411 protein-coding genes and 5 pseudogenes (2 of these 416 only partly in view) are annotated in these 461373 nt (G+C 64.2%); 207 read left to right on the top strand and 209 right to left on the bottom strand.

What is annotated here, in order from left to right; all coding sequences use genetic code 11:
- Positions 1 to 813, bottom strand: the 5' portion of a protein-coding gene (locus tag P9239_RS20685) for an aldose epimerase family protein (protein ID WP_309754376.1). It extends 330 nt beyond the left edge of the window; only the first 813 of its 1143 coding nucleotides appear in the window; it begins with the start codon at positions 811 to 813; the stop codon falls past the left edge of the window.
- A 137-nt stretch (positions 814 to 950) separates the two neighbouring features.
- Here P9239_RS20685 and P9239_RS20690 point away from each other — a divergent pair, with 137 nt between their 5' ends.
- The 5 genes from P9239_RS20690 (at position 951) to P9239_RS20710 (ending at position 5003) form a co-directional block, all read left to right on the top strand.
- Positions 951 to 1124 carry a hypothetical protein gene (locus tag P9239_RS20690; RefSeq protein ID WP_309754378.1) on the top strand — a complete coding sequence of 58 codons (174 nt, stop codon included), beginning with the start codon at positions 951 to 953 and terminating at the stop codon, positions 1122 to 1124.
- A gap of 148 nt (positions 1125 to 1272) precedes the next feature.
- Complete coding sequence (locus tag P9239_RS20695; RefSeq protein WP_309754380.1) at positions 1273 to 3909, top strand: PAS domain-containing protein; 2637 nt, start codon at positions 1273 to 1275, stop codon at positions 3907 to 3909.
- 40 nt (positions 3910 to 3949) lie between these two features.
- Entirely contained in the window at positions 3950 to 4159 is a 210-nt protein-coding gene (locus P9239_RS20700; RefSeq protein WP_309754383.1) for a YjzC family protein, read from the top strand.
- A 54-nt stretch (positions 4160 to 4213) separates the two neighbouring features.
- Positions 4214 to 4471 (top strand): hypothetical protein, encoded by a 258-nt coding sequence (locus P9239_RS20705; protein ID WP_309754385.1) that lies wholly within the window; start codon positions 4214 to 4216, stop codon positions 4469 to 4471.
- Between the two features lie 76 nt (positions 4472 to 4547).
- Positions 4548 to 5003, top strand: a complete 456-nt coding sequence (locus tag P9239_RS20710; protein WP_309754387.1) for a YaiI/YqxD family protein — start codon at positions 4548 to 4550, stop codon at positions 5001 to 5003.
- Between the two features lie 10 nt (positions 5004 to 5013).
- Here P9239_RS20710 and P9239_RS20715 read toward each other — a convergent pair whose 3' ends face one another.
- Positions 5014 to 5325, bottom strand: coding sequence for a hypothetical protein (locus P9239_RS20715; protein ID WP_309754388.1), 312 nt, complete (start codon positions 5323 to 5325; stop codon positions 5014 to 5016).
- 110 nt (positions 5326 to 5435) lie between these two features.
- Between P9239_RS20715 and P9239_RS20720 the strand changes: the two genes are divergently transcribed.
- The 6 genes from P9239_RS20720 to P9239_RS20745 all read left to right on the top strand — a co-directional run bounded on the left by P9239_RS20720 (position 5436) and on the right by P9239_RS20745 (position 11201).
- Positions 5436 to 5702 (top strand): DUF6566 family protein, encoded by a 267-nt coding sequence (locus P9239_RS20720; protein ID WP_309754390.1) that lies wholly within the window; start codon positions 5436 to 5438, stop codon positions 5700 to 5702.
- 687 nt (positions 5703 to 6389) lie between these two features.
- Complete coding sequence (locus tag P9239_RS20725) at positions 6390 to 6977, top strand: peroxidase-related enzyme (protein ID WP_309754392.1); 588 nt, start codon at positions 6390 to 6392, stop codon at positions 6975 to 6977.
- Between the two features lie 164 nt (positions 6978 to 7141).
- Positions 7142 to 7891, top strand: coding sequence for an SDR family NAD(P)-dependent oxidoreductase (locus P9239_RS20730; RefSeq protein WP_309754394.1), 750 nt, complete (start codon positions 7142 to 7144; stop codon positions 7889 to 7891).
- Positions 7892 to 7977: 86 nt separating this feature from the next.
- Entirely contained in the window at positions 7978 to 9306 is a 1329-nt protein-coding gene (locus P9239_RS20735; RefSeq protein WP_309754395.1) for an MFS transporter, read from the top strand.
- A 32-nt stretch (positions 9307 to 9338) separates the two neighbouring features.
- Positions 9339 to 10175 carry a transketolase gene (locus tag P9239_RS20740; protein WP_309754396.1) on the top strand — a complete coding sequence of 279 codons (837 nt, stop codon included), beginning with the start codon at positions 9339 to 9341 and terminating at the stop codon, positions 10173 to 10175.
- Positions 10176 to 10202: 27 nt separating this feature from the next.
- Positions 10203 to 11201 carry a transketolase family protein gene (locus tag P9239_RS20745; RefSeq protein WP_309754398.1) on the top strand — a complete coding sequence of 333 codons (999 nt, stop codon included), beginning with the start codon at positions 10203 to 10205 and terminating at the stop codon, positions 11199 to 11201.
- On the opposite strand, the gene P9239_RS20750 is transcribed toward P9239_RS20745, so the two are convergent.
- The 9 genes from P9239_RS20750 to P9239_RS20790 all read right to left on the bottom strand — a co-directional run bounded on the left by P9239_RS20750 (position 11198) and on the right by P9239_RS20790 (position 22029).
- Complete coding sequence (locus P9239_RS20750) at positions 11198 to 11752, bottom strand: DUF2894 domain-containing protein (protein ID WP_309755516.1); 555 nt, start codon at positions 11750 to 11752, stop codon at positions 11198 to 11200. The two genes, P9239_RS20745 and P9239_RS20750, sit on opposite strands and share 4 nt — an antisense overlap.
- A gap of 19 nt (positions 11753 to 11771) precedes the next feature.
- Positions 11772 to 12419, bottom strand: coding sequence for an OmpA family protein (locus tag P9239_RS20755; protein ID WP_175946010.1), 648 nt, complete (start codon positions 12417 to 12419; stop codon positions 11772 to 11774).
- A complete protein-coding gene (locus tag P9239_RS20760; protein WP_309754400.1) occupies positions 12416 to 14881 on the bottom strand; it encodes a DUF802 domain-containing protein in 2466 nt (821 codons plus the stop codon). The genes P9239_RS20755 and P9239_RS20760 overlap by 4 nt, the downstream gene beginning before the upstream one ends.
- Positions 14882 to 14886: 5 nt before the next feature.
- On the bottom strand, positions 14887 to 15591 hold the full coding sequence (locus P9239_RS20765; RefSeq protein WP_309755519.1) for a DUF3348 domain-containing protein: 705 nt from the start codon (positions 15589 to 15591) through the stop codon (positions 14887 to 14889).
- A gap of 100 nt (positions 15592 to 15691) precedes the next feature.
- The gene (gene araH / locus P9239_RS20770; RefSeq protein ID WP_309754402.1) at positions 15692 to 16702 is read right to left on the bottom strand and encodes an L-arabinose ABC transporter permease AraH; all 1011 of its coding nucleotides are present in this window, start codon (positions 16700 to 16702) and stop codon (positions 15692 to 15694) included.
- Positions 16703 to 16742: 40 nt separating this feature from the next.
- Positions 16743 to 18278 (bottom strand): L-arabinose ABC transporter ATP-binding protein AraG, encoded by a 1536-nt coding sequence (gene araG, locus P9239_RS20775; protein ID WP_404980119.1) that lies wholly within the window; start codon positions 18276 to 18278, stop codon positions 16743 to 16745.
- A 6-nt stretch (positions 18279 to 18284) separates the two neighbouring features.
- Positions 18285 to 19289, bottom strand: a complete 1005-nt coding sequence (locus P9239_RS20780) for an arabinose ABC transporter substrate-binding protein (protein WP_309754404.1) — start codon at positions 19287 to 19289, stop codon at positions 18285 to 18287.
- A 44-nt stretch (positions 19290 to 19333) separates the two neighbouring features.
- The gene (locus tag P9239_RS20785) at positions 19334 to 20272 is read right to left on the bottom strand and encodes a Gfo/Idh/MocA family oxidoreductase (protein WP_309754406.1); all 939 of its coding nucleotides are present in this window, start codon (positions 20270 to 20272) and stop codon (positions 19334 to 19336) included.
- 23 nt (positions 20273 to 20295) lie between these two features.
- Positions 20296 to 22029: an IlvD/Edd family dehydratase gene (locus P9239_RS20790; RefSeq protein ID WP_309754408.1), complete on the bottom strand. Its 1734-nt coding sequence runs from the start codon at positions 22027 to 22029 to the stop codon at positions 20296 to 20298.
- Positions 22030 to 22148: 119 nt separating this feature from the next.
- Between P9239_RS20790 and P9239_RS20795 the strand changes: the two genes are divergently transcribed.
- On the top strand, positions 22149 to 23105 hold the full coding sequence (locus P9239_RS20795) for a LysR substrate-binding domain-containing protein (RefSeq protein ID WP_309754410.1): 957 nt from the start codon (positions 22149 to 22151) through the stop codon (positions 23103 to 23105).
- On the opposite strand, the gene ampC is transcribed toward P9239_RS20795, so the two are convergent.
- Positions 23102 to 24295, bottom strand: a complete 1194-nt coding sequence (gene ampC / locus P9239_RS20800; protein WP_309754412.1) for a class C beta-lactamase — start codon at positions 24293 to 24295, stop codon at positions 23102 to 23104. The two genes, P9239_RS20795 and ampC, sit on opposite strands and share 4 nt — an antisense overlap.
- Before the next feature lie 156 nt (positions 24296 to 24451).
- On the opposite strand from ampC, the pseudogene P9239_RS20805 reads away from it, so the two are divergent.
- The 6 genes and pseudogenes from P9239_RS20805 to P9239_RS20830 all read left to right on the top strand — a co-directional run.
- Positions 24452 to 24589 (top strand): annotated as a pseudogene (locus P9239_RS20805) (LysR family transcriptional regulator); the annotation flags it as partial.
- Between the two features lie 233 nt (positions 24590 to 24822).
- Positions 24823 to 25320, top strand: coding sequence for a MarR family transcriptional regulator (locus tag P9239_RS20810; RefSeq protein ID WP_309754413.1), 498 nt, complete (start codon positions 24823 to 24825; stop codon positions 25318 to 25320).
- Positions 25317 to 27428: an FUSC family protein gene (locus P9239_RS20815; RefSeq protein WP_309754415.1), complete on the top strand. Its 2112-nt coding sequence runs from the start codon at positions 25317 to 25319 to the stop codon at positions 27426 to 27428. Before P9239_RS20810 ends, P9239_RS20815 begins: the two co-directional genes overlap by 4 nt.
- A 34-nt stretch (positions 27429 to 27462) precedes the next feature.
- The gene (locus P9239_RS20820) at positions 27463 to 27672 is read left to right on the top strand and encodes a DUF1656 domain-containing protein (RefSeq protein ID WP_175945991.1); all 210 of its coding nucleotides are present in this window, start codon (positions 27463 to 27465) and stop codon (positions 27670 to 27672) included.
- The gene (locus P9239_RS20825) at positions 27669 to 28640 is read left to right on the top strand and encodes an HlyD family secretion protein (protein WP_309754417.1); all 972 of its coding nucleotides are present in this window, start codon (positions 27669 to 27671) and stop codon (positions 28638 to 28640) included. Before P9239_RS20820 ends, P9239_RS20825 begins: the two co-directional genes overlap by 4 nt.
- The gene (locus P9239_RS20830; protein WP_404980120.1) at positions 28637 to 30106 is read left to right on the top strand and encodes an efflux transporter outer membrane subunit; all 1470 of its coding nucleotides are present in this window, start codon (positions 28637 to 28639) and stop codon (positions 30104 to 30106) included. Before P9239_RS20825 ends, P9239_RS20830 begins: the two co-directional genes overlap by 4 nt.
- A 10-nt stretch (positions 30107 to 30116) precedes the next feature.
- Here the strand turns inward: P9239_RS20830 and P9239_RS20835 are convergent, their stop codons facing one another.
- From P9239_RS20835 to P9239_RS20850, 4 genes are all read right to left on the bottom strand, one after another.
- Entirely contained in the window at positions 30117 to 31220 is a 1104-nt protein-coding gene (locus P9239_RS20835; RefSeq protein WP_309754421.1) for an L-dopachrome tautomerase-related protein, read from the bottom strand.
- Positions 31221 to 31428: 208 nt separating this feature from the next.
- Entirely contained in the window at positions 31429 to 31659 is a 231-nt protein-coding gene (locus P9239_RS20840; RefSeq protein ID WP_309754422.1) for a pentapeptide MXKDX repeat protein, read from the bottom strand.
- Positions 31660 to 31727: 68 nt separating this feature from the next.
- Positions 31728 to 32504: a molybdopterin-dependent oxidoreductase gene (locus P9239_RS20845; protein ID WP_309754423.1), complete on the bottom strand. Its 777-nt coding sequence runs from the start codon at positions 32502 to 32504 to the stop codon at positions 31728 to 31730.
- A 17-nt stretch (positions 32505 to 32521) separates the two neighbouring features.
- Positions 32522 to 33151: a cytochrome b/b6 domain-containing protein gene (locus P9239_RS20850; RefSeq protein ID WP_309754424.1), complete on the bottom strand. Its 630-nt coding sequence runs from the start codon at positions 33149 to 33151 to the stop codon at positions 32522 to 32524.
- A 330-nt stretch (positions 33152 to 33481) separates the two neighbouring features.
- Between P9239_RS20850 and P9239_RS20855 the strand changes: the two genes are divergently transcribed.
- Positions 33482 to 34048 carry a sigma-70 family RNA polymerase sigma factor gene (locus P9239_RS20855; RefSeq protein ID WP_309755525.1) on the top strand — a complete coding sequence of 189 codons (567 nt, stop codon included), beginning with the start codon at positions 33482 to 33484 and terminating at the stop codon, positions 34046 to 34048.
- Complete coding sequence (locus P9239_RS20860; protein ID WP_309754426.1) at positions 34038 to 34679, top strand: DUF1109 domain-containing protein; 642 nt, start codon at positions 34038 to 34040, stop codon at positions 34677 to 34679. The genes P9239_RS20855 and P9239_RS20860 overlap by 11 nt, the downstream gene beginning before the upstream one ends.
- 2 nt (positions 34680 to 34681) lie before the next feature.
- Here the strand turns inward: P9239_RS20860 and P9239_RS20865 are convergent, their stop codons facing one another.
- The 4 genes from P9239_RS20865 to garD all read right to left on the bottom strand — a co-directional run bounded on the left by P9239_RS20865 (position 34682) and on the right by garD (position 38724).
- Entirely contained in the window at positions 34682 to 35299 is a 618-nt protein-coding gene (locus P9239_RS20865; protein WP_309754427.1) for a TetR/AcrR family transcriptional regulator, read from the bottom strand.
- 15 nt (positions 35300 to 35314) lie between these two features.
- Complete coding sequence (locus P9239_RS20870) at positions 35315 to 36019, bottom strand: glutathione S-transferase N-terminal domain-containing protein (protein WP_309754429.1); 705 nt, start codon at positions 36017 to 36019, stop codon at positions 35315 to 35317.
- A 72-nt stretch (positions 36020 to 36091) separates the two neighbouring features.
- Positions 36092 to 36949: an NmrA family NAD(P)-binding protein gene (locus P9239_RS20875; protein ID WP_309754430.1), complete on the bottom strand. Its 858-nt coding sequence runs from the start codon at positions 36947 to 36949 to the stop codon at positions 36092 to 36094.
- A 185-nt stretch (positions 36950 to 37134) separates the two neighbouring features.
- Positions 37135 to 38724 (bottom strand): galactarate dehydratase, encoded by a 1590-nt coding sequence (garD, locus tag P9239_RS20880; protein WP_309754431.1) that lies wholly within the window; start codon positions 38722 to 38724, stop codon positions 37135 to 37137.
- Positions 38725 to 38918: 194 nt separating this feature from the next.
- On the opposite strand from garD, the gene kdgD reads away from it, so the two are divergent.
- Positions 38919 to 39836 (top strand): 5-dehydro-4-deoxyglucarate dehydratase, encoded by a 918-nt coding sequence (gene kdgD / locus P9239_RS20885; RefSeq protein WP_309754432.1) that lies wholly within the window; start codon positions 38919 to 38921, stop codon positions 39834 to 39836.
- 69 nt (positions 39837 to 39905) lie between these two features.
- Here the strand turns inward: kdgD and P9239_RS20890 are convergent, their stop codons facing one another.
- The 7 genes from P9239_RS20890 to P9239_RS20920 all read right to left on the bottom strand — a co-directional run bounded on the left by P9239_RS20890 (position 39906) and on the right by P9239_RS20920 (position 45463).
- Complete coding sequence (locus P9239_RS20890) at positions 39906 to 40238, bottom strand: DUF2322 family protein (RefSeq protein ID WP_309754435.1); 333 nt, start codon at positions 40236 to 40238, stop codon at positions 39906 to 39908.
- A gap of 58 nt (positions 40239 to 40296) precedes the next feature.
- Positions 40297 to 41412 carry a porin gene (locus P9239_RS20895; RefSeq protein ID WP_309755527.1) on the bottom strand — a complete coding sequence of 372 codons (1116 nt, stop codon included), beginning with the start codon at positions 41410 to 41412 and terminating at the stop codon, positions 40297 to 40299.
- A 241-nt stretch (positions 41413 to 41653) separates the two neighbouring features.
- Positions 41654 to 42643, bottom strand: a complete 990-nt coding sequence (locus tag P9239_RS20900) for a hypothetical protein (protein WP_309754437.1) — start codon at positions 42641 to 42643, stop codon at positions 41654 to 41656.
- A 165-nt stretch (positions 42644 to 42808) separates the two neighbouring features.
- Complete coding sequence (locus P9239_RS20905) at positions 42809 to 43366, bottom strand: hypothetical protein (RefSeq protein ID WP_309754439.1); 558 nt, start codon at positions 43364 to 43366, stop codon at positions 42809 to 42811.
- 4 nt (positions 43367 to 43370) lie between these two features.
- Positions 43371 to 44291 carry a CsgG/HfaB family protein gene (locus P9239_RS20910; protein WP_309754441.1) on the bottom strand — a complete coding sequence of 307 codons (921 nt, stop codon included), beginning with the start codon at positions 44289 to 44291 and terminating at the stop codon, positions 43371 to 43373.
- 18 nt (positions 44292 to 44309) lie between these two features.
- Positions 44310 to 44768, bottom strand: a complete 459-nt coding sequence (locus P9239_RS20915) for a curli assembly protein CsgF (RefSeq protein WP_309754443.1) — start codon at positions 44766 to 44768, stop codon at positions 44310 to 44312.
- A gap of 32 nt (positions 44769 to 44800) precedes the next feature.
- Positions 44801 to 45463: a CsgE family curli-type amyloid fiber assembly protein gene (locus P9239_RS20920; protein ID WP_309754445.1), complete on the bottom strand. Its 663-nt coding sequence runs from the start codon at positions 45461 to 45463 to the stop codon at positions 44801 to 44803.
- A gap of 270 nt (positions 45464 to 45733) precedes the next feature.
- Here P9239_RS20920 and P9239_RS20925 point away from each other — a divergent pair, with 270 nt between their 5' ends.
- Entirely contained in the window at positions 45734 to 45940 is a 207-nt protein-coding gene (locus P9239_RS20925; RefSeq protein WP_309754447.1) for a hypothetical protein, read from the top strand.
- Between the two features lie 64 nt (positions 45941 to 46004).
- Here P9239_RS20925 and P9239_RS20930 read toward each other — a convergent pair whose 3' ends face one another.
- A complete protein-coding gene (locus P9239_RS20930) occupies positions 46005 to 47027 on the bottom strand; it encodes an alpha/beta hydrolase (RefSeq protein ID WP_309754449.1) in 1023 nt (340 codons plus the stop codon).
- Positions 47028 to 47159: 132 nt separating this feature from the next.
- Here P9239_RS20930 and P9239_RS20935 point away from each other — a divergent pair, with 132 nt between their 5' ends.
- Positions 47160 to 48101: a LysR family transcriptional regulator gene (locus P9239_RS20935; RefSeq protein WP_309754451.1), complete on the top strand. Its 942-nt coding sequence runs from the start codon at positions 47160 to 47162 to the stop codon at positions 48099 to 48101.
- Here the strand turns inward: P9239_RS20935 and P9239_RS20940 are convergent, their stop codons facing one another.
- The 4 genes from P9239_RS20940 to P9239_RS20955 all read right to left on the bottom strand — a co-directional run bounded on the left by P9239_RS20940 (position 48102) and on the right by P9239_RS20955 (position 54679).
- The gene (locus tag P9239_RS20940; RefSeq protein WP_309754452.1) at positions 48102 to 50381 is read right to left on the bottom strand and encodes an EAL domain-containing protein; all 2280 of its coding nucleotides are present in this window, start codon (positions 50379 to 50381) and stop codon (positions 48102 to 48104) included.
- Between the two features lie 119 nt (positions 50382 to 50500).
- Entirely contained in the window at positions 50501 to 52630 is a 2130-nt protein-coding gene (locus tag P9239_RS20945; protein WP_309754454.1) for an ATP-binding protein, read from the bottom strand.
- Positions 52631 to 52765: 135 nt separating this feature from the next.
- Positions 52766 to 53404, bottom strand: coding sequence for a DUF5074 domain-containing protein (locus P9239_RS20950; protein ID WP_309754455.1), 639 nt, complete (start codon positions 53402 to 53404; stop codon positions 52766 to 52768).
- Between the two features lie 54 nt (positions 53405 to 53458).
- Entirely contained in the window at positions 53459 to 54679 is a 1221-nt protein-coding gene (locus P9239_RS20955) for a helix-turn-helix domain-containing protein (RefSeq protein ID WP_309754457.1), read from the bottom strand.
- A gap of 129 nt (positions 54680 to 54808) precedes the next feature.
- Here P9239_RS20955 and P9239_RS20960 point away from each other — a divergent pair, with 129 nt between their 5' ends.
- The 3 genes from P9239_RS20960 (at position 54809) to P9239_RS20970 (ending at position 58009) form a co-directional block, all read left to right on the top strand.
- A complete protein-coding gene (locus P9239_RS20960; protein ID WP_309754458.1) occupies positions 54809 to 55570 on the top strand; it encodes a DUF899 domain-containing protein in 762 nt (253 codons plus the stop codon).
- Complete coding sequence (locus tag P9239_RS20965; protein WP_309754459.1) at positions 55551 to 56279, top strand: DUF2182 domain-containing protein; 729 nt, start codon at positions 55551 to 55553, stop codon at positions 56277 to 56279. The genes P9239_RS20960 and P9239_RS20965 overlap by 20 nt, the downstream gene beginning before the upstream one ends.
- Positions 56280 to 56452: 173 nt before the next feature.
- On the top strand, positions 56453 to 58009 hold the full coding sequence (locus P9239_RS20970) for a methyl-accepting chemotaxis protein (protein ID WP_309754460.1): 1557 nt from the start codon (positions 56453 to 56455) through the stop codon (positions 58007 to 58009).
- A gap of 97 nt (positions 58010 to 58106) precedes the next feature.
- Here the strand turns inward: P9239_RS20970 and P9239_RS20975 are convergent, their stop codons facing one another.
- The 5 genes from P9239_RS20975 to P9239_RS20995 are packed head-to-tail and all read right to left on the bottom strand — an operon-like array spanning position 58107 to position 63237.
- Positions 58107 to 58820 carry a substrate-binding domain-containing protein gene (locus tag P9239_RS20975; RefSeq protein WP_309754461.1) on the bottom strand — a complete coding sequence of 238 codons (714 nt, stop codon included), beginning with the start codon at positions 58818 to 58820 and terminating at the stop codon, positions 58107 to 58109.
- 14 nt (positions 58821 to 58834) lie between these two features.
- Positions 58835 to 59518: a 4-carboxy-4-hydroxy-2-oxoadipate aldolase/oxaloacetate decarboxylase gene (ligK, locus tag P9239_RS20980; RefSeq protein WP_309754463.1), complete on the bottom strand. Its 684-nt coding sequence runs from the start codon at positions 59516 to 59518 to the stop codon at positions 58835 to 58837.
- Between the two features lie 2 nt (positions 59519 to 59520).
- Positions 59521 to 60546: an amidohydrolase family protein gene (locus P9239_RS20985; RefSeq protein WP_309754465.1), complete on the bottom strand. Its 1026-nt coding sequence runs from the start codon at positions 60544 to 60546 to the stop codon at positions 59521 to 59523.
- A gap of 12 nt (positions 60547 to 60558) precedes the next feature.
- Positions 60559 to 61908 carry an aromatic acid/H+ symport family MFS transporter gene (locus P9239_RS20990; protein ID WP_309754466.1) on the bottom strand — a complete coding sequence of 450 codons (1350 nt, stop codon included), beginning with the start codon at positions 61906 to 61908 and terminating at the stop codon, positions 60559 to 60561.
- A gap of 27 nt (positions 61909 to 61935) precedes the next feature.
- Positions 61936 to 63237 (bottom strand): gallate dioxygenase, encoded by a 1302-nt coding sequence (locus P9239_RS20995; protein ID WP_309754467.1) that lies wholly within the window; start codon positions 63235 to 63237, stop codon positions 61936 to 61938.
- Positions 63238 to 64018: 781 nt separating this feature from the next.
- On the opposite strand from P9239_RS20995, the gene P9239_RS21000 reads away from it, so the two are divergent.
- The 8 genes from P9239_RS21000 to P9239_RS21035 all read left to right on the top strand — a co-directional run bounded on the left by P9239_RS21000 (position 64019) and on the right by P9239_RS21035 (position 72487).
- Positions 64019 to 64768, top strand: a complete 750-nt coding sequence (locus tag P9239_RS21000) for an IclR family transcriptional regulator (RefSeq protein ID WP_309754468.1) — start codon at positions 64019 to 64021, stop codon at positions 64766 to 64768.
- Between the two features lie 41 nt (positions 64769 to 64809).
- The gene (locus tag P9239_RS21005) at positions 64810 to 65583 is read left to right on the top strand and encodes a transporter substrate-binding domain-containing protein (RefSeq protein WP_309754470.1); all 774 of its coding nucleotides are present in this window, start codon (positions 64810 to 64812) and stop codon (positions 65581 to 65583) included.
- Positions 65584 to 65600: 17 nt separating this feature from the next.
- Positions 65601 to 66269, top strand: coding sequence for an amino acid ABC transporter permease (locus P9239_RS21010; RefSeq protein ID WP_309754472.1), 669 nt, complete (start codon positions 65601 to 65603; stop codon positions 66267 to 66269).
- Positions 66266 to 67036 carry an amino acid ABC transporter ATP-binding protein gene (locus P9239_RS21015; protein ID WP_309754473.1) on the top strand — a complete coding sequence of 257 codons (771 nt, stop codon included), beginning with the start codon at positions 66266 to 66268 and terminating at the stop codon, positions 67034 to 67036. The genes P9239_RS21010 and P9239_RS21015 overlap by 4 nt, the downstream gene beginning before the upstream one ends.
- Positions 67033 to 67581: a HutD family protein gene (locus P9239_RS21020; RefSeq protein ID WP_309754474.1), complete on the top strand. Its 549-nt coding sequence runs from the start codon at positions 67033 to 67035 to the stop codon at positions 67579 to 67581. The genes P9239_RS21015 and P9239_RS21020 overlap by 4 nt, the downstream gene beginning before the upstream one ends.
- A complete protein-coding gene (locus P9239_RS21025; protein ID WP_309754476.1) occupies positions 67578 to 68978 on the top strand; it encodes a formimidoylglutamate deiminase in 1401 nt (466 codons plus the stop codon). Before P9239_RS21020 ends, P9239_RS21025 begins: the two co-directional genes overlap by 4 nt.
- 28 nt (positions 68979 to 69006) lie before the next feature.
- On the top strand, positions 69007 to 69825 hold the full coding sequence (gene hutG / locus P9239_RS21030; protein ID WP_309754478.1) for an N-formylglutamate deformylase: 819 nt from the start codon (positions 69007 to 69009) through the stop codon (positions 69823 to 69825).
- Positions 69826 to 70786: 961 nt separating this feature from the next.
- On the top strand, positions 70787 to 72487 hold the full coding sequence (locus P9239_RS21035) for a tannase/feruloyl esterase family alpha/beta hydrolase (RefSeq protein WP_309754480.1): 1701 nt from the start codon (positions 70787 to 70789) through the stop codon (positions 72485 to 72487).
- A gap of 1007 nt (positions 72488 to 73494) precedes the next feature.
- Here P9239_RS21035 and P9239_RS21040 read toward each other — a convergent pair.
- The 14 genes from P9239_RS21040 to P9239_RS21105 all read right to left on the bottom strand — a co-directional run bounded on the left by P9239_RS21040 (position 73495) and on the right by P9239_RS21105 (position 88221).
- The gene (locus P9239_RS21040) at positions 73495 to 74205 is read right to left on the bottom strand and encodes a GntR family transcriptional regulator (protein WP_309754482.1); all 711 of its coding nucleotides are present in this window, start codon (positions 74203 to 74205) and stop codon (positions 73495 to 73497) included.
- A gap of 53 nt (positions 74206 to 74258) precedes the next feature.
- Positions 74259 to 74681, bottom strand: coding sequence for an oxalurate catabolism protein HpxZ (gene hpxZ, locus P9239_RS21045; protein WP_309755530.1), 423 nt, complete (start codon positions 74679 to 74681; stop codon positions 74259 to 74261).
- 9 nt (positions 74682 to 74690) lie between these two features.
- On the bottom strand, positions 74691 to 75350 hold the full coding sequence (locus P9239_RS21050) for a cysteine hydrolase (protein WP_309754484.1): 660 nt from the start codon (positions 75348 to 75350) through the stop codon (positions 74691 to 74693).
- A 4-nt stretch (positions 75351 to 75354) separates the two neighbouring features.
- Entirely contained in the window at positions 75355 to 76353 is a 999-nt protein-coding gene (locus P9239_RS21055) for a formamidase (RefSeq protein ID WP_309754486.1), read from the bottom strand.
- An 18-nt stretch (positions 76354 to 76371) separates the two neighbouring features.
- Complete coding sequence (locus P9239_RS21060) at positions 76372 to 77952, bottom strand: ABC transporter ATP-binding protein (RefSeq protein ID WP_404980125.1); 1581 nt, start codon at positions 77950 to 77952, stop codon at positions 76372 to 76374.
- Positions 77953 to 77960: 8 nt separating this feature from the next.
- Positions 77961 to 78659, bottom strand: a complete 699-nt coding sequence (locus P9239_RS21065; RefSeq protein WP_309754490.1) for an isochorismatase family cysteine hydrolase — start codon at positions 78657 to 78659, stop codon at positions 77961 to 77963.
- A 44-nt stretch (positions 78660 to 78703) separates the two neighbouring features.
- Positions 78704 to 79630, bottom strand: coding sequence for an ABC transporter permease (locus P9239_RS21070; protein WP_309754492.1), 927 nt, complete (start codon positions 79628 to 79630; stop codon positions 78704 to 78706).
- On the bottom strand, positions 79623 to 80738 hold the full coding sequence (locus P9239_RS21075; RefSeq protein ID WP_309754494.1) for an ABC transporter permease subunit: 1116 nt from the start codon (positions 80736 to 80738) through the stop codon (positions 79623 to 79625). The genes P9239_RS21070 and P9239_RS21075 overlap by 8 nt, the downstream gene beginning before the upstream one ends.
- Before the next feature lie 24 nt (positions 80739 to 80762).
- Positions 80763 to 81860, bottom strand: coding sequence for a BMP family ABC transporter substrate-binding protein (locus P9239_RS21080; protein ID WP_309754495.1), 1098 nt, complete (start codon positions 81858 to 81860; stop codon positions 80763 to 80765).
- Between the two features lie 27 nt (positions 81861 to 81887).
- The gene (gene atzF / locus P9239_RS21085; protein ID WP_309756658.1) at positions 81888 to 83696 is read right to left on the bottom strand and encodes an allophanate hydrolase; all 1809 of its coding nucleotides are present in this window, start codon (positions 83694 to 83696) and stop codon (positions 81888 to 81890) included.
- A 678-nt stretch (positions 83697 to 84374) separates the two neighbouring features.
- The gene (gene catA / locus P9239_RS21090; RefSeq protein WP_309754497.1) at positions 84375 to 85310 is read right to left on the bottom strand and encodes a catechol 1,2-dioxygenase; all 936 of its coding nucleotides are present in this window, start codon (positions 85308 to 85310) and stop codon (positions 84375 to 84377) included.
- Positions 85311 to 85377: 67 nt separating this feature from the next.
- Positions 85378 to 85668 (bottom strand): muconolactone Delta-isomerase, encoded by a 291-nt coding sequence (gene catC / locus P9239_RS21095; protein ID WP_309754498.1) that lies wholly within the window; start codon positions 85666 to 85668, stop codon positions 85378 to 85380.
- A 24-nt stretch (positions 85669 to 85692) separates the two neighbouring features.
- Positions 85693 to 86829, bottom strand: a complete 1137-nt coding sequence (locus P9239_RS21100; protein WP_309754499.1) for a muconate/chloromuconate family cycloisomerase — start codon at positions 86827 to 86829, stop codon at positions 85693 to 85695.
- Positions 86830 to 87018: 189 nt separating this feature from the next.
- A complete protein-coding gene (locus P9239_RS21105; RefSeq protein WP_309754501.1) occupies positions 87019 to 88221 on the bottom strand; it encodes a porin in 1203 nt (400 codons plus the stop codon).
- Between the two features lie 337 nt (positions 88222 to 88558).
- On the opposite strand from P9239_RS21105, the gene P9239_RS21110 reads away from it, so the two are divergent.
- From P9239_RS21110 to P9239_RS21140, 7 genes are all read left to right on the top strand, one after another.
- Positions 88559 to 89911 carry an MFS transporter gene (locus P9239_RS21110; protein WP_309754503.1) on the top strand — a complete coding sequence of 451 codons (1353 nt, stop codon included), beginning with the start codon at positions 88559 to 88561 and terminating at the stop codon, positions 89909 to 89911.
- 36 nt (positions 89912 to 89947) lie between these two features.
- Positions 89948 to 91138 carry an acyl-CoA dehydrogenase family protein gene (locus tag P9239_RS21115; RefSeq protein WP_309754505.1) on the top strand — a complete coding sequence of 397 codons (1191 nt, stop codon included), beginning with the start codon at positions 89948 to 89950 and terminating at the stop codon, positions 91136 to 91138.
- A gap of 28 nt (positions 91139 to 91166) precedes the next feature.
- A complete protein-coding gene (locus P9239_RS21120) occupies positions 91167 to 91682 on the top strand; it encodes a flavin reductase (RefSeq protein ID WP_309754507.1) in 516 nt (171 codons plus the stop codon).
- Positions 91683 to 91684: 2 nt separating this feature from the next.
- Entirely contained in the window at positions 91685 to 92359 is a 675-nt protein-coding gene (locus tag P9239_RS21125) for an ethyl tert-butyl ether degradation protein EthD (protein ID WP_309754509.1), read from the top strand.
- Positions 92360 to 92401: 42 nt separating this feature from the next.
- Positions 92402 to 93322 (top strand): LysR family transcriptional regulator, encoded by a 921-nt coding sequence (locus tag P9239_RS21130; RefSeq protein WP_309754511.1) that lies wholly within the window; start codon positions 92402 to 92404, stop codon positions 93320 to 93322.
- A gap of 127 nt (positions 93323 to 93449) precedes the next feature.
- Entirely contained in the window at positions 93450 to 94760 is a 1311-nt protein-coding gene (locus P9239_RS21135) for an MFS transporter (protein ID WP_309754513.1), read from the top strand.
- Positions 94761 to 94854: 94 nt separating this feature from the next.
- Positions 94855 to 95823: a PDR/VanB family oxidoreductase gene (locus P9239_RS21140; RefSeq protein ID WP_309754515.1), complete on the top strand. Its 969-nt coding sequence runs from the start codon at positions 94855 to 94857 to the stop codon at positions 95821 to 95823.
- A 5-nt stretch (positions 95824 to 95828) separates the two neighbouring features.
- Here the strand turns inward: P9239_RS21140 and P9239_RS21145 are convergent, their stop codons facing one another.
- Positions 95829 to 96749, bottom strand: coding sequence for a LysR family transcriptional regulator (locus P9239_RS21145; protein ID WP_309754517.1), 921 nt, complete (start codon positions 96747 to 96749; stop codon positions 95829 to 95831).
- 169 nt (positions 96750 to 96918) lie between these two features.
- On the opposite strand from P9239_RS21145, the gene P9239_RS21150 reads away from it, so the two are divergent.
- The 7 genes from P9239_RS21150 to P9239_RS21180 all read left to right on the top strand — a co-directional run bounded on the left by P9239_RS21150 (position 96919) and on the right by P9239_RS21180 (position 102005).
- Positions 96919 to 98202: an aromatic ring-hydroxylating dioxygenase subunit alpha gene (locus P9239_RS21150; protein ID WP_309754519.1), complete on the top strand. Its 1284-nt coding sequence runs from the start codon at positions 96919 to 96921 to the stop codon at positions 98200 to 98202.
- Positions 98199 to 98699, top strand: coding sequence for an aromatic-ring-hydroxylating dioxygenase subunit beta (locus tag P9239_RS21155; protein ID WP_309754521.1), 501 nt, complete (start codon positions 98199 to 98201; stop codon positions 98697 to 98699). The genes P9239_RS21150 and P9239_RS21155 overlap by 4 nt, the downstream gene beginning before the upstream one ends.
- Positions 98700 to 98763: 64 nt before the next feature.
- Entirely contained in the window at positions 98764 to 99138 is a 375-nt protein-coding gene (locus tag P9239_RS21160) for a tautomerase family protein (RefSeq protein WP_309755536.1), read from the top strand.
- 68 nt (positions 99139 to 99206) lie between these two features.
- Positions 99207 to 99587 (top strand): hypothetical protein, encoded by a 381-nt coding sequence (locus P9239_RS21165; RefSeq protein ID WP_309754522.1) that lies wholly within the window; start codon positions 99207 to 99209, stop codon positions 99585 to 99587.
- Between the two features lie 3 nt (positions 99588 to 99590).
- Positions 99591 to 100106: a nuclear transport factor 2 family protein gene (locus tag P9239_RS21170; protein WP_309754523.1), complete on the top strand. Its 516-nt coding sequence runs from the start codon at positions 99591 to 99593 to the stop codon at positions 100104 to 100106.
- On the top strand, positions 100103 to 101248 hold the full coding sequence (locus P9239_RS21175) for an amidase (RefSeq protein ID WP_309754524.1): 1146 nt from the start codon (positions 100103 to 100105) through the stop codon (positions 101246 to 101248). The genes P9239_RS21170 and P9239_RS21175 overlap by 4 nt, the downstream gene beginning before the upstream one ends.
- Before the next feature lie 13 nt (positions 101249 to 101261).
- Positions 101262 to 102005, top strand: a complete 744-nt coding sequence (locus tag P9239_RS21180) for an SDR family oxidoreductase (RefSeq protein ID WP_309755538.1) — start codon at positions 101262 to 101264, stop codon at positions 102003 to 102005.
- A 65-nt stretch (positions 102006 to 102070) separates the two neighbouring features.
- On the opposite strand, the gene P9239_RS21185 is transcribed toward P9239_RS21180, so the two are convergent.
- The 5 genes from P9239_RS21185 to P9239_RS21205 form a co-directional block, all read right to left on the bottom strand.
- Positions 102071 to 102838 carry an MBL fold metallo-hydrolase gene (locus P9239_RS21185; protein ID WP_309754526.1) on the bottom strand — a complete coding sequence of 256 codons (768 nt, stop codon included), beginning with the start codon at positions 102836 to 102838 and terminating at the stop codon, positions 102071 to 102073.
- A 388-nt stretch (positions 102839 to 103226) separates the two neighbouring features.
- Entirely contained in the window at positions 103227 to 103454 is a 228-nt protein-coding gene (locus tag P9239_RS21190) for a glutathione S-transferase C-terminal domain-containing protein (RefSeq protein WP_309754528.1), read from the bottom strand.
- Positions 103385 to 104014 carry a phosphatase PAP2 family protein gene (locus P9239_RS21195; protein ID WP_309754530.1) on the bottom strand — a complete coding sequence of 210 codons (630 nt, stop codon included), beginning with the start codon at positions 104012 to 104014 and terminating at the stop codon, positions 103385 to 103387. Before P9239_RS21195 ends, P9239_RS21190 begins: the two co-directional genes overlap by 70 nt.
- A gap of 1198 nt (positions 104015 to 105212) precedes the next feature.
- On the bottom strand, positions 105213 to 107510 hold the full coding sequence (locus P9239_RS21200; RefSeq protein ID WP_309754532.1) for a filamentous hemagglutinin N-terminal domain-containing protein: 2298 nt from the start codon (positions 107508 to 107510) through the stop codon (positions 105213 to 105215).
- Between the two features lie 204 nt (positions 107511 to 107714).
- Entirely contained in the window at positions 107715 to 108362 is a 648-nt protein-coding gene (locus P9239_RS21205; RefSeq protein ID WP_309754534.1) for a CHAP domain-containing protein, read from the bottom strand.
- 552 nt (positions 108363 to 108914) lie between these two features.
- Here P9239_RS21205 and P9239_RS23455 point away from each other — a divergent pair.
- Positions 108915 to 109928: pseudogene (locus P9239_RS23455) on the top strand (tetratricopeptide repeat protein); the annotation flags it as partial.
- Positions 109929 to 110006: 78 nt separating this feature from the next.
- Positions 110007 to 112619 carry a tetratricopeptide repeat protein gene (locus tag P9239_RS21215; protein WP_309754537.1) on the top strand — a complete coding sequence of 871 codons (2613 nt, stop codon included), beginning with the start codon at positions 110007 to 110009 and terminating at the stop codon, positions 112617 to 112619.
- Between the two features lie 75 nt (positions 112620 to 112694).
- Here P9239_RS21215 and P9239_RS21220 read toward each other — a convergent pair whose 3' ends face one another.
- Genes P9239_RS21220 through bcsB form a run of 10 tightly spaced genes read right to left on the bottom strand, consistent with a single transcriptional unit; the run spans position 112695 to position 129051 of the window.
- A complete protein-coding gene (locus tag P9239_RS21220; protein ID WP_309754539.1) occupies positions 112695 to 114815 on the bottom strand; it encodes a phosphocholine-specific phospholipase C in 2121 nt (706 codons plus the stop codon).
- Positions 114816 to 114826: 11 nt separating this feature from the next.
- Positions 114827 to 115030 (bottom strand): hypothetical protein, encoded by a 204-nt coding sequence (locus P9239_RS21225; RefSeq protein ID WP_309754541.1) that lies wholly within the window; start codon positions 115028 to 115030, stop codon positions 114827 to 114829.
- Positions 115027 to 116610 (bottom strand): cellulose biosynthesis protein BcsG, encoded by a 1584-nt coding sequence (bcsG, locus tag P9239_RS21230; protein ID WP_309754542.1) that lies wholly within the window; start codon positions 116608 to 116610, stop codon positions 115027 to 115029. Before bcsG ends, P9239_RS21225 begins: the two co-directional genes overlap by 4 nt.
- A gap of 28 nt (positions 116611 to 116638) precedes the next feature.
- Positions 116639 to 119182 (bottom strand): UDP-forming cellulose synthase catalytic subunit, encoded by a 2544-nt coding sequence (gene bcsA / locus P9239_RS21235; RefSeq protein ID WP_309754544.1) that lies wholly within the window; start codon positions 119180 to 119182, stop codon positions 116639 to 116641.
- A 6-nt stretch (positions 119183 to 119188) separates the two neighbouring features.
- A complete protein-coding gene (gene bcsQ, locus P9239_RS21240; RefSeq protein ID WP_309754546.1) occupies positions 119189 to 119950 on the bottom strand; it encodes a cellulose biosynthesis protein BcsQ in 762 nt (253 codons plus the stop codon).
- Entirely contained in the window at positions 119950 to 120138 is a 189-nt protein-coding gene (locus P9239_RS21245) for a hypothetical protein (RefSeq protein WP_309754547.1), read from the bottom strand. The genes bcsQ and P9239_RS21245 overlap by 1 nt, the downstream gene beginning before the upstream one ends.
- Positions 120135 to 121934: a BcsE family c-di-GMP-binding protein gene (locus tag P9239_RS21250; protein WP_309754549.1), complete on the bottom strand. Its 1800-nt coding sequence runs from the start codon at positions 121932 to 121934 to the stop codon at positions 120135 to 120137. Before P9239_RS21250 ends, P9239_RS21245 begins: the two co-directional genes overlap by 4 nt.
- Positions 121935 to 121964: 30 nt before the next feature.
- Entirely contained in the window at positions 121965 to 125780 is a 3816-nt protein-coding gene (locus P9239_RS21255) for a cellulose synthase subunit BcsC-related outer membrane protein (protein ID WP_309754551.1), read from the bottom strand.
- Positions 125765 to 126949, bottom strand: coding sequence for a cellulose synthase complex periplasmic endoglucanase BcsZ (bcsZ, locus tag P9239_RS21260; protein WP_309754553.1), 1185 nt, complete (start codon positions 126947 to 126949; stop codon positions 125765 to 125767). The genes P9239_RS21255 and bcsZ overlap by 16 nt, the downstream gene beginning before the upstream one ends.
- Before the next feature lie 2 nt (positions 126950 to 126951).
- Complete coding sequence (bcsB, locus tag P9239_RS21265) at positions 126952 to 129051, bottom strand: cellulose biosynthesis cyclic di-GMP-binding regulatory protein BcsB (RefSeq protein ID WP_309754555.1); 2100 nt, start codon at positions 129049 to 129051, stop codon at positions 126952 to 126954.
- A 494-nt stretch (positions 129052 to 129545) separates the two neighbouring features.
- Here bcsB and P9239_RS21270 point away from each other — a divergent pair, with 494 nt between their 5' ends.
- Positions 129546 to 130001: a diacylglycerol kinase gene (locus tag P9239_RS21270; protein ID WP_309754557.1), complete on the top strand. Its 456-nt coding sequence runs from the start codon at positions 129546 to 129548 to the stop codon at positions 129999 to 130001.
- Between the two features lie 616 nt (positions 130002 to 130617).
- Positions 130618 to 130839 carry a hypothetical protein gene (locus P9239_RS21275; protein WP_309754559.1) on the top strand — a complete coding sequence of 74 codons (222 nt, stop codon included), beginning with the start codon at positions 130618 to 130620 and terminating at the stop codon, positions 130837 to 130839.
- A 615-nt stretch (positions 130840 to 131454) separates the two neighbouring features.
- On the opposite strand, the gene P9239_RS21280 is transcribed toward P9239_RS21275, so the two are convergent.
- The 7 genes from P9239_RS21280 to P9239_RS21310 all read right to left on the bottom strand — a co-directional run bounded on the left by P9239_RS21280 (position 131455) and on the right by P9239_RS21310 (position 139183).
- Positions 131455 to 132762, bottom strand: a complete 1308-nt coding sequence (locus P9239_RS21280; RefSeq protein ID WP_309754560.1) for an MFS transporter — start codon at positions 132760 to 132762, stop codon at positions 131455 to 131457.
- Between the two features lie 116 nt (positions 132763 to 132878).
- Positions 132879 to 133733 carry a class II aldolase/adducin family protein gene (locus P9239_RS21285; protein WP_309754562.1) on the bottom strand — a complete coding sequence of 285 codons (855 nt, stop codon included), beginning with the start codon at positions 133731 to 133733 and terminating at the stop codon, positions 132879 to 132881.
- A gap of 131 nt (positions 133734 to 133864) precedes the next feature.
- A complete protein-coding gene (locus tag P9239_RS21290; RefSeq protein ID WP_309754564.1) occupies positions 133865 to 134578 on the bottom strand; it encodes a GntR family transcriptional regulator in 714 nt (237 codons plus the stop codon).
- 272 nt (positions 134579 to 134850) lie between these two features.
- Complete coding sequence (locus tag P9239_RS21295) at positions 134851 to 135861, bottom strand: PDR/VanB family oxidoreductase (RefSeq protein ID WP_309754565.1); 1011 nt, start codon at positions 135859 to 135861, stop codon at positions 134851 to 134853.
- 91 nt (positions 135862 to 135952) lie between these two features.
- Positions 135953 to 137497: a Rieske 2Fe-2S domain-containing protein gene (locus P9239_RS21300; protein WP_309754567.1), complete on the bottom strand. Its 1545-nt coding sequence runs from the start codon at positions 137495 to 137497 to the stop codon at positions 135953 to 135955.
- Between the two features lie 385 nt (positions 137498 to 137882).
- Positions 137883 to 138557 (bottom strand): GntR family transcriptional regulator, encoded by a 675-nt coding sequence (locus tag P9239_RS21305; protein WP_309754569.1) that lies wholly within the window; start codon positions 138555 to 138557, stop codon positions 137883 to 137885.
- Between the two features lie 83 nt (positions 138558 to 138640).
- A complete protein-coding gene (locus P9239_RS21310) occupies positions 138641 to 139183 on the bottom strand; it encodes a hypothetical protein (RefSeq protein WP_309754571.1) in 543 nt (180 codons plus the stop codon).
- A 458-nt stretch (positions 139184 to 139641) separates the two neighbouring features.
- On the opposite strand from P9239_RS21310, the gene P9239_RS21315 reads away from it, so the two are divergent.
- On the top strand, positions 139642 to 140301 hold the full coding sequence (locus P9239_RS21315; RefSeq protein ID WP_309754573.1) for a flavin reductase family protein: 660 nt from the start codon (positions 139642 to 139644) through the stop codon (positions 140299 to 140301).
- Positions 140302 to 140490: 189 nt separating this feature from the next.
- Here P9239_RS21315 and P9239_RS21320 read toward each other — a convergent pair whose 3' ends face one another.
- Genes P9239_RS21320 through P9239_RS21330 form a run of 3 tightly spaced genes read right to left on the bottom strand, consistent with a single transcriptional unit; the run spans position 140491 to position 145219 of the window.
- Positions 140491 to 143751 carry an EAL domain-containing protein gene (locus tag P9239_RS21320; RefSeq protein WP_309754575.1) on the bottom strand — a complete coding sequence of 1087 codons (3261 nt, stop codon included), beginning with the start codon at positions 143749 to 143751 and terminating at the stop codon, positions 140491 to 140493.
- A gap of 10 nt (positions 143752 to 143761) precedes the next feature.
- Positions 143762 to 144199, bottom strand: a complete 438-nt coding sequence (locus P9239_RS21325; RefSeq protein ID WP_309754577.1) for a phosphate ABC transporter substrate-binding protein — start codon at positions 144197 to 144199, stop codon at positions 143762 to 143764.
- 9 nt (positions 144200 to 144208) lie between these two features.
- Positions 144209 to 145219, bottom strand: a complete 1011-nt coding sequence (locus tag P9239_RS21330; RefSeq protein ID WP_309754579.1) for a hypothetical protein — start codon at positions 145217 to 145219, stop codon at positions 144209 to 144211.
- 618 nt (positions 145220 to 145837) lie between these two features.
- Between P9239_RS21330 and P9239_RS21335 the strand changes: the two genes are divergently transcribed.
- Positions 145838 to 147496 (top strand): PAS domain-containing sensor histidine kinase, encoded by a 1659-nt coding sequence (locus tag P9239_RS21335; RefSeq protein ID WP_309754581.1) that lies wholly within the window; start codon positions 145838 to 145840, stop codon positions 147494 to 147496.
- A gap of 3 nt (positions 147497 to 147499) precedes the next feature.
- On the opposite strand, the gene P9239_RS21340 is transcribed toward P9239_RS21335, so the two are convergent.
- Entirely contained in the window at positions 147500 to 147955 is a 456-nt protein-coding gene (locus P9239_RS21340) for a response regulator (RefSeq protein ID WP_309754582.1), read from the bottom strand.
- 4 nt (positions 147956 to 147959) lie between these two features.
- The gene (locus P9239_RS21345; protein ID WP_309754585.1) at positions 147960 to 150326 is read right to left on the bottom strand and encodes an ATP-binding protein; all 2367 of its coding nucleotides are present in this window, start codon (positions 150324 to 150326) and stop codon (positions 147960 to 147962) included.
- Between the two features lie 360 nt (positions 150327 to 150686).
- On the opposite strand from P9239_RS21345, the gene P9239_RS21350 reads away from it, so the two are divergent.
- Entirely contained in the window at positions 150687 to 152918 is a 2232-nt protein-coding gene (locus P9239_RS21350; RefSeq protein WP_309754587.1) for a GAF domain-containing protein, read from the top strand.
- Between the two features lie 83 nt (positions 152919 to 153001).
- Here the strand turns inward: P9239_RS21350 and P9239_RS21355 are convergent, their stop codons facing one another.
- Positions 153002 to 153946, bottom strand: coding sequence for a LysR family transcriptional regulator (locus P9239_RS21355; RefSeq protein ID WP_309754589.1), 945 nt, complete (start codon positions 153944 to 153946; stop codon positions 153002 to 153004).
- 105 nt (positions 153947 to 154051) lie between these two features.
- On the opposite strand from P9239_RS21355, the gene P9239_RS21360 reads away from it, so the two are divergent.
- Positions 154052 to 154819, top strand: coding sequence for an SDR family oxidoreductase (locus P9239_RS21360; protein WP_309754591.1), 768 nt, complete (start codon positions 154052 to 154054; stop codon positions 154817 to 154819).
- A gap of 191 nt (positions 154820 to 155010) precedes the next feature.
- Here P9239_RS21360 and P9239_RS21365 read toward each other — a convergent pair whose 3' ends face one another.
- The 10 genes from P9239_RS21365 to P9239_RS21410 form a co-directional block, all read right to left on the bottom strand.
- On the bottom strand, positions 155011 to 156015 hold the full coding sequence (locus tag P9239_RS21365) for a GntR family transcriptional regulator (RefSeq protein ID WP_309754593.1): 1005 nt from the start codon (positions 156013 to 156015) through the stop codon (positions 155011 to 155013).
- 100 nt (positions 156016 to 156115) lie between these two features.
- Positions 156116 to 157297 carry a PotD/PotF family extracellular solute-binding protein gene (locus tag P9239_RS21370; protein ID WP_404980126.1) on the bottom strand — a complete coding sequence of 394 codons (1182 nt, stop codon included), beginning with the start codon at positions 157295 to 157297 and terminating at the stop codon, positions 156116 to 156118.
- 38 nt (positions 157298 to 157335) lie between these two features.
- On the bottom strand, positions 157336 to 158397 hold the full coding sequence (locus tag P9239_RS21375; protein ID WP_309754595.1) for a GTP-binding protein: 1062 nt from the start codon (positions 158395 to 158397) through the stop codon (positions 157336 to 157338).
- The gene (locus P9239_RS21380) at positions 158394 to 158693 is read right to left on the bottom strand and encodes a hypothetical protein (protein WP_309754597.1); all 300 of its coding nucleotides are present in this window, start codon (positions 158691 to 158693) and stop codon (positions 158394 to 158396) included. Before P9239_RS21380 ends, P9239_RS21375 begins: the two co-directional genes overlap by 4 nt.
- Before the next feature lie 14 nt (positions 158694 to 158707).
- Positions 158708 to 159466 (bottom strand): SDR family NAD(P)-dependent oxidoreductase, encoded by a 759-nt coding sequence (locus tag P9239_RS21385; RefSeq protein ID WP_309754598.1) that lies wholly within the window; start codon positions 159464 to 159466, stop codon positions 158708 to 158710.
- Positions 159467 to 159491: 25 nt separating this feature from the next.
- Positions 159492 to 160247 carry an SDR family NAD(P)-dependent oxidoreductase gene (locus tag P9239_RS21390; protein WP_309754600.1) on the bottom strand — a complete coding sequence of 252 codons (756 nt, stop codon included), beginning with the start codon at positions 160245 to 160247 and terminating at the stop codon, positions 159492 to 159494.
- Between the two features lie 18 nt (positions 160248 to 160265).
- Positions 160266 to 161603: an MFS transporter gene (locus P9239_RS21395; RefSeq protein WP_309754602.1), complete on the bottom strand. Its 1338-nt coding sequence runs from the start codon at positions 161601 to 161603 to the stop codon at positions 160266 to 160268.
- A gap of 61 nt (positions 161604 to 161664) precedes the next feature.
- Positions 161665 to 162546 (bottom strand): polysaccharide deacetylase, encoded by an 882-nt coding sequence (locus tag P9239_RS21400; protein WP_309754603.1) that lies wholly within the window; start codon positions 162544 to 162546, stop codon positions 161665 to 161667.
- Positions 162547 to 162573: 27 nt separating this feature from the next.
- On the bottom strand, positions 162574 to 163950 hold the full coding sequence (locus P9239_RS21405) for an amidase family protein (protein ID WP_309754604.1): 1377 nt from the start codon (positions 163948 to 163950) through the stop codon (positions 162574 to 162576).
- A 1025-nt stretch (positions 163951 to 164975) separates the two neighbouring features.
- Complete coding sequence (locus P9239_RS21410) at positions 164976 to 165881, bottom strand: LysR family transcriptional regulator (protein WP_309754605.1); 906 nt, start codon at positions 165879 to 165881, stop codon at positions 164976 to 164978.
- 107 nt (positions 165882 to 165988) lie between these two features.
- Here P9239_RS21410 and P9239_RS21415 point away from each other — a divergent pair, with 107 nt between their 5' ends.
- Genes P9239_RS21415 through aroQ (P9239_RS21440) form a run of 6 tightly spaced genes read left to right on the top strand, consistent with a single transcriptional unit; the run spans position 165989 to position 170304 of the window.
- The gene (locus tag P9239_RS21415) at positions 165989 to 166939 is read left to right on the top strand and encodes a 2-dehydropantoate 2-reductase (RefSeq protein WP_309754606.1); all 951 of its coding nucleotides are present in this window, start codon (positions 165989 to 165991) and stop codon (positions 166937 to 166939) included.
- Positions 166936 to 167328: a VOC family protein gene (locus tag P9239_RS21420; RefSeq protein WP_309754608.1), complete on the top strand. Its 393-nt coding sequence runs from the start codon at positions 166936 to 166938 to the stop codon at positions 167326 to 167328. The genes P9239_RS21415 and P9239_RS21420 overlap by 4 nt, the downstream gene beginning before the upstream one ends.
- Positions 167329 to 167331: 3 nt before the next feature.
- Complete coding sequence (locus P9239_RS21425) at positions 167332 to 167790, top strand: MaoC family dehydratase (protein WP_309754611.1); 459 nt, start codon at positions 167332 to 167334, stop codon at positions 167788 to 167790.
- Positions 167790 to 169001, top strand: coding sequence for a CoA transferase (locus tag P9239_RS21430; RefSeq protein ID WP_309754613.1), 1212 nt, complete (start codon positions 167790 to 167792; stop codon positions 168999 to 169001). The genes P9239_RS21425 and P9239_RS21430 overlap by 1 nt, the downstream gene beginning before the upstream one ends.
- Before the next feature lie 7 nt (positions 169002 to 169008).
- Positions 169009 to 169842 (top strand): shikimate dehydrogenase, encoded by an 834-nt coding sequence (gene aroE, locus P9239_RS21435; protein ID WP_309755543.1) that lies wholly within the window; start codon positions 169009 to 169011, stop codon positions 169840 to 169842.
- Positions 169843 to 169866: 24 nt separating this feature from the next.
- The gene (gene aroQ, locus P9239_RS21440) at positions 169867 to 170304 is read left to right on the top strand and encodes a type II 3-dehydroquinate dehydratase (RefSeq protein WP_309754615.1); all 438 of its coding nucleotides are present in this window, start codon (positions 169867 to 169869) and stop codon (positions 170302 to 170304) included.
- A gap of 98 nt (positions 170305 to 170402) precedes the next feature.
- On the opposite strand, the gene P9239_RS21445 is transcribed toward aroQ (P9239_RS21440), so the two are convergent.
- Positions 170403 to 171329 (bottom strand): LysR substrate-binding domain-containing protein, encoded by a 927-nt coding sequence (locus P9239_RS21445; RefSeq protein WP_309754617.1) that lies wholly within the window; start codon positions 171327 to 171329, stop codon positions 170403 to 170405.
- Between the two features lie 150 nt (positions 171330 to 171479).
- Here P9239_RS21445 and P9239_RS21450 point away from each other — a divergent pair, with 150 nt between their 5' ends.
- The 6 genes from P9239_RS21450 to P9239_RS21475 are packed head-to-tail and all read left to right on the top strand — an operon-like array spanning position 171480 to position 177359.
- A complete protein-coding gene (locus P9239_RS21450; protein WP_309755546.1) occupies positions 171480 to 172805 on the top strand; it encodes an FAD-binding oxidoreductase in 1326 nt (441 codons plus the stop codon).
- Positions 172806 to 172856: 51 nt separating this feature from the next.
- Positions 172857 to 173582: an amino acid ABC transporter ATP-binding protein gene (locus P9239_RS21455; RefSeq protein WP_309754619.1), complete on the top strand. Its 726-nt coding sequence runs from the start codon at positions 172857 to 172859 to the stop codon at positions 173580 to 173582.
- A gap of 32 nt (positions 173583 to 173614) precedes the next feature.
- Entirely contained in the window at positions 173615 to 174427 is an 813-nt protein-coding gene (locus P9239_RS21460) for a transporter substrate-binding domain-containing protein (RefSeq protein WP_309754620.1), read from the top strand.
- A 53-nt stretch (positions 174428 to 174480) separates the two neighbouring features.
- The gene (locus P9239_RS21465; protein WP_309754622.1) at positions 174481 to 175278 is read left to right on the top strand and encodes an amino acid ABC transporter permease; all 798 of its coding nucleotides are present in this window, start codon (positions 174481 to 174483) and stop codon (positions 175276 to 175278) included.
- 23 nt (positions 175279 to 175301) lie between these two features.
- Positions 175302 to 176642, top strand: coding sequence for an FAD-binding oxidoreductase (locus tag P9239_RS21470; RefSeq protein WP_309754624.1), 1341 nt, complete (start codon positions 175302 to 175304; stop codon positions 176640 to 176642).
- Positions 176643 to 176675: 33 nt separating this feature from the next.
- The gene (locus P9239_RS21475; RefSeq protein ID WP_309754625.1) at positions 176676 to 177359 is read left to right on the top strand and encodes an SDR family NAD(P)-dependent oxidoreductase; all 684 of its coding nucleotides are present in this window, start codon (positions 176676 to 176678) and stop codon (positions 177357 to 177359) included.
- A 234-nt stretch (positions 177360 to 177593) separates the two neighbouring features.
- Here P9239_RS21475 and P9239_RS21480 read toward each other — a convergent pair whose 3' ends face one another.
- Positions 177594 to 179156, bottom strand: a complete 1563-nt coding sequence (locus tag P9239_RS21480) for an acid phosphatase (protein WP_309754627.1) — start codon at positions 179154 to 179156, stop codon at positions 177594 to 177596.
- Positions 179157 to 179408: 252 nt separating this feature from the next.
- Here P9239_RS21480 and P9239_RS21485 point away from each other — a divergent pair, with 252 nt between their 5' ends.
- A complete protein-coding gene (locus tag P9239_RS21485) occupies positions 179409 to 180734 on the top strand; it encodes a cytochrome c peroxidase (protein ID WP_309754629.1) in 1326 nt (441 codons plus the stop codon).
- 60 nt (positions 180735 to 180794) lie between these two features.
- Here P9239_RS21485 and P9239_RS21490 read toward each other — a convergent pair whose 3' ends face one another.
- The 4 genes from P9239_RS21490 to P9239_RS21505 form a co-directional block, all read right to left on the bottom strand.
- The gene (locus tag P9239_RS21490; RefSeq protein ID WP_309754631.1) at positions 180795 to 182027 is read right to left on the bottom strand and encodes a multidrug effflux MFS transporter; all 1233 of its coding nucleotides are present in this window, start codon (positions 182025 to 182027) and stop codon (positions 180795 to 180797) included.
- A 92-nt stretch (positions 182028 to 182119) separates the two neighbouring features.
- Complete coding sequence (locus P9239_RS21495; RefSeq protein WP_309754633.1) at positions 182120 to 183085, bottom strand: bile acid:sodium symporter family protein; 966 nt, start codon at positions 183083 to 183085, stop codon at positions 182120 to 182122.
- Between the two features lie 298 nt (positions 183086 to 183383).
- Complete coding sequence (locus P9239_RS21500) at positions 183384 to 184112, bottom strand: heme-binding protein (RefSeq protein ID WP_309754635.1); 729 nt, start codon at positions 184110 to 184112, stop codon at positions 183384 to 183386.
- Between the two features lie 184 nt (positions 184113 to 184296).
- Positions 184297 to 184950, bottom strand: coding sequence for a TetR/AcrR family transcriptional regulator (locus P9239_RS21505; RefSeq protein ID WP_309754637.1), 654 nt, complete (start codon positions 184948 to 184950; stop codon positions 184297 to 184299).
- Between the two features lie 176 nt (positions 184951 to 185126).
- Between P9239_RS21505 and P9239_RS21510 the strand changes: the two genes are divergently transcribed.
- The 6 genes from P9239_RS21510 (at position 185127) to P9239_RS21535 (ending at position 194068) form a co-directional block, all read left to right on the top strand.
- Positions 185127 to 186272, top strand: a complete 1146-nt coding sequence (locus tag P9239_RS21510) for an HlyD family secretion protein (RefSeq protein ID WP_309754639.1) — start codon at positions 185127 to 185129, stop codon at positions 186270 to 186272.
- Positions 186265 to 187842 carry an MDR family MFS transporter gene (locus P9239_RS21515; protein ID WP_309754641.1) on the top strand — a complete coding sequence of 526 codons (1578 nt, stop codon included), beginning with the start codon at positions 186265 to 186267 and terminating at the stop codon, positions 187840 to 187842. Before P9239_RS21510 ends, P9239_RS21515 begins: the two co-directional genes overlap by 8 nt.
- A gap of 19 nt (positions 187843 to 187861) precedes the next feature.
- Positions 187862 to 189319, top strand: coding sequence for an efflux transporter outer membrane subunit (locus tag P9239_RS21520; RefSeq protein ID WP_309754642.1), 1458 nt, complete (start codon positions 187862 to 187864; stop codon positions 189317 to 189319).
- 87 nt (positions 189320 to 189406) lie between these two features.
- Positions 189407 to 191203, top strand: coding sequence for an alpha,alpha-trehalase TreF (gene treF, locus P9239_RS21525; RefSeq protein ID WP_309754644.1), 1797 nt, complete (start codon positions 189407 to 189409; stop codon positions 191201 to 191203).
- Between the two features lie 85 nt (positions 191204 to 191288).
- Positions 191289 to 191630: a zinc ribbon domain-containing protein YjdM gene (locus P9239_RS21530; protein ID WP_309754645.1), complete on the top strand. Its 342-nt coding sequence runs from the start codon at positions 191289 to 191291 to the stop codon at positions 191628 to 191630.
- Positions 191631 to 191743: 113 nt separating this feature from the next.
- Positions 191744 to 194068, top strand: coding sequence for a transglycosylase domain-containing protein (locus P9239_RS21535; protein ID WP_309755549.1), 2325 nt, complete (start codon positions 191744 to 191746; stop codon positions 194066 to 194068).
- Positions 194069 to 194070: 2 nt separating this feature from the next.
- On the opposite strand, the gene P9239_RS21540 is transcribed toward P9239_RS21535, so the two are convergent.
- The 7 genes from P9239_RS21540 to P9239_RS21570 form a co-directional block, all read right to left on the bottom strand.
- Positions 194071 to 194838 (bottom strand): ABC transporter ATP-binding protein, encoded by a 768-nt coding sequence (locus P9239_RS21540; protein WP_309754647.1) that lies wholly within the window; start codon positions 194836 to 194838, stop codon positions 194071 to 194073.
- Between the two features lie 13 nt (positions 194839 to 194851).
- The gene (locus P9239_RS21545; RefSeq protein WP_309754649.1) at positions 194852 to 195655 is read right to left on the bottom strand and encodes an ABC transporter permease subunit; all 804 of its coding nucleotides are present in this window, start codon (positions 195653 to 195655) and stop codon (positions 194852 to 194854) included.
- Positions 195656 to 195664: 9 nt separating this feature from the next.
- Positions 195665 to 196429 (bottom strand): ABC transporter permease, encoded by a 765-nt coding sequence (locus P9239_RS21550; protein WP_404980127.1) that lies wholly within the window; start codon positions 196427 to 196429, stop codon positions 195665 to 195667.
- Between the two features lie 93 nt (positions 196430 to 196522).
- Positions 196523 to 197599 (bottom strand): ABC transporter substrate-binding protein, encoded by a 1077-nt coding sequence (locus P9239_RS21555; protein WP_309754652.1) that lies wholly within the window; start codon positions 197597 to 197599, stop codon positions 196523 to 196525.
- A gap of 36 nt (positions 197600 to 197635) precedes the next feature.
- The gene (locus P9239_RS21560; protein WP_309754654.1) at positions 197636 to 198586 is read right to left on the bottom strand and encodes a TauD/TfdA family dioxygenase; all 951 of its coding nucleotides are present in this window, start codon (positions 198584 to 198586) and stop codon (positions 197636 to 197638) included.
- 88 nt (positions 198587 to 198674) lie between these two features.
- Positions 198675 to 199799, bottom strand: coding sequence for a nitronate monooxygenase (locus P9239_RS21565; protein WP_309754656.1), 1125 nt, complete (start codon positions 199797 to 199799; stop codon positions 198675 to 198677).
- Positions 199800 to 199894: 95 nt separating this feature from the next.
- A complete protein-coding gene (locus P9239_RS21570) occupies positions 199895 to 201406 on the bottom strand; it encodes a CoA-acylating methylmalonate-semialdehyde dehydrogenase (RefSeq protein WP_309754658.1) in 1512 nt (503 codons plus the stop codon).
- A gap of 112 nt (positions 201407 to 201518) precedes the next feature.
- Between P9239_RS21570 and P9239_RS21575 the strand changes: the two genes are divergently transcribed.
- The gene (locus P9239_RS21575; RefSeq protein WP_309754660.1) at positions 201519 to 202460 is read left to right on the top strand and encodes a LysR family transcriptional regulator; all 942 of its coding nucleotides are present in this window, start codon (positions 201519 to 201521) and stop codon (positions 202458 to 202460) included.
- A gap of 28 nt (positions 202461 to 202488) precedes the next feature.
- Here the strand turns inward: P9239_RS21575 and P9239_RS21580 are convergent, their stop codons facing one another.
- From P9239_RS21580 to P9239_RS21595, 4 genes are all read right to left on the bottom strand, one after another.
- The gene (locus P9239_RS21580) at positions 202489 to 202713 is read right to left on the bottom strand and encodes a hypothetical protein (protein WP_309754662.1); all 225 of its coding nucleotides are present in this window, start codon (positions 202711 to 202713) and stop codon (positions 202489 to 202491) included.
- Positions 202714 to 202946: 233 nt separating this feature from the next.
- Complete coding sequence (locus tag P9239_RS21585) at positions 202947 to 203843, bottom strand: fructose bisphosphate aldolase (RefSeq protein WP_309754664.1); 897 nt, start codon at positions 203841 to 203843, stop codon at positions 202947 to 202949.
- 164 nt (positions 203844 to 204007) lie between these two features.
- Positions 204008 to 204391, bottom strand: coding sequence for a hypothetical protein (locus tag P9239_RS21590; RefSeq protein ID WP_309754665.1), 384 nt, complete (start codon positions 204389 to 204391; stop codon positions 204008 to 204010).
- Positions 204392 to 204535: 144 nt separating this feature from the next.
- Positions 204536 to 205414, bottom strand: coding sequence for an alpha/beta hydrolase (locus P9239_RS21595; protein WP_309754667.1), 879 nt, complete (start codon positions 205412 to 205414; stop codon positions 204536 to 204538).
- Between the two features lie 90 nt (positions 205415 to 205504).
- Here P9239_RS21595 and P9239_RS21600 point away from each other — a divergent pair, with 90 nt between their 5' ends.
- Positions 205505 to 206368, top strand: coding sequence for a LysR substrate-binding domain-containing protein (locus tag P9239_RS21600; RefSeq protein WP_309754669.1), 864 nt, complete (start codon positions 205505 to 205507; stop codon positions 206366 to 206368).
- Here the strand turns inward: P9239_RS21600 and P9239_RS21605 are convergent.
- Positions 206346 to 207407, bottom strand: coding sequence for a phytoene/squalene synthase family protein (locus tag P9239_RS21605; protein ID WP_309754671.1), 1062 nt, complete (start codon positions 207405 to 207407; stop codon positions 206346 to 206348). The genes P9239_RS21600 and P9239_RS21605 overlap by 23 nt on opposite strands.
- 136 nt (positions 207408 to 207543) lie before the next feature.
- Here P9239_RS21605 and P9239_RS23460 point away from each other — a divergent pair.
- Positions 207544 to 207675, top strand: a pseudogene (locus P9239_RS23460) (hypothetical protein); the annotation flags it as partial.
- Between the two features lie 29 nt (positions 207676 to 207704).
- On the opposite strand, the pseudogene P9239_RS21610 reads toward P9239_RS23460, so the two are convergent.
- The 3 genes and pseudogenes from P9239_RS21610 to P9239_RS21620 form a co-directional block, all read right to left on the bottom strand.
- Positions 207705 to 208295 (bottom strand): annotated as a pseudogene (locus P9239_RS21610) (septal ring lytic transglycosylase RlpA family protein); the annotation flags it as partial.
- 124 nt (positions 208296 to 208419) lie between these two features.
- Positions 208420 to 209130, bottom strand: coding sequence for a DUF899 family protein (locus P9239_RS21615; RefSeq protein WP_309754674.1), 711 nt, complete (start codon positions 209128 to 209130; stop codon positions 208420 to 208422).
- 27 nt (positions 209131 to 209157) lie between these two features.
- Positions 209158 to 209817 carry a glutathione S-transferase family protein gene (locus P9239_RS21620; protein ID WP_309754675.1) on the bottom strand — a complete coding sequence of 220 codons (660 nt, stop codon included), beginning with the start codon at positions 209815 to 209817 and terminating at the stop codon, positions 209158 to 209160.
- 251 nt (positions 209818 to 210068) lie between these two features.
- Between P9239_RS21620 and P9239_RS21625 the strand changes: the two genes are divergently transcribed.
- Complete coding sequence (locus P9239_RS21625; RefSeq protein WP_309754678.1) at positions 210069 to 210596, top strand: response regulator; 528 nt, start codon at positions 210069 to 210071, stop codon at positions 210594 to 210596.
- A gap of 56 nt (positions 210597 to 210652) precedes the next feature.
- On the opposite strand, the gene P9239_RS21630 is transcribed toward P9239_RS21625, so the two are convergent.
- Complete coding sequence (locus P9239_RS21630; RefSeq protein ID WP_309754680.1) at positions 210653 to 210994, bottom strand: hypothetical protein; 342 nt, start codon at positions 210992 to 210994, stop codon at positions 210653 to 210655.
- A 658-nt stretch (positions 210995 to 211652) separates the two neighbouring features.
- Between P9239_RS21630 and nudC the strand changes: the two genes are divergently transcribed.
- Complete coding sequence (gene nudC, locus P9239_RS21635; protein ID WP_309754682.1) at positions 211653 to 212582, top strand: NAD(+) diphosphatase; 930 nt, start codon at positions 211653 to 211655, stop codon at positions 212580 to 212582.
- A 4-nt stretch (positions 212583 to 212586) separates the two neighbouring features.
- Here nudC and P9239_RS21640 read toward each other — a convergent pair whose 3' ends face one another.
- From P9239_RS21640 to P9239_RS21670, 7 genes are all read right to left on the bottom strand, one after another.
- Complete coding sequence (locus tag P9239_RS21640; RefSeq protein ID WP_309754683.1) at positions 212587 to 213645, bottom strand: LacI family DNA-binding transcriptional regulator; 1059 nt, start codon at positions 213643 to 213645, stop codon at positions 212587 to 212589.
- Between the two features lie 45 nt (positions 213646 to 213690).
- Complete coding sequence (locus P9239_RS21645; RefSeq protein WP_309755552.1) at positions 213691 to 214962, bottom strand: MFS transporter; 1272 nt, start codon at positions 214960 to 214962, stop codon at positions 213691 to 213693.
- Between the two features lie 165 nt (positions 214963 to 215127).
- Positions 215128 to 215862, bottom strand: a complete 735-nt coding sequence (locus P9239_RS21650) for a ribonuclease activity regulator RraA (protein WP_309754684.1) — start codon at positions 215860 to 215862, stop codon at positions 215128 to 215130.
- A gap of 16 nt (positions 215863 to 215878) precedes the next feature.
- Positions 215879 to 217624 carry an L-arabinonate dehydratase gene (gene araD, locus P9239_RS21655; protein ID WP_309754685.1) on the bottom strand — a complete coding sequence of 582 codons (1746 nt, stop codon included), beginning with the start codon at positions 217622 to 217624 and terminating at the stop codon, positions 215879 to 215881.
- 97 nt (positions 217625 to 217721) lie between these two features.
- Positions 217722 to 218387: a MarC family protein gene (locus tag P9239_RS21660; protein WP_309754686.1), complete on the bottom strand. Its 666-nt coding sequence runs from the start codon at positions 218385 to 218387 to the stop codon at positions 217722 to 217724.
- 40 nt (positions 218388 to 218427) lie between these two features.
- Complete coding sequence (locus tag P9239_RS21665; protein ID WP_309754688.1) at positions 218428 to 218775, bottom strand: hypothetical protein; 348 nt, start codon at positions 218773 to 218775, stop codon at positions 218428 to 218430.
- Positions 218776 to 218919: 144 nt separating this feature from the next.
- Positions 218920 to 220260, bottom strand: a complete 1341-nt coding sequence (locus P9239_RS21670; protein ID WP_309754690.1) for a hypothetical protein — start codon at positions 220258 to 220260, stop codon at positions 218920 to 218922.
- A 205-nt stretch (positions 220261 to 220465) separates the two neighbouring features.
- On the opposite strand from P9239_RS21670, the gene P9239_RS21675 reads away from it, so the two are divergent.
- Positions 220466 to 220900 (top strand): DUF2000 domain-containing protein, encoded by a 435-nt coding sequence (locus P9239_RS21675; protein WP_309754692.1) that lies wholly within the window; start codon positions 220466 to 220468, stop codon positions 220898 to 220900.
- Between the two features lie 7 nt (positions 220901 to 220907).
- On the opposite strand, the gene P9239_RS21680 is transcribed toward P9239_RS21675, so the two are convergent.
- Both P9239_RS21680 and P9239_RS21685 read right to left on the bottom strand, forming a co-directional pair.
- Positions 220908 to 221726, bottom strand: coding sequence for an AraC family transcriptional regulator (locus tag P9239_RS21680; RefSeq protein ID WP_309754693.1), 819 nt, complete (start codon positions 221724 to 221726; stop codon positions 220908 to 220910).
- 16 nt (positions 221727 to 221742) lie between these two features.
- Positions 221743 to 222798: an NAD(P)-dependent alcohol dehydrogenase gene (locus tag P9239_RS21685; protein WP_309754695.1), complete on the bottom strand. Its 1056-nt coding sequence runs from the start codon at positions 222796 to 222798 to the stop codon at positions 221743 to 221745.
- Positions 222799 to 223359: 561 nt separating this feature from the next.
- Between P9239_RS21685 and P9239_RS21690 the strand changes: the two genes are divergently transcribed.
- From P9239_RS21690 to P9239_RS21715, 6 genes are all read left to right on the top strand, one after another.
- Positions 223360 to 223638 carry a hypothetical protein gene (locus P9239_RS21690; protein ID WP_309754697.1) on the top strand — a complete coding sequence of 93 codons (279 nt, stop codon included), beginning with the start codon at positions 223360 to 223362 and terminating at the stop codon, positions 223636 to 223638.
- A 526-nt stretch (positions 223639 to 224164) separates the two neighbouring features.
- Positions 224165 to 224671, top strand: a complete 507-nt coding sequence (locus P9239_RS21695; RefSeq protein ID WP_309755555.1) for a spore coat U domain-containing protein — start codon at positions 224165 to 224167, stop codon at positions 224669 to 224671.
- A 112-nt stretch (positions 224672 to 224783) separates the two neighbouring features.
- On the top strand, positions 224784 to 225509 hold the full coding sequence (locus P9239_RS21700) for a molecular chaperone (protein WP_309754699.1): 726 nt from the start codon (positions 224784 to 224786) through the stop codon (positions 225507 to 225509).
- 87 nt (positions 225510 to 225596) lie between these two features.
- On the top strand, positions 225597 to 227954 hold the full coding sequence (locus P9239_RS21705) for a fimbria/pilus outer membrane usher protein (RefSeq protein WP_309754700.1): 2358 nt from the start codon (positions 225597 to 225599) through the stop codon (positions 227952 to 227954).
- 43 nt (positions 227955 to 227997) lie between these two features.
- Positions 227998 to 228981 carry a spore coat U domain-containing protein gene (locus P9239_RS21710; RefSeq protein WP_309754702.1) on the top strand — a complete coding sequence of 328 codons (984 nt, stop codon included), beginning with the start codon at positions 227998 to 228000 and terminating at the stop codon, positions 228979 to 228981.
- Between the two features lie 97 nt (positions 228982 to 229078).
- Positions 229079 to 229381 (top strand): hypothetical protein, encoded by a 303-nt coding sequence (locus P9239_RS21715; RefSeq protein WP_309754703.1) that lies wholly within the window; start codon positions 229079 to 229081, stop codon positions 229379 to 229381.
- A gap of 21 nt (positions 229382 to 229402) precedes the next feature.
- On the opposite strand, the gene P9239_RS21720 is transcribed toward P9239_RS21715, so the two are convergent.
- The 4 genes from P9239_RS21720 to P9239_RS21735 all read right to left on the bottom strand — a co-directional run bounded on the left by P9239_RS21720 (position 229403) and on the right by P9239_RS21735 (position 232616).
- The gene (locus P9239_RS21720; RefSeq protein WP_309754704.1) at positions 229403 to 229834 is read right to left on the bottom strand and encodes a hypothetical protein; all 432 of its coding nucleotides are present in this window, start codon (positions 229832 to 229834) and stop codon (positions 229403 to 229405) included.
- A gap of 117 nt (positions 229835 to 229951) precedes the next feature.
- Positions 229952 to 230173 (bottom strand): DUF3079 domain-containing protein, encoded by a 222-nt coding sequence (locus tag P9239_RS21725; protein WP_309754705.1) that lies wholly within the window; start codon positions 230171 to 230173, stop codon positions 229952 to 229954.
- A gap of 96 nt (positions 230174 to 230269) precedes the next feature.
- Positions 230270 to 231478, bottom strand: a complete 1209-nt coding sequence (locus P9239_RS21730) for a nitronate monooxygenase family protein (RefSeq protein WP_309754706.1) — start codon at positions 231476 to 231478, stop codon at positions 230270 to 230272.
- A 394-nt stretch (positions 231479 to 231872) separates the two neighbouring features.
- Positions 231873 to 232616 carry a hypothetical protein gene (locus P9239_RS21735; RefSeq protein WP_309754707.1) on the bottom strand — a complete coding sequence of 248 codons (744 nt, stop codon included), beginning with the start codon at positions 232614 to 232616 and terminating at the stop codon, positions 231873 to 231875.
- A 417-nt stretch (positions 232617 to 233033) separates the two neighbouring features.
- On the opposite strand from P9239_RS21735, the gene cyoA reads away from it, so the two are divergent.
- The 8 genes from cyoA (at position 233034) to P9239_RS21775 (ending at position 240520) form a co-directional block, all read left to right on the top strand.
- Positions 233034 to 233918 (top strand): ubiquinol oxidase subunit II, encoded by an 885-nt coding sequence (cyoA, locus tag P9239_RS21740; protein WP_309754708.1) that lies wholly within the window; start codon positions 233034 to 233036, stop codon positions 233916 to 233918.
- A 3-nt stretch (positions 233919 to 233921) separates the two neighbouring features.
- Entirely contained in the window at positions 233922 to 235931 is a 2010-nt protein-coding gene (cyoB, locus tag P9239_RS21745; protein ID WP_309754709.1) for a cytochrome o ubiquinol oxidase subunit I, read from the top strand.
- The gene (gene cyoC / locus P9239_RS21750; RefSeq protein WP_309754710.1) at positions 235932 to 236537 is read left to right on the top strand and encodes a cytochrome o ubiquinol oxidase subunit III; all 606 of its coding nucleotides are present in this window, start codon (positions 235932 to 235934) and stop codon (positions 236535 to 236537) included.
- On the top strand, positions 236537 to 236869 hold the full coding sequence (gene cyoD / locus P9239_RS21755) for a cytochrome o ubiquinol oxidase subunit IV (protein ID WP_309754711.1): 333 nt from the start codon (positions 236537 to 236539) through the stop codon (positions 236867 to 236869). The genes cyoC and cyoD overlap by 1 nt, the downstream gene beginning before the upstream one ends.
- Before the next feature lie 162 nt (positions 236870 to 237031).
- Positions 237032 to 237559 carry a 2,4'-dihydroxyacetophenone dioxygenase family protein gene (locus P9239_RS21760; RefSeq protein ID WP_309754712.1) on the top strand — a complete coding sequence of 176 codons (528 nt, stop codon included), beginning with the start codon at positions 237032 to 237034 and terminating at the stop codon, positions 237557 to 237559.
- A 64-nt stretch (positions 237560 to 237623) separates the two neighbouring features.
- Entirely contained in the window at positions 237624 to 238925 is a 1302-nt protein-coding gene (locus P9239_RS21765) for an MFS transporter (protein ID WP_309754714.1), read from the top strand.
- 23 nt (positions 238926 to 238948) lie between these two features.
- Entirely contained in the window at positions 238949 to 239677 is a 729-nt protein-coding gene (locus P9239_RS21770) for an SDR family oxidoreductase (RefSeq protein WP_309754716.1), read from the top strand.
- Positions 239678 to 239722: 45 nt separating this feature from the next.
- Entirely contained in the window at positions 239723 to 240520 is a 798-nt protein-coding gene (locus P9239_RS21775) for an IclR family transcriptional regulator (protein ID WP_309754718.1), read from the top strand.
- 4 nt (positions 240521 to 240524) lie between these two features.
- Here P9239_RS21775 and P9239_RS21780 read toward each other — a convergent pair whose 3' ends face one another.
- On the bottom strand, positions 240525 to 241958 hold the full coding sequence (locus P9239_RS21780; protein ID WP_309754719.1) for an AarF/UbiB family protein: 1434 nt from the start codon (positions 241956 to 241958) through the stop codon (positions 240525 to 240527).
- Positions 241959 to 242068: 110 nt separating this feature from the next.
- On the opposite strand from P9239_RS21780, the gene P9239_RS21785 reads away from it, so the two are divergent.
- The 4 genes from P9239_RS21785 (at position 242069) to P9239_RS21800 (ending at position 244722) form a co-directional block, all read left to right on the top strand.
- The gene (locus P9239_RS21785) at positions 242069 to 243049 is read left to right on the top strand and encodes a serine hydrolase (RefSeq protein WP_309754721.1); all 981 of its coding nucleotides are present in this window, start codon (positions 242069 to 242071) and stop codon (positions 243047 to 243049) included.
- 131 nt (positions 243050 to 243180) lie between these two features.
- Entirely contained in the window at positions 243181 to 243531 is a 351-nt protein-coding gene (locus tag P9239_RS21790) for a hypothetical protein (protein ID WP_309754723.1), read from the top strand.
- Between the two features lie 177 nt (positions 243532 to 243708).
- On the top strand, positions 243709 to 244149 hold the full coding sequence (locus P9239_RS21795; protein ID WP_309754725.1) for a hypothetical protein: 441 nt from the start codon (positions 243709 to 243711) through the stop codon (positions 244147 to 244149).
- A gap of 159 nt (positions 244150 to 244308) precedes the next feature.
- Complete coding sequence (locus tag P9239_RS21800) at positions 244309 to 244722, top strand: hypothetical protein (RefSeq protein WP_309754726.1); 414 nt, start codon at positions 244309 to 244311, stop codon at positions 244720 to 244722.
- Positions 244723 to 244741: 19 nt separating this feature from the next.
- Here P9239_RS21800 and P9239_RS21805 read toward each other — a convergent pair whose 3' ends face one another.
- Positions 244742 to 245206: a response regulator gene (locus P9239_RS21805; protein WP_309754727.1), complete on the bottom strand. Its 465-nt coding sequence runs from the start codon at positions 245204 to 245206 to the stop codon at positions 244742 to 244744.
- Positions 245207 to 245405: 199 nt separating this feature from the next.
- Between P9239_RS21805 and P9239_RS21810 the strand changes: the two genes are divergently transcribed.
- A complete protein-coding gene (locus tag P9239_RS21810; protein ID WP_309754728.1) occupies positions 245406 to 245645 on the top strand; it encodes a hypothetical protein in 240 nt (79 codons plus the stop codon).
- On the opposite strand, the gene P9239_RS21815 is transcribed toward P9239_RS21810, so the two are convergent.
- From P9239_RS21815 to P9239_RS21830, 4 genes are all read right to left on the bottom strand, one after another.
- Complete coding sequence (locus P9239_RS21815) at positions 245642 to 247213, bottom strand: efflux transporter outer membrane subunit (RefSeq protein WP_309754729.1); 1572 nt, start codon at positions 247211 to 247213, stop codon at positions 245642 to 245644. The two genes, P9239_RS21810 and P9239_RS21815, sit on opposite strands and share 4 nt — an antisense overlap.
- A gap of 1 nt (position 247214) precedes the next feature.
- Complete coding sequence (locus P9239_RS21820) at positions 247215 to 248798, bottom strand: DHA2 family efflux MFS transporter permease subunit (protein ID WP_309754731.1); 1584 nt, start codon at positions 248796 to 248798, stop codon at positions 247215 to 247217.
- Positions 248799 to 248801: 3 nt separating this feature from the next.
- Complete coding sequence (locus P9239_RS21825; RefSeq protein WP_309754733.1) at positions 248802 to 250004, bottom strand: HlyD family efflux transporter periplasmic adaptor subunit; 1203 nt, start codon at positions 250002 to 250004, stop codon at positions 248802 to 248804.
- 753 nt (positions 250005 to 250757) lie between these two features.
- The gene (locus tag P9239_RS21830; protein ID WP_309754734.1) at positions 250758 to 251504 is read right to left on the bottom strand and encodes an IclR family transcriptional regulator; all 747 of its coding nucleotides are present in this window, start codon (positions 251502 to 251504) and stop codon (positions 250758 to 250760) included.
- Positions 251505 to 251629: 125 nt separating this feature from the next.
- Between P9239_RS21830 and P9239_RS21835 the strand changes: the two genes are divergently transcribed.
- Positions 251630 to 252814: a fumarylacetoacetate hydrolase family protein gene (locus P9239_RS21835; protein ID WP_309754736.1), complete on the top strand. Its 1185-nt coding sequence runs from the start codon at positions 251630 to 251632 to the stop codon at positions 252812 to 252814.
- On the opposite strand, the gene P9239_RS21840 is transcribed toward P9239_RS21835, so the two are convergent.
- Complete coding sequence (locus tag P9239_RS21840) at positions 252811 to 253794, bottom strand: substrate-binding domain-containing protein (protein WP_309754738.1); 984 nt, start codon at positions 253792 to 253794, stop codon at positions 252811 to 252813. The genes P9239_RS21835 and P9239_RS21840 overlap by 4 nt on opposite strands.
- Before the next feature lie 58 nt (positions 253795 to 253852).
- Positions 253853 to 254359, bottom strand: coding sequence for a GAF domain-containing protein (locus P9239_RS21845; RefSeq protein ID WP_309754740.1), 507 nt, complete (start codon positions 254357 to 254359; stop codon positions 253853 to 253855).
- A 633-nt stretch (positions 254360 to 254992) separates the two neighbouring features.
- Between P9239_RS21845 and P9239_RS21850 the strand changes: the two genes are divergently transcribed.
- The 8 genes from P9239_RS21850 (at position 254993) to P9239_RS21885 (ending at position 264552) form a co-directional block, all read left to right on the top strand.
- Positions 254993 to 256252: an ROK family transcriptional regulator gene (locus tag P9239_RS21850; RefSeq protein WP_309754742.1), complete on the top strand. Its 1260-nt coding sequence runs from the start codon at positions 254993 to 254995 to the stop codon at positions 256250 to 256252.
- Positions 256242 to 257810 (top strand): sugar ABC transporter ATP-binding protein, encoded by a 1569-nt coding sequence (locus P9239_RS21855; RefSeq protein WP_309754744.1) that lies wholly within the window; start codon positions 256242 to 256244, stop codon positions 257808 to 257810. Before P9239_RS21850 ends, P9239_RS21855 begins: the two co-directional genes overlap by 11 nt.
- Before the next feature lie 17 nt (positions 257811 to 257827).
- Positions 257828 to 258874 carry an ABC transporter permease subunit gene (locus tag P9239_RS21860; RefSeq protein WP_309754746.1) on the top strand — a complete coding sequence of 349 codons (1047 nt, stop codon included), beginning with the start codon at positions 257828 to 257830 and terminating at the stop codon, positions 258872 to 258874.
- 129 nt (positions 258875 to 259003) lie between these two features.
- Entirely contained in the window at positions 259004 to 259921 is a 918-nt protein-coding gene (locus P9239_RS21865; RefSeq protein ID WP_309755557.1) for an ABC transporter substrate-binding protein, read from the top strand.
- Positions 259922 to 260265: 344 nt separating this feature from the next.
- Positions 260266 to 262041: a dihydrolipoyl dehydrogenase gene (gene lpdA, locus P9239_RS21870; protein WP_309754748.1), complete on the top strand. Its 1776-nt coding sequence runs from the start codon at positions 260266 to 260268 to the stop codon at positions 262039 to 262041.
- 224 nt (positions 262042 to 262265) lie between these two features.
- Positions 262266 to 262547, top strand: a complete 282-nt coding sequence (locus P9239_RS21875) for a DUF4148 domain-containing protein (protein WP_309754749.1) — start codon at positions 262266 to 262268, stop codon at positions 262545 to 262547.
- Positions 262548 to 262841: 294 nt separating this feature from the next.
- Positions 262842 to 264251, top strand: a complete 1410-nt coding sequence (locus P9239_RS21880) for an MFS transporter (protein ID WP_309754750.1) — start codon at positions 262842 to 262844, stop codon at positions 264249 to 264251.
- A gap of 73 nt (positions 264252 to 264324) precedes the next feature.
- Positions 264325 to 264552: a hypothetical protein gene (locus P9239_RS21885; RefSeq protein ID WP_309754752.1), complete on the top strand. Its 228-nt coding sequence runs from the start codon at positions 264325 to 264327 to the stop codon at positions 264550 to 264552.
- 9 nt (positions 264553 to 264561) lie between these two features.
- Here P9239_RS21885 and P9239_RS21890 read toward each other — a convergent pair whose 3' ends face one another.
- Complete coding sequence (locus tag P9239_RS21890) at positions 264562 to 265401, bottom strand: TetR family transcriptional regulator (protein WP_309754755.1); 840 nt, start codon at positions 265399 to 265401, stop codon at positions 264562 to 264564.
- Positions 265402 to 265600: 199 nt separating this feature from the next.
- On the opposite strand from P9239_RS21890, the gene P9239_RS21895 reads away from it, so the two are divergent.
- Genes P9239_RS21895 through P9239_RS21915 form a run of 5 tightly spaced genes read left to right on the top strand, consistent with a single transcriptional unit; the run spans position 265601 to position 270170 of the window.
- A complete protein-coding gene (locus P9239_RS21895) occupies positions 265601 to 266824 on the top strand; it encodes an FAD-dependent monooxygenase (protein ID WP_309754757.1) in 1224 nt (407 codons plus the stop codon).
- Between the two features lie 46 nt (positions 266825 to 266870).
- On the top strand, positions 266871 to 267626 hold the full coding sequence (locus P9239_RS21900) for an Asp/Glu racemase (RefSeq protein ID WP_309754759.1): 756 nt from the start codon (positions 266871 to 266873) through the stop codon (positions 267624 to 267626).
- Positions 267627 to 267640: 14 nt separating this feature from the next.
- Positions 267641 to 268498 (top strand): alpha/beta hydrolase, encoded by an 858-nt coding sequence (locus P9239_RS21905; protein WP_309754760.1) that lies wholly within the window; start codon positions 267641 to 267643, stop codon positions 268496 to 268498.
- A gap of 11 nt (positions 268499 to 268509) precedes the next feature.
- Entirely contained in the window at positions 268510 to 269550 is a 1041-nt protein-coding gene (locus P9239_RS21910) for a 2,5-dihydroxypyridine 5,6-dioxygenase (RefSeq protein WP_309754761.1), read from the top strand.
- Complete coding sequence (locus tag P9239_RS21915) at positions 269547 to 270170, top strand: N-carbamoylsarcosine amidohydrolase (protein WP_309754763.1); 624 nt, start codon at positions 269547 to 269549, stop codon at positions 270168 to 270170. Before P9239_RS21910 ends, P9239_RS21915 begins: the two co-directional genes overlap by 4 nt.
- Before the next feature lie 11 nt (positions 270171 to 270181).
- Here P9239_RS21915 and P9239_RS21920 read toward each other — a convergent pair whose 3' ends face one another.
- The 7 genes from P9239_RS21920 to P9239_RS21950 form a co-directional block, all read right to left on the bottom strand.
- Positions 270182 to 270484 (bottom strand): hypothetical protein, encoded by a 303-nt coding sequence (locus P9239_RS21920; RefSeq protein WP_309754765.1) that lies wholly within the window; start codon positions 270482 to 270484, stop codon positions 270182 to 270184.
- Positions 270485 to 270626: 142 nt separating this feature from the next.
- Positions 270627 to 270845 (bottom strand): hypothetical protein, encoded by a 219-nt coding sequence (locus tag P9239_RS21925; RefSeq protein WP_309754766.1) that lies wholly within the window; start codon positions 270843 to 270845, stop codon positions 270627 to 270629.
- 123 nt (positions 270846 to 270968) lie between these two features.
- A complete protein-coding gene (gene phbB, locus P9239_RS21930) occupies positions 270969 to 271712 on the bottom strand; it encodes an acetoacetyl-CoA reductase (RefSeq protein ID WP_309754768.1) in 744 nt (247 codons plus the stop codon).
- 120 nt (positions 271713 to 271832) lie between these two features.
- Positions 271833 to 273014 carry an acetyl-CoA C-acetyltransferase gene (locus P9239_RS21935; protein WP_309754769.1) on the bottom strand — a complete coding sequence of 394 codons (1182 nt, stop codon included), beginning with the start codon at positions 273012 to 273014 and terminating at the stop codon, positions 271833 to 271835.
- Between the two features lie 627 nt (positions 273015 to 273641).
- On the bottom strand, positions 273642 to 275975 hold the full coding sequence (locus P9239_RS21940; RefSeq protein WP_309754771.1) for a cytochrome P450/oxidoreductase: 2334 nt from the start codon (positions 275973 to 275975) through the stop codon (positions 273642 to 273644).
- Positions 275976 to 276003: 28 nt separating this feature from the next.
- Positions 276004 to 277158 (bottom strand): dienelactone hydrolase family protein, encoded by a 1155-nt coding sequence (locus tag P9239_RS21945; RefSeq protein ID WP_309754773.1) that lies wholly within the window; start codon positions 277156 to 277158, stop codon positions 276004 to 276006.
- A gap of 25 nt (positions 277159 to 277183) precedes the next feature.
- Entirely contained in the window at positions 277184 to 278524 is a 1341-nt protein-coding gene (locus P9239_RS21950; protein WP_309754774.1) for an Nramp family divalent metal transporter, read from the bottom strand.
- A gap of 177 nt (positions 278525 to 278701) precedes the next feature.
- On the opposite strand from P9239_RS21950, the gene P9239_RS21955 reads away from it, so the two are divergent.
- From P9239_RS21955 to rpoD, 5 genes are all read left to right on the top strand, one after another.
- Complete coding sequence (locus P9239_RS21955) at positions 278702 to 280660, top strand: phage integrase family protein (RefSeq protein WP_309754776.1); 1959 nt, start codon at positions 278702 to 278704, stop codon at positions 280658 to 280660.
- 172 nt (positions 280661 to 280832) lie between these two features.
- Positions 280833 to 282011, top strand: coding sequence for an AAA family ATPase (locus P9239_RS21960; RefSeq protein ID WP_309754778.1), 1179 nt, complete (start codon positions 280833 to 280835; stop codon positions 282009 to 282011).
- Positions 282012 to 282983 (top strand): ParB/RepB/Spo0J family partition protein, encoded by a 972-nt coding sequence (locus tag P9239_RS21965; RefSeq protein ID WP_309754780.1) that lies wholly within the window; start codon positions 282012 to 282014, stop codon positions 282981 to 282983.
- Positions 282984 to 283295: 312 nt separating this feature from the next.
- Positions 283296 to 284573: a replication protein O gene (locus P9239_RS21970; protein ID WP_309754782.1), complete on the top strand. Its 1278-nt coding sequence runs from the start codon at positions 283296 to 283298 to the stop codon at positions 284571 to 284573.
- Positions 284574 to 284797: 224 nt separating this feature from the next.
- Complete coding sequence (gene rpoD, locus P9239_RS21975) at positions 284798 to 286801, top strand: RNA polymerase sigma factor RpoD (RefSeq protein WP_309754784.1); 2004 nt, start codon at positions 284798 to 284800, stop codon at positions 286799 to 286801.
- Positions 286802 to 286880: 79 nt separating this feature from the next.
- Here the strand turns inward: rpoD and P9239_RS21980 are convergent, their stop codons facing one another.
- Both P9239_RS21980 and P9239_RS21985 read right to left on the bottom strand, forming a co-directional pair.
- Positions 286881 to 287198 (bottom strand): hypothetical protein, encoded by a 318-nt coding sequence (locus P9239_RS21980; protein WP_309754786.1) that lies wholly within the window; start codon positions 287196 to 287198, stop codon positions 286881 to 286883.
- Between the two features lie 443 nt (positions 287199 to 287641).
- Complete coding sequence (locus P9239_RS21985; RefSeq protein ID WP_309754788.1) at positions 287642 to 288346, bottom strand: glutathione S-transferase N-terminal domain-containing protein; 705 nt, start codon at positions 288344 to 288346, stop codon at positions 287642 to 287644.
- A gap of 169 nt (positions 288347 to 288515) precedes the next feature.
- On the opposite strand from P9239_RS21985, the gene P9239_RS21990 reads away from it, so the two are divergent.
- Together P9239_RS21990 and P9239_RS21995 are read left to right on the top strand one after the other, a co-directional pair.
- Positions 288516 to 289013, top strand: coding sequence for a hypothetical protein (locus P9239_RS21990; RefSeq protein ID WP_309754789.1), 498 nt, complete (start codon positions 288516 to 288518; stop codon positions 289011 to 289013).
- Between the two features lie 140 nt (positions 289014 to 289153).
- Positions 289154 to 289933: an SDR family oxidoreductase gene (locus P9239_RS21995; protein ID WP_309754791.1), complete on the top strand. Its 780-nt coding sequence runs from the start codon at positions 289154 to 289156 to the stop codon at positions 289931 to 289933.
- 12 nt (positions 289934 to 289945) lie between these two features.
- Here the strand turns inward: P9239_RS21995 and P9239_RS22000 are convergent, their stop codons facing one another.
- On the bottom strand, positions 289946 to 290176 hold the full coding sequence (locus P9239_RS22000) for a hypothetical protein (RefSeq protein WP_175945753.1): 231 nt from the start codon (positions 290174 to 290176) through the stop codon (positions 289946 to 289948).
- Positions 290177 to 290555: 379 nt separating this feature from the next.
- Here P9239_RS22000 and P9239_RS22005 point away from each other — a divergent pair, with 379 nt between their 5' ends.
- Both P9239_RS22005 and P9239_RS22010 read left to right on the top strand, forming a co-directional pair.
- A complete protein-coding gene (locus P9239_RS22005; RefSeq protein WP_309755560.1) occupies positions 290556 to 291344 on the top strand; it encodes a lipoyl protein ligase domain-containing protein in 789 nt (262 codons plus the stop codon).
- A gap of 40 nt (positions 291345 to 291384) precedes the next feature.
- Entirely contained in the window at positions 291385 to 292227 is an 843-nt protein-coding gene (locus P9239_RS22010) for a hypothetical protein (RefSeq protein WP_309754794.1), read from the top strand.
- Between the two features lie 6 nt (positions 292228 to 292233).
- On the opposite strand, the gene P9239_RS22015 is transcribed toward P9239_RS22010, so the two are convergent.
- Together P9239_RS22015 and P9239_RS22020 are read right to left on the bottom strand one after the other, a co-directional pair.
- Entirely contained in the window at positions 292234 to 292746 is a 513-nt protein-coding gene (locus tag P9239_RS22015) for a glycine zipper family protein (RefSeq protein ID WP_309754797.1), read from the bottom strand.
- 24 nt (positions 292747 to 292770) lie between these two features.
- Positions 292771 to 293124 carry a hypothetical protein gene (locus P9239_RS22020; protein WP_404989719.1) on the bottom strand — a complete coding sequence of 118 codons (354 nt, stop codon included), beginning with the start codon at positions 293122 to 293124 and terminating at the stop codon, positions 292771 to 292773.
- A 154-nt stretch (positions 293125 to 293278) separates the two neighbouring features.
- On the opposite strand from P9239_RS22020, the gene P9239_RS22025 reads away from it, so the two are divergent.
- Positions 293279 to 293905, top strand: coding sequence for an NUDIX domain-containing protein (locus P9239_RS22025; RefSeq protein ID WP_309754801.1), 627 nt, complete (start codon positions 293279 to 293281; stop codon positions 293903 to 293905).
- Here P9239_RS22025 and modC read toward each other — a convergent pair.
- Genes modC through modA form a run of 3 tightly spaced genes read right to left on the bottom strand, consistent with a single transcriptional unit; the run spans position 293880 to position 296473 of the window.
- The gene (gene modC, locus P9239_RS22030; protein WP_309754804.1) at positions 293880 to 295025 is read right to left on the bottom strand and encodes a molybdenum ABC transporter ATP-binding protein; all 1146 of its coding nucleotides are present in this window, start codon (positions 295023 to 295025) and stop codon (positions 293880 to 293882) included. The genes P9239_RS22025 and modC overlap by 26 nt on opposite strands.
- A complete protein-coding gene (gene modB, locus P9239_RS22035) occupies positions 295018 to 295698 on the bottom strand; it encodes a molybdate ABC transporter permease subunit (protein WP_309754806.1) in 681 nt (226 codons plus the stop codon). The genes modC and modB overlap by 8 nt, the downstream gene beginning before the upstream one ends.
- A 7-nt stretch (positions 295699 to 295705) precedes the next feature.
- Positions 295706 to 296473, bottom strand: a complete 768-nt coding sequence (gene modA / locus P9239_RS22040; RefSeq protein WP_404980128.1) for a molybdate ABC transporter substrate-binding protein — start codon at positions 296471 to 296473, stop codon at positions 295706 to 295708.
- Between the two features lie 259 nt (positions 296474 to 296732).
- On the opposite strand from modA, the gene P9239_RS22045 reads away from it, so the two are divergent.
- The 3 genes from P9239_RS22045 (at position 296733) to P9239_RS22055 (ending at position 298542) form a co-directional block, all read left to right on the top strand.
- Positions 296733 to 297530, top strand: a complete 798-nt coding sequence (locus P9239_RS22045; RefSeq protein ID WP_309754809.1) for an enoyl-CoA hydratase/isomerase family protein — start codon at positions 296733 to 296735, stop codon at positions 297528 to 297530.
- 15 nt (positions 297531 to 297545) lie between these two features.
- On the top strand, positions 297546 to 298211 hold the full coding sequence (locus P9239_RS22050; protein ID WP_309754812.1) for a glutathione S-transferase family protein: 666 nt from the start codon (positions 297546 to 297548) through the stop codon (positions 298209 to 298211).
- A 136-nt stretch (positions 298212 to 298347) separates the two neighbouring features.
- On the top strand, positions 298348 to 298542 hold the full coding sequence (locus P9239_RS22055; RefSeq protein WP_309754815.1) for a hypothetical protein: 195 nt from the start codon (positions 298348 to 298350) through the stop codon (positions 298540 to 298542).
- A 257-nt stretch (positions 298543 to 298799) separates the two neighbouring features.
- Here P9239_RS22055 and P9239_RS22060 read toward each other — a convergent pair whose 3' ends face one another.
- The 3 genes from P9239_RS22060 to P9239_RS22070 all read right to left on the bottom strand — a co-directional run bounded on the left by P9239_RS22060 (position 298800) and on the right by P9239_RS22070 (position 301345).
- Positions 298800 to 299126, bottom strand: a complete 327-nt coding sequence (locus tag P9239_RS22060; protein ID WP_309754817.1) for a cytochrome c — start codon at positions 299124 to 299126, stop codon at positions 298800 to 298802.
- The gene (locus P9239_RS22065; RefSeq protein WP_309754819.1) at positions 299123 to 300391 is read right to left on the bottom strand and encodes a PQQ-dependent sugar dehydrogenase; all 1269 of its coding nucleotides are present in this window, start codon (positions 300389 to 300391) and stop codon (positions 299123 to 299125) included. The genes P9239_RS22060 and P9239_RS22065 overlap by 4 nt, the downstream gene beginning before the upstream one ends.
- 183 nt (positions 300392 to 300574) lie before the next feature.
- Positions 300575 to 301345: a hypothetical protein gene (locus tag P9239_RS22070; RefSeq protein ID WP_309754820.1), complete on the bottom strand. Its 771-nt coding sequence runs from the start codon at positions 301343 to 301345 to the stop codon at positions 300575 to 300577.
- A 137-nt stretch (positions 301346 to 301482) separates the two neighbouring features.
- On the opposite strand from P9239_RS22070, the gene P9239_RS22075 reads away from it, so the two are divergent.
- The gene (locus P9239_RS22075) at positions 301483 to 302682 is read left to right on the top strand and encodes a polysaccharide pyruvyl transferase family protein (RefSeq protein ID WP_309754823.1); all 1200 of its coding nucleotides are present in this window, start codon (positions 301483 to 301485) and stop codon (positions 302680 to 302682) included.
- A 35-nt stretch (positions 302683 to 302717) separates the two neighbouring features.
- On the opposite strand, the gene P9239_RS22080 is transcribed toward P9239_RS22075, so the two are convergent.
- On the bottom strand, positions 302718 to 303161 hold the full coding sequence (locus P9239_RS22080) for an SET domain-containing protein-lysine N-methyltransferase (protein ID WP_309754826.1): 444 nt from the start codon (positions 303159 to 303161) through the stop codon (positions 302718 to 302720).
- A gap of 426 nt (positions 303162 to 303587) precedes the next feature.
- On the opposite strand from P9239_RS22080, the gene P9239_RS22085 reads away from it, so the two are divergent.
- The 3 genes from P9239_RS22085 to P9239_RS22095 all read left to right on the top strand — a co-directional run bounded on the left by P9239_RS22085 (position 303588) and on the right by P9239_RS22095 (position 304945).
- The gene (locus P9239_RS22085; protein WP_309754829.1) at positions 303588 to 303935 is read left to right on the top strand and encodes a cupin domain-containing protein; all 348 of its coding nucleotides are present in this window, start codon (positions 303588 to 303590) and stop codon (positions 303933 to 303935) included.
- Positions 303936 to 304054: 119 nt separating this feature from the next.
- Entirely contained in the window at positions 304055 to 304426 is a 372-nt protein-coding gene (locus P9239_RS22090) for a DUF6723 family protein (RefSeq protein WP_404980122.1), read from the top strand.
- 129 nt (positions 304427 to 304555) lie between these two features.
- Positions 304556 to 304945, top strand: a complete 390-nt coding sequence (locus P9239_RS22095) for a hypothetical protein (protein WP_309754832.1) — start codon at positions 304556 to 304558, stop codon at positions 304943 to 304945.
- 87 nt (positions 304946 to 305032) lie between these two features.
- Here P9239_RS22095 and P9239_RS22100 read toward each other — a convergent pair whose 3' ends face one another.
- Positions 305033 to 305620, bottom strand: coding sequence for a hypothetical protein (locus P9239_RS22100; RefSeq protein WP_309754835.1), 588 nt, complete (start codon positions 305618 to 305620; stop codon positions 305033 to 305035).
- Between the two features lie 74 nt (positions 305621 to 305694).
- Between P9239_RS22100 and P9239_RS22105 the strand changes: the two genes are divergently transcribed.
- Entirely contained in the window at positions 305695 to 307503 is a 1809-nt protein-coding gene (locus tag P9239_RS22105) for an ATP-dependent DNA helicase RecQ (protein WP_309754838.1), read from the top strand.
- Between the two features lie 24 nt (positions 307504 to 307527).
- On the opposite strand, the gene P9239_RS22110 is transcribed toward P9239_RS22105, so the two are convergent.
- Complete coding sequence (locus P9239_RS22110) at positions 307528 to 307731, bottom strand: CsbD family protein (protein WP_309754844.1); 204 nt, start codon at positions 307729 to 307731, stop codon at positions 307528 to 307530.
- Positions 307732 to 307853: 122 nt separating this feature from the next.
- Between P9239_RS22110 and P9239_RS22115 the strand changes: the two genes are divergently transcribed.
- Together P9239_RS22115 and P9239_RS22120 are read left to right on the top strand one after the other, a co-directional pair.
- Positions 307854 to 309062 (top strand): zinc-dependent alcohol dehydrogenase, encoded by a 1209-nt coding sequence (locus P9239_RS22115; protein ID WP_309754846.1) that lies wholly within the window; start codon positions 307854 to 307856, stop codon positions 309060 to 309062.
- 407 nt (positions 309063 to 309469) lie between these two features.
- Positions 309470 to 310621 (top strand): porin, encoded by a 1152-nt coding sequence (locus P9239_RS22120; protein ID WP_309754850.1) that lies wholly within the window; start codon positions 309470 to 309472, stop codon positions 310619 to 310621.
- Positions 310622 to 310724: 103 nt separating this feature from the next.
- Here the strand turns inward: P9239_RS22120 and P9239_RS22125 are convergent, their stop codons facing one another.
- Complete coding sequence (locus P9239_RS22125; RefSeq protein WP_309754852.1) at positions 310725 to 311594, bottom strand: manganese catalase family protein; 870 nt, start codon at positions 311592 to 311594, stop codon at positions 310725 to 310727.
- 392 nt (positions 311595 to 311986) lie between these two features.
- Between P9239_RS22125 and P9239_RS22130 the strand changes: the two genes are divergently transcribed.
- Entirely contained in the window at positions 311987 to 313156 is a 1170-nt protein-coding gene (locus P9239_RS22130; protein ID WP_309754855.1) for a zinc-dependent alcohol dehydrogenase, read from the top strand.
- Between the two features lie 222 nt (positions 313157 to 313378).
- A complete protein-coding gene (locus P9239_RS22135) occupies positions 313379 to 315142 on the top strand; it encodes a ShlB/FhaC/HecB family hemolysin secretion/activation protein (protein ID WP_309754858.1) in 1764 nt (587 codons plus the stop codon).
- Positions 315143 to 315185: 43 nt separating this feature from the next.
- On the opposite strand, the gene P9239_RS22140 is transcribed toward P9239_RS22135, so the two are convergent.
- The 3 genes from P9239_RS22140 to P9239_RS22150 form a co-directional block, all read right to left on the bottom strand.
- A complete protein-coding gene (locus P9239_RS22140; RefSeq protein WP_309754861.1) occupies positions 315186 to 317525 on the bottom strand; it encodes a filamentous hemagglutinin N-terminal domain-containing protein in 2340 nt (779 codons plus the stop codon).
- Positions 317526 to 317818: 293 nt separating this feature from the next.
- Positions 317819 to 318187 (bottom strand): hypothetical protein, encoded by a 369-nt coding sequence (locus tag P9239_RS22145; RefSeq protein WP_309754864.1) that lies wholly within the window; start codon positions 318185 to 318187, stop codon positions 317819 to 317821.
- Between the two features lie 69 nt (positions 318188 to 318256).
- On the bottom strand, positions 318257 to 319363 hold the full coding sequence (locus P9239_RS22150) for an NADH:flavin oxidoreductase/NADH oxidase (RefSeq protein ID WP_309754866.1): 1107 nt from the start codon (positions 319361 to 319363) through the stop codon (positions 318257 to 318259).
- Positions 319364 to 319593: 230 nt separating this feature from the next.
- Here P9239_RS22150 and P9239_RS22155 point away from each other — a divergent pair, with 230 nt between their 5' ends.
- The 5 genes from P9239_RS22155 (at position 319594) to P9239_RS22175 (ending at position 326544) form a co-directional block, all read left to right on the top strand.
- The gene (locus P9239_RS22155; protein ID WP_309754869.1) at positions 319594 to 320241 is read left to right on the top strand and encodes a hypothetical protein; all 648 of its coding nucleotides are present in this window, start codon (positions 319594 to 319596) and stop codon (positions 320239 to 320241) included.
- 645 nt (positions 320242 to 320886) lie between these two features.
- Positions 320887 to 321582, top strand: a complete 696-nt coding sequence (locus tag P9239_RS22160) for an ABC transporter ATP-binding protein (protein WP_309754872.1) — start codon at positions 320887 to 320889, stop codon at positions 321580 to 321582.
- A complete protein-coding gene (locus P9239_RS22165; RefSeq protein WP_309754874.1) occupies positions 321579 to 324140 on the top strand; it encodes an FtsX-like permease family protein in 2562 nt (853 codons plus the stop codon). Before P9239_RS22160 ends, P9239_RS22165 begins: the two co-directional genes overlap by 4 nt.
- Positions 324140 to 325252, top strand: coding sequence for a carotenoid 1,2-hydratase (locus tag P9239_RS22170; RefSeq protein ID WP_309754876.1), 1113 nt, complete (start codon positions 324140 to 324142; stop codon positions 325250 to 325252). The genes P9239_RS22165 and P9239_RS22170 overlap by 1 nt, the downstream gene beginning before the upstream one ends.
- Before the next feature lie 77 nt (positions 325253 to 325329).
- On the top strand, positions 325330 to 326544 hold the full coding sequence (locus tag P9239_RS22175) for a YeeE/YedE family protein (RefSeq protein ID WP_309754879.1): 1215 nt from the start codon (positions 325330 to 325332) through the stop codon (positions 326542 to 326544).
- Between the two features lie 3 nt (positions 326545 to 326547).
- On the opposite strand, the gene bluB is transcribed toward P9239_RS22175, so the two are convergent.
- Positions 326548 to 327195, bottom strand: a complete 648-nt coding sequence (bluB, locus tag P9239_RS22180) for a 5,6-dimethylbenzimidazole synthase (protein ID WP_309754882.1) — start codon at positions 327193 to 327195, stop codon at positions 326548 to 326550.
- Between the two features lie 252 nt (positions 327196 to 327447).
- On the opposite strand from bluB, the gene P9239_RS22185 reads away from it, so the two are divergent.
- Positions 327448 to 328629 (top strand): hypothetical protein, encoded by a 1182-nt coding sequence (locus tag P9239_RS22185; RefSeq protein ID WP_309754885.1) that lies wholly within the window; start codon positions 327448 to 327450, stop codon positions 328627 to 328629.
- A 30-nt stretch (positions 328630 to 328659) separates the two neighbouring features.
- Positions 328660 to 329679, top strand: a complete 1020-nt coding sequence (locus tag P9239_RS22190; RefSeq protein ID WP_309754889.1) for a polysaccharide deacetylase family protein — start codon at positions 328660 to 328662, stop codon at positions 329677 to 329679.
- 9 nt (positions 329680 to 329688) lie between these two features.
- On the opposite strand, the gene P9239_RS22195 is transcribed toward P9239_RS22190, so the two are convergent.
- Complete coding sequence (locus tag P9239_RS22195; RefSeq protein WP_309754892.1) at positions 329689 to 330816, bottom strand: glycosyltransferase; 1128 nt, start codon at positions 330814 to 330816, stop codon at positions 329689 to 329691.
- Between the two features lie 890 nt (positions 330817 to 331706).
- Between P9239_RS22195 and P9239_RS22200 the strand changes: the two genes are divergently transcribed.
- Positions 331707 to 332711: a right-handed parallel beta-helix repeat-containing protein gene (locus P9239_RS22200; protein WP_309754894.1), complete on the top strand. Its 1005-nt coding sequence runs from the start codon at positions 331707 to 331709 to the stop codon at positions 332709 to 332711.
- A gap of 89 nt (positions 332712 to 332800) precedes the next feature.
- The gene (locus P9239_RS22205; protein WP_309754897.1) at positions 332801 to 333883 is read left to right on the top strand and encodes an EpsG family protein; all 1083 of its coding nucleotides are present in this window, start codon (positions 332801 to 332803) and stop codon (positions 333881 to 333883) included.
- Between the two features lie 65 nt (positions 333884 to 333948).
- Here P9239_RS22205 and P9239_RS22210 read toward each other — a convergent pair whose 3' ends face one another.
- Positions 333949 to 335055, bottom strand: coding sequence for a GNAT family N-acetyltransferase (locus P9239_RS22210; protein WP_309754900.1), 1107 nt, complete (start codon positions 335053 to 335055; stop codon positions 333949 to 333951).
- A gap of 396 nt (positions 335056 to 335451) precedes the next feature.
- Here P9239_RS22210 and P9239_RS22215 point away from each other — a divergent pair, with 396 nt between their 5' ends.
- The 3 genes from P9239_RS22215 to P9239_RS22225 all read left to right on the top strand — a co-directional run bounded on the left by P9239_RS22215 (position 335452) and on the right by P9239_RS22225 (position 338789).
- Complete coding sequence (locus P9239_RS22215; protein ID WP_309754902.1) at positions 335452 to 336636, top strand: GNAT family N-acetyltransferase; 1185 nt, start codon at positions 335452 to 335454, stop codon at positions 336634 to 336636.
- 614 nt (positions 336637 to 337250) lie between these two features.
- Positions 337251 to 338357: a hypothetical protein gene (locus P9239_RS22220; protein WP_309754903.1), complete on the top strand. Its 1107-nt coding sequence runs from the start codon at positions 337251 to 337253 to the stop codon at positions 338355 to 338357.
- Between the two features lie 201 nt (positions 338358 to 338558).
- Positions 338559 to 338789 carry a hypothetical protein gene (locus tag P9239_RS22225; RefSeq protein ID WP_309754906.1) on the top strand — a complete coding sequence of 77 codons (231 nt, stop codon included), beginning with the start codon at positions 338559 to 338561 and terminating at the stop codon, positions 338787 to 338789.
- Positions 338790 to 338900: 111 nt separating this feature from the next.
- Here the strand turns inward: P9239_RS22225 and P9239_RS22230 are convergent, their stop codons facing one another.
- From P9239_RS22230 to P9239_RS22260, 7 genes are all read right to left on the bottom strand, one after another.
- Entirely contained in the window at positions 338901 to 340097 is a 1197-nt protein-coding gene (locus tag P9239_RS22230; RefSeq protein WP_309754908.1) for a glycosyltransferase, read from the bottom strand.
- Positions 340094 to 341269: a glycosyltransferase family 4 protein gene (locus P9239_RS22235; RefSeq protein WP_309754911.1), complete on the bottom strand. Its 1176-nt coding sequence runs from the start codon at positions 341267 to 341269 to the stop codon at positions 340094 to 340096. The genes P9239_RS22230 and P9239_RS22235 overlap by 4 nt, the downstream gene beginning before the upstream one ends.
- Positions 341266 to 342456 carry a glycosyltransferase family 4 protein gene (locus tag P9239_RS22240; RefSeq protein ID WP_309754913.1) on the bottom strand — a complete coding sequence of 397 codons (1191 nt, stop codon included), beginning with the start codon at positions 342454 to 342456 and terminating at the stop codon, positions 341266 to 341268. Before P9239_RS22240 ends, P9239_RS22235 begins: the two co-directional genes overlap by 4 nt.
- A complete protein-coding gene (gene murJ / locus P9239_RS22245; RefSeq protein ID WP_309754915.1) occupies positions 342453 to 343823 on the bottom strand; it encodes a lipid II flippase MurJ in 1371 nt (456 codons plus the stop codon). Before murJ ends, P9239_RS22240 begins: the two co-directional genes overlap by 4 nt.
- Before the next feature lie 10 nt (positions 343824 to 343833).
- Positions 343834 to 344925 (bottom strand): SDR family oxidoreductase, encoded by a 1092-nt coding sequence (locus tag P9239_RS22250; RefSeq protein ID WP_309754919.1) that lies wholly within the window; start codon positions 344923 to 344925, stop codon positions 343834 to 343836.
- Between the two features lie 20 nt (positions 344926 to 344945).
- The gene (tviB, locus tag P9239_RS22255; protein ID WP_309754922.1) at positions 344946 to 346223 is read right to left on the bottom strand and encodes a Vi polysaccharide biosynthesis UDP-N-acetylglucosamine C-6 dehydrogenase TviB; all 1278 of its coding nucleotides are present in this window, start codon (positions 346221 to 346223) and stop codon (positions 344946 to 344948) included.
- A gap of 101 nt (positions 346224 to 346324) precedes the next feature.
- Positions 346325 to 348571 (bottom strand): polysaccharide biosynthesis tyrosine autokinase, encoded by a 2247-nt coding sequence (locus P9239_RS22260; RefSeq protein WP_309754925.1) that lies wholly within the window; start codon positions 348569 to 348571, stop codon positions 346325 to 346327.
- A 546-nt stretch (positions 348572 to 349117) separates the two neighbouring features.
- Here P9239_RS22260 and P9239_RS22265 point away from each other — a divergent pair.
- From P9239_RS22265 to P9239_RS22290, 6 genes are all read left to right on the top strand, one after another.
- Positions 349118 to 349732, top strand: a complete 615-nt coding sequence (locus P9239_RS22265) for a DJ-1/PfpI family protein (RefSeq protein ID WP_309754928.1) — start codon at positions 349118 to 349120, stop codon at positions 349730 to 349732.
- A 191-nt stretch (positions 349733 to 349923) separates the two neighbouring features.
- The gene (locus P9239_RS22270) at positions 349924 to 350349 is read left to right on the top strand and encodes an NUDIX domain-containing protein (protein WP_309754932.1); all 426 of its coding nucleotides are present in this window, start codon (positions 349924 to 349926) and stop codon (positions 350347 to 350349) included.
- Between the two features lie 130 nt (positions 350350 to 350479).
- Positions 350480 to 351514: a PDDEXK nuclease domain-containing protein gene (locus tag P9239_RS22275; protein ID WP_309754935.1), complete on the top strand. Its 1035-nt coding sequence runs from the start codon at positions 350480 to 350482 to the stop codon at positions 351512 to 351514.
- A gap of 105 nt (positions 351515 to 351619) precedes the next feature.
- Complete coding sequence (locus P9239_RS22280; RefSeq protein ID WP_309754937.1) at positions 351620 to 353527, top strand: DNA-binding protein; 1908 nt, start codon at positions 351620 to 351622, stop codon at positions 353525 to 353527.
- Between the two features lie 76 nt (positions 353528 to 353603).
- The gene (locus P9239_RS22285) at positions 353604 to 353990 is read left to right on the top strand and encodes an ester cyclase (RefSeq protein WP_309754939.1); all 387 of its coding nucleotides are present in this window, start codon (positions 353604 to 353606) and stop codon (positions 353988 to 353990) included.
- 12 nt (positions 353991 to 354002) lie between these two features.
- Entirely contained in the window at positions 354003 to 354353 is a 351-nt protein-coding gene (locus P9239_RS22290; RefSeq protein WP_309754942.1) for a hypothetical protein, read from the top strand.
- 17 nt (positions 354354 to 354370) lie between these two features.
- On the opposite strand, the gene P9239_RS22295 is transcribed toward P9239_RS22290, so the two are convergent.
- Together P9239_RS22295 and P9239_RS22300 are read right to left on the bottom strand one after the other, a co-directional pair.
- Complete coding sequence (locus tag P9239_RS22295) at positions 354371 to 355924, bottom strand: MFS transporter (RefSeq protein ID WP_309754945.1); 1554 nt, start codon at positions 355922 to 355924, stop codon at positions 354371 to 354373.
- Positions 355921 to 356427 (bottom strand): MerR family transcriptional regulator, encoded by a 507-nt coding sequence (locus tag P9239_RS22300; RefSeq protein ID WP_309754948.1) that lies wholly within the window; start codon positions 356425 to 356427, stop codon positions 355921 to 355923. Before P9239_RS22300 ends, P9239_RS22295 begins: the two co-directional genes overlap by 4 nt.
- 185 nt (positions 356428 to 356612) lie before the next feature.
- Between P9239_RS22300 and pssA the strand changes: the two genes are divergently transcribed.
- The 16 genes from pssA to P9239_RS22380 all read left to right on the top strand — a co-directional run bounded on the left by pssA (position 356613) and on the right by P9239_RS22380 (position 377409).
- Positions 356613 to 357221, top strand: coding sequence for a CDP-diacylglycerol--serine O-phosphatidyltransferase (gene pssA / locus P9239_RS22305; RefSeq protein ID WP_309754951.1), 609 nt, complete (start codon positions 356613 to 356615; stop codon positions 357219 to 357221).
- Positions 357222 to 357395: 174 nt separating this feature from the next.
- Positions 357396 to 358316 (top strand): DUF3034 family protein, encoded by a 921-nt coding sequence (locus tag P9239_RS22310; RefSeq protein WP_309754953.1) that lies wholly within the window; start codon positions 357396 to 357398, stop codon positions 358314 to 358316.
- 2 nt (positions 358317 to 358318) lie between these two features.
- Complete coding sequence (locus P9239_RS22315; protein ID WP_309754955.1) at positions 358319 to 358750, top strand: group 1 truncated hemoglobin; 432 nt, start codon at positions 358319 to 358321, stop codon at positions 358748 to 358750.
- Positions 358747 to 359358 carry a methylamine utilization protein gene (locus P9239_RS22320; RefSeq protein WP_309754958.1) on the top strand — a complete coding sequence of 204 codons (612 nt, stop codon included), beginning with the start codon at positions 358747 to 358749 and terminating at the stop codon, positions 359356 to 359358. Before P9239_RS22315 ends, P9239_RS22320 begins: the two co-directional genes overlap by 4 nt.
- Before the next feature lies 1 nt (position 359359).
- The gene (locus tag P9239_RS22325) at positions 359360 to 361699 is read left to right on the top strand and encodes an EAL domain-containing protein (RefSeq protein ID WP_309754961.1); all 2340 of its coding nucleotides are present in this window, start codon (positions 359360 to 359362) and stop codon (positions 361697 to 361699) included.
- 434 nt (positions 361700 to 362133) lie between these two features.
- On the top strand, positions 362134 to 362811 hold the full coding sequence (locus tag P9239_RS22330) for a response regulator transcription factor (RefSeq protein ID WP_309754966.1): 678 nt from the start codon (positions 362134 to 362136) through the stop codon (positions 362809 to 362811).
- Between the two features lie 107 nt (positions 362812 to 362918).
- Positions 362919 to 363602 (top strand): response regulator transcription factor, encoded by a 684-nt coding sequence (locus P9239_RS22335; protein ID WP_309754969.1) that lies wholly within the window; start codon positions 362919 to 362921, stop codon positions 363600 to 363602.
- Positions 363603 to 363889: 287 nt separating this feature from the next.
- On the top strand, positions 363890 to 364357 hold the full coding sequence (locus P9239_RS22340) for an ESPR-type extended signal peptide-containing protein (RefSeq protein WP_309754973.1): 468 nt from the start codon (positions 363890 to 363892) through the stop codon (positions 364355 to 364357).
- The gene (locus P9239_RS22345) at positions 364305 to 364514 is read left to right on the top strand and encodes a hypothetical protein (RefSeq protein ID WP_309754976.1); all 210 of its coding nucleotides are present in this window, start codon (positions 364305 to 364307) and stop codon (positions 364512 to 364514) included. The genes P9239_RS22340 and P9239_RS22345 overlap by 53 nt, the downstream gene beginning before the upstream one ends.
- A 224-nt stretch (positions 364515 to 364738) precedes the next feature.
- Complete coding sequence (locus P9239_RS22350) at positions 364739 to 366628, top strand: peptide transporter (protein WP_309754979.1); 1890 nt, start codon at positions 364739 to 364741, stop codon at positions 366626 to 366628.
- Positions 366629 to 366887: 259 nt separating this feature from the next.
- Complete coding sequence (locus P9239_RS22355) at positions 366888 to 368609, top strand: ShlB/FhaC/HecB family hemolysin secretion/activation protein (RefSeq protein WP_309754982.1); 1722 nt, start codon at positions 366888 to 366890, stop codon at positions 368607 to 368609.
- Between the two features lie 65 nt (positions 368610 to 368674).
- Complete coding sequence (locus P9239_RS22360) at positions 368675 to 370552, top strand: peptide transporter (protein WP_309754985.1); 1878 nt, start codon at positions 368675 to 368677, stop codon at positions 370550 to 370552.
- 7 nt (positions 370553 to 370559) lie between these two features.
- Positions 370560 to 372353 carry a methyltransferase domain-containing protein gene (locus P9239_RS22365; protein WP_309754988.1) on the top strand — a complete coding sequence of 598 codons (1794 nt, stop codon included), beginning with the start codon at positions 370560 to 370562 and terminating at the stop codon, positions 372351 to 372353.
- Between the two features lie 454 nt (positions 372354 to 372807).
- Positions 372808 to 373236, top strand: a complete 429-nt coding sequence (locus P9239_RS22370; protein ID WP_309754992.1) for a hypothetical protein — start codon at positions 372808 to 372810, stop codon at positions 373234 to 373236.
- Positions 373237 to 373453: 217 nt separating this feature from the next.
- The gene (locus P9239_RS22375) at positions 373454 to 374119 is read left to right on the top strand and encodes a response regulator transcription factor (protein ID WP_309754995.1); all 666 of its coding nucleotides are present in this window, start codon (positions 373454 to 373456) and stop codon (positions 374117 to 374119) included.
- A complete protein-coding gene (locus P9239_RS22380; RefSeq protein WP_309754999.1) occupies positions 374119 to 377409 on the top strand; it encodes an ATP-binding protein in 3291 nt (1096 codons plus the stop codon). The genes P9239_RS22375 and P9239_RS22380 overlap by 1 nt, the downstream gene beginning before the upstream one ends.
- Before the next feature lie 9 nt (positions 377410 to 377418).
- Here P9239_RS22380 and P9239_RS22385 read toward each other — a convergent pair whose 3' ends face one another.
- Positions 377419 to 378984 carry a diguanylate cyclase domain-containing protein gene (locus tag P9239_RS22385; RefSeq protein WP_309755002.1) on the bottom strand — a complete coding sequence of 522 codons (1566 nt, stop codon included), beginning with the start codon at positions 378982 to 378984 and terminating at the stop codon, positions 377419 to 377421.
- Positions 378985 to 379197: 213 nt separating this feature from the next.
- Between P9239_RS22385 and aroQ (P9239_RS22390) the strand changes: the two genes are divergently transcribed.
- Positions 379198 to 379635: a type II 3-dehydroquinate dehydratase gene (gene aroQ / locus P9239_RS22390; protein ID WP_309755005.1), complete on the top strand. Its 438-nt coding sequence runs from the start codon at positions 379198 to 379200 to the stop codon at positions 379633 to 379635.
- Between the two features lie 28 nt (positions 379636 to 379663).
- Here the strand turns inward: aroQ (P9239_RS22390) and P9239_RS22395 are convergent, their stop codons facing one another.
- Both P9239_RS22395 and P9239_RS22400 read right to left on the bottom strand, forming a co-directional pair.
- Positions 379664 to 379828 (bottom strand): hypothetical protein, encoded by a 165-nt coding sequence (locus P9239_RS22395; RefSeq protein WP_309755008.1) that lies wholly within the window; start codon positions 379826 to 379828, stop codon positions 379664 to 379666.
- Positions 379829 to 379883: 55 nt separating this feature from the next.
- Positions 379884 to 380141: a hypothetical protein gene (locus P9239_RS22400; RefSeq protein ID WP_309755010.1), complete on the bottom strand. Its 258-nt coding sequence runs from the start codon at positions 380139 to 380141 to the stop codon at positions 379884 to 379886.
- 326 nt (positions 380142 to 380467) lie between these two features.
- Between P9239_RS22400 and P9239_RS22405 the strand changes: the two genes are divergently transcribed.
- Together P9239_RS22405 and P9239_RS22410 are read left to right on the top strand one after the other, a co-directional pair.
- Complete coding sequence (locus P9239_RS22405) at positions 380468 to 381874, top strand: amino acid permease (protein WP_309755013.1); 1407 nt, start codon at positions 380468 to 380470, stop codon at positions 381872 to 381874.
- A 22-nt stretch (positions 381875 to 381896) separates the two neighbouring features.
- Positions 381897 to 383093 (top strand): amino acid aminotransferase, encoded by a 1197-nt coding sequence (locus tag P9239_RS22410; protein ID WP_309755016.1) that lies wholly within the window; start codon positions 381897 to 381899, stop codon positions 383091 to 383093.
- Positions 383094 to 383201: 108 nt separating this feature from the next.
- Here the strand turns inward: P9239_RS22410 and P9239_RS22415 are convergent, their stop codons facing one another.
- Positions 383202 to 383495 (bottom strand): hypothetical protein, encoded by a 294-nt coding sequence (locus P9239_RS22415; RefSeq protein ID WP_309755019.1) that lies wholly within the window; start codon positions 383493 to 383495, stop codon positions 383202 to 383204.
- A 400-nt stretch (positions 383496 to 383895) separates the two neighbouring features.
- On the opposite strand from P9239_RS22415, the gene P9239_RS22420 reads away from it, so the two are divergent.
- From P9239_RS22420 to P9239_RS22430, 3 genes are all read left to right on the top strand, one after another.
- Complete coding sequence (locus tag P9239_RS22420; protein WP_309755022.1) at positions 383896 to 384219, top strand: hypothetical protein; 324 nt, start codon at positions 383896 to 383898, stop codon at positions 384217 to 384219.
- A gap of 191 nt (positions 384220 to 384410) precedes the next feature.
- Entirely contained in the window at positions 384411 to 386990 is a 2580-nt protein-coding gene (locus tag P9239_RS22425; protein ID WP_309755025.1) for a glucose/quinate/shikimate family membrane-bound PQQ-dependent dehydrogenase, read from the top strand.
- 351 nt (positions 386991 to 387341) lie between these two features.
- A complete protein-coding gene (locus P9239_RS22430; RefSeq protein WP_309755029.1) occupies positions 387342 to 389045 on the top strand; it encodes a PQQ-binding-like beta-propeller repeat protein in 1704 nt (567 codons plus the stop codon).
- Positions 389046 to 389112: 67 nt separating this feature from the next.
- Here P9239_RS22430 and P9239_RS22435 read toward each other — a convergent pair whose 3' ends face one another.
- From P9239_RS22435 to P9239_RS22450, 4 genes and pseudogenes are all read right to left on the bottom strand, one after another.
- Positions 389113 to 390492, bottom strand: a complete 1380-nt coding sequence (locus tag P9239_RS22435) for a CoA transferase (protein ID WP_309755032.1) — start codon at positions 390490 to 390492, stop codon at positions 389113 to 389115.
- 757 nt (positions 390493 to 391249) lie between these two features.
- A complete protein-coding gene (gene pdxA / locus P9239_RS22440; RefSeq protein ID WP_309755035.1) occupies positions 391250 to 392251 on the bottom strand; it encodes a 4-hydroxythreonine-4-phosphate dehydrogenase PdxA in 1002 nt (333 codons plus the stop codon).
- 33 nt (positions 392252 to 392284) lie between these two features.
- Positions 392285 to 393600: pseudogene (locus P9239_RS22445) on the bottom strand (four-carbon acid sugar kinase family protein).
- Positions 393597 to 394604, bottom strand: coding sequence for a 2-keto-3-deoxygluconate permease (locus P9239_RS22450; RefSeq protein WP_309755040.1), 1008 nt, complete (start codon positions 394602 to 394604; stop codon positions 393597 to 393599). The pseudogene P9239_RS22445 and the gene P9239_RS22450 overlap by 4 nt, the downstream one beginning before the upstream one ends.
- Positions 394605 to 394892: 288 nt before the next feature.
- Between P9239_RS22450 and P9239_RS22455 the strand changes: the two genes are divergently transcribed.
- Positions 394893 to 395666 (top strand): DeoR/GlpR family DNA-binding transcription regulator, encoded by a 774-nt coding sequence (locus P9239_RS22455; RefSeq protein ID WP_309755043.1) that lies wholly within the window; start codon positions 394893 to 394895, stop codon positions 395664 to 395666.
- 13 nt (positions 395667 to 395679) lie between these two features.
- Here P9239_RS22455 and P9239_RS22460 read toward each other — a convergent pair whose 3' ends face one another.
- Together P9239_RS22460 and P9239_RS22465 are read right to left on the bottom strand one after the other, a co-directional pair.
- Entirely contained in the window at positions 395680 to 398187 is a 2508-nt protein-coding gene (locus P9239_RS22460; RefSeq protein WP_309755046.1) for a PAS domain S-box protein, read from the bottom strand.
- Between the two features lie 199 nt (positions 398188 to 398386).
- Complete coding sequence (locus P9239_RS22465; protein WP_309755049.1) at positions 398387 to 399337, bottom strand: LysR family transcriptional regulator; 951 nt, start codon at positions 399335 to 399337, stop codon at positions 398387 to 398389.
- Positions 399338 to 399448: 111 nt separating this feature from the next.
- Between P9239_RS22465 and P9239_RS22470 the strand changes: the two genes are divergently transcribed.
- The 5 genes from P9239_RS22470 (at position 399449) to P9239_RS22490 (ending at position 403492) form a co-directional block, all read left to right on the top strand.
- Positions 399449 to 400588, top strand: a complete 1140-nt coding sequence (locus tag P9239_RS22470) for an iron-containing alcohol dehydrogenase (protein ID WP_309755052.1) — start codon at positions 399449 to 399451, stop codon at positions 400586 to 400588.
- A 105-nt stretch (positions 400589 to 400693) separates the two neighbouring features.
- Positions 400694 to 400897: a hypothetical protein gene (locus P9239_RS22475; protein WP_309755055.1), complete on the top strand. Its 204-nt coding sequence runs from the start codon at positions 400694 to 400696 to the stop codon at positions 400895 to 400897.
- 135 nt (positions 400898 to 401032) lie between these two features.
- A complete protein-coding gene (locus P9239_RS22480) occupies positions 401033 to 401938 on the top strand; it encodes an urea transporter (RefSeq protein ID WP_309755059.1) in 906 nt (301 codons plus the stop codon).
- A gap of 568 nt (positions 401939 to 402506) precedes the next feature.
- On the top strand, positions 402507 to 403283 hold the full coding sequence (locus P9239_RS22485) for a class II aldolase/adducin family protein (RefSeq protein WP_309755062.1): 777 nt from the start codon (positions 402507 to 402509) through the stop codon (positions 403281 to 403283).
- Between the two features lie 23 nt (positions 403284 to 403306).
- A complete protein-coding gene (locus P9239_RS22490) occupies positions 403307 to 403492 on the top strand; it encodes a 4-oxalocrotonate tautomerase (protein ID WP_309755065.1) in 186 nt (61 codons plus the stop codon).
- A gap of 51 nt (positions 403493 to 403543) precedes the next feature.
- Here the strand turns inward: P9239_RS22490 and P9239_RS22495 are convergent, their stop codons facing one another.
- The 4 genes from P9239_RS22495 to P9239_RS22510 all read right to left on the bottom strand — a co-directional run bounded on the left by P9239_RS22495 (position 403544) and on the right by P9239_RS22510 (position 409806).
- Entirely contained in the window at positions 403544 to 405718 is a 2175-nt protein-coding gene (locus P9239_RS22495; protein ID WP_309755068.1) for a malate synthase G, read from the bottom strand.
- Positions 405719 to 405919: 201 nt separating this feature from the next.
- Positions 405920 to 408157, bottom strand: a complete 2238-nt coding sequence (locus P9239_RS22500; RefSeq protein ID WP_309755071.1) for a xanthine dehydrogenase family protein molybdopterin-binding subunit — start codon at positions 408155 to 408157, stop codon at positions 405920 to 405922.
- Positions 408158 to 408188: 31 nt separating this feature from the next.
- On the bottom strand, positions 408189 to 409193 hold the full coding sequence (locus P9239_RS22505) for a xanthine dehydrogenase family protein subunit M (protein WP_309755074.1): 1005 nt from the start codon (positions 409191 to 409193) through the stop codon (positions 408189 to 408191).
- Positions 409194 to 409203: 10 nt separating this feature from the next.
- The gene (locus P9239_RS22510; RefSeq protein ID WP_309755077.1) at positions 409204 to 409806 is read right to left on the bottom strand and encodes a 2Fe-2S iron-sulfur cluster-binding protein; all 603 of its coding nucleotides are present in this window, start codon (positions 409804 to 409806) and stop codon (positions 409204 to 409206) included.
- 371 nt (positions 409807 to 410177) lie between these two features.
- On the opposite strand from P9239_RS22510, the gene P9239_RS22515 reads away from it, so the two are divergent.
- Positions 410178 to 410906, top strand: coding sequence for a nitroreductase (locus tag P9239_RS22515; protein WP_309755079.1), 729 nt, complete (start codon positions 410178 to 410180; stop codon positions 410904 to 410906).
- Positions 410907 to 411074: 168 nt separating this feature from the next.
- Here P9239_RS22515 and P9239_RS22520 read toward each other — a convergent pair whose 3' ends face one another.
- The gene (locus P9239_RS22520; RefSeq protein WP_309755082.1) at positions 411075 to 412391 is read right to left on the bottom strand and encodes an MFS transporter; all 1317 of its coding nucleotides are present in this window, start codon (positions 412389 to 412391) and stop codon (positions 411075 to 411077) included.
- Between the two features lie 195 nt (positions 412392 to 412586).
- Between P9239_RS22520 and P9239_RS22525 the strand changes: the two genes are divergently transcribed.
- Both P9239_RS22525 and P9239_RS22530 read left to right on the top strand, forming a co-directional pair.
- Complete coding sequence (locus P9239_RS22525) at positions 412587 to 413483, top strand: LysR substrate-binding domain-containing protein (protein ID WP_309755084.1); 897 nt, start codon at positions 412587 to 412589, stop codon at positions 413481 to 413483.
- Positions 413484 to 413577: 94 nt separating this feature from the next.
- Complete coding sequence (locus tag P9239_RS22530) at positions 413578 to 414771, top strand: M20 aminoacylase family protein (protein ID WP_309755087.1); 1194 nt, start codon at positions 413578 to 413580, stop codon at positions 414769 to 414771.
- A gap of 7 nt (positions 414772 to 414778) precedes the next feature.
- Here P9239_RS22530 and P9239_RS22535 read toward each other — a convergent pair whose 3' ends face one another.
- Positions 414779 to 415651, bottom strand: a complete 873-nt coding sequence (locus P9239_RS22535; protein WP_309755090.1) for an endonuclease/exonuclease/phosphatase family protein — start codon at positions 415649 to 415651, stop codon at positions 414779 to 414781.
- 136 nt (positions 415652 to 415787) lie between these two features.
- Here P9239_RS22535 and P9239_RS22540 point away from each other — a divergent pair, with 136 nt between their 5' ends.
- Complete coding sequence (locus P9239_RS22540; protein WP_309755092.1) at positions 415788 to 416258, top strand: DUF4019 domain-containing protein; 471 nt, start codon at positions 415788 to 415790, stop codon at positions 416256 to 416258.
- A gap of 22 nt (positions 416259 to 416280) precedes the next feature.
- Here the strand turns inward: P9239_RS22540 and P9239_RS22545 are convergent, their stop codons facing one another.
- A complete protein-coding gene (locus P9239_RS22545; protein ID WP_309755095.1) occupies positions 416281 to 416586 on the bottom strand; it encodes a high-potential iron-sulfur protein in 306 nt (101 codons plus the stop codon).
- Positions 416587 to 416788: 202 nt separating this feature from the next.
- On the opposite strand from P9239_RS22545, the gene P9239_RS22550 reads away from it, so the two are divergent.
- Positions 416789 to 416953 carry a hypothetical protein gene (locus P9239_RS22550; RefSeq protein ID WP_309755098.1) on the top strand — a complete coding sequence of 55 codons (165 nt, stop codon included), beginning with the start codon at positions 416789 to 416791 and terminating at the stop codon, positions 416951 to 416953.
- A gap of 7 nt (positions 416954 to 416960) precedes the next feature.
- On the opposite strand, the gene P9239_RS22555 is transcribed toward P9239_RS22550, so the two are convergent.
- The 6 genes from P9239_RS22555 to P9239_RS22580 all read right to left on the bottom strand — a co-directional run bounded on the left by P9239_RS22555 (position 416961) and on the right by P9239_RS22580 (position 422518).
- Positions 416961 to 417089 carry an oxalate:formate antiporter gene (locus P9239_RS22555; RefSeq protein WP_309755101.1) on the bottom strand — a complete coding sequence of 43 codons (129 nt, stop codon included), beginning with the start codon at positions 417087 to 417089 and terminating at the stop codon, positions 416961 to 416963.
- 27 nt (positions 417090 to 417116) lie between these two features.
- On the bottom strand, positions 417117 to 418511 hold the full coding sequence (locus tag P9239_RS22560; protein WP_309755104.1) for an OFA family MFS transporter: 1395 nt from the start codon (positions 418509 to 418511) through the stop codon (positions 417117 to 417119).
- Positions 418512 to 418757: 246 nt separating this feature from the next.
- The gene (locus P9239_RS22565) at positions 418758 to 419543 is read right to left on the bottom strand and encodes an enoyl-CoA hydratase (RefSeq protein ID WP_309755107.1); all 786 of its coding nucleotides are present in this window, start codon (positions 419541 to 419543) and stop codon (positions 418758 to 418760) included.
- Positions 419544 to 419553: 10 nt separating this feature from the next.
- A complete protein-coding gene (locus P9239_RS22570; RefSeq protein WP_309755110.1) occupies positions 419554 to 421197 on the bottom strand; it encodes an acyl-CoA synthetase in 1644 nt (547 codons plus the stop codon).
- 31 nt (positions 421198 to 421228) lie between these two features.
- Positions 421229 to 421864, bottom strand: a complete 636-nt coding sequence (locus tag P9239_RS22575; protein ID WP_309755113.1) for a glutathione S-transferase N-terminal domain-containing protein — start codon at positions 421862 to 421864, stop codon at positions 421229 to 421231.
- Between the two features lie 27 nt (positions 421865 to 421891).
- On the bottom strand, positions 421892 to 422518 hold the full coding sequence (locus P9239_RS22580; protein ID WP_309755116.1) for a glutathione S-transferase N-terminal domain-containing protein: 627 nt from the start codon (positions 422516 to 422518) through the stop codon (positions 421892 to 421894).
- A 274-nt stretch (positions 422519 to 422792) separates the two neighbouring features.
- Between P9239_RS22580 and P9239_RS22585 the strand changes: the two genes are divergently transcribed.
- From P9239_RS22585 to P9239_RS22610, 6 genes are all read left to right on the top strand, one after another.
- Complete coding sequence (locus tag P9239_RS22585) at positions 422793 to 424052, top strand: ABC transporter substrate-binding protein (protein ID WP_309755119.1); 1260 nt, start codon at positions 422793 to 422795, stop codon at positions 424050 to 424052.
- Between the two features lie 85 nt (positions 424053 to 424137).
- Positions 424138 to 425013, top strand: coding sequence for a branched-chain amino acid ABC transporter permease (locus P9239_RS22590; protein ID WP_309755122.1), 876 nt, complete (start codon positions 424138 to 424140; stop codon positions 425011 to 425013).
- A 22-nt stretch (positions 425014 to 425035) separates the two neighbouring features.
- Complete coding sequence (locus tag P9239_RS22595) at positions 425036 to 425962, top strand: branched-chain amino acid ABC transporter permease (protein WP_309755571.1); 927 nt, start codon at positions 425036 to 425038, stop codon at positions 425960 to 425962.
- The gene (locus tag P9239_RS22600) at positions 425959 to 427467 is read left to right on the top strand and encodes an ATP-binding cassette domain-containing protein (RefSeq protein ID WP_309755125.1); all 1509 of its coding nucleotides are present in this window, start codon (positions 425959 to 425961) and stop codon (positions 427465 to 427467) included. The genes P9239_RS22595 and P9239_RS22600 overlap by 4 nt, the downstream gene beginning before the upstream one ends.
- Positions 427468 to 427637: 170 nt before the next feature.
- A complete protein-coding gene (locus P9239_RS22605) occupies positions 427638 to 428774 on the top strand; it encodes a porin (protein WP_309755128.1) in 1137 nt (378 codons plus the stop codon).
- Positions 428775 to 428832: 58 nt separating this feature from the next.
- Positions 428833 to 429450 (top strand): hypothetical protein, encoded by a 618-nt coding sequence (locus tag P9239_RS22610; RefSeq protein ID WP_309755131.1) that lies wholly within the window; start codon positions 428833 to 428835, stop codon positions 429448 to 429450.
- Positions 429451 to 429505: 55 nt separating this feature from the next.
- Here the strand turns inward: P9239_RS22610 and P9239_RS22615 are convergent, their stop codons facing one another.
- From P9239_RS22615 to P9239_RS22630, 4 genes are all read right to left on the bottom strand, one after another.
- On the bottom strand, positions 429506 to 429667 hold the full coding sequence (locus tag P9239_RS22615) for a hypothetical protein (protein ID WP_309755133.1): 162 nt from the start codon (positions 429665 to 429667) through the stop codon (positions 429506 to 429508).
- A gap of 197 nt (positions 429668 to 429864) precedes the next feature.
- Positions 429865 to 430767 (bottom strand): DMT family transporter, encoded by a 903-nt coding sequence (locus tag P9239_RS22620; RefSeq protein WP_309755135.1) that lies wholly within the window; start codon positions 430765 to 430767, stop codon positions 429865 to 429867.
- A 1-nt stretch (position 430768) separates the two neighbouring features.
- Positions 430769 to 431161, bottom strand: coding sequence for a hypothetical protein (locus P9239_RS22625; RefSeq protein WP_309755138.1), 393 nt, complete (start codon positions 431159 to 431161; stop codon positions 430769 to 430771).
- Positions 431162 to 431227: 66 nt separating this feature from the next.
- The gene (locus P9239_RS22630; RefSeq protein WP_309755141.1) at positions 431228 to 431902 is read right to left on the bottom strand and encodes an HAD family hydrolase; all 675 of its coding nucleotides are present in this window, start codon (positions 431900 to 431902) and stop codon (positions 431228 to 431230) included.
- A 167-nt stretch (positions 431903 to 432069) separates the two neighbouring features.
- Between P9239_RS22630 and P9239_RS22635 the strand changes: the two genes are divergently transcribed.
- Positions 432070 to 433188, top strand: a complete 1119-nt coding sequence (locus tag P9239_RS22635) for a 3-deoxy-7-phosphoheptulonate synthase (protein ID WP_309755144.1) — start codon at positions 432070 to 432072, stop codon at positions 433186 to 433188.
- A gap of 126 nt (positions 433189 to 433314) precedes the next feature.
- Complete coding sequence (locus P9239_RS22640) at positions 433315 to 435114, top strand: GGDEF domain-containing protein (protein ID WP_309755147.1); 1800 nt, start codon at positions 433315 to 433317, stop codon at positions 435112 to 435114.
- An 8-nt stretch (positions 435115 to 435122) separates the two neighbouring features.
- Here P9239_RS22640 and P9239_RS22645 read toward each other — a convergent pair whose 3' ends face one another.
- Positions 435123 to 440000, bottom strand: a complete 4878-nt coding sequence (locus tag P9239_RS22645; RefSeq protein WP_309755149.1) for a response regulator — start codon at positions 439998 to 440000, stop codon at positions 435123 to 435125.
- A 582-nt stretch (positions 440001 to 440582) separates the two neighbouring features.
- Here P9239_RS22645 and P9239_RS22650 point away from each other — a divergent pair.
- Both P9239_RS22650 and P9239_RS22655 read left to right on the top strand, forming a co-directional pair.
- Positions 440583 to 441479, top strand: coding sequence for a tetratricopeptide repeat protein (locus tag P9239_RS22650; RefSeq protein WP_309755151.1), 897 nt, complete (start codon positions 440583 to 440585; stop codon positions 441477 to 441479).
- An 83-nt stretch (positions 441480 to 441562) separates the two neighbouring features.
- Positions 441563 to 442051 carry a low affinity iron permease family protein gene (locus P9239_RS22655; protein WP_309755154.1) on the top strand — a complete coding sequence of 163 codons (489 nt, stop codon included), beginning with the start codon at positions 441563 to 441565 and terminating at the stop codon, positions 442049 to 442051.
- A gap of 103 nt (positions 442052 to 442154) precedes the next feature.
- Here P9239_RS22655 and P9239_RS22660 read toward each other — a convergent pair whose 3' ends face one another.
- From P9239_RS22660 to P9239_RS22680, 5 genes are all read right to left on the bottom strand, one after another.
- Entirely contained in the window at positions 442155 to 443111 is a 957-nt protein-coding gene (locus P9239_RS22660; protein ID WP_309755156.1) for an ABC transporter permease, read from the bottom strand.
- Between the two features lies 1 nt (position 443112).
- Positions 443113 to 444132, bottom strand: a complete 1020-nt coding sequence (locus P9239_RS22665) for an ABC transporter permease (protein ID WP_309755158.1) — start codon at positions 444130 to 444132, stop codon at positions 443113 to 443115.
- Positions 444129 to 445691 carry a sugar ABC transporter ATP-binding protein gene (locus P9239_RS22670; protein WP_309755160.1) on the bottom strand — a complete coding sequence of 521 codons (1563 nt, stop codon included), beginning with the start codon at positions 445689 to 445691 and terminating at the stop codon, positions 444129 to 444131. The genes P9239_RS22665 and P9239_RS22670 overlap by 4 nt, the downstream gene beginning before the upstream one ends.
- A gap of 68 nt (positions 445692 to 445759) precedes the next feature.
- Positions 445760 to 446767: an ABC transporter substrate-binding protein gene (locus P9239_RS22675; protein ID WP_309755162.1), complete on the bottom strand. Its 1008-nt coding sequence runs from the start codon at positions 446765 to 446767 to the stop codon at positions 445760 to 445762.
- Positions 446768 to 446877: 110 nt separating this feature from the next.
- Positions 446878 to 447981: a LacI family DNA-binding transcriptional regulator gene (locus tag P9239_RS22680; RefSeq protein ID WP_309755164.1), complete on the bottom strand. Its 1104-nt coding sequence runs from the start codon at positions 447979 to 447981 to the stop codon at positions 446878 to 446880.
- Positions 447982 to 448171: 190 nt separating this feature from the next.
- Here P9239_RS22680 and P9239_RS22685 point away from each other — a divergent pair, with 190 nt between their 5' ends.
- Together P9239_RS22685 and P9239_RS22690 are read left to right on the top strand one after the other, a co-directional pair.
- Entirely contained in the window at positions 448172 to 448972 is an 801-nt protein-coding gene (locus P9239_RS22685) for a phytanoyl-CoA dioxygenase family protein (RefSeq protein ID WP_309755166.1), read from the top strand.
- Positions 448969 to 449946, top strand: a complete 978-nt coding sequence (locus P9239_RS22690) for an aldose 1-epimerase (protein ID WP_309755168.1) — start codon at positions 448969 to 448971, stop codon at positions 449944 to 449946. Before P9239_RS22685 ends, P9239_RS22690 begins: the two co-directional genes overlap by 4 nt.
- 316 nt (positions 449947 to 450262) lie before the next feature.
- Here P9239_RS22690 and P9239_RS22695 read toward each other — a convergent pair whose 3' ends face one another.
- The 3 genes from P9239_RS22695 to P9239_RS22705 form a co-directional block, all read right to left on the bottom strand.
- Positions 450263 to 450559 carry a hypothetical protein gene (locus P9239_RS22695; RefSeq protein ID WP_309755171.1) on the bottom strand — a complete coding sequence of 99 codons (297 nt, stop codon included), beginning with the start codon at positions 450557 to 450559 and terminating at the stop codon, positions 450263 to 450265.
- 386 nt (positions 450560 to 450945) lie between these two features.
- The gene (locus P9239_RS22700) at positions 450946 to 451263 is read right to left on the bottom strand and encodes a hypothetical protein (RefSeq protein WP_309755174.1); all 318 of its coding nucleotides are present in this window, start codon (positions 451261 to 451263) and stop codon (positions 450946 to 450948) included.
- 144 nt (positions 451264 to 451407) lie between these two features.
- On the bottom strand, positions 451408 to 451629 hold the full coding sequence (locus P9239_RS22705) for a hypothetical protein (RefSeq protein WP_309755179.1): 222 nt from the start codon (positions 451627 to 451629) through the stop codon (positions 451408 to 451410).
- A gap of 139 nt (positions 451630 to 451768) precedes the next feature.
- Between P9239_RS22705 and P9239_RS22710 the strand changes: the two genes are divergently transcribed.
- From P9239_RS22710 to P9239_RS22720, 3 genes are all read left to right on the top strand, one after another.
- Positions 451769 to 452128 carry a DUF3140 domain-containing protein gene (locus tag P9239_RS22710; protein WP_309755181.1) on the top strand — a complete coding sequence of 120 codons (360 nt, stop codon included), beginning with the start codon at positions 451769 to 451771 and terminating at the stop codon, positions 452126 to 452128.
- Between the two features lie 97 nt (positions 452129 to 452225).
- Positions 452226 to 453437 (top strand): putative DNA modification/repair radical SAM protein, encoded by a 1212-nt coding sequence (locus P9239_RS22715; RefSeq protein ID WP_309755183.1) that lies wholly within the window; start codon positions 452226 to 452228, stop codon positions 453435 to 453437.
- Between the two features lie 2 nt (positions 453438 to 453439).
- Complete coding sequence (locus P9239_RS22720; protein ID WP_309755186.1) at positions 453440 to 454879, top strand: UdgX family uracil-DNA binding protein; 1440 nt, start codon at positions 453440 to 453442, stop codon at positions 454877 to 454879.
- Here P9239_RS22720 and P9239_RS22725 read toward each other — a convergent pair.
- Positions 454876 to 455664, bottom strand: coding sequence for an SDR family oxidoreductase (locus P9239_RS22725; RefSeq protein WP_309755189.1), 789 nt, complete (start codon positions 455662 to 455664; stop codon positions 454876 to 454878). The genes P9239_RS22720 and P9239_RS22725 overlap by 4 nt on opposite strands.
- A gap of 227 nt (positions 455665 to 455891) precedes the next feature.
- On the opposite strand from P9239_RS22725, the gene P9239_RS22730 reads away from it, so the two are divergent.
- From P9239_RS22730 to P9239_RS22750, 5 genes are all read left to right on the top strand, one after another.
- On the top strand, positions 455892 to 456644 hold the full coding sequence (locus P9239_RS22730) for a DUF4410 domain-containing protein (RefSeq protein WP_309755192.1): 753 nt from the start codon (positions 455892 to 455894) through the stop codon (positions 456642 to 456644).
- A gap of 68 nt (positions 456645 to 456712) precedes the next feature.
- Positions 456713 to 457984 carry a cardiolipin synthase gene (cls, locus tag P9239_RS22735; protein WP_309755195.1) on the top strand — a complete coding sequence of 424 codons (1272 nt, stop codon included), beginning with the start codon at positions 456713 to 456715 and terminating at the stop codon, positions 457982 to 457984.
- Positions 457985 to 458101: 117 nt separating this feature from the next.
- A complete protein-coding gene (locus P9239_RS22740; RefSeq protein WP_309755200.1) occupies positions 458102 to 460168 on the top strand; it encodes an EAL domain-containing protein in 2067 nt (688 codons plus the stop codon).
- Positions 460169 to 460272: 104 nt separating this feature from the next.
- Positions 460273 to 460716, top strand: a complete 444-nt coding sequence (locus P9239_RS22745) for a MarR family transcriptional regulator (RefSeq protein WP_309755202.1) — start codon at positions 460273 to 460275, stop codon at positions 460714 to 460716.
- Positions 460717 to 460805: 89 nt separating this feature from the next.
- A complete protein-coding gene (locus P9239_RS22750) occupies positions 460806 to 461102 on the top strand; it encodes a DUF4148 domain-containing protein (protein WP_309755204.1) in 297 nt (98 codons plus the stop codon).
- A gap of 52 nt (positions 461103 to 461154) precedes the next feature.
- Here the strand turns inward: P9239_RS22750 and P9239_RS22755 are convergent, their stop codons facing one another.
- Positions 461155 to 461373, bottom strand: partial view of an EAL domain-containing protein gene (locus P9239_RS22755; RefSeq protein ID WP_309755207.1) — the 3' portion only. It continues 648 nt past the right edge of the window; 219 of the gene's 867 nt are visible here — the last part of the coding sequence; its start codon lies off the right edge, out of view; its stop codon occupies positions 461155 to 461157.

Consider the following 461373-nt stretch of genomic DNA (forward strand, 5'->3'; position numbering starts at 1 on the left):
GTGCAATTGTGCGAACCCCGAACGCAAGCGAGCGCCGATCGGCGTCAACGCGCGCAGATCGAGCGGCGTGCCTTCCACGGATGCCACCTCGCCCGTCGGTATCGAATCGGAGCGCGTCGGCGTATAGCTCGACGCGGCAATCATGATGAGTTGATTCTCGACGCTGCCGCTGCCCTCGCCCGCCAGATTGAAATAGCTATGGTTCGTGAGATTCACGACCGTGGGCTTATCCGTTTTCGCGCGATAGTCGATGCGCACCTCGTTGTCGTCAGTAAGCGTGTACGTAACATCGACCGTGAGCGTGCCCGGAAAGCCGTTCTCGTTGTCCGGGCTCACGTATCGCAACTGCACGCCCGCACCGCTCGCGTTTTGAAACGTGCGCACGACCGTCCACACCTTTTCGTCGAAGCTGTGCGGCCCACTGTGCAAGGTATTAGGCGGATCGTTGATGGGCAACTGATACGTGTGTCCGTCGAGCGTGAAGCGGCCCTGCGCGATACGGTTCGCATAGCGGCCGATCAGACTGCCGAAGTGAATGGCGCCGTTGTAGCGCTCATAGTCGCCGAGCGATGCGAAGCCCAGCACGATATCGGCGCGACGCCCGTGCCGGTCGGGTACATCGATCCGCGTGACGATGCCGCCGTAAGTCATGCAACTCATCGATACGCCGCGAGCATTCGCAAGCGTGTACTGCACGACGGGCTGGCCTTGCTGCGTCGCTCCGTAAGGCGAAGACGTAATGGTCGCCGCGCTCGCCGCAAACGGCAGCATGGCGGCGCACAGCGCGACCAGCGTTCGGGGGAACAGTGTCATGGCTGGAAGTCCAGATTCGGGGACGAAGGTTCGTCTGAGCATCGGCTATGCCAGCGCGCGCACACGCGCATTGAGCGGGCACGTTCGATGCAACGTGTACAGGATGTCCCGCATAGTGATGACGAAGGAGCGCCCCGATGACACAAGAAACCGAACGTTCGACTCCGCCCAAGCAGACGCCCAACGACGCAACGGCGGCGGACCGCCGGCTTAGCGACGAGCAAAAGCAGAACCTGACGAACGAACCCGCACCCCCGACCGGCAGCGGCAAGCCCTTGCCCGAACCGAACGACGTCGGCGAGGATGGCTAAGTGATCGCGGCAGCGCGCAGGCGGTGGGCAGCTTTTCGCCCCTGCGCGTTGTGCCGTGACATTCGTACAATGCTGGAAGCAACATCACACACGACACTGCGCTGCGCACGGCGATAAACATCGCTGTTCAACCGAAGCAAGGACGCTCATGCACGATCCTGCTCACTTCCTACCGTCATTCGTGTGGCGCGCGGCGCGCGACGGGATCATTCAGTACGCCAATCCCTGGGCATCCCGTTATCTCGGCATTTCCTCCGACGATCTGATCGGCCGACACTGGCAAGCGTTCGTTCATCCGGAAGACGAACGCATGGTGCTGGACGCGCTCAGGCAAATGCGCGACGGCGTGCTGCTGCGCAATGTCGACGTACGTCTTCTGCGTTCGGACGGCGCGTTTCGCTGGCATACGCTGCATTTGCAGGCGCGCCGCGACGAGCACGGACGGATCGGAGACACCGTAGGCGTCGCAATAGACATACACGAGTGCCGGCACGCGTGGGCGCTCTACGAAGCAAGCGAACGCCGTTTGCAGGCCGCTTTCGCGGGCGCACGCATGGGCGCATGGGAATGGGACATGAAAGAGCGCGTCGTGCGCATGACGGCGCAGCTTGCGGACCTCTACTCGTTTCCGCCCGGTACGGATTCGGCGATGCTCTCGGAGATATGGGATCGCGTGGCGCCTGATTATCGCGAGCTTTTTCAACGCAAGCTCGCGGATGCACTGCGTTATGGCGGCCCGTTCGAATTCGACTTCATGCTCGACTGCAAACGCAACGGCGACCCCGGCTCACGGCGCTGGCTCCGTATGCGCGGCAATCCGGAGTTCGACGCGCAAGGCATCCTCACCCGCGTGCACGGCGTGAGTTTCGACATCAGCGAGCAACGTGCGGACATGGAACGGTTGAGCTTCAGCGAACGGCGTTACCGCGCGCTCGTGGAATCGACCGGCGCGCTCGTTTGGTCTGCGGACGCGAACGGTGAAGTGCGGCCTTCGGGCGGCGAGTGGGAGCGGTTCACCGGCGAGCCGCGTGAACGGCTGTCCGGTTGGGGCTGGCTCAACTTCATTCACCCGGACGATCGCGAGCGCACGCATCGCGCATGGCTCGAAGCGTTGCACCATGGCGGCCCGCGCACGCTCAACTTCCGCATGTATCGTCGCGACGGCGCGTATCGCATGGTTCAGGCGCACGCCGCGCCGCTCTACGACGAGCACGGCCGACTACAGGAATGGTTCGGCACGACAACCGACGTCACGGCGCAATACGAGGCGCAAGCCGCCATCGAAGCACGGAGCCTGCGTCTGACCGTTGCCATGCAGGCCGCGAAGATTCATATCGTCTCGCTGGAATTGGCGAACTGGACGCTGCTCTTCGAAACGAGCGCCGAGGATCGGACCGATTACGCCGAGACACTCACTTACGAAGCGGCGCTCGCCCGCATTCATCCCGACGATGCCCCTGCGCTCGACCGTTACGTGCGACGCCTCGCATCCGGTGACGATCCGCACGAACAATTCGAATTCCGCGTGCAGAAGGTGCACGGCGAACAATGGATGCAGGGCAGCGCCCTGCTTCAGCGCGGCAACGACGGCGAACCGCTGCGAATCATCGGCAGCATGATCGACATTACCGAGCGCAAGCACATGGAACTCATGCTGCGCGAATCGGGCCGCCGCAAGGACGAATTCCTCGCCATGCTCGCGCATGAATTGCGCAATCCGCTTGCGCCGTTGCGCACCGCGATTGCGCTGCTGCAAAAAGACGACGAGATGTCCTCGCATACCAACGACCTGATCGAACTGATGCGCAGACAGGTCGAGCACATGACGCGCATCGTCGACGATCTGCTGGAAGTGTCGCGTATCACGCAGGGACGCATTGCGTTGCAGCGCGAGCCGGTGCTGGTGGGCACCGCCGTTTATCACGCGGTAGAAGCCATCGCGAACATGGTCGAATCGCGCGGCCAACACATTCAAGTGGATGTTCCCGATGCAACCACGTGGGTATGCGGCGACGTTACGCGTCTCTCGCAGATTCTCGTCAATGTGCTGAACAACGCTAGCAAGTACACGCCCGAAGGCGGCGATATTTCGGTCAGCGTGAAGGCGGATCAAGATTGGGTGTCCATCGTGATCGCGGACACCGGCACGGGCATCTCGTCGGACCTGCTTCCGAAAGTGTTCGAACTCTTCTCGCAAGGCGAACGCACCCTCGACCGCTCGAATGGCGGGCTGGGCATCGGGCTGTCGCTCGTCAAGAAGCTGGTCGAAATGCATAGCGGGACCATTACCGTGCAAAGCCCGGGACCGGGACTCGGCACCACCGTGAACGTGCGCTTGCCGCGTTTGCATCACCACGAGCGCCACTCGGCGCTCGCATTGTCCGAGAGCAATGCGCTCGAAACGCATGCCGCGTTGCGCTTGCTCGTCGTAGACGATAACCGCGACGCCGCCGATTCGCTCGCGATGCTGTGCGAATCCGAGGGACACGTCGCGCGCGTGGCGTATTCGTCCGAAGAGGCGCTATCCGCAGCGGCATTTCAGGCCGACGTGGCATTGCTCGATATCGGATTGCCGGATATCGACGGATACGAGCTTGCGCGACGTCTGCGGCGCAAGGGCGACAGCGCGCCGCTTCTCATCGCCGTCACGGGCTATGGCCAGACGGACGACCGGTTGCGCGCGCAATCGGCGGGCTTCGACTATCACTTCGTGAAGCCGGTCAACGTGGAAAGTCTTCTCAAGCTCTTGTCGTCGCTGACCGTCACCCGAAGCGCGGAACGGTGATTGCTTCGTGCTCTGCAACGCAACCAAGATGGAGGCATGCATGGCCGAGCAACACAAACCCGGCGAGAAAGTACAGACATCGGGAATCTATCGCGTCGTGAAAGAAGGCGACAGCAATTCCGCTTTCGAAGTGACGTGCGTGGAAGGCGAACACTTCCCGCCGACGAGAAGCGGCAAGGGTGCGCACTATGAACTCGTGCATGCCGCGACGCATTCGCACAAGCACGGCGAGCTCGGCAGCGGAGACTAAGGATGTCACAGAGTGGCGCGTGAGCGTCGCTCGTCACTATGCGAGGACAATGCCATGAACCCCGAACCCTCGGACCCGGTCGAGCGTGCCGACAAGCGACGCGAGGCCATCGGCGAAGGTGAAGTGAAGGAAAAGCCTGACGGCACGATCGAGCAACGCGGCCACGGCAGCATGGACCCGACGCTCGTACCGAAGGGCAAGGATCATCCCGAACAAGGGCCTTATACGCCGGAAAACGACCATATCGACCCGGATGTCGATCCCACTGCGAGCAGCGATCATCCACGCAGCAAGCCCGACTCGAAAGCGTGAGTCGGACATGACTGGGACATGAGTTGGACGCGAGCGCATACAGCATAATGTGCGCTCGCTCATTCCGGCCTACGTCATGCAGATTCTCGTCGATGCCGACGCATGCCCCGCAGTCGTGAAAGACATGCTGTTTCGCGCGGGGCCGCGCGCCAAAATATGCGTGACGCTGGTCGCTAACCAGTTTCTGCGCACGCCGCCCTCGCCTTACATCAAGTCCGTACAAGTGCCTTCCGGTTTCGATGTCGCGGATGCGCGCATCGTCGAAATGGCCGCAGCGGACGATCTCGTCATCACCGCCGACATACCGCTTGCGGCAGCGGTACTGGCCAAGGGCGCACACGCACTCGACCCGCGCGGCGAGTGGTTCAGCCACGACACTATTGAAGAGCGCCTGACCATTCGCTCGATGATGGACCAACTGCGCAGCACCGGCGTCGCGACGGGCGGGCCTCCGCCTTATAGCCCGCGCGACGGCAAGAGCTTCGCCGCCCAACTCGACAAGTTTCTCGCGCGTCAGCGCGCCGCCGGATAGGCGCGGCTGCTCAAGGCGGCGGTCCTTCGCTATTGCGGCCCGGCATACGGCGATCGTCGCTCGGGCTCGTGCTGAAATGATCCGGGAACACGTTGCCGACAAGCGCATCGTACTGCCCCGGCTGCGCGTTCACGATGGCCTGCAGCATCTTGATGAACGCATTGCCGTCGGGAAGGTTATCGACGATCACGCGCGCCGTCCTGAGCGAAATGGATTCTGTCAGCGGCGGCGCGTTGCCGTCTTCGAGCTTGAAGCTAAACCGGTGAATCTCTGCAGCCGAAGTTTCCGGCGGCTCTTCATGCGAGACGATCGTAGCTTTCATGTCTTCTTTCTGATTCTCGTTCCGAACAATGCGCAGCAACGAACGAACCAGGGCGCTGAGGCACGCGGTCTGCTGCGTGCTTGTGCCACGCCACTACGCACGGAGGACGCATGACCAGCGAAAGTTTTTCCTTCAAGGGCTACGACGTCAAGGTAACTATCGAGCAGAACGAAACTGGCGACTGGGTACCGCAGATCTCGGCGCTTCACAACGGCGCGCCGGCGCAATTGCCGGACGTCGAACCGACGGGCCCGAGTTGGGCAACGCGCGCGGAAGCACTGCGGGCAGGCGTCGAACGGGCGCACCGCCTGATCGAACGTTATGGATTGGGCCACGACGATCAGCATACCGATGGCGGCACGAAGCGCGAATTCTGATGCGCTGGAACGCGGTATGCGTAATTGTCAGTCGCAAACCACGTTGCAAAGGAGAGAACAATGCCATCCTCGAAGCAAGGAAATTCGAACCCGACCAACCCGCGTAATGACCAAGGGAAGGCGCAAGGCCAACAGCAGCAGAACCAGCAGAAGCAGCCGATGCATCAAGGCGGCCAACGGCAGCCGTGATCGCGCTTATTGGCGATATGAAGCCGCCCCCGCTGGCGACTTGCACGCAGCGCGGGGCGGTTCGAATGAGTGCCGTTACCAGGAGATAGGTTCCATGAAAGCGCGGGCAGCAATTGGCCTAGTGGCTTTATGTCTGTCGGGCGCCGTGCTGGCCGCTGGAAGCGGCAGCGGAAGCCCGGGCGCCGGCCCTTCGGTGGATACGTCGGCGGCGGGACGCAGCGGTGCGAATCAGGGGCCTGCGGCCAGCATGCAGCCGCCCACACCGGGCGGTGGAACAGGCGGTGCCGGCGACGGCATGCGTTCCCCCGGACAAGGCTCTGCGGGCGGAATGCAGCCGATGCTCAGAAACGGCAGCAGCAGCACGACCAATCACCCCGGCGCGCCTTCCACGACGAACGGCGGCGCTCAAGGTCAATAGCCGGAAGAGGGTTGGTCAAGCGGCGCGACTCTCCGGCATACTGCGTAAGCGAGCCCGATGCAGGCTCTTACGGAGACGCCATGAAAACCACGCCGATCAGCCGCTATCCCGTCCCCAACCCGCACGAATGGCCCGACGATATACGAGCCCGCATACTCGAAGTACAGGAGAAAGCCGGGTTCGTTCCGAATGTATTTCTTGCGCTTGCGCATCGGCCTGACGAGTTCCGCGCATTCTTCGCCTACCACGATGCGTTGATGCTCAAGGAAGGCGGCCTCACGAAGGGTGAGCGCGAGATGATCGTGGTGGCCACGAGCGCCGTCAATCAATGCCTCTATTGCGTCGTCGCGCACGGCGCAATCTTGCGCATCTATGAAAAAAACGCGCTGGTGGCAGATCAGGTCGCGGTCAATCATCGCAAGGCCGACATCACGCCGCGTCAGAAAGCGATGCTCGACTTCGCGTTAAAGGTATGCAGTGCATCGAACACGGTGGACGATGCGGACTTCGCAGCGCTTCATGCGCACGGCTTCAGCGACGAAGACGCCTGGGACATTGCGGCAATCACTGCATTTTTCGGCCTGTCGAACCGCATGGCGAATGTCATCTCGATGCGGCCCAACGACGAGTTCTACCTGATGGGCCGCGTTCCCAGGGACCCCGCGTAGGGCTCGCGTCTCACACAAAAGCCGGGCGCCGCAATAGCGAATCAAGGTTAACCCTTCCCGCCGACACCTGAAATTTTCTCAGCATGAGTTGAACCGAACTGCGTTGATCGCTGTGTCGAACACGACGAAACTGCCTCCACACCGAACAAATCATGGAGACAGCAATGTTGCTCGACAATCGGGTAGTGATCGTCACGGGCGCGGCTTCGGCACGCGGTATCGGCAAGGCCACCGCCAAGGCGCTCGCGGCGCAAGGCGCACGCATCGTGATTCTCGATCTGCGCGAAGCGGATGCGCAAAGCGCCGCACGTGATATCGGCGAAGGCCACCTCGGCCTCGCCTGCGACGTCACCGTTAAAGAAGCATGCGTCGCCGCCGCGAATGCGACGATAGAACAATACGGCCGCATCGACGCGCTCATCAATAACGCCGGCATCACGCAGCCCATCAAGACGCTGGAAATCAGCGCGGCCAATTTCGACGCCGTGATCGATGTCAATCTGCGCGGCACGCTCTACATGTCGCAAGCCGTCATCGGGCAGATGAGAAAGCAGCAGAGCGGAAGCATCGTGTGCATGTCGTCGGTATCGGCGCAGCGCGGCGGCGGCATCTTCGGCGGCCCGCATTACAGCGCGGCGAAGGCAGGCGTACTCGGCCTCGCCCGGGCGATGGCGCGCGAGTTCGGCGCCGATCATATCCGCGTGAACTCCATCACGCCGGGCCTCATTCAGACGGACATCACGGGCGACAAGCTCACGCTCGAGATGCGCGCGGACATCATCAAGGGCATTCCGCTCGGAAGGCTGGGCGATGCCGCCGACATCGCGAATGCATGCCTTTTCCTTGCAAGCGATCTGTCGAGCTATCTCACCGGCGTCACGCTGGATGTGAACGGAGGAATGCTGATTCATTGATGTCGCGTGTGGCCGCGTTATTCGCAGACTTATGAAGCGCACCTGGAACAACCGGGGCGTAACGCCAGTCATGGCAGGAGACAAGCATGAAATCTCGCTTCACTACATCGCCGCTCGCGGCGGATATCCCGTCGTCGGCAAACACCGGCACCTTTGAGGCAAAGACCTATGCCAAGGTTGGACGCCGCCTCATTCCATTCCTGATGCTGTGTTATCTCGGCGCTTATCTGGATCGCGTCAACGTGGGCTTTGCCAAGCTGCAAATGCTCAATGACCTGCGCTTCTCCGAAACCGTCTATGGCATTGGCGCAGGGATCTTCTTTCTCGGCTATTTCCTGTTCGAAGTCCCAAGCAACGTCATCCTTCACAAGGTAGGCGCGCGCAACTGGCTCGCCCGCATCATGCTGACTTGGGCGGTGATTTCCGCGAGCTTCGTATTCGTGAAGTCGCCTACGATGTTCTATATCCTGCGCTTCTTCTTGGGCGTAGCCGAGGCGGGCTTCGCGCCCGGCGTCATTCTTTATCTGACGTACTGGTTTCCCGCCGCGCGGCGTGCGAAGGCCCTGTCGCTGTTTTTCATGGCGATCCCGCTCGCGGGCATCATCGGCGGCCCGCTTTCCGGTTACATCATGCATGCGCTTCAAGGCGTGCATGGACTCGCGGGATGGAAGTGGCTCTTCCTGCTCGAAGCATTGCCGTCGCTCGTGCTGGGCGTCGTGATTCTCTTCTATCTCGACAACGGCATTGCCAGTGCCAAGTGGCTCACCGATGCCGAAAAGACGCTCCTCGCTCGCAACGTGGAGAAGGACAACGCGCAAAAGCTCGAACACGTGTCGATCCGTGCATTCATCGGCGACCGGCGCCTGTGGCTCATGGCCGCGATCTACTTCTGCGTCGTGCTCGGTCAATACGGCCTCACGTTCTGGCTGCCGACCATCGTGCGTCGTGCCGGCGTGGCGGACCCGCTGTGGGTCGGCATCTTCACCGCGATTCCTTATCTGTGCGCCATCATCGCGCTTCCGCTGATCGGGGCGAGCGCCGACAAGCGCCGCGAACGTCGCCTGCATCTGGCCATTCCGATGCTGATCGCCGCCGCCGGCTTCGCCACCTTGCCGATGCTCGGCAGCGTGGGCGCATCCATCGTGTGTGTGAGCGTGGCCGCTGCGGGCATTTTGGCTTCGTCGTCGCAATTTTGGTCGCTGCCTACGGCCGTGCTCGGCGGAATGTCGGCGGCGGCAGGAATCGCCGCGGTCAACTGCTTCGCCAACCTCGCGGGCTTCTTTTCGCCCGCCATCGTCGGCTGGCTCAACGATTTCACGGGCAAGTCCACAGCGGGGCTGATCTTCATCGCTGCTGCTGTCGTGGTCGGCGCGGCGCTGGTTTTCTTTGTGCCCGCCAGGACCGTCAATCGATAAGTATGCCTATACATTATCTCAAGGAGACGAACATGAGCAGTCCCGTTATCGAGGAGGTGACGCTCGCCGAGCGCGCCTATCGCATTCGCCGCAACGCCCTTTTGATGGGCGAAGTGCAGGGTCAAGGCTATATCGGGCAGGCACTCGATATCGCCGATGTACTGGCAGTGAGTTACTTCGGCGCGATGAACTACCGCCCCGAAGATCCGGAATGGGAAGCGCGCGACCGCTTCCTGCTCTCGAACGGTCACTATGCGATTGCGCTGTACGCGGCGCTTTTCGAAGCCGGCATTCTGCCGCAAGAGGAACTCGAAACTTATGGCAGCGACGACAGCCGCCTGCCGATGTCCGGCATGGCGAGCTACACGCCCGGCATGGAAATGTCGGGCGGCTCGCTGGGACAAGGTCTCACCATTGCAGTGGGCCGGTGCCTCGGGCTTAAGCGCAAGAAGTCGAAATCCTTCGTCTATACGCTTTTCTCCGATGGCGAACTCGACGAGGGCGCGATCTGGGAAGGCTTGATGTCCGCCGCGCACTGGAAGCTCGACAACCTGATCGCAATGATCGACGTCAACAATCAGCAAGCCGATGGTCCGTCCACGCAGATCATGGCCTTCGAGCCGCTCCTGCCGAAGCTCGAGGCGTTCGGTTGGTATGTGCAGCGCGTGAACGGCAATGATATCGACGCCGTAAAGCAAGCCTTCGACAACGCGCGAAATCTGAAAGAAGCGAAGCCGCGCATCATCGTATGCGATACGAAAATGGGCTGCGGCGTGCCGTTTCTCGAACAGCGCGAGAAGAATCACTTCATCCGGGTCGATGCGCACGAGTGGAAGCTCGCGCTCGAAGCACTCGAATCCAGCCGGTAAGCCGAAGAACTCAAGCAGGAGAACAGCATGAGCACCATCGAAAAGAAACCGCGTTTGAAGACCTCCGCGATGATCGCGTCTATCGCGGGCGAAGGACAAGTCACGCGCTCGGCGCCGTTCGGCCACGCGCTCGCGGAACTGGCGCGCACGAAGACGAACGTGATCGGCATGACGGCCGATCTCGGCAAATACACGGACCTGCATATCTTCGGCAAGGCATTCCCTGACCGCTATTACCAGATGGGCATGGCCGAGCAGTTGTTGATGGGCGCCGCCGCCGGCTTCGCACATGAAGGCGCGCAGCCGTTCGTCACGACATACGCCGTTTTCGCCACGCGCCGCGCGTATGACTTCATTCATCAGACCATCGCGGAAGACAATCTCGACGTGAAAATCGTCGCCGCGCTGCCGGGACTGACGACGGGCTACGGCCCGAGCCATCAGGCAGCCGAAGACCTCGCGCTTATGCGTGCGATGCCAAACATGACCGTCATCGATCCCTGCGATGCGCTCGACATCGAACAGATGGTGCCGGCCATCGCCGCGCACAAAGGGCCGGTTTACGCGCGGCTCTTGCGCGGCAACGTGCCTGCCGTGCTGGACGAATACGGCTATCAGTTCGAGCTCGGCAAGGCGAAGATGCTGCGCGACGGCTCGGATGTGCTGATCATTTCCTCCGGATTACTAACGATGCGTGCACTTGAAACGGCGAAGGCGCTCGAAGCCGATAACATCGATGTGGCCGTGCTGCACGTGCCGACTATCAAGCCGCTCGACACGGAAACGATCATTCGGGAAGCGCGGCGCACAGGCCGACTCGTGGTGGTGGCGGAGAATCATACGGTGATCGGTGGTCTCGGAGAAGCGGTCGCCTGCACGCTCCTGAACGCCGGCGTGACGCCCGCGTTCCGACAGATCGCGCTGCCCGACGCGTTCCTCGATGCAGGCGCGCTGCCTACCCTGCACGACCGCTACGGCATTTCGACGAACGTGATGTCGGACACCATCAAGGGCTGGCTCGACTAAGACGCACTACGCCCGCGCGCAGGCTTTCTCGCGCGCGGCGCATCCTTTGCGGCAGGCGCGTTCGCGCCTGTCATCTCTTCCATCCATGAAAGCGTTTCGACGTACGCGAGAAAGTGCTGCAAATACTCCGGCGACGCTTCACGCATCAAAGCAAGCGAACGATGCACTAGGCTGTTCGAATTGAGCGGACCCGCGTTCTTCGGCACCTTCTGCTGCGATTCGCGCAACTGCCGCTCGGCGCTGACCTTCGACCAGACGCCACGCATGTACTCCAGCAGTTCTTCATGCGACGGATGCGTGGCCGCATGAAGCGCCATGTCGTCGAGCAAGGTGGCGAGCGGCCCTTTCTGCGCATGTGCATCATCGGCACGTTCGGCCATTGCCTGAGCGACCGTATCCGCATAGTCAGTCAGCAGCGTTGACAGGCGCGCGTCGATGATGCGTCTCGCCTCGCCTTCATGCAACGCCGCGCGCCGCGTGAGCGCCTCGATGAACCGATAGCGCACCGGATTCACGCGGTCTTCGCCGCGCGCACGCCATGCGTCGAGCATCGCGCGGGCATCCAGGCGGTCACCCACGAGGTTTCACCAGCGAATTCGTTGGACGGGGCACCGCAGAGATTTCGACCCGTCGGTTTTTCGCGCGGCCCTCGTCGTCGGCATTCGAACTGACGGGTTGCTCGGAACCGAACGCCGCCGCGAATACCGATGACGGCGCCACGCCCGCATCGATCAGTGCGCGCGTCACGGTCAACGCGCGCTTGGCTGACAGTTCCCAGTTGTCCGCAAAGCGACGATTGCCTTCGCGCACTTGCTGGTCGTCGGCGAACCCGCTCACCATCAGCACTTGATCGTGCGTGCCGAGATAGGCGGACAGCGGCCCGGCGAGGCTCTTAAGCACATCGCGTCCCTGCGGTTGCAACTGATCCGAATTGAGCGCGAAGAGCACGTTGCCGCTGATCCCGATGCGGCCGTTCACGAGCGTGACGCGCCCCGACGCGAGCGGTCCCGCGAGCGCCTGTTCGAGCGTCTTGCGCCGCTGCGCTTCTTGCTGCCGCTCCTTCACGGCCTGTTCGAGCTTCGTCGAGAGTTGCAATTGCACGCCGATCACGGCGACCAGTATCAGCACGAATGCGCCGAGAAGCACCGACATCAGATCGGCGAACGCGGCCCAGATCGGGGCGGCGCTCTCGATGCCGCCATCGAGTTCTTCGTTCATGCGCGCGCTCCGGCCAACTCACGCTGTCCGGCGATACGCTGCAAGTCCTCGACGATCTGTTTCTGCGACATCACGCTCAGGTCGATGACTTCGCGCGCCTGCGCGACGTAGTAGGCCAGTTGCTCGTCGCTGCGCGAGAGCGTCTTGTCGAGCGCGGTTTCGATGCGCTGCAAATGCGTGACGAGCGTTTCGTTGGCCGCGCCGAACGACTCGACCGCCGCGCTCAACGCTTCGCCCAGGCTCGCGACTTCGACCGCGCTGCCGGTGACTTGCGCGGCCACCGCGCCGATCTTCGCGCCTTCGGTTTCAACCTTCTCGCTGAACTGCGCGCCGGCGCGCGAAAGCAGATCGGTCGACGTGGAGATGAGCGCATCAACCGCCGTGCGTTGTTCGGTGGACGCGAGATTCACCGCATCGAGCAGCGTCTCGAGTGTCGCGAGCAAGCGGCTGCGGTCCTCCAGCATCGCGGTATCGCGAACCATGGATTCGGACAGCATCTGCCGCAATTCCGCGACCACTTCTGCCGCAGCCTTGGGCGCTTGCGATGCCGCCTGGATGAGTCTTTCGATTTCGGCGATGAGACCGCTCGCATGCGACTGCGATGCCTCCGACATCTCGCGTGCCGTGCGTGCGAGCGTCTCGCAGGTTTCCTGCTGGCGGCGCTCGACAAATGTACTCATCTGCTGCCATTCATCGCGCAGGTTCGCCGATACGGCGCCGAGCGCATCGGTCCATGCGCTCAGGCGCGCGTCGTTATTCGATGCAAGCTGCGCGGCGAGCTTCTCATGTGCTTCATCGACCGAACGCACGAGCGCTTCCGAATGCGCTTCGAATCGCGCGGCGGCCGCATCCAGTGCGCCTCGTTGTTGCGTGGCAAGCTGCTCGCCCGCCTGCTGTTGCGCGATGAGCGCGCTCTTCCAGGCTTCCGACATACCGTCGGACGTGCTTTCGAGCCGCGACGAGAAGCCTTCGAGCAAATCGCTCGCGCGGGCTTCGAAACGGCTCGCGAATCCATCGAGCGAGGCGCCTGTCTGCGCGACTAGCGCAGTGCTCGCCTGTTCGTGCTTCGCTATCGAATCATTCAACGTGGCCGCGATCTTCTCGACGCATTCATGCAGTTCGGTCGATACGCCATCGAAGTGCGTCGCCATGCCGGCGGCCAGATTGCGCGACCGCTCGTCCACGGCCTGCGCGAAGCGGTCCAATGACGCACCCGTCTGCACGACGAGCGCCGCGCTTGCCTCTTCATGCTTCAGAAGCGACGCGTTCAATTTGTCCGCTGTCAGTTCGACCGAGCTTTGCAGCGCACTCGACACACCGCTCATGCGCGAGTACACGTCCTCGATCAGCGTAGAAGAGCGCTCTTCGAAAACTCGTGTGAAGCGGTTCAGCGAAGCATCCATCTTCTCGACAAGCGCCTCGTTCGCTGCCTGATGCCCTTGCAGCGAGCGGTCCCAGATAGCTGCGATGTTCTGCGCCGATGCCTCGAAGCCGTTCGACAAGCCATCGAGTTGACGCATGACGGCCTGTTCGATGCTGCCGTGCAGCGTCTTCGCTTCGCGCGCGATGCCGTCCATCGTGGCCTGCATCACGGGCTGCAAGGCGGCGCTCGCTGCACGCGCGCTGTCGGCTACGCTTTGCTTCAAAGACAGTTCCACCGAAGTCGCAAGGCGACGATACGCCGTCTCCGTGTTTGCGTGAAACGCGGTCTGGTTCGCGAGTTGCCGTTCATTCGCCGCGGCGCTCTGCTGTTCCATTGCGCTCATCATCGCTTGCAGCCGATCGACGAGCTTCGGCATGACCTCGGTCTGACGCTGCAACAGCCGCAACGTCTCTTCACGTTGATACGTCTGTGTGAAAGGCCGCAGCGTCGTCGCAGTCTTCATGTCGAGCAACTGCGTGACATGCAGGCGTTCCCGACGGCAAAGCGTGGAAAGCAGCCCGAGCATCGCCGATGTCGCGACGCCCGCTATCGACGTGCCGAACGCGAAGCCCAGGCCCGTGACCGGCGCGGCGAGCGATGCGCGTATGGCCGCGAGATCGGTCGAGCTTTCGAGCGCCGCGCCCGTGCCGCGCAATGTGGCCACCATGCCGAGCAGCGTGCCGAGCATCCCCAGCAGCACCAGCAGGCCCGCGAGATACGGCGCGAGCGCGGGACCGGGCAGCGCGGCGCGTTCGCCTTCCACGCGCGAGCGCACGGCATGACGCAGACCCGCCGGCACCTGATCGAGCCAGGACGCGAGGCTCGCGGGCGTCGCGTTCAATGCGCCGACGGCCTGCGCGAGCTCACGCGTCTTCTGCTGATAGCGCTGCAGTTCGGAAGCGCCTACGAGATAGCACGCGCCGATCACGAGCGTGACAGCAAGCGCGAGCGCATTCGAGCCCATATAACCAATGGCTATACCGCAGACGGCCAGCAGGCCCACCAGAAAGACGGCTACATTCAGAAGATATCGGGGCATAGCATTCAGTGAGCGGTTTGGCATGCCGCAAGCAAACCATCGACCGGTTGGAAACGTACGTGCAATTCGGCGAGCAGGACGCTTTGCATGTCCTGTTCGAAGACGCCGAGCCATGCGGCTGCATCATCAGGAGACGCCTGATGGGCGCTGCGCATGCGTTGAAAGTGCTTGCCGAGCAGCGCGGGCGCCTGAGCCAGCAGCGTGCGTTCGCGTGCGGCGAGCGCCTGCTCCATCACGGCATCGACCACGGCAAGACGCGCCATGCGCGTCGACTTCGCCGCGAGCACCGCGCGCACGCGCGCACGCAACGCGCCTATCTCCGATTCCATCGCCTGTTGCAGCGACAGATACCGCTGGCGATAAACGGCGTACTCCACGGTCGGATCCGGGCGAGGCGCCTGCACCGGCGCGCGATGCCGGTGAGCGCCCGAGGCGTTCGCCTTGCCGCCGACGATGGCGTTCGTGAGCGAAGCGCGCACGCGCGTGCAGGCGTGTTCTTCGCCGTCGGATGCGGATCGCGCGCCGGGAATGGCGGGCGGATCGCCGCTGAGCGCGGTGGAGAGCGCAATGGCATCGGTCCAGCCGAGCCACTGGCTCAGGCGGTCCGACAGGGACGAACCGGGTGCGTGGACGTCGAGATCGGCGAAACGCGCGAGCAGGCGCACGAGCGCCGGCCCGCTGATCGCCGTGCGCGTGGGGGCTTGCACGATAAGACCGCAGGCAAAAACCCGTTAGTTTACACGGTGCCGGGTGTCTGCCTAGTTTCGAGGCGTTTTTGTCATAGTTTGCGGCCGGTGAAAGCGCGTCTGCTCACACCGCCCGCTTGCTGCGCCTGAACTGGTCGAACAGCACCGCGAGCAACAGAATGCCGCCGCGAATGAGGTATTGATAGAACGTCGGCACGTTGAGCAGACTCATGGCGTCCTGCACCGCGCCCATGATCAGCACGCCGACCAGCACGCCCGAGATGGTCGCGACGCCGCCCGTAAGCGACACGCCGCCCAGCACGCACGCGGAAATCACGCCAAGCTCGAGTCCGACCGACGTTTTCGGATCGCCAAGACTCATGCGCGACGCGAGCATCACGCCCGCGAAACCGGTCACGAGCCCTTGCAGCACGAACACGGTGATCTTGATGCGCGTGACCGGCAGGCCCGCCAGCACGGCCGCTTCGCTGTTGCCGCCCACTGCCAGCACGTTCTTGCCGAACACAGTCTTCTTCAGCAGAAAGCCGAAGACGACGAAGCCGATGATGTTGCTCCAGATCGGATACGAGATGCCGAGGAACGAGCCGCCGCCGAGATCGAAGAACCGTTCCTCGGAAATCATCACCGCGTCGCCGTTGGACGTAAGGAACGCGAGTCCGCGCACCGCTTCCATCATCGCGAGCGTGGCAATCAGCGAGTTGATCTTGAAACGCGCGATCAGCACGCCGTTCACGAGCCCGACCGCGCCGCCCGCGAGCACGCCCGCCGTGATCCCGAGCACGACGCTATGCGTCGCGGTAATCACGGTCGATGCCATCACGCCCGCGAACGCGACGATGGACGCCACCGACAGATCGACTTCGCCGAGCGCGAGCACGAACATCATCGTGACCGCGATCGAGCCGATCAGCGTCACCGAAAGCAACAGCCCCTGGATATTCCGGGGTGTCAGAAAGCCCGGCACCGTGACGGAGAGCACGGCGAACAGCACCAGGAACACCACCACGATGCCCGACTTGTTGATGAGGTCCCACATGCGCGCCTGCGAGGGCGCAATGGGCGCGTGAGCATCGCTCGTGGAGGAAGTGCCTGGAGTTTGCATGGCTTGGCTCAAATGTATTTCGTCTTTCCGGGTCCGCCGCTGGAGTCAGCAGTCAGCGGGGCAATGCGAGCTTGATCAGTTCGTCCGGCGTGGCTTGCGCCTTCGGCAGCGCGCCGGCAATGCGTCCTTCCTTCATCACGATGATGCGATCCGACACGCCGATCACCTCGGCCAGATCGCTCGACACGAGAATCACCGTGCGTCCGGCTTCGGCAAGCTCATACAGAAGGTTGTAGATCTCGGCACGCGCGCCTACATCGATGCCGCGCGTCGGCTCGTCCATCAGGAACACATCGATGCGTTCGGCAAGCCAGCGCGAGAGAATCACCTTCTGCTGATTGCCGCCCGATAGCGTGCCGATAGCGGTCTCACCGCTACGTGTCTTGATGGCGAGCTTCGCGATGTACTCCTGCGCGAGCGCACGTTCGCGGCGCGCGTCGAGCAGGAAACGCGCGGGGCTGAAATGGCGGCGCGCGCTGATATTCAAGTTATCGGCAACCGACGCGATCGCGACGATGCCTTCCTGCTTGCGATCTTCGGGGCATAGCGCGATGCCCGCACGCACTGCATCGCGCGGACTCGAAAACGACACGCGCTTGCCTTTCAGTTCCACATGCCCTTCGCTCGCTTTCGTCGCGCCGTAAAGCAGCTTCATCAATTCCGAGCGCCCCGCGCCGACGAGACCGAAGAAGCCGAGGATCTCGCCGCGCCGCGCGCTGAAAGACACCGGCTCGGAAAGGCCCGGTCCGAGCAGACCCTTTGCTTCGATCATCACGTCGCCGGCTTCGCGCGAACGGTAGCCATAGACGTCGGCAATCGACCGTCCGACCATGCATGCGATCAACCGGTCGCGAGAGAGGCCCGCGACGGAATCGAACGTCTCGATGCGGCGGCCATCGCGGAACACGGTCACGCGGTCGCACAGTTCGTAGACTTCGTCCATGCGATGCGTGACATAGATGATCGCACGGCCATCGGCGCGCAGCGCGTCGATGATGCGAAACAGTTGCTTGGTCTCGCGCGCGGACAGCGAACTCGTCGGTTCGTCGAACGCGATCACGCGCGCGTCGCGCATCAACGCTTTACCGATCTCGATCATCTGCCGCTGGCCGATCGACAGATTCTTCACCGGCGTGCGCGGATCGATGCGTTCACCGAGGCGTTCGAGTTCGGCCATCGCGCGTTTGACGAGCGCGCGTTCGTCGAGCACGCCCGCGCGATTCGGCAATTGCCCGAGCATCAGGTTCTCGGCCACCGTCAGTTCCGGCACGAGGTGCAGTTCCTGATAGATGATCGCGATGCCTGCTGCAATCGCCTCGCGCGTGGTAGCAAAGCGATGCTCGGCGCCGTCGAGCTTCAGCGTTCCCGCCTGCGGCTTGTTGACGCCCGAGAGCACCTTGAGCAACGTCGATTTACCTGCACCGTTCTCGCCCATCAAGCCGTGCACTTCGCCCGCGCGCACTGACAGCGACACGCCGTCGAGCGCGCGCACGCCGGGGAAGCTGACGGTGATGCCGTCGAGTTCCATGTAAGCGCCGCGCTCCTCATGCACCGGCGCGAGGGTCGCGTCGTCCGTCGTGGTATTCATGCGGGCTCAGATACCGAGATCGGTGCGCACGGACTTCCAGTTCTCGCGCGTCATCAGCTTGCCGGTGGTTTGCGTATCGGCGGGCGGCTGCTTGCCGTTACGAATCCAGTCGACGAGGTTCTGCGCGCTCTGTTTCCCGTGATTCGTGGAGCTGACCGCAATGGTGCCGAAGAAGCCCGTCTGCTCCTTCTTCTGGAACTCGGCGAACGCTTCGCCTGCGCCATTGATGCCAACGCCAATTACATCCGCTGAAGGAATGTGCAGTTGTTCCGTCGCGCGCACGCCGCCCAGCACACTTTCTTCGTTGAGCGCGAAGATCACCCATTTCTTGATGGTCGGATGCTGCGCGAGCACGGGCGAAGCCGCATTGAAGCCGCCTTCGTCGTCCGTGGTCTTTTGCGGCGCATCGAAAATGTTTTCTTTCTTGAAGCCGTTGGCGAGAAGCGACTGCGTCGCGCCGTCCGTGCGCAGCTTTGCGGTCGGCAGTTCGTAGTCCGTAATACGCAATGCTCCCACTTCCTCCGGCTTCCAGCCGCGGCGCTTCATTTCGCCCGCGATAGCGTCACCGACCTGATTGCCGATCTTGAGCGCCGACATGCCGAGGTGCGGCACGTTCGACAGCGGCTTGCCGGATGAATCGACGAGCTGGTCATCCACCGAGACGAACTTCATGTTGTAGCGTTTCGCCCGCGCGGCGATGGCCGGCCCGAGCCGCACGTCGGGCGCGCAGATCACGAAGCCCTGTGCGCCTTGCGCGCCGAGATTGTCGATGGCGGCCAGCACCTTCTCGCCATCGGGCGTGCCGATGTTGACCGACGTGAAGTTCTCTTTCTGACCGAGCGCGGTCGATGCCTTTTGTTCGTTGATGAACCAAGCCTGCTCAGGCATCTTCACGAGGAAGCCGATCTTGAGCGGCTCGTCGGCCTGCGCCGCGCCGTGGAGCGCGAAAGGCGCGACGCACATCGCGGCCATGATGGCGCGCAGAGTCAGGCGGCGGAATTGTTGGTTCATCTCGTGTCTCCTTTGTATGGCTCTTGTGTTGAATGTCGTTGATTTCAGCGGCCGAATGGCTCGGTCTCTACATGCTTGCCTAACAGAAATGCGTCCGCGACGAGTCTGAGTGGCCGCACGTCCACATCGCTCTCGCCCCGCTCGATCAGTTCGTGGAATCGCTGATACAGCGCCGGATATTCGCGCTCGGGACCGAGCGCCACTTCTTTGCCCGCGATAGATAGGCGCTTGCCGCCCTCGCGAATCGACAGGCGGCCGCCGTCCGTATCGACATCGATATCCCACTCTTCGACCGGGCCGTGACGCCAGTCGAACATCGCGCGCACCGGCGCGCCATTCGTATCGATGCAATCGAGTTCGGCGGCGATGGGCGTTGCGGTATCGCGCGGAATGGTGAGCGTCGCCGCACGCAATGCGATCTCGCGCGGCAAAATGCGCGTGACGACGGACAGCGCGTTGATGCCCGGATCGAACACGCCGAGGCCGCCCGGCTCCCAGATCCATTGCTGGCCCGGATGCCAGCGCCGCACGTCTTCTTTCCAGCGTATTTCGACAGCGCGCACCGCGCCTGCTTCTTTCGATGCAAGCCACGCACGCGCCGGTTCGACGGCGCTCGCGGCGCGCGAATGCCAGCTTGCGAAGAGCGTGCGGCCATGCGTTTGCGCGATGTCTCGCAGCGCCTCGACTTCGCTGACGCTCGCGCCCGGAGGCTTTTCGAGCATCACGTGCTTGCCTGCTTCGAGCGCGGCGCGCGCCTGCGCGAAGCGCACTTGCGGCGGCGCACAAAGCGATACTGCATCGAGCGACGGCTCGGCGGCGATCAACGCATCGAGGTCCGCGTAGTTGCGCACGCCATCGACGCTCGCGTTGCGGCTCGCGCAGGCGACGAGTTCGAAGCCGGGCTGCGCGGCAATGGCAGGAAGATGCTGGTCGCGCGCAATCTTGCCAATACCCGCGACGGCGAGCTTATAAGCCGATGTCATGCGTGTTCCTTTGTCGTCGGTGCTCAATGCGAGTGGCGGGGCACTGCCGCGCCGCGCTTGCCGACGAGGAAGTCGAGGTCGCACCCTTCGTCCGCTTGAAGCACGTGGTCGACATAAAGACGCTGATAACCGCCATCGCCATGCACGCGCGGCGGCACGTGACCGATCATGCGGCTAGCCAGCTCTTCGTCGCTAATGTCGAGATGCAGCGTGCCGGCATCACAATCCAGTTCGATGAAGTCGCCGTCACGCACAGCGGCAAGCGGACCACCCGCCGCCGCTTCGGGCGCCACGTGCAGCACGACGGTGCCGTATGCGGTGCCGCTCATGCGTGCATCGGAAATGCGGACCATGTCCTTCACGCCCTGACGCAAGAGCTTAGGCGGCAGACCCATGTTGCCCACTTCGGCCATGCCCGGATAACCCTTCGGCCCGCAGTTCTTCATCACGAGCACGCAGTCCTTGTCCACATCGAGCGATTCATCGACGATGCGTTCCTTATAGTGTTCGAGGTTTTCGAACACGACTGCACGGCCCCGGTGCTTGAGCAACTCGGGCGTCGCTGCCGAGGGCTTCAGCACCGCACCGCGCGGCGCGAGATTGCCGCGCAACACGCGAATGCCGCCGTCCGCGATCAGCGGGTTGCTCAGTTCGCGGATCACTTCATCATTCGTGCTGGGCGCGTTCTTCACGTTCTCCCAGAGCGATTTGCCGTTCACCGTCAGGGCATCCGGATGCGGCAACAGATTTGCTTCGCCCAGGCGCCTCAGCACAGCCGGCAGCCCGCCCGCGTAATAGAACTCCTCCATCAGGAAGCGGCCCGAGGGCATCAGGTCCACGATGGTGGGCGTATCGCGACCGATGCGCGTCCAGTCCTCCAGTTCCAGCGGCACGCCGATACGGCCTGCAATCGCCTTCAGGTGAATCACCGCGTTCGTCGATCCGCCGATAGCCGCGTTGGTGCGAATGGCGTTCTCGAATGCTTCGCGGGTCAGGATCTTCGACAGCGTGAGACCTTCGAGCGCCATCTCCACGATGCGGATGCCCGACATATGCGCGAGCACGTAGCGGCGCGCATCGACGGCCGGAATCGCCGCGTTGTGCGGCAGCGATGTGCCGAGCGCCTCGGCCATGCACGCCATCGTGGACGCGGTGCCCATCGTGTTGCACGTGCCAGCGGAACGCGACATGCCCCCTTCCGCCGAAAGGAATTGATGCAGGTCGATCTCGCCAGCCTTCAGCGATTCGTGCAGTTGCCACACGGCCGTTCCTGAGCCGATGTCCTTACCGTTGAGCTTGCCGTTCAACATCGGGCCGCCCGTGACGACGATAGCCGGCACATCGCAACTCGCAGCGCCCATCAGGAGCGCAGGCGTGGTCTTGTCGCAGCCGGTCAGCAGCACGACCGCATCGATGGGGTTGCCGCGAATCGCTTCTTCTACGTCCATCGCGGCGAGGTTGCGCGTGAGCATCGCGGTCGGGCGCAAATTCGATTCGCCATTGGAAAACACGGGGAATTCCACGGGAAAGCCGCCCGCTTCATACACGCCGCGCTTCACATGTTCCGCGATCTTCCGGAAGTGCGCATTGCAGGGCGTGAGTTCCGACCATGTATTGCAGATGCCGATGACCGGCCTGCCGTCGAACTCGTGATCGGGAATGCCCTGGTTCTTCATCCAGCTTCTGTACATGAAGCCGTTCTTGTCGGCGGTGCCGAACCATTGTTGAGAGCGCAGCTTGGGCTTCGATGCCGACATGTGTTTCGTCCTGGTTCATAACGCGATTGCCGCGAAGTCTATGAGGGCGCGTGATAATCTACTAATGAATTGTTCGACGCCACCGATACCCGAAACGGCATTCGTAGAAACCCCTAAAAATGTTGCTGAATTCGACCCCCTGGTATATCCGCAGCCGGCTGAAGACGAGGCAGTTGATGCTCGTCGTCGCGCTCGTGGAGGAAGGCAACATTCATCGCGCGGCGGCCGTGCTGCATATGACGCAACCCGCCGCTTCGAAGCTCTTGCGCGAACTGGAAGAGACGCTCGGCGTCACGCTTTTCGATCGCGAACCGCGCGGCATGCGCGCCACGCTATTCGGGGAAGCCATCGTGCGTCATGCGCGCGCGGTGCTGGGCAGTCTCGATCAGGCGCAGGAAGAACTCGTTGCGTTGAAGTCGGGACGGCTCGGTCATGTGGCGATCGGCGCGATCACGTCGCCGGGCGTGCGCCTGCTGCCCGCTGCTGTCGCTTCGGTCAAGCGGCAGCACGCGGATATCCGCATCTCCGTCGAGATCGATACCAGCAACGTGCTGCTCGAACGGCTCGCGCAGGAAAAGCTGGATATCGTCATCGGAAGGCTTTCTGTCGAACACGACAAGTTGCGGCTTCGTTACGAACCGCTCACGGGCGAGCCCGTGCGCGCGCTCGTGCGTCCGGGGCATCCCTTGCTGAATGCGCCCGCGTTAACGCTCGCCGACGTGCAGCCGTGCGAATGGCTCGTGCCGCCTGCGGGAAGCGTATTGCGGCATCGCTTCGAGCTCATGTTTCAGCGCGCGAGTCTCGCGCCGCCGTCGAACGTCGTGGAGACGGCGGCGATTCTTTTCATCACACGCTTGCTGGAACAGAGCGACATGATCGCGGTGCTCGCGGAAGACGTGGCGCTCTACTACGCGCAGCACGGCATGGCGGCCATGCTTCCGTTGCCGATGGAATGTCAGATGGACGACTTCGGCATCGTCACGCGCGCCGACCGCTTGTTCACGCCCGCCACGAGCGTGATGGTGGATGCGTTGCGTGCCACCGCCGCCGACGTGTACGAGAGCGCATCGCGCTAGGGTTGCGTCTTTCCGTTTATCAGCGACGTCATGATTGCGTACGCCGCCCGCACGCGATCCGCGTTGGGTATGTTCTTGTTGCCCAGCATCACGATGCCGACATGCTTCGACGGCACGAACGCTATGTAGGCGCCGAAGCCGTTGGTCGAGCCGGTCTTGTTGAGCCACACGTCGTCGCGCGGCCCTTGCGGCGGATCGATCCGCTCGACGGGGTGTCCATCGACGATCATCGCGGGGCCGTTACCATCGAGTAATGCGCTTAGCGGCGCGGGATACGGGTACTGTTCCCAGATGAGGTCCTGAGTCATCGGACCCGCCTGGAAATACGCCGTATGCGTGGCCATGATCGCGCGTTGAAGCGTGGCATCGACAGGCATAGCGTCGGCAGGCGCGGCGTCGTTCATGTTGGCTAGCAGGAAGCGCGTCATATCCCCGGCCGTCGATCTCACGCCGTAGGCTTCGGATGCAAGCACGCCCGGCTTCATGCGGATCGGCGTGCCGTCCTTGGTATAGCCTTCGGCATAGTCACCCATGCGGTCGGCCGGCACCTGCATATAACTCCTGCTCATGCCTAGCTTCGCAAAGATACGTTGCTGGATGAGCGTGTCGAAATCCTGTCCCATGCTCTTCGCGGTGATGAGGCCCAACGTGCCGATGCCCGGATTCGCATACGTCCTGTATGTACCCGGCGCATGGCGCGGCTGCCAGCCCTTGAAGTACTGCATGAGTTGCGCGTTGTCGTGAACCTCGTCCGGCACTTGCAAGGGCAGACCGCCGGGCGTGTGCGTGCCGAGATTCAGCAGCGTGACCTCGTCGCCGAATGCGCTGCCGCGCAGCTCGGGCAAGTACTTGCCGACGGGATCGCTCAGTGAGAGATGCCCGGTTTTCTCCGCATACGAAGCGAGGGTCGCCGTGAACGTCTTGCTGATGGAGCCGAGTTCGAACAAGGTGTTGCGCGTGACGGGCGTGCCGCTCTCCTTCGACGCCACGCCGTAGTCGAACACATAGGGCTTGCCTTCGACGACGACACCTACCGCCATGCCCGCGATGCCGTCGTGCGCCATCAACGGCGGGATGGTTTCATCGACGATATGTGCGATCTCATCGCGGCTCAGCGTTGCCGGCTGACTGAAGACCGACATCGAGCATGTGGAAAGAAAGGCCGCTGCGAGCAGCGTTGTCAGCTTCATTGTTTGAATCCTTCGCTATACGGGAACATTACCGAATCTATTGGCCGGAAGCGTCGCGGGTCTCCCGAGGAGACGGCGCAAAGCACCGGCATGGCGAGACTATCCGCCCTTTGTGCGCCCGGCACAATCGAGGATGATTTGCCGCCCGTCAAGAAAATCTATCGGCAGACGCAATGCGTCCTCCCTTCCCTCAACGCGCTGCGCGCATTCGAAGCGTCCGCGCGGCATCTGAGTTTCACGCGCGCAGCGCAAGAATTGAACGTCACGCAGGCGGCGGTCAGTGAGCAAGTGCGCGGGCCTCCTCGTGCAGCCATTCGATATCGAGGTGAAGACGGGCAGCTACTGGCTGACCTGGCTCAGGTCCAGACGCCTCTCGCCACGCATGCACCTGTTTCATGACTGGATACGTGCCGAAACAGCGGCAGCACGCTAGCGGTGCGCTCATGCGCATAGCTGGCGTCACCAACGCGCCCGCGCGTATTTTGATAGCACGCTAACGAATGAAACTGTCGCTATAATCCCGGCCCATGACTTCCATTGATCTCCTGCGCCGGTCGGTCAGCAGCACGCTCGTGCTCGCAGCGCGCCGCTGGCGTCGTACCAGCCACGGCGTGCTCGCATCGTATGGCGTGTCGGAAGCGTGCGCGGTCCCGCTGCTCACGGCCAACCGGCTCGGCGAGGCCGTGCGGCAGGTGACGCTCGCGGAGCATGTCGGCATCGAAGGGCCGTCGCTCGTCAGGCTGCTGGATCAACTGTGCGCGGCGGGCCTCGTGCGGCGCGACGAAGATCCGGAGGACAAACGCGCCAAGACCATCACGTTGACGGACGAAGGCCGCGCCGTCACCGCGCGCATGGAAGAGCGGCTCGTGTCGCTGCGCGCCCTTCTGCTCGCGGACGTGAGCCGCGAAGATCTCGAAACGACGCTGCGCGTGCTCAATGCTTTCAGTGCTTCACATGCGTCGCTCGAAGCACCCGCAGTCGCGGCGGCGCGCGCCAGTGACAAGAGCCAGGCCGACGCGTCATGAAATTCGCGTCCGCACGTGAATGGCTCTTCTCGGCCAAAACCTTCGCTGCCGCGATGATCGCGCTGTATATCGCCCTCGCGCTGGAATTGCCGCGTCCGTATTGGGCGATGGCCACGGTCTATATCGTATCCAACCCGTTCGTCGGCGCAACGCGTTCCAAGGCGCTGTATCGCGCGCTCGGCACTGCAATCGGCGCGGCGGGCGCGGTCGTGATCGTGCCGCCGTTCGTGGAATCGCCGTTCTTGTTCAGTGTGATCGTCGCGTTGTGGACAGGCACTCTGCTCTTCCTCTCGATGTTCGACCGCACCGCACGCAGCTACGTCTTCCTGCTCGCGGGCTATACGCTGCCGATGATCGCCCTGCCCGCCGTGACGAACCCCGCGGTCGTCTTCGACCTCGCGATCTCCCGAACCGAAGAGATTCTGCTCGGCATCGTGGTGGCGAGCATCGTGGGCAGCGTCGTCTTTCCGAGCCGTCTTGCGCCCACGCTTGTCGAACGCACCGATGCCTGGTTCCGCGACGCCGCGTTCTACGCGAGCGAAACGCTCTCCGGCCGGCTCGCGGGTGCGGCACTATCCGCTTCGCGCCAGCGTCTCGCGGCCACCGTCAACGGCCTTGAAGTGCTGCTGAGCCAGCTAACTTACGACCACGCGCGCCCCGATATCGTCCGGCGCGCGCGCGCGCTGCAGGGGCGCATGCAAATATTTTTGCCGCTGATCTCGTCGCTGGCCGATCCGCTGGTCGAGCTGGTCGACAAACGCGGCACGCATCCGCAAGGGCTCGAAGCGTTGCTTGCCGATGTCGCCAAATGGATGTCGCTGCCCGCGCCGCAGATTCACGACGCCGCCGAGTCCGAGCGCGAGCCGAACGCGCTGCGTGAACGTATCGCGGCGATGCGGCCATCGGCGCAGGCGCTCGCGAGCGAGGACGGCGCGTTGCTGTCGAGCGCGTTATGGCGTCTCTCGCAGGTCATCGACGTATGGCAGGACATTCGCACGCTGCGCGCTGCAATGCTGCACGGCGAACACGAGTGGCGGCCGCGCTTTCGACACTGGCGGCTCGGCGGCACCGAGCGATTCTTCGATCGCGGCATGATGCTTTTCTCGACGGGCGTGGCGGTCAGCGCGATCATCGTCGCCTGCGCGCTGTGGATCGAATCCGGCTGGGCCGACGGCGCGGGCGCGGTCACGCTCGCGGCTGTCGCATGCTGCTTCTTCGCGGCGCTCGACGAACCGGCGCCGCAAGTGTTCGCGTTCTTTATCGCGACCTGCATGAGCGTGGTGTTCGCGGGGCTTTACGTGTTCGCGGTGCTGCCGCACGTGCATGACTTCCCGATGCTCGTCATTATCTTCGCGGGGCCATTCCTCGTGGTCGGCACGTTGATTCCGCAGCCGCGCTTCACGCTCGTCACCATGCTGGTCGCCGTGAACACGGCTACGTTCATCAGCATCCAGGGCGCCTATGAAGCCGACTTCTTCGCCTTTCTCAACAGCAATCTCGCGGGCTTGGCCGGGCTTCTCTTCGCTTTCGTCTGGACGCGCGTGACACGCCCTTTCGGCGCGGAGCTGGCGGTGGCGCGGCTCACGCGCTCGGCGTGGCGCGATATCGTCGCGTGTTCGTCCACGGCGACGCTCGACGATCAGCGCAATCTCTACTCACGCATGCTCGACCGCCTGATGCAGGTGCTGCCGCGTCAGGCCGCAACGGATTCGCACCGGCATCCGTCCATCGAAAGCTTCCGCGATTTTCGCGTGGCGCTGAATTCGCTCGATTTGCGGCGTGCGCATCGCAAGCTCGCTTCCGACATTCAAGCGTCGATCGACGAGGTGCTCGCAGCCGTGCGCGATTACTTCGGGCATTGCATCGAGCGGCGCGAGCGTCAGCCGGTGCCATCCACGCTCGTGCGCTCGATCGACCGTGCCGTTGCGCAAGTCGCGGCGCACACCATCGCCGAAGCGGAACGGCACGGGCAGGCGGCGTTGCCCGGGGAACGATTGTTGCGCGACACGCTGCATGCGCTGATCGGCGTGCGGCTCTCGCTGCATCCACCTGCCACCGACGCGCAGCCGGCCGCGCGCGGCGACGCGCCACGCCAAGAACCCGCCTGATGCTCAATCAATTCACATCACCGGACCCGCTCGTATGATCGGCGAAATCGACATTCTCGGCGTCTTCGTGCCGGCCGTTCTCGTGCTGATGTTCATCGCGTATCTGCTGAACCTCGTCATCCGCACCGTGCTCACGCGCGTGGGCTTTTATCGCTTCGTGTGGCATCGCTCCGTTTTCGATCTCGGCATCTATGTACTGGTGCTGGGGCTTGTCGTTATCGTTTCGCATCGGCTCATCACGTGAAAAAAACCTGGTTCTCCGTCGGGCAGATTCTGCTCACGCTCATCGTCGTCGCCATTGCAGCCGTCGTGCTGTGGAAGCTGGTCGATTACTACATGTTCGCGCCGTGGACGCGCGATGGTCACGTGCGCGCCGACGTCATCCAGGTCGCGCCTGACGTGTCCGGCCTCATCACGGACGTGAAGGTGGTGGATAACCAGCAGGTCAAGCGTGGCGACGTGCTGTTCGTGATCGATCGGGCGCGCTATACGCTCGCGCTGCGCAATGCCGAAGCAGCCGCGCAGCAACGCCGCGCCACGCTCGATCAGGCGCGCCGCGAAGATGCGCGCAATCGCTCGCTCGGCAATCTCGTGGCGCGTGAAGTAGTCGAAGAGACGCATTCGCGCGTCGAGCAGGCCACGGCCGCGCTCGCCGATGCGGAAGTCGCCATCGACACGGCCCGCCTCAACTTGCAGCGCACGCAGATCGTGAGCCCGGTCGACGGCTATCTCAACGATCGCGCGCCGCGTATCGGCGAGTTCGTCTCGGCGGGCCGCGCGGTGCTGTCCGTCGTCGACATGCATTCTTTCCGCGTCGATGGTTATTTCGAAGAAACGAAGCTGCACGGCATCGATATCGGCCAGCCGGTCGATATCAAGGTGATGGGCGAGCCGAACCTCCTGCGCGGACATGTGCAGAGCATCGTCGCGGCCATCGAGGACCGAGACCGTCAACAAAGCGCGAGCCTGCTGCCGAACGTGAACCCCGCGTTCAGCTGGGTGCGCCTCGCGCAGCGCATTCCCGTACGCGTCACGCTCGACGAGATTCCCGCCGACTTCCGCATGATCGCCGGGCGCACGGCCACCGTGTCCGTGCGCGGCGTCGGTCCCACCATCGGATCGCGCGCGGCGTCGGGCAACATGCCTGCATCCGCGACGGCGCCTGCATCGCCGGTCGCAGCACATGTGCCGGCATCGGGTGCATCGCAATGACGCGCATGGCACACGCGAGAAGCCCTCGCCTCGGTCTGACGCTGATCGCGTCGATGCTCGTGCTCGGCGGCTGCATGACTGTCGGGCCGAACTACAAGCTGCCCGAAGGCGCGGCAGTCAACGCGCCGTATGCGAACGCGCCCATAGACGGCGCCGATCAGGCGCCCGTCACGCAAGGCACCGCGCCTTCCAAATGGTGGCGTCTCTACGACGATCCCGCGCTCGATGAACTGGTGAGCGAAGCGTTGATCTCCAACGCGGATATTCGTGTGGCGGCCGCGAACCTCGCCCGATCGCGAGCGGAAGTCCAATTCGCGAATCAGCAAGGCGGTTTCTCGAGCCGCAGTTCTGTCGCGTTCCAGCGGGCGCAGGAATCGGCAGAACAGTACTTGTTGACGGAGAAGCTGCCGGTCGTGAACGAAGGTGCGCTTGAGTTGAGCGTGTCGTATGAATTCGATCTCTTCGGCAAGCTGAAGCGCGGCGTGGAAGCAGCACGCGCCGACGACGAAGCCGTCGAAGCCGCCGCCGATCTCGCGCGCATCACGGTGGTGGCGGATGTCGTGCGCGCCTATGTCGAATCGTGTTCCGCCGGTGAGGAACTGGGAATTGCGCAAAAGTCGTTAGCACTCCAGAGAGAACGCGTGCGCCTTACGCAGCGCCTGCGCGAGGCGGGCCGCAGCAATCAGTCGGAAGTCACGCGCGGTCAGACGCAATCCGAGACGCTCGCGGCTGATATCCCGCGCTTCGTCGCGCGCCGCCGCGTGGCGCAGTATCGGCTGGCGATGCTGCTTGCGCGTGCGCCGTCCGCGTTGCCGCCCGCCGCGCTCGCGTGCAACAAGCTGCCGAAGCTACGCGAGCCGATACCGGTGGGCGATGGCGCGTCGCTTCTGAAACGGCGTCCCGATGTGCGTCAGGCCGAGCGGCAACTGGCGGCATCGACGGCGCGCATCGGCGTGGCGACGGCGGCGCTGTATCCGTCGGTGAGTTTCGGCGCGTCGGTCGGTTCGGTGGGCGTCGCCGAAGACTTGCTCGGCGCGACGACGAATCGCTGGGCGTTCGGGCCGCTCATCAACTGGAGCTTTCCGATCAATGGGCAACGCGCCCGCGTGGTGCAGGCAGAAGCGGCATCGGGCGGCGCGCTCGCGCACTTCGACGGCGTCGTGCTCAACGCGCTGCGGGAGACGCAAAGCAGTCTCGCGACGTATGCGTCCGATGCCACGCGCGCGGACAACTTGCGCACCGCTTACCGCTCGGCGGTGCAATCGGCAGATGAAACGCATCGGCTGTATGCGGCCGGACGCGAATCGTTCGTCGCGGATCTCGATGCCACGCGCACGCTAACGAGCGTCGCTGCGCAAGTGGCGGCGGCTGAGAGTCAGGTCGCGCAGGATCAGGTGAATCTGTTCCTTGCGTTGGGCGGCGGCTGGGAACGCGACGAAGACGTGGCAAACGCGCAAGGCAAGTGATTCCGTGGCGTTACCCCGCCAGTCCGTGCGCCGGTTGCTTGGGCAAACGCACACGGAAGATCGCGAGCTTGCCTTCGCGCGGGTAGCCATTCGAGAAGTTCAACTCGTGCAAATGCGAGTCGGCGATATACAAGTAGCCGTTCTGAATGGCAAAGCCGTCCGCCCATGAAAGCTGCGGATGCTTGCCGACGAATGTCTTCTGTACGAGCGCGGGCTTGCCATCACGCTCGACGATATAGAACGCAACCACGGTGCGGTTCTCCAGATCGCCACCGTACAGCACGCCCGCGCCGCTCATGATGAGGCCGCCCGTCTCCGCGCCGTCGCCGAGGAATTGAACGCGCTGCGAAAGCGCCTGCGCCGAGAGCGATGTGTCGATGAGCGCCGCCGTCGGCACGCGCCAGTAGTGGTGATCCGTCAAAGGCCGGCAATAGAGCCACTCGCGATCCGGCGACAGCGCAATGCCGTCCGTTTGCAGCACGAGCACGCTGCCATCCAGCTTGCGCGCGATGCGATCGCCGAACATCAGATGCTGATTTGGATCGGCGACGCTGGAGCGATCGCCCGCAAGCACGAGCCGCGATTCGCCGCTCTGCAAATTCGTCACGACGACGCCGCCCTGATCTCCCGCATTGCTGATAAATGCGTAGCCGTGCTTATGATCGATGCGGATATCGTTGATCGAATCCTTCGGCGTGACGATGGCGCCGTAGTCGAACCGACGCACGATCTTGCGCGTGGCGAGGTCGAACTCGATTAGCTTCGGCGGTTGACGCGTCTGATCGACGGACGTGAGCGACGAATCGAGCGCCCATAGATGATCGTGCTCGTCGACCCACAGCGCCTGCACCGAGATCCATTGATGCGAGCCGTCGTCATCGGGCTTGTAGACGTTCCAGTCTTCGTCCGGAAACGGCGTAAGCGCGCCGGTCTTCGGATCGACTTCTACCAGGCTGTAGCGCGAGCGTTTCACGGATGCAGGCGCCGTCGCGAACACGCGACCCTTGCGCGACACGCCGATGCCGACGAGCCTGAAGTCGTCATCGAACGTCGCCACGGTTTCGAGGCGCGGCTCATGCTCCGTCGCAGCGATTGCCGGAAAGATAGAGCCCATGGCGCCGAGCACGCCTGCACCCAGGGATGCAAGAACGTGGCGCCGCATGCTCTGCGGGGAATGCTCTTCAGTCATTGCGCGTCCCTCATGTCTCCACGCGTCGCTTGTCGTTTTGTAAGCGGTTAATCAACGGTGGTTCACTGATGCTAGGTACGCGGCAAACGCCTGTCAAGCGGGCGTGCTCTGACACGCCCGCTCGAAGCGGGGCTTACTGCGACATTGCACCGGATGCGGGATGATCTTTGCTCATTGCATCGTGCTTCTTCATCTTGTCCTTGCTCATCGAGTCTTTCTTCATGCTGTCGTGCGACATGGCGTCCTTGCCCATCGAATCGTGCGTCATCGTATCGTTGGACATCGCACCGCTTGCCTGCGCGTGCGCCGCCGATGCACCGATTGCCATCGCCGTTGCGAAGATTGCCGTCATCACTCGTTTCATTGCCTTTCTCCTTGGTGGACTTGCACGGATGAATCTGCTTAGGCAGAGCCATATGCAGAGCACGGCGGTCATGAACCGCCGAACCAGTTGTAGCCCTGATCGACCCAATAGCCGCCGGGGTACGTGTTCGTGACGAATATCTCGACGATATGCTTCGGGTTCTTGTAGCCGAGCTTCGTCGGCATGCGCACCTTCATCGGATAGCCATACTTCGCCGGCAAGCGCTCGCCGTCATACTCGAACGTGAGCAGCGTCTGCGGATGCAGTGCCGTGGGCATGTCGATGCTTTCGTAGTAATCGTCGGCACAGCGGAAGCCGACGTACTTCGCGGTTGTATCCGCGCCGACGCGACGCAGGAATTCGCGGAAAGGCGTGCCGCCCCAGCGCCCGATCGCGCTCCAGCCTTCGACGCAGATATGCCGGGTGATCTGCTCCGCGTGAGGCAACGCGTAGAGTTCAGGCAGCGTCCAGACGCGCTGACCGGTTACGAGGCCGCTCACCTTCAGCCGATAATCCGCGCCGTTCACATGCGGCACGTCGTCGATGCCGTAGTACGCGTTGAACGGGAAAGGCCGCGTGATTTGCGCTTCGCTATACGTCGGCGCGAGACGCGTGGGGTCGAACAGCAGCGCCTGCACGCGATCGTTCAGACGCGACACTGCGCTCAGGAACGTGTTAACCGAGTCGTCATCAGTGATCGAGCATCCGGTCAGCAACGAAAGCCCGCCGAGCGTGAGCATGCGTTTGCCGAACAGGCGTCGCGATGGCATGGCGAGTTCGCGCGTGGCATCGGCTAGCACGCATGCGCGGTCCACCGTGACCATCTTCTTTGCGTTGTTTTTCATGGCGTGTGCTCCTTCGTTCAACGGCCGCGCAGCATGGTCAGAAGCGAGCGCGGCACGAGTGCGACCATTGCGACGTGCACCACGACGAACGCCGCCATGACCGCCATCGCGCAGAAGTGAACGACGCGTGCGTTGTCGTAGCCGCCCATCAATTCGCGCAACGAGGGGAATTGCACGGACTTCCAGATCGCGAGACCCGACAGCACGAGCAAGACGAGATCGAGCACGACCACCTGATACGCGAGCTTTTGCACCGCGTTGTACTCACGCAGATTCGTGTGCGAGAGCTTGCCGCGCATCGCCGCGATCAGGTCGCGCGAAACCGCGCGCGGCGATAGCGGAAAGAACTTCGAGAAGAAGCGTCCGGTTGCAATGTTCAGCCCGATATAGACGAGGCCGTTGAACACGAGCAGCCACATGGCGGCGAAGTGCCATTGCAGCGCCCCGCCGAGCCAGCCGCCGAGCGTAATGGAAGGCGGAATAACGATGCGCGAAAACACCGGCGATGCGTCGTAGATGCGCCAGCCCGAGAGCATCATGATGATGGCGGCCACGGCGTTGAGCCAATGCGTGATGCGCAGCCACAGCGGATGGATCGGATGCTTGCCTTCCAGCCTGTCGCGCGGCGCGTCGAGTGTCGTGTCCATGATCGTTGCCCATGGTGGTGATGTACTCGTGAATTCGCTTGCCACGCGGCTCCGGTTACACGGCGCGTCAAAGAATTTCTGTTCGACGATGCGCTGTAACCGCGCAGCCGTTGCAAGCGAACTAACGTACGCAAGCAACGACCCGCCCCGACAACGGACACGATGAGCAAGATTGGCGCTACCGCCGGCAGCATTGCCGCGCAGCACGGCATCGGCTATTCTGAAACGCTCGATCTAAAACACGATCGGGCTTACGCCGCGCTTGCCGTTTCCGCCGCGCCACGCGTACCCGTATCGCCCTTCCGTCGCCTCGCTCTCACGGGACTCGCCTTGCATGACGCGGAACATCGCCTGAAGACGCTGTTGACGTCCGGCCTCGAAGGAAATCAAAACGCCTATCGCGGTTTTCTGCGGGCGCTGACGCGGCATCTGCGCGGCTACTTGCGCAAGCGCATTCCGCATTATCGGGACGATGTAGAAGACCTCGTCCAGGAGATATTGCTCGCGGTGCACAATGCGCGCCACACGTATCGCGTGGAAGAGCCGCTGACGGCTTGGGTTCATGCCATCGCGCGCTATAAACTCATGGACTTCTTTCGTGCACGTTCGCGTCATGAATCGCTGAACGATTCCCTCGACGATCACGACGATCTTTTTGCCATCACCGACGACGAGCCCGCCCATGCACGTCATGACATCGGCAAACTGCTGGAGCATCTGCCGGACAAGCAGCGGCTGCCAATCGTTCACGTCAAGCTGGAAGGCTTGTCCGTCGCGCAAACGGCGCACATCACGGGTCTTTCCGAATCGGCCGTGAAAGTGGGCGTGCATCGCGGGCTCAAGGCGCTCGCCGCGCGCATTCGTGGCGTGAGAAGCGAGGACCGTGATGAAGACTGACGAACTGATCGACCTGCTCGCAACCGGGGACGTGCGCGTCGATCGCGCTGCCGTCACGCGACGCTTCGCGCAGGCGCTGCCGCTCGGCTTCATCGGCTCGCTTATCCTGATGCTCGTCGTGTATGGACTGCGGCGAGATCTCGCGAGCGTCGCGCATACGGCCATCTTTTGGGCGAAGCTCGGGTTTCCACTGTGCGTGGCGGCAGGCGCGCTGATCGCCGTGATGCGGCTCGGGCGCCCCGGCGTGCGCGGCGGCTATGCGTGGCCCATCATCGTGCTGCCCTTCGTCGCGGTGTGGATCGCGGGCTCGCTCGTGCTCGGTCACGCGCTGCCCGCTGAACGTTTGCCGCTGGTGCTCGGGCAATCGTGGCGCACGTGTCCGTTCAACATCGTGCTGCTATCGGTGCCTACATTCCCCGCTGCGTTCTGGGCTTTGAGAAGTCTCGCGCCGACCGATATGCGCATGGCGGGCGCGGTGGCCGGTCTGCTGTCCAGTGGGCTCGCGACCATGGCCTATTGCCTGCACTGTCCGGAGATGAGTCCGGCGTTTTGGAGCGTGTGGTATGCCATCGGCATGCTGTTGCCCGCGTGCATCGGCGCTTGGCTCGGGCCGCGCTTGCTGCGCTGGTAAGCTCAGTTCTTCGGGCGCGCTTTCGAACCGCGCTTGTCGGCACCCAGCATCGCGAGCACGGGCCGCGCAGCGCCTTCGAGCAACTCACGCCGCGGATTAACGCGCGCCAGCACGCGCAGACCCATCAATGAAGCGAGCAATGCCTTCGCCGTGTCTTCGGCTGGTACGGTGGCAGCGATCGTCCCATCGTGCTGTCCCGCAAGCACGCAGCGCAAGAAGAAGCCTTCCATTTCCTTGAGCACACCGCTCAACGCGCGATGAATCTGACGGTCGTGCGGCGCAAGCTCCAGCGCCGTATTGACGATAAGACAGCCCTTGCGATGCGGATCCCGCACCGACAGTTCGATGATTTCCTCGAAGAACGCGACAATCGCGTCGCGCGGCGGCAAATGATGCTCGAAGCGCCGCACGCGGTCGCGAAAGCCGTACTCCACATAGCGGTTCAACGCGCGTTCAAAGAGCGCCCGCTTGTCGCCGAACGCGTTATAGAGGCTCGCGGCTGTGAGGCCCATCGTCGCGGCGAGATCGCGTACGGAAGTCGCTTCGTATCCGCGCGACCAGAACTGCGCGGTGGCCGCATCGAGCGCGGCCTCTTCGTCGAATTCGCGCGGACGCGGCATCGTTGCAGTCTTCCTTCAAGCCGTCTTCGGATAGTTCGACGGGAACAACGACCGGCGCGTCTCCTCGTCGTTGACCGTCTTGAACGCGTGCTGCTTGTTCAACGCACGGGCGCGCGCGACAGCGGGCCGCGCGTCGATGGCCGCGAACCAGCGCTGCAACTCCGGATAAGCGGCAAGCGGCGCTTCGCTCGTCTTGAAGACGCGTGATGCGCGATCGATCCAGCCCCACGCGGACATGTCGGCAATCGTGAAGCTCTCGCCGACGATGTATTCGCGCCCGACAAGCCGATCGTTCAGCACCTGATAGTGCCTATCCGCTTCCCGACGATAGCGGTTCACCGCATAGTCGAGACCTTCGGGCGCTGCGTATTGAAAGTGCACGGCTTGCCCCGAAAACGGTCCGAGACCGGTGGCGATGAACATGAGCCACGACAGAAGCTGCGGCCGGTCCTCGGGCGCGCCCAGGAACTGTCCGGTCTTCTCCGCGAGATAGAGAAGGATGGCTGTCGAATCGAACACGACGGCTTCCTTGCCACCCGGTCCTTCCGTATCGACGATCGCGGGCACCTTGCCGTTCGGACTGATCGCGCGAAACGCGGGCGAATGCTGCTCGCCCCTGCTGGTATCCACGGGCTTCAGCTCGTAAGGCACACCCGCTTCTTCAAGAAATAGCGCGACTTTCGCGGGGTTCGGCGTAGGGTGAAAGTAGAAATGAATCATGCGGGCGCGCTCCGGTTTGGGCAGACGATCATTTTAGATCGCCCGCTCCAAAACGCGCAACGAGACCTTCTGTCAAGCACAGAGCCTGCGTATGACCGACTCGATGGGAACTTCGCCCTTCAAGATTTCCCCGCTACGCCCTTCGAAATCTATCCATCCTTCATTGAAGCCATCCAGCATACGGATGCGCGGCATCGGGTTCTTCATGCCCTGCTGCACGAACAGGTCGCGCCAGGTCTCGCGCGGCACGGCACGCACGCTAACCGGTTTGCCGAGCACGGTCGAAAACGCCGCTGCGATATCGCGCGGGCTGACGCGCTGCGGCCCTTCAAGCTCAACTACGCGCTTGCCGTCCCAGTCTTCCCGGAGCAACCGCGCGGCGGCTTTGCCTACATCGTCGGTGGCGACCATTGGAATCACGCGATCCATCGGTTGCAGGAACGAGCGAATGACGCCTTCTTCGCGAGCCGATTGCACGTCCCATGCGCTGTTCTCCATGAACCAGCCAGGGCGCAGAAACGTTACCGGTATCGGCTGCGCGGTCAACGCCTCTTGCAGCATCGTGTGCTGCGTCAAGAGATTGGTTTCCGTCGCCTGTGCGCCGATGGTCGAAAGACACACGATCTTGCGCGGCCTGCCGCGCTTCACGGCCGAGAGAATCGCGTCGATGACTTCTCGCGCTTCAGGGAAACCGGGCATCGGATCGAATTGCGGCGGCAGAAGAATGAACACGCCGTCGGCGCCTTCGAAGGCTTGCGTCAGCGCGTCGGCATCGTTCATGCGAGCGTTTGCGACTTGGCAGCCACGCGCGGCCCAGGGCTTGCCTTTCGTTGCATCGCGCACGACCGCGCGCACTGTCTGCCCTGCGTCGAGCAGCGCTTGGGCGAGCGCGCCGCCCACTTGTCCGCTGATTCCCGTGATGGCGTACATGTTTGCTTCCTCCTTGCGAATCGGTTGTTGTCTTGCTTCGACGACTCGCATGGTAGGTCGCTGACTGCGCCGTTGAAATGCCGCCCGCGTCATTACATTCATGACGCGGAATCACGAATGAAAAAGCCCCGTGTGCGACATTGCCGCGAACGGGGCTTGCATACGTCATGACGACATCGCGTGTTTCAGGTCACCGGCGCCGGATTGAACAGCACGAGCGCGTTATGCAGCTTGAGTTTCTCGGCGCGCGTTTGCTTGCGCCCACTCGCGACATCGAGCATCAGACGGAACAGTTCCCAGCCCACGTCCGCGATGCTCGCTTCACCCGTGGCGATGGTGCCCGCGTTCACATCCATCAGATCGTGCCAGCGGCGCGCGAGGTCCGAGCGCGTCGCGACCTTGATGACCGGCACTTCGGCGAGACTGTACGGCGTCCCGCGCCCGGTCGTGAACACATGCAGATTGATGCCCGCCGCCAGTTGCAGCGTGCCGCAGATGAAATCGCTCGCGGGCGTCGCCGCGTAAATCAATCCCTTCTGCTTGACCTTCTCGCCCGGCGAAAGCACGCCTGAGATGGTCGAACTGCCCGACTTGACGATGGAGCCCATCGCCTTCTCGACGATGTTCGACAAGCCGCCCTTCTTGTTGCCGGGGGTCGTGTTCGCGCTGCGGTCCGCGCCGCCGCGCTTCAGGTAATCGTCGTACCACTTCATCTCGCGAATGATCGCCGCGGCCACTTCGCCGTTCGCGGCGCGCGCCGTGAGTTGCGCGACGCCGTCGCGCACTTCGGTCACTTCCGAGAACATCACCGTCGCGCCGGCGCGCACGAGCAGGTCCGTCGCGAAGCCCACGGCCGGATTCGCCGTGAGACCGGAGAACGCGTCGCTGCCGCCGCACTGCACGCCGACCACGAGATCCGACGCCGGACACGTCTCGCGGCGGCGGTTGTTGAGCCGCTTCAGATGCGTCTCCGCCATGAGCATGATGGAGTCGATCATCGACTGGAAGCCCACGTGCCCTTCGTCCTGCAACACGACCGCACCGCCGTTCGCTTCGCTTTCCATGTCGCCGATATCGGCGATGGCGTCGTCGAGCGCGGCGGCGGCGATCGGTATCGTTCCCGGCGGCATCAGACGTTCGGGCTGCAGCTTTTCGCAGCCGAGGCTTACCATCATCACTTCGCCGCCGAAGTTCGGATTAAGCGCGATGTTGCGCACGGTGCGGATCGGCACCATCGCGTCGGGCGCTTCGATGGCGACGCCGCAGCCGTAGCTGTGGCCGAGACTCACCACATCGTCGACATTCGGATAGCGCGGCAGAAGTTCAGACTTGATGCGGTCGACCGCGTGCTGCACGACATCCGCGACGCACTGCACGGTCGTGGTGATCGCAAGGATATTGCGCGTGCCCACCGTGCCGTCCGCGTTGCGATAGCCTTCGAACGTGAAGCCTTCGAGCGGCGACGTGTCGGGTGCCTTGATGGTCGCGACGGGCAGATCGTCGAGTTCGGGCGGCGTCGGCATCCGCAACACGTGCTCGTTGATCCAGCTTCCTTTGGGCAGATCCTTCAGCGCATAACCGATGACCACGTTGTAGCGGATCACGGCATCGCCTTCCGCGAGATCGGTGAGCGCCACCTTATGGCCTTGCGGTACGCGCTCGCGCAGCACGAGACCATCGGCGAACGTCGCGCCTTCCCCGAGGCCGCCGTCGTTCACGACGATCGCGACGTTGTCTTCAGGGTGAACGCGTATATAAAGCGGGGGCTGATTCATTCTGGCAATCCTTGATACAGCGCGGCACGCGCCGCTAGAGTTCTGTCATCCTACAACACCAGAGCGAGCTTCGACTCAGTGTTTACCCGCGAAACAGCAGGCGCCGCATCGACATGGTTGCCCGAGGCACAGGCATGTTGTACGATGACCTATAAGCGCTGCATTCGCCGGACGCTGCCAACGAGACATAAATCATGACGACACCGCAAGAACTCAAGCAGATCGTATCCGAGGGCCTGCTCTCTTTTCCCGTGACGGATTTCGACGCACAGGGCAACTTCCGCGCCGACACCTATGCCGAACGTCTCGAATGGCTCGCGCCGTATGGCGCGTCGGCGCTTTTCGTCGCGGGCGGCACGGGGGAATTCTTCTCGCTTACGCAACCCGAATATTCGCAGATCGTGCGCACGGCCACCGAAGTCTGCAAGGGCAAGGTGCCGATCCTCGCGGGTGCGGGCGGCCCGACGCGCACGGCCATCGCGTTCGCGCAGGAAGCGGAAAAGAACGGGGCGCAAGGCATTCTGCTGATGCCGCACTACCTGACCGAAGCGTCGCAGGAAGGCATCGCCGCGCACGCGGAACAGGTCTGCAAGGCCGTGCCGAACATGGGCATCATCATCTATAACCGCGCGAACTCGAAGCTGAACGCGGACATGCTCGAGCGTCTCGCGGACCGTTGCCCGAACCTCATCGGCTTCAAGGACGGCGTGGGCGAAATCGAGGCAATGGTCACGATCCGCCGCCGTCTCGGCGACCGCTTCTCGTATCTCGGCGGCCTGCCGACGGCCGAAGTCTACGCGGCGGCGTACAAGGCGCTGGGCGTGCCGGTGTATTCGTCGGCCGTGTTTAACTTCATCCCCAAGACGGCGATGCAGTTCTACCGCGCCATTGCCGCCAACGACCATGAGACGACGGGCAAGCTCATCGACGAGTTCTTCCTGCCGTATCTGGCCATTCGCAATCGTCGTCCGGGCTATGCCGTGAGTATCGTGAAGGCCGGCGCGAAGCTCGTCGGACACGATGCCGGTCCGGTGCGCGCGCCGCTGACCGATCTGACCGATGAAGAAGTGGCCCAGCTCGATGCGTTGATCAAGAAGCTCGGCGCACAGTAACGCGCCATCGCTTCGGGACGCCCCGAGCGTCGGACATGGCTCCGGCGCCCGGGGCGTTTCAATTGCGGCTCACGAAGCGGCAATCACCCGCAGTTCGAGTGCATCGCCGTCCGCAGCGATCTCAAGCAGACGATCCACGTTGGGATGCGCCCCCGGACGATTGCGCGCGTCCGCCGTATGTTCGGCGAATACCGCAAGTCCATGCTCGGCGGCCTGCGCGTTGAGCGCGCCGAAGGTCTGCTTCAGATAGTGATACACCGCGAGCGAGCCCTGCTTGCCCGGCTTATTTTCGATGCTCGCGATCACATCGCCCTTCGCATCGATCAGATCGATGCGCTCGATGCCTTCGATGGAAGGCAGTTGCGCCAGGTTGTCCTTGAATACGTTGCTCGGCTGAATCACGAAAGACGCTCCGTCATGGTCGGTGAATTGAGGCGAAGTATCTTAATCGATTCACGCATCAGAAGACGTGCATGAGGCCGACATACGCGCCGGTCTGCGATTCGCCGGCAAGCGGGCTCGTGCTCGTGCTCGCGTCGGAATTGCGCGGCGTGGCGAAGACGGAGAACGTGCCGTTCGCGCTGTTACGCACGTAAGCCACAGTGCCGTAGACGAAGGTGCGCTTCGTGAAGTTGTAGGTCGTGCCGAGTGCATAGAGCATGGCGTGACTCGCGGGATCGTGCGATGCATCGCCCGTTCCCTCGCCTACGTGCACATAGAAACCGGACGCCGTGACGGCCCATTGCGGCGTCGCCTGATAGGTCGCGCCGAGCCAGTAGTGATCGGCGCTGTCGGAAATGCCCGCGGGTGTATCCGGCGCTGCGTAGTGCGTGTAGGCGGCCTGCACCTTGAACTTGTCGATCTTCAGATTCGCGCCGACGAAGTATTCCCGCGACGAGACGAAGATATTGGTCATGCGCCCGTTCTGGTCACGCAGTTCGTCGTAGATGCCGCGCACGTCGAGAAGCGGTGAGTGATAGGTCAGCATGATGCCTTCCGAGCGGCCGAATTCGCCCGGCGCGCCGCTGTTGAATGCGCCCGGCTGATTGCCGAATGCATACTGGCCCTGAACGTCGAAGCCGTGAAACACGGGACTGTGATATTCGACGTTGTTGTTCGTCTGCTGCCAATTGCGGCCGCGCACGAGCGATGCAGACGACACTGCCTCCTGCACCATCGGATCGAACTCCCACACGCCGTCGCTATCGATGAACAGATTGCGGCCCGCCTGAATCTGGCCCCACGTCTTCGAATTGAGGCCCACATAAGCGCGGCGCGAGAACATGCGGTCGCCGCCCGTTCTGCCGTTCATGATCTGCATTGCGGTCTCCAGATCGAAGACGGCGGTCATGCCGCCACCCAGGTCTTCGACGCCTTTGAGCCCGAACATGCTCGTACCCCAATCGCCGCCTTCCGCGCTCCATCGCGTCGCGTTGCCGCCCGCGCCGTTTGCCACGTGATTGAGATATTCGATGCCGCCGTCGAGCCGGCCGTACATGGTGACGGTGGACTGCGCCCAGGCGCTCGCGGATGCGAACAGCGCGCAACCGGCCGCGGTGCAGAAACGGATGTGCATGGCTTTCATTATCGTGATGCTCCTCATGTCGGGCGTGCCGCAGTGATGCTGGCGGACGTAGCGGGGAACGTAGCACTATCCGCAAAAGCTTGCACGGATGACATGGCGGCAACGCGCGCATCGGCGGTGTATTGCAGCCGTCTTGCGTGTCCGCCGTTTTCAAGTCCCCAAGCGAAAACGGGCGGCAACGGCCCGACGCCGTTACCGCCCCAAAGTACCACCGACGAAGCGCGAAGCGTGCTTAGTGCTGCGCGATGGTCGTCTTGTTGCCCGAGCCGAATTGCGACACGATCGCGACGTTACCCGTGCCGGCTTGCGTGACCGTCGCCGAGTTGCCGACGCCGGCCTGACCGATCAGGCCGTAGTTGTCATAGCCCGATTGCGACGCCGAGATGATGTTGGCATCGCCGAACTGCGCAGCCAGCAGGGTCGATTCGAACGAGGCTTCCTGATCCAGATGCGCCTGGTTCGTCTTGCCAACTTGCAGTACGCCAGCCTTGTTGCCCGAACCGGAGTTCTGGTCGATCGAAGCAGTCTGGTCGTAGCCGTTCTGCACGATGCCAGCCTGGTCGTTCGACGAGAAGTGCTGGTTGACCGTTGCATGACCGTAGCCGTCGCCGCTTTGCGAGATGTACGTCGTTTCGCCGCTCGCGCCGATCTGAAGCACGGTGGCGAGGTTCACGCTCGCCGATGCGTTCTGGCTGATCGTCGTCGTGTTGTAACCGCCGTTGCTCGAATCGGTGTTGGCGATGGCCGCGCCCGTTTGCTTGATCGACACGTTGTCATGCACTTCGTTCGTCTGCTTGACGTGCGCGTCCGTGCCCGAACCCGTGCCTGCCTGATTGATCGCGATGGTGTTGTATCCGCCGCCGGTCGTTTCGACGAGCGCCTTGTCCGCGCCGACGGTCTGCGTGATCGACGTATTATTGCCGACGGTCGTGTCCTGCTTCACGGTCGCCGTTTCATACGACGCGGCTTTCGAGCTGCTTTGCTGGATCGTCGTCGTGTTGTAGCCGCCGTTCTTCGACTCGACATCCGCGTTTGCGCCGTTCGCGCTTTGCAGAACCGTCACGTTGTCGTAGCTCGACTTCTGTTGATCGACATTAGCCGTGTTGCTCACGCCGACTTGCGAAACGAACGCCTTCTCGCCGGTGGAACCGTCCACTGCGAAAGCCGACGTGGAAGCCAGCGTTGCCAGACCCATAGCGATGATGATTGCCTTGACTTTCATTTTTATTTGCCTCGTTGATAGATGTTTTAGGTACGACGATTCACTGACGTTTAGTCACCCTTAACGTATCCGGCCCTCTCCGTCGGATACGATCCCACTCCCCTTACCTCAACCACACACACTGGTCTCCTCGCACCCCGGTGACAACCGGACGAGAAACACTGCCTACTTCATGAGGACCGCAGCCCGCGCTCCGTTGCCGGTCTGCGTGACCGACAAGCCGGAGCCGTTGCGGCTCTGCAAGATCGAAACTTCGTTGTTGTTGCCGAGCTGCGTCACCTGCGACGACATTGAGGTTCCAGTCTGCGTCACCGTCGCCTCGTTGCCGCTACCGCTTTGCACTGCAATTGACCGGTTGTACTGCCCGGCCTGATAACCGTTGTACTGATTGGCGTTGCCGCTTTGCTGCAGCACCGACCAGTTATCGCTGCCGGCCTGAGCCGTCACTGCCACGTTCGCGATGCCCGTCTGGTTCGCGACGAGGCCGTTCTGCCCCGCCTGAACGCCGATGACGCGATTGTTTGCGCCATGCTGCGTGACGCGTGCAACCTGTGTCGCGCCGCCGAAACCCGGCTCGGGCGGTCCGAAGTCCGATACCGGAGACAAGTCCGCCGCGAAGACCGCGAGCGACAGGCTCACGATCGCGAACATGCCGGCGCATAACGCGACCTTCGATGCACGCCACGGCGCGCGCGGCGGCGATAGTTGGTTATCGTTGATCATCGAATCAGCTCCCCATGGCCTTAGGCGGATCGATCTTCACCGCGCTATACGGCGGGTTCACGTCTTCCATGGTTTGCACATAGCCCTGGTTTTCCTGCAGATACCGCTGCATGGTCGGGTCGTACCAGTCCTTCATGTCTTTGAGCGCCCATGTCTGGTTCGCGACGCCCTGCACGATCAGGTGCACGAGCGCCGATTCGATCGCTTCGTTCACGCACAGTTGTTGCGGCTCGTTGCGCGTCATGCCGATCTCGGCCTGCAGCAAGTCCTTGAAGCCGATGAAGCGATACACGCCCGTATCGACCTGAATGGAATAGATGGTCTTGGTGGTCGATACGCTATTGAGAATCGCGCCGTTGCGAATATCGACTGCGCGCAGGTTCACCGTCACCTGGTCGACCCGGTACTGCTGCGACGCGGAGATGCCGAGATACGCGACGCCCGCGCCGCCCGTGCGAATGTTCGAGTCGTAGCCGACGATGCCGCCTTCCAGCACGATGTTCGCAGGCGCGAGCGCGCCGATCTGCGGGATCGCATTCTTCTTGTCGTCGGGCGTCTCGAGCGCACGCATGATCTTGCGCTCGGTCAACAGGTCTTGCAGGTTCTCGCGCTCGACGGGCTGAAACCAGCCGGAATCGCGCATGGCCTTGACGAGAAACGACGCGCCGCCTTGCGTGACTTGCGACGAGAACGAACTGTCCGGCGACGGCTTGTATTGACCGGTCAGATCGCGAAAACCGTACACAGCCGCGAAGATCTTGCCCTTGGGCGGCGGCAAGTGCGTGAGATCGCGCGTGACCCGCGTGGGCGGCGTGAGCGTCGCGTTGCCCGCGGAAGGCATCGGTTGCGTGACGCAGCCGGTCATCAGCATGGCGGCGGCGAGCGTGGCGCCGAGCGCGGCGGTCCTGAGTGTGTTCTTGTTCATGGCTGATGTGCGCTCGTCTTACTGGCCGTTACCGACGATGAAAGTAGTGGATGCGCCGGTCGTCTTGTCGGTCGTCGTCACTTGCAGATTGCCGCCGGTGACTTGCGTGATCGCAATCGAGAAGTTGCCCGTGTTGATCGTGCCCGGATGCAGCGTACCGTCGGTGCCGACGACCGAACTCGAAATCGACGACGCCACGCGCGACAGAATCGCCTGTTGCAGTTGCGTATTGAACTGGTCGAGCGTGGACTGACCGCCCATCAGGCTGTCCGTGGATGGATCCTTGTACTTGTTCTGCGCGTTCGCTTCGTTCAGCAGATTCGGTCCGTTCAGCGGATTGCCGCCGAAGTTGGGATTCACCGGCTCATACACGAGCGTCGTGGCGTGGGCGGCGAGCGGCATCAATAGCGGCACCGAGAGCGGCACCGAGAGCGCGCAGGCGAGCATCGCGCTGCGGACAAGCGCATTGGTTTTCATCGTGTTCCCCGTAGTTGGCCGTGTTGCTTTTATTAGAGTTCGTCGTTCGCCATGTCGGCGTCGCGAAAGAGCAGGCGCGTGAGGTCGGCCTGCATGACGTTCTGGAACGCCACGTGTGCCGCGCCTTCCGCAACGGGCCGCACATTGGCCCGCGCAATCGGCAAGAACGCCTGAAAGACGCGGCGCTGACCGAACTCGACCCAGACGAGGCTGCCGTAGCGCGCCGATGGACGCTCGTGCACCGAGACGATGTAACGCTCGGACAGGGGGATGGCGCCCCATGCTTGAGCGAACCAGTTATAGAAGTCCTGCCCCGCGAGCGTCACGGTGTCAGTGGTCACAGCACCGCCGAGCGCATCGTCGAGCGGCTTTTCGCTCGTCACGTCGACGGTGCGCGCGCGCGGCGTTCCGGCGAGCGTCGCGCTCTTTTCGAGCGCTTCGGATGCGTTCACCGTGCCGCGCGGCGAAAGCGGCGCACCGTTCGCGGCAGGCAGTGGCGTGGTCCGGCCGACAGGACTGGGCGTCGGCGTCGTGGGCAGCGAAATCAGCGGTTGCGCGGCATCCGACGACTGCACATGCGCGGCCGAAACCGTTTCGTCGTCCTGAGCATATGCATGGCCTGCACATGCCGATGAAGCGATGATCCACACTGCGATTGCGCGCCCTTTGATGGGCGCATTCTTCTCTCGCTGCATGACTTCCCCGTATGCCCTTGGCACTATGGTGCAGCCTTCAGGCGTTGCTTGTTGTTATTCGTTAGACGGAACGAATTTTGCGCAAAACCGGGGACGCAATATGTGGCGCGCGCCACATTAATCTGACGAAAGTTTCAGGCTTTGAAACGTGCTTGAAAACCGCTGCGTAAGGCGTTTTGGCGGCTGCTGAGATGGAAACGTTTGCGCGCGCCGCGGTATCGTTTCCGAGCGTGCAACCGCGTCTCGGCTGTTGGTCTCACAGAGACGCGTGTGCGCGTCAGCGTGGTCGCGGTTTCGCCTCCGGCGGCCCTCACTGCCTTGCTGCGACTGGCTTTGCAGCGAGAGCAGCCGGATTGGCATAGCGAGTGCATTAGGAAACTCGACCGCGACACCATGAACAACCTGCGCTGCGGCGCGAAGACCGTCAACGAGGCCATCGGCGATACGGTGAAAATGCTGCATCAAATCGGCTTGTGACAATGCGACTTCGTTTCGAACTCCTACGTTTGCTTTTAGGGCCACGCACCGGCGTGGCACTGCGTCACATACGATCCACCGCGATGACCGCATCGGCGAATGCCTTCGGTGCTTCCTGCGGCAGATTGTGGCCCACGCCGCCGCCCACGTCGATATGCCGATACTTGCCCGTGAACTTCTTCGCATACGCGGACGGGTTCGGATGCGGGGCCGCGTTGGCGTCGCCTTCCATCGTGATGGTCGGAACCGTGATCGACGGTGCGGCGGCGAGACGCTTTTCCAGCGCGTCGTACTGCGGCTCGCCTTCGACAAGACCCAGACGCCAGCGATAGTTGTGAATCACGACCGCGACGTGATCCGGGTTGTCGAAGGCTTGCGCTGAACGCTCGAACGTCCCATCGTCGAAATGCCATTGCGGCGATGCCGTTTGCCAGATGAGCTTTGAGAACTCGCGGCGGTTTGCTTCATAACCTGCGCGGCCGCGCTCGGTCGCGAAGTAAAACTGGTACCACCACGCGTACTCGGCTTTGGGCGGCAACGGCGCGCGGTTCGCTTCCTGACTGCCGATTAGATAACCGCTCACCGACACGAGCGCCTTGCAACGCTCCGGCCACAGCGCAGCGACGATGTCGGCAGTGCGCGCGCCCCAGTCGAAGCCCGCGACCAGCGCCTTCTGAATGCGCAACGCGTCCATCAACGCGATGATGTCCACGGCGACGACCGCCTGCTGCCCATTGCGCGGCGTATCCGCCGAGAGAAAGCGCGTGGACCCGTAGCCGCGCAGATAAGGCACGATCACGCGATAACCGGCAGCCGCGAGCATCGGCGCGACTTCGACGAAGCTATGAATGTCGTAAGGCCAGCCGTGCAAGAGAATGACGGGCGGGCCGTTTTCGGGGCCGACCTGCGCATAGCCGATATTGAGCGTGCCCGCGTTGATCTGGCGGATATCGCCGAAGGACGTCGCGTTCGTTGTCGTTACCGACTGCGCCCGAACCAGCCCACTGAAACCCAGCTGCATCGCGCCAATACCGGCGATGGTCGCACCAAGCAAGCGGCGGCGCGTGCCGTTAATGTTCTCCGTCATCATCCCTCTCCACTACGTGTCGTCGATGGAAGGCATGATGTGCGCGTTGCGCCGTCAGAGCAAGAGCAACAAAGTTCACGTATCGTTGCTCTGCGGACAACGCTCATGAAGCTTTGAAACGGAGAAACGGCCATGCGTGAGATCAATCAGCAGCGTCTGCGGTACTTCAACGAAGTGCTCGCGCACGGCACCATTCGCGGCGCGGCGGATCATCTGAACACGTCGCCATCGGTGATCGCGCGGCAGATCAAACTGCTGGAAGACGAACTCGACACGACGCTCTTCGAACGGCAGGCGCGCGGCGTTCGGCCAACCGAAGCAGCGTTTCATCTGCTCGAGTTCTGGCGCGGTTATCGCTCGCAACAGGAGAAGCTCGAAGATCAGCTACATGCGCTGAAAGGGCTGCAACAAGGCGAGATCACGCTCGCCGTGAGCGAGGGCTACGTCGACACACTCGTCGACGACGTGCTCGCGCCCTTCTGTGCCCGGTATCCCGGCCTCGACGTCGCGGTGAAGATGCTCGCGGTCGATGAAATCATCGAAGAGGTCGTGCAAAGCCGCGCGCATATCGGACTCGCTTACAATCCGCCGCCGCATCCGCGCATCGAAGTTCGCGCGAGTGCGGCGCAGCCGGTCGTCTCGCTCGCGCGGCACGATCATCCCCTCGTTGCGCGCGGCGGTGCGGCGCGTATCGACGATCTGTTCGACCATCCCCTTGCGCTGATGCCGTCTACGTTCGGCATCGGCCATGTCGTGAAGATGCTCGAAATGGCCGAAGGCACCGCCATTCGCGCGACGCTCACGACGAACTCGCTGACCGCATTGAAGCGCATGGTGAGCGCGGGAAACTTCGTCACGTTGATCGGCGAATTCGCGGCGTATCGCGAGATTGCGAGCGGCGAAATGAAGACGGTGCGGATCGCGCATCCGGTGTTCGAGAACATACAGGCGCGCGTGCTGTTGAAAGCTGGCAGGCCGCTTGCCGCAGGGCCGCAGGCATTGCTCACCTGGATGCTCGACAAGATGCCGATGTTCGCGCAACGCGACAAACGCCGAAAGCGCGGCGCGAAGTGATCAGCGCGCGGCCTCCGTTTCCGCGCAGGCCGCATGCTCCATTAACGCATCGAGCGCGACCGGCCGCGAACGCAGGAAGCCCTGCATCTTGTCGCATCCCGCCTGTTTCAGGCGTTCTAGCTGTTCTTGCGTCTCGACGCCTTCGGCCACCACGATCACGCCGAGCTTGTGCGCGAGATCGATCACGCCTTCGACCACTGTGCGCATCATCGCGTCGGTGGCGATGTTATCGACGAAGGACTTGTCGAGCTTCAGCACGTCGGGTCGGAAGCGCGCCAGATAGCTGAGGCTCGAATAGCCCGTGCCGAAGTCATCGATGGCAATACGCACGCCCAGCGCGCGCAGGTTCGACAGCACCTCTTGCGCATCGTCGACGTTCTCGATCAGCGCCGACTCCGTGATTTCCAGCGTGATGCAATGCGAGTCGATGCCGGATCGCTCGATGACACGCTGAAGCACGCAAACGAGCCGAGGATCACGCAATTGCTTCGGCGAGACGTTCACCGCCACCGAACGCACGTCGGGCACTGAAGCCGCCAGGCGCGCCGCTGCCTGCACGGCTTCGCGGATGATCCAGTGCCCCGCTTCCACGATCAGCCCGCTGTCTTCCAGCACCGGCACGAATGCAGCCGGCGAGATGAGGCCGAGTTGCGGATGCTGCCAGCGCAACAGCGCCTCGACACCGACGAGCCCGTCCGTATGCATACAGTATTGCGGTTGATAGTGCAGCACGAACTGGTTTTCGCGAATGGCGTCGTGCAATTCGGCTTCGAGATGCGCACGCGCAAGGTCGTCCTTCTCGCGCTCGCCGAACACGCGGAATGCGTTGCGGCCCGCGCGTTTCGCGGCGTACATCGCCATGTCGGCGCTGATGAAAAGCGCCTCTGGCGTGCGGCCATGTTCGGGATACAGCGCGACGCCAATGGAACAGGTCATGTTGACGGTCTTGCACCCGGCCTTGATCGGGCGGCTACAGGCGAGCGCCAGCCGCCTGCACGCGCCTTCGATGCGTTCCTGATCGAACGCGCCGGGAAGCGCGATGGTGAACTCGTCGCCGCCCGCACGCGCCGCCACGGCACCCTCTGGCATGAGTTGACCGATACGGCCAGCAATCGCCTTGAGCACCGCATCGCCCGCGCTATGGCCCGCCGTATCGTTGATGGACTTGAAGCGGTCGATATCGATGAACAGATACGCGAACGGCTCGCGCGACGCGCATCGCTCGACGAGCGCCTGCATCATCGCGTTGCGGTTATGCAGTTCCGTGAGGCTGTCGGTGTTCGCAAGGCGATGCAGCGCCTGCAAGTGCATGCGCTCCTCCGTCGCATCGACGCATACGCTCACGACGCGCGAGACCGCGCCGTCTTCTCTCACCGGATAGATGTCCGCGCGCACCCAGCGCGTGCGATCGCCCTGAAGACAGAGGCGGAAATAGCTCTGCGACGGCGCGCCGGTATTCACCGCGTCGCGCATCTTGCCGCGCAGGCCGGGCATGTCGTCCCCGTGCACGCGCTGCATCCACGCAGTCTTGTCGTCCTCGAGCGCGGCGACGGGCATTTCCCACATGCGCTCGAAAGCGGAGCTGACATGCAGCAGCTCCTGAAAGTCGTGACTCGCGGTCCAGAAGACCGCGTCGACGTGGTCTTCCATGTCCTTCTGCACGCGCGCGTTGCCGCGCAATTCCTCGATGAGATCGACTTCCGCCGTGATATCGCGCGATTTGCACAGCACCGCGACGACGCGGCCTTCTTCACCGTAGACCGGCGCGAACGTGGACGTCCACCACTTCGGCGAGCCGGTCATTGTGGCGCACTCGCCCGAGAAGGACACCGATTCGCCCGCTTTCGCACGTTCGAACGCGGCCCGCGCATCGGGTGCGGCCCACAGCGCGAGCCAGTCGATGCCGACCACCTCTTGCGTATTCGCGGCATCGATCAGCCGCCTGCCGACTTCGGAGATGCACGTGACGCGCCCTTCGAGATCGAGCAGCTTGATGCAGTCTTCGGCAATCGAAAGCAGCCCATTGGCGAACTGTTGCGCGACGAAGAGCTGGCGCTGCGCTTGCAGCATCCGATGAACGACCGCCACGGCGCCGGCGCACGCCGCGCCCAGCAGCACGTTCCAGGGAAGCGCCATGAAAGGCGTCGAACACGCACCGAACACCGCTCCCAGCACCGTCAGCTCGAATGCGTCGAAGCGGCGCGCGCATTGCAGAAAGGCGAATCGCCGCGCGACGGTATCGCCGATCGTTCCGAGAAAATCGCTCGCTCTCTCCTGCACTGCCGTAGTCCCTTTCCGCCGTGGAGGCGCCGTTGCCTCGGTGCTTAACGGCGCAATGCGGGAAGTCTTGAGTCAGGCAATGTCCTCGGGAAAGCGGTGAACATTCTCGCGCGTGCGACTCAACGAGCCTGCGGCGTGCCTTTCAACGCGGCCGCGATTTCCCTGGCCAGCGCCTCCGCGCGATACGGCTTGCTCAGCAGCGTCACGTTGGGACGCAGCACGCCATCACGCAAAATGACGTCGCGCGTGTAGCCCGACACGTAGATGACCGGCACCGGCCGTGCCTGCGCGAACGCCCATTCCGCGAGATCGGCGCATTTCGTTTTGCCCGGCATCACGACGTCGGTCAGGATCAGGTCCACGCCAACGCCGCTTTGCAGCACGCTCATTGCGGCATCACCGTTCGCGGCCTTGAGCACCGTGTAGTGCATCGCTTCGAGTATGCCCACCGTCGATGTCAGCACCGCGGCATCGTCATCTACCACGAGGACGGTCGCGCCGCCCGTCTGCATCGCGAGCGGGCCGCCAGGCGCGGCCACGGTTTCCTGGTCGAAGCTGCGCGGGAAATAGAGTTCTACGGTCGTGCCCGCGCCCACGGTGCTCGATATGTCGATATGTCCGCCCGATTGCTTGACGAAGCCGAACACCATACTGAGGCCAAGGCCCGTCCCGTGACCTTCCGGCTTGGTCGTGAAGAAGGGTTCGAACGCGTGTTCCAGCACGTGCTCGGGCATGCCCGCGCCGGTGTCGGATGCGCAGAGCCGCACGTATTCGCCCGGGCGCACGTCCTTGCCTTCACACGCGGCTTCGTCGAGCACTTCGTTCGAGCACGTGAGCGTGAACTTGCCGTCGCCGCGAATGGCGTCACGCGCGTTGATCGCGAGGTTGAGAAGCGCGTTTTCCAGCTGATTGCGGTCCACGCAGAAATTCCACGCATCGTCCGGCAAATGCGTGCCGAAGGACACCGACGCGCCGACCGCATGCTGCAGCAGTTCGCGAATTTCATTGAGCAGGCGGCGCGGATTGATGACCACGGGCGATTGCGGCTGCCGTCGCGCGAACGACAGCAATTGCGACGCGAGCTTCGCGCCGCGCTGCACGGCCTCCATGGCGGCGTGCAGGCGTTCGGGCACGCGCGGGTCCGCCGGCGGCAGATATTGCAGCAGTTGCAGATTGCCGCTGATCGCCTGCAACGTATTGTTGAAGTCGTGCGCGACGCCGCCTGTCATCGCGCCGAGCGCCTCCATTTTCAGGCTCTGCCGCAGTTGCGCTTCGACAGCGATGCGCGCGGCGACCGCCTCCGAGATCTTGCTTTCGAGGTCGCGCGTGAGGTCCTTCAGGCTCTCTTCTGCGATCTTGCGGTCATGAATATCGACAATGACGCCGGGAAAGCGTAATGGCCGGCCGCGGTCGTCATAGTCGCAGCGGCCGCTTGCAAGAATCCACATCCATCCGTCGCCCGGCGTGCGGATGCGGTATTCAGTGCGATACGGCACGCCATCGCGCACCGTGCGCTCGATCGATTGCTGCACATGCTCGCGATCGTCCGGATGAATGATGTCGAACCCGGCTTCCAGCGGCCAGCCCTCGGCCAGGTCCTCGAACGGGACCGAGAACGTGAGGGCGAAGGGTTCATCGCCTACGACACGATTCTGCGGAATATCCCACACGAATACGCCGAGCACCGCACCGGAGTTCAGCGCCAGATTCAGGCGGTCGTTGGCCTCGCGCAACGCGGCTTCTGCGACCGTGCGATTGTGTTCGAGCCGCACACGCTCCGTCGTATCCACGACGATGGCGAGCACGCCGGCCGGTGTGCCGTCGTCGGAGGCAACGGGGCTGTAATGCAGGTCGAGCCACACTTGCGCAGGATGCCCGTTGATTGCGAGCACGAAGTCGATATCCCGATACGACAGCGATTCCCCGCGCAAACCGCAGTCCACCACGTTGCGATTGAAGTCCGACGCTTCCGGCCACGCCTTCTCGATCGGCAGGCCGAGAATGCCCGGGTGCCGCGCGCCGGAGAACTTCGCGTATGCGTCGTTATAGAGCAGGGTTCCTTCTTCGCCCCACAGCACGGCCATCGGCAAGGCGTTGCGCAGCATCACCTGCACGACGGAGCGCAGCGCCTGCGGCCATAAGCCGATGGGCCCGAGCGGCGTCTTCGACCAGTCGAAATCGCGAATGGCCCGGGCTGTCTCGCCGATCCATGAATCGAGTTGAATTGAATCGGCGAGGATAGAAGTCAAAGGCGGCCCTATGTATGAAGGAATCGTGCAGGCGCGGCCTGTCTGTCGCCGCGCGTCCGACAGCATAAAGGCTATCGCACTCGCACGCGAACAAATGACGCGTGACGCGCCGCCCGCCGGGCGCGACTTGGCGACCTATCGCGCCTTTGGCCGGCGCACGGCACGCACGGTGGCCGAGCGCCCGCCGCCGCAAAAGAAGCCGTCCCTGCCGTCCGATTCCAGCCCCGAAACGTTTGCGCCTTCAGGCATGTCCAGCTGTTCGATGACCTGGCCCGTGGCCGGATCGACGTGCCGAAGCTCGCTTTCGTCGCCTTCCCAAGTGGCGTGCCAAAGCTCGCCGTCGACCCATGTCACGCCGGTCACGAACCGGTTCGATTGAATGGTACGCAGGATGTTGCCGTTTGCCGGATCGATCTGATGAATCTTGCGCTCCCGGTATTGGCCGACCCACAGCGTGCCTTCGCCCCACGCGAGACCCGAATCCGCGCCGCCGCCGGGCGCCGGAATGGTCGAGAGCACGCGGCCGGTTCGCGGGTCGATCTTCTGGATGCGGTCCTCCGCGATCTGATACAGATGCTCGCCGTCGAAGGCCGTGCCGGCATGTGCCGGGACGTGCAGCGTAGCTTCCGGCTCGCCGGTTGCGGGATCGAATGCGTTGAGCGTATCGCCTGCCGCGAACCAGACGGCATGACCGTCGAAGGTGACGCCGTGCACGCCTTCCACATCCGGAAAAGGCCCGTATTCACGGATGATTTCTGCTTTCGCGCGTTTCATGGTCCGGTCCTCTCCTCGCGCATCCTTCGATGCCTTCGATTCAATACCGCGATGCTAGCCGCTCGCGAGATCGGCAGGGAGTAACAACGCCGACGCGAATCCCGGCGCGGGCGGCGCGAGCCAGCGGCGCGCGCGTCCACGCCCGAGCGACTGCACCTTGCCCGACGCCGCCAGCGTTTCCAGCGCGCGCTGCACCGTGCGCTGGCTCGCGTTCAGCGCAAGCGCCAGCGCGGAACTGGACCACGCTTCGCCATCGGCGAGACAGGCGAGCAGCGGCGCATGTTCGTCGTCCACGGGCTGCGCGAGCACGGCCACATCCGGCGCGACATGCGGCGCGAGCGCGTAGCCGTTGCGCGTGGCGCGAATATCGGCGAGCGGGCGCAGCAGCGTGCGCAAGCGCCCCATCTCGACGCGCAGCCGCGCACGGTGCGTCTCGTCAACGTGGCGCATGCGGAAAGCGCGCGCAATCAATTCATCGCGCGACACGTCGCCGGGCGATGCTTCGCCGAGCATACGTGCAAGCGCGAACAACACCGGGCGCGTCGCGAGCGAGATCGTAGTTCGTGTATCGCATACGCGGTGGCGGCAGGCGTCGATGACAAGCGCGTTCGATGCGAACAGCGTCTCGACATCGTCCAGCGAGAGCACGCGTGTGCCGTCTTTCGCGATGAGCCGCGCAGCAGGCGTATCGAGCATGGCCCACGCGTGCTCGACCTCCGCTGACAGCGCGGCAATGCCCGCGGCTTGCGCGGCCCGCCTCGCGCGTTCCAGCGCTGCGCGCGCCGCATTCGCGTGCAAGCGGCGCATGGCGATGCCCGCCGCGATCAATTCGTGCGCCGCGCGCAGCGCGGGCGGCAGCGCGGACGCATCCAGCGCGCCGAGTCGCTGTTCCGCCTCGCCGATGCGCCCGAGCAATAGCGCGCGCCGCACGTCGAGATAGCGCGCGTGCGCCGCGTTGATGCGGTCGCCATGCGCTTCGAGCGTCGCGCGCGCGCGATCGAGCGCCTTGGCGGGCCACGCAAGCTCGCGCGATGCGAGCGCGATCTCTGCCTCGGCGACGACGCATCTCGCGCGTGCGACGGCTTCCTTCGCCCCGAACGCGCGGGCGGCGCGCTTGAGAAGCGCCTTCGCACGCGCGAAGTCACCGAGCTGCGCCATGGCGATACCGCGCAGCGCGAGCGCGGGCGCATCGTCGCGCAGCGCCACGCGGTTCAATGCGCCGAGCGGATCGCCCGCTGCGAGCGCCCGCGCCGCCGCCGTCATCAACGAATCCATGCGAATCCCGACACGCTTGTCACTCCCACGCCCGGATGCCCGGCACTAATCTAACACCATGCTTTGCGACGGTCGCGAAGCATTCGGGAACCGCTGCGCACGCCGCGCCGCATAACGGAGGCAACGGGAATGACGACTCACATCACCGCAACACGCGACGACTGGCTCGCCGCGCGGCTCGATCTGCTGAAAGCCGAGAAGGACCTCACGCGCAGAAGCGACGAACTTGCGCGGCAGCGTCGGGCCTTACCGTGGGTGCGCATCGACAAGACGTATCGCTTCGATACCGAAGCGGGCGATGCCACACTCGCGGACCTCTTCGGCGGGCGCTCGCAACTGCTTGTCTATCACTTCATGTTCGGGCCGGACTGGAGCGCGGGATGCCCGTCGTGCTCGTCCATTGCGGATGGCTTCGACGGCTTCGCCGTGCATCTCGCGCATCATGATGTCGCGTTGTGGGCGGTCTCCCGTGCCTCCATCGACAAGCTGACGGCCTATAAAAACCGCATGGGATGGCGCTTTCCGTGGGCGTCCGCGAGAAATGGCGAGTTCAATTACGACTTCAACGTGTCGTTCACGGAAGAGCAACAGCGCGCAGGCGATATCGAATACAACTTCGCGCGCGGCGGCCACGCGATGGACATGAAAGACGCGCCGGAACCCGTGAAGGCGTTCGCCGCCCAGTGCGGCACCGACGCGCCGACCTTTACCCGCGACCGCCCCGGCATGAGTGCATTCGCGATGGAGGACGGCGCGGTGTACTACACGTATTCGGCCTATGCGCGCGGCCTCGATGCACTGTGGGGCATGTATCAGTGGCTCGACCGCGCGCCGAAAGGGCGCAATGAAAACGGCAACTGGTGGAAGCGCCATGACGAATACGCTGATTGAGCGGGCCATGCGCGCGTTCATCGTCGCGCACGGAAACGAACGACGCGCACTCGCCGCGATGCACGTCTTCGCATTCATGTTGAGCGCCGCGGTTCTCGTTGCGTGCCATGCGGCAATGCCGTCGATGAACTGGACGCGTCCTTGCGGCGCGACGGCGCTCGGCGCGGCGGCGGCGTTCGTCGGCATGTGGACCATCATGATGACCGCCATGATGCTGCCGTCTTTTGCGCACACGCTATGGCTTTACCGCGCGTCGCGCGTGGCACCGCTTGCGCTGATGACGGCGGGCTACGTCACGGCATGGTCGATCGCGGGCATGGCGATGTATTGGCTCGGTGCTTCGTCGAGCACGCTCTTTCTCGCGAAACCAGTGACAGCCGGCGCGGTGCTCTTTCTCGCGGGCATGGTGCAATCGAGCCAATGGAAGGCGCGTTGGCTCGCGCGTTGCCGCTCACCGGTGCCGCGTAGCCTGACGGTGCGTGATGCTTACGGTCATGGCACCCGGCACGGCTTGCAGTGTCTTGCATCTTGCGCGGGCCTTACAGTAGCTTTATGCGTCGCGGGCATGACGAACGCCAGCCCCATCGCTGCGGTGACGCTCGCCATCGCCGCCGAGCGCATGCTGCCTCATGGCGAGCGGCTGGCCCGGTACATCGGCGTGATTGTCATCGTATTGGGCATGGCCCGGATGCTCGATGCAAGCACCTAATGCAACTGCGATCAAGCGATCGTTCGTTCGTTTTGCTTATCCATGTTTTCCCGAACTAAAGCGCGGCGCGCTCTTGTCGATATACAAGGGTCGACGGATTCCCTCGGCCGCGCAGCAGGCGCTGCATCGCAGCCTCCGCGCGAATGACGCGATGCAGCCTTTTCGAGGAAGACATGTTTTCGACTATCAAAGGGCGGCTGGCGTTGGCCATGACGCTGCTGAGCGCGCTTCTGATCGGCATCGGTGTGCTCGGCCTCATCGGCATGACGCGCGCGAATTCGGTGACGCACGACCTGTTCACGAACGAGATGCCCAGCGCGGTGTCGATCGGCAATGCTGAGATGTTCATGGCGCGCGAGCGCCTGAGCTTCGACCGTGCTGCGCTGAACGTCGGCACGAGCGCAGCGGAAGACGCGATCGGGCGCGGCGCGCTCATGCGCAAGACATCCGACGATGCGTGGACGAAATACGCGTCCTTGCCGCAGGATTCGGAAGAAAAGCCGCTGGCCGAGAAGTTCAATCAGCAGCGTCTCGCCATGCAGAAGCTCATCGATGAAGGTTATGCCGATGTGCGCGCGAAAGACCAGGAAAAGATCACCGCCGATGCAAGCGCGATGCAGGCGGCCTTCAACGAATTCGCGAAGACAGGCGTCGCGCTGCGCAAGCTGCAGTTCGAAACGGCGCAACGCGCCTACGACGCAGGACAAGCGCAGTTCGAAAGCTTCCGCATGTGCAGCATCGCGGCGATTCTCGCTGGCGTGGCTGCCGCCATCTATTCGTGGGCCTCGCTGCGCCGCCGCATCGCGCGCCCGCTGGATGCGGCGCTCACGCAATTCAGCGCGATTGCATCGGGCGATCTGCGCGGTACCGTAACAGTCAACTCGAACGACGAAATGGGCCAACTGCTGCGCGGCCTTTCGACGATGCAGGCGAGCCTCATCGAAACGGTGCGCTCGGTGCGCTCGGGCAGCGAGTCGATTGCGTCCGCGACCAAACAGATCGCGGCGGGCAATATCGACTTGTCGTCGCGCACGGAAGAGCAGGCTTCGGCTTTGCAGCAAACGGCGTCGAGCATGGACGAGCTTACCGGCACCGTCAAGCAGAACGCCGACAATGCGCGTCAGGCCAGCACGCTAGCCGCGAACGCGTCGGAAATTGCGAGCAAGGGCAGCCATGTGGTGTCGCAGGTCGTCTCGACGATGGGCGAGATCAACCAAAGCTCGGCCAAGATCGCGGACATCATCACGATTATCGAAGGCATCGCGTTCCAGACCAACATTCTCGCGTTGAACGCTGCCGTTGAAGCGGCGCGTGCGGGCGAAGAAGGACGCGGCTTTGCGGTGGTCGCGGGCGAAGTGCGCTCGCTCGCGCAACGTTCGTCGGCGGCGGCGAAGGAGATCAAGGAACTGATCGACACGTCGGTCGAGCGCGTGCAATCGGGCAGCGCGCTCGTCGACGAAGCCGGCCGCACGATGAGCGAAATCAGCGGTGCGGTGCAGCGCGTGACCGACATCATGGGCGAGATCGCGGCGGCATCCGAAGAGCAAAGCAGCGGCATCGATCAGGTGGCGCGCGCCGTGACGCAGATGGACGAAGTCACGCAGCAGAACGCGGCGTTGGTCGAAGAAGCGGCGGCCGCGGCGCAATCGCTGGAGGATCAGGCAGCGGCGTTGCGCACGGCGGTGGAGACGTTCCGGTTGGAAGAGGAAGGGATGCGGGCGCTTGCGTGATAGGGCGATGCAAGTGCGGGCGTTAACGACGGTTTCGGCTGGTGCAATTCACTGATCGGGCCGTCGAGGAATAGTAACGCCGCGCGGAAAGCGCTTATCAAGAATTTCCACAAGCCACAGGCTCCATCCCATACCGCCGCTTCACTCCATCGCCCTGGGGCGAGCCGAGAAACGCCAGCAACGCCTTCGCATCGCCCGGCGAGCGCGCCGTCATGCACACGGCTCCTTCGAACACCGTAAGCGCCTGAATCTCGTCCGGCAATGGACCGACGATGTCCACGCCATCCAGCCCGATCAGCTCGCTCATCTGCTGAAAGCCCAATTCGACCTCGCCGCGCGCGATCAGCGCACCGACGGGCACACCCGGCTGCGCCTGCACGATGCGCGGCCCCACCCGCTCTGCGATCCCCCAGCGTTCGAACATGCGCATCAGGTGCGTGCCACTCGGCCCCGTCGAATAGCCGATGCTGCGCGCGCCGAGCACCGCTTCGCGCACGGCTGCGCCGCTGTCTATCAAAGGACGCGCCGCGCCCGCCGCAACCGCCATCGCAATCCCCGAACGGGCTATGCGCACGCGGCTCCATGCATCGACGAGGCGTGCTTCGGCAAGCCGGGCAATCGCATCCGATGCCAACACCACGACATCGAATGCTTCGTTTTCCTTAACACGTCGTGCAGCCGCCACGCCCCCGACCGATTCCACCGTCACGCGCGGGCCGGCATGCTGCATGTAGGCATCGGCGAGATCGCTCAGGACCTGGCGTGTCGCCATCGAGGAAATGACCGTGATAGGCGCGGCATTGTCGTTCATCGCACGCGCCTGCATCAGTCGATATAGCGCAAGCCCGCGCGCTGCAGCGGCTCACGCATGTTGTACATGTCGAGACCGAGCACGCCGTCCGCCAGCTTCGCGCGCTTCTCGCCTTCGAGCGCCTCGCGCGCCGTGGCCTTTTCCAGCACCTTTTGCGCCGATGCAGAAGGCACGACCACGACGCCGTCGTCATCCGCGACGATCACATCGCCCGGGGTGACCAACGCGCCCGCGCACACCACCGGAATGTTGACGGAGCCGAGCGTTGCCTTGACCGTGCCCTTCGCCGAAATCGCCTTACTCCATACGGGGAAGCCCATCTCCGTCAGCACGCGGACGTCGCGCACGCCACCGTCGATGATGAGCGCCCGCGCACCGCGCGCCTTGAAGCTCGTGGCGAGGAGGTCGCCGAAAAAGCCATCGGTGTTATCGGCGGTGCAAGCAGCCACGACGATATCGCCCGGCTGAATCTGTTCAGCCGCGACGTGCAGCATCCAGTTGTCGCCCGGCTGCAGAAGCACGGTCACTGCCGTGCCGCTCGCTTGCGCGCCCGTGTAGATGGGCCGCATATACGGCTTCATGAGCCCGACACGGCCCATGGCTTCATGAACGGTGGCCGAGCCGAGCGCGCCCAACTTCGTTGCGGCGTCGCCATCGGCGCGATTGATGTTGCGATACACCACTCCCAGTTCGTACATGTTCATTGTCCTTTTGCTTTGAGCGCGGCATCGAGGCGCGGATACACGCGGCGCGCGTTGCCTTCGTAAATCTTGTAGCGTGCTTCGGGCTGCATGGATGCCGCTTCGATATAGCGCTTCGTATCGTCGAAATAGTGCCCCGTTTCCGGATCGATGCCGCGCACTGCGCCGATCATCTCGCTCGCGAACAGAATGTTGTCGACCGGTATGACTCGCGTGAGCAGGTCGATGCCCGGCTGGTGATAGACGCACGTGTCGAAGAACACGTTGTTCAGCAAATGGTCCTTCAGCAAAGGCTTTTTCAGTTCCTGCGCGAGACCGCGAAAGCGTCCCCAGTGATACGGCACCGCGCCGCCGCCATGCGGAATCACGAAGCGCAGCGTCGGGAAATCCCGGAACAGATCGGACGTGAGGCACTGCATGAACGCGGTCGTGTCGGCGTTCAGATAATGCGCGCCGGTCGTATGAAAGCACGCGTTGCAACTAGTGCTCACATGGATCATCGCGGGGATGTCGTACTCGACCATCTTCTCGTAGATGGGATACCAGTAGCGGTCCGAAAGCGGCGGACTCGTCCAGTGTCCGCCAGACGGGTCCGGGTTCAGGTTGATCGCCACGTTGCCAAACTGCTCCACGCACTTCACGAGTTCGGGAATGCACGTCGCGATATCCACGCCGGGGCTTTGCGGCAGCATCGCCGCAGGAATGAAGCTGTCCGGAAAAAGCTGGCTCACGCGATAGCAGAGTTCATTGCAGATGGCGGCCCACGTGTTCGACACTTCGAAGTCGCCGATGTGATGCGCCATGAAGCTGGCACGCGGGCTGAAGATGGTCAGATCGAGCCCGCGCTCGCGCATCAGCCGCAGCTGGTTGCTTTCGATGGACTCGCGCAATTCGTCGTCGCTGATGTGCAGTTCGGACGGACGCGGCATCTCCGACGGATTCTTGATGCCCGCGATCTGCCGGTTGCGCCATGCCTCCAGCGCCTTTGGCGCGGTCGTGTAATGGCCGTGGATATCGATAATCATCTGTACTCCGGATCAATGTGCGGCGGTGGTCTGCGGGGCGGCATCGGCCGTGCGGCCCCGCTGTGCGACGAGAATGGCAATGGCGGCGAGCGTCGCGGGAACGGCGAGCATCGCGAGGATCGCGCCGAACTGCCAGCCAAGGCCGAGCAGCGCGCCGCCGAACGCGGAACCGAAGATGCTGCCGAAGCGGCCCATGCCGAGCATCCAACTCACGCCGGTGGCACGCGCGACCGTCGGATAGCGGCTCGGTGCGAAAGCGTTGAGACCCGTTTGCGCGCCGCTCATGCAAAAGCCCGCAGCGAATACGAGGATCGCGAGCGACGATGAGAGCGCGCCGATCCACGCCAGCCCGAGCACGCACAGCGCGCCGCCCAGATAAGCCGCGCTGATGACGGGCGCAGGGCGCACGCGGTCCATGATCCAGCCGACGATGATCGCGCCGATGGTGCCGCCGATCTGGAACATGGCCGTGATGTTCGCAGCCGCCGATACGGTCAGGCCCGCGTCTTTCATCAGCGTCGGCAGCCAGCCGGTGAGCAGGTAGATCACGAGCAAGCCCATGAAATACGTGACCCACAGCGCCGCGGTCAGGAGCCCGTAGCCGTGCGAGAACAGCACGCCGATAGGCCGCTTGGTCGGCAGCGGCGGTTCCGTCGAAACGAAGGTTTCATCGCCCTTGAAACGCACGCCGCAGACACGGCCCAGCACCTTGCCGACCTTTTGCGAAGTCGCGCCGCGCACCGCGAGCAGACGCGCCGATTCGGGCAGGAGCCAGATTTGCAGCGGAATCAGTACGAGCGGAAGCCCGCCACCGAAGACAAGCACCGAACGCCAGCCATGCGTCGGGATAAGCCAGCCCGCGACGAAGCCGATCAACGCGGAACCGAGATTGAAGCCCGTGAACATGATCGTGATGAGCAGCGCGCGCTTGCGTTGCGGTGCGTATTCGGAAAGAAGCGTCGTGGTGTTAGGCATCGCGGCGCCGAGACCGATGCCCGTGAGCACGCGCAACAACGCCATGGTCATCGGCGAATTCGTGAAGGCGGTGGCGATGGTGAACACGCCGAACAGGAACACCGATGTAATCAGGACTCCTTTTCTACCGATACGGTCCGACGCGGGTCCCGCAGCCAGCGCCCCGATCACGAGTCCGATGGGCGCGGCACTCATCACGAGTCCGAACGCGGGCCGCGAGATGTGCCAGTCCGCGATGATCGAGGGCGCGACGAAGCCCATGATGGCGACATCCATGCCGTCGGCGGTGACGACGAGAAAGCACAGCGCTACCAGCAGCCACTGGTAGGCGGAAATGGGCCGCTCGTCGATGAAGCCCTTGATGTCGATGGTCTTACCGCTAGTCATGTCGTGTCTCCGTGCGTCTATGTCGTTTTATTGTTTGCCCTGCTCTGCCTTGTCCCAGTCGAGCTTGCCGCCGCTCTTGCCCGCCACCGAATACAGTGCACCGGGCGCATTGCGCGTTTTCTGGAACTCTTCGAGCGTCTGGCCGCGCATCGCCGCATAGATATGCAGGTTCGACACGCCCGTCACCGCGCCGAGCTTCTCCAGCATGAAAAAGATCACGCCGTAATGCAGCAAGGCGCGCCAGTCGCGGCGGCGGATCATGTCGCGTTCTTCTTCACTCAGACCGGCGGCTTCGAAGCTCGCTTCGGGATCGCGCTGAAAGGCCTCGCGATGCGCGGGCTCGACCATGCGATGCAGATAATCGTTGATGCGATACGCACGCACGGCCGTTTCGATACTGAACGGATACGTGCCTTGCAGCTTTTCCACATCGGTGAGTTCGACCGCCATGCGCCGACGATGCCGCTCGATGATCGCGGGCTTCGTCTCGCTGTCCTCGCCTTCGTAGATGGCGGTGGCGATGCCGGCCATCGAAGGCAGGTAGTAGCTGCGATGCTTGCACACTACGTTGGACGACAGCGCGCCGCGCATGGTGAGCCACATGACGACTTCGGCGCCTTCATAGCCGCCCAGCTCCGCATACTCGGCGATGGTCATTTCGGCAAGCTGCTCGGGATCGCGTTCGAAAAGATCGAGGAAACGCTGGTCCCACTCCGTGTTGTTGAAGCCGGCGCGTTCGCCATGCACCTGATGGGATAGGCCGCCCGTCGCGAGAATCGCGACCTTGATGTCCTCCGGATAGCTTTCGATCGCGCGGCGCAGCGCCTGGCCGAGCTTGTAGAAGCGTCGCGCGCTCGGTATCGGCAGTTGCAGCACGCCCATTTGCAGCGGCACGATCTTCACGGGCCACTCGGGCTTGTGCGGGCACAGCATCGACAGCGGCGAAAAGCAGCCGTGGTCGAGCGCCTTGTTCTGGAAGAACGACATGTCGAACTCGTCGGTCATCAGCGAGCTGCCGATGTGCGCGGCGAGCGCGGGATGTCCCTTGATCGGCGGCAGATCGCGCGCGCCGCCGCCCTCGTCCGCGACGTGCCATTCGGGGCCTACGCCCAGCGCGAACGCCGAGTAGTGATCGAAGAAGAACGACGTGACGTGATCGTTGTAGATGGTCAGGATCACATCGGGGCGCTTCTCTTCGAGCCAGTTCGCAAGCGGCGCGAAGTTTTCGAAGATCGGCGCCCAGACAGGATCGTCGCGCTTGTTCTTGTCGAACGCGAAACCGATGGTGGGCGTGTGGGAGGCGGCGATGCCACCGATGATGCGGGCCATGTCGAGGGTGCTCCGTGAGGTGCCGGGCAGTCAGGCGCTCGTCGAATGCACGTGGCCCGGTGTGTTGCGAGAACTGAAGCCGACGATACGGCTCGCGAGGCGCGCGCGGAACTGCGCGTAAACCATGACTCACGACGGAGCTGAACGCAGAAAAAAAGATGGAGCGCCGCCCGGCGCGGGCGTGCGGGCGGGGTTTCTTCGCTTTGGAATCGGCATTCCGATAAGCAAAATCGATGGCCCGACAAAAAGGACGCAAACCGGCTGTATGGGCGGGTTGTTTGCAGCCGGAAACTCACCGGTGCAAGGAAACCGGATCTGTGGAAACGATGCAAGCGTATTGGTACTCGATCCGGCGCTCCGCTTCTACGGAGCGATTGCAGATGAACTTGTCGCAAGCGCACTGACCATTGCATTCGCAGAACTTCCCCTCTCGCTCGCACGTGCCCACGCTCACGCCGCTCGCCGCCTCCGATAGCCCTCGCTCCATTCAGACAAAACGGCGGGGCATCGCCGCCTCGGTTGCTGGCGAGATCGTCCAGTTGTCCATGAAGCGCAGGTGTCGCTCACGCCTCGCGTAATGCGCAGCGTGTCCGTCATGTCCGTGCAGACGCCCTCAGAGCAGTCAGCGTTCAAGAGATGGCTCGCGGCTTGGACGTACCAACCGTCGTAAGCACAAATCCGAGTGCGCAATTCTCATGCACTGGGAATCGTATTTTTGTCGCCCGGGAATACCGTGGCATCCTCCGCTATCGAAATCACTCTTCGTGGGCAATAACGCAAGGTGAAAGAGGAATCCACAGTCATCGGCGCCGAGCGTCTGCTTCTCGTGCTCACCGCGCTCGCGAACCACGGCAAGGCCATGTCCGTGAAGGACATGCTCGGCGCGACCGGCCTCGCGCAAAGCACGCTTTATCGTCAGGTCGCGCTGCTCAAACGCTGGGGCTTCGTGTCGGAGGACGCGGGCTACTATGCGCCCGGCCCCGTGAGCCTGCAGCTCGCACTCGGCTTCGACGTCAATTCGATGCTCGTCGAAGCAAGCCGCGAGGCCATGGTGCAGCTCTCGCGCGCAACCCAAGAAAGCGTGGGGCTCATCGTCGCCGTCAACGATCAGGTGATCTGCCTCGAAATGATCGAGAGCACGCACTCGCTGCGCTGCTCGTTCGAGAAAGGCCGTGCAGTGCCGTTGCGCGCGGGCGCATCCGCCAAATCGCTGCTTGCCTTCATGGCCGAGAAAACGCGCAACGAAACGCTGGAGCGCCAGTTCGCCGGCGACGACGCGGCGCGCGCCGCCCTCGAAGCGGAACTGGAGCGCATCCGTCTACGCGGTTACGCCGTGAGCGACAGCGAAGTCGATCCCGGCGTGTGGGGCGTAAGCGCGCCCGTGTTTCGACGCGTGTCGCGCGGCGCAGGCGCGAGCGCATCCATCACGCTGATGGCCCCGTCCTCGCGCGCCGAGGGCCGCGCCCAGCAACTCGCCGACTGGACCGTGCGCACGGCCAACGCCATTTCCGCCCGACTGCAATCCGCGTGAACCTCACTTCAACGACCGACCACACACTCTGGAGCCCACACATGAAACTGAAGAACCTCCTCTCCGCTGCGAGCCTCGGCATGGCGCTGTTGACGGCGGTCGCGCCCGGCACGGCATCCGCGCAGGATTCGAATGTACTCAACGTCGCGACCGACGCGACGTTCCCGCCGATGGAATTCGTCGACAAAGGCCAGCGCACGGGCTTCGACATCGACATCATGAACGCGCTCGCCAAGGCAATGGGCAAGCAGGTTCAGTGGACCGACATCGACTTCAAGGGGCTGATTCCAGGTCTCGTGGCGCACCGCTTCGACGCGGCGATCTCGGGCATCTACATCACGCCGGAGCGCGCGCAGGTCGTCGATTTCACGCAGTCGTATTTCGCGGGCGGTCTCTCCGCGCTCGTCAAGGCAGACTCATCGATCAAGAGCCTCGCCGATCTCAACGGCAAGAAAGTGACCGTGCACGTCGGCACGAAGTCGGTCAATTTCCTGCGTGACAACTATCCGCAGGTGCAGCGCGTGGAAGTGGAAAAGAACCAGGAGATGTTCGATCTCGTGGGTATCGGCCGCGCCGACGCCGCCGTCACGGGCAAGCCCGCCGCGTACCAGTTCGTGCGCACGCGCCCCGGTTTCCGCGTCCTCGACAAGGAGCTGACGACGGAAGCCTACGGCATCGCGGTGCGCAAGGATGAGCCGCAACTGCGCGACCAGATGAACGCCGCGCTCGCGAAGATCAAGGCGGACGGCACCTACGACGCCATCGTGAAGAAGTGGTTCGGCGCGAGCGCCAGCACGACCGCGAGCGCGAAGTAATCGGGCGGAACCGACTGATGCAACTCGACTTCACGCCGGCCTTCGCCGGTTGGGCCGATATCGCTCACGGCGCGCTGATCACGGTGGAAGTGACGGCCGCCGCGCTCGTGCTGTCGTGCCTACTCGGCCTCTTGATCGGCATTGGCCGGCTGTATCCGCAGCGGCGGCTCGTCTACGGCTTCTGCACCGGCTATCTGATCTTCTTTCGCGGCACGCCGCTGCTCGTGCAGTTGTTCCTGCTGTTCTTCGGCTTGCCGCAATTCAACATCCTTCTGCCCGCGTTCGTGTGCGGGATGCTCGGGCTCGGGCTGTATTCGGCCGCGTATGTGTCGGAGATCGTGCGCGGCGCGATTCAGTCCGTGGATCGCGGACAGATGGAGGCGGCGCGCTCCATCGGCATGTCGTCGGGGCAGGCCATGCGCGCCATCATCCTGCCGCAGGCGATCGTGCGCATGATTCCGCCGCTCGGCAACGAGTTCATCGCGCTGATCAAGAACTCGGCGCTGGTGTCGCTGCTGACCATCGACGACCTCATGCACGAAGGCCAGAAGATCATCAGCGTGTCGTACCGGTCGCTGGAGGTCTATATCGTGATCGCGCTCGTGTACCTCGTGCTCACACAGACGACCAACTTCATTCTTCATCGCGTCGAGCGCCGGCTTCGCGCAGGAGGCATGGTGCAATGACAACGGGCAGCGTCCAACCTATCGTCAGCATTCGCGAACTCACGAAGTCGTTCGGCGCGCATCGCGTACTGAACGGCATCGACTTCGACATTCAGCCGAGCCAGGTCGTGGTGGTGATCGGTCCGAGCGGTTCCGGCAAGAGCACGTTTTTGCGCTGCTGCAACGGGCTGGAGCAGCCCGAGCGCGGCACGATCGATATCTGCGGGCACCGGCTCGTCAGTCACGGCACGATGCTCAAGGACCGCGCGCTCAACGCGCTGCGCACCGAAGTGGGCATGGTGTTCCAGTCGTTCAACCTGTTCCCGCATCTTTCGGTGCTGCACAACATCACGGTGGGTCCGCGGATGCTGCGGGGAGCCTCGAAAGCCGACGCGGAAGCCGCCGCGCTTGCCCTGCTCAAGAAGGTGGGCCTCGAGCACAAGGCGCATGCGATGCCCGCGAGCCTTTCGGGCGGCCAGAAGCAGCGCGTCGCCATCGCGCGCGCATTGGCGATGCAGCCGCGCGTCATGCTCTTCGACGAACCGACTTCGGCGCTCGACCCCGAACTCGTGGGCGAAGTGCTGCAGGTCATGAAGCTGCTCGCATCGGAAGGCATGACGATGCTCGTCGTCACGCACGAAATGGGCTTCGCGAAGGAAGTGGCGGATGTCGTGGTCGTGATGGACGGCGGCGAGATCGTCGAAGCGGGACCGCCCGCTCAGATTTTCTCGACGCCGTCGCAGCCTCGCACGCGCTCGTTCCTGCAGGCCGTGCTGTCGCGCGCATGAACCTGACCTTGATACGCGGCGATGCGCTCGTGGCGTCGCCGTGGAAGAACGGCGGCGGCATCACGCGCGAGATCGCGTCCCGTGAACACGCCTGGCGCGTGAGCATGGCCGATATCGATCGTGACGGGCCGTTCTCCCGTTTCGACGGCATCGACCGGCTGTTGATGGTGCTCGACGGCGTGGGCGTGACGCTCGGCGGCCCTCGCCTCCTGCAGGCATTCGACGTCGAGCGCTTTCCCGGCGAAACGCCCGTTGCGGCGCATCTCGCGAGCGGGCCGGTGCGCGTGCTGAATGTGATGACGCACCGCGGCGTCGCGCGGGCCTCGGTCGATATCCTGCGCACGCCGGGCCGCCAGCGGCTCGCCGCCGATACGGCGCTGCTGCTTTGCGCGCAGGGTTCGCTGGAAGTGCGGGCCGGCGCGACGCGCATCGCGCTGACCCGATTCGACACGCTTCGCATCGACCGCGCGGATGCCGTCGAAATCGATATACAAGGAGACGGCGTGGCGGTGTGCACGTCCCTGGATACGGAAGTTGACTCATGAATTCATCCACGAAATCGCTTTTCGCGGCGCATGCGCTGCTGCCGGATGGCTGGCGCACCAACGTGCTGCTCGAATGGAGCGACGTCGGCACGCTCGTCGCCGTCACGCCCGATACCACTGTCGTTCCGGCCGACGCCGCGCGGGCGGCGGGGCCGGTGCTCCCCGGCATGCCGAATCTGCATTCGCACGCGTTTCAGCGCGCCATGGCGGGCCTCACCGAATATCGCGCCAATCCCACGGACAGTTTCTGGAGCTGGCGCGACCTGATGTACCGCTTCGCCGCGCGCATCACGCCGGAAACGCTCGGTGCAATCGCGCGCTGGCTGTATGTCGAGATGCTCAAGGCGGGATACACGTCGGTCTGCGAGTTCCACTACGTGCACCACGCGCAGGACGGCAGCCGCCACGCGCACCCGGCCGAAATGGCGCAGCGCGTGGTGGATTCCGCGAGCGAAACCGGCATCGGCATGACCATGCTGCCGGTGCTCTACCAGTACAGCGGCTTCGGCGCGCAGCCGCCGCGCGCCGACCAGCGCCGCTTCATCAACGAGACCGACGCCTTTCTCGAACTTCTCGGCTCGTTGCGCGCGGCGCGTCCGGAGAACGGCGCGCTGCGCTACGGGATCGCGCCGCATTCGCTGCGCGCCGTCTCCGAGGATGCATTGCGGGCGGCGCTCGACGGGCTCGATGCCGTGTCGCCGGGCGCGCCCGTGCACATTCACATCGCGGAGCAAACCGCGGAAGTCGATGCCTGTCTCGCGGCGCTCGGCGCGCGGCCCGTTCAATGGCTGCTCGACCGTTTCGATGTCGACGCGCGCTGGTGCCTGGTGCATGCGACGCACGTCGACGAAGCCGAAACGCTCGCGCTCGCGAAGAGCGGCGCGATCGCCGGCCTGTGCCCCACGACCGAAGCCAATCTCGGCGACGGACTGTTCCCTGCCATCGACTACCTCGATGCAGGCGGCGCGTTCGGCATCGGCTCGGACAGCCATATCGGCGTCGACTGGCGTTCCGAATTGCGTCTGCTCGAATATGGCCAGCGGCTCACGCGGCGTCAACGCAATGTGCTGGCTTCGCCGCGGACTTCGCATGTGGCGGACCGCCTGTATCAGAGCGCGCTCGCGGGCGGCGCGCGGGCGACCGGCCGCGCGTGCGGCGCTCTCGAGGCGGGCGCGCGAGCGGACTGGATCGTGCTCGATCCCGATCATCCCGATCTCGCCGAGAAGACCAGCGCGACGTGGCTCTCGTCCGCCGTCTTCTGCGAGCACGGCGAAACACCGGTGCGCGATCTCTTCGTGGGCGGCGAACAGGTGATCCGCGAGCGGCGTCATCGCGACGAAGCCGCACATTACGCGAACTATCGCCGGGCGCTGGCGCAGCTTCTCGCCGACGCCTGACGCAACCGTCATCCGATCTCAAGACGACATGAACGATCTCTTCTCACTCGAACGCGGCGATGCGCCGCTCCTGATCTCGATTCCTCATCTGGGCACGCACATTCCCGATGCCCTGCGCGACCGGTACACGGACATTGCGCTGACGGTCGCGGATACCGACTGGCATCTCGACCGCCTTTATGGATTCGCCCGCGCGATGGGCGCGACGATTCTCGGCGCGCGCGTGTCGCGCTACGTGATCGACCTGAACCGCCCTTCGAACGACGAGAGCCTGTATCCCGGGCAGACCACGACATCGCTGTGCCCGACCGAGACCTTTCGCGGCGCGCCGCTGTATCGCGAGGGCTGCGCGCCGGACGTGGCCGAGCGTGATCGTCGCGTGGCCGCATATTGGCAGCCGTATCATCACGCGCTGAAGGAGGAACTTGCGCGTCTGCGACGTCAGCACCCGAACGTGCTGCTGTGGGAAGCGCACTCGATCGCGAGCGTGCTGCCGCGTCTTTTCGAAGGCAAGCTGCCGGATCTGAACATCGGGACGCAGGATGGCCGGACCGCCGCGCGATCCGTGCAGGAAGCTGTGGAGCGCGCCGCCGCGGCGAGTCCGTTCACCTGGGTCGTCAACGGCCGTTTTAAGGGCGGCTTCATCACGCGGCATGGCGGGGCGCCGCACGACGGCGTGCATGCGGTGCAGTTGGAAATGTGCCAGTCCACCTACATGAGCGAGGACCCGCCGTTCGAATACCTGCCCGAGGTGGCGCGTAAGGTGGAGCCGGTTGTGCGCGGCATGATGAGCGGTGCGCTGGACGCCATTGTGGCGCTCAATAGGGGCGGCGCGGGGGCGGACTGAGCGCGGTGCGTTTTCTGCCGGCGGGCATCCGGCGTCGGCACCGGCCGTTGAAGCCAGTGCAGTCTATTGGCGGCATCGTGATGCCGCACGAAGGTGTTGCTCGCGTGGGAGCGGGACGACGGCGAGCGAGTCAGAGGGCGAGCCACCATCAATACTGCTCACCGCACGCGCGATTTTGCAGCAACACATTCGGCTTCGATTCTTCTCAATGCCGCGCAGCATGTACGTGACCAGATCCCAGCCGCCATCGACTGACAAGCCGATGTGGCACACGCGCACGTACCGGTCATGAAACAGTAGCCGCGTCAGCGTTTCCCGTACGGAAGTCCGCACGGTGCATCCCATCGTGCGCGCGCCTGCGGAACATGACGATCGACCGAGGCCAACTGGTCATCATCGCAAGTCAAGCGGTGCCCGACTGCAAGTTTATGCAAGAGGCCGGTGTCATCCTGAACGCAAGGCAATGTCGACACATTAGGCAATGGTAATCAGACGAACTACACGGTCTAGAGGTTCAGCGTGACCGTATTCGCCCCGGGGCACTGGTCAACGCCGTCGCGCCAGAATTAATCGACACACCGGTTCTCGCGACGGAACCGACGAAACGCGTCAAAGGATCAGAAGCCATCTCCCATCACGGCGCGTTTCTCTCGAGCGATGAAGTTCGCTCTATCGACGCGCCCGATCAAGCTTTCAAGCGGCATACGCACTCGCCTCGCCAATCACCGACTGTCCGGCCGTGAGCCGCGCCCGTTCGCGACCTGCATGAAGAAATTGTCCTCGCAGCACCTTTTCGAGTCCGAATGTGACCTCGCGCGGCCCGGATACCGCCACTACCATCAAATGGCTTCGACCCGTGACATGCGTCGGTCGCGTTCCACGAGTCAAGCCAGTCAGCGGCCTGATGCCGTTAATAGAAAAAAACGCGCCCACGTGCGACGTTCATTATTACGGAGACACCATGGCAACACGTCAGTGCTGCATTTCGAGGGCCTCGCGCGTCATCGCGGCCATCGTCACTTCCGCGGCTTCGGCATACAGCATCGGTGCGACTCTGCCAGCGGGACAGGAAGCCGCCTGCCAGCGTCTTCAGGGCTTCGTGGTCCCCGCTTCGGAAATTGGCGAGCCCACTTCCGGAGCGAGCGTGACCGCGGTCAAATCGGTCGCCGCGAGCGGAAGCGGAGCAAGCGCGTTACCCGACTACTGTGAGGTGACAGGAAAGATATCCCCGGTGGACAGGTCCGCGCCCGACATCCAGTTCAAAGTGGCGCTTCCCGCCGGGTGGAACGGCAAGGTCGTGATGTTCGGCGGCGGCGGATTCGACGGCACCATCCCCAATGTCGCGGGCAACGTACCCAATGGTCCTGTCGATGCGCCGGTTCCTCTCGGCCGCGGTTATGCGACCTTCGCCAGCGACTCGGGGCATCAGGCTAACGCTTTGGGCTCGCAGGACGGACGCTTCGGTTTGAACGACGAGGCGGTGCGGAACTTCGGCGGCGATGCGCTCAAGAAAACCCACGACGCGGCACTCGCGATCATCGAAGCCCGCTATGCGCGTTTGCCCCGCAAGGCCTATTTCGCCGGCGGATCGACTGGCGGGCGCGAGGCAGTGACGGCCATTCAGCGTTGGCCGCAGGATTGGGACGGTGCAATTGCATGTTACCCCGCATGGGACGACGCAGCCGCGCTGCTCGGAGGCCAGCGCATGAGCCGCGCGCTGGCGAAACCGGGCGCGTATCTGTCGGTGGGTAAGCGCCAGGCCGTGTACGACGCGGCGATGCAGGCTTGCGATGCGCTCGACGGCGTGGCCGACGGCCTCATCAGCGACCAGCGGCAATGCAATGAGCGATTCGATCCGTCTGTCGCTACGCTGAACGGTGCGCCGCTGCGCTGCCCGAGGGGCGCAGACACCGGAGATCATTGCTTGTCAGACGCGCAAATCGAGGCGTTGAAGACAATCAATTCACCCACGTTGCTGCGGTTTCGGCTGGCGAGCGGCGAGACTTACTATCCCGGGTATAACGTGTGGGGCGCCGATCTTGGCATCACGACCCGCACTTCACCGGTCGAACCGGTGGTCACGTTCCTCGCATTCGGAACTTCGCAGCCGGCCGAGCCGATGCCGCTCACAGCGCCCTACATCAGCGTTCTCACCGATCAATGGATCGAATATGCGGTCACGCGCGATCCGAACTTCAATTCGCTGTCGCTCGACCCGGAGCAACCGGGCGTGTGGGCCAACCGTATCAGCGATCTGAGCCAGCAACTCGACGCAAGCACCGATATCGCAGCTTTCAGGCGGCGTGGCGGCAAGCTCCTGCTCGTTCACGGACAATCCGATGTACTCGTCAGCACCCGTGCTACGGAGTTGTACTATCGACGGCTGCAAGAGCAGTTCGGTGTCCACCGCGTCGATTCGTTCGTCCGCTTCTATGAGATCCCCGGCATGGGCCACGCTGCCAGCAGCACCTTCAATGCCACCTGGGACTCTCTGTCGGCGCTCGCGCAGTGGGTCGAGAGAGACAGGGAGCCAGTCGCGCAGGTGACGACCGACACGGCCGGCGTGCCGGGCCGCACGCGACCGCTCTGCGACTATCCAAAGTGGCCCCGGTATGAAGGCGGTGACGTCAACGACGCTGCTTCCTTCCGGTGTGTGCATTAAGCGAGAAAGAGCCGTCGAGCACGGGCAACGACGGCCATTTTGCTCGGTCGATCCGTGCCGTTTGCGACGCTTCATTGGTTCGGCAAAGGCTTAATGCGCGGCACTCGCGGTACCGTTTCAACGAGCCTCGAAGAGCACGCCGTCGCCCGGCGTGCATCCTCTTGACGAGAGAACCGACCGGCAGCGCTTGCCTTGTCCTGCTCAAAGCGTGCCGCGCCCGCTGAATGCGAAGCGGGCGTCACCACATTTCGCGTTGAGCGGCCGCTAGCCGGATCGAACGTGGCGTCCGGGCATTGTGAATGGACATGTTTTGCAACGTCCGGCAAGCGACGTCAGGACGGTCCTGACGTTCGCATAAGAGGGACGCGAAGCTCGGGAAATCGGTAAGCGGGACGGTGTTTCGCTTTCGAACCGACGAATAGCGCAACATCGCCCGTCCGAATTCGGCGACCGCGTTCTGGCCTGCCATGCGTCAGAGGGCAAACCACATTGCGAGGCGCAAGTGCTTACCGAGCCGCACCCAGTCAGCGACTGATTAAGGATTTGGCTCAACGCGAACGTGACCCCGCGGCTGACTCGCCAGCAGCATCTTCCGAACTGAGTTCCAAAGAGCTGTACTTCAAATCCGCGTGACCTATTCGGCCGCCGCCTCCACCTCCACATGTTCGGGTTCAAACCCCTGTTCGCTAACTGCGAGCCTGACAATCTCTGGGCTCGCGCAACCACTAATCCCACCGATCACGTCTCCATTGACGATCAGATGCCCGGACCATTGCCCGCTCGGCGCACGAAATATCTTGAGTATGAGCGACTTCATTGAATTAGAACCTATGACGTGAAAGACGAGGCAGCGTGATGAGCTCGCCGAGAAGTCGCCTGCCAATGCTCCGATACGCAATGCAGATAACCACCATGCCACGGCGGACATTGCGCGGCCACACCTGATAGAACGGCAAATGCACGTCCACGAAAGCAGAAAGCAGAAAGCGCCCTAACTTTGCAGGCGCTCAGCCTACGAACGGCAGCTTGCGCTCACGCGCCTGCGCCAGCATCGATACGGTGATCTTCCGCACCTCCAGCTTGCTCTGCGTGATGTGCGAGCGCAGCAGCATGGCCGCTTCACCGCACTTGCCACGGTCGATGAAGCGAAGCATCTTCGCGTGTTCCTCGTAAGTTGCGCTGGTGCGGTGCGGCTTCAGAAAATCCAGACGGCGCACGATGCGGATGCGCTCCGTCACTTCGTCGTGCACGCGCAGCATCTCGCCGTTGCCGCTTGCGCGAACGAGTCCGCGATGGAAGTCCTCGTCCATGCTGAACATCGCGACGGGATCGGTTTCGCGCGCCTCGGGCGGCACGCACCACACGGCCTTCAGCGCACCGATGTGCGGATGTGGCGGCGCAGTCGACGCGAGCTTGTCGAGCGAAGCGGTCTCGAGCACGATCCGCAAATCATAGAGTTGGTCGAGCTGCGCGAAGTCGATCTCGGACACCTTCCAACCGCGCCTGAAACCCACTTCCAGATAGCCTTCGCGCAACAGGCGAAACAGCGCATCGCGCATCGGCGTGCGGGACACGCCGTAGTATTGCGCAATGTCCGTCTCGGAGAACCGGTCGCCCGGAAACAGGCGAAAGTTGAAGATGTCCTGCTTCAGCCGCTGGTACACCTGTTCGGCGAGCGGATTCGCGGCCTGAATGACGCGCACGGTGGCGCGTTCCATGAGTTTGGACGATTCGATTCCGGGTCTCCTGCAAGGGCTGCTCGAAGGGTTGCTCAAAGGCTAATCGAAGGGCTTCCTCTGGGCGTTTCGATCAAGCTCACGTGCGCGGCGACGATCATCCATCCCGCGAATGCGTTCGTCCTGTCCGAAAGCCGCGCCCATGTCTGCATCTGGCGGCCAAGCAAGGGCGTCGCGTCGCTCGTGAACTCGGTGCTCACCGTGGCATGATCTGCGCCGAATGTCGTCACCACCGTGCGATGCAGCCGCCGGGAACGAGGCACCGGCGCACAGGTCTCGCGCCACTGGCGAATGGCATCGCCGCCATGCTGCACTTCCGCGATGCCGTAGCGCACCGTTTGCGGCGCGTGCCAGAAGAGCGCGTTCATCGTGGCGATATCGTTATCGACGAGCGCCCGTTCATATGCAACGAACGCCCGCTCCACTTCAGCTACGATATCCGGGCGGTTCACTTCCATCGTCATGGGTCAGGCTTCCTTTAGATCGGCAAGTGTCGCCGTCCATCCGACGATACCGCCTTGCGAGCGAATCATCTCGATCGTCGCGGTCTTGAACGCGGGAATGTAGCTCGCCGTCGCATCCTCGATCAGCACGCATTCGTAGCCGCGGTCGTTCGCTTCCCGCATACTCGTCTGCACGCACACTTCGGTCGTCACGCCCGCGAAGACCAGATGCGTGATGCCGCGTTGCGCCAGTTCTTCGCCGAGACGCGTCGCATAGAACGCGCCTTTGCCCGGCTTGTCGATCACCAGCTCGTTCGCGACGGGCGCAAGCTCATCGACGATGGCGTTGCCCGGCTCGCCGCGCACGAGGATGCGGCCCATCGGTCCCATATCGCCGATGCGCGCCTGCGGTGCGCCGCGCAGCCGCTTCGCAGCGGGACAATCAGAAAGATCCGGCGCATGCGACTCGCGCGTATGCACAACGAGCCAGCGCTCGTTGCGCGCGTGGTCGATGAGCCGCGCCACCGTCGGCACAATCGACGCGAGCAGCGACACATCGTTGCCGAGCGCTTCGCCGAAGCCGCCGGGCTCGATGAAATCGCGCTGCATGTCGATGACGATCAACGCGGTATGCGACGCCTCGAAGATGAACGGCGCCGGCCGGGCGCGCGTGATGGTCGGCACGGCGTCACCGCTCGTAGCGTCGTTCGGGCGCCGGAAACCCGCACGGCGTGCCGTCCGTGACGACGACATCCGCTTCCCACGGCAAGCGATATTCCCCGCGCACCATGTCCTGCATGAACGTGTACGGGCAATCCTGCGCGCCGCCCTTCACGGCCACATAGCCGCGATGCCCCAACTGATAGATGTTGTTCTCGACGCCCCAGTGAATGCGCGCTTCGCGCACGAGATCGGGCCGCATTTCGCACGTGATGATTTCGTCGGGACGATGGCTGCCTTCCACCATCACCGCGCCGTCGAAATCGCAGAACATGCCCTCGCCCATCGAGTCGAAGGTGCCGTCGCTGCCGCACAGACACACGCTCGCGGTCTGCGCGAGATTCTGGAACGCGTTCGACTGATTGGTGATCTTCCATGCATGCCGGATCGGCGCGGTATAACCGGCCGTGCGCAGAATGATCTCCGCGCCCTTGTACGCGGCTTCGCGCGCCATCTCCGGAAACATGCCGTCGTGACAGATGATGAGCGAGAGCTTCGCGCCCTTCGGCCCGATGCACACCGGCACGCCGACATTGCCCGGCTCCCACGGCTCGACCGGCACCCACGGATGCATCTTGCGGTAGTACAGCGCGATCTCGCCCTGATCGTCGATGATGATGCCGCTGTTATACGGATTGCCGCCCGGATTGCGCTCCATGATGGAGAAGCATCCCCAGATGCGATGCTCGACGCAGGCCGCCTTGAATGCCGCCACTTCGGGGCCGTCGAGCGAGCACATGATGGCGTCGTCGGTGCTCATCGACAGACCGTGCAGCATGTATTCGGGGAACACGACGAGATCCATCGCCGGATTGTTGCGCCGCGCCTTGCCCACCATCTCGACGATGCGCCGCGTCTGCGCGGCGAGCTGCGCAGGCGTCGCCACATCCGGATTCTGCAACTGCACGAGTCCCACGACGATGCCTTGCGGCGACTTGTTCAACCCACCGAGACCGCTCGAACTCATTCTTCCTTGCTCCTTTCTTTATGCGTGGACGGTGACGGGCACGGACGTATCGCGCGTGGCGCTTTCGACGTGGCCTGCCATGTGTCTTCCCAACGCGACGCGATCCGCGCCGCTTGCAGCCGTTTCATGAACGAGCCGGCCTTCCGCGATCACCGCGATGCGGTCCGCCAGTTCCAGCAGTTCATCGAGGTCTTCGCTGACGAGCAGCACGGCCGCGCCGCTATCGCGTGCGGCGAGGATGCGCGCGTGAATGTCCGCCACCGATGCGAAGTCGAGCCCGAACACCGGATTCGCGACGATCAGCACATCGACCGCCTGTCCGAGTTCGCGCGCGAGCACCGCGCGCTGCACGTTGCCGCCCGACAGCGTGCCGATGGCGCGGGCAGGCACCGGCGGCCTGACGTTGAATTCGGCGATGAGCCGTTCGGCCCGCTCGCGCATCGCGCGGCGATCGAGCCGCCAGCCGTGGCGCTTCATCGGCGCGCGATCGAAGTCCCGCAGCGCGAGGTTATCCGCAACGCTCATGTTCGCGACGCAGGCGTTTCGCAACGGTTCCTCGGGCAGCGCGAACACGCGCAGCCGCGTCATTTCCGCCCGCGTCGCGCGATACGGCTTGCCGTGCATGCGCATCTCGCCCGCCACGACGCGCCGCTGGCCGACGAGCGCCTCGATCAATTCCTTTTGTCCGTTGCCCGATACGCCCGCGATGCCGAGGATCTCGCCCGACTTCACCGCGAGCGAGACTTCGCGCACCGCAGCATGTCCGCGATCGTCGATGACGCTCAGGTTTCGCAACGCGAGGCGCACGGGCGCATCCGACGGACAAGGCTTTCGTGCAGGCCGCGTCTGGACCAGTTCTGGATCGTCCGATGCGGCTTCGCCGCCCATCATCCATGCCGCGAGCCGGTCGCGGCTCGTGTCCGCCACCGCGCTCGTGCCGACGAGCCGGCCTTTGCGCAGCACGGTGACGTCATCGGCGTAGGCCATCACTTCCCGGAACTTGTGCGTGATCATCAGCACCGTCAGTTCGCCGCGCGCGGCGAGATCGCGCATCAGGCCGAGCACTTCGTCGGCTTCCTGCGGCGTCAGCACGGAAGTCGGTTCGTCGAGAATCAGAAAACGCTGCTGGAGATACAGCTGCTTCAGGATTTCGAGCTTCTGCTTTTCGCCTGCGGCAAGACCGGCGACCGGCGCGTCGAGCGGCAGACGGAAGGGCATCGACCGCATGAAGGCTTGGAGCGCCGCGCGTTCCTTCGCCCAGTCGATCTTCCACGGCAGACGTCCGCGCGCGAGCAGCAAATTTTCTTCCACCGACAAGCCCGCCGCCAGCGTGAAATGCTGATAGACCATGCCAATGCCGAGCGCCTGCGCATCGCGCGGCGACGCGATCTTCACCTGCCGCGCATCCGCGATAATCTCGCCGTCGTCGAGCACGCCATAGCCGACGAGCCCTTTCACGAGCGTGCTCTTGCCCGCGCCGTTCTCGCCGAGCAGCGCATGGACGGTGCCCGCGCGCACCCTGAGCGTCACGCCGTCGAGCGCGGTGAAGGCGCCGAAGCGTTTCGTCGCGCCTAGCACTTCGACGCCCATCGCCCTCATCGAAGCATTCATGGCCGGCTTCCCAGCGCGGCAAGCAGCGCCTTTGAATCGGACACCGTGCCGAACACGCCGCCCTGCATCAGCACCATGTTGAGCGCCGCGTCGTGGTTGCCCCGGTCGGTCGCGCCGCAGCAGTCCGCCAGAATCGTGCACTCGAAGCCGCGGTCGTTCGCTTCGCGCATCGTCGTGTGGACGCAGACGTCCGTCGTGATGCCGGTCAGCACCAGATTGACGATGCCGCGCGTGCGCAGCACCATTTCGAGGTCGGTGGCGCAGAACGAGCCTTTGCCCGGCTTGTCGATGACGATCTCGCCATCTACCGGCTTCAGTTCGTCGATGATTTCCCAGCCCGGTTCGCCGCGCACGAGGATTCTTCCGCACGGTCCTTCATCGCCGATGCCCACGCCTTGCGTTCCCGCGCGGCGGCTTCTCCATCGCTTGTTGGCGGGCAGGTCCGAGAGATCCGGCCGATGCCCCTCGCGCGTGTGGATGATCGTGAAGCCCTGCTCGCGCATCAGCGTGAGGACGTTTTTGATCGGCTCGATGGGGGCGCGCGTCATCGAGAGGTCGTAGCCCATCTTGTCCACATAACCGCCGACGCCGCAGAAATCCGTCTGCATGTCGATGATGACGAGCGCGGTGTTCGTGGGGAGCAGGTTGCCGTCGTAAGGCCACGGATAGGGCCGTGCTTCGATGAAGCGGGTCATGGGTTCGCTCCGCGATTTGATCAACGAGTGGATCAACGAGTGAATCAACGAGTGAGGCTGAGTTCGCCGGGCGCGCCGGCGAGCGTGCGGTCCGGCCGGCAGTTGACGAGCATGATGGCGAGCGTCAGCACATAGGGCGCGGCGTTGAAAAGGTAGTAGCCGCTTGTGACGCCGATCGCCTGAAGCGCCGGCCCCAGCGCGCCCGCGGCTCCGAAGATCAACGCGGCCCACAGGCACCGCAACGGCTGCCAGCGCGCGAAGATGACGAGCGCGACGGCCATCAGCCCTTGTCCGCTCGACAGGCCTTCGTTCCAGCTGCCCGGATACACGAGCGACAGATACGCGCCGCCGACACCCGCGAAAAAGCCGCCGGCGGTTGTCGCGAGAATGCGCACGCGCGTGATCGGGTAACCCATCGCGCGGGCGCTTTCGGCATTCTCGCCGACGAGACGCAGCGCCAAACCCCAGCGCGTATGACGCAAACCCCATTGCAAGGCGAAAGCCAGCAGCACACCAGCGATGAACAGCGGATTCACATGCAGCGCGTTGTGCAACTGCGGCGACGACGTCCATGCGCCGAGGTCGATCGACGGCAGCATCGGCGCCTGCGGCTCGATGAACGGCTTGCCGAGATAGAACGCGAGGCCGGTGCCGGCGAGCATCAGCGCAATGCCGAATGCAATATCCGACACGCGCGGCAGCGAGCACACGAGACCGTGGAGGCAGCCGAGCAGCAGCCCGGCGCAGCCGGCGGCGAGCACGCCGAGCCACGGCGAACCGGAGAGGTACGCGGCGGCATAACCGGTCATCGCGCCGGAAACGAGAATGCCTTCAAGCCCGAGATTGACGCGGCCACCCTTCTCCGTCAGGCATTCACCGATGCTCACGAACAGATAGGGCGTGCTGACGCGGATAGCGCCCGCAAAGAGCGACAGCAAGAGCACGGCAACGGGTGAATGTGCATCAAACATGGGTGCCCTCCAGTCCCGAAGCAGAACGCGCGGTCGATATCGCCTGCAAGCGGATGCGCCATGCCGCGAGACGGCCGCCCATCGCTTCCCACGCGAGCAGATTCGCGAACAGGAGACCCTGCAAGACGAGCGTGGTGGCGTCGGGCAAGCCCAGACGGCGCTGCAAGAGCGACCCACTCGCTTCGATGCCGCCGACGAGGACCGCGCACAACGCGATGGCAAGCGGATTCTGGCGCGCCGCGAACGCGACGAGAATGCCTGCATAGCCATAGCCCGCGAGCAGCGAGGCGTTCGCACTGCCCTGCACTGCCGCGACTTCGAACATGCCGGCGAGACCCGCTGCCGCGCCGCCCATCGCGCATGCAGCGATGGCGAGTCTGTTCACCGGTAAGCCGACGAGCTTCGCCGCATGATTGTTGCCGCCCGCGACGCGCATCGCGAAGCCCTTGGTGCTGTGACGCACGAAGACCCATGCCGCGATGCACGCGAGCGCGCCCCAGAACAGGCCCCAGTGCACGTCGAGTCCGGGCAGCGAACCGATGGCAAGCGCATCGGGGACCGGTGGCGTCGACGGCTTGTTGAGGCTCGCGGGATCGCGCAACGGCCCTTCGACGAGATGCTTGAACAGGGCAATCGCAATATACGACATCAACAGGCTGCTGATGGTCTCGTTGACGCCGCGAAGTTGCCGCATCGCCCCGACCGCGCCGATCCACACGCCGCCCGCGAGCATGGCGGCAAGCGCCATCAGCGGTGCGGCGGCGAACCACGGCATCGCGGCGGGCACACGCGCCGCCACGACGGCCGACGCCAGTCCGCCGAGCGCGAGCGCGCCTTCACCCCCGATCACGATCAGTCCGACTTGCGCGGGCAGCGCGACGCACAACGCCGTGAGCATCAACGGAGCGGCGCGCAACAACGTGCTCTGCCATGCGAACGACGAGCCGAACGCGCCCTGCGCGATCAGCACCAGCGCATCGTAGGCGGGTTGGCCCTGCACGAGCAGAAACAACGAGAACAGCACCAGCGTGCCGGCGAGCGCGCACAGCGTCGGTAACGCGGGCAATGCGCCGACGGCTGCGCGCGATAACAAGGAAGAAGATGGCATCTCAGCTCCGCTTCGCGAACCCAGTCAGATCTGCCCGACCACGCCCGAGACGAGATAGTTCATGCTCTCCAGCTTGATATCCGTCTGTGCGTAAGCGGTGCCGGACGCGATGGCGCTGCCGCCCTTGTTGTCCTTCAACGGGCCTTTGAAGATGACATATTCGCCCGCCGCCATCTTCGACTTGATCGCATCGGCGTTGGTGCGGGCGTCCGGCGTGACCTTCGCGCCATAGGGCGACATCTTCACGAAGCCTTGCTTGAGGCCGCCGCGCAGGATGTTCGCTTGCGGCTTGCCGGTCTGCGCATCGGTGACGATTTCCTTGAACGGCGTCTGCCAGTCCCACTCCGCTCCGGTCAGATAACCCTTCGGCGCAAGCGCGGCCTGGCTCGCGTGATAACCGCAGCTCATCGCGCCGCGTTTCTCCGCTGTTTCGATGACGACCTTCGGGCCATCGACGTGGCAGGTGAGCACGTCGCATCCCTGATCGACGAGACTGTTCGCCGCTTCCGCCTCCTTGACCGGCATCGACCAGTCGCCGGTGAAGATGACATGCGTCGTGATCGACGGATCGACCGATTGCGCGCCGAGCGTGAACGCGTTGATGTTTCGTAGTACTTGCGGGATCGGCTTGGCGGCGACGAAGCCGAGCTTCTTGCTCTTGCTCGCGTGACCAGCGACGACGCCGTTGAGGTACTGGCACTCATCGATATAGCCGAAGTAACTCGCGATATTCGACGGGTCGCCCTGCTTCCACAGACCGCCGCAATGTGCGAACCGGACCTTCGGATACTTCGCGGCCATCTTGAGCACGTGCGGATCGAAATAGCCGAACGAGGTCGCGAATATCAGCGTCGCGCCGTCCTGCTCGATCATCGCTTCCATGGTCTTTTGCACGGCAACGGTCTCGGGCACGTTCTCTTCCTCGACCACTTTCACGCCCGGCATCTTGCGGATGACCGCCGCGGCCTGCGCCTGCGCCTGGTTGTAGCCGTAATCGCCCTTGGCGCCGACATAGATCACGCCGACGGTGAGGTTGCTCGCGCCGAACGCGAGATCGAACGGCAAGGCGCTGCCGAGCGCGAGCGCGCCCGCGCCCTTGATGAACTGGCGGCGATTGGTCATGGTGTGGCTTCCTGTGTGAATGGATGGTCAGAGTGGGGATGCGACGCTGTGCCGGTACGCGCGCCAGCCGCCGAACGAAGTGATGTCGCGTGCGCCGCTTTCCGGCGCGACGGCGGCGGGTTCGCAGATGAAGCCTTTGACCTCGCGGCCATCGCCGGTCGTGATCGTGCCGATGCCGAGCGGCGCGGGAATCGCCGCGACGAATGCGCCGAAGCTGCGCACGGGCATCTCCCATAGTTCGATGGCGATCGCGCCGCCTTCCCCGCGCGTGCGCACGAGGCCCGGCTTGGGCGGCACCGTCTCGGCAAGCGCGAAGAGCTTGTAATCCGGCGACGTCACGCTTTCTTCGACGAAGCGGGCACCCGCCTGCCTCATCTGCCATTCGAGCGGCATGCCGCGCAGATGCGCCCCGACGACGGCGAGCGTGACGACAGGCTCCTGAATCGGCAAGGGATCGATGACCGCGTCGCGCGCAGCGTTGTTCAGAAGCGCCTCGATGCGCGCGGCCAGAACCGCGAGCCGCTGATCGGCTCCCGCCGGTCCGATCAGTGTGATGCCGGCGGGCAAGCCATCGGCGCGCGCGACGCCGGGCACGGCGAGCGCGCACAGATCGAGCAGATTGACGAAGTTCGTGTAGACGCCGAGACGGCTGTTCATCTCCACTGGATCGGCCCGCACACTCGCGATGGTCGGATGCGTCGGCGTCGTCGGAACGATGAGCACGTCGGTGCCTTCGAACAGTGCTTCGGTTTCGCGCCTGAGCAGCATGAGTGCGTACTGGCCGTCGAAGGCATCGGCGGCGGAGAATGCATCGGCCTTGCCGATCACTTTTGCGACGGTCGGATCGATATCGCCGTGATTCGACGTAAAGAAATCGCCCAACGCCGCGCGGCGTTCCGCGACCCACGGACCGTCGTAGAGCAGCGCGGCGGCGCGCTGCATCGGCGCGAAGGAGAACGTCGCGGGTGTCATTTCCAATCTGTCGAGCGTGGCGGCGAAGGCATCGGCCGCTTGCGTGTCGCCGAAGAATTCGAGCGTATCGGGTATCGCCACGCGTGGCGCATCCCGCAGCAAGCCGAGCGATGCGACACGGCGCGAGTAACCGTCGAGCGCGTCGAAAGCGGCCATCTGTTGCAGAACCAGCCACGCATCGCCGACGTCGTGCGCGAAGATCGAGAGTGTGTCGAGGCTCCTGCACGCCGGTACGACGCCGCGCTTGCTGACGAGCCCGAGCGTCGGCTTCAGTCCGACGATGCCATTGAAGCCCGCCGGCACGCGGCCCGATCCGGCGGTGTCAGTGCCAAGCGAGAACGCGACGATGCCTTGCGCCACCGTCACAGCCGAACCCGAACTCGATCCGCCCGAGACATAGTCCGGGTGATCGACTTGTCGCACGGCGCCGAAGGGCGAGCGCGTGCCGACGAGGCCGGTCGCGAACTGGTCGAGGTTCGTCTTGCCGATCAGGATCGCGCCCGCATCGATTAAACGCTGCACGGCGAACGCGGTCTCGTCCGGCGTATAAGCGAACGCGGGACACGCGGCGGTCGTCGGCAGTCCCGCGATGTCGATATTGTCCTTGACCGCGAACGGCACGCCGAACAACGGCTTGCGCGCCAATAGCGCAGCGCCGATGTCTGCGAGTTCGCGTGCGAGCGCCGCCGCCGTGGCTTCGAGTGCGGATGCGGAAACGACGAACGTCCAGGCCTCGGGGCGGTCGCTGGCTTCGATACGCGCGAGCGTCGAAGCGACGACCTGCAACGGATCGATATCGCCGCGTGCGTACGCTTCGATGAGTGAGCGGACAGTGATCGGGATATCAGCCACGGACGCTTCCATGAGTTCAATCTTGAATACAAGTTCGAACTCACAATGCACTGTCCGTGCCAAGCGAGCTTATCGGTTGCGAATCAACGACTTGGTGCGATGCGGCCGATAGATGTCGATGCGGGCTGACCCATTCGAGGTCACGAAGCGGCCAGCGACGGTGCGTCTAATCCCTTTAGGAGTGCACTGACGGAACGTACATGTCGCGATGCAATTAGCCGCGGCTGTCGTGGCGAGTCTCTAAGTTGCACCTGCCGATCGAACAACTCGTAGGTGAATTGCGCTTTGTCGGACAGCACGCAACGTGGCGCGTCGCGAGAAAGCCCGGCGGAATGCCGGGAACAGCGATTGGCACGTTAATGGGTTGAAGTCGTCAACATTCGCCTCCAGTGGCTGCGCGAAAGAAGCGCCGCGGTCGATCGCTCGCCGCATGCGTTCGCGCGATTGTGCTGGCGGGCTTGCCGGATTACGCCGCCTGTCAGCAGCGCACGAGCGATACATGGCGTGACGTGCGGCAGTGGACGCGCATGTCATCTTCGATACTGCGCGTTCGGGAGATAGAAGATGCGCGTGCAGTGAAGACCGACCTCGATCGGTCATGATGTGCCGGGATGAAGTCTGGTCGGCGCTGGCGAAATACACATCATCGCGAGATCACACGCGACGGCAGCTAGCCGTCGCTTCGCGGACTCATGCCGTCGCGGACGTGCGCTGACGACTGACAAGTTGATTGTCCTTGCCTTCGACGAGGCGTGTCAGCGCGATATCGAACTCGATCTCCTTGTAGACGTCGTCCTTAAGACCGAGCGCAGCGCCACCCGTCTTCTCGACGACGTGAGGGATCAGTTCCTCGCGCGTGGCGTACGCGAAGTCATCCCAGATTAGCGGGTCGCCCTCGATGTTGATCTGCGTCGTCAGCTTGCGGAAGTTGTCGCTCGTCACGAAGAAATGGACGTGTGCCGGACGATTGCCATGCCGCGCGAGCACGTTCAGCAACTGTTGCGTCGAACCGTGAGGCGGGCATCCGTAGCCTACGGGCATGAGCGTGCGGAACTCGTACTTGCCGTCCGGTCCCGTCCGCACCGCGCCGCGCAGGTTGAAGTCACTCTGGGCGCCGGTTGTGTCGAAATGCGAGTAGAAGCCTTTCGAGTTCGCATGCCAGCACTCCACGACGGCATTCGCGACGGGCTTGCCATCGGGACCCGTCACGGTGCCGCGAACAATGAGCGGCCCGGCGGCTTCGTCGGGATCGACGTCGATCTTTGCAACCGCATCATGCAACGGCGCACCCGCCACATACAACGGACCTTCGATGGTGCGCGGTGTGCCGCCGTGAATGTCTGCGTGACGATCCTGCGCATCCATGCGAATGTCGAGAAACTTCTCGAGACCGAGGCCTGCTGCGAGCAAGGCCGCTTCTCCGTCGCGACCGAGCCGGTTGAAGTAGTTCACGCCCGCCCAGATTTCATCGGGCGTCATATCGAGATCGTCGATGGCCTTGAACAGATCGCTCAGCAGCCGATGAGTGATCTGCTTCGCACGGCCATTGCCCTGCTCGCTGCCGAGATTGGCCGCTGCCGAAAGCAGGTCCTGAACTTCCTTGGTATCGAAAACTTTGACGCTCACGATGTTGTCTCCTTAGGGTATTGGGGCTACGACGCTGCCTGGCTGTTGTGCGACGCGACGCTCGGACTCACGCGTCGTCTTCGCGAACGGACGACGGATGACGGCACAACGGCGTCACCGAGATGCGCATGTACGGAAACAACGGCAGCGCAGTGAGAATGTCGTGCAGTTCGGCATTGCTCTGGACGTCGAAGATGCTGAAGTTCGCGTACTCGCCCGCGAGGCGCCATATGTGCCGCCACTTGCCGCTGCGCTGCAAGTCCTGCGAATAGGCTTTCTCGCGCGCCTTGACCGCGTTTGCCATCTCGGCGGGCATATCCAGCGGAAGTTTCACATCCATGCGTACGTGGAAAAGCATTGCGTCCTCTCGTCGGATGTTGGCTTACTTGATGACCGCGACATGTCCGTCGCGTGTGAAGCGTTTGATGCGGGCTTCGTCCACCTCGATGCCGAGGCCCGCGCCGCTCGGCACGGTCAGTTCGAAGTCGCTGTAATCCAGCGGCTCGACGAGAATCTCTTCGGTGATGAGCAGCGGGCCGAAGAGCTCGGTGCCCCAATGCTGATTGGGCAAGGTCGCGAAGAGCTGTGCCGATGCAATGGTGCTGACCGCGCCTTCCAGCATGGTGCCGCCGTAAAGCTCGATTCCCGCCGCATCGGCGATGGCGGCCACACGTTGTGCCGCGAAGAGACCGCCGCTTTGCTCGATCTTGACTGCGAAGACGTCGGCACCTGCCTGCTTCGCAATCTGGAAAGCGCTTTCGGAACCTTGCAGGACTTCGTCGGCCATCAATGCGACGGGGAAACGGCGCATCAGGCGCGCGAGCGCCGCCGTGGATGGAACCGGCTGCTCGACCAACTCGCAGCCGGCATCGACGAGCGCGGGTATCGCTCGCGCAGCCTGCGTTTCACTCCACGCCATGTTGACGTCGACCCGCACGGACCCGCGTTCTCCGAGCGCACGCTTGATGCCGGCGACATGCTCGATGTCTGCCTCGATTTCCCTTGCGCCGATCTTCAGCTTGAAGATTTTGTGGCGACGGCGCTCGAGCATCATCTCTGCTTCCGCGATGTCCTTGTTCGTATCGCCCGATGCGAGCGTCCAGGCGACCGGCAGACGGTCGCGATGCCGGCCGCCCAGCAGTTCGCTAACGGGGACGCCGAGGCGCTTTCCCTGCGCGTCGAGCAGCGCGGTTTCCAGCGCACTCTTCGAGAAGTGATTGACCCGCACGAGCTTGCCGAGATAGGCCATGAGCGCCTGCACACGCGTCGCATCGCGGCCGATGCATGCGGGCGCGAGATACGCATCGGTGGCGAGCTTCATCGACTCGGGGCTCTCCGGACCATAGGCCATGCCGGCGATGGTCGTGCCTTCGCCAATGCCGACGACGCCGTCGCTGCAGAACACCTTCACCAGCATCAGCGTCTGCCCGTGCATGGTGGCGACGGAAAGCTTGTGGGGGCGAATCGTCGGCAAGTCGACGAGACAGGTTTCGATGCGTTCGATCGTCGCTGAAGTCATGGCGATAGGCTCCATAAGTGCAAGGGTGACGCCGGCGCTGTCCAGGCTCGCCGCGCGCATATTGCTCGTTGCGGCCCGCGTGGGTTGAGGAGACAAATTAATTCGCCGGCACGCATCGGTCAAATAGATCAAATGTCGCGTACGTCATCAATGAAATGAATGACGCATAGGTGCCATCGCCGGTGCCCTTCAGAACTTGTGGCGAATGCCCACGCGGACTGTGGTTTGACGATCACTTGTCGATGGCGTGAGGTTGTTGATTGCGGCAACGGCCGCCGCGCCGGTTGAGTCGGTGCCCGATGCCTTCTGATAGACGCCGATCACATATACGTCAGTGCGCTTCGACAGAAAGTAGTCGGCGCCAAGGGCGCCCTGGTAATACTTCGCGCCCGGATTGTTGCCGGTGGCCGAATCCACGTCGCCGCCATTCGTGTAGTCGAACGCCGCGCCGAGCACGAGCGCGGGGGTGATTTGATACTTCAAGTTCACTTCCACGTTGTTGAAGATTGCATTGCCGGCGTAGCCGCGTGGATTAGGTCCGGAGTTCACCGTGTCGCCGAGGTTCTTGAACTGCACGTTCGAATACGTGGCGCCCAGCGTGGCGGGGCCGAATGCGTAAGCGGCGCCAGCCGCGACGACTTGATAAGTTCGCGCCGATGCATAGCCGCTATACACCGGCGACGAGATGAAGTTCGCGCTCGCAGTGGCCGGCGTGCTTGCGCCGTTGTCGCCGAAGAAGCCGACGTTCGGGTTGCGCGCGTTCAGGTATGCGACGCCCAGCGTAAGCGGCCCGTTCGCATAGCCCACCCCGAGGGACCACAGCTGATTGCGGGAAACCGCGCCTGCCACGCCACCCAGACTGTAGACGCCGCCGAACGACACGCCGTAGTACGCCTTACTAATGAACTTGATCGCGTTGTTCACGCGATATGCGTTATTGAGATTGTCCAGATCGCCTGGATGCGCGCCGATATATCCCGCCCACTGGGTCCCGGACTCGAACGGGCCCACATAGTCCACGACCGAATCGTATTGACGACCAAGCAACAGGGTGCCAAAAGCGCTGGACAAGCCCACGTACGCCTGGCGACCGAACATCAGGCCCTGGGTGCTGCCGCGATTCTTCTGTGCAAGCGAGCCGTTGTTGGGATCGAAGCCGTTCTCGAGTACGAACAGCGCAGCGAGCCCGCCGCCAAGCTCTTCCCTACCCCTCAGCCCCCAGCGGCTTGCCTGCATGACGCCGCTCGACAGGTTGTAGAGATTGTGACCGCCGGAGTTCGAGGTCCAGTTAAAGCCATCGTCGACGATGCCGTACAGCGTCACCGCGGTTTGTGCCTGCGCCGTGCCTGCAACTGCAAGCAGCGCGAGAGAAGTTGCCAAGGCGAGTCTCATACGTGCGGGTTCCATGCGAGTCGTTCTATTGAATGACGCAATAAAGGCTCATTGCGGAGTTGAAGGAGAAGCGCCACGCAGTCTGCGGTCGCCTGTTTCACACGGCAAATAAGCCAAAAGCATGACCGTCGATAAGCGCGATCGATATGTCATTCAAAGCAAGGGTTATCACGTACGGCACGCAAAGGCACATGCACCAGATTCATGTCGTGCATTTTTGTCTCGAATTTGACCGCGGTTATCGACGCTCATATCGTGGGCACATCGCATCGATACGACTCGCGCCGCTTCTAGAGCATCAGGGAAGCGGGAACCATCACCTCATGTCTTCCCCACCATGAACCCTGAAGCTCTGAACCCCGATTTGGGCACGCTCACTCAAAGCCGAGCCGCCCGTCCCACAAGCACCGTGCGCCGTGCGGTCACTACTGCAGTACTCGGGCAGATCCTCGAGTGGTACGACTTCTTTCTGTATGGAACGGCTGCCGCGCTCGTCCTCGGCAAGCTGTTCTTTCCGGTCGGCACTGATCCGCTCACGGGCACCATCGCCGCATTCGGCGGCTTCACGGTCGGCTTCATCGCGCGACCCATCGGCGGCGTGCTATGCGGACATATCGGCGACCGTTACGGCCGCAAGGCCGTGATGATGCTCACGCTGCTTACGATGGGTACCGCCACGGTTTTGATGGGCGTTTTGCCGACGTATCAGCAGGTCGGCATTGCGGCGCCCGTGATGCTGGTTCTGCTGCGCATTCTTCAGGGACTGGCTGCCGGCGGCGAATGGAGCGGCAGTATCTTGCTGATTCATGAGAACGCGCCGCAATCGAAGCGCGGAGCACTTGCGGCATGGAGCCCCTGTGGCGCAGCACTCGGCTTCGTCCTTTCCACCGGCGCGTTCCTTCTGGTGCAGAACCTGCCGGCGGGCGATTTTCAGAGCTGGGGATGGCGCCTTCCGTTTCTCGCGAGCGCCGCACTCGTTCTTCTCGGCTTGTGGATGCGCCGCTCGGTCGGAGAAAGCGCCGCATTCGCCGAATTGAAGGCGACACGCCACGAAAGCCGCATGCCTGTCATTGAAGTACTGCGCCAATGTCCGCGCGAAGTGCTCACCGTGTTCGGCCTGCGCTTCGGCGAGGGCGCGGCGTCCTACCTCTTCTTCGCGTTCTCGATCGCATATGGGCAGTTCCTCGGCATCAAGTCGAGCTGGATTCTGAGCGGTCTGTGCATCTCGATGCTGCTCATGATCCCCGTGTCGCTCTTCTTCGGCTGGATGACCGACAAGGTCGGACGCAAACCGGTGTATCTCGCCGGCGCTATCGCCATCGTGGTCGTCGCGTGGCCCTACTTCGCGCTGCTCGGCTCGGGCGAATACTGGAAGGTGGTTGCGGCGCTCGTTCTCGCGAACAGCATCACGCTCGGCATCCTCGAAGGCGCGCAGCCCGCGTTCATCAGCGAGATGTTGCCAGTGCATCTGCGCTTCTCGGGACTTGGCATCGGACGCGAAGTCTCTTCCGTACTCGGCGGCGGCCTCTCACCGATGATCGCCACCGCGCTGCTCGCCCACTATCACAGCGCCGTGCCCGTCGCCATCTACCTGGGCGTACTGGGCCTCATCGCTGTCGCTGCCACGTTGATCGCACGCGAGACGTATCCCAAAGCAATGCGCGCCGCGCTTCGTGGCCAGCCCGAATGAATGACACCGACACACATTGACCGAGAGGTATCAGCTATGCAAGCCCTTCAAAGCGAAGCCATCATCGATTCGCAGAGCGACTATCCCGAGTACGCCGGATCGCTGTCGCTCGATGCGCTGATCGAAGAAGTCGAGCGCCGCCGCGACGAGTTCGACGCCCTGTCTCACGTGCCGCGCGACATGGTCGGCAAGATGAAGCGCGCGGGCATCTTCCGCGCGAGCACGCCCAAACGTTTCGGCGGCGACGCACTGCCGCCTGCGCGCTTCCTCGAGATGCTCGAACGCATTGCGATCGCGGACGGTTCGACCGCATGGGTGGCGGCGTTCGGCTCCGCCAACACGTACCTCGCCTCCCTGCCAGTCGAGACACAGGCGCAGATCTATGCGACCGGTCCCGATCAGGTTTTCGCGGGCGGCTTGTATCCGCTGCAGAAGGCCGAACGTGCGCCCGGCGGCTTCCGGGTGTCGGGACAGTGGCGCTTCGCGAGTGGCTGCAAGGGGGCGGACTGGATCGGCGTTGGAATCGGCGGCGTACCCGCCGGCGCGGACGACAAGAACGCCGGCAAGCCCTTTACTGCCGTCTTCCCCGCGAGCGAAGTCGAGATCGTCGACAACTGGAACGTGGTCGGCATGCAGGGCACGGGCAGCCATGATCTGCGCCTGAAAGACAAATACGTCGAGGAGCAATGGACCTTCGTGCGCGGCGGCACGGCACTGATCGATGAACCCTTGTACCGGTATCCCGCCGTCGCCTATCAGGCGCAGGTGCATGCTGCCGTAAACATCGGCCTGGCGCGCGCTGCGCTCGACTTGCTGGCGGAAATGTCCGGAGTAACGAAGACCACGACCGGCGCGCCGCGTCTTGCCGATCGCGCCTACTATCGTTCCGGGCTTGCGCAGGCGGAAGCGCAACTGCGCAGCGCGCGGGCATTCTTCTTCGAGTCCGCGGAAGCATCGTGGCGCACGGTGCTCGCTGGCGATCCGGTATTACCCGCCGAAGCCAACCTGTTGCGTCTGTCCGCGACGCACGCGGCTCACACCTGCGCCGATATCGTGATGCAAGCGTACAAGATGGCGGGCATCGGCGCGATCTATCGCGAGAACCGGATGCAACGTCTGGTACGCGATTCGATCGTCGTCACCCAGCACGCGTTCCTCGGCGAAGGCAACTACGACGCAGCGGGCGCGATCTTCGTCGGCATTCCGCCCGTCACGCCGTATCCCTGAACCCGCGAACCCCGAAAGGACATCAGCCATGACTCACGATCAAGCGCGCGCGCAGTTTCGCAACGCAATGGCCTCGCTCGGCGCGGCCGTCAACGTCATCACCACCGACGGCCCGCACGGACGATGCGGTATCACCGCAAGCGCCGTATGTTCGGTGACCGATACGCCACCGACGATGCTCGTCTGCATCAATCAATCGAGCTATGTTCACGACGTGCTGCTCAATAACGGCCGAGCGTGCATCAACGTGCTGGGCGCGCACGCGCAGCAACTAGCGCGCGTGTTCGCGGGCATGGACGGATGCTCGATGGACGAACGTTTCGCGCGCTGCGGCTCGCGGCCGGGCGCACTGGACCTTCCCGTGCTCGACGACGCGATCGCGAGTCTCGAAGGCCGTATCGTCGACAGCAAGAAGGTCGGTTCGCATTCGGTGCTTTTCGTACAGGTCGAGCACATCGGCTCATGCGAAGACGGCGATGGCCTCGTGTACTTCTGCCGGCAGTTTCATCGGCTCGCGCGGGCAGCATCCTGCGAGGCGGCGTGACGATGCAAATCTGCCTGTTCCTCATAGGTCCAAGCGGACGAGAATCGCTAGCCGATAGTGCGCAGTTTCAGGACATCGAAGGCTTGCGCAAACTGATCGTGCACGAGCCGATCATCCAACCGGTCGATCCGCGCATTGCGCCGGCGGCCGATGCGCCTTCGTGCGTCCTGCAGCTCTATTTCGATGAACTCGCCACCCTCGAAGCGGCCGCGAGCCGCGATGGGCCTGTGCACCGCGCACTGCGAGCACAGCCGTTAGCGAAGCGCTTCACGCAGCAAGTCATGGCGGTGCGAGCCCTCGTGTTACCCACGCCGGGACGCGAAACGCGCGCACAGCGGTGTACGTATCTCGTCGCGTACGAAGGCCCGGCCGAAGACTTCGACACATGGCTCGCGCACTACCTCCAGCATCACGCGCCGCTGATGTCGACGTTGCCCGCACTGCGCGAGCTGGAGATTTATACGCGCATCGAAAGCACCATCGGTTTGCCTTGCGCGCGCGCGGATGCGATGCAGCGCAACAAGGTCGTCTTCGACGACGCGTCCGCCCTCGCCGACGCGCTGGCTTCGCCAGTGCGCGACCTGATGCGCCGCGACTTCCATGCTTTGCCGCCCTACGAAGGAGGCACGCCGCATTTTGCAATGCGCAGCACATACGGTAACCTCGCCACACATTGATCGCTGCATGGCGGACCATGCGCTCGTTCGTGAGTCAACCGTATGACGAAGCTGAACCTCGGTCTCGCCGATCTGAACTTGCTGCGCGTATTCCTTGCCATCTGGGATCTGCGCAGCCTCACCGCCGCCGGCGACCGTCTCGAGTTGACGCAGCCTGCGGTCAGCCACGCGCTGCGGCGCCTACGCACGATCTTCAATGATCCGCTCTTCGTGCGCACGCCCACCGGCATGGTGCCGACCGATGCGGCGCATCGGTTGTACCCACCGCTCGCGAAGGCCTTATCGATCATCAACGAGGCGGTCCAGCAGCTTGCCAGGTTCGATCCTGCGACGGCGCGGCGCGTCTTTCGCATCTCGATGTCGGACATGTCGGAGTTCTTTTTTCTGCCACCGCTCCTCGCATTGCTCGATCGCGAGGCGCGCGGCATTCGAATCGAAGTCGTCAATGTTCCGGTGGAATCCGTGAGCGCAGCCATGCGCGCGGGAGAGATCGATCTTGCTCTGGGTTACGTGCCGGGTCTCGACGAGGGGTGCATGAGCCAGACCTTATTCGTCGACGAGCATGTCTGCGTGGTGCGCGCCAACCACCCCTTGGGCAAGTCGCGGCCCACGCGCGAGGACCTGGCCGCCTTGCGCTACGTCTACGCGAGCACCAGCGCGACGGGCCATCGCATGGTCGAGCAATGGCTCGACGAGCTCAATTTCAAGCGCGATGTCGTGGTCCGGCTGCCGCATTTCGTCGTGGCACCCGAAATCGTGATGAACACGGACCTCGCCGTAATCTTCCCGAAGAGCATTGCGCGGCGCTTCAACCGTGGCAAGGCATTTCGCATTCTGCCCTTGCCGTTCGCTCTGCCGCCCATCGAAATACAGATTCACTCGCACACTCAGTTTGCCAACGATCCTGGCGTCGCGTGGTTGCGGGAGACCATCTCCGAGATGTTCCGTCAGCCCGAGGAGTGACGTTCATTTGCTGCGCTGATATCACGACGTCTTTTCGGCGAATTTGACGACGGTCGGACTCGCCTCGACACTGTTTGCCATGCGAAGCCTTCGAGGCCGCAGTCCTACTCTTTCGATGCGAGCAGACATGGCAACAGTTCCTACCCCGACCGCCGCAACCAGCGCAGCAATGCCGGACCGCGCCCTCAAACGTATCGTGATTGCGTCGGTCGCGGGCAATGCGATGGAGTGGTACGACTTCTTCGTCTATGGCACAGCGGCCGCGCTCGTATTCGGCAAGCTGTTCTTCCCGGCGAGCGCCGATCCGCTGATCGGTACGCTCGGCGCGTTCGCTGCGTTCGCAATGGGCTTCGTCGCGCGGCCGCTCGGCGGTATCGCGTTCGGCCATATAGGCGACCGTTACGGACGGCGCGCGTCGCTCGTCTGGACGCTGCTTATCATGGGCTTTGCGACCTTCGGCATCGGCCTGTTGCCGACTTACGATCACGTGGGTCTTTGGGCTCCAGTTGCGCTCGTCGCACTTCGCCTCTTGCAAGGTGTTGCGTCCGGCGGCGAATGGGGTGGAGGCGTACTGATGATCAGCGAGAACGCGCCTCCCGAGAAACGCGGCTATTACGCCGCGTGGAGTCAGCTCGGCGTGGGTGGCGGTTTCGTGCTGTCCTCTGCCGCGTTCCTCGCGGTGCAGGCGTTGCCGCACGAGCAGTTCATCTCCTGGGGATGGCGTCTGCCCTTCCTCGCGAGCATCGTGATCTTTGCACTCGGCGTCTACATTCGCCACAGCCTGCCGGAGAGCCGCGACTTCGAGAACGCGGAAGAAGCGGGCAAGACATCGCACATGCCGGTGCTCGAAGCCATCAAGCGTCATCCGAAGGAAATCCTGGTAGCGATGGGCCTGCGTGTCGCGGAAAACGGCGGCGCCTATATCTTCCTCGCGTTCTCGCTCGTGTACGGCAAGTTCATCGGCATTCCCAATTCGACGATGCTTACCGGCGTCATGCTTGCCATGATCGTCGAAATGATAGCGATGGTGCTGTGGGGCAAGCTCTCCGATCACATCGGACGCAAGCCTGTGTACATGATCGGCGCGGCTTCGCTTGCGGTGATGGCCTTCCCGTTTTTCTGGCTGCTCGACACGCATGCGACCCCGCTCATCTGGCTCGCACTGGTGCTCGGCACTGCCGTCTGTCACGGCGCGATGATCGGCACCTTGCCTGCGCTCGTCGGCGAGTTGTTCAGTACGGAAGTGCGCTACTCCGGCGTCGCTCTCGGGCATGAGGTGGCCTCGATTTTCGCAGGCGGTCTGTCGCCGCTGCTCGCCACCGCGTTGCTGTCGCACTATCACGCGTCCTGGCCTGTCGCCGTGTTCCTCATCGTGCTTAGTCTCATTACGGTCGTCACGCTGCGCTTCACGCGCGAAACGCGCCATCAGTCACATTGATTCGATACCGCATTTTTAATCGATTTTGCTTATTCGACGGCTGGTACTACTATCGACGCACGGTTTCAGGAAACACCTCGAAAGGAAGGCGATCATGCAAGCTCACACCGTGAAAGTCCGAGTCGACGCGTTGCGCGAGGAAGCGCATGGCGTGCGGTCGTTCAGCGTCTCAAGAATCGACGGCGCGCCGTTCGAACCCTACGAGCCGGGTGCGCATATCGACGTCACCAGTCCCTCGGGCGTGACACGGCAGTATTCGCTTTGCGGCGATCCCGCCTGTCTCGAGACGCAGGTCTTCGCGGTGAAGAAGGAAGAACAGTCGCGCGGCGGTTCTCGTTCGCTTCACGAGGAAGTGACCGTGGGCACTGAACTGGCCGTCGGCGCGCCGCGCAATCTCTTCCAACTCGACCCGGCGGCAAGCGAGCACATTCTCATTGCGGCGGGCATCGGCATCACGCCATTGCTGTCGATGGCGTATCGGCTGGTTGCGAGCAACGCGCGCTTCACGCTGCACTACTTCGCGCGCAGCGAGGCGCACGCGGCTTTCATGACGCTGCTGACGCGCGCCCCGTTCAGTGCCCACGTGAAACTGCATTACGGCGTTGAGCGCAACCAACAGCGCAGCAAGCTCGCCGAATGTATCAGCGATGCCGGTCCTGACGCGCATGTCTACACGTGCGGCCCGAGTGCATTCATGGATGCTGTGGTGGAGACGGCACAAGCTCGCCTGCCTGCGAATGCGATTCATCTCGAGCGCTTCAAGGCCGAGCCCACCGTAGAGGCCGAAGCATCGCTGGACAGCTTCGAGGTAGAACTAGCCAGCACCGGACAAACGGTTCGCGTGGACAAGAGTACGTCGATCGTCGACGCACTCGCCGCGATCGGCGTCGAAGTGGATACGTCGTGCGGCGAAGGGGTGTGCGGTACGTGCATGGTCGACGTCGTGAGCGGCGAACCCGAACATCGCGATCACTGTCTGAGCAAAGCGGAACGCGCGAGCAACACGGTGATCTGCTGCTGCGTGTCGCGTTCTCGTTCGCCTGTGCTGGTGCTCGATCTCTGACGAGATCACATTTTCTTGAAGCTCGCGAGGGTGTCGGTCATCAGGCTGCGCATCCACGCAAGGCCTTCGTCTTCGTGGAAGTGCTCGTGCCAGTGCATCGTCACGGCCACTCTCGGCAGCGGCACCGGCATCGCGTAGATGCGGAACGCGTCGCCTCGATTGAGAATATGTGCGAGCTTTTCCGGCAGCGTGGCGAACAGGTCCGTTGCGGCCAGCACGCCGGGCACCGCGACGAAATGCGGCAACGCCAGTGCGATATTGCGCCCGACGCCTTGTCCGCGCAGCGCGTCGTCCAGCGCGTCATGGCTGTGCTCAAGCGAGCGAACCTGGACGTGTGAAGCCGCAAGAAAGTGCTCGAGCTTGAGCTTGTTGCCCGCGGGCAGATCGTCGCGTTCGCGCGTCATGCACACATACGATTCCTCGAAGAGCACGCAATGGCGCGTGCGCGGCAACAGCGACGGCAAGTTCCCGATCGCAAAATCCAGCCGACTCGAGCGCAACGCCTCTTCTATCTGTTCAATGGGCAATGGCTCGACGACCAGCTTTGCGCGCGGCGCGGCGTCGTGTAACGCGGCGCAGATCGCGGGGAGATACGCCATCTCTCCCGCATCGGACAGCGACAGGCGAAATGTCCGCGTGCTCGTGGCCGGATCGAAGCGCTCGGCGTAACGCAACGCCTGCCGCACCGTGTCGAGCGCGCGTCCCACGATCTCGGCCAACTCCAGCGCGACGGGCGTGGGCTGCATGCCCGCCCGCGTGCGGATGAACAGTGTGTCGTCGAACAAGGTTCGCAATCGTCCGAGCGAATAGCTGACCGCCGGTTGAGAGAGCGCGAGCCGCTCGCCTGCGCGCGTCAGGCTGCGCTCTTCCACGATAGCCTGGAAAACGCGCAGAAGATTGAGATCGATGTGGTCGATAGAGGTCATGGCGGACAGTTCCAGATATCGGCCGCACTTATCGAGCGACCCGTTTTTAATCGATTTGACGCATGATCTTCGAAAAGCGAGACTGATGTCAACGAGAGGATGCGCCGAGTGCACGGCCAGGCTCGTATTAGTCGCTCAATCAGCCACTCAACTTCTCCCCAGGAATACGATGAGTACGCCGACATACCAGACCATCGACACGAGCGCGCTCGCAAAGCGCGCGCAGTCCGATCGCATTGCGCCTTCGCTCTACTACGATCCGCAACTCTTCGAGGAAGAACTCGAACGCATCTTCTACAAGACGTGGGTGTGGGTTGCTCACGACAGCGAGTTGCCGAAGCCCGGCGACTTCGTAACGACGACCATCGGCCGCCAGCCGGTCATCGTCGTGCGGGATAAAACGGGAGCCGTGAACGTACTGCAGAATCGCTGCCGTCATCGCGGCGCGACCGTGTGCGAAGAGCACAAGGGCAATGCGAAAGGCTTCACGTGCCCCTATCACAGCTGGTCATACGCGCTCGACGGCACGCTGCGCGCGCTGCCCTACGGCGACGGCTATGAAGGCGTATGCGAGAAAAAGGATCTGCCGCTCAAGAAGCTGCGCGTGGGCGTCTATCAAGGGCTTATTTTCGCGAGCTTTAATGAAGATATCGAATCGCTCGAAGACTTTCTCGGCGGTGCGAAGCCTTGGGTGGACCTGTTCATGAAGCAGGGCGCGGGCTATCCCATCAAGGCCAACGGCGAGCACAAGTTCAGGTTCAAGGGCAACTGGAAGATCCAGCTGGAAAATACGACGGACCTTTATCACTTTCCCGTTGTGCATAAGTCCTGGATGAAGTCTATCGACGACGAAACGGCCGCCGTCATCACGAGCTTCATGACGAGCGAGGAAGCGTTCTGCCGCTCACTCGGCAACGGCCATAGCCTCGCGGTACTGGTGCCGGAAATCGTCGATCTCGACAAGGACGACGGCGCCCCGCTGCCCGACCGCTTCTACGAACTCGCCGCGCAACTCGCGCAGAAGCACACGCCGGAGGAAGTGCGGCGCATCGTGCGTTCGCTGATGGGCGTCGGCTTCAATCTCAATCTGTTCCCGAACCTCGCGTTGTCGATGGCGTTCTTTCGCGTGCTGCGCCCGATCTCGGCCGAAGAGACGGAAATTCGCCATGTCGCGCTCGCCATGGACGGTGGCCCCGAAGAGGCGAACCGCGTGCGGTTGCGCATTCATGAACACTTTCAGGGCCCGTTCGGTTTCGGCAGCCCCGACGATGCCGAAGCATGGGAACGCGTTCAGCGCGGCTCATACGCCGGCCCCGACGTGCCTATCCTGGTGAACCGCGGCCTGAATCGTGAAACGACCGCTCCGAACGGAGAGAAGACCGCGCACGCAACCGATGAAACCGGCATGCGCGAAGCCTATAAACAATGGCGCGCGATGATGGAGCAAGCATGATGGACGACCGTAACGCACTTCTCTCCGACCAGACCTTTGCTCGCGCTATCGAATTCATCTGGCGTGAAGCCGAACTTCTGGACCGGCGCGACTACCGGGCGTGGCTCGAACTGTGGGACCCCGATGGCATCTACGTGGTGCCCATCGACCCCGACACGACCGACTACGAAGCGACACTGAACTACGCATTCGACGACCAGCACATGCGCGAACTGCGCGTGCAGCGCATGACGTCCGGCTATTCGGCTTCCGCCAGCGACGCTGCACGTACGGTGCGCACCGTGTCGCGCTTCACGCGGTCTTCGGATAGCGCGGACCTCATGGAAGTGAAGTCCTCGCAGATCATCATTGCGTACAAGCGCGGCGTGTCGACTATTTTTGCCGCCGATCTGACGCATAAGATAAGGATGGCTAACGGACAACCGACGCTCGTCGAGAAAGTTATCCGCCTGATCAATTCGACCGAAGCACTGAACGCCATCGGCTTCCTGCTTTGATTGCAATCCCGCACCGGCGCCTGCATCGTTCATGCATTGTGCCGGTGCGCTCTCCTATTCGACCATGCCGACACTCGAAGTCTATCTGCCTCAGGGTCACTCCGACGAGCGCAAGACATCGCTCATCCAGGGTCTGACCCAAGCGACCGTCGACGCGATTGGCGCGTCCGCCGAGTCCGTGCGCATTCTGCTGTCGGAGCTGCCGGCCTCGAACATCGGACTGGGCGGGAAACTGACACCCGCTGCGTTGCCGGTCATCATCGCGATCTTGATTGCGGGCCGCACAGAGGCGCAGAAAGAGGCGCTCATCAAGGATCTTTCGGAGACCAGCGCCTCCGTCCTCGATGTGCCTTTGCAGTCCACGCGCGTCATGATCAAAGACATTCCCAATACCGATTTCGGCTTGGGCGGCAAGACCGCTCGCGCGTTGGGCCGATAAGTCGAAGTCGGACCCATTTCTCCGCGATCCGTACGCCGGACCTGCTGTTCGGCTCGAAGGCAAACAAGATGACGAACGATACTCGAAGCCTGCCGCTGCGCGTGCTGTTCTGCTGCGGCGTGACGCAGAATTTCTTCGACTTGCCGCGTGAGCAGATCGGCGAGGTGTGGCAGGCGTACGGCCACATGCTCAGCATCATCGAAGCAATGGAAAACGTACGAGTGCTGGGCGTCATGGATGATGACCGGCTTGTTGTCGGCAACGCCGACGGGGCACCGTGGACCTTCTACATCATGGCCGACGTCGCCGACTTCGACGCCGCCGTTGCAGTGTGCAATCTGTATCGCACGACGCCTGTGGGCGCATACAACCTTTGGCGCTACGGGAAGATCGAAGCGCGCGTCGGGCGCGCGCTGACGGTTCCGCCCGCCGTTCCCAACAAGGGGTGAATCATGACGGACACGACCATTGAGAGTCTGCAACTGCGCTTGCGCCTGCTGGAAGCGCGCGACGCGGTTCGCAAGACCATTGCCCGATACATGGCGCTCTGCGATGTGCCGGCACGCGCGCTGGACGGCGAGTCGCTGGCGGCGCTCTTTAGCGATGATGCCGTGTGGGAAGGCATCGGTCCGCAGTATGCGGACAAGTTCGGCCGCTTGCAGGGGCCGGGCGCCATCGTCACGATGCTGCAACGCTACTTGCCGCCCACGCCGCACTTTGCCACGAACGTTCACTTCCTCACGAGCGAGCATATCGAGGTACACGGCGACACGGCGAAAGGCCGCTGGATCATGTTGCAGGCATCCGGCTATGTCGATGCAAAAGCCGAACTCATCGCAGCGCGGCTCGAAGTGGATTTCAATCCCTCGCCGCACCGTGAAGACGTGTGGCTGATTCGTCACTTCCGCACAGAGCGCATGTTCGACGCGCCCTGGCGCATGAACTCGGCGCAAGGAGCCCGTGCATGAGCGCCTTTCTGCGGATGTTCGATCTCGCTTCGCACGCCGCTGCGGATGCGCCGACAATCGCAATCAAAGACAGCATCGATGTAGCCGGCTATCCGACGACCGCGGCCAGCCGCGCGCTCGCAGATGCGCCGCCTGCGCCGCGGCATGCAGAAGTCGTTCAGCGTCTCCTCGATGCAGGCTGGCGCATTACCGGCAAGACGAACATGCACGAGCTCGCGTTCGGCATGACAGGAATCAACGACTTCAGTGGGACGCCCGTCAACCCGCAAAATCCGGCTCGTATTCCCGGGGGTTCGTCGAGCGGCTCGGCATCGGCCGTAGGCTTGCATCTCGTCGATGCGGCGCTCGGCACGGATACGGGCGGCTCGGTGCGCTGCCCTGCCGCATGCTGCGGCGTCATCGGACTGAAGCCGACGTTCGGACGCGTATCGCGCGAAGGCGTCGCGCCGCGCCAGACATCGCTCGACTGTGTCGGTCCTTTTGCACGGGAGATGAATAGCATCATCGACGTGATGCTCGCGATCGATGCGTCGTTCCAGGTCGGCCGTGCGCGCCGCGACGTGACCGGACTGCGCGTCGCGCTGCCCGAAGTGGAAGCCGACGGCGAAATCCGCGATGCGGTAGCGGCGGCCGTCGCGCGGAGCGGACTGGCGTCGCGTGCCGTACAGCTGAAATCCCTGCGCGACGCCTTCACGGCGGGGCTCGCCGTCATCAACGCGGAGACGTGGCATGCGTTCGGTCATCTGGTCGGCAGCGGAAAGCTCGGTCCGGACATCATGGCGCGCCTCACCGCCGCCGCGAACACGCAGGACTCGGAACTCGTTGCAGCCGAGCGCATCCGTCGCGTCTTCATAGGCCAGGTCGACCGCGTGCTGGAAGACTCGGACGTCCTCATCCTTCCGACGCTGCCGTCGCCGCCTATCACCATCGAGGCCGCGAGGGCGGGCGCTTCGGTCATTGCAATGTCGTCGCTTATCCGGCCGTTCAACCTGAGCGGCCATCCTGCGCTGACGTTACCGGTTCCGATCGATGGGACATCGATCAAGGCGGGGTTGCAGATTGTCGGCCGACGCGGCGACGACGAGACAGTTTGCGCCGTCGCCGCGTACTTCGAAGCGATGCGCGCTCCCAATGCAAAATAAAGGAGCTGACACCATGACGAAGAGAGTCGTGCTTGTAACCGGCGCTGCCCGCGGCCTCGGTGAAGCGGTGACGCGCCGCTTCCACGGTGCCGGCTACAACGTCGCGCTGGGCGATATCGCTGTCGATGCTGCCGAAAGACTCGCGCGCGAGCTAAGCAGCGACGAAGCGAGCGCGTTCGCCGTGAAGCTCGACGTAACGAAGAAGGCACATTTCGAAGCGGCACGCGATGCGCTGCTCGACCGGTGGGGTGCGATTGACGTGCTCGTGAACAATGCAGGCGTATCGAAGATCGTGCCGGCAATGGATATCACCGCCGAGCAATTCGACGAGGTGATGGACGTCAATCTTCGCAGCGTGTTGTTTGGCTGTCAGGTGTTCGGGCAGCACTTTGCCATGCAGGGCGCCGGACGCATCGTCAACATCGCCTCCCTCGCGGGACAGAACGGCGGCTCGGCTACCGGTGCCCACTACGCCGCGGCCAAAGGCGGCGCCATTACGCTTACCAAAACTTTTGCGCGCGATCTCTCCGCGCACGGTGTGACCGTCAACGCAATATCGCCGGGTCCACTGGATCTGGCTGTCGTGCATGACAGCGTACCGCCAGACATACTGCAAAAGGTGATTGCGGGCATTCCGGTAGGCCGCCTGGGCTCCGCGAGCTATGTCGCAGACGTCGCCGTGTTGCTCGCATCCGCCGATGCCTACTTTGCCAACGGCGCGTGCTGGGACATCAATGGGGGACTCTTCATGCGCTGAGCGCCCGATACGCTGCGCACCCTCAGGCAGGATTCGTTGCGGTTCCACCCCACGTCCGGCAGCGATCACTCGCGCTTGGCCAGATAGGCGTCGATCAGGGCGACCAGCCGGTCCCGTCCGAAGCTCGCGTCGTGTCCCGCGTGGACGACCTGCACGGGCAACTCGCGCAGACGCTTCATCGTGCGCACATAGGTCGAGATGTCAGCACCGCCGATCTCGTCAAGCAGCGGGCCATCGTAGATCGCATCGCCGGAAAACAACGTGCCGGTGCCCGGCTCCCAAAGACCGATGCTCCCCGGTGAATGGCCTGGCAGATGGAGGACTTCGAAATGCCGGTTGCCGAGATCGACGATATCCCCTTCTTTCACCGCTTCAGTGACGGACGCAGGTCGCACGCGGTAGTCAGACATCTGGTAATCGGCGCTTGGTAGAGCGGTTATCAGATCGCCATCGAACGGATAGCCCCACTCGTGGTATCGACGAATCGCCGCATCGCCCAATACTGACGCGAGAAGCGTTCCGTGCTGGCGTGGCGAGCGCAGGTTATCGGCCTCGAGTTCGTGGACAAGCGTGTGCTCGAACTCGTGATGCCCGCCAACATGGTCCGAGTGCGTATGTGTCGCCACTGCGATCACGTTCTTTTGCAGCAGATGCCGGGCGGCGTCGCGCAGACTGGCGATGCCCATTCCGGTGTCGATCATCAGGTCCCGGTCGCGGCCCCGAACATGCCAGATATTGCATCGCATCAGTGGCACGACGTGAGGTTCCCACAGCAGGGTGATTTCGTCACTGATGCGCTTCAGTTCAAACCAACGGTCGGCAATCGGTAGCATAGTCGTAGAAGGTCACTCAAATACCAACGGAAGCGAGGCCAGGGCCAACGAAATCTTGCTGCATGTTCAGGATCTCGTCGAGTTGGAGTATAGCGACCTGACGTGAGCGAAGGTTGACTTCCGGAGCCGCCGTCACGGTGACCGGCAAACGGAACGCAGCCAGCCGCTGGGATACCGCCTTGCCCGCGGCTCAGGTCGCCCGGGCTGCGACGAACGGCGCTGGTTGGGTGATTTGAATGTTTGCTGCGAAAGAGGCCCGTGCCGCTAGAGGACACCTTCGACCCGACGGCCTAAGCTTGTCTACGCTCGGGCTGCCTCAAGCTAACGAGCCGCTCGTGTATCGCCTCGCACTGCCGGACGAGGTTCCGCCTCGACATCACGTAGCGCTTCAACGGCGTCTCAATGTCGTCGTAATAGGTGTTGGGGACGCAGCGTAAATCGCGGCATCGATGGTGGCCGGCTCAGTCCCGAAGAAAAAGCACCTGTCGCCGAGCAGATTGGCCACCACGCGCAGATCGGCGATGGAAGATACTTGCGGGTTGCTAGTTAGAATCGCTTCGATAACCCAACGGCGAAGCCGTGAGGCAGAATCATTACCGATATCGGCGTTTCCCATGTCGTCGTCAGGTACCCAACGGCTGTTCCAAGCGCCCACCCGCCGAGAACGTCGGTCTGCCAATGCGCGTGCGATTTCATGCGTGCGACGCCGTCATAAAGAGGCAGCAGTTCGAGCGCCCATACAGCAGGATAGCGCCGTCCATAATGAACGATGAAAGGCGTCACGAAGCTGGCCTGCAGCGTGACTTCCCCGCTCGGAAAACTTTGCCCACCTTGGAACCAGGCGTTGGGGCCTTTTCCGGCGGACGGCCGCTGCCGGCCGAATGCATATTTCATCCCCTGAGCCGCAGCCGCAGAAATGGCTTCAGAGTCCAGCGTCTGCCAGAAAGTGTGTCCGAGTTCACTGTCGTTGCCGAGCCAAAGCGCCCCGCCGACGCCGACTGCAATAGCCGAATATTCGATTGCGAGCTGAACGTTGCGATTCCAGATGCCGCTGTTGTCATAGGCGATCTCGTGATCCAGTCCTGCCGAAGCGGCCTGGCTCGTTATCACCAATACGACACAAACAAGCAGGTGCCTGACTGCAGATGTAGCGGACCGAATCGAATTCTCAGACATTCACCGCACTCCCAATCGTTCGAACATCGTAGGTGCCTGCTTCAAGGCTAATAACGGCGCCTTATGAAACGCTTAAGGCGCGCTCGACAGGCCTGCGATTGGGTTTTTGTTACGGAAAAGCAACGGTGAACAGCGGTTCACGCGCAAGGACTTCCCGCGCGGCGCCATTGTATGTTTGCAGCCGTTGGCTATGTACGATTTGCAGCGTATCCGTAGCGCACTGCAGCCGGTACCTGCGTCGCAGATCGGCCAGTCTGGAGCCGCGACCCGGTCGCCTCAGAAAAGTTGCGTCCGCGCTCGCGCATGCCCCACCGATAAACCGATACGGTAGACGTTGCCTACGAAACGATGTTCGCGGGAGACGACCTAAGCCTTCCCACTAAATCCCGACAACGGTGCGGTAAGCAGGGCTTCCGCTTAGGAACGGGCCTAACATGCCGCGCTTGTTTTGAGCAAGCGACTCCGGATTCCATTGATCGCCGGCGTTCTATACCTGATCGGCGTCTCCCCTTTCGATGCTTACCGGACGCCGCAATGAGAACGCCTACCAGCCAGCGCACTTTATTCGTTATGCCAGTGAATGCGCTGGCGGCAAAGACACCGCTGGCCGAGTCCGTATCATCTCGGTGGAACAGCGTTAGCAGTAGACCGTTGTTCTATGTGCGATCGTCAAATAGTCGCTGCGCGGGCGGCTAGGCTCATCCACCTACGCCATAAGTTTGACTTGAAGCGACGACACCGCGCGGCCAGCCCCGGGGGTCATATGATGGCGAACCGGGCGATCGGCGTTCGACGCTCATCGACCATAGAACGGCCGTCGCAAGTGAGAGCCGCACGACCGCTGTTGGCGGCGTGAGAAGCGATGCAGTCGGCCCTAGCCGAGTGATTCGCGGTCTGCCGGTACCATTCCTGCGTCCGTCATCGATGCGATGCCGCAGGCTCCCCGTCGATGCGGCAACAGCTAAACGCAGTGACATGGTGCTCCAATGCTAAAGGCGCCACTCGCCGGGGCTTCCCCAGTCGGAACGCCCGAGCGCAGCGCCCGCAGTGGGTCAATGGACATTGCGCATCATCCGCCCAATGCGGCCGCTTTCGCCAGTAGTGAAGCCGGGCTCGCTCGAACCGTGCGCAGGCGTGCAAGTCCTCGAAGCTGACGCCCGTCGCAGTGGCGGAACTTCATATCCTCGGCGTGCTTCGGCTACTTGCCCACTTGCCACTGCAGAACAGGATGCGAGACACCTGCAACAAAGGTCCACGTTCCTCCTGGCGCGAAATTCCACGTGGGCCCGAAACTCGATGCCATGCCCATTTGGGCAGTCGTCAGGCCATTCGATGCCGGAATCGGCGTCCCGCTCGCGGCACCCACGGTCTGACCTGTCACTTGACGGTCCCAATAGACGTCCTTGCCAACGGTGCCCGCGTTCGTCGATGCAATACCGCCGACATAGCCCGGAGGCAGGCCGGTGGGCAAACTTATCGCGGCGAAGGATTCCTCAATCCGGCCCCCGTTGTACTCTGTCAGTCCGCCGTCTGTGACACCGCCGCCGCTGCCGGTCGCATACGATTGCCTGATGACGCCCCCGTTGCCCGCCGCAATGCCGCCGACATGAGCATGCGTGCCGCCGCCATAGTCACCGCTTGCCGACGACTGAACAATGAGGCCCGAGTTCGATAGCGCGATACCGCCCATCGAGCCTTGCGCGTACATCGACACGTTGCTCGTTGCTCGAGAGATGGTGCCCGAGTTGTCGCCGACCACCCCACCGATGGCTCCCGCGCCGATTTCTTCGGTGGACATCTCACCTTTGACGCTCACGTTGGCAACCAAGCCGGCGGAAGAGCCCGCCAGCAGCCCGGCGACCGTTCCCCACGGCGAAGAGTACGCGTTAGTCAAGTTCACGTTGCGAACCACCCCTGAAGCACCAATCGTTGAGAAGGTACCCAAGGGAGGCGAGTTCGAGTCCGGAGTGGTGCTGACATCGATGCCGTCTATCGTGTGGCCGAAACCATCGAACTGGCCGGTAAATCCGGTCGTGCTGCCAATACCGATTGGCGTGAACGGACTGTTTGCGGACAAGTCCTTGCCGAGCGCGTAATTGCCGCCGAGGTTTTGCGATATCTTCTCGAGCTCATCGATCGAATTGACAAGCTGATACGCCGTCACTTGCGTCTTCAGTCCGCTGAACGGCGCGGCGGCCCAACTCACGTTCGTGCGTATGGTGCCCGGCGCGAAGCGGCCGTTCGAGTCGTAGAGCACGGCGACGATCCCCGTGCTTTTCGACCAGTCGATCGTGCCCGTGTTCGTCACGCTGCCGTTGTTGTCAATATTCTTCGAATCAGCGCGAAGCAGCAGGTTGCCTGCCCCTGTATTCGATAGCGTGGTCATGGGTCCGAGCAGAATCGAGTGCCCCGCGCTAAGCGAAAGCGATGCGTCGCCGGTCCACCGCAGCGTCGAGAGCATGTTGATGTCGCTGCCGGCGTTAATCGTCACCGACGTGCCGTTAGAAAGGCTTCGGGACAGCGCCGCGGAGTTGTGCGGCCCCGCATTCAGCTTGTCCACGCCGATGTTCCACTCCGATGCCGTCACCGTGCTGTGTTCGAACTCCATTGTCTTACCGGTCGTATCGACCGTGCCGCCGGTGCCGTCGCTGTTGGTGGCGGTGATCCTCTCGTGCTGTTGCACATCGCCTTGCCGAGCGACGAGCCATACGTGGCCATCGCGCGTGGCGGTGCCTGTCGCGCGCATGGCCGCGTGGCGGCCGGCAAGGGCGTAGACGTTGCCATCAGCTGCTTCGAGATGGATCTGTGCAGCCCGGATGATGCCTCCGTTCACAACATCGCCAAGACCGCCCGGCTGTACAAACACTTGCGTGCCGGTCGTCGAGTCCTTCAGCAAGATCTCCTTGCCGGTGACGAGTTCCGCGGTTCCGTGCGGTGCAGCGATGCGGCCTTCGTTTTCTGTATGGAGAAGGGAGATGAGAAAGACATCCCCACCGCTTGAACTAATGCGGCCGAGATTTACCACGGAAGCCTTACTCGCGCCGGACAGAGTGATGGGACCGCCAGCCATGAAGCCGTCGTTACTCGTATCCAGCGCAGAAGCGACGAAGCGACCGCCGGTAGTGACGACGCCTTGCCGTCCAATCACCACGCCCTGCGGATTGATCAGATAGAAGCTCCCGGTGGCGCTCAGATTCCCGTCGATGGTCGAGGCACTCGATCCGGTCACGCGCGATAACGTTGCACCTGAGCCGTTGTTGACCTTCACGTTGTTGCCCGCGCCGATGGAAAAGCTGTTCCAATCGATCACGCCCCGCGGGGTGCTCTGTGTGATCGTGATTTGGTCCGGACACGAGGCAATGCCGCCAGCACCCGCGACGAAGTGGCCGTTTTGCGGAAGGGGGCCTGCCGCGAACGCCACCGATAGTGATGCGCATGTGGAAAGGACTAAGGCAGGCTTACAAAGCCGACCAGGAACACCGAGAAATCCGCACATGCGCCCTCCGCTATTACGTAGTACACCGAATCTATAAGTGCATTGCTCAAGGATAGAACGCGATAGTAAGAATGCAATATGCGCGCAAGCTGGTTCTCGGAACGGGTGTGCGGTTATATGAACGGCGAGCCGTTGTCGCGCAACCTGAAAACTCAACAAGAAGGCGGCGCCGTCGGGTAGCCGGGCGTTGCTTCCTATGGACAACTAGGTCCGGTAATAACGCCGGTAAGTCTTCAGCTTCATTGCGGGACCGTCGATCAGGTAGATGGAGTCTTTAATCTTGTTATTCGGACGGTCTCCGGTAATGCATTCCGTCGCACCGGTAACGTCTTGCTCCTGGTTGCCTCCGCGGACCAGCACTCTCGTCGCTGTGCGATCAAGATAGAAGGCGATGTGCCCGCCGCTGCCAGTTGTATGCTCGAAGACGGCGAGGTCACCCTGACGAGGGTTATCCGTACCCACCGCGTAGTCCTCGTAGCTCCGAGCCCATGCCGGCATCGAAGTGATGCTGTATCCGCAATGTTGCAGGCACCAGGAGACGGTGGCTGCACACCATGACCAGCAGTCGCCCTGGTTCTGGACGTCGAACCCGATCTTGTTGAACATGTCGATGATCAGAGGGTTGGCTGAATGCGTCCAGCGGGTGTTGAATGGCGGGGTGTCCTTGTCCGTAACACTTCGCTGTTCGCCTTCCATCATCAGGTACGTGACGGTTTCCAGCGGATCGTTCGTTGGCGCGTTAGCAAGTAATGAACTCGCAGTGTCCTGATCTGCACGAACGGCTATGCCATTAGCGGCACAACCCGTGAGTCCGAGGGCGGCCAAGCCGAGAAGAAGTTGTCGACGTTCCATGATTCTTGACTCCGCGCGTGCCGCCTTCCTACATCAGTAGGACAAACTAAGCGTGCCATGCAACGGGAAAGGCACCGTGTGTGTGCTGGCACACCAAAGCGTGCGTGTAGCGCTGATGCAAGCCGCGTTAGCATCGATTACTCGTTTTTCACGCGGACGCTTGGTGCCTTCTTTGTCAGGTTCGAGCGCTAAGCTAACGCTTCTTGAGCTTCACGTTCGCGGCTGTCAGAAGCGTTCGCAGCGATATCTCGTCCAACGGAAAGAGCTTGGACTTTGACTACTGCGTACACGGGGCGCAACGATCTTCAAGAGCAGGCGGAATTCCTATGCGGGCGTTAAGACATTTTGTTTAGCCGGCCAGCGAGCGATCCGGACAGTACCGGGTTGTATGGGCGTCAACTTGCTGTTAAAAAACTTCCAGCGCAAGCAGCGAAGCGATCAACGTTTCTCTTCGAACAAAAGCAGCACCCGCGCGAGCGATATTTACCGGAGCCCACCATGCGGTCCTTGTATATCTGCCATCACCGCGGAAACCGGCCCTGGGCGCTCGCGATGTTCCACCATCTGGAGCGGCTCGGCTATGACGTCGTCTTCGACTTTCTCGATGTCGCCGCCGACCGGTACGAAAGCATCGCGCGCACGCACATTCAGGACTGCACGCACTTCGTTGTCCTGCTGACGCCATCGGCGCTCGCCGACCGCACGAAGCCCGGCGACAGGCTGCGCCGCGAGATCGAAACCGCAATCGATGCCCGATGCCACTTCCTGCCGCTCGTGATGGGCGGCTGCCCACTCGACGCGCACACGGGCAAGCTCGGGAAAGTCGCGCAATACGAGCCTCTCGTGATCGACGCGGCCCGCTTCGACGATGCGATGACGGAACTGCACCGCCGATGCCAGCACTACCAGCCTCGCGACGCCTGGCGGAAACCGCCGCCCGCCGACGCCATCGACGCGGCGCGCGAGGCCGCGCTGAACGAACAAGCCGCTGCGCGTTCGGCGCGCCCCGTCGCCGCCGATGCGCTCGCTGCGCAGCAGTGCTTCGAGCGAGGCATGTCGGCGGCGGCCATCGACGAGAAACTGAGCTGCTACGGCGAAGCGGTCCGTCTCGATCCGTTTTATGCGCTCGCCTTTCGGGAACGCGCGCATGTACGCCTGGCGCAAGGCGACATCGATGCGGCGCTGCACGACTATGACGCCGCGTTGCGCAATCATCCCGACGATCTGGCGAGTTGTCTCGGCCGTGGCCGCGCACGTGAAGCGAAAGGCGACCTGGACGGCGCGCTGCTCGACTTTCGCCGCGCGGCGGAGATCGGGCGCGGCTGCGTCGAGGCGCACGTCGCGCTGGGTATCGTGCGCGGGGCGAACGGCGACCTGGATGGCGCCATCGTCGATCTGAGCCGCGCGTTGCGGCTCGCACCGGAAGAAGCCGGCACGTATCGAGAGCGGGGACGCGTGCGCGCGAGGAAGGGCGATGTCGACGGCGCGCTGCGCGATCTCGACCGCGCGATCCGCCTGCAACCCGCCTGCGCGGACGCTCATCGGCTCAGAGGCGAAGTTCGCGCCCGCTGCGGTGAAACACGCGGCGCGCTGCTCGACTACGACCACGCGCTGCGCCTGCAACCGGCCTTCGCCGAAGCGCGGATGGAGCGCGGCTGTCTGCGTCGCCAGTCAGGCGATATCGCGGGCGCGCTCAGGGACTTCGGCGACATCATCCGGTCGACGCCGGGCAGCGCGGACGCGTACGTCGAATCGGGCGTCACCCGTGCGGGCGCAGGCGAACTGGACGGCGCGTTGCGGGACTTCGATCGCGCCGTCGGCATCGACGGTCGTCACGCACGCGCATTGTGCGAACGCGGCATGGTCCGCGCACGTAAAGGCGACGCCGATGGCGCGCTGCACGACTTCTGCTCCGTGCTCGAGTTGCAGCCCGACCACGCGCGGGCCTATTGCGGCCGCGCCAAGGTGCGGTGCGCCAATGGGGACAGCGACGGCGCCCTGAACGATTACGACGCGTGCCTGCGCATCGAGCCGGGCAACATCGATGCGCGTCTGGCGGGCGGCCGCCTGCGGCTGGAACGCGGCGACTCCGATGCCGCCATCGCGGACTTCGATGCGGCGATCGTCGCGCAGCCGGAAAATGCCGACGCGTACATCGGACGAGGCGACGCGCTTAAAGCGAAGGGCGACTGGCAAGCCGCCGTGGGAGACTTGAGCGTTGCGATCCGGCTGCGCCCAGCCGACGCCCGCGCCTTCGGGCGCCGGGGCAACCTGCGGGCGAAACTCGGAGAGATCGAAAGCGCGCTCGACGATCTGGAAAGTGCGATCCGCCTCGCTCCCGACGACGCCGCCGCGCATCACGACCGGGGCGTCGTGCGCGTGCAGAACGGCGATTTCGACGGCGCCCTGTGCGATTTCGACACCGCGATACGCTTGCGGCCGGACGACGCCGTCGCGCACAACAACCGGGCCAACGTGCTTTGCGACAAGGGCGACATCGACGCGGCGTTGCGCGATTACGGCGTTGCCGTGCGGCTCGATCCGGGCTACGCCGTCGCCTGGCTGAACCGTGGCAACGCGCGCCGCGAAAAAGGTGATGTGGGCGGCGCGGTGAGCGACCTCGACGAAGCGATCCGCATCGATCCCGTCTGGGCCGAAGCCTACGGCTTGCGCGCACAGTTGCGGCTTGCGATGAACGACGCGGGTGCCGCGCTGCGCGATCTCGACGAGGCGATCCGCCTGGAACCGGGGCGCGCATCGGCTTATGTGCTGCGGTCCGCCTTGCGCGCCGACAGTGAGGACATGTCGGGCGCGCTCGCGGACCTCGACGAAGCCATCCGCGTCCGGCCGCACTTCGCCAACGCTTACGCCGCGCGGGGCCTGCTGCTCGCGCGAAACGGAGACAGGCGAGGCGCGCTGCGCGACTTCGACGAAGCCGTCCGCCAGGACCCCGACGATGCGGACGCCTTCCACCAGCGGGCGAACTTGCGCAGCGACGACGGCGACATCGACGGCGCTTTCAACGACTACAACCGCGCCATTCAACTGGCGCCGGATACGGTCGGCATTCGTGTGGACCGCGGCGCGGCGCGCGGACGCGCCGGCGACTTTGCCGGCGCCATGGAGGACCTCGACCGGGCAATCGGTCTCGCGCCCGACTGCGTCGAGGCGCACGTCAACCGCGGGATCGTCCGGATGGCGATGAACCGGGTCGACGCTGCGCTCCAAGACTTCGACGCAGCGCTTCGCCTGCAGCCCGGCCTCGCCACCGCGTGCTACAACCGCAGCGTCGCGCGCACGAGAAAAGGCGACGCCGACGGCGCGCTTGCCGACCTTAACGAGGCCATCGCGCTCGCGCCCGCGTTTGCCGCCGCGCGCAACGACCGGGGCGTGATCCGGGCGGCCAGGGGCGACGTGTCCGGCGCGCTACGCGACTTCGACGAGGCGATCCGCTTCGACCCCGCGCAAGTGAACGCGCACGTCAATCGCGGCAATCTCCGCCGCACGAACGGTGACCTCGATGGCGCGCTCGGCGACTTCGACCGGGCGATCGAACTCGCGCCCGATCACGCCGCCGCGTATGCGAGCCGCGGCGTGTCGCGAATCGGAGCCGGCGACCTCGCCGGCGCGCTCTCGGACTACGACGAAGCGATACGCCTCGATCCCGACTACGCCGACGCTTACGCCCGCCGCGCGAAGGCACGCTACCGCAACGGCGACGCTGCCGGCGCGCTGCGCGATCTCGACGAAGCCATTCGCCTTGCACCGGAACACGCCGATGCGCTGAACGATCGCGGCGCCGTGCGCCTCGAACACCGCGATGCGGACGGTGCGCTGCGCGATCTGCATGAGGCAATCCGCCTGCAGCCCGCTCATGCGGATGCCTTCAACAACCGTGGCGTCGTCCGTCGCGCACTGGGCGACGCGGATGGCGCGCTGCGCGATTTCGACGAGGCGATCCGCCTCGCTCCCGGCGATGCGCTCGCGCATGACAATCGGGCGCTGGCCCGTCGCGACCGGGGCGAAATCGGAGGCGCCTTGCGCGATCTCGGCGAAGCGGCCCGTCTGCGCTCGCATCGTGCCGCATCGAAGGCCGGTGCCAGTGGCGCGGGCATCGCGTCGTGGCCCGGACTTCTTGCGCCCGACGCGCGGCCGGAGCGCGCGGGGCTTGATGCGAGAGCCGGTGAACAGCGCATCGCGGTGGAAGACTGCCGCCGCTATCTGCGGCTTCTCGCCTCGATGCATGGCGGACGATGACCTGCCTTGCACGCGAAGTCATCGATGAGAGGCGGGCCGCCATGAGCCGGCCGACTCCGGCATGAACGCCGCGGTTCAGACCGGCCCCGGGTCGCTCGTCGATGGCGCTCCCGTTTCGAGATGCCCCGCGTATCGCCTGACGAAGCCCTCAAAGTCGATCGACGCGACGCTCAGGTCATACCATCCCGCGCGCTTCGATATGTCCCATCTGTCGTCGAACGTCTCGCCCGGAGCCAGGCTTATCTCGCGGGCGGGCGCGGTGTCGTAAGCATTGGCGACGCTCAGCCGGCACGGCGCGCGCCCTGCATTCGAGAGACGCAGCGTGCCGACCGACGCCCTCGGATCGAGCGTCAGGCTGGCTTCGGGAAGCGCATCGCGAGCGGCCGAGCCATGGAATTCGAACAGGCTGCCGTTCGGACCGTAAACGGACAGACCGTAGCGGCCCTCGGTATCGTGCAGCGTCCAGAAGTCGGCGAAATTGTCGCCGGCGGACATGGTGTACCGGCGCGGCGCGGAATCCACGCGCACACGGTCGTAGACGTAGAACGCGACGCCGACCCGGCTCTCGTTGCGGAAGTCGAGCACGAAGCGGCCATCGGAGAGGCGGCCCTTCATCATCAGCGCGTACGGCAGTGGCCGAAGAGGCCGTGTGCCTCGCTCGCAACCCGGCATCGCCTGCTGATGCGGCACCGCGATGGTCGCGCCTTCCGAGCCCATGCGCGCGACGGGTCCGAGTGCGCCTATCGCCGTATCCGGCTCCGCAGTGAAGTCGAAGGCCGATGTCAGGTCACCGCACACCGCCCTGCGCCACGCGCTGATGTTCGGCTCCCGCACGCCGAAGCGCGCCTCCATGAACTGCAGTACCGACGTGTGATCGAACACCTGCGAACACACCCAGCCGCCCTTCGTCCACGGCGATACCACGATCATCGGCACGCGCGGCCCGAGGCCGATGGGCTGCCGCCCGCCGGGATCGGCGTTCGGCACGAGCGGCGTCTTGTGCCACGGATACTCGTCGAGATCGATGATCTCGTCGCCGAGGCTATCGACGAGCTGGCGCGACACCAGCCCGCCGCCGCCCTGCCTGCTCGCGAGCGGGGGCATCGGCGGAACGACGTGATCGAACAGGCCGTCGTTCTCGTCGTAGTTGATGAAGAGCACGGTGCTGCCCCACACCTTCGGGTTGGACGTCAGCGCCTCCAGGACGCGATCGATGTAGTAGGCGCCATCGGCCGGGCAGCCGTTCGGATGCTCGCAATACATCTTCGGCGCGACCACCCAGGAGACCGCAGGCAGGCGGTTGTCGTCGACATCGCGCTGAAACTCGAGGAGCGTGTGCCGCGACGCGCCCTTCAGCACGAGCGACGCCGGCGCGTCATGCGCAACCTGGAAACGCTGAAAGAACTCGAGCGAGTTGTTCGTGTAGTTGTCGGTCGGATCGCCGGGAAGGCCCGTGCCTCCCTGATACACCTTCCATTCGATGCCGGCCGCCTCCAGCCGCTCCGCGTAGGTCGTCCAGCCATAAGGGTCGCTGGCGTCGCGTTCGCTGAAGCCTGGGCCGCTGCGCAGCGGCCCGAGCCGGTTGCGCGCGTCGATCGTGCCCGTGAAGAGCATCAGGCGGTTGGGCGCGGTATCGGCGTGGACCGAGCAGAAGTAGGCATCGCAGAGCGTGAAAGCGTCGGCGAGCGCGTAGTGATAGCGCAGGTCCGCGCGCCGCAGGTAGGCCATCGTCAGCGGGTCCTGCTTCTGGTGGACCCACGCATCGTAACGTCCCTCGTTCCACGCGAGATGACCCGTGCTCCAGCTATGGTCGGTGCCAGGCGTGAACTCGGTCGTCGCCTTCGAATCGAGATGGAATGGCAGCACATACGCGGCATCGACCGGCAAGCCCCGGTGACGGTATTCCTTCGTGAACACCGATGCGCCCGGCTGATACCACACCGGCCGTCCGTTGGCGAGCATGAGCGGCCGCGGATCGCCGAAGCCGCGCACGCCGTGCAGCGTACCGAAGTAGTGATCGAAGGACCGGTTCTCCTGCATGAGGACCACGACATGGCTCACGTCCCTGATCGTGCCGGTGCGGCCGGTCGCGGGCAGCGTGAGCGCTGCGTGGATGGACGGGGCGAGCGGCGCGAGCAGCGCACCCGCGCACGCCGACATCGCGCGTAGAAACTGTCTCCGGGTCGTGGCGGTCATCGCGTTCACCGTCAGGGTATCGGGCGATGCTCCGCCGCCGGGGCCGCGAGGCCCAGCAACCGTGCAAGCGCCGGGCAGCGCCGCCAAGCCGTTTCGTAGGCGCGCGCGGCTTCGTCCTCGTAATAAGTCCGCGGGTCGAGGCCCGGCAGACGTTGCGCGAGGCCGCTCACGTCGTTCACCGGCCAGTCTTCGCCTTGATTCGCGGAATCGGTCATTGTTGGTCCACCCATACGCCATCCGGCGTGCGGACGGAGTATCCGGCCGCCGTGCCGATCGTCACGGTTTGCTCGTTTTCGCCGACCATGCGCGTGCGCGGCAGGTTCGCGGCATAGTCGGGTAGGGTCGCGCCCGGCTGGAACGGGCTGCGCGCGACGAGATTCGAGAGCAGTTGCGCGAGCGCGAGAAAGCTCGAAGGCTGCGTGATGACCGTCGCGGGCGGATGCGCCCCGCCGAACCCGACGAGGCGGATGCCCACCGGACCATGCACGATATGCGGCGTGGGCACTTCGCGCAGCCCCGCGATCTGGTCCTTGTCGCCCGCCAGCGCCGCGCCGTGCTCCGGCACGAAGACGATCGCCGCACGCCGTCCCGAACTCGCGACGAGATCGGCAAAGCGGTCGAAATCGGTCATGAGCTTCTGCACGCGCCGGGGATAAGTCTCCAGGCTCGAACCGGGGATGCCCGGCAGGCGGTTGCCGTCGTGCAGGCTGATCGTGTTGTAGTAGAGCGCGACCGGTCCCTGCACCCGCCCGCGCTGCGCTAACCAGCCGGCGAGCGTGCCGTAGTCCTCGCGAATCGGAGAATCGTCGAACGAGCGCATCTGGACCGGCGCGGCGCCGTTCGGCTGGAAAGGCACGTTAGCCGCGCCGACATTGCGCGCCACGGTCGACGCGAAGTCGCCGAAGTGGCCGTCGTGATTCAGCAGCACTTGCGGCGTGTAGCCGGCGCGGGCGAGCGCGCTCAGCAGATAGCAGTCGGCGTCGGCCGCTTCGTAGAGCTTCTGGTGAGGCTCCTGTCCGCACGCCGCGCGCAGCACGCGCACGGCCGCCGGGCCGCTGTAGCTCGCCGCGGTGCTGAAGTTCGTGAAGACGTAATCGAAGTGGCTCAACATCGGATGATCGCGCGACTTGGCGACATCCAGATCGTTCCACGACAGCGAGCAAATATGCAGCAGGATGATGTCGAACTGCGCGTTGGCATCGCTCGTGAGATGCGCGAAGCTCACGCGGCGTTTCGCCTCGTCCGTGCGGAACGCGGCGAGCTCTGCATCGTGGCCGGACGCGCCCGTCTGACCCGGCGCGTTGCCCGCGCGCACCGCCAGCGACAGCGCCGCAGGCGAGGTGCCCGCAGGCGAAACCGCATTGCCCGGCAACTGGATCGCACGGCCGAGTTCATAGACCGGCGCTGTGATGAGCGCGGCGATCACGAGCGTCGACACGCGCAGCCAGCGATTCACCACGAGATATCCGACGACCGCGCAGATACCCGTCAGCAGGAGCGCCGGCGGCAAGACGCGCTGCGCGAGCTCGTACCAATAGCCGGCACTGAAATGCAGCATCGCGCTGAACTCGCTGACGAGCCGCGAGAAAGGCGGCACTTTCGCTTCGGTGTACATGAGCGGCAGCGCAATCGCGAGCGCCACGAGCAAGCGCGCAAGACGCGCAAGGTACGCGCGCCAGAAGGACGTCGCGCCGAGCGCGAGCGCGAACGCGAGATTGGCAAGCCATAGCGGGCTGAGATGGCCGGTCGCCCACAGGTACAGCTTGAGGATGAAGTAGAGGTTCCAGAAAGTCATCGCTTCTTCCTCCGCACATCGGTCCGGCTCACGACCGGGCCCTGGCTGCTTCGACCCAGGCCCGCGCCGCGCGTGCCGCGTCGCGTCCGAGCCGGCCATAGCCGCGCACGCCGACCTGCACGACATCGCGCAGTCCGCGCAACGGCTTGTCGGCGAGTTCGGCGTCATGCCATTTGATCCACGCATCCGCGCGGCCGAGCGTCAACTGCACGAGCCGCCGCTCCGCTTCGAGATCGAGACCTTCGAGCTTCACGCCGAGCTCCCGGCCTGTCTGCCAGACGGAGCGCACCCGGAAGCTGAACTCCTGATCGAGACGCCGCACGCAGACCGACATCGGCTCGCCGGGCGCGAAGCGCTGTCCATCGGGCAGCGTGAGGCCGAAGCCGCCCAGCGAGCAGTCGCGGGTCGTGCAGGCGATCGAATGGCCGTCGGCGAGCATCAGCATGGCGGGCAGGCGCATCGGGATGCGCTGGGTGGCGCGCGTTTGCCTCGCCTCGCGCGCCACGCATAGCGCGCCGCCAAGCAGCACGAGGTTATACGTCGTCCACAGCATGTTCATCAGGACGGTCGGCGCTTCGTAGGCATCGCCCGCAACGAGCGAATAGCAGCCGACCGCGAGGCCCAGCGCGTTCAGCGTGACGAGCAGAATGTAGGGTCGTGAGACGGCCCAGTCGAAATAGCCCTGATCGATGCGTCCACCCTTGTCGGTGACGTTGAACTTGCCGTGTTTCGGGCTGAGCACGGCGATGGTCGTCGGCAGCGCGACATACCATGCGAGCACCGATTCGTAGACCTCGGCCCAGAACGAATGCCGGAAGCTGCCCTGCAGCCGCGAGTTCGCGACGTTCGCCAGCGCGATATAAGGCATCACATACGCGACGATCGCGAGCGCGGGTGCGTGGATGAAATGCATGTGGAAGAAGAGATAGGCCATCGGCATCGTCAGGAAGATCAGACGTGGGATGCCGTAGAAAAAATGCAGCATCGCATTGCCGTAGCAGAGCCGTTGGAACGCGGTGAGGCCGCGCCCGAGAAACGGATTGTCGATGCGGAAAATCTGCGCCATGCCGCGCGCCCATCGCACCCGCTGGCGGATGTGGCTCGCGAGGCTCTCGGTGGCGAGACCCGCTGCCTGCACCGTCGGCAGATACGCGGTCGTGTAGCCGCGCCGATGCAGCTTGAGCGCCGTATGTGCGTCCTCCGTCACGGTCTCGACCGCCACGCCACCCACTTCCACGAGCGCGCTGCGCCGGATGACCGCGCACGATCCGCAGAAGAACGACGCGTTCCACAGATCGTTGCCCGCCTGCACGAGTCCATAGAACAGATAGCCTTCATTCGGGACGCGGTGGAACGTCGAGAGGTTGCGCTCGAACGGGTCCGGCGAGAAAAAATGATGCGGCGTCTGCACCATCGCGCATTTCGGTTCGCGCAGGAAAGTGCCCATCGTCGTCTGCAGGAACGAGCGCGCAGGGACATGGTCGCAATCGAAGATGGCGATGTATTCCCCGTGCGTGCGCTCGAGCGCGCGGTTGATGTTGCCCGCCTTCGCGTGGCGATTGTCTTCGCGCACGAGATATTCGATGCCCGCCTGCTCGGCGAACGCGCGAAATTCGGGACGCCGGCCGTCGTCGAGCAGATAGACGCGCAGCTTGTCCGCCGGCCAGTCGATGCCCTGCGCGGCGAGCACGGTCGGGCGCACGACCGAAAGCGGTTCGTTGTACGTCGGAATGTAGACATCGACGGTCGGCCATGCCGCCGGATTCACGGGCATCGGCACGATCGCGCGCTCGAGCGGCCAGGCCGTCTGCACGAAGCCGAATAGCTGAATCAGCCAGGTGTACGCTTCCGCGCCGAAAAGCGCATAGCCGACGAGGGTGTCGCCCGGCGAACGGAAGTCGAGCGTCGTGGTTGCGCGCCAGTAGGCGTAGCGCGCGGTCATCAGCAGCGCCATGGACGACAGCAGCAACAGCGGCACGCGGCCAGGCATGCGCCGGATGACGAGCGATGCGGCGAGCGACGTGGCGCCGAACTGCAACTGCGCAGTCGTCGACAGCGACGCGGTGCTCGCGAGCACGAAGAGCGCGCCGCCCAGCAGCATGACGACCGGCAGCATCGGCCACCAGCGCCCCACGACGCCGCTCGCGCTCTCGAGCCCGGCGGCGAGCGGCACCCACGGCAGCCGGGCGATGGCGGCATCGAGCCGGCGCTGCTGGCGGCGCGCGAACGCGGTGGTGCGGCGCAGAGCGACCGCGGTTCCGACGACGATCGCGCGCAGCGAGGCGGCCGCCCCGCCCGGGGGAGCCGGCCTGACGAACGCGCGCCACAGCCACAGACGCAGCGGCGCGCGCGCGGCAAGCTGCCAGTCACCCGCGAGCAGCGCAACAAAGCGGGCGATCAGCAGCTGCGGCACGTCTTTACGGCCAGCGCGCGGCGCATGGAACAGCAGCCGCACGAACCAGTCGATGCGCGTGCGCGTATCGGCGACGCCCAGACGCGGCGCGAGCCAGTCGGCGAGGCGCGAGCGTGCCGGCGTGCGTGCGGGTTTGCCGAAGTCGCGGTTCGAGGCCATGTCGTCTCAGTCCGTCCGGCCGCGCCCGGACAGCCAGCCATCGAGCCAGCGGGCGAGACCATGCAAATCGTGGGAAATCTGAGCGTCGGGCGCGGTGTCGAACACCCATCCGCCGCGGGCGAACGCGTCCGGCAGCGCCGCATCGCGATGCAGCCGCTGAGGCAGGATCGCGCCGTCGCCGACGCGCGCCCGCAGCAAGGCCAGCACATCGCGATGCGTCTCATGCGTTGGATGTAACTGATTGACGACGATCTGAAACGCCCTGCCCGGCCGCCGCAGCTGATCGACGGCCGCGCCCAGCGACACGCATCCCGCCGGCTCGGGCGTCGTCACGCAGAGCACCAGGTCGGCGGCACGCAATGCCTGTTCGGCCTGCTGCGACGGGTAGCGCGCCGTATCGATCAGGACGGCGGCGCCGGGCCGCCGCTCGATATCGGCGAGCGCGCCCGCGAGCCAGTCCGGCAGCGCGGCGAACGCGGATTCGCTCGCGCCGATCTGGTCCGCGTCGAGCGCGCCGTATGGCACGAACATCACGCCGTCCTCGTTGCGGAACGACTCGGCGTGCCAGTCGCTCGAATCGAGCAGCGCGTGGACGAGCCCGCGCGGCGCGAGTGTCTCCAGCCCGAGATACGCGCCGAGAATGTTCTGCGCATCCAGTTCGATTGCGAAGACCTGACGGGACCGGCGCGCGAGCAGCACCGCGAGCGCGCTGCAGACCGTCGTCCGCCCCGCGCCGCCCGATGTCGAGACGACTGCGATCACGGTCATCACGCGGTCCCGTCCGGCGGCCCGCTTTCGCCGCCGTCCGCGCCTACGAGCCGCGTGTCCCTGACGACGCGTTCGAGCCGCAGTCGCGGCTGCGGCGCGTTCTGCATTCGCTTGCGATGCCCGATCAGACAAAGCGGTATCGCCATGGCGACACCCGCGCCGACGCATGCGGCGAGCATTCCGATCATGCGCCCACCTCGCGCCGGATCGGCAGTGCGCATCGCTGCGCGTGAGGGCGCGTTGCCGGGCCGTCTTCCGTTCGCCCCTTCACCGCGACGGGCGCCCGGTGCAGCGCGCGGGCCGGCGCGTTCTCGACCGGCGTCAGGCGCGGGAGGGACGCGGGCGCTACCGGCAGCACATCGCTGTAGTCGGGCGCCTGCGTGTGCCGGGCGTGCTCGCGCATCACGTCGAGCCGATGCACGATCCCGCTTCCCACATACAGCTTGCGGTCGGAGAAGAGTTCCGCGCCGGGCGCATCGAGCAACGGGCCGAGTCGATCGTGCGCCTCGGGCGGCTCGCACGCGAAGAGAAACACATAGACGTGCGTGGCATCGACGGTCGCAATCCGCCCCGGCTGCCGCGAGAGCGTGGCGCACAGGGCGTCGAGATGCGAGACGTCGTCACGCACGGTCAACTCCACCAGCACATGCGGCAGCGCCAGCATGTGCCCGCGTTGCAGTACCGCGGCGACACGATCGCAGAAGCCCGCGAGCGGCGCATAGCCAGATAGCGCGTCAGGCTGCGCGGCGGCGAGCGCGGCGGCGGGATCATCGACGATCGGGCCTGTGTGCAGATGCCCCTGCAGCGAGCGCAGCGCCAGCGACAACCGGGAGAACGGCAGATCGCGGGGAAGCACCGCGTCCGCACCGACCCGAAGCAGCAGCAACTCGTGATGAAGGCCGATGCCGTGCCCCCGCAGTGCGACCGCGATTTTCAGCGCGCCGCCGCGCCGCTTGCGCAGCGAGTGGATCATCGCGCACAGGTCCGCAAGCGGCGTGTCCGGGTCCAGCGCGAAGACGATGGACGCGGCGTGAGCGTCACGGCATGCCGCGAACACCGCTGCATTGTCCGCGTAGGGTTCCCAGTCGGCGGGCAGCCAGGCTTCTGCGCCGACGAGCGAACGCGTGACGACCACGCGCTCTGCGTCGGCTGCGGAAAGTCTCGCCGGGATGCGGCCGTGGGACGGCGGCTCCAGTTCCGCGACGAGCGCGCCCGACGCGTTTAGCCGCAAGGCGCACGTCTCGTTGGCGGCGAGCGTCTGCCCGGTCCGCCAGAAGTCGACGTGCCAGCGCAATTCGCCCGCAAGCTCGCCCATGCGCGCGACGCCGGCAAAGCGCATGTGCAGCGTGCCGGATGTCTCGAACGGATTGGCCGGCGACATCGGCGGCCGGGCGAGATCCGTCTCTACCGGCTCGGCGCGGAAGATGAGCAGCAGCGAGACGCGGCGCTTCGCGCACCAGCGCGCGAGGAAATCGCCTTCCCGGCTCAGAGCGGCCGGGTCGTCCCATGTGAACCAGCGCTCCGCGCCCTCGATGATCGACAGGGAACGCGAGCGCAAGCCGCGCCGCACGAGCGCGCGCAGCGCGACGCGCAGCGGCACACCGCTCTCCTCGTCAGGCAGCGCCAGCACGTTGAGGTAACGCGGCCAGCCGGGCGCGCGTTCGTCGGCGGACAATCCGCGCGCGCGCAACTGCGCCGCGACTTCATCGCGCGGCAGCGCGCGCACAACCGTGACGTGCTCGCTACCGCCCTCGCGCGCCGTGTCCCAGATCAGCGCATCGCAGGCGCGCGTGCCGGGCGTCGTATAGAGGCCGTGTACCGCCCCGGGGGCGAACGCCGCCCATTTCTCCGGCAGCCCGTCGATGGCGAGACGTGGCGCATGGCGCCCGCGCGGCGCACGTCGCACCGAGGCGCGCAAACCGGCCAGCCATCGCGCCGGGCCCCTGGTCGTTCCGCCGAAACTGGCGAAGGTCGCGTCGTTCATGCTCCTCTCCCTGGTTCTTTGAAGTTTTCTTCAGTAGCTCGAATAGAGGCGAACCGGGCGCGTCTGCAGACTCGTATCGCCTTTGCGGCCGTCGAAGTCGTAGCGCACGTAGATCATGGCCGCGCTCGGCATGTAGTCGTGCGAATGTTCGATCGACAGCCGCACGCCCGCGACGAGCTTCGGATTGAACCGGTATTCCAGCACGCCGCGAAACGCATACGAGAAGCCGCCGCCCGACCCGCCCTTGAACACGTTGTTGGCGCCCTCCTGCACGTTCGCCGACGCAGGCAGCCCGATCGGGAAGTACGCAGAGTCGCGTTCGTAGGTCCACGACATGCCCGCGACTGCCTCGACGTCCCACGTAAAAGCGTCGCGGCGTCCGGTCCATTCGACCGGCACGCCGAGCGCCAGATAACGCTGCGGGCTGTAGTAGCCGCCCTGTCCGTAGGTGTAAAAGCGCAGGTTGTTCGTGTAATGCCAGATGTTGCCGACAAGACCGGTCGACACGCGCATGTCCGGGCGCTCGTAGACCGGCACGTCGAAGCCCACGCGGGCCGTCACTTCCTGATTGGTCTTGACGTTGTGCCCCGTCAGCACGGCCCCGCCGATGCTCGCGAACAGATTGATCTTTCCGATGTCGACTGAGCCGCGCACATCGAGACCGTCGCGGCGCACGCCGCCCCACACGGCCCCTGTGACCGGATCGCGCGTGCCCGCGTAGGAAAGCTCGCTGCCCGTTTCGGGACGGCGCGACGCGCTGACGGTGAGGCTCGCCCTGTCGGTCTCGAAGCGGTACCGAAGGCCGGCGACAACATACTGGACAGGAAACCCGAGCGGCGTCGTGCCGAGGTCGAAGCGCCAGGCATCGGACTGATAACCCGCACCGATTGCGACGCCGAACGCGCGCTGATGCACCGACGCGGCGAGCGGCGTGCCGTCCGTACGCGCCGCGAAAGTGCCGAAGGTGTTGCGGGTATAACTGTCGACGTCCGGGTTTTGCAGCGTGCCGGCATCCAGCTGCACCGTATCGACATGCGCGAAGAGATGCCCCGCATAACCGAGCGGCATCTGGCCGTACACGGGAACCTGCTGCGCGCGATACCGGGAAATGCCGTCATCGCCCGACTTGTAGGCGAACAGGAAACCCGCTTCCACGTCCGGTTCGCGGCGCGCTTCGAGCTGGTCCAGCGCGCGCTGCGCGGGCGACGTGCCGCGGTTGGCCGCGAGGCCCGACGCCGTTTCCTGCGCGATCGCCGTCTTGTAGAGCGAAGCCGCTTCTTCGAACTCATAGGAGCGCTGCGCGAGACGGCCCGCCTGCACCGTCACGTCAGGCCGTTCGGGATACTCCTCGCGCAAGCCCGCCGCGACTGCGCGCGCTTCGTCGGTCTCTTGCAGCGACGCGAGCCGCCGCACGGCGCCGAGCCGCGTGTCGACATCGTCCGGCTGCGCTTGCGAGAGCACGCGGCGCGTCATCGTCAGCGCCTCGGTGCGTTCGCCGCTGTCTTCCAGCACGCGAGCGAGCGCGAGCTGCGCGTCCGCATCGTCCGGAGCCTTTGCGAGCACGGGCTCGAGCTGCGCGCGCGCCGCCGCCAGGTTGCCCTGCCTGCGCTCGACTTCAGCGAGTTCCAGCGTGTAACGGCGGTCTGTCCGTCCTGCCGGACTCACGGACGCGAGAACCTTGCGGGCGCGCTCGTAATCCGCGTTGTCGAGCGCTTCGTCGGTTTGCCGCAGTGCGAGCCGCAGCGCCTGATCCTCCAGGCGCGCGAGCTGGCGCTTGTTCAGCCCGCCGCGCTCCCGCAGCGCATACAGCCACGCCTGCAGTTCGCGGTCGCGGTGAGCACTGCCGAGCAAATCGCCGTAGCGCAAACGGATATCCGCGCCGGCTGCATCGGCATGGGCGTCGATCCAGTCGCGCAGCAACACGACGCCCGTATCGGGCTCTCCCTGCTCGATGTACGCCGCGCCGACCGATGCGAGCAGATACGGGTCGGCTCCGGCCTTGTCGCGGGCCTCCGCGAGCGCGGCGGCGGCGCGCTCGCGCTCGCCGTGCGACGCCGCCTCACGCGACGTTTCGAGCGCCTCGTGGACATCGAGCTTGCGCACCAGTTCGCGCATACCGTCGGTGCGCTCGCTCTCCGGCAATGGCTCGATGAGCGCCCTTGCGGTGCGGACGTCGTCGAGCGAGTTGTCGTAAAGCGCGGCGGCGTAGCGCATGGAAGGCGCCTGGCTCGCCGCGAGCCCATCTTCCATCACGCGGCGGCCGAGGTCGGGCGAGCCGAGATCGCGATAGAGCCGCGCGAGCGCGAAGCGCGTCCAGGCCGCGTCGGGGTCGAGCCTGATCGCGGCTTCGTATTGATCGGCGGCCGGACCTTCCCGGCCATCGGCGTGAAAGCGCTCGGCCTGCTTCACGAGCATTTCGGCGCGCATCTGCGCGAGCGCGTGCTTGTCTTTCGCGGACGGGACGCGGCGTTGCAGCGAGTCGAAGAGCGCGTCCAGTTCGGCGGCGCGGCCGGTGCGCTCGTACACCGTGCGCAGCGGCGCGACCGCATCGAGGTTCGGCTTGCGAGCGGCCAGCAGACCGCGCAAGAGAGGCTCCGCGTCGCTCCATCGCTGTTGCGCAACGAGCGCGTTGGCCAGCAACAGGCGCGCATCTTCGTTCTTCGGCTGGATGCGCAGGGCGGCGCGGGCTGCGCGCTCCGCGTCGGCGGCCCGGCCGTTGGCCAGCGCCTCGCGGCTTTTGGCAAGCGCGCCCCACAGTTCGGTCGTGCGGGCGAGCCCGATCCACTTGCTGCGATTGTCCGGCGCGTGTTCCGCCGCGCGGATGAACAGCGCGTGGGCCGCGTCCTGATCGCCGGTGCGCAAGCGCAGCAGTCCGAGGCCGCCGACCGCGTCCGGATCGTCCGGACGCGCCGCCGCCGCGCGCGCCAGCAGCGGCTCCGCGCGGGCGAGATCGCCCTGGGCGAGTGCGGCGAGTCCATGCTGGCGCGCGATGTAGGCGGGATCGTGCTCGAGGCGCTGCTGGGCATCGACGGCCGTTTCGAGTCCGGCAAGGCGCTCTCGCATCTGATCGTCGTCGGGGACCATTTCGACATACGCGCGCAGCGAAGGAAGGAACGCGGGGTCGTCCGATCCCGCCTTCAGCACGCGTCGCCACACGTCGAGCGATACGTCGCGGTTCACGTCGTCGCGTCCGACGAGACCATGCGCGATCCGCTCGGCCTCCGGCCGCGTCGCCCGCTCGTTCAGAAGCACCGAAAGCACGAGCGCCGCGTCGACGTCGTTCGGATCGGCCGCCAATGCGCGGCGCAGCGCGGCGATCGCCTGCGGCCTGCCGGCGTCCGTCGCGCCGAGGATCTTGTTGTACTCCGCGCCGAGCGGGCCATCCGGCGCGCCGTTAGGAAAGAACGCCTTCAGGCGGCGCACGGCTTCGTCCGCGCGGCCACTGCGTGCAAGCAGGCGGATGCCGGCCATTTCCTGCCGGCCCGTGGTCGCAACGCGATATTCCTCCTGAATGCAGCGCGTCTCACGGGCATCCGGCGAGCGCTTCTGCAGGCCATCGAGAATGGCCTTGGCAGACTCCGGCTGGCCGAGCCGCAACAAGATGCGGATCTCTTCGGCGAGCAGCATCGGATCTTCCGGCGCGATCAGCAGCGCCTTTTGCAGCTGCGACAGCGCCAGATCATCGCGATGCTTCGCCGCCCACATCCGCGACATGTCGTAGAAGCGCCCGGCATCCTCGGGCAACGCGGCAGGCGGCGATGCGCCCGCCGCCCGGCCCGCGCCCGGCGCGAGCAGCAAGGCAGCGACCGCACCGCCGAAGGCGCCCTGTTTCACCGCGGCGTGCATGTCGCGCTCCATGCGGGACGCAAGGCGCCATCGGCGGCAAAGCGATAGCGGCCTTCATACCACCCGATGCCGAATAGCGACAGGACGCTCGTGTAGTAACCGGGCGGGCGTTGCGCGTTGAGGCGCTCGACGCGTGCGGCCTGTCCCGACGCGAGCGCGCCCTGCCCGAGCGAAACGAGAAAAGGCACCGCCGCCGCCGAGAATCCCGCGTTGCCGTCGTTGGACGCCGCCGTGCCCGAGGCGGCGTCGACGGTTTCAGGCGGCGCGCCGCGTGCCGCGATGAGATCGGCGAACGGCACGAAATGGCGGCGCAGTTCGTCGCCATGCGGGTCGTCCGGATCGAGCATACCCGCCCACAGATAGACGCGAATCGCGTTATATGAGCCGGTGGTGTTATCGGTCGAGCCAGGGTCGCGGTCGAACGCGCGGCCCGCCGTGTACGTCGCCCAGTCGGGGGCGAGCCCGCGTGGCGCCGAGTCCCGGAGCATGACGGCACTGCCGTCGACGAGCTGCTGCCAGCGCCGCTCCGTCGCAAAGCGCGTGGCGAGCGATCTCAACACCTGCAGCGGCGCGTAGCTCGGATTGACGATCCATGCGTCTTCGGCAGGATGGAAGCCCGTCGTTCCCGGCATCAGAAACCGGCCGACGCCCGCGACAGGAAATGTCTCGTCCTGGAGCACGCGCGCGGCGAGGCGCGCACCGCGCAGCGTGTACGTGCGCTCGCCCCAGAGCGCGCCCGCCTCCAGCAGCGCATAGGCGATCCACAGATCCGCGTCCGACGCGGAGTTGGAATCCAGCACCTTCCAGGAACCGTCGCTCGCGTGTCCCCATAGCCACGCGGGTAGACGCGCGGTCAGATCGCCGTCCGCGAGATTGTTTTCGGTCCAGTGCATGATCGCGTCGAATGCGTAGCGGTCGTTGGCGACAAGCGCGAAAAACAGCGCATACGACTGCCCTTCGGAGACGGTGCGGCGATCCTCTTCGCTCGTGTCGATCACGCGGCCGTCATCGGACAGAAAGTCGCGCCTGAACTGCTCCCACGCAGGCCACGAACCGCAGCCTTCTGCCGCCCGCACGTGCGGTGCGGAGAGAAGCGCAGCAAGCCCGAGCCACAGCGCGGCGGCGCCCCAGACGAGCCGAAGACGCAGGGCGGATGCGAAGCCATTCATCGCTAGAAGCCCTGTCGACGCTGCGCGAGGCGCTGGAGGAAGTTGAAGGCACCGACGGCGAGCAGCAGCCCGGCAAACACGCCGAGCACGCCGAGGAGCACCGGATGCCGCGACGCCAGGCCCAGCACGCGGTCACGCCACGGTATCTGCCCGACCGCATAGCGTTCGCCGATGCGCGCGCTCTCTACGACGTCGCCCTGAACCAAGGCGACGTCGTCGCGGATCAGCCCGACGCGCTCGGGATCGTCGAATGCGTCGAGCAGTTGGCGGGCACGGGTCGCGTCGCTCGCCACCAGCGCGACGACGGAGCGTCCGCTGGCCACCGGCGACTGGAACCCGTACACCGCCGCAAGCGCGGCATCCGAGTTGAGCCGCAGCGCGCCGCTGCCCGCCTGCGGCGCGTCGGCCTTCGCAAAGCCGACGCGTTTGACGTCTGCTGACCGGGCATCGACGGCGAGCGGGATGGAACCGCTCCAGGTCCTGACGAGCGGCGCCGCGGGCGAGCCGCCGATCAACAGTACGTCCTTGTCCGCAAGACGCGCGCTCTCCGATGGCCGCGCGACCTCGACGCGCAACGCCGGATAGCCGGTCCATCTGCCGATGCGGCCGAGCATCGTAAGCATGGTTTCGAGTTCGTAGGGCGCGGGACGTGCGGGCACGACCACCACTGTCTGCGACAGGTCGGCCATGCGCGTGAACGGAAAGCCGCTGTTAGCGAAGTATGCGAGGTTGGGCATGGAGGCGTAGTGGACAAAGCGGCTGAAGTCGATCGTCGAATCCGGCTCGATCGACGCGCGGGCGGGATTGCCCGCGGCCCCCGCACACACGGTGCTCCTTTCGGAGTCGAGGTTGAAGCGGAAGTCGAGCTGGTTCGAGCCGACCAGTTGATACGCGGGGACTTCGAGCTCGGCCGTCGAGCTGCGCGCGCCCGGTGAATTCGCGCCGCCGGCTTCGCCATTCGGCGTGAGGCGATACGACTTGATCAGTTGCCTGTTCATCTCGATGGACAGCGCCGAGTTGTTCTTCACGCTCGGCGAGGTATAGCGGTAGTGCACGTCGAGCGGCGCGCCGACATCGTTCCACGACGTGAGGTCAACGGGGACGTGCAATTCCAGGCTGATCGTCTCGGGCGTACCGCCGAGCGATTGCAATTGCTCGGGACGCTTGACGACCTCCGCGAAGCGCACGGGCCGGTCGACCGGCGTCAAACGTGGTGCATCGTAGGGCTTGCGCTCCGGCTCGGGATCTCGCCGGCCGACGTTCGCCATCGGCCCCGATAAGCCGGGCTGACGCAACACGAGCGCATAGGCGGCGCTGTCGACATCCTGCGCATTCGCACCAGTGACGATCAGCAGCTTGCGGCCAGGAGCAACGGGGTTGTCGCTGATCACGAGCGCGGGGCCGCTCACGCCGACCGGACGGACAGCCGGCGGCAACTCGTCCAAGGGGGCGACGAGCACGGCATTCTGATCTTTCGGCAGATCCGGCGCGACGGAGAAGCGCGCCTGGCGGTAATCCGCGAGTGATCCGAACGACGATGCAATTACCGCGGCCGTGCGCAGCGTGGCATCGCTCGCATTCAGCGGCAAAACGAAAGTGAGACGCAGCGGGTTGACGTCGTGCTCATCGAAGAATGGCGCCGGCAACAGGGCGAGTTCGTTCGGCAGCGCAATGGGCGCTTCATCGAGGACGATCTCGCTGCTCGAACTCACGTCGGCCCAAAGGCCCGTGTTGCCGGGATCCTCGCAATGATCCATCGAGTAATGCGCAATCAGCTTGAGTTGCAGCGCGCTGTAGTCCGTCATCAGGCGCGGATCGATGTCGATGTCCTGTGTGACCGTGCGGCCCGCCGCTTCGGCAGTAAAGCGCAATGTCGCCACGACCTGATCGTTGACGGACACTTTGAGATGCGACATGGAAAACAGCAGTGCGGGAGAATACGAATATACGAGATGCAGTCGCGCCGCCTTGACGAGGCGATCTCGTCGTACGCCGACATTGACTGTGCGAATGTCTTCGAGTCCGCGCAGGCTGAGCGTTCGATACGCCCCGAGCGCCGAGAACGGAATGTGAACCTTGCCATCGCCCGGGGAGTCTGCCATTCCGGGCGACGCCTGCGCAGGAACTGCCGCCGCGAGCGCGCCCTGTGGCAGAAGCGCCGCCGACAATGCGCAGAGCATCAAGCCAGCGATTGCGCGTTGCAGCGCCTTTTCGACGAGCGACCAGCCCGCGCAGCAGCAAAATGCGTCGCGACCGCGCGCGCCCGCCTTGCAGGCGCCCCACCGCATCATTCCTACGATCGTTAGCATCGCTAACCCCAGCGCACCTCGTTGGCCATTCCTCATGAAAGCCACCGTTTCTTCCTACGTTAGCGGCTGTTCATTCGTTCTTCGAACCATGTATTGCTGGAGGGACTTTATTAATCCGCGAAAGACGGCTATGTGCGTCTCCGCACACAGCTTCGCGAAATGCCATTTAGTTTCACACGCCTGTCAAAAAGAAGTGGAAACGCTGTACTCTTAGTCCGCTTGCGAGGCATGATGCATTGGTAATCCTAAGCGGTGAGCGCCCCACTTCATAAGCTTGACGAACGATCATGCAAACCGAACCGACCGATTCGAAGCCGACGCGCAAGCCGCGACGGGCGCCCAATGACGGCGACTACGTGAGTGCAAAAATGACCGGTCCGCTGCGAGGCTTGTTTGCGTTGCGCAACTCGATCGCCGGGTTCAAGTCTGCCTGGCGAGAAGAGGTCTCGTTTCGCCAGGAGGTCAGCTTATTCGCAGTCTTCACGCCGCTCATCGTCGCCCTGGACATTACGGCCATTCAGCGGCTTCTTCTTGCGATTACGGTTTTGCTGGTATTGATCGTAGAACTGATCAATTCAAGTATCGAGGCCGCGATCGATCGCATCTCTCTCGAACGGCACGAACTGTCCGCCCGAGCGAAAGACTGCGCGAGCGCTGCGGTCACGCTTTCGCTGCTCGTCTGCGTATCGACGTGGGCAACGATTTGCATCCCTGTCCTCGTCCGATGGCTGCTTGCGGGATGATCAAGCTCGCTGTGACGTCACTCGAACCTGGGCCGGCAACGGTTAGCAAAACGCACCGCGCACCGCAGCATAAAAGATAGAAGTCGACGCCTCCGCCACAGACACCGCAGCTCTCTGTCGCCGCCGGCTTTGACATTCTGTATTCCTATCCTAATCTGGCGTAAACAATGATGGCCCACGTCATAAGCAGGGCTCGCGCACCGCGTGTCACTGCGATCTCACAGCCGAACTTCATCGGTCGCATCAGTCGGCACGAGTCGCTCTTTCCACGCGAGGCGAACGGATTCGTTTTTAGTCGGACATAAGGAGTCTAGCGAAGTGAAAACCGTCTCCGACCACGAAGCCCGTTGCATCCAGCAGACGTTAGTTTGCGAACGAGCCATCACATCGGTGCAGCCCTTACGGGTCAGCCGGCGCCGTCAACGATTTCGCGCTGAAGCCGGGAGGGACCGCCTCCATCGCATCGTCCTGATCCTTTCACATCATCCAAGCCGACGCGCGACGTTTATGTCGCTTCGGGCAAGATACCGTTAGGATCACCAATCGTTCTGAGAAACAGAATGCGGCAGAGCCGTGCCGTGCTCTCCGGGAATGGGGTCGATCTGCGCGAGGCGGTATGGAGATCTTGCTGATTATGGCCACCGTTCTGTTCGTGATCGTGGTCGCGATGTCCATGCTGGCCGTTGCATGCATCCTGCTGCCCGGCCGCCGGCGCAGAATGACGGGCTTGCCCGCAGGCAGGGAACACTATGTCTCAGGGATACGTCGGCTCTTGCGTTCGCCCGGCACGAAGGCGCCGCGTGAACAGCGGGCGACGGTAGACGACAAGAAACGATGATGATCTAGCTGATGCACCGGGCCGTCGCCCTACTCTGCGCGCTGACCGAACTGCTTATCGCGCAGCTGGCTCGGTGCGTTGGTGGAGATCGCGGCCGAACGATGCCTGATGCTTATGTAAGCTCAGACCTGTTGTGTCGTTGGCGGTGCCTGAGCAGAGCTTCTTCAGTCCGCCATCGACACTACGCGTGGCGACGTTCGAGCAGGGTGCCCGTACCGCCTGGCATACGCATCGGCTCGGGCAGACGCCACGAAAAGCAGGAGTTCGCTGTCGATTCCGCCGGGCGAAGCACTGGCATGACGCATGTCGCTTTACATGAAGCGCTCGAGGGCAAGTCGAGCTACTCGACGTGAAGCCGAAGCGGCCATTGAACCGACGCTTGGGGCCGCCCAGCGAGTGACCCGAGTTAGCCGATCCACTGAACTCAAGCTCGCCGATGATGGCCTGCGCCGAGCGGTTACTGCCTTTCAAGCCGACGCTCAGGCAACTAGCATAATGGTGCTCTGCGCGTGCGTCCGGCGCGTCGCAAGCGACGAACGCACGCATTACCCCTTGCCATACCGCAACTGCCGGCGAAGCAACTGCAGTCCCCGACGAGCCTTTCAGCAAGCTAGGCTATTTCCGCCGGACGTTCACCAGTGTTGCAGGAACCAGCAAGACCAGGACGCCGCCGACTACCAGACTCACGGAGAGCCCAAGCACACCAGCTCCTGCGGACCCAGTGGCCGTTTTGATCACACCGATCAACGATGGGCTGACTACCCCCGAGATGCTTCCTACCGAGTTCGCGAGGGCGAGTCCTGCCGCAGCGGCTGCACCGCCGAGGAAAGCGGGAGGCAAAACCCAGAACTGCGAGATGGTCGTCATGACGCCCATCGTGCCCAGCGTGAGCGCGACCATAGCCAGCAACGTCGAATTCGCGAACCAAACGCTCAATGCGAGGCCGAACGCGCCGACGAGTCCCGGGACGATGAGGTGCCAACGACGTTCACCTGTCCTGTCAGAGCTGCTACTGACGAAGACCATCGCCACTGCGCCCGCTGCATAGGGAACAGACGTCAGAAGCCCCACATTGAACGGGTCCGAGACGCCGCTGGACTTGATTAACGTCGGAAGCCAGAAGCTGACACCGTACAAACCCATCGTGTAGAAGAAGTAAATGGTGCTGACCAGCAGTACCTTCGGATTGAGCAGTCCATCGCGCACGGAGTGAAGCGCGTTCGACGACGCTTCATCGGTGAGTGACTGCTCCAGGAAATCCTTCTGTCCTTCGCTCAGCCACTTCGCGTCGCGTACCTTGTCGTCCAGATAGAAAAACGCCGCGACACCGAGAAGCGCGGTAGGGATGCCTTCCATCAGAAACAACCATTGCCAGCCAGCGAACCCGTGCGACCCGTTGAACGCGGTCATGATCCAGCCGGAGAGCGGACCGCCGATGACGCCCGACATCGGAATGCCTGTCAGAAACAGAGCAGTGACTTTAGACCGGCGTGACGGCGGAAACCAATAGGTAAGGTAGAGCACAATGGCCGGGAAGAAGCCTGCCTCGGCGACACCCAGCAGGAAACGCATGATGTAGAACGTCGTGGGGGTCCTGACAAACATCATGCCGGCAGAGATCAACCCCCAGGTCACCATGATGCGCGCTATCCAACGCCGAGGACCGACGCGAAGCAATAAGAGGTTGCTTGGAACTTCGAAAAGAAGATACCCGACGAAGAACACGCTCGCGCCAAACCCATAGACCGCCTCGCTGAAGCCGAGATCGCTCAGCATCTGCAGCTTGGCAAATGCGACGTTGATACGGTCGAGATACGCGAACAGGTAGCAGACGAAAAGAAAAGGAAGGAGGCGCCACGTTGCTTTTGCAAAGACGGACGTGTCGGCACCTTCTACATAGACGGCGGGGCTGTGGGAACTCAATTGGTGTCTCCTGGGTAGCCTTCAGTATCGGCGGGCGCGTTAGGTGCTCTTCTCCGCCGGGTCGCATCCCGCGCGCGCGCAGTCATACGGCGCGCAGGTTGCCGTCACAGCGGTGTTCAGTCGAACATGTCAGGTTGGGTCGCGACGAGGTCCGTCCAGATGGTCTGGAAGTGCAACCATCCGATGTAGTCGCTGCCGACGTGCTCGCGGCTATACCGGGCGCGTTCCGGCGTGACTTCGCGGGGCGTGATACCAGTGGCCTCGATCATCAACTGCTGTTGACAGCAGCGTTCCAGCGCGATGAACCAGAAAGCGGCGGAATCGATGCTATGACGGCTCGCGGTCAAGAGGCCATGATTCTGATGAATCGCGGCCTTGACGCCAGCGAAAGCATTCGCGACCTTATTGCCACCCTTGACCTCGACCGCCACCTTGCCGGCCTCGTCGCCAATCACGACGTGATCTTCGAAGAACGCGGCCGCGTCCTGGGAGATCGGCGCCAGAGGCTTGCCGAGCGATGCGAAGGCGGTCCCATACACGGTATGAGCGTGGCACATTGCAACGATGTCCGGATGCTGCTCGTGAACCGCGGCGTGAAGGACGAAGCCCGCGCGGTTGATTGCGTACTCTCCTTCAACGACAGTGCCGTTGTGATCGGCACATATGAGGTTCGACAGCTTCACCTGGGAAAAGTGAACCGCCATCGGGTTGGTCCAGTACAGGCCGGGATTTTCCGGATCCCGGACCGTCAGGTGACCAGCAAAGCCGTAGTCGAATCCCTGAAGCGCGAAAGCACGGCAAGCCGCGACCAATCGCTCCTTCAAATACTGGCGATGTGCCGCAACGTCCTTGAACTGAGGGATCGTCGGAAATACGAGCCCTTCCTGCTCGGGTTCGTAGATCGAAATCTTTCCCGGCTTGAGAATCGAATCTTGCTTGGACTCTGCCTGTGGCTCGGCAACTGTGGACATGTAGGCTCCTGAATTGCAATGGTTGAATGAAACGTCGCGCCAACTTAGCGCTCGCTAACTATTGGGAAGCTCTTAGTCGTAAGCTAGTCATGTAGTAGTTCTAAATGCATTACGTTCGTCGCAGCGTAGCCTTAGCCGGCGAAAGCCTCGTCGACAACACGCACGTCTTCGTGGCTATTGTTCGCCCCCAGCAAGAGGTCAATATCGTCAATGAAATGCGCCTGAGCCCTTTTGGCGTGCGCATCGGACAAGCTCATCGCAAGGCTGGCGTCTCCTCGCTCGATAGCCTTTGCGATTGCCGCGTGCTCGTCCCATATCGACTCGCGCTGCCCGGACACCTGCAAGCTCGCACCCATCACGCGTCGAAGGTGAACCCAATGCACACGGGCGGTGTCACTGATTAGCTGGTTGCCCGACGCCGCGTACACTGCGAAGTGAAACTCCATATCGGCATCTATCATGGCTCGCACGTTGCCAGACGCCCAGGCCGTCCTGCCGCGGCTAAACAACTGCGGGTCCAACCTGGCCTTCTTGGTGGCGGCAAGTCGCGCGGCCAAGGCATCGAGGGTAGCGCGGACTTCATAGAGGTCACTCAGCCAATCTGAGTTCAAGGGTGCGACGAGCACGCCTCTACCCGGGGCGTCTTGAACCAGGCCGTCTTTCTTCAAGAGGCGAAGCGCCTGAAGAACCGGCGAGCGTGATACCGCGAGTTGCTCGGCAATATCCTCTTGCGTGAGGCGTGTGCCGGGAGCGAGCGAGCCGTCGCAGATCGCATCCGCCAGCGCTTGATAGACTTCCTCCACATAATCCGGTCGCGAGCGAATCTTGAGCAGGCTGGATGTCATGCCTTATCCCCATTCATTGAATCGACATAACGGTGCGCCATTTGTGGTCCTTCAACCGGTCTGCCAGTGAGTCGCTTGCGTCATGCCAACGGCCTCTCGCAGGTGCGATGCTGTGGCCCCGCCGCGGCTTGGTGTGCGCCGCTGCGCGGCTCTCGCGATCGAAGTCTCTCGCATACTCGCTGGGTGCAAACGTCGCATAGCACGCCATGTCGTGTTCCTGAAGATGTTGAGAAAGCCCGCTGCGGCAGTGACTGGCTTGGTGACGCGTCGCTCTATAGGTCCAGGACCAACGTTTTGCTCACTGGCCGCGAGACACAGACGGTCAGGAACTCCTGGCGTTCCTCGTCGCTCAGGATGAAGTCGTTGTGCTCGACCTCGCCCTCCAGGTAGCGGACCTTGCATGTCGCGCACAGGCCAGCGCAACACGACGTCGGAACGTCAACGCCACTCTCGCTCAGCACATCGCACAGGCTCTGGTCAGGCGCTACGTGAAGCACTTGACCCGTGCTCGCAATGGTTACTTCGCAACCTTCAGTACTTTCCGTTTCGGCCGGCGCGCGCTTGGGCTGCTCGGGCGCCTTGAAGTGCTCGAAGTGAACGGTGCCCTTCGGCCAATGACTCGCTGCCTCGGCGCATGCGGACATGAAACCCGCCGGGCCGCAGTAGTACACGTGCGTGCCCGGTGCTGGCTGGCTAAGTAGTGCACGCAAATCCAGTTGGTTGTGAGCCAGGCCGTCGTCGAAGTGGTAGCTGAGTCTTCCGGCGGCGTGCATCGCCCTGAGTTCGTCGCTGAACGCCGCAGCCGACGGGCTACGGGCGCAGTAGTGCATTTCGAAGTCGACGCCTCTCGCCTCCAGCTCGTGAGCCATCGCCTTCAACGGCGTCACACCGATCCCGCCGGCAATCAGAATGACCTTCGTGGCGTCAGTAGCCAGAGCGAAGTGGTTACGCGGACGACTTATCTTGACGATGTCGCCTGCGCGTATCCCTTCATGCACCGCTCGCGATCCGCCGCGACCGTTCTCGTCCTTGAGTACGGCAATGACGTATCGCATACGGTCCGCCGGGGAATTGCACAGCGAATACTGGCGAATTGCGCCGCTGCTCAGGTGAATGTCGATGTGAGCACCCGCCTCGAACGGCGGCAGTTCCTGGTCCACCAAGCTCGTCAACTCATACGAGTTGATGCCACGACCCTCGTATCGAATCTGGCGTACCCGGACGTCGAGCGTTCCCGCTTCGACGTCCTGCACGGCCTCTTCTCGTTCCAATAGTGTTTCCATCGTCATTTCCTTGCTCGCAAGTGTTAAGCGATGAGGCCGGACGGCTCACGACGCGCGTGTTAGCCGCTGCGATAAGACAGCCGGCACTCAATCAGCCTTTCAGCGACTGTTCAAGCTCCGCAAACTTGCTGCGAACGAATTGACCGCGCTCCTCGCCTTTCATGCTTTCGCTTTGATTCAGGATTTCAACGACGGACTTCAGCACCTTGCGTCGCCGGGCGACCTCTTCTTCGACAGTCGCGCCTTCTGCGATTTCGAAGACATTGCCGGAGCAGAAGCTGTTGGGTGCGCCGCCCAACTGTCTGAACCATTCGGCGAAACCGCGAGCTGACGCAGCCGGGTTGCTGCCGCGAACCGCATCGCGCAACATCTTGCGGAACTGATACAGCCCCGCGTCGAAGCGCGTGGGGTTCTCGAGCGCATGAACCGCGATAGGACGTTGACTGATAATGGCCTCGTAGTCGCCCGGCGCGTACTGGCATTCCTTGTAGTTGTGTCGCTCACGGTGGTTCGACGGAATCGGGGGCATGTCCTCGAGCTTGTACTTGCCGAACCGCTCGGGGCGGCGCATCGCGACCTGACCTTCGAGAAAGTCGATGGTTTCATACCCGACCATCTCCTTGTTTCCGATTCCGCGCGTATCAATGCCCGGACCCATCACCCGCCATCCGATCATCTTGCTGTTCTCATCGTCGACCGGCACGGTCCAACGAATGATGTGAAAGCGGCTGAAGTACTTCTTCTTCGAGCCGTCTTCCGACGTGTACGCATGCAGACTAAGGTTCGGCAGAACCTGGTGCTGGACACGAATAAACAGCTTGTCTTTATCGACCCGACGCGCACCCGCGCACGCAAGGCTGCGGCCGTTCTGCACCGGAACGAAGTTCATATCGGGGGCGACTTCCATGGAAGCAGCGCCGACCTCATCGAACGTGGTGCCTTGATAGTTACCGCCGACGACGTTCTTGCCGGCGTGCAGCGCGGTGGGATGATAGTTGTCTGCTGCGTTGTCCTGCACTTGCAGCCAGTTGCAATGCTGGAAGTTGCTATACGGGACGAGTTCATCGCCCGGCATAACCGTGTAATCGCCCTCCCACTCGGGGAACGGCGGCTCCTCGTCGGGCGGCCCCATATAGGCGAAGACCAGGCCATTGCGCTCAACCGCCTTGTAGGCGCCCTGACGGATGGAGCAAGCGTAACGCTCGGCTTCCTTTTCTTCTCCTTTCGGGAAGGGAACGTGCAGGCATGTGCCGTCCACGTCGAACACCATGCCGTGATAGCAGCACATGATGCCCTTTTCCTGAATAGCGCCGTATTCCAGCGAGGCACCGCGGTGAACGCAGTGAGCATGCAAGACGCCTACACGGCCACTCTTGTCACGGAACGCGACGAGTTCCTCATTGAGGATCTTGAGAAAACGCGGCGTATCGGTCAGTTCCATGGACATGCACACCGGGTGCCAGAAACGGCGCATGAATTCGCCCATCGGCGTCCCCGGGCCAGTCTCGGTCAATTCCGGATCATGGTCCGGGACCTTGTTCGTGTAATAGCCGCCGAACGGAATCAGCTTCTTGGCCACCGGCACCGAGCCGCCCGTGCGTTTCTGGTCATCCATCTTGTCCGACTTGACGCTCATGTCTCTTGCCTCCGTGATTGATTTCGATCGCCGGCAACCGTACCTGCGCGCCGGCTCGTGCCTTGTCTTCTGTGTTCTGAACTCTGTATCCAAAGAGTAGGCTTACTTTGTTTCGATGTCTCTATGGGTAAACACGGGGGCAGCCGGCGTCTGGCGGGACGGACTATGGGAGTTCAGCGCGAAGTCGACTTTCGAGCATTGCTCTCGGTCGAGCAAGCGTTCGCAAAGGGACGAGATGGAAGACGATACATGCGCTCGGGCGAGCAAAGCGATGGCGGCGAGGTCATTGCCACGACAGGCGTGACGCAGAGGGACCGCGCAGACGGGCCGCAGCATTGCCGCTGCGGCCAAGACTAGCGTTCTGGTGCAGTAACGGTTCAGCAGGTCACGATGTGATGCGCATCTCTGCCTGGGTCATCGCTCGCAACAGGTTTTCACGAGCCACTTCGGTATGCCGGACGCTGAGCTTGGCGGCGAGTTCCTCATCGCCATCGGCGATTGCGGCAGCGATGGCTGCGTGCTCCTCCCACACTGTCTTACGCTGTCCCACGACCTGCAATACCGCACCCATCACTCGCCGAAGATGCATCCAGTGCAGCCGCGCGTTTTCGACAATCAATGGATTGCCCGAAGCGGCATAGATCGCGCTGTGGAATGCCATATCGGCCTCGATCATCGCCTTGACGTCATCTCCCCTCGACACCTTGCGGCCATGGCTGATGAGGGACTTGTCCAGAACAGTCTTTTTCTTCGCAGCCAGCCGTGCAGCCAGACCGTCGAGGGCACCACGGAACTCGTACAAATGGCTCACGCGTGCGCTGTCCAGCGGCGTGACCTGCAGCCCGCGTCCCGGTGCGTCTTCAACGAGACCGTCCTTCTTCAAGAGCCGGAATGCCTGCAGAACGGGCGAGCGCGAAACCGCGAGCTGTTCGGCGATTTCTTCCTGGACTATGCGAGTACCCGGCGCAATCGACCCCTCGCTGATTGCGTCCAACAACACCCGATAAACCTCGTCGACGTAATCCGTTCGGGCCTGTATCTTGAGAAGTTTGGCTGGCATAGTGGCTCGGTATGGATACAGAATACCGATAGGATATCAGCGATTGTGGCGAGACACGCAGCAGGTACCTTCCAGGCAGGCCGCTACTGCTCCGTCGTCAACGAAGCACGCCATAAGCGAATGCTGGCGTCTTCGGTGCAGGCATACGGGGCGCATTCTGGCGCTGTCAATTGGAGTCGCGCCGTCGTTACCGCATCACTACTCTGACTGGTCTGGTGTGCGGCAGGCGCCTGCACGAAGACAAAGGCGAACTCTGCGCAATAACGCTTTGCCTGTTCTACCGCGAGGCGCTGATCAGCGCATAGACGCGAGTCGCTGAGTGTGCGGGCGTCGCGAACGACGATGGAGACGAGCTTTGCTCCTGAGCGGGCAAGCAACCATACGGCTTCGTAGTCGTCCGTGGCCTGTGACTTGATCAGAACGCGCAGCAGCCCTTCGGTATCGAGATCGAGGCCACATCTCTCCATTACCGCGCGGGCGTTCGAAGGAATGTGAGAACTCGACACCCACCGACCGAGGGATGGTGGCGGTCGTCGCAAATGAATAAAGCTGAAGGTCGAATTCGATATTTCGGGCGTCAAGACATCGCCGGTGTATGACACGCTTAGGAAGCTAGGAAGATTCATGAGTGTCTGTCGGCGTTGCCACGCGGCTCTGGCTCCGGTGGAGAGGATTCTGTATCCAGAGCGTACGCGCGCACGCCCTTCGCGCACATGCGGGGTAACGCTAGGTTCCCACGGTGACTGCGGCGCTCTAACGACGGAAGATGAATCGCAGAGCATTCGCCGCACGAAACTCCAGTTGAAGTGGATCTTCGACGCAACGCCGCATCCCCGCTGCCTCCTCCACGCAGGAGGCGCGGCCTGATCTACAAGAGTGGATGTCGGCAGAGACATTAACGGCCGGCTCCGGCCTCGGAAACAGATTCATGCAGGGCACGCCCGCATAAACGAGCCAAATCAGTTTAACGGCTGCTCTCTAGCTTCCCGAGACTCATCGATAACAATAACAAAGCAAGTATTGGGGCGTATCGCGCGCAAGCAGTCGGCATCATGGCCACATTCACTCACGGAGCAATGAAGCCATGAATAGCCCTCACGTTGTTGTCGAACCCGCCATTCTTTACCTCGGAACGCCCGTTGTTCTGGTCAGCACGAACAACGAAGACGGCGGGCATAACCTTGCGCCTATATCGTCCGCTTTCTGGCTCGGCTGGCGGGGCGTCCTGGGTATTGCGTCGGCATCGCAGACCACGCGTAATCTTCTTCGCACCGGCGAATGTGTACTGAATCTTCCTTCCGTCAACGAGGTAAGCGCTGTGGACCGCATCGCGCGGACCACGGGCGCGTATCCCGTCTCCGAATTCAGGCGCGCGCTGGGATACGTGTATGAACCCGACAAGTTCGGCCGCGCGGGAATGACGAGACTGGCCTCGGACACTGTCAAGGCGGCGCGCGCGCTCGAGTGTCCGATCCAGCTGGAAGCCGTCGTTGCGGCAGTTCACGGCATCGGCGAAGACAGTGAACAACTGCGCGGCTTCATCAGTTTGATCGAAGTGCGGATTCAGCGCGTTCACGTTCATCCTGATCTGCTGATGGAAGGTCACGCTAATCGGATCGATCCAGATAAGTGGTCGCCCCTGATTATGAACTTTCAGAAGTTCTACGGTCTGAGCGGCCAGGTACATCCGTCAAGACTCGCGGACATACCGGAAAAGGCCTATGAAGCGCTATCGCAGGTTTGACGCCGAGAGACTTCTCAACATGGAACCGGAAGCTCGCCGAAGCCGGCGCGAGTCGCACCACGCCACGTGGCAAGACGATTTCGCGAATTGTGTCGCCGCTGCTTCGCCCACCGCCTGCAGGCCGGACGACGACAGGCGCTCGTCGGTCGAAAGCGTGGCGAAGAACACCGCTATCGACGACGAACGGTTTCAAGCCTCGCTTGTTTCCGGCTGTTCTTCCGGCCACGAAAAAGGCCGCTGCAATAACGCTTTCATGGCATCCGGCGTCAGCGGGCGGCTGTATCGGTAGCCCTGAATCTCCGTGCAGGCACTCTCGCGAAGGAATGCAAGCTGCTGATCGCTTTCGACGCCCTCGGCAATGACCTTGAGATCGAGCTGACGCCCGAGCGAAATCACCGCCATGACGATCGCCCGGTCGTCGGCCCTGCCCGGCAGCTCGCGCACGAATGACTGGTCTATCTTCAGGCGTGCGATCGGAAAATGCTTGAGCGCCGAGAGGCTCGAATAGCCCGTGCCGAAGTCGTCGATGGAGAGCTTCACGCCCATCGCCTGCAGATCGCACATCGTCCCGACAGCGCCGTCGAGGTCCTGCATGATGACGCTCTCGGTGATCTCCAGTTCCAGATATTCAGGCGCAAGGCCGCTTTCGTCGAGCGCATGTTGAACCTGCTGCGCGAGCCCCTTTTGCAGGAACTGTCGCGCCGACACGTTGACGGCCACGGTCACGCGCGGCAGTCCTTCGTCCTGCCACGCCTTGTTCTGCCGGCAGGCCTCGTGCAGCACCCAGTCGCCGATGGGCAGGATCAGCCCCGTTTCTTCCGCAATCGGAATGAACGTCGAGGGCGCAATGACGCCATCGGTCGGATGATCCCAGCGCAGCAAAGTCTCGACCCCGTTGATTGCGCGCATGTCCAGATCGACTTGCGGCTGATAGACGAGACGGAATTCGCCATTGCTGAGCGCGTGACGCAACTGTTCCTGATACCGCAGGCGCTCGTGAACCTTCTGGTTCATGTCGGCGGTGTAGGCCTGGCAGTTGTTGCGCCCCTGTTCCTTCGCGTGATACATGGCGGCGTCCGCGTTCATCAGCAGCGTGTCGGCGTCCCGACCGTCGTTCGGGTAGCTCGCATAGCCGAGGCTGCAGCTCACCTGATAGCTCTGCCCTTGCAGCTTCGCGGGCTGAAGAATTGCCTCGCGCAGCCGCTCGACTGTCTCGACGACGCCCGTGCCGCTCTGATCGTCCTCCAGGAGGACGATCACGAACTCGTCGCCTCCCAGCCGCACGACGGTGTCCGTGCTGCGCACCGTCTTCGACATGCGCTCGGCGACCGTCTGCAGCAGTTCGTCGCCAGCGCGATGTCCGAGGCTGTCGTTGATGAGCTTGAAGTTGTCGAGGTCGATGAAGATGGTCGTCACGCCGCGCCCGTAGCGCTGCGCCTGCAATAGCGCCTGCTTCAGCCGATCCGACAGCAGCGTGCGGTTCGGCAGTCCGGTCAGCGAGTCGTGGTTCGCCATGTGGCGGATGCGCTCCTCAGCCAGGCTTCGCTGGATGGCGATGCCCGCGATGCGCGTGGCGAGCGCAATGGCCTGCGATTCCAGTTCGCTCGGGCGATGCACGCCCTGCGTGTAGATCGTCACCTCGCCGACGGCCGCGCCGTCCGCCGACAGCACCGGGAACGCCCAGCTCGAGCGCACGTCCGCGAGACCGGCCCTCGCCAGTTCGCTTGCCACGGCAGCGTCGCGCGCGACGTCCAGCACGCACACCGGCTGACGCGTGTAGATGGCCTTGCCGCTCAGAGTCGCCTCCGCGTTGATGCGCGTTTGCGCCACGGCGTCGTGAAACGTCTCGGGCAGACTCGGCGCCGCCCCGACGCGCAGCAGATGGCCGCCGCCCTCGCGCAGCAACACCGCGCAGCGCGCACCGGAAATCTGCGCTTCCAGCCCGCGCACGATGCGGTCCAGCACTTCCTCGAGCGGCACGCTCTTCGCGATCATCTCCAGAATACGGCTCTGTTCGACGCGACGCGCCTCGGACGACTTGCGAGCACTGACATCGCGCACGATGGCCACCACGCCGCCGTCCACCGGCACGACCTGCCGATGCAGCCATACGGTCTGCCCGTCGGCGCGGCGTTGCTGCCACTCGTGCTCGCGCACTTCGAGCGTGCTCGCGACCGCAACGAACTCGTCCAGCACGCCATCGGCGCGCGCGCCGGCGAAGGCTTCGTCGAGCGCACTGCCGATCAGCTTCTCGCGCGGCACGCCCAGAATTTCGACGCCGCGCCGGTTGGTCGCCTGCAAGACGAAGTCGTCGATGACGCCGCCGTGACCGCGCACCGCTTTGAACACCAGGAACGCGTCGATGCTGGCCTCGGAGGCGGCGAAGTAAGTCTGCTGGGCTTGCCGTTCGCGCCGCCGGCTCAACGCCAGTTGCCAGCTCGACCGGCTGAGTGCGGCAGCGATCGCGATAACCGCGAGACTCAGTGCGCCCGTCCATAAAAAGTCTGTGCGTCGGCGTCGACCGAATTCGGCGAGTTGTTCATCCTGATCGAGCCCGACCACAGCGGTGAGCGCGTAGCCGGGCAACTCCCGCACGCTCGTGTAGCGGCGTGTGCCGCGGTCCCACGGACGCGCGATGGCACGTTGCGATGCGTCGCGCACCGTGGCAAGCGCGTCGCCGGCATAGGACCTGCCCCACGACAACGCCTCGCCGATCTGCTCCGCGCGCGCGACATCGTCCGGGCCGAGCACGGCGAGCAGCCCGCGCTTGCCCATGCGCGCCGCATCGTAGTTGCTCGTGAGATAGCCCGGATCGAACGACAGCATGACCGCGCCGGCGAAGCGGCCGCTCGCGTCACGCAGCCGGCGGCTGAACGTCACTTCGGGCGCACCGTCCTTGCCCGATTGCGCCACGCGGCTCATGAACGGCGCACGCGCGTCATAGGGGCGATCGCGCTGGGCGACGAACCACGCTTCGTCCGATGCATCGCTCGTCATACCCGGGCGATTCGTCGCGACGACCCGTCCGTCTGCATCGGCGATGGCGATGCGGAACACGATCGACGACGGCAGCAGCCCCTGTTCTTCCAGCCGCGCGAGACTGTTCGCGCCGTTCGCGCCGTATGCGAACTGCACGATGCGCAGCGTCTGGTCGATGGTCGCGAGGTTGCGCACGAGCTGCGCCTCGTACGTATCGGCGAGTTCGCGGCTCAGTTCGGCTGCCGCCACTTCGGCGGCCTGATGCTGCGTGTGGACGAATTGCAGCACCAGTGTCCAGATGATCGCGAGCAGAAAGCCTGCGAAGACCGGGATCAGCACGTGCGCTTCGAGCGCGCGGCGCGACTTGCGTTCGCCGCCACCCGTGGGACCGGGCGACGGAGCAAACGACGCGCGTCCGCCGACGCCTTCCACGAGCGATGCAACCGCGCGAATCTTGTCGAGATCGATCATGAGCGGCGGCTCAGGGACGCGGAGCCAGCACCACTTTCACGCTCGCATCGACATCTTTCTTGTCGATGTAAGCAATGGCTTGCGGTCGGGATTGAAGGTAGCGCTTGATCGCGGCGGCATCGGCGAGTTCATGCGGTGGTTGCGCGCGGCCGGTGAAGATCAGCTTCGACCAGTAAGCGCGCAACTGCGATGCCGACTTGCCGGTGCAGTCGCGATAGAAATCCGCGCGCAACACCGAATCTTCGGGCTGGTCGAGCGGGACGGCTTCCTCGCCCGATGGGAAGTAGCCGGTGCGCCCGAGGAAGATATCGGCGACCTGGTTCTCGGTGAGCGACGCCACGGCATTCTTTGCCGATACGACGACGACCACATCGGCCATGGCCGCCGACGCGGACAAACCAAGCAAGAGGGCCATCGCGGTGCACTTGACGTGTGTGAGCAGCGGCATGTCGGCTCCTCAGAACACGAAGTCGAGCGCGGCCGAGAAGACGTTACTTCCGCTTCCCAGGGTATAGCCCGGCTGCTGGTTGATGTAGGTGCCCGTCGAGTTGGACGGCAGCCAGACGTGGTCGAATTGCACCTTCAGGTCCACGTTCTTGACCACATCCCATCGCACGCCGACGGAGACGTCGCGCTGACCGGTGTTGTAATTGGGAATGGCGACCGGATGATCGAGACTGTGCTCCTGCGCGTAGGTCGCATAGAAGGTCGCTTTCGCGTAGCGCACGCCGCCCGTCACATACCCGCTGAGATAGCCGGGAGTGACCTGCCCGGTCGTCACGCGCGCAAGTTCCGCTTGCAGGAACCATCGGCCGGGGTCGTAGCTTGCGGCGACTGTGTAGACGTTGACCGGCTCGTCCGGCAGCATCGGCAACTTGACGGTCGCGTGCTGGTAGCCCGCGTGTCCGGTGAAATTGCCGACCTCCACGGTGTCGTCGAGGCTCAGAATGCCTTTTCCTTCGGTCCGGAAAGCGCCGGGATTCACATGCGACACGGTGTGGCCGTACGCCACGCGCACGGTATTCGACACGCCGCGCGCGCCGAAGCGGTATGAAACGTCCGCGCCGTCGCTGTTGGTGAGCGGCTGTGTGTTGTACATCTCGACCGGCGGGCGCACCCAGGGAAAGGCATAGCCGACGTTGCGATATTCCGAGTTCAGGAAGGTCGGCAACTCGATGCGCCCCACGCGCACGCTGAAGTCCGGCGTGAATGCATATTTGACATTGGCCCATTCCAGGCGCGGCTTGAACGAGTTGTCGTACTCGTGCTGTGCGAGCACCTGGATGACGGCGGACAGTTTGTCGGTCAAGTGCGCGGAAAGCTGAACGCCCAGTTTCGAATCGCTTTCAAAATCGTACTTGCGCGTGGCGCCGGCGCCGTTCGGCTGAAGCGAGCTGCCGATGTAATCGGCGGTGCCGAGCGTCGAATGCGCCATGCCGAGCGTGCCGAAGCCGCTCAAGGTGAACATGCTGGGCGAGTCGTCGGCCCAAGCGGGCAGCGAGGCCAGCATGCTGCAGCCGAGGACCGCTATGCGTGCAGTGCAAGCCAGCCGGTGGTCGCTAAAAATCATTGGCAAAGGACTCAATTCATGAGTAGGAAATTTCTAACCTCTCATAACGGCACGACCGTACTCGCTCTGTAGCCGGTCCAATACGCGGCTCTTCAAAAGGTGAATAACACTTCGATTCCGAGCAACCTGGAGGTGTCTACAGCGTGCAAACGCTTGCGAAAAGAACTTTCTCCGGTCGCAGACTTACACTGCCATATCGACAAAAATAGGACGGCGCAAACGTAGAAACGTCAGTGCGCGGATCAACACGCGTGCAAAGGGGTAATCGCGCCGATATTCAGTGAGTCTCTCCGTCGGGTTCGGATGGATGTCGATACAGAGAGTTTTGGCGAAGCGGGCCAGAGCGTCTTTCCGCCTGTGCATGTTCGTAGACTCGACACCTTGTCTCTTAGCACGCGAAATTCAGGAAGATATGCATCTACACCCGCCGCTTGCAATTTCTGCGAAAGCGCCGGCGATGAGATAATCTCAGTCGAAAGGCGGTTTAGGATCCGCTTGCCTCGCAAATCGCATTCGATGAACGAAAACAACACTAGCATTTCTGCCGGCAGCGTTGATCCTGGCTATCTGTTTGCTCAATTGACCGACGCCTATCTTGTCTTCGACGCTGACGCTGTCGCTGTCTTCGCCAATCGGACATACCTTCGTCTGTTCGATCGCTCTGCGGAAGACACAATCGGTCAGGCAATCCACGCATTGCCTGAATTCGCGGCGCTTGCGAACGAGCCTCACGGAAGCGCCTGGCTAAGCGAGATCTTGGAAAATCTGGGCATTGATCGAACTTGCTCGACTGAGTCTTTTCGCTTCGATCTTCCGCCCGTCGAGAAAGACAAGCCGCGACGGCGCTTCTGGAAATTCAAAGCCAGTCGCATTCCTGAGCAGCCGGCCGATAGCGGATCGAATCGCACTTTCCTCATCATCCGCGTCAGCGATATGACCGCACGTGCCGAACGCGAGATAGCAACGCAACGGGAAAAGGCGAGGCTTCGCTCGCAAGCGCAGTTGCGTCAAATCGTGGCGGACGAAACGGCGGCCCGGTTGCGCGCCCAACAGGAACAGTTCGCGGTGGCGCTTGCATTCGCGAAAGTGGGCGCTTGGGAACTCGACCCGATATCCGGTGAGATTACATGCACCGACCAATGCAAGATCAACCTCGGCCTGACTACTGACGATACGCTTTCAGAAGAGCGGCTATTCACGGAGCTGATCGCGCCCGAGTTCAGAACGGAAGCACGGTCGCGCATGGAGAGCGCGCTTGCCGAGCGGCGACATTTCGAAACCGAATATCGCGTCACTTCCGTTCATCCTGTAGAGCGGTGGTTGCTTGTGCGTGGACAGGGACAGTTCGAGGCGGACGGCACGCTGAAGGCGATCCTTGGCTTCACGATCGACATTACCGCGCGCAAGCGAGCTGAACTCGAGCAGCAGCGCCAAACCGTCGTTGAACGCGAGGCGCGTGAAGAGAGCGACCGGTACGCACTGGCGATGGATCACTTCGTGAGCGCCGTGACGCACGAACTCCGGTCACCGCTTAGCGCGATCACATCGTGGGCGGCCCTTTTGGCCCGGACTCGCGATGTGGCGTTTCTGGACCAAGCCGCGGGCGCGCTTCAACGCAACGCCCGGCAACTTAGCTTGATGGTCGACGACCTGCTCGACACCGGCGCCATAGTATCCGGCAAGCTATCGGTCAATCGTGTTCCCGTCGCCTTCGACGTTTTGGTCGACGAGGTCGTAGGAGATATGAGGTGGGAGGCAGAGCGCAAGGGCATCAGTATTGTTAGCGCACTCGAACCATGCCTGTTGACAGGAGACGAGGCTCGCCTCAAGCAGGTCGTATGGAACCTGCTGTCAAACGCAATCAAATTCACGCAAGAAGGAACCATCACGGTCGCGCTCCGGAAGCACGGCGACCATGCCGTTTTCACGGTTCAGGACACGGGATGTGGCATCGAGGCGAGCGCGCTCCCCCGGGTCTTCGATCGTTTCCAGCAGGTTCGCAGCGACGTGGCGGGTCGCATCGGCGGACTGGGCCTCGGGCTTTGGCTCGTTAGAAACCTCGTGAACATGCATGAGGGAACGGTCGCCGTGGAAAGCGAAGGCCCGGGGCGCGGAAGCGTCTTCCAGGTGACGCTTCCGCTGCGCTTGCCCGACGAACTGGCGAACGTTGCGTAGAAATCATTTAACCGTCGACGCTCCTCGCGGCCGTCCTTCGTTGAGCACAGCCCAAAAGCCGCCGACATCGCGGATTGCATCCATGAAGTCGTTGAACTTCACCGGTTTCACCACATACGCGTTGACGCCCAGATCGTAGCTTCTTGTGAGATCCGTTTCCTCGCGCGATGAAGTCAACATGACGACCGGAATGTGGCGAAGTTCATCGTCGCTCTTGATGCGCTTCAAGACATCGTGGCCATCAAGTCGCGGGAGCTTCTTGTCCAGCAAAATGACGACGGGATGCTCGTCTTTGCGCGAGTTCCACTGACCTTCGCGACGAAGGTATTCCAGCGCCTCGACACCATCTCTCACCACATCGACCGGATTGGCCACTTTGGCTTTTTCCAGCGCCACGAGGGTGAGTTCGATATCGTTGTCGTTATCTTCAACGAGGAGAATCGGTCGCAGTTGCGCCATTGTCTTAGCCCTTCACGCTGCGATTGTCTTTCGGTATGCCCTGAACCCAAGCGCGGCCGTCGGTTGATGCGAGACGCGCGAATGCTGCTGCGGCTGTCTCCGATTTTGCGCCCGCCTCGGGCTTGAATTCGACTGGAATCATGATCGAGATCTCAGCGCCCTTGCCTACTGCACCTTCAGCGCGGACGTCTCCGCCATGGCGCTCTGCGATACGCTGCACAGTCGCCAAACCAATGCCCGTCCCGGGAAACTGTTTGTCGTTGTGCAGCCGCTGGAAGATGCCAAAGAGCTTGTCGACGTAGCGCATGTCGAAGCCCACACCATTGTCCCGCACAAAGTACCGGACGAATGACCGGCCTCTCTCGTGAAGCTCTTCCCCACCGATCTCGATGGTCGGAGCCGGCTGCTTCGCGCTGAATTTCACTGCATTCTCAATCAGGCTGCGAAGCGCCAATTGGAAAAATACCGGGTCGGCTTGCACCGAGGGCAGAGTGCCGATTTTCCAGTCGATCTGAGCGTTGCCTGAATTGGCTTGTTGCTCGCCCACCAGCGCGATGACCAAAGAATGAACGTCGACTTCCTGAGGTCTCAGCGACGCGCGTCCCAACTGGGAAAAAGCCAGAAGATCATCCACCAGTTCGCCGCCGAAGCTCGCGGCCGTCTTTATTCGCCCCACGTACTCCTTGATTCGCGGCGGAAGCTGCTCCCCGCCGATGTCCGCAATCAACTCGGCAAAGCCCGAAATATGGCGCAAGGGGGCGCGCAGGTCGTGCGACACCGTATAGGAGAAGCCCTCCAATTCCTTGTTGGCGCGCCCCAGTTCGAGCGCCAGTTGAGCGAGTTCTTCGGCTCGCCGCAAGACGATCCCCAATATCGCGGTGCGAAATTCAGTGGCGATCTCAATCTCCGCTCGCCGCCACGGCAACGTGCGATCCCGGACCGTCTCCGTCCAGCTTTCGAAACTCTTGCGCGGCGAATGAGCGCTAGGAAGCACGACCAGTTTGGCGCGAGGATCCCCAGCCCAGTCGATCGTGCGGACGACCTCCTTGCGGAACCAGATCACATAGTTGCGAAACACCTTGGAGATCGATACCGCCAGGAAGCCCGCATAGTCAGGGGTCGGCTCTAACACATCGCAATCAGCCACCAGATGATCTGTTGCAAAGACTTCAGCCGGGCGAGCGTCGAGCCAACTCACTAGGCGATCGACTTCATCTTCGGATGGCGTGATGCCGATCAATCGCGTCTGACCTTCGAATACGATCGCGGCGCCCGAAGACGCAGTGAAATCAAGCAAAGAGGCATCTTCAGCGAGTGCGTCCACGAAGCTGTCGCGATCAGCCATCGAAGCCAGAAGACGGCTCAACGTGTGACGCAACTGAAGTCGATAGGTCGACTCCGCTTGCGCTTCGCGCGCGACCACTTGCAGCGAGAGAATCTGCGCAATGTGCTCGCAAGCCGTTCGAACCTCGAAGGGCGGAAGCCTCGGCGTCGCGTGATGACATGAAATCAAGCCCCAAAGCGCTCCGTTCACCACAATGGACATCGACATGGACGCCAAAGTGCCCATGTTCTTCATGTATTGAACGTGCACGGGCGAGACGCTTCGCAGCGACGCGTACGTCAAGTCTGTCGGCTGCCCACTTTGCGGATTGCGTTCCGGGACGAGGCGAGCCGCTACGTAATTCGCGTCGGCAATCAGGCGTATTCGATTCAGTCGATACAGGTCGCGTGCTTGCGACGGAATATCGGACGCCGGAAAGCGCTGTCCGAGATACGACTGATACCCCGATTCGAGTGCTTCGGCGAGAACGTGACCGTGACCTTGCTCGTCGAACCGATACACCAGTGTCCGGCCGAAACCGGTAATGCGCTGAATCTCGTCGCACGCCAACTGGCATAACTCGGCAATCGACTCCTGCGCTTGAAGGTCGTTGACGAAGCCTCGCACGAGCGGGTACATCGAGGCGAAAACATCGACGGTACCGCCCGCAGGTTCAAGCTCAACGATGGTCACGCCCTTGTGCTCATGGACAACGACCGCAAGCGGACCTTCGGTCAAGGAGACGTTGCCGATGCGATCGATCGCGCCTGCGTAGGATGGCGCACCTTCGACCGACCGTTGCCGCCGGGCCGCGCGGATCATCGCCGCAGCGTCCTCGCCGATGACCTCAGCGAGACTACTCCCGAGCACCGTCTGCACGGGCGCGCCCAGCCAGCGTTCGGCGTTATCGCTGACTTGCACGACCTGATCGGCCGCGTCGAGACACAGCAACACCCCATGAGGCTGGATACCGCCCGGAATGTGAATAGGCTCAGAAGCGCACGCCTCGTTTGGTAACGCAGTAAAGTTTGAGACAACGTCTGACATGGCAGTTTCCACTTGCGGTAGCGAAATTCTGCCACACTACGTGGACAAAAAATTTCGACGAGTCGAGCATTCTTCTTCGCAAGCTGTTTATCCTCGTGACCTTACCGATACATGCCGATAAGCCGGTCTGCCGCCGACCTCAAAAAAAACGACGCTTCCGCGGCTAACACCGACGTTCGAAAAACCTTTCAAGACTGAGGCGTTGACGCTCTAATCCCTCACCGTCAACTGTCACGACGTAGACGCTCTTATAAAGATCGGCGGATGCGGAACAGAAGTTGCGGGGCCGGTTTCTTTGGACACGCGCTCAGCTGAGTGGGGACGAACGAATGGCCATTCGCTCGCCTCTTTCAATCTCTAATGACTACACAAATCCCGTCGGACAACGCGACGCTTCCAGAGAACGTTGCGAACTGCGATCAAGAACCTATACACGCCCTAGGACACATTCAGCCGCACGGCGCCCTTCTATGTTTCGCCAACGACGGGAAGCTTGTCGCCCTGAGTGAGAACGCACCGTCACTTCTCGGTCCGCTTCCAGCTGTCGGACGCTCTCTGAACGCATCTCATCTGGACGAATGCGCGAGGAAAGCCATTCGAAATGCACTCGAGCACCCGCCTCCTGCGGCAGAGAGTTCAGAATGGCTTTCTCCGGGCGGCGATTGCTTCGACCTTGTCATTCACTGCTCCGGCGGCGTTCTGGTAGTCGAGTTCGAGCGGGTGCCGCCGAATACCCCGCACGCCTCGCAGTTCGCGCTCTATTGTCAAAGAGCGATCCAGCGCCTGCAGGCAAAGCAGCACGACGATGTCGCCGACCTGCTGCAAGAGACTGCGCAGGCAATCCGAGCCATGACCGGCTTCGACCGCGTCATGGGCTACCGCTTCATGGATGACGGAAGCGGCGAAGTGATTGCGGAGGCCAAGCGCGACGACCTGACGCCTTACTTGCATCAACGCTATCCGGCGAGCGACATTCCGGCACAAGCTCGTCGTCTCTACACGCTCAATCCGATCCGCCAGATCGCTTCCGTCACGGCAAAGCCCGTCCCTATCGTTCCCGCTGTCAATCCCGACACCAACGCACCGTTCGACTTGAGCCATTCCGTGCTCAGAAGCGTGTCGACGATTCATATCGAGTACCTGCGCAACATGGGCGTATGCGCGTCCATGAGCGTCTCCATCATTGTCGACGGCAAGCTTTGGGGACTGTTTGCTTGTCACCATATGCAACCGTATCGAGCATCGCACGCAGTGCGGCTCTCGTGCACGGTCCTGACGCAGGTCGTGTCGATCCTTGTCTCGCAGACGCAAGCGCGCTTGCGCCTTTCGCAAGATCATCAGACGCAGGAGTTCGGGCAGCGTGTCGCCTTCGATCTCACGCGAGCCGACGATCTCATCGCGGGTCTGAGCGCGGCTGCGCCGGCGATTGTCGCGCTCGTGGATTGTGACGACGCCTTTGCCGTAGTCGATCAAGAGGTGGTGCCTCTCAAAGGGACGGAAGTAGCGCATCGCGAGTCGATCGTCTCGCTCGTGACGCGCGTCGTCGACGCTCGACAGGACATGCTCGCAACAGCGTCGTGGACGCGCGATCTGAGCGACCTGGAACCCATTCGCACCGAGGGCGGGGCAGCCGCCGGATGCCTCGTCATTCACGTCGGAGGCGACGTGCCCGTTGCGATCGTTTGGGTTCGCAACGAACTCGTCGAGACCATCAACTGGGCCGGCCCCACCGAGAAGGTCGTAGCGCAGGGCCCTAACGGGCCGAGGCTGACGCCTCGCGGTTCCTTCGAAGTGTGGAAGCAGGTCGTCACAGGCTCCTGCCGTCCCTGGAATGAATCGAATCTTCGTGCTGCGCGTGAATTGCGGGCGATCCTTCAGGACGTCGCACTGCAGCGTATGCGGGAAGCCGAACGTGCCAAGACCACGTTGCTCGCCACGCTCGGCCACGATTTGCGCAATCCCCTGCAAGCAATCAACATGGCCATGTTGCTGATGGGCCGTGGCCTGGCGTCATCAGTCGATACGGCTCGGCGTGTCGAAGGCTCGACACAACGGATGCAATCGCTCATCAACTACATCTTGGATGTGAGCCGCATCCGCTCGGGCCTCGGACTGGGCCTTAAACGAGAGTTCGTCTCCTTGCGACAAGTGATCGAGAGCACCGTAGAGCAGAATCAACTGGCTCATCCGGGCGTGACGATATCGACTCGCCTGACCGACGATATCGGCGATGCATTTATCGATCCGGACAGGTTCAGCCAGGCCCTGACCAACTTGATCAGCAATGCGCGCCAGCACGGGGACATCTCACAGCCGATCGAAGTGACCACGTCGGTGGACGGGACCACTCACGTCGTTGAGGTGAGCAATTGTCTCCGCGAGCGCCCAGGCGTCTCATTCGAAAGGCTGCTCGATCCTTTCAAGAGCGGGTCCATCGATAAATCCAACAATCGGGGCGGGCTGGGCCTTGGTCTTTATATCGCCAATGCAATCGTCAAAGGGCATGACGCTGCATTAGACGGGCGATTCGACGAGACCCGCGCGCGAGTGTTCATTCGGCTCGACCCGGATTCGAGAGCCAGAACGCATTGACTTCGTGATGGCGCCTTCGCGACAGCCCGGCCATGCGCAACGGTTCGATCCGACGAGGGACGAGCGCCGGTAATGCGCACGCGTTAGGAAGCATGATCCCGGACCAGAACGTCCCAAGGCGCGGGAGACGGACAGATGTCCTGCAAGAAGCCGACGAACGCTTTTACCGCCGGATTGCTGCGGCGGCTCTCGGGCCACACGGCATGTAGATGAAATCGGTCGTAGGCGAACTCATGCAGCACCGGTACGAGCTCCCGCCGTCGAACGTAAGGCGCCGCGATATACGTCGTGGAAATTCCGATGCCGGCGCCGGCAGCCAACGTCGCGGCAATCGCATCGCTGACGTCGATGATCAAAGCCGACGCAGGCGTGAACTCGACGAGCTTGCCTCCCACGCTGAATGGCCACGCGGCCTCCTGCCCCGTCGACTGATATCTGAAGTTCACGCACTCGTGCTGCAAGAGATCGTTCGGGTGCTGCGGCACGCCTCGCTCTTGCACATAGCCGGGCGACGCGAACGCGCAGATCCGATGCGGTGCAAGACGACGCGCGATCAACCGCGTGTCGCCGGGATCGCCGACTCGAATGGCAACATCCACGCCCTCCTCGACCAGATCGACGTAGCGGTCGCTCAGGCGCACATCGACGGTCACTCTCGGATGCTGTCGGCGAAACGCGGGCAACGCCGGCGCGAGAATATTCACGCCGACGGGCAACGGCGCCGTCACCTTGAGCGTTCCCGCTGGCTCCGCGCGCGCAGCCGCGACGCCTTGTTCGATGCCTTCCGCCTCGCGCAACAAGCGTTGCGTGCGCTCCAGAAGATCTCGCCCCTCCGGCGTCAGCGTGAGCGAACGCGTGGTCCGGCTGAACAGCCTGAGGCCGAAATGCTGCTCCAGACGCTGGATGCTCTTGCTGATCGCCGATGGCGAAACGGACAGCGAACGCGCGGCGGCCGTGTAACTGCCCAGCGACGCGGCCCGCGCGAAAGCAATCAGCCCTGTCAGTCTTTCGATGGCGATTTGTTCCATGATGGCATCATTAAAGCGAAGGACGGCGGGATTATCAAGCCAGGTTTCGCGAATTAACCTTCTTCCATCGACGCCGAAACCGGCGAAGTCAAACAGGAGAAGGGAATGAACGCGAATACGAAAGCGCAAGACGCACAGGCCGAAGCAGTCGCTCACCGCGCGCTGGCAGGCAAGACGGCACTGATCTTTGGCGGAACATCGGGCATCGGGCTCGACGCGGCGATCCAGGCCAAGCGGGCGGGCGCGGACGTCATCGTCGTCGGGCGATCTGCCGACACGGCGCAACGCGTCGCCGCAGAACATGGCTTCGCCGGATGGCGCGCGGCGGACGTGACCGACGCGAACGCTCTGCAGGAGGCCGTTCGCGACATTCCCAAGGTCGATCATCTGGTGCTGCTGGCGGGCACCTTTGTGGCAGGGACGGTGCGCGAGGCCGACGTAGCGCATCTGCGAAACGCATTCGAGGAACGCATCTGGGCGGCCGTGCACGTCATTCGCGCCCTCGGAGACCGGTTGAGCGCAGATGGCTCGATCACGTTCATCTCGGGCAGTCTCGCCGACCGGCCGAACGCCTGCGGCACCGCAGTGCTCGCCGCCGCATCCGCCGCGATGGAAGCGCTCGCGCGCGGCCTCGCACTCGAACTGGCGCCGGTGCGAGTCAACACGCTGTCGCCCGGTCCGATCGACACGCCGATTCTGCGTAAAGCGCTCGGTGACGCGCGCGATGCGGTCGTGGCGAACATAGAGAAGACGTTGCCGCTGCATCGTCTCGGCACCGCGAGCGAAGCCGGAGCGGGCGTGGTGTTCCTGATGACCAATGGCTTCATGAACGCAGCGACGCTGAACGTCGATGGCGGCGCGCGCCTCGTCTAGCCCCAAAGGCAGTCGAGGAAGACACTGCACCCGGCTTAAGCGACATCGATCATGGCGCCGTACTACGCGAAACGCGCGAGCGCCGGACTCACCGCGAGTGAAGCGAGCCGCATCTCGCAGGCAAGCGAAGATGCTTCCTGTCAACATGAGGCCCACGCGCGGGCAGCTATGTCCGGCGGGCTGACCGGCTCTTACGCCATGCGCTGCAAATAGCCGGGAAGGTTAGGTTCCGGCAGTACGGCCAGCACCTTCAACCGCTGACGCGTGCGTTTCTCGCCCCGGCGCAGATGGTCTTCCAGCGCCCGCGAAGCCGCGCGCACGTCCCCGGCCACGAGATGTTCCAGGACGGCGCGATGTTCCATCAACGTGCCCATCTCGGGGTGCAGCCGGAAGGCATCGTAGAAGGCGTGATTCACGATGAGCGGCATGTGCGCGTGGCTCACGGCCGCCAGCAGCTTCCGGTTCGGCGCGTGAGACAGGAACTTGTCGTGCAGCGTCTTTTCGAGTTCGTAGAGGACCGCTGCATCGATCGAATCGGGATCTCCGATGGCGCGTTCGATATCGGCAAGCGCCGCTTGTATTTCCTCCGTCGGCAGCAGCGGCGCGCTCATGCGCAGCGCGGCCGGCTCGAGCAAGACGCGCAACTCGTAGTCCTCGCGCACCGCCCGCGCGGTCAGCGGCCCGCAGAGCCAGTGGGAGTACGCCGACTTCTCAACCAGCCCCCGGTCGCGCAGCCGGTTCAACGCTTCGCGCACCGTCCCGCGGCTGACGCCGAAGGTCGCGGCGGCATCGCTTTCATCGATGCGAAAGTGCCCGAAGACGATGCCGAGCGAAATCGCCGCTTCCATCGAATCGTAGATGCGCTCGCTGTTCGATGGAATGTCGAGCGGCTCGGGCAAGTTGTCGAATCCGAGAGCGTCTCCCGAAAGCGGCTCGCGCATCGGCTCGGGCACGCTGCCGTCCGCGCCTGCGACCAGATACCCGCGCCCCTCGAACGTATGCAGCAGGCCGCCTGCGTGAAGCATCTCGAAGGCCTTGCGCACCGGCACGCGGCTCGTGCCGAAGATGCGGGCGACGGGCCCTTCCAGCAGCACGAGGCCCGGTTTCACGCGGCCGAGTGCGATGGCGGCTCTCAGACGATCGTAGATCACGCGATACCGGAGCCGGCTATCGGTTTCGACGAGGTTGTCGCCCACCGTCGTATTCGTCGATACATCCGGCGTGATCGATTCTGCCCTGGCGCGTGGAGTTCGTGCAGCGGTTGTCCGTCTTGTCATCGTGGAACGAACGGCGCCATCAGGACCGCATGAACTCGGTCCAGCGGCGCACGAGGTAGTTATGCTCATCCATGACCGAATCCCAGACCGCGATCCGGCTCATGCGTGCGACGTAATCGCCGCCGTCGCGCACCTGGCCCGCCTGGACCAGATGCTGGCTGGTCGGGCCCGGCAAGTCCGTCGACGCCGGCGCACCATCGTACCAGTACGCCCATTCCGCGTCGTTCATGTGCCCGCGCGAGCGCTCGGGATTGGAGATGTAGAAGCCCTGCCGCGCCATCGTCGCCCCGGCCCAGCCTTCGAGCCACCAGTTCAGGTACTCGTAGGCGGCATCGAGCACCCGGCCATGCGCGAGCCTCGAGATGCCGAGCCCGCCGAACCACGCGCGATACCCTTCTCGCGGCCGCGCGAGGCGAAAGCGCAAGCCGGCACGCTCCAGTTCGATGGTCGCCGGAGACCATATGCTCTGAATTACCACCTTGTTCGCGATCATGAGTTGCGCCGCTTCGGCGAAGCTCGACCAGAAACCCGCGAAATGGCCGCGGCGCTTGAAGTCGATAAGCGTCGCGATCAGTTGGTCGATCTCCTCGATCTCCAGATTGCCGATGTCCTTGAAGCGCATGAGTCCGCTCGCTTCGACTGCGAGCGCCGCGTCTATGGCACCGATCGCGGCATCCGCCTGCAATGCGACGCGGCCCGCGAGTTCCGGCGCAAGCAGCCAGGCCCAGCTTTCCTCGCCCGCGGTGAGCGTGGCCGGCAGCGCGTCGTCGAGATAGACGAAGCTGTCCGCGTTGTGAGTGAGCGGCAGCATGCTGATGCGCCCGCTCGGCGTGCGCCCGAGCGACCCGTCGCTCTGCACGAAAAGGCGATCCGCCGGCACGCTGCCCGCCGCCCGGCGTACAGCAGAGCGGCCGATGCGCCCGGTGCGTGGCAACGCATTGATCTCTTCCCAGCGCCGGACGCGCGAGCAGTCGATTGGCTGCAGTGCGTGCGTCGGCCATAGACAGTCGAGGCTGTGGAACCACTGATCGTAAAGCTCGTAGCGTTCCGGATGCATTGCACCTTCGCGCTGCACGCTGGAGCCGTCGTCGACAATGAAACGCAGGCGAATTCCGAGGTCCTGTTCGGCGCGCTCGCGAATGTGCTCCTGAAGCGTGACGGACGTACCGAGCACGCGCAGTTCGACCTTCGACGGGTGAATGGCTGGCGCGGACGCGGGCGACTTCGGGCGGACGGATTTCAATCTACGGTTTCGACTGTCTGGAGATGCCGGCAGAAGCGGCGATACGACTGCTCGACGGCATCGCGCGCAAGCCCTTCTGCGATGAAGACGAGCCGCGAGCGCGGCGTGGCGTCCGGCCACGCATCGAGATGCAGGACCGGATGCACGAGATGGTGCACGGCGTGCAGGACGACCGGCTGCGCGACGCCGGCAAGCGCGAGCAGTCCCTTGACCCGCAGGATGGTATCACCGTGCCGGTTCAGCAGCATCGTGAGCCAGAGCGTGAAAACAGGCCAGTCGATGGGTTCGTCGAATTCGATTGCGAACGCGGAAAGCGAGCCCAGAGCCTCGCGATGCGCAGGCAGCGCGTTGAGCCGCGCGAGCGGATTCTCATCATTGCGCTCGGCAGATGACGGCGGGCGCGCGCGCTGCACGAACGCCGTGAAGTCGTGCGCATTCGCTGCGGCATCGAGCACGATCGATGCATCGTCCTCGCGCGTGCGCCGCGCCACGCGCGCTGCGGGATTCAGAGCCGCCAACATGAGTTCGAGCGCATCGAGCGCTTCTGCGTCGGCGAGATCGGCCTTGCTGATGACGATGCGGTCGGCAGCGGCCACCTGACCCATCCACTCGGGATGATGTTCGCGCTGATGCGTGGCGTTGAGCGCATCGACGACGGTGACGATCGCCGAGATCGAGTAATGACTGGACACGATACGGTCGCCGAGCAAGGTCGCGACGATGGGCGCGGGCGTGGCGAGTCCGGTTGTCTCCAGCACCACGCGCGTGAACGGCGGCACTTCGCCGCGCGCCCTCTGCGAGAAGAGATGCGCGAGCGCGTCCTTCAGTTCGCCGCGAATCGCGCAGCAGACGCAGCCGTTATCGAGCAGGACCGTCTGCGCCTGCTCGACTTCGCCCATCAGCAAATGGTCCAGTCCGACTTCGCCGAACTCGTTGACGAGCACGGCCGTGTCACGGGCCGCGTCGCCCTTGAGGACATCCGCGAGCAGCGTCGACTTGCCGCTGCCGAGAAAGCCGGTGACGATCGTCACCGGAATAACGTCGTAGGCGAGGCTCATGGCAAGACTTCATCCTCCGAGAACAGCGTCAGCGGATCGAGCGGGCGGCCGAGCATGGTTTCGGCGGCTTTCCAGACCTGCATGAAGTCGTCGACGATGACCTGCGCCCCGGTCGGCGACGCGAGCACGAATGACTGCCCGTGGAAATCGGCGAGCCTGAGACGGTAACTTTGCAGCAGGCGGTTCGCGTGTGCGATCTGCACGTAGCGCTGCCGCCGCGCATTCACGCCCTCACCCGCCGCGACGGTGTTCGACCAGTGACGCCCGCCACCCAATAATCCGCACATGCCGCACATTGCGTCGTCCTCCTTTAGGGCATCACGTCGCCCGAGTTCGGCCCGAGCGTCTGGCCGACGAACAGGTTGCCGCCGGGATCGGATGCGAGCAGTACGGCCGCCGGCGCGACTTCTTCCGGGCGTCCGAAGCGCCTGAGCGGCAGTTCCTTCGACTTCGACTCCTTCCAGGCCGCGCTGATGCCATCGACGAGCGGCGTTTCGATAGGCCCGGGCGCGATGGCGTTGACGAGCACGTTGTCCGGCGCGGCCTCGATGGCAAGCGACTTTGTGAATCCGATCACGCCGGCCTTGGCCGCCGAATAGTGCGTCAATTCAGCGCCGCCCTTGATCCCGAGTTGCGACGCCACATTGATGATGCGCCCCCAGCGCTGCGCCGTCATGGACGGTAGCGCGCGCCGGGAGCACAGAAAGACGCTGCGCAGATCGACGCGCATCATCTCGTCCCACATCTGCGTGGTGAGGTCGGTGCAGCGCGCCTGCGTGAGCATCCCCGCATTGTTCACCAGAATGTCGATGCCGCCGTACACGTCGATACATCGATCGACGATGCCGTGCGCGCCCGCCTCGTCGCCGACGTCGGCGGTGACCGTCTCGACTTGCACGCCGAGCGCCCGGCACGCGTCGGCTTGCGCTCTGAGACGCGATTCGTTGAGATCGGCGAGCACGAGTCGCGCGCCCGCTTCGGCAAAGGCGAGCGCGATGGCCGCGCCGATGCCGCTTGCCGAACCGGTGACGACGGCGCGGCGGCCGTCGAGTGAGAAAGTCGAAGCCATGTGAGAGCGTCCTGTATGCAGTGAATCAGCCCGGCCAGCGCACGGTCAGCCCGCCGTCCGCGATGATCGACTGACCGGTGATGTACGAAGCGTCGTCGCTCGTCAGATAGCGGATCAGCGCAGCGATTTCGTGCGGTCTGCCGACGCGTCCGAGCGGAATGCCCTTCGCCGCTTCGCGCAAGCCTTCGGGCCCGAGCGAGTTGACGGCATCGAGCGACTGCGGTGTCTCGATCAGGCCGGGAATGACCGCGTTGCAGCGGATGCCGCGCGGCGCGAGTTCCATCGCGACGGCGCGGCACAGGCCGGGCACGCCCGACTTTGCCGCCGAATAATGCGTGTGGTTTTCCCAACCGTAGACGCCGCCCGCAATCGACGACACGGCGACCATCGCGCCGCCGTCGCTCATGTGGCGCGCCGCCGCGCGGAACGTGCGCATCACGCCGGACAAATCGACATCGAGCATCTGGTGCCACTGCTCGTCGGTCATCTCCGTCAGCGGCGACGCGCGCAAGAGGCCGGCGTTGGCGACCGCGTAGTCGATGCGACCGAAGCGTTCCATCGCAACCGTCGCGAAGGCTTCGACCTGTTCGGCGGATGTCACGTCCACGGCATGCATCACGCATTGCCCGCCCGCCTCTTCGACGGCGCGCGCGGTGGATTGCGGATCATGCGGATCGCCGGGGAAATAGCCGCCGACCACCGCGACGCCGATCTGCGCGTAAGCCACGGCAAGCGCCTGCCCGATGCCGCTCGCCGCGCCCGTTACCAAAGCTGCTTTCACGAGAACTCTCCTGTCGGATTACTTGGTGTCGGCGGGATTCACATGCCGCGCGAAGAAAATCAGCACGCCCGACAGGAAGCACGGCACCGCGCCGAACCAGAGCGCTGCGTGCAGCCAGTCGCCGCCGTGATTGAGCATCGACGTCACGCCGACGCCGGCGAGAATCGCGCCGATCGGGCCCATTGCGTGAACGATCGAGCTACCCGTGCCGCGGATCGCCGTCGGATAGCTTTCGCCGATGAAAAACAGCGCCGCCGAATACGGTCCGATCAGGAAGAACAGTCCGAGGCTATACAGCGCGACGACCACGCCCGCGCTGCTCGGGCCGAACAGCATGCCCGCGAACGACAGCCCGCCGAGCATCCAGCCGATGGCAAGCGTGTTGCGCCGGCCGATCTTGTCGCCGATAAAGCCGTGGCTCAGATAGCCGCAATAGCCGATCACGTTGGACAGCACCAGAATCAGCAGCGAGTTCTCAAAGGACACGTTGTGCACGCGCGTGAGCACCGTCGTGCCGAGCACGCTGAAGACCTGAATCGCCGACCAGTTCAGCAGAATGCCGCCGCCGAGCACGAGCGTCGCGCGCAACGCGCTGCCGCGAAACGCCTCGGCGAGACCCGCGCGGCTGTGCTCTTCGTAGTCCACGGAATGGGCGCTCGCCAGCGTGCGCGCTTCGCTGTCCTGCCCTGCTTCGCGCAGATGCTTGATGCGCTTGTGCAGGACGAACTGGGGGCTTTCCTTCAGGCGCCGCGTCATGAAGAAGATGACGATGGCGGGAAACGTCGCGAAGATGAAGCAGCCCTGCCAACCGATGCGCGGCAGCAACAGCGCGGTCAGGCCCGACGCGATGAGCGCGCCGATCGGCCAGCCGCCCTGCACGAGGCTATAGATGAAGCCTTTGTTGCGATTGAGCTTCGGATCGTTGGCGGCCGAATACAGTTCGTTGAGATAGGTCGCGTTGACGGTTTCCTCGGCGTAGCCGAGCCCGGACAGCGAGCGGATCAACACGAGCGGCACTTGTCCCATTGCGCCGCCGACGACCGTGAGCCCCGAACACAAGGCGGCGCCCGCGACCGTCCACAACAGGCCGGCTTTTCGTCCGAGCCTGTCGAGTAACGGCCCGATGGCGAAAGCGATCACCGCCGTGCCGATCGCGACGAGCGTGGCGATCTCCGCCTGCGCCGCCGCATCCCAGTTGTAGTGTTTGCCGATCTCCGGCAGCAGCGTGCCGAACAGAATGAAGTCGTACACGGCGAACACCCACGCGAAGAACGCGACGATGGTCGCCCGCTTCACGTCGGACGGCAAAATCTGCTCCAGCCGGAAGCCGGAGGCGGACAACGGGTTTTCTTTCATCGTGGCGCTCCTTTGGAGCTCGGGTGTTGACATGATCGGGGCTCTTGTCGCTGAGGTCGTGTCAGGATTTGCGCGGCTGGCGGCGCAGGAAGTCGTCGGCGATTTCGCCACAGGTGCAAAAGCGCACGCCTTCGTGCTTGCGGAAATGCGCGATCAGGCGCTCGAGCATCATGAGCACCTGCGCGCGGCCGGAAACGTCCGGATGGATCGTGATGGGGAAGACCGCATAGTCGTGTTCGCGGTACACCCAGTCGAACTGGTCACGCCACATTTCTTCGATATCGCGCGGATTGACGAAGCCGTGACTGTTCGGCGCCTTCTTGATGAACATCATCGGCGGGAGATCGTCGAGGTACCAGTTCGCCGGGATCTCGACGAGATCGGTCTCCTGTCCGCGCACGAGCGGCTTCATCCACGTGTCGGGATGTTTGCTGTAGTCGATCTTCGTCCACGAGTCGCCGACGCGCACGTAGTACGGGTGGTAGTCGTTGTGCATCAGGCTGTGGTCATACTTGATGCCCTTCTTCACCAGCAGTTCGTTGGTCACGTTGCTGAATTCCCACCACGGCGCCACATAGCCGGTCGGCCGGCGGCCCGACAGTTTCGTCACGAGTTCGATGCTGCGGTCGAGCACGGCTTCTTCCTGCTCGGGCGTCATCGCGATCGGGTTTTCGTGGCTGTAGCCGTGGATGCCGATTTCATGTCCCGCATCGGCGACGGCTTTCATCTGCTCGGGAAAGGTCTCGATGGAATGACCGGGGATGAACCACGTCGTCCTGATCTTCTCGCGCTCGAAGAGCCTCAGCAGGCGCATCGAGCCGACTTCGCCCGCGAACAGGCCGCGCGAGATGTCGTCGGGCGAGTCCTCGCCGCCGTAAGAGCCGAGCCAGCCGGCGACCGCATCCACGTCGATGCCGAATGCGACCAGAATTTCCTTAGCCATGCGATGTTCTCCTTGAAGCGGTTGAAGTCAGTTCACAGCGACCGTCTGCTCGACGGTCTGCGCAACGGCGATGAGCGCGTCGTCGTCGTTCTGGACGCGCATCAGTTGCACGCTGGTGGGAAGGCCCGCCGCGTCTGCCCCCGTGGGCATCGCGATGGCGGGTGTATCGAGAAAGCTGCCGGGCATCGTCATCGAGAGCGTCGCGAGGTTCACGCGGGCGAACAGTTCGGGGTCGGCTTCGAGTGGCGCGCATTCGGGCGCGACGTGCGGCACGGTCGGCAGAACCAGCGTGTCGCCGCGGAGTTCGTCGTCGAATTGCGCGATGAGCCGCGCGCGCTCCGCGAGCAATTCGGCAAGACGCGGCGCCGGCACGTTCCGGCTCAGTTCGAGCCGCGTGCGCACGCGCTGGTCGATGCGCTCGGCATCGTCGGAATCAAGCACGCTGCGGTAGGCCTCGAACGCCTCCAGCGAGCCGAACCAGCCGCGTTCGCGAATGAGGTCGCAGGCGGCGTCGAACGCGGCCACAGGCACTTCGTCGACGCGCGCGCCCGCTTTCGCCAGCCGCGCCAGGAAGCGCATGAAGTTGTCGGCGACGGCGTCGGTCACGGCAAAGCGCGCGTGCCAGCCGGATGGCACGACGAAGCGGGCGCCGCGCAGATCGGGCAGCGCCGCCATTGCTTCGCGGCCGCGCACCACGGCGTCGAAAGCGGCGCAGTCGGCCACGGTCCGGGCGAGCGGCCCGACGGTGTCGGCGGATCTCGAGAGGCCCGCCATGCCTTCCTGCGGATAACGCGCCCGGCTCGCGCGATAGCCGACGACCCCGTTCAGCGCGGCGGGCACGCGAATGGAGCCGGCGGTATCGGTGCCGACGGCAATCGGCACGACGCCCGTCGCGACCGCGATCGCCGCCCCGGACGACGATCCGCCCGGCGCGCGATGCCCGCCGGCCTCGACGGTTGCATCGAACGCCGCGTTGAAGGGCGTGCCGAAGTGCGGATTCAGCCCGAGACCCGAGTAGGCGAACTCGCTGAGGTTCGTCTTGCCGATGCCGACAAGTCCTGCGTGAACGGCCGTCGCGACGAGCGGCGCGTCGGCGCTTGCCGGGGCGCGGTTGCGAAACAGCGCCGAACCGGCCGTCGTGACGCTGCCGGCGATGTCGAACAGGTCTTTCCAGGCCACCGGCACGCCGTCGAGCGCGCTCGACGGGCGTCCGTCGCGCCGGCGCGCCGCTGCGGCGCGGGCCTCGTCGAGGGCTCGCGATTCATCGATTGAAATGAACGCGGTATTCGCCTGACGCGCCGCCGCCAGGGAGGCTCGCACGACCTCTTCGACATCGGCGCTGCCGTCCGCATAGGCCGCGGCGAGCGCGACGGCGGATGCGGCGTGAGCAGGATGAGCTGGCACTCGAAACTCCCTATTAATGTACTTCGTCAACAACATACGTTTACGATGCAAACGCCAAAAAAAAACGGCAACCACGGGATAACCCTAGGTCGCCGTCGCTGCGCCGCCAGCGGACGGATTGCCGGGGCGTGCTTGTATGGGGCGCTTCGGTCTAGTCGTCGGCTGCACGCGCTGGGCGATGCCCGCGGGCGCGACGCATCCGGTGCTGCAATGGCAAGTCGTCAAGCAGTGATGCGCGGGGCGCACGACGACGGACGAGCCTGGCGTCGAAGATGATTTCGCGTGAGATGCGACGCGCGTTCTTCGCACGGTTGGGCAGAAACCCGGTGCGCGACGGCAAGCGGAAGTTCATCGGCCAGGTGGCTGCTCGTCACGCCGACTGCCCAACGGTGTGACTCTTTCGTTCGCCAATAACGATGTCCTTGCGGATGCGGGGGCCGCCGGCCGATTCCATTTCGCTCCGAATACACAGATGCGGAAGGCGGCCGCCGCTGGCGGCTGGGCTAACGGCCGAAATCGTTCAATACGGCAAACTTCGGGAACGTCCGCAAGATTCTGTGCAGCGACTCGTACCCTACGACCTGGCGGGATTCGGGCGCGGCTCGTTTCTCGTCGGCATCGGGCCAGCCGGCGTCGGGCGGATTGTCATCGAGGGAAGTGGCCCTTACGCCACGGCAGTTGCCTGAACATCCATTAACGGCTGTGCAATCCAGCTAGACGGTTGAGGTCAGCAAACAGCCGGACAGCGGCGGACCGAAGTAGAGAGGACCCACGGCCTTGGCGCGATTGCGATCCGCGAACCGGTAGCGCAAGTTCAGAATCACGGCGCGAAACAAGCCCGCTACGCACACGCCCACAGCGAAACGCAACGCGTAGAGAAACAAAACGGGCGATGCCGGTCTCGCGCCCCGCGCAGTCCGGAAAGGTCCGCGTGTGCATTGACTTCCTGAAGCAGGAACTCGCGCACGGCGAATCTGCGTCAAGAAAGGAGCGATGATGCCCGACGCCTAATCGCTTGATGTCTCTCAGCGCAAGCTGCTGAAAAGCGTCGCCATTACATCGCGCAACCAGCGATTACCCGCTTCATGGTGGTATCGCGCGTGCCAGTGCTGCCGCACCGCGAATCCTTCCACCGGGATCGGGCACGGATGCAACGACAGCCCATTGACCTTTGCAAGCGTCTGCCCGATATGCCGCGGCAGCGTCGCGATGAGATCCGTCGTCTGAATAATGGCCCCGAGTCCCAGAAAGCCGGGCAATTCCAGCACGACATCCCGCTCGATCTGCTCGCGCACGAGCGCCTGTTCCAGCAATTGCGCGCCAGTTCCGGCCGCGATTGCGACGTGCCCTTCCGCACGGTATTGCTTCGCGCTCAGCTTCGCGCGCACACGCGGATGATGCGGATTCAACAGACACACCCAGTCCTGCATATAGAGCTGTTGCTGGTAGATGCCGCCGCCCAGCCAGGGCACGTGGCCGACAGCCAGATCGGCCTCGCCCGATTCCAAAGCACGCTCTGTGTTGCCGTCGATTCGAGCCGCTTCCAGACGGATGCCCGGCGCCTGCGCACGGACATGCGCGAGCAAGCGGGGCAACAGCGTGATGTGACTCGCATCCGTCATGCAAATGCGAAACCTTCGCTTCGCCGTGGCAGGATCAAAGGCGATTCCCCACGCTGTGAAGCGCCGCAACGATTCGAGGATTTCGCGGCACGGCCCGATGAGCGCGTCGGCCTGCGGTGTCGGCGCCATGCCGCCGGGCGTGCGAATGAATAACGGGTCTTGCAGATACTCTCGCAACCGTCCGAGCCAGATGCTGATGGTCGGCTGACTCTGGCCGAGCTTCTCGGCCACGCGCGTGACGTTGCGCGCGTCGTACAGCAGGTCGAAAAGCTGAAGCAGCTTCAGGTCGGGCAGTTCGGTCGGAGTCATCGCACTAATACCGCGTTATTACGGGAAGCAATGACGTCATTGTAGCCATTGCATTGCCATGATGAGCAGCACCTCCTATCGTTGCATCCAGACATCAGGAGACGCCATTGAAGATCGCAATTCTCGGAGCCGGTGCGCTGGGCTGCGCCATCGGTTCGACACTGACTGAGGGTGGCCACGACGTCTGGCTGATCGACCGCTCGCCGGCACACGTCGATGCAATGCGCCGCGACGGCCTGCAGGTCGACGATGCCGAAGGTTCCCGACGCGTCAAAGTGCGCGCGGCCACGAAAGCCGCCGAAGTCGGTGCAGTGGATTTGGTCGTCGTGCTGGTCAAGTCGTTCCATACCGATTCGGCCATGCGCGGCGCGCTCGATCTCATCGGGCCCGAAACGGTCGTGCTTTCGTTGCAGAATGGACTCGGCCATGAAGACGTGCTCGCCGACGTCGTGGGCCGCGAGCGCGTGCTGGCAGGCAAGACGTATGTCGGCGGCGTACTGCGCGGTCCGGGACATATCCAGTCCGGCGTCAGGGGCAAGCTCACCTACATCGGCGAACTCGATGGCCAGCTCACCGCACGGGTGCAGGCTATTGCCGAAGCCTTCAACGCATCGGGCCTCACGACGACGGTGAGCGACAACATCCTCGGCACGATGTGGGACAAGCTGCTGATCAACGTCGCAACGGGCGCGATAACCGGCATCACCCGCCTCACGTACGGACAGCTCTACGACGAACCGGTGTTGAAGGCAACCGCGCTCGCAGCGGTCTCCGAGGCGATGGCCGCAGCGCAGGCGGCCGGCGTGACGCTGTCCATCACAGACGCAGAGAAAGCGTGGACGCTCGCCGCCGAAGGGCTGCCCTTCGCCTTCAAGACCTCGATGCTGCAAAGCCTGGAGAAAGGCTCGATCACCGAAATCGACTTCATCAACGGCGCGGTCGTGCGCTGGGGCGAACGCCTCGGGGTACCGACGCCTGTGAATTCGACGCTGGTCGCATGCATCAAGGGCATCGAGCGCGCCATGACGGACCATCAGCGCGAAGGAGCAGCGGCATGAACGGATCTAAAGCCTATCTGGAGCACGTCGCCATTTTGGTGAAGGACATTCACTGGCATATTCGCTTCTTCGAAGATGTGCTCGGCATGACGATGCGCGAAGTCGACGGCACCGTCGATGCACCCCGCCAGTACTGGACGCTCGGCGGCCTGCAATTCATCCACGACCCGAAGCACGACGCGCCGGAAGGCCGGCTCGCGCATCTCGGCGTGATGTGCGAAGACCTCGAAGCCGCGCTGGCTGCCGCGCAGTCCTACGACGTCAAGGCAATGCCGCAAGGCCGCAACTGGCTACGCCTGCCCGACGGCCTCGCCGTCGAGCTGATCCAGGCGAAACCGGCCTCGTGCGTCGCACGGGCGCTCGAAATCGATCCGCGTACCGAGGCATGAAACATGACCATCACCGATAAATACTGGGACGACGCCCGCGAAGGCGACGAGTGCGTGAGTCCGACTTACACCGTCACGAAGGAACGCATTCTCGCGTATGCGGATCTAACCGGCGACCATACGCCCGTGCATGTCGACGAGGACTACGCGAACGCGAGCCACTTCGGTTCTATCGTCGCGCATGGCCTGTTCGGACTGTCGATCGCCGATGGTCTCAAGACGCAAAGCGAATACCGCTTCCTGCCGGGCATGTCGCTAGGCTGGACGTGGGACTTCAACGCGCCGATCAAGGTCAACGACGTGCTGCACGTCAAGTTCCGCGTGGGCGCGATGCGCGCAAGCAAGAGCCGGCCGGACTGGGGCATCGTCGTGCTGCCGTCCGAACTGATCAATCAGCGCGGCGAGGTCGTGCAGCATGGCGAGCATCGTCTGATGGTGCCGCGCCGTCCGGGAGCGTTCTGATGCAGGCCCGTCCTCTCGAAGGTATTCGCGTCGTCGATTACAGTCATTTTCTCGCCGGTCCCTATGTCGGACGCTGCCTTGCGGCACTCGGCGCCGAAGTCATCAAGGTGGAACGTCCCGGCAGCGGCGACGCCGGGCGACAGCACGCCACCGTGCTCGACGATCAGCAAAGCGCCTACTTCCTGCAGCTCAACATGGGCAAGCGAGGCGTGAGCGTCAACATGAAGGACCCGCGCGGCAAGGCATTCATGCAGCGTCTGTGCGATTCCGCGGACGTGTTCATCGAGAACTACCGGCCCAGTGCGCTCGACAAGCTCGGGCTCGGCTATGAAGCATTGTCGGAACGCAACCCGAAGCTCGTGTACTGCTCGATCTCGGCCTACGGTCATACGGGACCGGACGCGCATCGCGCCGGCTTCGGTCTGATCGCGGAAGCGAAGAGCGGCATCATGCAGATGATCGGCAATCCCGGCGAGCCGCCGCCCTTGATGCGCATTTCGCTGGGCGACATGTACACCGGTATTCACGCGGTGGCCGCGATCAACGCCGCGCTGCTCGGCCGCGTGAAGAGCGGCCGTGGGCAGCATATCGACATGGCGCTGTACGACACGCTCGTGTCGATGCACGAATACGCCGTGCAGTGCTACACGACGCAAGGCGTGCTGCCGGAACAGACCGGCCACGACATGCCGACCTCGACGCTCTACGGTGTGTTCCGCGCCGCCGATGGCGACCTGGTAATCGCCGCTCAGGTCGACGATTCGTGGAAGCGCTTCGCGGCGCTGGTCGAGGCGCACGGCGGTCCGGCCGGCTTCGGCACCGACACGCGGTTCCATACGCTCAGTGGGCGCAATGCGCATCGCGTGGAAATTCTCGACGTGGTGAAGCCCTGGGTGGCCGCGCGGCCGGTTGCGCAAGTACTGGCGTTGCTCGACAGCGTCGATGTTCCTTGCGCGAAGGTGCAGCGCATAGACGAAGTACTGGCCGATCCGCAGATCGTCGCGCGCGGCATGGTCGTCGAGCAGCAGCACCCGCGCTTTGGCACGCTGCGTCTGCCGAACCTGCCCTTCCGTTTCTCCGATTGCGACACGACGATTCGGGAAGTCGGGCCGGACCTTGGTCAGCACAATGCGGAAGTCGCGGCGTCCCTCGGGTTCAGCGCAGCCGAAATCGACGCCATGCAGACCGAAGGCGTTCTCTTCTCGAAGTGAGGCGATGATGACGGATCGATACGCGGTGATCGGTAATCCGATCGCGCACACCAAATCCCCCCTGATTCACGGCCTCTTCGGCGAGGAAACGCAACAGGACATGGCCTACACGGCCATTGAAGGACCGCTCGAACCGGAGCGCGCTTTCGCCGACACCGTTCGTGCGTTCGCGGCGGCGGGCGGCAAGGGCATGAACGTCACTGCGCCCTTCAAGCTGAAGGCCTTCGCAATGGCCGACGAACGCAGCGAGCGCGCAGAACTCGCGGGCGCGGTCAACGCGATGAAGTTCGAGAACGGGCGGATCATCGCCGAGAATTTCGATGGCATCGGGCTCGTGCGGGACATCGAAGCCAATCTCGGACTCTCGATGGCGGGCAAGCGCGTGCTGCTGCTTGGCGCGGGCGGCGCCGCGCGCGGCGCCTTGCTGCCTTTTCTGGCAGCGGAACCGGCTGAACTCGTGATCGCCAATCGTCACGTGGATAAGGCGCAGGCGCTTGCGGCGCAAGTAGCCGCACGCGGTCCAATCATTGCACGCGGTTACGGCGAACTCGAAGCAATGGGACGCTTCGATCTCGTGGTCAACGCGACATCGGCGAGTCTCACGGGCGACTTGCCGCCCGTTCCGCCGGGCGTGTTCAGCCACCAAGGCGCGGCTTATGAACTGGCGTATGGAAAGCGGCTGACGCCCTTTTTGCGGCTCGCGCGAAACGCGGGCGTGCACACGGTCGCCGATGGCGTCGGCATGCTGGTCGAACAGGCTGCGGAAGCCTTCGACTGGTGGCGCGGCGTGCGCCCGCATACCCGCAACGTCATCGACCGGCTCACGGTCCCGCTCGACTGACGCCCACAAAATATGGAGCAGCGAATGAAGAACGTCCTGATGCTTCACGGCATCAACCACAACATGTTCGGCAAGCGCGACCCGGTGCAATACGGCACCATCACGCTCGCCGAAATCGATGCGAGGCTGCAAGCGCTCGGGACCGAACTGGGCGCGCAGGTCGAATCGTTCCAGACGAATAGCGAAGGGGCCATGTGCGAACGCATTCATCAAGCGTTCGAAGAGCGCTGCGACGCCGTGCTAATCAACGCCGGCGCGTGGACGCATTACAGCTACGGCATTCGCGATGCGCTCGCCATTCTCACGTGCCCGGTCGTGGAACTGCATATGTCCAACATCCACGCGCGCGAGCCCTTTCGGCATCACTCCGTGTTCGCTGAGGTAGTCGATGGGCAGATTTGCGGCTTCGGGGTCGAGAGTTATCTGCTGGCCTTGCGGGCAGCGCTCGCTCGAACGAAGTAACGGAGGCGCCGGCGCCGGTAGTCGCCGCACGACCCGGCGGCAGGCGACGACGAATGCCGTTTCGCATCGATTGAGCCGGTGCAGCGACCGCCGTAGAACTAATCATCGGTTGATGCGTCGACTGAGACATGCGTGCCCCGCATCAACGCCGCCATCTGCTCATCTACGAGTTCGAGGAACGCTCCGACCACCGGATTACCTCGCGGCGTCTGCGGATGAAGCGTAAAACCGCGGAACCAGATCTCCGGCGTGAACGGCCGGAACACGATGCGCGTCGGATCGGCATCCACGGTCGCGAGCGGATTGACGATGCCCACGCCCGCGCCGCGCGTCACGAGTGCGCAGATGGTCGCGCCATACGGCGTCTCGATTGCGGGCACTTGATCCACGCCTGCCGGACGCAGCGCGCGATCGAGCGCCGCACGCGTGTCGTCCGCATAGGAAGGCAGAATAAGCCGTTCGCCATGCAAGTCGGCCGCGCGAATCCGCGCACGCGCAGCAAGCGCATGACGCGCCGGCAACGCGCATAACCCCGCCAGTTCATAGAGTTCCACGCTCATCACGCCGAACGCGTCCGGCGTGGTGGTCGCGAAGCCCACGTCGCAGTGTCCCGACGACACCCAGCGCTGAATCGTGCTCTCGCTGCGCATTTCGAGCGACACCGCGACGCGCGGATGCGCGTCCGCGAAACGCGCGATCACGGCAGGCAGAAACGACAGCGCCAGCACCGGCGCCGCCACGATACGCAGCCGCCCGCTGCCGAGTTCCAGAATCTCTCGCGCCGAATGCTGCAGTTTCTCCAGGCCGACGAAGCTGCGATCCACCTCGCGATAGAACGCACTGCCCGCGTCGGTGGCATGAATGCGTCCGCCATTTCGCATGAAGAGCGTCAGTCCCGTCGCGGCTTCCAGTTCCGCGATCAACCGGCTGATGCTCGGTTGCGATGTGCCGAGCTCTTCGGCGGCGGCCGTCATCGAACCGCGCAGCATGACCAGCCGAAACGCCTCGACCTGCCTGAGATTCATCGTTTTCTCCGGGCGTGGGCCGCAAACGCATCGGCCGGATGTCGTCAGCTTGCCATATCAAAAATGAATGGAAGCCGTTTTTGGCGCTATTTGACCGGATGATTTGCGAGGGCGACACTAGACTCGAGTCAAGCGAACAGGGTGGACTTCATGCGTCCCGATGCGTTGCTGTTTCACGAAACTTTTCGCTGCACCCCGTATTGGTGGGATGCCGCACCGCCCGAAGTATCGCCGGAACCTCTGCCGGCGAACGTAGACGTGGCGATTGTCGGCAGTGGATATTGCGGCCTGTCGGCGGCGGCGGAAGCCGCGAAGCATGGCGCGCGCGTCGCGGTATTGGATGCCGCCGAGATCGGCGCGGGCGGCAGCACGCGCAGCGGCGGCATGGTGTCGAGCGGCCAGAAGCTCGCGCTCACCAACGCCATTCGCGGCGTGTCCGCCGAACGTCTCACGCGTCTGATGCGGGAGTCGATGGCGAGCTTCGACTATCTCAAGAGCATCATCGCCGAAGAATCGCTCGATGCAGACTTGCGCATCACAGGCCGCTTCTTTGGCGCTTATACGCCCGCGCATTTCAATGTGCTGCGCCGCCAGGGCGAGTTGTTGCGCGATAAGACGGGCGTCACCGTGCACGTGATCGAGCGCGATGCACAGCGCGGCATCATCGGCTCCGACTATTACTACGGCGGCATGCTCGTCGACGAATACGGCGGACTGCATACCGCCAAATATCATCGGGCGCTGCGCGATCTCGCGCGACGGCGCGGCGCGACGCTGCATTCGCACGCAGCGGTGCAGCGCATCGAACGAACAGGAAACGCGCGCTTTCGCGTGCATACCGCGCGCGGCGCGTTCGATGCGCGGCAGGTGCTGGTCGCCACCAACGGCTATACCGGGCCGCTGCTGCCGTTCTTCTCGCGCCGCGTGCTGCCGGTCGCGAGTTATCAGATCGCCACGGAGCCGCTGCCCGAAGGCCTCATGAACGTGCTCAATCCGGGCCGCCGCATGATCAGCGATTCGAAGCGCAATCTCTTCTACACGCGGCCGTCGCCGGATGGAACGCGCATGATCTTCGGATCGCGCCCCGCCATCCGCGAAATCGACGAACGTGAGGCCGCGCGCCGGCTGTACGCGAAGCTCGTGCAGTTGTGGCCCGCGTTGAGAGACGTGCGCGTCACCCATGCGTGGAAAGGCTTCGTCGCGATGACGGGGGACAGGCTCGCGCACATCGGCCAGCACGACGGCGTGCATTACGTGCTCGGCTGCAACGGCAACGGCGTCGCGCTGATGAGCTATCTCGGACATCGCATCGGCAAACACATGGTCGGCGTCGAGCAGGATGTCGGCGCGTTCGGCGAAGGCGCCTTTCCCCTCTCAGGCGCAGGAATGGCCAGCACGCTTTCCGTGCCCGTCGGCAGTGCGCTGTACCGCATCAGCGATATGTGGCATGGCCGCGTGCGCGCAGCGCTCTCTTGAAGCGAAGACAAGCGTATGCAATCAGGACGCGAATCATCGAAGGGAACCGCAATGATCGATCTGAACCAGGTTTCGAAGTGGTATGGCGGCAATCGCGTATTGAACGACTGCACGGCGAGCATCGCGCGCGGCGAAGTCGTCGTGATCTGCGGGCCGTCCGGCTCCGGCAAGTCCACGCTCATCAAATCCGTCAACGGGCTCGAAGCGGTGCAGAGCGGGCATATCGTCGTGGACGGCATCGACGTCACGGCCAAGCGCGCGAATCTTGCGCGGCTGCGGGCGCGCGTCGGCATGGTATTTCAGCATTTCGAACTCTTCCCGCATCTCTCGGTGCAGCGCAATCTGATGCTCGCGCAGATGAACGTGCTCGGCCGCGCGCGGGACGAAGCCGCCGAACGCGCGCGCTCGCTGTTGCGCCGCGTGGGCTTGAGCGGTCATGAGGACAAGTATCCGGGGCAATTGTCGGGCGGGCAGCAGCAGCGCGTGGCGATTGCGCGAGCGCTTTCGATGGACCCCGTCGCCATGCTGTTCGACGAACCGACTTCCGCGCTCGATCCCGAGATGGTCAACGAAGTGCTCGACGTGATGACCACGCTCGCGCAGGACGGCATGACCATGCTGTGCGTCACGCACGAGATGGGCTTCGCGAAGCGCGTGGCCGACCGCGTGTTGTTCATGGACCGCGGCGTCATCGTGGAAGACGAGACGCGTGAAGCCTTCTTCGAGCGTCCGCGCTCGGAACGCGCAAGAGACTTTCTCTCGCGCATCCTGCATTGATCAACCGCTGTGCAATCCAAGGGAGCCTAACCATGCGATTACTTCGTCTCGCACGCCATCTCGCCGTGGCCGCATCGTTCCTGATCGGCGCGACGACCGCCGCCCGCGCCGCCGACGATGTCGGCACATTGACGCCGGGCAAGATCGTCGCCGGTGTCGATGCGAACAACAAGCCGTACTCGTACATCGACAACGGCAAGATGACGGGCTTCGACGTGGAACTGGTGCGCGCCATCGCCGCGAAGCTCGGGCTCACGGCCGACTTTCGCGCGCAGGACTTCGCGGGTCTCTTGCCGAGCGTGGCGAATCAGCAGGTCGATCTTGCCGCGGGCTCGATTTCGATCACCAAGGAACGCTTGAAGATGGTCGATTTCTCGGAAGGCTATCTGACGGGTCTGTTGAGCGTCGGCACGCTGCCGGACAGCACGATCGGCGCGGACGTGGCCTCGGTGAAGGACAAGCGCATCGGCGTGGTGCAAGGGACCATCGAGGACACGTATTCGCAGAGCTATCTGCCGGGGGCGCAGATCGTCCGCTTTCCGAACATCAACGCGGGCTTTCTCGCGCTGCGCAACAAGTACGTCGACGGATACTTCATCGACAAGACGCTGCTCGAAGGGCTGCAAGGGAAGTATCCGGACCTGAAGCTCGCCGACAAGCTCGATATCTCCGCTTCGAATCTTCCCGCCGGGTTCCCTATCCGCAAGGGCAACGCGAAGCTCGAAGCGGCCGTGAACAAGGCCATCGGCGAACTGGTGGCGGACGGCACGTGGCTCAGGCTCTATCAGCAGTTCAATCCCGGCTATCCGAAGCCTGATCCGATGCCGCCGTATGCGATGAAGTAATCGCCCGGCAACGTTGCTTCGTCACGCCTCGTCAAGCGCAAGGAGAGAGCCTCATGAATGCGTTCCTGCAGAACTTCCTGGATTGGCCGCTGCTCGTCGAATCCCTGCCGTCGTTGATCGGCACGGGTCTCGTCAACACGCTGATCCTGTCGGTGATCTCGACTGCGCTCGGCATCGCGGCGGGCATGGCGCTCGCGCTCTGCGCCGTATCGCACACGCGCTGGCTGACCTGGCCCGTGCGTGTCTTCGTCGATATCTTCCGCGGTCTGCCCGCCGCGCTCGTCATTCTCGTGGTCGGCCAGGGACTCGCGCCGGTCGGGCTCTCGCTGTTCGGGCCGAATCCGTATCCGCTTGCCATCGTCGCGCTGGCGCTGGTGTCGTCGGCGTATATCGCGGAGATTTTCCGCTCGGGTATCCAGAGCGTCGGACGCGGACAGATGTCGGCGTGTCAGGCGCTCGGCATGACCTACTGGAGCGGCATGCGTCATGTGATCGTGCCGCAGGGCGTGCGGCGCATTCTGCCCGCGCTCGCCAATCAGTTCATCTCCATCGTCAAGGATTCGAGCCTCGTGTACTTCCTCGGGCTGCTTACTTCGCAGCGCGATCTCTTCACCATCGGTCAGAACGCGGCGGTGAACACGGCCAACCTGTCGCCGCTCGTTGCGGCAGGCGCCGTGTATCTGCTCATCACGGTGCCGCTCACGCACGCCATCAATCATCTGGACCGCTGGACCAACCGCTTCATCAATCCCGCTGCGCGCCGGCAGAAGGCGTCACGCGCTACGCGCAACGTGCGCGCCGAAGAAGCGCTGCAATCGCAGACGGCGGCCGTGGCCGAGCGTCGTCCGTAACTCTCACTCCGACAAAAGAAACCATGGGTCCTAAAGTCGACACCGTCGCCGACGATATCAAGCTGCCTGAGCGCGCCGATGTGGTCGTGATCGGCGGCGGCATCATCGGCGTATCGACGGCGCTTGCGCTGCACGAAAAAGGGCTGTCCGTCGCGCTGTGCGAGAAGGGGCACATCGCGGGCGAGCAGTCCAGCCGCAACTGGGGCTGGGTGCGCGTGACAAGGCGCGATCCGCGCGAATTCCTGCTCAGCATCGAAAGCCTCAAGATCTGGCGCACGCTCGACAAGAAGCTCGGCATCGACACGGGCTTCAACCAGTGCGGCATCCTTTACGTATCGAACGATGACGCCGTACTCGAACGTCACCGTGACTGGCTCAGGCGCGCGCGCGAGATAGCCGGCGTCGATGCCTTCGACACGCGCGAAGTGGACACGCATGACATCTCACGCCTGCTGCCCGGCGCGACGCAGACCTTCAAGGGCGGCATCTTCACACCGGGCGATGCGCGCGCCGAACCGCAAAAGGCGGCGCCCGCCATCGCCAACGCGCTGCGACGCAAGGGCGTCAGCATTCTCACGCCATGCGCGGTGCGCGGCATCGAAACGAGCGGCGGCCGCGCAAGTGCGGTCGTCACCGAACATGGGACGATCCGTTGCGATGCGGTCGTCGTGGCGGGCGGCGCGTGGACGCGCTATTTCTGCGGCAATCTCGGCGTGGAACTGCCGCAGTTGCTCACGCGTGCGTCGGTGTTGCGCACCGAACCGCTCGAAGGCGGTCCGACGTGCAGCGCCAATAACGAGGAGTTCGCGTTTCGCAAACGTGCGGACGGCGGCTACACGGTCGCATACGGCTTGCGCACGCACGCCGATCTCACGCCCGATTCGTTTCGCCTCTTCTTCAAATACATCGAAGCATTGAAGAGTCAGATGGGCGCGCTGCAACTCCACATCGGCAAGCGTTTCTTCGACGAACTCAAGCGGCCACGCCGCTGGGCGCTGAACGAATCGACGGTTTTCGAGCATGTTCGAACGCTCGATCCGGACCCCGTGGTGCCTTACGTCGACAAGGGTCTCAAGGCCTTCACGGAGGCGTTTCCGCAGTTGTCGGGAGCGCGCATTGCGCAGCGTTGGGCCGGCTATATCGACGTGACGCCGGACGCGATTCCCGTCATATCGGAAGTGGCGCGCGTGCCGGGAATGTTCATCGGCACCGGGTTCTCAGGACACGGCTTCGGCATTGGCCCGGGCGCGGGCAGGCTGATGGCGGACCTCGTCAACGGCGACGCACCGCTCGTCGATCCCCACGCGTTCCGTCTGGAGCGCTTCAGCGACGGTTCGAAGATCACGATTGACGCAGGATTCTGAACGCGGGCACAGACACAGCACATGAGATCGAACATGGACAAAGTGGCGATGGTGTCGGGCGCGAGCCGCGGCATCGGACGAGAAATCGCGCTCGAACTGGCGCGGCGCGGTTATAGACTGTCGCTCGGCCTGCGCGATACGCAAGCCTACGACGGCGTGCCGGATGCGTTCCTGCATCCCTACGAGGCGCGCGATCCTGAAGCCGCGCGCGCCTGGGTGGATGCGACGATCGCGCGGTTCGGCCGCATCGACGTGCTGGTGAGCAATGCGGGCATCTGCCGCATGATCGACTTCGATACCGGCACCGACGCGCTTTTGACCGAGACCTTTCAGATCAACGTGAACGCGCCTTTCCGGCTCGTGCAGGCGGCACTGCCGCACTTGCGCCGCGCGGGAGCCGGACGCTTCGTGCAGCTGGCGTCGCTTTCGGGAAAGCGCGTGAAGAACCTGAACGTGGGCTACCAGATGTCGAAGCACGCGATGGTGGCGCTCACTCATGCGGTGCGCCGGGCGGGTTGGGACGACGGCGTGCGGGCGACCGCCGTATGTCCCGGCTTCGTCAATACGGACATGGCCGCCGGCATCGCGGATATCGAACCGATGGCGATGACGCAGCCGCAAGACCTGGCGCTTCTGGTGGTCAATACGATCGAGTTGCCGAATACGACGAGTGTGGCGGAACTGCTCGTCAATTGCCGCTATGAAGAGACGCTTTAGCGGCCGTCTGTGCATTCTCGAGCGAAAGCAAGATCAGTCGTTCGGTGTCGAAGGCGGCATCGGCTGCGCCTCGACGCGGAGCGAGTTATACATAACGATCGAGTTCGAATGCTAGGGCCAGTGCTTTTCCACGCGACCGAGTCGTCTCGTTAAGCCGCAGCGTAACGGAGATAAGAAGACAGGGGCCGCGTCGAACAAACCGCGGCCCCTGCCTTCACGCGCACTCGCTGGCGCTTACTGATTGAAGTCCAGCGCGTTGGTGAGATCGCCCATCTTCTGAGCGCCGTTGGCGACCAGCGCGGCGTCACGCGAGGTCAGGCCCGGCAGCGACGGCAGCGAGAAACGCTTCGTGATGAAGCGCAGGATCGACGTCGTATCGTATTGCGTGTGATCGACGAAGCCCTTCTTCGCGTACGGGGAGATGATGAGCGCCGGAACGCGCGAGCCCGGACCGAAGCGGTCGCCCTTCGGCGGCGCGACGTGGTCCCAGAAGCCGCCGTTTTCGTCGTAGGTGACGATCACGACCATGTTCTTCCACTGCGGGCTCTTCTGCAGATGGGCAATGACATCGGCGATGTGCTGGTCGCCCGATGCGACGTCCGTATAACCGGCGTGCTCGTTCAAGTTCCCCTGCGGCTTATAGAACGCGACTTGCGGCAGCGTGCCCGCGTCGATCGCCTTGATGAACTCCGAGCCGTCCGTCCCGCCGTCGAGCAGATGCTGCGCGCGTGCAGGCGTACCCGGTGCGAGATCCGCGAAGTAGTTGAACGGCTGATGGTGCGTCTGGAAGTTCGGCACGTAATTCACGCCGTACTTGATCGCGTTCGCCCGGTCGTTGAGCGCCGCGCCCCACGCACCGCCGTACCATGCCCAGCTCACGTTGGCCGCGTTCAGCAGATCGCCGATGTGCTGCTGCGTCTGCGGCGGCAGCGTCGTTGCGACGGACGGATCGGCGAGGTTCGTATCGCCACCCGATGCCGGCGCGTTGCCCGACGGCTGATACGGCGGCTGCATCGTATTGACGGCGTAGAAGTCAGGCGTCAGATTGCCCGAATTCACGTACTTGGGTGCGCCGCTCAGCGCCGAAGCGGGCGAATTCGATGCGCGCGTGAGCGTCACGCCATCCGCATCGACGACGGAGATGGAACCCTTCGCGACGCTCTTGTCCGCGTTCGGATACACCGGCGTACACGCGCAAACCAGCCATTGGTGGTTCAGGAACGACCCGCCGAACGCGCCCATGAAGAAGTTGTCCGCCAGCGTGTATTGCTGCGCGATCTTATAGAGCGGCAGCTTGTCGGGTGTGGTGTTGTAGTGCCCCATGACAAGGCCGCCGGAATCGGCCCATGCGGCGAACTTGTCGTTCTTGCCGCCGTCGATCTGCATCTGGTTCTCGTAGAAGCGATGGTACAGGTCGCGCGTCGTGACGTTCATCGCCGTGTTGAAACCGTTCGGATCGTCGATTGCGAACGGCGCGTTCGGCAGATTCGCCGTCATCGCTTCGGTCACGGCCGGCGTCACGCCCGTGGCGGTCAGACCGCCCCAGATGCTCGGCAGCGTCGCGAGCACGGAGCCGTCGCGATCGAGCTGCCGCGCGCTCGCGGCCGTCACGTTCTGAAGGCCGTTGGCGCCGGGGAAATTCCCGTACAGGTTGTCGAAGCTGCGGTTCTCGGCGTACACGACGACGACATTCTTCACTTCGTTGATGTCGTGATGGTCGTCGCTGCTGCCGCAGGCGTACAGGCCGAATGCGGCAGTCGCCGCGAGCGGCACCGCGCAAACGAATTTCTTGTTCATGAGATCTCTCTTGTGTTGGGGGCCGGCTCGTGAGTCGAGGCTTGTACGGGAAAGGAAAGCCCCGGACCGCCGACGTGCGCAGTGTCGCAACGAACGTTTACGGGCGCGTGTAATTCCGCTTTCTATTTCGAAAGGTTCATCGAAATTAAGTGGCTGCTGTGGTCGGACAGTCGCGCCGGCAAAGGCTGTCACGTGGAAGTCACATGCCTGACATACCCTTCGGCATCTTTACAAACAGCGATTACCGCCTTGATGTCTTCGATGCGTTTGCCTTTCGTTTTCTGTTCGATCGCGCTCGCCGCGTTGTCCGTGACCGCTACGTTGAGCGGCTGCGATTCCCGTGCGGCCGATGCGCACGCGGCGACCACGCAGACAGCAGCCGGCGCGGGGCAGTCCCGCGCGGAAGTCTTCGCGCATGTGAGAAACATGCAGGCGGTAGGCGAAAAGCTGTTTCTCGATCCGTCGCTGTCGGGTTCCGGCAAGCTCGCGTGCGCCTCGTGCCATAGCCCGCAGCACGCGTTCGGTCCGCCGAACGGCCTGTCGGTGCAACTGGGCGGCAGCGACCTGCATCGCCCGGGCTTTCGCGCGGTACCATCGCTCCGGTATTTGCAGTCCGTGCCGCAGTTCGCCGAGCATTTCCACGATTCCGACGACGAAGGCGACGAAAGCGTCGATGCCGGTCCAACGGGCGGCCTGACATGGGACGGCCGCGTCGATCACGGCAGAGATCAGGCACGCATTCCGTTGCTGTCGTCGTTCGAAATGGGCAGCACGCCGGCCAAGGTTGCGGCAGCGGTGCGAAAGGCGCCGTATGCCGGCGACTTCCGGAAGACGTTCGGCGCGAACGTGTTCGACAGCGACGACAAGCTGTTCGCCGCGGTCCTCGAATCGCTCGAGGCGTTCGAGCAGACACCGCAGAACTTCTTCCCCTACACGAGCAAGTTCGACGCGGTTCTTGCCGGACGCGCGACGTTCACCGAAGCCGAACTGCGCGGCCTGCAACTCTTCAACGACGAGAAGAAAGGCAACTGCGCAGCGTGCCACATCAGTCAGCGCGCGAAGGACGGCTCGCCGCCGCAGTTCAGCGACTTCGGTCTGATCGCTCTCGGTGTGCCGCGTAACAACGCATTGCCCGTCAACCGCGATCAGAAGTTCCACGATCTGGGCGCGTGCGGGCCAGAGCGCACGGACCTGAAGGGCCGCGCCGAGTTCTGCGGCATCTTCCGTACGCCGTCGCTGCGCAACGTGGCGACGCGCAAGACGTTCTTCCACAACGGCATTTATCACACGCTGGAAGACGTGGTCCGCTTTTACGCGCAGCGCGACACCAATCCCGAGAAGTTCTATCCGGTCGCGAAGAACGGCGTCGTACGAAAGTTCGACGACCTGCCGAAGCAGTACTGGGAGAACGTCAACACCGAAGCGCCGTTCGACCGCAAGAAAGGCGAGCAGCCCGCGCTCGATGAAGCCGAGATCAAGGATGTCGTCGCGTTCCTCAACACACTGACCGACGGCTACGACCCCGCGAAAGACGCGAGTCATACGGCTCGTGCGCCGATGAAGTCCGCTGCCGATTGACTTCAGCGTCGCCGGGTGCGTTGCGCCGCCGCGCACGAATCCGACTATCGCAATCGATCACTAGACGCTCGCCTGCCCTTCCAGGTATCGCAAGAGCTTGCCCACCATCCACACGACGGTGACGCCCACGAGCACGAAGAACGCGGCAAGCGGGGCCAGCACGTGCACCGAGACGAAACCCGCGAGTCCCATCATCGCCGAAGACACGAGCAACAGCGCGCAGCCGAGGATCGCGCTCGTCAGACCCGCGATGTGCGGAAACAGCGAATTGCCCTTCGCCATCAGCGTCGGATACATCGCGCCCGCGCAGAAGCCCATCACGAGTACGGGCAATGCGAGTGTCCAGATTCGAAGGCCGACGCTCAACGCGAGTACCAGCATGACGACCGACGATGCCGCCATCGTCCATGAGCCGATACGCAGCCGCGCTTCCGCGCTCGGCAGACGCGCGCCATGCACGCGGTTCGACAGCCCGCCGAGAAAGTACATCATGCCGATGCCGAGCGCGAGATAGCCGAAATACGTGGGCGGCTTGTGCAGCGTGTTCTGCACCATGAACGGCCCGACGATGTTGAACACGAGCAGGATGCTGTAGCACAGACCCTGCGCGAGAAAGCAACTCTGGAACACCGGACTTGCCAGCACCTTGCCGGCGTTGGCCATCAGCGTGCGCGGCTCGAGCCGCACGGGCCGCCGCAAGGTCTCGCGATACCGCCAGACGAGCACCCACATCACGATGGAATAGACGAGCAGGAAAACGAGGCACGCCTTCCAGCCGAACAGGGTCTGCAAATGCGCACCGATCACGGGCGCGACAATCGGCGCGAGTCCCCACGCAATCGACATATACGTGAACGCGTGCATCAACGCATGGCCCGAGAACGAATCGGTGATGATGGCCTTCGCCAGCAGATTCGTCGCCGCGATGCCGAAGCCTTGCAGACAGCGCGCGATGAGGAACGTTTCAAGGTTCGTCGCCGCGAGCGACAGCAGACAGCCGAGCGTGAAGACGACTAGCCCGAAAGCCAGCACGCGCTTGCGCCCATACGCATCGGCCACGGGTCCGAGCGTCAGTTGCCCGAGCGCGTAGGCCGCCATGTAGCCGGAAACGCTCGACTGAATTGCTTGAGGCGACGTCGCGAAATAGCGCGCCATCGCGGGCAGCGCAGGCACGTAGATGTCGATAGCAAGCTGCCCGGCCGATGCGAAAAGGCACACGAGAAACAGCAGGAAGCGCGGCGAGTTCGCCGGGCGGGCGGCAACGAAGGTGCCGTCGGGGTGAGCAGGCATCATGAAGGCAACGAAGGGGCGGGTGCCACGACGAGGCACCCGCCGGTTGAAGTGGAGTGAGGCGGGAAGTGAAGAAGCCGAGGCGGTCAGCGCCGTCACGCACCGCTGCGGTTCGCGGCGGCGCGTCCTGCGTCCGCATCGCGGGTCGATCCTTTCGCCGGGCGCCCCGCCCAGTGGCCCGCGAGCATCGAGCCCGAGAGGTTGTGCCACACGGAAAACAGCGCGCCGGGCAGCGCGGCGATCGGCGTGAAATAGAGCTTGCCGAGCGTCGCGGCGAGGCCCGAGTTCTGCATGCCGACTTCGATGGCAAGCGTCCGGCAAACGGCTTCGTCGAAGCCGAGCAGACGCCCGCCCCAGTAGCCGCCCAGCAAGCCGATGCCGTTATGCAGCACCACGCCGAGCGCGACGACCACGCCGACCGACGCAATGCTTTTCTGCGTGCCGCCGACGACAGCCGCGATGATCAGCAGGATCGACACCATCGAGACGAGCGGAAGCAGCCATTCGATCTTTCGCACGAACTTGCCGAACAGATGATTCACGATCAACCCGACGACAATCGGCAGCGCGACGATCTGCAAGATGCTCATCAGCATGCCGTGAACATCGACCGCGATGGACGCATCGACATAAAGACGCGTGAGCAGCGGCGTCGCGAATACGCCGACGAGCGTCGAAAGCGCGCTGATCGTGACCGAGAGCGCGACGTCGCCGCGCGCCAGATAGATCATCACGTTCGACGCCGTGCCGCTTGCCACGCTGCCGACGAGCACCATGCCCGCGGTGAGATCTGGCGGCATGCGCAACGCCTTGGCGATCACCCATGCGGCGAGCGGCATCACGAGATAATGCAGGACAATGCCGGCGACGACCGGCGCGGGACGCGTGAAGACGCGCCGGAAATCGTCGATGGAGAGCGTCACGCCCATCGACAGCATGATGATGGTGAGCAGCGTCGTCACGTGCGGCGCAATGCCGGTGACCGATGCTGGCGAGCAGTAAGCGGCGATGGAAGCGAGCACAGCCCAAAGCGGAAAGAGACGGGTAATGCGGGCAAGCATGTGATGCGGTCCTCGAATGTCGTGGCGTGGGTGTTCGGAGCGAACGTCGAGCGCGGCAAGCGGTGCGTGACATGCAAAAGCACGCAGAAGCGTCACGGCTTGCGGGCCTCGAACGGGGACTGCGCGCGGCATGGGTCGCGGGCCGCGTGTGGGACGAAATGCTGGCCTTCGTGGGGCGAATGCCCGATGGCGATGCCGCGCCGCGCGGGTCACGCGCGACACGGCCAGATGGCGGGCAAGGCTCGTATTTTACCGGCGCGTGGCCAGTTGTTCCGAACCACCCGTTAGGTGATGCGCTTCAGGGCGCGGACTCGATGGCGGCGGGGCTCAGATCGGTCGGGAAGCAATGGGGATGCTCGAATCCCATCGGCGAGGCGCCCGTCGAGTAAATGATGTTGTCGGTGTTGTTCGGGCCTTGTCCTCGCGGCACGCTGCCGAGCCCGGCGAGCTTGCGCATACGGTACGCGATGGCGTGATCCGCGCAGGCGCTGTCGCCGCTCACGCCTAGACCGCCGATCACCTTTCCGCCCGCGTAGAGCGCCACGCCGCCGCCGAACGTGATCACGCCGCCGAGCGTCCGGCCGATGCCGCTGCCTTGTTCCAGGAAGCGCGCATCGAACGGATTCGAGTTGTTGAGGCCGTACAGCGAGCCGCCCGGCTGCGTGGCCGCATAGAGATTCGCGGTGGAAAGCGCGAGGGCATCGTTGGAAAAGCCGTTCGCCGTGTATGCCTTGGCGATTGCGATAGCGCGGCTGCCGGGCCAGGCATCGCCCGTCTTGATGACAGAACACAGATGCCCTTCCCGATCCACGACGGCGGCCCACATCCGGTTCGGGCTGAAGATGCCGCCGTTGCCGTCGCGCAGGTTCACGACTCTGGCGAGCTGATTCTCGACCAGGGAGACGGTTCCTTGCGGAAGCAGGCAGCGTCCGGAAGGATAGTCGTCGTTGCCGTATGCGTGAGCGAGCGGCGACACGAGTGCAATGGAAATTCCGGCGGCCAACGAGTAAGACGCGATCATGCGCATGGCGATTCTCCCGACCTATTCACGATTTAACGACACGAGTGAAGCACTGGAACCGATCGCTGCCTACAAGATAGGATGCCTTAGTGAATAGGACGAGCGTTGTTTGTTCGTCGTAAACCCTGAACGAATGCCGACAGCGTGCTCGCGAAAAGCGCACTGAAAGCGCGCTGAAATACGAAGATTGTCAGCCCGACACGGACGCCTCGACCACTGCAAGATAGGCCGCTAGCGCCCGCTTGACCTCGCGCAGATAGCGTTTCGCGAGTTGCACGTCGCCCATGGCGGGCCGCAGCTTGATGGCGAGCGCGCCGCTTGCCAGTGCGCGCAACATGTCGACGTAAAGCGCGCGTTCCGCGGGCTTCACGTTTGCCATGCGCACGTCGAGTACTTTCCTGAGCGTGCCCGGCTCGCGCTTCGTCTTGTCGTCATGCGGCATGACGGACATCAGGATGAGGCAGTCCGGGTTCTGCTCCAGATACGTGATGTAAGGCGTCATGATCCGGTCGATGACCGCCTCCGACGACAGCGTGCGCCATGTTTCGTTATCGATCTGATCGAGCGCGTCGTCGATCTCGCCCATGGCCGCTTTATGACGGTCCCACAGCGCGCTCAAGAGGCTTTCACGGTCCGGAAAGAAGTGATACATCGAGCCGATCGGCGTCTGCGCACTGCGTGCCACGCCGTGCATGGTCACGCCGGCAAGACCTTTTTCCACGATCAGCGCGGCCGTCGCGTCGAGCACCGTTTCGATGCGCGCGCGACCGCGCGCCTGCAACGGCGAACGGGCGCTGCTGGCGCGTTCGTGCGCGTCCGGTTCGTGTTCGTGGGGCTTCGTCATCGTGTCTCCTATCGTCGAATGAAACTAGACGCCTTCGTCTATATTCGTGCATACTAGACGATGCCGTCTAGTTTGGCGAGCGCGCCGCGCCCGATTGCATCGAGTCGCTGCGCGCCCTTCTGCTTCGCAATCATTACGGCCGCCTCGCGCGCGGCCACACCGAGGTTGGAGAAATCATGGCAGTTACAGCGCCTGCGCCTAGTCAAGGCGGCGAGTCGAACGGGGCTACTGAAGAAGCGGCCAAGCGCAAACCGTCGCGTCGACGCCTGCTGATCATCGTCGGCATCGTGGCGGTCATCGCGGGTCTGGTTTGGGGACTGCGCTGGTGGACCGTCGGCCGCTTCATCGAAAGCACGGACGACGCCTATCTTCAGGCGGACAGCGTGACCATCGCGCCGAAGGTGGCGGGTTACGTGACCGATGTGCTCGTCGCGGACAATCAGGCGGTCGCCGCCGGCGCACCGCTCGCGCGGCTCGATACGCGGCAATATCAGGCATCGCTCGATCAAGCCAAGGCCACGCTCGATGCCCGCGCCGCCGACATCCAGCGCGCCGAAGCGGAACTGAAGCAGCAGCAGGCCAACGCGGATCAGGCGAAGGCGCAAGCCGAGGTATCGCGCGTGAGCTTGGCGCATGCGGAAGACGACGTGCGCCGCTACCAGCCGCTCGTCGCCACCGGCGCGGAAACGGCGGAGCGGCTCGCGAGCCTCGTGAGCACGCGCGATCAGGCGCGCGCCACGCTTGCCGCGAATCTCGCCGCGGCGCGCTCGGCGGCCACGCAGATCGGCGCGACGCAAGCGCAGATCGTGCAGGCGCGCGCGCAGATGGAAGCCGCACAGGCACAGTTGAATCAGTCGAAGCTGGATCTCAACGACACCACGCTTTACAGCCCGCTCGCCGGGCGCGTCGGCGACCGCACCGTGCGTGTAGGCCAGTACGTGCAGCCGGGTACGCGGCTGATGACGGTCGTGCCGGTCCAGAGCGTGTATCTCGAAGCCAACTTCAAGGAAACGCAGGTTGGGCGCATGCGCATCGGGCAGCCGGCGACGCTGCATGTCGATGCGCTCAAAGGCACTGATCTGCACGGCGTCGTCGAGAGCTTCTCGCCCGGCACCGGCGCGCAGTTCGCGCTCCTGCCGCCGGAGAACGCCACCGGCAACTTCACGAAGATCGTGCAGCGCGTGCCGGTGCGCATTCGCATCGACACGGGGCCGCAGACGCGTCAGGTGCTGCTGCCGGGGCTGTCCGTGACCGTCGACGTCGATACGAAATCGGCCACCGATGACAGCAAGCGCATCGCAGCCGAGAATCGACATGACTGACGCAAGCGCGAACACGCCGGCACGCGCGAGCGCGACCGACTGGATCGCCGTGACCGCCGGCGCGCTCGGCGCGCTGATGGCCACGCTCGACATCTCCATCACGAACTCCGCGCTGCCGCAGATCCAGGGCGAAATCGGCGCGACCGGCACCGAAGGCACGTGGATTTCCACCGGCTACCTGATGTCGGAAATCGTGATGATTCCGCTCGCCGCGTGGCTCACGCGCGTCTTCGGCTTGCGCAACTTCCTCCTCGGTAACGCGGTGCTGTTCACGCTGTTCTCCGCCATGTGCGGCCTCTCGCATTCGCTGCCGATGATGGTCGCCGGCCGCATCGGCCAAGGCTTCACCGGCGGCGCGATGATTCCCACGGCGCAGACCATCATCCGCACGCGGCTGCCGCGCGAGCAGATGCCGGTGGGCATGACCATCTTCGGTCTTATCGTGCTGCTCGGGCCACTCATGGGTCCGGTGGTCGGCGGCTGGCTCGCGGAGAACATCTCGTGGTCGTGGTGTTTCTTTCTCAACTTGCCGGTGGGCGTTGCGCTGGTCGCGCTCTTGCTTTCCGGCTTGCCCTCCGAGCAGCCTCAGTGGGACGCGTTCTTCAAGGCCGACTGGATCGGCATTGCGGGACTCGCCATCGGTCTCAGTTCGCTTACCGTGGTGCTCGAAGAAGGCCAGCGCAACCAGTGGTTCGAATCGAGCGAGATCGTGATGCTCTCGTGCGTCGCCGCATTCGGCATGGTGCTCATCGCCGTGTCGCAAGTGGTCGCGAAGCGCCCGATTGTGCGGCTCTCGCTGCTGCGCAATGTGCGCTACGCGAGCGTCATTCTGATCGTCTTCGCCGTCGGCGCGGGCCTCTATTGCGTGTCGTTTCTGCTGCCGCAGTTCCTGAGCATCGTCGCGGGTTACAACGCGCTGCAATCCGGTTCCATCATGCTCATTTCGGGCGTGCCCGCTTTTCTCATCATGCCCGTGCTGCCGCGTCTGCTCGGCAAGGTGGACTCGCGCGTGCTCGTGATTTCGGGGCTGCTCTGCTTCGCCGGCAGTTGCCTGCTTGACATTTCGCTGACCGCGCAAAGCGTCGGACATGACTTCTTCTGGTCGCAGATTCTGCGCGGCTTCGGCCAGATGCTCGCGATGATGCCGCTCAATCAGGCGTCGATGGCCGCCGTGTCGCGCGAAGAATCGGGCGATGCCGCCGGGCTCTACAACATGGCGCGCAATCTCGGCGGCTCGGTCGGGCTCGCCATTCTCGGCACGGTGATCGACCGGCGTAACGATTTCCACTCGGCCGCCATCCGCGAATCCGTGACGGCGAATTCGGTTATCGGCCAGGAGCGCATGGCCGGCAGCGCGGCGAGCTTCTTCGCGCAGACCGGCGATATGGCACATGCGAAGTTGCAGGCGCTCGGGCAACTGTCGATGCAGATCGGCCAGCAAGCGGTCGTCATGACGTACTCCGAAACGTTCTATGTGCTCGCTATTGCGCTGCTCGCGTGCCTGCCGCTCGCCATGCTGCTGAAGACGCCGTCGCTCAAACCCGGCGAAGCGCCGTCTGCCGGACACTGAAGCAATGAACTCTCACACGATGTCCCGTTCTCACATTCGTTTCACTCGCCTGCTGCCGCTCGCGGCGCTCGCGCTCGCGGCCTGCACCGTCGGACCCGACTATCACGGCGCGCCGGATGTCGCCACGCAATCGGTGCAAAGCGGCACGTTCGTGCGCGCGCCCTCGCAAGGCGTGCTCGCCACCCATGCGCCTGCGTCATGGTGGCGCTCGCTGAACGACCCGCAGCTCGACGCGTTGATCGACGCCGCGCTCGCCGGCAATCTCGACCTGAAAATGGCGCAGGCGCGTTTGCGCCAGGCGCGCTCGCAATTGCGCGGGGAACGCGCCAACGCATTGCCGAAGGCTTCGGCGTCGGCAGCGGCGTTGCGCATGCGCTCGCCTGACACGGCCATCCTCGGCGGATCGGAAAGCTCGGGCGGCCGTGGCCCGCTCGACTTCTACACCGTCGGCTTCGATGCATCGTGGGAAATCGACCTCTTCGGCGGCACGCGCCGGGCAATCGAGGCGGCATCGGGCGAAGCGGAAGCCGTGCAGGCCGATCTCGCCGATACGCAGGTCTCGCTGGCCGCCGAAGTCGCCTCCGCCTATATCGACTTGCGCGACGAGCAGGAGCGCCTCGCGCTCGCGCAGCGCACCGCCGACTATCAGCAGCAGATGCTCACATTGACCGAGCAGCGCCGCGCACGCGGCACGGCGGCCGAAGTCGATGTCGAGCGCCTCAACACGCAGGTCAATACGACGCGCGCGACGCTCGTGCCGCTGCAAGTGCAGATCACCGATTCGCTCGATCAACTCGCGGTACTGACGGGCCGCGCGCCCGGCGCACTCGATGCCGAACTCGCGCAGCCCGCGCCGCTGCCCGCGCTGCCCGCATCGGTGTCTATCGGCGACCCGGCGACGATGCTGCAGCAGCGTCCGGACATTCGCGCGGCGGAGCGGCGGCTCGCATCGAGCAACGCGCAGATCGGCGAGCATATCGCGGACTATTTTCCGAAGGTCTCGCTGCTGGGCGACATCGGCTTCTCGGCGTCAGAACCGAGCCATCTGATCCGCAAAGAGAATTTCTCGTGGGTCGGCGTACCGTATCTGCAATGGAACGTGCTCGATTTCGGCCGCACGGCCGCGAGCGTCGATGCAGCGAAGGCATCGCGTGACGAAGCCGAAGCGCGCTACGGCAAGACCGTGCTCGCCGCGCTGAAGGACGCGAATTCGGCGCTTTCGCGCTACGGCAATCAGCGCGAGCATGTCGTGCGGTTGCAGGAGGTGCAGGCGTCGTCCGAGCGGTCGGCTACGCTCGTGCGTCAGCGCTACACGGCGGGTGTTTCGACGTTGATCGACCTGCTCGACGCGCAGCGCACGCAATTCGCCGCGCAGCAGGACGTGGTCGCGGCCCGCGCCGAGTTGCTGAAGGATTTCGTCTCGCTGCAGAAGAGTCTCGGCCTCGGCTGGCAACAGGCGTCGAGCACGACTTCCTGACAACGCATTCGATTGCTCTGCGGAATGCATCTTGCGACAGCGGTTCGGTCTTGAACCCTGTGCTTTCGGCATTACGCGGAGAATCGAATGTATCGAGCGCATCATCCTTCAACACGCTTTAACGCGCTTACACGCGCATTGCTGATCGCGGCCAGCGCCGCCGCCTTTGCGACGGCGACGCAAGCTCAAACGCAGGTTCAATCCGACCCGCAAGCTGCTTCTGCGCCGGTTGCGGCAAGCGCGCAGGCCTCATCGCCGCTGCCGCCGTCCGAGCTTTACGGCGAGCTGTATCGCGAGGTGCAGCTCGCGCATCTCTACCCCGACAGCAAGACGTTCGCCGATATGACGCCGAACGTTTCGCCGCAGCAGGTCATGATCGACTATGCGAACCGCACACAGCCGCTCGATCTGGCGCGCTTCGTCGGTTCGCACTTCACGCTGCCGCAGCGCGAAACCAAGGGCTACACGTCCGACCCCAACGAAAGCGTGACGCAGCATATCGACACGCTGTGGACCGTTCTGCGCCGCAATCCGGATGCGAACGCGAGCCCGTGGTCATCTCTGTTGCCGCTGCCGTATGCGTATGTCGTGCCGGGAGATCGCTTCGACGAAATCTACTACTGGGATTCGTACTTCATCATGCTCGGACTGCGGCAAAGCGGCCAGCGCGAGTTGATGAAGAACGAACTCGACAACTTCGCGACGCTCATCGACCGGTACGGCCACATTCCGAACGGCAACCGTAGCTATTACCTGAGCCGCTCGCAGCCGCCGTTTTTCGCGCAGATGGTGCAGCTCGCCGCCGAAACCGATGGTGACAGCGCGTACCTGCGCTATCTGCCCGAACTCGCGCGCGAATACGCGTACTGGATGGACGGCGAGGACAAGGTCGCGCCGGGCGAAGCGTACCGGCATGTCGTGCGTCTTTCGGACGGCACGTTGCTGAATCGCTATTGGGACGACCGTGCCACGCCGCGCGACGAGTCATATCGCGAAGACGTGGAAACGGCGAAGCAAATGCCGCAACGCAATTCGGAAGACCTGTGGCGCAATCTGCGTGCGGGCGGTGAAACCGGCTGGGACTTCAGTTCCCGCTGGTTCTCGGACGGCAAGTCGCTCGCGACGATCGAAGTCACGTCGCTCGCGCCGGTCGATCTCAACGCCCTGCTCTACGATCTCGAACGGACGCTCGCGCGCGCGTATCGCGTGAAGGGCGACGCCACGCACGCCGAGGACTTCGAGCGACGCGCGCGCGTGCGGGCGCAGGCGATCCGCGGCCATCTCTGGGACCCGCAACTGCACGCGTTCGGCGACTACGATTTCGTCGCGCATACGCTCACGCATCGCTTGAGCGCGGCGACGGTGTATCCGCTTTACGCGGGCATCGCGACGAAAGCACAGGCGAGCGCGGTGGCATCGACGATTCGCGGAAAGCTCTTACGCGCAGGCGGCCTCGCGACCACGACCGTGCGCTCCGGCCAGCAATGGGACGAACCGAACGGCTGGGCGCCGCTGCAATATCTCGCGATCATGGGCCTGCGTCGCTATGGCGAATCGACGCTCGCGCGGCAGATCGCCGAACGCTGGATTCAGACCAACGTCGCGTACTATCAGCACACCGGCAAGCTCGTCGAGAAATACGATGTCGACGCAAAAGCGGGATCGAGCGCGGCGGGCGGCGGCGAATATCCGCTGCAGGACGGCTTCGGCTGGACCAACGGCGTGCTGCGCACGCTGATGGTCATGTATCCGTCGGCGGCGGGCGTCACGACGCGTCCGGTGGATGTCCCTTCGGGCGCGGCCGGCGTGGCGGACGCGGCGGCATCGGCGGCGAAGGCGTCGAAGAATACGCATCGGCTGACACCCACTCCGAGCAGCCAGTAAGCGCACGTGGGATCTTAGGAATCCGGGACCGTGCGCGGCGCTATACTCGCGCGCTTTTGCGCCATGCACGGCTGAAGGACACCCGATGAACGCATTTCCCCCTTGCCCGCAATGCCATTCCGAATTGACCTACGCGGATTGCGACGCCTACGTCTGCCCGGAGTGCGCGCACGAATGGACCGCAAACGCAGACGCGACCGCCGAAGCATCCGCGAAGGTCTATCGCGATGCAGCGGGCAACGTGCTGAACGACGGCGATACCGTCACGGTCATCAAGGACCTGAAGCTGAAAGGGTCCGGCGGCGTCATCAAGATGGGCACGAAGGTCAAGAACATTCGCCTCGTGGACAGCGACCACGATATCGACTGCAAGATCGACGGCTTCGGCGCGATGAGCCTGAAATCGGAATTCGTGCGCAAAGCCTGAGCGTTCGAACGGCGGCAAGCGCATTGTAAAGATGCGTTACGATTCGTCTTTTCCACGCCGCGCCCCGCCGTTCCGTCTTGATTGCGTCCGAATTCAACGTCATCGCCCGCGCGATGCTCACCCGTCTCGCGGCCCGGCTGCGTCCGCATGTCCGGCCGCGCACGCTTCTGCTGCTGCCGGCGCTTTTCATCCTGTATGTGCTCGTGCTGATTCCGTTCACGCCCGGCATCAGCGATATTCGCAAGGCGAAGGTGGATCAGCCCGCGCAGATTCTTTCCGCCGATGGCAAACTGCTCGCCGAATTCAAGCCGACGCATCGCGAATGGGTGAGCGTGAAGCAGGTTTCGCCGTACGTCATCGACGCGCTCATCTCGACAGAAGACCGGCGCTTTTACGCCCATCACGGCATCGACTGGCGGCGCACGGCATCGGCGGCGCTGCACACGTTCTCCGGCAATCGGCAAGGCGGATCGACGCTCACGCAGCAACTCGCGCGGAATCTGTACCCCGATGATATCGGCCGGTCGCAGACGCTCACGCGCAAGCTCAAGGAAGCGATCACCGCGTTCAAGATCGAAGCCGTCTATTCGAAGGACGAGATTCTCGAAACGTATCTGAACACCGTGCCGTTTCTCTACAACGCTTACGGCATCGAAATGGCCGCGCGCACGTACTTCGGCAAGTCGGCGGGTCAGCTCGACGTGCTCGAAAGCGCGACACTCATCGGCATGCTGAAGGGCAACAGCTATTACAACCCGGTGATCAATCCCGAGCGCGCGCTGGACCGCCGCAATATCGTGCTCGGGCAAATGGTGCGCTTCGGGCATCTTCCGCCCGCGAAGCTCGACGCGCTCACGAAGCGGCCGCTGCGCATCGACTTCGAGCGGCAGACGGAAGAGCCGGGACGCGCGCCGCATTTCGCGCAGCAATTGCGCAAGTGGCTGATCGCATGGGCGGACGACCACGACTTCAATATCTATTCCGATGGGCTCGTCGTGCGCACGACCATCGATTCGCGTCTTCAGTCGATGGCCACGCAGGCGCTCACGTGGCAGGGCAATCAGTTGCAGTCGATTGCCAACACCGCATGGGGCGCACACGGCGGCTGCGCGAATACGGACGCGGACTTGGCGCGCGCGTTCGTGCGCGAGACGAGCGAATACCGCGCTGCCCGCGATACCGGCGCGACCGACGCGGACGCCCTCAAGCGTCTGATGGCGGATCGCGCGTTCATGCGCAATGTCTGCGAGAACAAGACGCGCGTGCAGGCCGCGTTCCTCGCGCTCGATCCGCGCAACGGCCAGATCAAGGCGTGGGTCGGCAGCCGCGACTTCGCGCAGGACCCGTTCGATCACGTGCAACAGGCGCGCCGTCAGCCGGGCTCCACGTTCAAGCCCTTCGTCTATGGCGCGGCGTTCGAGCGCGGCGCGATGCCGACAGACACGTTCATCGACCAGGACGTGACTATACCGGTGAAGGGCAACGAGACGTGGCATCCCACCGACGAAGCCCCGCCGAGCGGCCGTCCGGTTAGCCTGCGCGACGGCATCGCGTTCTCAAAGAACCGCATCACCGCGCAACTGATGCAGTCGGTCGGCCCCGCGCGCGTCGCCCGGCTCGCCCGGGACATGGGCGTGCGTGAGAGTCATCTGGACGTGGTGCCGTCGCTCGCGCTCGGCACGAGTCCGGTGACGCTGAAGGAGATGGTCTCGGCGTACGGCACCATCGCCGATAACGGGAATTACATCGAGCCGCTGCTTGTCACACGCATCGAGAACCGCAAAGGCGATGTGCTCGCGCAGTTCGAAAGCAAACCTGAGCGCGCGGTGTCGGTCGATGCGACGCACAAGCTCGTCGACGTCATGCGTGATGTGGTGAATCGCGGCACGGGCACGGCTATTCGCACGCGCTTCGGCATTCGCGGCGATGTCGCCGGAAAGACGGGCACGACGCAGGACAATGCGGACGGCTGGTTCATTCTGATGCATCCGCAACTCGTGGCGGGCGCGTGGGTCGGCTTCAACGACAGCCGCGTGACGCTGCGCAGCGACTACTGGGGCCAGGGCGCGCATAGCGCCTTGCCGATGGTCGGCGACTTCGTGCAGCGCGCGCTGCGCTCGCATTTGATCGACTCGCGCGCGCGCTTCGACACGCAGGCGCCGCCGAGCGCGTGGCAGACCTTCGTCACGCGGCTGCGCGTGTGGATCGACGAAACGTTCACGAAGAAGCCTGCGCCGGGTGCCGCGAGGCCCGCGCAGACGGCTGCGCAAAAGCCCGCTCGCGTGAAGCGCGCGCCTCCCGAACCGGTGGCCGAGGTGACGGAAGAGCCGCCGCAGCCGCCGATCTTCCCTGCCGTACCGCCGCTGCTTCCCGCGTCGCCTGTCGTGGCCGCGAGCGAAGCGCCTGCTCCGGCTTCGGCTTCGGCCACGGAGCCGTAAGCTCAGGCTTCGGAAAAGAACCCGGCAACGATATCGTCCTTCAGCCGCGCGAGCCGCGCATCGGTGCGCGGGCGCGGACGCGGCACATTCACGTCGATGACGTCGGCCATACGCCCCGGACGCGCCTGCATCACGACGACGCGATCCGCGAGCAGCACCGCTTCCTCGACATCGTGCGTGACGAGGACCATGGTGATGCGCTCGGCGGCCCAGATGCGCTGAAGCTCGTCCTGCATGCGCGCACGCGTGAGCGCATCGAGCGCGCCGAAGGGTTCGTCGAGCAGCAAGAGGCGCGGCCGGTTGACGAGGCCGCGCGCAATGGCCACGCGCTGCGCCATGCCGCCCGACAATTGATGCGGATAGTGCCGCTCATACCCGGAAAGTCCGACGAGCGCAATGTGCTCGGCCACCGCCCGCGCCTTCTCGCCCTTCGACAAGCGCGCATTGCGCAGCGCCACCGCCACGTTCTGTTCGACATCGAGCCACGGGAACAGCCGATGGTCCTGAAACACGATGCCGCGCGAAAGGTCCGTCGATACGACGCGTGCGCCGTCGAAGTCGATCTCGCCTTCGAATGCACTGTCGAGGCCCGCGACGAGCCGCAAGAGCGTCGATTTTCCGCATCCGCTGGCGCCTACGATGCTCACGAACTCGCCGCTTCGCACGCTCAGGTCGACGCGGTCGAGCACGGGCGCGGTATCGTCGCCTGCGAAACGCTTGCTCACGTGCCGCAAGGCGAGGCTGCCGTCGTGCGTAGTTATCGTTGACATGGGGTTGTTCTCCTCAGACGTAGCGCGATGCATCGAACCATCGGCGCTGAATCGCGCGTGCGAGCGCATTGAGCGCCCACCCCGTTATCCCGACCACGATCACGCCGAACACGACGAGATCCATGCGGAACTGCTCGCTGCCGTCCACGAGCGTATTGCCGATGCCGCTGCCCGCCACCAGCAAATACTCCGCGCCGAGCGTGGCGAGCCACGAATAGATGAGCGCGAGATAAACGCCCGTGAAAATGGACGGCAACGCGGCGGGCAACACCACATGCACGAGCATTTGCAGCCGGCTGTAGCCGAACGTGCGCGCGACTTCTGCCCATTGCGACGGCACTGCGCGAATGCCGTCGCTCGTATGCACGACGACCGGCACCAGCGCGGCGAGCGAGAGAAACACGACTTTCGCGACGTCGCCTAAGCCGAACCACACGGAAATCAGCGGAATCCACGCGAACAACGACACTTGCTTGAACGTGTCGAAGCTCGGCGCAATCGCGCGATTCGCAAGCCGTGAGATGCCGAGCAGCGCGCCCAAAGCGAGGCCGAGCGTGGTGCCGATGGCAAAGCCCGTCAATTCGCGTGCAAGCGATGCCGACAAGGCCCGCGCTAGCGCGCCGCTGCGCGCCTGCTCAAGCGCGGTATGAAGCACCTGCGCAGGCGAGACCATCACGCCGTGGCCCGGCACTGCATGACGCGACGCGAGCCACCAGAGCGCGAGCGCCGCGAGAGGCAGCACGAAGCCGCGCCAGCGTTGCGGCCCCGTTGCGCGCCGCTTGTTTAGACGTCCGGCTTCGAGTTCCAGTGTCGACATGTCGGCTCCTCAAGCTGCCTTCGCGCGATCGAGCTTGCGCTCCAGCGCGCCGAGCGAACGGTCCGCGATGAAACCGATCGCGCCCACGATCAGCACCGAAGCCAGCACGAGATCGAGCTGGAAGAGCTGGCGGCCGTACACGATCAGATAACCAAGCCCTTCCGACGACGCCACGAGTTCCACCACGACGAGCGTGAGCCAGGCCTTGGTGAACGCGAGGCGCAGGCCGGTGCAGATCATCGGAATGGCGGCGGGCAGCGTGACGTGAAGAATGGTCTGCCAGCGCGAGTAGCGATACACGGACGCCACTTCGCGCAACGCGGGCGGCGTATTGCGAAAGCCCTGCAACGTGCTGAGCGTGACCGGCACGAGCGCCGCATGGCCGATCAGCAGATACTTCAACGGCTCGCCGATGCCGACCACGATCATCAGAAACGGCAGCCATCCGAGCACGGGCACCTGCACGATCGCATTGAAGCTCGGCAGCACATACGCTTCGAGCGAACGCGACAGCCCGAGCGCCGCGCCCAGCAACACGCCCAGCGCCACGCCGCCGAAGAACCCGACGGCCACGCGCGAGAGGCTCGCGGCCAGATGCGTCCACAATTCGCCGCTTGTCGCCAGCGCGCCGAGCGTTTCGAAGACCAGCGCGGGCGGCGGCAAGACTTGCGCGGAAATCCATCCGTAGCGCGAACCGACCACCCATAGCAACGCGCAGAGAACGGGCAAAAGCCAGGGAAGCGCGGTCCAACCGACCGCGTGCAACGCCTGCATGCCGGACGCACGCGTGCGGGCGCGGTCAGTCGTTGGCAGCGCGCGAGACAGTGTGTTCGCCATTCGCCGATTCTCCGTGATGAGTTGAGCGCGTCACGCCTGCGGCTTGCCGGACGCGTCGAAGCGCGGCCAGTAGCCATCGAGTTTCAGCGACTTGATGGCCTGATCCAGATATTTCGGCTCGAACCATCCGTTGACGCTGACGGGCTGACGAATCAGATTCAGGCGAAGCGCATCGTCGGCAACAGCCTGATAGCGCGCGACGAGAAACGGATCGATGAGCGGCGACATGCGGTCCTTCAACGGCTGGCTCGCATACTCCGCTTGCCACGATTCGGCCGGCACGCCGCTTTTCGCCCACAGCGCGAACAGCGCGCTTCGGTTCGCTTCATCCGACGACCATTGCGCCGCCTGCACCACCGACGTCACCACTTTCTGCACCGTATCGGGATGCGCGCGCTCGAAGTCGTCGAGCACCAGCAAATGCGCCTGCCGCGTGAGCTGCAAACCGCCGTCGCGCGATGCATAGACGATCTTCGCCAGCCCCTGACGTTGCAGCTTGAACAGCGAATAGTCGAGGAACACCGCATCCACACCCTTCGATGCGAGCGCCGCTTGCGCCGCCGCCGTATCGAGGTTGATGACGCGAAGATCGCGCTCGGTCAGTCCGTTTTCCTTGAGCACGTTGTCGGCCACGAGCTGTAGATTCGTACCCCGAAATATTCCAACGCGCTTTCCTTTGAGGTCTTTCACGCCCTTGATGTCCGAATCCGGCGGCACCGCCAGATAGACGCCGGCGCGCACGTTTGATGCCAACAACAAGTGCGTCTTGAGCCCGTTGGCGCGTCCGAGCACGGAAGGCAGATCGCCCTGATACGCGAAGTCGATCTGCTTGTTCGCGAGCGCTTCGTTCACGGCGGGGCCCGCGCCCTTGAAGAAGATCCACTGCACATTGACATGCTCGGGCTTCAGCGCACCTTCCACGCGATGCTGCAATTGCGCGGTCGCGGCAGGCGATCCGCCGAATGTCGGCGGATCGCCTGCGCCTTGTTGCGCGACGCCGATGCGCACCACGTCCGGCTCCGCCGCGTGCGCGGAGCACAGAAGCGCCGCGCCGAACAACGCGATCAGATTGCGTGTGATGAGGCAAAAGGTTCTGCTCGATTTCATCGCTTGATTGCTGGAGTGAAGGGGCGTCGGCAAAGATCAGTGCGTGCGGGTTTCCCGCTTGACGATGCGGCTCGTGCGTCCGTCGATGCCCACGGGGACATCGCCGTGCACGGTCGCGCGCCGTACCACGCGATGCGCGTCGCCGTAATCGTTCACCGCATAGTGCTGTGTCGCGCGGTTGTCCCAGATGGCGACGTCGCCCTGCGTCCAGCGCCAGCGCACGGTGTTCTCAAGACGCGTGATGTGATCGTGAAAGATGGCGAGCAGCCGGTCGGAATCCCGCTGCGACAAGCCGGTGAAACGCTGCACGAAGTGGCCGAGCACGAGCGTGCGCTCGCCCGTCTCGGGATGCACGCGCACCACCGGATGCTCGGTCTCGTACAGCGTGGAGGTGAACTGCTGGCGGTACTCGCGGTCCGCTTCCGTGTCCGGCGTGTTGCGCGCAGCCGCGTAGTCGTAGGCGTTCGAATGCAGCGCCCACAAGCCGTCGGCGAGATCGCGCAAGGCTTGCGGCAAATGCTGGTAGGCGGCGGCCGTGTTGGCCCACACGGTGTCGCCGCCAGCGGGTGGAATCACCACGCCGCGAAGAATCGAAATCTTTGGGTAAGCATCGACGAACGTGACGTCGGTATGCCACGAGTTCGCTCGCGCGCCGTGCTTCGAGTCGAGTTCGAGCAGGCGGCTGCCGCTTGCGAGCGACGGCACCGTCGGATGCGCGACCGTCTCGCCGAAGCGCGCGGCGAAGGCTTCCTGCGCGGCGTCGTCGAGATGCGACTGGCCGCGGAAGAACAGTACCTTATGCTGAAGCAGCGCCGCGTTGATCTCGCCGATGGCCGCATCGTCGAGATCGGCGGATAGCGTCACGCCGCGCACTTCCGCGCCGATGCGCCCACCTATCGGGCGCACCTGGAACGGTTCGTGTGACGTGGCGGGCTGGCGGGCGGCGTCGCTGTGAGACTCGGCGGTGAGCGAGGCAGTATCGGACATCGTGGGCTCCGTTGATCTTGGTTTCGGCTGCGAGAAAACATTGAAGCATCTCGCAACCGCCCGACCAACGAAGCGTTTCGACTTTGCTTTACAGCATCGACGTCATGCGCAAAGCTTGTGCGTACTGCTGCAGCCCGCCGATGCTCTCTTCCAGTTCAGCGACGAGTTGCGCCATGAGTTCCGCAGCCGGCAGCTCGCGTGCGAGCGTCGCCGCTTGTCCGGCCCACTGCGCGCCGTAGCCGAACTCGCCCTTCGCCTTGGCCGCCGCGTGCAGCGCCTTGCCTGCGTCATAGGTAATCGGATAATCCGGGATCGCCGGCGCGCCAGCGCTGCGGCCCAGTTCGGTGAACTTGTTGACGATGCCGCGCGCGGCCCGACCGGAAATGGCAGCGGTGAGCGTCGTGCGGTTCGCGGCATCGCTCAGGATTGCGCGGCGAAAACCCGCGTCGATCGACGTCTCCGTGCAAGGCACGAAGGCCGTGCCCATCTGCGCCGCCTGCGCGCCGAGCGCAAGCGCCGCCGCAATGCCCGCACCATCCATGATGCCGCCCGCCGCGATCACGGGCAGGTCGAGCGTGCGCGCGATCAGGCGCGTGAGCGCGAAGGTGCCGATACGTTCGTCGTCGGCTTCCGTATCGAAGACGCCGCGATGCCCGCCTGCTTCGATGCCCTGCGCGATGATCGCATCCATGCCCGCGTCGGCCACTTGTTCCGCTTCGTGCAGGTTGGTTGCGGCGGCCATCAGCGTGATGCCGGCCCGGCGCAACGCATCGATGTACGCTTTCGATGGCAGTCCGAAATGAAAGCTGACGACGGCCGGCCTCTCTTCGACGAACACGTTTAGCATGGCTTCATCGACGACGAAGCTCGTATAGATCTCGCTCAGCTTTGCGGGCGGCTTCGCGTCGTACTGCGCGAAGAGCGGCGCGAGCCAGTCGATCCATGCCTTCTCGACGGCATCGTTCGCTCGCGCGGGGCGATGACAGAACACGTTGATATTGAACGGCTTGTCCGTCAGCGCACGCGTTTCGCGGATCACCTTGCGCGCGCCTTCTCCGTTCATCGCGCCGACGCCGAGCGAGCCGAGCCCGCCCGCATTCGATACGGCCGCCGCGAGCGCGGGCGTGCTGACGCCTGCCATCGGCGCCTGGATGATGGGCTGCGTGATGCCGAGCAAGGGCAACAACGTGTTGTGTCTGGTCTGCTGAGTCATGTGAATGTCCTCTCACGCGGTCAACCCGCACGCCCAAAGCATAACGCCCGCTGAATCCGAGGAGTCAGCGGGCGTGAGGTTCATGCACTCATGGATTACTTCGCGGTCGGCATCACGAATTCCGCGCCTTTTTCGGTGCTTTCGGGCCAACGCTGCATGATCGACTTCTGCTTGGTATAGAAGCGCACACCTTCCTCGCCGTAAGCGTGGGTGTCGCCGAAGAGCGAACGCTTCCAGCCGCCGAAGCCGTGCCATGCCATCGGCACCGGAATCGGCACGTTGATGCCCACCATGCCCACTTCGATGCGCCGGCCGAATTCGCGGGCGATGTGTCCATCGCGTGTATAGCACGCGACCCCGTTGCCGAACTCGTGTGCGTTGACGAGATCCACGGCTTCGCTGAAGTCCTTGGCGCGCACGCACGCGAGCACCGGTCCGAAGATCTCTTCCTTGTAGATGCGCATTTCCGGCTTCACGTGATCGAACAGCGTGCCGCCCGTGAAGAAGCCGTCTTCGTGGCCCGGCACTTTCAGGCCGCGCCCATCGACGACGAGTTGCGCGCCTTCGTCCACGCCCATCGCGATGTAGCCCTCGATGCGCTCCAGCGCCGCACGCGTGACGATCGGGCCCATTTCGGCGTCCAGTTCCATGCCGTTCTTCACGACAAGCTGACGCGCGCGTTCGGCGAGGCGCGGCACGATTTTGTCGGCGACGTCGCCTACCAGCACGGCGACGGAAATCGCCATGCAGCGTTCGCCCGCGGAGCCGTACGCTGCGCCGATCAGCGCATCGACGGCCTGATCGATATCGGCGTCCGGCATCACGACCATATGGTTCTTCGCGCCGCCGAGCGCCTGCACGCGCTTGCCGTGCTTCGCGCCCGTTTCATAGATGTAGTTCGCGATAGGCGTCGAGCCGACGAAGCTGATCGCGCGCACATCGGGATGCTCGAGCAGCGCATCGACGACGACCTTGTCGCCCTGCACGACGTTGAAGATGCCATCGGGCAAACCCGCTTTCTTCAGCAGATTCGCCATGAAGAGCGACGCCGACGGGTCGCGCTCGCTCGGCTTCAGGATGAACGCGTTGCCCGTTGCAATGGCGACCGGGAACATCCAGCACGGCACCATGCACGGAAAGTTGAACGGCGTGATGCCCGCGACGATGCCCAGCGGCTGGCGCATCGTCCAGTTGTCCATGCCCGTGGAGACCTGTTCGGTAAAGTCGCCCTTCAGCAATTGCGGAATGCCGCACGCGAATTCGATCACTTCGATGCCGCGCGTCACTTCGCCCTGCGCATCCGTGAAGACTTTGCCGTGCTCGGCCGTGATGATCGCGGCGAGTTCGTCGCGGTGCTGATTCATCAGTTCCAGAAAACGCAGCATGATGCGCGCTCGGCGCAGAGGCGGCGTGTCGCGCCACGCCGGAAACGCGGCCTTCGCGCTTTGCACCGCCGCTTCCACGTCCGCCGCTTCGCCCAGCACGAGCTTGCGCGGGCGCTCGCCCGTGGCGGGGTTGAAGATGGGCTGCGAGCGAGCGCCTGAGCCGCTCACGCGCTCCCCGTGAATGTAGTGGACGACATCGGCGGTATCGTTGAAGGCTTGCATTTCGTCTCCTAGTCTCGAACGTTTCGGCAATTTCATCAGTTTAGGAAGCGATTCACGCCGTGCAAAGACGTTATGATTGAAATCGTTGTTCACAACCGCAAACAATCCGCGCATGGACGAGCAAAAGATCGAGGCGCTCTGGACGCATCTGCACTGGCTCACAGTGCTCGCGGAGCAAGGCAGTTACACGGCGGCCGCGGCGCGGCTCGGCGTCAGCAAGGCGGCGATGAGCCAGCGCATCGCGGAACTGGAGCGCGCAGCGGGCGTGCCGCTCGTCACGCGCACGACGCGCAGCGTGCGCTTCACGGAAGCGGGCAGGCGGCTCGTCGACGACACGCGCGCGCAATACGCGCAAATCGCGACGAGCTTTTCAAGCGTGCGGGAGATGGCGGGCGTGGCGCGCGGCCTTATTCGTATGACGGCGCCGGTGGCTTTCGCGCGGCAGCAGATCGTGCCGAAGCTCGCGGGTTTTCTGCACGCGCATCCGGAAGTGCGCGTCCAATTGGAGGCGTCGGACCGGCTGACGTCGATTGCGACCGAAGGCTTCGATCTTGCCATCCGCCACAGCGCGCAGGCGCCGGAGACGCACGTCGCATGGAAGCTGTGCGATACGCATTCGGTCATCGTCGCGACGCGGGCGTACTTGCGGCGGCGCGGCACGCCCGCCACGCCCGCCGATCTCGCCGTTCACGACTGCCTGTACTATCCGCGCACGCAGGCCGCGAGCATCTGGTCGTTCGTGCGCAAGGGCGCGCGCAAGACGACGGCGGGGCCGTTCACGCTCGCGGTCAACGGCGCGTTCTCGGCGAACAACAGCGAATTGCTGCGCGATGCGGCGCTCGACGATCTCGGCATCGCGCTATTGCCCGACTTCACGGCGCAAGCGGCGGTGCAGGCGGGCAAGCTCGTCGTGCTGTTGCCCGAGTGGCGTCCCGTGGGCGCGTTCGCGGATCAGCTCTACGTGGTTCGGCCCTATGCAACACATGTGCCGCGCGCCGTCGCGCTATTCATCGGCTATCTGCGCGAGGCGTTCGCGGGCGGCTTTCCGCTGTGACGCTTCCTTCGCGGCCACGCCTAAGTGTTCACGTCACGTAAAGCAGACCCGCCACCGACACGAGACAGGCGCATGCGCTTGCATAGAAGAACCATGTTGAGCGCAAAACGCGCAAGCGAGCGGGTTCCTCGTCGCGCCGTTCCTGCTCATGAAGCTGCCACAGGTCTAGATAGGCCGTGATCGTGCAGGAAAGCAGCGCGACGGCTGATAATGAGGACACCAAAAAGAACAGAGTCCAGGCAAGGTCGTTCATGATGAGGGCGTCGGTAATGGTTCGGCACGCGGTGCCGTGACAAGTGACGACCGCAAGCTGACGACAGCCAAAACGTCTCGCAGCTCGTGTCCCATATGTTGAGTATAGGGACCGACCAAAACCGGCACAACGACGGCAAACCCCAGTAAATAATCCGACGGATTGCACACGGCGTCCGCCATGAAAAACGCGCCCGCGAAGGGGCGCGTTTCGTTCAAGCAATCGGTCGATGCTCAGACCTTCTGTACCGACGCCTCGTAGATTTCGTCGATGGATTCCGCGAGCGTCGCGTTGAATTCGCTGTCGCTCATCGACTTCTTCAGCTCGTTGATCAGCGCGCGCGAGAAGCTTGCAATCATGCCGTGGTTCTCGGCGAGGCGCTTGCATGCGTCGGTGCGCGAGTAGCCGCCCGACAGTGCGACGACGCGCACGACGCGCGGATGCCCGATCAGCGGCCGGTAAAAATCGGCTTCGTCCGGAATGGTGAGCTTGATCATGACGTTGCTCGATTCCGGCAGCGCGTCCAGGCCCTTCAGCAACTCGTCGCGCAGAATCTTTTCGGCGCCCTTCTTGTCCGGGCTCTTGATCGACACTTCCGGTTCGAGAATCGGCACGAGACCCTGCGCGATGATCTGCGCGCCCACTTCGAACTGCTGCTGCACGAGCGCCGCGATGCCCTTCTCGTTCGCCTGATGGACGACCGAGCGCATCTTCGTGCCGAACACGCCGAGCTTCGCCGCGCGCTGGAGCAGCTCGTCGAGGCCGGGAATGGGCTTCATCATCTGCACGCCGTCGGCTTCGGCTTCGAGACCCTTATCGACCTTCAGAAACGGCACGACGCCGCGGTCTTCCCACAGGAACGTGGGCACCGGCTTGCCTTCGGCTTCGCCGTCCATCGTGCGTTCGAACAGAATCGCGCCGATCACCTTGTCGCCCGTGAAGGCGGGCGCGGTCATGATGCGAACGCGCATATCGTGCATCAGCTTGAACATTTCGGCGTCGCCGTTGTAGGCGTCGTCCGCAATTCCGTATTGGCGCAGCGCGCCGGGCGTCGAACCGCCGCTTTGATCAAGAGCGGCGATGAAACCCTGCTTCTCTGCCATCTGCGCCAGCATCTTTTCGTTAGCCACGAACATCCCTCCTCAAAGTTCAAACACCGGAGCGTGCGCGCACGGTCCGGGCTTCTGGTTCAACTTCTTCAAGTTTAATGGTTTTGAGGCGTGGCTTTCTCGTGCAAATCCGCCATTTCCCCGGCGTTGCGGCCACTGTGGCGGCTGATTCGTGCCACCAGGAGTCAGGAAGCGGCGGAATTGAGGTCGCCAGTCCCGACGGGCTTGGCCGTGCTCGCGCCCGCTCGCCTGAGCACGGCGGCGGCGCGGCCGAGGAACGACGGCGTGGCGGGCTGCGCCGGGAGCGATTCCGGGAGTTCGGGCGCCTGCGGTTCTTCCGGCACTTGCGGAAGCAGCGCCTCGCGGGCGTCGGCGCATCGCTCGTTCAACTGGCGGCGCATCTCCGGATGGTCGATGAGCGCCTGCGCCGTCGCGATTCCATGCTCGAATTGGAGCGCGTAGGCGATGTCGGCGAAATTCTCGTAGCGGCCGCTATCGGCCAGCTCCAGCGCGAGTGCGACGGTGCGCTGCCGTTTCCATGCGTCGAGATCGTCGTGGGCCGTGCTCACACGTGCCTCTTGTCGGCAATGAGGTGCCGACGATGTTAGCCCGGGCGCCGTGCGTTTTCCGTTGTCCTGCCACAACACGCGAAACAAAAAGTACGACGAGACGCGCGAGAGGCGCCCGTCAGCACGACCGTTCGTCTGAGCCTTTCACCACGCCGCCGCAAACGCGCGCACCGCGCGATTGAAGGCGCCGGGACTCGCGACATTCATCCCGTGCGACGCCCCCGCGATCGTCTCCCGTTGCGCGAACTCGATCCATTCTTCGAGCTTTTCGACGTTATTGCGGAACATGCGCGGACTTTTCTGCCCGTCGATGAGGAGCGTGCGGCACTTGATGTCGCGCGCCGCCTCGCGCGTGTATGCGGGCAGCGGATCGCGAAACTGCTTGGGCAGCGTGAGGGCGTTATCGAGCGCCATGCGCCGGAAGCTCTCCGTGCTCTTGCGCCAGAAGCCCGGCATGCTGACCGAATCGACGAACATTTCGAGGCCCGCGTCGAACTCGCCTGCCTCGATCAGCTCCGCGACGCGCGTGCGCAACGCGTTGGTCGCGGGCGGCAGCGTGGCGGGCGCTGCGGGCGCGGCGGGCGGCGACGTTTGCAGCGGGCCGCCCGGGTCCGCGAGCGTCAGCGTCTTGACGAGCCGCGGATACTCACGCGCCAGATGAAACGCGATGCAGCCGCCGCGCGAATGCCCGACGAGATGCACCGGCGCGAGATCCAAAGCGGCGATGAACTCCGCCATCTCCGCAACGTGCGCGTCCCAGCCGAACTCGCCCTGCACGTAGGCGTCGACGGCGGGCCAGTAGTGGCTGAGGCTCGGCGCGATGCAGCGGAAATGCTCGCCGAGCGGCGCGAGTTGCGCGGTCCACCAGCGAAAGTCGCACAGCGAACCGTGAATGAACAGCAACGGCTCGCCTTCGCCGCACTCGACGTAAGGCACCGAAATCCCCGAGGCCACCGTCGCAAAAGACGGTTCGGGCAAGGTTCGCACTGCGGCCAGCACGGCGGGATCGGTACGCGCGTTCATCGGTAAGCTCCTTTCCTGCACTATGCGCCGCGCCTATTCAAAAGAAAATCGCATAATATTGATAGAATCATTCAGCTTTTCTTATAGCGAATGCGTCCCGACGTGAAAGCCCTCGACCTCGATGTCCTCGCGATGATCGTCGCCGTCGCCGATACCGGCAACATCAGCCGCGCGGCCGAACTCGTGCATCGGTCTCAGTCGGCCGTCAGCATGCAGATCAAGACGCTGGAAAACGCGCTCGGCAAGGCGCTGTTCGTGCGCAAGCCGCGCAGTGTCGTGCCGACGCAGGACGGCGAAGTGCTGCTGACCTACGCGCGCCGCATGATCGCGCTGCGCGACGAGGCGTGGGCGGCGGTCGTGCGGCCGGACGTGACTGGGCGCGTGGTGATCGGCGTGCCGGACGACTACGCGTCGTCGCTCTTTCCGCCAATTCTCAAGAAGTTCTCCGCGACGTATCCGAAAGTCGAGATTCAGGTGGTCGGCCTGCCGAGCGCAGCGCTTGCGCCCATGCTGAAAGACGGCGCGGTCGATCTGGTCTGCGCGACGCGCATCAAGGGAATCACGGGCGAATTTCTGCGTCACGAGCCGATGGTGTGGGCCGCCGCGCCCAGCGCAAACGAGATCTGGCGCGAGCGGCCGCTCCCCATCGCGGTGTTTCTCCCGGGCAGCGTCGCACGCGAAAACGCCATCCACAGTCTGGAGCGGGCGCGCATTGGCTATCGCACGTCTTACGAGAGTCCGAGCCTGCTCGGTCTTCTGACGATGGTCGAAGCGGGACTCGCCGTTGCGCCGCTCGCGAAATGCGCGGTGCCGTCGCGGTTCACGCTGCTCGGGCAGGCGCACGGTCTGCCGGAAATCGCCGCGCTGGAAGTGGTGCTCGCGCGCAGTGCGGCGTCGAAGCGTCCGCCGTGCGATTTTCTGGCCGAGCGCATCATCGCGGAGTTGCGGCGCTGAGTTCGGCTTCGATGGCGCGCACGCGGCGCGACGCCCACGCGCGCAGCAATCCGTTCGATGCCACGAGCGGCAGCGACGCCGCCATGATCCGATACACGTCGTTGCGGCGAATCTTCGAGACGTGCGCGGGGTCGAGCCACGCGTCGTTTCGCGCGAGCAGCGCGAGCGTCTCGAGGCCGATCATGATCGGCCACAGGCACGCGAGCCGCAACCGCACGGCGCTCGCGGGAATGGCGAAGGTGTAGTCGAGCGCGTCGCGGTACAACGAAAGCGTGCTGCGCAACAGGTCGGCGAGCACCGGGCGCGCACGCGTAGAAGCGCTTGCATTGAAAAGATCGGCGGGCGCGAGACCATGACGCGCGAGCATGTCGGCGGGCAGATAGCATCGGCCGATGCGCAGATCGCGCGCGCAATCGCGCAGCACGTTGGTCATCTGCAATGCCTTGCCAAAGCGCACGCCGCGCGCAAGCATTGCGTCGGGCGCGGCCTTCAGCGTGCCGGGGCTATGCGCGTAAGTCATCTTCGTCCAGAACTCACCGACGCATCCCGCGACGAGGTACGTGTAGCGATCCAGTTCGTCGAAGCGTTGCAGCGCCGTCACCTGGCCCGACGTTTCGTCGGGGAACGTGCGCAGGTCGAATTCCATGCCGGTGGTCAGCGTCGTGACGATATCGCGCACGGCGGCGCGGTCGGCGGCGTTCAGTTCGCGCAGGATGGCGAGCGCGTCGCCCAGCGATTCCAGCAGCGTGCGTTCGTCGGGCTGCGCCTGCTGTCCGGCCACTTCGCTTTCGATTCGGGCGAGCGCGCCGTCGTCCGCTTCGCCGTTCACCTGCGCGCGCAGCGACAGCAGCAGTTCCAGACGACGCCCGGGCGCTACCAGCGACGTATCCGCGATGGTATCGGCCGCACGCGCAAGGAGATATGCGAGTCCGATGGGGTCGCGCATGCCGGGCGGCAGGATGCGCAGCGTCAGATAGAAAGACCGCGAGACGCGCTTGAGCAGCGGACCAAGCAAAAACGCGCGAGGTGATGGATTCATGTGTCGGATGGATGGCTCGGCAAGCGCGTCCGTGCGCGCCGCCGCATTGTATCCGTCCGTGCGGGATCGTTACCGCGTTTCGCCGCGCTAGTGCGCTACCTGCTTGTGAGCCGGCACGCAATGCCGGACGTGCGAAATATGCAGCGTCACGGGCTTCACCGCCGTTTTTGCGTGGCGAACGCGCGAGCGGGCCGGTGCGACGTGGGTCGCAGATGCGTGCGTCGCGGGTGCGTGCGTCGCCGATGCCTGCGTCGCCGATGCGTGCGTCGCCGATGCGTGCGTCGCCGATGCGTGCGTCGCCGATGCGTGCGTCGTCGATCCATGCGCCGGCGCGAGTTCCAGCGCGACGGGCGTCACCGGTTCGAGCACCACGCGCGCGCGTCCCGATTGCTGCAGGCCGAGCACGCTCGCCGCAGCGAACGAGAGATCGATGACGCGCGTCTTCACGAACGGTCCGCGATCGTTGATTTTGACGACGACCGACTTCGTTCCCGACACGTTGCTCACGCGCACATACGACCCGAGCGGCAAGGTGCGGTGCGCCGCCGTCAGCGCGTGCATGTCGTACCGCTCGCCGCTCGCGGTGCGGCGGCCCTGGAACTTGCCGCTGTAGTACGACGCCTCGCCGACTTGCCGGAACGCGGGCGATGCATCCTCGGCTATTGGTGCAGGCGCGGATGCGCTATCGGGGGCCGATGCGGCGGGCGCATCCACCGCGGAAGCCGATGCCGCAGCCGCCGCGGGCGCGCTTTCCTCTTGCGGTTTTTTCTGCGGCGGCGGCGTTGCAGCCGCAGGCCGATGCGCCGCGCAGCCGCTCAGCAGCATCCATGCGCCGACCGATGCGACACCGGCCACGCGTGAACGGCGAATCCATGCCTTTGCGACCATGAGCGAGCTTCTCCACGTAATGCCGGTCCATCCCGAACCGGCTCGCCCATAACGCGGCCTTGCCGAGGCAGTTGACCCGCGTCGCGCAGATATGACTCAAGTTCACAGAAACGCGCGCCTGACATCAGACATATTCGAGCTTCGGATACCAGTCGGTGCCGCGCCCTTCCGGCGTCATGTCAAGCACGGTCCAAAGCGGCATCAAATCCGGCGCGCCGCGCGGATCTTCGCCGGGGTCGGCTGTGGCGAAATCCATCTCGCCGCTCCAGAAATGGCGGATCACGCCGTCGCGCCGCGTGAACACGTTGAGCGCCGGCTCGTCGCCGCCGTCTTTCGAGACAGCGTGGTAATCGCGGCTGAAGTTGCCGTTGATGTCTGAGTAGAGCTTCAGATGGCGCCAGCCGCGCGCCTCCTTGAACGCAAGGAGCCGTTGCAGCGGCGAGCGCGCAATCACGGCGAGCGCCACGCGCTGTTCGATATCGCGCGCTTCGCCTTCCCATGCAGAGAGCAGCGACGTGCACATCGGACACGGACGCTCGCGTTGCGGGCCGAACATGTAGCTGTACGTGACGAGCGTGGTCTTGTCGCCGAAAAGGCCCGCCATATCGACGACACCTCGCTCGCCTTCGAAGCGATAGTCGCCCGTGACGTCGCCGCCGGGCGGCAGCGCGCGCCGCATTTGCGCGACGCGTTCAATGTGCCGCCGCAACTCGATTTCCTCCGCGAGCAACGCGGTGCGCGCGCGGCGGTATTCGGCGCTTTCGTTCGGGAATGTCATCGTGGCGCGCTTGGCCAGCTCGGCAGCCGCAACGAGTGGGGTCGTGGATGAGGTCATGTTTCTTCTCCGGTTCTGAGAATGGTCTCAATCGCGGTCGGGCGCGCCGAGCGGAAAAAGCGGCCGATACGGCCGCGCCTCATCGACTGCCCGCGCGAACGAAGGCCGCGCGAGCAGCCGCTCGCGATACGCGATCACATTCGGATAAGCGTCGCTAATGCGATGCGTCCAGTCCGCGTAGAACAGGAACGGCGCGGCGGCGCAATCGGCGAGGCTGAAGACATCGCCCGCGGCCCATTCGCGGTTCGCCATCAGGCGGTCGAGATACGCGTAGGACGTGTCGAGCATCGCGCGGGCATCCGCGACGCCGCGCGCATCGCGTTCGTTCTCTGCGCGCATGCAGTCGAACACGATCTTTTGCTGCGGCGTGGCCACGTAATTGTCGAAGAAGCGGTCCATCCACCGCACTTCGAGCGCGGCGCGCGGATCTTCCGGGATAAGCCGCACGGGGCCCGGATAGAACACATCCAGATACTCGATGATGACCGTCGCTTCGATCACCGGCTTGCCGTCATCGACGAGCACGGGGAATTTCCTGATGGGCCACATTTCGGCGAGTTCGCGCATGGACTGCGGCGCGTCGGGCGTGAGCGGCCGCCATGCGAACGGCGTCGCGTTTTCGTAAAGCGCAATCAGCGCTTTCTGACAATAAGACGAAAAAGGATGCGCATAGAGGATGAGGCTCATCGGGCGGACTCCGCTTTGAACGATGAAACGAACGGACGGCGCTGCTGGCCGGCTATAGCGACGACGAGCGACGTGGCGGTGAATCGACACGTTCGCGCATCCGAAGCAGAAAATTTTGTTGTGCGATGCAGCGCCGCCGCACGGCGCATTGTGGTGCGTCCGGGCGTTTGCTACCGTGCGAGGTTCCGGCGAGAAGCAGTCACGAGAACCGCTCGCGTCGAGACGAAATAATCACTGGGTCGAGGCAAACAATGGTACGTACGGACAAGATAAGACTGGTTGTCGCAGACGAGCAACCGGTCATCGTTCTGGGACTGCAGACGTGGTTCGAGGCGCGCGAGCGTTATCGCGTGGTCGCGAGCGCAACGGACGAAGCGCAGCTGCTGTGGAAGCTGCGCGATGCGAACGCCGAGTTGGTGATCGTCGACTGCGCGCTCGGTGCGCACGCGCGCCCGGCAGCCGACCGGTTCGGCATCCTGCGCGTGCTGCGCGGGCAGGCGCCGCATGCAGCGGTCGTCGCGTTGACGCGGGACACGGATCCGCTCGCCGTTCGCGCGATGCAGCGCGCGGGCGCCGACGGCATCGCGAGTACCCGCGACGAGCTGAAGGACCTCGGGCGCGTGTGCGACCGCGTGCTGTCGGGCGTAAAGGGCGTGATTTCGCGGCGCATCGCCGCTTGTCCAGAAAGCGAGGGCCGGATCGCGCACGGTGCGTTCAATCCGAACGCGATCTATCGCGAAGTGCGCGTGAGCGCGACGACGCTCCCCGCGCGCAACTGACATGGCGCGCTGCGCCCGCTCTCGCGTCTTTTGCGCGGCGGCGGGCATGGCGCGGCTCAGGCGGACGGCGAAGCGTCGTTCGAGAGTGCGGGCGCCTTCTTTCTCGGGAAGCTGACGTCCCGTCCGTCGTCGAAGCCTTTTTCGTAAGCGCGCTGGTCGAGCGCCCGGAAAAGCGGCGCCAGTTCTTCGGCGTGCGTGCGGATTAGTTCCATCAGCGGTTTGACGAGCGCGGGCGACACCGGGTTTGCGCCATCGGCATGGCCTTGCCCGCTGCTCACGACTTCGACCATCGCGCGTAAGGTTTGCGCGCGCTTCACGCAGTAATCGACGAGCGGCAAGGCGTGAGTGATGACCGCGTGTCCTTTCTCGTTGACCGACACCGTCACATTCGATTCCATGAGCGTCTCCTTTCCGAATTGGGGGACCGAAACTCTAGAAGCCGCGCGTCGGCGCGCGCCAGCGGAATAATCCGAAAGGTCGGGGGGTGTCGTCTGGTTGTCAGGCGTCGCGAAGGTTGCGCGTGGGCTGGAGGGATCGCGCTTTCAGCCATTGAACGAGCGGACGCGGCGATCAGGATCACAATCCTGGACTCGTCTTCGCGCCGCACGTCGCGCCCCTATTCGCATGACGCTGCGCAGTGTGCAGCGTGAGAAACCGGGCAGCATCGATGCTTCGAGAATGCGGAGTCGTATCGAATTGGCGCGCACGGCGTAGCGGCCGGATCGCCGCATATCCGCATTCCCGAGGCCATGACATGGGACGCCGCGCAATAAGTAGGGTGAGAGGCCGGGCAGCATCCATGCGTCGAGCGTGCGCCGGTATGGAATCAGCACACACGGCGTCGCGCGCCTGGAAACGCACGGCGTAGCGGCCGAATCGCCGCGAATCCAGATTCGCGACGCCGCGACATCGACAACCCTGCGCGCCTGACACAACGCCGCCTGTTTTGCCAGGCGCAGCCGCCCGCGACCCGCCAGCAAGGATGCGCCAACTTCGCTACGATGCTCGCTCCACTTCTTCCCCCACCGGCGCGCGCCGCCGCCTCTCGAAAAGACTATGCTCACGCCGCCTCACGCCATCGGTTTCACGCAGGATCCGCTTGACCGCATGTCCGAAAAGCGCGACGACGAAGCTTTCGTCGCGAGCCTCCACGATCACGCCACCACCCGCTTTCTGCTCTTCGTGAAGGACGTGCCGCTCTTCAAGCGCACGGACGGCCACGATCCGCTCTTCGTCGCGCAGGAAGCCGCGCAGTTCGGCGCGCCGCTGCAGACAGTTCTGCTCGGTCGCGACGCGGACCAGCGCGCGCTCTTCGCCTGCACAGTCGATACGACCCCCGACGCCGCCGCGGATGTGCTCGGGAGCACGCCCGTCGAAGCCATCGAACTGCGCCCGGTCGCGATGCAGGGGCTCGTCGCGCCGCCGCTCGTCAGCGCGCTCGGCGAGGCGCGCTCGATGCTCGACTGGCATCGGCGGCACCGCTTCTGCGCAAACTGCGGGCATCCGACCGACAGCGCGGGCGCGGGCTGGCGGCGCATCTGCGGCAACTGCCGCGCGCAGCATTTTCCGCGCGTCGATCCGGTCGTCATCATGCTCGTCACGGACGGCGAGCGCTGCCTGCTCGGCCGCCAGCCGCAATTCGCGCCGGGCATGTACTCCGCGCTCGCGGGCTTCATCGAGCCCGGCGAAACCATCGAACATGCGGTGTATCGGGAAGTGCTGGAGGAAGCGGGCATCCGCTGCGCCGACGTGCGTTACTTCGCGTCGCAGCCGTGGCCGTTTCCTTCATCGCTCATGATCGGCTGCTTCGCGCGCGCGACGGACACGCAAATCACCGTTGACCAGCACGAACTGGAAGACGCGCGCTGGTTCTCCCGCGATGAAGTCGCCGCCATGCTCGACGGCGCGCACGCGCAAGGACTCAGCGCGCCGAAGCCGTTTGCCATCGCGCATCACTTGCTGAAGGCGTTCGTCGAGGGAATCTGAGGCTTCAGAGCGTTTCGCGCTCGATGATCTCGAAGCCCACATCGACCGGCGCAACCGGCGCCGCGCCACTTAGCCGGTCGATCAGGCAGCGCGCCGCCGTCGCGCCGATGCGCTTGCCATCGACGCGCACCGTGGTCAGCGCGGGCGTCGTGTCGGCGGCGAAGTCGAGATCGCCGAAGCCGCAGACCGCGAGCCGCGCGGGCACGTCCAGACCGAGCCGCCGCGCCTCGGACACCACGCCGAGCGCAAGCAGGTCCGAGCTGCAAAAGATGGCGTCGACCTGCGGCGCCGTCTCCCGGATGCGCCGCAGCGCGTCCTTACCGAGCGCCACCGACGAGGGCGGCGGCATCAGCACATCGGCGACGTCGTGCATGCCGCGCAAAGCAAGCGTCTCGATGAAACCGCGCCGCCGCGCGAGCGCCCGCTGATCGGTCGCGCAGACGAGCGCCGGGTGCTTCGCGCCGCGCGCGACGAAGCGCTCCGCCACCGCCGCGCCTATCCGATAGTGGGAGAAGCCCACGAGCATGTCGATGGGATCGTCGGTCATGTCCCATGTCTCGACAATCGGAATGCCGATCTTGCGCAGGCGCTCGCGCAGCGTCGCCGTATGCGCGACGCCTGTGAGCAGCACGCCTTCGGGACGGCGGCTCAGCACGGCGTCGAGCAGTTGATCCTCGTTGTCGTCGCTGTAGCCGGACAGGCCGAGCAGCACCTGATAGCCGGCGCGCGACATCGTATCGCTGAACACCTGCACGGTTTCGGAGAACAGCGAATGCGCGACGGTCGGCACGATGGCCGCGATCAGCCGCGACTTCGCCGACGACAAGCCGCCCGCCAGCCGGTTCGGCACGTAGCCGAGTTCGTTCACCGCCTGGCGCACGCGGGCGAGCGTCTCCGGCGCGACCGTGTCCGGCGCGTTGAACACGCGCGAAACGGTGATCGGCGAGACGCCCGCGGACGCCGCCACGTCCGTGATGCGCACGCCCTTCGGCGTGCCGCGCGTGCGGCGTGGCGTGGCGGCCGCCTTTGCGGCGTCGTCAGAGAGGTCGGCGAGCTTGGTCATGCATGGATTGGCGCGTCAGAGGCGGATCGGAGAAAACGCGCCATTCTAGGCCTTCGCCGGCGCATCGACGGCCGCGTCGCCGCGCGTGTTCCCGCGCCGCATCAGCAGCATCGTGACGACGGCGAAGATCAGCAGGCACGCGGCCGGAATGAGCATCGGCGCCTTCACGCTTCCGCTCGTCTGCCGGACCCACGGAACCAGATTCTGCGCGATGAATCCGCCGACGTTGCCGAGCGAATTGATCGCGGCAATGCCCGCCGCCGCGCGCGCGCCGGTCAGGAATTTCGGCGGGATCGTCCAGAAGCACGGCAGCAGCAGGTACATGCACGGCGCGCCGAGGCAGAGCGCGATGAAGCGCAGCGTGTTGGTCGGCAGAAACACGCTCGCGAGGAAGAACACGACGCCGAGCAGCGCCGCAGCCAGCATCGCCACCGTCGTGCGCCGGTCGGAGCCGTTCGTCGCGCGCAGCTTCGCCGGCAGCCACGCGAGCACGACGGTTGCCGCGAGCCACGGCACGATGTTCAGCAGGCCGTTCGTCGTATTCGAGACGCCGAAGCCCTTCACGAGCGTGGGCAGCCAGTAGCTGACGCCGTAGACGGACATCGACAGCATCATGTAGTAGAGCGCCATGCCGATCACGCGCGGCTCGGTGAGCACGCGCATGACGTTCGCGTGGCTCGTCTCGGCTTTCTTCGCCTGCTGCCGTTCGGTTTCGAGCGTGGCATCGAGCCAGTGCTTTTCGTCGTCGGAGAGAAAGCGCGCCTTTTTCGGCGATGCCGGCAGCCACAGCAGCACGACCGCCGTGAGCAGCACGGAAGGCACGCCCGTCACGATGAAGACCAGTTGCCAGCCTTGCAGGCCGAACCATGCCTTGTCGAGCAGATAGCCGCAGATGGGCGCGCCGACCATGTTGCCGATGCTGCTGCCGAGCGTGAAATACCCGAGCATCCGCACGCGATGCCGCTGCGGAAACCACAGCGTCAGGTAATAGATGACGCCGGGATACAGCCCCGCCTCCGACGCGCCGAGCAGAAAACGCAGGATGTAGAACATCGTCGCGTTCGTGGTGAACGCAAGGGAAATCGTGACGACGCCCCACGTCAGCATGATCCGCGCAATCCAGCGCGGCGCGCCGTACTTGTGCAGCAGCACGTTGCTCGGAATCTCGAAGATGAGATAGCCGATGAAGAAGAGCGACGCGCCGAGACCATACGCGACCTCGGAGATGCCTAAGCTGCCGAGCATCTGCAACTTGGCGAAGCCGATGTTCGAGCGGTCGATATACGCGACGAGATACAGCAGCCCGACGAGCGGCATCAGCCGCCACGCGAGGCGATTGATGAGACGCGGCTCGTCGACGGCCAGCGGCGCGTTGCGGGAAAGCGGCGATCGGGTGTTCACGATGTCTCCAGTGCGAGGCGGTCAGCTGCGGTCGGCAGCGCGCTCTTGTCGTATGCGTTTCCTGCTGGCGCGCCTAAAAACTCAACCGCGCGTCTTACGCCATTCGGCATACGCCGCGAGCGTTTCCTCGTTCGGCGGATACGTGCCGCGCAACAGCGCGCCCGCTTCCACGCGCGTCGTCACGAACTCTTCGAGCAGTTCCTGCTCGGCGGCATCTTTCGCGACCTGCTCGGCCATGTGACGCGGCACGATCACGACGCCATCCACATCGCCGACGACGATATCGCCCGGATACACCGCCACGCCGCCGCACGCGATCGGCACGTTCATGTCCACCGCGTGATGCTTTGCCAGGTTGAGCGGCGCGCTCGCGCCCGCGCAGAAGAGCGGCAGCCCGATGTCGCCGATGGTGCCGCTGTCGCGCACGCAGCCGTCCGACACCATGCCCGCGACGCCGCGCACCTTGAGGCGCGTCGTCAGGATCGAACCGGTGGATGCCACCGTGCGATCGCCGCGGCAATCCTGCACCAGCACGCTGCCCGGCGGCGCGCTTTCGACCGCCTTGCGCTGCGGATGGTCAGGGTCCTGAAACACGCCGACGTGATCGATGTCCTCGCGCGCCGGAATGTTGCGCAGCGTGAAGGCCGGGCCGACGAGATTCGGCGCGCCCTTCGCGGGCTTCACGAGCGGCGCGACGCCTTGCAGGAACACGTTGCGCAGGCCGCGTTTGAAGAGCTGCGTCGTGAGCGTTGCGGTGCTGACGTGGCGCAGCAAGTCGAGCGTTTCGTCGGAAATGGCGATGTCTTGTGTCGTCATGGTGTTGTGATCGTGTTCAGTGGATTTCCGGCTCGCCGCCGTGCGCGGCCGTCTTCTCTTCGAGGAAATCGAAGTCGCAGCCCTTGTTCGCCTGCGTGACGTGCAGTTGATGCATCACGCCGAAGCCGCGTTCGAACGGGCGCTTAGGCGGCGTCCACGCGGCTTTGCGCGCGGCGAGTTCATCGTCGCTGACGTCGAGATGCAGGCGGCGGGCGGGCACGTCCAGTTCCACGATGTCGCCGTCCTTCACCAGCGCGAGCGGCCCGCCGACGAACGATTCGGGCGCCACATGCAGCACGCACGCGCCGTAGCTCGTGCCGCTCATGCGCGCGTCCGAGATGCGGACCATGTCGCGCACGCCCTCTTTCAACAGCTTCTGCGGGATCGGCAACTGGCCCCACTCCGGCATTCCAGGCGCACCGACCGGCCCCGCGTGCTGAAGCACGATCACGGAATCGGCGGTGATATCGAGGGCTTCGTCGTCGATGCGTGCGGCCATGTCCGCGTAGTCCTTGAACACGACCGCCGGCCCGCGATGCTTCAGCAGATGCGCTTCCATCGCCGCCGGTTTGATGACGGCGCCATCGGGCGCGAGGTTGCCGGTGAGCACGGCGAGACCGTCGTTCGGCACGAGCGGATTGCCAAGCCGGCGAATCACGTCGTCATTGAAAATTTCGGCGCCCGCGATGTTCTCGCCGAGCGTCGCGCCATTGACCGTTAGTTGCGAACCGTCTATCAAGCCGCCGAGTTCGGCGAGCAGCGCGCGCAAGCCGCCCGCGTAGAAGAAGTCTTCCATCAGATACTTGCCGGCCGGCCGCAGATTGCCGATCACCGGCGTCACGCGCGACAGTTCGTCGAAGCGCGCCGTCGTGAGCGGCACGCCCGCGCGGCGCGCAACTGCGACCAGATGCACGATAGCGTTGGTCGAGCCCGACATCGCGAGCACCGTGGTGACGGCGTTGTCGAATGACTTCGGCGTGAGAATGTCGGACGGCTTGAGATCGGTCCACACCATCTCGACGATGCGCTGCCCCGTCAGCGACGCATACTGCGCATGCCGCGAGTCCACCGCCGGAATCGACGCGAAGCCGGGCAGCGTGAGGCCGAGCGCTTCGGTGGCGCTCGTCATCGTTGATGCCGTGCCCATCGTCATGCAATGGCCCGGCGAGCGCGCGATGCCGCTCTCGACGCCCTTCCACTCGTCCTCGGTGATCTTGCCCGCGCGCAGTTCCGCCCAATATTTCCACGTGTCCGACCCGCTGCCGAGCGTGCGGCCGTTCCAGTCGCCGCGCAGCATCGGTCCGGCCGGAAGGTAGATGGCGGGCAGGTCCATGCTGATCGCGCCCATCAACAGGCCGGGCGTGGTCTTGTCGCAGCCGCCCATCAGCACGCAGCCATCGAACGGGTACGAGCGCAGCAGCTCCTCCACTTCCATCGCGAGAAAGTTGCGATAGAGCATGGTCGTCGGCTTCTGGAACGGCTCGGCGAGCGTCATAACCGGCATTTCCACCGGAAAGCCGCCCGCCTGCCAGATGCCGCGCTTCACTTCCTCGACGCGCTGCTTGAAATGCGTGTGACACGAGTTGATCTCGCTCCACGTATTGACCACGGCGATCACCGGCTTGCCCATGTAATCGGACGAGTGATAGCCCATCTGCGCCGTGCGCGAACGGTGTCCGAACGAGCGCAGGTCGTTCACGCCGTACCACCGATGGCTGCGCAGTTCTTCTGGCGTCTTGCGTTTCGTGGGGTCGTAGGCCAAGCGATGTCTCCTTGATGGTAGCGTTACCATTTCGATGCACGCGATGGTAGCGTTATCACCGACAAGCGTCGCTTGGGGTTTTTACGAACAGCAGCCGCTATTTGACGACGGGATGAATGGAGCCGAGCAGTTCCGAAAGCCCGAGCCACAGAATCTGCACGCCGATGCAGAAGATGACGAACGCGAAGAGCCGCATGGCGACCTGCGTGCCGACCGTGCCGAGCAGCCGCTCCAAATATCCGGCGAAGCGCACGCAGACGTAGATGCTCGCGCACACCAGCACGAGCCCGATCGTCACGCCGACGATATGGACCGGCTGCAAGCCGTGGCGCGGCGAGCCCGTGCCGAGCGCGATCGCGACGGCGATCGAGCCGGGGCCGACGGTGATCGGCAGCGTCAGCGGATAGAACGCCTTCGCGCGCAGCGATGCGCCGCTGCGTGGCTTAGGCGTCGGCTCGGCGGAAGCGTCTTCGTCGGGCGCCTGCAGGAGACTCCAGCCCGCCATCGAGACCACGATGCCGCCCGCCACGCGCAACACCGGAATCGAGATGCCGAAGAAGTTGAGCACGTATGCTCCCACCGAGAGCGACACCAGCAGAATCACGAAGCTGTTCAACGAGATGCGCCGGGCGAGTTCCTGCCGCTCGGCATCGCTGATATGCGGCAGCATGCTCAGCACGACGAGCGCGACCGCAGGCGGATTGATGATCGGAAAGAGCCCGGCGACGATCACGAGCACGGTCTTCGCGAATTCGTTGAACATGCTCGATAGATTTTTATGTCGGTTTGTCGGCTGACACGCTCTAGCCGGACACGATCGGCGCGGCGAGAATCAGCGCGCATTCGGTCACGAACGAGCCGAGTCCCACGCCGATCAGCACCCGCGCGACATACGTCCACATGCGCCGCTCCACGTTACCCGAGCAGCGCCACGCCGCCGTGCACCATGCGAGATACAGCGCGCCGCACGCCGCGAAAAGGCCCAGCGTGCCGGGCCAAAACCAGATGGTAATCAGGAGGAACGCTTCGGGAGCGACGCCGGTGCCCCAGAGGTACAGGTAGACCGCCCACCATGCGAGGTGCAGCGGCAGGCCCAGTAGCCACCAGACTTTCCAGAAGCGTTCTTCTCCGCGCCAGGCCTTGCGCAACATGCGTCGCCGTATAGAGGAATGAGGCTGGCATTTTACTTCACCGGATGCCGCCGCACGGCCGACGCAACGCCGGCCGAAATGCCGGTAACGACTAGGTTCTTGTGGCATTTCAGCATATTGCGTCGCGGCAAACGCCGGTTGCGGCTATGCGCGCCGCTCGGTCAGCATCTGGCTTGCGAGGTCGCCGTGATGCATCGCGAGCGCGCGCAGCGAAGGCCACATGTGCATGTAGTGGACCATGAAACTGTCCGCGCGCTGAAGCTGATACGGCGTGTTCAGCGTGATGCAGTCGACGAGTTCGGGATCGCCTGCCATGCCGTGACGCGTCAGCACCTTGATGAACGTGTCCTGATCGCCGCCGCTCGCATACGTCGATGACTTGTCCGCGACGCCGCCGATTATCTGCTCCACTTCGCCCAGCACGTCGAAGTTCGCCTGCGTGCGCCGAAAGCCCATGATGCCCGAGTTGAACTGCCAGCTCATGTCCATCGCGATCAGGCGGTCGCGGTTGTCCAGCAGGCGTTCGAGCAGCATCGACTGGTCGATCACCAGCACGTCCGCGTCGATCCAGAACACCCATTCGTGCTGAGGCATATGACGCCGCAGCACCCACGGTTTCAGCCAGTTGCCGCTTGCGCCGTGCGGCGATTCCTGCGGGACGTCGCGGTACAGATGCAGCGCGTAGCCGTGGCGCGCGCAGTAGCGGCGCAGATTGCGCTCGGCAATAGCGCCGTACGCGCGAATATTCGGCGTGTACAGCATGGCAAGCGCGATGGGCGCATCCGGGCGCAGCGCCTCATACGCGTCGTGCGCCGCGTCCGTCGGCGGCAGCGTCAGATACGCCTCGCCCTTCGTCTGGCAGGCGTTGATGTGCGACGCGAAAAGATCGCGCAGATCGGCGTGGACCGGCTGGTTCGGCGGCGCGTCGGGAATGTCGGCGAGCGCGATGGCGAAGACGCGCAGCCGCGCCCACATCGGATCGATATGCCACGCCGCAGGCACGACGGCATGCACGCCGTCGATCTGCGTCATGTAGCCGAGCGGCGCGGTCATGCGCAGCAGCGCCGACTCGCTCGCCAGCGCGCCGCCGAAGCGCGCGCCCGCGCACAGCCGCTCCACCAGCGCGCGCGACGCAGGCGTGTTGCGCCAGAGCTGGAACGCGCCGATCACGCTGTCGCTTTCCGCGTCGCCCATCGACACGACCAGCGAATCGCGCGCGGGATCGGCCATCAGCGTTTCGCACGCGATATCGCTCACGATCAGACAATCTTGCGTGAGCAGCAGTACAAGATCGCCGTCGGCCGCGGCGCGCAGCGCGCGCAAGAGCGTCTGAAACTTGAGCATCATGCGCAGATGCGCCCAGCCGATGCCGCTCGCGTCGACGAACTCGTGCGCGTACGCGCGGCGCGCGCAATAGCGCCGATGGTTCTCGAAGGACGCGTGTGCCTCCCGGCTCGCGAAGAAACTGATGACGCGGGTTGTCATGGATGCTCGATGAATGGCTCAGGCGATCATCGATTCTGCGTTCCGTTGCGCGCTGCGGGCAAGGGGCAGGACACTTTGTTTCATGCTGCGTGAACGTCGCGCCGGCGGTTTTCGCTCGCCGGCGTTCGCGTGTGCAACAGGATTCAAGACGCAGCCCGTCCGCGCCTCGACAATTGCGCTTTGTGCAAACCGAACGGGGATACGCATGACAAACGAGACAACACAAGCCGGCGCGCGAGCGCAACGCTGCGTGATCGTGGTGGATCGCGCGCTGCCTGCCGGCAAAGCCGCGAATGCAGCGGCGGTGCTGGCGTTGACTGTCGGGCAGCGGCACCCGGCGCTCGTGGGAGAACCGCTCGTCGATGCGTCCGGCGTCGCGCATCCGGGGCTGATTCCGGTCGGCATCGCGGTGCTCGCGGCCACTCAGGACGAACTCGCGTCGATTCGCGGCAAGGCGCTCGCCGCCGATTGCGACGTCGTCGCGTTTCCCGAGCAGGGTCAGCAGACGACGGACTATGCCGCCTTTCGCGATGCCGTTGCGACGGTCGCGACCGACGCGCTGCGCTACGTGGGCGTCGCGCTGATCGGCGACAGAAAGCCGGTGAGCAAGGCCGTCGCGAATCTCGGCCTGTTGAAGTGATGCAAGTTCAGCCGCGCGTCGCGGCCTTGTAGGCGCCGGGCGTCACGCCGAGCATACGGCGAAAGGTGCGCGTCAGATGCGCCTGATCTGCGAAGCCTGTGTCGGCGGCGATATCGCTCAACGCATTGCCGCGCCGAATCAGCGCCATCGCGCGACGCACGCGCGCCTGCCGCTGGTATTCGTGCGGCGTCATCCCGGTTTCCCGGCTGAACGCACGGAACAGGCGATACGGCGGCAAACCCGCCGCCGCCGCGATTTCATGCAGGCGCAGTTGCTCGCCGAGACGATCTTCGAGAAACCGCCGCGCCGTGACAACGGCGCGCGGCTCGTTCGCCTCGCGCGGCGCCGTTGTCTGCTTCATGTGTCGCCCGGCGAGCCGCGCCGCGAACGACAGATACCGCTCGTCGCGATACAGCGACGAACCGCGCACTTCCGACGACCGATGCACGTCCTGAAGCGCCATGCTCAGGACCGGATCGCGGATGATCGGGCCGACGAGCCCGCCTGCTCGCTTCTCGCCGGTCAACTCCAGCAGATGCGCGACGTCCACGTACAGCGTGCGCTGCGTCCAGCCGTCGCCGTCGACGGGCCAGCCGGCGTGCGGTTCGTCGGCGTCGATGGCGTACAGGTCGCCGCGCCGCGCGACGAACTCGGTGCCGCGCATGCGGATGCGGATCGCGCCGCCCGTGAGCAGCGCGAAACACGCGGTGTCGTGCGCGTGAACGTCGTAGGCGAAGTCCGCGAAGCGCCCGAGCAGCAGCTCCGCACCGAGATCGGGCGCCCGCCAGATGTGCGTGTCGGAGGTGGGACGGGCGTTCGTGGACATTTGCTGGCGCGCCGCCTTAGCGCATCGTCGCCATGTCGATCACGAAGCGGTACTTCACGTCGCTCTTCAACATGCGCTCGTATGCCGTATTGATCTCGTCCATGCGGATCATCTCGATATCGGACGTGATGCCGTGCTTGCCGCAGAAGTCGAGCATTTCCTGCGTCTCCGCAATGCCGCCGATGAGCGAGCCCGCGAGCGAACGGCGCTTGAAGATCAAGTTCCCGACCGACGGCGACGGATGCGGGTGCTCCGGCACGCCGACGAGCGTCATGGTGCCGTCACGCTTGAGCAGCGTGATGAACTGGTCGAGATCGTGCGAAGCCGCAACCGTGTTCAGGATGAAATCGAAGCTGTTCGCGTGCGCGGCCATCTGATCCGGGTCCTTCGACACGACGACTTCGTGCGCGCCCAGACGCTTGGCATCCTCGATCTTGCTCGGCGATGTCGTGAAGAGCACGACATGCGCGCCCATCGCCGCCGCGAGCTTCACGCCCATGTGCCCCAGGCCGCCCAGACCCACGATACCGACTTTGTGACCTTCCTTGACGCCCCAGTGACGCAGCGGCGAATACGTCGTGATGCCCGCGCACAAGAGCGGCGCGACCGCGGCCAGTTCGAGATTCTCGGGCACGCGCAGCGTGAAGGCTTCATCGACGACGATGGACGTCGAATAGCCGCCATACGTCACGCCGCCCGACTTCTTGTCCGCCGAGTTGTAAGTCTGCACGAAGCTCTCGGGGCCTTCGCAATACTGTTCGAGGCCTTCCTTGCACGCCGCGCAGACGCGACACGAATCCACCATGCAGCCGACGCCTGCGATGTCGCCCGCCTTGAACTTCGTCACGTCCGAGCCGACTTCGGTCACGCGCCCGACGATTTCGTGACCCGGCACGACCGGATAGTTGGTGCCGCCCCATTCGTTGCGCGCCATGTGCAGATCCGAGTGGCAGACGCCGCAGAAGAGGATATCCATGCGCACGTCGTTCGGGCCGACTTCGCGGCGTTGAATTTCGAGCGGACCGAGCGGCTTGTCAGCGGCGGACGCAGCATAGGAATAGGCTTTGAACATGGTCGTTCCCTGTTGAGGTTTGAAGCGTGGACATGAGGCCGGCGCCTTCACGCATGGGGAAGACGCGGCCGAATCGGGCGTATGCGCACGAGGCGCGCAGCAGTTTATGTGCGGTAGCGAACGCTCGCCATGCTGTTTCGCACTCGTTGCTCCGTACTTGCCGATGTTGCCGATACTTCGGCGCCGGTGCGCAACCTCGTTACTGTATGCCTATCGGACTATCTCTGCTGAAGCGGCTGAAGCGGATGAAGGAGCTGTAGCGCCTGGAGCGTCTGAAGAGGCTGAAGCGGCGAAAGCGGCTGTAGCGGCTGACGAGGCTGTAGCGGCGGCTGAAGCGGCCGTAGCGGCTGAGGCGGGACGGGTCTGCGACCTCGTCCGTCCCGGCTCGCTCCTTCAGCGCGACTATGTGGCGGCGAACGGCGGTTCTGACGTCGCGGCACGCGAGCCAATCACGCGCCTTGCGAGCGGCGGGAGACAGTGGCGCTTGCCACGCCCGCCATACGATGACGGAAGGCCGGCCGCCATGCACGCGCCGGCACGCAAACAGACGGGGCCACGACGATGAACGCGATTGCAATGACGGTGAGTATCGATTTGCCGGGCGGTGCGGTGAGCGCCGAGTTTTGCCCGGACACGGGACGCTTGCGGATTCTGGAGCGCGACGTGTTGCGCGTCGAACTCTTCCCGCCGCACTCGTGGTTCACCGTGGCGTCGGTCGCGGGCAACAGCCGATGGGGCACGCGGCCGCGCGAGTCGGACCTCTACCTTGTGCTGGAGAGCTTCATCATGCAACGGTTCGGAATGGCGGCGCTGGGGAAGGCGCTGACGCTCGCGCATTGACGCAGTCGGTCGGGTTTGCATTCGCGGTAGCGCCGAGCGCGCCGCGCTCATTCGCCATCTCTCTTGCCAACCGCAGGTCTTCGAAGAAGACGCACGGGCTGCGAACCGTCGCCCCCTCTTTCTGTGTTACGTGTAGCGCTTCTTGTCATAGCGCAGTGCCGTGCGCGCTGGCCCTCGGCGCATCGTCCGGCAATCGGTTAGGGATACGAGTTTGCGTCATAAGCGTATCGAAAACCGAAAAAGGCCACGATGCTATCGCCTACCGCACGACAGCCAGCCACCGTCAACGGACACGCAAACGCGATGGCGCACCGGAATGCGCTTCGGAGCTTTCGCGCCGCCTCGAACGCGAGCATCCGTCGCGGTTCTTCACGCCCGCACCGAAACTTGCGCCATCTCAATTTAAGACCCGTCTCATTCATTCTCAAACTCTCTCTGCTTATTCTGTGTGCACTTCGACGCGGCATGGATCTTCCAGACCGCGACAGCACAGGTTCCCGTCGTCTTAACCAGAGAGAGATTCAGCATGAAGAGCATGTTCAAGAAAGCCGCAGTCGTTGCCCTGATCGCCGGTGCCACGCTTCCCGTTTCCACCAGTCTGTTTGCCGCCAGCAAGACCGCGACCTTTCAGGTCACGTTGACCATTCAGGATGACTGCTCGATCAGCGCAAGCCCGCTCAACTTCGGCTCGACGGGTGTGCTTGCGAACGACATCGACCAATCTGCCAACCTCGCGGTGACCTGCACGGCCGGCACGCCGTACAACGTCGCGCTCGACGCCGGCAGCGCAACCGGCTCCTCCATCTCGGCTCGCACGCTGACGAACACGGCGAGCACCGGCGTCGTGCAGTACAACCTCTTCCGTGATGCTTCGCGCACTCAGATCTGGGGCCAAACGGTCGGCAGCGACACGGTTTCGGGTGTCGGCAACGGCAACGCACAGACGATCCCCGTTTTCGGCCGCGTTCCCGTGCAAGCCACGCCCATAGCGGACACCTACACATCCACCGTCACGGCCACTGTCGTTTTCTGACCCACAACCGTTGTCGACCATGCAGGCGCCTCCCTCATGCGGGGCGCTTGCGCGAATGCCGCGCACGCTATATCAAGTTGAAGCGGACAGGACGCCCGAATGGAGGCGGCTCATGCGGCAACTGCGTACACTGGCCTTGCTCGTCTTGCCGACGTTTCTGATAGCGTCGGCGCACGCCGCTTCGTTGCAGATCTCGCCCGTATCCATTGCGCTCGACGCCACCGAAGCCGGAAAGGTGCTCAATTTGCGCAACGAGAGCGATACCGCCATTCATGCGCAAGTGCGCGTCTTTGCGTGGGACCAGGCCGACGAAGACGAGCGCCTCACGCCGACGCGCGATCTGCTCGCGAGTCCACCCATCGCCGAGATTCCTGCAGGCGGCCAGCAAGTCATCCGCGTGATTCGCTCCAATCGCGATGCGCCGGAGCACGAACGCGCATACCGGTTGTTGATCGATGAACTGCCGCCCGAAGGCGCGAATGCAGGCAACGGCGTTCAGTTTCGCTTTCGATACTCGGTGCCGCTCTTTGTCGCACCAGCCGGCGAGCCGGCGCCGCCAGAGCTGCACTGGTCGATCGTCGAAAAAAGCGGCCAGCCCTATCTCCGCGTCTCGAACAGCGGGAAGATTCACGCACGGCTCAGCGCCGTCTCGCTGACGATCTCCGCTGCGAAAGTGCCGGTCGCGGCGGGACTGCTCGGATATGTGCTGGCGGGCCGCGCGCGTTCATGGCCGCTCTCGAACGCAAGCCACGCAGCACGCGCACGGAGCGGCGAGGTGACCGCGACCGTCAACGGCAACGGCGTAACAGCCCCGCTCATGACCAACGCCGCTCCCTGATTCAATCGCTTCGGGGCCGCGCCTGTGAGCAATTCGCCCGACGCACATGGAACGCTATACAGCCGGCGATGCCGGCCAATCGAGGTCGTGGTTGCACTGTCCGTCATCGGGCAGCCAGCCATTGCACAGATCGACATAACGGGCGGCAGTCCGGCCGCGCTACCGAGTCTCACCGGCGGCACGCCTGCGCAAGCGGTTCCTTCGACGGCCTCCGGGCGTGAATCGCTCGTGCTCGAGATCGTCGTCAACGGGACGAGCCAGGGCGAACCTTCCGGCTTCGAACTGCGCGACGGCGAGCTTTACGCCGAGCCGCAATCGCTCACCAACGCCGGCATTCGCGTCGATGACGTCAAAGCCGGCGCGGATGGCTGGCTCGCGCTCTCGTCGATACCGGGTGTGCATGCAACCTACGTGGCGCGCGCCCAGCAAGCCGTGCTCGATGTCGCCACGGACCGGCAGATCGCGCAACAGATCGGCTATCGCGTGCCCGTCGTGCCGAAGGCGACGCCGGGCACGGGCTTCGTCCTCAACTACGATGCAACTTATCAGCGGTCGTCGGGCGAAGTGCATGGCGAACAGTTCGGCGTATGGAGCGAGCAGCGCTTTTTTTCGCCGTTCGGCGTGTTCGACAACACAGGCACGTACCTGAACGGCACCGGCATCAACCGCTACACGCGACTCGACACCAACTGGACCTATACCAACGCCACGAAGCTCTTCTCGCTGACGATGGGCGACGCCATTTCCGGATCCCTGCCCTGGTCACGGTCGGTGCGCTTCGGCGGTATCCAGATTCAGCGGGATTTCACGCTGCGTCCCGACCTCATCACATTCCCGTTGCCGATGTTCACGGGCTCCGCCGCCGTGCCGTCGGCGGTGGATTTGTATATCAACGGGCTGAGGCAATACAGCGGCAACGTCGCGCCGGGCCCGTTCCAGATCGCGCAGGCGCCGAGCCTGACGGGCGCGGGCGTCGCGCAGGTCGTCGTCACCGATGCGCTGGGCCGGCGTGTGACGACGAGCGTGCCGCTCTACGTGGACACCCGCCTGCTCGCCAAGGGCCTTTTCGATTACTCCGTCGAGTTCGGTTTCCTGCGCAACGACTACACGCTGCAGTCCTGGTCGTACGACGCGTCGCCCGTATTCAGCGGCACGTTCAACTATGGACTGAGCGACGCGCTCACGCTTCAGGCGCACGCCGAGGCCGCGAAGGACCTTCGCAACGGCGGCGCCGGTGCCGTGATGGCTATCGGCAACCGGGGCACGCTCAGCGCCGCGGTGGCGGGCAGCAATGGGAATGGCGAGTCGGGTGCGCTCGCGAGCGTCGGCTATCAATATATCGGGCCGCGCTTCTCGGTGAATCTGCAAGGCACGCGCGCGACGAGCGGCTACCGCGACATCGCATCGCTCAACGGGGCATCGACCTTCGAACATCTGTATCAGGCGACCGCGTCAGTGGCACTGTTCCGCACTCAGTCGGCGAGTGTCAGCTATATCGACTCGAAAGATACGTTCTCGGGCCATGCGCGCGTCGTCACGCTCGCCTACAACGCGCAACTCGGCAGGCGCTGGTCTCTTTTCGCGAGCGTATTTCGCGACTTCCTGCAGCGCAACGTCTATGGAGGATCGGTCGGCGTGACGGTAAGTCTCGGCGGCAACGCGTCCGCCAGCGCGACCGTCTCACAGTCCGGCGGCCACACGACAGCCGATATCAGCGCGTCGCGCCCGGCCGACTTCAGCGGCGGATGGGGCTGGGCCGTGCAAGGCGGCGCGGGCGCGGACTATCGCCATGCGTTTGCCGGCGCGAATTATCGTGCGAGCTTCGGCGACTTCCAGGCGACGGCGCAGCGTTTCAACGGCACGACAACGAGCACGTTGCAGGCAGCGGGCGCGCTGGTGGCGATGGACGGCACGGTCTTGCCCTCGCGCTCGCTAGGCGACGGCTTCGCGCTTGTCGCAACCGACGGCGTCGCCGGCGTGCCTGTGTTGCAGGAGAACCGCCTGGTCGGCACGACCAACAGCCGCGGGTACATGCTCGTGCCGGACCTGTTGTCGTATCAGCGCAATCAGCTCGGCATCGACCCGCTTGCCTTGCCCGCCGATGCGATGATCGACAAAACGCAGATGGACGTCGCGCCGCAGCGGCGCGCAGGTGTGTTGGCGCGCTTCGGCTTGAGCCATTACCGAGGCGCGTCCGTGAGCTTCGTCGATACGGATGGAAAGGCCGTCCCGGCAGGCAGCGTGGCCACGGTGAGGGACACGGGCGCTTCGGCAGTCGTCGGGTATGACGGCGTCGCGTTCTTCGAGCAGTTGTCTGCGACGAACACGGTCGCAATTCACGGTAAGGGCGCCGATTGCGCGGCCGACGTGGCCTTCGACCCGTCGACCGCACGGACGATGCCGCAGCTCGGTCCGATCATATGCCGCGCGACCGGTAAGCCGTGATGCGCCGAGACTTCGCCCGCACATCCGCACAAGGAGACACGTGATGAATAACGCCGCGAGACGGAAGTTCGACTGCTGGCGACTCGGCCTCTGTGCGTTGCTATTGGTTTTGTCACCGCGCTTTGCGTGGTCGCAAAGCTGCGCCTTCACCACCAGCAACATCAATTTCGGCGTGGTCAGCACGATCAGCGGCGCGCCCGCCGACGCGACGGGAACCATCGGCGTCACTTGCACGGGGTTCTCGACGGCGACCGTGAGGCTGTGCCTGAGCCTCGGCGCGCCGGGAGGCTCGACATTCACGCAACGCTACTTGAGCGGGCCGTCGGGGAACAAGCTCACAGCGAACATCTACTCCGACGCTTCGCATCAGACGATATGGGGTTCGTACTATTCATCGGGCTCGCCGCCGCTCGTGCAGCTGGATCTTCCGGTGACGGCCGGAAGCGCATCGACGAACGTGACGATGTATGGGCGCATCGACGCGAACCAGGTATCCGCAGTCGTCGGTAGCTACACTTTGCCGTTCACGACGAACGACACGCTCTTCGCGTACTCGGGCTATACGGGCACGCCGCCGAGTTGCAGCAGCTTCACCAGTCCCAATGGCAGAACCGCCTTGACGCTGTCGGCGACCGTCATCGCGGATTGCAACATCGTTGCGGCACCGCTCGCGTTTCCCGCCGCCAGCCTGCTGAATCAGCCGCTTCAGGCGACGAGCACAGTGCAGGTCACGTGTGTGTCAGGCGCACCCTATACCGTCGCACTCGACGGCGGCACGACGCCCGGCGGCACCGTTGCGATGCGCAAGCTCGCGCTTCAGTCGGGCGCCGCGACCGTCGACTACCAGTTGTACACGGACGCCGCTCGCACCAAGCCTTGGGGCGACGGCACGAATGGCACGACGACGAACACGGGAACGGGCGTCGGTTCATCGCAGTCGTTCGTCGTCTATGGCGTGGTGCCGGCTCAGACATCGCAGCCCGCCGGCAAATACTCGGACACGATCACAGCGACGGTCAGCTTCTGAAGGCGCTGTGACGCGCGGATCTTTCCGACGTGGCATCATGAAGGCGCTGTCCGCCATCCACGCAACGCCATCCACGCAACCGCTTGCCGGAGACGCCATGGAAGTGACCATCAGCGAATTGACCGGGCTGCTCGAAGAACTGGAACGCGAAGACCCCGTCGATTACGGCGACCTGCCGTTCGGCGAGCCGGAACTGCGCGGTCTCGTATTGACGTCGCTGCTGGAAAGGCATCGCAGCCTGCAGGCAAGCGGACTCAATCCCGGCGACGTGAACGTCACCTACATGCTGACCACGGCGCTGCTTGTGATCGAGAATCTGGTGTTGCACGCGCGGCTGCTGTTGCTGCAAGGACAGCGCATCGATGTGAGCGCGCTGTTGCGCAAATATTCCGGCGGATGATGTTAGCTGTCGCGCCGACGCTCAGTCGCGCGGGCGGCTGGGCGCGCGATACCCCGGAATCTGATGCAACGCCTGATGGCACGCCTCCGACAGCGCGGCCAGCCGTTCGACGCTCGCGCGCAACTGCGCATGCGTCTGTGCGATGCCGTCGCGCAGCATATCGATGCGCGGCGTGATGTGGTCTTCAATCGCCTCGCCGATCGCGCCGCATGCTAGGAGCGCCTCTGCATCGTGGCGCGCTTCCCGCAATTCGATCACATGAAGCTTGTTCTGCGCGAGGAGCCGCGCGTGCGCTTCGGCGAGCTGACCGAGTCCCATGGCGCGCATTCGCTCGATGAAATGTCGCATGGAATGCAACGTGGCCTCGCCGGCGTCGTAGGCCATGAATTCAACATCGTCTATCGGCAGCGACAAACGGCCTTCCGGGGTTTCGAACTCGAGCTTCGTGGGCATGACGGCGGCAACGCGTGGTGTGGGTTGCCAAAATTCTAGGCACGCCGATAGCGTCATTCCGTAGGAGAACGCCGAATTACGAGCGCGGGCTTGCGGTCACTGCATTTCGCGCGCCGCTTAACGCGCCTTCATTACAGCCGGTTGAATGGACGTGGCCTGATCGACGATGTCCAGCCCCCAGTCGCCGAACGTGTACCAGTCTTCGCCCAGAAGCTCGGCCGGATGCTGCGTGCGGCTAGAGCCGTTTCCGCAACGCAGCGCATCGGCCGCGCAATAGTGGTCGCAGCCCCAGCAGTTGCGTTCCGGATGCTTTGGATGGACGGGGAATCGCTTCGACATGTGTCTTTTCTCCTTGATCGGGTACGTCTAGCCGCGTCAAAGAGGCTACGACGGGCCCGGTAGCCGGCCAATAGGACGAATTCGAACGTTCGGCGGTCAGCAAGCCGCGACGGGCGCTTGCGTATTACCGGTCAGGAGCAGTTCGATCAGTTCGCGAACGCTGCGAATGGCCGCGCCGAACGGCAATTTCTCGCGGCCACGGAAGAACAGGCCGTTGCCCACGTCGCCGCGCAGCGCCGCGGCGAGCCGCGTGTCGATGCAGAAGTGTCCGAACTTCTCGATGCCGTCGCGCAGCCCGCACGCGCTCAGGCACTCGAGCGCCGTCGGGCATGTCTGCTTGCGCGCGCCGATCTTCGTGCGGATGCGCTCTTCGTTGCGCAAATAGCGCATGAGCCACGGCGTCTTGACGGCTCGCGCGGGCAGCCCCGTGACGCTGACGAACTCGACGATATCGTCGGGCGTCGCCTGCGCGAGCACGCGCTTGAATTCCGGATGTGCGTCGCCCTCTTCCGTGACCGCGAAGGGCGTGCCGATCTGGACGCCGTTCGCGCCGGCCGCGAGCCACGTGCGCACGGCTTCGTGGCTGTTGATGCCGCCCGCGACGATCACCGGCACGTCCGAGCGCGCAAGTCCGAGCGACACGAACGCCGTCTCCAGTTCGGCGAGCACGCGCGCAAAGCCGAAACGCTCGTTGTTCATGTCCGACACGTCGTTGACGCCGAGGTGCCCGCCGGCATGCGCCGGATGTTCGATCACGATGGCATCCGGCAAGCGCCCCTTCTTCATCCACTTTTTCAGGACGAGCGCGACGCCGCGGCTGTCGGAAAGAATCGGAATCAGTGCGATATCGCAGCCTTGCGTCAGATCGGGCAGATCGAGGGGCAGGCCCGCGCCCATGACGATCGCGTCGGCGCCCTCTTCGCAGGCCACACGCACGTAATCGGCATGGGCGCTGACCGCTTTCATGACATTCACGGCGATCATGCCGCGACCTTCCGACAGTTCACGCGCGCCGCGAATCTCGCGCGCGAGCGCGGTCAGGTTCGCCCGCTCGAGCGTTTCGCGCGAGGGATCGGCGCGGCAGATGTCCAGCAGATCGGCGTGATGGTGACGCAGATCGATACTGGCGATCGTGCCGACCGCGCACTCCCGCGCGACGCTGCCCGCCAGCCGATGCGCGGAGATGCCGACGCCCATGCCGCCCTGCACGATGGGCAGCACGCTGCGCCCGCGAATGACGAGGGGCGCGAAATCATGCCGCCATGGGCTTGGAGAGACTTGGGTTCCAGCTTGATATCGATTCATGATCTGACTGCCTGATTTGACCGGCGCGAGCCGTCGAAGCGACGCTTGCGCCAAGCGACGTTCATGGTGTTTCGTAGCGATTGGGCACGGCAGACGCGCGTTGAAGTCGAGCTTGCACAAGCTGCTGCGCTCGTGGAACGGCATATGATGTACGGCGCGTCAGACGGCCTCACGCAGTCCAGCCGGTGCGACGTTTCGCACCGCGCATTCGCACACGATAAGTTAAGCCCACACTTCTCGTCCAAAGCGCCCATGTCTTTAGATCGTAGCTCTGGCCGTCTCCCTCGACAAGCAGCCCAAACTTGCTGTTATTGACGATCGTCACGGGAACAGCGGTTCCATCTGCACGCTTCCCACCGCTGGCGCAGATGTACGACCGGGCGCGGCTTCTTGATCATCCGTTGCGCTGCAAACCCTTCGGCACGCTGTAGCGCCCGTTTCGATACTCAAGCGTGAAGTGCGTCCGTTTCGGCGCGCCGTCCTTGTTGACACAGACGCCCTTGGTCATGCGCGAGACGCTATGCACCGTCTGCTCCGCGATGTAGAGCGACGCGTAACCTTCTGCGCCGGGCGCGCCCACCGACAGCGTTCGCTTCGTGGAGTCGTACCAGCCGTCGCAACGCGTGTCCCATTCGCCGCTCGCCTGAGCGACCGTCAACTGATCGAGCACGGGACGCAGCGTGTGTCCGTCGAACGTGTAGAGACTGAGTGTCACTTCGCCATATGGCGCGGGACGCGACGAGCCGTCGTAACTCACGCGCACGCCGAACGCGCGCTCCTTCGGCGCGAGTCGATAGCGCGCCGTCTCGAGCGCGAGATCGGCGGACCCGGCCGCGTCCCGCCTGATCGCGCCGGCCTGAAACACGTGCGCGACGATCGCTCCGGTCGCACTGTCGGCGACGAGCACGTCGAGGTCCCCCGCGCCGTTCTCCGACTCCATGTCGTCGCCAGCGAACGCAAGCGCCGCGAGCGTCAACGCGGGATTCGCGGGCCACGTCTTGCACACGCTGAGCGTGCTATCGAGTGTCTTGTCGGCGTGCAGCGTATTCGCCCACGTCTGCATCATGTCTTCGCAACCGGCGTGCGCGAGCATCGGGGCCAGCAGCGTGGCGGCCAGAGTGATGAGTTTCTTCTTCATGTGTGTGGTGTCGGGCTGTGGTCGCCCCGACGGCGCCAGAACGCGGCTGCGCTACGGGGCCCCGCATTTTGAACGCTTACATTTCGCTCAATGCGTCGCGCAACACCATTTGACAAGAAACGTCCTTCGCTATGCCAAATTTTGATGCATTCGATGTCGAACGTTCTTATCGCTCGCAAGCGTGACGCGATGCCGGCAGAATGGCGGGTTCAGCGCTAGCAAACGCGTACTCATGCACGCGCTCATTCGAAAGGCGTAACCCGCGCGACACAGCGTCGCAACACCGCGTTTTACGACCAAATTCCATAGATTCGCAACATCGCGATAAATCTCGCGTGGCATGATCGCGTCGCGGCGCAACGCCGTGAAACGGCGTTCTTCCCAAGGACGCTTCGATCCAAAAAACCAGCGAATGCAATGAATGAAAATACTCACCGTTTAGCAGCGCCATTGTTATCGGGTTTGTTGGCCAGTGTCTGTTTATCGGGATGCAATCTCGAGGTGCTCGACTCGAAAGGCGTGATCGGCGCGGCGGAAAGCTCGCTTATCGCCACCGCGACTTTCACGATGCTTCTCGTCGTCGTTCCGGTGATTCTGCTCACCCTGATCTTTGCCTGGCGCTATCGCGCATCCAACACGAACGCCACGTACGCGCCGAAATGGACGCACTCCACGGCCATCGAGGTCGTCGTCTGGGCGATCCCGGCGGCCATCATCCTCTTTCTCGGCACGCTGACGTGGAAGAGCACGCACGAACTCGACCCGTACAAGCCCATACAGTCGAACGTGAAGCCGATCAACGTCGAAGTCGTCGCGCTCGACTGGAAATGGCTCTTCGTCTATCCGGACCTCGGCATTGCGTCGGTCAATCAGGTGGCGTTCCCGGTCGGCACGCCGGTCAACTTCCGCATTACGTCGGACTCCGTGATGAACTCGTTCTTCATCCCGCAGCTCGGCAGCCAGATCTACGCGATGGCGGGCATGCAGACGCGTCTGAACCTGCAAGCCGACCACGCGGGTGACTACGCGGGCATCTCGGCGAACTACAGCGGCGCGGGCTTCTCCGACATGAAGTTCCGCGCGCTCGCCCTGTCGCAGGCTGACTTCGATTCGTGGGTCAAGAAGGTCAAGACCGCGCCCGAGGCACTGGACATGAACGTTTATGCGGGCGTCGCGCGTCCGAGCGAGAAGGTCGCGGTCCGCTACTTCTCGACCGTCGATCCGAAGCTCTTCAACAACATCGTCGGCAAGTACAACAACGGGAATGTCACCGTTGGCACGAATTGCGTAACCAAGGGGTAAGCCATGTTCGGCAAATTAACGCTTGAGGCGATCCCGTACCACGAGCCGATCATCATGGGGGCGACCGTCCTCATGGCGGTCATGGCGCTCGGGACGGCCGCCGCTCTCACCAAGTTCGGAAAATGGGGCTGGCTCTGGCGCGAGTACCTGACTTCGACTGAGCACAAGCGCATCGGCATCATGTATCTGGTCGTCGCCGGACTGATGCTCGTGCGCGGCTTCGTCGACGCCGTCATGATGCGCGCGCAGCAGGCCATCGCGCTCGATTCGCCGGGCTTTCTGCCGCCGCATCACTACGACCAGATCTTCTCCGCGCACGGCACCATCATGATCTTCTTCATGGCGATGGCCCTGCTCGTGGCGTTCTTCAATCTCGTGGTGCCGCTGCAGATCGGCGCGCGCGACGTGGCGTTCCCGTTCATCAACTCGCTGTCGTTCTGGATGACGGCGATGGCCGCAGTGCTGATCAACCTGTCACTCTTCATCGGCGAGTTCTCGGCGACGGGCTGGCTCGCCTATCCGCCGCTGTCGGAAACGCAGTTCAGTCCGGGCGTGGGCGTCGACTACTACATCTGGGCGCTGCAGTTGTCCGGTGTCGGCACGCTGCTCACCGGCGTGAACTTCTTCGTGACCATCGTGAAGATGCGCGCGCCCGGCATGACGTGGATGAAGCTGCCGGTGTTCACGTGGACGGCGTTCTGCTCGAACGTGCTCATCATGGCGACGTTCCCGATTCTGACCGTCGCGCTCGCGCTGCTCGGCCTCGACCGCTATCTCGGCATGCACTTCTTCACGAACGATGCCGGCGGCAATCCGATGGTGTATCTGAACCTGATCTGGGCGTGGGGCCACCCCGAGGTCTACATTCTGGTTCTGCCGGCGTTCGGCATCTATTCGGAAGTCGTCTCCACGTTCTCGAAGAAGCCGCTCTTCGGCTACAAGACGATGGTCTGGGCGACGTGCTGCATCATGGTGCTGTCGTTTCTCGTGTGGCTGCACCACTTCTTCACCATGGGCTCGGGTGCGAACGTCAATGCCTTCTTCGGCATCATGACGATGATTATCTCGATCCCGACCGGCGTGAAGATATTCAACTGGCTCTTCACGATGTACCGCGGCCGCGTGCAGTTCACCACGCCGGTTCTGTGGACCATCGGCTTCATCATCACGTTTACGCTCGGCGGCATGACGGGCGTGATGCTCGCCATTCCGGGCGCGGACTTCGTGCTGCACAACAGCCTGTTCCTGATCGCGCACTTCCATAACGCCATTATCGGCGGCGTGGTGTTCGGCTACTTCGCGGGCGTGCAGTTCTGGTGGCCGAAAGTGTTCGGCTTCAAGCTCGACGAAAAGCTCGGCCGCAATGCGTTCATCTGCTGGTTCGTCGGCTTCTTCGTGGCGTTCGTGCCGATCTACATTCTCGGCTTCATGGGCATGACGCGCCGCCTGAATCACTACGACAACCCCGCATGGCAGCCGTATCTGGTGGTCGCGGCGTGCGGTGTCGGCATCATTGCGCTGGGCGTGGCGTTCCAGGTCGCGCAGATCGTCGTGAGCGTGATTCGCCGTAATCAGCCGGCTTATCGCGATGTCACGGGCGACCCGTGGGGCGGACGTACGCTCGAATGGTCGATCAGCTCGCCGCCGCCGGTCTACAACTTTGCGCATGTGCCGGCCGTTCGTGAACTCGACGACTTCGCTCACGCGAAGGAAACGGGTCGCGTCGAAACGCGTCCGTTCCGCGACATCCATATGCCGTCGAACACGAGCGCCGGTTTCCTGGTTGGCGTGTTCGCGCTGGCATTCGGCTTCGCGGCGATCTGGCATATCTGGTGGCTGGCTATCGTCGGTCTGATCGGCGTCGCAGCGGTCGTGATCGGCTACAGCTTCGGCGAGAACGCCGGCTATATCATCCCCGCCGCCACGGTGAAGGCGACCGAAGAGCGGAATCGTCCGCCGAAGTCGCCCGCCAAGGCCGGCGCGGGGCGCGAAATGGAACTGGAGGTGCTGTAAATGTCGCAATCGACGCTTTCCGCGCATGACGCGCACGAGCACGAACACCAGCCGTCTCATTCGGTGTTCGGCTTCTGGTCCTACCTGATGACCGACTGCGTGCTGTTCGCGTCCCTCTTCGCGACCTTCGCGATGATGGCGAACCAGTTCGCGGGCGGCCCCACGGCCAAGGATCTCTTCAATCTGCGCGATGTCGCCATCGAAACCGGACTGCTGCTCACGAGCAGCCTCACATTCGGCTTCGCGATGATCTCGGCGCATCGCAAGCAGACAGGCGGCGTGCTCGCGTGGCTCTTCGTCACGTTCGCGCTGGGCGCGGGCTTTCTGTGGCTCGAACTGCACGAGTTCGCCCACTTGATCGCCGAAGGCGCGGGCCCGCAGCGTAGCGCGTTCTGGTCGTCGTTCTTCACGCTCGTCGGCACGCACGGTTTGCACGTCACGCTCGGCCTCGTGTGGCTCGTCGTGCTCGCCGTGCAAATCATGCAGAAGCCCGAGTTGAACGAGCGCCAGATTCGCCGGCTCGCGTGCCTCAGCCTCTTCTGGCACTTCCTCGACATCGTCTGGATTTGCGTGTTCTCCTTCGTCTACCTTGCGAGCGTCGTCTAATGGCTCATACGCATACAACGCATAGCGATATTCCGCACGTCACCGTGGGCGGGTATCTCGCCGGCTTCGTGCTGGCCGTCGTCCTCACGGTGGCTTCGTTCTGGCTCGTGACCGCAGGCAAGGCGTCGGGCGAACAAGGGCTCGTCTGGCTGGCGGTGCTGGCCGCCGTGCAGATGGTCGTTCATGTGGTGTTTTTCCTGCACGTGAATACGTCGAAGGGACAACGCTGGCATGCCCTGTCGTTCGCGTACACGATCCTGATGTCGCTCGTGATCATCGTCGGTACGGTGTGGGTCATGCATAACGTGCACATGCTGATGATGGCGCGATAAGGCGCCGCAGTTCGCGTGCAAAAGCGGGTCCGGTTCCGGGCCCGCTTTTTTTTCGTCCGCCGTTTTCGCACCCGCTGACAAATCTTGACATTTCGCCGACGCAGCGCGACCATTTGTCCATAATTTGATTCTACGATCCACATTATGGACACAGGAGACGCGATGCCCGCGCCAAAACCGTCGGCGGACGCAATGACGCCGTACCAATATCCCAATCCCAAGGAAGCGCAGAAGGAAATCGTCATCGGCCATGCCATTCCGACCGACGAGCGCGAATGGGTCGCGCAGGCCGAGAACGTGTGGTTTCGCCCACTCTGCCTGAACGTCTCCACCGGCTACTGGATGAACCTGCTGCGCGTGCGCAAGTCCGGCGTGCTTTCGCGGCATCGTCATCCGCAAGCCGTTCACGGCATGGTGCTGAAAGGCCGCTGGCGTTATCTGGAGCACGACTGGGTCGCGACAGAAGGCAGCTATGTCTTCGAGCCGCCCGGCGAAACGCATACGCTGTACGTGCCGGAAGACGTGGAAGAAATGATCACCTACTTCCAGGTGAACGGTGTCATGTTCTATTGCGATCCGTACGGCAACTACACCGGGTACGAAGACGTGTTCACCAAGGTCGATATGTGCCGCAAGCACTATGAATCGGTCGGGCTGGGCGCGGATTTCGTCGACCAGTTCATCCGCTAGTTCGTCGGACAGCCAAACCACCATAAGAGCCGAAGCGCCAAAGAAGCGCATTCGGGGAGACACCATGCAAAGCAAATCGCCGCGCATCAAGCGCATTCAGTGGATCGCGCTCACTTTTTTGACGCTCGCCGGGATCGTGAATTATCTCGACCGCAGCACGCTGTCCATCGCCAATCATTCCGTCACGCAGGAACTCGGGCTCTCGGCATCGCAGATGGGACTGCTGCTGTCCGCCTTCTCCTTCGCGTATGCGTTCTCACAGTTGCCCATCGGCGTGATGCTCGACCGTTTCGGCGCGCGCATCATGCTCGGCCTCGGCATGTTCGTCTGGTCGGTTGCGCAGTTGTTCGGCGGCCTCGTCACGAACCTGCATCAGTTCCTCGCGGCGCGCATCGCGCTCGGCATCGGCGAAGCGCCGCAGTTTCCGGCCGGCGCCAAGGTCGTCTCGGAATGGTTCGCGCAACACGAGCGCGGCAAGCCCACCGGCATCTTCGTCACGTCCTCGACGATCGGCCCCGCGCTCGCGCCGCCGATTCTCACCGTGCTGCTGCTCAGCTTCGGCTGGCGCAACATGTTCGTCATCATGGGCGTGCTGGGCATTGCGGTGGCGATCGGCTGGTACATCGTGTATCGCAACCGCAAGGATATCGCGCTGGAGCCGCAGGAGATCGCGCATCTGACCGAAGGCGAGCCGGCGCAGCGCACGGAGCGCAGCATGAGCTTCGCGGAGTGGCGCGGGCTCTTCGGCAAGGCGACCACGTGGGGCATGATCTTCGGCTTCATGGGCGTGATCTACATGGTGTGGCTGTATCTGACGTGGCTGCCCGCCTATCTGGAACACGAACGGCATCTGACTATTGCGAAGACGGGCTGGATCGTGTCGATTCCGTATCTCGCAGGCACGCTCGGCATGCTGTCGTCGGGTTTCATCGCCGATGGACTCATGGCGCGCGGCGTCGCACCGATTCGCAGCCGCAAGTGGCCGATCTGCTCGGGTCTCATCGGCGCGGCGCTCTTCACGGTTCCGGCTGCGTTCACGCCGAACCTCGCGCTTGCCATCACGTATCTCTCGGCGGCGATGTTCTTCGTCAACATGGCGAGCGGCGCGGCGTGGGCGCTCGTCTCGGTGGCGGCGCCGCGTCACATGGTGGCGTCGCTCGGCAGCATTCAGAACTTCGGCGGCTATTTCGGCGGCTCCTTCGCGCCGTTCATCACGGGCCTCGTGGTCGACAAGACGCATTCGTTCGTCAACGCGTTCCTGATCAGCGCGGGCGTCGCGTTTGCAGCCGCGCTCGTCTACATGTTCGTCGTGCGCGTGCCGATTCAGGACGCCGAGCAGCCGGCGTCGGCCGTTCCCGTCGTGTGAGCGTGAGCACCAAAATGAGCGATATGACTTTTCAGACTGATCTCTTCAAGGGTAAGACCGTCGTCGTCACAGGCGGCACGCAGGGCATCGGCGCGGGCATCGCCCAGCAGTTCGCCGGGCTCGGTGCGCGCGTGATCGCGGCGGGCATCGCACCGACCGATGCCCAGCGCGACGCGCTCGGCGGCAGCATCGAAGTCGCCGCGCTCGATGTCGCGGATGCCGCCAGCGCCGCCGATCTCGTGAATCGCCTCGATGCGCTCGACGTGCTCGTGAATTGCGCGGGCATGATCAAGCGCGGCGACGAACACGATATCGAAACGTTCGAGCGCGTGATCGCCGTCAATCTGAACGGCACCATGCGCATGTGCGCCGCCGCTCGCGGCTTGCTCGCGAAAAGCGACGGGAGCATCGTGAACACGGCGTCCATGCTCACGTTTTTCGGCGGGGGTCTCGTGCCCGCATACAGCGCGAGCAAGGGCGGCGTCGCGCAGCTGACGAAGTCGCTTGCCATCGCGTACGCGGCCGACGGCATTCGCGTGAACGCGGTCGCGCCCGGCTGGATCGCGACGCCGCTCACGCAGGCGCTTCAGGACGACGGCGGGCGCTCGCAAGCGATTCTGGATCGCACGCCGATGAAACGCTGGGGCTTGCCCGAGGACGTCGCGCGCGTCGTCGCGTTTCTGGCGTCGCCGGCGGCGGCGTTCATGACGGGGGCCATCGTGCCGGTGGACGGCGGCTATCTCGTGGCGTGAGCGGGCGTCGATATAATCGCCGCGCCGCCGCTTCCCTCTCCGATCATGTCCGCTGATCCCGCCTCTCTCGACGCCGCCCGCGCAACCGGCACCGCCGCGTTCTCCAAGTTCATGGCGGTGCTTCAGTTCATCGCCGATTCCGCCGAGCCGCCGACTATCGCGCGTCTGACGGCGCAAAGCGGGTATCCGCGTCCGACGGTGTACCGCATCGTCGGCGCGTTGATGGCCGAAGGGCTCGTCGTCGAAAGCGCGCGCGGCGGCTCTTATACGCTCGGTCCGCGCCTGATGTCGCTTGCAAGCCGAAGCTGGGAGCGCTCCGACCTGCGCATCGCCGCCGCCGACGCTTTGCAGACACTGCGCGACGCCACGCAGGAGACCGTGCATCTGGCGGTGAGAAGCGGCGCGGAAATGGTCTATGTCGAAAAGCTCGAAAGCCCGCACGCGGTGCGCATGGCATCGCGCATCGGCACGCGCGTCACGCTGTATTCGAGTTCCGTCGGCAAGGCGTATCTTTCGAAGCTTTCACATGCCGAACGCGATGCGCTTCTGCAAGGCATCCCGTTCCAGCAGTTCACGCCGAATACCATCGTCGATCGTGCCGCACTCGATACGGAACTCGACGCGTGCCGCGCGCGCGGCTACGCCGAAGACCGCGAGGAGAACGAAGCGCAGATTTTCTGCTACGGCAGCGCGATCGTCGGCGCGAACGGCGCGCCGCTCGGCTGCGTCAGCGTGAGCATTCCGCTCTTCAGAAAGAGCGCGACGCCGATGGAAACCTACGTCGCGCCGCTCAAGGCTGCGTGCCGCGCCATTGCCGAGCGGATGAGTCCCGGCACGCGCTAAAGCGTCAGAACGTGTTGCCTTGTGACGCGCCCGCGCGCTTTGCGATGAGCGTCGGCAGGCGCGGCAGCAGTTGCGGCCAGTGCGTCGCTTCCTGCGCCAGATGCGCAAGCAAACCGTGGCAGCCGAACTGATCCGCGGCGAGCCGCGCGATCACGCGCCGCGCGATTTTCCAGACATCGACATCCGGCGCGACCGTGTGCGCCATGCGCTCGATCGTCTCGACGGAGCGCGACAACAACACCGCCCGCGACGCGATCCGCCCGTGCGCCGCGCTGAACATGTGCTCGGCGGGCGCCTTGCCGATGGCGTCGAATAGATGGGAGACGTGCGTGCCCTGCCGCGCATCCGGCGACGAGAAGCGCTCGGCCTCGCGGCGATACGTCGATTCCACGCGCACTTCGTGATGCGCCGCGTGCTGCTCCGGCCGCCCGTGTTCGAAATGCGTGCGCGCCGCCGCCTTGTGATCGCCTTCCAGCAGCGAATTCGACACACCGACGATGAAATCGCGCTCGTGCGCAGCGAAAAAGGACATGGCGTTATCGGCTTCGAGCACGATCTGGCCGCGCGTGCCCGGCTCGACACTCACGCGCGCTCCCGCCGCATCCAGCCCCGCGTGATACACGCCCTGCCCGAGCGCCATTTCGAAGAACGCTTCGATCAGCGTCGCGACGAGATCGGCCTGTTGCAAGCCGTGCGACGCGAGCGCATGCCCGTCCGACAGCGGCACGGTTTCGATCGCGCGAGTGGTCAGCACGGCGTCGTTGCAGAAATCCCAGAGGACTTCGGGCACCGCGAGGCGGCCGTCTTCGCGCAGACGGTAGCGCAGATAGCTCTGGTCGGCGGCGCGCTGGCGTAGGTCGATCATCGTATTCACGCTCTCGCGCACGAGGGCGAGGCACTGCACCGCCTGCAGTTCGCGAGCCGTCGCCGAGCGCCGCTCCGCAAAGCGCGCGGCGGCAAGCGCGAGATCGAGATCGTCGGCGAGTTCCTGGCGGGCATCGGCGCGAAGCAGCGTGACGCGCACCGGCACGCCATCGATGCGCGCCGCGTGCGTCTGTTCCGCAATGCCCGAGCGCAGCGGCAACGCGCTGATATCCGTCATTTCGGCACGCGGCGCCGCCGCCAACGCGATGGCGCATGCACTGCGGAATCGCGCGGCGTCGTAAGGCGTGAAGAGACCCTCCATCTCCGAGAGCGCCACACGCACAGCGGCTTCCGCGAGCGCGGGATGGCGCGTGAGCGCCCCCGACGCGAGCGAAAACACGCGCGGCAATTGGCGCAGCGCCGGCATACCGGCGGCGAGCGGCGCGGCGCGCGCGCCGTGCAACGCAAAGAAGCGCGCGATGCGCTGCATCGACGCGCCGTCGTGGTTCGAATGGCTTTCGCGGGCGAATGCCCTGCCGAGACGCCAGAGCGTTGCGAGTCGTCGGACGGACAAAAGAGGTCTCTTAGGCTTGAGGGTGCCGTGGCATCCGGCTTGCTCGATTTCCACATCTTGGAGCACGAATCGCTCCCGCTTGCCGCGTACTACGGTCAACCGACATGGAAATGAAAACGGACAACGCTTTGTCGCACGGTTCCGTCGATCAACAAGGCTTCCTGGCACTGCGCGATGCGCTCGAAAGCGAGAGCAGCGGCGTGCGCACCTTCGTCGTCGTGCGCGACGGCCGCATCGCATTCGAACATTACCGCAGCGACGCCGCGCCCGATACGCTCGAAAACGTCAATTCGGTCACGAAGAGCGTCGTGGGGCTGGCCGTGGGCATCGCCGTGACCGAGCGGCGCTTTGCGAGCCTCGACACGCCGGTCGGCGAGATCGTCGAGAAAGCGCGCGACCCCGCACTCGATGAGCGCGTGCGACGCATCACGCTGCGGCATCTGCTCACGATGACCTCGGGCTTCGAATGCGAGCCCGGCGCGGTCGACCAGTGTCTGCTCGGCGCGTGCGATCGCCTTGCCGGCGAAGACGACCGCCTGAACTTCGTACTCTCACGGCCCATGGTCGACGCGCCCGGTACACGCTTTCGCTACGATTCGCACGCGGTGCAACTGCTCTCGCTCGCGATCGAAGCCGTGACAGGGGCGACGGTCGAAGACTATGTGCGCGAAAAGCTCTTCGCGCCGCTCGGCATCGAAACGAGCGAATGGATCGCCGATGAAGCCGGGCATACGTTCGCGGGGCGCGGCCTCATGCTGCGCGCCCGCGACATGACTAAGCTCGGCACATTGATGATGGATCGCGGCGCGTGGCGGGGCGCGCAAATCGTGGACGCATCGTTTATCGACGACGCCATGTCGGTTCACAGCGAAGGCGGCCCGCCCATGCACGGCGCGCAGTACGGCTATCTCTGGTGGATCGCGCCGCACTATGTCTTCGCGGCCGGCTTCGGCGAACAGTTCATCTTCGTTGCGCGTGATATGCGACGTGATAAGCGGATCGTCGCCTCCGCGACGTGCGACAACAGCGCCGCAAGCAAGGACGTTCGCGCGCTCTTCGAGCAACACGTGCTCGGTCTCGGTGCGCGTTGAAGTCGGACGCGTTGTTTCGCGTTCCTCGCCGCTTCGTTTCTTAACTGAGCGCAGATGAAAGCGGCGCGCGCAGGTATTCTCGCTTTGCGTCCGTTCCGATGGCGGGCCGCTCACGCAAGCGAGGTATCGGCATGAAGACCTTCGACATTACGGTAGACGCGCAGGGGCGCGTCGTCGTTTCGCACGCCGAGCCCATCGGCGAGCATTGCAAGAGCCGGGCGCGGCTGCTTTCGTCGCTGGTCGGCATGATCGCCGCGCCGGGTGCATTCGAGCACTTCTGCACGTTCCCCGATTCGATGAAGCGCGACCTCCTGAGCCTCATGCACTCGGTGGCCGAGGAAAGCCTTCCCCTTCTCACCGCGCTCGAGCAACACACCGCGCAGTCCTTCTTCGACAAAGGCGTGCAGGCCGCGACCGAGCAACGGCGCCCGGAACTCGCGGCCAACGCGCCGCACGAGCCTATCGATTACACGCAGCGGTGATTCCTGCCGCGCGGCAGTAAAAGGCGCGCTTCGTCAATGTAGATTTTTGTCGATATGCGATGCGAATTATTTTCGCTACGGTATCGTAATGCGTTCGCGCAATAACATATCAATATCGCGATATCGGGAACCGCGCGAATGCGGCGTCCCGTTGCGCATGAGGCAATCGAGAGCGCCATGAGACAACCATCACAAGAAGGACGCGCCATGCAGCCGCCGGTCGACGCGAGTATCGAACGAACCATGTACATCCTCGGGCAAATTGGCGCGATCGTCTGTCACGAACGCGGCCCGCGCCCGAACACGGCGATTCTCACGACCATGGCTTCCAGTCCCGCCGACGGGCTGTGGCTCGCCGTCACGCGCATGAACGAACTGTGTCCGGCCGTGCGGGGGCCGCGCCGCACGCTGCTGCAGTGGAAGCGCCGGGAGGTCGCGCGCCTCGCGCGTATGCTGCCGCATCCGCTGCCGGGCGAGGCTTGCGCGCAAACGCAAGTCCCGTTCTGGGCCGGCTACTGCCAATATTGGGAAGATGTGCTGAAAGAGCACGTCGAGTGCGAAGTCGACGCGCCCGCAGTCGCCGTGGACGACGTTCCGGCCCGGCGCGTCAACGCCTGAAACCTCGCATCACCGCGAAAAACCGGCAGTTGCCGCGAGCCAGCAAGTCGGGCACACTTCGCGCGCCCGCGCGCAGCCGTTCGTCTGAATGAGCACGAATGCTTTCTTGCCGAAGAAGATGGCGCGGTGCGCCATGTATCGAGCAATGAGGAAGAACAGATGAGCGAAGCGAAGATCACGATCAACCCGGACGGGCATCCTGTCGTCGAGCATGCAGTCACTATCGAAAAGCGCAGCACCGATGTTGCGCGCGCGGTGGCGGCGCTGTCGGACGTGCTCGCGAGCGGCGACGGCGCAGGCGTGGGTCAACCGGTGCTGATCGAGTTGCTGCGCACGCTCGCGCACGAACAACTCGCGCTGACCGAGGCGCTGTCCGACTACACGGGCGAAGTGTCGCTGGAGGAGGCGTATCGCCGAACCTATCGACGCGCGTTCAGAAAAGGCTTCACCGCCGGACTGCAGCGCACGCTGCCCGCGCGACCGGTCGACCGTCACGACAGCGCGCTCGCGACGCCCGCTGCCGCCGCCGGCACGTCGCGCAACGACGCACTGCGCCGTCTCAAGCAGATCTAGCCGCGCCGCTCAGGCGCCCTCAGCACTCGCGCGCCCGCCACGTTTCATGCGTCGAGTAATACGTGCGCATGACGTCGATCATGCGATCCAGCGGACTCGGTTTCACGAAATAGCCGTCGAACCCCGTGCGGCGCGCCCGCTCGCAGTCGTCGGGAGACGTGCGGCCGGTATGCGCGATCAGCATCATCGACTTGTCCATCGCGCGAATCGCCTCTGCCGCTTCCCAGCCGTCGCCGAGCGGCATCATCAGATCCAGCAGCACTACGCCAGGACGCCATTTGCGCACGAGCGATACGGCGTCGAGGCCCGTATGCACCGCGCGCACCGTGAAGTCGGCGTCTTCGAACGCCAGACAGATGGCGCGCGTGGCCTCCAGATCGTCGTCGGCGATGAGCACGCGCGGTTCGTCGTGATGCGCGGCGCGCACCGGTATCTGCCAGACCGCTTCTTCGGGTAGATGTGCGTGTCGTTGCGTGGATTGCATATTTTGGCCTCGGAGTGACCGATTGTTTCAGCAACGAACGTTCCGCTCTGCAGCATCCCGCGGCTTCCTGTACACGGGAGAGGCGTTGACAACGTTGCACCTCGGGAATACCCGGACGGCGCGCGGGCCGGCCGTTTGCACCATGGAAAACCGAAATCATCCGCGAGCGCGCACGCTCGTTCCATACGGAGGCACACGAATGTTCGTCGTCTACTGGCTCGAAGGCGATGCCGGCGCCGAAAGCCACGCGCGTCACCGACAGTTCGACGCCGCCGCGCTCGCCGAGGCGCTGCGCTTCGCTGAAGAACTGCGCAAGCGCCAGGCGCAAGGCGAGCCGGTCGGCTTCGTCACGCTGTGCAGCGAAAATCCGCAATCGGTCGGCAAGCCGGGCGTCGCGGACCCACCGGCCGATTACGACTGGAAAAAGCGCCGCCGCTAGCCGTTGCCGGCATCGGCGTGGCTCTGCGAGCCGCTTGGCGAATCGTCCTGCCATCCGCCGCCGAGCGACTTGTACACGGCAATCAAATTCGTCGTCACGTTTACCGTCGATTGCGCGAGCTGCTCGCGGGTCTGCGCAAGCTGGCGTTCGGCATCGAGCACGGTCACGAACGCGGTCAGCCCTTTGCGATAGCTGTCCGTCGCGAGTTGCAGGCTCACGCGATTCGCCTCCACGGTGCGCGCGAGCGCCGCGCGCCGGTCCTGCTCCGTGCGATAGGCGACGAGCGCGTTGTCCACATCCTGCAGCGCGGTGAGCACGGTTTGCCGGTACTGCAACGCGGCCTGCGCGGCCTGCGACTTCGCCACGCGAACGTTCGAGCGCAGCGCGCCGCCCTCGAAGATCGGCAGAGAAATGCTCGGCCCGACCGACCAGAAGAGGCTCGACCAGCGCGCGAGGTACTTGGCCTTCGTCGCCCGCGTGCCGACCTGGCCCGTGAGCGATATATCCGGATACAACTGCGCGACCGCCACGCCTACTTCGGCCGTGGCCGCGTGCAGTTGCGCTTCGGCGCGGCGGATGTCCGGACGGCGGCGCGCGAGCGTCGACGGCAAGCCGACCGGCACCGTCGGCGGCACGGGCGGCACCGCGCGGGCATCGGACAGTTCGGCGTCGAGCGTACCGGGCGCGCTGCCGGTCAGCACGGCAAGCCCGTTCATCGCCTGCGCGATTTGCGCCTCCAGTGACGGCACCTGCGCCTGCAACGCGCCGACTTGCGCGCTCGCGCTTTGCACGTCCTGCTGGCTCGTCAGGCCGACGCGCGCCTGCTCGCGCGTGAGATCGAGAATCTGCTGCTCGGCATCGATTTCGGCGAGCGTGATCTCGCGGATGGACTGCGCGCCGCGCAACTGCGCATACGTGCGCGCGACTTCGGCTTCGAGGGAGACGAGCGCGTCGTTGCGGCTTTCGATTTCCGCCTGCGTCTCTGCATTCGCCGATTCGACCGAGCGCCGCACGCGTCCGAAGAGGTCCAGTTCCCACGACGCATCGAAGCCGTCCTGAAAGAGCGTGACCGGTCCCGTCGCGGAGTCCAGCCCTTGCCGGATCTGCGCGCCGTTCGCGCCCAGCCCGTCGATGCGGTCGTACACGCCCTGAGATTGCAGCAAGCCCTTCAACCCAAGCTGCTCGCGCACGACGCTCGCGTTGGCGCTGACTTGCGGCAAGCCTTGCGCCGCCGCCGACACGCTCTGCTCGCGCGCCTGCGCGATGCGCAGCACCGCGCTTTGCAGATCGAGATTGCCGGCCACCGCGCGGTCGATCAGCGAATCGAGCGTCGGATCGTCGAACTGTTTCCACCAGCGCGGGTCCGGATCGGCCGACGTCGTCGCCACGGATGGCGCGTCGGCGTGCGGCGCGCGCGCATCCGGCGCTGCGTTTTGCGCGCGCTGCAGATCGTTCCAGTTGCCGGGCGTGTCGGCGGCGGGCGGCTTGAAGTCGGGGCCGACCGTGCAGGCGCTCATCGCGAGCGCGAGCACCGGAATGGAAAGTCGAGCGGAAAGTCGCTGCGTCATGTCAATGTCCTCCCGCCTTTCCGGACGCCTTCACCGGCGAGAAGAAGAACGTGAACGGAATGAAAAGGAACGAGAAGATCGCGCACGCGGCGAAGACGTCGAGGTACGCAAGAATCGTCGCCTGCGAGACCAGCGTCGTGTACATCTGGCCGGTCGCCGCGCTCATCGCCTGCGACATGGTTTGGCCCGTGTCCATCAGCGTTCGCGCGATGCGCTGCACCGTGTCGTTGTACGGCTGATTGAGCGGCGTCAGATGCTCGACCATGTGCGCCATGTTCGCCTGCGTGCGCTCGCGGATCATCGCGGTCGCGAGCGAAATACCGATGGAGCCCGCCACGTTGCGGAACATCGTGAAGAGCGCGGAGGCGTCGTTGTTCATCGACTTCGGCAGCGAAAGATAGGCGAGCGTCGTCACCGGCACGAACAGAAAGCCGATGGCCGCCGACTGCGCGCTGCGCATCATCGTGAGGGTGCGATAGTCGACGTTCGGCACGAGGTGATGCGAATAGATCAGCGCGCAGCCCATCAGAAAGAAGCCGAACGCGACGAGATAGCGCGTCTGCACCCAGAGCATCAGCTTGCTGACCACGGGAATGAGAAACACGATGAGCAGCGCGCCCGGTGAGAGGACGAGGCCCGCGAGCGTCGCGGTATAACCGAGCTGCTGCTGCGCGAGCTGCGGAATGAGCACCGCGCTGCCGTACAGCACCGAAGCGAAGCCGACGATCGACAGCGAACCCAGCGCGAAGTTGCGGTCCTTCATCACGCGCAGATCGACGACGGGCCGCTTCGCATACGAAAGCCAGAACGCCGCGCCGACGATGCCGATCGCCGCCAGCACCGCGAAGGTCACGATGAAGTTGGACGCGAACCAGTCGTCGTCCTCGCCGCGATCCAGGAACACTTGCAGGCACCCGAGCCCGAGCGCGATCAGGCCGATGCCCACGACGTCGATGCCCACGTCCTTGTGGCTTTGCCGCTTTTCCCACGGCGGATCTTCGACGAACTGCATGACGGCGATGGTCGTCAGCACGCCGACCGGCACGTTCAGCAGGAACACCCAGCGCCACGTGAAGTTGTCGGTGATCCAGCCGCCGAGCGTGGGGCCGAGCACGGGCGCCACGACGATGGCCACCGCCGAGATGGAAAACGCGCGGCCGCGCTGCTCCGGCGGAAAGGTATCGAGAATGATCGACTGCTGGCTCGGTTGCAAACCGCCGCCAAAGAAGCCCTGCAGAATGCGGAAGACGATCAGTTGTCCGAGATTCGTCGCGATGCCGCACAGAAACGAACACACGGTAAACGCCGCGATGCAGATCAAAAAGTAGCGCTTGCGTCCGAGAATCTTCGAGAAATACGCGGAAAGCGGCAGCACGATGCCGTTCGCGACGAGATACGACGTGAGCGTCCACGTGGCCTCGTCGTAACTCGCGGACATGGTGCCGGAGATGTGCGGCAGCGCCACGTTCACGATGGTCGTGTCGAGCACTTCCATGAACGCGGCGAGCGTGACGACCACGGCGATGAGCCACGGATTCGCGCTCGGCTTCCAGCCGCTGTGGTCTTGTTCGGCGGTATCGCTCATAGGTCAGTGGCGCAACATGACGGTGGGCACGACGGAAAGCCCGAGCGGCAGCGACGTGTCCGGCTTCATGCCGCTGTCGATGACGATCTTCACCGGCACGCGCTGCACGATCTTCACGAAGTTGCCGGTGGCGTTTTCGGCAGGAAACGCCGAGAAACGTGAGCCGCTGCCGAGCTGGATGCTGTCCACATGGCCATGCAGCGAGAGGCCGGGATAGGCATCGACGTCGATATCCACCTTGTCGCCCGGATGCATGCGCGAGAGTTGCGATTCCTTGAAGTTCGCCGTCACCCACAGGCGCGTGGTGACGAGCGTGAGAATCGAGGTGCCCGCCTGCAGGAACGTGCCGAATTGCACGTTGCGCTTGGTGATCCAGCCATCGGACGGCGCGCGCAGTTCGGTGTACGAGAGATTGAGCCGCGCGGTCTCGACTTGCGCCTCGGCCTGTCGCACTTGCTGGCGCCGCTCTTCCACCGTGGCGACGACTTGCGCGATCTGCTGCGGCACCAGCCGCGCGGTGCGCACCTGCGCCCGCGCCTCCGCCACGTTCGCCTGCGCGCTCTTCTGCTGCGCGGTCGCGGCGTCGATGTTCTGTTGCGATGTCGCACGCACGTCGACCGACTGCTGGCGCTGGTAGGCCGCGCTTGCCTGCGCGAGGTTGGCGCGTGCGCTCGTTTCCTGCGCCTGCGCCTGCGCGAGCTGCGCCGGGTACTGTACCCGCGCGACCTGCAACTGGACTTCCGCCGCGTGCAACTGCGCCTGCGCGAGGCCGAGCTGCGCGTTCGCCTGATCGAGCTGCGCCTGATAATCGCGCGGATCGATGCGGATGAGCAGATCGCCTTTGTGAACGAAGCGGTTGTCGTCGATGTTCATCGCGACGACATAGCCCGATACCTTCGGCGCGATGGTGACGGCGTCGCCATCGGTATAGGCGTCGTCGGTGCTTTCCTGATTGCGCGTCATGAACCACCACACGAGCGCGCCGATGGCCAGCACCACGACGACGATGCCTAGAATAATCAACGGCTTCTTGCCGGGCTTCTTGCGCCCTTCCTTGCCGTTTTCCTTGTCGCCTTCGTTTTTGTCGCCGTCCTTGGCTTTATCGTGCTTTTCGGCTTGGTCGTCGTTTTTCGACGGCCCGCGCTCGCCGTCTTCTTTCGCGGCGCCGGGGCGTGCATCGTCCTGGGTTTCGTCTCGATCTGACATCAGCGTTCGCTTAGCGGTTGGAGTCCGAGTTCGACTCAGAATGAAATCCCGGACGCAGCCGGGCGGACCTCGTGCGGATAGTGCGTGACGAGCGTGACCGGTCTGCGACTGCCGGTCGGGGACATTCGAGCGGACACTCAAAGCAAGGTGCATTCCCGTTTGTCCCGTGAACCGGCCAATCCGAACGCCCGTGCGGACTGGCATGAAACCGCATACCGGTGACGCGTTTGTCATCCGTTGCGCTTTTCACAGCCGCTGGTAATTCCTGCACGCGCGTTTTTTTCGCCGCGCGGACTGCACGCCGACGATTGCGTCGGACGCCGGTTGTGCCGGCGCGATGGAGAGGCATCGCGATCACCCGCGCGCGCGGCGTGGCGAGCGAACGTCATAGGTCACTGTCACAACAGCGACACGTTAGCGCTCATCGAGAGAAGCCTCTGACACCGGTTGCGCCGGCACGTTGAAGACGCATCGCGATCACCCGCGCGCGCGGCGCGGCGAGCGAACGTCACGGGCCACTGTCGTCGCCGCGAAACGTGCGCGCTTATCGACGAAAACGTGCAAGCGCTCACGCGCTACAGCTCGCGTTCGATGGACCCTGCGGGCATCGAGAAAGGCGATGAACGATTCGCACGCGGATCGCGTCGTGCTCCGCGACGACGCGGGCTCGGGCTGGGCAATAGGCCGCGACGCGCTGTCCGCAGCCCCTCGCGCGGCGAAGGCATGCGCAGCAAAAATCCGAAGCGCCCCGGCTCAAAGCGCCTGACGCAACTGTGCGGCAAGCTGCACGATGCCCATCGAAATCTGCTTCTCGCGCTTCGGATCGAGCCGGCCGACGGGCACGCTCGTCGACACCGCGACGCGCTTGCCCGCCGGCGTCACGCCGACATACGCCGCGAAGCACGCCAGCCCTTCGGCCACTTCCTCACGTTCGACGGCGAGCCCGCTCGTCCGTATCCCGGCGAGTTCGCGCAAAAGCGCGGCGCGGCGCGTGACGGTGCGCGGCGTCACCGCTTCGAGGCGTTCGGGCAGGCGCTCGATGACGGCATCGTCCGCCAGTCCCGCGAGCAGCGCCTTGCCGAGCGCGCAACAATGCGCGGGCAGCCGCGAGCCGAGGTCCGACACGAGCCGCACGGGCCGGTGCGCGTCCTCGCGCGCAACATAGACCACCTGCACGCCGTCTAGCACGGCAAGCTGCACGACTTCGTTGTGCTTGTTGATGAACGCGCCCGCGCCCTCGCGAAACGACGCTTGCAGCGCGTCGTGCCGTACATAGGCGTTGCCGAGCTCGAACAGGCCGACGCCGATCACATAGCCGTCATCGCGCTTTTCGATCCACTGCATGCGCGCGAGCGTTTCCAGCATCAGATAAAGCGTGCTGCGCGACAGGCCCGTGCGCTCGGCAAGCGCGGCGGCGCGCACGGGTTTCGCGGCGTCGGCGAGCGCTTCGAGGATATCGTTCGCGCGGCGCAGCGCGGGGACGTCGTAGGTCTTTTCCATGTGGTCGTGGCGTGGCGTATTGCCTCGCATCGTCCAGCATGTTGGACAAAGATGCAACCCAATGGACAGTCACGCGGTGCCAAGCTACGATCGTTTTCCCTCTTCCGATGCCCGGTGACCCTGCCATGCCCTCCGTTTCCGTCTCCTCCTGCCTGCCTGAAGACCTCGCCGATGCCGTGCTGATCGGCCGCGTATGGCGTCCCGCGCCGGTCGATGGCCCTGCGGTCGTCGCGGTGCGAAACGGCGAAGTGTTCGACATCACGCGCGCCGCCCCGACCACCGCCGATCTGTTCGACCGCCCTGACGCGCTCGACATCGCGAAAAGCGCGCCGGGAGAGCGCCTCGGCACCGTGCAGGAACTGCTGCAGGCGACGCTCGACGCCGCGCCCGGCGGCTTGCGCGTGCTCGCCCCGTGCGACGTGCAGGCGATCAAGGCGTGCGGCGTCACGTTCGCGGTGAGCCTGCTGGAGCGCGTGATCGAAGAGCAGGCAGGCGGCGACGCCAGCAAAGCGCAGGAAGTCCGCGACACCATCAACAAGCTGATCGGCGCGGATCTTTCGAAGATCAAGCCGGGCTCCGAAAGCGCGCAGAAACTGAAGGAGGAACTCGAGCGGCGCGGCGCGTGGTCGCAATACATGGAAGTCGGCATCGGCCCGGACGCGGAAGTGTTTTCCAAGTCGCAGCCGATGTCGTCGGTGGGTTTCGGCGCGGACGTCGGCTTGTATCCGACGTCGCAGTGGAACAACCCGGAGCCGGAAATCGTGCTGGCGGTGAATGGGCGCGGCGAGATCGTCGGCGCGGCGCTCGGCAACGACGTGAATCTGCGCGATATCGAAGGCCGCAGCGCGCTCTTGCTCGGCAAGGCGAAGGACAATAATGCGTCGTGCGCCATCGGCCCGTTTGTGCGTCTCTTCGACGGGCAATTCACGCTCGACACGGTGCGCGGCACGAGCGTGTCGCTGCGCATCGAAGGCGCGGACGACGGCTTCGTGCTCGAAGGCGTGAGCCACATGAGCGAGATCAGCCGCGATCCCGCCGATCTCGTCGCGCAGACGCACGGCGCGCATCACCAGTATCCGGACGGCTTCATGCTGTTCCTCGGCACCATGTTTTCGCCGATCAAGGACCGCGATACGCAAGGCGGCGGCTTCACGCATCATCTGGGCGATGTCGTCACCATCTCGACGCCGGAACTCGGCGCGCTCGTCAACACCGTGCGGCTGTCGACGGAAATCGAGCCGTGGACCTTCGGCGTGCGCGCGCTGTATCGCAGTCTGGCGGCGCGCGGCCTACTCGCGGCGGACGCTTAAGCGCGCGGGGCGCGCGTCTTGTCGCGCGTCACCACCTGCACGGGCGTCTCCATGAACGGCGACAAGTCGCGCTGACGCCGCCGTTCGACGAGCGCCTTCACCGCGACATCCAGGCCGAACACCGCCTGCCGCGCGCCGAACTGCTCGACGGTCGCGAGCAGGCTGCCGTTGTCGAGCAGCGGCTGCACGGCGGTTATGTTGTTGTAACCGGTCACGAGCACCCGGCCTTTCTTGGCCGCGATGCGGATCGCGTCGATGGCGCCCATCGCGATGTTGTCGTTCGCGCACAGCATGCCGCGCAGCGCGGGATGCGCGTACAGCATTTGCAGCGCGATGGACTTGCCGCTCGGCGCGGTCCAGTCGCCGGCGTCGATGGCGCTGACGCGCAGTTGCGCGGCGCTCATCGCTTCCTTGTAGCCGATGGTGCGCTGCTGCGCGTTGCGGTCGTTCGGCGGCCCTTCGATGATGCCGACTTCGTCGCCCGGCTTGAGCTTCGAGGCGAGATACGCGCCGACGAGCCGCGCGCCGCGCCGGCTGTCCGGGCCGACGAACGGAATGGTGACGTTCGCGGCTTCCTGCGCGTCGTCGTCGAACGGATTGTCGATGGCGATCACGATCACGCCCGCGGCGATCGCTTTCGCAGCCACCGGCACGAGCGCCTTCGAATCGGTCGGCGCGATCACGATGGCATCCACTTTCGCGGCCACGAGCGATTCGATGATGCGCCTTTGCCCCGCCACGTCGTTGTCGGTGAGCGTGCCCTGCGTCGTGAGATCGAGTTGCGATGCGTAATGCCGCTGATAGTTCTTCGCGCCGTCGATCATGGACTGGACGAAGGGATCGCCGAGCGACTTCAGCACCAGCGCGACGCTTGCCTTGCTGCCGGGCTGCGCCGCCACGCGGCGCACGGGCGCGATCGCGCTCGCGCTCGCCGCGAGGGCGCACGTGACGAGCAGACGGCGGCGGTCAAGACTGATCATTTAGGCGGGTCGGGAATCGACGGTCGCCTCATTGTAGACAAACGGCAGCGACCGCGATTCAGCCTCGCGGACGCTCTTCCCATGCAAGCGCGATGAACGCGCCGCACAACGCCTCCATGCCGCGTGCGTCCTCGTCGTCGAAGCGGCCGGGCGCGGGACTGTCCACATCCCACACGCCGATCAGCGTGCCGTCGTGCGCGACGAGCGGCACGACGATTTCCGAGCGCGACGCCGAATCGCACGCGATGTGGCCGGGGAACGCGTCGACGTCCGGGACGACTTGCGTCTTTCGCTCGCGCGCCGCCGTGCCGCACACGCCGCGTCCGAGCGCGATGCGCACGCACGCGGGCTTGCCCTGAAACGGTCCGACGACGAGTTCGTCGCCATCGAAGAGATAGAAGCCGGCCCAATTCAATTCCGGCAGCGAGTGATAGACGAGCGACGAGAAGTTCGCCGCATTCGCGATGAAGTCGGTTTCGTCGCCGATCAGCGAGCGGGCCTGTTGCAGCAGGTCGCCGTAGTGAGCGGCTTTGCTGGCGTGCGCGGTCGTGGAGAGGGAAAACATGGCGGGAGTCTCGGAAGTGCGATCGACGATAGCTTAACGGGATGCGCGACGCTTTGCGGGTCGTGCGAGACGTCGAAGCCTCCTTACTGCGGCCTTGGTTCGCCCGTTAGGTGTTGGCGGCTGGCAGCCATTGAGGCAAATGCCCGACCGCAACGGTTCACGCCTGACGACCGGGCAGAAATACGCGATGAATGCCTGGCCCGAATGACGAAAGCGCTCGCTCCCGGAATGCACGATGCGTCGCGTCGAATAGTCGGCCGTATCCGGTCACGACGGCGAGATCACGGTTCCGCCATTCGCGCGATGAGTCGCTTCATCGGACGTTCGTTCGAGCGGTGAGTTTGGCTTCGCTGCAATTACCGACTTAACTGATTCGAAGCACGATACCGCCGAAGGCCCGTGTCGGCTGCGGAACTCCAAGTCATACGAATGCCATGTGACAGCGCAACACGTCCGCACGGTGACTGCTCGCGCCGTGAGAACTGACAGACTCCGCGCCCGAGCACATGGAATGCCCGCTCCGCCCGGGGAATTCCCTGCTTTACACCGCCGAGACCCCGGTATTAAATAAATCAACTTGATTTAATTAATGGTCACACAGATGGCCTCTCAAGCATAACCGGAGACAGCCAAGTGAAACCGCCGAGCGGCAGAGGCAGCAACTCCGCGACCGTGCGCCGATACAACGAGCGTTTGCTGCTCCAGGCGCTGCGGCGCACGGAGCCGGCATCGAAGGCCGACCTCGCGCGTCACGCGAATCTCACGAGCACCGCAGTCGGCAGCATCGTCGAATCGCTCGAGCGCGCCGGTCTGATCGAATACACCGGACGACGGCTCGACGGCCAGCGCGGCCAGCCCGCGTCGCTGATTCGGCTCGATCCGCGCGGTGCGTTCGGCATCGGCGTGCGGCTCGACCGGACGAGCATCGAAACCGTGCTGGTCAATTTCGCGGGCGACGTGCTCGCGCGCAGCGCGATAGATCGCGTGTTGCCGCATCCGTCGGCGGTGCTGGAGATTGTCAAGCGCGACATCGAAAGCATGCTCGGCCTCCTCAGCGCCTCGGAGCGCGAGCGTCTCACGGGCGTCGGCGTCGCGCAGCCGTACAACCTCGGCAGCTGGCTGCGTGAACTGGGCGTGAGCGCCGATACGTCGAGCGCCGACATCTTCCGCGCGTGGGACCAGACCGACTTCCCCGCCGCGCTGTCCCGCGCGCTCGCGCTGCCCGTCTTCGGCGAAAACGACGGCAACGCCGCCGCGACCGCCGAACTCTTTTACGGCCACGGCCGGCACTGCGACGACTTCGTCTATCTCTTTCTCGGCTCGGCCATCGGCGGCGGCATCGCCATCGACGGCGACTGTCTGCGCGGCGCGACCGGCAATGCGGGCGACATCGGCGTCATGCCGGTCCCGCCGAGCCGCCTGCCGTCCGCGCCGCTGCCGCCCGGGCCGTGGGACATTCTGCTCTCGCGCGCATCGCTCAATGCGCTCGTGCGGCATCTGCACTTCAGCGGCGCGCCGGCGGGCAACCGCGTGGATGTAGAAGCGTGCATCGAGGGGCGCGTGCCCGCCGTCGAGGAATGGATCGACGACTGCATCGAAGCCTTGGCGCCCGCGTTGCGCGCGATGCTCTGCGTGCTCGACGTGCCGATGGTCGTGCTCGATTCCGATATCGACGGCGGCCTGCTCGACCGGCTGATTACCCGCCTCGCCGCGACGATGGCCGCGAACGCGCCCGAAGCGCGCGGCACGCCGGAGATCGTGCGCGGCAACTTCGGCCCGGACGCGGGCGCAATCGGCGCGGCCACGCTGCCGATGTTCTTCAACTTCTCGCCACGCGTGGGGCTGCATCGCGGCGCGGGTGTCAAATCGCAGGAGGTGAACCATGCCGCATGACTCGGCCCTTTCGCCGGAGGCACACACGCCGCTCTTGGAAATGCGCGGCATCAGCAAGACCTTTCCCGGCGTGCGCGCATTGAACGACGTGCGCCTGTCGGTGTATCCCGGCGAAGTGCATTCGCTGATGGGCGAAAACGGCGCGGGCAAATCCACGCTGATGAAGATTCTCTCGGGCGCGTATCAGGCGGACCCCGGCGGCCAGATTCTGATCGACGGCAAGCCGGTCGTCATCGACGGGCCGCTCGCCGCGCGCTCGCTCGGCGTTGCCGTGATCTATCAGGAACTGAGCCTCGCGCCGAATCTGTCGGTCGCCGAAAACATCTACGCCGGACGCGAGCTGCGTCGCGGGAAAGGCCCGTGGGCGTTCGTCGACCGGCCCGGCATGGAGCGCGGCTGCGAAGACGTGTTGAAGCGCCTGGGCGCCACGTTCAAGCCGCATACGCTCGTCGGCGACTTGTCGATTGCCGAGCGGCAACTCGTCGAAATCGCGCGCGCAGTGCACGCGCACGCACGCATCCTCGTGATGGACGAGCCGACCACGCCGCTCTCGTCGCGCGAAACCGACCGCCTGTTCGAACTCGTGCGGCAATTGCGCGAGGAAGGCATCGCGATCATCTATATCAGTCACCGGATGGCGGAAATCTATGAACTCTCTGACCGCGTTTCGGTGCTGCGCGACGGCAGCTACGTCGGCACGCTGATGCGCGACGAACTGTCCGCCGAAAGCCTCGTGCGCATGATGGTCGGCCGCGACATTTCCGGGTTCTATAAGAAAGAGCACGCGCCCTACGATCCCGGCCACGTCGTGCTCTCCGTGCGCGACATGGCCGACGGCAATCGCGTGCGCGGATGCAGCCTCGACCTGCACGCGGGCGAAGTGCTCGGCATCGCTGGACTGGTCGGCGCGGGCCGCACCGAGCTTGCGCGTCTCATCTTCGGCGCGGAGGAACCCACGCGCGGCGAAGTGTCGATGCACGGCAAGCCGCTGACGCTGCGCACGCCGCGCGACGCCATCGACGCGGGGCTCGTCTATCTCACCGAAGACCGCAAAGGCCAGGGCCTCTTCCTCGACATGAGCGTGCGCGACAACATCAACATCGCGGTTGCCGGGCGCGACGCGAAAGCCGGCGTGATGGACATCGCCCGTGGAAACACGCGGGCACGCGACGCAATAGCGGCGCTCTCGATTCGCGTGCCGAATGCGCGCGTGAACGCGGGCGCGCTGTCGGGCGGCAATCAGCAGAAAGTGCTGCTCTCGCGGCTGCTCGAAACGAAGCCCGAAGTGCTGATTCTCGACGAACCGACGCGCGGCGTGGACATCGGCGCGAAGTCGGAGATCTACCGGATCATCAACGAACTGGCGCAATCGGGCGTCGGCGTGATCGTGATATCGAGCGAGCTGCCCGAAGTCATCGGCGTCGCGGATCGCGTGCTGGTGATGCGCGAAGGCGTGATCGCGGGCGAACTCGGCGGCCATTCGGGCACGCCGATCTCGCAGGAAGGAATCATCGAACTGGCGACGGGCTCGCGGGCCGCGCTCGGTCAGGCGGCTTGACGTTATTGGAGACAGACATGGCTAACACGACGAAACACCACAACACGGGCGCCGCCCCCGTTTCGAGCGCCGAAAGCGCTGAAAGCGCGACGCAGCGGCAGCGTCGCATCGAGCATCGCGAGCGCATGCAAGTGCTCATGCGCACGGCGGGCATGTTGCCCGTGTTGATTCTGCTGTGCATCGGCTTCGGTGTAGTCACCGACGGCTTCTTCAGCTTCCAGAACATGTCGATCGTCACGCAGCAGGCGTCGATCAACATCGTGCTGGCGGCGGGCATGACCTTCGTGATTCTGACGGGCGGCATCGACCTGTCGGTCGGCTCGGTGCTGTCGGCGGCGGCGGTCACGGCGCTGCTTGCATCGAATCTGCAAGGCATGGGCTGGCTCGGCGTGCCTGCGGCGCTCGGCGTCGGGCTTGCCTTCGGCGTCATCAACGGCGCGCTCATCGCGCTGCTCAAGCTGCCGCCCTTCATCGTGACGCTCGGTTCGTTGACCGCCGTGCGCGGCATCGCGCGGCTGATCGGTCACGACACGACCATCTTCAATCCGCAACTGTCGTTCGCGTTCATCGGCAACGATTCAATCCTCGGCGTGCCGTGGCTCGTCGTGATCGCGCTCGCGGTCGTCGTCATCTCGTGGTTCATCCTGCGGCGCACGGTGCTAGGCCTGCGCATTTATTCCGTTGGCGGCAATCCGGAAGCGGCGCGGCTCTCGGGCATCAAGGTTTGGGGCATCCAGATGTTCGTCTACGCGATGTCCGGCCTGCTCGCGGGCCTCGGCGCGGTGATGTCCGCCGCGCGGCTCTATGCGGCGAACGGCCTGCAACTCGGCCAGTCGTATGAACTCGATGCCATCGCCGCGGTCATTCTCGGCGGCACGAGCTTCGTGGGCGGCGTCGGCTCGATCGTCGGCACGCTGGTGGGCGCGCTCATCATCGCGGTGCTGTCGAACGGCCTGGTGCTACTCGGCGTGTCGGATATCTGGCAGTACATCATCAAGGGCCTCGTGATCATCGGCGCGGTGGCGCTCGACCGTTATCGCCAGCGCGGATCGGCTCGCACGTGACGAACTCTTGTCGGTTCACGACGCCTTACATCGCTTAGAGTCACAACCATCAACATCAACATCAACATCAACATCAACGAAACAACCGGAGACAACCCTATGCGCAAGTACAACAAGCTGTTCGCGAGCATGGCGCTCGCGCTCGGATGCACGATGACGCTCACCGCGCACGCCGCCGACAAGCCGCTGAAGGCCATCGGCATCACGGTCGGTTCGCTCGGCAACCCGTACTTCGTGACGATTTCCAGAGGCGCGGAAGCGAAAGCCAAGGCCATCAATCCGAACGCGAAGGTCACGGCCGTCTCGTCCGATTACGACATGAACAAGCAGTTCACGCAGATCGACAACTTCATCTCGGCGCACGTGGACATGATCCTGCTGAACGCCGTTGACCCGAAGGCTATCGAGCCGGCGGTGAAGAAGGCGAAGGCGGCGGGCATCGTCGTGGTCGCGGTGGACGTCGCGGCGGCGGGCGCCGACGCCACCGTGCAGACCAACAACGTGCAGGCCGGCCAGCTCGCGTGCGATTTCCTTGCTAAGAAGCTCAACGGCAAGGGCAATGTGGTGATCGAGAACGGGCCGCAGGTGTCGGCGGTGATCGACCGCGTGAACGGCTGCAAGACGGTGCTCGCGAAGAACCCCGGCATCAAGGTGCTCTCCGACGATCAGGACGCGAAAGGCTCGCGCGAAGGCGGCATGAACGCGATGCAGGGCTATCTCACGCGCTTTCCGAAGCTCGACGGTCTCTTCGCGATCAACGATCCGCAAGCTATCGGCAGCGATCTCGCGGCGAAGCAGCTGCATCGCTCGAATATCGTGATCACGTCGGTGGATGGCGCGCCGGATATCGAGAACGCGCTCAAGACCGACACGCTGGTCCAGGCGTCCGCGAGCCAGGACCCGTGGTCGATGGCGCAGCAGGCGGTGAGCGTCGGCTATGACCTGATGAACGGCAAGAAGCCGAGCAGCACGATGATCCTGATGCCGTCCACGCTCGTTACGCGCGAGAACGTCGGCAATTACAAGGGCTGGTCCGCGCCGCACTAAGGCCGCATTTCGCCGCTCGCCTTGCTCAGCGAGCGGCGCCTCGCGTACGGTCTCCGGGTATGCGGCGGCGAGCCGCGCCCGGCGACCGCCCGTGGTTCTTTGGGCAATTCCAGCACCGCATTCCACTTCGGCCGCCATCCGAACGGCAAGCCGTCTGCTCATCAATCCCAGCCTGCTCTCAACCTGTCGATGCCGACGACCGCAGTTTTCGCGGCGAGGCTTGGCGCGCACACGCACGCACGGTACAGACACGGCGTATCCTGTGGCTTCGAGACGCGGCCGTGCTTCGGTGAACGGCGATGCGCGTCGTCAAACGATCAAGCAGCGCACACAGGAGAAACTGAATGGCCAGGGTTGAAGTCAAGGTTCCGCAGCTTTCCGAATCCGTCACCGAAGCGACGATGCTGCCGTGGAAAAAGAAAGCGGGCGACCCCGTGACGCAAGACGAGATTCTCGTCGAGCTGGAAACCGACAAGGTCGTGCTCGAAGTGCCGGCGCCCGCCTCGGGCGTGCTGGCGGAAGTGCTCAAACAGCAAGGCGATATCGTCCACGCGGACGAACTGCTCGCCGCCATCGATACCGAGGCGAAAGCCGCTGCGCCTTCTGCGCCCGCGCCTGTTGCTCCGCCTGCATCTGAAAAGCCCGCCGCTGCTCCGGCGCAACAGGCGAGCCCCGCAGAATCTGCGGGCGACAAGGCCGATTTCGACGTCATCGTGATCGGGGCGGGCCCCGGCGGATACATCGCCGCGATCCGCGCCGCGCAGCTCGGCATGTCGGTCGCGTGCGTCGAGGAATGGATCAACCCGGCGGGCAAGCCCAAGCTCGGCGGCACCTGTCTGAACGTCGGCTGTATTCCGTCGAAGGCGCTGCTCGCGTCGTCCGAGGCGTTCGAAAACGCGAAGCTGCATTTCGGCGATCACGGCATTTCGATGGACAACCTGAACGTCGACATCAAGAAGATGGTCGGCCGCAAGGAAGCCATCGTCGAGAAGATCACAGGCGGCGTCGAGTTCCTGTTTCGCAAGAACAAGATCACGTGGCTCAAGGGCCACGGCAAGCTCGCGGGCAAGGCGGGCGGCGCGTTTCGCATCGAAGTGAGCGGCGGCGAGCAAGGCGCGACGCATACCGCGAAGCACGTGATCATCGCGACGGGTTCGAAAGCGCGCCATCTGCCGAACGTTCCCGTGGACAACCGCATCGTGTCCGACAACGAAGGCGCGCTCGCTTTCGATTCCGCGCCCAAGAAGCTGGCCGTGATCGGCGCGGGCGTGATCGGGCTGGAACTCGGTTCGGTGTGGCGCAGGCTCGGCGCGGAAGTCACGATTCTGGAGGCGCTGCCCGAGTTCCTCGCCTCGACCGACACTGCGATCCAGAAGGAAGCCGCCAAGCTCTTCAAAAAGCAAGGGCTGACCATTCACCTCGGCGTGAAGATCGAGAACGTGAAGGCGTCGGATTCAGGCGTGTCCGTCTCCTATACCGACAAGGACGGCGCCGCCCAGACGCTCGACGCGGACCGCCTGATCGTGTCCATCGGCCGCGTGCCGAACACCGACAATCTCGGCCTCGATTCCATCGGCCTCGCGACAGACCAGCGCGGCTTCATTCCCGTCGACGGCCATTGCGCGACGACCGTGCCGAACGTCTACGCGATCGGCGACGTCGTGCGCGGCCCAATGCTCGCGCACAAGGCCGAAGACGAAGGCGTGATGGTGGCCGAGATCATCGACGGACAGAAGCCGCACATCGACTACAACTGCATTCCGTGGGTGATCTACACGCATCCGGAAATCGCGTGGGTCGGCCAGACCGAACAGGCGCTCAAAGCAGAAGGCCGCGAGTACCGCACCGGCCAGTTCCCGATGATGGCGAACGGCCGCGCGCTCGGCATCGGCGAGACGGACGGCTTCATCAAGATGATCGCCGATGCGAAGACCGACGAGATTCTCGGCGTGCACATCGTTTCGGCGAACGCGTCGGACCTGATCGCCGAAGCGGTCGTGGCGATGGAGTTCAAGGCGGCGTCGGAGGATATCGGCATCATCTCGCATCCGCATCCGTCGCTCTCGGAAGTGATGCGCGAGGCGGCGCTCGCCGTAACCAAGCGCGCGCTCAATATCTGATTACGCGCGTGCCGCAGGATGCAGCCGGTCGCCGACCGGTTGCTTTACTCGCCCTCACAGCCGGTGGCGAAGGCATGGCCCGGGAACATCCGGCATCGCCTGACGCTCTTGCACGTTCGCTGAACGTTGGCGCGAACCACCCTACAATCGTCGCGCGGCCGCCGCTTTCATTCGGGCGGCCGCGCTTCGTTCGATGTTTCACGCATCTCAACCGTGGAGAGGATATGAACGTAACGCTTGCCAGGAAGCTCGCTGTCTCGATGATCGTGGCCGCCTTCGGTGTCTCCGGCGCGCCTGTATCGTATGCGCAGGACAACAGCGGCGCGACCGACGCCGCGCCATCGACGAAAGCCCAGCGCAAGGCGGCGCGCAAGGACGCGCGCGCAAAGAAGAACGCCGAATTGAAGAAGCTGGAAGGCGCGGGATACAACCCCGCACAACGCGATGACGCGTCGTATCCGCAAGATATTCAGAGCGCCCAGAAGAAGGCCGGAATCGGGCAGTAATTCATAGCTGGACACGCGCCGCGCCCGCCGCGGCGCGTCGTGGTTCTCTCCCCGCCTCTCGCCGTAGCCGTCTGTCCCGGCATCAGTGCAGTCTCACTCCTCGCCTCGCTGCACGCACCCTCCCGCTTCCTCCCGCAGAACCCCTATTTTTTTCCTGATTGCGGTTATTAATTATAGGTACATATAATAAACCAGCGTCGAAACCGGTGGGCCCCCGCTTCGCGCAGCCCGGCAATTCGCCGGTCCGAGTGGCATTCATGGACGGTGCGAGCCGTCGACAACGAGGAGTTGTTCATGTCGCAAGCAGAGCTTCAATCCGGCCCGGCCTTTCCGCCGCGCGCGGAGCATCCATCGGTTTCGGATCGCGGCGAGACGTGGAGCGGCGAGGTGCCGGTCGAAGCGTTCATCGACGCCCATCGGTTTTCGCGCTCGCAGTGGCTGCTCATGGGCGTGTGCTTCCTGATCGTGCTGATCGACGGCATGGACACCGCCGCCATCGGCTATATCGCGCCGTCGCTCGTGAAAGGCTGGGGCATTTCGAAGGCCGCGCTCGCCCCCGTGCTGAGCGCCGCGCTCTTCGGGCTCGCGGCGGGCGCGGTGATTTCCGGTCCCGCCGCCGACCGCTTCGGCCGCAAGAGCGTGCTGATCGCGGCCACCGCGTTCTTCGGCGGGATGAGTCTCGCCACCGCGTTCGCGGGCACCATCGAATCGCTCGTCGCGCTGCGTTTTCTCACCGGCATCGGCCTCGGCGCGGCCATTCCGAACAGCATCACGCTCGTGTCCGAATACGCGCCCAAACGCAGCCGCGCGATCATCGTCAACACGACGTATTGCGGCTTCACGGTCGGCGCGGCGCTCGGCGGCTTCGTTTCGTCGTGGCTGATCCCGTCGTTCGGATGGCATAGCCTCTTCGTGGTCGGCGGCGTGTTTCCGCTCCTTCTCGTGCTCGGCGTGGCGCTCTGGGTGCCGGAATCGGTGCGCTTTCTCGTGAAGCGCGGCGCGGCGAAGGAAAAGATCGCGGCGCCGCTCGCCAGGATCGCGCCGCTCGACGTCTCGCGCGTCACGGCCTTTCGCCTGTCCGAGCGCACCGAAACGACCGCGAAAACATCCGTCGGCGCCATTCTCTCGAAGCACTTTCTCGTCGGCACCGTCATGCTGTGGCTCACGTATTTCATGGGCCTCGTCATCTTCTATCTGCTGATGAGCTGGATGCCGCTCCTGATGAACGAAGCCGGCTTCACGCCCGAGCGCGCCGCACTGCTGACCGCGCTCTTTCCGCTCGGCGGCGGCATCGGCACGGTCGCATCCGGCTGGCTCATGGACCGCTGGAACGCCAACATCATCGTGATGCTCGGCTATCTGCTCACCGCGGCGTTCATCTTCGTCGTCGGACAGGCAATCGGCAGTATCGGCCTCGTGAGCGCGCTCATCTTTCTCGCCGGCACGACCATGAACGGCGCGCAATCGTCGATGCCCTCGCTCGCCGCCATGTTCTACCCGACGCAAAGCCGCGCCACCGGCGTGTCGTGGATGTACGGCGTCGGGCGCTTCGGCGGCATCGCGGGCGTGGCGCTCGGCGGGCTTTTCGCGCAATGGAAGCTCGGTTTGCCGGCCGTGTTCGCGCTGCTCGCCGTGCCTTCGGTGATCGCGGGCCTCGCGCTCTTCGTGAAGCTGAAGGCGCATCCGGGACGCGAGCACGCGTGATTCTTCGCGGGCCGGGTGTCTCGCGACGCGCGGCTCGCGTCACTTGTTCAACGCAACGACAGGAAGCAAAGCAATGAGTCAGGAACTGGATGTATTGACGGGCAAGCTGCATGGCCTGACCGCCGCGATCAGCGTGATCGCGGCCGCGCTGCCGCAGAGCGCATCGGCGGATGTGCAGGAAACGCTGCGCGACATGATCGGCGAAACCGCGAGCGCCGACTTGCCTCCCGCCGCGCTCTCGTCGATGCACGCGATGCTTGCGCACGTGATCGAGTCGATGGAGATTGGCTTGCGTCGTTGATGCGTTGTGTCACGCCGCCCGCGCGGTGCGGGCGGTTTTGGTTTTCGCGCTTGTCTCCACCTTGCTCGTCTGCGTTTTGCGCGGCTTCTTCGCATCGGCATCCGGCGCGGCTTGCGCCTTCTTCGCGCGGCTCGTGCCCTTGGGCTTCGCGGCTGCGCTCGCCTGAGCCTCCAATCCACCCACGATGAAGCTCGTCAACTGCTCCAGCGTCTCGTTTGCGTCCCACGGATCGCATGCGCCTTTCGCGAGCACATCGAGACGGTGCGTATCGGAAAACGCATACAGGTATGCGCCGATCATCGCGGTCACGCGCCAGTACAGGTCTTTCGCGGGCAAGCCGGGAAGCGCGCTGCGTAAGGCGTCGACGTAGGCATCGGTAGAGTCGCCGTAAGCGGTGCTGCGCAGGCTGTATGAAATCTCGGGCGGCTCGGTATGCAGCCGCGCCTGTAGCCGGATGAACGCGCGCCCGCCGTCGGACTTGCGCAGCGCGACGAGCGGCAGCAGAAACGCCCGCACGATGTCGTGCACGCCGGGCTTCGCGCCGGCCTTGGTCAGCGCGTGCAGTTCGTTCACGCGTTCGTCGGAAATCAGCTTCGCGCGACGCAGAAAGACCTGCTCGAAGAGTTGCTGCTTGGTGCCGAAGTAGTAAGTGATCAGCGCCTGCGTGACGCCGCACGACGCCGCCACGTCCTTGAGCGACGTGCCCGCATAACCGCGTTGCGAGAAGTCGACTTCCGCTGCATCGAGGATGTTCTCGCGCTGGTTGATGTTGCCCGTCGGGCGGCCGAGGCGCTTCTTCTTGCCCGATGCGCCGTGGGCGTGAGCGTGAGGGGTGTCGTCTTTCGTCATGCGTGGCGTGCTGCGTGAGAGACCAGGAGCCGCTTGCGACTGCGGCTGCGTTCGACGCCTATTTTACGGTCGTTTGGACGCTTATCCCGAATTTCCCTGACGCACTCGCATCGCCCCGTCCGCGCCGTTGCATTTATTTATACGGCCATATAATATTTGCCAGGCATCCACACGGCATTCTTTTCAGAAGGACGAGATCATGAGCAGAACACTTCGCGTCGGCGTGATCGGCGGCGGAATCGGCGGCGTGGCCCTCACGGGCGCGCTCGCGCAGCAAGGCATCGAAGTGCGTCTTTTCGAGCGCGCGAGCGCGTTCGGCGATGTCGGCGCGGGTATTCAGATGACGCCCAATGCGGTGAAAGTGCTTCAGGCGCTCGGCCTCGGCGACGCGCTTCGCGACGTCGCGTTCGTGCCGCAGGCCATCGTCGGCCGCAACTGGGAGACGGCGCGCGAGAACTTTCGCACGCCGCTCGCGGCCGTCTGCCCGGCGCTCTATGGCGCGCCCTTCTATCACGTGCATCGCGCGGACTTGCATCGCATTCTGACGACGCTCCTGCCCGCCGACGCCTCGCGGCTTTCGACGAGCTGCATCGACGTGCGCCAGCAAAAAGACGGCGCGGTAGCCGTGTTCGACGACGGCAGCGAGTTCGAAGCGGACTTGATCGTCGGCGCGGACGGCGTGCGCTCCGTCGTGCGCGGCAAGCTCTTCGGCGAGGAAGCGCCGCGCTTCACCGGCAACATGTGTTTCCGCGCGGTCGTGCCGTTCGACGAGATGCCCGACTTCGTGAGCCCGGATTCGTCGTTCTGGCTCGGGCCGAATGCGCACGTCGTCACGTATTACGTGCGGCGCGGTCAGGCGGTCAACATCGTCGCGGTGGCGGAGACGGAGAACTGGGTCGAGGAATCGTGGAATGCGGCGAGCAGCCGCGAGGAATTGCTCGCCACATTCGAAGGCTGGCATCCGAATCTGATCCGCCTTTTCGAGCGCGCCGATTCGGTCTTCAAATGGGGCTTGTTCGACCGCGATCCCATGCGCACGTGGTCGAGCGGCAATGTCACACTGCTCGGCGATGCCGCGCATCCCATGCTGCCGTTTCTCTCGCAAGGCGCGGCCATGGCCATCGAAGACGGCTTCGTGCTCGCGCGTTCGCTCGGCGCGCACGGCGGCGATATTGCAAGCGCACTGCGCGACTACGAAGCGGAGCGCCTGCCGCGCACGAGCCGCGTCCAGCTCGAATCGCGCGAACGCGGCCGCACGTATCACTTGCCGAGCGCGTTCGCGCAGCGCAAGCGCGACCTCATCTACAAGTTCAAGTCGTATCTGAATCCGCAGGCCTCGGGCATTCAGGCGAACTGGGTCTATGCGTATAACGCAACGGACTTCGCGCCGCGTGTCGAACGCGATGCGCTCGCCGCTTCGTGACGGTCGACGAGCAATGACCACGCCCTTCTCTCTTTCGAGGTTTGACATGCAAGCCAGGACTTATCGCATCGGCCAGATCGTCCCCAGTTCGAACACGACGATGGAAACCGAAATTCCCGCCATGCTGATGGCGCGCCAGGCCATCGAGCCCGAACGCTTCACGTTCCATTCGAGCCGAATGCGCATGAAGAAGGTGGTGAAGGAAGAACTCGCGCAAATGGATGCGGAGTCCGACCGCTGCGCCGTCGAGCTTTCGGATGCGCGGGTGGACGTGCTCGGCTACGCGTGCCTCGTCGCGATCATGGCGATGGGGCGCGGCTACCACCGCGCGTCGCAGGAGCGTTTGCAGGCGCATACCGCTGCGAACGGCGCCGATGCACCGGTCGTCACCAGCGCGGGCGCGCTCGTCGATGCGCTGAAGGTGATGAAGGCGAAACGCGTCGTCGTGGTGGCGCCGTACATGTTGCCGCTCACTGAACTGGTCGTCGATTACATTCGGCACGAAGGCTTCGACGTGATCGACTATCGTGCGCTCGAAATTCCCGACAATCTCGACGTCGCGCGCCATGATCCGCGCAAGCTGCCGGACATCGTCAAGACGCTGAAGTATCAGGATGCGGACGCCATCGTGCTGTCGGCGTGCGTGCAGATGCCGTCGCTCGCCGTCGTGCCGATGGTCGAAGCGTTGACCGGCAAGCCTGTCGTGACCGCGGCCATCGCCACGACTTACGCCATGCTGCGCCAGCTTGATCTGAAGCCGGTCGTGCCGGGCGCGGGCGCGCTGCTGTCGGGCGCCTATTGAACGGAGACTGTGCGATGCAATCGACCTTCCAATACGGCGCGAACGTTCACGCGAACGGCATCCGCCAGCACTACCTGCGTTACGGCGGCGAGAGCGCCGGCAGCGGCGACCGCGCGCGGCGCGATCCCGTGGTGATCGTGCCGGGCATCACGAGTCCGGCCGTGACATGGGGCTTCGTCGCCGCGCGCATCGGCCGTCATTTCGACACCTATGTGCTCGATGTGCGCGGGCGCGGCTTGTCGAGCGCGTCAGCAGAACTCGACTACAGCCTCGACGCGCAAGCCGACGATCTGCTCGCCTTTATCGACGCAACCGGCCTCAAACACGCCAGCGTGCTCGGGCACTCGATGGGCGCGCGCATCGCGTTGCGCGCGGCGCGGCGCGGCGCTAGCGGCGATGGCGGCACGAACGCGAGCATTGCGCGGCTCGCGCTCATCGATCCGCCGGTGTCGGGGCCGGGGCGTCGCGCTTATCCGTCGCAGCTGGCGTGGTATGTCGATTCCATTGCGCTCGCGCGCGAAGGCATGGACATCGACGCGATGCGGCGCTTTTGCCCGACGTGGACGGTCGAACAGCTACGGCTGCGCGCGGAATGGCTGCATACGTGCGACGAACGCGCCATCCGTACGAGCTTCGACGGCTTTCACCAGGACGACATTCACGCCGACATGCCGCACGTGAAGCAGCCCGCGTTGCTGATGGTCGCGGGCCGTGGCGACGTGATTCGCAGCGAGGACATCGACGAGATTCGCGGGCTCATGCCCGACCTGCAAGTCGCGAACGTGCCGGACGCCGGCCACATGATTCCGTGGGACGACGAAGAAGGTTTCTATCGCGCGTTCGGTTCGTTCTTCGGTGCGCCGCTTTCCTGAGACACACGACCATGCCCATCAGCGACTATCAACTTGTTCAGGCGTGGAAAGAGGTGCTCACGCTCTCGCGACTGGAACCCGGCCAGACCGTGACGATTCTCACCGGCGCGGCGACGCATCCGCAGACGCTCGCGTGCGCGCTGATCGCGACGCAGTCGTTGGGCGCGGTCGTGAACCGGCTCGACCTGCCGCCCGTGAACGGCGAGAAGGCATTGAGCCGCGACGCGCTCGCCTATCTCGGGGAAACGCCGCTCACCGGCAACCGTGCGGCCATCGCGGCGCTCAAGGCGAGCGATCTCGTGCTCGACCTGATGACGCTGCTCTTCTCGCCCGAACAGCACGACATACTCGCCTCCGGCACGAAGATTCTGCTTGCCGTCGAGCCGCCCGAAGTGCTCGTGCGCATGACGCCCAAGCTGGACGATCGCGCGCGCGTGCTAGCTGCGGCCAGGCGCATTCGCGAGGCGCGGGAGATGCGCGTTACGTCGAAAGCGGGTACCGATCTGCGCTGTCCGCTCGGCGACTTTCCGGCGATCGCGGAATACGGTTTCGTCGATGAACCCGGCCGCTGGGATCATTGGCCGAGCGGCTTCGCGCTCACGTTCCCTAACGAAGGCGCGGCGAACGGGCGGATCGTGATCGATCGCGGCGACATCCTGTTGCCGCAAAAGAGCTACTGCGCGGAGCCGATTGTGCTGACGGTGGAAGCCGGCTACGCGACGTCCATCGAAGGCGGCGTGGATGCGGACTTGCTTCGCGAGTACATGGAAACGTTCGAGGACCCCGAAGCATTCGCCATTTCGCATATCGGCTGGGGACTGCAAAAGCGCGCGTATTGGTCGACGCTCGGGCTTTACGATCGCGAAGCGACGCTCGGCATGGACGCCCGCGCGTTCGACGGCAACTTCCTTTTCTCGCTCGGACCCAACAACGAAGGCGGCGGCACGCGCACGACCGCATGCCATATCGACATTCCATTGCGCCGCTGCACCGTCTCGCTCGATGGCGTGGACGTGGTGCGTGACGGCAAGACTATCGAGGCGGCGTCATGACGAACGAAACAAAGGAAGCCACTTACGCGCGGCAAGGCTTCGGCCACGCGTTCGAGATCGAACGTCCTATCGGACTCCTGATTGTCGATTTCGTGAACGGCTTTGCTGACCCGGCGGTCTTCGGCGGCGGGAACATCGCCGAGGCCATCGCGCAGACCGTGCCGTTGCTGCATGCCGCGCGCGAAAGGCGCTGGCCGGTGGCGCATAGCCGCATTGTCTATGCCGACGACGATTCGGACGCGAACGTCTTCTCGCTGAAAGTGCCCGGCATGCTGACGCTGAAGGAACACGCACCCGCGAGCGCCATCGTGCCGCAGCTCACGCCCAAGGAAGGCGAACTCGTCGTGCGCAAGAATGTGCCGTCTGCGTTTTTCGGCACGTCGCTCGCGCCGTGGCTGGCAATGCGTGGGGTGTGCACGCTCGTCGTCGCCGGTGCGGTCACGAGCGGATGCGTGCGCGCGAGCGTCGTGGACGCGATGCAACACGGCTTCAAGCCCGTGGTGTTGTCCGATTGCGTCGGAGATCGGGCGCTCGCGCCGCACGACGCCAATCTTTTCGACATGGCGCAGAAATACGCCGCCGTGATGACGTCCGACGAATTACTCGCGCAATTGCGATGAAGCGCAGCGGCTTAGTCGCTGGCCGCTTGGGTCGGCGGGGCGACGCACGTGAAGGTCACGGTGGACGTTTGTTCTTCGAGCGAGCGCACGCCGCTTCTCGACTCTGATCGCACCAGTACGCGTTGCGAACGCTCTTTGCAGTAGTCGGTGGCGGCGTCCATCGCGCGGTTACGCGCCGTGACCCATGACATGCGCGTGCCGGTCGCCTTGCCGGTAACGGTGAACACGTTGGGCTGCGATCCGGCGGTGACTGCGCTCGTCGTGCCGCATGCGGCAAGCGCGAGAAGAACGCACGCGCCGAGCGCGCCGGCCATGCGCCTTTCGAACGATGAATGGGATGAATGAGGCATACGCGTCTGATCGTGATTTCAAGGAGGCACGCATGGTAACGCCATGCGCGAAATCATTCACGAGTCAGACGATTGAGCGGCGCGGCAGCCGCCTCGTTGCCCGGCTTCAGGACGCTTCGATGCGATCCAGCAGCCGCTGCAACCGTGCATGCTGAGATGGCGCGAGGCCCGGCGTAGATAACGCCTCCTCGACGCGCGATCGCCAATAAGTCTTCGAAAACAGCGAGTTCGCACCATCCAGACCAAGCACCTGTTCGAGATGCCCGATGGCGGCGTCGAGATGATTCACGTTGTAGGGACGTGTGCCCTGGCGGAAGTCTTCCATTGGCGAAGTGCCGCACGCCCTGCGGACGCCGGCGTTTGATCTAAACGAACGGAGCGCACGCGAAGCCCCTGCTTCGCGTTGCCGTGGACAATAACCGTCTGAAGCGATATCGCGCGATGGCGATCAATGCATGTGCTGACCGCCATTGATGGCGATGTTCGCACCCGTCACGAAGCCCGCGTCTTCCGAGCACAGAAACGCGACGAGCGCCGCGACTTCGTCCGGCTTGCCGAGACGGCCAGCGGGAATCTGCGGAAGGATCTTCGAATCGAGAATGTCCTGCGGAATGGCGGCCACCATCTTGGTCGCGAGATAGCCCGGCGAAATAGTATTGACGGTCACGCCCTTCTTCGCCACTTCGAGCGCGAGCGACTTCGTGAACCCGTGCATACCCGCTTTGGCGGCCGCGTAGTTAGTCTGCCCGATCTGTCCTTTCGACCCGTTCACCGACGAGATATTGACGATTCGGCCCCAGCCGCGCGTGACCATGTCCTCGCAGACGGGCTTCGTCATGTTGAACACGGAATCGAGATTCGTGCGCAAGACGGCGTCCCAGTTCACCTTCGTCATCTTCTTGAACGTGGTGTCCTGCGTGATGCCCGCGTTGTTCACGAGGATGCTGATCGGCCCGACTTCGCGCTGAATTTTCGCGATGCAGTGCTGGCTCGCATCATAGTCGGCCACGTCGACCGGATACGCGCGGAAGTTGCGCCCCTGCCGGTCCATGCTCGCGAGCCAGTCCGAAACGATGGTGTTGCCCGGCGAATGCGTGACGACGACGGCATAGCCCGCGTCGTTCAGCTTGATGCTGATGACCTCACCGAGGCCGCCCATGCCACCCGTTACCACTGCGATACGCTTAGTCATGCTAAAAGTCCTCTCAAGTTCTATCATGCTCGGATGCTTCCCGGCATCGCGCTTGTAATGTATGTGGTACGCGAAACCGGGATGTGTTGCTCTTCGATGCGCTCCTGCCGGCGAGATGCTTTACGGCCGCTCGACCGCCAGCGCGACGCCCATGCCGCCGCCGATGCACAGCGACGCAAGGCCCTTCTTCGCATCGCGCTTCTGCATTTCGTGGAGCAGCGTGACCAGAATGCGGCAGCCCGACGCGCCAATCGGATGGCCGATCGCGATCGCCCCGCCGTTCACGTTGATCTTTTCCTGATCCCAGCCCATCTGCTTATGAACCGCGAGCGCCTGCGCGGCGAACGCTTCGTTGATCTCCATCAGATCGAGATCGTCGATGCTCCAGCCCGCGCGTTCGAGACAGCGCTTCGATGCCGGCACCGGACCCATGCCCATCACCTTCGGATCGACGCCCGCGCTCGCGTAAGCCTTGATGCGCGCAAGCGGCGTGAGACCCAGCGCCTCGGCTTTCTTCGCCGACATCACGACCACCGCCGCCGCGCCGTCATTGATGCCCGATGCGTTCGCGGCCGTCACCGTGCCTTCCTTCGAAAACGCGGGCTTGAGTCCCGCGAGCGCTTCAGCCGTGACGCCGTGGCGCACGAATTCGTCCGTGGCGAACTGGATCGGCTCGCCTTTGCGCTGGGGAATCGACACGGGCACGATTTCGTCGTTGAAGCGGCCTGACTTCTGAGCCGCTTCGGCCTTGTTCTGCGAAAGCGCGGCGAACGCGTCCTGCGCCTCGCGCGTGATGCCGTATTCCTTTGCGACGTTTTCTGCCGTGGTGCCCATGTGGTAGTTGTTATAGACGTCCCACAGGCCATCGACGATCATCGAGTCGATCAGCTTCGCGTCGCCCATGCGAAAGCCGTCGCGCGAGCCCGGCAGCACGTGCGGCGCCGCGCTCATATTTTCCTGACCGCCCGCGACGATGATCTCCGAATCGCCCGCGATGATCGCGTTGGCGGCGAGCATCACTGCCTTCAAGCCGGAGCCGCAGACCTTGTTGATCGTCATGCCGGGGACCATCTCGGGCAAGCCGGCCTTGATCACCGACTGACGCGCCGGGTTCTGGCCCGAGCCTGCGGTCAGCACCTGACCCAGAATGACTTCGCTTATCTGTTCGGGCTTGAGTCCGGCGCGCTCCAGCACCGCGCGAATCACGGTAGCGCCCAGTTCCGGCGCCGCGATCTTCGCGAGCGAGCCGCCGAATTTGCCGACCGCTGTACGCGCGGCCGATACGATCACTACGTCAGTCATCTTCAATCCTCGTTGGACAGCAGAACTCGTGGATGCTTTTTCACGCGCTCCATCCACGCACTGAATCACACGCCTTCTGAACAAACGACGGGGTCCACTTATATAGGTTTTTAAAACGTCTCTCAGGTCGGACCACGGCCTTCTTCCGATTGCGTACTGCGCCGAAAATGCGCGAACGCAAATCCCATCGCGTGCAGATTTGCACGCGTTAAGGCAGCCGCTTCGGGGAAGTAAGGGAGGGCGTCCGCTTGTGCGTCGCACCAATTGGACTTTATTCTAAACGCAAAACATCTACAAAAGTTTGCATATTCCTAGGTAATAACCCTAGTTGCGGTAAGATGTGCCGCCGCGAAGATGCGGCACCTTTGGCCATTCGTCGCACGCACGTGCAATAAATCTGCCGTTTAGCAAGGAAAATTGCGCGCTTAGTCTGAAGAAAGCAAATGAAAGCATGGTATCGCTCGGCTGCGCTAGCGTCTAATTCTTTCTCGACAGCTTCGAAACTTACTGCGCGCAATTCTTTATCCGCTTAGTAATCGCACCGTTTGTCCAATGACAAAACGATTCCCCATCATCGCGGCGTCTTTATGAAGCCGCGATGAAATCAAGCGTTTTAAGTTAGTGGGCTCAGATTTCCAATACCAGTTTGGTACCTTTCGCGCGCGAACAGCACGCCATCATTCTCCGGTTTGAATCGCGCTCGTCTTTCGTCAATACGACATCGCGATGATCAATCTCGCCGTCGATTACACGCACCTCGCAGGATCCGCATAAGCCTTCTTCGCAATCGCTTTGAATGTCGATGTTCGCGCGCCTGAGCGTCGTGAGGAGCGTCTGATCGGGCGGGACGGTCAACGTCAAGCCGGAATCCTTCAGTTCGACGTCGAAGGCGTGCTCGTTGCTCGGGTCGAGTGCGCCGAGCGTCGATTCGAAATGCTCGATCTTCAGTGCGCCGTCGGGCCACGCGTCGCTCGCGGCCGAAAGCGCGTCGAGCAAACGCGCCGGGCCGCACGCGTAGACCTGCGTGCCCGCTTCGACGCGCAGCGCCGCGAAGTCGTTGCGCGCCCCCTCCTCCGAGACATACACACGCATCCGCTCGCCGTGCAGGGCGCGCATCTCATCGAGGAACGCCATCGACGCGCGGCTGCGTCCGCTGTAATGCACTTCATAGTCGATGCCGTGCTCGCGCGCGTGCCGCGCCATCGCGCTGATCGGCGTGATGCCGATGCCGCCCGCGATCAGCACGAGCCTGCGCGCGGCCGTGTCCAGCCGGAAATGATTGCGCGGCCCGCGAATGCGCCAGTGCGCGCCCGGCTTCACGTTGTCGTGAACCCACGCCGAACCGCCGCGGCTCGCGGACTCGCGCAACACGGCGATTTCGTAGGCGGCGTGATCGGCCGGATCGCCGCATAGCGAATATTGGCGCGAGAGTCCGCTGTCGCCGCAAACCACGTCGATATGCGAGCCCGGCGTCCAGCGCGGCAGCGCGCGACCGTCGGCGGCTACGAGACGCACGCGCGCGATGCGATCGGCGCACATCGACACCGACTCCACGATCACCGCGCGGCTCACCGCATGTGACGAAGGCTCGCCGATGCGCACCGTCGCGCGCGGCTCGCGCACCGACGCGTCCGTGCGTTCCGGGTTCAGCGCCGGGTCCCATTCAACGTAAAGATGCTCCGGCCCGCGAAACGACGTGTTCGGCACGTAGGTGAAGCGCTGATCGGCGAGCCGCATGTGCGGCAGGCGGCGCGTCAGCTCGTCGAGGAAAATCTGCATCTCCATGCGCGCAAGGTTCTTGCCCATGCACTGATGCGCCCCGTAGCCGAAGGTCAGTTGATCGCTGGCATTCTCCCGGCGGATGTCGAAGAGATCGGCATCGGCGAACTGATGCGTGTCGTGATTCGCGGATGACGTCACGATCAAGAGCTTCGCGCCCGCCGGAATGTCGATGCCGCCGATGTTCACGTCGCGCGTCGCGAGCCGCCGCCACGCCGCGACCGATCCGTTGTGCCGCAGGCACTCCTCCACCGCATTCGGAATCAGGCTCGGGTCGTCGCAGATGTCGCGCCACGCCTCGCGGTGTTGCAGCAGCAGCTTGATGGCGTTGGCCGCTGCGTTCGCCGTCGTCTCGTGCGCCGCGACGATGCCGGCCATCATCATCGAATGCAGATATGAATCCGTCACGACATCGGGCAAGGTCTTCTGCTTGCGGATGCCGTATTGCATCCAGCCGGGGCCGGACGGGTCCTCGCGCATCTTGTCGAGCACCTTGCCCGCGTACTGCCAGAACTTGCCGACAGCATGCGCGACCGCGACCTGTTCCTCGGGCTTCGGCCGTCCCCACGTATTCACCGTATGCGCAATCGAGTATTCGCGCAGCGTGTCCATGTCTTCTTCGGGCACGCCGAGAAAGTGCAGCGCCACGGTGAGCGGCACTTCCCACAGCATCTGGTCGACGAGATCGGCGCGGCCGTCGTCGATGAAGCGATCGACGTATTCACGCGTGAGCGCGCGCACCATCGGCTCGTGATGCGCGAGCGCCTCGGGCGTGAACGGGTCCATCAGCGCGCGGCGGCGCGGCATGTGCGCGGGCTCGTCCTCGTTGACGAGCGTGCGGTTCAGTGCGAAGCCGTAGGACGCGAGCACCGCGTTCGCTTCCGGCCCGGTCGGCGTGATTTTTTCGAGCGCGATGGACGGACTGAACGTGATGTTGTCGCGGAAGATCGCCTTGATGTCGTCGTAGCGCGTGACGACCCAGTAACCGAGCTTCGGGCTATAGAACACCGGCTCCTGCTCGCGCGCCCAGCGGACATATTCCGGCGGGTCTTGCTGATAGCCGTCGCTGAACGGATCGAACTCAGCTGCACGCGCGCTCACCGGGCAGCCGTTCGGCGCGGTCGAATGAAAAGGACATTGCGTCGCGGAAGTCGCGGTGCTTGCGTCGGTCAGGTCGGTCATGGTTTGTCTCCTCGTTTATCTATGTGTGTCAGACCGGCTTTCCTTCGCTCGATGCCCAGTTGCGCATGAGCGTGTTGCTCGGCAAGGTCTCGTCGAGCATCTTGCGCGCGGTTTCGCGTCCGGCGACGGGCAAACCCGTCGGATCGAGCACGCCGATCTGCACGAGCACCGACGCCTGATCCCAGTAGATGTGTTCGTTATAGAGCTTGTCGCCGCGAAAGCGGACCACCGCGAGCATCGGCACTTCGAAGTAGCGGCCCGTGGGCGCGAGGCCCGGCAGCAGCCAGTCGATCTCACGATCGTGCGTCGCGCAGAACACGAACTCGTCGACGATACGGTCCGCGCCGATGGTGCGCGACACCGGTATCAGCTTCGTGTCCTGCGGATTTGCGTGCACGAAGTGGTACGTGTAGAAGCGCTTGAGTTCGTCGTATCCGACGCCGCCCGTCATCGTCGGGACATGGTTCACGTAAGGCTCTGCGACCATGGTCGGCATGACGGCATCGACGTCGCGCGTGGCGAACTCGAAATAGCAGTGCTGCTCCCACAGGCGGTCGAGGTCGTAGACCGGTCCCATCACGTCGCGCAAGAGGCCGAGCGTGCGCGAATACGCCATCAGCGCGGCGGGTTTGTCGTACCGTGAATCGGCGTGGCGGGCGGGCGCGGCGAAACCCGGCGCGCAGCCGCTATATATATAGCGCTGGATCTGCGCGTGGCCGACGAACGCCTCGCTCGATTGCTGCTCCGGGAAGTGGAATACCATCGGGCAGCGAATGGTGCGCAGATCGTCGTGGCAAGCGGCGAGGTCATCCGGATAGTAGGCAACCGCGCAGTCGATGTCCGCGTTCGCGGCGGCCTGCACCGCAAGCCGTCCGCCGGCGCCGAAGCCCACCGCGCCCACTCTGCCCGCGTGCTCGGGCAGCGCGCGCAGGGCGTCGAGGACTGCCGCGAGATTTTCCATCGACACGCCGCCGCCCGTGGGCGCGCGTCGCGACAAGTCGGGCGCGAGCACGACGTAGCCCTCCTCGGCGAAGCGGTCGGCGGTCGATTGCGTGAAGTCGTCGAGGCCCGCCGCGTCGTGCAGCAGCACGATGCCCGGCCCGGAGCCTTGCGCGGGGCGCGTTACATAGGCGCGAATCGGGCTGCCTTCGCGCGCGGCGATGTCGATGTAAGTCCCAGTCATGAGATGCGTCTCCGAGAGTCGTCGGTCAGGGAAGCAGCGTATCGGCGAGCAGCTTCACATTCAACACGACAATCACGGCGGCGACCAGCCACGCGAGCGCGGCGAGCCATCGACCGACGACGAAGACGCCCATCTTCCGGCGGTCGCAGACGAACCGCACGAGCGGCACGACGGCGAACGGCAGCTGCATCGAAAGGATCACCTGGCTCAGCACGAGTAACTGGCCCGTCGCCTTTTCACCGTAGAGGGCGGTGACGGCGATGACCGGCCCGATGGCGATCGACCGCGTCACGAGGCGCCGCGCCCAGCTCGGCAGGCGCAAGCGCAGAAAGCCTTCCATCACGATCTGGCCCGCGAGTGTGGCGGTCACCGTCGAGTTCAGACCGGACGCGAGGAGCGCGACCGCGAACAACGTCGACGCGATGCCCATGCCGAGCAGCGGCGACAGCAGATGGAAGGCATCGGCGATTTCGGCCACCTGGTCGTGGCCGCTCGCATGGAAGACGGCCGCCGCCACGATCAGGATCGCCGCGTTGATGAAGAGCGCGAGCGACAGCGCGATGGTGCTATCGACGGTCGCCCAGCGGATTGCGTCGCGGCGCGCCTCCACCGACTGTCCGTAGGCACGCGTCTGCACCACCGAGGAATGCAGATAAAGGTTGTGCGGCATCACCGTCGCCCCGAGAATGCCGATCGCCAGATACAGCATCTCGCGATTCGCCACGATGTGCGGCGACGGCACGAAACCGCGCAGCACATGTGCGAGAGGCGGCGCGGCGGCGGCGATCTGCAACGCGAAGCACGCCGCGATCACCACAAGGAGCGCGATCACGAAGGCCTCCAGAAATCGGAAGCCTCTGTTGACGAGCAGCAGCAGAAGGAAGGCGTCGAGTGCCGTGATGAGCGCGCCCGCAATCAGCGGGATGCCGAACAGCAGTTCCAGCGCGATGGCCGTGCCGATGACCTCGGCGAGGTCGCAGGCGACGATCGCCAATTCGCACGCGAGCCACAGCGCCAGGTTGACGGGCCGCGAGTAGTGATCGCGGCACGCCTGCGCAAGGTCGCGTCCGGTCGCGACGCCCAGCCGGACGGCCAACGCCTGAAGCAGGATCGCCATCAGATTCGACACGAGGATGACGGCGAGCAGCGTATAGCCGAAGCGCGATCCGCCCGCGATATCCGTCGCCCAATTGCCGGGGTCCATGTAGCCGACCGAAATCATGTAGCCGGGACCGGCGAAGGCCAGCAGACGCCGGAGCCATCCGGCACCGACGGGCACTCGCACCGACGCGTGAACCTCCGGCAGACTCGGGCGAACGTCTTCGTCTTGAGCTTTCGGGTACGCGGGGCGGCTAGGGTCGCGCATCGGCACGTGTCTCCGGCATAGACGCCTGTAGGGCGCTTGTCAGTGAGCGAATATGCGCTGGACGCGCAGAAGATTCAAGCGACGAGCATTCCACGACGAGGTGGTCTGATAATGCGACTTATCAGAAGTAACGATTTGCCTTGTCAATTTCAGCCTTACTTGATAACCTCGCCGCAAATGGCTGATTTTAAAGACGAAAAGATCCTCAAGCCCGCTGTCTTGCATGGCGACTCCGCGCCACGACGCCTCACGCGCCAGCATTTCGCGCTGTATCGCGGCTATCTCGACGGCGTGTCGGAAGCGCAACTTCATGCTTCTTATGGCGACGCAAGCTCGGACGTGCGCAGCACGCGCAGGCTGATTGCAACGCTGCGGGACACGCTGTCGGTGCTTGCGCGGCGGGCGCACGATGTCGAGGCTGCGCATCTCCTGCGCCTGCGTCCAGGCAGCATTCCCTCGGCGCCCGCCGAACCGACTAGCGACGCGCCGTCGCTCGACGCATTCCGTGAGCGCGTCGATCCGGAAGGCGTTTTCGGGGAATCGGAGTTGCTCACGCTTTACCGGGAGGCGTTTCCCCCGGGCGCGTCGCCGGCGACGGATCGACGAACCGCGCGCAATATCCGCTTGCGCCGACGACAGGCGGACGCGCTCGCCAGAATGGAAGCCAGCCTCGTCCACGACCCGCGTCCGGATCACCCGATAGACGGATGGTTCGAACCGGCGGTCGCGGCTCGTCTCGCGGCGGCTGGGATTGCCACCATCGCGGATCTCATTACCTTGATCGAGACGCGGCGGCACCGCTGGTACACCGCCGTGCCGCGACTCGGGCCGAATGGCGCGCAACGCATCGTCGACTGGCTGCAACTGCATTCGGACGCGCTTCGCCACACGTTTTCGCCGCGAGCGCTCGTCCCGCGGCGACAGTGGACGCCGGACTTCGCTGCGGCCCCTGTCGCTGCGGCTGAAGCGATCCAGATGGCGCCGCTCGAAACCATGCGCGTCCCTGCCGCGTTGGATGGTTCGAAAGGGACGAATCGCGCGGAAAGTTACACCGGGCGATTCCAGACGGACATTCAGGCGATCACCGGCTGGCTCGACGCGCGTTCGGCCAGCGACCATACGCGTCGGGCGTATCGACGCGAGGCCGAACGGCTGCTGCTCTGGGCACTCATTGAACGGAGCAAGCCGCTCTCGTCGCTGGACGCGCTCGATTGCCGCGAATACATCCATACGTTTCTGCCTGATCCGCAGCCGGCTGCGCGCTGGGTCGCCAAAGGCCGCGTAGAACGCTGCGTCGCCGGCTGGCGACCGTTCGCCGGTCCGTTGTCGGACCGCAGCCGCGAGTCGGCCCGCTCCATCTTGAGCGCAATGTGCGAATGGCTCGTCGCGGCCGGGTATCTTGCGAAGAATCCCTTTGCGGGACTGGAACGCGCGGCCGTGCCGTCAGTCTTCGATGCCGAAACACGTACGCTGGACTTCGAGCAATGGAAACTCGTGTTTCGGTCCGTCAGCCGGTCCGCATACACGTTTTCCGAGCATCGCGACAGGCTCGCCCTGCTTCTCGCGTACTCGACAGGGCTGCGGCGCGCCGAATTGGCAGCCGCCACGACCGACGCGCTGACGGTCGGTCGTGTGCCGGGCATCGACGGTCCTGTCTGGAGGCTGTCCGTCGCGAACACAGCGCGGCGCGGCGGCGGCCGAAGTGTTCTTCTGCCACCAATTGTGATGCAGGCGCTGCAAGAAAATCTTGCGATGCGCGGCCTTCCCGACCCGCTGAGTTGCCCCGAGGGCACGCCGCTCCTGGCTCAGGCAAGGATTGGCCGCGCGATCACGCCTGACGGCGTGGGCAAGCTATTCAAGACGATATTCGCGGCGGCCGCTGCGCAAGCAGAAGCAGACGATCCGGGCTCCGGCCGCCGTCTGGCGCTTGCGAGTACGCACTGGTTGCGGCACACGCACTCGGCGCACGCGCTCGCGCACGGGGCGGAGCTCGTCGAAGTCGGCAAGGGACTCGGCCATGCGCGCGTGTCGACGACTTTGCTGTACCTCGAGAGTGACGGTTCGCGGCGTTTACTCGGCGTTGAAAAGCTCCTTCGCGAGACGCTTGCGCCGGGATATCCATCGGAATCGGCTTAATTTCGTTGTCGGGGCCGTCTGGACGTTGTAAAAACGCCTGCTCTGGCGCAAAAAGGACTTCAGAGTTTACTTGAGGTTTACCGGTTGGCCGTTTATTCTTCGGTTTGCAGTATGTTTTCCACAAACCGAAGAATTATTTGCTTACCCAGGCCCGCCCGTGACTGCGAACTCCATGTTAAGCGCCCGGCTTCCCGAAGTCGATCAATCCGTTTCCATCGAAACGCTTCTAGGCGTGGCGGCACAAGCCACTGATATCCTCAATCAGATCCGCGACGCAATGCTGGAGCCGTACCCGCGAAAGAGTGCGCCCACGTTCACGAGCGCGCAGGTTGCATCGCTCTGCGGTATCGATAAGCAGCGGTTTCAGTATCTGACGACGAAAGGCGAATTGCCCGCAGGAACGTCGAAGGGTGCGGGGCGAAGCAAGGAGTTCACGCTCGAGGAAACACTGACCTGGATCCGCGCGACGAAAGAGCGCGCCCGCCGGCCGGAAGGTAAGCGCGGACGCATCGTGACCGTGGCGAACTTCAAGGGCGGGGTGGCGAAAACGACGACCGCCGTGTCGGCGGCGCAGGCCCTCACTCTGCTGGGACGCCGCGTGCTCGTTATCGACTGCGATCCGCAGGGCACCACGACGCAGCTGTGCGGTTGGGCGCCCGACGCCGAAATCTCCGACGACCAGACGCTCCTGCCGCTTATCTATGGTGACCAGGAGACGCTGCATTATGCCGTCCAGCAAACTTACTGGCACAACCTCGACCTGATTCCGGCTTCGTCGTCCCTATTCGACGCGGAGTTCGAAATTCCGGCCAAAGTGTTGAACGACAGTACGTTCGAATTCTGGGAGATCGTCCGCAAGGGCTTGCTGCCGTTGACGGACGAGTATGACGCCATCGTTATCGATACGCCCCCTGCGCTCAGTTACCTGACGATCAACGCATTGCTCGCATCTGACGCCATTCTCCTGCCCTGCCCGCCTGAGGCACTCGACTTCGCCAGTTCAACCCAGTTTTGGCATCTATTCGCGGATATCGCGAAGAAGCTGCCCGGCGTCCTCGAACAAAAGCGCTTCGACTTCGTGAATGTGATCCTGACCAAAGCAAAGTCGGACGACGTTTCCCGGGTTGTGCGCGGCTGGCTGCAAAAGGCGTATGGCGACCGCGTCCTGCCGTTTGAAATCCCGGAGTCGACGGTGCCGAAGGGCGCGTCAGCGCAACTATCCACGGTGTACGACCTGTCGAAACCGGACGGCAGTACGGCGGCCTATAACCGCTTCAAGGAGCCGCTCGACCGGCTCGCCGAACATCTCGACGCGCAGTTTGTCCGCGCGTGGAATCAGAAGGAGGATTAAATGGGGATTGGGGACAGGCTCCTCGCGAAGACCGCGAACGTTGGCAATAAGCCGACCGATGCTGTGCAGCGACCCGCAAGCACTGAGCCGCGCACATCGCCCGGCAGGCTGATGGACGCTCAGCATCGCATCAACACGGCTCAGGCGCGCATCAAGGAACTCGAGTCGCAATTGGAAGAGCGGGCGGCACTCGAGGTGCCGCTCGACGCGCTTATTGAGGTGCCCGGGCGTCGCCGGAAGCTTACTTCTGAGCAGTTCCTGGAGTTGAAAAACAATCTGGCGCAGCACGCGCTCGCTACGCCGATCCTCGTCCGCGCTATTGCCGACGGCCGGTACGAGATCGTAGCCGGGCATAACCGCGTTGCAGCTTACCGTGAACTTGGGCGAAGCAGCATCCGGGCAAACGTCGCATCGATCGAGGAAGGCGAGATCGAATTCGCCGCTTTCTTTTCCAACCTGCTGTCGCCGTCGCTAACGGATTTCGAGAAATACTGGAATTTCAAGCGTCTTCAGCAACTGAGCGGACTATCGCGAACTGAGATATCCGAAAGCGCCGGCCTGAGCAAGAGTCACGTCAGCCGGATCTTCTCGTTCGACGCCCTTCCGGAAGCGGCGAAAGAGGCGTTGGCGGAGAAGCCCGAGCGCCTTGGCAGCAACGCCGCCCAAAAGCTTGCCGCGCTAGTAGAAGCCGGAAAGTCCGATAAGGTTATCGAGGCAATCCGACGGCTCGTCGACGACCAAGACTTCACGCAGGACAAAGCCGTTGCAATGGCCGCGGAGAAACCGAAGGCAGCAGCACCGAGTTCGACTGTTGTACGTTCGGGGCGCCGGAAGGTTTGCGAAGTAACAACGAGAAACGGAGTGGTAGGAGTTCGTTTCTTCGAGAAAGACGCAGGTACAGCCGATGACTGGGGTCAACGCATTGCCGAGTTCATTAGCAAAACGCTCGAGCAGTCTGGCGACGACGAGTGACTAGTAGAGATCCTTTGCAAATCAATCACTTAGCCGTTCGACTTGATCGACAAGGCGCCAAACCTACTAGCAACCCTCATTAAATCAACGACTTAGCGAATCGAACACACGAGGTCGACATGTAATTACCGTGCTGTAGAAAGACAAAAGCCTTCGGCGCCAACCGAAGGCTTTTGAATTCGGGCTTAACTGCTGTTCGCCCGGTTCGCTTCCCGACGCCAATCGGGTTACGAGTGCACACTCCGAAGTTTAGCGGATCGCGATCGGCAGTCAAGCGTTTGCCCTCCATTTCTCGAAATGGACGCACTTGACATGCATATCGCGCAACTTTCCGTTGCAGGCGAGGTTGGTTCTCGCTCGCAAAATACAGATGTCACCACGCAATCGGACGATCAACAGGCTCTCGATGAGTACGCCTGTGACCGATCGAATCTTCCATGGGTGATCTTTCGCGCCGCCCACCGCGCCAACCACATTGCTGCGCTACCTGCCCGCGCCCGGGCAGTGCTCGCCGCCTTGGCCCGCACGGTCGACGCTGCTCGCCCTTTTGCGGCCATATTTGCCCGCCGCGAGCTTTTAACCGGCCGCGCGTTGCAATCGATGCGCACGTTCTATCGAAGTCTCGAAGATCTGGAAGCAGCCGGCTTCATTACGCGTCCTCCGCAAACCCGCTATGGCAGCGCCGGTCTTTTCGGACGCGCGTACCTTCACTTGACGGCTAAAGCCGCCGCGGTGCTCGGTCTGACCGACGCCGAGAGCGATGGTCGTACGGTTTCGCGTCATGCAGCACGAGCCGATGCACGCGAAACGGCGGCCGATATTTTGATAGCACCGTCTGTCACGCTGGCAGACGGTGCTATATATAAGGATCTAAACCCTCATACTCAAAAGAGACAACCCGGACGCCTCCCCGACGATCTCACTCGCCTTCAGCCGCTGGGATTTCGTGAATTTCTGATCTTTAAACTCATGCGCGAGGCCCGCCAGCACGGCAAGCGGCTGTCCGATGTCGTCGAGACGACCTGGTCGCATCTGAAGCGCGCGACGCATCCCATCAGCTATTTGCGCGCACTGCTCCGCAAGCCGGTCGACTTCGCCTATCGCATGCACACCCTCCGGTCTGAGACAGCTGAACGCGAGTCTCGTGAATCGCGCGACGTCATCGTTGAGGAGCGTGCAAAGGCGCTTCGCGGAGGAACTTTCGAAAGCCGGGACGGACTGACGCGTTATTCCGTTTCTGAGGACGCGAGCGAGCTCACCGCGCACCACCGAGACGAAGCGCGTCCGCGCGTGCGCATCGGTGCGTGGGCCCACGATTTCATCGCGGCGTTGGAAGCCGGCCATATCGTCCCGATCGCCGATGAACAGCGCGCCTCTGCCCATGTAACCCGACCGGTCCACGCTCGCGCAACCGATGCCCCGGCCGCGCACGTCGCACCACAAAGCACCCACCACGTTCAGGCGATAAAGCAAATGCTCAGGTTGAAAGCTGCCGGGATCGTCCCCACGTCGGCGAAGGGTGATCAGGAAGAACGGTCGAGTCCGCCACGATCCGCGATCCCGGTAGGATTTATCGCAATCAGCAGTTGAATGAGAAAAACCTGCTGCGTCGCAACAAACCCTGATATACTCTAAGGTTCCGCCTCTAGAGGCGATTGGAATACGCAAGCTGCGCGGATAGCGGGTTTGCGCGCTTTGCTCGATGCGATTCTCAGCCAGCCGTCCGTGATCGAAGATTTAGTCGATATCCATGCGGGCCTACGCTCGCTTCCGGGGACCCTGTCATCGCCGAGCAAACCTGTCGAGGAGAAAGTATGGCAAGTTTTGATCGGGAAGATTCGGAGCTGGATATCGTCGCGCCGGCGCGCAAGTCGCCTGGCCGACGCGCAGGCAAAGCAAAGGGCCAGACCGGCGCCGTGCAGCCCGATGTCGTGATGACGGCGGAGCAGGACGAAGAGCGTCAGCGTCAGATGCGCGCGTTGATTCAGTTGGGCAAGGAGCGTGGCTATCTCACGCATGCCGAGATCAACGACCATTTGCCCGATAACTTCGCGCAAACGGCGGCGATGGAAACCATCGTCAGCACGTTCAACGACATGGGCGTGGCTGTCTACGAGCAAGCGCCGGACGCCGAGACGCTGCTGTTGAGCGACAACGCGCCTGCCGTCGTGACCGATGAGCAATCGGAAGAGGAAGCCGAAAACGCGCTGTCTACTGTCGATTCCGAATTCGGCCGCACGACGGATCCGGTTCGCATGTATATGCGGGAGATGGGCGCGACCGAGCTGCTCACGCGCGCCGGCGAAATCGCCATCGCGAAGCGCATCGAAGACGGCTTGCACGAGATGATCCAGGCGATCGCCGCGTGTCCGTCTACGGTCGCGAGCATCCTGGCCGACGCCGCACAAGTCGAATCGGGCGAGCTGAAAATCGACGAACTCGTTGACGGCTTGAAGGAAGACGACGCAGCGGAAGAAGACATTTCGGCCTCCGAAGTCACGGAAGCGACGGACATCGATACGGACACCGAAGAATCGGACGGCGACGATGACGACGACGGCGATATCGAGGGCGGGGACGCCGGCGCGTCGAACGAAGCGCGCCTGAAGCAGTTGAAGGCCGACTGCCTCGAAATCTTCGGTCGCGTGCGCGAGCTGGCGGAACAAGCCAGTCATCCGAAGGGTTCGGGTGCCGCAGCAACGAAGGCGGTCGAACGCGCGCGTGCGGAGATTCAGCGCGAGCTCGGGTCGATCCGCTTTACGGCCAAGACTATCGATCGCCTGTGCGCCAACGTTCAGCAGCAAGTCGCACAAGTGCGGGAGATCGAACGCCGCGTTTTGCAGATCGCGGTGGACCGTTGCGGAATGCCGCGCGAGAAGTTCGTCGAGTCGTTTCCGGGTCACGAGACCGATCACGAATGGACCGCACGCACGGCGGCAAGCTCGAAGCAGTACGGTGCATCGCTTGAACGCAGTCTGCCGGCCATTCAGGCCGAGCAGCAAAAGCTCATCGACATCGAAGCCACTGTCGCGATGCCGCTCAAGCAACTCAAGCAGATCAACCGTCAGATGACGGCTGCCGAGTTGAAGATGCGTCAGGCGAAGCGCGAGATGATCGAAGCGAACCTGCGTCTCGTGATTTCGATCGCGAAGAAGTACGTCAATCGCGGCATGCAGTTCCTCGACCTCATTCAGGAAGGCAACATCGGCCTGATGAAGGCGGTGGACAAGTTCGAATATCGCCGCGGCTGGAAGTTCTCGACGTATGCGACGTGGTGGGTGCGTCAGGCCGTGACGCGTTCGCTGGCGGATCAGGCGCGCACCATCCGCGTGCCGGTTCACATGATCGAAACGATCAACAAGCTGAACCGTATCTCGCGCGAGATTCTGCAGCAGACGGGCCAGGAAGCGCATCCGTCGGTGCTCGCCGAGCGTATGGAGATGCCCGAGGAGAAAATTCGCGGCATTCTCAAGATCGCGAAGCAGCCGGTGTCGCTGGAAACGCCTGTCGGTGAAGATGCCGATGCAACGCTCGGCGACATGATCGAAGACCAGGGCGCCGCGTCGCCGGCAGATGCCGCCGTGCACGCGAACATGCGCGCCGCAATCGACGATGCGCTCAACGCGCTGTCGCCGCGCGAAGCGAAGGTGCTGCGGATGCGTTTCGGTATCGACACGGCGTCGGACTACACGCTCGAGGAACTCGGCAAGCAGTTCGACGTGACGCGCGAGCGTATTCGTCAGATCGAGAGCAAGGCGATGCGCAAGCTCATGCATCCGAGCCGCGCGGACAAACTGCGTCCGTTCCTGGATCGCTAATCTCCGAAGCCGCAGTTCGGGCATCTCAGCAACGCGTGCCGTCCATTGGACGGCACGCGTTTTTTATTGCGTACGCGCTTCAGCCGTGCGTCGTACCTTTCGGCGCCGAACCCGCCGCGCACGCCTGTAGCGCGACAATCGCCTTGCGCGCGAGCGTCACCGTCTCTTCGCAGGCGTGAACGTTGGCGAAGATCGAACAGCCACCACCCGCGTCGATTTTCGACACCGCGCGGCGCACTCGCTCCAGCGCCGATTGCGGCGAGCCGCTGTCTTTGACGATGGCCGCGACATCGAAAGCGCTGCCTCCGTCGGTTTCGACGTAACCGGGGCATTGCGCATCGGCCCGTGCGTGAGCGGCCACGGACATCGACGCAACAAACGCCGTGGCGGCCAGCATTGGCGCGCCGCGCATACGAAGACGAATCAAGCGAAGAAAGTTCATGGCGTCGTGACCCAGCGAAGCATCGAATCGGAAGATGACGCGCACGACGCAGCGATAGCCATACACAGTGCCGCGTTGTCCACAGTTTCCGTGCACAAGCGTGTGGATATCCTGAGCATCGCCGAGCCAACGCGTTGATGCGAAACGTGTTTCGCCCGACGTGCGAAATGCGCGCGTGATGACTCATTGTGGACCCGTTGCAAAAAGCGCGTCGGGCAACGCGAGAACGCGGACGCGCAGGATGCGCGCTCCGCGTCGTTGTCCACAATTTCAGTGGTCAAGTGTGTGGATATCCTGAGCACCACGCGTTTAACGCATTGACGGCAAACGCGTTTCTTTCGACGTCGCGCGAGCGCGCGCCGGGCCGCGACGACAACGCGCGTCCGCAGTGCTTCGACTCAAACGCGCTTCGGACTGTCGAGCCCGCGCTGCACCGCCGGCCGCGCGACGAACGCGTCGAGCGCGCGCTGTACATGCGCGAACGCGTCGAATCCGACGATATCGCGCGCCTCGTAAAACCCCACCAGATTGCGCACCCAAGGAAACACCGCGATATCCGCGACGCTGTAGTCGTCACCCATGATCCACGCGCGTTCAGCGAGCCGCGCGTCCAGCACGCCGAGCAGACGCTTCGACTCCGCCACGTAGCGGTCACGCGGACGCTTGTCCTCGTAATCCTTGCCCGCGAATTTATGGAAGAAGCCCAGTTGCCCGAACATCGGACCGATGCCGCCCATCTGGAACATCAGCCATTGAATCGCTTCATAGCGGCGCGCCGGATCTTTCGGCAGGAACTGGCCGGACTTGTCGGCGAGATAGATCAGGATCGCGCCGGATTCGAAGAGTGCGAGCGGTTCGCCGCCGGGGCCGTTCGGATCGATGATCGCGGGAATCTTGTTGTTCGGATTCAGCGATAGGAATTCCGCCGACATCTGATCGTTCGTATCGAAACGCACAAGATGCGGCTCGTAAGGCAGGCCGGTTTCCTCCAGCATGATGGACGCCTTGACGCCGTTCGGCGTCGGCAGCGAGTACAGCTGGATGCGCTCGGGATGCTGCGCGGGCCACTTGCGGGTGATCGGGAAATCGGAGAGCGCGGGCATGGAGATTCCTGTTCGGGGCTTGTCGTTTGGAAGCGCCCAATATAGCGACTTCGCGCACCGGACGCAGGCTCAACGCGGTGCCGCATGTCGCGAAAAAAACTGGCTCGCAAATTGCTGCGTTCGTCATGCTTCAGCGACCGACTTTCTCAACCGCTGCCTTGCCGCCGCCATGAAAACCGTTCCTCTCGCAACGCTGACCGCGCTCGCCGCTTTGGCTGGGGCAGTCATGCCCAGCGTGTCGCAGGCTTATCCGCTCGAGCGACAGCTCGATTGCAAGTCGAGCGCGCATCGCTTCATTGCGCCGCTGCGCGACGAGCGTTACATCGACGACAGCCCAATGCGCGTGGAAGCGAACTCGGTCAACGCGTTCCGCCCCACGCACGGCAGCGACCTCACCGCGTACGGCTTTCGCGTCTACGCGGTGCTCGGCTACGAGCAGGGCGACGCCATGTTCAAGCAGGGCACCGGCGCACCGATCAACGATTCGGCCTACGGCGTCGTCGTGGTCGGGTCGAAAGAGTCGGTCGAGGCCCGCGTGCGCGAGTCGGGCAGCACGGCCGTGGTGCACGAAGTCGTGCCATTGCTGATGACCGCGATTTTTTGCAACGGCAGCGCCATGCGCAACACGGCCGGCACGGGCGCGACCGACGCGGCCGGCAGTCAGTGAAACGGCGCTGCAAGGCATTTCGCCGATAATGCTCTCCACATTGACGGCTCGCGCACTGTCGCGCGCCACCCAACAACCATTCACAGGGAACCGGAAGAAGACGCTCGCGCGCCCACTCCGGTCGACAGGAGAACGGAGACATGCCTGAAGCAGCGAAGACGAATTCCCGTATTGCCATCGTGACCGGGGCGGGCAGCGGCATCGGGCGCGCGGCGGCGCTCGCGCTTTTGGGCGACGGCTGGTCGGTCGTGCTCGCGGGTCGCCGCGCGGCGCCGCTGGAAGCGGTTATCGCTGAAGCGGAAGCGGGCGCGGGCGCGGGCGAACGCGGCCTCGCCGTGCCGACCGACGTTGCCGACCCGCAATCGGTCGAGCGGCTCTTTCAGGCGGCAGTCGAGCGGTTCGGCCGCGTCGATCTGCTGTTCAACAACGCGGGCGTGACCAATCCGCCGGGACCGTTCGAAGACTGGACGCCGGAACAGTGGCAGGGCGTCGTGAACGTCAATCTGAACGGCATGTTCTATTGCCTGCAGCAGGCGTTCCGCACCATGCGCGCGCAGTCGCCAAAAGGCGGGCGCATCATCAATAACGGTTCCATTTCCGCGAGCGCGCCGCGCCCGAATTCGGCCGCATACACCGCGACGAAGCACGCCGTCGCGGGCCTCACCAAATCCGCATCGCTCGACGGGCGCAAGCACGACATCGCGGTCGGTCAGATCGACATCGGCAATGCGCTCACCGAACTCTCGGAACGCATGTCGCGCGGCGTGCCGCAGGCGAACGGCGAGATCGCCGTCGAGCCGATGATGGACGTGAAGATCGTCGGCCAATCGGTGCTGTATATGGCGAACTTGCCGCTCGAAGCGAACGTGCTGTTCCACACCGTGATGGCCACCAAGATGCCGTTCGTCGGGCGCGGCTGACGCGCGCGTCGTCTATTCGGTGCGATACCAGACGCGAATGCCCGAGTACCAATGGCTGACGCTGGTATCGTCACCCGCGCCGAAGGTCGAGAGACTTTCCACGTTCAACACGTCGATGCGGTTCTCCGCGATCCACCGGTTCGCGCGTTCCACGAGCGCCGCGCCGTTCTCGTACACGTTGCCCTTGATAAGGTGATGCTGCACCACCTGGCGCTCGAAATCCTCGTAGGCGATCTTCGTCATCGGTCGTCTCCTTTTCCTGTTTTTGTCGGCCCGCGTTCCTGCGCCGCTGCCTTGGCTGTCGCGGCGCAGCAAGCCGTGCGAATATTTCCGTACTGCCGATCCGAACATCATATGGCCTGAAACATGCCGCGCGCGGGGCGGTTTACCCGTGGTCCGGCGTGTCCGGCGCAGGTTAGACAGTCGCCGTGAACGCATCTTTCGGCGTCTCCGAAAAGGCGCACGAGCGAATGCGCGCCTGGCTCCGATGCATGCCGCAACGCCTTACGGACGGACGAAGCGCCATTACATGACGCGCCGCCGCTGCACGCATTTGGCCGCCGACGCCGTTCTTCGCTACCATCTTCCCGTGGCGTCGACCGGCGCGGCCTTCTTCCATCCCATGCCCTTCATTCTGCTCGATCCCGCTTCGCTCCCCGGCGATCCGCTCGACGCCGAAGAAGCATTGCTCGCCCGCGCCGCATCGGGCGATTGCGTCGCGCATATCTGGACGACGCCCGTGTCGCTCTCCGTGCCGCGCAGCTACCAGCGTTACCCCGCGCTCGCCGATGCGCGCGCGGCCTTCGCCTGGCGTGGCTGCCCCGTGTGGCTGCGTCTGTCGGGCGGCGGCCTCGTGCCGCAAGGGCCGGGCATCGTCAACGTGAGCCTTGCGTATGCCGTGCACGCGCCGATGGGCGCGCTCGCGGACTCCGTCTATCTGCATCTGTGCGGCGTGCTCGCAGATGCCCTGCGATCACTCGGCGTTCTCACGCATCATCAAGCGGTGCAAGGCTCGTTCTGCGATGGCCGCTTCAACCTCGCGTGGGGCCCGGGCGACGACGCGCGTAAGATCGCGGGCACCGCGCAGTACTGGCGGCGGGTGCCCCAGTCAGCCGATGAGCCCGCCGATGAGCCAGCCGATGAGCCAGCCGATGAGCCCGCCGCGCCGCGCTATGCCGTGCTCGCGCACGCGGTGCTGCTGGTGGACGCGGATCCGGTCGAGATCAACGAGCGCGCGAACGCGTTCGAGGCGCTCATCGGCAGCGGCCGCAAGTATCAGGAGATGAAGGTCGTCACCGTTGCGCAGGCGCTCGCCTACGAGGGCTTCGAGATTCCCGCAAACCTGCAAACGCGGGTGTGCAGCGCGCTCGCCGCGCGCCTCGCGCAGGCTTCGCTGCCCGAGGCAAGCTGAACGTCCGGCGGCTGTCCGTTTCAACCGCATCGAGGTGGCCATGCCGCTCAGACGTGCATCGAACGGCTTCTTTTTTGCGCTGTGGGTGGCCGTCTGCGCGGCCTCGCCCGAGTTCCTGTGGCAGGGACTGATTTCGCTCTTCGGACACTTCTCGCTGACGGATGCCGCCGCGGCGCTGCTGATCGGCGCGATTCTCGCGTTCTTCGTCGATCCGGTGCTCGAACGCCTGCGCGCGCTTGGTGAGGATTCGACGCACGCCCGGCCCGGAAAGTCGCCCGCATTCGCCGCTTGCGAAGCGTTGAGCTTCGCGGTCGTGGCCGTGTGCGTGCACGAGGCGATCACCGTGTATGTCGCCGCGAGCCATGCGAACGCGCAGGCCAGCGAGAATCTGGCGAAGGCGGTTGCACAGGCGCTGCAATGGGCGGCGATGCCGTTCGCTATCACCCTTGCGTGGCTCGCGGCGCGCGGGCCGCGCCGGACGGCCTGGCCTGCGGCAGTGCTCGCGGTGGTGACTGGCTATCTCTGCGGGCGGCTCTTCGAGTGGGAAGGGCGCGTGATCGCGACGACCCTGATCCCTTCGGCGCTAATTCTGATAGCAGGTTGCGCGATCGTGCGCGAGCAATGGGACCCGTCTACGTTTCACCGCTGCGCCCGTGCGACCGCTGTTGTCGCGCTGACGTGGCTCGCGGTGACCGGCGCGCTGCAACTTGCGCTGTGGCTGGCGCACGTGCAGAGCTTTCGCATCTACACGAGCGCGGAGTTCTGGAGCGACCTGCGGTTTTATATCGGCTGGGTGACGGGGCTCGTGGTCGCGCCGGGGCTCGTCGCCCCGATTCATCCCCACGCGCGCCCCGCCGACGATAGCTGGCGCAGACGCCGCTAACGCCGTTCAACTCGCGGGCGGCGGGGGCGGCTGGATGCCCGGCGGCGGTGGCGGCGGTGCGTAATAAGCGCCGTTGGGCGGTGCCGTGCGCACGGCGCCGCTGACGGGCACTTTGTCGCCCGCCGCGTACATGCACTGCAGATACGCGTAGTCGTAGCGGCGCTGCACGCCGTAGCCCGACGACTGCGCCGCGCCGACGCCGAACGCGCTGCCTGTCAGCAAGCCCGCGCCCGCGCCGATAGCCGCGCCCGAACCGCCGCCGAACGCCGCGCCCGCCGCCGCGCCGATGGCGGTGCCGACGACTGCGCTTCCGACCGCGCTGTTGGTCGCAGCCTGATCGGCGCTGACGCCGCCAACTTGCTGAAACGCGAACTGACGGCATGAGGCGTCGTCGGCGCGGAACTGGTCGAACGTCTTGGTCGAGCCGGGAAGCGCCATGACGCTGGGCCCGCTCGGCATGACGGTGCATGCCGAGAGGCCGGTGAGCGTGAGAAGAAATGCGAGGCTTCGGTAGTTCATGAACGTGACTTCGCTAGGACTGCATTATTGGTTCGACGGCGGAGGCGGTTGTGCCGGGACTTCGCGCCAGCCGCCCGGGCATTCCTTCACATAGGGGTAGTACGTGCGCGAACCGTCGCAGTAGTACCAGGAGCCGCTCGGCTGCGCGGGAGCGGCGGCGGGCTGTCCCTGTTCGACATAGGTGGTCGGTGCGGCGGGCACCGCAACCACGGGCGCGGCCGGATAGTAGTAATACGGCGCAGGCGCCACGGGGTAATACAGCGGCGCGCCGAACCAGATTCCGACATGGCCGCCGGCATGCGCGGTGGCGGCCACGCCAGCCGTGGCGACCACCGACATCGCAATAAGAGCCTTCAGGCGATTCACAACTTTCTCCAAAGAATTACTTGCGCGGTTAATTCGCGGCAGGAAACAGATGCTCGCCAATGGCCGCAGACCGTGCATCCTTCTACGCTATTCCAGTTGCCGGCGAACTTCAATTACCGGGCGCAGTATGATTCTTTCAGCGTGTTACCCGGTAATAATGCGTGACATGACACTGTCGACCGAGGAGATCATGACCGAAGCAGGCGCCACACATGAACGGGTTCGCGTGGTTGAGACAGTCGTGCTGTCCGACGACTGGTACGTGCTGAGAAAAGTCATCTTCGACTTTCGCCGCCGCGACGGCACATGGCAGCGGCAGAGCCGCGAAACCTACGACCGCGGCAACGGCGCGACCATCCTGCTGCACAATCCGCGCACCGGCACGGTTCTTCTGACGCGGCAGTTCCGCATGCCGGCGTTCGTCAACGGCCACGATGGCATGCTGATCGAAGCGCCGGGCGGATTGCTCGACGACGCGACGCCCGACGCGCGCATTCGCGCCGAAGTGGAGGAAGAGACGGGCTATCGGGTCGGGCACATCGAGAAGATTTTCGAAGCGTTCATGAGCCCCGGATCGGTGACGGAGAAGCTCTACTTCTATGTCGGCGAATACGACGGATCGATGCGCGTCGGCGACGGCGGCGGCGTGATTGACGAGGGCGAAGAAATCGAGGTCATCGAAACGCCGCTCGCCGACGCCATCGCGATGATCGAACGTGGCGAGATCATGGACGGCAAGACGATCATGCTCTTGCAGTACCTCGCGCTCAGGCGAGCAGCGACACCGCTTTGACCTGCGCCCACACGCGCACGCCCGGCGCAATCCTCAAACGATCCAATGAGTAGCGCGTGACGCGCGCAAGCAGCGGCGAGCCGTCCACGTCCAGCCGCACGACGGCCTGCGGTTCGTGCGCGTCGTCGGAAATCGCTTTCACCGTGGCGGGAAGCACGTTCAGCACGCTGCTTTGCGTGCTGTCGTGCTCGCCGGTGATGAGGCTCACGTCGCGCGCCTTCACGGTCACGCGCATCGGCTTGCCCTCGGCGACGCGGTCGTGCAGCACGTGCAGCACGTTGGGCGTCGCGCGTCCGCCCGGCAGTGCGAGCGTCAGCAGCCGATACCGCGCGTCGTAGCCCGCGACGACGCCTTCCAGCACCACCGAGGCGTCGTCGGCGAGGGCGATCGGCAGATCGAGCCGCGCGAGCGTCTCCGTGATCGGACCGCTAGCGATGGCGCGACCAGCGTCGAGCAGCACGAGATGATCCGCGAGCCGCGCGACTTCCTCGGGCGCGTGGCTCACGTAGAGCATCGGGACGTCGAGTTCGTCGTGCAGACGTTCGAGATACGGCAGGATTTCGAGCTTGCGTTTGTGGTCGAGCGACGCCAGCGGTTCATCGAGCAGCAACAGGCGCGGGCTCGTCAAAAGCGCCCGCGCGATGCCCACGCGCTGCCGCTCGCCGCCCGACAGCCCGGCGGGCATACGGGCGAGCAAGTGCGCGATGCCGAGCAGTTCCACGGCGTGCGCAAGATCGACGCGACGGCTCGCTGCCGGCACGCGCCTGAGCCCATAGCGCAGGTTTTTTTCGACGCTCAAATGCGGGAAAAGGCTCGCTTCCTGAAAGACGTAGCCGAGCGGCCGCCGATGTGTCGGCAGGAAAACGCGGCGCTCGGTGTCCAGCCACACGTCGCCGTTGACCACGAGCCGCCCGCGCGCCGGACGTGCGAGTCCGGCGAGGCAACGCAAAAGCGTCGTCTTGCCCGAGCCCGATTGACCGAAGATCGCGGTGACGCCGCGCTCCGGCAAGTTCAGATCGACATCGAGCGAAAAGCCGCCCTGTTCGACGACGAAGCGCGCTTCGATGACCGCGTGCGTTGCGCGGCTGCGTGCAGGGGGAGGCGAAAGGGCTTCAGACATGCGCCGCCGCCGTCCGTCGAGTCGAATAAAGCAAAAGCAGCACGACGAACGAGAAAAGCACCATGCCGCCCGCGAGCCAATGCGCCTGCGCATATTCGAGCGCCTCGACGTGATCGAAAATCTGCACGGACACCACGCGGGTTCGCCCCGGAATATTGCCGCCGATCATCAGCACGACGCCGAACTCGCCGACGGTATGCGCGAAGCCGAGAATCGTCGCGGTCACGATGCCCGGCCGGGCGAGCGGCAGCGCCACCGTGAAGAACGTGTCCCACGGACCCGCGCGCAGCGTCGCGGCGGCTTCGAGCGGACGCCGGCCGATGGCTTCGAACGCGTTCTGCAGCGGTTGCACGACGAACGGCAGCGAATAGATCACCGAGCCCACGACGAGCCCGGCGAATGTGAACGGCAATAGTCCGATGCCCGCCGCCTGCGTGAGCTTGCCGACATAGCCGTTCGGTCCCATCAGGACGAGCAGATAGAAGCCGATGACCGTCGGCGGCAGCACGAGCGGCAGTGCGACGACGGCGCCGACCGGGCCTTTCATCCGCGATGTAGTGCGCGCAAGCCACCACGCGACGGGCGTGCCGATGACGAGCAGCAGCGCCGTCGCGAGCGACGCGAGTTCCAGCGTCAGCGTGATGGCCTGGAGATCGGCGGAATCGATCAGCATGTGCGCTTCAGAGTTGATAGCCGAAGGACTTGATCACCGCCGCGGCCTTCGGGCCCTTCAGATAATCTTCGAACTGCTTCGCGACGGGATTGTCCCGGCCTTTGTTCAGAATGACCGCGTCCTGCTTGATCGGCTCATGCAGCGACGCGGGCACGATCCACGCCGAGCCGCCCGTGATCTTGCCGTTCTTGTAGATCTGCGACAGCGCGACGAAGCCCAGTTCCGCATTGCCCGTCGCGACGAACTGCTGCGCCTGCGAGATGTTCTGCCCTTCGACGATCTTCGACGCCACGGCCTGCGTCAGCCCGAGCTTGTCGAGTGCCTGCGTCGCGGCGAGGCCGTACGGCGCGGCTTTCGGATTCGCTATCGCGAGATGCGTGAACTGGTTCTTCTTCAGCACGTCGCCCTTGTCGTCCACGTAGCCGTCTTTCGCCGACCACAGCGCAAGCGTGCCGGTCGCATACGTGAAACGGCTGCCGGGCACCGTCAGCCCTTCGCTTTCGAGCTTGGCGGGCGTGGTGTCGTCGGCGGCGAGAAACACGTCGAACGGCGCGCCGTTCTTGATCTGCGCGTAGAACTGGCCCGTCGCGCCGTAGGAGGCGACGACCTTGTTGCCCGTATCCTTCTCGAAGTCGGCGGCGATTGCCTGCACCGGCGCGGTGAAATTAGCGGCGACCGCGACCTGCACTTCGCCGGCGAACGCGGCGGATGCCGCCATGCAGGCAGCGAACGGAAGCGAAAATCCAAGCACCGTGCGGATGAAACGAATCTTCACGTAGAGGCTCCTGTTGTTTCTCATGATCGATGTATCGCGGCATCTGCGGCCGGACGAGCCTGCGTAATATAGCCGAATATATTACGGGCGTTCGTGACATGATGAGCATGAAGCACACGCAGGGGACGTGTGAGCGCGCCTCATGAACCCCGATTGACCGCGCTTGCCATTCTCGATAAAACTGGCTTACATGGCATGACGCAGCATCCATTCGAATTGAGCCGCGCTCACAATGCTGCGGCAAACGAGGAGACAAGACATGAGCGACGCAATAAATCTGCAACGCCTGAAACTTTCGGTCGACGGTCCGATTGCCCGCGTGACGCTCGATAGGCCCGATGTGCGCAACGCGTTCGACGACGCGGCCATCGTCGAGCTGACTGCCGCGTTTCGCGCGCTCAACGACGACGCCAACGTGCGCGCGATCGTTCTTGCGGCGAACGGCCCGGCCTTCTGCGCGGGCGCGGATCTGAACTACATGAAGCGCATGGCGGGCTTTACCGACGCCGAAAATCGCGCCGATGCGCTCGGCCTCGCGACCATGCTCAACACCATCTACACGAGCGCGAAGCCGGTCATCGCCCGCGTGCAGGGCGACGTCTACGCGGGCGGCGTGGGCTTGGTGGCCGCGTGCGATATTGCGGTCACCGTGGACACGGCGCAGTTCTGCCTGTCCGAAGCGAGACTCGGTCTGATGCCCGCGACCATTGCGCCGTACGTGATCCGCGCGATGGGCGCGCGCGCGGCGCATCGGTACTTCGTGACAGCCGAGCGTTTCGATGCGGCCGAGGCCTTGCGCATCGGCTTCGTGCATCAGATCGTCGCAGCCGATGCGCTGGACACGGCCGTCGACGCCATCGCCGCGAGCATCGCCGCGAATAGCCCGAATGCGGTGCGTGAATGCAAGCGGCTGGTCGCAGATCTGGCGGGCAGCGCGATCGACGAGGCGCTCATGTCGGACACGGCGGATCGGATTGCGCGGATTCGCGCATCCGACGAAGGGCGCGAGGGCGTGCGCAGTTTCCTCGAAAAGCGCAAGCCGTCGTGGCTTGCTTGAGCACGGAGCGCGGCGATGATCACGCTGCATCACTGCGTCAGCGCGCGTTCGTTCAGGCCGTTGTGGGCGCTCGAAGAGATCGGCCTGCCGTATGAATTGAAGATGCTGCCGTTCCCGCCACGGATGATGGCGCGCGGTTTCATGGACGTGAATCCGCTCGGCACGGTGCCCGCGTTCTCCGATGGCGCGCTCTTCATGACCGAGTCCGCCGCGATCTGCCAATATCTTGCGGCGCGCTATTCGCCCGGCGTGCTGGATGTCGCCGTGCACGAGGCCGACTTCGGGCGCTATCTGCACTTTCTGCACTTTGGCGAGGCGACGCTCACGTTCCCGCAGACGCTCGTGCTGCGCTACACGCATTTCGAGCCGCCGGAGCGTCGCCAGCCACAGGTCGCGGAAGACTACGCGCGATGGTTTCACGCGCGGTTGCGCGCGCTCGCGCCGCTTCTGGAGCGGCAGGAATATTTGTGCGCGGGCCGCTTCACGGCGGCGGACATTTCGGTCGGCTATGCGTTGATGCTGGCGGAGCATCTCGGCTTGAGCGCGCGCTTCGCCGAACCGGTCGCGCTTTACTGGAAGCGATTGCGAGAACGAGAGAGCTTCACCCGCGCGATGCGCGCACAAGATGTCGCCGCCCGCGCGCAGGGCGTCTCGCCCGTGCCCGCGCCGGATACGCGCTGACGGCCCGTTCCCCCCCTTCACGTCCCTCCCTCCGTGGGGCTGTGCGACGTGCCGCATGGCTCTACTCTGCGCATCAGGCGCTGACGTTCGACGCGCCTGTCCCAGACGACAAGTGTTCTCTCACGGAGTGCCGGCGATGTACGTCTTTTCGTGGTTCTTATCGATGATCGTGGCGCTCGCCGCGACGGGCGCGATCCTTTTTGCGTTGCCGGGCTCGGCCGCCGAAGAACTGACTATCGCGACCGCGCCGCAAGCTATGCTGGCTTCGGACGCAAATCCTGCGGACGCGATGCTCGCGTCGTGTGTCGGCGAAGGGAAGCAGTCGCGGTAAGTGCTTCGGCGTCAATCGGTTAAGGCATCGGTCAGCCGATTATCCACAGGCTTTTCCCCGGATTCTGTGGATATGTGATCGCCGCTGAGAGCAAGTTCACCGCCCTGCATGGGCAGGCGGCAGACCAAAAAAAAGCCCGCTCAAGAGAGCGGGCTTGAATCCACATCGGTTGAGACATGGAGGAGACAAGGGCTAGTATAAACCCTTAGTCCGCCAAGTCAAGCGTTCGTTAGAAAAAAATCGAGCGCATGACGACGTCACTGCTTGCCGAGGCTGTGGTAATAGCTCGCCAGATTCGCGACATCCGTATCCGACAAACCTTTCGCCACCACCGACATCATCTCGTTCTGCCGTGCGCCCGAACGGAAGTCGTTGAGCGCCTTCACCAGATATTCCTCCGTCTGACCCGCAAGGTTCGGCGCCTCGGGCAGCTTCGACATGCCGTCGAGCCCGTGACAAGCCTGACACTGCGCCGCCTTGGCGCGTCCCGCCTTGATATCGCCGGCCGCGAGCGACGCGTCCGACATCGTCGCCAGGAGCGCGGCGAGCGCCGCGAGCGCCGCCGTCTGTATCGCGCGGCTCATTTCGACCCCGTGTACGAGATGCGGTAGATCGCGCCCGCGTAGTCGTCGGAGACGAGGAGCGATCCGTCCTGCAGCATCTGCACATCGACCGGACGGCCCATGTATTCGCCGCTCTGCGTGAGCCAGCCTTCCGCGAAAACTTCCGTCTCGCCGGCCGTGCCGTCGTCCTTAATCGGCGTGTACATGATGCGCGCGCCGATCGGCTTCGTGCGATTCCACGAGCCGTGCTCCGCGTCGAAGATGCCGCCCTGATACTTCTGCGGGAACATCTTGCCGGTGTAGAACGACATGCCGAGGTCGGCGGCGTGCGCGGCGAACTCGACCTGCGGGAACACGACGCCCGCCGGCGGGTTCTGGTCCTTGTACTCGACCGTGCGCACCTTGCCGCCGCCGTACCACGGAAAGCCGAAGTTCTCGCCGGCCTTCGTCGCGTGGTTCAGCTCGCCGGGCGGCGTATCGTCGCCCATGCCGTCCACCTGATTGTCGGTGAACCACAGGGTCTTGTCCTTGGGGCTGAAATCGAGGCCGACCGAGTTGCGCACGCCATGCGCATACACTTCGCGGTTCTTGCCGTCCTGATCCATGCGGATGATTCCAGCGAGCCCGGCGCGATCCAGTTCGGCGAGCTTGTCTTTCGGCGGCACGTTCCACGGTTGTCCGAGCGCGATATACAGCTTCTTGTCCGGTCCGATGCGGCACGCGCGCGCGCCGTGGTTGAAGCTCTCGAACTGCGTCGGAATCAGCTTGCCCTGCGGCACGACAACGGCCGCCGCCACGTCGGGGCCGCCTTCGCCGAAGAACTGCGCGGCCGGAAAGCCGAGCACGCGGTTCTGCTCGACCACGTAGAGAATGCCGTCCGGTGAGAAGCACACACCGTTGGGCACTTTGAACGTCACCGAAGAGGCGAACTGCACGACGTCGCTGGCAACGCGTTGCTTCGTCCGGTCCGTCACCTGCCACACGCGATTCTTCCGCGTGCCGACGAACACCACGCCCGTCGATGGCTCGATTGCCATATGCCGCGCCTCCGGCACCACCGCATAGAGTTCGATCTTGAAGCCGGGCGGCAGCTTGATCTGCTTGAGGTTTTCGCGCAGGGCGTCCGCCGTTTGTCCCGTCTGCGGGACCGTTTCGGGTGGTTGCGTATTGCCTGTCTGACGGAAGTTGGACAGCGTGCCGACGTTATCCTGCGCAGCGTCGGCGGGCGGCATGCAGGCGAACATCGCGCCGGCGGCCAACGGCAAGAGCTTGAGCGTTGCGTTCATCCGGTTGTCTCCTTTTTTACGTCATCGAAAGATGTTGTTGGAACAACACGACTTCTTGCCGAGCCGGACGCGTCCGCGCGCAGGCGTGCGCGACCGGCTGCGGTAAAGCAATGTTAGGACATGAAACGCCGTATGTAAGCGCGCGTGACGTTCTTCGATGGGCGTGCTCGCAGGCGCCGGGCGTTATTTCCGGCCGTCGAAGAGAAACACGTTGGAGCGGTCGGGGCTCGGCAGCGCGACCATGAGCCGTGCGCCGTCAACGATGCCGCTGCCTTCAACCGTCGCGTCGGGAAGCGGGCAGGGCGCCGGGCCGAACGTCACGGTTACCGCGTAGGCGTTCACGCCGGGGCGCGGGCGCACGGTTCCCTTGAAGATGCAGCCGGCGCTGGTCGTGCCGGCGGCGTAGCCATCCGCGGCGACGGTGATGCGCGTGGTCGTCGAGCCGCCGAGGGACATGCCGCGTCCGCTGTACAGGCCGCCGGCATTGGCGAGCGTCGGCGCGGTGTCGAGCATGGGCGCGGCGCTCGCGCGGAAGATGCGGCTTTCGCCACCGTCGGCGCGCGTGATTGCGCCCTCGACGGCGGGCGCGTGCGCGAAGTTCGCCGTGAACGATACCGGCGACGGCGGCGCTTCGCCGATGCGGTAATCCAGCGCGGAGGCGCTCGTGAAACGTCCGTCGCTCGTTTGCGAGCCGTTGGCTGCAATCGCGACGCCGGCAAGACCGCCGCCGTTCGCATCGGCATGAAAGAGGTACGCGGTGCCGTCGAAGAGCATGAGCAAGGTGGCGTCGCCGCTGCCGAGCGTGCCTTTATAGACGCCGCCCGAGGGCAGCGTCGTCGTGACGGATGCGGGCGGCGGCGCGGGCGGCTCGATCGTCGAACAGGCCGCGACGAGCAGAACGCAGGGAAGCGCAAGCGGGGCAGGGAACAGTGCGGCGCGTGTCGTGCTCGTCATCGAAGGCTCCGGTCGCGGTCGGGCCGCCTCGCGTGCGCGAAGCGGGAACGTCCTGTATAGGCGCGCGGCCGCGACGAGTCAAGCGGAGCTAACCTGAGGCCGGGCGCATCGCGTCGGCCGCGTTCGACGGAGGCCATGTGCCCGACACGAATGTCATCATCTTCGGCGCATTCGACCGTCACAACTTCGGCGACATGCTGTTTGCGCACGTCGCTGAACGGCTGCTCGCCGAGCGTCGGCCGGATGCAAAGCCGGTGTTCGCCGGACTGGCCGCGCGCGACATGCGCGCATACGGCGGCCACGATGTCGCCGACCTCGCCGCACTCGCCGGGCGGTGGCGCGACAAGCCCGTCACGCTCGTGCACGCCGGCGGCGAGTTGCTGACGTGCGACGCCTGGGACGCCGCCGTGATGCTCGGCGACCCCGAAGACGCGCAGACCCGCATCGCGCGATACGGCACGCGCACCGACGATCGTTCGGCGTACGCACGCGCGATGCTGCATTCCGATGCTCGCGCGCCCTACGTCGTCGGCCGCGAGACGTTCGCGCAGGCGTCGTCGATTCGCTTCAACGCGGTGGGCGGCGCGTCGCTCGACACGTGCGACGCAGCGCTGCGTGCCGAAGTCCTGACGAAGCTACGGACCGCCGATGACGTGAGTGTGCGCGACGCCCGCACGCAAGCGACGCTGCGTGCCGCATGCATCGCGGCGAGGCTCTTGCCGGACCCTGTGACGATGATCGCCGAACTCTTCGATGCTCGCATTCGCTCGCGTGCCGACGACGGCGCCGCAGCCGACGTGCGGCGGGCGTTCCCGCGCGGCTATCTGGCCGTGCAGTTCAGCGCCGATTTCGGCGACGATGCGACGCTCGACCGGCTGGCGAGCGAACTCGACGCGCTTGCCGAAGCAAGCGGCTTCGGCATCGCGCTGTTTCGCGCGGGCGCGGCGCCGTGGCATGACGATATCGACGCCTACGTGCGTCTTGCGGCGCGCATGACGCAACGTCCGGCGATTTTCCGGTCGCTCGACGTCTGGGACATCTGCGCGTTGATTACCACGAGCGCGGGGTACGTGGGCAGCAGCCTGCACGGGCGTATCGTCGCGATGGCGTACGCGCTGCCGCGCATCAACATGCTTCATCCGGACGAAGCGGCGCGGACCGGCAAGCAGGCGGCGTATGCGCGGACGTGGGAAGAGGCGGACGCGCCGCACGCCGTTGCGATAGAGGACATCGAGGCGGGCATGAAGGACGCGTTGCGCGTGGACCGCGATGTGCTGCGACGGCGTTCAGTAGAGCTTGCCGCCTTGTATCACGCCGGCGCCGCGCCGGGCGATTAGCATCGCCGTCTTCGGAAGCGCGGCGGGGGCGCGTGTCAGCGTTCGTCCGACAGCATCGTGCCCCGGCAGTTCGCTGCGAGGCACCGGCACGCGTAAAGGCGCTTGAGCGCGGCCGTCCGCCGTCCTTCGACTGTGAGCCGATAGTCGATGAAGAGCTCCTGTCCCTTGCCGATGGGACGAAGCGAACGGATGAACACGCGTTCGCCCTCCTGCTCGGCCTCGCAGTTCGGCGCGCAACTGTGATTGAGCCAGCGCGCGGAGTTGCCGCCGCGCGCGCCGTCGATTACGCGGCCGTCGTCGAGTCCGAAGAGGAACGTGTGCCCGTCCTCGGCGTTCGAGCGTTCGTACATGCGCTGCGCTTCCTTCCACGAAAGACGCTGCCCCTTGTACTCGAAGAGCAGCGCGCCCGCGGGCAGATCGGCGAGGGCGAAAACGCCCCGGCCATGAACGGGCGATGTTCGGACAGTGGTTCGACGCATGATGTGGCGAGTCGCAGTGTTGGATGGAGAAGTCGGGCGCGCAGGCGCCGCACGATGATGACGCCGCCATAAAAGGCCGTCATGTCGATGCGCGACGCACGCGAGCTATCGTAACTGCAACGTCGGCGCATGGGGAGGCGCGTGTGACGAATCGTTCCGCTTTTGCGTTGCCGTGCGAGCATGTTTGTGCGATGCCGGCCGGACGGTCGTTCTCGTGGACGACGAACCGAAGACGATGAGACTCGCACGCAGCCGATCATCGGCCGGGCCGATGCCTCCGAGGACGGCCAACGCAGAACAGCAGCGCCACCAACGGCATGAGCGATGCGTGAACGCCCTTCGCAATCAAGCGAGAACAATTCGTTTGCGCCGCGCGGTCACGCTCGATAGCCTCGATGAGTCGATCACGACCGCCAAGGAGCCGCGATGGTCCCGCTCATCGATCTCGAGTCACTCGCCGACACGCCGCACGACGGCTATCTCAACCGCATCATCGGCACCGTCAACGACCACGACATACACATCAGCGTAATGACCGCGCCCTACGAATGGCATCTGCATCCGGACTCGGACGAGACGTTCATCGTCACGGAAGGCACGCTCGTCATCGACTTCGAGGACGGTACGTTGGACGTGCGCGCGGGCCAGATGCTGACGATTCCCGCAGGCGCGCGTCATCGCACGCGGCCGAAGGGCGCGCGGTCGGTCAATCTGACGCTGGAGCGCAAAGACACGCGCACCGTTTTCTGCGACGACCCAAAGCCATCCGAGTGACCGCGCTAATGCGTCCTCGACAGGCGATCCGGCTTGGCAATTGCTCACCCTGTATGCAGCGACATTCCCTTCCCTACGTTCATTCCGACGGCAGGCGCGTACACGAGGTTCGCATCGCGATGCGAACAGCCGTGTTCACGCACTCGTCAGCACAATGGATGCACGGGGTAACGCGCATTCAACCGGTGATTTTCGTGACGTATTCGAGTGGCAGACGCCCCAAGCTTGTTTATTTTCCCACCCGCATCGTCGCGCCGACGCCAGGCGCGAGTGAGAGTGACTTCCAGATTTATGCGTCGTATCGCGGCAGCGCCGCGAGCGGCTATTACGGCACGCTCAAGGTCGTGCGAAAAACGGACGGGCGCTTGCTCTTTCCGTTCGAAGGCGCGGACACGCTCGGACCCTATGCGTCGAAGTCGGACGCGATCGAAGCGGCGCAGCGCCGGGGCGACGAAGTCGTGAAGGCCGATCTCGCGCGTCCCGAACTTTGAACGCCTGCCGGATAATCAATGGAACTTGCGTCGTCGTTTCTTCTCTGAAGGCGGCGGGGCTGGAGCGCGTCTTGCTGTAACGTCGCTCTCCCTGCAACCATGCGCTCCATCCGATTGCCGGCAGCCACCATGACCACCCAACTCAGTGACGTATGTAAATCGCGACTCTTTCGTGTGACGTTGAGCGCGCCTGCCGAGGGCATCGCCTTCGTCATGGCCGATAGCCGCGAAGCCGCCTGGCGCATGGGCAAGACGGTCATCGCAGTAGTGCACGGCGTCGGCGTTCAGAACGTCGCCATCGCAGGCGTGCATTCCTTCGCGGAACTCGTGAGCATGGGAACGTGCGATGACCTCGACATGCGCGTCTTCGAAGTTGCGAGTCCTGATCCGGAGAGCGCTGCGTTCGCCGACGCGCCTTACTTCCTGACCAACGATGCATCGCTGCTCGGCAAGTGGGCCGAGCTTCGCGCGGATCTCGCGGCGAACGTGGCGCGCGCGCTGATCCGGCGGGCGAAGTAGGGCCGCGACGTAAGCTCGGTGCCTGGGTGACGCACGCGCCGATGTCGGCGTGCGTCGAGAGAAAGGAGACTGCGGTGCCGGCGGTGCTCAGGCAGCGACGCGGCGGTTCTGTTTTTCCTGTGCATCGGCGGCAGCAGCGCCGATAGCCGAATCCAGCATGGCCAGCTTGCGTTGCAGCGTGGCGACGCGCTGACTTTGAGAAGGAACGAGCTCGTAATCGCTGTCGAGTTGCGACACGCGCATATCCCAATACTTCGTCGGCAGACGACCCGGTGCGGCGCTGCCTTCCACGAAACTCGCGAGGATCAGTTCCAGGTGCTTGAGTTCGCGTTCCGCGAGCTGAGCCGGTCGACGCTGTCGGAATGCGGGTGCGGCGGCGGCTGCAAGGGTTCGTGTCATGGGAGTCGTCCTGCGTGAAATCGTAAAACGACTACAAAAGCAAGGCGTGTACCTTGTACGGCGTTTTGCGGTGACGAAGATGTTTCCAATTGAAACGGATGTGCCCGAACCCGCGCCGGTATTAGCGTTCACCCTTATTCGTCCGATGGAATCTTGGCCGATGGATGCGACGCGGATTGCAACGCTGCGTCCGTTACCGCACGGAACAGCGCGCAAACTTTTCACACGACCCTGTTCTTTCTTCAAACGTTTGCCGTGGGTCTGGGGCTTGCTCAATTGGCGGCACGCATCCCCGCTTGCTGAACGGCCGGATGTGAACCGCGCAGCGCGCCAATCAGACCGCAATGGACATGAACGACACCACCCGCAGCATCGCCACCCGCGCGCGCAAACCGCTCGACCGTGAAGTCGAAACCGCGCTTCGCAAAGTCTTCGGCTTTCCGCATTTGCGGCCGGGACAGGACGAAGTGATTCGCAGCGTCCTCGACGGCAACGACACGCTCGCCGTCATGCCCACGGGCGCCGGCAAATCCCTGTGCTATCAATTGCCGGCCTTGCAGCTGGACGGCATGACGGTGGTCGTCTCGCCGCTCATCTCGCTCATGCGCGATCAGGCTGTCAAACTGACGGAAGCCGGCGTAGCGGCCACGGTCATCAACAGCACTTTGTCCACGACAGAAGAGCGCGAAGCCATGCAAGCGGTCACCGCAGGCGAGGTCCGCATTCTCTTCGTCACGCCGGAGCGGCTCGTCAATGCGGAATTCACCGCGACGCTCACGTCGAAGGACATGCCCTCGGTGCCGCTCGTGGTCATCGACGAGGCGCATTGCATCTCGCAGTGGGGCCACGACTTTCGGCCCGCGTATGTCGAACTGATTCACGCGGTCAAGACGCTCGGCCGCCCGCCGGTGCTCGCGCTTACGGCGACGGCGACGCCATCGGTCATCGAGGACATCGTGCGCGAATTGCAGATGCGCCACGCGAACGTCATTCATACGGGCGTGTATCGCGACAACCTGCATTTCTCGGTCGAGCAACTGACGAATCCCGAGGACAAACGCGCCCGCGCCATCGAGCTGGCGAGCACGCTGGAAGGCAGCGGCATCATCTATTGCGCGACGGTGGCCGAATGCGACGCGCTTCATGCAGCGCTCCAGGAAGCGGGCGTCGCAGCACAGCGATACCACGGCAAGATGGCCGCCGGCGCGCGAACGGAAGCGCAAGACGCGTTCATGGGCGACGAGGCGCGGGTGATGGTCGCGACGAACGCTTTCGGCATGGGCATCGACAAGCCGGACATTCGCTTCGTGTTGCATGCGCAGGTGCCGGGCAGCCTCGATGCGTACTATCAGGAAGCCGGACGGGCGGGCCGCGACGGCGAGCCGGCCAAGTGCATCCTGCTTTTCGAGCTCAAGGACAAGCAGGTTCAGCAGTTCTTTCTCGGCGGACGCTATCCGAGCGCGGAGACGATACGCCGCGTGGCCGAGACGGTACGCGATCTCGCGCGAGAGAACGCGAGCCAGACGCTCGAAAAGCCGCTGGAACGCCTGCGCGAAGCGTTGCCGCATGTGGGCGTGAACAAGCTGCGCGTCGCGGCGACGCTGCTCAACGACATGGGCGTCACGCGTCGCACGCGTCGCGGCGGCATGAAGTTGATCGACGACGGCGCCGCCATCGGGCAACTCGACGATGCCGCGCAAGGTTATGCCTCGCGAGCCGGGCGCGATCGCGCCGTGCTCGAACGCATGATCAACTACGCGCAAAGCGCGCGCTGCCGCTGGCGCATGCTGCTCGACTACTTCGCCGACGACGCGGACGACGTGCGCGCGCAGTCGCCTGCGGACAAGCAGGAAGTGGAGTATCGCGCGCCTGACGACGAGCTAGGCGGCGGCGCGTGCGGCGCGTGCGACAACTGCCTGCATCCGCCAGAAGTGCACGAGAGCCCGCGCGAGGTGCGCGAACAGGCGTTGTCGGAAGAGCACGAGAAAGAAGCGAAGCCGAAGCGAAGCGCACACACGTTCACTCAGGGCGACCGTGTGCGCGTGCGCCGCTATGGCGATGGCGTCGTGGAGATGGTGAGCGCGGACCGCGTGGCGGTGCGCTTCCCGGACGACGAGACGCGCACCTTCATCGCGCGCTATGTGAAGCGCGCGGCGTGAATAAAAAAATAGAGAAAAGCGGGCTTACGTGTTGGTCGGCTCGCCCGGATCTTCGACGCCCTTCTCGATGTTGTCCTTCTGGTCGCCGTAGTCCTTGCGGTTCGCGCCGTTGGTGATTTCGACGTCGCCTTTCAGCTTGCGGTCCTCGTCACCGGTCACGGTGCCGATGACCGTATCGACCCAGCCCTTCACCTGCTCCTTGATGCCTTCGGTGGTGTCCTTGTTCATGTGGTTCTCCTTACGGGATTAGCGGTGCCAACGCAATGAACGTCGCAACCGCTATGCCCGCCGCTGACGGGCGCGTGTGTTGCTGAACCAGTGTTCGACCAACACCTCCCGGGAGTCAGACGATGAGAGCAGTCGTGTTTCACGGCATAGGCAACATATCGCTCGACAACGTGGCAGACCCGACGATCCAGCACGATTTCGACGCGGTGGTCCGCCTGACTGCGAGCGCGATTTGCGGCACGGACCTGCACATGGTGCGCGGCACGTTTTCCGGCATGGTGCCGGGGACGATTCTCGGTCATGAGGGCGTCGGCGTGATCGAAGAGGTCGGCAAGGGCGTGCGCAACCTGAAGCGCGGGGATCGCGTGCTGATTCCATCGACCGTTTCGTGCGGATGCTGCGGTTACTGCCGGCAGGGCTACACCGCGCAATGCGACCTCGCGAATCCGAACGGTCCGTCGGCTGGCACCGCGTTCTTCGGCGGACCGAAAAGCACCGGGCCGATCAACGGTCTGCAAGCGGAATACGCGCGCACGCCGCTTGCCAACGCGAGCCTCATCAAGCTGCCCGATAACGTCGATGACGAGCGCGCCATTCTCATCTCCGACATCTTTCCGACCGGCTATTTCGGCGCGCAGCTCGCGGAGGTCCGTCCCGGCGATACGGTCGCGGTCTTCGGCGCGGGGCCGGTGGGCCAGTTCGCGATTGCGAGCGCATGGATGCTCGGCGCGGGACGCGTGATCGCGGTGGATCGCTTGCAGGATCGGCTCGACATGGCGCGTGCGCAGGGCGCGGAAACGGTGAACTTCGACCAGGAAGACCCGGTGCAGGCCATTCTCGAACTGACGAACGGCGTGGGCGTGGATCGCGCCATCGATGCCGTGGGGGTAGATGCCGTGCATCCGGAAGGCGGCCCGGCCGCGTCGGAAGACAAGATCAAGCAGGCGGAACAGGAAAGTCAGACAGTCACGCCCGAGCGCAATCAAGACGGCAAGAACTGGATACCGGGCAACGCGCCGACGCAGGCGCTCGACTGGGCCGTCGCCGCGCTCGCGAAAGCGGGCACGCTCGGGGTAATCGGCGTGTATCCGCCGAACGACCGCTTCTTCCCGCTCGGTATCGCGATGAACAAGAACCTCGCGATCAGGATGGGCAACTGCAACCATCGCGCGATCACGCCGGCCTTGATCGAGCGCGTGAGCAACGGATCGTTCGATCCGCTTCGCGTGCTGACTACACGCGAGCCGATGATGAATGTCATCGACGCCTATAAGGCATTCGATCTGCGTCAACCGGGATGGATCAAAGTGAAACTCGATCCTGCTGCGTGACGTGCAAAAGAAAAGCGGGGCGGTTTCCTCTCGCGAAACCGCCCCGTGTCCTCGGACTGCAACTCGTCGTCAAAGACTTCAGACGCCCGAGAGATTAGCGAGAGCGAATGCGCGTATCAACGCGTGCGCCTGCAAAGCACCTCTCCAGAATGCGCATGAATAACGTGGTCCATGTGCAACATCGAAACGATTAACTCTTTGCGTTCGCTGACAGTAAGCGATTGAGACTAAAGCACTAAGATGCAGCCAGACATACTCGTTCCAGTTTTAGCAATAGATTCTTACTCGTCAAAAGGCGCCGAATAACGCGACGTATGAAGGGCCGTCGCTTAAAGTGTGTCGGGCTTCTCAAGGACAAGGCGCATCGCCTCGGGAAGCCTTCGCTCTAATCAGGACACACAGCAACCATGAAAAGAAATCTCCTTATTGCGGGCGTGCTCGGCGCCTTCGCGGCTTCGGCGCAGGCACAAAGCAGCGTCACGTTGTACGGCATGCTCGACGCGGGCCTCGTATATGCCAATAACACTGCGGGTCACAGCAACTGGCAGCAAGGCAGCGGTTCCGTCTCCGATACGTATTTCGGCTTGCGCGGCAGCGAAGATCTGGGCGGCGGGTTGCACGCGCTCTTCAAGTTGGAGAGCGGCTTCAACCTGAATAACGGCGGCTTCAATCAGGACGGCATGTTCAACCGCCAGGCGTATGTCGGTCTGCAAAGCGATCAGTTCGGCACCGTCACGCTCGGCCGTCAATATGATTCGATGGTCGACTTTCTCGGACCGCTTTCGGAAGCCGGCGCGGGCTATGGCAATAACCTGAGCGCGCATCCGTTCGACAACGACAATCTCGACAACTCGTTCTCGATCAAGAATTCGATCAAATATCGCAGCGCGAATTACGCGGGCTTCAAGTTCGGCGGTCTGTATGGTTTCAGCAATGACGCCGGCCAGTTCTCGAACAACCGCGCATGGAGCGCGGGCGCGTCGTACACCAACGGCCCGCTCAACTTCGCGGCGGCTTACCTGCAGACGAACAACTCGCGCAACTTCAACACGGGCGGCGCGGTAACGGCAGGACAAAGCGACAAGGGCAACCTCACGGCCGAACTGCAACGCACGTTCGGCGCGGGCGTGAACTACGCTTACGGCCCGGCGAAGGTGGGCTTCGTGTGGACGAACACGCACTACGACGGCCTGATCGCGGCGTCGCAGGGCGGCGTCGCGCTCGTGCTCCCGACCAACACGAACCTGCATATGAACAACTTCGAGCTGAACGGCAGCTATGCGCTGACGCCGGCATTGAACCTCGATGCAGCCTACACGTACACCGATGGCAAGCTCACCGGCTCGAGCGGTACGGGCGATCCGAAGTGGCATACCGTGTCGCTGCAGGCCGACTATTCGCTGTCGCGCCGCACGGATGTCTATGTGGAAGGCGTGTATCAGCATGCGTCCGGCCAGCTCGGCGCAGCAGGCGAGAATTTCGCCGTGATCAACACGCTGTCGCCGTCGACCTCGCAGAATCAGGTCGCCGCCGCAGTCGGTCTGCGTCACCGCTTCTAAGCAGCACGCGTCGCGAAGACTTACGAGGTCTTCAAACGCGAACGGCCGCGATCGTCATGATCGCGGCCGTTTTTCATGGCGCGCCGTTCGCGCTAACTGCGCATCAGACGGCCTTGCCCGAGCCCAGGTCGGCGCCCGTCACCGGGTCGGCGGTCGGGTCGGAAGCGGTGCGCGTAGCCATCGTGCTCAGCGCGTCCTTTTCCAGCTCGCTCACAGTCACGCTCGCCGTGCCGTCGCCGCCATCGACTGCCGGCTGCGGGTCCGCGACGAATTGCCAGTCGCCGCCCTCGTTCCACGGGCCGCGTGCGTCGTCGCCCTTGGACATGTTGAAGTACACGCTCGTGAACTCGGGCTTGCCCGGCAGCTTGCCTTGCGGGAAGTTCGGCTGAATCGAGTGCAGCGCCTTTTCGAAGGACTTCTGATGCGCGATCTCACGCGTCATCAGGAAGCCCAGCGCGTCCTTGATGCCCGGATCGTCGGTCACGTTGATGAGCCGCTCATAGACGATCTTTGCGCGCGCTTCAGCCGCGATGTTCGAGCGCAGATCGGCCGTCGGTTCGCCGATGGTGTCGATATACGCCGCAGTCCACGGGTAGCCCGCCGAGTTCGTGAGCGGCGTGCCTGCGCCGTACAGAATCGCGGTCGTGTGCGAGTCGTTGCCGTTGCCTGTCATCGACCGATACAGCTCCGCTTCCTGCTCCACGGCTTCGGCCAGCGCGCCCTTCGCGCCCTTGTTCAGCATCGCGACGATGCTGCCGATCACTTCCAGATGACTCATCTCTTCGGTCGCGATGTCGAAGAGCATGTCCTTGCGGCCCGGATCGTCTTCGGTGACGGCTTGCGTGAAGTAGCGCATGGCGGCGGCAAGCTCGCCTTGCGGACCGCCGAACTGCTCCAGCAGCAGATTGGCGAGGCCGGGATTGGGCGCGGCAACGCGCACCGTGTATTGCAGACGTTTGTTGTGTACGAACATGGCAGGCTCCTTCGATGAAAGTGCGAGAGTTCCAAACAAGCGATGCGGGGAAGCGCCATCGAGCGTCCGTGGCGTGAGCCGGATGGGCGCATGAGTTCATAGCAGTGGGTATTCCCAGCGCGCGCCGCCGCGTTGGATTTTTCCAATCGCGTCGATAGCAGCGACATGCTGCGCGGCTTGCGCGGTCGCTTTATGAGCGCCAAGACTAGTTGCTGCATTGGCGTGCCGGACACAGCCGCTTCTGTTATTGCATTGCTTACGTGACGCACGTCGTGGACATGGCGCGAACTCCGGCGCGGAACACGTGTTGCTGAAACATCCAACGGTCGGGGCTTCTCGCTTTCGACCCGTTCGACGCGCGATCCGACCATTCACTCCCGCTGGAGGCAAACATGAAGGCGCTGATTTGGCAAGGCAAGAAGGACATCCGATACGAGACGGTTCCGGACCCGGTCATCGAGCATCCGCGCGATGCCATCATCAAGGTATCGACGTGCGCAATCTGCGGTTCGGACCTGCATCTCTTCGACGGCTTCATGCCTGGCATGGAATCCGGCGACATCATGGGCCACGAGTTCATGGGCGAAGTGGTCGAAGTCGGCGCGCAGAACAGCGCGCTCAAGAAGGGCGACCGCATCGTCGTGCCGTTCACCATCGTCTGCGGGGAGTGCGACCAGTGTAAGCGCGGCAACTTCTCCGTTTGCGAGCGCAGCAACCGCAACAAGGATGTCGCGGACAAAGTCTTCGGCCACACCACGGCGGGCCTCTTCGGTTACACGCACCTGACGGGCGGCTATCCCGGCGGTCAGGCCGAATACGTGCGCGTGCCGTTCGCCGACAAGACGCACGTGAAGATTCCCGACGGCCTCACCGACGAGCAAGTGCTCTTTCTGGGCGACATCTTCCCGACCGGCTGGCAGGCGGCCGTGCAATGCGACATCGAGCCGACCGACACCGTTGCGATCTGGGGCGCGGGTCCCGTCGGCCAGATGGCGATTCGCAGCGCCGTGCTGCTGGGCGCGAAGCAGGTGATCGCGATCGACTGCGTGCCCGAGCGCCTTGCGATGGCGCGCGCGGGCGGCGCGACCGTCATCAATTTCAAGGAAGAGAGCGTGCTGGAGCGTCTCGGCGACCTCACGCAGGGCAAGGGACCGGAGAAGTGCATCGACGCCGTGGGCATGGAATCGCACGCGACGCGTTCCGTCGATGCCATGTACGACCGCGCGAAGCAAGCCGTGATGCTGGAGACGGACCGCCCGCACGTGTTGCGCGAGATGATCTACGTGTGCCGGCCGGCGGGCACGCTGTCGGTGCCGGGCGTGTACGGCGGACTTATCGACAAAATCCCGTTCGGCGCCGCGATGAACAAGGGACTGACCTGGCGCATGGGTCAGACGCACGTGAACCGTTGGACGGACGACCTGCTCAAGCGCATTCAGGACGGCCAGATCGACCCGTCGTTCGTCATCACGCACACGGTGTCGCTCGCGGACGGGCCGGGCATGTACAAGACGTTCCGCGACAAGGAAGACGGCTGCATCAAGGTCGTGTTGAAGCCCTGAGCGCGTGATGCGTTGCGCGCGGGCGCGAGTGGTTTCGCAGGCTTACCGTGCGCTTTCGCACATTCGCGCCGGACGCATGCTGGCGGTCGGGACTGCCGCCGATATATAGTCGGCGGCCCAGGAACAGGACAGCATCGGAGGCGGCGTGAGACACGCTGACAATGCACGGCGCGGCCAGTTTGCCCGCCGCGCAAACGTTTCGGCCATGCGCGTTCGCGGCGCATGACGCGTCTTTTCCCGCCGAGGCGCGCGCTGGCCGTCGCGGTGGCGGCTTTCTGCGTGGATCTGGGCGATGCCGCCGCGCAAGCGTATCGAGACGTCGCGCCCCTCGCGCCGCCCGCCGCCGAACGCCCGCGCGCACCGCAGCCGCCGCAACAGCCGGTCGACGAGTCGCAGGCCGTCGCCATCGAAGACCTGCGCGGCATTGCGTTCGCCCGCGCGGGCGAGCCTGCATCGAACGATCGCCAGTCCGGCGCGCATGGCGCGGTGACGTCCACCGGCCTGCCGCTGCTGGACCCCGCTTTCCTCGACACCTTCGCCGCCGATCTCGGCAAGCCGCTCACCTTCGCGCGCCTCGCGCAGATCCGTCGCGCGGTCGTGCAGCGGTACCGCGGCGCGGGCCAGCCGCTCGTCGATGTCTACGTGCCCGAGCAGGACGTGACGAGCGGCGTCGTGACCATCGCCGTGGCCGAGTTTCGCGCGGGCCGCGTGATCCCAAAGGACAACCGCTATTTCTCCGATGCGCTCCTCAAGCGCGAGATGCCGCTCGCGGGCGGCGAGCCGATCCACGAAGCCGACGTCGCAGCCGGGCTCGCGCTGCTCAATGCGAATCCGTATCGGCGCGTCGACGTTATCTATGCGCCGGGCGAGGCCCAGAACACGACCGACGTTCTGCTGCAAACCGAAGACCGCCTGCCGCTGCGCGTCTATGGCGGCTACAACAACGACGGCGTGCGCGACCTCGGTCGCGACCGCTTTCTGGCGGGCTTCGACTACGGCAATCTGTTCGGCATCGACGCGCGCATCGGCTATCAGGCGACGGCGAGCAACGACCTTTTCTCCGGCAATCCCGACATCGAAGGACGGCCCGACCGTGCGCGCTTCATTGCGCACTCGTTCAACTTCTTCGCGCCGCTGCCGTGGATGGATCGCATCGAAATGTTCGGCGTGTTCGCGCAAAGCACGCCGCGTCTGCCAGACAGTTACGGGCAGTCCGGCATCAGTTCGCAATTCAGTTTCCGGTATGACCGCCTACTTCCGTCGCTGGACAACGCGGGCGCGTGGCAGCAGCAGCTTCAGTTCGGCTACGACTTCAAGCGGTCGAATAACGATCTGGAATTCGGCGGCTTCCAGGTCTTCAACGCGAACACGCATATTCACCAGTTCGTGGTCGCCTACGACCTGACGAACGCCGACCCGTCCAGCGCGACGCATCTGAACGCATCGCTCTTCGCGAGTCCCGGCCGTCTCGACAGCAGCAACAACGACACCGCATTCGATACCGCGCGGCTCGGCGCGACGCCGCGCTATCAATATCTGCAACTCTCGGGGCAGCACGATCTGCCGCTTGGCGCGTCCGGGTTTTCCGTCTCCGCGCGAGGGCTCTTTCAGTGGACCGGCAACACCTTGTTACCGAGCGAAGAACTCGGACTCGGTGGCGATGCCAGCGTGCGCGGCTACGAGCCGTATGCGGCGCAAGGCGATCGCGGCTGGAATGTGCAGACAGAAATGCGGGCGCCAGCGCTCACGCTCGGCGGCGCGGCCATGCAGCCCTTCGTTTTCTTCGATGCCGGGCACGTGTGGAATCGCATCCCCGAAGCGGGCGAGGTGAACAACGCGTCGCTCGCCAGTGTCGGCGCGGGGATTCGCTTCCAGATGGGGCGCTTCGTCAGCGTGCGCGGGACGTTCGGCTTCCCGCTGAAAGCAGTCGTGCCGAACGGATCGAAAGCGCCGCTCGGCGAAGTGTTCGTCGTGATAGGAAGTTGAAGGGCGGGCCGCGGCCCGCCCTTCGTTCTTCTAGTAAGACGCGTCAGGGCCGCGCCTGCTCCCAGCTCAGAACCGGGTGCGTGCCGTTGACGGGCATCGTCCACGCACCGCCCGCGCCGAAGTTCCACGACGCGAAGCTCCCCTTCTGGCCCATTTGCGTGTTGGAAAGCCCGTTGCCGTTGCCCGGCGCGGTGCCGCCGTTCTCGGTGCCGACGGCATTCGCGAGCGTCGTCGTGTCGCGGTTCCAGTACACGTTGTTGTTGATCTTGCCCTCGTTGAACGCCGCGATGCCGCCGTATCCCGGGAACTGCGCTCCGCCGCCGCCGACTTGGCCCACTGCGAACGATTCGTTGATGACGCCCGTGCTGCCGTTGTCGTAGACGAGGCCGCCGTCGCCGGTCTGGCCGCCGGTGCTGCCGGTTGCATAGGACTGCGTGATGGTGCCGGTATTGAACGCGACGAGCCCGCCGACCGAACCATGCGAGCCGGCGGTCACGTTGCCGGTGGCATACGACTGCGCGATGGTCCCGGCGTTCACGCCCACGAGGCCGCCCGACGCACCCTGGTAGCTGACGAACGCGCTGCTCGACGACCGCACGATCTGCCCGTTGTTCACGCCGACGAGACCGCCGTTTCCGCCGCCGCCGAAGCCGCCGTACGACAAGTCGCCCGAGGTCGACGCATACGCGATCAAGCCGTTGTTCTGCGCCGCGAGCAGGCCGTAGGTCGAGGGCGCGGCGCCGCCGACGTTGGCGTTCGTCAGGTTGATGTCGCGCACCACGCCGCTTGCGCCGATCACGCCGAACATGCCGACATAGCCGGATGACGACGGATCGCCGACCGCGAGGCTGTCGATGCCATGGCCGAAGCCGTCGAACTGACCGGTGAACGGCGTGGCGGGCGTCGCGCCGATCGGCGTGAAGCCGTTGCCGTTCGCCGTCGCGCTCGCGTCGATGTCCTTCCCAAGTGCATAGTTGCCCGCCAGGTTTTGCGAGACGCGGCCGAGATCCGCGAGCGTGTTGACGAGCTTGTACGCGGTGATCTGCGTCACGAGTCCGCTATACGGCGCGGCCGTCCAGCCCGCGTGCGTAAGCAGCGTGCCCGGCGCGTAGCTGCCGTTCATGTCATAGAGCGCGCTCACGATGCCCGTGCTGCCCGACCAGTCGATCTTGCCGCGATTGGTCACGCTGCCGCCGTTGTCGGCGCCGTTCGCATCGGCGCGCAAGGTGAGATTGCCGCCGCCCGAATTCGCGATGGTCGACGTCTGCGCCACCGTCACGCTGTGCGCCGCGCCGAGCGTGAGCGACGCGTTGCCGTTCCAGCGCACGTTGCCGTTCACCGCGAGGTCGCCGCCAGATTGCGCGTTGACCCACGTGCCGTTGCCGAGGCTGCGCGACAGTGCATCGGCGGTTGCGCTGTCGATGGTGAACGTCGGCGCGGAAAGCGTCCACTGGCCCGCGCCAACGTTTGCGTTCGCGACATCGAGCGTGGCCGCGCGGGTTTCGACCGTGCCGCCGCTGCCGTTCGCGTTCGCCGCGACGATGCTGCCCGCCGCGTGCACCGCGCCCTGGCCGGCGACGAGCCACACATGGCCGTCGCGCGTGGCCGTGCCGGTCGCGCGAATCGCCGCGTTGTTGCCCGCGAGCGCATAGACGTTGCCGTCGGCGGCCTGCAGGCTCACTTGCGCCGCGCGGATCGCGCCCGCGTTCGTCGCCGTGCCCTGGCTGCCCGTCAGCACGAAAACCTGCTGGCCGCTCGATGCATCGTGCAGCAGCACTTGCGCGCCCGTCGCGAGTTCGGCGCTGCCCTTCGGGGCGTCGATCGACCCGGCGTTGACCACGCTCGTGCGCGAGACGAGGAACACATCGCCGCCGCTCGATCCGATCTTGCCGAGGTTCACCACGACGCCACGGCCATCGCCGGAGAAGGTCAGGTCGCCGCCTTTCATGAAGGCCGCGTCGCTGATGTTGAGCGACGACGCCACGAAGCGCCCGCCCGTCGCGACCACGCCGCCCGGCCCGATCAGCACGCCTTGCGGGTTGATCAGGTACACGCTGCCGGTGGCCGTAAGCTGGCCGAGAATCGTCGAGGAATCGCCGCCCGTCACGCGGTTGAGCGTCGCCCCGTTACCGTTGTTGAACGTGACCTGGCGGCCGCTGCCGATGGAAAAGCTCTTCCAGTCGATCACGCCGCGCGGCGAAGTCTGGTCGATCACGAGCGACCGTCCGCCGCCGGTGATGGAACCGCTGCCCGTGGCGAACTGGCCGCCGCTCGGAAGCGGCGACGCGGCATGCGCGCACGAAAAACCGGCGATGAGCGGCACGATGGCCGCGAGCGGCCGAAGCCGCGAAGGACGACTGAAGGAACCACTGCTGCGCTGCATACACCCTCCGAACTATGTCGAATTTGTTTTGTCGTCATTTGGCCGCTGACGGTGTAGCCGGGCCATCATCGACCAACAGAGGGCGCGAACATCGACGTGCGAGCAGGCGGCACGAATGTAGCAACGCCTCCAAACGCCGGAGTGTGTGCTACCGCACATTCGATCATCAGAAAAAAGAGCGCACGTCCGAAGGCTCGTTGCAAGGCGCGGGAAAACGCTTTGTCAAGCGAAATTAGTTCGGCGCCGAAGGGCTTTTGTAAGACGAATGAGCAGATGCGCGCGGTGAGCGACGCCTAGCGCGACGGCCTGCGCCGGTCCGTGAGCTGGACGACGCACGCGTGGAAGATGCGCTGCACGAGTTCGCTTTCGTAGTCGAGATCGTCGCCTTCGATGATCCGCTCGATGGCGGTGCGTCCCGCTTCGGTATCGAGCAGCGGACAAAAGCGCGAAGCGAGCGACTGCGCGATGACCGAGAGCTTCGCGGTTTCGATCCAGTCGGCGGCGCGGTTGTGGCTGTCGAGCCAGCGATGCGCCGCGCGCACCTGGAACGACGCTTCGGGCCACGCGCCTTCGAGATAGAACGCGCCGAGAAAGCCGCATGTGAGCCAGCAGAGAAGATGCACCCGGTCGTCGGGTCCGAGCGGATAGCGGACTTGACTCATGATGGCACCACATGAAACGGCGACGCGCGACGGCTTGAAGATAGCACGCCGCAGCGTCGGTGCGAGGCATCAGTCCTCTTCGAACAAATCGCGATATTGACGCGGTTGCGAGCGCAAATACTGCTTCGGCGCGCGCACGTGCGCACCCAGTTCCGCCGCCGCGTGCCACGGCCAGCGCGGGTCATAGAGCGCCGTGCGGGCGAGCGCGATCATGTCCGCGTCGCCGGTGCCGACGATGCCTTCCGCCTGCTCGATGCCCGTGATCAGCCCGACCGCGACGACCGGCATCTTCACGGCGGCCTTGACGGCGCGCGCGAGCGGCACCTGATAGCTCGGGCCGACCGGAATCTGCTGCGCCGGATGCAGACCGCCGCTCGAGACGTGGATCGCGTCGCAGCCGCGCGCCTCCAGCGCCCGCGCGAAGGCGATAGTCTGCTCGGTGTCCCATCCGCCATCGACCCAGTCGGTGCCGGACACGCGGATCGTCACCGGTTTGTCCTGCGGGAAAGCGCCGCGCACGGCGTCGAAGACTTCGAGCGGGAAGCGCATGCGGTTTTCGAGCGAGCCGCCGTATTCGTCGTCGCGCTTGTTGGAAAGCGGCGACAGGAACTGATGCAGCAAATACCCATGCGCCGCGTGAATCTGAATGAGGTCGATGCCGAGCCGGGCCGCGCGCTGCGCCGACGCGGCGAAAGCCTCGCGGATACGGTCGAGCCCCGCGCGATCCAGCGCCACGGGCGGCGTTTCGCTTTCCTCGAACGGCACGGACGAGGGCGCTTCTGTCTGCCAGCCGTGCGCGTGGTCCGGCGCGAGTTGCGCGCCGCCTTCCCACGGCACTTCTGTCGATGCCTTGCGCCCCGCGTGGCTCAGTTGAATGGCAATCGGCATGTCGGACCAGCGGCGGATGCCCTTCAGCGTGCGCTCGATGGCGGCTTCGGTCTCGTCATTCCATAAGCCGACATCGGCCCACGTGATGCGGCCTTCGGGCAGCACCGCCGTCGCCTCGATAGTCAGCAGCGCGGCGCCCGACAAGGCGAGTTGTCCAAGATGAATCAGGTGCCATTCGTTCATGCAGCCGTCTTCGGCCGAGTACTGGCACATCGGTGCAATGACGATGCGGTTCGCCAGTTCGAGATTGCGAACGCGCGTGGGAGTAAAGAGTGCGGCTTGGGCCATCGGGAGTCTCCGGGCTGAAGAGTTGATCGGTCATGCGAGCAATCGATATTCCGTGCGGCTTCCTGCGGCGCTTCTTATCGAAGCCGAAATGAAGGCGGCTCCTAAGCGTTTGTTAAGGAAGCGTTGCCGAAAATGGCAAAGGCCCGCCCCGGCGGCATCCCCAAGAACGATAACCCGCGAGGTCGCCCCATGCTGCATTCATCCGCCGCTTCATCGAGGCTTCATGCGTGATGCAGGGCGCCTGCACGTCTTTCCCGCTGACCTTGGCCGATGACGCCGCCTGGCGCTATTACGATCTCGCCAAATCGCGCGCGGTCGACCGGCCGCCCGCGGCCGGCGAACTGTGCGTCTGGCTCGTCACGAGCGAATTCCGCTTCGCGTCGGCGTCCAACGTCGCGAACTGGCTGAGTGCGGCCGAACGCAAGCGGGCGAGGCTGTATCCGAATTCGGCCATCGGGCGGCGCTTCGGTGTGGCGCGCGCGACGCTGCGGCTCGTCGTCTCGCAGATGCTGGGCTGCCGTCCCGAAGAGGTTCAGGTCGAGGACGGCCCCGATGAGCGCATCGTCGCGGCCGACCCGCGAGGCCGGCAGAGCGTCCACGTGGATGTCGCGTATTCGGGCATATGGATCGTGATCGCGGTGGGATCGGCGAGCGTCGGCGTCGGCCTGAGCGCCGATACGCTCGCGGATGCCGCGCATCTCGCCCGCGCACGCGCCGAACGCGGCGAGCACGACACGGGGGCAACGTGGCACGGCATCGCATTGCCGATGCCCGGCGAGATTCGCGGCGTCGTGGCGGCGGCCGGGCGGCTTACGGACGTTCAGGCGTTCGGCTGGGAGAAGCCGGCGCAAGCGGACGCGGTGAAGGCGGGGCGGTGAGGGCGCGGCTCGCATCGCGCAATCGTGCTTGTCCGGCGCCCACACCTTTAGGTGAAAGCGGGCGCAATGTCTTCCCAACAGCTACTGCATGCGCTCGAATGCGAGGGCCGCGGTTGGGAAGCACTGAAGGCGTCGCGCTGGATCGAACTCGACCTGCCGACGCGCCGCTCGCGCAAGGCGGGTTTCGCACGCCGTCGGCAAAGCGTGAGTTCCATAGCGAGCGTCTCGCGCGCGAGGGCCTCGACCCACTGCCGGATTACCTGCCGCCCACGCGCAAATAGGTGTCCGTGTTCACGAGCCAAGGGTTCCGAGGACGTGGTGGTCAGCGGGCGCGGAGATCGAGCGTTCCAATCGATGCAGCGCAGCCCAAGCGTCCATAACGCACCGCGTATCCTGTACTTCAATTAGTTGGTACAACGAAGAAAGCGTCGTATCAAAAGCCCAGCGATATACGCCGATGCGTCGCGCTCTGTCTGCGAAATACGCCGTTGCACACGCTTCAGGCGTGCAATATGCGCAACGTGCGCATCGGAAGACATCATACGAACCAAACCATTCGGATGAATGGCGCCGATGGCCGATCACATCGGATGAAAGAGCTTAGGCATAATACCCGTCACCCAAGGATACTCAGCGCGCTTGCCTATGACACGCCCCGCCCTGGAATGCCGCCGCCTTCACAAAACCTTTGGTCCCGGCAGAACCATTCTTGCAGGGCTCGACTTCACGCTCGGCTCAAGCGAATTCATCGCCATCATGGGCGACTCGGGCGTGGGTAAATCCACGCTGCTCAATCTCATTGCGGGCCTCGATGCGCCCGACAGCGGCGAGATCCTGATCGACGGCGTGCCTATCTCCGCGCTCAGCGACGAAGCCGCCACCAAGACCCGCCGCGAGAAGCTCGGCTTCGTGTTTCAGGCGTTTCACGTGCTGCCGCACCTCACGATGGTGCAGAACGTCGCGGTGCCGCTGCTGCTGAACGGCCTGCCGATCACGCCCGCGCACGGCATGCTGGCTGCCGTCGGCCTCTTCAATCGTCAGAACGATCTGCCGCGCCAGCTTTCCGGCGGCGAGCTGCAGCGCGTGGCCATCGCGCGTGCGCTCGTGCATCGCCCGCGGCTGATTCTCGCAGACGAACCCACGGGCAATCTCGATCCGCAAACCGCGCACGAAATTCTCGGCCTCTTCCACGCTGAAACCAAAGCGACCGGCGCAGCCGCCATCATGGTCACGCATTCGGAGGCCGCCGCAGCCTTCGCCGACCGCGTGCTGATTCTCGCCGACGGCACGCTGCACGAAGCCGCGTCGCTCACGGCGTTCAACGAGGCGCGCGCACGATGACGGCGCGCGCCGCCGGTCATCGCATGCTCTCGCGCTGGCTGCTCGGCGCGCAATGGCGCAGTCATCGCGGGCGCGCGCTCGTCGCCGTGCTGACGATTGCGCTCGGCGTCGGGCTCGGTTATGCGGTGCAGCTCATCAACAGCGCGGCCTTCAACGAATTTTCCGCCGCCGCGCGTAGCCTGTCGGGACAAGCGGACTTGCAGGTGCGCGGCGCGCAACAGTTCATCGACGAACGGCTTTACCCGATGCTCGCCATGCGAAAGGGCGTCGTGGTGGCGAGTCCCGTGCTCGAACTCGATGTCGCGGTGCCGAAGCAGAGCGCGCCGCTCAAGGTCCTGGGCATCGACGTGTTCCGCGCGAAGCGCATAGCGCCCGATCTGACCGGCGTGCCGGCTCCGCAGACGCCGCTCGATGTCTTGTCCAACGATGCCATCTTTCTGTCGCCCGCCGCGCAGCAATGGCTCAACGCGCGCGTGGGCGCGGACGTCGAACTGCAAAACGGCACGTCGCCGCTGCGCCTGCGGGTGGCGGGCGGCATTCTGCGGGCGTTACCGGGGCAGCGCATCGGCGTGATGGACATCGCCGCGGTGCAGTCGCGCTTCGGCGTGCAGGGGCGGCTCTCGCGCGTGGACCTGCAACTCGCGCGCGGCATGGACCGCGAAGCGTTTCGGCGCGCGTTGCAGGACGAACTGGGCGCGCGTTTCGTCGTCGCCGAGACGCGCGATACCGAGAGCCGCACGGACAGACTTTCGCGCGCGTACCGCATCAATATGAACGTGCTTGCGCTCGTCGCGCTTTTCACCGGCGCGTTTCTCGTCTTTTCGACGCAGGCGGCGGGCGTCGTGCGGCGCCGAGCGCAATTCGCGATGCTGCGCGTGCTCGGCATGACGCGCGGCCAGCTCGTGCGGCAGATCATGTCCGAAGGCGCGCTGCTCGGCGTGACGGGCGCGGTGCTCGGCATTGCGCTGGGATTCGCGGTCGCGGGGCTGGCGCTGCGCTTTTTCGGCAGCGACTTAGGCGGCGGCTATTTCCCCGGCGTGCAGCCGCGCGTGCACTTCGAGCCGGTCTCGACGGCGATTTTTCTCGCGCTCGGCCTGGGCGTCGCGCTCGCGGGCACGTTCGTTCCGGCGCTCGAAGCCGTCCGGGCGCGCCCCGCGCCGGCATTGAAAGCCGGCAGCGAGGAAGCGGCGCTCTCGCCGCTTTCGACGCCGTGGCCCGCGCTCGCCTGCCTCGCGGCGGGCGCGGCGCTGACGCAGGCGCCACCCATCGACGATGCGCCTATCGCCGGTTATCTCGCCGTCGCGTTTCTGCTGGTCGGCGGCATTGCGCTGATGCCGCGGCTCACGGCAATCGTCTTCGGCGCTGCGGGCGCGAGCTACGCGTGGCTGCGCCGCAAGCGCAGCCCCAGCGCGGTCGGCACGCTCGCGCTCGCGCGGCTCGCGAATGCGCCCGGCCAGGCGTCTATCGCCATGGGCGGCGTGCTCTCCAGCTTCACGCTGATCGTCGCGATGGCCATCATGGTGGCGAGCTTTCGCATTTCGGTGGTGGACTGGCTGGAGCATCTGCTTTCCGCCGATGTCTATGCGCGGCTCGCATCGACCGGCGATACCGGCGGCCTCACGCCGCAGCAGCAGGCCCAGATCGCCGCGACGAACGGCGTGGCGCGCGCGGCGTTTTCGCGCTCGTCGCAGGTGACGCTCGATGCGTCGAAGCCGCCGGTCGCCGTCGTCGCCCGCGAGATCAACGGCTCCGATCCCGGCGCGATGCTTCAGATGACCGGCGCGACACTGCCGCCCGAAGCGTGGCGCGCGGACGAAACGCCCCTATGGGCGTCCGAGGCGATGGCCGATCTGTACGGCTATCGCATCGGGCAACGCGTGACGCTGCCGCTCGGCGGCGCGGACGACCATTTCGTGGTGGCGGGCATTTGGCGCGATTACGTGCGGCAGACCGGCGCGCTGCAGATGCGGCTTTCGGACTACCGGCGGCTGACGGGCGACATGGGCGCGACCGAAGTGGCCATCACGCTGCGCCCGGACACATCGGCGGGACAGGTGATCGCGGCGTTGCAAAACCTGCCGTTCGGCGACGCGCTCGAATTCTCGCAGCCCGGCGACATTCGCGCCCGCACGCTGACCATCTTCGACCGCAGCTTCGCGGTGACGTACTTGCTGGAAGCGGTGGCGATCATGATCGGCCTCTTCGGCGTGGCCGCCACGTTCTCCGTGCAGACGCTCGCGCGCTCGCGCGAATTCGGCATGCTGCGGCATGTGGGCGTGACGAAGAAGCAAATACTCGGGCTGCTCGCATCGGAAGGCGGCCTTCTGACGCTGCTCGGCATCGCGATGGGCTGCGTGCTCGGCTTCGCCATCAGCCTCGTTCTGGTGTTCGTGGTCAACCCGCAATCGTTCCACTGGACGATGTCGCTGCACATACCGTGGACCATGCTGATCGTCATCGGCTTCGTGATGCTGGTGTCGTCGTGTACCACGGCGGTGCTGGCGGGGCGGCGCGCCGTATCGGTCGATGCAGTGCGCGCCGTGCGGGAGGACTGGTGATGCGCTGCTTCAGCTTCTTCATCGCGACGTTTTTGACGCTCGCCGCGCTCGTATCAACCGACGCACGCGCTGCCGATGCGACGTTCGCGGCCGTCGTGCCGGGGCGGGGCATCGACTGGCCGCAGGACAGCGGCGCGCATCCGGAATACCGCACGGAATGGTGGTACGCGACCGGCTGGCTGCAGACGCCGGACAAGAAGCCGCTCGGCTTCCAGATCACGTTCTTTCGCTCGAACACGGGCAAGGGCGGCGGCGGGGCGTTCGATCCGTCGCAGGTGATCGTCGCGCACGCCGCGCTTTCCGATCCGGCGTTCGGGCGGCTCGTGCACGATCAGGACATCGCGCGGCAGGGCTTCGGCCTCGCGTATGCGGCGAACGGCAACACCGACGTCAAGCTGGACGCGTGGCGCATGGTGCGCGAGGCCGATGGGCGCTACACCGTGAGCGCGGACGCTGCCGGATTCGCGCTGCATCTCACGTTCACGCCGACGCAGCCGCCGATGGTTCAGGGCGAGCGCGGGTATTCGCGCAAGGGGCCGTCGCCGGAAGAAGCGAGCTATTACTACAGCGAGCCGCAATTGCAGGTGACGGGAAGCGTCACGCGGCCATCGGCGAAAGGTCAGGGCGAAACCGTCGATGTGAGCGGCGGTGCGTGGCTGGATCACGAGTGGTCGAGCACCTTGCTTCCCGCCGACGCCGCCGGCTGGGACTGGCTCGGCGCGAATCTCGACGACGGATCGGCGCTGATGGCGTTCAAGGTCCGCAGCCGCGACGGCCACGCGGTCTGGGCGCACGCCGCACTGCGCGGCCCCGGTGGCCAGGCGACGCAGTTCGGCCCCGGCGACGTCGAATTCACGCCGGAGCGCCAGTGGCGCTCGCCGCGCACGAACACGCGCTATCCGGTGGCGATGACCGTGCGCGTCGGCGCGATGCGCTGGCGTCTTGCGCCCCTCATCGACGATCAGGAACTGGACTCGCGGGAATCGACCGGTGCGGTGTACTGGGAGGGCGCGGTGACGGTGACGGGCGATGGCCAGGCCGCAGGCAAAAGCGGACGCGGCTATCTGGAACTGACGGGCTACGGCAAAGACGCCGAAGCAGGTAAGCATTGACGAAGCGGCCGCCAGCAAGAACCCCGGAATAGGCCGACAATATAGGGGTTTACGCAAATTCACCGCATCGAACCATCATGTCCGACTTAGCCAGTTCCTATCCTCGCCGCACTGAGATCAACCCGAAACCGCTGACCGTCGCCGGCCTGCTGATCCTCGCGGGCGCGCTCTATCTCGCGCAGACCGCCGGTGCGCGTCAGGCCGCGTTGTATGTGGTCGGCGCGCTGCTCGGCGTCGCGCTCTATCACGCCGCGTTCGGCTTCACTTCCGCATGGCGCGTTTTCATCGCCGATGGCCGCGGCGCCGGGCTGCGCGCGCAGATGCTGATGCTCGCCGTGGGCGTCGCATTGTTCTTTCCCGCGTTGTCCGCTGGGTCGCTCTTCGGTATGCCCGTGACCGGGCTCGTGTCGCCGGCGGGAACGTCGGTGATCGTCGGCGCGTTCCTGTTCGGCATCGGCATGCAGCTGGGCGGCGGCTGCGCATCCGGCACGCTGTACACCGTCGGCGGCGGCAGCACGCGCATGATCGTGACGCTCGCCGCGTTCATCGTCGGATCGGTGATCGCGACCGCGCACATGCCTTTCTGGACCGGCCTGCCTTCGTTGCAGCCGATTTCCCTCGTCAAGTCGATGGGTCTCGCGCCCGCGCTCGCGCTCAACTGGGTCGTGTTCGCGTTGATCGCGGCGCTGACTGTCGTTATCGAGAAACGCCGGCACGGCAAGCTCGTCGCCGCGCATGTGCAGCCCGCGCACACGTCGCCGTGGCTGCATGGTCCGTGGCCGCTTCTCGCGGGCGCGCTCGCGCTCGCGGTGCTCAACTTTGCGACGCTCGCGCTGTCGGGCCGGCCGTGGGGCGTCACGTCCGCGTTCGCACTGTGGGGCGCGAAGGCGGCCTCGGCCATCGGCTTCGATGTCGCCAGCTGGCCGTACTGGATGAGCAAGCCCAACGCCGCGACGCTCGCCGCGCCGATCTCGCACGACGTCACGTCCGTGATGGATATCGGCATCGTGCTCGGCGCGATGCTCGCCGCCGCGCTCGCGGGCCGTTACGCGCCGGTGTGGCGCGTGCCGATGCGCTCGCTGATCGCCGCGATCGTCGGCGGGCTGCTGCTCGGCTACGGCGCGCGGCTCGCGTATGGATGCAACATCGGCGCGTACTTCAGCGGCATCTTGTCGGGCAGTCTGCACGGCTGGCTGTGGCTCGTGGCGGCGTTCTTCGGCAATGTGCTCGGCACGCGGTTGCGCCCGCTCTTCGGACTCGAAGTGGAACGCGTCAGACCGACGGCCTGCTGATCTTCAACGCGGCGGCCAGCGGTTCTCAAAGACGCATTCTTCCCTGGGCCGGCGCGTGGCCCAGCCTTCGGTTTCCAGCATCGGCGCGTCGTAGAACTGCTCGACGTGTCCGACGCAGAGAATCGCCACCGGCCGCGCGCCCGGCGGCATCGCGAGCAGTTCGGCGATTTCCTGCGGATCGAAAAGCGACACCCATCCCATGCCGATGCCTTCGACGCGCGCCGCGAGCCACATGTTCTGAATGGCGCAGGCGACCGACGCGAGATCCATCTCGGGCAGCGTCCGGCGGCCGAACACGTGGCGCTCGCGCCCGTCCATCAGCGCCATCACGAGCACTTCCGCGCAATCGCGCATGCCTTCCACCTTGAGCCTCATGAACGCGTCGCGCCGCTCGCCGAGCGCGTCCGCCGTCAACAAGCGCTCGCGCTCGACCGCCGCCTGAAGCTGTGCGCGGACCTGCGCGCACGTGATCCGTACGATGCGCCACGGCTGCATGAAGCCGACGCTCGGCGCATGCAAAGCGGCATCGATGAGCCGCTGCATCACGGCCGGCGCGACGGGATCGCTCACGAAATGCCGCATGTCGCGGCGCTCTTCAATGGCGCGATATACGGCGTTGCGTTCCGCTTCGCTGAAGGTGTGGTTGTTCATCGGTATGGGAGGCGTGCGCGGTAGCGCCACTGTATCCGCATCGCCCGATACTGCACAGCCGGCGTTCATGAAAAACTTGCCGTGACAAGCGGGCGGCGCGCACCTGCCATTTCACCCACGGTGCGGTAGCCCACCTTCGCAGCCATGAAAATCAGCGAACATGCGCGAGGCTGTCCGGAACACTCGCCTGACCGGAGTCAGTCTGCCGCCGAGACACGCCGGGCTGGGTCGACACATCGTCTGGAGATCGCCATGTTCAACGAACTCGTGCTGCGCCGCGGTGTACGCTGGATGCTGCTTGTCGTGATGTATTACGTGGTCGCGGCGGCGTCGTACAACGGTTATTTCACGAAGTGGCAATTCCGCGATCAGACGCCGGAGTGGGCGCTGCCCGCAATGCTCGACGGCACGATCGATCGTCCCTTCGTCTATCGCCAGTTGCTTCCGATGCTCGCGAACGGCGTCGAACACGCCATGCCCGCAAAGCTCAAGGCGCGAGTCGACGGGCTGCTGATGGACGACAACCGCACGCATCATCCGATCACGTGGTTTTATCCGAGCGCTTCGGATGCGCGCAACCCGCAATACGCGCTGCGCTATTACCTGATCTTCGGCATGTCGTTCACGGCGTTTTTTCTCGCGATGTTCGCGATGCGCGCGGTGTGCATGACGCTGCAGGCAAACAGAACGGCAAGCACGCTCGCACCGATGGCGCTCGCCGTGATATTCCCGCTGATATTGACCGACGGCGCGTATTTCTACGACTTCCCCGAACTGCTCTTCATGATGCTCGCGGTGTGGCTCGCGGCGACGGGCCGTACCTTATGGCTGATTCCGCTCACGGCTATCGCGACGTTGAACAAGGAGTCGTTTCTCTTTTTCACGCTGACGCTCTTTCCGTTTCTTCACGCGCGAATGTCGTTGAGCCGTGCGCTGACGTTGCAGGCGGTGATGCTGGCAATCGCGGGCGCCATCAATCTCGCGGTCAAGATGAAATACGCGGCCAATAGCGGCGATGTCGCGCAGTTTCACCTCTTCCATAACTTCGACTTTCTGATTCATCCGCTGAGCTATCTGCGCTTCGAATACAACTATGGCGTCGTGATGTCGAAGGGTTTCAACGTCATCAACATTGTGATTGCCGTCGTCTTGCTGCGTTCGGGATGGAGCAAACTGCCGCTCGTGATGCGCCGTCATGTCTGGATTGCGCTTGCCGTGAACGTGCCGCTTTTCATCACGTTCGGCTTTCACGACGAGTTGCGCAATCTGAGCATGTTGATCGTGGGCCTGCTCATGATTCTGTGCGTGAACATTGCGCTCGTGCTGGCCTACGAACGCGCGGGCGCGACTGTGGACGCAGAGAACGATGCGCTGGCCACGCCGCAATCCGCGCCATTACGCGAGCGAGGCGCGATGGCGCGCTCGGCCCGCTAACGGCCCGCTTTCCTGTCGAGAAGCCGACCCATGACCTTCGATCACGGCGTGTTCACCGTTTCTCTCGATTTCGAGTTGCTTTGGGGCGTGCGCGAAACGCGTACCATCGAGAGTTATGGCGAGAACCTGCGCGGCGTGCGGCGCGCCATTCCCGAGATGCTTCGCGTGTTCGGTGCAAGCGGCATTCACGCGACATGGGCGACCGTAGGTTTTCTCTTTCATCGCGATGTCGCGGAACTCAAGGCGAGCCTGCCCGATGCGCGGCCTCGATACACGCGCGCGGGCATATCGCCTTATGAGTACATCGACGCGGCGGACACGCTTGATCCGCTCTATCACTTCGAGCCCGATCTCATCGCGCGTATTGCGCGGCAGACGGGACAGGCCATCGGCACGCATACCTATTCACACTACTATTGTCTGGAAGAAGGGCAGGGCCTGCGCGAGTTCGAAGCCGATCTCGCCTGCGCGGTCGAAGTCGCGCGCCGGGCGGGCGTGTACGTGCGAAGCATCGTGTTTCCGCGCAACCAGTGCAACGACGCGTATCTCGCGGCGCTCGCGCAGTTCGGCGTGCTGTGCTATCGCGGCACGCAGCATGGACACGCCTACGCCGCGTCCGACAAGGCCGGTCAGAGCCGCTGGATGCGCGCGACGCGCCTGCTCGACGCGTACGTCGACGTCTCCGGCCACAATACTCATGCGCTGGAAGACTGTTATCGCTCGATGCCGTTCAATTTTCCGGCGAGCAGCTTCCTGAGGCCGTATCGACGCAAATCCGCGTGGCTCGACGGGCTGCGCCTCAAGCGCATCACCGACGCGATGACCTACGCCGCGATCAACAAGCGGCTCTACCATCTGTGGTGGCATCCGCATAACTTCGGGCGCGATACGGCGCAGAACATCGCGTTCCTGCAGCGCATTGCGGATCACTACGCGATGTTGCGCGACAGATACGGCTTCGTGTCCCTGAACATGGAGGAACTGTGCGCGCTCGCCGCCCGGCACCGGACCGACGAGCCCGCTTACGTTACGTCCGAGGCGGCGTCGTAAAACGGCCGCCTAGCGCCGCGTTTCCTGCGACGTGGCTGGCGTGATCGTCGAATGGCCGGCGAGGAAGCGCGGCGTCCTGAAGTGCACGATGCACGCGTAAAACCACACATAGACGCTGACGAAAACGAGGTCTGTCGCGAACAGCACGACCGGTTGATTCCAGAATAGCGACGCCGGCACGACACCCACCGAGCACAGCACCCAGAGATACGGCGACGTGCGCGCATTGCGGCGCGCGCGCTGACGCACGTCGCGGTAATCCGCGCCCTTGAGCGCGATGCGCCGATACACCAGCGTATGCAGATGCACGCCGTCCGGTTCGCTGACCGGCCGTCCCCGCACCAGCTTGCGCCGGTAGATCGAGAAGACGGTCTCGAAGAGCGGATAAATGGCGACGACGGCCGCGTACCACGCCGACACCGTGGGGTGCCGCGCAATCAGGAGTACGAGCAATTCGGCCATGACGAAGCCGATGAAGTACGCGCCGCCATCGCCTAAGAAGATGGCCGCGCCCGGATAGTTCCATACGGCGAAACCGAGTATCGTGCCGATCATCGTGAGCGCAACGCTCATGATGAGCCAGTCGCCCACTTGATGCGCGACATAGCCTATCGAGCCGAAGATCAGGATCGACGATACCGACGCGAGGCCGTTCATGCCGTCGATCAGGTTGATCGCGTTGGTCAGCCCGGCCACGGTGAGCACGGTAAGCCCGATGGCAAGCGGCATGAGCGCGAGACCGCGATCGACGATAGGCAGGTCCACGCGCCCGACGACCGCGTTCAATGCATACACGCCGCCGATTGCGCCGGCCATCGCCGCCAGAAGCCGTGCACGCGGGCTCACGCGTTTGGTGAGGTCTTCCGCGCATCCCGCGAGAAACGGTAGCCCCGCGCACGAAAGGAGCAGCAACGACTCCCCGCGCGGATTCGCGCCGAATATGCCGCCCATGACAAAGGTGACACCCGTTCCTCCTATGATTGCGATGCCGCCGACGCGCGGCACCGGAAAGGCGTGATTTTTCTGTACTCCGGTCAGATCGTTGTCGAGCCATCTCGATCCCGCATGGCTCGTGTACTTCACGATCAAAAGAGTCAGACAAAACGATGAGAGGCAGCCGAGGGCAAGGTTCAGCATTGTCGTTTGCTCATTTTGTCAACAGTGCGGACAGTCATTCGGTCAAGGTATGCAGGTGCTCACGTCGGCCGCCGTTTCGTCAGAGGCCGTGCATATTAAGCAGGTGCAACAGTCCGGTTTGGCAAAAACGGCAAACCGAAAACTAAGGTCTCCGAAGTCCCATTTGTTTTGAAGAGCGTTTTTTATGATTAATCAGGGATTTCCCGCGCATACGAAGCTCTTTGGAGTCCGAATATCATCGCGCGGCTCGCGATTTAAGTGACCAGTTTTTTTGTTGACGAAATGTTGGCTAGGCCGCGTAGTGCTCCAAAATTGGCGGGTCGCAACAGCCTTCTTTTGTGCTTTAGCGATGTGGCCGACATAACATATGTCGATGCCATGACAAGCGAACGATCATGCGATGTCATTAGCAGTCCAATAGGGAGCGGTATAACGGGGCTAAGCGCTTGCCCCGGAGGTCGTCGCCGACTGCGCTGCCACCATCGCGACGCTGGAAGGAATTCAACGTCGTGCACAGTTCGCCCCGATATACAGGTTGTCCCTAATGGTTGCGGGCTTTCCATGTTTAGATCACGAAAACGGTGCAGAAGCGCGCGTTGAAGAGCCCTAGTCCGATACGGGTTCAGGCGTGAATCGCAATACCGATTAACCGCGCTCGCGGCGCGGTAAGATCTTAAGGAGTGCGCCCGATAATCCACGTTGATACGCCGATGAGGAACGAAAACACACCGCGTGATTGAATCCTTCCGACGAAACAAATATCGACAGATTCGGCGCAGCGGAACCGCTTTCTTCCGGGCGGCGCGCAGGCGGTCGACCCCGCGTATAAAGGTGATAACGCACATTCCGTTTGACTTATTCCACGACGCAGCGCGCACGCGCCCAACGCCATGCATACAAGAAGACTCGCGCTCAAGATGATTGCTTCAGGCGTTCTCATCAACGCGTTCGAAGAACGTCCCGCGTGGGGCGGCGACACTGTCGATGCCAGCGCGTTCGGTGTGAAAGGCGACGGCGTAAGCAATGATCGCGTGCCGCTTCAGAAGGCCATCGACGCATCTGTCGGCAAGACACTGCTTATCAGCGGGCGGTGCCGCATCGACTCGGGCGGCATCGAACTGCGAAGCGGATCGCGTGTCCGCTTTCGCGCGGGAGCGTCCATCAAGCTGCTACGGCATGACACGCCGTTCTATCAGATCGTCCGCATCTGGGACGTGAACGACGTCGTTCTGGAAGGCGCGATGCTCGACGGCAGCAAGGAGCTCAATGCCGCGCCCGCGAAGACGCATGAAGAGGGCTACGGCATGGGCATTTCGGTGGCGGGCAGCTCGAACGTGACGATTCGCTCGGCGACGACCATCGGATGCTGGGGCGACGGCGTGTACATCGCGAACAGTTATCGGCCGAGCGCCACGGCGCCGGATGGCATCCGTCTGATAGATCATCGTGCGGTCGGCTGCCGGCGACAAGGCGTGTCGATTATCAGCGGCAAGAACATCACCATCGAGCGCGGCGTGTGGGAAGACATTGGCGGCACCGCGCCGTCCGCGGGACTCGATATAGAACCGAATTCGAATCAGGATGTTCTGGAGAATATTCGCGTTGTCGATCCGGTCACGCGCCGTTGCAAGATCGGCATTCTCGTCTTTCTAGCGCAGTTACCCGGACCGAGAGCCAAGAATGTCGATATACAAATCTCGGGTCATCGCGATGAAAACTCGGCAGATAACGCATTCAGTGTTTCAGGACTCGATACGAAAGGCTGGACCGTTAAAGGACGCGTATCGAGCCGTGCGCCGACTTGGGTGAATTCCCGGCTTGCGTCCGTGGAAAATGTCGATTACGACAAGCGCGGTCCCGCCGTCGTCGTGACGGACCTGCGGCTTATCCGATAATCGCATTCGCTCGTTGTGTGACAACGTACAGACGCGTTTCGTGCGCCGCCGCACGCTCGATAAACGAAACGATCTTCGGGAATCCTTAGATGAAAGCACGGGCAATGCGATTAGGCGGCGCGCATATCACGCGCAGCGGGCATCGGACGCAGAACTTCTTCTCGACGCCGAGCGGCTGGGCGTTCATCGCTATTGCATTGGTGATCCTGTATTTGATGGCGACGAGCCCGCGCAATGTTTCCACGCTGCTCGATCAGGACAATTACCTCGAATACTTTCGCCGCACGACGTGGGACTGGTTCGTCAGTTCCTATCATCAGCGAAGCTCGACGCTCGCTTTCGTCATAAGCACCGTGACCGAGGAATTCGGCTGGCGCGCATGGGTCGTCGGACTGAATGCGCTCGGCTTGTCGCCCGAAACCGGCGTGCGCGTGACGGTCGTGCTGCTGAATGCGGTGATTTTCATTGCGCTGCTGGAAACGCGCAGGCCGCTGGTCGGCATCTGCCTCTGGGCGCTGGTGCCGATGGCGCTCGCCACGGTCGGCACATTCCAGATTCGTCAGGGCATGGGCTTTTCCATCGCCATGCTGTTTTCGCTGCGTTATCAGCGGCCGGTGACGGGCTGGTTACTCGCGAGTTTCATCCACACGACATTTGCCATACCCGCGTTGCTGCTCGTGGCCATTCGTGCGTGTGGCGAGCGTCGCCGGCTTTCGTTCATTTGCGCGGGCGTGACGGCCTTCGTGCTCGTGTCGTCAGCGGGATTTCTGTTCCGTAACTTCGGCGGCAGACGAATCGACGAATATTCGGGCTATCAGGACGACTTCACGATCAAGCTCGTTATCTTGCTCGTGGTCTATTCGACCGCGTCTATCGTGATGCTTTATTCGGAATGGAAAAACAGACCGAACGCGCGCGCGACCGTCTGGACCGAACTGGCGACCATGCATATCGTCCTCGTGTTCTATCTGGTGCTTGCGTTCGCGTTGTTTCCGTTCGGCAAAGGGCGCGTCTGGTACTGCGTCCAATTGCTATTGCCGTTTATTGTTGCGCACCTGCGCTTTCGAAACGCGTTCTCGATCTGGTGGACGGCGGGCGTCTTGCTGGTGCTGTCCGCCGAGATGGCCAAGAGTTATCTCGAGGGCGTCTATGCGTATTTCATCGGGAGCTAGGGCGATCGAAGCGGTTCGTCATCGGCTCTTAACGAAGCCGGTGACGAACGCATGGGAGAAGTGAATCACGCCTTTTCAGGCGAGAACTTGCGTAGCCGTTTAGCGCCTGTTTTCGTCGCGGTCTTTTCGCCGCGCAGCACCGTGCGCAACGCGCCGAAGTCCGCGCGCACTTTCTCGATCTCGTAACGCGTGACGAGACGGCCGCCGAAGCCCGACAGAAAGTCGAGAATGCTCGCGGTCGAAATTCCGTCGAGATCGAAGAGCAGCTTGCGCTCGCGGGCCACGCGCGCCGCTTCCCAGATCAACAGACTCACTGCGCCGCCATGCGCTTCAGTGAGCCGCGAAGAAAGCAGGTAGTACAGCGCACGATCGTCCCATACCAGGGCCGTCTCCGCCATGAGCGCGCCTTTGTCGTCGAATGCACCGAGCAGCACGCCCGAGTCGTGCTGGAGCACTTCGCCGAGCAGGCGACGCATGATGTTCGAGCCGTACACGTTGCTGCGTTTTCGCACGGCGAGATTGCCGTCGTAGAAGCGCGTGAAAGCGTCGGGGCTGTCGATCTCGCGAATCGTGAGCTGCTCGCTCGCGCGACGCACCCAGTTGCGCGTGTTGCGGCGCAAGCCGGACCAGGCCTCGCTTTCGGTTCGCTCGGCGGGAATCTCCATCGTGTAGCCGACCGACACGTCGTAGCCATGCAGCGTGAACGCAATGGCTTCGGCTTCGGACATACGCGTGTCCATCAGTTGATGGAAGTGCGCGGTAGGCGGAAGCTTCGCGATCAGCTGGTTCGTAATATCCATGCGATAACACCACTCGCGCTCCGCGCCGCCCGACTTCTGCGGCTTGATGACGGGACCGAGCGTGCGTGTCATCGGAGGCAAAGCTGAAATGCGCCATATGCCCTTGCGCTCCAGCGTATAAGGCATCTCACCGATGACTTCATCGTTCTGCCTGACTTCGGCGACGCCCCATCTGCCGTCGGTGACGGCTTCGAGCCACCACGGTTCATGGAAGATAGATCGGGTGAAAGCGCCTTGCGGTTTCGCGTTGTCAGCCGTGCTCTTGACGCTGCTATCTTTGGCTTTCGCTTTGGGCTTGTTGGGCTTCGGTTTGGCTGGCCGGGGATTCGTCGTAACAGGTGAAGCGCTGACGGAATAGCATTCGTTATCCATTGTCCCTCACAACTCGGTTCATGATAGCCATGGGCTAACTACGGGCTTGCGGCAGTATCAGGATCAGGCGGTCTGCGCGCTATTCGACAACTTTCCGATGCTGGCGTGACCGGATGGAAAGCGTGATGCCGAGATCGAATGCCATAAGAGGCAATGCACATCTTTTGACGATGTCAAGTCTAGACGTCGTTCGACGTATTACGGAGTTTTACAGCAGGGTATTGAGCATTCGCGTGAACCACTGTACGGCATCGCACGTTGCGCCCCTTGCTTCGCAATGCAAGATTTCATGCGCAGGACAGCCAACGGATTAGCACTTGCGTGCTGCTTGTCGAAATCCTGTCGACTTGTAACGATACGGGCGATCCTAAACCACGTACGGGATTGGGCACATTCATGATTGCACCAGCATTGCAAATCGAAGTTATTAAAGCACCTGAAGAGTTCAATGCATTGCAGCACGAGTGGGAAGCGCTCTGGCGGCGCGCCAGAGGGCGTCATCACGAATCGTTCGCGGTTGCGTGGCTAAGCTGGGAGTGCGTCGCCAAGCCGCTCGGGCGTGCGCTTCGCATCATCGCAGTCCGTAGCAATGGACGGCTCGTGGCGGTCTGGCCGCTCGTTCGTTCGCGCAACCGCCTGTGGACCATCTTGCGTCCGCTGAGCCCGGAATCCGCAGACTATACGACCGTGCTTGCCGATCCGGACTACACATCGTTCCAACTGACCGAAGCCGTATGGCGCGCGGTGCGGGAGCAATGTCCGTCCGACATCGTGCTGCTTCCTTATCTGGATCGCGACGGTGATCTCTATCGGCTTGCGTCCGCGCACGACGGGGTGATGATTGCGAATGAGCATCCGTATGCCGTCGCGCGGCTCTCGCGCGAGAGAGACTGGGAGACGTTCGCCGCGTCGCTCGGCACGTTGTCGGGAAAGAAGCCCGGCGCATTGCTCAGGCGTCTCGAGCGGCAAGGCAAGGTCGACATCCGCATTCTCGGTCCGGCCGACGCCGACGACAACGCGCGAATGGTCGACTGGATGCTCGCCTGCAAGCGCGGTTGGGCAGAGCGCGTCGACAAGAAGGGCGCGTGGCTCTACTCGCCGCTATTTCGCAACTATCTCGTCGCCATCCTGAATCGTCCGCCGGGGCCGGACGGTCAGCCGAGCGCGCGCATGATGGTGTTGAAGCTCGATGACAGGCCCATCGCGGCAAACATGATCGGCATGGGGACGGACAGCATCCTTGGCGCGATGGGCGGCTTCGACCGCCAGCACAGCAAGCTCGCGCCGGGCGCCGTCACCACCGAGGCGTGGGTTCGCTGGGCTATCGAGAACCGCCTGGACTTCGATCTCGGGGTGGGGTCGGAGAGCTTCAAGCCGTATTGGAGCAAGGGAAATGTCGCGGTCGCGGTAAGCCTTCAAATCGCGCAGTCGCCGTGGGGGCGCGTTGCATTCGCGATGCAGGACGGAATGGCGAAACTCGCGGCGATCCGCAGCGGCTTGCGCCGCCCCGGTGCTAACGAATCATCGGGAAAAGATAAGGACGGCTCAGTCGAAACCCGCCTAGGCGAGACTGCCAAATAATCTGAGTATTCGCCGCCGCCCAGATTATCAAGCAATTAACCAGGCGGGCGGCCGATTATCTCAGACGAATAACGCTAGCAATAATTCCACATTTCCTCATATGAGAAAACCGTCGTCTTTGAGCGACGACGGATTAATTTCGCCATTCGCGCGAAATTAATTTGAATCGTCGGACGTAATTCCCCGCGTTTTCCCGAATCCTTTGCCAGGTGTGCGATCCACGCGCACGGGCGTCCTCGACATTTCGACTTGTCCCCGCTAGTTCGTTACAGCTCGTTACGAAACAATGCTTATTGTCATACAAGGTTATGTATCATACGAGCCCGGTATCGGTATTAGATACCATGCTCCGCGAGCGTTATAAAGTAAGTTCGACCGGAATAAAGGTGCGCGCGGGTTTTGGGCAATCAGGCTTCCGATCAATCCGCCCAAGCTTTCCCGTCCGAGAAACCGGTCTTCGACGAACGTTCTTTCCTAGTCGCCTATCAATAACGTCAAGCACAATGCCTTTTTCCAAGAAAACCGTTAATTCCTTCCTTCCGCAAACCACTCTCAAAACCGCTTCGCAAACAGTCTCGGAACTTGAGAACGGCGTTTTCACGCGCCGCAAGTTCGTGACCGCGCTTGTCATGGGCGCCGGCACGGCGGCACTTGCCGCGTGCGGTGGCGGCAGCAGCGCCGACGACCTCGCCGCAACCGACAAACGCTGGCGGCGCGCGTCGAGCGCCTCGAGCGCGTCGGCGGCGTCGAGCACCAGCGTGGCATCGGCGACGCAGGCTACGGCAACCTCCTCGACCTCGGGCACCGTCGTCGATGCAAGCTCGTTCGGCGTGAAGGCCGACGGCGTGACGAACGACCGCATCGCGCTGCAAAAGGCGATCGACGGCTCGGTCGGCAAGATCCTCTTGATTTCGGGCAAGGTGCGCATCGATGCGGCTGGGCTCGATCTGCACACGAATTCGCATCTGCGCTTCGCAAGCGGCGCGTCCATCAAGCTGCTCGCGCACAACACGCCGAGCTATCAGATCCTGCGCGTGAACGACGCGGACAATGTTCAGATCGAGAACGCGACGCTCGACGGCAGCAAGGAGCTGAATTCCGCCACGAACGATCCGAACGACGGCGGCCAGGGCATGGGCATCACCATCGCCGGCAGCACGAACGTGACGATCACCTCGCCGACGACCATCAACTGCTGGGGCGACGGCATTTACATCGGCAACTCGTATCGCACGGTAACGAAGCCGAGCAGCGGGGTCACGATCACGAAGCACGTCGCGACGGGCTGCCGCCGCCAGGGTGCGACCATCACGAGCGGCAGCAACATCACGTTCGATACGCCGACGTGGACGAATATCGGCGGCACCATGCCCTCGGCGGGTCTCGACATCGAACCGAACAACAACAACGCAGTCCTGCAGAACATCAAGGTCATCAGCCCGACGACGAACAGCTGCCATTACGGTATTCTCGTGTATCTCGGCGCGTTCCCCGGTCCGGTCGCCAAGGTCGTGTCCATCGACATCACGAACCATCACGACAACGCGTCGAATCATGTGGCATACGAGGTCGGCGGCCTGCAACTGAACGGTCATTCGGTCACGGGCCATATCAGCAGCGACAACCCGGTGTACCTCCACTCGGCGTTCGGCTTCAGCAAGACGGACTGGGATAACGCCGGTCCGACGGTCGAAGTGACGAACATGACTTATACGCGTTAAGCGCGCGCAGCACGCCTTTGCCGTGGACAGGAGAGCCGGCGATTCGTCCGGTTCTCCCGTTCGTCGACTGTCGGTGGTTTCCAATCAGCATCGAAAGCCTAAACTTCCACGGAAAAATGCCGAAAACTTAAGGCATGGATGGTGCTCTAAAAGGGTGGCCCGAGTGCGGTTGACCTGGGCATCGAATCGTCTGGAGAGTGCATGGATTTCGCCACTACTGTCGGCACGATCGCGTTTTTCGCTGTCGTCGCGCTGGCCTTGCTGGCGCTGGCTGAGGTGCTGCTGCCGTCGCGGCGGCGCAACCGTCGGGATTCGGAGAACGCGGAAGCGTCGTCCGGATTTTTCGGCGGCATGCGTTCGCGGCTGCACAAGCCGGGGCCGCTGAAGCCTAACGAAGCGGCTCAGTCGTCGCGCTCGCATCACTCCGACTGACGCGCCGTGCAGTTTTTGCACAGCCCGCGCAGCATCGGGTTCAACGCAGCCATCTAGTCTCAATCGTCAGTCTGTCGGCGTGCGCGCAACAGCGCGCGCTGCTCGTGTCGCCTACGCATTGAGCCTTTGAGCGCGCGGTCCTCGCGGCATCGCGCTCGTGCGGCGATACGTCTCTTCGTAACGACGCCAGGTCGCGTCGATCGAAAACTGTCGCTCGATCCGCTCGCGAGCCGCCCGTCCCAGCCCAGCGCGTTCTTCGCCGCTTAACGTCAGCATGGCGAGGAGCGCGCTGGCGAGCGCGTCCGCGTTCTGCGGCGGCGCGATGAAACCCGTTTCGCCGATGAGCCACGCCGTATCGCCCACGTCCGTCGCCACACACGGCACGCCGCAGGCCATGGCCTCGCCGACGACCGTCGGCAAGCCTTCGCTGCGCGACGAGAGGCAGAAGACGTCGAGCGCCGCGAGCGTCGTTTGCGGGTCCTGCAAGGGGCCGAGCAAGCGGCAGGCTTGCGCGACGCCGGCCTCGCGCAGACGCGCGGCGAGTTCGCCGTTGGTCTCGTCGAGACCGCGCCCGGCCATCACGAAGCGGCAATGCGGCAGGACGTCGAGCACGCGGCGCATGGCGGCGATGAAGTTCGGATAGTCCTTCACGGCGTGGTATCGCCCGACAATCCCGACGACCGGCGCGTCCGCCGCGAAGCCGAGCGCGCGGCGCAACGTCGAGCGTGCCTCCGGCATCGGCCTGAAGAGATCGGTTTCGAAGCCGTTCGGAATGACCATCATCTTGCGCGCGCAGTAGCCGCCAGCCGCGTGCGAGCGCCTCGCCGCCTCGCCGCAGCAGATGATCGAATCCGGCACGCGCGCCGAAACAAGCGCGCACGCTTTCGTGACCCAGCGCGTCATGCGGCTGCTGCCGGTCGAGCGCAGATCCGTATGGTGGATGCCCCAGACGAGCGCGGCGCGCGGCGCGCGCATTCCGCGCATGCGTCGCCAGGCGTTGGCCGCATGCAACGCGAGGCCGCCGAGCAGATCGCCGTGGTACAGCCACGTCTGCACGACATCGGGGTCGAGTTCGTCGAGCCAGCGAACGAGCGTCGCGAACTTGCGCGGACCCGGCGCCCCGCGGCGCATGCCGAGTATGCGCACCTCGGCGCCCGCCTCCCGTATGCGCGCGGCCAACGTATCTTCCGATGAAAGCGAAATCACGGTATGCCGTGCGCCCGTGCCGTGAGACGCACGTATCAGCCGATAGAGCAGCATCTCCGCGCCATCGACCGGCAGCGCGGTGATCACATGCACGATCTTCACGGCGCAATGTGCAGCGACGAAGGCGCGCGTTCCGGCGCGGGCGCGAGCGTGCGATACACGCCGATGGTCCTGTCGAGCACGATCGCTTCGTCGAACTCGCGCAACGCCTTGTCGCGTGCGGCGATGCCGAGCCGGCGGGCGAGCGCGCGATCGTCGTCGAGCAGGCGGATCGCGGCGGCGAGCGCGGTGGCGTCGCGCACAGGCACGACGAGCCCGTCCTCGCCGTTGCAACTGACCACTTCGCGACATCCGGGCGCATCTGTCGTGATGAGCGGCAGCGCGCACGCGGCTGCTTCGATCAGCGATTTCGGCAGACCTTCCCGATAGCTCGGCAGCACCATCACGTCGGTTTCCGCGAGCAGGGCGGGCATGTCGCTCACATGACCGCGCCATTCCACGAGACCTTCGGCCACCCAGCCTTCGATGGTCGAGCGATCGATGGAAGCGGGGTTTCCCGCGTCCGGCATCCCGGCGAGAACGAAGCGAAGCGTGCGGCCTTCGCGCTTGAGCATGCGCGCGGCGTCGATGAATTCGGCGATGCCCTTGTCCCACAGCATCCGCGCGGCGAGCAACACGCGCAGCGGCTCCGACGAGAGCGGCGCGTCGTCCGGACGCGCCTTGAAGCGCGAGCAATTCACGCCCGAGCCTTTGATCAGATGAACCGCTTTGTCGTCGACGAGGCGCGCGGTCTTGAACATCGCCACGTCGTCGGGATTCTGGAGGATGAGCGCGCAGTCGTCGCCGTCGAGCGCGAGGCGCAGCACGCGGCGAACGAGCGGGCGCAAGAGCCGCGCCTTCATGTCGCGGCTCGTGAACACGTAGCCCAGGCCCGCCACCGAGTTCACGCGCGCCGGCACGCCGGCCAACTTCGCGCCCAGCGATCCGTACACCGCGCTCTTGATCGTGAATCCATGCACGAGCGCGGCGTCTTCCTCGCGAAAGAGGCGTGCGAGCCATAGAACCAGAGTCAGTTCGCGCAAGGGATTCAGGCTGCGACGGATCATCGGCACCGCGCGCCAGCGAAAGCCGAGTTCGCAGAGCTTCGGACCGTATTCACCGGGCGGCGAGATCAACACGACTTCGTGGCCCATGTCGCGCAACCGGTAAGCCAGCGACAGGCGGAAGTTGTAGAGATACCAGTCGGTATTCGCAAACAGGATGACTTTGTTCATGGCCTCGTCCCATGCAGCGTGGTTGTGCCCCGACGATTGCGGACGTTCGCGCTCTGCGGCGCGTGAATGCCGGCCGCCCGCACACCGACGCGTTCGAAGAGCGCGTCCCAAAGTCTCAGCACCGCATCGACCGAATACCGTTCGCGGATCGACTGCGCGCCTTTGCGTCCCAGTTCGGCGCGCAGCCTTTCGTCGCCGAACAGACGGGCAAGCGCGGCGGCGAGCGCGTCGCGGTCGTTCGGCGGCACGAGCAGCGCGTCTTCGCCGTTGCGCGTAACGTCGCGCGGGCCGCTCCGGCAATCGACCGCCACGGCGGGCACGCCGAGCGCCATGCTTTCGGCGAGCGCGAGCCCGAAGCCTTCGAAGCGCGACGACATCGCGAATGCCTGCGAGCGCCGCATCTCTGCCCACGGATTGTTCGTGACGCCCGGCATGAAGATGCGTTCGCGCAGTCCGTGACGGTCGATCAGCGCCTGAAGCGCCGCGCGTTCGGCGCCTTCGCCCCAGATCGTCAAGTCCCACTGCGGAAAGCGCGCCGCGATCGACGCAAACGAATCTATCAGTAATCCATAATATTTCTGCGGATGAAGACGCCCGAACGACGTGAGGCGCATCCGTCCGTTCTCGCCCGTAACGGCGAGAGGCGTCGGCTCGCGGAAGAGTTCGGGCGGCAGCGGATTCGGCATGACCGCCATGTGACGCACGCCGGGCACCATCGCCCGGAAGGGTTGCACGACATTCTCCGTGAGGACCGTGACCGCGTCCGCGTGCGGATAAGCGAGACGTGTAGCGAGCCGCCAGAACAGCGGACGCCCGTCCACGGACGGATCGTTGTGCTCGCATACGATGAGCGGCACGCGCTGCCCGAGCGACGCAAGCACGCCCGCGACGTTGACGTTATACAAAAAGCACACGACCACATCGGGCCGGCTTTCGCGGATGACCGCGCGCAAGGCGCGCTGGCGGGCGAGATAGCCGAGCGCGCCGCCGCGCGGCTTCGTCACGCGGTCCGCGAGCTGCACGAAGCGCACTTTGTCGGAGAGTGCGTAGAAGCAGGGCGTGCTTCGGCGATAGGTGGCGACGAGCGTGACGGTGTCGCCGCGATCGCTCCACGCGTTCACGAGCGTCGCCGCGACGCGCTCGGCGCCGCCGCTTCCCATCGAACTCACGAGCAGCGTGATGTTCATGCGATCAGGTCTCCGGTGCGGCACGCGGGCGGCACGCGCCTCGCGATGATCATCGACAGGCAGAACACCGCTGCGTGCATCATTCCGGTGGCGAGCAACACGCCCGGCATGCCGATCCAGCGCGTGAGCACCACGTTGGCTATCACCTTCACGACGAACGCGAGCGCCGTGACGACCGCCATGTCCTTGTAACGCCCTTCGACGGACAAGAGGTTCATCATCACCAGCGCCGCGAAGTAGAAGGGCAACTGCACGAGCGCATAGCGCATCAGTTCGGCGACGAGCATCGTGTTGCCCGCCGTGAATGCGCCGCGCTGAAAGATCACCTGCACCATCCACGGCGCGAGCGGGTAAGCCACGACAGCGCACAGCGTGCCTGCGCCCAGCATCAGCAAGGACCACTGGAACGCCGTTTGCCGTGCGCGCGTGACGTCGTCCTTGCCGAGAATGTCGGAGAGCACGGGCAGCGTGCCCTGCGCGATGGCGAGCGCGCCCATGCTGATGAGCAGGCCGAACACGCGGTTCGCGTAGCCGAGCGTGGCGACCGCGCCATCGCCCAGATGCGCGACGAAGTATTGATCCAGCGCGGGCGAGCACGATACGACAAGCTGTCCCAGCATGAAGACGCGCACCGCGTGATAGATGGGCTGCCAGCGGTGCGAGCGGAAGGTGAGCGAGAGGCGCGCGTAGTGGCCTTCCACCTTGCCGCCGAGCGGCCACACTACCAGCACGAAGACGGCATAGCCGAGCAGCGTGCCCCACATGAGCGGCACCATCGCGCTTTTTTCCGTCATGAACAGCACGAGCAGCAGCGTCATCACCGCCGGCAGTCCGTCGAGCAGCGTGCCGATATGGCGCTCTTTCGACTGCAAACGCGTGCCGTACGCGGTCTCGATCATGATGAGTACCCCGATGGGCGCCATCACCAGCAGCATCTGACGCGCCATCTCCCTCGTCGTCACGGAGAGGCCGCCCGCCATGAATTGGAGGGCATACGGCCACACGAGATAGAGAATCGCGGTGAAGAGAACGCCGACGACCATTGCCCACGCGACCAGTTCACCCAGAAACTGCGACTCTTCTTTCGCCGACTGGCGGCGCAACTCCACGAATGCGGGCACGAGCACGATGGCGAACACCGCTGAGCACGCACCGGGCAGCCAGGACACGAGCGTCAGCGTGATCTGATACGCATCCACGACGTGACTGATGCCGTAGCGATAAGCGATCACCATCTCCTTGGCCGCGCCCGCACATCGCCCGAGCAGGACGAAGACGGCGACCCGCGCCATCCCGCGTGCGGCGCGCAGGTGATCCGGGTGAAGCTGTAGAAGCCGTTCCCTCAATGCCGCGAATTGTGAGATCAACGCAGAGGCCTCATGGTCCGCCGCCTGCGGCCGAAAGCGCCCGTGCGCTGATTGGCTCGCGGTCAGCTTGTTCTGAAAGGAAGCGGACATACCAGGGCATGGCTCTCTCGATGCCATCCGCGAAAGCGATCTTGCGCCCGTAGCCGAGCAGACGCTCGGCCTTGGAAACATCGGCTTGCGAATGGCGCACGTCGCCCGCGCGGAACGGCCCGTACTCGGCTTCCCGGCGGCTCTCGATGCCATGCGTGGCGAGCGCCCGCTTGAGTGCTTCGTGTAACTGCTTGAGCGTCGTGCGGTTCCCGACCGCGACGTTGTACACCTGTCCCTTCGCCTCCGGCTCGGCCATGGCGGCGAGGATGTTCACCTGCACGACGTTGTCGACATAACAGAAATCACGGCTCGTTTCGCCGTCGCCGTTGATCGTGATGACGTCGTCTTCGATCAGCGCAGCGGTCCACTTCGGAATGACCGCCGCATACGCGCCGTCCGGGTCCTGACGTTTGCCGAACACGTTGAAATAGCGCAGACCCGTCGCACGAAAATCATAGGTGCGCGCGAAGACCGACGCATACAACTCGTTCGCATACTTGGTCACGGCATACGGCGAAAGCGGCTGCCCGATGCGGTCCTCGACCTTCGGCAAGCCGGGATGGTCGCCATAGGTGGAACTCGACGCGGCGTACGTGAAGCTCTCGACGCCCGCTTCGCGCGCGGCACACAGCATGTTGAGAAAGCCGCTCAGGTTGACGTCGTGCGTGGCGATGGGATCGCGCACCGAACGCGGCACGGAGCCGAGCGCCGCTTCGTGCAGCACGTGATCCACGCCTTCGAGCGCGGCCTTGCAGTCCGCGATGTTGCGGATATCGCCTTCGATGAAACGGAACCGCCGCCACTGCCGCTCATCGACGAGGCCGCGCACTTCGTCCAGATTGCGCCGGTGGCCGGTGGCGAAGTTGTCGAGGCCGATCACGCGTTGATCGAGCGCGAGCAGGGCTTCGAGCAGATTCGAGCCGATGAAGCCGGCCACGCCGGTGACGAGCCACGTCTGCGGCTTCTCGCGCAACGCTTCGCATACGGTTTCGTATCGGTCGAGGTCGGGCATCGTCGTCGTCCGTGAAGGCGTCACAGGCGCAAATCGCTCGCGTCGGCGGGAAGGACGTATTTCAGGTCGTACACCACATGCTGGGCCTTGCCGAAAGCATGCAGCGCGTCCGCGCCCATTTCCGCGAATTGTCGATGCGACACGGCCACGATGATCGCGTCGTACACGCCTTTCGCGGGTTCTTCGATCGGCTGGATGCCGTATTCATGGAGCGCGTCTTCGCGCGAGATCCACGGGTCGTACACATCGACGGTAGTGCCGTATTGCTTCAACTCCGTGACGATATCGACCACGCGCGAGTTGCGCATGTCCGGGCAGTTTTCCTTGAACGCGAGCCCCATCACGAGCACGCGCGCGCCGGGAATATAGATGCGCGCCTTGGTCATCGCCTTCACGAGCTGCGAGACCGCATAGCTGCCCATGCTGTCGTTCAGGCGCCGTCCCGCCAGAATGATTTCGGGGTTGTAGCCGATGGATTGCGCCATGTGCGTCAGATAATACGGATCGACTCCGATGCAATGCCCGCCGACGAGCCCGGGCCTGAAATTGAGGAAGTTCCACTTCGTGCCGGCCGCGAGCAGCACGGCTTCAGTGTCGATGCCCATCTTGTTGAAGATGATCGACAACTCGTTCACGAGCGCGATGTTCACGTCGCGCTGCGTGTTCTCGATGGCCTTCGCCGCTTCCGCCACGCGAATGCTGCTCGCCTTGTGCGTGCCGGCCGTGATGATCTGCCGGTATAGCTCATCCACCGCGTCCGCGACTTCCGGCGTCGAACCGGACGTGACCTTCTTGATGTCCGGCAGGCGATGCAGCTTGTCGCCCGGATTGATGCGCTCGGGGCTGTAGCCCGCGAAGAAGTCCACGTTGAAGCGCAGTCCCGACACGCGCTCCAGCACGGGCACGCATTCCTCTTCGGTCACGCCGGGATAAACGGTCGATTCGTAGATGACGACATCGCCCGGCTTCAGCGCCGTGCCGATGGTTTCGCTCGCGCGCAGCAGCATGCCGAGATCGGGGCGCTTGTGCCGGTCGATCGGCGTCGGCACGGTGGCGATGAATACGGTGCAGTCCTTGAGTGCTTCGCGGTCGTCGGTGAAAGCGAGCGAACTCGCCGCGCGCAGCTCTTCGTCGGACACTTCGAGTGTCGCGTCGTGCCCTTCGCGCAGCGAGTCGATGCGATGCCGGTTCACGTCGAACCCCACGACTTCATGATGCTTGCTGAACTCGACGGCGAGCGGCAGGCCGACATAGCCGAGCCCGATCACGGCGATCTTCTGGTCAGTAAGCGAACGCATGACGGTTTCTCCAGTCTCGAAGCAACGCTTGGTTTGGGTGATGCCAACGTTTCGTGTGCTGTGGCCCGGCCACGCGGGGCCGGGACGTCACATGAATGCGCTCACTCGGGTGCGGACTCGTAGTTGTGCGCGACATACGCGCTGCTGCCGTAGCGGCCCGCAAGCGCCTTGTTCGCCGTGTGCAGCGACACGCCGTTGAGCAGCACGCCGGTCACGCGCGCGCCGGTCTGATTGAGCCGCTTCATCGCTTCCTTGATTTCGCCGACGCGCGTGCGCCCATAGAGCGAGACGAGGAAGATGGAGCCCGCCGCCGGGGCGATCGCGCCGGCATCCGATACGGCGAGCACGGCGGCGGCGTCCACCAGTACGATGTCGTAGCTTCGCGACGCATCCGCGATCACCTCGCGATACTTCGTGCTCAGCAGCAGTTCCGCCGGGCTCGCGGGGTACGGTCCGCCTTGCAGCACGTCGAGATTCGGCAAGACGTTGCGATGCACCGAGTCGTCGAACGTATGCGTGCCGAGCAGAATGTTCGCGAGCCCCGGCCCCTGCTGAATGCCGAACTGCCGATGCAGATAGCCTTTGCGCAAGTCGGCGTCGATCAGAAGTACGCGCGTGCCGCCCGACGCCAGCACCGTGGCGAGATTCGCGGACAGAAACGACTTGCCGACGCCCGGCAGCGGCCCCGCGATCATGACGACGTTGTTGCGCGCGCCGACGAGCGTGAACTGAAGCGCCGAGCGCAGAATGCGCAATGCTTCGACAGTCGGGTCTTTCGGGAACTGCGCGGCGAGCACCGCCTGACGCGGCGACGTCCCGTTCACGACGCTCGAAAGCGCCGGCTGACGCGCGCTCTGCGGAATCGTCGCGAACACGCTGAGACCCGTTTCGATCTCGATTTCCTGCGTATCGGTGACGCCTCGGAAGATGCGGTCGAGCAGCATCGCGAGGCCCACGGCCGCGAACAGGCCGAGCGCGAGCGCGACGGCGAACGCGAGCCACTTGATCGGCTTCACCGGCAGTTCCGGCACCTCGGCGGTGTCGATCAGCTGAACCGACGCGGCCTTGCCCGCCTTGATGAGCATCATCTCTTCGATGTTGTTGCGCAGCGCCGTGTACAGGTCCGTGCTCACGCGGACGTTGCGCAGGAGGCGCAGCGCGCCTTGCTCTTCCATCGGCATGGAACGCGTGCGGTCGTTCAGCTTGGCGAGAAACTGTTCCGTCGCGGCAATCTGTTTGTCGATCGCGACGATTCTCGGGTGCGCGCTGGAGAACGTCGTCGACAGCTCGTCGCGCGAATGGCGCAAGGTCAGCAGTTGCGTGTTCGCGTCGACGGTCTGCTTGAGCAGCAGGCGATTCGCTTCATCGGTATCGAGCAGCGAGTTCCTGTCGCGATAGGTGTTGTACGCGTTTTCGGCGTCTTCCATCTGGCGCTTGAGGACCGGCAACTGGCGCTGCAGATAGGTGAGCGAATTCTCTGCAATCACGGCCTTGCGGTCGCCATTGAGCCGCACGTACTGCCGGCCGATCTCGTTGATGGTCGCCGCGACCTGCACTGCGTCGGCGCTTTCGAGCGTCGCCTTCAGCACGCTCGATTTGTTTCCCTGCTCGCTGATCTTCATCTGATTCTGGATCGCGTCGATAGTCAGTTGACGCGAGTCGTGCACGACATCGAAGCCGACGCCCGGGTTGCCGCGCAGCGCGGTGACGAGCAGGCGCACCGGCCCTTTCGCCGTCTGCACGAGCAGCACTTCGCCGACCGTGCCGATGACCGGCGTGCCGAGCGCGGGGTTGCTCAGTTCGTACTGTCCGTTCTTGCGCGCCGTCACCGTGAACTTGCTGCCTTCGAGCTGGCGCGGCACGTCGAAGTCGGGGACGGTGATGGATTCGTCGCCCCACGCGTAATCGCCGAAACCGAGGAAGCCCGGCTCCGACAGCTCGCCGTTGTGATGCGAGAACCGGTTGCCGAAGATCGGCAGGCGCCGCGGCTCGGCGCTGATATAGAGCTTGAGCGCATCGACCGCGCGCGAGATGACGAGCTTCGAGCCCAGCACCTGCATTTCGCCTTCCGCCGACGAGCGATCGTCGAGCGTCGGCAGCATGTTGCTCAGCGGATCGCCGGGACGCGAATTCGACACGTCCTTGTTGTCCTCGACCTTGATCAGAATGGCAGACCGATAGATCGGCGGGCTGAGATAAGCGTAAGCCGCGCCGAGCAGCAGCGCGAAGATCACCACCATCGCAATCAGCACGCGGTGGTTGATCACCGTGTCGATCAACGAGGCAAAAGGAATCTCGTCGTCGGTTTCGGTAGCGGCTTCGTCGGACGTTCTGGCTTTGGCAATCATGTTAAGCAGTTCCGGGCGCTTATAGTCGGTTGAAACGGCGAGGAAGAGACTTTTGAAGCGGATACTTAGGGATGCGTTTCTAAGGAAAGCAAATGATTGTTCTTTGTATGCGTCAGCGAAATCGCGCGTGACGCAACCGTATCAGTCTGCATTTGACGGGTATGCGCGGAACCCCACACTCGCGCTCGCGGTATGTCGGACGGCGAATTGATCTGCCTGAAGAATGCGTTCTTCCGCGCCCGTTTAGTTAATTCGGGTTGCTAATGCAAGTGCATTTGCGTCGGTATTTGTACCGAGAGCCTTTCCATCTAACGAATTGGGCGCATTTAACTGGCCGTGACGACTTTCGTATTTAATGCGGCCAAGTATTTCGGAAGCGCTTGAATTGAACGCCTGTGCGAAACTGATCGTCGGAAGAATGAACGCGGTCATTGCGTAAGTTCGGATGACGTAACAAATGAGCGGCGCCCGATGCAAACGAGCAGTTGTTGGCATCCACCTGCGGCTTTAGTATGCGAATTCTCCCGTGCCGATAATCTCGCCTCCATGCACATCGCCATTCTTACCTTCGAAGGCTTCAACGAACTCGACTCGCTGATCGCGCTCGGCATCCTCAGCCGGGTCAGGAAGCCGGGATGGACGGTGTCGATTGCAAGCCCCTCGGCCGAAGTGCGCTCGATGAACGGCGTCGTGCTGAAGGCGCAGGCGTCGCTCGAAGACGCGGCGCGTGCGGATGCCGTGATCGTCGGCAGCGGGATGCTCACGAGGGAAGTCGTCGCGGATGCGGGCTTGATGGCGCGGCTTGCGCTCGATCCGGCGCGTCAGCTCGTCGGCGCGCAGTGCTCGGGCACGCTGCTGCTCGCGAAGCTCGGCTTGCTTCAGGACGTGCCGGCCTGCACCGATCTCACGACCAAACCCTGGGTTCAGGAAGCAGGCGTCGCCGTTCTCGAACAGCCGTTTTTCGCGCGCGGCAATGTTGCGACGGCGGGCGGCTGCCTCGCGTCCCAATATCTCGCGGCGTGGGTCATCGCGCGGCTCGCGGGCGCCGACGCGGCGAAAGCCGCCCTGCACTACGTGGCGCCCGTGGGCGAAAAGGACGCCTACGTGGACCGGGCAATGGGCAACGTCACGCCCTATCTGGAAGTGGCGGGCGTCGCGTGAGCCGGCTTCGGGCAGGCGCTTGCGCGACGCGTCGGACGCCCGGCTTATGCGCTCATCTGCCGAAAAGAGCGGCATAACCGGTTGCGCCGCGCGGCGGTTATGCGTTACAAACAAACGACCGTCAGCGGCCGCAACGCTGAACGGGCAGCCGCGCGAACGGGGCGACGCGGCATTCATCTGGAGACGGGGACATGAGGGTTCGGGCGACGGTGTTGCTGGTTCGCCAACACGCAGTGCTGCTAGTCAAGGAACGCGGAGGCCCGTGGTTCTTGCCGGGCGGCGAGGTCGGTCACGGCGAACTGGCGATGAGCGCGGCGATCAGGGAGCTTTACGAAGAAACCGGCGCGGAAGCCAGCGCCGCAGCGTTTCTATGGCAGCACGTGTCGGCGCAGCACGTGCATCACGTCTATCGCGTGGCGATTCCGGCCGACGTGCGCCCTCATGCGAACTACCGCGCGGGCATTGACGAAGTGCGCTGGGTCGAGCTGTCGCAGCTCGCCAGCATGCCGGTCACGCCGGGCACGCGCGCCATTCTGAACCGCGCGGCCGGCGGCGGCGCGACGCGCTCGTCGTGGCGCGACATCGGCGCGGGTCCTGGAGCGTCGGCGGGTTTCTGAGGCGCGAAAGCCGCGTCGTCCGGCTTGCGCTACGATCGCCACTGCGCGCCACCGGATTGTCTCCGCGCCGCGGAGACATATCGGCGAGCGTGCGATCCCGCGCTTCCTGGCCGATCCCGAACCGCATCTTATGAGCGACCTCATTCCTTCTTCGCTTCTCGACGAAGTCCGCCAACTGATCGATTCCGCGCGCGAACGCGCGGCCGCCGCCGTCAACGCGGAACTGACGCTGCTCTACTGGCAGGTCGGAAACCGCGTTCGCACCGAAGTGCTGCGCGGCGCGCGCGCCGAATACGGGCGGCAAGTGGTCGCCACGCTGGCGCGCGAATTGAGCGCGCGCTACGGGCGCGGCTGGAGCGAAAAGCAGCTGCGCCACTGCATGCGGCTCGCGGAGATCTTTCCCGACGAGCCGAAAGTCTCCGCAGTGCGGAGACATTTGAGCTGGACGCATCTCAAGACCCTCATTTATATCGACGATCCGCTCAAGCGCGACTTCTATATCGAACTGGCGCGTGTCGAGCGATGGTCGTCGCGGCAACTGCAGGAACGCATCCATTCGATGCTGTTCGAGCGCAGCGCCATTTCGCGTCAGCCGGACGCCGCCATCGCGCAGGACATTGCCGTCATGCGCGACGAAGGGCGCGTCGAACCCGCGACGCTCCTGAAAGACCCGTATGTGCTCGATTTTCTCGGGCTGAACGACCATTACCTCGAGAAGGATCTCGAAGACGCGATTCTTCGCGAGATGGAGCAGTTCCTTCTCGAACTCGGCGCGGGATTCACGTTCGTCGCGCGGCAGAAGCGCCTTCAGATCGACGACGACGATTTCTACATCGACCTGCTGTTCTATAACCGCAAGCTGCGGCGCCTCGTCGCCATCGAACTGAAGCTCGGCGCGTTCAAGGCGGAGTACAAGAGTCAGATGGAGCTGTATCTGCGCTGGCTCGCGAAACACGAGCAGGAACCGGACGAACTGCCGCCCCTCGGCATCATTCTGTGCGCGGGCAAGAAGCAGGAGCAGATCGAGCTGCTGGAACTCAACAAGAGCGGCATTCATGTCGCGGAATACCTGACCGTGCTGCCGCCGCGCGAGACGCTGCAGGCGAAGCTGCATCAGTCGATTCAGGCCGCGCGGTCGCGTCTTTTGGACCACGAACCGGACTGAAGCGTGCCTTCATCCGATGAAAGCGGGGCGCGAGCGCCAACTTGTTGGATAATCCTATCTTTCGTCTGGCAAGTCGTTGCCCGATGCCTGTAATTCGAGGCGCCTATGTTCACAGAAGCAGACAACATCACCGAAGAAGAGATCATTTCGACCGTTCAACGTCTGACCGATGCCGGTCGTCCGGTGTCGCCCGTGACGGTCTGGTCGGAACTGCCGGAGTCGCGTCGCGGTTCGATCGTATCCGTTGCCGCCGCGCTGGAGCGCTGGCGCGACGCCCGGCAGCCCGCAATGCCCGCCGCGCAATTCCCGGCCCACATGCCGCAGGAATTCGCCGACGCGCTGATGAGCGCCGCGCATCGGCTGAGACAGGCGTCGTGGGACGAGGCGCAGAGCGCGATCGCGCATCGCGCCGACATGCTCGGGCAACGGCTCCAGACCGCGCTTTCCGAACGCGACGAGGCGCTCGCCATCTACCAGCAGACGGAGGGCGATGCCGCGAAAAGCCGCCGGCAACTGGAAGAGTTGATGCACGCACTGCGCGCGTCGGAAGAAGCCGTCGCGCGTCTGCAAGGCCAGCAGAACGCGGCGAACGAACGCGCCGAGGCCGCCGAATCGCGCGCGGGCGAACTCGCGCAGCGTGTCTCGGCGCAGGACGCCGAACTGAGCGCGGCGCGACTTTCACTCGACGGAGAGCGCAGGGCGCGCGAGGCGTCGAGCGCCGAACTCGCGAGCAGAAGCGAAGAACTCGCGAGCATCGCTCGTGAGCGCGACGAAGTGCGCCAGCACCACGCGGCGACGTCGCAGGAACTGGAGCGTGTCTCGCAGGAAGCCAGCGCAGCGGCGGCGCGCGCCGAAGCGGCGACCGCGCAGGCCGGCGAGAACGCCGCGCGCGTGACCACGCTCGAAGCCGAACTGGAAACCGCGCGCAACGCGCTCGCCAGCGAACGCGAGGCGGGCGCCGCGCGCGCGACCGAAGCCTCCGCCCGCGACGAAGCGTTGCAGCGCGCCACGCACGAACTGGACGAAGCCCGCGCGGGTATCGACGAGAGTCAGACGCGCATTGCGATGTTGGAGACCGAACTCGCGGCGCAGCGCGAAATGAGCGCGGCGGCAGCCGGCGCGCAGGAAGCGTTGCAGCACGCCACGCGCGAACTCGAGGCAGCACGCGCCAACATCGCGACCCTGGAGCCGGAACTCGCGACGCTGCGCGAAACGAGCGCGGCGCACAGCGCGCAGGCATCGGCGGCGCAGGATGCATTGCAACACGCGACGCGCGAACTGGACGAAGCACGCGCTCAGATCAGCGAGAGCCACGCGCGCATCGCGGCGCTGGAGTCCGAATTGACCACGCAGCGCGAGGCAAACGCGGCGCAAAGCGCACAGGCATCCGCTGCCCAGGAGGCGTTGCAGCATGCCGCGCGCGAACTCGATGAAGCCCGCGCCCGCATCGACGCGATCACCGAAGAGAGGAACGTCGCGCAGGGCGAACTGGCGCGCGTGTCGCAGGAAGCGGCCGCCGCGCTCGCCCGTGCCGACGAAGCGCAGCAGCACGCCGCGTCGCTCACGCAGCAACTCGCCGAGCGCGAGAAGAGCGAGGCCGCAATCCGTGACGAACTGCGCGATCACAAAATCGCGTTGCAGACGGCGGGCGCGGCCAAGGAAGAAGAAATCGCGGCATTGCAGCGCCGCATCTCCGCGCAGGCGCAGACGCATTCGAAGGCCTACGACGAGCTTCGCGCCAACGCGGAGCAGTGGGTCACGTATGCGCGCGATCTGAAGCAGCGGCTCGACGTGGCGAACGAGAAGATTCTCTTTATCGATGCCCGCAGCACCGGCGAAGTCGCGCTGCTGCGCCGTCTTTCGACCGAACTGGAGCGCCTGAAGCCGGATCACGAACTCGTCTTCCGCGAGGCGCAGCAGAAGGTGATCGGCGAGAAGATCGCGCAGCAGCTTGCGCAGAAGGGTTATCGGTACGATCCCACGACGGCTGTGATGTCGAAGATAGAAGGCTGACGCACCGCGGGTCGCGCACCGCTTCGTCGCGTCGAGGCGGTGCTCGCGGTTCCCGCCGCGCACAGGAGCCACGCATATGGAACGCAGCGGCCTCGCGGACATCTACCGCGATTACATCGCGTGCCTGAACGAGCAGAACTGGCCGATGCTCGGCGCATTCGTTCACGACGACGTGATCCACAACGGTACGCGCATCGGACTCGCGGGCTACCGGGACATGCTCGAACGCGACTTCGCGCAGATTCCGGATCTTCGCTTCGATATCCGGCTGCTGACCGCCGATCCGCCTTTCGTCGGGAGCCGGCTGTTGTTCGACTGCACGCCGAAGCAGCACTTCATGGGGCTGCGCATCGACGGCCGGCGTGTTTCGTTCGCAGAGAACGTGTTCTACGAATTCCGCGAGCGCAAGATCGCGCAGGTGTGGTCCGTGATCGACAAAGCCGCAATCGAAGCGCAACTCTGAACCGCCGCCCTCATGCTGACAATCGACGCATCCTGCCATTGCGGCGCCATCCGCTTCACGCTTGCGGCCGCGCCCGCCGAAATCAACGAATGCGATTGTTCGCTCTGCCGCCGTTATGGCGCGCGATGGGCGTACTACGCGCTCTCGCATGTCCGCTTCGCGCCCGACTGCGGCCCGACCGACGTGTACATGTGGGGCCCGCGCCGGCTCGAATTTCATCGCTGCGCCGCGTGCGGATGCATGACGCACTGGCGCGCCGTCGACGTCCATCGCCCGGTCATGGGCATCAACACGCGGATGATGCCGCCCGAGGCCGTCGCCGGGGCGCGCGTGCTTCATAACGGGCAGGCCGCCGACACTTGATGCGCTGACGCGCCGATTCAGTCAATCTGCTTCTGCCACACGGCGATCGCGCTCGCGCACAGCGCAACGCCGATCAGAAAATAGAAGCCGTCGAGCGAACTAAGAAAGCTCGCTTGCTGCGTGACCATGCGTCCCACTTCCGCGAGCGCCAGACTTTTTGCCTGCGCCACGCCGTAGCCGAGCGCCTCGAATCCGCCCGTCAACTTCTCGTACGTGGTCTGGAACATCGGGTTGAACGCGTTCACGGATTCCGCGAGCCGCGCCTCGTGCAACGCCATGCGATGCTGTTCGAGGATGATGATCGTCGCCGTCGAGAACGAATACGTCAGTTGCTTGACGATGTTCTTGAAGCGGTAGCCGTGATTGAACTCTTCGATTGCGAACAGCCGAAACGTCACATTCGCGACCGGCAGCGCGATGAACAGCAGCAACAGGCCGCGCAGCACGAGCGGCGCAACGAGCCATTGCATGCTGACATCCGGCGGCATGCTCACCATCCAGGCGCCGACGAACGCGGCGAGCAGAAACCCCGGCACGATCATCCATTTCTTGTGCGTGATGCGCGCCGAAAAGCGGAAATACACGAAGGCCATCACGACCGCGAAGAGCGACGAGAGCCCCACGAGCCGCCCCGCGTTTTCAACGGGATAGCGCAGCCCGCCTTCGAGAAAGCGCGAGACGAGAAAGCTCATCGCGTTGCTGACGTAGTAGAACGCGATATACAGCATGATGCCCGCGCGAAAGGTCTTCTCGCGCAGCGCGTGCAGCCGGAGCAGCGGCTGCGGATGGTGCCACTGGTGCCACACGAACCAGCCGAGCGACAAAAGCCCCGCGACAGTCAGCACGATCAATTCGGGCGACGTGCTGAACAGCTCGAAGCGCACTTGCTGCATCACGATCTGCAGCGCGCCCTGCGCGAACGCAAAGATGATGTACGGCCAGAAGTGCGCATCGCCGCGTTGCTCGCGCTGCACGTGGCCCGTGTGCGGCACCGCGAGCAAGGCGAATACGCCCATTGCGACGCCGCCCGCCGCGCCGCAAGCGAAGAGGGCGCGCCAGCCGAACCACGCGACGAAGTAACCGCCGATCAGCGGCGCGAGTCCGCTGCCGAGCAGGATCATCAAGAGGAAATAGCGCACGGCGGTCGCGCGCCGTTGCGGCGTGATCTGCGTCTGAATCAGGATGCGGCACGCGCTCATCATCGGGCCGATGAAATAGCCCTGAAAGCCGCGCGCGAACGCCAGTTCCAGCGACGATTCCGACGCGGCAGCCGCCACCGCGCCCGCCGCGAACAGCAGCAGACAGCCGCCCACATAGCGCCGGTAGCCGAGCCGCTCGACCCACCACTGCTGCTGGAGAATGCCGAGCACCGAGGCGACGGCATACGCGCTCGACGCCCATACGAGTTCGTCCGCCGATGCATTGATGCCGCCCGCGATATAGCTCGTGAAGAAGGAGAACACCGCGTTATCGAAATAGTCGAGGCCGGTCGCGAGCGCGATGGCCCACGGGAAGGCTTCGTCGAGCAGGCGCGAGGCGAACGGACTGCGGGAAAGCGGCACGGCGCTCATTCGGCGGCGTCCTCGCTGCCATGAGGATTGCGCCGGCGCCGCGCCGCGAACCGCTCTTCGAGCAGCGTTTCCTGCGCTTCGCCGGCGATACGCCGCCGGATGTAGTCGAGGTCGTCGCCGAGTTCGCTGCGCACGGCCTGCGCTTCCTTCAGTTCCCGCCGGACGCTCGCGATGCGCGCGTCGAGCGCCTCGACCTGCTGCGCGAGCGCCGCTTCGATCTCCCGCAGCGATTCGCTGGAATAACCTTTGCGTCCGTCGCCGATGGGTTCGACCGGCCGCTTGAGCAACTCCACGATGCCTTGCAGCGAGAACCCGAGCGAGCGCAGCCGCAGGATGCGCGCGAACCGTTCGAGGTCCTGCTCGCTGTAAAGCCGGTAACGCCCCTCGCTGCGGCTCGGCGCGACGAGCCCGCGCTCCTCGTAGTACTTCAGCGTGCGAGGCGTGACATTCAGACGCTCGGCGGCGGCGCGGATGGTGAGCAGCGCGGGTTTCGTGGAAGACATGGCAGGGCGCACTGAATGACGGCAACCGGCATTATATCGTCAACCTGTACGTTCACGTTCATGTTGACGCGAGCCGGGCCGAATGAGGGCGCGATGATAGACTTGAACCCGATCCGAGGCCGCCGCGCCAGGCACAGCCGGCCGCTCGACTCAAAACGACCGACATACCGCGAAGATAAAAAGGCATGAAACGTTTCTCGATGATCCGGGATTTCCACCTGGCCGACTGGTTCACGCTCGGCAACGCCATCTGCGGCACGGGCGCGCTCTTCTCGACGATGAGCTACATCGACGACGCCGACGTCCTGCATATTTATCTGGCGTGCGCGCTCGTGTTCGCGGCGCTCGTGTTCGACGTGCTCGACGGGCGCATCGCGCGCTGGCGGCAAAAGGCGTCGCTGCTCGGCAAGGAACTGGATTCGCTCGCGGACGTCATCTCGTTCGGCGTCGCACCCGCGATCATCGGCTATGGATTCGGCATGCGCGGCCTCTACGATCGCGTGGTGCTCGCGTATTTCGTCGCGTGCGGCGTGTCGCGGCTGGCGCGCTATAACGTGACGACCGAGGAAATGTCGGGCGGCACCGGCAAGGTCACGCACTTCGAGGGCACGCCGATACCGACATCGTTCGCCATCGTGCTGATGCTCGCCATCGCCGCAGCGTTCGGCGCGCTTGGGCCGCATATGTGGTTCGGCGAATGGCGTATCGCGGGATTCACGCTGCATCCGCTCGTGCTGGTCTACGCGCTTTCCGGCTCGCTGATGATCAGCCGTATCCGCATTCCGAAGCCGTAGCGCTGCGTCCGCCGCTATCAAGTTTCATTTTCCCCCGCCGTATACACGTGGATGAATGGCGCCGCCCGCTGCGGGCGCGCCGCCCAGACGCCGAGGCTCGCCGCGCTTTGCACGCGGCATCCCAGCGCGGCCCACGGGATTCTGACGAACCCGTTTCGAGAGCCCATCCACGCAATGCAATTCAATCGCAAGACTGTGAGTCTCGCCTGCGCCATCGTATGCGCAAGCGCCGGCCTCGCGACCGTATCGACGTCGGCACGCGCCGACGACGCACCCGAAGCGCCGAATGTGCCGCTCACGAGCGGCAAGCTGCTCTTGACCGGCGGCGTGTCGCAGGTCGAGGGCGCGGCGGGCGGCGGCCTCACGCCGTGGGCCGTCATCGGCGGCTACGGCACCGCGCGGCAACTCGGCGCGAATGTTCACGGCACGTATCTCCGCACGCAGGACTACGCGCTCGGCACGTGGGGGCTGACCGTCGGCGTGGCGAACCGCGTCGAACTCTCGCTCGCGCGCCAGCGTTTCGACACGCGCGACGTGGGCGCGCAGCTCGGTCTCGGCAAGAACTACGCGTTCAATCAGGACATCTTCGGCGTGAAAGTGCGTCTGCTCGGCGACGCGGTGCTCGATCAGGACACGTGGCTGCCGCAGATCGCGGCCGGCGTTCAGTTCAAACACAACGAACAAGGCGCGGTGCTGAAGGCCATCGGCGCAGCGAGCAATTCGGGCACGGACTTCTATCTTTCGGCGACCAAGCTGCTGCTCGCGCAGAGCCTGCTGCTCAACGGCACGCTGCGCTTCACGAAAGCGAACCAGTTCGGCTTGCTGGGATTCGGCGGCGACAAATCCAATGCGTATCACCCGGAATTCGAATCGTCGGTGGCGTATTTGCTCACGAAGAACATCGCGATTGGCGGCGAATATCGCATGAAGCCGAACAACCTCTCGTTCGCGCGGGAGCAGGACGCCTACGACGCGTTCATCGCGTGGGCGCCGAACAAGCACATCTCGCTGACGGCGGCGTATGTCGCGCTCGGCGATATCGCGACGATCAAAAATCAGCGCGGGCCGTACGTTTCCTTGCAGGCGGGGTTCTGACGATGATCAAGCTACGCCACGCCGCGCTCGCCGTCTGCGCATTCGCCGCTTTCAGCGGCACCGCTCACGCTACCGACGACACGCTCTATCGCCAGTTCGGAGAGCAGGCCGGGCTCGTCAGAATCGTGGACGATCTGTACACGAATGTGCTCGCCGATCCCCGCACCGCGCCGTACTTCGAGAACGCACCCATCAAGCGCATCAAGACCAAGCTCGTCGAGCAGTTCTGCGTGCTGCTCGGCGGTCCGTGCGAATACACCGGCCGCCCGATGCGGCGCACCCACGAAGGTCAGAACATCGACCGGGCGGCGTTCAACGCGCTCGTCGAAGACTTGCAGGCCGCGATGGACAAGAACGGCGTGCCGTTTCACGCGCAGAACAAGCTGCTCGCGAAACTCGCGCCCATGTACCGCGACGTCCAGGACCGCGAATGACATCACGCCTTATCATCTCTTCCCTGCTGTCCCTGACGGCGCTCTTCGCCGCGTGCGCACACGCGGCGAGCGTGCATGTGCAAGTCGTGGATCAGGCGGGCGCGCCCGTGCCGGATGCCGTCGTGTATGCCGTGCCCGCAAACGGCAAGCTGCCCGCGGCGAAACCGGCCAGCGCCGTCATCGATCAGGTCAAGCGCCGCTTCGTGCCGCTCGTGTCCGTGGTCCAGACGGGCGCATCGGTCACGTTTCCGAACAAGGACAACATCGAGCACGATGTTTATTCGTTCTCGCCGGCGAAGCGCTTCGAGCTGAACCTGTACCACGGCATTCCGGGCGCGCCGGTCGTGTTCGACAAACCCGGCCTCGTCGTGATGGGCTGCAATATTCACGACGCGATGGTCGCGTATCTGCTGATCGTCGATACGCCGTATTTCGCGAAGACCGACGCGAAGGGCGCGGCGACCATCGACAATTTGCCCGCCGATGGCTACAAGCTCATTGCGTGGCACTTCCGCCTGACCGATCCCAACGCGCAGCCCGCGCAGAAGATCAGCGCGGCCTCGGATGTCGCGGCGAAATTCGCGCTGCAACTGAAAGCCGCCGAATAACATGCGCCTGCACAGCCTGCGTGCGCGCATCGCGCTGGTGTTCGTGTTGCTCATGCTCGTCGCGCAGGCGGCGGCGTATGTCGTCATCAATTCGGTGATTCTGAAGAACGCGCACCAGAACGCGGAAGAGCAGTTGTCGGTCGCCGAACGCGTCTTCGGGCAAGTGCTGCGCGGCAACAGCCAGCAGTTGACGCAGGCGGCGAGCGTCGCCGCATCCGACTTCGGTTTTCGCGAAGCGGTGGCGACGCACGACAGCAAGACCGTCGCGTCCGCGTTGCAGAATCACGGCGACCGCATTCACGCGGATATCGTGATGCTCGTCGATCTCGACGGCACGCTGATCGCCGACAGCGGCGGCGCGGGCCATGAGGGCATGGCCTTTCCGTTTCCGCATCTCATCAAGACCGTGGCCCAGAAGGGCGATGCGTCGTCGTTCGGCATGATCGGCGGCAAGGCGTATCAGCTTGTCGCGGTGCCGGTGAAGGCGCCCATTGTCATCGCGTGGGTCGTGATGGGCTTTGCCATCGACGACGCGCTCGCCCGCGAGATGAGCTCGCTGACATCGCTCGATGTGTCGTTCCTCACCGTGGACAAGCGCGGCACATGGGGCGTGCTCGCAAGTTCGCTGCCCGACGCGGCGCGAGCTAATCTGAAAAATCAGGCGCAACTCGCCGACGACGGCTACGCGACGCGCGTGCTGCATCTGCATTCGGAAGGCCAGACCGTCGCCGTTCTGCTGGAGCGTTCGCTCAGCCAGGCGCTCGCACCGTTTCATCGCCTGCAGACGGCGCTTCTCGTCATCACGATGCTAGGCGTGATCATTTCCATTGCAGGCAGCATGTTGACGGCGCGCTCGGTCACGCGCCCGCTCGCGGCGCTCGCGCAGTTCTCGCGGCGCGTCGGGCATGGCGATTACAGCGCGGCCATCGAAGTGCGCCATCAGGACGAAATCGGCGAACTGGCGAGCGCGTTCAATCAGATGCAAGAGGGCATTGTCGAGCGCGAGCGGCGCATCACCGAACTCGCTTACATGGACCGGCTCACGGGCTTGCCGAATCGCGCGCTCTTCGCCGATCGCCTCCAGCAGGCAATTGCGGCGGCGCGCCTCGAAGGCCGCGCGTTGTCCGTGATGATGATGGACCTCGACCGCTTCAAGCTTGTGAATGACACGCTCGGGCATCCTATCGGCGACATGCTGCTGTGCGAAGTCGCGAAGCGCTTGCGTGCGGCGTTGCAGCGGTCCGACGACACGGTCGCGCGTCTGGGCGGCGACGAGTTCGCCGTGCTGCTGCCCGCCGACGATCTGCCGGCGGCGCGCGCAATCGCTACGCGCATGCTGCGCGCGCTCGAAGAGCCGATCATGATCGAAGGCCAGCTTGTGGATGTGGGCGCGAGCATCGGCATTGTCACGTATCCCGAGAACGGCAGCGACATGAACGTGCTCTTGCGACGCGCCGATATCGCGATGTATGTGGCGAAACGCGCGAATCTCGGCTATGCGCTCTACGACGAGCGGCACGACCAGAACAGCGCCGAACGTCTCTCGCTGATGAGCGAATTGCGGCAGGCGGTCGAGCACGATCAGCTCACGCTCTACTATCAGCCGAAGATCGATCTGGCGACGCATCGCGTGAAATATGTCGAGGCGCTGGTGCGCTGGGACCATCCGACGCGCGGGTTCGTGTCGCCGGACCAGTTCATTCCGTTCGCGGAACAGACGGGCTATATCAAGACCGTGTCGCGCTGGGTCGCGGACAAGGCCATCGCGCAGTGCGCGGCATGGCAGGCGCAAGGAATCGAACTCGCGGTGTCCGTGAACGTGTCGGCGCGCGAGCTGATTCAGTCGACGCTGCCGGAGACGTTCCAGAGCCTGCTCGAGCGGCACGGCGTCGCGCCGCAATGGATACGCGTCGAGATCACGGAAAGCGCGATCATGGACGACCCGAATCACGCCATCGAGACACTCGACCGTCTGCATGCCATCGGCATTTCTCTGTCCATCGACGATTTCGGCACCGGCTATTCGTCGCTCACTTATCTGAAGCGCATGCCGGTGGACGAACTGAAGATCGACAAGTCGTTCGTGATGGGCATGACGCATCACAAGGACGACGAGACCATCGTGCGATCCACCATCGATCTCGGGCACAACATGGGACTGAAGGTGGTCGCGGAAGGCGTCGAAAACGAAGCGACGATGCAGTGCCTCCGCGCGCTCGGCTGCGATCTGGCGCAAGGCTTTCATCTGAGCCGTCCGCTGCCGCCCGCGCAGTTAGTCGACTGGCTCGACGGCTGGCGCAGAGAGATCGGCGTCGAGCGGGAACCGTCGCTGTCCGCTTGAGTGGCTTCCGGTTGCGCGACGTGCCCGGCATAACGTAGAACAACGAACGGGCACGACACGCGCAAGCGTTTAGAACATCTTCTATGGACGGCACGCTTCGCGTGTGGCGTGCTTTTCGCGTGCCGCTCCTTCACTCTTCCTGAAACACCCGTTGCGCCGGCGCTTGTTCCACCGCATTTATAGGGGACAGGGTTTTCAACATCGTTCTATATGACCGAATTTGCCGCGCCTTTATCGTTCAATGCAAGTCACGACAACATGGAAGTGGACGAAGAACGTCGATAGACAGACGCTTCCATCGTAGCGCCGTGACGACTTCGCAGCGCGCGTCGATCGCGTTCCTGCGACGCTCGCCGAGCAATCGGGCTAACGGTTGAGGCCTCCGCGAGCCAGTTGATGGGGTGGCCCCGTGGGGCCTGTCGGGAGATGTTTGGATGGGAAAGACAAGAATCGCGGTCGTCGACGATCATCCGCTCGTGCTGTGCGGAATTCTCAAGACCCTGGAAAGCGCGGACTTCGATGTATTGGGCGCGGTCACGAGTCCGGCGCAATTGCTGCAACTGTTGAGCGACGAGCCGTGCGATGTCGTCGTCAGCGACTATTCGATGCCGGGCGATCAGACGCTCGACGGCTGGCGTTTTCTCGCCACTGTGTCGAGTCAGTTTCCGGACACGCGTGTACTCGTCTATACCGAGTTCGATGACCCGTTCCTCGTGGGCAGTCTGGTGCAGCGAGGTGTCGCGGGTATCGTGAGCAAGCGCGACGAGATGCACGAAGTGCTGGCCGCGACACGCGCGCTCGCCAACGGAGGCCGTTATCTGTCTCCCATCGCCCATGCGTCGCTGGAACGGTTCGGCACGCTGCCGGAATACAAGCGGTTCATGGCGCTCACGCGCCGTCAGATGGAAGTGACGGGCCTCATGCTGTGCGGCCTCACAGTCTGCGAGACGGCCCGCCTGCTTCACCGGCGTGTCAATACGATCAGCGCACAGCGCAGCGAAGCATGCCGCCGGCTGGGCTTTTCGGGCGAGTCGGAGATGTACCGTTTCGCGGTCGGCCACGGTTTGTGGCTGGATCGCTCGATGGCCGGGAGCGAGCTTCGGCCTGCGTAACCCGGTTGGATGGTGTGTGCGGAGCACGGGCGCAATCGAGAGCGGCTTCCCGTATTCATGCCGTTGGAGGCGACGGCAAAAGATCCGTCTGGTTGGAGATAACAATAATGCTAAAGAAACGCATCAGCGTCGCGATTGTCGACGATCATCCACTTGTGGTGTGCGGACTGCGTCGCGCACTGGAAGAAGCGGGTATTCGTGTCATTGGGGCAGTTAGGAATCCTGCCGAACTCATGACGCTTCTCGCGAATGATCATTGCGATGTCGTCGTGACCGACTATTCCATGCCCAGCGGCGGCGCGCTCGACGGCTGGCGCTTTCTATCCTCCGTCTCCGCGAGTTATCCGCACCTGCCGGTTCTCGTCTACAGCGAATTCGACGATCCATTCCTTGTCGGCACGCTCGCGCAACGCGATGTCGCGGGCATCGTGAGCAAGCGCGAAGAAATGTCCGTGGTGGTGGATGCGGTGTCCAAGCTTGCGATGGGGCAGCACTATCGGTCGCCCGTGACGGTGCGCGCGCTCGCGCAGTTCAATGCCGAACCGGATATGCGTCGATTCGCGTCCCTCACGAAATGGCAGATGGAAGTCACGGGCCTGATGCTGTGCGGCATGGGCGTCGTCGAGACGGCTCGGCTCTTCAGGCTCGGCAAGAGCACTATCAGCGCGCGACGCGTGACGGCGTGTAAGCAATTGGGCTTTTCGCGCGAGGCGGAGCTGCACCGCTTTGCGGCGAACCGCGGCTTGTCGCTGGACCGCTCCGGCGCGGCGCGCGTCGTCGACGGCGTCTGACCCGTACTCCTGACGGTAATGGCACGACCGACATCAGCGGTAATTCGACGAACGGCAACGGCACGGTGATCGACCCCAACGGTTCGATCAACACGACCGAGAACGGCACGACGAATATCTCGGGTAACGCATCGGGCAACCGCCCTCATCGGTCACGTCGAATCGAGTTTGCCAAGACGCTCGGGCGTCTCCGGGTGCATCGATCCAAATCGCTCTTAGCGCATTGGGCCGCCGTTGATTGATCAACGCGGAACGCTTCATCTCTCTCATTAATCTCTGTCTCTCTTATGAACAAGAATCGGTTTCGTCGTGTCTTTAGCAAACGACTCGGCATGTTGGTGGCTGTAGCAGAAGACGTGGTCAGTCAGGGCAAGGCGCCGGGCGAAGGCACGGCCCCTCAGGCTGCCTCGAATGAAAGCGCGTTCGGCGTCGTCTCGGCGATGACCGCGTTCGCCGCCGCCATCCTGGCGACGCAGCCGGGCGTGAGCTTCGCGCAGGCGTTGCCGACGGGCGGCCAGGTCACGGCAGGTCAGGCGAGCATCTCGCAGAATGCCAACACGATGACCATCAATCAGGGCACGCAGCGTGCCGTGATCGACTGGAACTCGTTCAACGTGGGCGCCGGCAACACGGTGCAGTTCAATCAGCCGAACGCCCAATCGCAGGCGCTCAACCGCGTGACGGGCGACCAATGGTTCCGGCGTGATCGTCGATCCGAATGGGGCGATCAACATCTCGGGCAACGGTGCAGCTGACATTTCGGGCGACTCCAAGAACGGCAACGGCGCAGTCATCGACGGCGACGTGAACGTGACGGACAACGGCACGGCCAACATCTCGGGTACGTCGACCAATGGCTCCGGCGTGATCGTCGACCAAAGCCTGACGAAGATGCGCACGACGAGCACGTAGCACGCTCGTCGTGTGTCTGAAGCAGACGCAGTACCAGAGCCCGGCTTTCGAGCCGGGCTTTTTTATGCGCGCTCGGGCAAACGCCGTCGAGAAGATTAGAACTTCTTCTATTCGTTGCCTCGAGACGAAACCTTAACCTTCTTCCTGTCAGCGCCGAAGCGATTCCCGGGCATCAGCGGAACAGCGGTCAGCGGCGTGCGGATCAATCGACCAGGAAACGAATCATGAAATTCAGCATCGCAAAGTTCGAACACCACTGCTATCGCCGCGAATACGAAAAGGCGAGCCGGATGCTTCTCGAACTGCTCAACAAGATCGACCAGAATTACGGCGTTCTCATGGACGTCGACGTGTGGGCGCAGTCGGCCGAAGCACACGACATCATGGACGAACACCTGCTCACGCGCCTCGCCTCCGCCATCACCGCGCTGGCCTCGGATCCGAAATTCACGATTTCCGATCACGGCATCGGCAAGCTGATGCTGTTTCAGCGCTGGCTCGCCGCGCTGTTCGCCGCGAGCCCCTTTCGCAACGCGGACCACATCCTGCGCTCGTTCAGCGCAAACGAGGAGTCGCGCAACTCGCTCGAACTGCGTAACGCTGAATTCCGCAAGTTCCAGCTTTTCTATCTGCCCGAGTCCGAAGTGCGCCTCGACTGGGATCTGCTCTGGAAGCACGACAAGGTGATGACGGCCAGCATGGCCACGACCATCATGTCTTCGCGCTTCCTCGCGACGCCTTCCGCACACGCGAAGCGCGAATTCCTGCTGCGCTGGCTGCCCGAACGGCTGGCGGAAGTCGAAAGCTTGGACGTGCTGCCGGTCGGCGTCTTTCACGACATGTACATGCACTGCAGCTACGCGGACTTCGCGGGCAAGCACGACATCAAGAAGCCGATCAACACGCTCGTGCGCCGCAAGCTCGCAAGCCTCGGCATTCATGACGTCGAACGCCGCGCGCAACCCGCGAAGAAGGGTGAAAAGCCCGTGCTGCTGGTGGTGCTCGAATGGTTCTCGAAGAATCACTCCATCTATCGCACGCATTCGCAGACGATGGTCGCCATGCGCGACAAGTTTCATATCATCGGCATGGGCTACGACGGCCGTGTCGATGACGCGGGCAAGGCCGTATTCCACGAGTTCATTCCGCTGCAAGGCGCGAACCTGTGGGAAGTCGCGCGTCACGTTCGGCAGACGAGCGAAGAACGCAACGCGCAGATGATGTACATGCCGAGCGTCGGCATGTTCCCCATCACCATGGTGCTGGCATGCTTGCGCGTCGCGCCGCTGCAATTGATGGCGCTCGGCCATCCGGCGACGACGCACGGTCATGCAATGGACTACGTGGTCGTCGAAGAAGACTATGTCGGCGACGAAGCCTGCTTCAGCGAAAAGCTGCTGAAGCTGCCTTCCGACGGCATGCCGTACCGCGCGCCCGCTGCATTGCTGGAACTCGAACTGCCGCCTAAGGAGCCGACGAATGGCGTGGTGAAGATCGCCGTCGCCGGCACCACGATCAAGCAGAACCCCGGCTTTCTGAACACCTGCGCGCAGATTGCGCGGGAGTCGAAAGTGCCGGTTCACTTCCACTTTTTGATGGGCCAGGCCAACGGCCTCATCTTCCCGCAAGTGCGCAATCTCGTTCGCCGTCTGATGGGCGACAAGGCGACGGTTCACAAGCACCAGAACTACGGCAGCTACATGAAGGTGATCTCCGGTTGCGACATGTTCCTCAACCCGTTCCCGTTCGGCAACACGAACGGCATCGTGGATACGGTGTGGGCGGGGCTCGTCGGCGTGTGCAAGACGGGGCGCGAAGTGCACGAGCATATCGACGAAGGCATGTTCCGCCGCCTCGGCTTCCCGGAATGGACGGTCACGAAGACCAACGACGAGTACAAGGCCGCGGCCTTGCGCCTGATCGAGAACGCCGAGGAACGCAACGAACTCGCCGCCAAGCTGGCAGGACCGCAAGCCATTGAAAAGCTCATTTTTAAGGGCCGTCCCGAGATTCTGGGCGAACGCATGCAGGCGCTTTTGCAAGCGCAGCTGCAAAGCACGAAGAGCGTGAAAGGCGAGTCACTGCGGGCAGAAGCAGCGGAAGCGATCGCCTAAGGTCGCAGCGCAGTAGACGCATCACGGAAGAGAGCCCGGCCATCGCGCCGGGCTTTTTGCGTTCGGGGCGCACGCCTGCATCACGCTGCATGTATCGCAATGACGCGTTTCATGCTTGCCTGAAGGCACTTTAGAACTTGTTCTATTCGGATTGAGCGAGCGAATCCTTAACCTTTGTTCTGAGAACGATACGCGGACAACGGTCGATGAAACCAGGCGCGACGTTCATGCGTATGGGTTCAATGCAAGGATACGGTCAATGTTGAAGATGAACGAAATTGCGGCAGCGGTTCGCCGCATGGTGTGTGTTGGATCAGTCGTGCTGGTCGGTGTGGCAGGCACGGAGCGCGTGATGGCATCGGAAGTCGCGGATGCCGATGCGGTCGTCCAGAAGTCGATGCCCGCCACAACCGATTCGGCGGCGAGCGAAACGCGCGTCGGCGTGAAGGTGATCCCTGCCGAAGGCGCCGACGCGCTCGTCGTGAAGCAACTGATCGAGGCAGACATCAGGAAGCTGGGCGATGCGCCGCGGTCGCTCAAGGAAGTCGATCGGTGGTCGGACGTTCTCACCACGGCGCTGCGTCAGGGCGGCTTTCCGCTCGGTCAGGTGCTCATGACGGATGTCGACTGGCGCGCGGCGCAGAAGGGCGGCGAGGCGCAATTCACGGTGATTCCGGGGCGTATTCGCAACATCGTCGTCAATAACAAGTCGCGCGTCGCCGATGCGCGTCTCCAGCGGCTCATCGCGCATGCGCTGTGCGGAAGCGCTCGCGAAAGCGGCGTATGCCTATTGCGCACGTCGCGGCTCGAGCGCGCGACGCAATTGCTGCAGGATGTGCCCGGCGTCGCGATCGACGGCGCGCCGCACTTCTCACGCGGCGCAGGCACCGGTGACGTCGATGTCACGTTCAACATCGCGCAAAAGGGCAAGCCCGCCTCGCTTGATCTGATTCTCGACAATAAAGGCGTCGAGTCGACCGGTACGTATCGCGCGGGCGTGACCGCGTCGGCGAACAATCTCTTTCACGCCGGCGACGCCTACGCATTCACCATCACGAGCACCGACAAGAAAATGTGGACCGGCTCGCTTACCGGCAGCGCGCCCATCTTCGACGACGGATTGCGCATGACCGGCGGCGTTTCGCGTCAACAGTATTTCATCAACGCGGGAACGCCGGTCAAGGGCGTGGCGACGACGGGTCAGGCCGGCGTGCAGTATCCCTTCGCGCGCGGGCTCGACGCCAACGTGTGGGGCGGCGCATCCATTCTGCACAGTCAGACATCGACAGATCTCACGTACTACGACGCCACGACGCACAGCAAGCTCGACTCGCTGCAACTCTCGCTGACCGCCGATAACGGCGAACGCGCCCGCGCCCTGCGCACGAATCTCGCGGCCGGGCAGATCGCGCTGACGCTCGGCCATCAGCGCAACGACGATAAGTCGGATCCGGTCACGCAGCGCTCGGGCAATTACGCGAAGTTCACCGGCACGGCGTTCGGCACGTATGCGCTTTCGAAGAGCGGCAACACGTTCATCTCGGGCCGCGTCACAGGCCAGCTCGCGAGCCGCAATCTCGACGCGAGCGAGAAGCTCGGCCTCTCCGGCCCCGACGCGGTGCGCGCATACCGCGCCGACGAAGCGTCCGCCGACGAAGGCGTCGTGGCGAGCGTGGGCCTTTATCAACGCATTCCCGTCGCCTCCGGGCACCAGATTCAACTCGGCCTCTTCAACGACTTCGCTTATGGCCGCGTGAATCACTCGCCGTGGGATGGCTGGCAGAACACGTACCCCGGCGTGGACGGCGTGACCAACAACCGCGTGCTTGCCGGCTACGGCGTGAGCGTCGACTGGCTGACGCCGATCGGCGCGACGGTGTCAGCGTCGGTATCGAAGCCCTATCGCTTCTCCGAGAGTTCGTGGATGGAACCCGGCAAGAAGCCGGCGCAGTACTGGCTCTCGGTCACCTGGAGCCACTGACCGAGCGGCGCTGCCGCAAGCCCGACGGGCGACCCTCATTTGCAGTACCAACCGGAAACGAGATCATGCAGTTCAGCATCAACAAGTTCGAATATCTTTGCTATCGACGCGAAAAGGAAGCTGCGGGCCGCGAGCTGTTGAAGCTGCTCGCGAGAATCGACCAGAACTACGGCCTCTTGATGGATGTCGACAGCTGGGCGCAATCCGGCGAAGCGTCGAACATCATGGATGACCATTTGCTCACGCGCATCACGTCGGCCATCACCGCGCTGATGAGCGACCCGGAGTTCCGTCTGTCGGAAGACGGCATCCGCCAGACGCAGCTCTTCCAACGCTGGCTTGCCGGCCTGTTCGCGGCGAGCCCCTTCCGCAACGCCGATCACATTCTGCGTTCCCTGGGACTCGATCAGGAAGCGCGCTACTCCGTGCAACTGCGTGCTGGCGACATGCGCAAGTTCCAGTTGTTCTACACGCCCGAGTCCGAGGTGCGGCTCGATTGGGATGTGCTCTGGAACCACGACAAGGTCGCGACCGCGAGTCTCGCGACGACCATCATGTCGTCGCGCTTTCTCGGCACGCCGGCCGCGCACCAGAAGCGTGAAATGTTGCTGCGCTGGTTGCCGGACAAGCTGGACCAGATCGAGAGCATCGACGCGCTGCCGTTCGGCGTGCTGCACGACATGTACATGCATTGCAGCTATGCGGACCTGCCGGCGAAGCACGACATCAAGAAGCCGATCAACGCGCTGATTCGCCGCAAGCTCGCGAGCCTCGGCATCCATGACGTGCAACGCCGTGCGCAACCGCCGAAGAAGGGCGAAAAGCCCGTGCTGCTCGTCGTGCTCGAATGGTTCTCGAAGAATCACTCGATCTATCGCACGCATTCGCAGACCATGGTCGCGATGCGCGACAAGTTCCATCTGATCGGCATGGGTTACGAAGGCCGGGTCGATGAAGCGGGCCGCGAGGTGTTCGACGAATTCATCGCGCTCGACGGCGCGACCCTGTGGGACCACGTGCGCCAGGTGCGCGACGTGAGCGAAGCGCGTGCCGCTCAGGCGCTGTATATGCCAAGCGTCGGCATGTTCCCAATCACGATGGCGCTCGCCTGCCTGCGCGTCGCGCCGTTGCAGATGATGGCGCTCGGGCATCCCGCCACCACGCACGGCCACGCGATGGACTACGTGGTCGTCGAGGAAGACTATGTGGGCGACGAAGCGTGCTTCAGCGAGACACTGCTGAAGCTGCCATCGGACGGCATGCCGTATCGTCCGCCCGCAGCGATGCTCGAGCTCGACCTGAAAAAGCGCAAGCGCTTGAAGGCCGATCCGGTGAAGATCGCCGTCGCGGGCACGACCATCAAGCTGAATCCGGGTTTCCTGCAGACGTGCGCGGACATCGCCCAGCAAGCGCCGGTGCCCGTCGAGTTTCACTTTCTCGTCGGACAGGCGACGGGCCTCACGTTCCCTCAAGTGCGCAACCTCGTGCGCCGTCTGATGGGCGACAAGGCCGTCGTCCACAAGCATCAGGACTATGCGAACTACATGAACGTAATTGCCGGTTGCGACATGTTCCTGAACCCGTTCCCGTTCGGTAACACGAACGGCATCGTGGATACCGTGTGGGCGGGCCTCGTCGGCGTATGCAAGACCGGGCGCGAAGTGCACGAGCATATCGACGAGGGCATGTTCCGCCGCCTCGGTTTCCCGGAATGGACCATCGCGAAAACGAACGACGAGTACAATGCGGCGGCGCTGCGTCTCATCGAGAACGAAACGGAGCGGCGCGATCTGGCGCGCACGCTGGCAGGCAGGAAGGCCATCGAGAAGCTGATTTTCAAGGGCCGGCCCGAGATTCTCGGCGAGCGCATTCAGGCCCTGTTGAAGGACTTGTGCGCCGCTGATGCAGCCACCACGACGGGTGCGGCTGTCACGGCAATCTGAGGCAATCATGAAGGAAACCAGCAAAGCAAGTCTGCGCCGTTCGCGTGAACCGGCATTCGTGCAGCATTATCTCGTGGGCGACGGTCTCGATATCGGCGTGACGGACGATCCGCTTTCGGCGCATGCACACGTCTTTCCGCGCATGGGCAAGGCCACGGCGTGGGCCGCGAACAAAAGCGACCTTTCGTCGATGGACGGCGCGGCCGACGCGTCCTTCGACTTCGTCCATGCGAGCCACGTGCTTGCCCAGCAGAACAATCCGCACAAGGCGCTCGCGCGATGGCTCGATCTCGTGAAGCCGGGCGGGCATGTCATCGTGACCGTGCCGGACGAGGACCTCTACGGCAAGGGCGTTTGGCCGAGCCGTTTCAATGGCGCGCACAAGGCGAGCTTCACCATCTATAAGGCGGAGTCGACGCTGCCGCGTTCGGTGAACGTCCTGGAGCTGGTGCAGGCTATGTCGCAAGTGGCGGAGTGCGAGCGCATTGCACTCGTGCGCGACAATTTCGACGCGACGCGAGCCGACGCGGACCAGACCGCCGACAGCTATGCCGAGTGCGTCATCGAAATCGTGCTGAAGAAGCGTGCCGTTGCGACGGCGCACGAGATGAAGCATGCGATGGAACACGCGCGCACCGCGGCGGACGGCATCGCCGCGGCGCAGGCGGCCGTGCGCGTGTATCCGTATCGTTTCGATGTCTACCATCGCGCGATGATGCAGTTCCTGCGCTGGGACGCGCCCGAACATGCCGACGCCATGTGGAAGCAGTGCGTCGAGCGCTTGCCTGGCGAGCATCTGCCGCGCCTTGATCAGGCGCTGCATCTGATCGCGCGCGGGAAGCTCACTGAAGGCTTCGCATTGCGCGAAACGGTGATGGGACCCTTCGGCTGGAAGCGTCGCACCACCGTGCAGCCTCCGCACAACGTGCCGGAGTGGAAGGGCGAATCGTTATCCGGAAAGTCGATCGCGATCTGGAGCGAGTTCGGGCTCGGCGACGAGATCTTCTTTCTTCGCTTCGCGAAGATTTTCCGCGAACAATGCGGCGCGAAGCGTGCGGTCGTCGTGTGTCAGGCGCCGCTCGTCGAGCTGTACGAGGCGTCCCTCGGCGCCGACGATGTCGTCAATGTGCAGGACGCGGCGAACATGGCCGGCATCGATTACTGGGTGTTTCCGCACGCGATTCCCGTTCATCTGCCGCTCGAACTGGATGCACTTCCGCGCACCGTTCCTTATCTGCGCGCGCCGGCGGCGGTTGCTTCCAAGCTGCCCGATGTCGCGGCCGGCAAGCTGAAGGTCGGCGTGGTATTCAAGGGCAATCCGACGCACGAAAACGACGCTAACCGCTCGCTTCCGTCGCTGGCCGTGCTGAACGATCTCTTCGCGATGGACGGCATCGAGTTCTTCAGTCTGCAAAAGGGCGCGGGCGCGGACGAAGCCGCGCGATACGCGACCGAGCGCGCGAACTTCCACGACGTGGGCGCGCGTCTCGACACCATGGCCGAGACGGCCAGCGCCATCGCGGCGCTCGATCTCGTGCTGACCGTGGACACGTCCGTTGCGCACGTCGCGGGCGCGATGGGCAAACCGGTGTGGCTGTTGCTGCCGGCCTTCGGCGACTGGCGCTGGCATTACACACGCGAAGACAGCCCGTGGTATCCGACCATGCGCCTCTTCCGCCGCCGCTTCGGTGGCGACTGGGCGGAAGTCGTCGCGCGCATCGGCGGGCACTTGCGGTTTCAGCTGGCGGCGAAGGCATCCGAAGCCGGTTCTAGTGAGGCAGCGGGCACGGCCATCCGATGAATCGAAATCCATCTATATCGCGGGAGGTCACGCCGGCGTGAAAATGTAAGCGACCTGCGATGTACGGGAAAGGTCGTCCGCGTCTGCCCTGCATTGCGCGTCCGACCGGAGTGAAGCGAGCGGTGCGGTCGTCGCCCGCGCGAGCCCACTGCCCCGGACCCGATTTTTTCGACCCAGTTCGCCGCCTTACCAGGCGGCTTTTTTTTGCTGCAAAAGACTGCTAGACGAGCGAGAAAGTGCGTTGCTCGCGTGGCTGCGCGTTATCGACATTGTTCGATATATCGCGCGATAACGTTTGACTAAAGTCATGTGAATCATGCCGCAGGGGATCGATGCGACGCGCATGTCGCGGACATGGGCGAAGGCTTCGGCTACTTCGGTTACACGCAAAGGCATCGAATACGGGAAGGCGGTCGCTTACCCGTCGCCAGCCGCTTTTTAGTCAGGTGCTCTTATGTTCGTTTCGGATTCGATCTGCCAGGCCTTTCGCAAATGTTGTGAAGCAGTGGGAATCGCATCGACGATTCTGGTGCCCGTATTCTTCGCGCTGTCGTTCGTCTTGCTCGCCGTTCTCGGATCGGGCATATCGGAGTCCGTAATAACGATATCGGTTGCCGTCGTCTTCACCGGGGCGATGATCGTGATCACGGGCATGCTGTTCGCCGAAAGCCGGCGATACAAGAAGCGAAGGACCTCGCTCGTCGCGTCGATGCCGCTGCGCGATCTGGCGCAGCCCGCACCGCAGCCGGACCATCCACCCCATGCGAACGGCGAACGATGCGACGGCATGAAGCCGCGCTGCCGCTTATGCCGTACCGGCAGCCGGCGCGTGCGCCTCGGCTGCCTGACCCCTGGAGCCTACTGTGAAGACCGGAATGAATAGCGCCCCTCGGGACCGCGCCGCGCTTGCATGCGTGCAAGCGCCGTTGCCCGTCTTTCCATGCGATTGCCCGTATCCTAGAATGACATCACGGCAATCATGCCGAATCGGGGGACGTGGCGATGAACCGGTTTGTTCGTCAGTTGCATCGTTCGCGCAAAGCAGCGCGTCTGTTTCGTTTTCCGATGCAAACCTGCACAGGGCCGGCAAGGGTGTGCTCATGAGTGGACACACGGGTACCGTCCGCGTGGTGCTGGCCGATGACCACCCCATCGTTCTTCTGGCCGTCTCCGATCAGTTTTCACGGCTTCCCGGCTTCGCGATCACGGCTACGGTGAACTCGGGTGCGGACCTCGTGCGCGCGCTCGAGAAGGAACCCGCTGATCTCGTCATTACGGATCTCGTGATGCAAGGCGACGAAGAAGTCGAACTGGACGGCTTGCGTCTCGTGAGCAAACTGCGCCGCTCGTATCCCGATGTCCCGCTCGTCGTGCTCACGATGATGACGAGCGGCGGCATGTTCCATGAGCTCTGCAAGCTCGGCGTCGCCGCCATCGTCAGCAAGGAAGAGCCGGCGAGCGAACTGGCGCAGATCAGCGTGCGCGCGCTCACCACGAAGGAAACCATCTTCTCGCCGAAGATCCAGCATCGTCTCGCGCGGGAAGGCTCGACCACGAAGGACCTCGCGCGCGAACAGCCGCTTTCGCCGCGCGAACTGGAAGTCGTGCGCCTCTTCGCGCAGGGACTATCCGTGACCGAAATCGCGCGGACGCTGAACCGCTCCGTGCCGACGGTCGCGACGCAAAAGCGGTCCGCCATGCGCAAGCTGCATGTGGAGAACCATGTCGACCTCGTGAAATATGCGGCGAAGACAGGGTTGGCCTGATGGAGCGTTTCTTCGCCGCATCGCAGAATTCCCCTCTGCAAATGCTGCGGATGCTCGAAAGCAACCTGAAGCGCGAGCGGCGCATCTTCGCGATTGCCGTTGGACTCTTGATCTTCGCGGCGTTATGCGGCGCCACCGCCACTGGATTCTTCCTGTTGACCTCGACCTTGAAGACCGAAGGCGAGTTCGCGCAGACGGCAATGCGCGGCGTCAACGTCAACGTATTTAGCCGCTACAACATGCTCACGCCGGGGAGCCTGCTGCTGGACGTGGGCGCGTCGCCGCCGGACATGGGCGGGTCGAAACGTCCCGGCACGCCCAGGTGCGAGGCTTATCCTCCGGCCGGGGCGGATCACGCGCTCGCCTCCGCATGTCAGGCTGCGCATCAGATGATCCCGGAGGAAAGCACGCCGCCCGTGCTGCAGTACGCGAACTACGAAGGAACCGTCTCCTATGGATTCGGCTTTTTCACGGATACGGACAACAAGCTCCCGCCGCCGCAAAGGCTTGCTGCGCTCACCGGGATGGCGAAGATTTACATGAGCGCGCATCGCATCACGCCGCTCGACGCCGCGCGTGCCCGGCGCGTCATGTGGTTCGTCGCCCCGGCGTCGATCGGATTCCCGTCGCCGACGGTCGTCATGTTCATGGTGGTGGCGCGAGACAGCGCGCCTTACGGGCTCGTCTTCACACGAATGACGTTGCAGACGGCGTTGCGCAACGCGACGCCGCCTTCGCTGGAATCGCAGATCGCGATCATGGATGACGAACATCACGTGCTTGCCGGCGACGACACCGCTGAACTGCGATACGTCAACGCCCGGCTCGCGAAGGCGCAACCTGGCGTGTTCCACTGGCTCCCCGGTCGAGGCTGGGGCGCGAGGCTCGACGCGCTCGCGCTCGGCATCGGACATATCGTCGTCGCGCTTCCGCTTTTCACGGAACTCTCCGCGAAGCGCGTCCAGTTGTCGATTCTGGTGATCGTCACGGGCGCGCTCGTCGCCATGTTGCTCGCGATGTATCGCTACTGGAATTTCCGCTTCCTCACGCGTTCGTACGAGCAGGCGTGCCGCGCGGTCGAGGGCGAGATACTCAATCATCTGCTGGTGCATGCGACGCCCGTGGGGCTGTGCATTGCGCTGAAGGAAGATCTGACTGTCATCGCGGCGAACCAGGTCGCGCGCTCGCTCTTCGGTCTGACGGACACGTCCATGCGCCTGCCCGCCGGCCTGTGCGACGCGTTCCATGCCCACGGCATCGCGCCGCCGGAGGAAGGGCGCGAGGCGGCGATACGGCAGCTTCACTACACGCTCGACAAGCCCGACGACGGCACGCTGCATCTGAAAGTGTCGTACGCGTCGGCGGTGTTAAACAAGACCGACGTGCTCTTCTGCGCCATCGCGGACATCACCGAGCAGCGCGAAGTGGAGCGGCTCTTGCGCGAGGCGAAGGAGAGCAGCGACGCAGCCGCCAAAGCCAAGCTCAGCTTCTTCGCTTCCATGAGCCACGAGATCCGCACGCCGCTCTCGTCGCTCGTGGGCAATCTGGAACTCGTCGCACTCGGGCCGCTCGCCGCCGAACAGGAAGCGCGCGTCCATGCGATGCAGGCGTCGGCGAGCGCGCTGTTGCAAGTGGTCAACGACGTCCTCGATTTCTCGAAGATGGATATCGGCGAAATGCGGCTCTCGGAGGAATGGGGCTCCATACGCGCGCTCGTCGTGCGCGTGATGGTGGCTCATGCGCCGCTCGCTAACCGGCAGGGCCTGCGCCTTTTCGTGGTGATAGACCGCTCATGTCCCGCGAAGCTCTTCTTCGATCCGATCCGCGTCTCGCAGATTCTCAACAATCTGCTCGGCAACGCGCTCAAGTTCACGTATTCGGGAAAGATCGTTGTGCGCGCCCGCTGGGTGAACGACGCGCTGGAACTCAGCGTGGCGGATTCGGGCATCGGCATTCCGGCGGCGCAGCAGCAAAAGCTCTTTCAGCCCTTCGTGCAGGGCGATGCGCACCGCCTCACGCAAGCGCGCGGCACGGGGCTCGGCCTGTCCATCTGCGTGCGGCTCTGTCAGTTGATGAAGGGGCGGATTTCGCTCGACAGCACGGAAGGCGTCGGCACGCGCATTCAGGTGTCGCTGCCGCTTGCGGTCGACGCATCGGCGAACGCCGGCGACGCCGCCTTGCTCGACGGCAAGCCGGCCATCTTGTGCCGCGCGAGCGAATATCGGGAATGGTTCGAGAACCTCTACGACCCGGAGACGAGTGCCGTGACGTACATGAACCACCCGGACCCGGCGCTCGCGGAAGGCTGCGACTATCTCATCGCCACCGACGAATTCACCGAGCAGGATATACAGGCCGCGTGGAAAGACGGCTCGCGCGTTATCCGCATGACGCAGGACGGCCCGCTCGTGCCCGTGCATTGGGGCGACGGCGTGCTGGAAGTGAGCATCTTCAGTCTCAAGGGGTTCAAGGACGCGATCCAAACCATCAAGGGACGCCAGCGCGGGGCGTTGCTGCCCGGCTCCGGCGACACGCCGGCTGCACGCAAGGCGGGGCCGACGGTCGTGATCGCCGAAGACAACCGGCTCAATCGCGGTCTTCTGCGCGATCAGTTGCTGACGCTCGGCGCATCGGTGCTGGAGGCGCACGATGGCGAAGAGGCGCTCGACCTGCTGCGCAAGCATCGCGTGGATATCGTGCTGACCGACATGGACATGCCCAAGATGTCCGGCGCGGAATTGCTCGTCGCGGCCCGCGCGCTCGACCCGGCCATGCGCATCTACGCGATCAGCGCGAGCGCGAGCGCGCAGGATGTGGAACGCGGGCGCGCGCGCGGCTTCACCGACTATCTGACGAAGCCCGTTCCGCTCGCGGTGCTGGCGGGTGTGTTGCAAACCGCCGGCGCCGATGCGGCCCCCGTCCCGGAACCGGACGCGCACAGCGCGAGCGATTCCCCCGCTGACGACGATCTCCCGCCGCGCTTTCCGCCGATCCCCGCGGCCTATATGCCCGATCTCGCCGGACAAATCGACGAAGACATCGTCGCGCTCGACGACATCTGCAAGGACAAGGACGCGCGCAGGCTGCGCCGCTGGGCGCACAAGCTCGCGGGTGGCCTGACGGTGCTCGGTCCGTCGATGCTCTACGACCAGTGTCAGGAGTTGCGCGCGCTGCTGAGGGAATCGGAGACTTGGGCGGAAGACGTCGACACGTTCACCGCGCTGATCCGCGCGGACCTCATCGAGCTTCGCGACATGCTGCATGCGGCGCTGGACCCGCAACGCGGCTAGCGCGAGCGGTCACATGCGATGCGCAGGCGTGCCGACCGCTTCGAGTGCCTCGCGCGCAGCGAGCGCGTCGTTTTCCGAGAAGCGGTATCCGCCGCGTCCTTCGGTCTTCGCCTCGTACAGCGCGATGTCGGCGCGTTTGAGCGCGCGCTCGAACGATTCCCCCGGCTTCGCGAGTGCGATGCCGATGCTCACGCCGACTTTCGCGACCATGCCCGCGTCGAGTTCGTAAGGCAACGACAGATCCCGCACGATGCGCCGCGCGAACGCGACGCTCGCCGCATTCGCGATGTACGTCGCGACGATGGCGAACTCGTCGCCGCCCAGACGCGCCGCGAGTTCGCCGTATCGCATCGCGTTGCGCAGACGGTCGGCGACGCGCCGCAGCAGTTCGTCGCCCGCGTTGTGGCCGTGGGAATCGTTGACATGCTTGAAGCCGTCGAGATCGATGTACATCACCATGACCTTTTCGCGATTCGCGCTGCCCGCCATCAGCCGCTCGGCGTGATCGCCGAGATAGCGGCGGTTCGGCAGACCGGTGAGCGAGTCGTGATGCGCCCAGTGCAGAATCTTCGCTTCCGCGCGGCGCCGCTCGGTCACGTCCTGGACGATGATCACGGCGCTGCCGTCCGGCACCGGATCGCGGCTCAGCTCGAGCTGACGGCCATCGGGCAGCGTCACGTCGAGCGGCGCGTGGCCGTCCTTCAGCCATTGCGCGCAGCGCGCGGTCACGCTCGTGCGCAAAGCTTCGCCGTGCTGCGCGAGCGCGAGATAGCCGATGAATTCCGGCAGCGGCACGCCGAGACGCAGCATGTCGGCGGTCGCACCGAACAGTTCGGCCACCTTCCGGTTTGCGATGACGACGGCGCCCGCCGCGTCGATCGAGGAAAGGCCGTGCGGCATGTGCGCGAGCGCGGCGTCGAAGCGCGCGGCCAGTTCGGCGTGCTCTGCTTCGGCCGTCATCAGCGCGACGAGATTGCGAAAGTGGCGGCGCACGACCACGGTCATCGCCCCGATATAGACGGCGAGCGGCGGCACGAGCATCCAGTAACCGGCGGGGCCGAGGAGCGCGCCCGCGGCGATGGGCAGCGTGCCCGCGCAGATCTGGGAGGTCGCGAGGTGCGGCACGCCCGCGTTGCGCGACGCGATGCCGCCGAGCATCCCCGCCGTCACCATGATGGCGAGCGAAGCGAGCATGGCGTCGCCGGACATGACGCAGGCCATCGTGCCGAGGCCGGTCAAACCGCAGGCGGCGAGCCCGAACGGTGCGTAGCGCCGCGCCCACGGTTCCGGCGCGGGCGCCTCTCGGCGGCGCGCGGCGCGATAGCGGCAGACGACGACCACGCGCGCCAGGAGCAACAGCGCGTCGGCTAGGAACCAGACGACGGCCCACGGCCTATGCACGCGCGTGAGCGCCGCCAGCGCGACGAACGCGGTCGACCCGCCCGCGAGCAACAGCGGACGGATGTCGTCGAGCAGAGTGAGGAGCAGCGAGGAGCGAATGCCCGGCGTGATGCGCCCGTCGCTCGCTGGCGGCGTCGCCAGGAGGGAATCGAGCAGGGACGAAGAGCCTGACATGCGAATGACCGGCGAACCGGAAGAATGCGGAAAAGGCATCGGTGAGGCGCGGGCGGACCGGCGTGGACCGTCATACGCTTGTTTACGGCAGCAAGCCGGAGAACTGAATGCGCGTCAGCGGGCGCGATGGCCTAATGTCTATTGTCATCGCGCGAGCCGGCCTTCAGAATCTGCGGAACCTCAAGCCCGCTGCTTCTCAATCAAGGACACACCATGGCAAAGATCCTGACGCTGCACGGCGTCAACCTCAACATGTTCGGCAAGCGCGACCCGAAGCAATACGGCACCGCGACGCTCGCGCAGATCGACGAGCAACTGGCCGCGCTCGGCAAGGAGCTGGGCGTGGAGGTGGAGTGCTATCAGACGAACATCGAAGGCGAGATGTGCTCGCGCATCCATCAGGCGTTTACCGAAAACGTCGATGCCGTCGTCATTAACGCGGGCGCGTGGACGCATTACAGCTACGCCATCCGCGACGCGCTCGCCATTCTGACCGCGCCCGTCATCGAAGTGCATATGTCGAACGTCCATGCGCGGGAGGCGTTCCGGCATGTGTCCGTGTTTTCCGAAGTCGTGAAGGGACAAATCTGCGGCTTCGGCGTGGAAAGCTACCTGCTCGGACTGCGCGCGGCGGTTTCCGCGATCAAGTGATGCCGCGTGCAACCGCGCGTCGGGTTCGTCACGCGGCGCGGCTCGCGTCCTTCACGGCGGAGGCGGCGGCGCGGCGCGTGCTGCTTTGCACCGGCACAGGCTTCCGGTCGCGCAGCGTCGCGCCACGGATGAACAGCACGGCGAAGAGTGCGCAAACGGCCCAGACGGCGGCGATGATGGTCAAGTAGTTCATTTTCGTTATCCTGATTCGGTGCTCGTTCTGTGTGCTCGGTGGTGCTCAGAACCGCTCAGAATGGCGCGACGGGCATCGTGAGCAGGCGGCCGATCAGCCGTTGCGCGATGGCGTGCTGCTCGGCGAGCGTTTCTGCGGCGTCGGCGTCGGGCTGCGCGCGGACCTGAGCGGCGAGGCGCAGCACGTTGTCCGATGCCGTGCGCAGTTCCGCGAGCAGATCGGCGTCGAAACCCGCCATGCCGGCCTGCGATTCGATCGCGCCGAAAATCGCCGTCTGTTGCGGCGTGCTGTTCGTTTGCATCGTCTGGAACATGTTGGCTTCCCCCGTGAGTGGATGAATGGATTCTGCGCGGCGCGCTTCGAAATCAATCCTCCGAAAAAGACCTGATTCCGGCCTCAGTTTGGTTGGTTGACGGCGGCGCTTCGCGCCGCGTGAACGCACGAGGTCCGTCCGGCAAGGCTTTGCGGGCAGCGGGGCGGTAAAATCGCGTGTTTTTTCGGCTCGGCCGGACGCATGAGTCGGCTAACGCGCCCAGTGCGCGCTGGCCCGTCGTACAAAAAAACAACACTTTTCGCGTTTTTTCCGGCGCGCGGCGTCAACGCGGCGCGCGTCCTTCGCAGTTCAGGCAGACATCGACAATGGCTTCAGGCAAGAACCCGGCAACACCGCACGACACCCCGCAGCACGACACCCTCAGGCGCGGACTCAAGAGCCGCCATATCCAGTTGATCGCGCTGGGCGGCGCCATCGGCACCGGGCTTTTCCTGGGCGTCGCGCAGACCATCAAACTCGCCGGGCCGTCCGTGCTGCTCGGCTACGCGATCGCCGGGCTGATGGCGTTTTTCATCATGCGGCAGCTGGGAGAAATGGTCGTCGACGAACCCGTGGCCGGCTCGTTCAGCCATTTCGCCGACAAATACTGGGGCCACGCGGCCGGCTTCGTCTCCGGCTGGAATTACTGGGCGGTGTATATCCTCGTGAGCATGGCGGAGCTTTCCGCCGTGGGCATCTACATGCAGTACTGGTGGCCGGCGCTGCCGCCGTGGGTATCGGCGCTCGCGTGTTTCGTCATCGTCAACGCGATCAATCTCACGAGCGTGAAGTCATACGGCGAGCTGGAATTCTGGTTCGCCATCGTGAAGGTCGCGGCCATCGTCGGCATGATCCTTTTCGGCGGCTATCTCCTCGCGTCGGGCCATGCCGGGCCGCAAGCCAGCGTCACGAACCTCTGGCGGCTCGGCGGCTTCTTTCCGTACGGCGCGAGCGGTCTCGTGATGTCGATGGCCGTCATCATGTTCTCGTTCGGCGGGCTGGAACTCGTCGGCATCACGGCGGCTGAAGCCGAAGACCCGTCGCGCAGCATTCCCCGCGCGACGAATCAGGTCATCTACCGCATCATCATTTTTTATATCGGCGCACTGGGCGTGCTGCTTTCGCTGTATCCGTGGGACAAGGTCGCGACCGGCGGCAGCCCGTTCGTGCTCATCTTCCGCGAAATGAACAGCACGGTCGTGGCGAACGTGCTGAACGTGATCGTGCTGACGGCCGCGCTCTCCGTGTACAACAGCGGCGTGTATGCCAATAGCCGCATGCTCTACGGTCTCGCGCAGCAGGGCAACGCACCGCGTGCGCTGCGCGGCGTGAGCGCGCGCGGCATTCCGCTCGCGGCGCTGTTCGTCTCGGCGGTCGTCACGGCCGCGTGCGTGCTCATCAACTATCTGATTCCGGGCCGCGCGTTCGGACTGCTGATGGGGCTCGCGGTAGCGGCGCTCATCATCAACTGGACGATGATCAGCATCATTCATTTGAAGTTCCGCCAGCACAAGCGCGAGCGCGGCGCGGTGACGTCGTTCAAAAGCCTCGGTTATCCGTTCACCAACTATCTGTGCCTTGCGTTCGTCGCGTGCATTGTCTGGGTGATGTACGAAACGCCGGATCTGCGGCTTTCCGTCTATCTCATCCCGCTCTGGCTGGCGGTTCTCGGAATCGGCTACTATCTCAAAACCAGGGGCGCCGCGCGCCGTCCCGCCGATCCTTCGTCCTGACTTTTCCCCTGATTTCGAGACCATGTTCGAACATATCGATGCCTATCCCGGCGACCCGATTCTCACGCTGAACGAAAACTTCCAGAAGGACCCGCGCACGAACAAGGTCAATCTGAGCATCGGCATCTATTTCGACGACGCCGGCCGCTTGCCCGTCATGCAGGCGGTGCGCGAAGCGGAACGCTCGATTCTGCAGGAACTCGGCCCGAAGCCGTATCTGCCGATGGCCGGTTTCGCGCATTATCGCGACGCCGTGCAGGCGCTGGTGTTCGGCACGGGCAGCGCGGCGCGCGCCGAAGGACGCATTGCGAGCGTGCAGACGCTCGGCGGCTCGGGCGCGCTGAAAGTCGGCGCGGACTTCATCAAGCGATACTTTCCGGCGTCGAAAGTGTGGGTGAGCGATCCGACGTGGGAGAACCATCGCTTCATCTTCGAGCGCGCGGGCTTCGAAGTGAACACGTATCCGTACTACGACGAAGCCACCGGCGGTCTGCGTTTCGACGCGATGCTCGACGCCATCGACGCGCTGCCCGCGAAGAGCGTCGTGCTCCTTCATGCGTGCTGCCACAATCCGACGGGCGTGGACCTCGACGAAGCGCAGTGGGTGCGGATCATCGACGTGCTGCAAAAGCGCGACCTGCTGCCGTTCGTCGACATGGCGTATCAGGGCTTCGGCTCGGGGCTGGACGACGACGCGTTCGCCGTGCGTGAGCTCGCGCGCCGCGGCGTGCCGGCGTTCATCGCCAACTCGTTTTCGAAGAACTTCTCGCTGTACGGCGAGCGTTGCGGCGGCCTGCATGTGATCTGCGACGACGCCGCCGAAGCGGACCGCGTGCTCGGCCAGCTGACGAGCGCGGTGCGTGCGAACTACAGCAATCCGCCGACGCACGGCGCGAAGATCGTCACCAAGGTGCTCACTACGCCGGAACTCGCGCAATCGTGGAAAGAAGAACTCGCCGCGATGTGCGAGCGCATCGCGCGTATGCGCCGGGCGATCCACGACGGACTGCGCGACCATGTACGCGGCGAAGCATTGTCGCGCTACATCAAGCAGCGGGGCATGTTCACGTACACGGGCCTCGAGGCGCCGCAAGTGGACCGTCTGCGCGAGGAATTCGGCGTGTATATCCTGCGCTCGGGGCGCATGTGCGTCGCGGGCCTGAACGAGAGCAACGTGCAGACCGTCGCCGATGCCATCGGCAAGGTGCTGGCGAAGTAAGGCATCGTTCGACGCTTTTGTTTCACCACGCGGGACACGAGAGCACCTGCTGCGGCGGCAGCGTGCCCGGTCCCGCGTCCACTTTCGAACCGCGCGGCGGCGTCGAAATCAGGCGCACGCTGTTTCTCCGGCGCCTTCTCCTGCAGTCGCGAGCACGTACTGCTCGGCGCTGCCGTCCGGCTGCCAGTACACGCGATACACCGCGCCATCCTCATAGATATGCAGCGTGCCGTGCACGGCCTTCCCGCCTTGCACGAGATCGGCGCGCGCGCCTTCCCGCAACGTCAGCGCGTTGCCCGAATCGCCTTGCAGCACGCCGCACGGAGTCTGGTCGGCGTGGGCGTGCGCGCTTACGAGCAAGGCCGCGCAGAAAAGCGCGTGTCGGAATGGCGAAACGTTCATCGGCAATACCTTTCGGAAATGAATTGGCCGTGGCTTACAGCAAGTTGCGTGCAGCTCGTGTACGCCTAGCCGCGCACCCGACGCGATTCGTTTCGCCGTTCCTGCGCGCGTGTGCTACCTTGAATGAGCAGCGTTTGATGACGCAGCGCCATGTCAGTGACCGCTCCTGACGAAAGGGCGGACTCCTCGCGTTTCGCGCGCGTTACCGGCTCGGATATCGCGTGCAGAGGCAGGCGAATCGGATGTCGTGGACGATGGCTATTCGCTGCGGGAGCACGTGAACCGGTCACGGCACGGCATGGGTGGCGGCGTTCGAAAAGGACCTCAATATGGGCGCGTTCGGCTGAGTCCACGTGCCGCGCAAGTGTTTTCAACGCATCTTTTTGAAGCGGAGCACGCGATGAGACCGACCGAATTCGCATCGTTCAGGGCGCACCTTGGCATGCTGCTTCGCGACCTTCCGCGCGGCATGACCGCCGATCTGACCGATGTGGCCGTCGCGTACTGGAACGGCAAGCAAGTGGTCGGCGCGTATTTGCGCGACAACGGCTGCATCGATGAAGACTTCGACTTCGACGAGAACGCCTGGGGCGTCTGGCGCGACGAGTTCCTGCTCTGGTTCGACGCGCCGCGTTTCTCGGAACGCAGCGATCTAAAGGCCGCGCTCGTTTCGGGAACGCATTGCGCGACGGTTCATGGCGGACGGTGGCCGCGTCCACGCTAATAGCACGACGCACGGACTCGATACATCGCAATAAGCCGCTTCGTCTTCCTTCTTCCTGCTTTCCCGCTTCCCTGTGTGCCTTCCCTACGGCGAACGGCACGTGCCTTGCTGCCGCAAGCGCGTCTGGCAACGTCCGAACCCCGGCCGATGACGGCCGCGTTCCGCCATTCTTCGTCAGGGAGGGTTGCAGCATGGCGAGTACATCAAGACTTCACCCGCTCACGTTCGGCACGGCGATCGCGTTTATCGTGATCGGCGTGGTGCTCGCGGCAGGCGGCGCGTATCTCGTGACGCTCAATGGATCGTGGTACTACGCGATCACGGGCGTCGCCATCGTGCTGACCGGGCTCTTGCTGCTCATAAGGCGCCGCTCGGCGCTGCTGCTTTTCGCGCTCGTGCTGTTCGGATCGACGATCTGGGCCGTGTTCGAAGCGCGCTTCGATTTCTGGCAGCTTCTGCCGCGTTTGTGGATCTGGGTCTTGCTCGCGCTGTGGCTGCTGATTCCGTACGTGCATCGCGGTGCGCTCTTCGGTCCGCCCGCGACCGCGCGTGCTGCGCGCGTGCCGCTCGCGGCCGCTATCGTTCTGGCGGTGCTGCTCGGCATCGGCACGTACTTCACCGATCCGCACGATCGCGCGGGCAGTATCGACGTGAGCGTCGCAGCCGATCCGAACCAGCCCGACGCGAACGCTGCGACCGCACGGCAGCCGGGCGACTGGATCGATTATGGCGGCTCGCCGCTCGGCCAGCGCTATGTGCCGGTTGCGCAGATCACGCCGCAGAACGCGCATCAGCTGAAGATGGCGTGGACGTTTCGCACGGGCGACATGCCCGGACCCGGCGATCCGACCGAAACCACCGACGAGAACACGCCGCTGAAAGTGGGCGACACGCTGTTCCTGTGCACGCCGCACAGCAAGGTGTTCGCGCTCGACGCCGCCACCGGCAAGGAACGGTGGCATTTCGATCCGCAGATTCAAAGCCCGGTCGGTTTCAAGCACTGGGAGCATATGACTTGCCGCGGCGTCGCTTATTACGATCCGGCGATGCACGCGGCTGCGGCTGCGGCGGCACCGGCACCAGCCGCGCAGGAAGCGGCATCCGATGCACAGGCTTCCGCGCCTGCCGCCACGGCGGACGTCGGGTCCACGCCGGCCGCGTCCGGCGATGCCGCCTCGACGCCCGCCGCATCGAGCGACGCCGCCGCGTCCGCACCCGCACAGGCCGCCGATCAGACGGCCGCGCAACCCGCCGCGCCCTCGAACGAATGCCCGCGCCGCCTCTTTCTCCCGACCGCCGATGCGCGCCTCATCGCGCTCGACGCCGACACCGGCAAGCTCTGCACGAGCTTCGGGAAGAACGGCACCATCGACTTGCGCACGAACGTCGGGCCGTTCACGCCGGGCGGCTATTACTCGACCTCGCCGCCGGCGGTTGCGCGCAATCTCGTGATCGTCGGCGGTCACGTGACGGATAACGAATCGAATAACGAGCCGTCCGGCGTGATCCGCGCGTATGACGTCAACGACGGCCATCTGGTCTGGAACTGGGATTCGGGCAACCCGGACGCCACCGAGCCGATTGCGCCCGGCGGCACGTATGTGCGCAACTCGCCGAACATGTGGTCCGTCTTCAGCGTCGATGAGAAGCGCGGCATGATTTATCTGCCGATGGGAAATCAGACGCCCGATCAATGGGGCGGCCAACGCACGCAGCAGGCCGAGCGTTTCGGCGCGGGCGTCGTCGCGCTCGATCTCGCGACGGGCAAGCTGCGCTGGAACTATCAGTTCACGCACCACGATCTCTGGGATATGGACGTCGGCGGCCAGCCGACGCTCGTCGATCTGCAAACACCGCAGGGCATGCAGCCGGCGCTGATTGCATCGACCAAGCAGGGCAGCATTTATGTGCTCAACCGCGAAACCGGTCAGCCGATCTTCCCGATCAACGAGGTGCCGGTGCCGCAAGGCGCGGCGCGAGGCGACCGCACCTCGCCGACGCAGGCCGTGTCCGCGCTGAACTTCAATCCGCCGCGCGTGCGCGAAGCGGACATGTGGGGCACGACGCCCTTCGATCAACTCTGGTGCCGCATCAAGTTTAAGAGCCTGCGCTACGAGGGGCCGTTTACGCCGCCGTCGGAGCAGGGCACGCTCGTGTTCCCGGGCAATTTCGGCGTGTTCGACTGGGGCGGCGTGTCGGTCGATCCGGTGCGGCAGATTCTCATCGCGAATCCGGATTACATGGCGTTCACGTCGAAGCTGATTCCGCGCGAGAAGCTGGACGAACAGGCGGGAGAGAAGAAAGGCAGCGAGACGAGCGGCATCAAGCAGGCGCGCGGCACGCCGTTCGGCTTCGAGCTGAACGCGTTCTTGTCGCCGCTCGGCATTCCGTGTCAGGCGCCGCCCTGGGGCTATATCGCGGGCGTCGATCTGCGCACGGGGAAGATCGCGTGGCAACACAAGAACGGCACGATTCGCGACAGCGCGCCGCTGCCGATTCCGATGCCGCTCGGCGTGCCGAGCCTAGGCGGAACCATCGTGACGGCGGGCGGCGTCGCGTTCCTTACTGGGACGCTCGACCAGTACGTGCGCGCCTACGACGTGCACAACGGCAACAAGGTGTGGGAAGCGCGTCTGCCGGCGGGCGGCCAGGCGACGCCGATGAGCTACGCCGACGCGAGCGGCAAGCAATATGTCGTGGTGACGGCGGGCGGGCATGGTTCGCTCGGAACCAAGGCGGGAGATTACGTGATTGCGTACACGTTGCCGTGAGCGTGTAGCGTGAGCGCGAGAGGAACGGGCGGCCGCGCGAAGCACCGCCGCCCGCTCTGGGCTTACGTCGCGCGGCGATAGGCTTCGGCCATCAACGCGCTCACCTTCGCGCGGGCCTTGAGGGCGTCGCGGACGGCATCCGCGATAAACGAAAAAAGCGGGGCTAGGATTCCCATGGCAACTCCTTGAATCGGTGGCGTCTAGGTTAACTACCTAGGTAGTAACCCGTATATTAGCAGGTTTGATGCGCCGCAGCAAACGCCCGTCCGATAAGAGTTAAACGGACGGCGCGCCGCGAGCCATAATGGAGCGCATCCGCGTGCCCGGTTCGTCGGCGAAAGGAGAATGCACATGAGATGGCATTTTTCGAATGGCGCAGTGCTGTCCTTCCTTGGCGCGGCGATGATCGCGGCGGCGATCGCCGTCGGATGCAGCGGAGGCGGTTCTTCTTCGACGAGTTCGTCAGCAGCCGGCGGCGGCGCGGCCAATCCCGCGGCGGCGTCGGGTGCATCGGGCCCGGCCACGGACGGCACCGCGCCGCAGCCGGTCGCGCACGCGATGGACGTCGCCACTTACCATAACGACATCGCGCGCACGGGCCAGCAGCTCGCGGAATCCGCGCTCACGACCGCGAACGTCAACGCGGCCGCCTTCGGCAAGCTCGCCGTGTATGCGGCGGACGGCCCCGTCGATGCGCAGCCGCTTTTTTTGGCCGCTGTCTCCATGGCGGGCGGCGCGCACAACGTGCTGTACGTCGCGACCGAGAAGGCGAGCGTCTTTGCGTTCGACGCCGACACGGGCGCGACGCTCTGGAAAGCGAGCACGCTCGCAAGCGGCGAGACCCCGAGCGACGACCACGGCTGCGGTCAGATAACGCCTACCATCGGCATTACGGCTACGCCTGTCATCGACCGGGCGCGAGGCGCGATGTACGTCGTCGGCATGTCGAAGGATGGTGCGGGCCGCTATCACCAGCGGATTCACGCGCTCGACATCGCCACGGGCGCGGAGCTTTTCGGCGGGCCGACGGAGATCGCCGCGTCGTATCCCGGCACCGGCGCGGGCAGCCAGAACGGGCGCGTCGTCTTCGATCCGGGCCAGTACGCCGAACGCGCGTCGCTCCTGCTGCTCGATGGCGTCGTCTACACGTCGTGGACGTCGCATTGCGATTTCATGCCGTACACCGGCTGGGTGATCGGCTACAACGCGGCCACGCTGCAACAGGCGAGCGTGCTGAACGTGACGCCCAACGGACAAATGGGCGCGATCTGGATGAGCGGCGCGGGCCTCGCATCGGATGGCACGTCCATCTATTTTCTGGATGCCAACGGCACCTTCGACGCGACGCTCGACGGGCAGGGCATGCCCATCCATGGCGACTTCGGCAACGGCTTTCTCAAGCTCGGCGTGACGCCGACGCTCGCCGTCACCGATTATTTCCAGCCGTCGAACACGGTGCAACAGTCGAGCGCGGACGAAGATCTCGGTTCCGGCGGCGCGCTCGTGCTGCCCGACTTAGCCGATGCAAGCGGCACGGTCCGCCGTCTCGCGCTCGGCGCGGGCAAGAACTCGGTGATCTACGTGGTCGATCGGGATTCGATGGGCAAGTTCGACTCGAACGCCGATCACATCTACCAGGAAATTGTCGGGCAGATTCGCGGACCGATGTTCAGCATTCCCGCGTACTTCAACCGGACCGTCTATTTCGGCGCAATCGGCGACAGCATCAAGGCATTCACGATCACCGACGCGCGCCTTTCGTCCACGCCCGCCAGTCAGACGCCGACGAGCTTCGGCGCGCCGGGCGCGACGCCGAGCGTGTCGGCGAACGGCGCGGCGAACGGCATCGTGTGGGCGGTGGAAAACGGCACCATCGCGGCGCTGCACGCATACGATGCATCGAATCTCGCGCGCGAGTTGTACAACAGCAATCAGGTGGGCGCGCGCGATCGGTTCGGTCAGGGCAACAAGTTCATTACGCCGACCATCGCGAACGGCAAGGTGTACGTGGGCACGCGAAGCGGCGTAGGCGTGTTCGGTCTGCTTTCGCGATAGCATCGGTGGCGGCATTGGACTGTCATGAGTCGAAGTCTCAACAGCATTCGCTCCTTCGGCAAGCGCGCTACCATCGCGCTTCAGACGTCCCCGGCGGCACCGACGGCCTCTCGTAGCCCGCAGGCGTGCGCTCGAGTTGCGCGCTCGGCCGCACCGCTTCCAGTTCACCGAAGCCGGACGGCACGCGCTCCAGAAACGGTGCGAGATCCGGCTTGGGCGTGCTCAATCCGCCTTCGATCCGGCCGAGTCCGCGCAACCACTGTCCCGTCCGCGCGAGCGATACCTCCACGTGCCAGCTTCCGCCTTCCCGCTGCTGCCTCCAAAGCGCCGCCGCCGCGCCGAACGCCATCAAGAAGCCGGTTGCCATGTCGAGTATCTGCATTGGCAGCGTGCGTGGCTTGCCGGCGCCTTCCGCCTCGCCTTCCGCGGCGTTGAAGCCCATCGCGGTCTGCACGAGCGAGTCGAAACCGCGCCGCCCGGCCCACGGACCCGCCGCCCCGTAAGCCGTCAGCGACACCTGAACGATGCCCGGCCGCCGCGCGGCCAGCGCTTGTGGCCCGAAGCCGAGCGACGCCAGCCCGCCCGGCCGATACCCTTGCGAGAACACATGCGCCTCGTCGACGAGATGCCACAGCGCCGCGCGCCCTTCATCGGAGCGCAAGTCCGCGTGCGCTGAGCGCTTGCCCCGGCTCGTATCGGCGATCGCGGAAATATTCGGCAGATGCGGCGAGTTCACGAGCAGCACGTTAGCGCCGAACGCGGCGAGCGCGCGGCCACCGACCGGGCCGGCCAGAATGCGCGTCAGATCCAGCACGCGCACGCCGCAAAGCGGACGCGCGGCTTTGGCGAGCGGCGGCAGCGCAAGCGGAGGCGCATCGCCGATGCGCGTGAACGTCATGAGTTGCTGCTCGGCGAGCGCGCGGCCTTGCGGCGTCGCGTCCCACTCGTCGAAGCGGCGCAGCTTCGCGACGACGAGGCCGCGTTGCGCGCAGGCCTCTTCGAAATCGCCCGCGCGCCAGTCGAGGAGCGCGCGCTCGGCGTCCGCGCGTGTCGCCGTGGCGGGATCGAGACCGAGCACGCGCAACGCGCCGTCCTGATGATGCGCGAAGTTCGCATGGATGCGCACGTAGCCGTCGGCGGTGCGGTAGAGCCCGGAGAACGGTCCCCAGGTTTCCGGTTCCTTGCCGTCGAGCGTGAAGTAACCGGTGCATTCGACGGCCGCGTGCGTCATATCGACGGTCACGCGCTGACGCGGCGCGCCGCGCGCGTGCGCGAGTTCGCAGGCGGCGAGCGCGGCGGCGGCGATGGTGGACTGGGCCGCCGTGCCGACCGCGAACGTAGACGGAAAGACCGGGTCGTGGCCGGTCAGGTCGACGAACGAAAGCGCATCGCCGGGCAGACCGGCAATGCGCCAAAGGGAAGCCAGGGTATCGAAGGAGGCGGTCATGGTCGACGCTGAGCGGACGGGGAAGCGCCATTGTCGCGCCGATTAGGCTTGGCTTCCCGTTACGGTTTGGTGCGAGTTTGCCGTGCCGGCGGCGCTGCGGAGGCTTATCGACCGCGAAGCGTCGCCAGTCCGCGCCCGGTCGCATCGCCTCGAGCATGCTGCCTTCATCGGCGATGCCTTTGCGCGCGATATCGAACACCCAGTTGCCTGGGCTTCCATCGGAATGAACCGCGCCACGCTGGCGGTTCCGTGCCGCAGCGCTCCGCCTCAGCCGCACCGCGTAGCCGGTTCCGCGCCTTGCCTCAGCGCTCCGCCTCAGCCACACCGCGCCGCCAGCTCCGCGCTTCGCCGCTGCGCCTCCGCCATGCCTCCTTCATCGGCGATGCCTTTGCTCGCGATATCGAACGACCAGTTGCCTGCGCTTCCATCGGAATGAAACGCGCCACGCTGCCGGTTCCTTGCCGCAGCGCTCCGCCTCAGACGCGCCTTGCCGCAGCGCTCCGCTCAGCCGCGCCTCGCCGCAGTGCCACGGCAAGCTGCCTTCATCGGCGCTGCCTTTGCGCCGCGATATCGAGCGCCGAGTTGCCTGTGCTTTCATCGCAATAAAGCGCGCCGCGCTACCGGTCCCTTGCCGCAGCGCCACGGCATGCTGCCTTGATCGGCGATGCCCTTGCCCGCGATATCGAACGCCGAGTGGCCTGCGCGTCCATCGGAACGAACCGCGCCGCGCTACCGTTCCGTGCCGCAGCGCTCCGCCTCACCCCCGCCGCGTCGCCAGTTCCGCGCCTTGCCGCAGCGCCTCCAGCATGCTGCCTTCATCGGCGATGCCTTTGCCCGCGATATCGAACGCCGTGCCGTGATCCACCGACGTGCGGATCACATCCAGCCCGACCGTCACGTTCACGCCCGCTTCCAGCCCCAGCACTTTCACCGGGCCGTGCCCCTGATCGTGATACATGGCGACAACGAGATCGAAGTCGCCGCGCCCCGCGCGATAGAAGAGCGTATCGGCGGGCAGCGGGCCGGTCACGTCGAGGCCGCGCTCCTGCAATGCCTTGACCGCCGGAATGATCTTCTCTTCTTCCTCGCCGTAGCCGAAAAGCCCGTTCTCGCCCGCGTGCGGATTGATCCCGCACACGCCGATGCGCGGTTTCGCGATGCCCGCTTTCTTCAGCGTCGCGTCGCCGCGCTCGATGGTGCGCTGCACGAGCCCCGGCTCGATCTTGCGGATCGCGTCGATGATGCCGATGTGCGTCGTCACGTGGATGACGCGCAGCTTCGGCGCGACGAGCATCATCGACACTTCGTCCACGCCCGTCAGATGCGCGAGCATTTCCGTGTGGCCCGGGAACTTGTGGCCGCCCGCGTGCAACGCTTCCTTGTTGAGCGGCGCGGTGCAGATGGCGTCGATCTGCTTCGCCTGCGCGAGCTCGACCGCGCGCGCGATATAGCGGTAAGCGGCGTCGCCCGCGACCGGCGAAAGTTGGCCGAACGGCAGGTCGTCGGGAATCAGTTCGAGGTCGATGCAGTCGATCACGCCCGGTTCGTAGCGCGCTTCCGACGCATCCTGAATGCGGCGGACGGTCGCTTTCACGCCGGTGATGTCGATAGCGCGTTCGAGGCGGCGCGCATCGCCGATCACGAGCGGACGGCATTGCTGATAAACGGTGTCGTGCGCCAGGCTCTTGACGACGATTTCCGGGCCCACGCCGCTCGCGTCGCCCATCGTGATGCCGATTACGGGAAGATAGTTGGTCATGATGGTTGGTGAATGTTGAGGTTTCGCGTGGTTTTAGCGGGCGGCAACGGTCGAGGCCGCTTCCGCGCTTGCGTTCGAGAGTCCGCGCAGGTGCCGGTATGCGCCGTAAAGCGCATGCTCGCTGCCGAACGCGCCCGCCTTCGTGACGATGGCCGCGCCGTTCGTTGTTGCGGATGCGCCCGTGCTCGCCCGCCGAGCGCGACGCCGGCTTCGATTTCGCGCACGAGTTCGAGACTGCCGACGTTCGCCGCCGCGAGCATCGCGCGCGCGGTTTCGCCGCCGGTCGCGATCAGCCCGCCGAGCGCGTCGAAATGCGGCGCGACGAGCGCGGCGAGCGCGGTGGAGAGGCGCGCGCCTTCGGCGGGATCGAAGGCATCGTCGCGTCCGATGCGCACGATCAGGTCCCGCCCGCCGCGCAGCGTTTCGCCGATGCGCTCGCCCCACATGCGCCATTCGGCGTGACGCTCGCCGTTGCGCAGCACCGCGGGCGGCAGAATGAATTCGACGAGGCCCGCTTCGGTGCGCAGCATCGCGCATTGCCGCTCGGACACGGCCGACAGACTGCCGACGAGCGCGAGCACCGGACCGTGCGCGACATCCGCCGATGCAGACCGCGCCGCCGCCGCAGCCGATGCAGCCGCGTCGAAAAGGTCGGGCAGCGCGGCGAGTTCGCGTGCGAGTCCGCCCGAGCCGACCCAGAAGAACGGCGCATCGAGCGATGCCGTGATGCGCGCGAGCGCGGCGAGATCGTCACTCGTTTCGGCATCGACGATCAACGCGCCGATGCCTCTCTCCGCCGCCGCCGCAAGGGTCGCGGCGAGCGTTTCGGGCGCGCCGCGCAACGTATCGAGCCCGATGTGAGCGGTCGAGAGTCCTGCCGCTTCGAGCATCGGTCCGAGGCGCGCGTCGCGCCCGGCGTGCTCGAGCTGCCACGTCTCGGTCTCTTCGAGCGGCACGCCATGCACGAAGACGATGCCGTCGCGCACGGCGCGCCCCGTCGCCGGAAACGCGGGCGCAACGATGGCCGGCCCCGCGACGCGCGCGAGCGCCGCGACTTCGGCCGTCCAGTTGCCGCGCAGCGTCGAATCGATCTTCTTGTACAGACGCCGGCCCGGTGCGAAGAGCGCGTGCCATGCATCCGCGACGCGCGCACCAGCGGCTTCGGGCGCGAGACGGCGGGTGTCCGTGTCGGCGGCGATCACGGTCGCGTCGTCGCACGAGGCCGTGACGTCCAGCGTGACCACCGTCTTGCGTCCCGACGCTGCGAACGCGATGGCGCAATCGGCGGCGCCGGAGAGGTCGTCGGCAAGAATCAACATGCTCGCCGCTCTGGCTTCGTGCGCGCTCATTGCGTGGCTCCGCGCTTGTCGCGAGCGCCCACTGCCACGCGCGCATCGCTGCGTGCATTCACGCGCTTGGCAATGGCCGCGGTCACGATCGGCGTGACGATTGCCGTCACCACCACGCAGGCCGCCACGAGCAGCGTCGCGGACTTCGCCGCCGATTCGTACACCGGATTGGCCGCCGCGATCAGCGCCGGCACCGCCGCGGCGTTGCCCGCGGTATTCGCCGCCGCCGCGCCCGCCACGCCGGTGCCGCCCGTCAGACGATCCGCGAAGTAGAGCGGAATGCCCGTGACGACGATCACGGCAAGCCCGAGGCCGATGCCGAGCAGGCCCGCCTGCCAGACCTTGTGCAAGTCGAGGCTCGCGCCGAGCGCCAGCGCGAAGAACGGAATCATCACCGGCACCGCGCGGCCCAGAAAGTCGCGCATTTCGCGATCCAGGTTGCCGAGCAACATGCCGATGGCGAGCGGCAGAATGCTGCCGACGAGCGTCGGCCACGGAAACGCCGAAAGGCCCGCGACGCCGAGCGTGACCATGGTGAGGAACGGCCCCGATTCCAGCGACATGATCGTGTAGGCGCCCACGTCTTCCGAGCGTCCGTACTGGCCCATCAGCGCCATGTACAGGCCGCCGTTCGTGTCGTTCATCGCGGCGACGACGGCAAGCGTCGAAAGACCCGCGAACATGCCCGAACTGATCGGCTGCTCGCCGAGAAAGTGCCCGAGCACGATGCCCGTCAGGATCGCCATGCCGACTTTGGTCGCGAACAGCGCGCCGCCTTTCTTGAGCAGGTAAGGCGTCGCCTTGACGTCGATGCCCGCGCCCATGCAGACGTAGAACACCGCGAGAATCGGCAGCGCGCCGGTGAAAAGCGCGCTTGTGAACGAGCCGAAGAACTTCGGCATACCTGGCAGGAAGGTCGCGATCAGCGAGCCGATCAACAGCGGCACGATCATCATGCCGCCGGGTACGCGCTCCACCGCGCGCTTGATGGGAATCTGGGCCATGGGTGTCTCCGGGAGGATCTTGTTTGGTTCGATCAAGAAATGATTATTTCGATCAATACCGAGTGTAGCCTTTGATCGATTCGAGCGCAATTCCGTGAGCGTAGGCGTTAACACTGAGCGAATCGCGCAAACGTTCCGAACGAGAATGATCGGAACGATCAAAATGACAGGCAGACCGTTGGCATGGATGCAGCATTGACCGCGCCCGAAAATGCCGCCCGATTCGCTACACTTTCGGACCGCCGCCAGCACGCACGCTCAATCCGCGCTCAACCGAACAGGAACCGCATGAAAGTCGAAAAACGCCGCGAAGCCATGTTGAAAGCCGTGTTGTCCGGCATGAACGACGTGGCCGCGCTTTGCGAACATTTCGGCATGTCCGAGGCGACGGTGCGGCGCGACCTGCGCGCGCTCGCCGACGAACGACGCATCGTGCGCACTTACGGCGGCGCGGCGTCGGTCGGCGTCCATGAGCCGGAGGAATCGCTCGACACGCGGCGCGCGAGTTTTCGGGAGCAGAAGGAAGCCATCGCGCGGGCGGCGGCGCGGCACGTGCAGGACGGCGACACGCTCTTTCTGGACGGCGGCACCACGACCGCCGCACTCGCGCGATGCCTCGCCGGGCGCAAGCAGATTCAGGTCGTGACGAACAACCTGCTCGCGGTGAGTGCCCTCGCGGCGGCCGACGTGCAGGTGACGCTGATCGGCGGCGACGTGCGGCCGTCGAGCATGAGCACGCTCGGGCCGATTGCGCAGCTTGCGCTGTCGCGCGTGACTTACGACAAGGCGTTTCTCGGCGCGGATGGCGTCGTGGCGGGACGCGGCCTGTGCGAAGCGACGGCCGAGCAGGCGTTTCTGAAAGAATGCATCGTCGCGCAGGCGGCGAGCGTGTTCGTGCTCGTCACCTCCGACAAGCTCGGGCGCGCGAGCCAGCAGCACTGGACGCCGCTTGAACGCGACTGGACGCTCATTACCGATTCGCTGGCGGAACCGGCCGCTGCTAGCCGCTTCACGGAGCGCGGAAACGTGAGCGTCGAGCGCGCTGAGACCGACGCCCGCTAGAACTGAGGACAGCTCACTTCACGGCGAGCGCGAGCACCGCTTCGACTTCGTCCAGATCGACGGGTTTGACGAGGTGTGCATCGAAGCCGGCGGCGCGCGTGCGGGCGATGTCCTCGTCGGAGCCGAGCCCGGTCATCGCGGCGACGATGACGTGCCTGCCGCCCTGACTGCTCACTTGCTCGCGAATGCCACGTATCACGTCGAAGCCCGTCAGCCCCGGCATCGAGAGGTCCAGCAGCACGACCTGCGGGCGGCACGCGCCGAATTGCTGCAATGCGTCCTCGCCGTCGTAGGCCGGGCGCGCGGTATGGCCGAGCATGTCGACGAGCAGCGTCATGCTGTCGGCGGAATCGCGATTGTCGTCCACCACGAGCACTTCGAGCTGCCGATCCGCCGATGCGGCAGGCTCCGCAGGCGTTTGCGCGGTGCCTGCGGGCGCCTGCGCGAGCGGCAGCCACAGCGTGAACGCGCTGCCTTTGCCCGGACCGCTGCTTTTCGCCTCGACGTGGCCGCCGTGCAGTTCGGCGATCGCGCGCACGAGCGTGAGGCCGATGCCGAGCCCGCCTTCGTCCAGATGCGCGCCCGGCGGATGCTCCTGCACGAAGAGATCGAAGACCGTGGCGAGCGCGTCGGCGGAAATGCCGCGTCCCTGATCGGCCACGCGCAGCATCGCGGCGCCGCCGCGCGGGCCGACTTCCAGTGTCACCGTCGAGCCGGGCGGGCTGAACTTCGACGCGTTGTTGAGCAGATTGTTGAGCGCCTGCACGAGGCGCGTGGGGTCGCCGTTCACGTGCATGCGCTGGCCGCTGTCTTCCACGACGAGCTGCTGGCCGCGCGCATCGAACAGCGGCTGGCTCGCTTCGACGCTCAGATGCACGACGTCGGCGATATCGACGTTCTCCGTCGACAGGCGGATCTTGCCGGAACTGACGCGGCCCGCTTCCAGCAGATCGTCCACGAGCTTGGTCAGATGCGCGAGCTGCCGGTCGACGATCATCCGGCTGCGATTGACGTCGGCGTCGTCGGACGCCTTCAGCTTCAGAATGCTCACGGCGTTGCGAATGGGCGCGAGCGGATTGCGCAATTCGTGACCGAGCAGCGCGAGAAATTCGTTCATGCGCCGGCTCGACGCTTCCAGTTCTTCCAGGCGGCGGCGCGTGGTCATGTCGCGCGTGATCGCGACGAAGTCCTGCTCACGGCTATGGTTCGACGGCAGCGCGCTCAGAATCGCATGCGCCCAAAATGCAGAGCCGTCCTTGCGCATACGCCAGTCTTCGTGTTCCACGCGGCCTTGTTCGGAGGCGCGGCGCAGGTCGTCGCCGGGGCGGTCGCGGCCCAGTTCGTCGGTCGAATAGAACAGCGCGAAATGCCGCCCGACGGCTTCCTCGGCCGTGTACCCGTAAAGCGCGCGGGCGCCGTCGTTCCACGACTGCACGATCCCGTGCCGGTCCAGCATGCAGATCGCGTAGTCGCTGACCGAATCGATCAGAAGGCGCAGGCGCTGGTTCGCCTCCGTGGCGCGCAGCCGGTCCGTGATGTCGTGAATGAAACAGGCGAACTGGCGCTGGCCGTCGAACCAGACCTCGCTGACGCTCACTTCGGCGGCGAATTCGGTGCCGTCGCGGCGCAACGCCGGAAGCTCGACCCGCGTGTCGATGACGCGCGCTTCGCCCGTCGCGAGATAGCGCGTGAGCCCGCTGCGATGCGCGTCGCGCAGGCGCTCGGGCACGATCAGCTCCGCCAACTCGCGATTCATCGCGTCCTGCGCGCGCCAGCCGAAGAGCGCGGCGGCCGCGGCGTTCCAGTCGACGATCATGCCCGCTTCGTCCATCGCAACAAAGGCGACGTTCGCGTTGTCGAGCACCGTGCGGCGGCGGCGCAGCGCATCGGCGAGCTTTTTCTCGTACTCGACGCGCAGCGACGATTCCACGTTCAGGTTCTCGCTCACGCTCGCGTTGACGGCGAGCAGCTGGCGGTTTTCTTGCGCGGCTTCTTCTCGCGCGATGGTTTCCGCGATGCACGCGCAGAATGCGTTCAGGATCGCGATGTCCGACTGGTTGAACTGGTCCGGCTCACCCGAGATGAGCTTGAGCACCGCGACGGAGCGGCCGTCGTAGATGACGGGCGCCACGACCATCGAGATCGCGCCGACGGCCTGACACGCGACGCGATCCACGCGATGGTCGTTTGCGGTGTTGCGGCTAATCAGCGCCTGCTGGCGCGTGATGCACAGGCCCGACAGGCTGCCCGCGCTGCGCAGCCGCACGCCGACATGCTGCGCGGCCGTGCCGCTCGCCGCGCGATAGACGAGTTCGTCGCCTTCGATCCACTCGACGACCGCGGACCCGACGCCCGCGACCTCCTTCAATGTCTCCGTAACTTTCTGCAGATAGGCCGGAAGCGGCAGGCGGGAGTGCGCGAGGCTGGCGAAGGTGACGAACCATCGCTGAAAATGCGCGTGGCGTTGGCGGTCGGGCTTGTCCCTTTTGTCGGATGCGGAAGCCCCATACTGAAAGCGCATAGCTCGTGTTCCATCGATGAAGCGCGGACTTGGGCGCGCTGGATTCGTCGTATCGGTGGCGGAAGGGCTTCAATTGGAACACAAATGAAACGAAAACGTTTGCCCTAACGAGCGTTTTTTTGAGATGTGAAACGGTGTGCGGATGGAGCGGACAAATTTGCCTTTTCTCTGACTAAAGAGGTAAGAAATGGCCTTAGTGTTACAGGCTCAACCCGTCGCCAGCGCCGTGTCCCGCTCGCGCGATTTCTTCCATCAACAACCGCACGCCGGGAGACAACGGCGCATCGCGCCGCGTGACCATTTCGTACGGCTCGCTCTTCAACGAAAACGCGAGCGGCAGCGTACACACGACGCCATGCGCCGTGCAGAATCGCGCGACATCCACCGAGACGAGCGCCACCAGCGACGGATTCTTCTGCAAGAGCGCAAGCGTGGCGAACGCGGATGTGGTTTCTAGCAAATGCGCCGGGAAACGCAGCCCTGCATCGTGAAATTCGCGTTCGAGGAGAAGGCGCATCGGCATGTTCGCGCGATACACCACCCAGCGGTGCTTCGCGAGGTCTTCGAGCGCGACTCGCCGGCGCTTCGCCAGCGGATGCGCCGTATTCGCGATGACTGCAAGCGTCTCCTCCTGCACGACGACGCTGTCGTACAGATAGGGCGTCTGGCTCACGCTCGTGCGGCAGACGGCGACGTCCAGCCGTCCTGCATCGATGAGACCGAGCAGCGTCGCGCTCGTATCTTCGACGATCTCGACCGACATCTCCGGCTGACGCGCGCCGAGCGCCGTGATGGCATCGGTGACGAGCGGCACCGCGCCCATGATGACGCCCACCGAGACGCGCCCGCCGAAGCCGCGCATGATGCCGACGATCTCTTCTCGCAGATGCGCAAGGTCCGTCTGAATCAGCCGCGCATAGCGAATCACGCAATGGCCGACGGCGTTCGGCTCGAGTCCACGATTCGTGCGCACAAAGAGCGGCGTGCCGAACGTGGTTTCGATTTCGTGCAGCGATTTGCTCACGCCCGGCTGCGTGAGCGCCAGCTGAGCCGCCGCGCCCTGCAGGGAACCGCGTTCTTCCAGCGCGATAAGCAGGCGCAGTTGACGCAGGTGCAGCCGCGAGAGAATCGAGTTGAGCGATGGCGTCATGTGCCGTTCGACTTGAGTAAAAGTTATGCCTGTATCACCTGCCGTCAGTATCGCGGAACGGCACACGCCCGTATACTCGACCGACGCGCTATAACTTTTACTCATTCCGCCATGCCGCTCATTAACTACATCACCCAAATTCAGTTCGACTTCGGCGCGGTGCGCCTCGTTGGCGGCGAGTGCGAACGCATCGGCATCCGACGCCCGCTCATCGTGACGGACGCAGGTATCCGTGCGGCCGGTCTGCTCGACACGATCGTCGATGCGCTCGGCCCGGCATTCCATGCGCCCGTCTTCGATGCAACGCCGCCGAATCCGAACGAGGCCGCCGTGCGTGCGGCGGTCGAGATGTATGGCGCGAACGGTTGCGATGGCGTGATCGCGGCGGGTGGAGGCTCGTCGATCGACCTGGCGAAGGGCGTCGCGGTTTGCGCGACGCACGAAGGACCGCTGCAGAGCTTCGCCGTGATCGAAGGCGGACTGGCGCGCATCACGGCGGCGACCGCGCCGGTGATCGCCATTCCGACGACCGCGGGAACGGGCAGCGAAGTCGGGCGTGGTGCCATCCTGATTCTCGACGACGGCCGCAAAGTCGGCGTGATCTCGCCGTATGTCGTGCCGAAAGTCGCCATCTGCGATCCCGAGCTCACGCTCGGCCTGCCGCCAGCGCTCACCGCCGCGACCGGCATGGACGCGATCGCGCATTGCCTCGAAACCTTCATGGCGCCGACATTCAACGCGCCCGCCGACGGCATTGCGCTGGACGGACTGTGGCGCGCGTGGCGATTCATCGAGCGTGCGACGCGCGACGGGTCGGACCGCGCCGCGCGCTGGAACATGATGAGCGCGTCGATGCAGGGCGCGCTCGCGTTCCAGAAGGGTCTCGGCTGCGTGCACAGCCTGAGCCATTCTCTCGGCGGCATCAATCCGAAGCTGCATCACGGCACGCTCAACGCCATCTTTCTGCCGGCGGTGATCGCGTTCAACCGCAGCGCGCCGTCGATGCAGGAGGAGGGCAAACTCGACCGCATCGCGCAGGCAATGGGCCTTGCATCCGGCGACGAAGTCGGCGACGCGATCCGCGCCATGACGGCGAAACTCGGTCTGCCGCGTGGCCTCGCGGAACTGGGCGTCACGCGCGAGCTATTTCCGCGCATCATCGCCGGGGCGATGAAGGATCACAGCCACAAGACCAACCCGCGCGAGGCGTCCAGCGACGACTACGCGGCGATGCTGGAAGCATCGATGTAATTGCGCGCCGGAAGCGCGCATGGCGGATTTGCGGCGTTGCAACAGAACACTAGGGGAAAACCCTAGGCTTTGTTACAATGTCGTGCAAATTCAGGAAAGAAAGCCATGCGCCACCGTTACCTCATTCTCGAAAAACTCGCTTTTACGCTTCTCACGCTGTCCGCCGTCGCCGATGCAAGCTACATCACGTGGGAAGAACACCCTAACTTCCGCGAAAACGTCACGGCGTTCGTCCAGATGAGTTCGGAACTCAACTACGCGACCGCCACGGTCGACGGCTCGACGTTGATGCCGATGGCGTTCAACTAAGCCTTATCGCATCGCCCGCCGCGCCCAGCGGTGGGTTTTTGTTTCTCGTCCCGCATACCCGTTATTCGGCCCGCCGTCGCACGGCGCGCGCCGCTTGTCCTATGCTGGCGGCTCCGTTTCACGCAGCCGCCGCGCATGTCTACCGTTGTTCGTTCCGACGCCGTCTTCGTCGAACCTGTTCGCAGCTTCGCCCGCAGCATCGGGCAGGTCGTCCTCCAGCGAAACGCGCTGACCGGCGCATTCGTCTTCGCGGGCGTGCTCTGCGCGAGCCCGCGTCTTGCGTGGGCGCTGTTGGTCGGCGCGCTCGCGGGCAGAATCGTGACGGCCATTACCGATGCCGCCGATTCGCCCGCCATGCGCGACGACCTGTACGGCTTCAACGGCGCGCTGGCGGGTCTTGCTGCGTTCACGTTCATTCGTGATATGTCTCAGGCGGCGGCGGTCGCCATCGTCGCCGCCGTCTTTGCTACGTTGCTCGCCGGCTCGCTCACGCGCAGGCTTTCGCGTCTCGGCTTGCCGATCTTTTCGAGCCCGGCGATTATCGTCACGTGGTGCTGGATGCCGCTTTTAGCCGACCGGGGCGAAGTCGGCGCGCTCGGGCCCGTTTCGACAAATATCACCGCGCTGACGAAAGCCGCTTTCGCGGGACTCGCGCCGATTGTGTTCGCGTCCGGCGCGCTTGCGGGCTTGATGATCGCCATCGGACTCTTCGCCGCGCAACCCGCGCGCGCCGGTTGGGCGCTCGCCGGCAGCGTGTTGGGTGCCGCGTTGCATGGACTGGGTGGCGCGGACGACGCCGTGCTGCTGTCGGGCGCGTGCGGCTTCAACGCGGCGCTTGCGGCGCTCGCGACCGCGCCGCTCGGCGCACGTTACGCATTCATCGCCATTGCGGTGGCGGTACTGATCGAGCGGATCGCGGATAGCATCGGCATTGCCGCGCTGACTGCGCCGTTCGTGTTGGCGTCGTGGGCGACGATTGCGTTCGCGCGACGGCTGGAAGGGGCGTCGCGTGAAGAAGTGTGCTGCACGAGGGCACGGTAGACGACAATCGGTTCGCGCGGGACAGGAGTGCGGTGTTGGGCCGGCGATGCGTCGGCTTTGGCCGACCGCCTTGTATGAGGCCGAAGTCGGCGCGAAAGCGCCAACTCTGCCGGAAGGTTTGCGTGGAGCCACAATACGGTGATAAAGCACGAACTCTGGCCAACAGCTTTACATGGTGCCAGAGTACGCGGCCAAAGCGCCAAGTCCGCCCAAGCTTTGCATGAAGTGAGAGTACGGCGTTGAAGCGCCGACCTTGGCCGACAGCGTTGCACGGGGCCAGCACGGCGCTAAAGCGCAATTCTGGCTCACAGCTTTGCATGGGGCCAGAGTACGGCGCCAGCGCGCAAACCTGCCCGACACGTTTGCATGGAGCCGGAATACGACGCTAAAGCGCCAACTTCGGCCGACAACTTTGCATGAAGCCGAAGTACGGTACTAACGCGCTAAGTCTGGCTGACCGCGCCGCATGACGCCAGAGCACAGCGCTACAGCGCCAACTCTGGGCGACCGCTATTCATGGGGCAGAGCACGGCACTAAAGCACCTACTCTGGCCGACAGGAGATCCGAATGTCTTTCACTCACACCCCCGAGCGCCGGATCGACGAGACCGCGCCACGCTCCGCCGCCGAAGCCGCGACGCGCGTCGAACTTGCTGCTGCCTATCGGCTCATCGCGCTCAACGGCTGGGACGATGTCGTCTATACGCACATCTCCGCGAGCGTGCCCGGCGAGCCAGGGCGCTTTCTCATCAACCCGTTCGGACTCGCGTTCGACGAAGTCACCGCGTCGAATCTCGTGAAGATCGACGTAGAAGGCAACGTGATCGGTGAAAGCGCGCACGGCGTGAACGCCACCGGATTCGCGCTGCATGCCGCCGTTCATGCCGCCCGCGCGGACGCTGCGTGCGTGATGCATCTGCACGTGCGCGAGGCCATCGCGGTATCGGCGCAACCGCATGGTCTGTTGCCCGCGTCCCAGCACGCCATGCGATTTCACGGACATCTCGCGTATCACGATTACGAGGGCCTCGCGTTCTCGCCGGCCGAAGGCGAGCGGCTCGTCGCGAGTCTCGGCGCGCATCGGGCGATGCTGTTGCGCAATCACGGTCCGCTCACGCTCGGGCGCACCGTCGCGGAAGCCTATGTGCTCATGGATATGCTCGTGAAAGCATGCGACATTCAACTGCGCGCGCTGGCGGGCGTCGGCAAGATGATCGTGCCGACGCCGGACGTGGTTGCCCGCACGGCAGCGCAGTTGCATGACGACGACGCCATTGAAGGCGCGCTCGAGTGGCCCGCGCTCATGCGCAAGCTCGACCGCATCGACCCGTCTTACCGCCATTGAACATTCAATAGGATAACGAAGCAATGCCGACTTTCAACATTCAGCTATTCGAAGGCCGCACCGTGGAAGAGAAGCGCAAGTTCGTCGAAGCGATCACGCGGACTACCTGCGAGACGCTCGGCTGCGAGCCCGGTTCGGTGGACATCATCCTGACGGACGTGAAGCGCGAGAACTGGGCGACCGCCGGGGAGTTGTGGTCGGACCAGTAAGTCGACAAAAGCGAACGCAGCAGCATGACGCTGCTGCGTTCATCTCAGCGATTACAGCGTCTCTTTCGCGGCCAGACGGAACTTGTGCAAGAGCGGCTCCGTGTAGCCGTTCGGCTGCGTGCGGCCTTCGAACACCAGCGCACACGCGGCCTTGAACGCGTACGAGCTATCGAACGCAGGCGCCATCGGACGATAGTACGGATCGGCGTCGTTCTGCTTGTCGACCACAGCAGCCATGCGTTCCAGCGTCTGGCGCACCTGCTCTTCCTTGACGATGCCATGCCGCAGCCAGTTCGCGATGTGCTGGCTCGAAATGCGCAGCGTTGCGCGGTCTTCCATCAGGCCGACGTCGTGAATGTCCGGCACCTTCGAGCAGCCGACGCCCTGATCGATCCAGCGCACCACGTAACCGAGAATGCCCTGCGCGTTGTTCTCGATCTCATTGCGGATATCGTCTTCCGACCACGACGGATTCTCGACGACCGGAATCGTCAGGAGTCCATCGAGAAGTTCGTTCTTCACGCCTTCGTAGTCGATGCTCTCCATCTCCTGCTGAACCTGCTGCACATCGACCTGATGGTAATGCAGCGCGTGCAGCGTCGCGGCGGTCGGCGATGGCACCCAGGCGGTGTTCGCGCCGGCCTTGGGATGCGCAATCTTCTGTTCGAGCATCGCGTGCATCAGGTCGGGCATCGCCCACATACCTTTGCCGATCTGCGCGCGCCCGCGCAAGCCGGCGGTCAGGCCGACGAGCACGTTGTTGCGCTCATACGCCTTGATCCATGCGGACGACTTCATGTCGCCCTTGCGCATCATCGGGCCAGCTTCCATCGACGAATGCATCTCGTCGCCGGTGCGGTCGAGAAAGCCCGTGTTGATGAACGCGACGCGCGCGCTCGCCGCCGCGATACACGCCTTGAGGTTGACGCTCGTGCGCCGTTCCTCGTCCATGATGCCCATCTTGATAGTGTGACGCGGCAGGCCGAGAAGGTCTTCGACGCGCGTGAACAGCTCGTCCGAGAACGCCACTTCGGCCGGCCCGTGCATCTTCGGCTTCACGATATAGATGGAGCCGGTGCGCGAGTTGATCTTGTTCTTCAGGTCGTGCATGGCCCCGAGCGTGGTCATCACCGCATCGAGAATGCCTTCGGGCACTTCGTTGCCGTCGCGATCGAGCACGGCGGGGTTCGTCATCAGATGCCCGACGTTGCGAATGAAAAGCAGCGAGCGGCCGTGCAGCTTGAGCGTGGAGCCGTTCGGCGCGGTGTATTCGCGGTCCGGGTTGAGGCTGCGCGTGAACGTCTTGCCATTCTTCGTGACTTGCTCCGACAGTTGCCCTTTCATCAGCCCGAGCCAGTTACGGTAAAGCTGCGTCTTGTCGGCGGCATCGACGGCGGCCACCGAATCCTCGCAGTCGATGATCGTGCTCACGGCCGCTTCCATCAGCAGATCCTTGACGTGCGCCGCATCCGTCTTGCCGATGGAATCGTTGGCGTCGATCTGAATCTCGAAGTGCAGGTCGTTGTGCTTGAGCAGCACGGCGTGCGGCGCGCTGGCCTCGCCCTGAAAGCCTGCGAACTGTTCCGGATTCGCGAGGCTGCTGCGGCCGTCACGCAAGGTCACGACGAGTTGGCCCTGCTCGACGCTGTACTTCGTGGCGTCGGCGTGCGAGCCGTGCGCGAGCGGCGCGTTGTCGTCGAGGAACGCCCGCGCGTAGGCGATCACTTTCGCGCCGCGCTTCGGGTTGAACTCGGCGGTGCGCTCGGCGCCGCCGCTTTCGTCGATGGCGTCCGTGCCGTACAGCGCGTCGTACAGGCTGCCCCAACGCGCGTTCGCGGCGTTGAGCGCATAGCGCAGGTTCGACAGCGGCACCACGAGTTGCGGGCCGGCCTGCTCGGCGATTTCGCGGTCCACGTTCGCCGTGGTCGCACGCACGTGCGCAGGCGTCGGGACGATATAACCGATGTCTTCCAGAAACTTGCGATACGCGCGCAGGTCGCGCACCGGGCCGGGATGGCTGCGATGCCAGTTGTCCAGTTCCGTCTGCATGCGGTCGCGTTCGGCGAGCAGTGCGCGGTTCTTCGGCGCGAGGTCGTGCACGAGCGCATCGAACCCTTGCCAGAAGGCCGCGGCATCGACGCCCGTGCCGGGAATCGCTTCTTCTTCGACGAACTGGGCGAGGCTCGGTGCGACCTTCAGGCCGTGCTGTTGAATCATGTCGTTCATGGGCACTCCGGCTGATTGCTGCTTCCAAAGAATAGGGGCGGGGTGGCTTATGGTAGCGCGGATCGGGGGCGGGATCGAATCTTGACGGCGCGCAAGCGCTGTGCCTACGCGGGCAGCGACAGGCACTAATCGACGGGAAGTTGCGGTGGCCCGGCCCGTCGCGAGCGACGCACGACAAGCCGGGCGACGAACGGCCAGTGACTAAGCGCCGAGCAGATCCTCGATCATCACGGGCAGCTTCCTGACGCGCACGCCGGTTGCGTGATACACGGCTCCGGTAATGGCCGCCGCGATGCCCGCGAGGCCGATCTCCGCGATACCTCGCGCGCCGAGTTCGTTAAACACGGTGTCGGGATGGTCGAGAAAGGTCACATCGAGCCTGGGCGTATCCGCGTGCGTGGCGACGATGTAGTCGGCCAGATTGTTGTTGACCGGCGCGCCGCTGCGCTCGTCGTAGACGGTGTGCTCGAAGAGCGCCATGCCGACGCCCATGACGATCGCGCCTTCCACCTGATTGCGGGCGGCACGCGGATTCAGCATCTTGCCGCCGTCGATCACGGTGACGACACGGCTCACGCGCAGCCGCGCGGTCTCCGGCTCCCACGTCACTTCGGCGAAATGCGCGCCGTATGAGTGGATGGACCACTTCTTCTTGAGCGGATCGTCGAAGCCGCCCTTCGCGCTCGCGCTTCCCGACGCCGCGTGCATGCGCGCTGCTTCCAGAATGCGCGCGAACGGCACGCCATTCTCCGACGCCTCGTTCTTGCGATGCACGCGCGCGCCGCTGAACCCAAGTTCCTCCGCTTTGGCGCCCGCGAACGGCGAGCCCTCCGCCTCGGCCGCCCGCGACAGCACCATCTTGATGGCGGCGCGCGTCGCGTCCGTGACGGCCGGAATGACCGATGCCGTCGCCGCCGATCCGCCGGAGATCGGGCCGAGCGGCAACGCCGTATCGCCCAGAACGACTTCGATCTTGTCGAGCGCGATGCCGGTTTGCTCCGCGACGAGCTGCGCGAGAATCGTGTACGTTCCGGTGCCGATGTCCTGCGTGCCGCACACCACGCGCGCCGTGCCGTCCGCGCGCAGATCCACGCTCGCTTCCGCCGAGAAGCGCAGTCCCGGCCAACTGCACGCGCCGACGCCCCAGCCGAGCGTCAGCCCATCGCGTTTCATCGAGCCGACTTCCGGCGTGCGCTGCGACCAGCCGAAGCGTTCCGCGCCCGTTTTCAAACATTCGACGAGATGCCGCGACGAGAACGGCAAGCCGCTGCTTTCATCGACAGAAGGCTCGTTGCGCAGCCGCAATTCGACCGGGTCCATCTTCAGCGCGATGGCGAGTTCGTCCATTGCCGATTCCACCGCGAAGAGGCCGGGCACCGCGCCGGGGCCGCGCATGGCAGTGGGCGAGCCGACATGGCGCTTCACCGTGCCGCCCGTCACGCGCAGATTGGGCGTGCTGTACATTTGCGGCGTGGCTTCGCCGCAGTCTTCCGTGTAATCGTCAGCGAGCGACGTGTGATTCAGATGGTCCTGCTGCAAGGACACGAGCTTGCCGTCGTGCGTCGCCGCGAGCCTCATGCGCTGCTGCGTTACCGGACGGTGCCCGACGTTCTGAAACATCATTCTGCGGCTCAGCACGAGCTTGACGGGCCGGCCCGTCAGCCGCGTCGCGGCGGCGGCGAGCAGCGAATGCGGCCACATCCATAGCTTGCCGCCGAAGCCCGAGCCGAGATAGCGCGAGATCACGCGCACGTTTTCTCTCGGCACGCCGAGCATCTGCACGAGCGTGCCCCGATGATTCGACACCGCCTGGCTGGTCTCATAGAACGTGTAGTCCTGGCCGTCCCATTGCGCGACGGTCGCATGCAGTTCTATCGGATTGTGCGTCTCGACGGGCGTCACATACGTCGCGTCGATTTTGACGGGCGCGCTCGCGAAAGCGCCGTCCGGGTCGCCGCGTTCGCTCGCGACTTTAAGCTTCTTGTCGGGCGCGAGCGTCGTGCTCACATCGTGCGGCGCGACTTCGTAACCGACCTTGATGGCGGCGGCCGCCGCACTCGCGGCCTCGAACGTGACCGCGATCACGCACGCTACATATTGCCCGTAATAGCGGATCACGTCGTCTTCGAACGGCGGGCGCTGTTCATCGACATAGCCGTTCTCGAACGAGTTGCCGGGTATGCGATACAGCCGCCCGATATTGCCGCGATGCAGAACGAGCTTCACGCCCGGCATCGCTTCGGCGGCGGCGAATTCGAGCGACGTGATCCTGCCGCTCGCGATGGTGCTGCAAACCGGCACGGCGTACAACATGCCGGGCAGATCGACGTCGGAGGTATAAGTCGCGCGGCCGCAGACCTTGAGCGGCCCGTCGATGCGCGACTGCGGCCGTCCGATGACGCCGTTGGCAGACGGCTGAATGTCTGGCGCAGTGGACATGTGTGAGTTCCTCGGTCGTGTTCAGACGGATTCAGGACGCTTGCGTGGCGAGCTTCAGCGCATGGACGATGCAGCGCTTCGCAAGCTCCACCTTGAAGGCGTTGCCGGTTTGCGGCTTCGCGTCGGCCAGCGCGGCGTCGGCGGCGCGGCTAAAAGCGGCTTCGTCGGGCGCGGCGTTCAGCAGTTCGTTCTCGGCTTCGCGCGAGCGCCACGGCTTCGTGCCGACGCCGCCGAGACCGACGCGCACGTGCGTGATGCGCCCGTCGTTCACGCCGATCACGATGGCCGCCGAGGCCAGCGCGAATTCATACGACGCGCGGTCGCGCAGCTTGAGATACAGCGAACGCGCGCCCGCGACCGGCGGCGGCAGCGTCACATGCGTGATGAGATCCCCCGCTTCAAGCACGGTCTCGCGATCGGGCGTGGCACCGGGCAGCAGGTGGAAGTCATCGAACGGGATCGCGCGCTTGCCAGCCGCGCCTTCGACGTGCACCGTCGCTTCGAGCGCGGCGAGCGCCACGTTCATGTCCGACGGATTGCTCGCGATGCACGCTTCGCTCGTGCCCAGAATCGCCTGTGTGCGGTTGAAGCCGCCGATCGCGGAGCAGCCCGTGCCCGGCTCCCGCTTGTTGCACGGCGACGCGGTATCGCGGAAATAGACGCAGCGCGTGCGCTGCAAGAGGTTGCCGCCGGTCGTCGCCATGTTGCGCAACTGCACGGACGCGCCCGAGAGCAGCGCCTGCGAAAGCACCGCGTAACGCAAGCGTATCAGCGGATGATGCGCGAGCTCCGAATTGCGCGACGTCGCACCGATGCGCACGCCGCCTTCGTCCGTCGCTTCTATCGTGTCGAGCGGCAACCGGCTGATATCGACGACGCGCGCGGGCTGTTCGACGTTGAGCTTCATCAGGTCGATGAGCGTGGTGCCGCCCGCAAGGAAGCGCACTTCGGCGCCTTGTTGCGCGGTATGCGCCGATGCGCCCGCGTGGATGGCGTCCGGCAAGTCGCGCGCGCGGGAGAGCTGGAACAGTTCCATGTCGCGCTCCCTAGCCCTTGTTGCCGCGCACGGACTGAATTGCCGCGACGATGTTCTGATAGGCGCCGCAGCGGCACAGATTGCCGCTCATGGCTTCGCGCACGTCTTCGTCGTTCGGGCCGATGGGTTCGTCGAGCAGCGCCACCGCCGACATCAATTGCCCGGCGGTGCAGTAGCCGCACTGATAGCCGTCGCATTCGACGAAAGCCGCCTGCAGCGGATGCAGCGCTTCCACTTCGCCGATGCCTTCGATGGTCGTGACCGCATCGCCGTCATGCGCGGCGGCGAGGCACAGGCACGCGTTGACGCGGCGGCCGTTCACATGCACCGTGCATGCGCCGCATTGGCCGTGATCGCAGCCTTTCTTCGTGCCGGTGAGATGCAGATGCTCGCGCAGCGCGTCGAGCAGCGTCGTGCGCGGATCGAGCGATAGCGTGATGCTGCGGCCGTTCACCGTCAGCGTGACATTGGCCTTGGCATCGCTCGTCCTGGCCGATGGCGGCGTGAGCACGTCGGCGGGCGCAGCGTGAGTCGCGGACTCTGTTTGATGAACGCGAGCGGGTGTGCGCGGTATGACGCGCGTGCTGTTCGATTGGGGAACGGGGTGTTGCATCGAGCATTCTCCTTTTCGACCGGCGCGGCGGCGCGTCCGGTTCCATGCAAATGCATTGCGGGGAATGGCGAATCTTGCAGCGCGAAAGGCGGCAGATACGTCCGGGCTTGAGAGACGAAGATGCGGTGAAGCAATGTGGGGCGTGAGCCGAACGGCCCCGAGAGTGAAGATGCGGCGAGCGAGCGGGTCTGCACGTGAAAGCGTCAGGACCGTTCTCGCTTGCAATGCAAAACGAGAAGACACCAGTCAGTATAGGCAGACGCCGTTGATCTTTCAGCAATGAGTTGCACGCGCGTGCCTTTTTGCAGGAACCATGCCCGGACGAGGCAATGGTAGCGTTCGCAGTGTCGCTTACATTCCGTGTCCATCCAATGAACGAAAGTCTGTCTGTCTCCGACGCCATCGCTACGCGCCGTTCCATTCGCGCATTCTTGCCCGATCCCGTCGATCGCGGCACGCTCGAAGCGATTATCGAGCACGCGTGCCGCGCGCCGTCAGGCAGCAACATCCAGCCGTGGAAGGTATATGTGCTGACAGGCGACGTGAAAGCGGCGCTCTCGCGCGCCATCCTCGACGTGTTCAACGATCCCGATGCCGACCGCGAGCACGAAGAGGAATTTGCGTACTACCCGCGCACGTGGACGTCGCCGTTCATCGAACGCCGGCGTGCGCTCGGCATCGGTCTCTATACGCTGCTCGGTTTGACGCGCGACGACAAGCAAGGCATGCATGCGCAGATGGCGCGCAATTTCGAGTTCTTCGGCGCGCCCGTGGGCATCATCTTCACGACGGACCGCACGATGGAGCGCGGCTCGTGGCTCGACTACGGCATGTTTCTTCAGAACGTGATGTTGATGGCGCGCGCGTTCGGACTCGATACGTGCCCGCAGGCGGCGTTCAACCGTTATCACCGCATCATCGCGGCGCAGTTGGAGCTGCCGGACAACGAGACCGTCGTGTGCGGCATGAGCCTCGGTTTTGCGGACGCGTCGCAGCCGGAGAATCAGCTCCGAAGCGCACGCGAGCCGCTGCACAACGTCCTGCGCTTTCTCGACTCGTCAGTGAGGCATGATGCCGCCAGCCAGAAGCGACAGAAGTAGTTCGCCTAGCGTGACGAAAACGACGAGTACGACGATTACCGCGAGAAGGCGCACGATCAATTGCATTGCATTGGCCTAAAAAAAAAGGGCCGCTTGCGCGGCCGGAAGGAGGGGTGGGTCAGTCCAATCAAGACTACGACCCGTTTCTTAATCCGAGCTTAAGCATGTTTAGCGCAGCGCGTCGCTATAACGGTCACGCAGCGGGAAAATCGTCAAAAGCGCGACCGCGCTGCCGAACATCACGTAGTAGCAAATCGAAAGCGGATCGCCCGTCGTCATGGTGAGCCATTGAACGATGGCAGGCGCGAAGCCGCCGAAGATCATCACCGCGACGTTGTAGCTCACGGAGATGCCCGTCGAGCGGACGCTGGACGGCAGCAGCTCGGAGATGAACGCCGGATAGCAGCCCTGATACGCGCTGAGATACAGCATGAGCAGTGCCTGACAGGCGATGAGCGTCGGCAGGCTCGGGTGCGTGGTCAGGAACGAGAAGATCGGATAGGCGCTCACGAGCGAAAGCGCAAGCGCGGTCGCCATCACCTTTTTGCGGCCCACGCGGTCCGACAACTTGCCGAAGAACGGGCAACAGACGAGATAGACGAGCGCGCCGATAGTCGAGCTGATGAGACCGTCGGTCAGCGCCATGTGCAGCACGCGCGTCGCGTGCGTCGGCAGGTATAACAGGAAGATATAGGTGCCGATGGTGCCGAACACCGTCAGCCCGAAACCGGCGAGCACGGGCAGCCAGTGTTTCGTCGCGGTATCGCGAATGGGGCTCGCGGTCAGTTCGTTTTTCTGCGCCTTTTCGACGAAAACCGGCGATTCATCGAGCTTCGAGCGCAAATAGAGACCGACCGGCACGATCAGCAAGCCGATCACGAACGGCACGCGCCAGCCCCAGCTATTCAGATGCTCCGGACTCAGCGTGCGCGTGAGCACGGCACCGAAGAACGATCCCGCGAGGCTCGCGGCGGCCTGCGCGACCATCTGGAAGCTGCCGAAGTAGCCGCGCTTTTTCGCGGGCGCATATTCGACGAGAAACGCCGTCGCGCAGCCGACTTCGCCGCCCGCCGAAAAGCCCTGAATCAGCCGGCCGAGCAGCATCAGCAACGGCGCGGCGATGCCGATTGCCGCATACGTCGGCGCAAACGCGATGATCGCGATGCCCACGGCCATCAGCGAGATGGTGAGCGTGAGCGCCGACTTGCGCCCGACGCGATCCGCCACCGCGCCGAGCACGATACCGCCGAGCGGCCGCGTGAGAAAGCCCACGCCGAAGGTCGCCCACGTGGCGAGCAGCGAGATGGTGGGGGTCGTCGCCGGGAAATACAGCTTCGAGATGATGACCGCGAAGAAGCCGTAGACCATGAAGTCGAACCATTCGAGCGCATTGCCGATGGTCGATACGACGATGGCGCGTCGCCCGGAAAGGTTGAGCGCAGCGGTGTCGCCGGCGGCATGGGATGCAGGTAGTACGGTGCTCATCGAATGGACTCCGTGGGCTTGGGGTCGAAATTGTGTGGGCGAGAGCGCGGTGGTTGCGCGCTTCGTTGCGACGACATCCGCTTTGACCTGATACGACACCTCAAGACTACGCCTTGCTGAAATAAGAAAATATAGAATTTCTGAACTCACACTCAAGGAAACCTGATTACAACGTCAGTGCTTCCCTAATACGCCATGAGCAACATCCGCTTTCTGCGCACATTCATTGCCGTGGCGCGGTACGGCTCCTTCGCCGCTGCCGCCGAGAAAGTCGCGCTGACGCAGGCGGCGGTCAGCATGCAGATGCAGTCGCTCGAAGACGACCTCAAGCGGCCGTTGTTCGACCGCGTGGGCCGCACGAACCGCCTGACGAGCATCGGCAAGCAGGTGCTGCCGCAGGCGGAGCGCATCGTCGCGCTGTACGACAGCATGCGGCTCACCGGGCTCGACGATGAAATCGCCGGTTCGGTGTCCATCGGCGCGGTGGATTCGGCGATGGGCGCGCTCGCATCGGTCGTGACCGAACTGAAAGGGCAGTATCCCCGGCTCGACGTGCGGCTTTTCACCGGCAAGGCGCTCGCGCTCGCGCCGCAAGTGGAGGCGGGCGAGATCGACGCGGCGGTGATCGTCGAAATGGCGGGCAAGACGCCCGCGAGCCTCGAATGGACGCCGCTCTATTCGGAGCCGCTCGTCGCGATCGGATCGTCGGCGAGCACGCACACGAACGCCGCCGATCTGCTCGCGAACGCGCCGTTTCTGCGCTTCGACCGCGCGCAACGCACGGGTGCGCTGATCGATCGCGCGTTGCGGCACAACCGGCTCGCGGTGAACGAGTTCCTCGAACTGAATTCGCTGGAAGTGATCGTCGAACTCGTGCGGCAGGGCGCGGGCGTTTCTGTCGTGCCGCTGCTCGAATACGGATCGTGGGCGAGCGATCCCGCGCTCGCCGTGCTGCCGCTCGCGAAGGACACGCCGCGCCGCGTCGTCGGCATGCTGGAGCGCAAGATTCACGACCGCCACGCGGTCATGCGCGTGGTGCAGGACAGCATTCGGGCGCGTTCGCAAGCCGCCGACGCGACACGCCATCCATGACTTTTGCTTAAGTCATGGACAAGAAATATCAGCTTTCCCTGTGAATTACGGCCATCGACAATGCTTCATTCTTCATTCGACTCAAGAGGACAGCATGTCGATCATTCCCGAGATCGCAGACGCGCAGGACGAACTGAAAGCCATCCGTCGCGACATCCACGCGCATCCTGAGCTTTGCTACGAAGAAGCGCGTACCGCCGACCTCGTTGCAAGCACGCTGGAAAGCTGGGATATCGAAGTGACGCGCGGTCTCGGCAAGACCGGCGTGGTCGGCGTGCTGCGGAAGGGCACGAGCAAACGCGCAATCGGCTTGCGCGCAGACATGGACGCCCTGCCGATTCCCGAGCTGAACACCTTCGCGCACGCGTCGAAACACGAGAACAAAATGCACGCGTGCGGCCACGACGGCCACACCGCGATGCTGCTCGGCGCCGCGCGCTATCTGTCGAAGCATCGCGATTTCGACGGCACCGTGGTCTTCATCTTCCAGCCTGCGGAAGAGGGCGGCGGCGGCGCGAAAGCGATGATCGACGATGGCCTCTTCCGGCAGTTTCCCGTCGATGCCGTGTTCGCACTGCACAACTGGCCGGGCATGGCAGCGGGCAACTTCGGCGCGCGCGTGGGCGCGACGCAGGCGTCGAGCAACGAGTTCGAGATTCGCATCGAAGGCGTGGGCGCACATGCCGCGATTCCGCACGATGGCGTCGATCCTGTCTTCACCGCGCTGCAGATCGGCACCGGCTTGCAGAGCATCGTCACGCGCAACAAGCGGCCCATCGACGCCGCCGTGCTCTCCATCACGAAGATGGAAGCGGGCCACGCGGTGAACGCCATTCCCACGACCGCGACGCTCGCGGGTACGGTGCGCACGTTTTCCGTCGAGGTGCTCGATCTGATCGAAACGCGCATGAAGGAAATCGTCACGGCGACGGCGGCCGCTTACCGGTGCAAGGCCGAAGTGAACTTCGTGCGCAACTATCCGCCGACCGTCAACACCGAAGCGGAAACGCAGTTCGCTCTCGGCGTCATGCAGGAAGTCGCGGGCGTGGATCACGTCAATACGAACGTCGATCCGACGATGGGCGCGGAAGACTTCTCGTACATGCTGCTCGAACGCCCTGGCTGCTACGGATACATCGGCAACGGACTGGGCGCGCATCGCGAGCACGGGCATGGCATCGGCCCGTGCATGCTGCACAACAGCAGCTACGACTTCAACGACGAAGTGTTGCCGCTCGGATCGACGTACTGGGTCAAGTTGGTCGAGAAGTTCCTCGCGCGAGGCTGACCGTACATTAGCGCAGTTCCAGCCACATCGGCTGATGGTCCGACGAGCGGCTTCGCTGATCCGCCTCGCAGCCGACGATGCGCGGCGCGAGGTCATCGGTCACGAAGATGAAGTCGCACGCGAACGGGCCGTCGGCCCATTGTTCGTGGTCGTAGAGGCCGACCGTCGCCGCGCGCGGCTCGTTCGGATGCGCGTGCGACCAGGCATCGACGAAAGAGGGCGCATCGGGCATTGGGTCCAGCATCGCGCGATACGCCGGACCTTCGTATGCGCTGTTGAAGTCGCCGCAGACGATGGCCGACATGGGCCGCGCCGTATCGGCGAACGGGCTCGCCTGCGTCTCTGCTTTCGCGGGGCGGCGCGCATGTTCGCACGCCTCGCGATGCAACTCGCGCAGCCGCGCGACCTGCGCGAGACGCTGCACTTCCGAGTAGAACTCGAGATGCGTGCTGATGACACGCAGCGGACCCACGTCGGTTTCGATGACCGCTTCGAGCGCCATGCGCAGCATTGACGGCTTCGCGGGATCGGCGGGCCACGGCAGCGAATGACGCAGCACTTGCCGCACCGGCAGCCGGCTCACGATGGCATTGCCGAACTGCCTGCGCGCGCCGCCTGAACCCACAGGCGGCAGATCCGAGCCGATTCCTTCGACGATGGTCGCGCCCGGCATCAGGCTCGCCAGTTCCGCGAACTGATCGGCGCTCGGGCCGCCCGCGAGACCACCCGCCTGCGCGCCTTCGTGGAAGCCGCGCGTGACTTCCTGCAGGCAGAGCACGTCGAAGTCGCATAGCGCCTTCGCTTCCGTCACGATGCGCGAAACATCGACGCGGCCGTCCACGCCGCGTCCCCACTGCATGTTCCAGTCGACCAGCCGCATGTCGATTCTCCTTGCAACGATGTATTCGGCGCGCGCGCCCAGCCTGCGGTACGCCTGACGAAACGCTGAATTTCAGACTGTCTCATAAAAGCGCGGCCTACAATGGGTGCGAACCAATACGTAGTCCTCAGACACCATGAATACACGCATGAAGAAGCGGTGGAGCGCACTCGCGCTGATGTCCCTGGCGATGATTGCGCACGCGCAGCCGGCGCCGTCGCTCACGCGCGAGCAACAGGCGGGCCTCGACAAGCAGGACCATGACATCGCGCAAATGGCGGATGTCATCGTGAAGATGATCGATCAGAACAAGACAGGCGAGGTGTGGGACGCGGGATCGGCCGTCGCGAAGAAAGTCATCACGCGCGAGGACTTCGTGAACAAGGTCATGCGCGACCGCGCCGCGCTCGGCACGCCGGGATTGCGCATGCCGATGGGCGTGAAGCATCTGCACTTCGACGGCACCGGCAACATGCCCGCAGGCTGGTTCATGAGCGTTTCGTTCGATACGCAGTTCAGCCAGGCGCGGCAGTCGGCGCGCGAAGTGGTGACCTTCATGCTCGACCCGGACAGGGTATGGCGATTCGTGGGGTATTCGGTCCGGTGAGGGCGGGCGAGCGGCTATCGCCTCACATATTCGTCCACGAAGCGCACCACCCGCGCCCGGCCACCAGCTTCCCGCCGAACAGCGTGCAACCGCCCCACGCATCCGTGGATTTGCCCTGAAACAGCGAGCAATTCGCGCAGGTCTGATCCGCCGCGTAGTTCGGGTACTTGGCTTTATCGACTTTCGCAGCGTCTACTTTATAGCCGACGGCCATCGCCGCTGGATCGGTTTCGCTCAGGTGCGGGGCGTCGGCGCTGGCTCGCGTGAGCCAGAGCGATGCACCCGCGCCCGTCGTCACAAGGAGGAACTTGCGGCGGGACGTGTTCATGGCAAAGAAGAAGGTTCGTCAGGGGACGCGGCTTTTCGCAACGATACGCCGAGTCGCACGTTCCCGCACGCGCGGTCTTTTCCATCGGTCGAAAAAACGCCGCTCAACCCTGGCGCGCGCCTGCCGTTAATCCTTCCAGAACGGAGAACTGACCTACGATCTACGCAGCGCCCGCTGCATACCACTTCAAGGGAGAACGACAATGACTGGAGCTGACTGGATGATGGCAGGCGTATATCTCGTCGAACTCGTGGCCGGCACGCTTTTCTTGAGCGCGCTCGCGCGACGCAGCTTGAGCCGGCAAGCCAGCGCGGACGATAACCGGCCACGCGGGGCCGCGCGCCGAATGCGTCATTCGGCGCGCTGAAGAGGCGTTATCTAAAGAGCTTCACGGCCTGCGTGAGCGTGTTCGTGATGCCCCACGCAAGCGGAATCAGCACGTAAAGCCAGAAGATCAGCAACAGCGCCTTGTTCGACGCGCCGCCTTCGTATCGATCGTTCATGCGGGTCTCCTTGTGCGTCTCGTTGATTCAGCCGGCCGTGGCCGCCGTGTCCATGTGATGTTTTTCATGCACGCGCTTGATGAGAAGGTTGCACACGAAGCCGATCACAAGCAGCGCCGCCATGATGTGCAGCGTCATCGTATAGGCATCCGACTTCGCGACACCGTGCGCCACTTCATAGGCGCGGATGTAGTTCACGAGCACCGGACCCGCGATGCCCGCCGCCGCCCACGCGGTCAAGAGACGCCCGTGAATGCCGCCGACAAACGCGGTGCCGAACATGTCCGCGAGGTAAGCTGGAATCGTCGCGAAGCCGCCGCCGTACATCGACAGAATCACGCCGTACGCGAGCACGAAAAGCGCGATGTTGCCGGCCTGCGCGAATTGCGGCACGAGAAAGTAGAGCACGGCGCCGAGCGCGAAGAACACGAAGTACGTGTTCTTGCGCCCGATCCAGTCCGACGCCGACGCCCACACGAAACGCCCGCCCATGTTGAACAGCGACAAGAGGCCGACGAAGCCCGCCGCCGCGCCCGCCGTGATGGACGACTTGAAGCTCTCCTGAATCATCACGGAGGCCTGGCCGAGCACGCCGATGCCCGCCGTCACGTTCAGAAAGAGGACGAGCCACAGCAGATAGAACTGCGGCGTCTTGAGCGCCTGATCGATGTGCACGTGGTTCTTCGTGATCATCTTGTTGGCAGTGGCGGGCGGCGTCCAGCCGGCCGGCTTCCAATCCGCCGGCGGAATGCGGATGGCGAGCGCGCCGATGGTCATCGAGATGAAATAGAGCACGCCCAGCACCACGAAGGTCTCGGCCACGCCGACGCTCGTGGAGCTTTTGAAGTAGTTCATGAGCGCCACGGACCCGGGCGCGGCGATCATCGCGCCGCCGCCGAAGCCCATGATCGCCATGCCGGTGGCCATGCCTCGCCGGTCTGGGAACCAGCGGATGAGCGTCGATACCGGCGACACATAGCCGAGCCCCAGGCCGATGCCGCCGATCACGCCATAGCCGAGATAGAGCAGCACGATCTGATGCAGATACACGCCGAGTGCGGACACGAGAAAGCCGCCGCCGAAGCAGCACGCCGCCGTGAACATGGTGCGGCGCGGGCCGACCTTTTCGAGCCACTTGCCGGCGAACGCCGCCGACAAGCCGAGAAACACGATGGCGAGCGAGAAGATCCAGCCGAGCGTCGTGAGCGACCAGTCGTCCGGCGTGGACTGCGTGATGCCGACGACTCGCGTCAACGGCGCATTGAACACGGAGAACGCATACGCCTGGCCGATGCAGAGGTGCACGGCGAGCGCCGCGGGCGGCACCATCCAGCGCGAGAAGCCGGGCGGGGCGATGGTCGCTTCCTTCGAAAAGAAGCCATGCGGGCCGTCTGCGGCCCCGTGCTTGATGGTGCTGTTCATCGTGGTCTCCGTGGCGCGCCGGTCGCCTTACGTGCAGCGTGGCGCGCTCGTCTTTGCTTTGTCGTGGGCTGTGCGCGGAGGGCCGCACCCTTACGTGTTCCGGCGACAAACATGCGATGGAACGACATATAGGCGCGACATTCCGTCACGGCTGCGCATGACGTTAGACAAGACCGTTGCGCTTTGCAATATGAACCCAGGCGCCATAAGCGTTTGCCCCAACCCGGCGGGCGGACACCGAACGGATCACCAGCGCGGCGGGCGCTTCTCGATGAACGCTTGCGTACCTTCGAGCGCGGATGCTTCCATCATGTTGCAGGCCATCGTCTCGGCGGCGAGCGCATACGCGTCCTCGACGCCTGTTTCGAGCTGCCGGTAGAAGAGCCGCTTGCCCGCCGCGACCGCTTCGCGCGGTTTGCCTGCAATGCTCGCGGCGAGCGCCCGCACCGCATCGTCGAGTTCGTGCGCAGGCGCTACGCGATTCACGAGGCCGCGCTCGCACGCGGTCTGCGCATCGATGAAGTCGCCCGTGACCAGCATCTCGAACGCGGCCTTGCGCGAGATGTTGCGCGAGAGCGGCACGCTCGGCGTCGCGCAGAAGAGGCCGAGATTTACGCCCGATACGGCGAAGCGCGCTTCATCGGATGCGACCGCGAGATCGCACATCGCGACCAGCTGACAGCCCGCCGCCGTCGCGATGCCATGCACCCGCGCGATGACCGGCTGCGGCATGTGCTGGATCGTCATCATCATGCGCGAGCAGTGTGCAAAGAGTGCGCGATAGTAGGCAAGCGAAGGCGTGGCGCGCATCTCCTTCAGATCGTGGCCGGCGCAAAATGCGCGTCCCGCGCCCGCGATGACGACGACGCGCGCATCGGATTGCGCAACGCGATTTAGTTCGGACTCCAGCGCATCGAGCATGGACTCCGAGAGTGCATTGAACGCGTGCGGGCGGTTCATCGTGAGCCGCACCGCGCCTTGGACGCCGTATGCGTCGTATTCGACCTGAACGAGTGCTTCTTCGTTGTTCATCTCGTCTCCGTCAAACGTCGATGGCCCCGACCGAGCCCGCGCGCTTGCGCAACTCGAACTTCTGAATCTTGCCGGTCGATGTCTTCGGCAACTCGCAGAATTCGACTGCGCGCGGCACTTTGAAGCCCGCGAGCAGCGTCTTGCAGTGCGCGATCAGTTCTTCGGCGCTCACCTGCGCGCCCGCCTTCAGTTCGACGAATGCGCAGGGCGTCTCGCCCCAGCGCGGATCGGGCTTCGCGACGACCGCGACCGCCATCACGGCTGGATGCCGGTACAGCGCGTCTTCCACTTCGATACTCGATATGTTCTCGCCGCCCGAGATGATGATGTCCTTGCTGCGATCCTTGATTCGCACATAGCCGTCGGGATACGCGACCGCCAGATCGCCGGTATGAAACCAGCCGCCGCGAAACGCTTCTTGCGTCGCGCTCGCGTTCTTGAGATAGCCTTTCATCATGATGTTGCCGCGAAACATGATCTCGCCGATGCGCTCGCCGTCAGCCGGAACCGGCTCCATCGTCAAGGGATCGCGCACGCTGACCGCATCCTGCAAGTGATAGCGCACGCCTTGACGCGCATTGAGCCGCGCGCGTTCGCCGATATCCAGCGTGCTCCATTCGGCTTGTTGCGCGCAGACCGTAGCGGGTCCGTAGACCTCGGTAAGACCATACACATGCGTCAGTTCGAAGCCGAGGCGCTCCATGCCTTCGATCATCGCGGCGGGCGGCGCCGCGCCCGCGACCATCGCGTGCACCTTCTGTGTGATGCCGGCCTTCACGTCGTCCGGCGCGTTGACGAGCAGGTTCTGCACGATGGGCGCGCCGCAATAATGCGTGACGCCCTCGCTGCGAATGAGATCGAAAATGGTCTTCGCGTCGATTTTGCGCAGGCACACGTTGACGCCCGCGCGCGCGGCCACGGTCCACGGAAAACACCATCCGTTGCAGTGAAACATCGGCAGCGTCCAGAGATACACCGCATGCTTCGGCATATCCCATTCGAGTATGTTGCTGACCGCATTCGTATAAGCGCCGCGATGATGATAGACGACGCCTTTCGGATTGCCCGTGGTCCCCGACGTGTAGTTCAGGCAGATGGCGTTCCATTCATCGGATGGCGGCAGCCAGTCGTACGCCGCGTCGCCACTCGCGAGCAGCGACTCATAGTCGATTTCGCCGATGCGCTCGCCTTCGCCCGTGTAGTGCGGATCATCGACGTCGATCACGATCAGCGGTTGCGGCACGTCCGCGAGCGCCTTCTTCATGACCGCCGAGAACTCGCGGTCCACCAGCACCGCTTTCGCTTCGCCGTGCGTCAGCATGAAGGCGAGCGTCGCGGCATCGAGGCGCGTGTTGAGGGTGTTGAGCACGGCGCCCGTCATCGGCACGCCGAAATGCGCTTCGACCATCTCGGGCGTGTTCGGCAGCATGGCCGCCACCGTATCGCCGATACCGATGCAACGCGATGCCAGCGCCGACGCGAGACGCCGCGTGCGTGCGTAGGTCTCGGCCCATGTGCGACGCACGTCGCCATGCACGACCGCGAGCCGCGTGGGATACACCGACGCCGCGCGTTCGATGAACGTGAGCGGCGTGAGCGCGGCGAAGTTCGCGGCGGTCTTGGGAAGGCCTTCGTCGTACATGTTCGCGGTCATGATCGTTTGCCTCGTGCGGATTCGGCGGTTATCAGGCCAGATCGTCGAGCTTCACTTCGAAGCCGCGCCGCACGCCGTCACGCGCGAACAGCGCTTCGTACCAACGCTTCACGTTCGGATAATCGTCGAGCGAGACTTGATGCCGCTCATGACGCCACGCCCAGCCGAGTATCGCGAAGTCGGCAACGGACAAGGTACCCGCGACGTACTCGACTTCGCCGAGCCGCTTGTCGAGCACGCCGTACAAGCGGCGCGTCTCGTCGGAATAGCGTTTGAGGCCATAGCGCCGGTCGCTTTCCGCTTCGACCATGCGAAAGTGATGCACCTGTCCCGGCATCGGGCCGAAGCCGCCCATCTGCCACATCAGCCATTCCAGCACGGGCACGCGTTCACGCAGACTCGCTGGCAGGAACTTGCCGGTCTTCTCGCCGAGATACAGCAGAATGGCGCCGGATTCGAATACGCTGATCGGCTGGCCGTCAGGACCGTCCGGATCGACGATGGCGGGAATGCGATTGTTCGGGCTGATGCGCAAAAACTCAGGCGCATGCTGCTCGCCCTTCGTGATGTTCACGGTTTTGACCGTATAGGGCAGTTGCATTTCCTCGAGCGCGACGCTGATCTTGCGTCCGTTCGGCGTGTTCCACGTATGCAGTTCGATAGTCATGGCGTGTCGTTCTCGATAGGGTGACAGTCAGGTCAGTTCCGGCGCGACATAGCGTTGAAAGCCCGCGCGCGCAGACTGCCGCGCGTACCAGCGTTCGAGCTCGGGCAGTGACGGCCGCACGAGTTCCGCGATGCCGTACCAGCGACGCGCATACGCCGCGATGACGATATCGGCGAGCGTGAACGTGCCGCCTTCGAGATAGTCGCGGCCCTTGAGATGCGCGTCGACCATGCGCCAGAGCTTCTCCACGTCGGCGGCGTCCGCTTCGAGCTGTTTCACGTGACGCTTCGCCTGCGGCGTGCGGATATAGCCCCAGAACACGGGCCGTTCGGCGGGTTGCAGCGTCGACAGTGTCCAGTCCAGCCAGCGGTCCACGCTTGCACGCACCTTCGGTTCGGCGGGATACAGCGCATCGTCGCGGCCATATTGCATGACCAGATAGCGGATGATCGAATTCGATTCCCACAGCACGAAGTCGCCGTCCACGAGCGTGGGTATGCGTCCTGTGGGGTTCATCGCCAGATAGCCGGGTTCGTGATTGCGCCCGAACTGCATGCCGGCGTCGATGCGCTCATAGTCGAGACTCAACTCGTCGCAACACCACAGCACCTTCTGCACGTTGACCGAATTCGCGCGGCCCCAAATGGTCAGCATCGACGTCACCTCCGTTGAGTATTTCGTTCATCGACAAGCATAGCGTCTAACGATGACGCGCTGTACGTTGCGGCTTTGCAGCATGACATGCGCGATCCTTTCTATCGTAAGTACTGATTCAGCACCTACTGAGCGAATGCTACTGTTGGGCGCGCATCCTTAACAGCTGCACTGTATTGGGATGACGTCGGTCCATAACGATCAAAGCGCAGTTCCTGCATGGGCCAGAGAGCGCGCGCTCGAGCGCCGGCTCTGGACGACAAGGAGACGAGACATGTCCAGGTGCAAGACGTGGCGACTGCATGGTTTCATGGCGACGGGCGCCATGATGACGGGGCTGGGCTTGATCGGCACGGCTCACGCGGCGGGGGAGCCGCTCAAGATCGGCGTGATCAGCGAGGAATCGTCGGTGGCGGGCGCGTCCATCAGCAAGTCCGCGCAGATGGCCGCCGACGAAATCAACGCGCACGGCGGCGTGGATGGCCGCAAGATTGAGATCGTCGCCTATGACGATCACTCTTCCGCGTCGGACGGCGTGCGCGCGTTCCAGCGCGCGGCGAATCAGGACAAGGTGGTCGCGATCATCGGCAGCTACATTAGCGAAGTGGCGCTCGCGATGGAGCCGTGGTCCGCGCGCCTCAAGATGCCGTTCATCACGCCGGGCGCGGCGAGCAACGAGATATCGAAGCACGTCCACGACGACTACGACCACTACAAGTACACGTTCCACGGCTGGATGACGTCCGCGTTCATCGCGCAATCCATCTGCGACTTCTCGCACGATATCCTCGTCGGCCAGTTCAAGATGAAGACGACCGTGGTGATGAGCGAGGACGCCGCGTGGACCAAGCCGCTCGACGAACGCTATATGGAGTGTCTGCCGAAGGCAGGGCTTCAGGTGCTGGACCATATCCGCTTCAATCCCGATACGTCGGACTTCACGCCCATCTTTAACCAGATCGAGGCGAAGCATCCGGATACGATCACGACCGGCATCAGCCACGTGGGCGTGCAGCCGACCGTGCAATGGCACGACCAGCAAGTGCCTATTCCGATGACGGGCCAAAGCTCGCAAGCCACGACGACAAGTTTCTGGAAGGACACCAACGGCGCGACCGAAGGCGTGATTACCGCATCGGCGGCGGCGCCGGGTGTGGCGGTGACGCCGAAGACGGTGCCGTTCGTCGATGCGTATCAGAAGAAGTTCGGCGTGTCGCCTGCGTATGACGGCTTCACGAGCTACGACCTCGTCTATATCCTCGCGGATGCGATCCATCGCAATCAGGGCTCCACCGATCCCGACAAAATGGTCGATGCGCTCGAAAAGACGGACTACGTGGGCACGATCGGCCGCTGGCAGTTTTACGGCAAGAACGATCAGTTCACGCACGCGCTGAAGTACGGCCCGGGCTATATCACCGGCATCAATCTGCAATGGCAGGACGGCAAGCAAGTGGCGATCTGGCCGGCGTCCATCGCGAACGCGAAGGTCAAGTTCCCCGCCTTCGTCAAGGTGCAGCAGGCGGCGAAGTAGGTCATTGCCGCATGCATAGTCGCGCGGGCGCTTCTCGAGCGGAGAACGCCCGCATCGATACGCGGGTTCACATCGAAGGCCGGGTATGCTGCCACTGCAGATTCTTATCGACGGTTTCGCCATCAGCTCGCTCTATGCGCTCGGCGCGATAGGCTTCACGCTTATCTTCGGCGTGTCAGGCGTGCTCAATCTCGCGCATGGCGGCGTGATGCTCGTCGCCGCGCTGCTCGGCTGGATGTTCGCGGGCGAGGCGGGCTTGGGCACCTACCTCGGCACGTTGCTCGGCGTCGTATGCGGGATGATCGCCGCGTACATCACGTACCTCATGGTCGTGCGGCCCATTCAGCGTTCTGCCGCCATTCCGCGTGAAGAGAAGGAAATCTTCGTGCTCACGGGCACGCTCCTGTGGGGCATCATGATCCAGCAGGGCATGGCGTATCTCTTTACCGACAACCCCATCACGATGCGCCCGCTTATCGGTGGCGTCATGAGCATCGCGGGCGTGCGGGTGCCTTACAACGAGATCATGATCGCGGTGGTGTGCTGGGTCGTGATCGGCCTGTTGTGGCTCTTCGTCAATCGCACGCGGGCGGGCAAGGCGCTGCTCGCCGCGTCGATGAATCCGCGCGGCCTTACGCTGCTCGGCTTCGAACTGTCGGGCATCTATTTGCTCGCGTGGACCATCTACGGCGTGCTGGCGGGTATCGCGGGCGTGCTGCTCGCATCGTTTCTCGGCGTGAGCACGAACAACACGGGGCAACTCACGGCGAGCGCGTTTTCCATCGTGGTGCTGGGCGGGCTCGGCAGCGTGTCGGGGTCGCTCATGGCGGCGTATGTCGTGGGTTATCTTGAGACCGTCACCGCGTATTTGATCGCACCGACGCTGCGGCCTTTGCCCGCGTTGCTGCTGCTGGTGCTCGTCGTGTATGTGCGGCCGCAAGGCTTCCTCGGGCGGCGTTGACCGGAGCACGCACATGAACAACGTGAATCGCCTGTTCCGTTCGCGCGTGCTGTGGGCCGCGGTGCTGCTCGCCGTCATTGCGACGACTTTGCCGTCGTGGCTATCCGGCTACATTCTCGGCGTGCTGACGGTCGCGTATTACTTCGGCGTCTTCGCGATGTCGTGGGATCTGCTCTTCGGCTTCGCGGGCGAAGTGAATTTCGGACCGACGTTTCTGATCGGCCTCGGCGCGTATTCGGCCGCCATGCTCAACGCGCACTGGAGCGCACCGATACCGGTCTGCGTGATCGCGGGCGGTCTTGTCGCGCTGATCGGCGGGCTGCTGCTCGCCGTGCCCGCGCTACGCCTGCGCGGTCCTTACTTCGGGCTTGTCACGCTCGTGGCGGTGTTGCTGTTGCAGAACGCCATCGTGATCTTCGCCGGTCTGACAGGCGGCGAAATCGGCATGATGGTGCCCGACGTCATGTCCGTCGATGCGAACCACAATTATTGGATCGCGCTCGCGTTCCTCATCGTGTGCGCGATTGTGCTGTTCGGCTTGTCGCGTTCGGCCATCGGCCTCATTCTGCAAGCGAGCGGACAGGACACCGTCGGCGCGCAGGCGCTCGGCTTCAACGTGACGAAGCACAAGCTCGCGGCCTTCTGCATCAGCGCGGTGTTCTCGGGCGTCGCGGGCGCGATGCTCGTCTTTTATCAGGGCACGGCATCCGTGAGCACAGTGGTCGATCTCGGCGTGGGCGTTCAGATCATCATCGCGGCGGTGCTCGGCGGCCGGCGCACGATCCTCGGCGCGGTGCTCGGTGCGATCTTCCTGATCGTCGCGGGCGAGTTCCTGCGTCCGCTCGGGCAGATCAACACGTTCGTGGTCGCCGCCGTGGCGCTCGCGGTCATCCTGTTCTTTCCGGACGGGCTGCTCGGCAACCTGCTGCGCGTGAGGGAGCGCGAATGAACGACACGCCTTTGCTTTCCGTGCGCGGGCTGACCAAGCGCTTCGGCGGACTCGTCGCGGTGAAGGATATCGGTTTCGACATACGCCCCGGCGAGATACTCGGATTGATCGGACCGAACGGCTCCGGCAAGTCGACGGTGATGAAGCTCATCATGGGCATCGAGCGTCCCAATGCCGGATCGGTGAAAGTGGGCGGCGTCGAGATGGCCGGATGGCTGCCGCATCGCATCGCACGGGCGGGCGTCGGCATCGTGTTTCAGCATTCGCGGCCGCTGCATCGTCAGACGGTGCTGGAGCACATCAAGCTCGCGCTGCTGCCGGATTCACTGCTCAAGCTCGCCGCCGATCCGCACGTCAACGCGCGCGCCCGTGAAATTGCCGAGCGCGTCGGCCTCGGCGCGGTGATGCATCGCCATCCCGCGACGCTGCCGTTCGCCGATTTGCGCCGCATGGAGATGGCGAAGGCGATTGCGCGCGATCCGAAAGTCGTCCTCGTCGATGAACCGTTCGCCGGTCTCACGCAAGCGGAATCGCAGGCGTTTTCCGAGCTGATTCGCGGATTTCGTGCGGAAGGGCGCGCGGTGCTGCTCGTCGATCACAACGTGAAGAGCCTCGCGGCGCTCGCGGATCGCGTCCTTGCCATGTATCTCGGCGAATACGTGGCGGAAGGCTCGGCTGCCGAAGTGATGCGCAACGAAACGGTGCGGCGCGTGTATCTGGGCGGCAAGATCGAGGCGCGCGAACGCACGGCGGAGGTATCGAACACGTTGGCGCCCATTCTCGAAGTCGACGGCGTGGGCGTGCTCTACGGCAAGGCGCGCGCGCTCGACGGCGTGAGTCTTCACGTGCGCGAAGGCGAGTTCGTATCGGTGGTCGGCCTGAACGGCGCGGGCAAGACCACGTTTTTCAATGCGATCTGCGGCCTCGTGCCTTCTCATGGGAACATCCGCTTCGGCGGTCAGAGCCTAAAGGGCATGAGCGGCGCGGCGATCGCGCGTGCGGGCATCGTGCAATGTCCCGAGACACGCGAGCTTTTCGGCGACATGACCGTGCGCGAGAACCTCGATCTCGGCGGCTACCATCTATCGAACGCGGCGCGCGCGGAACAACTTGCATGGCTCTTCGAACTGTTCCCGATTCTGGAGTCGCGGCAGTCGCAGACGGCGCGCACGCTGTCGGGCGGCGAGCAGCAGATGCTCGCCATCGCACGCGCGCTGATGATGCAGCCGAAGCTCCTGATACTCGACGAACCCACGCTCGGTCTCGCGCCCGTGATTCTGGAGCAACTATCGAAGGCGCTCGACAAGCTGCAGAAGACCACGCCGATTACCGTTCTGCTCGGCGAGCAAAACGTGACCTTCGCGCTGCCGCACGCGGACCGCGTGTATGTGCTGGAACATGCGCGCATCGTGTGGGAAGGCAGTCCCGCGCGCTTCGAGCAGGAAATGGGCGAAGGCTTTCTCGATGCGCCGCCGTCGGGGACGACGCAAACCGTGGGAGCCTGAATTCCGCGCAAGTGTTGCGTAAAACACGACAAAGACCGCGCTTGCTTGCGTGGCTGCGTGCGCTGCGAAATCTGGTGTGATAAAAGTCCGCGTGCTTTTTTTGAGGCGTGCGCTCGCCGTGCGTCGAAAACGGGCGCATCACATCACCAGAAATACACGCAAAGACACTCATGAAGACGATCACCTCCCGTGCGGCGACCGCGTTCGCCGCATCGGCCATTGCACTGGCTTGCCAGCCCGCGTTCGCGCAAAGCTCGGTCACGCTGTACGGCGTCGCCGACGTCGGCGTGCGCTATCTCACGAACGCCAATGCCAATAACGACGGCAAGCTGTTCATGACGAACGGCGCGATCACCAATAGCCGTATCGGGCTGAAGGGCACCGAAGAACTAGGCGGCGGCTTGAAGGCAATTTTCCGGCTGGAAAGCGGCGTGGAACTGCAAAGCGGCCAGTATTCCGACAGTCAGCGCGAATTCAATCGCGCGGCCTACGTGGGCCTCGCGAACCAGTATGGCGCGGTGACGCTCGGCCGCCAGAAGACGCCGCTTTTCGACATGCTGGGCGATGTCTACGACCCGCTCACCGTCGGCAATTACTTCGAGAACGCGTGGCTGCCGGTGGCGCTCGGCGCGGGTCTCTACGCGGACAACGCCGTGAAGTACACCGGCACGTTCGGCGGCCTCACGCTCGGCGCGATGTACTCGTTCGGCACCAACTACACGGCGACGGGCGCGGGCGGCTTCTCCGGTCAGGTGCCGGGTCACATGGGCGCGGGCAACATGTACGGCTTCACGGCGTCGTACACGGTCGGGCCGTTGTCCATCGACGGCGGCTATCAGCAGAACAGCGACAACGCGAGCAACAAGCAGAAGATCTGGAACGCCAACCTCGTCTATGCCATCGGGCCGGCGAAGGTGTATGTCGGCTATCTGCATTCGACCGACGACACCGGCTTCGTCGATAGCCTGCTTGCGCAGCGCAATCTCGTCGCGGGCGTCGATATTCTCAAGGGGTCCGGGCGCCGCGACGACGGCCCGTTCGGCGGCGTGACGTGGCAAGTGACGCCCGCGCTGTTGCTCACGGGCGCGTTCTACTACGACCACATGAAGAACGCGGCCATCGGCGGCGGCGAGACGGGCAGCGGCAATCGCTACACGGGCGTCGCGCTCGCCGAGTACGCGCTTTCCAAGCGCACGGAAGTGTATGGCACCGTGGACTTCAACAAGGTCACGGGCGCAGGCGTGGTCGAACTGCCGGGCAGATCGAATCAGACGGGCGTATCGGTCGGGCTGCGCAACCTGTTCTGAGCGCCGCACGCGGGTGCGGAATTTGCGTCTGCGGAGTGCAAAAAACCCGGAGACGACCATGCCCGATACGGCACAACATGACCCTTGCAGGCTCGGCGTTGCGTTCATCGACGCCCAATTGCTGATGCTTTATACGCACGCCGGCCTGCTCGCCGACTGGATCGATCGAGGCGAACGCGCGCCTGACTTGAGCGCGGTCGCGCGGTTGCTCGCGCATCGGCACGGGCGGCCGGAAGCGCACACGCATAGCGAAGACGGCATGCCGATGAAGCATGACGCATCCGACGACCTTCCCGCGTGGCCGACGTTCGACGACGCGCGCGAGCGCATGGCCTTCGCGTTGCACGTGCCCTGTACGAACGCGATCCTTGCGGTCGCGGATTTCTTCGACGTGCATCGTCTGTCCAATTCGCGCACGCCCGAAGTGCAGTTCCTCATGCGTTTGCGCGATGCGGCGGTGAATGGAAACCGCTTTCGCATCGGCGAGGACGAGTACGTGCCGCACGCGGCATATGGCGGCCTCATCATCGACAAGACACTGGATGGCAAGCCCATGATGGGCGAAGGTGCGGAAGCAGGGTTTATCGCGTTCGGCGATGTCGTGGGTCTGCTTCGCTATTTGCGCAAGCTCCTGACGAGCATGCAGTCGGTGATCAGTTCGGGCGATGCCGGTTGAAAAGAAAAGCCGCTGACGATCTCCGCCAGCGGCTGCATCGCCGGACGCTTAGCGCTTACTCAGCCGCTTTCTTATGATGTTTGTGATGCTTATGCGTCTTGCTGTAGGCGGGGCGCTTCTGGTTGGCCGGATATTCGGCCGTAGCGAACGACAGCGTAGGCGCAGCGAACGCCGCGAGCACGAACAGAACGAGAGTTTTTTTAACGGCAGTTTTCATCGGAAGCTCGCAGATAAGAAGTGGCGAACGGCGGAGGCGGCGGACGAATGGTTTGCCGGCGTCGCACGTCCAGGTCACATGGAGAACTACGGAACTGCGTTGCGCAGTGTACCTGCGCAAAAAGGCAGCGTGCCACATCCGTATGACGCTGTTGCGAATTTGCCCCAGCGTCACGCGGCCACACGGTCACGCGCGCTTCACGCGTTCGGGCCTTCCGGCAACTTGCGCTGCCACGCGACGACAATCGCGCTGCCGACGATCAACGCGATGCCGGTCAGCGAAAGCGGCGCGATGACTTCTCCCCATACCGCATAGCCGAACAACGTCGCCCACGCGATGCTCGTGTAGTTGAACGGCGCTAGCGCGCCCGCGTCGGCGCGGCGATACGCCACCGTGCACAAGAGTTGCCCGGCCGTGGCGAACACGCCGAGCAGCGCCATGACGACGAGCGCGTGCAGCGTGGGCGTCTTCCAGCTGAATGCGAGCGTGCAGGCGGTCACGACCGTTCCGACCGCCGAGAAGAAAAAGACCGTTGTGCGCGAATCATCCGTGGCGCGAATGCGCTTGATCTGAATCAGCGACAGCGCGCCGAAAAACGCGCAGCAAAGCAGAAGCAGCGGCCCGAGCCAGGTCGACTCGCCGCCGCCCGGACGCACCACGAGCAGCACGCCGACAAAGCCCGCGAATGCAGCACATGCGCCTCGCGCCGTCATCTTTTCGCGCAGCAGGAAAGGCGCGAGCACGACCACGATCAAGGTCTCCGAATAGGCAATCGCGACCGCTTCGGCAAGCGGAATATACGGCAGGCCGGCGAAGAAGAAAGCCGACGCGCCCAGCAGTGTCAGCGCGCGCACGGTCTGGCCTTTGAGGTCGAGCGTTCTGATGCGCTCGCCGAGCGAGCGGGTGCCGGTGCAGCACATGGCGAAGGCGGGCACGAGACCGAACAACATGCGGAAGAACGTCACTTCGTTGGCCGGATACTGCAGCGCGACGACCTTCGCGAGCGCATCGACGATTGCGAAGCAGAACATCGACGCAAGAATGCAGCCGATGCTCGCAAGCGGAAGGCGGCCGCCCTGTGCGGCGATGGAAGTGGTCATATCAGTTCGACGTCTTGGGCTTAGGCTTGTCCTTGCTTCTCGACCTGCGCGGTTTCGGCGCCACGCCGATGCGCGGGTCGCGTGCAAGCACGAGTGTCGTCAGTTGTTCAGCGACGGTTTCGAAGTCCGGATGCTCCTGCGTCACATAGAGCCATTTGCCGAGCACCGGATGCGGCGTGAGCGCGGGAAAAGCATCGACGAGCGCGGCGTGCCGTTCCTGCGACGTGCACACGAGCAAGCCATTCCACGGCTTCTCGCGGTCCGCCGCGACGAGACACAGCATGCCGTCGATATACGCGGCGTCGCATCCGAACATGCGCTTGCGGATATACGTGGCGTCGCGCTCGAACGCTTCGAAGATCCAGACGAGCGAGTTCCGAATAGAAGAGGGCATGTGCGAGATCGTCCTGTAGCCGCAGGATTCTCGCACGGCTTTGCCGCGCTTTCGATGACGGCTTTCTTATGGGCGCGCGGCCACTTCGTCGAGATGCGCGAGCAAATCCGCCGGGTCTTCGTAGACACGCAAGGCGCCCGCGCGTTCGAGTTCGTCGCTGCCATAGCCGCCCGACAGCAGGCCGACGCCGAGCGAGCGGCAACGGCGCGCGGCCAGCATGTCCCAGATGCTGTCGCCGACGACCACCGTATGCTCGATCGGCACGTTAAGACGTTCCGCCGCTGCGATGAAGAGATCGGGGTCGGGCTTCGCGTACTTCACGTCGTCGCGCGTGACGACGACCTGCTTCGACGCATCCACGCCCAGCGCCTCGAGATTCACCGCAGCGGTTTCCATGCGCCCGCTCGTCGCGATCGCCCAGCGCGTGCCCGCTTCGGTCAGCGCGGCGAGCAGTTCGCGCGCGCCGGGAAGCGGGCAGACCTGCGCGCGCAGCCGCTGATACGCCTCGGCATGCAGCCGCCGCAAATGGTCGACGCGATCCGCGCTGATCTCGCCGTGCGTCTCGCGCAGCAGCTGGTCCGTGAAGAGCCCGCCGCTCATGCCGATCTTGCGGTGAATGCGCCACACCGACAGCTCGATGCCTTCCGCATCCAGCGCCTCTTTCCACGCCAGCACGTGCTGGTACACGCTATCGACGAGCGTGCCGTCGAGGTCGAAGAGAAACGACGTTTCGATTCGCATGGTGTTCTCCCTTGATGAAGCACCATCATACGCACCGAACGCGGCTTGCGTTCGCGCGCGCCGTCATCAATGCGATAATCGAACTTCGCAGCGGAAGACCGCAATCGCGCAAAAAATCCGCACTGCAAACGCATATCACGCACAGACAACGCATGACGGAGCCTACATTGAGCCGCATCGACAATCCCTCCCGCGATCAGGAGGCCGGCGTGGCCGACTCCACGCAAGACACCACCCGCATCGACGACACGCGCATCGGCGCAGTGCGGCCGCTCATTTCGCCGGCGCTTCTGCTCGACGAACTGCCGGTCACGCCCGGCGTGCAGACGCTCGTCGAGTCGAGCCGCGCCGCCATCGCCAATATCCTGCATGGCCGCGACGACCGGCTCGTGGTCGTCGTCGGTCCGTGCTCCATTCACGACCACGGTCAGGCGATGGACTACGCGCGGCGTCTCAAGACCGTGGCCGAGCGCCTGGCCGACGATCTCGTCATCGTCATGCGCGTGTACTTCGAGAAGCCGCGCACGACGGTCGGCTGGAAGGGCTATATCAATGACCCGCGTCTGGACGGGAGCTTTCGCATCAACGAGGGCCTGCGCCGGGCGCGCGAGCTTCTGCTGGACGTGAGCGGCCTCGGCTTGCCCACGGCGACCGAGTTTCTCGATCTGCTGAGCCCGCAGTACATCGCGGATCTCATCGCGTGGGGCGCCATCGGCGCGCGCACGACGGAAAGCCAGAGCCATCGGCAGCTGGCGTCGGGGCTTTCGTGTCCGATCGGCTTCAAGAACGGCACGGACGGCGGCGTGCAGGTCGCGGCGGACGCCATCGTCGCGGCGCGCGCGAGTCATGCGTTCATGGGCATGACCAAGATGGGCATGGCCGCCATCTTCGAGACCCGCGGCAACGACGACTGCCACGTCATTCTGCGCGGCGGCAAGAAGGGCCCGAATTACGACGCCGAGAGCGTGGCCGCGAGTTGCGCCGCGCTCGCTGCGCTCGGCCAGCGCGAACAGGTAATGATCGACTGTTCGCACGCGAACTCGAACAAGTCGCATCTGCGTCAGGTGGATGTGGCCGAGGACATCGCGCGGCAACTGTCGGCGGGCGAAAAGCGCATCACGGGCGTGATGATCGAAAGTCATCTGGAAGAAGGGCGGCAGGACCTGAAGCCCGGCGTGCCGCTGAAGCACGGCGTCTCGATCACGGATGCCTGCCTCGGCTGGACGCAAACCGAGCCGGTGCTCGACTTGCTCGCACGGGCCGTGCGCGAGCGTCGCGCCAGATAAAGCGAGGGCGCAAGCAAGGGCGCAAGAGCGGCGCACCGGCGCGGTGCGCCGCTTCACGAAAGCTTCATTCAAGTTCGTGACCTTCGCACCGTTACTCCGGACGATAGCCCGCTAATCGAAAGGCCCATGTCCGCTAGCCTCTGCGCCAATGAAGCATCGCGTCTCACCATAGAACAGCTCATCGCCTCCAACGCGCTGACGGCCGTGTTTCAGCCGATCGTGCGCTTCGCGGACGGCGAGATCATCGGCTATGAAGGTCTCATTCGCGGACCGGCCGGCAGCGCGCAGGAATCGCCTGCCGCGCTTTTCGAACAGGCCGCGCGCGAGCAACGGGGCGTCATGCTCGAACACGCGGCGGCGCGCGTGTGCATTGCCGCTTTCGCGCGGCTCGCGCGCAGCGGCCTGCTCTTCATCAATTTCAGCGCGGCCGCCATCGAAGCGGCGCTCGGCGAGCGCGAGACGCCAGGCTATCTCGCGCACGACAGCGGTTTGGACGCGAAGCGGCTCGTCATCGAACTGACCGAGCAAAGCGTGATTGCCGATGCCGAACGCTTCGGCGTGACGGTGCGGGCACTGCGCGCGTCCGGTCCGCAATTCGCGCTCGACGACTACGGCAGCGCGAACGCCTCGATGAATCTGTGGGTGCGGCTCGCGCCGCATTACGTGAAGATCGACCGCTTCTTCGTGTCCGACATCGCGCGTGATCCGCTCAAGTTCGAAGCGGTCAAGGCGATGGTTTCGTTCGCGAACGCGAGCGGCGCGCTGTTGATCGCGGAGGGCATCGAAACGGAGGCGGATCTCGAAATCGTGCGCGATCTCGGCATTGCGTGCGCACAAGGCTTTCTGCTCGGCCGGCCCGCCGCGACGCCGAGCGCGCGCTTGCCCGACGCCGTCGCGCGTGCATTCCGCTCCGCGCAGATCGCCGTGTACCCGGCGCGCACGCGCACCGGCGCGACCGCCGACATGAACGCCGTGCTGCTGGAACGCATGCTGGTCGAAGCGCCGACGCTCACCGTCAAGTCCCGCAATGACGACGTCGTGCGCCTCTTCAACGAAACGCCGTCGCTGCATGCGCTCGCCGTTGTCGACGAAGGGCGCCCGGTCGCGCTCATCAACCGGCGCTCGTTCATGGACCAGTACGCGCTGCCGTACCACCGCGAGGTGTTCGGCAAGCGGCCGTGCATGCAGTTCGCCAATCTCGCGCCGCTCATCGTCGAACGCGGCTCGACGCTCGAACAGATCGCGCGGCTCTTCGCGAACGACGATCCGCATGATCTGTCGGACGGCTTCATCGTCACGGAGAACGGGCGTTACGCCGGACTCGCGACCGGCGCGAGCATGGTGCGCGCCGTGACCGAAGTGCGCGTGGAAGCGGCGCGCTATGCGAACCCGCTCACGTTTCTGCCGGGCAACGTGCCGCTCAATTCACACATCGACCGGCTGATCGCGAACGGCTCGGCGTTCGTCGCGTGTTACTTCGACCTCGATCACTTCAAGCCCTTCAACGACCGCTACGGCTACTGGCAGGGCGACGAAGTGCTGAAGGCCGCGGCGAACACGCTTGCCTCCGTGTGCGAGCCGACGCGCGACTTCCTGGGCCATATCGGCGGCGACGACTTTCTGCTGCTGTTTCAGAGCGACGACTGGCGCGAGCGCGTGGTGCGCGCCATGCACCTGTTCAACGAAGTCGTGATGCGCTTTTATTCTCCGGAGGAACGGCTCGCCGGCGGCATCCACGGCGAAGACCGGCTCGCGCGGCCCGCGTTCTTCGGCTTCGTGCGGCTTTCGGCGGGCGCGGTGCGGGTCGCGCCGGGCGCGGCGCGCGGCAGCGCGCAGGTCAGCGCGATGGCGGCCGTGGCGAAACGCGCGGCCAAGGAAGAGGCGAGCGGCTTCGTGGTAATGGACATGCGCGAAGCGGACTCGTAGCGCCGTAATCAGCGATGCGACGCCGCGCGCAGCGCCTCCATCAACGCGGCCGGATCGTACGGTTTGCGCAGCCGGATCGCATGCGGCAACGCCTTTTGCTCCTCGTCGCTCAGTTCGAGGTCATAGCCCGTGACGAACACGACGCCGATGCCCGGCCTCTCACGCGACGCCGCTTTCGCCAGCTCGACGCCGGATTCGCCCGCCAGATCCACGTCCGTCAAAAGCACGTCGAAGCGATGCTCGCGCAAGTGCGCACGGGCTTCCTCCACGCTCGACGCCTCGCTGATATCGACTCCCATCGTGCGTAGCAATTCGGCGCTGCTCGCGCGCACCATCTCGTTGTCTTCCACGAACAGCACGGAGAGCGGCGCGGCGTCGCCGGCAGGCTTCGGCGGGTTCTCGTCGACGTGGGCGGGAGACGGCGGCGCGTTGTCCGCGCGCTGCCCGAGTACATGGCGGATCTTGCGGGCAAGCGACTCGTGCGTATAGGGCTTGCTCAAGAGGTCGATGCCTTCATCGAGCCGTCCCGCGTGGACGATGGCGTTATCCGTATATCCCGACGTGAACAGCACCGCGATCCCCGGCACGCGCTCACGTGCCTTGCGCGCAAGCTCCGTGCTGCGCAGCGGGCCGGGCATCACCACGTCGGTGAATAGCAGGTCGATCGGCACGCCGCTTTCGACGATCGCGAGCGCGCTCTGCGCATCCTTCGCGCGCAGCACACGATAGCCGAGATCCGCAAGCAGATCGACGACGGTCGCGCGCACTTCCTCGTCGTCCTCGACCACGAGGATGGTTTCGCTGCCGCCTTTCGCCGGTCCCGCGTCCACGTTGGTTTCGAGGTCTTCTTCCTGCCGCGCGCGCGGCAGATAGAGGCGCACTGTCGTGCCGTGGCCTTCCTCGCTATACACCTTCACGTGTCCGCCGGACTGCTTGACGAAGCCGTACACCATCGAGAGGCCCAGGCCCGTGCCCTGACCTTCGCGCTTCGTCGTGAAAAACGGCTCGAACGCGCGTTCCTGCACTTCCGGCGACATGCCCGAGCCGGTATCGGTGACGGCGACCATCACATACTGCCCGGGCGTCACGTCGGCGTTGCGCAGGGCATAGGTTTCGTCGAGCGATGCATTGCCGGCCTCGATGGTCAGCTTGCCGTGGCCCTTCATGGCGTCGCGCGCGTTGATCGCGAGATTGAGCAGCGCGTTTTCGACCTGAAATGGATCGACGAGCGTGTTCCACAGGCCGCCCGACACGATGGTCTCCACTTCGATGCCGTCGCCGAGCGCGCGGCGGAACATGTCGTCCAGCCCGCGCACGAAGCGGCCCAGATTCACGACCTTCGGCGCGAGCGGCTGCCGCCGCCCGAACGCGAGCAGTTGCGAGGCGAGATTCGCGCCGCGCGCCACGCCCGCCAGCGCGCTCTTTACGCGCTGTTCGGGCTTGTCCTGCCCCGCGACGTCTTTCGCGAGCAGTTGCAGGTTGCCGCCGATCACTTGCAGCAGATTGTTGAAGTCGTGCGCGACGCCACCCGTCAGCTTGCCGATGGCTTCCATCTTCTGCGCCATGCGCAACGCTTCTTCGGCGTGGCGCAGCGCGTCGGCGGTTTCGCGGTCGGCGGTCACGTCGCGGCCGACACCATGAATGCGCCGCGTGCGCGGATCGAGCGACAGCGTCCACGCGATCCAGCGCCAGCCGCCATCGAGACGCCCGAGGCGGCACTCGTAACGCACCGGCGCGCCGCTTGCGCGCAGCTTGTCGAGTTCCAGCGCGACGGCAGCGGCGTCGTCCGCATGGACGATGTCGAGCATCGTGCGCGCATGCAGGCGCTCGGTATCGATGCCGAGCACCGACGACCACGACGGGCTCACGCGCAAAAGCGCGCCGTCGAAGCTCGCGATCACGAACAGGTCTTCGCTCAGTTCCCACAGCCGGTCGCGGTCCGCGACGACTTCGGTCACGCGCCGCTCCAGCGTCTCGTTCAGATCGCGCAACGCGGTCTGCGCCTTGGTGCGCTCGGCGATTTCGGTTTGCGCCGCCCGGAAGAGCCGCGCATTGTCGATGGCGATGGCCGCCTGCGCCGCGATGCCGCTGACGATGCGCTCGGCACGGTCGGTGAACATGCCCGGCTCCGGATGGCCGAAGAAGAGCCCGCCGAGCACTTCGCCCGTGCGCGAAACGACCGGCGCGGCGAGATAGCTGCGAACCGGCAGATGTCCTTTCGGCATGCCGAAATGCGGGGCGTTGTGGCCGTAACGCGGGTCTTTCGTGATGTCGTCAGAGCGCACCATGCCGTGGCCGCCGAAGGTCGGTGCGAAGACGGCGGTGTTGCGCGGCATCGGGAATTCGGCGAACTTCTCCTTCGGCACGCCGGAGAGCGCGTACAGCGTGTAGCTGCCGCCTTCGTCGTCCAGCACGTTATAGAAGAAGGAACCGAATGCGGCGGCGGTGAGTTCCGTGGCGGCATCGGTCACGACCTGCACGACGCGCGAGAGGTCGAGTTCGGCGGCGACCGTCGTGCCGACGCGATTGAGCACTTCGAGCACGCGCGACTCTTCCCGCAGGCGCTGCTCGGTCTCGCGACGCAGGCGCGAGAGCCGCAGATTGCTCGCCACGCGCGCGAGCAGTTCGCGCGCCGAAAACGGCTTGGTCAGATAGTCGTCCGCGCCCGCTTCCAGACCGCCGACGCGCGCTTCTTCGCCCGCGCGCGCCGATAGCAGCACGACCGGCGTTTCGCGCAAGCCTTCGTCTTCGCGCAGCGCGCGCAAGAGGCCGAAGCCGTCGAGGCGCGGCATCATCACATCCGACACGATGACGTCAGGCTGCACGGCGAACGCCGCGTCGAGCCCGGCCTGGCCGTCGGCGGCGACGCTCACGTCGTGGCCCGCGGCGGCAAGCAGGCGGCGCATGTATTCGCGCAGATCGGCGTTGTCGTCCACCACGAGCACGCGGCCCGTGAGCGCATCCGCGCTCGCCGAGGCCTCCGCCGCTTCCGCGAGCGGCGATTCGAGGTCGGCGGCGTTGAGCGCGGCGGCATCGGCGGCGGTGTCGGCATCCGGCGTCCAGCGCAACGCGGCATCGACGAAGGAGCGCGCGCGGCTGCTGGCTTCGGCGCGTGGCGCGTCGGCGCGCGCGACCGCGCCTTCTTGCGCGGCGGGCAGCGTCACGCTGAAGCAGGTGCCTTCGCCCAGGCGGCTCGACACGCGGATGTTGCCGCCGTGCAGCTTCACCAGTTCCTGCACCATCGCGAGGCCGATTCCGCTGCCTTCCACCGACCGCCCCGTCGCGCCCGCCACGCGATGAAACCGCTCGAACACGCGCGCCTGCTCGTGCTCGGCAATGCCGATGCCCGTATCGCGCACGCTCGCCTCGATTTCGCCGTCGCCGTTCACCGAGAGCGCCACCTCGATGCTTCCTTCGAACGTGAACTTGAATGCGTTCGACAGCAGATTCATCACGACCTTTTCCCACATGTCGCGGTCGATGTCGGCGAGTATCGGCGTATCGGGAATATTCGTGCGAAGCGTGAGCCCGGCCGTTTCGATGGCCGAGCGGAACAGCGACGTGAGTTCGGCCGTGAACGCGGCAATGTCCGTGCGCATCCGGTGAATCTCGATGCGCCCCGCCTCGATGCGCGAGAAGTCCAGCAGCGCGTTGACGAGCGTGAGCAGCCGCATGCCGTTGCGATGCATGATCTCGACGAGCCGCATGTCTTCCTGCGGCACGCGGCCAGGATCCGCGAGCATTTCTTCGAGCGGGCCCAGCATCAGCGTGAGCGGTGTGCGGAATTCGTGGCTGATGTTGGAGAAGAACGTCGTCTTCGCGCGGTCGATTTCCGCGAGCGCCTCGGCGCGGCGGCGCTCTTCGTCGTAGGCGTGCGCGTAGCCGATCGCCGCGCCGATTTGCCCGCCGACGAGATTCATGAACGTGCGGTAGCCGTCGTCGAACAGGCGATACGGATTGAGCGCCGCGATCAGCACGCCCGCGTGGCCGGTCTCGCCGGTCGGCGCGATGGGAAGCATCACGGCAGTGGTCGGCGCGGCCTTCCATGCGCCCGTCGGCAACCGCGCGCCGACGCGCTGATGCAGGTTCGTCACGACTTGCGCGCGGTTCTCGCGCAGCACGTCCTGAAACGGCCACGGGTCGCGCGCGTCGCCGTGCAAGGTCGCGGGCGCCGCCGGATGCCCCGCCTCGATGCCGGATGCCCCGACGAGCGTCGCGGTGTCGTCGCCCGGCTCGGCGGTATAGAGGAGGGCAAAGGGCATGTCGCGCGGTGCGTTGCCGAGCGCCTTCATCGAGCGTTCGCACGCCTCGCGCCACGTGCGCGCGTCGGCGGCGGAGGTCGCCAGTTCGCGCAACACGGTCAGTTGCCGCTCGCCCAGCACGCGCTGCGTGTCGTCGCTGTTCGCACAGATGATGCCGCCTGCGCGGCCTTTGTCGTCCGGAATCGGGCTATAGGAGAACGTGTAGTAGGTTTCCTCGGGGAAACCGTTGCGCTCCATGATCAGCAGCTTCTGCTCGACGAACGTGCCTTCGACGCCCGCGAGCGCCGTGTCGAGCAGCGGCCCGATATCGCCCCAGATTTCCCGCCACACGACGGAAGCCGGCTGTCCGAGCGCCTGCGGATGCTTGCCGCCGATGATCGACCGGTACGCGTCGTTATAGAAGAAGAGGAGCTCGTGGCCCCAGCCGATCCAGATGGGCTGGCGCGACGTGAGCATGATGCGGATGGCCGTCTTCAGGCTCTGCGGCCAGTTCTGAGGCGCGCCGAGCGAGGTCCGCGCCCAGTCGAATCCCCGGATGAGCACGCCCATCTCTCCGCCGCCGAGCAGGAAGCTGGAGTCGACGCTGTTGGCGCTCGGAGCCGGGGTCAGATTCTCGGGAGTCATCGACGCTAAATCTCCTCGCTTTGTCTCTCGATCAAGCGGCATGGGTTGTAAGGCAAGCTTTGGGATGACGCTGATTGAAACGCGCGACCGAATTGGCACCGGGATTCTCGCACGGAATCCGAACCTGCCTGTGCAGGGATGCGCGGTCGCACGGCTTTAGCAAAGATCGTGACTGGGCGCGGGGCGACGGACCGGTCACGCGCGCGGTATTTATATGAATCGATTTCCAAGCCGGTATTCGCGGCGGATTGCGGCGAGTAATCCAAATCGACATATTTTTTTGCACTATACTCAGTCGAATCCGCTATCGTTTCTTTTCTCCGCGAATTGCGCAATGCGCCAAACGCTTTTTCGCGGCGTCCGTTAATCGTTCTGAATAGCAATCACGGCAATCGCCCGGTGAGACGGGCAATGGTCAATGCTTTCGCACGCAGGTTTTCCGCGCGCGCCTGATGTGCGTTGAAAATCGGCATAGTCCCATTTCGCGTTTCAGATTCGCGGGCGCATATTAAGCATTATCAATAAAACCGTCCTTGGCATTTAACTTCGTTGCACATCACGATCATGAACGAACCCCTTGATTTGAATAATTCCAGCCTGGCGGAACAAGAAGCCGCGCTTCGGCAGCAACTCGCCGTTCGTCCCGACTCGGTTGCGGTGAACAACAATCTGGGCATCGTGCTGCGGCATTTGGGCCGGCTGTCGGAAGCGCAGCACATGTTCGAACAGGCATTGGCGCTAGAGCCCGGTTCCTCCGAGATTCTCGTGAACCTTGCGCTTCTCGCGCTGGACGAAAAGCGCAAGGACGACGCTCGGGCGCTACTGGACAAGGCATTGGCTCTGCGCCCGGATTCGCCCACGGCCAAGTTCGTGCTCGCTGGCCTCTTCCAGGAGGACGGGCGGCTGGACGATGCCGCGAAGGCGCTATCGGAGGCAGTCGCCGCCCAGCCCGACTTTGCGCAGGCTCACCTTTATCTCGGCCAAGCGCTCTTCTGGCTGGGCCGCTTGCCTGAGGCTGAGGTAGCGTGCCGCCGGGCCATCGACTTGGCGCCGGACGTCATCGACGGTCATCTGACGATGGGGGATATTTTGTGCGCGGCGGGCCGGCTCACCGAGTCCGATGCCTCGTTCAATCGGGCGCTTGCCATCAATCCGCAGTCGGCGGAAGCGCACTGCGGTTTGGGCAATGTCGCGCATCGCCGCTACGACCTGCCGGGCGCGGAAGCCGAGTTCCGCAAGGCGCTGGAATTGCGCCCGGTGTTCTTCGAGGCGAGCCGCGGTCTCGGCCTTGTACTGCTTGCATTCGGCCGCGCGCAGGAAGCGGAGGGCGCGCTGCGTCAGGCGCTATCGCTGCGGCCTGACGACCCGAGCGCGAAAGGCGCGCTGAATGCCGCGCTCGCGATGCCGAGAGCGCAGCCGCGTCCTGCCGTGCAAACGAGCGTCGATACGCTGATCGCGCCGCGCAATCCGTCCGCGTAATAAGACCCGGCTAAGTCGGTCGACAGGCTCTTGCAAGGAACGAACCTTGCTTTTCCCTGCTCGGGATATGTAGGGAGAAGAGTATGACAAGCAACCAACGAACCTCGACCGACCAACTCGACACGATCCCCGACACGTCCAGCCCCGCATACGCTAAATCGCATCCGTTGATGCGCGCGTTCGACAGCTTCGCGAGCCTCGTCACGCGCTGGGCGGGTTCACCGTTCGCATTCGGGCTGGCGGTGGCCAGCATCGTCGCGTGGGTCGTGACCGGGCCTATCTTTCACTACTCGGATGGCTGGCAACTCGTCATCAATACCGGGACGACCATCATCACGTTTCTGATGGTGTTTCTGATCCAGCAGAGCCAGAACAAGGACAGCGTCGCGCTGCATCTGAAGCTGAATGAACTGCTCGCGACGCATCGGGCGGCGAGCAATCACCTGATCGGCATCGAAGATGCGAGCGAAGAGGAATTGCGCAGGCTCGCGGCGGCGTATCTGCGGCTGGCAGCGGAAAGTGGCGAAGCAGCGGGGGCCGCTTCGTCAGGCGGCGCGGCGAGCACGAAGTAGATTCGGGGCCTGGGGTTCGCGCGCGGCATGGGGGTTTCGCTGGCGATCATCGGGTCATGCCCTGTCCATCGCCGACGAATGCAGCGTCCACGCGACGCGCACCTCAATGCGTGACTTTCGCCGCCACGCCGCGCCGGTTCAACACCCGCGCCTGCAACACGATCACGAGCAGCAGAAAGAGCCCGCGAATCACCGACTGCCAATAAGCCGACAGGCTGATATAACCTAGCCCGTTCTCGAAGTTCAGCAGATTGAACACGAGCCCGAGCAACGCGACGCCTGCAATCGTCATGGCGATGGAGCCCTCGCCGCCCGTGAGCCTCGTGCCGCCGAGCACGACGGCCGAGATGGCGAACAGCTCCCAGCCGACGCCTTCGTTCGGCTGTCCCGCGCCGAACTGCGCCGCGAGAATCGCGCCCGCAATGCCGGCGAGCAAGCCGCTCAACGCATACACCGCGACCAGCGTGCGATCGACGTTGAGACCCATGAGGCGCGATGCCTCTTCGCTGCCGCCGATGGCGAGCGCATGCCGCCCGAAACGCGAGTTGCGCAGCGCGACCCAGCCGAGCACCGCCGCCACCAGCGACACGATGCCGGGAATCGGCAGGCCGAACAAATCGCCTTGTCCGAACGCGGCGAAGTTGGTGTCGGACGCGATGGCGACGGCATCGTTGTGGCCGAGCAGCAGCGCGAGGCCATGTGCGCCGAGGCTCGTCGCCAGCGTGACGATGAAGGGCAGAATCCGCATGTGCGTGATGACGATGCCGTTCAACACGCCCACGGCCAGCCCCGCGAACGATCCGGCTAACACGCCCGCCACGCCGCCATGCGGACTCGCCAGCGCCGCGACGACGCTTGCGAGCGCGGCGACCGCGCCCACGGACAGATCGATACCGCCCGTGATGATGACGAACGCCATGCCGATGGAGATCAGCGCGAACATCGAGTTGTATCGCCAGAACGAGGTCACGTTGTAGGCGGACGCGAAGTGCTCGTAGCGCACCACGCCCAAGACGAGCAGCGCGACCAGCGCGATCAGGATAGGAAGGTTTTTCTTCATGTCATGAGCCCCGGCGGCGCTGCACATAGACGGCGGCGATGATGATCGCGGCCTTCAGCACGAGCGCGGCGGCATCCGGAATGCCGTGCGCGAGCAGCGTGTATCGCAATAGCTGGATGATGAGCGCGCCGATCAGCGTGCCCGTGATGTACGCCTTGCCGCCCGTGAGCGCGGTGCCGCCGACGGCGACGGCTGCAATGGCATCGAGTTCGACGCCGAGGCCGACCACGTTCGCATCCGACGACGAATTCACCGAGATCGAAATGAGCCCGGCGAGACCCGCGAGCGCGGCGCACGCGGTGTACGCGATCAGCTTCACGCGCGCCGTCGGAATGCCGGAAAGATACGCGGCGTCCTCGTTGCCGCCCGTCACAAGCAGATACTTGCCGAACAGCGTCTTGCGCACGATCCACGTGAAGACGGCGACGAGCGCGAGCATCAGCAGAATCTGGAACGGCACGCCCGCGACCTTGCCGAGCGCGATCCACTGGAACGCGGGATTGTTGAATGCCTGCAGGCTGCCGTCGGTCACGACCTGCGCGATCCCGCGTCCCGCGATGAAGAGCACGAGCGTCGCGACGATGGGCTGCACGCGAAGCCGCGTCACCAGCATTCCGTTGAACACGCCGCACACCGCAGCCGCGAGCACCGGCAGCGTGAAGGCGAGCAGAATGCCGAGCGGCCCTTCGATGTTCATGAAGAGCATCGGCGCGAGCGCGCCGGCAATCGCCATCGACGCGCCCACGGACAGGTCGATGCCGCCCGTCGCCACCACGAGCGTCATGCCGATGCCGACGATCACGATCGTCACCACCTGCGTGAGGTTCACGTTGAACGTCTGAAGCGACCAGAAGTGCTCGGTGAAAAAGAGGTTGAACAGCACCATCGCGACGAGCACGATGATTTCCCGCTGGATCGCGATGCCGCGCCGCTTCTTGACGGGCGCGGTTTGCGCGTCCGCGGCGAGCGGCGCGGCGGGTTGTGCTACAGGTTGTGCTGCGGGTTGCGTCTTGTCGATCATGACTCGTTTCCTTGCGCGGCCGTCGCTTGCGCGAGCGTCGATGTTTCACCGGACCCGTATGCGATCGCATCCATGATCGACGCCTCGTTCATCTGCGCACCGTTTAGTTCGGCTACTGTTTCGCCGTCGCGTATCACGACTGCGCGGTCGGCCACGGCGGTGAGTTCTTCCAGCTCGGACGCCGACAACAACACCGCCATGCCCGCATCGCGCAACTCGCGCACGATCTTCGCGACATCCGCTTTCGCGCCCACGTCGATGCCGCGCGTGGGTTCGTCTAGCAGCAGCAGACGCGGATTCGTCGCGAGCCAGCGCGCGAGCAGCACCTTTTGCTGATTGCCGCCCGATAGCTCGCGTATCGGCTGATCCGGTGAACGCAGCTTGATGCCGAGCGATGTAATGAAGCCGTCGACGATCTCGCGTTGCTTCGCGACATTCACCACGCCGCGTTTCGTCAGCGCGGGCAGGCAGACGAGCGTGAGGTTGTCACGCACGGAAAGCTCCGGCACGATGCCTTCGGCTTTGCGGTCTTCCGTGAGATACGCGATGCCGCGTGTGATCGCATCCTTCGGCGACTTGAGCGTGGCGTGCTCGCCGCCGACCGTGAGCGATCCGTGCGAAGGACGATCCGCGCCGAACAGAAGACGCATGGTTTCCGTGCGACCGGAGCCGAGCAGCCCGGCGAGACCGACCGCTTCGCCCGCATGCACGTCGAGCGATACGTTCGTGACTTTCGCGCCCGCCGCGAGCGAATGCGCGCTCAACGCGACCGCGCCGCGCTTCGCGAGATTCTCTTCTTTTACCGCGCTGTCCTCGTGCACGACGGCGGCGAGCGTGCGGCCGAGCATCGTCGTCACGAGCTTGAGCTTGTCCATCTCCTGCATCGTGCTTTCGGCGACGGTCTGGCCGTCGCGCATCACGGTGACGCGGTCGCAGAGCGCATACAGTTCGTCCAGGCGATGCGACACGAAGATCACCGCGCGTCCGTCGTCGCGCAGACGTCGCACGACGTTGAAGAGCAATTCGACTTCGCGCTCGTCGAGCGATGACGTCGATTCGTCCATGATGACCATTTTCGCGTCCGAAGACACGGCTCGCGCGAGCGCGACCATCTGCTGGATCGCGGTCGAATAGTCACGCACCGGCTTCTTCACATCGATATGTAGGCCGAACGATTCGAGTAATTCAGTCGCGCGCCGCTGCACGGTCTTCCAGTCGATGAGGCCGAAGCGGCGCGGCTCGCGTCCGAGAAAAATGTTCTCGGCGACCGAGCGGAACGGCACGAGGTTGATCTCTTGGTAGATCGTGCTGATGCCTGCTTCGCGCGCTTCCTTCGGCGTGCGGAAATCCACTTCGCGTCCGTCGAAGCGGATGATGCCTCCGCTCTTGCGATATGCGCCGGTGAGAATCTTGATGAGTGTCGACTTGCCCGCGCCGTTCTGGCCGATGAGCGCGTGCACTTCACCGGCCGCCACGGTCAGGCGCGCGTGCTTGAGCGCTGCGACGCCGCCGAAGGCAATGTCGATGTCCTGCATGTCGAGTAGGGGAGCAGTGGCCATGCGGCTTTCCGTCGAGTTGAAAAAGCGAGCGCCCGAAGGCGCTCGCGAACCAACGCATCCTGCTTCGCTCAATAGCCGTACTGCATGCTCGCGTCGACGTTGCTCTTGTCGTAGAAGCGATCCGAGACCTTGACCCACGGCGGAATCGTCTCGCCCTTCGCGTACTTCTGCGCGACATCGCACGCGAGCGGTCCGAAGAACGGACTCGACTGCACGCTCGCGCCGAGTTCGCCGGCCTTGATTGCTTCGAGGCCGCCCTTGGTGCCGTCGATGGTCACGAGCACGATGTCCTTGCCCGGCTGCTTGCCCGCCGCCTTGATCGCGGCAATCGCGCCGAGCGCCATTTCGTCGTTGTGCGCGTAGACGGCGGTGACGTCGGGATGCGCCTGCAACAGCGTCTCCATGACCTGACGGCCCTTGTCGCGCGCGAAGTCGCCGCTTTGCGACGCGACGATCTTCATGCCCGGATTCTTCGCGATGACTTCATCGAAGCCCTTCTTGCGGTCGTTCGCGGCCGACGCGCCGGTGGAGCCTTCGAGTTCGATGATCGTGGCCTTGCCGTTCGTGGTTTTGACGAGCCAGTCGGCGGCGCGGTGACCCTGATCGATAAAGTCCGAGCCGATGAACGTGATGTAGTCGCGGCCCGCCTTCGCCATCGACTGATCGATGTTGCGGTCCACGAGAATCACCGGAATGCCGGCCTTCTTCGCCTGCAATACGACGGGCGCGAGCGGCTTCTCCTCGCGCGGCGGGAACACCAGCAGATCGACGTGCTGCGCAATCATGCTCTGGATGTCCGACACCTGTTTGGCTGCCGAGCTATTGGCGTCGGTGATGACGACCTGCCAGCCGCACTTCGATGCGACGTCCTTGAAACTCTTCGTCTCGGCAAGCCGCCACGGGTTGTTGCTCTCCGTCTGCGCGAAGCCCACGCGCAGCGGCTTCTTGTTCGGGATCTTGGGCAACGCGTCGTCGGCGGCGTGCGCCGCGCCGGCGGCGGCTGCGAGCGTCAGAGCGGTGAGCGCGGCGGCGAGCGGGCGCAGGCCCGAGCGGAGATTCTTGTTTAGCGACAGCATGTCTTCCTCCGATTTGGATGATTCGTCTTGTTGGTAATGCCGATGCTTGTTGTTGCCCGGTCTGTCTGATGCGAGAGAGGCTGCTGGTCCCTGTGTGCGGCTATTAGTGGTTAATCGCTAATATTATTAGTTGCGAGCTGCCTTGCTTCGGCGATGACTTTCACCGATCCGCGCTCGATCAGCGGGCCGTCCAGCTTCACGGTGCGGCGTCGCAACGGCGCGCCCACGGCGCGGTTGTGCTCCTCTTGCAGCAACGTCTCGACCGCCCACCGGCCGAGGTCGTAATTCGGCAGCACGACGGTCGATAACGGTGGATGCGTGTGGCGCGCGATCTCCTGATCGTCGTAGCCGACCACGGAAACATCGTCAGGCACGCGCAGCCCGAGCTGCTTGAGCGCCTCGATCGCGCCGAGCGCCATCAGGTCGTTCGCGCAAAAGATGGCCGTCGGCGGATTCGGCTCGCGCATGAGCGAAAGCGTCTGCTCGAAGCCGGTGCCGGAACTCCAGTCGCCTTCGCGCACGAGTTCCGGCGCGTAGGGCAAGTCCGCCGTGGCGAGCGCGGTGCGATAACCCTTGAGCCGGTCGCGCGCTGCGTCCTGATACGGCTCACCATTGATAAAGCCGATGCGCCGATGCCCCGCCGCGAGCAGATAGTCCGTCGCCGTGTGTCCGCCCGCGACTTCCGCCGGCACGACCGACGACAGGTTCGCCTCGTTCGCGTAGCAGTTGAGCAGCACTGTGGGCACCCTGGCGAGCGCCGCGGGCAGCTCCACGCGCCGCGTGTAGACGGTCGCGTAAATCACGCCGAGCAAGTTCGGGTTGCCGAGCGTCGCGTCCAGCACGCGTTCTTCGATCTCCGCGTTGCCGTGCGTCGAATACACGGCGAGGATGCGGCCGTGCGCAAACGCGGCGTCGCGTGCGCCGTCGATGGAAACGACGGGATGCGGGCTCGTCGAGATTTCATCGGCAAGATAGACGATCAGATTGCGCTCGCTTTGCGCGCCCGGTGCGTCGAAGGCATCGAGCGCGGCGGGCTCGCGCGGCGTCATGCGATAACCGAGTTCCTGCGCCGCGCGCAGCACCTTGTCGCGCGTCGTGTCCGAGAACTTCGCGCCGCTCGCGTTGTTGAGCACGAGCGAAACCGTCGATTGCGAGACTCCGGTGAGTTTCGCAATGTCGGTCATCGTCGGGCGGCGTTGCGTGGTTTTTTTCATCGGACGCGAGGGGCGTGTGAGGCTTGGCGAAAGAACTTACCACTAATATTAGTGATGAACAACACGGAAACCACCTAGCCCTACATGGATCGCTTCAGGGTTTTCACCGAGTATTACTAATAATATTGACGACCGCATTACAGCCGTGCGATTCTGTTTTCGATCGATTCACGACCGAAAGGAGCGGCGCATGGGCCGATACGACGAGACGACGAGAGACGCACTTGCACAAGCGTTCGAGCGAGACGGCTTTGTGCTGTTGCCCGACCATTTCGACCGCGCGAAGGTGGAAGCATGGCGCGACGCGTTCGCGCCATTGCTGCAGCCGCACGTCGAGGCGGCGCGCAAAGCATCGGCGAGCGGCAATCGCGGGCCGGGCCGGTATTACGTGACATTGCCGTTCGAAGGCGAGTTCGCGGACCCGTCGATCATTTGCGACGACGATATCGTCGCCATTGTCGAGCGTGTGGCGGGACCCGATCCGGTCATGTGCCAGCTCGCCACGGACACACCGGTGCGCGGTTCGGACTTTCAGGACTGGCATCGCGACACGCCGCCGCTTTTCGACGACGCGCCCGAAACGCCGTCGTTCCAGCTTGCGGTGAATTTCCCGCTGGTCGATGTGGACGAGCGCAACGGGTCGCTCGAAACGACGCGCGGCACGCATCGCGTGTCGCGCGAGGAAGCGCTTGCCGGTCTCGCCGATGGACGCTTTCCGCCCGAGCGCGTGCCGATGCGCGTCGGCGACGTGATGATCCGCGACGTGCGCGGGCTGCATCGCGGCACGCCGAATTACATCGACGAGCCGCGTCCGATGGTCGTGATCGGCTATAGCCGCTCGTGGTATTTCCGGCCCGAGGTGCATATCGACGTGCCGCGCGCCGTGCTCGCCGACCTGCCGCCGCGCGCGAAGCGCCTTCTGCGCTACAACCCGGTGGTCGAGCGGACCGAGCGCATCTTCGACGAAAACTACCGGCAGTTTGCATATTGAACGCCGATCGAACCGCACCCGGGCGCGCGGACGACGCGCTTGTTGAACTGCGCCACGGCGCGCGGCGCGTGCTGCTGGCGCCGCATGTGGGCGGCGCGATTGCGGCATTCTTCGACGCCCGCGAGCCGCACGAGGGCGGCGCGCTGCACTGGCTGCGTCCGGCTACCGTTGACGCGCTCATCGCGCGCAATCCGCTCGGCATGGCCAGCTTTCCGCTGGTGCCGTACTGCAATCGCATCCGCGACGCGCGCTTTATGTTCGACGGCGCGCTCGTCGATCTCTCCCGCGACGGCAATGCTTTTCCGCACGCGCTCCACGGCAACGGATGGCGCCGGCCGTGGCGCGTCGATGCCGTCTCGGACGCGAGCGCACGCCTCTCGCTCACGCACGTGCCGTCGCAGGAACCGGCGCATCACTGGCCGTTCGCGTTCGAGGCCGCGCAGGACATTGCGCTCGATGCCCAGTCGCTCACCGTCACGATGTCGCTGCGCAATGTCTCCGACCGTCCTATGCCGTTCGGCCTCGGCCATCATCCGTACTTTCCGCGCACCGCGCACACGGTTGTGCGCACGGGAGTCGGGTCGATGTGGCATACGACGCCCGAGCCGCTGCCGACGCACGCCGGCCCGCACCCTTGCATCGATGCACTGGCCTCGCCGCAAGGCATGTCCGCCGATGCGTTCGATCTCGACAACAACTTCACCGGCTGGTCGCGCGAGTCGACGATTGCGTGGCCGCGCGAGCATCGCTCGGTCACGCTGCGGGCAGACGCGCCGTTCGACTTCACGGTGATTTATGCGCCCGCGTCGCACGGGTCGCTGCTGTGCGTCGAGCCGGTCAGCAACGTCGCGGACTGGGTGAATCTCGATGTCGACGCGTCGCTGAAGGGAGGCGGTGTGCTTGCGCCGGGAGAATCGGTCAGCGCGCGGTTTTCGCTGACGCCGGAATGGGGTAGGGCGGTTCGCGTCGCCTGAGCCTCATTGCGCACGGACCAACCCGGCGGTGCAGCAGGGCGGTTCGTGCTCTGTTCCTCAAGCGCCGGATGATGATCAACGACATCGTCCGTGACCGGCGCGTAGGGAACTGGAATTGTGCAGTTGTATGAGGCGGTGCGACAGGCGCATGTACTTTCTGCCACGCAAGACGCCGAGGATCGGGGAAACCGCAGCGGAGCAGCGTCGGCATGCCAGTCGAGCGGTTGAGGACCCGTCGCGCCGTTGCACGCGCAAAGCGTGTCATGCGACACCGCGCGTTCGGCCGCGTGAGGCAGTTCCCGCGCCGCCGCCACTCTCAGTGCCCGAAGAACACTTCGCATCGCGGCTGGCCGCTGCATGCGTCAGCGTTCCGTCCGCCAGCCGACGCGCTCGTGCCGGCTTTCGCGCCCCCGTAGGCGTGTTCGTCCGCAGTGGCGTCGTCCGTTTTCGCGTCGGTTCGCGGGGCGGTGCGCGGCGTCTCCATGGGGCGCATCGTCTGCACGAGTTGTTGCGCTGCTTCCGGCATGCCCTGCGCTCGGGCATTGCCGGCGCCTGCGGCGAGCGCGCAGGCCGCCATCATCGCGATGAATTTCGGGTTGACGTTTGTCTTCATGTTCCAGCTCCTTAAGGAATGCACAAGCAGCCGGGAACACGTTCTCGGACTCCTTGCAGCGATGGGGTGGAGGCGCGCCGCGACTGTGCGATGCAAGCGCGCACCGGTCGGGTCCAGCGCGTTCGCCGCAGGGCGATCGCCGGCCCGCCGACCAGGCAACGACACAGACGACGATTAGCCCGTGGAATGCGATGCGGAAAAATCGCTCATATGCGTCGTGCGCGTTTCGAAAGCGCGCAGGGCATACCTTAGGGTTTGGGAAGAAGACGCGAAATCCCTATGCAGAAGGGATGCATAAGGAGGGACGGGAAGGAACTATGGATGGGATAAGCCCAGCCCGCGCAACACGCGGCGCGGACCGGGTTAAGCTGACAGAAGCGAATGCGTTATTCGGAGCTCGACGTCCCGCTGCCGGACGAGCCGGAGCCGCTCTTCTTGTGCATCTTGTTCATCTTGCTGCCCGAGCCGCTGCCCGAACCCATGGTCGAGGAGCCGGAAGCACCCGAGGTTGCGCCCGTCGTGCCATGCGCGTTCGGGGTGCCCATGCCGGTGCCGCCCTGCCCCGCGCCATTGCCGCCCGCCGTGCCGCCGCCGCCGCCCGCCCCGCCACCACCAGCGCCGCCGCCTGCACCCTGCGCGAACGCGGCGCCTGACAAACTCAGAATCATTGCAGATACGAGCAAGCTCTTCTTGGCGATCTTCATGGTTGCCTCCCTTGAATTGGATGTTTGTGCGCGCCGCTTCGATCGGCTTGCGCGGCGTCGCGCCTTACACGGTGCAATCCGTGTGCCGCACGTGTGAGGGTCTGCACATGTGACCGCCACAGTTCAGAACGCAGGCCCATGCCGTCAGGCCAGCGCCTCTTCGCACCATTCAATGGCCCACGACCGCGCGCAATGCAGCGCGTCCCATTCGTTCGGGAAGGAATCGAGATCGCCCGATTCGTGGACTTCCACGTTCGGCGTGTGTTCGTTCGGCGCGCTGGTGATCCGGGCGCGTGCGTAATAGCTGCCGTCTTCGTCGTGGCGGGCGGTGCAGTCGATGTGAAAATTCTTGTAGTCAAAACGCATGGAAGGTTCTCCGCAAAGAAGTCATGAGGTCTGCGCGAGCGCGCTGATGCGCGACACGGCGCGCGTGTGACGAAGGCTCGCTGGAGCGGTGCTTGCTCGAATCAAACCACGTTGTCGATCTCACCAATGGAGCGCGCTCATGACGACGCATGAAGCACATGGACAATCGCCGGACGGCGAAGACAAGGCGACGTTCGACGAATTCAGATCGCTCGTCAACATGACGGCGCATCAACTGGAGAAGTGGCTGGCGACGGATGAATCCCGTGCCGTTGGCCAGAAGGATGGAAACGCGGAGTCGGTAGGGCATCAGTCCGGGCGTCGGATTATCGAATTGCTCGGCGCGAAGAAGAGCGAATTGCATGCCGACGACTACGCCCACATGCGTAAGGTAACGGGCTACGTGAAACGCCACCTCGCGCAGCGCCCGCACGGCGACATCGAACATACGAAGTGGCGCTACTCGCTGATGAACTGGGGCCATGATCCGTTGAAATAGCGGCGGCGCGCCGCAAAGTTGCTGCAGCCACGCCGTTTGCAAACTTTTTCTACGACACGATTAGCATACTGTATATATATACAGTATCATAGCCAAGATGGAACTGTCCGAAAAGCTCGAGATTCTTGCAGATGCCGCGAAGTACGACGCATCGTGCGCAAGCGGCGGCGCGCCCAAGCGTGAGTCGCGCGGCGTCGAAGGACTTGGCGCGAGCACGGGTTCGGGCATCTGCCATAGCTTTACGCCGGACGGCCGCTGCGTGTCGCTGCTTAAGATTCTGCTGACTAACTTCTGCCTGTATGACTGCAGGTACTGCATCAACCGCCGCTCGAGCAACGTGCCGCGCGCCCGGTTCACGCCGGAAGAAGTCGTCACACTGACGCTGGACTTTTATCGCCGCAACTATATCGACGGGCTGTTCCTGAGTTCGGGCGTGATTCGTTCGTCGAACTACACCATGGAGCAACTCGTGCTCGTGGCGAAGACGTTGCGCGAAAAGCACCAGTTTCGCGGCTATATCCATCTCAAGACGATTCCCGACGCCGATCCCGGCCTGATCGCTCAGGCGGGGCGTTATGCGGATCGTCTCAGCGTGAATATCGAACTGCCGACGGAAATCAGTCTTGAACGGCTCGCGCCGGAGAAGAGCGGCCGGACCATCAAGCTCGCAATGGGCAATATCTGCGTCGCGCGCGAGGAGTCGGAGGCCGAGCCGCGTGCGCCGCGCTTCGCGCCAGCGGGGCAGAGCACGCAAATGATCGTCGGTGCGGACGAAACCGACGACCGCACCATTCTCGGCACCGCGGAAACGCTGTACGGCTCGTATCAGTTGAAGCGTGTCTACTATTCGGCGTTCAGTCCCATTCCGGACAGTCCGTCCGGCGTCCCGTCAAAGGCGCCGCCGCTTTTGCGCGAGCATCGCCTTTATCAGGCGGACTTTCTCATGCGCGGCTACGGCTTCAATGCGGCCGAATTGCTCGGCGATGCCGGCAATCTTCCGCTCGATGTCGATCCCAAGCTCGCCTGGGCGCTCGCGCATCGCGAGCGTTTTCCGGTGGATCTGAACGCCGCGCCCGTGCGCATGATCGCGCGCGTGCCGGGCATCGGGATGCGCAACGCGAAGCGCATCGCGGAATTGCGGCGGGCGCGGCGCGTGCGCTACGCGGACCTCGTGCGGCTGCGCTGCGCCATGGACAAAGTGAAGCCGTTCGTCGTGACGGAGGACTATCGGCCGCCGCTCGCCGAAGCCTCGTCGGAACATTTGCGAAAGGCGCTTGCCACTGAGCCCGTGCAGCTTTCGCTGATCTAGCGATGCACGTCATTACCATCGACGACGACTTCGGAGCCTGGCGCAGCGCCGCCCTCGGCGCGCTCGCTCAAGACCTGAAGCCCGAGTCGATCGAATGGCGCACGCAGCAAAGCGACACACCCGCGTTATTCGCGGCATCGGCGGAACAGGCCGCTCCGTCCGCCGACGCCGCGCAAGTGCGCGTCTCGCGTGAATTCGCCGCCTTGCTAAAGGACGCCGCGCACTTTCGCGACGAGCGCCGCTGGGGCTTCCTTTATCGCGTACTCTGGCGCTGGGCGCACGGCGACCGCTCGGTCGCATCGGCTGCGGACGAGGACGGCGCGCGGCTTTACAAGATGGCGAAGGCGGTGCGCCGTGCGCAGCACGACATGATCGCGTACGTGCGCTTTCGTCAGCGCGATGCCTCGCTCGGCGCGCCGGAATACGTTGCCTGGTACGAGCCGGATCACGACGTGCTGGCCTGGAGCGCGGAGCATTTCGCGGCGCGCATGGGCCAGTCCACGTGGCTCATCACCACGCCGGACGGCGCGGCCATGTGGAACGGCGAGCGGCTCGAGATCGAGCGCCGCCGTGCGCTCGCGTCCGATCATGCGTCCGACACGCCCGACGCCGCCGAAGCCTTGTGGATGACCTATTACCGCAGCATTTTCAACCCGGCGCGACTGAACGAATCGGTGCTCGAACAGCAGATGCCGGTGCGCTTCTGGAAGGGCCTGCCCGAAGGCGCGCTCATTCCGCAGCTTGTCAGCGATGCGCGCGGCGGCGCGCGGCGTGTCGCGCAGGCGCGAGCGGTCGGGGCGCTCCGCGGCAAGGCCGTGCAGGTCGAGGCGCAGGATGCGCAGCCGGAACGCGAGGCGCCCACGTCCCTCGACATGTGCCGTCGCTGCGATCTCTGGCGCCACGCGACGCAAGCCGTCCACGGCGCCGGCCCGGCCGATGCGCGCATCATGCTGCTCGGCGAGCAGCCGGGCGATCAGGAAGACCTCAGGGGCGAGCCGTTCGTCGGTCCCGCCGGTCAGTTGCTCGACGACGCCATGCGCCGCGCGCAGGTGCCGCGCGAGCAGGTCTATCTGACCAACGCCGTGAAGCATTTCAAGTGGGAGCCGCGCGGCAAGCGGCGACTTCATAAGACGCCCGCGCAGCAGGAAGTCGAAGCGTGCTCGTATTGGCTCGAACGCGAACTGGATCGAACCGGCGCGCGCGTCATCGTCACGCTCGGCGCGACGGCGCTCACGGCGTTGCTCGGCAAGCGCGCGACTTTGCGGGCGCACGTCGGGCGCGTCGTGCCGTATGGCGACAAGCTGATCGTCGCCACCTATCACCCGTCGTATGCGCTGCGCCAACTCGACGACGCGGCGCGGGAAAAGACCATCGCCGATATCGTCGACGCGCTCGCCAAGGCGCGCTCGCTCGTCGAAGAGACGCAGACGCTGCCGCGCTAGAACGCCGCGCGCACCACCCCGCCGTCTGCGCGCAACGCCGCGCCGTTCGTCGCCGACGACAACGCCGAGCACACGTACACGACCATGCTCGCGATTTCCTCCGGCGTAATGAACCGCTTGAGCAGCGAACTCGGCCGCGCTTCCTCGAAGAACGACTTCTCGACATCGGCCATGTTCTTTCCGCCGGAGAGCTTTTCGACGAACTCCGTCACGCCTTCCGAACTCGTCGGGCCGGGCAACACGGCGTTCACGGTGACGCCGGTGCCCGCGCACGTTTCGGCCAGGCCACGGGACAGCGCCAGTTGCGCGGTTTTCGTCAGACCGTAGTGGATCATCTCGACCGGAATTTGAATGCCGCTCTCGCTGCTGATGAACACCACGCGGCCCCAGTTTTTCGCTTTCATCTTCGGCAGATAAGCGCGCGAAAGCCGCACGCCCGACATGACGTTCGCGTTGAAAAAGCGCAGCCAGTCGTCGTCGGAAATCTCTTCGAACGGCTTCGGCTCGAAGATGCCCATGTTGTTGACGAGAATATCGACATCGGGAAAGCGCTCGACGAGCACGTCGACTTGCGCGGCGTCGGAGACATCGCCCGCGAAGCCTTCGGCCTGTGCGCCCGGCACGAGCTGGCGCAGCTTGTCGAGCGCCGCGTCCACAGACGATTGCGAGCGTCCGTTCACGATCACGCGCGCGCCCTCACGCGCGAGCGCGACGGCGATGGCGTGGCCGATGCCCTTCGTCGATCCGGACACGAATGCGAGCTTGTTGCCGATTTGCAGATCCATCGTTGCTCCTTCGAAGAGGGTTGTACGAGAAAGCGGCGCGCCGCGCGCGCGTTCGACGCATGGTAACGAGACTCGCGTGATCGCGCTCAGACGCGGCGCTCGCCGCATGAAACCCGGCGACATAAATGCTCGATGGCGTGCGCGCCGGGCATCGGCGATAGTTGCGGCACGCTGATCGACAGCCCAGCTTCAGACCGACTCTCCAGCCAACGAACCCAGGTGCCGACATGTCCCACGAAACGAACTTCTCCTTGCTCGATTCCCTCGTCCGTCACGCGCGCCGCGCCCTCGTCGCGGCAATCGTGACCGGCGTCGCGCTTTTCGCGGGCTCGGCGCGCGCGGCCGGCGCCGACGCGCAGACGGCGGCGGTCGCTTCCGCCGTGCGGTCGGGCATCATTTACGTGTATCCCTTCGCAAGCGACGCTGCCGACGTGAAGCTCGACAATCACGGCCTCGCGTCGAAGCTGAAAACGGCGATGTCCGGCGACACTGAGGCGCAGCAGCAAGCTCAGAATGCGCTGGCGGCGCGCGAGGAGGTGGCCGACGAAATTGTCGCCAAGCTCCAGTCGATGGGCCTGCGCGCGGTCCGCGCCGATGTCGCGCCGCCCGTTGATCAGAACGTGCTCGAAGTGGTCGGCAATATCGACAAGATCGACGCCGGCAATCGCCGCCGCCGCGTGCTGATTGGCCTGGGCGCAGGCGAGAGCAAGGTTACGGCGACCGTGCAGCTCGTCTTCAAGCCCGCGCACGGCGCGCCGCAGTTGCTCGAACAGTTCGATGCGAGCGCCGACAGCGGTCACGCGCCGGGCGTCGCGGAGACGGCGGGCGTCGGTGCGGTCGCGGGTCACGCAATGAGTTCGCTCGCGGTATCGGGCGGATTGCATGGCGTTTCCGAAACGAAGCGCGCGGGCGTTTCATCGGACGAACAACGTCTGGGCGACGCCATTGCCAAGCAGATCGGACAATCCGCGCAAACCTGATGGCCCGCACGTTCCGGAACCACATACACTAGCGGTTCCGGACGGATGTTCGCTTCGCGAGGCCCCGCATGCCGACGATTGCCCTGATTGCGCTGACCGTGGTAGCCACTGTGATCGTCGTGCTGGTGATCGCCAACCTGTCGAGCGGCGAGAAGAAGATCGAGCACAAGATCGAGCGGCTCTACGCGAGCGACGATCCGCAGTTCATCCGGTCGATGGGTCTGCTGCTCGGGCCGCCGGTCGTCGACGGCAACCGCTTCGAGGTGCTCGTCAACGGCGACGAAATCTTTCCCTCGATGCTCGACGGCATCCGCTCGGCGCAAAAGACGATCACCTTCGAGACGTTCATCTACTGGTCGGGCGCGATAGGCGAGAAAATCGCGCAGGCGCTGGCCGAGAAGGCGCGCGCAGGCGTCGCGGTGCATGTGCTGCTCGACTGGGTTGGCTCGTCCAAGATGGACAAGCGCTATATGCAGATGCTGCGCGACGCGGGCGCGGAGGTCATTCAGTATCACAAGCCGCACTTGACGGGACTCGGCCGCATGAACGACCGCACGCATCGAAAGCTGCTCGTGATCGACGGGCGCGTGGGGTTCACCGGCGGCGTCGGGATCGCGCAAGAGTGGACGGGCCACGCGCAGGACGAGAAACACTGGCGCGACACGCATTTTCGCGTGGCGGGTCCGGCGGTCGGCCAGATGCAGGCGGTCTTCATGGACAACTGGGTCAAGGCCACGGGGAACGTGCTGCACGGCGCCGACTATTTCCCCGAGATCGAGCGCGCGGGCGACGGTCTCGCGCACATGTTCAGCAGTTCGCCTTCGGGCGGCAGCGACGACATGCAACTGATGTATCTGATGGCGATCACCGCCGCGACCCATTCCATCGACCTGTCGAGCGCGTACTTCGTGCCGGACAAGCTGACCATCAACGCTATCGTGGAAGCGGCGCGCCGCGGTGTGCGTGTGCGCGTGATCACGCCGGGCAAGCGCATCGACACGCACACGGTGCGCGAGGCATCGCGCGCATGTTGGGGCGACCTGCTTGCGGCGGGCGTCGAGATGTACGAGTATCAGCCGACGATGTTCCATTGCAAGCTGATCGTCGTCGACGAATTTCTGGTTTCGGTCGGCTCGACGAATTTCGACAGCCGCTCGTTCAAGCTTAACGACGAAGCGAACCTCAACATCTACGACCGCGATTTCGCGCGCCAGCAGACCGCCATTTTCGATGCCGACATTGCGCATGCAAAGCGCATTACGCTTGCGGACTGGCAGCGGCGCGGCCTCGGAGAACGCATGCTTGAGCGCGTTGTCGCTTTGCTGGACCCCGAACTGTGATGCCGCAACCGATGGACGAACCCCGTGCGGTCCGGGATGTGTCGACCGCCCTAAAGATTGACCGCTTCACGCCGATAAGACGCTTACGCTAACAAGTCCCTTTCATTCCGGCACTTCATGCACGGCACTTATAACTTCTGGCTCGTCGCCGCATCGCTCGTCGTCGCGACGCTCGCCTCGTACACGGCGCTCGACATCTCCGGCCGCATCGCGATGCTGTCGCACTCGCGTATGCGCCATGTCTGGCTCGCGGGCGGCGCGGCCTCGATGGGCATCGGCATCTGGTCCATGCACTTCGTCGGCGTGCTGGCGTTCTCGCTGCCTATTCAGCTCGGCTATGACTTCCGCATCACCGCGGCTTCGCTCGCCATTGCAATGCTGGTGTCGTTCTTTGCGCTTTCGGTCATCAATCGCGTGCGGCTGACGCTCTTGCGGCTCACCGCGAGCAGCTTGCTGATGGGCGCGGGCATTGCCGCGATGCACTATACCGGCGATGCCGCCATGCGGATGCGCCCGGCCATCGAGTACGACCCGTTCCTGTTCGCGGCGTCCATCGTGATTGCGGTGGTCGCGTCCGGCGCGGCGCTGTGGATTGCGCGCGTGTTGTCGAATGCGAACCAATCGAATCTCACGAAGAAGCGCCTCGGGTCCGCGCTCGTGATGGGCATCGCGATCACGGGGATGCATTACACCGGCAACGCGGCCGCGAACTTCCTGCCGGGCGCGGTGTGCGGCGCGGCCAACGGCGTGGATGTGCATTGGCTCGCCACGACGGTCATGCTTTTTACGTTCGCTATTCTGATCATCACGCTCGTTCTGTCGCGCTTCGATGCGCAGAACGAGTTGCTCGCAGGTTCGGTGTCGCGCCTGCACGGGCAGATCGTTCACATGGCGACGTTCGATACGCTCACGGACTTGCCGAACCGGCGCACGGTGACGGAGCGCATCGGCCGCGCGGTGAGGAACGCGACGAATAACGGCAGCCGCTTTGCGATCCTCTTCATGGATCTCGATGGCTTCAAGACGATCAACGATTCGCTCGGCCACTCGATAGGCGACGAGGTGCTCCAGGCGTTCGCCAAGCGCCTGCTGCAATGCGTGCGCGGCGGCGATGCGGTCGGGCGGCTGGGCGGCGATGAGTTCGTGGTGGTGCTGGAAGGCATCGGCACGCCCGTGGACGCCGAGAAACTTGCCGAGCGCATTCTCGACGCCATGAGGAAGGGCCTCGTCGTCGCGGAACACTCGCTGCAAGTGATGCCGAGTATCGGCATTGCGCTCTTTCCCGACGACGGCGATAGCGTCGAGACGCTGCTCAAGCACGCGGACGTCGCAATGTACGAGGCGAAGCGCGGCGGACGCAGCACGTATCGCTTCTTCGAAGCCAGCATGAACGAGGCGGCGGTGCGCACGCTGCAAATTCAGCAGGCGCTGCACGAGGCTTTGAACGAAGGCTACTTCTATCTGCTCTTCCAGCCGAAATTTCGCGGCGACGGCGAACTTGCGGGCGCGGAGGCGCTGATCCGGCTGGAGCATCCGCAATTGGGCTTATTGACGCCGCTCGAATTCATTCCGATTGCGGAACGCTCGGGGCAGATTGTCGACATCGGCTATTGGGTCGTGCGCGAGACATGCCGGCATATGGTGCGCTGGCGCGAGTCCGGACGCGGGGCGGTGAAAGTCGCCATCAACCTTTCGCCGCGGCAGTTGAACGAAGCCGACCTCGTGACCCGCGTTCTGCAGATCGTGCGCGAGGAAGGCGTGTCGAGCGACCAGTTGATGTTCGAGATCACCGAGACCGTGGCGATGCAGGACGCGCCGCGCACGACCGAAATGATTCGCGCGTTCCAGGACAACGGCTGTGAGATCGCCATCGACGATTTCGGCACGGGCTATTCGAGCCTCGCCTATTTGCAGCGGTTCCGCGCCAAGCAGTTGAAGATCGACCGCTTCTTCACCAACGGTCTGGACGAAAACGGTCAGGAAGGGCGCGCCATCGTCTCGGCCATCATCGCGCTTGCGCATTCGCTCGACATGGATGTCGTCGCGGAAGGTGTCGAAACGGGCACGCAGCTCGACCGCCTGCAAGACATGCGCTGCGACGAGATGCAGGGCTTCCTGCTTGCCAGGCCGCTGTCTTCCGATGCCTTCGCTTCCTTGCTTGAGCGCGGCAAGGTCAACGTCTGACAATCATTAGGGATCCGTACGGACGTCCAAAGGCGCGTGCTCTTCGCACGCCCAATGTGCGCCAGTAGGCGCACGCGGGACGCAAGCGTCCCTATAATCGCCCGATGGAACCTCAACTCGACAAGCGCTTCGGCTTTTTGATCGCGGACGTGGACCGCCTGTGCGGCAACCGCTTCGACGAATTGGCGAAATCGTCGCTCAATCTCACGCGTGCGCAGTGTCGCGTGCTTGCGTATCTGTCGCATTACGGAGAGGTGAATCAGGCGCGGCTCGCCTCGCTACTCGAAGTGGCGCCGATTTCCGCCGGGCGCCTGCTTGACCGCATGGAAGAGGGCGGGTGGATCGTGCGGCGGCTCAATCCCGACGACCGCCGCGAGCGCCAGGTGCGCATGACCGCGAAGGCGCAGAAGGCGCTCGATAAAGCCAGGCGCGTCGGCGACGCGATCGCCGCGGAGGCGCTTGCGGGCCTCGACCGCCAGGAGCGCGACCGGCTGATCGCGCTGTTACAGCGTGTGCGGAGCAATCTGAGCCGAATCGTGGACCGGTGACAGATGGACCGCTTCTTGCAATGCGATGACTCGCCGCGTCAAGAAACGGACCGTCACGCATCGACGGTCATCCACATCGGAGAATCTTCATGTTGACAGTACGCACCGCACCGCTCGCCATTGTGGCGTTGTCCGTCGCCGCGCTCGTCACGTTGCCCGTCACGCCTGCGCACGCGCAAGACGCGGGCGCTTCGACGCCGAAGCAAGTCAAGAAGGCCGAGAGAAAGGCGGCGCGTGCCAAGAAAGACGCCGAGCTGAGTGACCTCGAGAAGAACGGCTACAGCCCGTCGGGTGAGCAGACGGATTATCCGCAGAACCTTCAGAATGCACAGCGCCGCATTAACGCCGAGAAGGCGGGACAGCCGGCGCCTGCATCGGCGCCTTAAGACTCGAACCGGCGATCGCCGCGCACGCACTTACAAGCGTGCGCGGGTTCACTCAAGCGGCATCCGCCAACGGCACCACGCGGTGTTGCTTCATGTCGACGGGCCGGATGCGGCGCGCGCCGGGGACCTTCCCGATGCCAAACGCCGGCCGCGCGAGATAGAAGCCCTGCGCGAAGGCATGCGGCCACTGAGCGAGCCATTGCGCCTGTGCCGCCGTCTCGACGCCTTCGACGACCACCGACAGTTTCAGTCGCGCCATCAGCGCGAGCAC

Origin of the sequence: Caballeronia sp. LZ062 (assembly GCF_031450785.1) — a bacterium.
Taxonomy (GTDB): domain Bacteria; phylum Pseudomonadota; class Gammaproteobacteria; order Burkholderiales; family Burkholderiaceae; genus Caballeronia.

Coding starts and splice junctions, on each gene's coding strand:
- P9239_RS21300 (WP_309754567.1), bottom strand. CDS start 137,497: ATGAGCGTCAAGTCGGACAAGATGGATGACCAGAAACGCACGGGCGGC.
- P9239_RS22575 (WP_309755113.1), bottom strand. CDS start 421,864: ATGACTATCGAACTGCATACGTGGAACACGCCGAACGGACGCAAGATC.
- P9239_RS21910 (WP_309754761.1), top strand. CDS start 268,510: ATGCCCATCAGCGACTATCAACTTGTTCAGGCGTGGAAAGAGGTGCTC.
- P9239_RS21625 (WP_309754678.1), top strand. CDS start 210,069: ATGGTACGTACGGACAAGATAAGACTGGTTGTCGCAGACGAGCAACCG.
- P9239_RS22480 (WP_309755059.1), top strand. CDS start 401,033: ATGTCTACCGTTGTTCGTTCCGACGCCGTCTTCGTCGAACCTGTTCGC.
- P9239_RS22190 (WP_309754889.1), top strand. CDS start 328,660: ATGACCTTCGATCACGGCGTGTTCACCGTTTCTCTCGATTTCGAGTTG.
- P9239_RS22170 (WP_309754876.1), top strand. CDS start 324,140: ATGCGCTGCTTCAGCTTCTTCATCGCGACGTTTTTGACGCTCGCCGCG.
- cyoC (WP_309754710.1), top strand. CDS start 235,932: ATGTCGCAATCGACGCTTTCCGCGCATGACGCGCACGAGCACGAACAC.
- P9239_RS21100 (WP_309754499.1), bottom strand. CDS start 86,829: ATGACTTCAGCGACGATCGAACGCATCGAAACCTGTCTCGTCGACTTG.
- P9239_RS21080 (WP_309754495.1), bottom strand. CDS start 81,860: ATGACCAATCGCCGCCAGTTCATCAAGGGCGCGGGCGCGCTCGCGCTC.
- P9239_RS22420 (WP_309755022.1), top strand. CDS start 383,896: ATGAGACCGACCGAATTCGCATCGTTCAGGGCGCACCTTGGCATGCTG.
- P9239_RS22085 (WP_309754829.1), top strand. CDS start 303,588: ATGGTCCCGCTCATCGATCTCGAGTCACTCGCCGACACGCCGCACGAC.
- aroQ (WP_309754615.1), top strand. CDS start 169,867: ATGAAGAACGTCCTGATGCTTCACGGCATCAACCACAACATGTTCGGC.
- P9239_RS21725 (WP_309754705.1), bottom strand. CDS start 230,173: ATGTCGAAGCGATTCCCCGTCCATCCAAAGCATCCGGAACGCAACTGC.
- P9239_RS21120 (WP_309754507.1), top strand. CDS start 91,167: ATGACTCACGATCAAGCGCGCGCGCAGTTTCGCAACGCAATGGCCTCG.
- P9239_RS21630 (WP_309754680.1), bottom strand. CDS start 210,994: ATGGAATCGAATGTGACGGTGTCGGTCAACGAGAAAGGACACGCGGTC.
- P9239_RS22695 (WP_309755171.1), bottom strand. CDS start 450,559: ATGAAGACAAACGTCAACCCGAAATTCATCGCGATGATGGCGGCCTGC.
- P9239_RS21020 (WP_309754474.1), top strand. CDS start 67,033: ATGAACCTGACCTTGATACGCGGCGATGCGCTCGTGGCGTCGCCGTGG.
- P9239_RS21180 (WP_309755538.1), top strand. CDS start 101,262: ATGACGAAGAGAGTCGTGCTTGTAACCGGCGCTGCCCGCGGCCTCGGT.
- P9239_RS21970 (WP_309754782.1), top strand. CDS start 283,296: ATGCATATCGCGCAACTTTCCGTTGCAGGCGAGGTTGGTTCTCGCTCG.
- P9239_RS21245 (WP_309754547.1), bottom strand. CDS start 120,138: ATGATCGGAATGCTCGCCGCATGCGTCGGCGCGGGTGTCGCCATGGCG.
- P9239_RS21315 (WP_309754573.1), top strand. CDS start 139,642: ATGAATAGCCCTCACGTTGTTGTCGAACCCGCCATTCTTTACCTCGGA.
- phbB (WP_309754768.1), bottom strand. CDS start 271,712: ATGACTAAGCGTATCGCAGTGGTAACGGGTGGCATGGGCGGCCTCGGT.
- P9239_RS22130 (WP_309754855.1), top strand. CDS start 311,987: ATGAAGGCGCTGATTTGGCAAGGCAAGAAGGACATCCGATACGAGACG.
- P9239_RS22535 (WP_309755090.1), bottom strand. CDS start 415,651: ATGCGGCTGGTCGACTGGAACATGCAGTGGGGACGCGGCGTGGACGGC.
- P9239_RS22375 (WP_309754995.1), top strand. CDS start 373,454: ATGAGTGGACACACGGGTACCGTCCGCGTGGTGCTGGCCGATGACCAC.
- P9239_RS21815 (WP_309754729.1), bottom strand. CDS start 247,213: ATGACGCAGCGACTTTCCGCTCGACTTTCCATTCCGGTGCTCGCGCTC.
- P9239_RS22165 (WP_309754874.1), top strand. CDS start 321,579: ATGACGGCGCGCGCCGCCGGTCATCGCATGCTCTCGCGCTGGCTGCTC.
- P9239_RS21915 (WP_309754763.1), top strand. CDS start 269,547: ATGACGAACGAAACAAAGGAAGCCACTTACGCGCGGCAAGGCTTCGGC.
- P9239_RS20960 (WP_309754458.1), top strand. CDS start 54,809: ATGACGACTCACATCACCGCAACACGCGACGACTGGCTCGCCGCGCGG.
- P9239_RS22490 (WP_309755065.1), top strand. CDS start 403,307: ATGCCGACTTTCAACATTCAGCTATTCGAAGGCCGCACCGTGGAAGAG.
- P9239_RS21465 (WP_309754622.1), top strand. CDS start 174,481: ATGAATGCGTTCCTGCAGAACTTCCTGGATTGGCCGCTGCTCGTCGAA.
- P9239_RS21555 (WP_309754652.1), bottom strand. CDS start 197,599: ATGAAATCGAGCAGAACCTTTTGCCTCATCACACGCAATCTGATCGCG.
- P9239_RS22145 (WP_309754864.1), bottom strand. CDS start 318,187: ATGAGTCAAGTCCGCTATCCGCTCGGACCCGACGACCGGGTGCATCTT.
- P9239_RS21650 (WP_309754684.1), bottom strand. CDS start 215,862: ATGACGACACAAGACATCGCCATTTCCGACGAAACGCTCGACTTGCTG.
- P9239_RS21355 (WP_309754589.1), bottom strand. CDS start 153,946: ATGGAACAAATCGCCATCGAAAGACTGACAGGGCTGATTGCTTTCGCG.
- P9239_RS22545 (WP_309755095.1), bottom strand. CDS start 416,586: ATGAACACGTCCCGCCGCAAGTTCCTCCTTGTGACGACGGGCGCGGGT.
- P9239_RS21700 (WP_309754699.1), top strand. CDS start 224,784: ATGCGGCAACTGCGTACACTGGCCTTGCTCGTCTTGCCGACGTTTCTG.
- bcsB (WP_309754555.1), bottom strand. CDS start 129,051: ATGGCAGACTCCCCGGGCGATGGCAAGGTTCACATTCCGTTCTCGGCG.
- P9239_RS22135 (WP_309754858.1), top strand. CDS start 313,379: ATGACGCGTCTTTTCCCGCCGAGGCGCGCGCTGGCCGTCGCGGTGGCG.
- P9239_RS22570 (WP_309755110.1), bottom strand. CDS start 421,197: ATGACCGCGAACATGTACGACGAAGGCCTTCCCAAGACCGCCGCGAAC.
- P9239_RS21410 (WP_309754605.1), bottom strand. CDS start 165,881: ATGACTCCGACCGAACTGCCCGACCTGAAGCTGCTTCAGCTTTTCGAC.
- P9239_RS21920 (WP_309754765.1), bottom strand. CDS start 270,484: ATGGCCGGCGCGCTCGGCGCGTGCGTTCTTCTCGCGCTTGCCGCATGC.
- P9239_RS20935 (WP_309754451.1), top strand. CDS start 47,160: ATGCGTGAGATCAATCAGCAGCGTCTGCGGTACTTCAACGAAGTGCTC.
- P9239_RS21385 (WP_309754598.1), bottom strand. CDS start 159,466: ATGGCTTCGACTTTCTCACTCGACGGCCGCCGCGCCGTCGTCACCGGT.
- kdgD (WP_309754432.1), top strand. CDS start 38,919: ATGACGACACCGCAAGAACTCAAGCAGATCGTATCCGAGGGCCTGCTC.
- P9239_RS21220 (WP_309754539.1), bottom strand. CDS start 114,815: ATGACCGCCACGACCCGGAGACAGTTTCTACGCGCGATGTCGGCGTGC.
- P9239_RS21660 (WP_309754686.1), bottom strand. CDS start 218,387: ATGTTCAACGAATTCGCGAAGACCGTGCTCGTGATCGTCGCCGGGCTC.
- P9239_RS22550 (WP_309755098.1), top strand. CDS start 416,789: ATGACTGGAGCTGACTGGATGATGGCAGGCGTATATCTCGTCGAACTC.
- P9239_RS22365 (WP_309754988.1), top strand. CDS start 370,560: ATGAAGGAAACCAGCAAAGCAAGTCTGCGCCGTTCGCGTGAACCGGCA.
- P9239_RS22680 (WP_309755164.1), bottom strand. CDS start 447,981: ATGAAAAAAACCACGCAACGCCGCCCGACGATGACCGACATTGCGAAA.
- P9239_RS21840 (WP_309754738.1), bottom strand. CDS start 253,794: ATGATCAGTCTTGACCGCCGCCGTCTGCTCGTCACGTGCGCCCTCGCG.
- atzF (WP_309756658.1), bottom strand. CDS start 83,696: ATGGAAGCGTCCGTGGCTGATATCCCGATCACTGTCCGCTCACTCATC.
- P9239_RS21450 (WP_309755546.1), top strand. CDS start 171,480: ATGCGTCCCGATGCGTTGCTGTTTCACGAAACTTTTCGCTGCACCCCG.
- P9239_RS22200 (WP_309754894.1), top strand. CDS start 331,707: ATGCATACAAGAAGACTCGCGCTCAAGATGATTGCTTCAGGCGTTCTC.
- P9239_RS22265 (WP_309754928.1), top strand. CDS start 349,118: ATGCACATCGCCATTCTTACCTTCGAAGGCTTCAACGAACTCGACTCG.
- P9239_RS22645 (WP_309755149.1), bottom strand. CDS start 440,000: ATGACTCCCGAGAATCTGACCCCGGCTCCGAGCGCCAACAGCGTCGAC.
- P9239_RS20785 (WP_309754406.1), bottom strand. CDS start 20,272: ATGACATCGGCTTATAAGCTCGCCGTCGCGGGTATTGGCAAGATTGCG.
- P9239_RS21065 (WP_309754490.1), bottom strand. CDS start 78,659: ATGACCCGCTTCATCGAAGCACGGCCCTATCCGTGGCCTTACGACGGC.
- P9239_RS21275 (WP_309754559.1), top strand. CDS start 130,618: ATGGAGATCTTGCTGATTATGGCCACCGTTCTGTTCGTGATCGTGGTC.
- P9239_RS22630 (WP_309755141.1), bottom strand. CDS start 431,902: ATGCGAATCGAAACGTCGTTTCTCTTCGACCTCGACGGCACGCTCGTC.
- P9239_RS21565 (WP_309754656.1), bottom strand. CDS start 199,799: ATGACTCAGCAGACCAGACACAACACGTTGTTGCCCTTGCTCGGCATC.
- P9239_RS22670 (WP_309755160.1), bottom strand. CDS start 445,691: ATGGCCACTGCTCCCCTACTCGACATGCAGGACATCGACATTGCCTTC.
- P9239_RS21550 (WP_404980127.1), bottom strand. CDS start 196,429: ATGCAGGCGTTGCACGCGGTCGGTTGGACCGCGCTTCCCTGGCTTTTG.
- P9239_RS21160 (WP_309755536.1), top strand. CDS start 98,764: ATGCCGACACTCGAAGTCTATCTGCCTCAGGGTCACTCCGACGAGCGC.
- P9239_RS20930 (WP_309754449.1), bottom strand. CDS start 47,027: ATGACGGAGAACATTAACGGCACGCGCCGCCGCTTGCTTGGTGCGACC.
- P9239_RS22330 (WP_309754966.1), top strand. CDS start 362,134: ATGGGAAAGACAAGAATCGCGGTCGTCGACGATCATCCGCTCGTGCTG.
- P9239_RS22320 (WP_309754958.1), top strand. CDS start 358,747: ATGACATCACGCCTTATCATCTCTTCCCTGCTGTCCCTGACGGCGCTC.
- P9239_RS20795 (WP_309754410.1), top strand. CDS start 22,149: ATGTTGCTGAATTCGACCCCCTGGTATATCCGCAGCCGGCTGAAGACG.
- P9239_RS22005 (WP_309755560.1), top strand. CDS start 290,556: ATGCCCTTCATTCTGCTCGATCCCGCTTCGCTCCCCGGCGATCCGCTC.
- P9239_RS22070 (WP_309754820.1), bottom strand. CDS start 301,345: ATGACGAGCACGACACGCGCCGCACTGTTCCCTGCCCCGCTTGCGCTT.
- P9239_RS21990 (WP_309754789.1), top strand. CDS start 288,516: ATGAAAACCGTTCCTCTCGCAACGCTGACCGCGCTCGCCGCTTTGGCT.
- P9239_RS21345 (WP_309754585.1), bottom strand. CDS start 150,326: ATGTCAGACGTTGTCTCAAACTTTACTGCGTTACCAAACGAGGCGTGC.
- P9239_RS20810 (WP_309754413.1), top strand. CDS start 24,823: ATGACTTCCATTGATCTCCTGCGCCGGTCGGTCAGCAGCACGCTCGTG.
- P9239_RS22530 (WP_309755087.1), top strand. CDS start 413,578: ATGTCGATCATTCCCGAGATCGCAGACGCGCAGGACGAACTGAAAGCC.
- P9239_RS21680 (WP_309754693.1), bottom strand. CDS start 221,726: ATGTCCACGAACGCCCGTCCCACCTCCGACACGCACATCTGGCGGGCG.
- P9239_RS22600 (WP_309755125.1), top strand. CDS start 425,959: ATGAACGACACGCCTTTGCTTTCCGTGCGCGGGCTGACCAAGCGCTTC.
- P9239_RS22215 (WP_309754902.1), top strand. CDS start 335,452: ATGATTGCACCAGCATTGCAAATCGAAGTTATTAAAGCACCTGAAGAG.
- P9239_RS22285 (WP_309754939.1), top strand. CDS start 353,604: ATGGAACGCAGCGGCCTCGCGGACATCTACCGCGATTACATCGCGTGC.
- P9239_RS21765 (WP_309754714.1), top strand. CDS start 237,624: ATGCAAAGCAAATCGCCGCGCATCAAGCGCATTCAGTGGATCGCGCTC.
- P9239_RS20970 (WP_309754460.1), top strand. CDS start 56,453: ATGTTTTCGACTATCAAAGGGCGGCTGGCGTTGGCCATGACGCTGCTG.
- P9239_RS21310 (WP_309754571.1), bottom strand. CDS start 139,183: ATGAATCTTCCTAGCTTCCTAAGCGTGTCATACACCGGCGATGTCTTG.
- P9239_RS21600 (WP_309754669.1), top strand. CDS start 205,505: ATGCGTCCCGACGTGAAAGCCCTCGACCTCGATGTCCTCGCGATGATC.
- P9239_RS22410 (WP_309755016.1), top strand. CDS start 381,897: ATGTTCGAACATATCGATGCCTATCCCGGCGACCCGATTCTCACGCTG.
- P9239_RS22185 (WP_309754885.1), top strand. CDS start 327,448: ATGTTCAACGAACTCGTGCTGCGCCGCGGTGTACGCTGGATGCTGCTT.
- P9239_RS21505 (WP_309754637.1), bottom strand. CDS start 184,950: ATGACGAAGCCCCACGAACACGAACCGGACGCGCACGAACGCGCCAGC.
- P9239_RS22115 (WP_309754846.1), top strand. CDS start 307,854: ATGAGAGCAGTCGTGTTTCACGGCATAGGCAACATATCGCTCGACAAC.
- P9239_RS20820 (WP_175945991.1), top strand. CDS start 27,463: ATGATCGGCGAAATCGACATTCTCGGCGTCTTCGTGCCGGCCGTTCTC.
- ligK (WP_309754463.1), bottom strand. CDS start 59,518: ATGTACGAACTGGGAGTGGTGTATCGCAACATCAATCGCGCCGATGGC.
- P9239_RS22355 (WP_309754982.1), top strand. CDS start 366,888: ATGTTGAAGATGAACGAAATTGCGGCAGCGGTTCGCCGCATGGTGTGT.
- P9239_RS21790 (WP_309754723.1), top strand. CDS start 243,181: ATGAAGACCTTCGACATTACGGTAGACGCGCAGGGGCGCGTCGTCGTT.
- P9239_RS21145 (WP_309754517.1), bottom strand. CDS start 96,749: ATGACCTCTATCGACCACATCGATCTCAATCTTCTGCGCGTTTTCCAG.
- P9239_RS21940 (WP_309754771.1), bottom strand. CDS start 275,975: ATGACCGACCTGACCGACGCAAGCACCGCGACTTCCGCGACGCAATGT.
- P9239_RS21710 (WP_309754702.1), top strand. CDS start 227,998: ATGAATAACGCCGCGAGACGGAAGTTCGACTGCTGGCGACTCGGCCTC.
- P9239_RS22675 (WP_309755162.1), bottom strand. CDS start 446,767: ATGCTGTCGCTAAACAAGAATCTCCGCTCGGGCCTGCGCCCGCTCGCC.
- P9239_RS21580 (WP_309754662.1), bottom strand. CDS start 202,713: ATGAACGACCTTGCCTGGACTCTGTTCTTTTTGGTGTCCTCATTATCA.
- P9239_RS22660 (WP_309755156.1), bottom strand. CDS start 443,111: ATGAAGAAAAACCTTCCTATCCTGATCGCGCTGGTCGCGCTGCTCGTC.
- P9239_RS21770 (WP_309754716.1), top strand. CDS start 238,949: ATGACTTTTCAGACTGATCTCTTCAAGGGTAAGACCGTCGTCGTCACA.
- P9239_RS21105 (WP_309754501.1), bottom strand. CDS start 88,221: ATGAGACTCGCCTTGGCAACTTCTCTCGCGCTGCTTGCAGTTGCAGGC.
- P9239_RS22525 (WP_309755084.1), top strand. CDS start 412,587: ATGAGCAACATCCGCTTTCTGCGCACATTCATTGCCGTGGCGCGGTAC.
- P9239_RS22380 (WP_309754999.1), top strand. CDS start 374,119: ATGGAGCGTTTCTTCGCCGCATCGCAGAATTCCCCTCTGCAAATGCTG.
- aroQ (WP_309755005.1), top strand. CDS start 379,198: ATGGCAAAGATCCTGACGCTGCACGGCGTCAACCTCAACATGTTCGGC.
- P9239_RS22110 (WP_309754844.1), bottom strand. CDS start 307,731: ATGAACAAGGACACCACCGAAGGCATCAAGGAGCAGGTGAAGGGCTGG.
- P9239_RS21225 (WP_309754541.1), bottom strand. CDS start 115,030: ATGACCGATTCCGCGAATCAAGGCGAAGACTGGCCGGTGAACGACGTG.
- P9239_RS22160 (WP_309754872.1), top strand. CDS start 320,887: ATGACACGCCCCGCCCTGGAATGCCGCCGCCTTCACAAAACCTTTGGT.
- P9239_RS21270 (WP_309754557.1), top strand. CDS start 129,546: ATGCAAACCGAACCGACCGATTCGAAGCCGACGCGCAAGCCGCGACGG.
- P9239_RS22385 (WP_309755002.1), bottom strand. CDS start 378,984: ATGTCAGGCTCTTCGTCCCTGCTCGATTCCCTCCTGGCGACGCCGCCA.
- P9239_RS22095 (WP_309754832.1), top strand. CDS start 304,556: ATGACCACCCAACTCAGTGACGTATGTAAATCGCGACTCTTTCGTGTG.
- P9239_RS21950 (WP_309754774.1), bottom strand. CDS start 278,524: ATGCGCGACCCTAGCCGCCCCGCGTACCCGAAAGCTCAAGACGAAGAC.
- P9239_RS21640 (WP_309754683.1), bottom strand. CDS start 213,645: ATGACCAAGCTCGCCGACCTCTCTGACGACGCCGCAAAGGCGGCCGCC.
- P9239_RS22105 (WP_309754838.1), top strand. CDS start 305,695: ATGAACGACACCACCCGCAGCATCGCCACCCGCGCGCGCAAACCGCTC.
- P9239_RS20850 (WP_309754424.1), bottom strand. CDS start 33,151: ATGGACACGACACTCGACGCGCCGCGCGACAGGCTGGAAGGCAAGCAT.
- P9239_RS21520 (WP_309754642.1), top strand. CDS start 187,862: ATGTCCCGTTCTCACATTCGTTTCACTCGCCTGCTGCCGCTCGCGGCG.
- P9239_RS22560 (WP_309755104.1), bottom strand. CDS start 418,511: ATGAACAGCACCATCAAGCACGGGGCCGCAGACGGCCCGCATGGCTTC.
- P9239_RS20730 (WP_309754394.1), top strand. CDS start 7,142: ATGTTGCTCGACAATCGGGTAGTGATCGTCACGGGCGCGGCTTCGGCA.
- P9239_RS20840 (WP_309754422.1), bottom strand. CDS start 31,659: ATGAAACGAGTGATGACGGCAATCTTCGCAACGGCGATGGCAATCGGT.
- P9239_RS21455 (WP_309754619.1), top strand. CDS start 172,857: ATGATCGATCTGAACCAGGTTTCGAAGTGGTATGGCGGCAATCGCGTA.
- P9239_RS22360 (WP_309754985.1), top strand. CDS start 368,675: ATGCAGTTCAGCATCAACAAGTTCGAATATCTTTGCTATCGACGCGAA.
- P9239_RS22640 (WP_309755147.1), top strand. CDS start 433,315: ATGTCCGCTAGCCTCTGCGCCAATGAAGCATCGCGTCTCACCATAGAA.
- P9239_RS21445 (WP_309754617.1), bottom strand. CDS start 171,329: ATGAATCTCAGGCAGGTCGAGGCGTTTCGGCTGGTCATGCTGCGCGGT.
- P9239_RS21475 (WP_309754625.1), top strand. CDS start 176,676: ATGGACAAAGTGGCGATGGTGTCGGGCGCGAGCCGCGGCATCGGACGA.
- P9239_RS22260 (WP_309754925.1), bottom strand. CDS start 348,571: ATGATTGCCAAAGCCAGAACGTCCGACGAAGCCGCTACCGAAACCGAC.
- P9239_RS20950 (WP_309754455.1), bottom strand. CDS start 53,404: ATGAAACGCGCGAAAGCAGAAATCATCCGTGAATACGGGCCTTTTCCG.
- P9239_RS21025 (WP_309754476.1), top strand. CDS start 67,578: ATGAATTCATCCACGAAATCGCTTTTCGCGGCGCATGCGCTGCTGCCG.
- P9239_RS21530 (WP_309754645.1), top strand. CDS start 191,289: ATGAACGCATTTCCCCCTTGCCCGCAATGCCATTCCGAATTGACCTAC.
- P9239_RS21175 (WP_309754524.1), top strand. CDS start 100,103: ATGAGCGCCTTTCTGCGGATGTTCGATCTCGCTTCGCACGCCGCTGCG.
- P9239_RS20975 (WP_309754461.1), bottom strand. CDS start 58,820: ATGAACGACAATGCCGCGCCTATCACGGTCATTTCCTCGATGGCGACA.
- P9239_RS20745 (WP_309754398.1), top strand. CDS start 10,203: ATGAGCACCATCGAAAAGAAACCGCGTTTGAAGACCTCCGCGATGATC.
- P9239_RS20990 (WP_309754466.1), bottom strand. CDS start 61,908: ATGACTAGCGGTAAGACCATCGACATCAAGGGCTTCATCGACGAGCGG.
- P9239_RS22500 (WP_309755071.1), bottom strand. CDS start 408,157: ATGTCCACTGCGCCAGACATTCAGCCGTCTGCCAACGGCGTCATCGGA.
- P9239_RS21985 (WP_309754788.1), bottom strand. CDS start 288,346: ATGCCCGCGCTCTCCGATTTCCCGATCACCCGCAAGTGGCCCGCGCAG.
- P9239_RS21800 (WP_309754726.1), top strand. CDS start 244,309: ATGAGCGAAGCGAAGATCACGATCAACCCGGACGGGCATCCTGTCGTC.
- nudC (WP_309754682.1), top strand. CDS start 211,653: ATGCTCACGCCGCCTCACGCCATCGGTTTCACGCAGGATCCGCTTGAC.
- P9239_RS22225 (WP_309754906.1), top strand. CDS start 338,559: ATGGATTTCGCCACTACTGTCGGCACGATCGCGTTTTTCGCTGTCGTC.
- P9239_RS20750 (WP_309755516.1), bottom strand. CDS start 11,752: ATGCTCGACGCATGGCGTGCGCGCGGCGAAGACCGCGTGAATCCGGTG.
- P9239_RS21670 (WP_309754690.1), bottom strand. CDS start 220,260: ATGACAACCCGCGTCATCAGTTTCTTCGCGAGCCGGGAGGCACACGCG.
- P9239_RS21805 (WP_309754727.1), bottom strand. CDS start 245,206: ATGCAATCCACGCAACGACACGCACATCTACCCGAAGAAGCGGTCTGG.
- P9239_RS21380 (WP_309754597.1), bottom strand. CDS start 158,693: ATGTGCGGCATGTGCGGATTATTGGGTGGCGGGCGTCACTGGTCGAAC.
- P9239_RS21595 (WP_309754667.1), bottom strand. CDS start 205,414: ATGAACGCGCGTACCGATCCCGCCGTGCTGGCCGCAGTGCGAACCTTG.
- P9239_RS20900 (WP_309754437.1), bottom strand. CDS start 42,643: ATGAAAGTCAAGGCAATCATCATCGCTATGGGTCTGGCAACGCTGGCT.
- P9239_RS21540 (WP_309754647.1), bottom strand. CDS start 194,838: ATGTCAACGATAACTACGCACGACGGCAGCCTCGCCTTGCGGCACGTG.
- P9239_RS22325 (WP_309754961.1), top strand. CDS start 359,360: ATGCGCCTGCACAGCCTGCGTGCGCGCATCGCGCTGGTGTTCGTGTTG.
- P9239_RS20690 (WP_309754378.1), top strand. CDS start 951: ATGACACAAGAAACCGAACGTTCGACTCCGCCCAAGCAGACGCCCAAC.
- P9239_RS22455 (WP_309755043.1), top strand. CDS start 394,893: ATGAAAGTCGAAAAACGCCGCGAAGCCATGTTGAAAGCCGTGTTGTCC.
- pdxA (WP_309755035.1), bottom strand. CDS start 392,251: ATGACCAACTATCTTCCCGTAATCGGCATCACGATGGGCGACGCGAGC.
- P9239_RS22280 (WP_309754937.1), top strand. CDS start 351,620: ATGTTCACAGAAGCAGACAACATCACCGAAGAAGAGATCATTTCGACC.
- P9239_RS21470 (WP_309754624.1), top strand. CDS start 175,302: ATGGGTCCTAAAGTCGACACCGTCGCCGACGATATCAAGCTGCCTGAG.
- P9239_RS20965 (WP_309754459.1), top strand. CDS start 55,551: ATGACGAATACGCTGATTGAGCGGGCCATGCGCGCGTTCATCGTCGCG.
- P9239_RS22395 (WP_309755008.1), bottom strand. CDS start 379,828: ATGAACTACTTGACCATCATCGCCGCCGTCTGGGCCGTTTGCGCACTC.
- P9239_RS21285 (WP_309754562.1), bottom strand. CDS start 133,733: ATGTCCACAGTTGCCGAGCCACAGGCAGAGTCCAAGCAAGATTCGATT.
- P9239_RS21855 (WP_309754744.1), top strand. CDS start 256,242: ATGCCGCATGACTCGGCCCTTTCGCCGGAGGCACACACGCCGCTCTTG.
- P9239_RS20860 (WP_309754426.1), top strand. CDS start 34,038: ATGAAGACTGACGAACTGATCGACCTGCTCGCAACCGGGGACGTGCGC.
- P9239_RS20755 (WP_175946010.1), bottom strand. CDS start 12,419: ATGAACGAAGAACTCGATGGCGGCATCGAGAGCGCCGCCCCGATCTGG.
- P9239_RS22025 (WP_309754801.1), top strand. CDS start 293,279: ATGACACTGTCGACCGAGGAGATCATGACCGAAGCAGGCGCCACACAT.
- garD (WP_309754431.1), bottom strand. CDS start 38,724: ATGAATCAGCCCCCGCTTTATATACGCGTTCACCCTGAAGACAACGTC.
- cyoA (WP_309754708.1), top strand. CDS start 233,034: ATGAATGAAAATACTCACCGTTTAGCAGCGCCATTGTTATCGGGTTTG.
- P9239_RS22745 (WP_309755202.1), top strand. CDS start 460,273: ATGGAACCTCAACTCGACAAGCGCTTCGGCTTTTTGATCGCGGACGTG.
- P9239_RS22205 (WP_309754897.1), top strand. CDS start 332,801: ATGAAAGCACGGGCAATGCGATTAGGCGGCGCGCATATCACGCGCAGC.
- P9239_RS22315 (WP_309754955.1), top strand. CDS start 358,319: ATGATCAAGCTACGCCACGCCGCGCTCGCCGTCTGCGCATTCGCCGCT.
- P9239_RS20830 (WP_404980120.1), top strand. CDS start 28,637: ATGACGCGCATGGCACACGCGAGAAGCCCTCGCCTCGGTCTGACGCTG.
- P9239_RS21860 (WP_309754746.1), top strand. CDS start 257,828: ATGGCTAACACGACGAAACACCACAACACGGGCGCCGCCCCCGTTTCG.
- P9239_RS21190 (WP_309754528.1), bottom strand. CDS start 103,454: ATGGGAAACGCCGATATCGGTAATGATTCTGCCTCACGGCTTCGCCGT.
- P9239_RS21110 (WP_309754503.1), top strand. CDS start 88,559: ATGAACCCTGAAGCTCTGAACCCCGATTTGGGCACGCTCACTCAAAGC.
- bcsG (WP_309754542.1), bottom strand. CDS start 116,610: ATGACTTTCTGGAACCTCTACTTCATCCTCAAGCTGTACCTGTGGGCG.
- P9239_RS22120 (WP_309754850.1), top strand. CDS start 309,470: ATGAAAAGAAATCTCCTTATTGCGGGCGTGCTCGGCGCCTTCGCGGCT.
- P9239_RS21730 (WP_309754706.1), bottom strand. CDS start 231,478: ATGAATCGATATCAAGCTGGAACCCAAGTCTCTCCAAGCCCATGGCGG.
- P9239_RS22520 (WP_309755082.1), bottom strand. CDS start 412,391: ATGAGCACCGTACTACCTGCATCCCATGCCGCCGGCGACACCGCTGCG.
- P9239_RS21900 (WP_309754759.1), top strand. CDS start 266,871: ATGCAAGCCAGGACTTATCGCATCGGCCAGATCGTCCCCAGTTCGAAC.
- P9239_RS21350 (WP_309754587.1), top strand. CDS start 150,687: ATGACTACACAAATCCCGTCGGACAACGCGACGCTTCCAGAGAACGTT.
- P9239_RS21290 (WP_309754564.1), bottom strand. CDS start 134,578: ATGACATCCAGCCTGCTCAAGATTCGCTCGCGACCGGATTATGTGGAG.
- P9239_RS21615 (WP_309754674.1), bottom strand. CDS start 209,130: ATGACCTCATCCACGACCCCACTCGTTGCGGCTGCCGAGCTGGCCAAG.
- P9239_RS20710 (WP_309754387.1), top strand. CDS start 4,548: ATGCAGATTCTCGTCGATGCCGACGCATGCCCCGCAGTCGTGAAAGAC.
- P9239_RS20735 (WP_309754395.1), top strand. CDS start 7,978: ATGAAATCTCGCTTCACTACATCGCCGCTCGCGGCGGATATCCCGTCG.
- P9239_RS21810 (WP_309754728.1), top strand. CDS start 245,406: ATGTTCGTCGTCTACTGGCTCGAAGGCGATGCCGGCGCCGAAAGCCAC.
- P9239_RS22195 (WP_309754892.1), bottom strand. CDS start 330,816: ATGCTGAACCTTGCCCTCGGCTGCCTCTCATCGTTTTGTCTGACTCTT.
- P9239_RS22150 (WP_309754866.1), bottom strand. CDS start 319,363: ATGGCCCAAGCCGCACTCTTTACTCCCACGCGCGTTCGCAATCTCGAA.
- cyoB (WP_309754709.1), top strand. CDS start 233,922: ATGTTCGGCAAATTAACGCTTGAGGCGATCCCGTACCACGAGCCGATC.
- P9239_RS21845 (WP_309754740.1), bottom strand. CDS start 254,359: ATGTTTTCCCTCTCCACGACCGCGCACGCCAGCAAAGCCGCTCACTAC.
- P9239_RS20955 (WP_309754457.1), bottom strand. CDS start 54,679: ATGGATTCGTTGATGACGGCGGCGGCGCGGGCGCTCGCAGCGGGCGAT.
- P9239_RS22340 (WP_309754973.1), top strand. CDS start 363,890: ATGAACAAGAATCGGTTTCGTCGTGTCTTTAGCAAACGACTCGGCATG.
- hutG (WP_309754478.1), top strand. CDS start 69,007: ATGAACGATCTCTTCTCACTCGAACGCGGCGATGCGCCGCTCCTGATC.
- P9239_RS22450 (WP_309755040.1), bottom strand. CDS start 394,604: ATGGCCCAGATTCCCATCAAGCGCGCGGTGGAGCGCGTACCCGGCGGC.
- P9239_RS20815 (WP_309754415.1), top strand. CDS start 25,317: ATGAAATTCGCGTCCGCACGTGAATGGCTCTTCTCGGCCAAAACCTTC.
- P9239_RS22685 (WP_309755166.1), top strand. CDS start 448,172: ATGGGCCGATACGACGAGACGACGAGAGACGCACTTGCACAAGCGTTC.
- P9239_RS21130 (WP_309754511.1), top strand. CDS start 92,402: ATGACGAAGCTGAACCTCGGTCTCGCCGATCTGAACTTGCTGCGCGTA.
- P9239_RS21115 (WP_309754505.1), top strand. CDS start 89,948: ATGCAAGCCCTTCAAAGCGAAGCCATCATCGATTCGCAGAGCGACTAT.
- P9239_RS21170 (WP_309754523.1), top strand. CDS start 99,591: ATGACGGACACGACCATTGAGAGTCTGCAACTGCGCTTGCGCCTGCTG.
- P9239_RS22730 (WP_309755192.1), top strand. CDS start 455,892: ATGTCCCACGAAACGAACTTCTCCTTGCTCGATTCCCTCGTCCGTCAC.
- P9239_RS21945 (WP_309754773.1), bottom strand. CDS start 277,158: ATGACTGGGACTTACATCGACATCGCCGCGCGCGAAGGCAGCCCGATT.
- P9239_RS22585 (WP_309755119.1), top strand. CDS start 422,793: ATGTCCAGGTGCAAGACGTGGCGACTGCATGGTTTCATGGCGACGGGC.
- P9239_RS22065 (WP_309754819.1), bottom strand. CDS start 300,391: ATGAACGCAACGCTCAAGCTCTTGCCGTTGGCCGCCGGCGCGATGTTC.
- P9239_RS21320 (WP_309754575.1), bottom strand. CDS start 143,751: ATGATCGATCTCGACAAGATTCGCGCGGTTGCATCGCTCGTGGAAGGC.
- P9239_RS21040 (WP_309754482.1), bottom strand. CDS start 74,205: ATGGAACGCGCCACCGTGCGCGTCATTCAGGCCGCGAATCCGCTCGCC.
- P9239_RS21510 (WP_309754639.1), top strand. CDS start 185,127: ATGGCAGTTACAGCGCCTGCGCCTAGTCAAGGCGGCGAGTCGAACGGG.
- P9239_RS21140 (WP_309754515.1), top strand. CDS start 94,855: ATGCAAGCTCACACCGTGAAAGTCCGAGTCGACGCGTTGCGCGAGGAA.
- P9239_RS20915 (WP_309754443.1), bottom strand. CDS start 44,768: ATGAAAACCAATGCGCTTGTCCGCAGCGCGATGCTCGCCTGCGCGCTC.
- bcsQ (WP_309754546.1), bottom strand. CDS start 119,950: ATGACCGTGATCGCAGTCGTCTCGACATCGGGCGGCGCGGGGCGGACG.
- P9239_RS22235 (WP_309754911.1), bottom strand. CDS start 341,269: ATGAACAAAGTCATCCTGTTTGCGAATACCGACTGGTATCTCTACAAC.
- P9239_RS22430 (WP_309755029.1), top strand. CDS start 387,342: ATGAGATGGCATTTTTCGAATGGCGCAGTGCTGTCCTTCCTTGGCGCG.
- P9239_RS20720 (WP_309754390.1), top strand. CDS start 5,436: ATGACCAGCGAAAGTTTTTCCTTCAAGGGCTACGACGTCAAGGTAACT.
- P9239_RS20985 (WP_309754465.1), bottom strand. CDS start 60,546: ATGATTATCGATATCCACGGCCATTACACGACCGCGCCAAAGGCGCTG.
- P9239_RS22615 (WP_309755133.1), bottom strand. CDS start 429,667: ATGAAAACTGCCGTTAAAAAAACTCTCGTTCTGTTCGTGCTCGCGGCG.
- P9239_RS21785 (WP_309754721.1), top strand. CDS start 242,069: ATGAAAACGGACAACGCTTTGTCGCACGGTTCCGTCGATCAACAAGGC.
- P9239_RS21395 (WP_309754602.1), bottom strand. CDS start 161,603: ATGAAAGAAAACCCGTTGTCCGCCTCCGGCTTCCGGCTGGAGCAGATT.
- P9239_RS22555 (WP_309755101.1), bottom strand. CDS start 417,089: ATGAACGATCGATACGAAGGCGGCGCGTCGAACAAGGCGCTGTTGCTG.
- P9239_RS22335 (WP_309754969.1), top strand. CDS start 362,919: ATGCTAAAGAAACGCATCAGCGTCGCGATTGTCGACGATCATCCACTT.
- P9239_RS21545 (WP_309754649.1), bottom strand. CDS start 195,655: ATGTCGACACTGGAACTCGAAGCCGGACGTCTAAACAAGCGGCGCGCA.
- P9239_RS21695 (WP_309755555.1), top strand. CDS start 224,165: ATGAAGAGCATGTTCAAGAAAGCCGCAGTCGTTGCCCTGATCGCCGGT.
- P9239_RS21200 (WP_309754532.1), bottom strand. CDS start 107,510: ATGTGCGGATTTCTCGGTGTTCCTGGTCGGCTTTGTAAGCCTGCCTTA.
- P9239_RS21535 (WP_309755549.1), top strand. CDS start 191,744: ATGCTCACCCGTCTCGCGGCCCGGCTGCGTCCGCATGTCCGGCCGCGC.
- P9239_RS22540 (WP_309755092.1), top strand. CDS start 415,788: ATGAATACACGCATGAAGAAGCGGTGGAGCGCACTCGCGCTGATGTCC.
- P9239_RS21925 (WP_309754766.1), bottom strand. CDS start 270,845: ATGGAAGACTTCCGCCAGGGCACACGTCCCTACAACGTGAATCATCTC.
- P9239_RS22125 (WP_309754852.1), bottom strand. CDS start 311,594: ATGTTCGTACACAACAAACGTCTGCAATACACGGTGCGCGTTGCCGCG.
- pssA (WP_309754951.1), top strand. CDS start 356,613: ATGAAACGTTTCTCGATGATCCGGGATTTCCACCTGGCCGACTGGTTC.
- P9239_RS22470 (WP_309755052.1), top strand. CDS start 399,449: ATGCCGCTCATTAACTACATCACCCAAATTCAGTTCGACTTCGGCGCG.
- P9239_RS22270 (WP_309754932.1), top strand. CDS start 349,924: ATGAGGGTTCGGGCGACGGTGTTGCTGGTTCGCCAACACGCAGTGCTG.
- P9239_RS22080 (WP_309754826.1), bottom strand. CDS start 303,161: ATGCGTCGAACCACTGTCCGAACATCGCCCGTTCATGGCCGGGGCGTT.
- P9239_RS20700 (WP_309754383.1), top strand. CDS start 3,950: ATGGCCGAGCAACACAAACCCGGCGAGAAAGTACAGACATCGGGAATC.
- P9239_RS22300 (WP_309754948.1), bottom strand. CDS start 356,427: ATGTCTTCCACGAAACCCGCGCTGCTCACCATCCGCGCCGCCGCCGAG.
- bcsZ (WP_309754553.1), bottom strand. CDS start 126,949: ATGAATGGCTTCGCATCCGCCCTGCGTCTTCGGCTCGTCTGGGGCGCC.
- P9239_RS22350 (WP_309754979.1), top strand. CDS start 364,739: ATGAAATTCAGCATCGCAAAGTTCGAACACCACTGCTATCGCCGCGAA.
- hpxZ (WP_309755530.1), bottom strand. CDS start 74,681: ATGGAAGTGAACCGCCCGGATATCGTAGCTGAAGTGGAGCGGGCGTTC.
- bcsA (WP_309754544.1), bottom strand. CDS start 119,182: ATGGCCTCGAACCGCGACTTCGGCAAACCCGCACGCACGCCGGCACGC.
- P9239_RS21425 (WP_309754611.1), top strand. CDS start 167,332: ATGACCATCACCGATAAATACTGGGACGACGCCCGCGAAGGCGACGAG.
- tviB (WP_309754922.1), bottom strand. CDS start 346,223: ATGCGTTCGCTTACTGACCAGAAGATCGCCGTGATCGGGCTCGGCTAT.
- P9239_RS21865 (WP_309755557.1), top strand. CDS start 259,004: ATGGCGCTCGCGCTCGGATGCACGATGACGCTCACCGCGCACGCCGCC.
- P9239_RS21675 (WP_309754692.1), top strand. CDS start 220,466: ATGACAAACGAGACAACACAAGCCGGCGCGCGAGCGCAACGCTGCGTG.
- P9239_RS22495 (WP_309755068.1), bottom strand. CDS start 405,718: ATGAACGACATGATTCAACAGCACGGCCTGAAGGTCGCACCGAGCCTC.
- P9239_RS22750 (WP_309755204.1), top strand. CDS start 460,806: ATGTTGACAGTACGCACCGCACCGCTCGCCATTGTGGCGTTGTCCGTC.
- lpdA (WP_309754748.1), top strand. CDS start 260,266: ATGGCCAGGGTTGAAGTCAAGGTTCCGCAGCTTTCCGAATCCGTCACC.
- P9239_RS22655 (WP_309755154.1), top strand. CDS start 441,563: ATGACAAGCAACCAACGAACCTCGACCGACCAACTCGACACGATCCCC.
- P9239_RS20705 (WP_309754385.1), top strand. CDS start 4,214: ATGAACCCCGAACCCTCGGACCCGGTCGAGCGTGCCGACAAGCGACGC.
- P9239_RS22140 (WP_309754861.1), bottom strand. CDS start 317,525: ATGCAGCGCAGCAGTGGTTCCTTCAGTCGTCCTTCGCGGCTTCGGCCG.
- P9239_RS22485 (WP_309755062.1), top strand. CDS start 402,507: ATGTCTTTCACTCACACCCCCGAGCGCCGGATCGACGAGACCGCGCCA.
- P9239_RS21135 (WP_309754513.1), top strand. CDS start 93,450: ATGGCAACAGTTCCTACCCCGACCGCCGCAACCAGCGCAGCAATGCCG.
- P9239_RS21005 (WP_309754470.1), top strand. CDS start 64,810: ATGAAACTGAAGAACCTCCTCTCCGCTGCGAGCCTCGGCATGGCGCTG.
- P9239_RS22715 (WP_309755183.1), top strand. CDS start 452,226: ATGGAACTGTCCGAAAAGCTCGAGATTCTTGCAGATGCCGCGAAGTAC.
- P9239_RS21560 (WP_309754654.1), bottom strand. CDS start 198,586: ATGTCCGATACTGCCTCGCTCACCGCCGAGTCTCACAGCGACGCCGCC.
- P9239_RS22625 (WP_309755138.1), bottom strand. CDS start 431,161: ATGCCCTCTTCTATTCGGAACTCGCTCGTCTGGATCTTCGAAGCGTTC.
- P9239_RS21685 (WP_309754695.1), bottom strand. CDS start 222,798: ATGTTCAAAGCCTATTCCTATGCTGCGTCCGCCGCTGACAAGCCGCTC.
- P9239_RS21995 (WP_309754791.1), top strand. CDS start 289,154: ATGCCTGAAGCAGCGAAGACGAATTCCCGTATTGCCATCGTGACCGGG.
- P9239_RS21325 (WP_309754577.1), bottom strand. CDS start 144,199: ATGCCGCTGCTCACACACGTCAAGTGCACCGCGATGGCCCTCTTGCTT.
- P9239_RS21890 (WP_309754755.1), bottom strand. CDS start 265,401: ATGACGAAAGACGACACCCCTCACGCTCACGCCCACGGCGCATCGGGC.
- P9239_RS21720 (WP_309754704.1), bottom strand. CDS start 229,834: ATGCCCACGAAGCTCGAGTTCGAAACCCCGGAAGGCCGTTTGTCGCTG.
- P9239_RS22460 (WP_309755046.1), bottom strand. CDS start 398,187: ATGCGCTTTCAGTATGGGGCTTCCGCATCCGACAAAAGGGACAAGCCC.
- P9239_RS21055 (WP_309754486.1), bottom strand. CDS start 76,353: ATGAGTTCGAGCGGTCTCGGTGGGTTGAACAAGTCGCCGCAAGGCATC.
- P9239_RS22295 (WP_309754945.1), bottom strand. CDS start 355,924: ATGAGCGCCGTGCCGCTTTCCCGCAGTCCGTTCGCCTCGCGCCTGCTC.
- P9239_RS20695 (WP_309754380.1), top strand. CDS start 1,273: ATGCACGATCCTGCTCACTTCCTACCGTCATTCGTGTGGCGCGCGGCG.
- P9239_RS22045 (WP_309754809.1), top strand. CDS start 296,733: ATGAGCGACGCAATAAATCTGCAACGCCTGAAACTTTCGGTCGACGGT.
- P9239_RS21830 (WP_309754734.1), bottom strand. CDS start 251,504: ATGGAAAAGACCTACGACGTCCCCGCGCTGCGCCGCGCGAACGATATC.
- P9239_RS22400 (WP_309755010.1), bottom strand. CDS start 380,141: ATGTTCCAGACGATGCAAACGAACAGCACGCCGCAACAGACGGCGATT.
- P9239_RS22705 (WP_309755179.1), bottom strand. CDS start 451,629: ATGCGTTTTGACTACAAGAATTTTCACATCGACTGCACCGCCCGCCAC.
- P9239_RS21935 (WP_309754769.1), bottom strand. CDS start 273,014: ATGACTGACGTAGTGATCGTATCGGCCGCGCGTACAGCGGTCGGCAAA.
- P9239_RS20760 (WP_309754400.1), bottom strand. CDS start 14,881: ATGCCCCGATATCTTCTGAATGTAGCCGTCTTTCTGGTGGGCCTGCTG.
- P9239_RS22000 (WP_175945753.1), bottom strand. CDS start 290,176: ATGACGAAGATCGCCTACGAGGATTTCGAGCGCCAGGTGGTGCAGCAT.
- P9239_RS21305 (WP_309754569.1), bottom strand. CDS start 138,557: ATGCCAGCCAAACTTCTCAAGATACAGGCCCGAACGGATTACGTCGAC.
- P9239_RS21885 (WP_309754752.1), top strand. CDS start 264,325: ATGAGTCAGGAACTGGATGTATTGACGGGCAAGCTGCATGGCCTGACC.
- P9239_RS20995 (WP_309754467.1), bottom strand. CDS start 63,237: ATGGCCCGCATCATCGGTGGCATCGCCGCCTCCCACACGCCCACCATC.
- P9239_RS20895 (WP_309755527.1), bottom strand. CDS start 41,412: ATGCACATCCGTTTCTGCACCGCGGCCGGTTGCGCGCTGTTCGCATCC.
- P9239_RS21875 (WP_309754749.1), top strand. CDS start 262,266: ATGAACGTAACGCTTGCCAGGAAGCTCGCTGTCTCGATGATCGTGGCC.
- P9239_RS21400 (WP_309754603.1), bottom strand. CDS start 162,546: ATGGCTAAGGAAATTCTGGTCGCATTCGGCATCGACGTGGATGCGGTC.
- P9239_RS21715 (WP_309754703.1), top strand. CDS start 229,079: ATGGAAGTGACCATCAGCGAATTGACCGGGCTGCTCGAAGAACTGGAA.
- P9239_RS22505 (WP_309755074.1), bottom strand. CDS start 409,193: ATGGAACTGTTCCAGCTCTCCCGCGCGCGCGACTTGCCGGACGCCATC.
- P9239_RS22055 (WP_309754815.1), top strand. CDS start 298,348: ATGTACGTCTTTTCGTGGTTCTTATCGATGATCGTGGCGCTCGCCGCG.
- P9239_RS22475 (WP_309755055.1), top strand. CDS start 400,694: ATGCGCCACCGTTACCTCATTCTCGAAAAACTCGCTTTTACGCTTCTC.
- P9239_RS22700 (WP_309755174.1), bottom strand. CDS start 451,263: ATGAAGATCGCCAAGAAGAGCTTGCTCGTATCTGCAATGATTCTGAGT.
- P9239_RS20870 (WP_309754429.1), bottom strand. CDS start 36,019: ATGATTCATTTCTACTTTCACCCTACGCCGAACCCCGCGAAAGTCGCG.
- P9239_RS21820 (WP_309754731.1), bottom strand. CDS start 248,798: ATGAGCGATACCGCCGAACAAGACCACAGCGGCTGGAAGCCGAGCGCG.
- P9239_RS21330 (WP_309754579.1), bottom strand. CDS start 145,219: ATGTTCACCTTGAGCGGCTTCGGCACGCTCGGCATGGCGCATTCGACG.
- P9239_RS22510 (WP_309755077.1), bottom strand. CDS start 409,806: ATGCAACACCCCGTTCCCCAATCGAACAGCACGCGCGTCATACCGCGC.
- cyoD (WP_309754711.1), top strand. CDS start 236,537: ATGGCTCATACGCATACAACGCATAGCGATATTCCGCACGTCACCGTG.
- P9239_RS21835 (WP_309754736.1), top strand. CDS start 251,630: ATGCCCTCCGTTTCCGTCTCCTCCTGCCTGCCTGAAGACCTCGCCGAT.
- P9239_RS20790 (WP_309754408.1), bottom strand. CDS start 22,029: ATGTCGGCATCGAAGCCCAAGCTGCGCTCTCAACAATGGTTCGGCACC.
- P9239_RS21480 (WP_309754627.1), bottom strand. CDS start 179,156: ATGAACAAGAAATTCGTTTGCGCGGTGCCGCTCGCGGCGACTGCCGCA.
- P9239_RS21125 (WP_309754509.1), top strand. CDS start 91,685: ATGCAAATCTGCCTGTTCCTCATAGGTCCAAGCGGACGAGAATCGCTA.
- P9239_RS22465 (WP_309755049.1), bottom strand. CDS start 399,337: ATGACGCCATCGCTCAACTCGATTCTCTCGCGGCTGCACCTGCGTCAA.
- P9239_RS21375 (WP_309754595.1), bottom strand. CDS start 158,397: ATGAGCCTCGCCTACGACGTTATTCCGGTGACGATCGTCACCGGCTTT.
- P9239_RS22250 (WP_309754919.1), bottom strand. CDS start 344,925: ATGCCCGACCTCGACCGATACGAAACCGTATGCGAAGCGTTGCGCGAG.
- P9239_RS21205 (WP_309754534.1), bottom strand. CDS start 108,362: ATGGAACGTCGACAACTTCTTCTCGGCTTGGCCGCCCTCGGACTCACG.
- P9239_RS22565 (WP_309755107.1), bottom strand. CDS start 419,543: ATGAACAACGAAGAAGCACTCGTTCAGGTCGAATACGACGCATACGGC.
- P9239_RS21250 (WP_309754549.1), bottom strand. CDS start 121,934: ATGAACGACGCGACCTTCGCCAGTTTCGGCGGAACGACCAGGGGCCCG.
- P9239_RS21150 (WP_309754519.1), top strand. CDS start 96,919: ATGAGTACGCCGACATACCAGACCATCGACACGAGCGCGCTCGCAAAG.
- P9239_RS21795 (WP_309754725.1), top strand. CDS start 243,709: ATGAGACAACCATCACAAGAAGGACGCGCCATGCAGCCGCCGGTCGAC.
- P9239_RS21980 (WP_309754786.1), bottom strand. CDS start 287,198: ATGCTGGCCGCCACGGCGTTTGTTGCGTCGATGTCCGTGGCCGCTCAC.
- P9239_RS20715 (WP_309754388.1), bottom strand. CDS start 5,325: ATGAAAGCTACGATCGTCTCGCATGAAGAGCCGCCGGAAACTTCGGCT.
- P9239_RS20875 (WP_309754430.1), bottom strand. CDS start 36,949: ATGTACGCCATCACGGGAATCAGCGGACAAGTGGGCGGCGCGCTCGCC.
- P9239_RS21420 (WP_309754608.1), top strand. CDS start 166,936: ATGAACGGATCTAAAGCCTATCTGGAGCACGTCGCCATTTTGGTGAAG.
- P9239_RS21430 (WP_309754613.1), top strand. CDS start 167,790: ATGCAGGCCCGTCCTCTCGAAGGTATTCGCGTCGTCGATTACAGTCAT.
- P9239_RS21070 (WP_309754492.1), bottom strand. CDS start 79,630: ATGTTTGATGCACATTCACCCGTTGCCGTGCTCTTGCTGTCGCTCTTT.
- P9239_RS22015 (WP_309754797.1), bottom strand. CDS start 292,746: ATGAACTACCGAAGCCTCGCATTTCTTCTCACGCTCACCGGCCTCTCG.
- P9239_RS22425 (WP_309755025.1), top strand. CDS start 384,411: ATGGCGAGTACATCAAGACTTCACCCGCTCACGTTCGGCACGGCGATC.
- P9239_RS21010 (WP_309754472.1), top strand. CDS start 65,601: ATGCAACTCGACTTCACGCCGGCCTTCGCCGGTTGGGCCGATATCGCT.
- P9239_RS22290 (WP_309754942.1), top strand. CDS start 354,003: ATGCTGACAATCGACGCATCCTGCCATTGCGGCGCCATCCGCTTCACG.
- cls (WP_309755195.1), top strand. CDS start 456,713: ATGCCGACGATTGCCCTGATTGCGCTGACCGTGGTAGCCACTGTGATC.
- P9239_RS22240 (WP_309754913.1), bottom strand. CDS start 342,456: ATGAACATCACGCTGCTCGTGAGTTCGATGGGAAGCGGCGGCGCCGAG.
- P9239_RS22415 (WP_309755019.1), bottom strand. CDS start 383,495: ATGAACGTTTCGCCATTCCGACACGCGCTTTTCTGCGCGGCCTTGCTC.
- P9239_RS21960 (WP_309754778.1), top strand. CDS start 280,833: ATGTTAAGCGCCCGGCTTCCCGAAGTCGATCAATCCGTTTCCATCGAA.
- P9239_RS22665 (WP_309755158.1), bottom strand. CDS start 444,132: ATGATCGACAAGACGCAACCCGCAGCACAACCTGTAGCACAACCCGCC.
- aroE (WP_309755543.1), top strand. CDS start 169,009: ATGACGGATCGATACGCGGTGATCGGTAATCCGATCGCGCACACCAAA.
- P9239_RS20835 (WP_309754421.1), bottom strand. CDS start 31,220: ATGGGCTCTATCTTTCCGGCAATCGCTGCGACGGAGCATGAGCCGCGC.
- P9239_RS21605 (WP_309754671.1), bottom strand. CDS start 207,407: ATGAATCCATCACCTCGCGCGTTTTTGCTTGGTCCGCTGCTCAAGCGC.
- P9239_RS21760 (WP_309754712.1), top strand. CDS start 237,032: ATGCCCGCGCCAAAACCGTCGGCGGACGCAATGACGCCGTACCAATAT.
- P9239_RS21955 (WP_309754776.1), top strand. CDS start 278,702: ATGGCTGATTTTAAAGACGAAAAGATCCTCAAGCCCGCTGTCTTGCAT.
- P9239_RS21185 (WP_309754526.1), bottom strand. CDS start 102,838: ATGCTACCGATTGCCGACCGTTGGTTTGAACTGAAGCGCATCAGTGAC.
- P9239_RS21340 (WP_309754582.1), bottom strand. CDS start 147,955: ATGGCGCAACTGCGACCGATTCTCCTCGTTGAAGATAACGACAACGAT.
- P9239_RS21905 (WP_309754760.1), top strand. CDS start 267,641: ATGCAATCGACCTTCCAATACGGCGCGAACGTTCACGCGAACGGCATC.
- catC (WP_309754498.1), bottom strand. CDS start 85,668: ATGCTTTTCCACGTACGCATGGATGTGAAACTTCCGCTGGATATGCCC.
- P9239_RS22515 (WP_309755079.1), top strand. CDS start 410,178: ATGAACGAAAGTCTGTCTGTCTCCGACGCCATCGCTACGCGCCGTTCC.
- P9239_RS22050 (WP_309754812.1), top strand. CDS start 297,546: ATGATCACGCTGCATCACTGCGTCAGCGCGCGTTCGTTCAGGCCGTTG.
- P9239_RS22710 (WP_309755181.1), top strand. CDS start 451,769: ATGACGACGCATGAAGCACATGGACAATCGCCGGACGGCGAAGACAAG.
- P9239_RS21155 (WP_309754521.1), top strand. CDS start 98,199: ATGATGGACGACCGTAACGCACTTCTCTCCGACCAGACCTTTGCTCGC.
- P9239_RS21015 (WP_309754473.1), top strand. CDS start 66,266: ATGACAACGGGCAGCGTCCAACCTATCGTCAGCATTCGCGAACTCACG.
- P9239_RS22605 (WP_309755128.1), top strand. CDS start 427,638: ATGAAGACGATCACCTCCCGTGCGGCGACCGCGTTCGCCGCATCGGCC.
- P9239_RS21965 (WP_309754780.1), top strand. CDS start 282,012: ATGGGGATTGGGGACAGGCTCCTCGCGAAGACCGCGAACGTTGGCAAT.
- P9239_RS22740 (WP_309755200.1), top strand. CDS start 458,102: ATGCACGGCACTTATAACTTCTGGCTCGTCGCCGCATCGCTCGTCGTC.
- P9239_RS21575 (WP_309754660.1), top strand. CDS start 201,519: ATGGACGAGCAAAAGATCGAGGCGCTCTGGACGCATCTGCACTGGCTC.
- P9239_RS22405 (WP_309755013.1), top strand. CDS start 380,468: ATGGCTTCAGGCAAGAACCCGGCAACACCGCACGACACCCCGCAGCAC.
- modC (WP_309754804.1), bottom strand. CDS start 295,025: ATGTCTGAAGCCCTTTCGCCTCCCCCTGCACGCAGCCGCGCAACGCAC.
- P9239_RS20910 (WP_309754441.1), bottom strand. CDS start 44,291: ATGAACAAGAACACACTCAGGACCGCCGCGCTCGGCGCCACGCTCGCC.
- P9239_RS21255 (WP_309754551.1), bottom strand. CDS start 125,780: ATGCACGCCGCGGTGAAACAGGGCGCCTTCGGCGGTGCGGTCGCTGCC.
- P9239_RS21735 (WP_309754707.1), bottom strand. CDS start 232,616: ATGAAGAAGAAACTCATCACTCTGGCCGCCACGCTGCTGGCCCCGATG.
- araG (WP_404980119.1), bottom strand. CDS start 18,278: ATGAATACCACGACGGACGACGCGACCCTCGCGCCGGTGCATGAGGAG.
- P9239_RS21165 (WP_309754522.1), top strand. CDS start 99,207: ATGACGAACGATACTCGAAGCCTGCCGCTGCGCGTGCTGTTCTGCTGC.
- P9239_RS21825 (WP_309754733.1), bottom strand. CDS start 250,004: ATGTCAGATCGAGACGAAACCCAGGACGATGCACGCCCCGGCGCCGCG.
- P9239_RS22610 (WP_309755131.1), top strand. CDS start 428,833: ATGCCCGATACGGCACAACATGACCCTTGCAGGCTCGGCGTTGCGTTC.
- P9239_RS21060 (WP_404980125.1), bottom strand. CDS start 77,952: ATGAGGGCGATGGGCGTCGAAGTGCTAGGCGCGACGAAACGCTTCGGC.
- P9239_RS20780 (WP_309754404.1), bottom strand. CDS start 19,289: ATGAACCAACAATTCCGCCGCCTGACTCTGCGCGCCATCATGGCCGCG.
- P9239_RS21895 (WP_309754757.1), top strand. CDS start 265,601: ATGAGCAGAACACTTCGCGTCGGCGTGATCGGCGGCGGAATCGGCGGC.
- modB (WP_309754806.1), bottom strand. CDS start 295,698: ATGCTGATCGATTCCGCCGATCTCCAGGCCATCACGCTGACGCTGGAA.
- P9239_RS22090 (WP_404980122.1), top strand. CDS start 304,055: ATGCGAACAGCCGTGTTCACGCACTCGTCAGCACAATGGATGCACGGG.
- P9239_RS21360 (WP_309754591.1), top strand. CDS start 154,052: ATGAACGCGAATACGAAAGCGCAAGACGCACAGGCCGAAGCAGTCGCT.
- P9239_RS21195 (WP_309754530.1), bottom strand. CDS start 104,014: ATGTCTGAGAATTCGATTCGGTCCGCTACATCTGCAGTCAGGCACCTG.
- P9239_RS20865 (WP_309754427.1), bottom strand. CDS start 35,299: ATGCCGCGTCCGCGCGAATTCGACGAAGAGGCCGCGCTCGATGCGGCC.
- P9239_RS21500 (WP_309754635.1), bottom strand. CDS start 184,112: ATGCGCATGATCGCGTCTTACTCGTTGGCCGCCGGAATTTCCATTGCA.
- P9239_RS20725 (WP_309754392.1), top strand. CDS start 6,390: ATGAAAACCACGCCGATCAGCCGCTATCCCGTCCCCAACCCGCACGAA.
- P9239_RS22620 (WP_309755135.1), bottom strand. CDS start 430,767: ATGACCACTTCCATCGCCGCACAGGGCGGCCGCCTTCCGCTTGCGAGC.
- P9239_RS22175 (WP_309754879.1), top strand. CDS start 325,330: ATGTCCGACTTAGCCAGTTCCTATCCTCGCCGCACTGAGATCAACCCG.
- P9239_RS21665 (WP_309754688.1), bottom strand. CDS start 218,775: ATGTTGCGCAAGGCCTGGCGCGGAGAAGAACGCTTCTGGAAAGTCTGG.
- bluB (WP_309754882.1), bottom strand. CDS start 327,195: ATGAACAACCACACCTTCAGCGAAGCGGAACGCAACGCCGTATATCGC.
- P9239_RS21495 (WP_309754633.1), bottom strand. CDS start 183,085: ATGCTTGCCCGCATTACCCGTCTCTTTCCGCTTTGGGCTGTGCTCGCT.
- P9239_RS22210 (WP_309754900.1), bottom strand. CDS start 335,055: ATGGATAACGAATGCTATTCCGTCAGCGCTTCACCTGTTACGACGAAT.
- P9239_RS21035 (WP_309754480.1), top strand. CDS start 70,787: ATGGCAACACGTCAGTGCTGCATTTCGAGGGCCTCGCGCGTCATCGCG.
- P9239_RS21295 (WP_309754565.1), bottom strand. CDS start 135,861: ATGGAAACACTATTGGAACGAGAAGAGGCCGTGCAGGACGTCGAAGCG.
- P9239_RS21335 (WP_309754581.1), top strand. CDS start 145,838: ATGAACGAAAACAACACTAGCATTTCTGCCGGCAGCGTTGATCCTGGC.
- P9239_RS22590 (WP_309755122.1), top strand. CDS start 424,138: ATGCTGCCACTGCAGATTCTTATCGACGGTTTCGCCATCAGCTCGCTC.
- P9239_RS21645 (WP_309755552.1), bottom strand. CDS start 214,962: ATGCCGCTCGTCGGGCTGCTGTATCTCGTCGCGTATATCGACCGCTCG.
- ampC (WP_309754412.1), bottom strand. CDS start 24,295: ATGAAGCTGACAACGCTGCTCGCAGCGGCCTTTCTTTCCACATGCTCG.
- P9239_RS21690 (WP_309754697.1), top strand. CDS start 223,360: ATGAACGCGATTGCAATGACGGTGAGTATCGATTTGCCGGGCGGTGCG.
- P9239_RS22310 (WP_309754953.1), top strand. CDS start 357,396: ATGCAATTCAATCGCAAGACTGTGAGTCTCGCCTGCGCCATCGTATGC.
- P9239_RS21460 (WP_309754620.1), top strand. CDS start 173,615: ATGCGATTACTTCGTCTCGCACGCCATCTCGCCGTGGCCGCATCGTTC.
- P9239_RS22155 (WP_309754869.1), top strand. CDS start 319,594: ATGCAGGGCGCCTGCACGTCTTTCCCGCTGACCTTGGCCGATGACGCC.
- P9239_RS22720 (WP_309755186.1), top strand. CDS start 453,440: ATGCACGTCATTACCATCGACGACGACTTCGGAGCCTGGCGCAGCGCC.
- P9239_RS21570 (WP_309754658.1), bottom strand. CDS start 201,406: ATGCAAGCCTTCAACGATACCGCCGATGTCGTCCACTACATTCACGGG.
- P9239_RS22580 (WP_309755116.1), bottom strand. CDS start 422,518: ATGCTGACCATTTGGGGCCGCGCGAATTCGGTCAACGTGCAGAAGGTG.
- P9239_RS20845 (WP_309754423.1), bottom strand. CDS start 32,504: ATGAAAAACAACGCAAAGAAGATGGTCACGGTGGACCGCGCATGCGTG.
- P9239_RS20905 (WP_309754439.1), bottom strand. CDS start 43,366: ATGATCAACGATAACCAACTATCGCCGCCGCGCGCGCCGTGGCGTGCA.
- P9239_RS22370 (WP_309754992.1), top strand. CDS start 372,808: ATGTTCGTTTCGGATTCGATCTGCCAGGCCTTTCGCAAATGTTGTGAA.
- P9239_RS21215 (WP_309754537.1), top strand. CDS start 110,007: ATGGAGCGCGGCTGTCTGCGTCGCCAGTCAGGCGATATCGCGGGCGCG.
- P9239_RS22435 (WP_309755032.1), bottom strand. CDS start 390,492: ATGACCGCCTCCTTCGATACCCTGGCTTCCCTTTGGCGCATTGCCGGT.
- P9239_RS21515 (WP_309754641.1), top strand. CDS start 186,265: ATGACTGACGCAAGCGCGAACACGCCGGCACGCGCGAGCGCGACCGAC.
- P9239_RS22010 (WP_309754794.1), top strand. CDS start 291,385: ATGCCGCTCAGACGTGCATCGAACGGCTTCTTTTTTGCGCTGTGGGTG.
- P9239_RS20920 (WP_309754445.1), bottom strand. CDS start 45,463: ATGCAGCGAGAGAAGAATGCGCCCATCAAAGGGCGCGCAATCGCAGTG.
- P9239_RS22275 (WP_309754935.1), top strand. CDS start 350,480: ATGAGCGACCTCATTCCTTCTTCGCTTCTCGACGAAGTCCGCCAACTG.
- P9239_RS21620 (WP_309754675.1), bottom strand. CDS start 209,817: ATGAGCCTCATCCTCTATGCGCATCCTTTTTCGTCTTATTGTCAGAAA.
- P9239_RS22060 (WP_309754817.1), bottom strand. CDS start 299,126: ATGAGCCGCGCGATACAGACGGCGGCGCTCGCGGCGCTCGCCGCGCTC.
- P9239_RS20740 (WP_309754396.1), top strand. CDS start 9,339: ATGAGCAGTCCCGTTATCGAGGAGGTGACGCTCGCCGAGCGCGCCTAT.
- rpoD (WP_309754784.1), top strand. CDS start 284,798: ATGGCAAGTTTTGATCGGGAAGATTCGGAGCTGGATATCGTCGCGCCG.
- P9239_RS22725 (WP_309755189.1), bottom strand. CDS start 455,664: ATGGATCTGCAAATCGGCAACAAGCTCGCATTCGTGTCCGGATCGACG.
- P9239_RS21075 (WP_309754494.1), bottom strand. CDS start 80,738: ATGCCATCTTCTTCCTTGTTATCGCGCGCAGCCGTCGGCGCATTGCCC.
- P9239_RS21880 (WP_309754750.1), top strand. CDS start 262,842: ATGTCGCAAGCAGAGCTTCAATCCGGCCCGGCCTTTCCGCCGCGCGCG.
- P9239_RS21485 (WP_309754629.1), top strand. CDS start 179,409: ATGTCTTCGATGCGTTTGCCTTTCGTTTTCTGTTCGATCGCGCTCGCC.
- treF (WP_309754644.1), top strand. CDS start 189,407: ATGTATCGAGCGCATCATCCTTCAACACGCTTTAACGCGCTTACACGC.
- P9239_RS21775 (WP_309754718.1), top strand. CDS start 239,723: ATGTCCGCTGATCCCGCCTCTCTCGACGCCGCCCGCGCAACCGGCACC.
- P9239_RS21490 (WP_309754631.1), bottom strand. CDS start 182,027: ATGATGCCTGCTCACCCCGACGGCACCTTCGTTGCCGCCCGCCCGGCG.